The organism is Allobosea sp. GW821-FHT10B12, assembly GCF_059415545.1.
The window spans coordinates 136,247-575,602 of sequence record NZ_JBWKNL010000003.1; the positions used below are offsets into that span (position 1 = coordinate 136,247).

Genomic DNA, 439,356 nt, shown 5'->3' on the forward strand with positions numbered 1-439,356 from the left:
GAGGCGATGGATTGGGCAGCTGCAGATCTGGCGGAACGCGATCTCTACAAGCTCCTCGTCAACACGGTGCTGCCGCGACGGGCGCAGCCATGCGCCGGAGGAATCGATCGAGCCGGAGCAGGCAGGTGACGGCGCCCGCGTCCTGGCCGAGACGGTTCGCCTGCTCGATGCGAACCTGGGCTGAGGCGATGGATTGGGCAGCTGCAGATCTGGCGGAACGCGATCTCTACAAGCTCCTCGTCAACACGGTGCTGCCGCGCCCGATCGCGCTCGTGACCACCGTCGATCCGCAAGGGCGCGCCAATGCCGCTCCCTTCAGCTTCTTCAACGTCTTCAGCCATGCGCCGCCGCTGGTGGTGCTCGGCATCGAGGGACGCGATGGCGCTCATTCACCGCTGAAGGACACCATGCGCAACATCCGCGCGACCGGCGGCTTCGTCGTCAATCTCGTCAACCGCGCCATGGTCGAGGCGATGCAGATCTGCGCCATCGACTTCCCCGACGACATCGACGAGATCGCGGCGGCCGGACTTGCGACCGCGCCCGGCACGTCGGTCAGGGCGCCGCGCCTTGCCGCCTCCCCCGTCCAGTTGGAATGCCGCGAGACGGTCTCGCTCTCGCTCGGCACCCGGCATCGCAACCTCGTCGTCGGCGAGATCGTCCATCTCCATATCCGCGACGACATCGTCGACGAGCGCCTGCATGTCGACATCGACAAGCTCGATCTCGTCGGCCGCCTGCATGGCGTCGATTGGTATCTGGGCCTGCGCGACCGCTTCCAGGTTCCGCGTCAGACGCTCGACGGCTGGCGCCAGCGAACGCAAGCCAATCCCGAAGGAGAGGTGTCGTGAGCGGCACGATCTACGTCATCAATCCCAACTCGACCGAGCGCGTGACCAGGGAGATCGACGTCGCCGTCGCGCCGCTGCGCATGGCGGGCGGCCCGGCGATCGACTGCCTGACGCTGGCGGAGGGCCCTCCCGGCATCCAGTCGCAGCGCGATGTCGACGGGCTGATCCCGGCTTTGCTGAAACGCGCCGCCGACCTGGAGAACGAGGCGGCGGCCTTTGTCATCGCCTGCTTCTCCGACCCCGGCATGCATGCGCTGCGCGAGCAGAGCGAAAAGCCGGTGCTCGGCATCGCCGAAAGCGGTGTGCTGACCGCGCTGACGCTCGGCCAGCGCTTCGGCATCGTCGCGATGCTGCAGAACTCGATTCCGCGCCATCTGCGCTATCTCGGCGCGATGGGGGTGATGGATCGCTTCGCCGGCGATCTGCCGGTGAACCTCACCATCGCCGAGATGGCCGACGACGCGCTCACGCTCGGGCGCATGATCACCGTCGGCCGGACCTTGCGCGACACGCACCATGCCGACGTGCTGGTCATGGGCTGCGCCGGCATGGCGCGCTTCCGCGAACCGCTGGAACGGGAGCTCGGCATCCCCATCGTCGAGCCGACACAGGCGGCGGTGACGCTGGCGATCGGGCGCGTGTGTCTGGGCTGGGGCGGGCGCCCTCTCCGCGCGAGCTGAAGCATGGACGATCTCGCTGCCGAACTCGCCGGGCTCCCCGGCGAGGCGAAGCTCCTCGTCTCCGCACAGGACAAAGGCCCGTTCCGTCGGCCGCTCCCTGCCCGCTTCCACCAGTAACTGAGGACGATCATGGCTTTGCTCGATGAAACCGCGAAGGGTGTCTACGTCATCGCGGTGACGCCCTTCACCGAGACCGGTGCGCTCGATCTGGAGAGCACCGACCGCATGGTCGATTTCTATCTGGAGAAGGGCGCGACCGGCCTCACCGTGCTCGGCATGATGGGCGAGGCACCGAAGCTGACGGCGGAAGAATCCCGCATCTTCGTCCGCCGGGTGTTGGCCCGGGTCCAGGGCCGCGTGCCGGTCGTCGCCGGCGTCTCCGCGCCCGGTTTCGCCGCGATGCGCGAGCTCAGCGAGAGCGTGATGGACGATGGCGCCGCCGGCGTCATGGTCGCGCCGCCGTCGAATTTGCGCACCGATGACCAGATCGTCGCCTATTACGCCATGGTGGCCGAGACACTGGGGCCGAAGACGCCCTTCGTCCTGCAGGATTTCCCGCTGGTCACCCAGGTCCAGATCACCCCGGCAGTGATCCTGAAGATCGTCGCCGCTCATCCGGGTTGCGTCATGCTCAAGCACGAGGACTGGCCGGGCCTCGCCAAGATCTCGGCCCTGCGTGCCGCCAGCGATCGGGGTGCGCGCCGGATCTCGATCCTCGTCGGCAATGGCGGCATCTTCCTGCCGGAGGAACTCTCGCGCGGCGCCGACGGCGCCATGACCGGCTTCGCTTATCCCGAGATGATGGTCGATGTCTGGCGGGCCCATGCTGCCGGCGAGATCGAGCGGGCGCACGATCTCTTCGACGCCTATCTGCTGCTCGCCCGCTACGAGCAGCAGCCCGGGCTCGGCCTCTCCATCCGCAAGCACATCCTGGCGAAGCGCGGCGCGATCGCCTCCGCCACGCTGCGCAAGCCGGGCGGGGCATTGTCCAGGATCGACATCGCCGATATCGAACGGCTCATTGCGCGCCAGGAGCAGCGCCTGAAGGAGATCGGCTGATGGATCTGGGACTGACCGGAAAGCGCGCGCTGGTACTTGGGGCGAGCCGCGGACTTGGCGCGGCGATCGCGCAGACCCTCGCCGCCGAGGGCGCGACCGTCATCGCCGCGGCCCGCAGCACCGATGTGACGGAAAGCTGGATCGCCGCGCTGCCTGTGGACCAGCGCGGCCGCGTCAGCGCCGCCAGGCTCGACCTGGCCGATCTCGGCTCGGTCGACGCGCTCACCGACCGCCTCGTCGCAGCAGGCGGCGTCGACATCCTGATCGGCAACTCCGGCGGCCCGCCTCCCGGCGAGGCTCGCGACGCCAGGCGGGCCGACTGGCTCGTGCATTTCGAGGGCATGGCCGCCAACCTCTTCCACCTGGCGCAGCGCCTCCTGCCCGGCATGGCGGAGCGTGGCTGGGGACGCATCGTCACCATCGCCTCCTCCGGCGTCGAGCAGCCGATCCCGCGCCTGGCCCTGTCGAACGGCATCCGCGCCGCCGTGATCGGCTGGTCGAAGACCCTGGCCTCCGAGGTCGCGGGCAGCGGCGTGACGGTCAATGTCGTCCTGCCCGGCCGCATTCACACCGAGCGCGTCAACCAGCTCGACGATGCCGCGGCCGCCCGCAGCGGCGGCACGCGCGAGGCCGTCGCCCAAGCCTCGATGGCGGCGATCCCGGCAGGCCGCTACGGCAAGCCGCAGGAATTCGCCGATGTCGTCGCCTTCCTCGCCAGCGAGCGGGCGAGCTATGTCACCGGCGCCAAGATCCGCATCGACGGCGGCCTGATCAGAGGCATCTGAGCGTACGTCCACCGGCCCGGGCATCCTCCCGAGGCCGGTGCAGGCATTGCGTCGCCGCAGCTCGCAGCCTTGCTTCGAGCGGAGGTCGAGCCAGCGACGGCTGCTTGACAAGCAGCGCTCATTTCGGTGTGCATCTCCGGCGGCTCGCCAACGGGCTGCAAGGGTTCGTGTTCGAGATCATGATCGCACACAGCATGGCAGGAAGCTTCCGGTCCTGGTTCGCCGCCTCCGCGGCCGAATTCGGCTGCCAAGTCTCCAGCGGCCGAGGTTGACGGCAGCGCGCCGCGCGCCCTCCCTTCCGCCGACTTTACCAATATCCTCCGTTTTTCAGGGACCCGCGCGAGCGGGCCGATCCGTCCCATGTCCGATTCCCCGATGATCCTTGCTTTGTCCTGCCCCGACCGCCCGGGCATCGTCGCCGCCGTCTCGACGCTGCTGTTCGAAGCCGGCTGCAACATTCGCGACGCGCAGCAGTTCGACGACCTCGAAACCGGCCGCTTCTTCATGCGGGTGGTGTTCGACCGGCTGGAGGGCGCCCGCAGCGCCGCCGAGATCCAGGGCCTCGTCGACGAGCTGGCGGCGCGCTTCAAGATGAGCGTCTCGCTGCGCGATGCGGCCACTCGCAAGCGCGTCATGCTGCTGGTCTCGAAATTCGACCACTGCCTGGCCGATCTGATCTATCGCTGGCGCATCGGCGAATTGCCGATGGAGATCGCCGGGATCGTCTCGAACCATGCCCGCGAGCACATCGCCTCGACCGATCTCGGCGACCTGTCCTTCCACCACATGCCGGTCAACCGGCAGACCAAGATGGAGCAGGAGGCCGAGCTCTGGCGCCTGATCCAGGAGACCGGCAGTGATCTCGTCGTGCTCGCCCGCTACATGCAGGTCCTGTCCGACGGCCTGTCCGCCAAGCTCTCGGGACGCTGCATCAACATCCACCACTCCTTCCTGCCGGGCTTCAAGGGCGCCAAGCCCTATCACCAGGCGCATGAGCGCGGGGTGAAGCTGATCGGCGCAACCGCGCACTACGTCACCTCCGATCTCGACGAGGGGCCGATCATCGAACAGGACGTCGAGCGCATCAGCCATCGCGACACGCCCGACGATCTCGTCCGCAAGGGCCGCGACATCGAGCGGCGCGTGCTGGCGCGGGCCGTGCGCTATCATCTGGAGGATCGCGTATTGCTCAACGGCAAGAAGGCCGTCGTCTTCACCGACTGAAGCGCCCCGCCGGAGCAGGCGAGCAGCAAAGCTGGGCCGGGCCCTCGCGACCCCGGCCCGACCAATGGTGGTTCACCCCTGGAAGCGGGCGCGACACGCCGGCTGCGCTAGACTGCCACCTCAGCCTTGATCGCCGCCTGCGGCGAGTAGTCTTCGACCTCGAAATCGTCGATCCGATAGTCGTCGATGCTCGCAGCATGCCGGGTGAGCCGCATGGTCGGGAACGGCCGCGGCTCGCGCGCGAGCTGCTCGCGAGCCTGATTCAGGTGGTTGAGATAGAGATGGAAGTCTCCGCCGACCCAGATCAGCTCGCCCGGGCGAAGCCCTGCCTGCTGCGCCAGCATGAGCTGCAGCGCCGTGGCCCCGACAAAGTTGAACGGCGCCCCGAGCAGCAGATCGACCGATCTCTGGAACAGGAGGCAGTTCAGGCGCCCGTCCGAGGTCACGTGGTACTGGTACACCATGTGGCAGGGCGGCAGCGCCATTGAGCCGAGTTCCGGAACGTTCCAGCCGTGGAAAAGCATCCGGCGGCTCGCCGGATTGGTGCGAAGCGTCTCGATCAGCGTCGCGATCTGGTCGTGCTCGCGGCCATCCGCGCCGAGCCAGCGGCGCCATTGCTTGCCATAGACCGGGCCGAGCTCGCCCCAGCGCGCAGCGAATGCATCGTCCTCGACGATGCGCTGCTCGAACGCGTCCTGCGAGATGGCTTCGCCGGTCTCGCGGCGATAACGGTCGAGCGGCCAGTCGGTCCAGATCCGCACGTTCTCGCGCAGAAGCGGCCGGATATTGGTGCCGCCGGTCAGGAACCAGAGCATCTCCTTGACGGCGGTCTTCCAGTAGACGCGCTTGGTCGTGAGGATCGGCGCCTGCCCCTCCGAGAGGTCGAACCGCACCATCGCGCCGAACAGCGAACGCGTGCCGACGCCGGTGCGGTCGAGCCGCTCGTCGCCTCGCTCGAGCACATCCGACAGAAGGTCGAGATACTGATATTCCGGATGCCTACGCTTCACTCACGGCCTCCACCAAGGTTGGCTCCTCTGCCGCGCCTCTCCCCCGCACTGAAAGAGCGCGCCTGCAGGCGATCGTCCTTGCGGACGCCGGCGCCGAGGACGCGCTGCCACGGGGCGTGATGCTGGTGCATTGAACCCGAATTCGAATCTGCAGAGCCCGCGACCTTAGCGCCATCCGCGCCGGCGCGCTCCTCGCGCGTCGCAGCTCTCAACCGCTTTTCACGCAGCCCTCGCGGCCAAGTCTCACAGCATCGAAATAAATCGTGATCGCTCCGGATATTGCAATGCCGAAGGATCGCCCCAATCTGAATGCCTGGTGAACAGAAGGGGCGCTTCGGGCCTGCGCTTGAAGCATCGGACGAAGGTGGCTTCCGGTTTCCGGAACGATCCGATGCTCCATCAAAAGCCCGGCTGATGAGGATCGTATCATGAGCAGACTATCCATGCTGGCCGCACTGCTTCTGGCAGTGGGCCTGGCAGGGCAAGCTTCGGCCTCCGCCTGGGCCGACAGCAAACCGGACAATCCGGCCGCCGCCGTCAAGCAGAAGATCACGGAAGCGCAGGCGCGCTCCATCGCCTTCCGCCACGGCCTCGTCCATGTCGAGGAGATCGCCCTGTCCGATTGGCGCTGGGAGATCTCCGGGCGCGCTCAGGGCGGCGTCGAGGTGACCCTCGATCTCAATGCCTATGACGGCTCGGTGATCGGCGGTGCGGCAGCGCCCTGAGCGCATTTCTTCGGAAAACAGCACAAGCCGCGGGGCTTTTCCCGCGGCTTTTTCGTATTTGCGCAGAAATTAGCCGGGGCACCCTCCTGCTCTCTTTCCCCGCGCGTCCGCAGCGCCTATATTCCGCTTGCCACTCGCAAGAGCGGCTATGGCGATAAACGGACTTCGTAATAAGCCTTTCGGACCCGGGGGCGGTACCCGGCGCCTCCACCACAGCCCTGCAGCACCGGCAGCAGGGCTTCGGCGGGGGCGAAATAGGATCGACGAGGGTGTAAAGGTTGTTCTTTTGCCCGGCATGGTTCCGCCGTTATCGGGCCGTTGCATAGTTGCCAACGACAACAATGCTCGGGTTGCTGTCGCCGCGTAAGCGGTGCTGGTTCCCAAACCAAAGCCCTTGCGCTTAGCCGCGTAAGGCGGGGCTCGGAGGCGCCTGGCAACAGAAGCCTCCACTTTTTTGCGTGGGCTCCAGCAGCCGGCGCGGAGCGGCAAGGGAGTGCTCTCCTTTGCATCAGAAACGCTCTAAACTGATGGAATCGGTCACGTTTTTCGTTTCGGGGAGCTTCCCACCGGTCGCGGCGTGATCTAGAGGAGCGGAAACGGAACCCGGACCCGATGACCAAGGATATTCTCCGCTACGACCTGATGGTGCAGGACGCGCTCAAGGGCGTCGTCCGCAAGATCCTGTCCGAGGCGGGCCGCGACGGGCTCCCGGGCGAGCATCATTTCTATATCACCTTCCGGACCACCGCGCCGGGCGTGCGGCTCTCGCAGCGCCTGCGCGAGAAGCATCCGGACGAGATGACGATCGTGCTCCAGCACCAGTTCTGGGATCTCAACGTCAGCGACCACGCCTTCGAGGTCGGGCTCTCCTTCTCCGGCGTGCCGGAGCGGCTGCTGATCCCCTATGACGCGATCACCACCTTCTTCGATCCGTCGGTCCAGTTCGGCCTGAAGTTCGAGACGCAGGACGCTGCCGGCGAGGCGCAGGCGAGCGAGCCGGCGGCCCCGGCGAAGGCCCCGCGCGGCGCCGCCTCCGAGCCCAGCGTCGCACCGGCCGCCCCCCTCGCTTTGCCGCCCAAGCCGGCGCAGAAGGCGCTGCCGGCCAGCGGACAGAAGGAAGCCGCCGAAGCGGATGCCGAGGCCAAGCCCGAGGCGGAGGAGGAAGGCGGCGCCCAGGTCGTCAGCCTCGACGCTTTCCGCAAGAAGACCTGAGACTTAAGGACTCCCAGCATGACCGGATTCCGCAGCGAGACCGATTCCTTCGGTCCGATCGACGTCGCCAATGATCGCTACTGGGCGGCGCAGACACAGCGCTCGCTGCAGAACTTCAAGATCGGCGGGCCGGCCGAGCGCATGCCGCTGCCGCTGGTCCACGCCCTGGTCCTGGTCAAGAAGGCGGCCGCCACGGTCAATGCGAAGCTCGGCCTGCTCGACGGCAAGATCGAGACCGCGATCGTCCAGGCCGCCGACGAAGCGCTCGCCGGCAAGTTCGACGAGCATTTCCCGCTCGTCGTCTGGCAGACCGGCTCCGGCACCCAGTCGAACATGAACGTCAACGAGGTGCTGGCCAACCGCGCCAACGAGATTTTGGGCGCCGGCCTCGGCAAGAAGAGCCCGGTCCACGCCAATGACCACGTCAACAAGGGCCAGTCCTCCAACGACAGCTTCCCGACCGCGATCCATATCGCCGCCGCGCTCGCCGTCGCGAACGAACTTGTGCCGGCGCTCGGCCGGCTGAAGGACGCCTTCGACGCCAAGGCGAAGGCCTTCGCCGATCTCGTCAAGATCGGCCGCACCCATCTCCAGGACGCGACCCCGGTCACGCTCGGCCAGGAATTCTCCGGTTATGTCGCGCAGATCGAGCTCGGCATCGCCCGGATCGAGCAGACCCTGCCCGGCCTGCTCGCGCTCGCCCAGGGCGGCACAGCGGTCGGCACCGGCCTCAATGCCCATCCCGATTTCGCCAAGGCCTTCTCGGCCGAGGTCGCCAGGCTCACCGGCCTGCCCTTCCGCACTGCCGACAACCTGTTCGAGGCGCTCGCCAGCCACGGCGCCATCTCCTACAGCCATGGCGCGCTGACCGCGCTCGCCATGGACCTGTTCAAGATCGCCAATGATATCCGCCTGATGGGCTCGGGCCCACGCTCCGGCCTCGGCGAGATCAGCCTGCCCGAGAACGAGCCGGGCTCCTCGATCATGCCCGGCAAGGTCAACCCGACCCAGGCCGAGGCGCTGACCATGGTCGCGACCCGCGTGCATGGCAACCAGGCCACCGTCGCCTTCGCCGCCAGCCAGGGCCATTTCGAGCTCAACGTCTTCAAGCCGGTGATCGCGCAGGCTTTCTTGCAGTCGGCTCGCCTCCTGGCAGATGCGGCCGACAGCTTCCGCACCAATTGCGTCGAAGGCATCGAGCCCAATCGCGAGCGCCTCGCCGAATTGCTCGCGCGCTCGCTGATGCTGGTGACGGCGCTCGCCCCGGCGATCGGCTACGACAAGGCCGCCGGCATCGCCAAGGCGGCCCATCACAACGGCACGACACTGCGCGAGGAAGCGCTCAAGGCCGGCGTCGATGCCGCGCTCTTCGACAAGACCGTCGTCGCCGAAGACATGCTCAGCCCGGGCTGATCATGGCCGAGATCGTCAATCTCCGCCGCGCCCGCAAGGCCCGCGACCGGGCCAGTGCCGAGGCGCAGGCTGCGCAGAACCGGATCGCGTTCGGCCGCACCAAGGCCGAGCGCAAGCTGACCGAGGCCGAGAAGACGCTGGCCGAGCGCCACCTCGAAGGCCATCGTCTCACCGACGATCCCGACGGCAAGGACAAGGCGTGAGCGGCAGACTATGACCGGCCTGCGCAAGCGCTCCCTCGCCATCGCCGGCCACCGCACCAGCGTCTCGCTCGAGGAGCCGTTCTGGGAGGCGCTGAAGGAGATCGCGGCTGCCGAGAAACGGCCCATCGCCAGCCTGGTGGTGGAGGTCGATTCCGGCCGCGGCGAGCTCAACCTCTCCTCGGCTCTGCGCCTGCGCGTGCTCGCTCATTATCGCGGGCGGACCGAGCCCGCGAAGGTCACCCCCGCGGATTGACCAGCAGGCGTCGCGCCGTCTCCACGACCGCGCGCGTCAGATCGGCCAGCCGCTCGGCCGCGACCCGATTGACCTGCCAGAACAGCGGCGTGTCGAGCGCCGTACCCGGCATCAGCTCCCGCAGCCGGCCGGCATCGAGATGCTCCCGCACCAGCAGTTCCGGGTTGGCGCACCAGCCGATGCCGAGCAGGCTCGCCTCGACGAAGCCTTGCGTCGACGGCACCCAATGCACCGGATGGCCGGGGCTTTTGCCGAAGGCGAGCTCCATCCACTGGCTCTGCAGGCGATCCTTCTGGTTGAAGACCAGCGACGGCGCCTGCGCCAGCGCGCGCAGCGTCACGCCGTCGGTGAAATGGCGCGCCATGAAGTCCGGGCTCGCGGTTGCAAGGTAGCGCAGCGAGCCGAGCGGGATCACGCGGCAGCCCTGGATCGGCTTGTCCAGCGCGGTGACGGCAGCGAGCACCCGCCCTCGCCTCAGCCACTCGGCCGTGTGCTCCTGATCGTCGACGGCGATGTCGATGAGATGCGGACTCCGCTCCGCGAACGCAGCGACAGCACGCAGGAACCAGGTCCCGAGGCTGTCGGCATTGGCAGCGATCCGCAAGGTGACACGCTGCTGCGGCTGATCCGGCTCGGCCAGCGCCGGCAGCCGCGTCATCAGCTCGCCTTCGAGCAACCCGACCTGCTCCATATGCCGGCAGAGCCATTCGCCGCGCTCGGTCGCGGTGCAGGGCTGCCCCCTGACGATCAGCACCGTCCCGAGCCGCTCCTCGAGCTGCTTGACCCGCTGCGAGACGGCCGAGGGCGTGACGTTCAGCGCTTGGGCCGCCTTGTCGAAGCTGCCGGTCCGAACCACCAGCGAGACGGCCTGCAACGCGGGATAGTCGAGCATAACATTAGCTCAGCTTAATCAGCATAATGATGTTTAACTACACTAAGGCAGCCTTAGCGCCTAGGCAGAGCGGCGAAACGGGACCGCCACTCATGCCTTTCTCCGTCTATGTCACCGGCTTCACCATGGGCCTCAGCCTGATCGTCGCGATCGGAGCCCAGAACAGCTTCGTGCTGCGGCAGGGCCTCAGGAACGAGCATGTCTTCGCGATCTGCCTCACCTGCGCGCTGTCGGATGCGGTGCTGATCCTGGCCGGCATCGTCGGGCTGAAGCAGGCAACGGCGATGCTGCCCATGCTCGAACCGGCCCTGCGCTATGGCGGCGCCGCCTTCCTGATCTGGTATGGCGCGCGCAGCCTGCTCTCGGCCCTGCGCTCATCCGAAGCGCTCGCGGTCGGCGCCGGAGGCGCCGCGACCCTGTCGGCCAGCCTCGTTACCTGCGCCGCGCTGACCTGGCTCAACCCACATGTCTATCTCGACACGGTGCTGCTGATCGGCAGCATCGCCAGCCAATTCCCGGGGCAGGAACTGATCTTCGCCGCCGGCGCGATGACCGCCTCGTTCCTGTTCTTCTTCGGCCTCGGCTATGGCGCCCGCTGGCTGCGCCCGCTCTTCGCCGATCCAAGGTCCTGGCGCATCCTCGATGGCATCGTCGCCGCCACGATGTGGGCGATCGCCTTCAAGCTGCTGCAGGGCGGTTAATAGCCCGCCCCGAAAACCCTGTCGTGCCAGCACTTTACGCGCAGCTTCTGAATCAGCCTCGCACGCGCTTGAATCAGTTTCCCAGCGCGTTGAATCAGTTCTGCAGCGGCGAGCGCGACAGCGGTCGCGGCACCGACTGGATGTCGAGCGGCGGCGGCAGCGGCGGCGCCTCGCCGCGCGGCCTGATGACATACGGATCGCCCGGGATGTAGGAGGGTGGCGCGCCCTGCAGGATCATCGGCCCGGGCCGGCCCTCGATCGCAGCGCGTATCGCCGCTTGCCGCGCTCGTTCTTCCGCTTCGGCCTTGCGCCGCTCGTCCTCGGCCTTGCGCACTTCTTCCTGCCGCCTTGCGATATCGAGCTTGCGTGCCTCCTCGACGATGCGGGCTTCTTCCAGCCTGCGGGCGATCTCGGCCCGGCGCGCCTCCTCGGCTTGCCTTGCTTCCTCGGCGCGCCGTGCGATCTCGGCCTTGCGGGCTTCTTCGGCGAGTCGCGCCTCTTCGGCCTTGCGCGCTGCCTCGGCCCTGCGGGCCTCTTCGGCGAGCCTGGCTTCCTCGGCCTTGCGCGCTTCTTCCGCCCGCTTCTCCTCGGCGATGCGGCGCTCCTCCTCGACCCTCAGGAATTCGGCGAGCTTGCGTTCGTTCTCGCGCGTCTCGCGCTCGGCCCGCAGGCGGCGGATATGCATCGCCCGCTCGCGCTGATCGGCCTCGAAGGCCTCGACCCGCTCGATCTCGCGCGCCAGCGCCCGCGCCGCCACGATATTGGAGAGCGCCCCGACATCGGTCTCGCGCCGCGGCGCGTCGAACGGCCCGCGCCAGGCGACGCCGACCTGCGGCAGCTGCTCCGGCCAACCCTTCGGCGCTGCTCCAAGCGGGCGCAGGTTGAGGCGCAGATCGGTGGTCATCGCCCGCCAGTCGACCAGCCCGGTCGCCTCGGCCCTGAGGCCGGCACGCTCGACCGAGACGGGCGAGACGCGCAGGACGCCCGCCGCCTGGGTGAAGGGGATGGTGACATCGCCCAGCGGCCAGCTCGCCTTCTCCAGCGCCTCGCCGATCCGGTCCTGCAGGCGTCCGGCCTCGCTTTCGGAAGCATCATCCCCCGTCGCAGCGATCACCTTGGAAATAGCGGTCGGGTCGAAACGGGCCATGCCGGCGCCGGACACGTTGATCGAGCCGGCGCCGCCGAGCGCCGCGATCAGGCGCGCCGGGCTCTCACCGGAGCCGCCCGCCTCGAAGCTGCCCGACAGCTTGCCGGTCAGCGCACCCTTGGTCAGCGCGGCGAGATCGAGCCCGGCGAGGCCGAGCTTGCCGGTGATCTGCGCCAGCCCGCCCTCGCGCCGGGCGGTAAGCCGCCCGCTGACTTCGCCGCCGGCATGGCTGCCACGGAGGTTGTCGAGGACGAGCCCGTCCGGCCCCGCCGCAAGGTCGAGCCGGGCCTTGGTCAGGGCAATGCGGTCGGTCAGGTCGAGCCGCTCGGCAGCGAGGGCGAGCCTGATCTCGCCGAGCCCCGTCGCGCCCTGGAAACGGCTCGGCGACCACTGACTGCCGGCGACCGGCTGAGCCTGTCCGATAACGGCGGTGAGCGCGGGCTGCAGTGCCAGATAGGGCAGATCGAGCCGACCGCCGATCCCGTTTTCGGCCGAGAAAGTCAGCACGCCGCGCGCCGCCTTGCCGCCGGCATTGACGACGAGGTCGTCGAGCCGCGCCTCGTCGCCGAAGCTGACTCGCCCGGAGGCATCGAGCACGCCGTCCGGAACCAGCCGCGCCAGCCCGTCCGGCAGGACCTGATCCGGCCCGTCGGCCTGCAGACTGAGCCGCGCCGCGTTTCCTGTTCCCTCCAGAACGAGCATCAGACCGGGGCCGGCGAGCGAGCCGACCGGCCCGCTCGCGCGGAAGCCGAGCGAAAGCTCGCCCGACCCGCCGCGTGCCGGGCGCGGCAGGCCGAAGGCGGCGAAGGCGCGGCGCCGGTCGTCGAGCGAGAGCTTCACATCGCCGCCGCTCCACTGCCCGGCAGCATCGAGCTTGCCGGTGAGCGAGAGCCGGCCGGCCTGGGCGGAGCCTTCCGCCACGACGCTGGTCTCGCCATTCGCAGCGCGCGCCAACTTGAAGCCGGCATCGATCCCGGCGAGCCCGTCCTCGATCCGCGGCAGCACGCGCCGGAAGCCCTCCGGCAGCAAGGGGCCGGCCAGCGCGGTCAGCGCGGCAAAGCGCGGCGCACGCACCCGCCCGGCTATCTCGCCACCGCCCGGCAGCAGCGCGCCCTCGCCCTCGACCTTGACGCCGCCGAAGCCGTCGACGGCAAGGCGACTGAGGCGCCAATCGCTGCCTTGCCGGGTCAGGGCGAGCCGGGCCGAGCCCGGCGGCGCCGAAAGGTAGCGCAGGCCGTTCAGGGTGAGATCGAGCGAAAGGTCGCGCCGGCCGGTAAGCGCATTCAGGCTGTCGCCCGGCGGCAGGGTCGCAAGGTCGAGCCCGTTCAGCGTCAGCTTGGCATCGAGCCGGCTCGGCGTGATTGCACCGGAGCCTTCCAGACGCGGGCCTGAGCCCGCCCGCGCGGTCATGCGGGTGATGGCGAGGCGCTCCTGGCTCCAGTCCAGCGTCGCTGTCCCATCGAGGCTGCGCAGGGCAGCGAAGCTGTCGGCCAGCCCGGCCTCGACGCCAAGCCGCGCCAGGGCCAGAGCTGCCCGGCGTGCATCGGGCGCCTTCGCCTCGACCGTACCGCGGAAGCCCTGCCCGTTGAGCGCGCCACGGGCATCGAGGACGGCATTGGCGATCTTGACCGAGGCGCTGCCTGCTTCGATCCCGTCGCCGTCGAGCTTGCCGCGCAGGGCAAAGCCGCTGAAATCCTCGCCGCGCCAGACGATCTGGTCGAGATCCAGCGAGAGATCGACCGGCCCGGGCAATGCCTGCAGGGCGCGCTGATAGCCCGGCCGCTGGGCCAGCGCTTCCGCCAGCATATCGGCATCGAGCCGGCGCGCCTTGAGCTGGACGCTGCCCTTGCTGTCGCTCGGATTGAACGAACCCTCGCCCTCGAGCCGCGCCGCGCCGCCCGCGATCTCGACGGCAAGACCGGAGAAATCGAGGCGCCGGCTGTTGCCGCTCACCCGCCCCGCCAGGCTGACGGCGCCGCCGGGCGCGATCGTGAAGCTGCCTTCGAGCCCCGGGCGGACACGCCCGTCCGCGCCTGCGAGAACCAGCGAGCCGTCGAAGCCGAATTGCGTCTGCTCTCCGGTGACCGAGGCCTTGGTCCGCAATCGCCCGTCGGCCTCGATCGCGCCGGTGGCGAAGCGCACGGACGAACCGGCGATCTCGCCCTCGACGCGCCAGGGCCCGTGCAGGCTGACGGCGGAGACATCGAGCGCGATCGGCGCCAGCGTCTGCGCTGCTCCGCCGGGCTCGCGCCAGATCAGGGCCGAGCGGCGGATCGCCAGGCGATCGATCGCCGTCTCGCTCGGCAGGCCCCCGCCCTGGCGGGCCGGCAGGGCGATGGCGCCGCTCTCGTCGGCGACGAGGCTCAGCGTCATCCCGTCGGCCTCGGCCTCGACCAGCCTGAACTCGCCGCGCGCCAATGGCGCCAAAGCGAGCTCGGCCGTCAGCGTCTCGATGGTTGCCCCGCCCGCCCCGGCTTCGCCGGAGCCGAGGCGCACCTGGCCGAGTGTCAATCGCGGCGACGGCAGCAGCCGCAGCCCGATCTCGCCGCCGACGCGCGTCTCCATCCCGAGCGCCGCACTGATGCGCTGCTCGAAATGGGGCCTGTACTCGCGCCAGTCGACGAAGCCCGGCCCCAGCAGCGCCGCCAGCAACGCCGCGACGAGCAGCCCGGCCAGTAAGGTCAGGGCCTCACGCACGCTCTTGCATCAATCCTCGAATGTCGACGGCACGATCATGCACGCAAGTCGCGGCAGGATCACGACATTCTTGCGAATGATCCCCGTCTGGAATGTCACAAGGCGATGATCTTGCCCGGATTGAGGATATTCTGCGGATCGAGCGCGCGCTTGATCAGGCGCATCACGTCGAGCGCGGCGGGGCTGTGCTCGATCGTGAGGTACTTCATCTTCTTCTGGCCGACGCCGTGCTCACCGGTGCAGGTGCCCTCCATGGCGAGCGCCCGCTTGACCAGCCGGTCGATGAAGGCCTCGCAGCGCGCGACCTCGTCGGGATCGGCGAGATCGACCAGCGGCTGCGTATGAAAATTGCCGTCGCCGACATGGCCGACGATCGGTGCGATCAGCCCGGACGCTTCGATGTCGCGCTTGGTCTCGTCGACGCATTCGGCCAGCCGCGAGATCGGCACGCAGACATCGGTCGCGACCGATTCCGCGCCGGGCCTGAGCGCGCGCGCCGCCCAGTAGGCGTCGTGACGCGCCTGCCACAGCTTCGAGCGGTCCTCCGGCCTGGTCGCCCAGTCGAACGGCCCGCCGCCGAACTCGGCCGCGATCTCACCGAAGCGTTCGGCCTGCTCCTTCACGCCCTCCTCGGAGCCGTGGAACTCGACGAACAGCATCGTCGTCTCCGGCAGGCCGAGCTTGGAATGCAGGTTGACGCCGCGCATCATCACGTCGTCGACCAGCTCGATCCGCGCCACCGGCAGGCCGGATTGGATCGTCATGATCGTCGCATCGCAGGCCGCCTTCACCGACGGGAACGGGCAGACGCCGGCCGACATCGCCTCGGGGATGCCGTGCAGCTTCAGCGTCACCTCGGTGATGATGCCGAGCGTGCCTTCCGAGCCGACGAGAAGGCGGGTGAGATCGTATCCGGCCGAGGATTTACGCGCCCGGCTCGCCGTCTTGACGATGGCGCCGTCGGCCATCACCGCGGTCAGCGCGATGACATTGTCCTTCATCGTGCCGTAGCGCACGGCATTGGTGCCGGAGGCGCGCGTCGCCGCCATGCCGCCGATCGAGGCGTCGGCGCCGGGATCGATCGGGAAGAACAGGCCCTGGTCGCGCAGATGCTCGTTCAGCTCCTTGCGGGTGACGCCGGCCTCGACCGTACAGTCGAGATCCTCCGCATGGACCGCGACGACCCGCTTCATCTGCGACATGTCGATGCAGACGCCGCCGAAGGGCGCGTTGACATGGCCTTCCAGCGAGGTGCCGGTGCCGAAGGCGATGACGGGAACCCCGTGCTTGACGCAGAGTTTCACGATGGAAGCCACCTCTTCGGTGCTCTGCGGATAGACGACCGCATCCGGCGGCTGGTTCGGAATCCAGGTCAGGGTGTGGCCATGCTGCTGCCGGACCGCCAGGCTGGTGACGAGCCGGTTGCCGAACAGCGCCGCCAGTTCCTGCGTCAATGCAGCGACGGCCTGCGGCGACGGCGGCAGCTCTGCGGCACGAGCAGGGGTGGCCTGAGGCACTGGAGTGGTAGAAGGCATTGTCATGGCTGGAGAACTTCGCCTAGTCTGGAATGGTTCGGCCTTAGGGTAGCGGCGTTTAGTGTTTTCACGCGCCATGCCCGCGCCGGCAAGAGCCGGCGGCGCAGAGCCGCCTACACACCGACGAGAGACGGACCGAAAGGAGGAGCCGATGCCGGACGAAATTCGCACGCCCGCTTTGTTTTTCGCTCCCTTCGTCTCGTCCCCGATGCGGGTCGAGCCGCAATGGATCGACTATAATGGCCATCTCAACATGGCCTATTACCATGTTCTGTTCGACCGTGCGGTCGACGAGGTGTTCTCGCTGGTCGGCCTGAACCAGGACTATGTCGAGAACCGTCACGCCTCGTTCTTCACTGCCGAATGCCATGTCCTCTACAAGCGCGAGCTGACGGACGGCGATCTTGTGCGCATCACCGCGCAACTGATCGCTTTCGACGACAAGCGGCTACACTACTATCTCGAGATGCGCCATGCCAGCGAAGGCTGGCTCGCCGCGACCTCCGAGAATCTCTCTTTGCATGTCGACATGACCAGTCGCAGGGTGACCTCCTTCCCGGCCGATATCCTCGCCAACCTCGCGATCATGAAGGCGGCGCATGCGCAGATGCCGCGCCCGGCCACGGTCGGCCGGATGATCGGCATGCCGCAGAAGAGCGCGATCACCCTCGGCGAGCCGGCGCAGGAAGCCGAGCGCGAGACGGAGACACGGCACTAGCCGGGTTCGCAGCTCTTCTAGCGCTGCGGATAGATGGTTTCGCCGCGCTTGAGCATCTCGACGAAGGCCGCGATCTTCTTCCGCCTCCCGGCCTCCGTCTTGAGATTGTGGACGCGAAACGCCAGCGCGAAGCGGTTCTGTGCGCTGAGCCTCGAAAGCATCTCCCGAGCCAGGGGCTCCGCGTCGATCGCAGCCTGGAGATCGTCGGGGATCTTCAGGTTTCGGCCGGCACCATAAGCGCGCTCCCAGCGCCCGTCGGCCTTGGCCGCATCGACTTGCACCAGGCCGTGGCTGGTCATGCGCCCCTCCGTGATCAGGCGGGCGACGTTGTCGACATTGATCTGGCTCCAGATGCTCTTGGCGGTCCTCGGCGTGTAGCGCTGCAAAAAGCTGCGCTCGTCGTGCCCCTTCTTGACGCCATCGATCCAGCCCCAGCAGAGCACGACGTCGATCGCCTCCTTGGGCGTGATCGACGGCAAGCCGGACGAGAGCTTGTGGATCTTGATCCAGACCTCGTCGGCACGGTCATGATGCTCGCCAAGCCACGTGTAGAAGCGCGCGGCATCCTCGAATTCCCGGACCTTGTCAGGGTTGACCACTACCGGCGCCATCGCTGCTCCAAAATTCTCGATCGGGCCAGAAGGCCGAACATCCCTCTAGCGCGGAAGTGCTTCGCTCGTGTCAGCACCGCGGCCGGACGGCTACTCGTCGCCGTCCGGTATCTTCAGCCGATGACCGCAGGCCTTGCAGTGCACCGCGTCAGGGTCATGGCGCTGCAGGGCGCATTCCGGACAGGGGAAGGTCACCTTGTGCGGCCGGAACACCGCCTGCGCCAGCCGCACGAACAGGGAGATGCCGGTGATCATCACCACGATCGAGGTCAGCTTGCCGGCGATCCCCGGCAGGGTGATGTCGCCGAAGCCGGTGGTCGTCACCGTGGTGACGGTGAAGTAGAGCGCCTCGACATAGCCCTCCAGCCCCGGCCGGCTCATGAAGAAGAAGGTGTAGACGAAGCCGGTGACGACGAAGAGGAAGGTCGCGAGGTTGATCAGCGCCCGCGCGACGTCCTCCCAGTCGCGATAGCGCGTGTCGCGCAACTGCGCCCAGATCAGCCCGCGCTGCGACAGCGACCAGAGCCGCAGGATGCGCAGGAAGCCGAAATTCTCCAGCCATTGCGGCGCCAGCAGGGTCGCCAGGATGAAGAGATCGAGCAGCATGGTCGGCTGGCGCAGCAGCCGCGGCATGTTCGACGAGGCGAGGAAACGCGCCGCGATCTCGGCGGCGACGATGATCGCGACCGCATAGTCGAGCCAGAGGAATTCCGGCCGGTCGCGCAGCATCGGCGTCGCGACGAAGAAGCCGATGATCAGGATATCGACGATCAGCGTTGCGAACTGGAAGCGCAATGCCGCCGGGGTGCGGCCATGGTAGAGCTGCCGAAGCCGGTCGCGCAGCCCGGAATGTCCACTGCTGCTGTCGTCAGGGTCGGCGGCGGCGCTCATCCCGCTGGCGTAGCAGCGCGGCGGCGACGGCGTCCAGCCCCGGCGCTCAGGCCGGCCTGATCGCGACCGCCTGGACGCTGTAGCCGCCGAACAGCCGCGTGGTGCCGCCGATGGTCCCGGTCTCGGCGCAGAGATCGGTCACGACCGCATCAAGGTCTTTGCGCGGCGTGACGTGGAACAGGGCGAGCCAGCGGTTCAGCACTGCCCTGAACGGCCCCGGCAGATGCGCCTGGTCGCCGAAATCGACGATGTGCAGCGCCCCGCCCGGCGCAACGACACCGAGTGCCTGCGCCAGCGCCTCGCGCCAGGGCGGGATCATCGAGAGCGCGTAGGAGATCACCACCCGCTCGAAGCCGGCACGACCGAACAGCGCCTGCGGGTCGAAATTCGTCGCATCGGCCTGCGCCAGCACGATCCGCTCGGAGAGCCCAGCCTTCGCCACCTGCTCGCGGGCGGTGCGCAGCATCTCCTCGGAGACATCGAGCCCATAGCAGCGCGCCTGCGGATAGCGCTGCGCGATCTTGATCAGGTTCCGGCCCGTGCCGCAGCCGATCTCCAGCACCGCGCCGCCCGGAGGCGGCTTCAGTTCGGCGATCAGCCCGTCCCGGCCAAGCAGGTAGAATTTGCGGGTGGCATCATAGATGTGCCGCTGGAAGCGGTACATCCGGTCCATCAGACCGGCGGCATTCGGCTCGCTGCTGGCAGCGATCACGCAGCTGCTCCACGGACATAGAGATGGAAGGCGCCGTAGATCGAGGAGCGGTCGCGGGCGCTGAGCTCGCGGCTGCGGGCCTCCTGATACTGCCATTGCGACAGGATCGCCTCCGGCACCCGGCCTGGCAGCAGTCGCTCGTCGGCGGCTGTGCGGAAGATCACGCGGGCGCCGGGCGCGGCACTCCGGGTGATCTGCGTCCACAGTGCCGTCAGATCAGCGTCGTTCATCCAGTCCTGCGCATCGAGCAGCACGAAGCCGTTGCAGCTCTCGGCCGGCTGCTTCTCGAGGAAGGCGGTGATCGCGCTCTGATGATAGGACACACGCCCAGCGCACGCTTTCACCGTCTCGAAATTACCGCGCTCCAGATAGGGCGGCACCGCCGCATCCGGTTCCGGCCCGTAGCCGCGGCCGAAGGCCTGCCAGGCGAAGTAATTTGTCTTGAGGTCGAAGCCGCAGGCGAGCCGCTCCAGCCGGTGGCGCAGCACCGCGCGAATGCCGGCGTCGCCATCGGCGGCGAGCGCCTTGTACTGCGCCGGCGGGATGCCGAGCCCGTAGAGCGAGGCCGGCTGGCGGACCAGCCAGCGCACCAGCTTCTTGTCGAAGACCGGCGCGAGATGGCGGTCGAACAGCGCCCGCTGCTCCTCCATCGTCTTGGCCTGCAGCATCACCCTGGGATCGCAGCCGAGCCGGCGCGCAAGGAAATGCCCGGTGCCGATGAAGCGGCCGAGCAGGCCGTAGCGGTAGAAATTGCGGGCGAAGAGCTCGATCCGGCGGCGCCCGGCGAGGTTGCGCCCTTCCCAGTAGGCGCGGCTGACCGCGTCGAGCCGCGGCGCGATCAGCTCGTCATAGGTCTCGACATTGGCCTTCGACTGCGCCTGTCCGAAGAAGCGGCGGAAGACCGCGTGATCGTCGATCTCGGCAAGCGCCGCGAGCTTGAGATGGCCGAGCGCGATATGGGCGCCGTTGAGGTCGATCGCGCTGATCTTCGCCGGATCGGCGGTGAGATAGGACAGGATGTTGCAGGAGCCCGAGGCGATCGCGACGAGATGGTCGCTGGGCTGCAACGCCAGCGCTTCCATGTCGACGACCGGGTCCTCCCAGATCTGCGGATAGACCAGGCCGGAGAAGGCGAGCGTGAACATCCGCTCCAGCATGCCGGCACGCGAGAGCGGCTTGCTGCGATGGACGGCGGTGGTCAGGCCGAGGTTCGTGGTGCGCTTCACCGCGCGGATCGTCTGCGTCACGAGACCCCTCGTTTCCGCCCATTGCGATGGCGAGCCGACTAGAGGAGTCGCGTGACGGTTGGGTGACGCGCCGGGCGCCCGGAGAAGAGACCGGTCATCGCCGAACGCGAACGTGAAACAGGCGGCGTTGCGCGGGGCTGAAATCAGGAAGACAAATCCCCATATCTCGCGCGACAATCAAACAAGAGCGCACGGAAAGGAGCCTCGCATGGGCCTGATGGACATGTTCGCCAAAACGGGAAAGCCCGCAGAGCGTGAATTCCCCTTCCAGCTCAGCGACGCCGAATGGCGCCAGAAGCTGACCCCGGAGCAGTACCAGGTGCTGCGCGGCCACGGCACCGAGCGGGCCGGCTCCTGCGCGCTCAATTTCGAGAAACGCGCCGGCACCTTCTCCTGCGCCGGCTGTGGCCAGCCTCTGTTCAGGTCGCACAAGAAATTCGAGAGCGGCACCGGCTGGCCGAGCTTCGACCAGCCGCTGGAAGGCGCGGTCGAGGAGAGCGAGGACTACAGCTACGGCATGCACCGGGTCGAGGTGCACTGCGCCAATTGCGGCGGCCATCTCGGCCACGTCTTCCCCGACGGCCCGCCCCCGACCGGCCTGCGCTACTGCATCAACGGCGTGGCGATGGATTTCGCGCCGGAAGCGGGGTGAACGAACGTCTCCCTCGGGAATGAGGCGCGAAGAACCCCTCTCCTGCAAGGAGAGGGGCAGGGGTGAGGTGTTCGGAGCGAAAACGTTGGCCTGAACCTGACCGCGCGGTCAGCGCTCGCGGAACTGGTCGCAGGGCCTACACCTCACCCTACCCTCTCCTTCCAGGAGAGGGTTCCCCGCGCTATCCGATAGCTCGCTCCGCCATCATCCTGTAGCCTCACCGCAGCTGATGCCGGAGCGCGAGGATGCGGCCGCCGATCGATACCGAGCTGCTCAAGACCTTCGTCACGATCGTCGAGACGCAGAGCTTCACCCGCACCGGCGACCGGCTGCACCGGACCCAGCCGGCGATCAGCATGCAGATCAGGCGGCTGGAGGAGGCGCTCGGCAAGGAGGTCTTCGACCGGACGAAACGCCAGATCCAGCTGACGCGGGAAGGCGAGGTCCTGCTCCATTATGCCAGGCGCATCCTCTCGCTCAGCGACGAGGCCATGAACCGCATCGACCAGGCCGGCCTGTCGGGGATCGTCCGCATCGGCACCTCCGATGACTACGCCAACATCCTGCTGCCCGAGATCCTGGAGCGCTTCTCGCGGACGCATGCCGGTGTTCAGGTTGATGTGATCTGCGACAACGGCGCCGCCATCGAAGGCAAGCTGAAGGATGGACTCATCGATCTCGCGCTCGTCGCCTGCCGCGGCACCGTGCCGGAGCAGGAGCTGATCCGGACGGAAGAGCTGGTCTGGATCGCGGCGACACCATCCCAGGCAAAGAGCCGCCCCCTCCCATTGGCCGTCTTTCCCGAAGGCTGCGTCTGCCGGGCGACGATGGCGGAAGCTCTCGACGCGACCGGATGCGACTGGCGGGTCGCCTTCAGCAGCGACAATATCGGCGCGATCCATGCCGCAGTCCGCTCCGGCCTGGGGGTAAGCGCCGTTGAGCACAGCCTCGTCCCGGCGGGAGTACGGATTCTGGATCGGGCCGAGGGCCTACCCCTACTCGCCCCCGTGCATCTCTGCCTCAAGCTCAACCGGGACAGTGCTTCGACAGTCCTGGATGCGCTCGCCGACGAGATTCGGATCGGCCTCGCGCCGGCACCTCTCCGATACCAACCGCAAGTCCATTCTCACGTCTGAGGCGCAGCCTCCCGCCTGGGCTCGCGCGGCACCACCGCAATCGCGCTCAGGATGATGAGCGCGAGTCCGGCATAAACCCAACGATCCGGCGCGTCGCCGAAGACGAGGAAACCGAGGATCGTGGCGGTGATCACCTCCGCATAGGTGAACGGTGCGAGCAGGCTCGCCTCGGCCCGCTCGAAGGCCTTGATGATCAGGAAATGCGCGCTTGCCGCGACGCAGCCGGTCGCCATCAGCTGCAGCCATTGGATTGCGTTCGGCGATTGCCAGACCGGGATGACCGCGATGCTGGACAGGACGCAGCCGATGAGCCCGGTCTGATAGACCGAGACGATCGCCGGAATCTTAGTCTCGACCACCCGCGTCAGCAGCAGGAAGACGGCATAGCCCATGCCGGCGCCAAGACCGATCAGATAGCTCCACTGCCAGGTCTCGGCGCTCGGCCTGATCGCCAGGACGATGCCGAGGAAGCCGACGGAGATCGCCAGCCATTGCAGCGGCGCGACCTTCTCCTTGAAGATGAGGAGTGCCAGCAGGGTCAGGAGGAAGGGCTCGACGAACCACAGCGTCAGCGCCGTGGTCAGCGGCATATGATGGATCGCGACATAGAACAGCGCGACCGCGAGAAAGAGCGCCGCGCTCCGGGCGGTCAGCGTCCAGGACACGGTCGGCAGCAGCAGCCTAGGGCCGTGTCGCACCGCGCTATAGAGACCGGTCGCCAGGCAGTGGAAGAAGAAGCGCGCCCAGATCACCTGCAGCACAGGCAATGATGCGGAGAGATATTTCGCGAGCGTATCGGAGATCGGCAGGATCTGAAGCGCGATCACGAGCAGGAAGATGCCGGTCAGTTGCCGCTTGTCCATTTCCGAATGCCTCGCATGGCACGCGGAAAAGGCTCGCAGAATCCCAGATGCGAGAGAAATCCGTAGTTTGGATGCCAGGATCAGCGACGCTTATAGAGGCGCTCCATCGTGACCGAATATCCCGCTATCGCGCCGGATGCGGCTTAAGGGCGCTGCGCCAGAGCAGGCCCAACACCCTGCGAAGTGAATATGTGACAAGAACGAGAAGAGCACAGCCTGAGCCCAGCCCCGTAAGAAAGGCGGCCGTACTCATTGGAATGAGGGCTGCCTGGAAAAGTGCGACGAAGAGCGCCGCAACGACCCCAGCGGTAGCGGCAAGGCCGAGCGCGACCCTGGCCAGGATCATGAACGTTCCACGGCGGCGCGAAATCAGCGCGGCGCGGATGAGAATGATCCCAAGTGCGAGCCCAGCTCCGGGAACGCTCATGAAGAAAAGAATCCAATAGCGCTCGCGGATCAGGCTGAGCTCCGCGGCCAACCATTGCTGATAGGTGGCGTCATCAACCGTGAAGCCCCAATGGTCTTCCCCGTCTTCCGCCTGCCAGATGTTTTGATCGAGCTCCAGTGATGGCGAGTTCTTGTCGGGAACAATCAACCCGTTGGCCCTGAAGGTGGCCGGGTCGATTTTGAGAACCTGATCGCGCGCGTGATCGTAGCCCGTGCACACGCGATCTTTGCAGATCAGCGACATCGGTCCACCGCGCTGGCTTCGGCCAAGCAAGGCTCCGCTCTGATCCACGATGATGAGGCGTTCCGGATCTGCCAGAAAAATCCCATCGCCATGCAAGCGGCGAACTTCGCCCGCGCGGCCATCGGGCAATAAAATCGCTTCGGCCCTGGTGACATAAGGGGAGTGTGCCAGGACAGGCCCAACTCCGACGAACAGCGAGGTAAGGAAAACCGCGCGCAGAAGCCTTCTCACCTCCAATGTCTCCCTGACCTCATCTCGCTCGGCTCAACGAATCCTGCCGCCGTCCACCGAGTTTATATCAGCTCCGGCACCGCCCTTCGCGCCAGCGTCGCCGCATCCACCGCCAGCGGCAGGTCGCCGAAATGGCCGGACCAGTGCCCGCCGAGCCGCGTCGCGACGAAGGCGTCGGCGACCGCATGCGGTGCATGACGGATCAGCAGCGCGCCCTGCAGCATCAGCGCCAGTCGCTCGGTCAGCAGGCGCGCCTGGCCCTCATGGCGGATGAGCTCATGCAGATCTGTGTCGAGCGCCTGCAGCGCCGCGTCATAGCGCCGGTCCTGCCCGGAGACCGCATGGAACTCGGCGCGCAACGCCTGCAGCGAGCCCGGCTCGCGCTCGAGCGAACGCAGCACGTCGAGGCAGATGACGTTGCCCGAACCCTCCCAGACCGAGTTGAGCGGCGCCTCGCGATAATGCCGCGCCGTCGGATTCTCCTCGATGAAGCCGTTGCCGCCATGGCATTCCAGCGCCTCGACCACGACTGCCGGCGTGCGCTTCGCCACCCAGTATTTCGCCAATGGCGCGCCGATCCGCGCCAGCAGCTTCTCGCTCTCCGAGCCCTCTTGCCGGTCGACCGCAGCGAAGAGGCGAAAGGCGAGCCAGGCGGCCGCTTCCGCCTCGATCGCGAGGTCGGCGAGGACGTTCTGCATGATCGGCTGGTCGATCAGCAGGCGCTGGAAGGCGGTGCGATGCTGGGCGTGATGGCCGGCGAGCATCACCGCCTGCCGCATCAAACCGGCCGAGGCCGCGGCAATGTCGAGCCGCGTGTTGTGGTTCATCGACAAGCCGGTGCGCAGGCCCCGGCCGGGATCGCCGAGCATATGGCCGATGGCGCCGCGGAACTCGACCTCGGAGGAGGCGTTCGAGCGGTTGCCGCATTTGTCCTTGAGGCGCTGGATCGCGATGCCGTTGCGCTCGCCATCCGGCCGCCAGCCCGGCACGACGAAGCAGGAGATGCCCTCCTCATGGCGCGCCAGCGTCAGGAAGACGTCGGAATGCGGCACCGAGAAGAACCATTTGCTGCCGTGCAGCGAATAGGTGCCGTCGCGATTGTCATAGGCGATGGTCTGGGTCTGCCGCAGGTCCGAACCGCCCTGCGTCTCGGTCATCGCCATGCCGACGGTCGCGCCGGTCTTGCCCGCAGCCGGGCCTTGCGTCTTGTCGTAGGCCTTCGACGAGATCAGCGCCCCCCATTGCGCCCAGAGCGCCCGGTCCTGCTTCAGCACCGGAATGGCCGAATAGGTCATCGAGATCGGGCAGCAGATGCCGCTCTCGCAGCCATACCAGAGATATTGCAGGGCGGCCCGCGCCACCTGCGCGCCCGGTCCCGGCCGGTTCCAGGCGAGCGCATGCGTCTCCTGGCCGATGGCGCGGGCCATCAGCGCGTGCCAGGCCGGATGGAACTCGATCTGGTCGATCCGGTTGCCGAAGCGGTCATGGCTGCGCAGCTCCGGCCCATGCCGGTTGGCGAGCCGCGCCATCTCGATCGTCTCGGCCGCTCCGACCGTCCGCCCGGCATCGTGCAGTCGCTCATCGGCCCAGCTCGCATCGAAGGCCGCGATGGCCGCCTTCAGCACGGGATCGGCGGCATAGGCGTCGTAATCGGCCAGCGGTGGCACCTGATTGGTGACGTGGTGGGCGTGCGATGCCTGGGCCATGGGCTTCCCTTCCGATCCGCGAACCGCCCCGTCATTAACCAGCAGACTATGCCGGCGTCCGGAAATTGCGAACCTGCCCGATTGCCGCCCGAGTTCACACGGCACTTCGCCCGGCGCGCCGCGATCGGCGCGGGCCTATGGAGAGCCTTCACGTGCTGCGAAGTGTCCTGAGTACCCTGGTCATCACGCTTGCCGCCGGCTTCGGCCTTGTCGCCGTTCCGGCAAACGCTCAACCCCAATCGGCCGTAAAGATGCAACCCGGCGAAGGCCGCCCTTACGAGGTCGCCGACAGCGAGGTCTGGGATGTGCCCGATCCGGTCTCGCGCCGCTTCTATCAGGTCTTCGTCGCCCTGCCGCCTTCCTACGCCAAGGAGCCGCAGCGCAAATATCCGGTGCTCTACGTCACCGATGCCGACTACGCCTTCCCGATCATCCGCCAGATCAGCCGCCGCCTGAATATCGAGGGCCCCAAGCTCGAGGAGTTCATCCTGGTCGGCCTGTCCTATGCCAAGGGTGAAGACGGCGCGGTCAGCCGCCGCCGCGACTACACCCCGACACCGAACGGGCCGAGCACCGCACCATCAGGCGCTGTTCATGGCCAGGGACAGGCCTACCAGACCTATCTGCGCGATCAGGTGAAGCCGTTCATTGCCGCCCGCTACCGCACCGATCCGGCGAGAGCGCTCTTTCTAGGGCACTCCTACGGGTCGTTGCTCGGCGCGCAGATCCTCTTCACCGAGCCAGGCCTGTTCAGCGGCTACATCCTCGGCAGCCCATCGCTCTGGTACGACAAGCGCCACACCCTGGGCCTGGAGGCGAGCTATGCCGCCAGGAACCGCGACCTGCCGGCCAGGATCTTCCTCTATGTCGGCGAGTACGAGGCGCTGCGCAAAGGCGACCTGCGCTACAGCCAGAGCGTCGACATGGTCGCCGACAACCGGACCCTGGAAGAAGCCTTGCGCGGCCGGAAGTACCCGAACCTCAGCCTGAAATCCGTCGTCCTCAACGACGAGGACCACCTCACCGTCGCCCCACGCGGCTTCACCCAGGGCCTGCGATATCTCCTGCCAGCGCGTTGATGCAGCCGGGTTTACGATGAGCCGCTCGCCGTCGCGGAAAACCCTCCGCAACGGCGAGCAATCCACATCGCCTGCCCCTATATTGACCGTGAACGAATCACGATCATGCAAGCCGGGCCCAAGCCAAGCCAGTGTCAGACCACACCACCTCCGCCCCCCTGCCCCGCCCCGGCGGCCTCGCATCGCGCGCGGCGGCGCAGCCGGCGGCCGGCTATCTGCAGGGGCTCAATCCGGAGCAGCGCCTGGCGGTCGAGGCGACCGACGGCCCCGTGCTGGTGCTGGCCGGCGCCGGCACCGGCAAGACCCGCGTCCTCACCACCCGCATCGCCCATCTGATCGCGACGGGCCGCGCTTTTCCCTCGCAGATCCTCTCGGTGACCTTCACCAACAAGGCGGCGCGCGAGATGAAGGAGCGCGTCGCTCATCTCGTCGGCCCGGTCGCCGAGGGCATGCCCTGGCTCGGCACCTTCCACTCGATCTCGGCCAAGCTCTTGCGCCGCCATGCCGAGCTGGTCGATCTGCGCTCCGATTTCACCATCCTCGACACCGACGACCAGATCCGCCTGATGAAGCAGGTGATCCAGGCCGAAGGGATCGACGAGAAGCGCTGGCCCGGCCGCATGCTGGCCGGCTTCATCGACAGCTGGAAGAACCGCGGCCTCGCGCCCAAGGACGTGCCACCCGGCGAATCCGGCGTCTTCGCCAGCGGCAAGGGCGGGAAGCTCTACGCCGCCTATCAGGACCGGCTGAAGACGCTGAACGCCGTCGATTTCGGCGACCTGCTGCTGCATTGCCTGACGCTGTTCCGCGAGCATCCGGAACTGCTCGCGAGCTATCACGAGCGCCTCCGCTACATCCTCGTCGACGAGTACCAGGACACCAACGTCGCCCAGTATCTCTGGCTGCGCCTGCTCGCTCAGGGCCGGCGCAACATCGCCTGCGTCGGTGACGACGACCAGTCGATCTATGGCTGGCGCGGCGCCGAGGTCGACAACATCCTGCGCTTCGAGCACGATTTCCCGGGTGCGACCGTGGTCCGGCTCGAACGCAATTACCGCTCGACCGGCCATATCCTCGCGACCGCCTCCAAGCTGATCGCCCGCAATGAGGGCCGCCTCGGCAAGACCCTGCGCACCGAGGACGAGGCCGGCGAGAAGGTTACCATCACCGGCGCCTGGGACAGCCAGGAAGAGGCGCGCCTGATCTCGGACGAGGTCGAGGCGATGCAGTCCAAGGGCGAGAACCTGGCCGAGGTCGCGATCCTGGTCCGCATCTCCGCGCAGATGCGCGAGATCGAGGAACGCTTTGTCCATGTCGGCGTGCCCTATCGCGTCATCGGCGGCCCGCGCTTCTATGAGCGCGCCGAGATCCGCGACGCGATGGCCTATCTGCGCTGCGTGGTGAGCCCCACTGACGACCTCGCCTTTGAGCGCATCGTCAACGTGCCCAAGCGCGGCCTGGGCGATGCCACCATCCAGATCCTGCACAATTACGCCCGCGCCGCGCAGATTTCGCTGCTGCAGGCGGCGCGCGTCGTGGTCGAGAGCGACGAGCTCAAGCCCAAGGCCCGCACGACCTTGCGCGAGCTGGTCGAGGCCTTTGCCCGCTGGTCCGGGCGCGCCGAGAGCATGCCGCAGGGCGAGCTCGCCGAGCTTGTGCTGGAAGAGAGCGGCTACACCGAGATGTGGCAGAAGGACCGCTCGGCCGACGCCGCCGGGCGCCTTGAAAACCTCAAGGAGCTGGTCCGCTCGCTCGACGAGTTCCCCGATCTGCCGGCCTTCCTCGAGCACGTCTCGCTGGTGATGGACGCCGATAGCGGCGATGGCGGCGCCCGCGTCTCGATCATGACGCTGCATGCCGCCAAGGGGCTGGAATTCGACACCGTCTTCCTACCCGGCTGGGAGGAAGGCCTCTTCCCGAGCCAGCGCGCCCTCGACGAGAACGGCCGCGCCGGGCTGGAGGAGGAGCGCCGCCTAGCCCATGTCGGCCTGACCCGCGCCCGCAAGCGGCTGAAGCTCTTCTTCGCCTCGAACCGCCGCATCCACGGCCTCTGGCAGTCGAGCCTGCCCTCGCGCTTCATCGACGAATTGCCGGAGGACCATGTCGAAGTCGTCCAGGCGCCCACGGCCTACAGCCAGGGCGGCTACGGCGCCTCGCGCTTCGAGCGCATGGAGAGCTTCGGCTCCTCCTACCAGACGCCGGGCTGGCAGCGTGCCCAGGAGAACAAGGCCAAGTTCAATTCCGGCGGCGGCTCGGGTTTCTCCGACGCCGGCCAGCGCGGTTTTGGCTCGGGTGCGGGCCGCCAGCGTGGCCCGATGCTGATCGAGGGCGAGCTGACGGCAAAATCGACGGGAAGCTCCGCCTTCGACCCCGGCGCCCGTGTCTTCCACGTCAAGTTCGGCCCCGGTTCAGTCGCCAGCGTCGACGGCAACAAGCTGACCGTCGATTTCGACAAGGCCGGTAGGAAAATGGTGCTGGATAGCTTCGTGCAGAAGGCGGGGTAGGTTCAGGCTCCGCGATTCTCCGAGGCCGGCCCCATGCATCCCGACATCATCGTCACCGACAGCACCGACGAGGCCTTCCTGTCCGTGCTCCAGGCGGGCCTGATGAGTTATAATGAGGAACAGGGCGGCGCGACCGATCTGAAGCCGATCCAGGTCAAGGTCCGCGACTCCGAAACCGGCGTGCTCGCCGGCGGCATCTCCGGCCGGACCTCGCGTGGCGTGCTCTTCATCGACTATGTCTATCTGCCGCAGAGCCTGCGCGGCTCTGGTGTCGGCAGCCAGATGCTCGCCATGGCCGAGCACGAGGGCAAGCGGCGCGGCTGCAGCAAGGCGGTGCTCTTCACCATCAGCTTCCAGGCGCCGGACTTCTACAAGCGCCTCGGCTGGAAGGTCCTCGGCGAGGTCGTCCCCAAGCCGCCCGGCGCCACCCGCATCTACCTGACCAAGGATCTGTGAGCGCGATGCCGACTGGGACGCTGGCAGGCCGCGTGGCGGTGATCACCGGCGCCGGGCGCGGGCTCGGCGCCGCGCTTGCGATCTCGCTCGCCGAAGCCGGCTGCCGACCGGTCCTGTGCGGCCGCAGCATAGCCAGCCTCACCGCGACACAAGCCGTGATCCGCGAGCGGGCCGGGATCGAGCCAGCACTCGTCGCGCTCGACCTCGCCGATGCCGCCAGTATCGAAGCAGCCGGCCGGACCATCGCTGACAGTACCGATGGCATCGACATCCTGATCAACAACGGCGCGATGTGGCTGGAAGGGCGCGAGACACCCTATTCCGCCGAGGAGGTGCTCGGCGTCGTCAATGCCGCGGTCTCCGGCACCTTCCTGCTGACCCAGGCGCTGCTGCCGGCGCTGAGGCGCTCGGCCTGCCCGGACATCGTCACCATCGGCTCGATCAGCGGCCTGCCGAATGCCGCCTTGCAGAGCGTCTCGGTCCCCTTCTACGCCGCCAAGCATGGGCAGGCCGCGCTCGCCGACGGCTTCCGTCAGATGCTTGCCGGCACGCCGATCCGCTCGATCGCGGTCCACCCGCCCTATCTCGACGACATGCTGCCGGACGATGCCGAATGGCAGGCAAGTCCGCAACGCGCCAAGGGCAGCCGCGGCAGCAATCGCGACGTCGTCGAAGCCGTCATCTTCGCCCTGACAAGACCACGCCATGTGACCTTGTCGATCACGCTCGACGCGGATGATGGCGGGCAGTTCCCAGGTCCGACACGGCGCTGAGACCTGCATGGGCCACGAGTTCGCCACCGCTGGCGACTGCATGGTGACCGCCGCAGGTATCGCAGGAAGATCTCGGGGCGCAGTCTTGTGCCGGACACGCACGTCCTATCGATTGCCCCAACGTGAGGTTGTAGCTAACCTAAGGGAGGCCGCTTTCCGAGATCAGGATGAGGACCATGGTGCATGTTCTCGCGCCGAGGCCGTCGCAGGCCTTCATTCCCGTCTTCTACAATGTCGACACCTCAGTGGGACGCAAGGGCGCCAATGCCTCCTTCGACGACATCATGCTCGTCCAGTTCTTCCTGAGATTGGTCGGCCGCGGATCGAATCCGGGCACGAAGCTGGCGAGCCTCGCTGACGTTCCCGTCACCGGGAACATCAATCCGCAGACGATCACGGGGATCGAGACCTTTCAGACGGCCGGCAGGGTGCAACCGGATGGCCGCGTGAGCGTCGCGAACGGCTATCGCTACGGTTCGGGCTTCTTCACGATCGTCACGCTGAACTTCAATGTGAAGGAGCGCTTCAAGGCGCAATGGCCGAATATCGAGGAAATGCCGGACTGCCCGCGCCATCTCAACCTTGCCTGTCGGGCCGCCTTGGTCGGAGCGACAGGCTGACCGCAGCTACCCCTCCTCCCGCTCTCGGAACGCCCGCCGCGCCGCCGAGACCTCGGCATAGTAGGTCTCGGCCCAGGTCCAGACGCCGCAGAAGGCGGCACTGAGCTCGCGGCCGAGCTCGGTCAGCGTGTAGTCGACATGCGGCGGGATCACCGGGTGGACGGTACGCACCACCAGCCCATCGCGCTCCATCTCGCGCAACGTCTTGGTCAGCATCTTCTGGCTGATGCCGCCGACGATCCGCCCGCATTCGGTGAAGCGCAGCGTGCCGTGCTCTTCCAGCGCCTCCAGCACCAGCATCGTCCATTTGTCCGCCACCTGCGCGATCACCTGGCGCACCAGCGATTCCACCGCCTTCGAGACCGGCGGGATCTCCTCGCTGCGCTTGTGCATGGTCGCCATTGCCTCACGGATCGCATGCATTGCGACACTCTCCTTTTGGTGCGTATCGAACTTTTGGGCGCCTTCTTTCCGCTGAAGAGTATCGACGCCAGCTGATGTTCCGCAACCAGGAAAGGGATTTGCGATGAACATCAGCGGCAACACCATCCTCATCACCGGCGGCGGCTCCGGCATCGGCCGGGCGCTGGCCGAGGCCCTGCACAAGGCCGGCAATCAGGTCGTCATCGCCGGCCGGCGCGAGCAGCTCCTGCACGAGGTGACAACGGCCAATCCGGGCATGGAGGCGCTGCTGCTCGACATCCAGGACAAGGACGACATCGCCGCCTTCGCCAGCCAGGCGGTCGAAAGCTTCCCGGCGCTCAACATGGTCATCCACAATGCCGGCATCATGCGCAGCGAGGCGGTCGCGGCCGGCGATTTCCTCGCCACCGCCGAGGAGACGATCGCGACCAACCTGCTCGGCCCGGTCCGGCTTACATCCGCGCTCCTGCCGCATCTCCTGAAACAGAAGCGCGCGGCGATCCTGACCGTCTCCTCCGGCCTCGCTTTCGTGCCGCTGGCGACGACGCCGACCTATAGCGCGACCAAGGCCGCGATCCACGCCTGGTCGATGTCACTGCGCGAGCAGCTCAAGGCGACCTCGGTCGAGGTCATCGAGATCGCTCCGCCCTATGTCCAGACCGAACTGCTCGGCCCGCAGCAGGCGGTCGATCCCACGGCGATGCCGCTGGCCGAATTCACCAGCGAGGTGATGGCGCTGCTCAAAAGCGCCCCGGAATCCGGCGAGATCATCGTCCAGCGCTGCAAGCCGCTGCGCTTCGCCGCCGAGAACGGCCAGGTCGCCGCGATCTTCGCCCAGCTCAACGCGCAGCACGGCTGAGCGCTCAGCACTCCCTCGCGGATCGTCCCGGACAAGCCGCGTCAGCGGCGCTGATCCGGGACCCATGCCTGAACCGTTCCGGCATGGGTCCCGGGTCTTCCTCCGGTTGCCCGGGACGACCAAGAGAGGCCGCCGCAACCGCATGACATCCGCCTCGCCCCCTGCTAAGCCCCCGCCATGCGCGAAGGCCTCCTCCCCTCGACGGTCGCGACCGTCCTCGAACTCGAAACCAGCGGCGACAAGGCGCGCGCCTTGACCGAGCTGCTGGGCGAGGTCTTAGACCCCACAGAGACCGCCGTCTCCGCCTTCGAGGTCGAGAGCGGCGTCACCACCCTGTCGCTGAACGCCCCCTGGAAGGTCGAGATCTATTTCGCGACGCATCCGGACGAAGAGGCCGTGCGCGACATGCTGCGCCCGATCGTCGGCGACAGCATCGATTCAACGCCCTTCGCCACGGTCAATCAGAAGGATTGGGTCGCGGCCAGCCTGGAAGGCCTGCAGCCGGTGCGCGCCGGCAGAGTCCTCGTCCATGGCTCGCATGACCGCGACGCCGTGAAGATCAACGACGTCGCCATCGAGATCGCGGCGGCGCTCGCCTTCGGCACCGGCCATCATGGCACCACCGCCGGCTGCCTGCTGGCGCTCGACGCCGAATTGAAGAAGCGCCGGCCGCGCAATGCCATCGATGTCGGCACCGGCACCGGCATTCTCGCGCTGGCGCTCGCCAAGCAGGTCAAGCGCAAGGTCGTTGCCGGTGACATCGACGCGGTCGCGATCGAGGTCTCCGCCCGCAACGCCCGGATCAACCACGCCCCGCAGGCGCTCGACCTCTATGTCGCGCCCGGCCTGCGTCACGCCAAGGCGGACCGGCCGCGCCATTTCGACCTGATCTTCGCCAATATCCTCGCCGGTCCGCTGCGCAAGCTTAGCCCCGCGATCGCTCGCGCTCTGTCGGATGACGGCGTGGTGATCCTGTCGGGGCTGCTGGAGATGGATGTCGCCGGCGTGGTCTCGGCCTATCGCCATCAGGGGCTGGCGCTGGCCAAGCGCTCCTCGCGCGAGGGCTGGGCGACCCTGGTCATGAAAAGAGGCGGCGCAGCCGCCAGGCCGCGCCGCCTCTACTAGGCCTACTGCTTCACACTAACGGCGAGCGGAGATTCGTCGTCAGGCCGAACCGAATGGCGTGGCGTGCGAGAACCGGAGCGGAGCGGACATTAAGTCCGTGAGCCCCGGAAGCGCAGAACGCCGCGTCAGGCGGCCGGCATGGCGGCGAAGCTCGCCGCCGGATCAGAAGCCGAGGTGGCCGTACTTCTCTTCGGCCTGCGCCTGCATGACGCGGGCATCATGCCAGACCGCCGCAGCGAACTTGGCGCTGTCGACGATGAAGTCATAGGCATGCTTGACGATGGCGATCATGATTTTGGTTCCTTGTCAGTTCTGCGCGGCGCGTGTCGCGGCCTGCGCGATTGAAGGTCAGCGGTTGAAAGGCAGCTCGGCGTCGCGTTTCAGCGTCGTCTGCGGGAAGCCGCCGAGCACCAGCTCGCTCTCGCGAACCAGGTAGCTGTGGGCGCGCAGCTCGCGCAGGGCCGAACGGCGGCGGCTCTCGATCAGCGCGGCGTAGAAGCGCTGCCAGAAGCTCTTGCCGGCGGTCTTGGTCTCCGTCGCCGCGGCGCGGGTGGCGGCCGGCAGGACGTCGTTGGAATTCAGCACATAGGTCATAGGGTCTCTCCTCAGATCACGAAGGACAGTCCCGGTCGCTTCCTCGTTCTCTTATGCGACTAAAGTGGGCCGTCTTCGCGCTTGCGAGAAGATATGTTCGCATATGCACAACATGCACCAGACGCATAACGAAAAAAGAAATCCATTAACGAGTGCGCATACCGCATAGCTAAGAGGCAAACCGCTCAAATGCGAGTCAGTCCGCGCCTGCTGCGCAAGCAGGGGCGAAACGGCAGTTTTGCACTGGCCTTTCGCGCGCGCGGAGGCGAGCATGCGGCAAATCCCGCCTTGCCGAGCCCGACATGACCGATTCCCCAGCCAAGACCGCCTGCCGTTTCCAGTCCTTCTCCGAACCGAGCGACCCGTCGCAGGTCGCGCCACGCGTCGCGGCCTTGCGCGCCGCCTTGGCAAAACAGGGGCTCGACGGCTTCATCGTGCCGCGCGCCGACGAGCATCAGGGCGAATATGTTCCCGCCCATATGGCCCGCCTGGCCTGGCTGACCGGATTCACCGGCTCGGCCGGCAATGCCGTCGTGCTCGCCGGCAAGGCGGCGCTGATCGTCGATGGCCGCTACACCATCCAGTCGGCGGCCCAGACCGACACGAGCGTCGTGACGCCGACGAAAATGGAAGAGACGCCGCTCGATAAATGGGTCGAGGCCAACCTCCCGGCCGGCGGCAAGCTCGGCTACGATCCCTGGCTCCACACCGTCGATGGCGTCGCCAAACTGGAAAAGGCCGTCGGCGCGGCTGGCGGCATGCTCGTGCCGGTGACGCCGAACCCGATCGACGCGCTCTGGAACGACCGTCCGGCTCCGCCGACCGCTCCGGTCAAGGCGCATCCGGCCGCCTATGCCGGCGAGAGCAGCGCCGACAAGCTCGCGCGCATCCAACAGGAGCTGGCCAAGGCCAAGGTCGACGCGCTGGTCCTCTCGGACCCGCACGCGCTGGCCTGGACCTTCAACATCCGCGGCGGCGATGTCGAGCACACGCCGCTGCCGCTCGGCTATGCGATCGTGCCGCGCGAGGGCCGCCCGACCGTCTTCCTCGCGCCGGAAAAGATCACCAACGAGGCCGGCGACGCCATCGGCGCGCTCGGCGAGATCGCCCCGCCGCAGGCACTGGAGCAGCAGCTCAAATCGCTCGGCGCCGCCAAGGCCAAGGTCCGGCTCGATTCGTCGACCGCCGCCTCCGCGCTCGCCACGCTGATCCAGGATGCCGGCGGTACGCCCGAAGCCGGCGCCGACCCGATCGCGCTGATGAAGGCCAGGAAGAACGAGGCCGAGCTCAACGGCAGCCGCCGGGCGCACTTGCGCGACGGCGCCGCGATCGTCCGCTTCCTGTCCTGGCTGGCGCGCGAGGCTCCGAAGGGCGGGCTGACCGAGATCGACGCCGTCGCGGCGCTGGAGGCCGAGCGGCTGAAGACCGGTGAACTGCGCGACGTCTCCTTCACCACCATCGCCGGCGCCGGCCCGAACGCGGCGCTGCCGCATTACCGTGTCACCGAGTCGAGCAATCGCCGGATCGAGCCCGGCATCTTCCTGGTCGATTCCGGTGGGCAATACGAGGACGGCACCACCGACATCACCCGCACGCTTGTCGTCGGCGAGCCCACGACCGAGATGCGCGATCGCTACACCCGCGTGCTCAAGGGTCATCTCGCCATCTCGCGCGCCGTCTTCCCGAAGGGGACGTCAGGCGCCCAGCTCGACGCCTTCGCCCGCGTCCCGCTCTGGCAGGCCGGGCTCGATTTCGACCACGGCACCGGCCATGGCGTCGGCAGCTATCTCTCGGTACATGAGGGGCCGCAGCGCCTCTCCAAGCTCGGCACCACGCCGCTCGAGCCCGGCATGATCCTCTCGAACGAGCCCGGCTACTACAAGGAAGGCGCCTACGGCATCCGCATCGAGAACCTGATCGTGGTCGAGGAGCGCCAGATCCCCGGCGCCGAGCGCACCATGTACGGCTTCGAGACGGTGACCTGGTGCCCCTATGAGCGCGCGCTGATCGACCTCTCTTTGCTCGACGAGGGCGAACTCGCCTGGATCAACGCCTATCACGCCCAGGTCTGGAGCAACCTCGCGCCGCTGGTCGACGGCGAGGCGAAGGCCTGGCTGGAGCAGGCGTGCTTGCCGTTGTGAGGGCCCCTTCTCCCCTCGAGGGAGAAGGTCCGGCAGGGGATGAGGGAAGTACAGCGCTTCCCTTGCCTAGCTTGAATTGTCAAAGTATATCAAACAGCTATGCTAGATTTTGCCATACTACCCCGCCTCGCTCTGACACTTTTTCTGTCGGCATCTTTGCCCGCTCAAGCGGATGATCAGACAGAGAAAATATTCGAGAAGCGCAATGATCGCGCCAAGCGGGAAGCAAGCAGCTTATTCAAAACAATTTTGTAAGATTTTGACATTCAACCACAGCATTGTACCTTCTTGGATACGTGGTCTGTTAGACCTATCGATTCATCTCTTGCTCAAAAATACCTTGGCTCGAAACTGCATGCGGACGTCTTGGCGCCTCATAATGCGACCAACCCCGCTGAAATCATGGGTTCTGCGGACATAACGCAACGACACTTTTGCTCTGAAGCGGAAGCCAGCCGCCAATGGCAGCACCAGCAATCGGAGTTCAGGAAAGGCTCGCAATCTGGCGACTTGGTCGAGGGTCGACGCCATGCTCTGGTACGAATGAGACGCATAGAAGTCGGGATGCCTGTCTTCAATCAGGCATTCTCTACCGCCGTTCTCACAATCGCTTTCAACACCGAAACGCTTTTCAAAACCGACCTAGAGGGAGCAAAGGCTCGCCCTAAGGCCTTCGATGAAGCTGGATATGCGCTAAGGCCGTTCCCCGAGGCTTTCGGATACTCTCTGGTTTATCGAAAGAAGGCTGGAATCTGGAAAAAAATTCACTCAAGCCAAGATTTTACTATGAACTGAACCAACTCATATGAATACGATCATCACCGGCGCGCGGCATCTCCTCATCAAGGCACTGCCCCGCCATCACCCCCACAAATCCGTCGACAAATACTTCAGCCCGGAATCGCAGACGATGACGGCGACGCTCTTCCCGGCCTCGGCACCACCAAGCAGCTGCAGCGCCGCCGCGACATTCGCCCCGGCCGAAAACCCGCCGAAAATCCCCTCGAACCGCGCCAGCAGCCGCGTCGTCTCGCGCGCCTCCTCGCCCGTCACCTGCAGATAGCCGTCGACCGGCACATCCCTGAGGAAGGCGAGATCGGCCATCGCATAACCACCGCCCTGGATCGGATGATCCGGACGCGTGACCGCCTCGCCCGCTGCAGCCGCAGCCCCGGCCGGCTCCACGACATAGCAGTGCACAGCCGGGCTGCGCTCCTTCAGCGCCTTGGTCACCCCGGCATAGCTGCCACCTGAGCCGATGAAATCGACGAAGGCGTCGATCGCCCCGCCGCTCTGCTCCCAGAGCTCCGGTCCGGTCGTGTGGTAATGCGCCAGCCAGTTGCCGTCGCGATGGAACTGGTCGGCGCGGAAGGCGCCGCGCTCCCTTGTGATCCGCTTCGCCTCGTGGTCGACGAGTTCGAGGTCGCCACCCGAGACCTGCCCCGGCACCGAACCGGGAAGCTGCTCGACCAGCACGACCTCGGCCCCGAGCGCCCGCATCATCCGGGCGCGCTCCTCCGAATTGCCCTTCGACATCACCGCGATGAAGGGATAGCCCCTGATCCCGCAGACGATGGCGAGCCCCGTGCCCATATTGCCGGAGGTGAGTTCGACCACGGTCTGACCCGGCTTCAATGTGCCGGCGCGCTCCGCCTCCTCGATGATGCCGAGCGCGGCCCGATCCTTCTTCGAGAAGCCGGGGTTGAGATAGTCGAGCTTGGCGAGGATGGTTCCGCTGGCGCCGAGATGCCGGGTCAGGCGATCGAGCCGGACCAGCGGCGTAGCGCCGATCGCCTCGACAATGGAATCCATCACGGGGCGCATGCGTGTCCTCCCGGCCGGCCTCAGGCCACCATGCGTAAGGCAACCACGGTCGCGACCCCCACGGCAACTACGCCGAGCAATGGCAGCCGCGTCGCCGCCAAGCCGCAGACCAGCGCTGCAACGGTTTCCGGCCAGCCGGTCGCGAGCGCGCTCGGCGCGATCACGGCGATCAGCACGGCCGGCGGGATCGCGTCGAAGGCAGCCTGCGCCCGCGGCGACAGGTTGAGCCGGCCGACGAGCGCCAGCCCGGCGATACGGGTGAGATAGGTCACCAGCGCCATGCCGAGGAAGGCGGCGAGATTAATCGGATCGAGGCTCATTCGGCCGGGCTTTCGACGGGTTTCTCGGCGAGGTCGCCGGCGGCGATCCAGGCGGCGGCGAGGCCGCAGAGCGCGCCCGCCAGCACATGCCAGGGCGGCCCGGCGAGCTTGTAGGCCAGCGCCGAGGCAAGGCCGGCCGCGGCAACAGTCCAGGCGGTGACCCGGCCCTTCCAGAAGGCGGCGGTCAGCGCGATGAACAGGGCGGTGAAGGCGAAGTCGGCGCCATAGCGTTTGGGGTCGCCGAGCGCCGCCCCGATGACCGCGCCGGTGGTCGACGTCGTCAACCAGCCGAGCACGAAGGGCACGATCATGGCGAACCAATAGGCGGGCGTCACCGGATGGCTGCGCGCGCGCTTCTCGGCCAGCGCCCAGTTCTCGTCGGCCATGTAATAGAGCCCGCCGAAGAGCTGCGCGCTCGAGAAGCCCTTCAGCTTCGGCGCGATCGAGGCGCTCATCAGGATATGGCGGGCATTGATCAGCGCCGTCGAGAACACCAGCGCGAAGATCGGCGCCGGGCTCGCCCAGAGCTCGACCGCGGCGAACTGCGCCCCGCCGGCGAAGACGAGCACGCTCATCAGGAAGACCTCGAACGGCGAGAGGCCCTTGCCGGCGGCCAGCGCGCCGAAGAGCAAGCCGATCGGCACCGCCGCCAGCGCCGCCGGCCAGATGTCGTTGAGCCCGGCCCGGGCTTCGTCTTTCCAGCTCATCCTGTTGTCCATCAGCCGTGATGGGCGGCGCGGAAGACGCCCGGCGTCACGCCGAGCCTCGCCTTGAAGGCGCGGGTCAGATGCGCCTGATCGCAGAACCCGGTGGCGGCCGCGACCGCGCCGGGGGATTCGCCACGCCGCAGCCGCTCGCGGGCGCGACGGACACGGACATCGACGAGATAGGCATGCGGCGTCAGCCCGGTCTCGCGCCGGAAGGCCCGGATCAGATGGTGCCGTGGCAGGCCCGAGCGCTGGGTGAGATCCGCCAGCGACAGGTCCTCGTCATAGCGCTGCTCGAGCAGTTCCCTGGCCTGCGCGATCGGCCCGCGCTCACGCCCGACATCCCGGATCGAGAGATCGGCATGGCGCGACAGGCACCAGCCATAGGCACGCAGCAGGCCTTCCTCACCGGCGAGCCCATCCCCGCCCTCCTCCAGCGCGCGATGCGCTTCAGAGAAGAGGGCCGAGCCCTCCGGGTCCTGCACAGTCGGCTCCGGGAAGAACGGCGTGCCGATCGTCTCGTCGCCGGTCAGCGAGATCGCGACCTCGCGCATCAGCTCGATCGTCGGATAGGTCATCCGGTAGCGATAGCCGCCCTCGCTCGGCGCGCCGTCATGAACGTCGAGCGGGTGGTTGAAGACGAGGTCGCCGGTGCGGGCGAAGAGCGTGCGGCCGCGCGCATGCCAGAGCTCGCAGCCCGAGAGGATCGTGCCGACCGCATAGGTCTCGTGCGCATGCGGCGAATAGGTGTGGGTCGAGAACCGCGCCGACAGGCATTCCAGCCCGGAGAAGCGCGCCGCCGTGAACAGGCGGGCGTGCTCTCCTGCCTGGAGCGGCATCTCCAGCAATGCTTCGCCTTGGCTGATCAGATCCATGGCGCAAGATAAAGCGAAAGCGCGCGCGCATGTCTTGAAGAAAAGTGATGGCGACGATCACGCGACCGTCGCCATTTGTCGGCCTTAGGGATGCGGCGGCTCCTTGCCGACGACGAGCACCAGCAGTGCGCCGGCGAGCGTTGCCACAGCCATGTACCCGATCGGGCCGAGGCCGCCGACATGGTTGACCAGGAGGCCGCCGAGCACCGCACCGCTGGCGATCGCGACCAGGAAGGCCGCCGTGACCAGCCCGCTCGCCGATTCGGCATGGTCGGCCGCGACCCGCACCATCCAGGTCTGGAAGCCGACCGGCGCGAAACCGAAGGCGAAGCCCCAGAGCGCGACGGTGATCCCCGCCACGATCGGCGAAGCGCCGAACTGGAGCATGACCAGCGCCAGCACGCCGATCACCAGCGCGAAGGAGACGATCGCGAGCTTGACCCCGCGCCCCGCTACGGCGCCGCCGGCGAAATTGCCGACGACATTGCCGAGGCCATAGCCGAGCAGCACGATGGTGATCGCCGCAACGCCGAGCTGCGGCGCATGCTCGAGAAAGGGCCGGATATAGGTGAAGCCGGTGAACTGCCCGGAGATGATGACGAGCACCGAGATCAGCATCAGCCGGATGCTGGGACGCGACAACAGCACCCCCAGCGTGCCCAGTCGCGGCGCCGCCTGCGGCGGCAAGGACGGCATCGTCGCCAGCAACGCCAGCAGGGCGACGCCGGCAAGCGCAGCCGAGAGCCCGAACACCATGCGCCAGCCGATCAGGGAATCGAGATAGGCTCCGAGCGGCCCGCCGCCGATGAAGGCGGCCGAGACGCCGGCCGAGATCAGCGCCAGCGCCCGCGGTACCGACTGCGCCGGCACCAGCCGTAGCGTCAAAGCCGGCGCCATCGACCAGAAGCCGCCCAGCGCAAGGCCGAGCAGGAAACGCGCCGCCAGCAGCATGGCAAAGCCGTTGGCCAGCGCCGTGACCAGGCTCGACAAAGCGAGCAGCGACAAGAGCGACCAGAGCACGAGGCGCCGGTCGAAGCGGCTGGTGACGATCGGGGTGAAGATCGCGGCGGCGACGCCGACCAGCGAGGTCACCGTGACGGTCTGCCCGGCGGCGCCGACGCTGATCGAGAGATCGGCGGCGATCGAGGTCAGGACGCTGGCAGGCAGGAATTCGGCGCTGACCAGCGCGAACACGCCCATCGAGAGGGCGAAGACCGCCGGCCAGGCGGCCCTGCGCTCTTCGGGCAGGATACCGACGAGTTCGGCATCGGCCGTGGCTGACAAGGAATCCGACATGGGATGCTCCAAAGAGGCCGGAGAAGTTCGGACACCGGAGTTAGGCGTGACCCCCTGGAGCTTCCATGCTAGAAAACCCGGGATGCTTGCCCAATCGTCCAGAAATTCGGCACCTGACCCGCTCTCGGAGATGCTTCGCGGCCTCCGACTCGAGGGCGTAGACTACGCCCGCTACCAGATGACGACGCCCTGGTGCCTACTGTTTCCTGCCCAGCCGGCTGCACGTTTTCACTTCATGGCCGAGCAAGGCTGCTGGCTGCGCACGCCCGAGGGCGAATGGGTCCGGCTCGAACAGGGCGATGCCGTGCTGATGCCGCGCGGCGTCGAGCACGCGCTCGCCAGCGAGCCCGGCCTCTCGGCGAAACCGAATGGCAACTGCGCCTTCCAGCATTGCTGCGGCGAGATCGCCGAGGCGCGCGGTGGCGGTGCAGGAGAAGGCGACGGCGAGGCGACCTTGTTCTTCAGCGCCAGCCTCTGCTTCAACGTCGACGCCCAGCATCCGATGCTGCGGATGATGCCGGAGCTGATGTGGGTGCATGAGATGGCGGTGCACGAACCAGCCATCCCTACCCTGCTCACCACCATGGCTTGCGAACTCACGCTCGACCGAGTCGGCGCCGGTGGCATCCTCACCCGCCTGGCCGATGTCGTCGCCGCCGCCCTGATCCGCTCCTGGGTCGAGCGCGGCTGCGGCAGCGCCACCGGGTGGGTCGCCGCCGCGCGCGACCCCGATATCGGCCGCGTGCTTGCCGCGATCCATCTCAATCCGAGCGAGGACTGGACGGTCGACGCGCTCGCCAAGGTGATGCACGCCTCGCGCTCGGCCTTCGCCGAGCGCTTCGCCAGCGTCGTCGGCGAGACGCCGGCCCGCTATGTCCTGCAGGTCCAGATGCATCAGGCCAGGCAATGGCTGGTGCGCGACCGGATGCGGATTTCGGCCGTGGCGCGCCGCCTCGGCTACGATTCCGAGGCGTCCTTCAGCCGGGCCTTCAAGCGGGTGATCGGCAAGTCGCCGAGCCATTTCCGCAACGCCGAGCCGCCGATCCCCGCGACACGGCCGGTCGATGCTTCCCCTGCCGGCAGCCCCCCGGGTCGTATCTCCGACCACTGACCGCCACGCCTTCGACGGGACGACCATGAGCATCCGCCAGCAATTGATCGAGCGCTTCTTCCGCTATGCCGCGGTCACCAGCCAGAGCGATATCAGGGCGACGACGCTGCCCAGCACGCCGGGCCAGCAGCGCCTCGCCGAACTCCTTGCTGATGAGCTGCGCGCGCTCGGCCTCGACGATGTCGTCATCGACGACCGCGCCACCGTCACGGCGCTGAAGCGCGGCACTGTGCCGAACGCAGCCAGGATCGGCTTCATTGCCCATCTCGACACCTTCGATGCCGGCCTCTCGCCCGACATTCGCCCGCAGCTCCTGCGCTTCGAGGGCGAGGACCTCTGCCTCAACCGCGAGCGGGACATATGGCTGCGCGTCGCCGAGCATCCACAATTGCGCGACTGGCAGGGCGCGCAGATCATCGCCAGCGACGGCACAAGTGTGCTCGGCGCCGACAACAAGGCTGCGATCACGGTGATCATGACCCTGCTCGCCAATCTCGGCCCGCAGGATCGCCATGGCGACATCGCCGTCGCCTTCGTCCCCGACGAGGAGATCGGCCTGCGCGGTGCCAAGGTCCTCGACCTCGCCCGTTTCCCCTGCGACTTCGCCTATACGATCGACTGCTGCGAGCTCGGCGAAGTCGTGATCGAGAACTTCAACGCCGCAAGCGTCGAGATCACCTTGACCGGCGTCAGCACACATCCGATGTCGGCCAAGGGCGTGCTGGTGAACCCGGTGCTGATGGCGCAGGACTTCATCGGCCGGTTCGACCGGGCAGAGACGCCGGAGAACACCGCGGGGCGCGAAGGCTATGTCTGGTTCAACGCCATCACCGCCAATGCCAGCGAGGCCAGGCTCGGCGCGCTGATCCGCGATTTCGACAGGCAGAGTTTCGAAGCCCGCAAGCGTCGCTTCGCAGAGGTCGCGAAGGAGATCGCCACGCTTTATCCCACCGGCCGGGTCGAGTGCGTGGTCAGCGACACCTATGGCAACATCCATGACAGCTTGGGTGACGACCAGCGCCCGGTCGAACTGCTCTTCGGCGCGCTGGAGGCGCTGCAGATCAGGAAGAAGCAGATCCCGATGCGCGGCGGCACCGACGGCGCGGCGCTTTCTGCACGCGGTCTGCCGACTCCGAACTTCTTCACCGGCGCCTATAATTTCCACTCGCGCTACGAGTTCCTGCCGGTCCCGGCCTTCGAGAAGTCGTTCGAGGTGGCGCGGATGATCTGCACGCTGGCGGCGCAGGCGCCACCGGTCACAACCAACTTGCGGTAGCATCGAAACTCGGTGAAATGGTCGGCAGGATCTTGCGTCGGGGGCGCCAGCTTGCAGGTCAAATCACTGAAGGGCGGCCTGGAGTTCAATCACCCGGCCTGGCCGACGATCCGGCTCTATTTCGGCATGCCGCTGGTGGCGGCGCTGCTGACCTATCCGCTCTGGCGCGGCTTCCGCGCGGATGGATTGATCGCCGCAGCCCTGGTCGGCATCGGTGCGATGCTGTCGGTGCTGGCGCATGAGCTCGGTCATGCTGCCGTGGCAAAGCGGACCGGATTGAAGCCCTCGCTCATCCGATTGTACGCCCTCGGCGGCGACGTGACGTGGCAGGCCAAGCACTGGACCCGTGCCGAGGAGCAGCGGATTCTGTGGGCTGGCCCGTTGGTCAATCTCGCCCTCGGCCTGCTCTGCCTCGGGTCCTACTGGCTGCTGCTGCACGCGCCCGCGCTGCTCGGGGGTGTCGATCCCGAGCACGCACGCACGGTGTTCATGTCACCTCCTCCCAGGCTGGACCCCGTGCCTGTTCGGGTCCTGCACTGGCTCGGCTGGATCAATCTCGCCCTCGGTTTCATCAACCTCCTGCCCGCCTACCCTCTCGATGGTGGCAGGCTGGCGCATAACTGGATCAAGCGACGCTACGGCAAGGCTCCGGCACTGTTCTGGCTTGGCCTCAGCGGCACCGTGCTGGCGGTCCTCGCCAAGCTCGCCTTCGTCATGATTCTTCTGGCGGGAATGCTGATCTGGGTCCTGCCCGACCTCGCGCCGAACTGGGCCGCTTTCAAGAAAGGGCGCCGCCTGCTCGCAGCCAAGCCGCAGGAGCTCTAGGCCAGCGTCGATCCGCCTCTACCCTCCGACCAGCTCGAACCACCCCGCTTCGTCGATCACCTTGACGCCGTGCTTGGCGGCATCCTTGAGCTTCGAGCCGGCGCCCGGCCCTGCCACCAGCAGGTCCGTCTTCGACGAGACCGAGCCGGCAACCTTGGCGCCGAGCCGCTCCGCCATCGCCTTGGCTTCGTCGCGGGTCATGCGTTCGAGCGCGCCGGTGAAGACGACGATCTGGCCGGCGACCGGGCTGGACGAAGCCACTGCCTCCAGCGGCTGCGGCGTCACCTCGCCGAGCAGCCGGGCGAGCATCTGCTGGTTGTGCTCCTCGGCGAAGAACTGCAGCAGCGCCTCGACCACAGTCGGGCCGACGCCGTCGATCGCATCGAGCGCCGCACGCTCCTCGCTTTCGGGATTCTCGGCGGCGAGGCAGGCCGCCTGCAGCGCCTCGAACGAGCCGTAATGGCGTGCCAGCAGCCGCGCATTGGTCTCGCCGATATGGCGGATGCCGAGCCCGAAGATGAAGCGGTTGAGCGGCGGCTTGCGCCGATCGTCGATTGCCTCGAACAGCTTCTTGGTGCTGGTCGCGCCGAAGCCTTCCTTGTCCTTCAGCTTCTTGAGGTTCGCCGCATCGCGCTCAGCCAGCGTGAAGATGTCGGCCGGCTGCTTCACCGGCAAATCGGGATCGTCGTGGAAGAACTCGATCTGCTTGTCGCCGAGCCCGTCGATGTCGAGCGCATCGCGCGAGACGAAATGCTTGAGACGCTCGACTGCCTGCGCTTCGCAGATCAACCCACCGGTGCAGCGGCGCACCGCATCCTCCTTGCCCGAGCGCGGGTTATGCTCGCGCACTGCATCCGAGCCGCAGACCGGGCAGCTCGTCGGGAAAACGTAAGGCTGCGCATCGGCCGGGCGCTTGGCAAGATCGACCGCCTCGACGCGCGGGATCACGTCGCCGGCGCGCTTCACCGTGACGGTGTCGCCGATGCGGATGTCGCTGCCGTCGCGGATCGGCAGGCCCTTCGAATCGAAGCCGCGGATATAGTCCTCGTTGTGCAGCGTCGCATTGGTGACGACGACACCGCCGACCGTCACCGGCTTGAGACGCGCCACCGGCGAGAGCGCGCCGGTGCGGCCGACCTGGATGTCGATCGCCTCCAGCACGGTGGTCGCCAGCTCTGCCGGGAACTTGTGCGCGATCGCCCAGCGCGGCGCCCGCGCGACGAAGCCGAGCCTGGCCTGCAGCGCGAGTTCGTCGACCTTGTAGACGACTCCATCGATGTCGTAGCCGAGGCTCGCGCGCTGCGCCTCGATCGATCGGTAATGCGCCAGCAATGCCTCGACGCTGTCGCAGCGCGCCATCAGCGGGTTGGTTCTGAAGCCCCAGCGCGCGAAGGCCTCGACCACGCCGAACTGCGTCGGCGCCGGCAGCACCGGCATCTCGCCCCAGGCATAGGCGAAGAAGCGCAGCGGCCGTGAAGCCGTGATCGAAACGTCGAGCTGGCGCAGAGAACCGGCCGCGGCGTTGCGCGGATTGGCGAATTCGCGCTCTTCCTTCTCGCGCTGGCGCTGGTTGATCGCAGCGAAATCGGCATGGCCGAGATAGATCTCGCCGCGGACCTCGGCGATCTCCGGCACGTCCTTGCCCATCAGCCGGTGCGGGATCTCGGAGATGGTGCGCGCATTGGCAGTGACGTCCTCGCCCTCCTCGCCATCGCCGCGCGTCGCGGCGCTGGTGAGCTCGCCGTTCTCATAGCGCAGCGACAGCGAGAGCCCGTCGATCTTGGGCTCGGCGGTGAAGGCGATCGGCTGGTCGTCCTTGCGGCCGAGGAAGGTCCGCACCCGCGTGACGAAATCGGCGATGTCCTCGTCGGCGAAGGCGTTGTTGAGCGAGAGCATCGGCACGCGATGCCGGATCTTGGCGAACTTGCCCGAGGGCTTGGCGCCGACCCTGTCCGAGAGCGCCTCGGCGCCCTTCAGCTCCGGAAAGGCGCTTTCCAGTGCGGTGAGCCTGCGGAACTTCGCGTCGAAGGTCGCGTCGTCCATGATCGGCGCGCTGTCGCTGTGATAGGCCTCGTTCGCGGCGGCGATCTCGGGGGCCAGCGCCTGATGCTCGGCGCGCGCCGCCTCGGGGGTCAGATCTTCGACGGGAGTGGGAACAGTGTCGGCCATGGCGCAGTTCTAGTTGAGGGGAAGTCGGCTGCGAAGCTGTTGTTTCACGATTTGGGTACGCCGATTTGTGGCAGGAGCGCGTCGGGTGTAGGCTTTCCCCGCTGAAATGGATGCTCGACGCCTCGCAGGTCTTGACCTGAGGATCGTGTCAGGACCGCCAAGGCGAACCGGGCCCGAACCGGGAAGAACGCCATGGCCGATACCCATCTCCATCACGATCACGTGGCGGCGAACGATGCTGCGCCGCCCGACGCCCTGCCCGTCAACGAGATCGGCATCGCCGACATCAAGGATGCCCTCAGGCAAGGCTATTCCGATTTCATGGCCCAGCCGAGCCATCTGCTTTTCATCGCCCTGATCTATCCGATCGCAGGGATTCTGCTCGCCCGCCTGACGGTGAGCTACAACATCTTCCCGCTGCTGTTCCCGCTGGCCTCGGGCTTCGCCCTGCTCGGCCCCTTCGCCGCAATCGGCCTCTACGAGATCAGCCGTCGCCGTGAACTCGGCATGGACACCTCCTGGAAGCATGCGCTCGACGTCGTACACTCGCCCGGCATCGGCCAGATTGCCCTGCTCGGCGGGTTGCTCACGGGCGTCTTCCTCACCTGGCTGTTCAGCGCTTGGATCATCTATCGCTGGCTGATGGGTGACGCGCCGCTCGATTCCTTCGCGAGCTTCATGACGCCGCTGCTGACCACGATGAACGGCTGGACGATGATCATCCTGGGCAACTCGCTCGGCCTGCTCTTCGCCATCCTGGTGTTCTCGATGACAGTCATCTCCTTCCCGTTGATGCTCGACCGGCATGTCGACGTGGCGACGGCGGTGAAGACCTCGATGGCGGCAGTCGAGAAGAATCCGCGGGTGATGCTGTACTGGGCCCTGACGATCACGGCGCTGCTGATTCTCGGCTCGCTGCCGGTGCTGGTCGGCCTGATCATCGTCATGCCGGTGCTCGGCCACGCCAGCTGGCACTTCTACCGCAAGGTCGTGGCGCAGTAGGGCGCTCCGCGTCATGCTCGGGCTTGACCCGAGCATCTCAGGCCGGATGAGGCGCTTTTCCCTTCTCCCCTTGCGGGAGAAGGTGGCGCGAAGCGACGGATGAGGGGTCGCTCTGGGCGAAATTGGTGGCGACGCTTGTCCAAAGACGGAAGCGTCGCGAGACCCCTCACCCTAGCCCTCTCCCGCAAGGGGAGAGGGGACAGCGCGATCAATGCTGATCCACAGACACCTCGCGCGTCAGCCCGCGCCTGACCAGCCCGACTGCGAGCAGCACCGGCAGCGAGGCGATCAGCCCCATCGCCGAGAGTCTGCCCCAGAGCGTCTCGTCCTCGTTGATCAGCGTCGCGATGAAGGCCGGCAGGGTGAACTTCGATGGCGTCTGGATGAAGAGCAGCGCGAACAGGAACTCGTTCCAGCTCATGATCGCGACGAAGACCGCTGTCGCGACCAGGCCCGGCATCAAGAGCGGCACGACGATCTCGAGCAGCCGCTTCAGGAAGCCGGCGCCGTCGAGCATCGCTGCCTCCTCGAAGGAATAGGGTACGTCGCGGACGAAACCGAGCAGCATCCAGATGGCGAAGGGCAGCGCCAGGATCTGGTTGGCGAGGATCAGCCCGAGATGGCTGTCGAGCAGGCCGAGCGCCCGCAGCACCTGGTAGAGCGGGATGGCGAGCGCGATCGGTGGCGCCAGCTTGATCACCAGCACGAAGCCGAGGAAGACGATGTCGAAACGCTTCGGCAGCTCGAAGCGCGCCAGCGCATAGGCCGCCGGCAGGCCGGCCAGCAGCGATAGGCCCACCGTTCCCAGCGCAACCACGACGCTGTTGAGCCCGAGCCGCCACATCCCGCCATCGAGCAGCACGCGGTAATGCGTCAGCGTCGGATCCTGCGGCCAGAGCGCGATCGAGGTCGAGACATATTCGGCTGGCGGCTTGAACGAGGTCGCGACCATCCAGACCAGCGGGATCAGCGAGAGCGCGCAGAGACCAAAGGCGGCGATGATCCGGATCATCGGCCAGCCCCCTTGAGCAGCGACGCCGCATAGACCACTGCGAGCAGGCCTGCGACCAGGATCATGACCACCGCGGCGGCCGAGGCCAGACCGATGTCGAAGAAACGGAAGCCCTGCCGATAGACGAACATCGAGACCGTCTCGGTCGCCTGCCCCGGTCCGCCGCCGGTCATGGCGTAGACCTTGTCGAACAATTTGAAGCTGTCGACCGAGCGCAGCAGCGCCGCGACGAAGAGATAGGGCGCAAGCAGCGGCAGCGTCATGTCCCGGAAGCGCCGCCACGGCCCGGCACCGTCGACGCGGGCGGCCTCATAGACGTCCTGCGGGATCAGTCGCAGTCCCGCGAAGATGATCAGGAAGGCGAAGGGCGCGGTCTGCCAGAGATCGACCAGCACGATCGACCAGAGCGCGAGATTGGGATCGAACAGCCAGGGCACGCCGGGCAGGCCGATGGTGCGCAGGAGGTTGTTGAGGAAGCCGAGATCGAAATGGAACCAGGCCCGCCAGATCGCGGTCACGACCATGGTCGAGAGCACGAAGGGCGCCAGCAGCAGCGTCATGATCAGCGTACGACCGGGAAAGGCGCGATTGAGCAGCAGTGCTAGCCCTAAGCCGGCCGCGACCTCCAGCACGGTCGAAACCACCGTGAACAGCACGGTGTTGGTCACCGCCTGCCGGAAGAAGCGGCTGTCCCAGAGCTCGCGGAAATTCTCCAGCCCGACGAACTTGGCGTTCTCGAAACCGTAATCGGTGGCGAACAGCGAGAGCGCCAGCGTCCGCCCGAGTGGGTAGAGCGTCAGCCCGGCGAAGATCAGCAGCGCCGGCGTCAGCAGGAGCCAGGGCAGTAGGCGGCGGGAAGCAGTCATTACGTCCAGACGGAAAGCGGGCCGCCTCGCGAGGAGGTGGCCCGCGTTGGGGTCAGCGCGACAAAGCGCGGGCGATCTGGGCGTTGGCTTCGGTCAGCGCCTGCTTGGGCTGCATCTGGCCGATCAGCGCGAGTTGGAGATAGTCGCCGAGGATGGTTTCGACGCGGGCCCACTGGCTGATGCGCGGACGGGCCTGGGCGACGTTCAGCGCCTCGAGCTGCGCCGGGTACCAGCGATACTTGGCGACGAGGTCCTTGTCGTTGAACAGCGCGGCGAGCGTCGGCGGGTTGCCGGTCTCGAGCGCGATCAGCTTCTGGTTCTCAGGCGAGGTGACGAAGCGGATGAAGTCGGCGGCGCGCGCCTTGTTCGGCGAATCCGCGGGGATGGCGAGCAGCCAGGCGCCCAGCATCGGCGCCGGCCCCTTGACCTCGCCCGGCGAGGCCACGACCTCGACCTGGTTCGCGACCTTGGAGGCGCTGCCGTCGAGCGTGCCGGCCCAGGACGACCACATCTCGACCGCGATCGCGGCGCGGCCCTGCTGGATCGCATCGCGCAGTTCGGTCGCGTTGTAGGTCTCGACGCCCTTCGGCGCGAGCGCCTTGAACGACAGGAACTGGGTCAGCGCCTTCTCGGCCTCGGGGGTGTCGAGCACGGCCTTGCCGTCGGCGGTGACGACGTCGCCGCCATGCGCCCACAGCACCGGCAGGAAGGAGGTGACGATCGGATTGCCCTTGATGCCGCGGAAGACGAGGCCGGAGACGCCCTCCTCCTTCGACTGGATCACCTGCGCCGCCTTGACGACGTCGCTCCAGGTCTTGGGCCGCTCGAAGCCATGCTTGGCGAGCAGGTCCTTGCGATAGGCGAACATCGCGATGTTGCCGACGAAGGGCGCGGCATAGAGCTTGCCGTTGTGCTTGGAGACGTCGATCGCCGACTTGACGAACTCGCCCGGCAGGCCGCCGACCGTGTCGAGATCGGTGAGCCAGCCGCGCGCCATGAATTCCGGGGCCCAGATGTCGTCGAGCATGGCGACGTCGGTCGCCGCGGTCTTCTCGCGCGCGCCGACCGCGAGGCGCTCATAGAGCGGGCCGCCGCCGAGCTCGAGCCGCTCGATCTTCACGTTCGGATTCTTGGCCTGGTAGAGCTCGACCATCTTGGCCAGCGCCGGCGCGAAGCCGGCATCGCGCCCGGCGATCACCAGCCGGTCCTGCGCAGCGGCGGGCAGAACGAGCCCGGCCAACATCAACATGGCGCCGAGCGCCTTACCCATCGTCCTCATGGCATTCCCCCGTCCGGGTCTCTGCCCGGGCGGGCATTGTGGGAGCGGATGGCGCGCCAGTGCAACAGATATACGACGATTTCGGAACAATCCCGCGCGGCGCTGCGTTCGGATGGTGCTGCGGCGCTGCCGCACCGATCATCGGCCGTTGCGATGCGACGGCAATGCAACCGGAGGGGGCTCCGTCATGAACAACATCATCTACATCGTCGGCCTGATCGTCGTCGTCCTGGCGATCCTGTCCTTCCTTGGGCTGCGTTGATTGCAGCCGCCTGAGGCTCAGCGCACAACGCTGCTCCCGCATGCTCGCCCTTGTAGCGAGCATCCACGTCTTGAACACCGCATGCGATCAGTGACGGAAAGGCGTGGATGGTCGGGACAAGCCCGACCATGACGTTGAGGCGCAGATTCAGCCTGTCTCAGCGGTCGTCGCGACGCGGCTTCTTCGCACCGAACGGCTTCTTGCCGGCGAAAGGCTTCTTTGCACCAAAGGGCTTTTTCTCGCCGAAGCTCTTGCCCGCCGGCCGCCCGTCGCCGCCAGCCGGGCGCTCGCCGCCATGCGGCGCGCCAAACGGCTTCTTGCCGCCTTTGAACTTGCCGGCGAACGGCTTGCCGCCATGCTCGCCCTTCTTGTCGAAGGAGGGCCGCTCCGGCCGCAGGATCGCGGTTTCCTCATAGACCGGCTCGCGGTCGCGCCGCGTCGGGTCGTAAGGCTTGGCGCCGAACGGCTTGCGCTTGCCCTCATAGGGCTTGTGCTCGCTCGAACGCTCGTCGCGCGCCGGATGGGCGCCGCGCGGCGCATGGCTCGCCTTCTCGCCGAAGGGCTTGGCCGCCCGGCGTTCGCCCTCGCCGGCGACCTGCTCGATCGTGATCCGGTCGCGATCGGGTACGCGCGTCAGCTCGGCGAAGCGCTCGGCGACATCGGCGTCGATCTCGACCTTGGTCTCGCGGTCGAAGATGCGGATCGCGCCGACCTCGTCGCGGGTGATCTGGCCGCGCCGGCAAATCATCGGCAGCAGTTTGCGTGGATCGGCGCCATCCTTGCGGCCGGTGCTCAGGCGGAACCAGACCGTCTCGCCGCGCGGGCCGGAGCGCTCGCCGCGCTCCCGGTCGCCGGGCGTGCGCTTCTGCGCATAGTCCTCGGTGCTGCGGGCCGGCCGACGCTCTTCATGACCGAAATTGGGATCGCCAACCTCTTCCGTCGCCGGCAGGCGCGAGCGGTAGACGCGCACCAGCGCCGCTGCGAGCTCTTCGGCCGAACGCCCGGCCAGCAGCGCGCCGATCATGCCGGCATCATCCTCGCCGGCCTCGCCCGAGAGCAGCGGGTCCTGCAGCATGCGTTCCTGATCGAGCCCGCGAATCTCCTCTTGCGTCGGTGCGGCGACCCATTCGGCCTCGACACCGGCCCCGGCGAGCAGCATCTGCGCCTTGCGCCGACGCGACGGCGGCACCAGCAGCGCGCTGATGCCCTTCTTGCCGGCCCGGCCGGTGCGGCCACTGCGGTGCTGCATCACCTCGGAATCGTTCGGCAATTCGGCATGGACGACCAGCGTCAGCCCGGGCAGGTCGATGCCGCGTGCCGCGACATCGGTGGCGACGCAGATGCGCGCCCGGCCGTCGCGCAGCGCCTGCAGCGCCGAATTGCGCTCGCTCTGGCTGAGCTCGCCCGAGAGCGAGACCGCCGCGAAGCCACGCTCCAGCAGCGCCGCCTCGAGATGGCGCACGGCGTTGCGGGTGTTGCAGAACACCAGCGCGCACGGAGCGTCGTAGAAGCGCAGCAGGTTGACGACGGCGCGCTCGCTCTCGCGCGGATAGACGCGGATGGCGCGGTATTCGATGTCGGCATGGCCGCCTTCGGAGCCGGCGACCTCGATACGCAGCGCATCGCGCTGATAGCTCCTGGCCAGCGCGATGATCGCCTTCGGCAGCGTCGCCGAGAACAGCAGGCTGCGGCGCTCTTCCGGCGCGGCCTGCAGGATGAATTCGAGATCGTCGCGGAAGCCGAGATCGAGCATCTCGTCGGCCTCGTCGAGCACCACCGCCTTCAGCGCCGAGAGATCGAGCTGGCCGCGGTCGAGATGGTCGCGCAGGCGGCCGGGTGTGCCGACGACGATGTGTGCGCCCTCGGCCAGCAGCATCGCCTCGCGCCGCGGGTCCATGCCGCCGACGCAGGCGATGATCCGGGCCTTCGCCTCGCCATAGAGCCAGGCGAGTTCGCGCTGGACCTGCAGCGCCAGCTCGCGCGTCGGCGCGACGATCAGCGCCAGCGGCAGTCCCGCACGCGGCAGGACCTCGGCCTCGCCGATCAGGTCGGCACCGAGGGCGAGCCCGTAAGCGACAGTCTTGCCCGAGCCGGTCTGCGACGAGACCAGCAGGTCGCGGCCAGTGGCGGCCTCTTCCAGCACGGCGGCCTGGACGGGCGTCGGCTCATTGTAATTGCGGTCGGCGAGCGCACGCGCGAGCGGCGCGCTCGTGGAGATGAAGGACATTCGATGTCAGGCCTTAGGTTGCAGCTGGCGGGTCGGCAGCACGCAGAACGAGGGGCGGCGCCGGGACGCGGCACCGCGATATTGCGCTGCACATAGAGGAAATCGCGGGAAAAGGGAATGCAGCATCAGCCGATCCCGCATGCGGCAGTGGAGACCGGCCATGCCGCTTGCTCCGTTGCCGGTAACGAGAGCCGCATGATCTAAGCAAGCGTCACTGGAACGGAGATCGGCGGGCATGAGCGAGACTTGGCGGCGGTTCGGCTCCTACGATGTGCTCACCTTGCATGACGGCGTCTTCGAGGCGCCGCTCGACGTCCTGATCCATGCCGACGGCCAAGCCGCTCGCGACGAGGCCGTGGCGCGCTGGGGCAAGCCGAAGGTCAGCATCCCCGTCAACTGCTTCGCCCTGAAGGGCACCGACGGGATCACCCTCGTCGATGCCGGCACCGGCCCCTCCTGGGGCGAGGCGATGGGCCATGCTCCCGCCGCCATGGCGAGCGCAGGAATTGCCCCCGGGCAGGTCGAGCGTGTTCTGATCACGCATCTGCACGGCGACCATGCGCTCGGACTGTTCGACGGTGATCGCGCCCGTTTTCCCAAGGCCGAGATCATCGTGCCCGAGGCCGATTTCGGCTTCTTCGGAGACGAGGCCAACCGCGCGCAGACGCCGCAGAACCGGCAGGGAGGCTTTGCCGTCACGGCGGCGGTGAAGAAGCACTATGCCGACCGCATCCGCCCTGCTCCGGCCGGCACGGTGCGGCCCGGCATCACCCTGATCCCGCTCCCCGGCCACACCATCGGCCATAGCGGCTACCTGATCGAGGGCGAGGAGAGCCTGCTGCTCTGGGGCGACGCGTTGCATCTGTCCGATCTGCAGGCCTCGGAACCGAAGATCGGCTTCGTCTATGATTTCGACGCCGCCACCGCCCTCGCCTCTCGCCGCGCCATTCTGGAGCGCGCCGCGCGCGAAAGCTGGCTCGTCTCGGGCGGCCATATCGAGGGTTTCAGACGCGTCGTCGCGAACGGCGCGGGATACGAACTGCTCCCGGCCTGATCGGCTACCCGCGCATCCCGGCCGCATCGAGCAGCTTGCCGGCAGCCGCCCGGGCCTCCTCGGTGATCGAGGCGCCGGCGAGCATGCGGGCGATCTCCTCGCGCCGGCTGCCCTCCTGCAAAGGCGAAACGCGGGTGACGGTGCGCTCGTCCGCGCCTTCCTCGCCCTGCGCCGATTTCGCGATCAGGAAATGCTGCCCGGCCTTGGCCGCGACCTGCGGGGCATGCGTCACCGAGACGACCTGCACCCGCGCCGCCAGCCGCGCCAGCCGCTCGCCAATCGCATCCGCCACCGCGCCGCCGACGCCGGTGTCGATCTCGTCGAAGACCAGTGTCGGGGCCGAGCCGCGCTCGGCCAGCACCACCTTGAGCGCCAGCATGAAGCGCGAGAGCTCGCCGCCCGAAGCGACCTTCATCATCGGGCCGGGCCGCGTACCCGGATTGGTCTCGACCCAGAACTCGACGCGGTCGAGCCCTTCCGGCCCGCGCGCATCAGGGTCGCTGTCGATCTGCGTGATGAACCTTGCCCGCTCCAGCTTCAACGGCGGCAGTTCCGCCTTCACCGCAGCATCGAGCGCCGACGCTGCCCGGATGCGCCCAGCAGACAGCGCCGTCGCCAGCGCGACATAGGCGGCTTCGGCCTCGGCGAGTTCGGCTTCCAGCCGCTTCAGCGAGCCTTCGCTCTCGTCGAGCGCGGCAAGGTCGGCCGCCATGGTCTCGGCCAGCGCCGGCAGGGCATCGACCGGCACGTCGAACTTGCGCGCCGCCGCCCGCAAGGCGAACAGCCGCTCCTCGACACGCTCCAGCACGCGCGGGTCGAACTCGGCGGCACGCACCGCCGCCTGCAGGGTTTCTCCCGCCTCCTCGAGCGCGACCACCGCCGTGGTCAGCGCGGCGATGGACGGGTCGACCAGCTCCGGCGCCTGGGCCGCCCGCCGCTCCAGCCGGCGCAGCACGCCCGACAGCGCCCCGACCGGGGACGCCGTGCCGCCGACCGCCTCGAAGGCCTCGATGATGTCTCGTGCCACCTTCTCGGCGGCCATCATGCCCTGGCGCTTGGCGGCGAGCGCCTCTTCCTCGCCCGGCTCGGGTGCGAGCTTGCCGAGTTCGGCCACGGCATGGCGCAGGAAATCGGCCTCCTTGCGCGCCGTCTCGACCCGGATGCGCTGGCTCTGCAGGGCCTGTCGCGCCTTCCTCAAGCTCTCGCTGGCGCGGGCGACCTCCGCCGCCTGCTCGCCGAGCTCGCCGAAACCGTCGAGGATAGTGCGGTGCTGGGCCGGGTCAGTCAGCGCCCGGTCGTCATGCTGGCCATGGATCTCGACCAGCGCCGCGCCGATCATCCGCAGGATCTGGACGCTGACCGGCTGGTCGTTGACGAAGGCGCGGGTGCGCCCGTCGGCATATTGCACGCGCCGCAGGATCAGGTCGCCGTCGGTGTCGATCTCCTGCGCCTGCGCGAGCGCGCGCGCCGGATGCGACATCGGCAGGTCGAAGACGGCGCTGACCTGACCCTGGCTCTCGCCATGGCGCACGAGACCGCCATCGCCGCGGGCGCCCAGCGCCAGCGCGAAACCGTCGAGCAGGATCGATTTGCCGGCGCCGGTCTCGCCGGTCAGCACGCTGAGCCCGTCCTCGAAGCCCAGGTCGAGCCGGTCGATCAGAACGATGTCGCGGATCGAGAGCTGGGCGAGCATGGCGGCTCTGAAGCTAGCGGCTAGATCACGATGATTTTGGATCGACGCGATCCAAAATCATAAACGTGATCGATTCCAAAAGTTTGGAGCGGGATTGATGCGAAAAACCGGTTCCCACTTTTTCGCATCCCGCTCTAGGCCACCCTATGCGATCAGCGGACCAGACCGGTGACCGCGCGGGTGAAGCCGTTGAACAGCCGGCTGATATAGGAGCCGCGATCCTCGCGCGGCTGCAGGCCGCCGCTCTCGAGGAGGCTATAGGCGTCCTTGTACCAAGGGCTGTCCGGGAAGTTGTGGCCGAGCACCGCGGCGGCGGTCTGCGCCTCGTTGGTGATGCCGAGCGCCATATAGGCCTCAGTCAAGCGCATCAGCGCCTCCTCGGCATGGCGCGTGGTCTGGTACTTGGTGATGACCTCGCGGAAGCGGCTGACGGCGCCGGTATAGTTGCGCTTCTCCAGATAGAAGCGGCCGACATTCATCTCCTTGCCGGCGAGCTGGTCGCGCGCGACCAGCATCTTCTCGCGCACGTCGAGGACGTATTCCGACTTGGGGTAGCGGTCGAGCAGCTCCTGCATGGCGCGCAGTGCCTGGTCGGTGCGGTCCTGATCGCGCGTCGCATCCGGGATCTGGTTGTAATAGGACATCGCCAGGATGTACTGCGCATAGGCCGCATCCGGGCTCGCCGGATTCTGTGCCAGGAAGCGCTTCGAGGCGGTGATCGCGTCGTCGTATTTGGCCGCCTCGTAATTGGCGTAGGCGGTCATGATCAGGCCCCGCTTCGAATAGGGCGAGAACGGCGCCTGCTTGTCGATCTCCTCGAACTTCTTGTTCGCGCCTTCGGTGTCGCCGTTCTGGAGGCGGGCGAGCCCCTCATTGTAGAGCTTGTCGGCCGGGACCTCCGGCAGCACCTCGGGCTTGTATGTCTCGGGCCGGTCGAACGGGTTGAGCGCGCTCACCGTGTCGCAGCCGCCGAGCGCAGCCGCGAGGGCGAAGACCAGCGCAAGGCGCTTGCCGCCGCTCGCCGATTCGCCCGAGTTGAATGTCTTCAGCCGCATGACGCTCACTTCATCCGTCCTTGAAGCACCCCATGCCGGGGCGCGCGAAATGGCTTTAGCTCAGAAGCAGCCTTTTCGCCAAGCGTGACGGGCGCTTCATGCAGTGCGCTCGCCGTTTCCAACAGGAAACGGGCGAATGCAAGGCGTGGCGTCGCGTAATACCCTGCTCAGTGCAGGTCGGGCGCGAGCGCGGCAGGCATCGGGCCGGCCGCCATCTGCACCGCTTGATGCGCGTAGACCGGCTGCGCCTCGACGATCGCGTAGTTGGCGCGGTCGGCGAACAGGGCCTCGAGGATGCGGACGTTCATGCGATGGCCGCCGCAATAGGAGCGGAACTCGCCGAGGATCGGGTAGCCGGCCAGCGCGAGGTCGCCGACCGCATCGAGGACCTTGTGGCGCACGAACTCGTCGGCGTAGCGCAGGCCCTCGGGATTGATCACCTTGTCGTCGCCGATCGCGACGGTGTTGTCGAGCGAGGCGCCGAGCGCAAAACCGGCTTTCCAGAGCTGCTCGACATCGCGCATGAAGCCGAAGGTGCGGGCGCGGGAGATCTCGCGGGCATAAGCCTCGGGATCGAGATCGAAGATCTTGCGCTGGCGGCCGATCGCCTTGGTGTCGAAGTCGATCTCGACGTCGAGGCGGAAACCGTTCTCGGACGGCGCCAGCTCGGCGAAGGCGCGGCCATGCTCGATCCGGACCGGGCGCAGCACCTTGAGGTAGCGGCGGGTCGCGCCGAGCGCGACGAGACCGGTCGATTCGATGGCGGCGACGAACTCGGCCGCGCTGCCGTCCATGATCGGCATTTCCGGGCCGTCGATCTCGATCAGCACATTGTCAAGCCCGAGGCCGGCGCAGGCCGACATCAGATGCTCGATCGTGGCGACGGAGCCCGACGCCTGGTCGCCGATCACCGTGCACAGCTCGGTGGCGCTGACCTTGTTGTGGCGGGCGTGGATCAGCTGCTCATGGCCGCCTTCGAGGCCCTTGCGCAGGAAGACGACACCGGAGTTGGCAGTGGAAGGCCGCAGGGTCAGGCAGGCGGGAGCCCCGGAGTGAACGCCGATGCCTTGCAGGGTCACGGGCGAGCGTAGGGTCGTCTGCCGTTCAGCCATCATACTCAGTATCCGTCTCAAGCGCGACGATCTTCGGGTCAGCGCCTTGCGGCGCAACCTGTTCGACGATCGACGCGGTTCCCTGAATTGTCGCGAACTCGGGATTAATCCCGAATCCCCTTACCCGGTGATGCGCTGCAAGATACGCGCAGGCGCACAGGCTTCAAAATCACGCTTTCTTTCGCTCTGTAACAGAGGTTACAAAGCCAGAAAACCTTAACCATCTGCTTGATGTATATGGTTTTTCAGTCGTTAAAAAAGGCCCGGCGGAAGGTTCCGCCGGGCCCTCTCGTTTAAACCGGTTGAACCGGATCCTGCAACTCAGTTCGACTGGCGGCGCAGGAAGGCCGGGATCTCCAGCTGGTCCTCTTCCGTATTGCGGGCCGGAGCCGCGCGGCCGAGCTGGTCGAGCTGGCCCTGGGCCGGCCGGGTCGCCGGCACCGGCGGGCGGCGCATGAACTCGGCATGCGCGGCGCTGGGGCCGGCGGCCGGAGCCGGCGGAGCCTGACGCGGAGCCGGAGCCGGCGGCGCCATCGGAACCTCGTGCTCATCCTCCTTGCGGCCGAAGCCGACCGAGGCCAGGCGCTGCATCAGCGACATGCGCTTTTGCTCGACCGAGGCCGGCGCCGGAGCGGGCGCCGCACCGCGGCTCTGCGCGATCTGGTGCTGGGCCGGCAGCGGCAGGTCCTCGACGCGCGGCATGCGGGTCGGGCGGATCACGGCGCGCTCGGGCACTGGCGGGATGAAGCTGTCCTCATGGTGCGGCAGCGAGGTCTCGGGCATCGGCGCCTCGACGACCGGCGGGGCGACCATGGCCGGGCGCGGCTGGGCCGGCTCGATACGGACGTCGGCAGCGAAGCTCTGCGGGGCCGGCGCGGGAGCGCGGACCGGCTCGAGCATCATGGCCTCGGCGACGGGAGCCGGCATCGGCGCCGGAGCCGGAGCAACGGCAGCGGAGGTGCGGACATTCGGGACGGCCGAGCGCAGCCGCGCCTCGGCCTTCAGCCGCTCGGCGACTTCGGCGATGCGGGCTTCGGTCGGGTCGAGCTCGCCTTGCGCGCTCATCGGCTTGTCGATGCCGGTGGCGACGACCGAGACGCGCATCGTGCCTTCCAGCGCCTCGTCGAAGGTGGCGCCGACGATGATGTTGGCCTCGGAATCGACCTCCTCGCGGATGCGGGTGGCGGCTTCGTCGACCTCGTAGAGCTTCATGTCGCGACCGCCGGTGATCGAGATCAGCAGGCCGCGCGCGCCTTTCATCGAGACGTCGTCGAGCAGCGGGTTGTTGATCGCGGCTTGGGCGGCCGAGAGCGCACGCTTCTCGCCCTGGGCCTCGCCGGTGCCCATCATCGCCTTGCCCATGCCGCGCATCACGGCGCGGACGTCGGCAAAGTCGAGGTTGATCAGGCCGGGACGGACCATCAGGTCGGTGATGCAGGCGACGCCGGAGTAGAGCACCTGGTCGGCCATGCCGAAGGCATCGGCGAAGCCGGTGTTCTCGTTGGCGACACGGAACAGGTTCTGGTTCGGGATGACGATCAGCGTGTCGACGGCTTCGTTGAGCTCGCCGATGCCGGCCTCGGCCATGCGCATGCGGCGCTGGCCTTCGAACTGGAACGGCTTGGTGACGACGCCGACGGTGAGGATGCCCATGTCGCGGGCGACGCGGGCGATCGCGGGAGCCGCGCCCGTGCCGGTGCCGCCGCCCATGCCGGCGGTGATGAAGACCATGTGCGCCCCGGCGAGGTGATCGCGGATCTCGTCGATCACTTCCTCGGCGGCCGCGCGGCCGACTTCCGGCTGCGAGCCGGCGCCGAGGCCCTCGGTGACCTGGAGGCCCATCTGGATGATGCGCGGAGCGCGGGCGAGTGCGAGCGCCTGCGCGTCCGTGTTGGCGCAGACGAAATCGACGCCGTCGAGACCGGCCTCGATCATATTGTTCACGGCATTGCCGCCGGCGCCGCCGACACCGAACACGGTGATCCGGGGCTTGAGTTCCCGGATGTCCGGGGCTTGCAGGTTCATCGCCATGATTGCCTCTTTCACTGTCTTGTCCGGCTCCTGGCGGGCCGTCCCGTCTTCCACGCCAGGGGCCGGAGCCCCGTTCTGCTGATACTCACCCCGGGTCGCCTCGCCTTTCGGCGGCGCGGCCCGCTACACTCAGAAGCTCTCGCGCAGCCAGCGGCCGACGCGGGAGAAGTAGCCATCGGTCGCATGGGCGAAGAACGACGCCCCTGCCCGCGGCTCGAAATGTTCGACATGCGCCACCTGCGGGTAGACCAGGAGGCCCACCGCCGCCGCGAAGGACGGGCCCTTGCCCGCCTCCGGCAAACCCTTGATCCCGAGCGGGCGGCCGGTGCGGACCTGGCCGCCGAGCACGCGCCGCGCCACTTCCGGCATGCCGGTCAGCTGGCAGGCGCCGCCGGTCAGGACGACGCGCCGCCCGGCCTCGGCCTGGAAGCCGGCCGCCTTCAGCCGGTCGCGCACCAGTTCGAGGATCTCTTCGACGCGCGGCTTGATGATCCGCACCAGATGCGACTTCGACAGATGGTTCGGCGTGTCGCGCTCGTCGTCGTCGACCTGCGGCACCGCGATCATGTCGCGCTCGTCGGACGGGCTGGCGATCGCCGAGCCGTGCAGCGTCTTCAGCCGCTCGGCGGCGGAGACGCGGGTCGAGAGCCCGCGCGCCACGTCCATGGTGATGTGGTTGCCCCCGACCGCGATCGCGTCGGCATGGGTCAGGTGCCCGCCGGAGAAGACACCGAGCGAGGTCGTGCCGCCGCCCATGTCGACCACGACGACGCCCATCTCGGCCTCGTCGTCGACCAGCACGGAGAGACCCGCCGCATAGGGGCTCGCGACCACTGCCTCGACCTCGAGATGGCAGCGCTCGACCGCGAGCATGACATTGCGCGCCGCCGCCGCCTCCGCCGCCACGACATGCATGTCGACCGAGAGCGAGCCGCCGATCAGCCCGCGTGGATCGAGCACGCCGGGCGAGCCGTCGAGCGCGTAACCGGTCGGCAGCGCATGCAGCACCGCCTTGCCCGGCCGGATCGCATGGGTCGCTGCCGCGGCAAGCACCCGCTTGACATCGGAGTCCCCGACCGAGCCGCCGCGCAGGTCGACGCTGGCCTGGTAGTGCTGCGAGTTCAGCCGGCCGCCGGTCAGGTTGACGATGACGGACTGGACCTCGACCTTGGCCATGCGCTCGGCCGCGTCGACCGCGGCGCGGATGGCGCGCTCGGCGCTTTCGAGGTCGATGATCGCGCCGCCCTTGAGGCCGAGCGAGCGCTGATGGCCAATGCCGATGATGCGCGCGACATGGGTGCGCCCACGCAGCCGCTCGTTCGCCTCGGCCGGATTCAGCTCGGCGATCAGGCAGACGACCTTGCTCGTGCCGATGTCCAGAATCGACAAGGTCGCGCTCTTGCGCGACGACAACGGCCGCATTCGCGGGGTCAGGCCTTGCGAGGTCAAGCTCATGCCTCGCCGCCCTTCTTCTTGGTCTTGCTCTTGAGCTGTTCGGCCCGCGTGGTCGCGGCCTCTTCGGTCAGGCGCATGGTGACGCGGTCGGGCTGGCGCATGTCGATGGCGATCAGATCCTTTTCGCTGATTCGGAAGTCCTGCTCGAGGCTGGCCAGGCGCTTCAGCGCGGCGCCGGCGCCCTGCTCCGGCAGCCTGATGTCGGCGCCGGTGTCGAGCTTCAGGTTCCAGCGCCGGCCGGCGACGAGGCTGCCGGCGCGGATGCGCGAGGCGAAGGAGCCGGCCTCGCCGAGCAGCGCGAGGTATTCCTTCGCCTTGACGTTGGCGTCGGGGCCTACGACCAGCGGCAGATAGGCGAAACGCCCATCGTCCATCTTGTCGATCACCGTGCCGTCCTGGGCGATCAGGAAGAGCTCGCCCTTGACCTGCCAGAGCGCATAGGGCTCGCGCTCGGTCAGGTTGATCGAGATCTCGCCGGGATAGAGCTTGCGGACCGAGGCCTCGCGGATCATCGGCGTCGCCTCGAGACGCTTGCGCGCCTCGTCGGCATCGAAGAAGGCGAGCGAGATCTTCGGATCGATCCCGGCCGCGACCAGGACCTCGATCTCCGAAAGCCCGCTCAGGCCCGAGATGGTGATGCGATCGATGCCGAGCCCGACGAGCCGGGCGAGCGCATGCCTGGGCTCGCCGTAGTTCTCGCGGAAGGTCTCGTAATGCCCGCCCAGGATCGCGCCGCTCACGCCCGTGAGCACGAGGAAGCCGATCGCCAGGAAGGAGCCGAGCCCGCTTGGCAGCCGTTCGGCCAGCGGCACGGCGACGGCGCTGCGACGCGAGCCGCGGAACCAGCGGCGCGAGCGCTCGCCGACGAGGAGCTGCGGCCCCGTCACGCGCATCGGCAGGTTGGAGCCGGCGAACACCGGGTCCACCTTCACCGATTCAAGGAGGCGTCCTCGACGATCCATTTGACGAGCTCACCGAAGTTCATGCCCGCATGGGCGGCTAATTCAGGCACAAGGCTGGTTTCGGTCATGCCGGGCTGCGTGTTGACCTCCAGCCAGACGAGCGTGTCGCTCTCGTCGTCGTAGCGGAAATCTGAACGGCTGACGCCGCGGCACCCGATTGCTTGATGGGCCGTTAACGCACACTCTTCGATTTGGCGGTAAAGATTCGGTAAAATTTGCGCCGGGCAGATGTGGATTGAGCCGCCTTTGGCATATTTGGCGTCGTAGTCATAAAACTCGCCCGTCGCCGCCCGAATCTCCGTTACCCCCAAGGACTTGCCGTCCATCACCGCGCAGGTCAGCTCGCGTCCGGCGATGAAGGTTTCGGCCAGCATGGTTTCGCCGCAGGGCCAGTCCGGCCGGGCGATCTCCTGGGGCGGGTGCTCGCGGCCTTTCTTAACGATCACCACCCCGACCGAAGAGCCTTCGTCGATCGGCTTGATCACATAGGGCGGCGGCAGGACATGCCGTTTCGCCGCCTCGAAACGCGAAACTGTGACGCCCTTCGCCACCGGCACGCCGGCGGCGGCCACGACCATCTTCGCCTTGTCCTTGCGGATGGCGAGCGAGGAGGCGAGCACGCCGGAATGGGTATAGGGGATGCCGAGGATCTCGAGCACGCCCTGAATCGTGCCGTCCTCGCCGAAGCGGCCGTGCAGGGCATTGAAGGCGACGTCGGGCTTCAGCTTCGCCAGCACCTCGGCGACGTCACGGCCGACCTCGACATGCGTGACACGATAGCCGACGCCTTCCAGCGCCCGGGCACAGGCCGCGCCGCTGCGGAGGCTGACCTCGCGCTCGACCGACCATCCGCCCATCAGCACTGCGACATGCTTGCTCATCAAGGTTCCTGACACCGAACTCCTGGGTCCGAACCTGATCCGACATGGTTAACGACGCGTTAACGATGTACCCTGCCGGTTAATGCGCGAGCAGCTGTTGCGCGCCGGACTCACTCCCCTTCCCCGGCCGCGACCTTGGCCAGCAGCGCCTTGAGCTGCCCGCGCTCGGACGTGCTGAGCGTCGAAATCAGCCCCTCTTCCGTCGCCACATGCGAGACCACCAGCCGCTCGATCAGCGCAAAACCTTCGGGCGTCAGCACGATGCGCAGGCTGCGACGATCCTGTGGATCGGCCTGCCTTGCGATCAGCCCGCGCTTCTCCAGCCGGTCGAGCCGATTCGTCATCGCCGAGGTCGAGAGCATCATGTCCTTGGCGAGCTCCGACGGGGTCAATGAGCCGCCACGCTCGCCCTGACGGCGCAGGGTCATCAGCACGTCGAAGCCGGCGAAGTCGAGGTCCTCGCCGGCGAGATTGCGCCCGACACCGAGCCGAACCCGCTCGGCCGCCCGCCAGATCGCCCCGCAGACCGCCATCGGGCTCGGGTCGATATCCGGCCGCGCGCGCCGCCATTGCGCCAGGATCGAATCGAGTGGCCCGCCCTGCCCCACCTCGTCAGCTTGACTCATGGAAATCCCGCGCCTAATTATCCTTCATCAAATAATTCGATATCGAATTATCAGACTTCGGACAAACCTTAGCAGCCGCCCACCGCTGCCGCAAACCACGCGAGAGCGAGACGATGATGGACAGAACTGCCGCATTCCCGATCGACCCGATCTTCATTGAGCGCTGGTCGCCGCGCGCCTTCCACCCGGAAGCAATGCCCGCCGAGGCGCTGCTGACCATTCTGGAAGCCGCCCGCTGGGCGCCCTCGGCCTATAATGAGCAGCCTTGGCGCTTCCTCTATGCGCAGCGCGGCGATGCGCATTGGCAGCGCTTCGTCTCGCTGCTCGACAGCTTCAACCAGAGCTGGGCGGGTTCCGCCTCCGCGCTCGTCTTCGTGCTGTCGGATACGGGGGCGGATGATGCCGCGCAGCAGCCGCAGGCTTCACCGATCCGCAGCTTCGACACCGGCGCCGCCTGGTCGCACATCGCCTTGCAGGCCGTCCGGCTCGGCTATCACGCCCATGCAATGGCTGGCATCGACGTCGGGGCCGCCCGCGAGGCGCTCGCGGTGCCGTCCCGATTCCGCATCGAGATCGCCGTCGCGCTCGGCCGTCGGGCCGATCCCGAGACGCTGCCGCCGCAGCTGCGCGAACGCGAATGGCCGAGCCCACGGCGTCCCCTGGCGGAAACCGCTTTCCCCGGCTCCTTCCCGGCCTGAGTGCCGCAACTGTTCATCCCGAAAGGTCACGATCATGGCCGACAACAAGACCCGTATCCTGTTCGCGACGATCCTGGCGCCCATCCTCTGGGGCTCGACCTATGTCGTCTTCACCCAGACGCTCCCCGTCGAGCACCCGCTGCTGGTCGGGGCGCTGCGCGCCTTACCGGCCGGCATCCTGCTGATGCTGCTCGGCCCCGGGCTGCCGCCGCGCGACAAGCTCCTGCCGCTCGCCATCATCGGCTTTGCCAATATCGGCCTGTTCTTCGGCATGCTCTTCCTCAGCGCCTCGCGCCTGCCGGGCGGCCTCGCCGCCACGCTCGGCTCGATGCAGCCGCTGATCGTCGCCTTCCTCGCCTGGCCGTTGCTGCTACGCAGGCCCGGCGTCGGACAGGTGCTCGCCGCGCTCGCCGGCACGGTCGGCGTCGGCCTGCTCGTGATCGACGACACGGTGAAGCTCGATGCGATCGGCGTCGTCGCGGCGCTTATCGGCGCCGCCTCGATGGCGACCGGCACGGTGCTGATCGAGCGCTGGGGCAAGGTCGGCACGCCGCTGGCGCTCGCCGCCTGGCAGCTCACCCTTGGCGGGCTGCTGCTCCTGCCGGTCGCGCTTCTGGTCGAGGGCCTGCCGCCGGTGCCGACCCTGCGCAACCTCGCCGGCCTGACCTACCTCGTCGTGATCGGCACCGCCTTCGCCTATTGGCTCTGGGTGCGCGGCATCGCCACGATCGGCACGGGTGTCGCCTTCCTGAGCCTGCTCAGCCCGCTGGTCGCGACCTTCCTCGGCGCCGCCCTGCTGAATGAGTGGTTCAACGCCCAGCAATGGCTCGGCATCGCCATCATCTTCGGCTCGACCGTCGCCGGCATCATGCTGTCCCGGCGCAAGGCCGGCGAAGCAGTGGTGCCGGTCAGGCCGCAACACCAAAGCGCTTGATCTCCCAGTGCAGCTCGTAGCCTGAATTGTCCTTGACCCGGCGGCGGACCTCTTCGCCCAGCCCCTCGATATCGGCGGCGCTCGCGCCGCCGGTGTTGATCAGGAAGTTGCAGTGCATCTCGGAGACCTGCGCCCCGCCGATGCGCAGGCCGCGGCAGCCGGCCGCGTCGATCAACTGCCAGGCCTTGCCGCCTTCGGGGTTCTTGAACGTCGAGCCGCCGGTGCGCTCCTTGATCGGCTGCGCCGCCTCGCGCGCCGAGGTCACCCGGTCCATCTCGGCGAGGATCGCGGCCTGGTCGCCCGGCCGGCCCTGGAACAGCGCCGAGGTGAAGATGATGTCGAGCGGCGCAGCGCTGTTGCGGTAGCTGAAGCCCATATCGGCATGCGACAGCGTCACAATCTCGCCCTTGCGGGTGACGCCGCGCGCCTCGACCAGCACGTCGGTGGTTTCGCCGCCATGCGCGCCGGCGTTCATCCTGAGCGCCCCGCCGATGCAGCCGGGAATTCCACGATAGAAGGCGAGCCCGTCGAGCGAAGCGTCGGCGGCGGCCCGCGCCACCTTCACGTCGGGAACGGCGGTGCCGGCACGCAGCCGGTCGCCGTCCTCGCGCGTAATCTCACCGAAGGCCTTGCCGGCGAGGCGGATGACCACACCGGGAATGCCGCCATCGCGCACGATCAGGTTCGAGCCGAGCCCGACCACGGTGACCGGAATCTCGGCCGGCAGCTTGCCGAGCAGATAGGCGAGATCAGCCTCGTCGGCCGGGGTGAACAGAATCTGCGCCGGCCCGCCGACCCGAAACCAGGTCAGCCCCGCCATCTCCTGATTGGCGAGAAGCCGCCCGCGCAGCTCGGGCGCGGCAGCGCGGATGTCGGGGATGATGTCTTGGAAAGGCATGAGCTTACCCGCGCGTCTCCTTCTCCCCTCGGGGGAGAAGGTGGCCCGGCGAAGCCGGGTCGGATGAGGGCCGCCCGACGAGGCCGACATGTTCGGCAATCTCGCGCAGGACGAATTCGAGGTTTCCTAGAACCCGCTCGTTCGAAAAGCGCAAGACCCGATAGCCCTCGTGTCTGAGAAACGCATCCCGCCGTGCATCCCGCTTTTGCGCTTCGTCAGTCTCGTGAGGCTCGCCATCGAGTTCGACGATCAGCCGAAGTTCGTGGCAGCAGAAATCCGCGATGAACGGCCCGATCGCCATCTGGCGCTTGAACTTGAGATCGGCAAAGCGACGGCCGCGCACCGCCTGCCAAAAGATCGCTTCGGCGCGGGTCGGCTCACGGCGCTGGTCGCGGGCGAAGGAGAGAGTACCGGTCGTGTTCTTGCGCTCCACGACCGGCCCTCATCCGTCAGCGCTTCGCGCTGCCACCTTCTCCCCCGAGGGGAGAAGGAAGAGAAGCGAGTTCTCCCGGCAACGCATAAGCCCATTGCGTGATGTTGCCCGCGCCGAGGCAGACCACGTAATCCCCCGGCCCGGCCAGCTCGGCGACCATGCCGGCGAGCTTGTCGGGGGATTCGAGCGGCAGGGTGTGACGATGGCCGCGCGCCTTGATCGCCGCCACCAGCGAATCGCGGTCGATGCCCGGAGCCGGCTGCTCGCCGGCGGCATAGACATCGGCGATGATCACCGAATCCGCGTCGTTGAAACAGGCGGCGAAGTCGGCGAACAGGCTCGACAGGCGGCTATAGCGATGCGGCTGCATCACCGCGATCACCTTGCCCTTGGTCGAGGCGCGTGCCGCCTTGAGCACGGCCGCGATCTCGACCGGATGGTGGCCGTAATCGTCGAAGATCAGCGCGCCGTTCCACTCGCCGGTCTTAGTGAAGCGGCGCTTCACCCCGCCGAAGCCGGCGAGCCCGGCGCGGATCTGCTCGACAGGCACGCCGAGATCATAGGCGACGGCGATCGCGGCGGTGGCGTTGAGCGCGTTGTGGTGGCCCGGCATCGGCATGACGAGATCGCGCACCACCTCGTCGCGGCCGGTCTTGCGGTCGCGGATGAGGAGCGTGAACTTCGCCTGCCCACCGGAAAGGTCGATGTCGATCAGGCGGAAATCGGCCTGCGGGTTCTCGCCATAGGTGACGACGCGGCGGTCCTCGATCTGGCCGACGAGGCCCTGCACCGTCGGATGGTCGATGCACATCACCGCAAAGCCATAGAACGGCAGGTTCTCGACGAAGGAGCGGAAGGCCGCCTTGATCGCGTCGAAGGTGCCGAAATGGTCGAGATGCTCGGGATCGATATTGGTGATGATCGCGACGTCGGCCGGCAGCTTCAGGAAGGTGCCGTCGGATTCGTCGGCCTCGACCACCATCCAGTCGCTCTCGCCCATGCGGGCATTGGTGCCGTAGGCGTTGATGATGCCGCCATTGATCACGGTCGGGTCGAGCCCGCCCTTCTCGAGCAGGGTCGCGACCAGCGAGGTCGTCGTCGTCTTACCGTGGGTGCCGGCGATGGCGACGCAGCTCTTCAGCCGCATCAGCTCGGCCAGCATCTCGGCGCGGCGCACCACGGGCAGGCGCTTTTCGCGCGCCGCCATCAATTCGGGATTGTCGCGCTTGATCGCGGTCGAAACCACCACGACCTCGGCCTCGCCGATGTTCTCGGCCTTGTGGCCGACGAAGGTCGTGATGCCCTTCTGCGCCAGGCGCTTGACGTTGGCGCCGTCGGAGGCGTCCGAGCCCTGTACCTTGTAGCCGAGATTGTGCAGGACTTCGGCGATGCCGGACATGCCGATGCCGCCAATGCCGACGAAATGGATGGAGCCGAGCTTCGGCGGCAGCTTCATGATGTATCGCGTCCTGAGATAATCAGCTTTGGGCGGTCTGCAGCACGAGCCGCGCCAGGCGGTCGGCCGCATCCGGTATGCCCGCGCTCTTGGCGGCCTGAGCCATCGCCGTCAAGCGCAACGGCTCGGCGAGGAGCATGGAAAGCTCGGCGGCAAGGCGCCGCGGCGAGAAATCGTTCTGCAGGATCATCATCCCTCCGCCCGCTCTCGCGAGCACGGCGGCATTGGCGGCCTGGTCCTGGTCGAGCGAGCCTGGCAACGGCACCAGCAGCGAGGGCCGGCCGATCACCGTGAGCTCGGCGATGGTCGAGGCGCCCGAGCGCGCGACCACCAGATGCGACGCCGCCATCCGCGCCGGCATGTCCTTGAAGAAGGGTGCCAGCTCGAATTTGATGCCGAGCGAGGAATAGATCTTGCGCACCCGCTCGTCGTCCTCGGCCCGCGCCTGCTGGACGATCGCGAGGCGGCTGCGCTCTTCTGCCGAAAGCAGCTGGATCGCCGGCGGCACGATGTCGGCCATCACCCGCGCGCCCTGGCTGCCGCCGAAGACGAGCAGGTTGAGCCGTCCCTCCGGTTCGGCATAGGGCGAGGCCGCGTCGATCACCGCCGGCCGCACGGGATTACCGACCTGCGCGCATTTTGCCGCCTGGTCCGGCGTTAATCCGCCAACCTCGGCGAAGCCGGTCGCGATCGCCTTGACCCGGCTGGCGAGGAAGCGGTTGGCCCGGCCGATCACCGCGTTCTGCTCGTGCACCATGGTCGGCACGCCCATCAGCGCCGCTGCGAAGACCGGCGGCACCGTCGGATAGCCGCCGAACCCGACGACGATGGCTGGGCTGAGCTGCCTGATCGCCTGCCGCGCCGCCAGCCCGCCCCGCAGAAGCACCAGCGCCGCCTTCGCCATCGCGACCGGCGACTTGCCCGAGGGCGTCGCCGCCGGCACGGCATGGATCGACTCGGCCGGGAAGTTGCCGGCGTATTCGGCGGCGCGCGTGTCGGTGATCAGCGCCACCCTGGCGCCGTGGCTGTGCAAGGCGTGGCTCAGCGCCTCCGCCGGGAAGAGGTGCCCGCCCGTGCCGCCGGCGGCGAGCACGACGAGCGGCGCCTGCGCTCCTGCGCTCACGAGCGCCGCCCCGTCTCGCCGAAGTTCTCGGCGCGTGGTCGCTTGCGGGTCAGCGCCAGGAGGAAGCCGGTGCCGAGCGCCAGCGAGATCAGCGAGGAGCCGCCATAGGAGATGAACGGCAGGGTCATGCCCTTGGCCGGCATCATGTGCAGGTTCACCATCATGTTGATCGCCGCCTGGATGCCGAACAGGAGGGCGAGGCCGGTGACGCCGAGGCGCACGAACGGATCCTCGGCCCGCTGCGCCACGAACAGCGCCCTGAGCACGATGACCGCAAAGAGCAGCACCAGCACCATGCAGACGACGATGCCGAATTCCTCGGCGGTCACCGCGAAGATGAAGTCGGTATGGGCGTCGGGCAGGATACGCTTGACCGTGCCCTCGCCCGGACCTTTGCCGAACCAGCCACCCTGGGCGAAGCTCTCAAGCGCCGTGTCGACCTGAAAGGTGTCGCCCGAGCCCTTGTCCATGAAGCGCTCGATACGCGCACGCACGTGCGGGACGAGCTCATAGGCGATGAACAGGCCGACCGCGCCGACGCCCCCTAACCCCATCACCCAGAACCAGTGCAGGCCGGCCACGAAGAACAGCCCGGCCCAGACCAGGGTGACCAGGATGGTCTGGCCGAAATCGGGCTGCAGCACCAGCGGCACGATGGTGATCGGCAGCAGCAGGAAGGCGATGATCGTGCCCGGCAGTTCCGGCCGGCGATGGCCCTCGGAGAAGGCCCAGGCCGCGAGCACCACGAAGGCGGGCTTGAGGAATTCGGAAGGCTGCACCGAACCGAGCGGGCCGAGCGTCAGCCAGCGCTTGGCGCCCTTGACCTCGACGCCGAAGTAGAGCGTGCCGACCACGCCGGCGAGAGACAGTACGAAAACGAGGAGCGCGATGCGGCGCACCTGGCGCGGCGCCAGCAACGAGGTCGAGAGGAAGATCGCCAGCGCCACCAAGAGATAGACCACCTGGCGGTTGACGAAATGGAAGGTCGAGAGGCCCAACCGCTCGGCGACCGGCGGGCCGCCCGCCATCAGCAGCACGACGCCCGAGACCATCAGTGTCACCAGCGTCGTCAGGATGACGCGGTCGATCGACCACCACCAGCGGCCGCTCAGGCTCGGTTCTGCGCGCGAGACCATCGTTTACAAGGCTCCGTACCGGGCAGGCAGATCGAAGGCGCCCGCTCCGGCGAATCACTCTGTCAATGAATGGTTAACCGATTGATTCCGAGTCGAGCCTTGCCCCCGGGACCCGCTAGCTCAGCGGAATTCTATCCGATCGCCTCGCTGGACAAAAAAAGAGGCCTCTCCATGATCACGAATATGTCGCCATGCCTGCTTCTTGCAACGCTGATCGACGTTCAATCGTCTCGCAACCCAGCGCCGCCATTCGTCGTGAGACAGGGCCAGTTCCTGGGCTTCGGGAAGGCTTGATCCGTAGCGGTTCCGGATTTCCTTGATCAGCTCGACCCAGCCCACATCCGCCTGTAGGCATCGATCGAGCAACGCGCGAATCTCAGGATTGCCGGAGTTGCCGCCGCTGCCTTCACTCATCGGTTCTTTTCCCGCCAATTCTAGGCCTCGCCCCGATCCGCCAGATAGGCACAGATCATCCTGACGAGCTCATCCCGGACCTGCGGCTCGCGCAGCCTGCCACGACGCGCCGCATTGTGGATCACGCCGTCGATCGCGTCAGAGATGACAAGCCCGGCGGTCGCGCCCCGCTCGGACCATCCATAGGTCGCCGCCGCCTCCGCATAGAGGGCAAGGTATTGCGCCTCGATCTGATTGTTCGGATGGCGATAGGCCTCGAGGCCGGGGACCTCATCCAGCAACACCCTGTGCAGTCCCGGGTGGATACTGTGCGCTTCGATGAGGTTGGCCACGAGGGTTTTGACGAATTCCGCGAGGGAGTCTGTCTCCGCCAGAGCGCTCCTGACGGCATCGAGGCTGTCGTCGATATGCCGCCGCCGGATCGCGTCGACCAGCGAGAGCTTGTCGGGAAAGTACTGGTAGAGCGAGCCGATGCTGACGCCGGCGGCCTCGGCGACCTTGTTGGTGGTGAAGCCGGTCCAGCCCTGCTTGCTCAGAATGCGAGCCCCGGCCTCGATCACCGCCTCCACCGTCGCCCGCGATCGCGCCTGGCGCGGCTCCTTGCGCATCGAGAACCGCCCTTTGGCGATGCGAGTAGACAAATCAGGCGCCTCGGCTCCGAATATGAGGACATTACTCACATTTCTCCGACGGGGCCAACGACCATGAGCGAGCTGCTGCAGACCCTCTATGGCTACCAGGCGTGGGCGAACCACGACCTGCTCGACAAGCTGGCGCTGCTCGACGGAGCGACACAGGCAGCCGAGCGCGAGACCGCACTGCGGCTGGTCGGCCACTACCATGTCGTCGCCCGGATCTTCGCCGGGCATCTCACCGGCACCGACCACGGCCACACATCCGACAATACGGCCGAAACACCGTCTCTCGATGAGCTCCGCTTGTCTCTCGCGGCGACGGACCGCTGGTACCGAGACTATGTCCGGACGGTCACGCCGGAAGCGCTGTCCGAAGCGGTGGCGTTCAGCTTCACCGATGGCGACAAGGGCTGCATGACACGGCAGGAGATGCTGCTGCATGTCGCCCTGCATTCCGCGGTCCATCGCGGCGAGGTCTGCCGCATCCTGTGGCAGCTCTCGATCACGCCGCCCTGGGACACCTTCGCCGTCTATCTGCATCAGTCGGAGCCGGAGCGGCGCGAGCGAAGACCGGCCGCCTAAGTCTCCGGATAGGGCGTGCCATCCTTGTGCACGAAGCGCCCGTCGGCATTGGCGCTCATCATGTCGATGTCGGAGCAGGTGGTCAGATCGGCTGGGTGGCGGCTGCCGACCTCGAGATAGACCGCGACTTTGTCCGAGCGGTTGATCATGTGATGGCCGTTGCCGCTGTTCTTGGCGAAGGCGGCGCAATCGCCGGCGCGCAGCACGGTCTCGCCGTCGTCCTCGACCAGCACCAGCTCGCCTTCGAGCAGATAGACGAACTCGTCCTCATGCGAATGCCAGTGACGCTGGCTCGACCAGCCGCCCGGCGGCAGCCGCATCAGGTTGACGCCGAAATCGCTCAGGCCGCCTGCATTCCCGAGGCGCTTGCGGATGCGCTCGGCGCACGGGGCGTCGAAGGGCTTTGGATAGCCCGAGCCCTTGCGCTCGGGGACGGCGGCAAGGTCGATCTTGGGCATGAAAGTCTCCCAGATGTCGGCGCCCACCCTAGGTGGCCGCTAAACCAGCGCTGCGATACGCTCCACCTTGATCTCGTCTTCATGGGCGCGGGCTTCGACGAGATCATGCGCCGCCTGCATTCGCAGCATCGTCTCCGCCCGGACACCGAACGCCTTTTCGAACCGGATCGCCATCTCGGCCGACAAGGCGGCCCTGCCGTTCAGGAGATTGCTCATCGCCTGCCGCGTCACGCCCAGTTTCTCGGCCGCGACAGTCACGCTCAGGCCGTAAGGCTCGACGATTTCGGTCCTCAGCCACGCGCCGGGATGCACGGCGAAGCTCGAATGAAGCTTGATGGCCATCAGTGATAATCCTCCAGATCGATATCCTCGATCATGGCTTCGGATTCAGTTCAACTTTCCTCCGCCGTCATTCCGGCCGCAACCAAGCGGAGCGCCGGAATGACGCAAACTGAATAGCAAAAGCCTAAGGCGCCGCGACCGCCTCGAACCCCGGCAACGCCTTGACCAGTGCCCTGAACGCGTCGCCACGGACCTCGAAATTCGGGAACTGGTCATAGGAGGCGCAGGCCGGCGAGAGCAGCACCGCGATCTCGCCGCTGCCCTGCTGCGCCAGCGCGTCTTTTGTCGCGGCGGCGACGGCGACGTCGAGCGTGCCGCTGCGCTCGTAAGCGACACGGCCATCGGCGTCGAAGGTCGTGGCGAAGAGGTCGCTCGCCGCGCCGATCAGATAGGCCCGGGCGATGTTGGGAAAATAGCGCCTGAGCGACTCGATCCCGCCCTCCTTGGCCTTGCCGCCGAGGATCCAGAAGATCTCGCGGAAGGAGGTCAGCGCCTTCTCGGTCGAGTCGGCATTGGTCGCCTTGGAATCGTTGATGAAGACGACGCGGCCGATCCGGCCGAGCTCCTCCATCCGATGCTTCAGCCCCGGATAGCTTTTGAAGCCGGCGGCGATCTTCTCGGCCGTCAGCCCGAGCGCAGCGCAGGCGGCGAAGGCAGCCGCCGCGTTCTGGGCATTGTGGCTGCCGCGCAAGGAGCCGATGCCGGCGAGATTGGCGACCACCCTGGGCTTGCCGTCCTTGACCTCGACGATGCGCGTATCGAGCTGACCGGCATTGGCTGTGACGCCGGCAAAGACGCCCTCGTCGAGCGGCTGCTCGCCGCTGATCTTCACGAGCGGCTTGCCCGAAACCGCGCGCCGGCGCGCCATCTGCTTCGACGGCTCGTCGTCGACGCCGATCACCGCGATGTCGGAGGCTGCGACCAGCCGCTCCTTGATCGCGCCATAGGCTTCGAAGGTGCCGTGCCGGTCGAGATGATCAGGCGTCAGGTTCATCTGGATGCCGACCGTCGGTTTTATGGAGGGGGCCAGATCGATCTGAAAAGTAGAGCACTCGACGACATGGATGCGGTCCAAGGCCGGCGGCTCCAGCGCCAGCACGGCGGTGCCGATATTGCCGCCCATCTGCACGTCGCGGCCGGCCGCCTCGAGCACATGCGCGATCAACGCCGTGGTGGTCGACTTGCCATTGGTGCCAGTGATGCAGATCACCGGCGCGCCGGGTGCGATCGTCGCCCGCTCCAGGAAGAACAGCTCGATGTCGCCGATCACCGCGACATTCGCGGCCTTGGCCTTCTCGACCGTCCAGTGCGGCGCGGGATGGGTCAGCGGCACGCCGGGCGACAGCACGAAGGCGGCAAAGCCCGACCAGTCGGCGTTAGCGAGGTCGACGACGGAGAGCCCCTCGCTCACCGCCTTGTCGCGGCTCGCCTGATTATCGTCCCAGCAGGCGACCTCAACCCCGCCGGCAACGAGCGCGCGCGCCGTCGCCAGGCCCGAGCCACCGAGGCCGAACAGCGCGAGCGTCTTGCCGGCGAAGACTGTGACGGGTGTCATACGGGCATGATGCCGAAAAGTGGGAACCGGTTTTCGGGTGACATCATGCCCTCACTTGAAAGTTGGAGCATGTCCTGATCGCAAAAGTGGTTTCCACTTTTGCGGGACATGCTCAACGCAGCTTCAGCGTGGCGAGGCCGACCAGCGCTAGCACCACCGAGATGATCCAGAAGCGGATCACCACCTGCGGCTCGGTCCAGCCCAGCTTCTCGAAATGATGGTGGATCGGCGCCATCAGGAAGACGCGCTTGCCGGTGCGCTTGAACACCGCGACCTGGATGATCACCGAAAGCGCCTCGACCACGAACAGGCCACCGACGATGGCGAGGACGATCTCGTGCTTGATCGCAACCGCGATGGTGCCGAGCATGCCGCCCAAGCCGAGCGAGCCGGTGTCGCCCATGAATATCTGGGCCGGCGGCGCATTGAACCAGAGGAAGCCGAGCCCCGCCCCCATCATCGCGCCGCAGATCACGGCGAGCTCGCCGACACCCGGCACATGGTGGATCTGCAGATAGTTGGCGAAGATGGCGTTACCGGCGAGATAGGCGATGAAGCCGAAGGTGCCGGCAGCGATCATCACCGGCACGATGGCGAGCCCGTCGAGCCCGTCGGTCAGGTTCACCGAATTGCCGGCGCCGACCACGACGAAGGCGGTCACCAGTGGGAACAGGATGCCGAGCGGGATCATCAGCTCCTTCAGAAACGGCATGGCGAAGCCGCTGGCGATCGAGGTCGGGCTGACCTGCATGATCGCCGTGCAGGCGGCGAGCGCGATGACGATCTCGAGGCCGAGGCGCGCCTTGCTGGAGAAGCCCTTATGCGACTGCTTCGTCACCTTGAGGAAGTCGTCGTAGAAGCCGATCGCGCCATAGCTCGCGGTCACGCCGAGCACGATCCAGACGTAAGGGTTGCGTAAATTTCCCCAGAGCAGCGTCGCGACGAACAGCCCGGTCAGGATCATCAGCCCGCCCATGGTCGGCGTGCCGCGCTTGGCGAGATGCGATTCCGGCCCGTCGGTACGGATCGGCTGGCCCTTGCCCTGCTTGATCCGGAGCCAGGAGATCGCCGCCGGTCCGAAGAAGAAGACGAAGAGCAGCGCCGTCGCGGTCGCCCCGCCGGCGCGGAAGGTGATGTAGCGGAAGACGTTGAGGACCGGGAAATGCACCGCGAAGTCGGCGAGCCAGACCAGCATCGAATTCTGTTCCTTACTCAGTCGTCGGCCTGGACGACCGGAAAGCGAGCCGTCATCGCCTTGACGATCGGCCCCATGCGCGTACCGAGCGAGCCCTTCACCGTGACGACGTCGCCGGCGCGGACCGCATCGAGCACATAAGGCTCGAGGCTGCTCGCCTGTGCGGCATAAGCGCCGCGGCGGTGCGAAGGCAAGGCGTCGTAGAGGGATCTCATCAGCGGGCCGCAGGCGAAGACGAGGTCGATGCCGTTGCCGGTGACCGCGTCGGCGAGCCCCTTGTGCAGCTCCGGCGCGGTTTCGCCGAGCTCCAGCATGTCGCCGAGCACGGCGATGCGCCGCCCTCTGCCGGCCACCGGCATGCGGCCGAGATTCTCGATCGCGGCCCGCATCGAGGCGGGGTTGCCGTTATAGCTCTCGTCGATCAGCGTGAACGGGCCGGCCGGCGCATGCAGCACCTGCCGTGCGCCGCGGCCCGAGGGCGGCACCAGATCGCCAAGCGCCAATGCGGCGAGGGCAAGATCGGCGCCGAGCGCCTCTGCCGCCGCCAGCACGGCAAGCGAATTGAGGACGATGTGCTTGCCCGGGCTGCCGAGCTTGTAGGTCACCGCCCGGCCCATCACGCTGGCATTGGCGGTCGAAACGTCCGGCTTCAGCGCGCAGCCGAGCAGCCGCACATCCGCCTGTTCGCTCTCGCCGAAGGAGATGACGCGCCCTGCCCCGGCGGCGAGCGCCAGCTCGCGCAAGAGGCCGGTCTGCGCGATGTCGGCATTGATGATCGCGGTGCCGCCTGCCTTCAACCCGCCGAAGATCGCCGCCTTCTCGCGGGCGATCCCCTCCAGCGATTCGAAGGCGGCCAGATGCACCGGCTGGATCGTGGTGATCACGGCGACATCGGGCTGGACCATCTTCGCCAGCGGCAGAATCTCGCCGGGCGCGTTCATGCCGATCTCGTAGACGCCGTAGCGCACGTCGCGCGGCGTCCGCGTCAATGTCAGCGGCACGCCCCAATGGTTGTTGTAGGAGGCGACCGGCGCATGCGTCTTGCCCTGGCGCGAGAGCACGAGGCGCAACGCCTCCTTGGTGCCGGTCTTGCCGACCGAGCCGGTGACGGCAACGACCCTGGCGGTCAACTCCGCCCGGCGCGCCATGCCGGCCTGTTCCATGCCAGCAAGCACGCCGGGGACGATGGCGAGCGGCGCATCGGTCGGGAAGGCGCCGGCATGCGCTTCGTCGACCACGGCGAGCGCCGCACCCTTGTCGAGCGCGGCCGTGACGAAGTCATGCCCGTCGCGGGTACCCGTAATAGCGAAGAAGGCGTCGCCCGGCTCGAGCGTCCGGGTGTCGATCGAGGCGCCGGTCACTGCGGCCGGCACAGGCCCTTGCGAACGGGCGCCCATCGCCTCGATCAGGCGTGCGCCGGTCCACAGCGGTTCGGTGGTCATCCCCGTCTTCCCCCAGCCAAGGCCGCGATCGCCTCCCGGACCACCTCATGGTCCGAGAACGGCAGTGTCCGATCGCCGATGATCTGGCCGCTTTCATGGCCTTTTCCGGCAACGACGAGGACATCACCAGGCTGCAACATCGTGACACCGGCCATGATCGCCTCGGCGCGGTCGCCGATCTCCTCGAGACGCTCCGGCGCCGCCGCCAGAACCTCGGCGCGAATCGCGCCCGGATCCTCGCTGCGCGGATTGTCGTCGGTGACGATCGCGATATCGGCGCCGTCGGCGGCGATCTTCCCCATCAGCGGGCGCTTGCCGCGGTCGCGATCGCCGCCGCAGCCGAAGACGCAGATCAGCCGGCCGCTGGCATAGGGCCGCAGGGTCTTCAGCACCGCCGCGAGCGCATCGGGCTTATGGGCATAGTCGACCACCACCAGCCCGCCATTGTGCTCGCCGACCCGCTCCAGCCGACCCGGCACACCCTGCAGGCCGGCGATGGCACGCACCGAGGCCGCAGCATCCTCGCCCGTCGCGATCGCGAGCCCGGCGGCGACCAGTGCGTTGCCGGCCATGAAATCGCCGACCAGCGGCAGCACGACCTCGATCGCCGCACCGTCGACCGCGACGGTCAGGCGCTGCGAGAAGCCCTCACGGGCGACATCGAGCAGTTTCAGGCGATCACCTTGCCTGCCGATGCCGATCACGGGATGGCCGCCGGCCTTCGCCGATGCCTCGGCCTTGTCGGCATAGGGCTCGTCGCGATTGATCACCACGGGCGCGCCGGCGGGCAGCAGCTCCCACAGCCGGAGCTTGGCCGAAAGGTAGTCCTCGACACTCGGATGGTAGTCGAGATGGTCGCGGCCGAGATTGAGGAAGGCCCCAGCGGCAAGTTTGACGCCATCGAGGCGATGCTGGTCGAGCCCGTGCGAGGAAGCTTCCATCGAGAGATGCGTGACGCCGTCGGCGGCGAGTTTGTCCAGCGACGCATGCAGTGAAATTGGATCGGGCGTGGTCAGCGAGCCGTAATCGGCCCCGTCTTCGGTGACGATGCCGATTGTGCCGACACTCGCCGCCTTGCGGCCAAGCGCCTTGAAGATCTGGCGGGTGAACTCGGCGACCGAGGATTTGCCACTGGTGCCGGTGACGGCGACGACCGTGCCCGGTTGACGCGGATGCACCTTGGCCGCAGCGAGCGCGAGCGCAAGCCGGGGATCGGCGACCTGGGCGTAGGCCACGTCACCAGGCAGATCGGCCGGGCGCGGCCCGCCGGAGACGATCACGACCGCGCCACGCTGGACCGCGTCGGTGATGAAGCGGGCACCATCGGCCTTGGCGCCGGCGAGCGCGACGAAGGCATCGCCAGCAGAAACCTTGCGGCTGTCGAAGGCGACACCGGTGATGCGGCGCTCGCTCGCTTCAGCAAAGGCTCCCGGGAAGAGTTGGTCGAGGCTGAAGCTGATGTCCGTCAAAAGCGTATGTCCTTGCCGGGCGCGAAATCCCGCGCGTCATTCTCGGGCGAAGCGAAGCGTAGACCCGAGAAGCTCATGCAGGATCAAGCTCCCTTCCGTCCAGAGATGCTCGGGTCAAGCCCGAGCATGACGCCCCCTTCAGCGCGAGCCCCACGCCCCGAGCCTGGCCATCAGCGGGAACGGCGCCGGCGGCGGGTCGAAGCGCGGTGCCATGCCGAGGATGGGCGCCGCCCGCTCGATCACCTTGCCGGTGGTCTTGCCGGCGTTCCAGGCCGCGGTCGAGTAGCCGCCGCTCTCGGCATAGCCCTTCGGCTCGTCATAGATGGCGAGGAAGACATAGCGCGGCTTGTCCGAGGGCGCGATCGCCGTGAAGGTCGTGAAGTTCTTGTTCTTGGCGTAGCGGCCATTGATGACCTTCTCGGCCGTGCCGGTCTTGCCGCCGACGAAATAGCCCGGGATGTTCGCGAACCGGGCCGAGCCCTTCTCGCCGTTGATGCGCATGATGTAGCGCATCGCCTCCGAGGTCTCCGGCTTGATCACGCGGATCGCGTCCTTCTTGGCCTCTTCCTCGGTGCGCTTCAGGAAGGTCGGCTTGATCAGGTAGCCGCCATTGACCAGCGCGCCGACCGCGGCCAGCGCCTGGAGCGGCGCCACCGCGAGGCCGTGGCCGAAGGCGATCGTCGCGGTGTTGATCTCGCCCCAGCGCTGCGGGACGATCGGCGCCGCGCTCTCCGGCAGTTCGGTCGTCATGCGGTCGAGCTGCATCATCTTCTTCAGAAAGGCCTTGTGGCCCTCGACGCCGACCGAGAGCGCCATCTTGATCGAGCCCATGTTCGACGAATGCAGGAACACCTCCGGCACCGTCAGCGTGCGGCCGGTGCCGTGGTATTCCTTGATGACCTGTCGGCCGAACCGCATCATGCCGCCGGCGGTCGAGTAGCTCGAATTGATGTTGGCCTTGCCGGAATCGAGCGCCATCGCGATGGTCAGCGCCTTGAAGGTCGAGCCCATCTCGTAGACGCCGACATTCATCCGATTGATCCGGTCCTTCTCCAGCGCGTCGACCGGGTTGCCGGGATCGAAATCGGGCAGCGAGACCAGCGCGATCACCTCGCCGGTGTTGACGTCCATGATAGCGCCGGCCGCCGCGATCGCCCGGTATTTCTCCAGGCCCTTGACCAGCTCGTCGCGCAGGAGGTGCTGGACGCGCATGTCGATCGAGAGCTGCACCGGCTTGAGATCCGAGGCCTGGACCGCGAAGCCCGCGCCGTTCAGGTCCTGCAGGCCCTGCGAGTCGATGTATTTCTCGATGCCGGCGATGCCGACATTGTCGACATTGGCGAAGCCGAGCACATGGGCGGCGACATTGCCGTTCGGATAGACGCGCTTGTTCTCGGGCACGAAGCCGACGCCGGGAATGCCGAGCCGGTGGACCTCGGCCTGCTGGCGCGGCGTGATCTCGCGCTTGACCCAGACGAAGCCCTTCTTGGTGCTGAGCTTGTCGCGCAGTTCCTTGGCGTTGAGATCGGGCAGGACCGCGGTCAAAAGCTCGGTCGCCTCGTCCTTGTCGAGGATGTTGCGCGGTTCGGCGAAGACCGAGACGGTGCGGATATCGGTGGCGAGCTGGACGCCGTTGCGGTCGAGGATGTCGGGGCGCGCCGCCGAGATCGCGTTCGAGGTGGCCCGGCGCAGGCCGACCTGGTCGCCCGGGAACGCACCGAGCATGACGAGCCGGGCGACGATCGCCACGAACAGCCCGCTGAAGCCGAGGATGACCAGCCCGACGCGCGGCTCGCTCTTCTCGCCGCTCATCCGGAAGATGTCGCGCAGCCATTCGGTGCGGAAGCGCCATTTGCGCTTCACCACCTCGGGCCTGGCGACCGTCGGCGCGACGATCTCAGGTGCCCCGGCCTGGTTGTTGACCTCCTGGCTCATGGGCGGGCTCCCGGCGTCGTCGCGGTGTTGCTCTTGCGGTCCCTCGGCGTCTCGGTCGGCAGGCCGAGGCCGAGATCCTCGAGCTTGCGGCCGATCGAATCCACCTTCGGCCCGCGATTGGGAATGTCGGACAGGCGCACGATCTGCGCCGTCGTCAGGGGCTGCAGATCGAGATGCTTGTCGGCCAGCGCCTGCAGCCGCTCCGGGCGGTTGAGGAACTGCCATTCGGCCTTCAGCACCGCGATCGCCTCGCGCTCGCGCTGGGCCTTGGCCTTCAGCTTCTGCAGCTGCTCGGCCTGCAAGGTCGTCTCGTATTTGATCGAGTAGGCGTAGACCGCCGAGGAGACCAGCGCGCCGATGGCAATGATGTGCAAGAGCTTGATCACGCTCAGCTCCTCCGGCGGGTTTGCGGCGCGGGCACGACAGCGAGGCCGATCAGGTCGGGATCGGGCGCGCGCGGCGGCGCCTCGGTCCGTTCGGCGGCGCGCAGCTTGGCCGAGCGGGCGCGCGGATTGGCCCGGGTCTCGGCCTCGGATGGCGCGACCGGCCCCTTGGTGACCAGCCTGAACGTCGCCGGCGCCGCCGCCATCGCCGGGGCGTGGCGTGAGCCGGCTGGCGCCCTGCCCGAGCGCTCGGTGAAGAACTGCTTGACGATCCGGTCCTCGAGCGAATGGAAGGTGACGACGGACAGCCGCCCGCCCGGCCCGAGCGCGGCCTCGGCGCCGTGCAGCGCCCGGACCAGCTCGCAGAGCTCGTCATTCACCGCGATGCGTAGCGCCTGGAAGGTCCGCGTCGCCGGATGGGCGCCGCCCGGCTCACCCCGGACGATGCCGGCGACGAGGTCGGCGAGCTGTTTGGTCGTGGTGATCGGCGCCTTGCGCCGGGCTTCGACGATGGCCCGTGCCACGGCGCGCGAGCGCCGCTCCTCGCCATAGTGATAGACGATGTTAGCGAGCACGCCCTCATCGGCTTCGTTGACGAGTTCGGCCGCGCTCTGCCCGCCCGCCTCCATGCGCATGTCGAGCGGCCCGTCGAAACGGAAGGAAAATCCGCGCTGCGCCTGGTCGAGCTGCATCGACGAGACACCGATATCGAGCACGACGCCGTCGAGTGGGGTCATCTTGAAGCGCTCGGCCTCCTCGGCCAGGGCGCCGAAGCGGGCCTCGGCGAGGGTCAGCCGCCCGCCCATCGCCGCGACGAGGCTGGCGCCGCCAGTGATCGCGCTCGGATCGCGATCGAGCGACAGCAGCAGCGCCTTCGGCTCGCGCTCGAGCAACGCGCGCGAATAGCCGCCGGCACCGAAGGTGCCGTCGAGATAGCGGCCGCCGGCCTTCAGGGCGAGCGCATCGAGCGCTTCTTCCATCAGCACCGGGATATGGGGTTCGCTGGTCATGCCGCCGGCCTCGCGCCGAGTGTGCGCCGGACGTCGCGCAGCTTCGCCCTGGCTTCCTCGAGATGCGCCTTGAAGCGCTCCGGTTCCCAGATCTGGAACTTGTGGCCCTGCCCGACGAAGGCGACGGTGTCGCCGATGCCGGCATGCGCCTTCAGCGTCTCGCTCAGCATGATCCGCCCTTCGGGATCGACCTTCAACACCTCCGAGGTGCCGTTCAGCGCCGTCGAAAGCGACTCCCACTCCTCCGAGAAAGGCGAGAAGCGCGACAGGATCTCGTCGATCGTCGCCCGCAGCGCATGGCCGCCGCAATCGAGGCTGGCCTGATCGAGCGCCGGATAGACATAGAGCCCCTCGTAGCCGTCCTTCGCCAGCACGGCCCGGAAAGGCGCCGGGATCGAGACCCGCCCCTTGGCGTCGAGCCTGTTGGTGAAATGGGAGACGAAGCGGTCCGTCAACGCCGCCTCCGGATCGGGCTACCAACTGCACCGCAAGGGCGCGAAACGAGCCGGCAGGGGCCGGCGATCGATACTCCCGCCGATCCCGACATGGCAGGGCCGTCAGCCAAAATCCGCGCGGCACACGGGCTCTGACTTGTTGCTTGCCTGTCGGTTTCGACGGGATGATTTGGGATAGCATGGGACAATATGGGCGTCAACGGATCCAACGCAGCAGACGCGGTTCTGCCCGAGCCTGTGAGCATCACAGCCCGTTAAGGTTAACTATCCGTAAAGACGAAGGTTTTGACGCGCAGCGAGGCCCGGCACGGCCCATGAAGGCTGGCCGTCACAGCGGATCTGCGAAGAAATATTTTCGGGATCGCCGACCCTGCCCGGCCAGGCCCTAGTCCTCGGCGACCGCCCTGCGCAATAGCGCTTCGCGTAGAGCCTGGACATCGCCCAGCAGACGTCCCGGTGGGACAGCGCTGTCCTCGACCGCACAGGGCACCGGGTTGGGCACGCGCCCTGCCTTCTCGCGCAAGGCGTGGCCCGCTTCGGTCAACTCGACCAGCACCTGCCGTTCGTCCTCGCGGCCGCGCTTGCGCAGGATCAGGCCGTTCCCTTCAAGACGCTTCAGCAGCGGTGTCAGCGTGCCGGAATCGAGCATCAGCCGCTCGCCGATCGCCTTCACGCTCTGATCGTCCTGCTCCCACAGCACCAGCATGACCAGATATTGCGGATAGGTCAGCCCGAGCTCGGCCAGGTACGGCCGGTAGGCCCGGTTGAAGGCATGGGCCGCCGAATAAACCGCAAAGCAGATCTGCTCGTCGAGCCCGCGCACCGTTGTCGCCTTTGCATCCTTCGTCATGGCCTTGCCGTCAGTTGCCCGCATCATGGCTCCTTGGGCAGGGGGAGCGATCCGATCGGATTGGAACAACCCGCCCATGAAACAGTCTCCCCTGCGATGAACTCAAGATACTCTCTCATCGCGCCGAGCGCTGCCCGTTCACGGAAAAGTGAATTGCAGACAATTCAATTGTGCACAATCTAATTCACATCGACCACGGCGGACGAGCCGCCCAGCAAGGAGAGCAGTCATGAAGATCCTCTACACCGCCCATGGTTCCGCCACCGGTGGCCGCGAAGGCCAGGCTGCGACCGACACCGGCAACGTCAAGCTCGTCCTGAATACGCCGAAGGAGCTCGGCGGCGGCGGTGGCGAGGGCACCAATCCCGAGCAGCTCTTCGCCATGGGCTATTCCGCCTGCTTCCTCGGCGCGCTGAAGTTCGCCGCCGGCAAGGAAGGCGTGAAGATCCCGGACGACGCCCGCGTCAGCGCCGATGTCGGCATCGGCCCGCGCGATGACGGCAAGGGCTTCGGCATTGCAGCCAAGCTGACGATCTCGGCGCCCGGCATCGACAAGGCCAAGCTCGAGGACCTCGTCCAGAAGGCCCATATCGTCTGCCCATATTCGGATGCGACCCGGGGCAATATCGACGTCCAGCTGACGGTTGCGGCCTGACGCTGCGCCACCCATCTGAGCCTCACGGCCGGGCATCCCTCCGGCCGTGAGACGATTTGGCCTGCCGCGGCAGGCCTCGTTTCCGGAAGCGTCAACCTCAAAGCCTCTGGAACATCCCATGATCGATCGCCGCCATTTCCTCACCGCGGCCGCCGCAGCCGCCCTGGCGCCTGCCCTGCCCGCGCAGGCTCGCGCTCCCCTGACCGGCGCACAGGTGCCGGGCATCTACCGCCGAAAGCTCGGCGACCTCGAAATCACCGCGATCCTCGACGGCTATGTCCCGCTCGGCGCCAAATCCTTCAGCAGCGCGGACCCGGCGACCGTCGGCCAGCTCATCGCCGGGGCCGGCCTCGACGAGAGCCTGCCGACGTCGGTCAACGCCTTCGTCGTCAATAGCAAGGACCGGACCTATCTCGTCGACACCGGCTCAGGCGCCTGGAACGCCATGGGCGACACCATGGGCCGGGCCGAAGCCAATCTCCGCGCGGCCGGGATCGAGCCCGCGCAGATCGACGCGATCATCCTGACCCACGCCCATCCCGACCATCACGAAGGGCTGCTCAGCGCGCAGAAGACGGCTCGCTTCCCCAATGCCGAGTTGATCATCCACGAGGCCGAACACGCCTTCTGGCACGATGACGGCATCCTCAGCCAGGCGCCGGCCGCGGTGAAACCGTTCTTCGCTTCCGCCCGCGACGCGCTGGCGCCCTATGCCAGCCGGACGCGCAAGGTGAAGGCCGGCGAGGTCGCTCCCGGCCTGACGCTCGAGCACGCCCCGGGCCATACGCCCGGCCACAGCATCCTGCGTCTGTCTTCCGGCAACCAGCAGCTCCTGCTCGTCGGCGATTGCATCCACAATGTCGTGCTGCAGACCGCCCAGCCCGAGATCGTCTTCACCTTCGACGCCGATGCCAGGCAGGCTGTCGCCTCGCGCCGGCGGGTGCTCGACATGGCAGCGGCCGACAAACTGGTGATCAGCGGCGCCCACATCCCCTTCCCCGGCTTCGGCAAGGTGAGCAAGGAGGGCAACGGCTACCGCTTCACCACGGCCGAATGGAGCTACGCGCTCTGATCGCAGCCTGCCCGAGCATGAAAGGGCCGGGATCGCTCCCGGCCCTTTTCATTGCAGAAGGGATGCCAGCCGGCCTGTAAGCCGGGTTCTGGATGGCCGGAGGATCGCTCCCCCGACGCGACGGCCATTCCTCTGGGACGCACATTGCTGCGCGCCTCGAGCAACCAACCCGGACGACCAGGCCTGGAAACCGGCCCCTCGCCCTTGCGGGCGAGCATCGTCCCTATTCGGTTTTGCTCCCGGTGGGGCTTGCCATGCCGTCCCCGTTGCCGGGTCCGCGGTGCGCTCTTACCGCACCTTTTCACCCTTACCGCGTGCCGAAGCGCGCGGCGGTTCGATCTCTGTGGCGCTTTCCCTGGGGTCGCCCCCGCCGGACGTTATCCGGCACCGTGTTTCCGTGGAGCCCGGACTTTCCTCCCCTGCCGAAGCAGGAGCGGCCGTCCGGCCGACTGGCGGGCTCCCTTTGCGCTCGAAAGGCCGGAGCGGTCAAGCGCAGGGGCGCCGGAAGTTCAGTTGCTGGCCTGGGCTGCGCCGGTGATGGTGCGCACCTTGCCGCAATAGACGCGATTGGCGCCGTTCATACGGTTAGTCATATGGCCGCTCTGGTACTTCATCACGGTGCGGCAGGTATCGCCGCCTGCAAGGCGGTAGGCCTGGCCGAGATATTTCATCGCGTAGCGGGCATTGGTCTCGGCATCGAGCAGGCCGGCGGCCCCGCCGCTGTAGCCGACGCCGCGCGCCGTCTGGTGGCGGATCTGCATCAGCCCGTAATTGCCGGCATTCGAGGCACGTGGGTTGTAGCGGCTCTCGATGCGCACCACGGCGTCTGCCAGCGAGAACGGCACGCCATTGGCGGCAGCGTGGCGGGCGACCAGCGCACGCAGGCCTTCCGAACCGGCCGGCGCCGCCAGCGGCGTGCGCCCTTCCCGGCCCGTCCTGGCGCTCCTGGCCCGGCCCTTGCGCTCGTCCTTGGCATCGGCGGTCTCGCTCGCCTTCTGCCTGTCCTGACCCTGCCCGGCCGCTTCGGCCTGACGTCTGATTTCGGCTTCCCGCACGATGAAGGCGCGGGCATCCGTCTCGGCATTCACCTGGGCAGAAGCGGGTTGAAGAAAGGCCAGGCAAATCGCAAAGGCGGCGCAGCCGCTACCAGAGATATTGTTCATGCGGGAGGGATCTCATCTATCTGTTGCAGCGCAAAACGGATCGGCGAAATGCTAGATGAATGTGACGACAATCTGGCCGATACGAATGAATTTCATTCGGAATCAGAAGTAGAATGATTACTTTAGCCTCGTTTTGATAGAAGTAATCATCATGTATTGAACGGCGGAACGATTCATCCTGCCCGGCGTTGACGCAGTCATGGCGGCAGGCCAAATCATCGCCGCATTGCGACCGCAATTCCCGGTCGCAATGCAGAAAGTCGGCTTCGGCCGGAGCCGTGCCGCTAGGTACGACCCGAGAAGGGGGATCGAGATGAAGAAGTTGATCGCAATCGCGACTGTCGGGCTGGCGCTTGGCGCCTGCACGCCGCATGAGGAACGCGTCGGCGGCGGCGCCCTGGTCGGAGGCGCGACCGGCGCCCTGATCGGCGGGCTCGCCACTGGCCGCGCCGGTGGCGCACTCGCCGGTGCCGCGATCGGCGCAGCCGGTGGTGCCATCGTCGGCTCGGCGACCTCGCCCTATCGCCGCGGCGGCTACTACTACGACGACGGCTACTATGGCGGCGGCTGCCCCTACGGCTACTACCGCGACTATTACGGCCGGCTCTATTGCCGCTGAGCCAAGGCCGTTTTAGGCAGGGGCCATGGCCGGTTCGGCCATGGCGGAGCAATCGATGACGTCGTCTTTCTGGGGGGCTTTGGGCGGCGGTGGCCTCGGCTTCGCGCTGGGCGGGCCGCTCGGCGCGCTCGTTGGCGCCCTGGCCGGGCATGTCCTGATCGACCGCGAGGGCGCACTCTTCGGCCCTGCCCCCAAGCAATTGATCTTCACCACCGGCCTGGTCGCGCTCGCCGCCAAGATGGCGCGCGCCGACGGTGTGGTGACGCGTGACGAGATCGCCGCCTTCGAGCGCATCGTCGAGGTGCCGGAGGAGCAGAAGGCGCATGTCGAGCGCCTGTTCGACCTCGCCAAGCAGACCAGCGCCGGCTTCGAGGCCTATGCGCAGCAGATCGCCGAAGCCTTCAGCGACGAGCCGGCCCTGCTCGAGGACGTGCTCGACGGTCTTTTCCTGATCGCCGCCGCCGACGGCGCGATCCATGAGCGCGAGCACGACTATCTGCGCAATGTCGCGACGATCTTCGCCATCGACGAAGCCGGCTTCGCCCGCATCGAGGCGCGCCATTTGCGCCGCCGCGACGATCCCTATCTCGTGCTCGGCGCCAGCCGCGAGATGAGCGATGGCGAGTTGAAGCAGCTCCATCGCCGCCTCGTCATCGAGAACCATCCCGACCGTGAGATCGCCCGCGGCCTCCCCGAGGAAGCGGTCTGCATCGCGACCCGCCGCCTCGCCGCCATCAACGCCGCCTGGGACGCGATCGAGAAGGAACGCGGCCTCGGCCGCAAGCAGCCGGAGCCGGCGTGAGTCTCGTCCTTGAACCCGACAGCCGTTTCGCCGCCAAGGTCTTCCCCTCGCCCAATCATGGCGAGCGCAAGTTCCACGATGGCTCGACTGATCGCAGGCCCGACACGCTGATCCTGCACTATACCGGCATGCCCGATGCCGGCGAGGCACTGCAGTGGCTGTGCAACCCGGCCTCGCAGGTCTCCTCGCATTATTTTGTCTTCGAGAACGGCCATATCCTCCAGCTCGTGCCGGAGGCGCGCCGCGCCTGGCATGCCGGCGCCTCGCATTGGGCCGGCGAGACCGACCTCAACTCGGCCTCGATCGGCATCGAGATCGCCAATCCCGGCCATCCCGGCGGCTTGCCCGATTTCCCGGAAGCGCAGATCGCCGCGACCCTGAACCTTTGCCGCGACATCTGCGAGCGCTGGCGGATCCCGCCCGAACGCGTGCTCGCCCATTCCGACATCGCTCCCGGCCGCAAGATCGATCCGGGCGAGACATTCCCCTGGCGGCGCTTCGCCGAGGGCGGCGTCGGCCTCTGGACCGAGCCCGCGCCGATCAAGGGCGGCCGCTTCTTCGCCCGCGGCGACGCCGGCCCGCCGGTCGAGGCGCTGCAGGCGATGTTCGCCATGCTCGGCTATGGCGTCTCGGTCGACGGCACCTATGACGAGCGCTTCGAGGCGGTGGTCGCCGCCTTCCAGCGCCATTGGCGCCCGGAGAAGGTCGACGGCGTCGCCGACGGCTCGACGATCACGACGCTGCGCGACCTCTTGGCGCTGACGCAGGAAGCGCGGACCGCCTGAGCCGCCGCTTCCGGCAAGCTTTCCGCAACATTGCAGCGAGTTAACTCGTCTCGCCCGCCTGAATCTGGCATGATGCGCGGCAATGGAAGGCGGGCTCTTGTCCCGGCCTCGGAGGATGAACGGACGTGCGTCTCTGGGCAATCGGTGCGGTCATCGGCGCGGGCGCGCTGGCGGCAGGCTATTTCGCGCTGCGCCCGACCGGCGGCGCCGCCAATGACACACCCTATCGCACCGCCGCGATCGACCGCGGCCGGATCACGGCTTCCGTCCGGGCCACCGGCACGCTGACCCCGATGACCACCGTCGTGGTCGGCTCGCAGCTCTCCGGCCAGATCGTCGAGATCCTCGCCGACTATAACTCCCAGGTGAAGGCCGGCCAGATCGTCGCCCGCCTGAACAGCGACCAGATCAAGACCCGCCGCGACGCCGCCGCCGCCGACCTGCAGCAGGCCAGGGCCGATCTCGTCGTCAAGCGCGCCCAGCTCGATCGGGCCAAGGTGGCGCGGACCAAGGCGAACTCGACCGTCAACGACCTCGAGGCCCAGCGCGACCGCACCCGCGCCCAGCTCACCGACGCCAGGCGCACCTTCGACCGCCAGAACGAATTGTTCACGCGCGGCGCCGGCGCGCAGCAGGGCCTCGACAGCGCCCGCACCCAAGTCGAGATCCAGACCGCGACGCTCGCCTCGAACGAGGCGCAGATCGCCTCGCTCAAGGCCGAGATCGGCGGGCTCGACGCCGACATCGCCCTGGCGGAAGGCCAGGTCCAGTCCGGCGAGGCGCTGATCGCCCAGCGCGACGCCAAGCTGAAGGACATCCTGATCGATCTGGAGCGCACCGATATCCGCTCGCCGGTCGACGGCGTCGTCGTCCAGCGCCAGGTAGACCTCGGCCAGACGGTCGCCGCCTCGCTCTCGGCGCCGGTGCTGTTCCAGATCGCGCAGGACCTGCGCACCATCGACATCTACGCCAATATCGACGAGGCCGATGTCGGCCGGCTCAAGGTCGACCAGGACGTCTCCTTCAGCGTCAACGCCTATCCGAACCGCACCTTCCAGGGGAAGGTGCAGATGGTCCGCCTCGGCGCCCAGACCATTCAGAACGTCGTCACCTATACCGGCGTCGTCCGCGTCGCGAACCGCGACCTTGCTCTGCTCCCGGGCATGACCGCCAATCTCCAGATCGTCACCGACGACCGGCAGGACGTGCTGCGTGTGCCGAATGCGGCGCTGCGCTTCCGCCCGCTCGGCGGGCCGACTGCCCTGCCCGCCCCAGTGCCGGCCGAGACGGCGCAAGCGGGACGCGGTGGAGGTGGCGGCCGCGCTGCCGGCGCCTTGCGCGAGCGCATCGAGGAGGAGGTCCAGCCGACGCCCGAGCAGAAGCAGGCCATCGCCGCGATCATGGCCGAGCAGCGTACAGGCAACCGCCAGGCCATGGCCGGCCTCTCCGAGGAGGAGCGCCGCGCCGCCCGCACAGAATTGCGCGCCAAGGTCGCCGCCGTGCTCGATCCCGAGCGCCGGGCCAAGTTCGAGGCGCTGATGCAGGAGGGCCGGCCGGCGGCGCAGAGCGAGGTCACGCCCGGCCGCGTCTATGTGCTCGATGGCGAAGGCCAGCCCAAGCCGGTCGCGGTCCGGCTCGGGCCGAGCGATGGCGCCTTCACGCAGATCCTGCCGGCGGCCGGCATCGCCGAGGGTACCGATGTCCTGATCGGCGGCGGACCGCGCAATGCCGAGACCGCCCCTGCGAGCCGCGGCCCGGCCCCGCGCGGCCCACGCCTGTTCTGAGGGCCGCTTCCATGCCCCTGATCGAGGTGCGCGATCTCTCCCGGGTCTACAATCTCGATTCCGGCCGCGTCACTGCGCTCGCCGGGGTCTCGCTCGACGTCGAGGCCGGCGAGCTCGTCGCGGTGATGGGCCCGTCCGGCTCCGGCAAGTCGACCTTCATGAACCTGATCGGCTGCCTCGACCGGCCGACCGGCGGCCATTACCGGCTCGACGACGTCGCGGTCGAGACCCTGTCCAGCGACGGGCTCGCGACCTTGCGCAACCGCAAGCTCGGCTTCGTCTTCCAGCAGTTCAACCTGCTGCCGCGCGTCGATGCCTGCGCCAATGTCGAATTGCCGATGGTCTATGCCGGGCTCGACGGCAAGTCGCGGCGCGAGCGGGCGCTCAATGCTCTCGCCCGCGTCGGCCTCGCCGACCGCGCCCATCACCGGCCGATGCAGCTCTCCGGTGGCCAGCAGCAGCGCGTCGCCATCGCCCGCGCTTTGGTCAACCAGCCGCGCCTGCTCCTCGCCGACGAGCCGACCGGCGCGCTCGACAGCCGCACCGCGCTCGAGATCCTGGCGCTGTTCCAGGACCTCAATCGCGAGGGCGTCACCGTCGTGCTGGTGACGCATGATGCCGAGGTCGCTCGCCATGCCCGGCGCGTCGTGCGCTTCCGCGACGGCCATGTCATCGCCGACACCCGCCAGGAGCCGGCCGATGCGCGTGCCGCGCTCGCCGCGCATGACAGTGCCACCCCCATGCCGGAGGCCGCCGAATGAGCCTCATCGAAGCCATCCGCTCCGCCCTCTCCGCCATCGGCGCCAACGCGCTGCGCTCGGCGCTGACCATGCTCGGCATCATCATCGGCGTCGCCGCCGTGATCGCCATGGTCGCGATCGGCTCGGGCGCCCGCGAGCGCGTCGACAGTCAGATCAAGTCGCTCGGCGCCAATCTCGCCATCATCCAGGCCGGCAACGTCACGCAGGGCGGCGTCCGCCTGGGAGCCGGCGCCTCCTCGACCCTGACCGACGAGGATGCAAAAGCCGTCTTGGCCGAGGTCGAGGACGTCGTCGCTTCAGCCTCGGTGATCACCACCCGGGCTCAGGCCGTCTACGCCGGCACCAACTGGTCGACGACGATCACCGCGACCGATCTCGACTTCTTCACCGCCCGCGAATGGGGCCTCGCCGAAGGCCGCCTGTTCGAGCCGGAAGAGCTGCGCCGCAGCGAGATCGTCGCCATCATCGGCCAGACCGTGGCCAAGAACCTGTTCGGCGAGAGCGATCCGCTCGGCCAGATGTTCCGCATCCGCAACGTGCCGTTCAAGGTCATCGGCGTCATGGCGGGCAAGGGCCAGTCGGCGCTCGGCCAGGACCAGGACGACGTCATCTTCGTGCCGCTCGACACCGGCCGGCGCCGCATCGTCGGGCGCAACTATGCCCGCGACCGCTCGGTCCAGACCATCATGGTCAAGTTCGCCAGCGAGGAGGCGATCAACCCCGGCATCGAACAGACCCGGGCTCTGCTGCGCCAGCGCCATCGCCTCCTGGAGGAGCAGGAGGACGACTTCATCGTCCGTAACCTCACCGAGATCGCCAACACCGCGACCGCGGCGGCGAGCACCCTGTCCTGGCTGCTCGCCGCCGTCGCCGGTGTCTCCTTGCTGGTCGGCGGCATCGGCATCATGAACATCATGCTGGTCTCGGTCACCGAGCGCACCCGCGAGATCGGCCTGCGCCTCGCCGTCGGCGCCCGCCAGCGCGACGTGCTCTCGCAATTCCTGATCGAGGCGACGACCCTGGCGACCATCGGCGGCGCCGTCGGCATCGCGCTCGGCATCGGTGCTGCGACCGCGATCGCGCGCTTTGCCGGCTGGCCCTTCGTGATCTCGCCGCAGACCATCCTGGTCGCGGTCGGCGTCTCCGGTTTGATCGGCGTCTTCTTCGGTTTCTATCCGGCGCGGCAGGCGGCGCGGCTCGACCCGATCGAGGCGCTCCGGCGCGAGTGAGCTGACGCAACGGGAAGTCTTCATTAACGATTGCGAAACTAGCTTCGGAGGGCCGCACGAGTTGCGCGGTGTGAGGCCTTTCGCCGATGCCGCTTTCCGACGCCGAAGCCAGACGCCTCTACGACCAGGCTGCGCTGATGGCCTGCATCGGCGCCTGGGAATGCCGGCTCGCCGGCAACCAGCTGAGCTGGACCGACGGCATCTACGACCTGTTCGGCCTGCCACGCGGTTCACCGATTCCTCGCCGGTCGATCGTCGAGCTCTACCATGACGAGTCGCGCGCCGAGATGGAGCGCCTGCGCCGCCGGCTGATCGCCAGCGGCCAGGGCTTCGTCATGGACGCCCACATCTGTACCGCCGGCGGCGCCGAGCGCTGGATGCGCCTCTCCGCCGCCGTCACGCACGAGCATGGCCGGCCTGTGCGCATCCACGGCGCCAAGCAGGACATCACCGGCGAGAAGGACATGTGGATGGGGCTGCGCCGCCTCGCCTACAGCGACCCGCTGACCGGCCTCGCCAACCGCCGCGCCTTCGAGACGCAGCTCTCGGATCTGCGTCGCCACACCGGCGACGCCTGCGCGCTCGGCCTGCTCGCCATCGTTGACCTCGACAATCTGAAACCGATCAACGACCGCTTCGGCCATGCCGCAGGCGACGAATGCCTGCGCCAGCTCGCCATGCGGCTGGAGACTTCGCTCAGCGACGCCACGATCATCGCCCGCATCGGCGGCGACGAATTCGGCCTCCTGCTCTGCTCTGCCGCCGGCCGCCCCTATCTGCTTCACCGGCTCGACCAGGCGCAGAAGGCGCTCGCCCGCCCGGTCACCTGGCGCGACACCAGTATCGAGGTCAGCGCCTCCATCGGCGCCACCGTCTTGCGCCCCGGCCTGCTGCACGACCCGGAGCGGCGCTTCGCCGAGGCTGACTCGGCGCTCTACGTCGCCAAGGCCGCCGGCCGCAATTGCCTGCGCCTGTTCGGCGATCCGGTGCCGGCCGCGGAGGACGCAGCCGTGATGCGCATGTCGCGGGCAGTCTAGCCGGGCGGCGAACGCCAAGGCGTGTTTCGTCAGGCCGGCAGGCCGCGATCACCGGACGATATCTCATGGCTCTGCCGCAGCTTGCCCGCCGACTGGCGAACGATCTCGGAGATCTGCAGCAGCGGCTTGGCCAGCGGGCTCGTCTTGCGCCAGACCATGCCGATGGTCCGGGACGGTTCCGGTTTCCTGAAATGGGTCACTGAGACCGAGGCCGAGCGCGTCTCGACCGCCACCGCCATTTCGGGGATCAGCGTGACCCCGAGCCCGGCATCGACCATCTGCACCAGCGTCGACAGCGAGCTGGCATCGAGCAGGTCGCGCGACTGCACGGCGCGCGGCTTGGTGTTGCAGAAGGACAAAGCCTGCTCGCGGAAGCAGTGCCCCTCTTCCAGCAGCAAGAGCCGCATCTCGCGCAGGGCCTCGCGATCGGGCGCCGGCTTGCCCTCGTCCTCGCGCGGCCGCACGAGGACGAAGCGTTCGGTGAAGAGCGCGACCTCGGTCAGCGACGGCTCCGACACCGGCAGGGCGACGATCGCCATGTCGAGCCGCCCCTCGTTCAGCTCCTGGACCAGTTTCGGCGTCAGCGTCTCGCGGACATGCAGGTCGAGGCCGCCATGCAGGCGCGTGAGGTCGCCGATCAGGCCAGGCAGCAGATAGGGCGCGACGGTCGGGATCACGCCGATGCGCAGGCGCGCCAGCAACCCGTCCCGCGCGGCGTGCGCATAGCCTTCGAGCTCGTCGAGCGAGCGCAGGATGTCCTTTGTCCGCTGCGCGATCTCCTCGCCGAAGCTGGTTAGGCGGACCTGGCGCCTGTCCCTCTCGAACAGCTCGGCGCCGAGCTCCTCTTCCAACGCCTTGATCTGCTGCGACAAAGCCGGCTGCGAGATCGCGCAGGCATCCGCCGCCCGGCCGAAATGGCCATGCCGCGCCAAGGCCTCGAAATAGCGGAGCTGCTTGAAAGTCAGATTTGTCATAATCGCAACTTATCGTCGCGATCAGAAAATCGGAATTAAAATAATGAAATGGCCCTGCTAAGACCACCCGCAGCCAGCCCTGCAAGCTCGGAGAGAGACATGAACGCGAAGACTGAGGACAGCACGGGCAAATGCCCCGTCGCCCATGGTGGCGGCACCCGGCAGAATCGCGACTGGTGGCCGAGCCAGCTGCCTGTCGACCTGCTGAACCAGCACTCGGCCAAGTCCGATCCGCTCGGCCAGGCCTTCAGCTACCGCAAGGCGTTCGAGAAGCTCGACTTTGACGCGCTGAAGAACGACCTGCGCAAGCTGATGACCGACTCGCAGGACTGGTGGCCTGCGGACTTCGGCAATTACGGCCCGCAATTCGTCCGCATGTCCTGGCATGCCGCTGGCACCTATCGCCTTGCCGACGGCCGTGGCGGCGGTGGTCGCGGCCAGCAGCGCTTCGCTCCGCTCAACAGCTGGCCGGACAATGTCAACATCGACAAGTCGCGCCGCCTGCTCTGGCCGATCAAGCAGAAATACGGCCAGGCCATCTCCTGGGCCGACCTCCTGATCCTCACCGGCAATGTCGCGCTGGAGACCATGGGCTTCCGCACCTTCGGCTTCGCCGGCGGCCGCGAAGACAGCTGGGAGCCCGATCACGATGTGAGTTGGGGCACCGAGACGGCATGGCTGACCCATCGCCCGCTCGACAAGTTCGATGCGCCGCTGAGCGCCACCGAAATGGGCCTGATCTACGTCAATCCGGAAGGTCCGGGCGCCAATGGCGATCCGATCTCGGCGGCGCATTTCATCCGCGAGACCTTCGCCCGCATGGCGATGAACGACGAGGAGACCGTCGCGCTGATCGGCGGCGGCCACACCTTCGGCAAGACCCATGGCGCGGCGCCCGAGTCGCATAAGGGGCCGGATCCGGAAGGCGCCGAGCTGGAGGCGCAGGGCCTCGGCTGGGCCAGCAATTACGGTACCGGCCATGGCGCCGATGCGGTCGGCAGCGGTATCGAGGTCACCTGGACGCAGACGCCGGCGCAGTGGAGCAATTTCTTCTTCGAGAACCTGTTCAAGTACGAATGGGTCCAGACCCGCAGCCCCGGCGGCGCGATCCAGTGGGAGGCGAAGGACGCCGAGGCGGTCATCCCCGACGCCCATGACCCGTCGAAGAAGCACAAGCCGACCATGCTGACGACCGACCTGTCGCTGCGCCTGGACCCGGCCTATGAGAAGATCTCGCGCCGCTTCCTCGAGAACCCGCAGGCCTTCGCCGAGGCCTTCGCCCGCGCCTGGTTCAAGCTGACCCATCGCGACCTCGGCCCGCGCTCGCGCTATCTCGGCCCGGAAGTGCCGAAGGAAGAGCTGATCTGGCAGGACGTCGTGCCGGCCACCGATCATCCGCTGGTCGGCAAGGCGGACGTCGCAGCGCTCAAGGAGAAGATCAAGGCCTCCGGCCTCTCCGTCTCCGAGCTGGTCGGCACCGCCTGGGCCTCGGCCGCGACCTTCCGCGGCGGCGACAAGCGCGGCGGCGCCAATGGCGCGCGCGTTCGCCTCAGCCCCCAGAAGGACTGGGAGGTCAACCAGCCGGCCCAGCTCGCCAGGGTGATCGAGGTGCTCGACGGCATCCGTCGCCAGTTCAACAAGGAGGCCGACGGCGACCAGAAGATCTCGCTGGCCGATCTGATCGTGCTGGCCGGCAATGTCGGCGTCGAGCTTGCGGCCAAGGCCGCCGGCCAGGCGGTCGACGTGCCGTTCACCCCTGGCCGCACCGACGCGAAGCAGGAGCAGACCGAGGTCCATTCCTTCGCGGTGATGGAGCCAGTGCTCGACGGTTTCCGCAACTACCAGAAGCCGGGCGCCAAGGTGCCGGCCGAGGTCGCGCTGATCGACCGCGCTCAGCTGCTGACCCTGACCGCGCCCGAGCTGACGGTGCTGATCGGCGGCCTGCGCGCCATCGACATCAATGCCGACGGCTCCAAGCACGGCATCCTGACCAACCGGCCGGGCGCGCTGACGAACGACTTCTTCGTCAACCTGCTCGACATGGGTACACAGTGGAAGGCGATTTCCGAGAACAAGGACGTGTTCGAGGGCACCGACCGGAAGACCGGCGCCGCCAAATGGACCGGCACCCGCGTCGACCTCGTCTTCGGCTCGAACTCGATCCTGCGCGCTCTGGCCGAGGTCTATGCCAGCACCGACGCCAAGGAGAAGTTCGTCAAGGACTTCGTCGCGGCCTGGACCAAGGTGATGAACCTCGACCGCTTCGACGTCGCCTGATCCGACAAGGCCCGGCCGCCATCAAGCTGGCGGCCGGGCAGCCGGGCTTGCTGATCAGAACTGCAGCTATCGACCGTTGCGGACATCCGCCGGCGTGCTAAATCGACACGCATAACCTCACATTGAAATATAGCCGCGGTCGAAGTCGAGGTAGATGGCAATGATGAGGCTGTTCGCAGCTACCTTTGTCGTTTGCGTTTATGCTGATTGCGCGGCAGCCGAAACGAAGCTCATCAACCTCGATGATTTCATTGGCGGGATTGAGAAGGCCGATGGCGACTCTGCGTGCCGCACATCCGAGCCAGTATCGGCCCTCTGGAACGAGTTGCGGCTTCGATATGTGCCCGACCCGAACAAGAAGCCTTCGCCCAAGGTAACCCTTCCCCCGCGTTTCGCCGCGGCGTTCGGCAAGGCAAAAATAGAAAATCGCGACAACGCAGGCTATCGGCGCATCAGTGTTCCACTCACAGGAACTTATCGCGGGCTGCGTACCCAAGAGATTGCCTTCGACATGGGTATCGAGAACGGCATAAGCGTTATCTCGATTTTCTTTGATGCTTCGAAGCCTGCGGTGGAAAGCGTCCTCGGCGCCGACCTCGCACGCGCAACGCGAATGTCGTGGGGAAGCGCAGAGATTGTCAGACGTGGCAAAACCACTGGACTGATTTGCAACCTCTCAACTTGAGCGGGTCACGACCGAGAGGCCGCTGCCGGCAACTGCTGCGTCAATATCACCAACCCGCCGCGGAAATCCCGCTTCGCGAGATAGATCACGATGTCATGGAGCTTTCCGCCGTTGCTAACCATTGTCATGACACTGGCGCTAGCGGCGTTGCTTCTGGTCGGCCTCCTATTTCTCCTGCTGCGCTTTGCCTACCAACTTTGGCGAAAGGCCGGGCCCGGCAGAGCCGCAAGGCGGCTGGCGATTATCGCTATCGGCTTTCTCGTTGTCGGTGCCCCCCTATATCTGGTTCAAGCGGGAGGAATATCGCCTGTTGCTGGCCAACGTTCCTGCCCCACTCGAAGTCGCAGCCGTAGACTATCGCCTTGAGGAAAGATGGGGGCTCGGATTCCTGCCCGGCGACAACGAGACAGGTTTCATTGTTTATCGCCTGACCAACGAAAGCGCCGAGTGGGCGCGAGCACAGGGGAGCCAGCTCCGCGAGAAGCTGTCTGGGGGCGGCTGGTATCCAACACCGGTAAACGACGCCGGCGACCGGCGCTGGCATCCGTATGACCATGACCCGCAGATGATGTCAGCAAGGCGCGAGCCGAACCATCCGCCAACCATTCAGGAATTTCAGGAGAAGTATGGGTTTACTATTTCCATCGAAAGCGGACGAGATGCCGAGGCTAATCATGCGATCCAGTCGGAAGGCTCTTTCTACTCCTACGGTCGCGGCGGCAGCGTCACGATTGTCGATCCGCTGAGAGGAAAAGTCTATTTTGCCTACGCGGGATAGCGGCGTACTCCGCCATGCTCCCGAGCTTCCGCTCCCGACCCATAGCGGAACCCGAGCTATGCAGTAGACTGGTGCCGATGCAGAAAGTGGTCGCTGCGAATTTTGCCCGCCGGTTCTTACCGCTGATCGTTGCAATCTGCGCCTTGGGGGCAATGGCGTTGTTCTCATTCACGCCATGGGTATGGGAGTGGATGGGGCGCGGTGAAAGCTACCCGGAGTTGGTGTTCCTGGTAGTCGGTGTGCCGGCCGCAATGGTCGGCGTTGGAGCCGGATTGTGCATTGCTTGGGCTGCATCTGACAGGCTTTCGCTGATCATCGCGCATATCCTGAGCTTTGCGGCGTTGACGATCTGCACGTGGCTCGCGTGGGTGGCTTTCTCTGCCTTCCTAAATCGGCCTTAGGTCCGCTCCCGACCCATTGCGGACATCGTGTAGTCGCCGCAGGTAGCCAGCAGCGATCTATGAGGCGGGCTAACCGCGTGAAAATCGGTCGCTTCCGCTAACGTCGCGCTCGGTTTTACAATTTGCGGTAGAAGCGCTTCCCTATCGGCGGGGAACGCAGCGCCGTGTTCGCTCTGTCGATCGTCCGTGCTGCCCGCGTAGGCCCGGATTTGTGCCGCCGCTGACCTCCAGAATTTGCCCTCGTGGACATTTGCCGTCATCGACAAGAACGGTCTGGCCAGAGCGGATTTGCCCTTTGCCTGGCTCGCGGCTGTAGATCTGCTGTGCGACCGCAGCCTCCGTCAGGAAAAGGAACGAGAACGCAATTCCCAACGCTTCGACTCGTATCATCGCATTCCCCCCGGTTTCGGCGACGCTAACACGCCGAAGCCTCAATCGATAGCGGGATACGTGTCCTTGTCGAATCGGATATTTCACAAGTTGCGGGGCAAACGATGATTACAAGGATATGTCCGCAAACGACCCATTGCGGTCCCTCTCTTTGCAGCGCTAAGAGTTTGGCAAAGGAGCCATTATGCGCCACACGCTATCAGCGCTGTTCTTCATATTTGGCATTTCTAAGAGAGAGTCGCATGCAGGCCTCGACAATTGTTATAATAACTCTTATTTTTTTGCTTCTATTGAACTCATTATACTGCGTAAGAACTTTGGTGCCGGCGTTTAAGAGAGGCGACCGAGTTGGCGGCATAAGTGGACTCGTCGCCCTCGCGGGCGCTCTTTCGACGATAGTTGTCCTTGTGCTGGTGTACGTTCTCGCACGCTACCTCTGATCGGAAGTCCGCTTCCGACCCTTAGCCGCCGTTCGCGGCGTCACGCAGCCGCGCCACAACCGCTGTCACGGCAGCCTCCACTTGGAACTCGCCTGATCGCAGGCTCGCAGCAGCGCCGGCCGTGCCCTCCCCGACCAGCACCGCAACCTTTCGGCAACCTTCTTGATGCACCCCTTCGCAGGCGGGCAGCTTCGCCTGATCGCGCTTGTGCGTGCCGAAGCGGCCGTCTGGCCCCGCGCTTGCTGAACGCGAGCCAACAAACCCGTTCAGGTGGTGTTGCAGTTGCGACAGCGATTATCGCCTCGACACATCAGGAGACCCCATATGCGACATCTACTGATCGCAGCCGCCCTGCTCATCGGCTCCGCCACGGCGGCCAGCGCCGCGCCTGCGACCCCGCACGACGGCGCGCTTGCGCCCACGATCGCGCAGCAGCTCGACAAGCTCCCGGCCGAGTTCACCGCCAGCGACGCCAAGCTGCGCCGGATGCAGATGATTCAGGACAATATCGACCGCCAGCGCTACTACGATCGCCGCTACGGCCGCGGTGACGGTTACGGGCGCGGCTACGGACGTGGTTATGGCGGCGGCTACGGTTACCGGCGCGGATATGGCGACGGCTATGGCCGCCCCCGCTACGATCGCTGGTGACGAGGCAGCGGCCTCGCCGTAAGGGCGGGCCCGCTCCTGCATTCGGCATGTGAGCACAAGCTCGTTCCAGGTGCGGCCTCCGCTCCTGGAACGAGCCCCCTCAAGAAAAATCCCCGTCCCCTGTCGGAACCCTCGCCCCTCCTTCGTCCTTGAGACGACAGGCCGCAACCTGGTCTGATGACACAGCAAGGAGCATGGCGATGAAGGTCATCCAGAATCTCTGGTTCGATAAGGATATGGACGCGGCGATCAGCCTCTACACCTCGCTGATCCCGAACTCCGCGCTCGAATGGAGCGGCGCCCTGCCGGCGGAATCGCCGAGCGGACCGGCCGGCAGCGTCAAGATCGCCACCTTCACCATCGATGGCCAGCGCTACCAGGCCTTCGAAGCCCACCGCTCCGACGCCTTCAACCACACCTTCTCGATCATGATCGAATGCGAGACGCAGGCCGAGGTCGACCGGCTCTGGGAGGCGCTCGGCGAAGGCGGCAAGTTCGAGCAGTGCGGCTGGCTCAAGGATCGCTGGGGCCTGTCCTGGCAGATCACGCCCAAGCGCCTGGGCGAGCTCGTCCGCGATCCCGACCGCGCCAAGGCCAAGCGCGTCGCCGAGGCGATGCTGACAATGGTCAAGCTCGATATCGCTGGGCTGGAGGCTGCGGCGAAGGGCTGAGTCCCAGCTCTCAGGCCGCCTGCGCCCGCGCCGCAGCCTGCGCCTTCAGCTTGGCGCCGACCTCGGCGATCGCCAGGATCGCCGGCACGTATTCCTGCCCGAGCTCGGTCAGCGCATATTCGGTCGAGGGCGGCGTGGTCGGCGCGACCTTGCGCCGGACGACGCCCTTCTCCTCCAGCACCCGCAGGCGTGCGCTCAGCATCTTGGCCGAGATCGCCGGGATGTCGCGCCTGAGTTCGCCGAAACGGCGCGGCCCGCCTGACAGGAACCAGATCACGTTCGGCGTCCAGGCTCCGCCGAGCACCTGCATGCAGGCCCCGACATTGCAGGTCTCTGGCTGCGCCGCCGCGCGGTTCTTCCTGAGTTTCAAGGCCATCGCGCGCACTCCTCCGGTTACCGGGAAGATACCGGAAAACGCAGTTACAACAAGTTACCCCGTATACAGAGGTAACCGCTTGCGCCTAGCTCTCCGCCATCGTCAACGCGGATGAGGAAACCGCCGTGAAGCTCTACTACACCCCGGGTGCCTGCTCGCTCTCGCCCCATATCGCCCTGCGCGAGGCCGGCCTGCCCGTCACCCTCGAAAAGGTCGATCTCGTCGCCGGCAAGACCGAGACCGGCGCCGACTACGCCGCCGTCAATCCGAAGGGCTATGTCCCGGCGCTGCAGTTCGAAGACGGCGCCGTTCTGACCGAAGGCGCGGTCATCGCCCGCTACATCGCTGATCTCGCCCCCGACGCCGATCTGGCGCCGAAACCCGGCAGCTTCGAACGCGTCCGGCTCGAGGAGGTGATGAACTTCATCGGCAGCGAATTGCACAAGGCCTACACGCCGCTCTTCCTCCCCGACACGACCGAGGACGGCAAGACGACGGCGCGGGCCCGCGTCGCCAAGAGGCTCGCTCATATCGAGAGCCTCCTCGCCGATGGCCGCAGCCACCTGCTCGGCGAGCGCTTCAGCGTCGCCGACGGCTACCTCTTCACCATCGTCAACTGGTCGGACAGCCGCGGCGTCCCGCTCGACGCTTTCCCGAAGCTGCGCGCCTTCATGGCGCGGATCGGCGCCCGCGCCAGTGTGCAGGAGGCGATGCGCGCCGAGGGTCTGCTCCAATGAGCGCCGATCCGCGCTTCGCCGAGATCGTCGCCGCGCTCGGCGACTATTTCGACGGGCTCCATCACAGCGACACCGAAGAGCTCGGCCGGCTTTTCCACCCGCAGGCGATCTACGCCTGCGGCAGCGAAGGCAGCCTGACCCATCTCACCATGGATCAGTACCTGCCTATGGTGGCGAAGCGGCCGTCTCCCGCCAGCCGCGGCGAGCCCCGCCGCGACCGCATCGTCTCGATCGAATTCGCCGGGCCGGTCACGGCGCTGGCCCGCGTCGAATGCGCCATCGGGCCAAAGCGCTTCACCGATCTCCTGAGCTTCATCAGGCTCGACGGGCGCTGGCGCTTGATCGCCAAGGTCTTCCATTTCGACCTCGATGAGGCGGCGGCCTAGAGCGTGCTGACTTTACACGGAGCCACCATCGTCATTCTGGGCGAGCGAAGCTCGGCCCGGGGTCCATCGTAGAACTCCACAGCCCTATGATGGGATCCCGGAGCTGCGCGGCTTCGCCGCTTGTCCAGGATGACGGTGTGATGCCGCGTGAAATCCGCATGCTCTAGCCGCTGAAAACGTGGCCGTCGGCGCGTATCGACGCCGGCGGCCAACCATTGAAACGGTTCATCGCAATTGTGACGCATAGTCACCCAGCTGTCGTACGACCTGCCTAAGGACTCCGTTAGCCAGGTGGGGAAACCGGCACGGAGCAGCACGCGCGTCCATTGCAGGACCTGCGCGCCTGCGCTCGCCGTGACGGCTCGACCCGGCCGCAGAGGCGTCCGCGCACCCCTTGTCGGAGTCGAGAGCATGCAAGTCGACATTTTCACGCAGGTGATCGTGCCTGTGATCGGTGGCCTGGGCATCTTCATGCTCGGCCTCGAATTCATGAGCAACGGCATTCAGAATCTCGCCGTCAACAAGATGCGGGCCCTGCTCGCCAAGATCGCCGGCACGCCGGTCAAGGGTGTCATGGCCGGCACCTTCATCACCGGCATCATCCAGTCCTCGACCGCGATGACCGTCATGGTCGTCGGCCTCGTCAATGCCGGCGTCATCGGCCTGCGGCCCGCGATCTCGGTGATCATGGGCGCCAATATCGGCACGACGCTCGGCAACGGCCTGATCGCGCTGCCGCTCGGCCCGCTCGGCCTGCTGCTCGCCGGCATCTTCGCGCTGGTCCACATCTTCGCCAAGACCGACAAGGTGAAGAACATCGCGCTCGCCTGCATGGGCTTCGCGCTGATCTTCTACGGCCTCAACCTGATGACCGGCGGCCTGCGTCCGCTGCGCTCGATGCCGGAAGTGATGAGCGTCATCTCCTCGCTCAAGGCCGACACCTATCTCAACCTGATCTACTGCGTGCTGATCGCCGCCGGCATCACCGCGATGATCCACTCCTCCTCGGCGACGATCGGCATCGTCATGGGCCTCGGCGCCGCCGGCATCCTCGACTGGAAGACCGCCGTCGCCTTCTCGCTCGGCGCCGACCTCGGCACCACCATCACCTCGTGGATGGCCTCGCTCAACCTGTCGAAGAACGCCAAGCGCGCGGCCTACGCCCACATATCCTTCAACATTATCGGCGTCGCCATCACGATACCGCTCTTCTTCGTCTCCATGGACATCCTGACCTGGGCGATGCAGTGGTTCGGTGGCAATCCCGGCATCCCGGTCATCAAGGACGGCAAGGAGACCTTCCCGCTCGTCCCCGTCGCGATCGGCCTCTACTCGACCTTCTTCAACATCTTCAACACCGTCCTGCTCTTCCCCTTCGTCGGCGTGTTCGAGCGGGTCCTGTCGCGGGTCGGCGCCTCCTCGGTCGACGACATCGAGGATTACTCGACGCCGCGCTTCCTCGCCAAGGCGACCGACCACGCCCATGCCGTCGCCAACATCCAGCAGGAAACCGGCCGCTATCTCCAGGCCTCGCAGCTCTTCCTCGACATCGCCCGCGACAAGCCTGACGCGCCGCAGAAGAGCGAGGAGCACTACGCCGCGATCGACGTGCTCAACCGCGACATCCGCGCCTACACCTCCGGCATGTTCACGCCCGAGATGCCCTATGCTCGCGCCGACCTGGTCGCGAGCCTGATCGAGGAAGAGGACTTCACCGCCAGCCTCGGCGAGACGCTCTACCAGATCGCCCGCCGCATCGAGCGCCAGCCCTTCGGCCAGCCCGGCCGCGAGGTCGTCGACAGCATCATCGACCAGGTCGCCGAGGCGATGCGCGCCATCGTTCCGGCCGGCCAGGATGCGCCGATCGTCTCGGCCGAAGCCGAGCCGCGCATCGCCGCCTTGTCGGCGGTCCGCGAGCGCTGCCTGCGCCTCGGCGCCGAGTTGCCCTGGGTCGAGCGCGGCGCGATCCTGGCGCTGCTCGGTTCGGCCGAGCGCGCCTTCTTCCTGATCGAGCGCATCGACGACGAGCGCCGCTCGGTCTCGCGTGTCGTGCCGGTGTCGGAAACCAGCCCGCAGACCCGCGAAGCCGGCTTCGGCACCGCCGCCGTCCCGGCCTGAACAGGCTGACATCACCGAGTTGTGGACAGGCCGCCTTCGGGCGGCCTGTTTGCTTTTGTCCGCTCAACTTTTGCCGTCATCGCGCGCGAAGCCAGGCCATCCGCAATGACGGTGCAACCCGCGAATTGTCGCCTGTCCGGCGCAAAGGCGCGGCGATCGATGGCTATGAGGACGACGACGATGATCCCGAGGGCAATTTTTCTGCTGGCGCCCGCTCTGGCGCTCCAGACTGCCGCTGTGCTGGCCAAGGACGGCCTGAGCTGGGGCGTCCGGCAGGATGGCGAGGGCATCGTCGTCGCCTATGAGATGCCACAGACCGACGATCAGCGGCTGTTCTTCTCCTGCGATTTCGCCAGCAGGAGCCTGACCGTACGGATCCCCTTCTTCAAGGAAGGCATGAAGGACAATGCCGTCACGACCGCCAAGCTGTCGTCGAGCGGCGGGCAGGCTGATCTACCCATGAAGCTGATCAGCGACGAGATGGGCAATCATTTCGAGGCGACGACGACGCTGACGCCGGTGCTGCAGGCGGTGCTGCGCAAGGGCCAGAGCCTGACCCTGCGCGTCGAGGGCGAGACGCAGAGCTTCCCCCTAGCCGGCGGCCAGAAGGGCTTTGCCGTGATGGCGCAGCGCTGCGGCGGGTAAGTCATTTCCAAGTAAGGCGCGGGATCCCCTCTCCTGGAAGGAGAGGGGTAGGGGTGAGGTGTTCGGACTGGAAACGTTGGCCTGAACCCAACCGCGTGGTCGGGCCTCGCGGAACTGGTCAGGCGGCCTACACCTCACCCTGCCCTCTCCTTCCAGGAGAGGGTTCCCCGCGCCTCCCCTTCACGGCGCCAACGGGCTCAGCCCGCTCGGGCGGCGCGGAAGCCATGGCTCTTCGCGCCCCATGCGACCGCAAAGGTGACGATCAGAAGCGCCGCCAGCACCCATGGGAAGGGCGCGACGCCGAACCCGCTCAACAGCAATCCGCCGAGGATGCCGCCACCTGCGATGGCGAGATTCCACGTCGTCACCAGCATCGACTGCGCGACATCCGCAGCATGGCCCGCCGCCTTGGCGGAGGCGGTCTGGAACAGCGTCCCGGCCCCGCCGAAGGCCAGCCCCCAGGCTGCGACCGCACCATAGATCACCGCCGGCACGCTGCCCGCGACGCCGAGCGCCAATGCAGAGAAGCCAAACAGCGCGACGCTCGCAAGAACCAGCTCGCGCAGCCAGCGGTCGATCAGGGCGCCAGTGATCCAGATGCCGAGCAGCGAGGCGAGGCCGAAGACCAGCAACACGACATCGGTCCGGTCCTTGAGGCCAGCCGGCTCAAGGAAGGGCGCGATATAGGTGTAGAGCGTATTGTGGGCGAGCACATAGGCGAAAACCACGAACAGGACCGGCCGCACGCCCGGCAGCGTGAACACCGTCTTCAGCCCGAACTCCTGCCCTCGCTTGTGGCCGGGGAAATCGGGCACCTTGGCCAGGACCCAGACGACGAGGAGCACCGTCAGCCCGCTCATCACGCCGAAGGTCCAGCGCCAGCCCAGCAGCGTGCCGAGGAAGGTGCCCGTCGGAATGCCGAGCGAGAGGGCGAGCGGCGCGCCGACCATGGCGATCGCGATCGCGCGGCCCTGCAGATGGTCGGGCACCATGCGCGCGGCATAGCCGGCCGCCAGCGCCCAGAGCAGCCCGGCGCTCATGCCGGCGACGAAACGGGCGACCAGCGTGACGGCATAGCTGTCGGAGATCGCCGTCACCGTGTTGACGACGGCGAAACCGCCGATGGCGATCAGCAGCAACGTGCGCCGCCGCCAGTTCTGCGTGGCGATCGTCAGCGGAATGGCGGAGACCAGCGAGCCGACCGCATAGGCGGTGACGAGCTGGCCGATCAGGGCCTCGGATTGCCCCAGGCTCTCAGCCATCTGCGGGAGGAGCCCCGATGGCAGGATTTCGGTGAGGAGCGTGATGAAGGCCGCCATGGCGAGTGCCAGCAGGCCCCCTAGGGGCAGCCTCGCCTCGCTCGTGCCTGCCGATATCGTATCTGTCGCTGATGTCATGGCTATAGCGCCTTCGAAGATGGGTCGGCGCTTGAGGTAGCTGGTTCCCAATGCGCGAAAAACAGGACACAACTCATGACACTTTGGACATTTCCGTCATGACTGGGTGACCGCCGCATGGACAGTCTCGGAGCGCTCTTCGCCTTTGTGCATGCGGCCGATGCCGACGGCTTCACCGAAGCTGGCCGCAAGCTCGGCATCTCCGCCTCGGCCGTCAGCAAGGCCGTGGCCCGCCTGGAGGAGCGGCTCGGCGCCAGGCTGTTCCATCGCTCGACCCGCAGCGTCACGCTGACGCCGGAGGGGGCGATGTTCCTCGAGCGCTGCCGGCGCATCCTCTGCGAATACGAAGCTGCCGAACTCGAGCTCTCGCGCAGCCGGGCGACGCCGCAAGGCAAGCTGCGCGTCAGCCTGCCGTCGATGAGCATGATCCCGATGGCCAAGCTCGCCGCCTTCAAGCGGCGCCACCCGGAGATCGAGCTCGAACTGGACGCCACTGATCGGCTGGTCGACGTCATCGGCGAGGGCTTCGATGTCGTGCTCCGCACCGGCGAGCATGCCGATTCCCGATTGATGACCCGCACGCTCGGCCATTTCAGCCAGGCGCTGGTCGGCTCACCCGACTATTTCCGCCGGATGGGCACGCCGGAGACGCCGGAGGACCTCGCCCGGCACACCTGCCTCGTCTACCGCTTTGCCAATACCGGCAAGCTCCACCAATGGCCCTTGTCCAGACAGGGCGAGCCCGCGCAGGTCGAGATCCAGCCCAGCGTGGTGACGAACGCACTCGAAGCGCAGATCGGCCTCGCCGAAAGCGGGCTCGGCATCGCCTGTGTTCCCGACCTGTCGGTCGCCGAGCATTTGCGGCGCGGCTCGCTCATCCGCATTCTCGAGAGCTATGTCGAGGCACAGACCAAGCTCAGCGTCATGTGGCCGGCCAGCCGCTACGCCTCGCCGAAATTGCGGGCCTTCGTCGACTTCGCCGTCGAGGAATTCCTGGCCGCGTGACCTCGCCTCGCCGCGTTCGCAGCGAGGCCGCCGATCACTCCGCCGCCTCCGCATAGGCGCTCGGCTCGTAGTTCAGGATCGGCGCCAGCCAGCGCTCGACCTCGCGGATATCCATGCCCTTGCGCACCGAATAGTCCTCGACCTGGTCGCGCTCGACCTTGGCGACGCCGAAGTAATAGGCGTCGGGATGCGAGAGGTAGAGGCCGGAGACCGAGGAACCCGGCCACATCGCATAGCTCTCGGTCAGCTTGACGCCGACGCGCGGCTCGGCCTGGAGCAGATCGAACAGCGTTGCCTTCTCGGTATGGTCGGGCTGGGCCGGATAGCCCGGCGCCGGGCGGATGCCCTGGTATTCCTCGCGGATCAGATCCTCGTTCGAGAAGGTCTCGTCCGGCGCATAGGCCCAGAACTCGGTGCGCACGCGCTGATGCATGCGCTCGGCGAAGGCCTCGGCGATGCGGTCGGCCAGCGCCTTGACCATGATCGAGCGATAATCGTCATTGTCGCGGGCGAAGCGCTCGGAGATGCGCTCCTCCTCGGCGCCCGAGGTCACCACGAAAGCGCCGATATAGTCCGGCGATCCGCCTTCCGGCGCGACGAAGTCGGAGATGCACATGTTCGGCTTGCCATCGCGCTTGGAGAGCTGCTGGCGCAGGCCGTGGAAGGTCGCGAGCTTCTCCTGCCGGCTCTCGCCGGTATAGAGGCGGATATCGTCGCCGACGGCGTTCGCCGGCCAGAAGCCGATCACCGCCTTGGGATTGAACCAGCGCTCCTCGACGACGCGCTTCAGCATCGCCTGCGCATCGTCCCAGAGCTGGCGTGCCGCCTCGCCCTGCTTCTCGTCCTCGAGGATCGCAGGGTACCGGCCCTTCAGCTCCCAGGTCTGGAAGAAAGGCGTCCAGTCGATCAGCGGCACCAGCTCGGCGACATCGTAAGTCCGGAAGACGCGGGTGCCGAGGAAGGTCGGCTTCGGCGGCTGGTAGCCGGCCCAGTCCGGCTTGAAGGCGTTGGCGCGTGCCTTGGCCAGCGGCAGGCGCTGCTTGTCGGCCTCGGAGCGGCGATGTGCTGCGGCGACCTTCTCGTACTCGGCCTGGACGCCCTCGACGTAAGGAGCCTTCTGCTCCTGCGAGAGCAGGCTGGAGACGACGCCGACGGCGCGCGAGGCGTCGGTGACATAGACCGCCTGGCCCTGGTTGTAGGCCGGGTGGATCTTCACGGCGGTATGGACGCGGCTGGTCGTCGCGCCGCCGATCAGCAGCGGGATGTCGAAGCCCTCACGCTCCATCTCGGAGGCGACGGTGACCATCTCGTCGAGCGAGGGCGTGATCAGACCGGAGAGGCCGATGATGTCGACGTTCTCCTTGCGGGCCGTATCGAGGATCTTCTGCGTCGGCACCATCACGCCGAGGTCGATCACCTCGTAGTTGTTGCACTGGAGCACGACGCCGACGATGTTCTTGCCGATATCGTGGACGTCGCCCTTGACTGTCGCCATCAGCACCTTGCCGGCAGCCTGACGCTCGGCGCCGCCATTGAGGCGCTTCTCCTCTTCCATGTACGGCATCAGGTAGGCGACGGCCTGCTTCATCACGCGGGCCGACTTCACCACTTGCGGCAGGAACATCTTGCCGGCGCCGAACAGGTCGCCGACCACGTTCATCCCGGCCATCAGCGGCCCCTCGATGACATGAAGCGGCTTCTCGGCCTGCGTGCGCGCCTCTTCCGTATCGCGGTCGATGAACTCGGTGATGCCGTTGACCAGCGCGTGCTTGAGGCGCTCGTGCACGTCGGTTTCGCGCCAGGCGAGGTCCTTGCCCGAGACCGCCGCCGAGCCGTCGCCCTTGAAGCGCGGCGCGGCGTCGAGCAGCCGCTCGGTCGAATCCTTGCGGCGGTTGAGGACGACGTCCTCGCAGAGCTCGCGCAGCTCCGGATCGAGGTCGTCGTAGCTGCCGAGCTGGCCGGCATTCACGATGCCCATGTCCATCCCGACCTTGATGCAATGGTACAGGAAGACCGAATGCATCGCCTCGCGGACCTTCTCATTGCCGCGGAACGAGAAGGACAGGTTCGAGACGCCGCCCGAGATATGGGCGTGCGGCAGCGTCTCGCGGATCGTGCGGGTCGCGTTGATGAAGTCGTTGCCGTAGTTGTCGTGTTCCTCGATGCCGGTCGCCACCGCGAAGATGTTCGGATCGAAGATGATGTCTTCCGGCGGGAAGCCGGCGACCTCGGTCAGGAGCTTGTAGGCGCGCGTGCAGATCTCGATCTTGCGCTCGTAGGTGTCGGCCTGGCCGGTCTCGTCGAAGGCCATGACGACGACGGCGGCCCCGTATTGCCGGCAGATGCGGGCATGCTCGAGGAAGGCTTCCTCACCCTCCTTCATCGAGATCGAGTTGACGATCGGCTTGCCCTGGATCGTCTTCAGACCTGCCTCGATCACATGGAATTTCGAGGAATCGACCATGATCGGCACGCGGGAGATGTCCGGCTCCGAGGCGATCAGGTTGCAGAACTCGGTCATCGCCTTCTCGGAATCGAGCAGGCCCTCGTCCATGTTGATGTCGATGACCTGCGCGCCATTGGCGACCTGGTCGCGCGCCACGTCGAGCGCGGCGGCATAGTCACCATTGGTGACGAGCTTGCGGAATTTGGCCGAGCCGGTGACGTTGGTGCGCTCGCCGACATTCACGAACGGAATGGTCTCGTCGAGCGTGAACGGCTCGAGCCCGGCGAGCCTGAGGTAAGGCTTCGGCTCCGGGATGGCGCGCGGCGCCTTGCCGGCGACGGCCTCGGCGATCGCGCGGATATGGCCCGGCGTCGTGCCGCAGCAGCCACCGACCATGTTGACGAAGCCGGCATCGGCGAACTCGGCCAGCATCTTGGCGGTCGCCTCCGGCCGCTCGTCATAGAGGCCGAATTCGTTGGGCAGGCCGGCATTGGGGTAGGCGCAGACCAGCGTGCCGGCGACGCGCGACATGTCCTTGATATGGGCGCGCATCTCACGGGCGCCGAGGGCGCAGTTGAGGCCGATCGTGAGGGGATCGGCATGGCGCACCGCGTTCCAGAAGGCCTCGACCGTCTGGCCCGAGAGCGTGCGGCCGGAAAGATCGGTGATCGTGCCGGAGATCATCACCGGCAGTTTCAGGCCCTTCTCGCGAAAAACCTCCTGGATCGCGACGATCGCCGCCTTGGCGTTGAGCGTGTCGAAGATCGTCTCGATCAGCAGCAGCTCCGAGCCGCCATCGATCAGGCCACGCACCTGCTCGGCGTAAGAATCGCGTACCTGGTCGAAGGTGACGGCGCGGAAGCCGGGATTGTTGACGTCGGGCGAGATCGAGAGCGTGCGGTTGGTCGGGCCGATCGCGCCGGCGACGAAGCGGCGGCGGCCGTCCTCCTTGCGGGCGATCTCGGCCGCCTCGCGTGCGATCCGGGCGCATTCGACGTTGAGTTCGTAGACGATCGCTTCCATGCCGTAATCGGCCTGGGCGATCGAGGTGCCGGAGAAGGTGTTGGTCTCGACGATGTCGGCACCGGCCCGGTAATAGGCGAGGTGGATGTCGCGCAGCGCATCCGGCATCGTCAGCGCGATCAGGTCGTTATTGCCCTTGAGGTCGTGGTTCCAGCCCTTGAAGCGCTCGCCGCGGAAATCGGCCTCGGTCAGCTTCAGGTCCTGGATCTGCGTCCCCATCGCGCCGTCGAGGATGAGGATGCGCTCGGATGCGGCCTGGCGCAGGGCGCGCTCGACCTCGGCGCCGTCAGCGAGGGTGGGCTTGTAGTCGGACATCGGCTTACTCCGCCGCCACCTGCTGCGCCTGCGCCTTTTCCGGCTTCAGGCCGACGAGATGGCAGATCGCATAGACCAGGTCGGCCTTGTTCATCGTGTAGAAGTGCAGGTCGGAGACGCCGCGATCGATCAGGTCGAGCACCTGCTCGGCACAGACGGCGGCGGCGACCAGCCGGCGCGTCGCCGCATCATCCTCTAGCCCCTCGAAGCGATCGGCCAGCCATTGCGGCACGCTCGCCCCGGTCTTGCGGGCAAAGCCGGCGGTCTGCTTGAAGTTCTGCACCGGCACGATGCCCGGCAGGATCGGGATCTCGATGCCGCGCGAACGGACCTTGTCGAGATAGCGGAAATAGACGTCGTTATCGAAGAAGAACTGGGTGATCGCCCGGGTCGCGCCGGCATCGACCTTCTTCTTCAGCGCATCGATGTCGGCGTCGAGCGAGGCGGCTTCCGGGTGCTTCTCCGGATAGGCCGAGACGGTGACCTCGAACTCGCCGATCTTGCGGATGCCTTCGACCAGGTCGGAGGTCTGGTGATAGCCCTCAGGGTGCGGCTCATAGGCGGTGCCGAGCCCGCCGGCCGGATCGCCGCGCAGCGCCACGATATGGCGCACGCCCGCCGCCCAGTAGGAGCGGATGACGTCATCGACCTCGGCGCAGGAGGCGGAGACGCAGGTCAGATGCGCCGCCGGCTTTAAGGCCGTCTCGTCGATCATGCGCTTGACGGTGTTGTGGGTGCGCTCGCGGGTCGAGCCGCCGGCGCCATAGGTCACCGAGACGAAGGCCGGCCCGAGCGGCTCGAGCCGGCGCACGCTCTCCCAGAGATTGACCTCCATCTCCTCGTTCTTCGGCGGGAAGAACTCGAAGGAGACGCGCGGACGGCGCGAGCCGTGGCGGCTGGGACGGAACGCGTTCATCACGCAACCTCACGATCGAACTGGCGAATCGGAAAATCACCCTGGAGGCGCCGATCGCGCCCGCGCCAGAGCATGACGCCGAGCTGGCCGCAAGCCCCGTCGGGCGCCGTGACCTCCTCGGCGAGATCGCAATCGAGGCCGGCCTCGGCGAACCAGGCGACGATCTCGTCCTTCTCGAAGCCGAGCCGGCGATGGGCGTGCTCGGTCCGCAGGAACTCCATTTCGTGCGGCGCGAAATCGACCAGGATCAATCGCCCGCCGGGCGAGAGCAGCGCCGCCGCCTCGCGCAAGGCACGGGCCGGATCATCGAGGAAGTGCAGCACCTGGTGCACGATCACCAGGTCGAAGGAGCCGCGCGCGAAGGGCAGCGCATAGATGTCGCCCTGGCGAAGCTCGACCCGCGACAGGCCCGCCTTCTCCAGATTGGCGCGCGCCACCGCCAGCATGGCGTGGCTGGCATCGACCCCGACCGCGCGGGCAGCCTTGGGCGCGAGGCGCTCCAGCATCCGCCCCGTGCCGGTGCCGAGGTCGAGCAGCGCCTGCAAAGGCGTCTCGCCGACAGCCGCTTCGACGGCGGCCTCGACCGCAGCGTCGGGCACATGCAGCGAGCGCAACTGATCCCATTCGCGCGCGACATTGGCGAAATAGGACTGCGCCGCCGCAGCCCGCGATGCACGCACCGCGGTGAGTCGCTCGCGATCGGCCGCCAGAACCGGGTCGGCAGGATCGAGATCGCGGGCGAGCGTCAGCGCCAATGCGCCGCCGGGCGTCGCATCGTCGAGCCGGAAGAAGGCGAAGGCGCCCTCCCGCGAGCGGCGCAGCAGCCCGGCTTCCGCCATCAGCTTGAGATGGCGCGAGATGCGCGGCTGCGACTGGCCGAGGATGTCGGTGAGATCGGACACCGAGAGCTCGCCTTCCGCCAGCAGCGCCAGGATCCGCAGTCGTGTCTCCTCGCCCGCCGCGCGCAGGCCCGCCAGCAGGGAAACCAGAGAGAGCGTCGTGGGCTGGCGCAAGGGCTCGAACTCCGCGATCGTTCGAAAAAAGATATAAAGATATCTTTATATCGAACAGGCCCTTCTTGCAAGCCCTCAATCGGGTTCCGCCGGCAGCGGCCGGCATCGCGCCAGGCAGGAAGGCGGCGCCCCGTCACCACTCAATCCAGCTCGTCAGCTTGTCGCAAGCTTCACCGCCTAGAGCTTTGCGACACTGTTTTGCCGAACCAAAGCCGGCAAGCCTCGTCTCCGGCTGACGTGATCCCGATTGGTCGCCAGCCCATGGGAGGCGTGTCCGGTTGCCCAAGGAGTAGCCCATGCCAACAGTTTCTGACGTCGGCCGCACTTTGCCGGTTGCGCGGAGGGATGAGCTGGAGCCGGCCGAGCGCGCGCCAGTCCCTTCGCAAGCCTTCGATGCCGCAGCACCGCAGCCGGCACCGACTGCCCGCTCTGAGGCCAATCGCGGTCCGCTGTCCCTGAGTGAGCCGAAACCAGGCGAGATCTTTACCTTCGCGCCGCGCCTTGCTCCCGACAATGCCGCAAACACTGCGCTCCATGCAGCCGGGCCGGGCCCACTTGCGTTGCAGGCCATGGATGGTGAAGTCGATAGCGCCGGCGGCTGGCTCAAGGACACCGGCACGCTGTTCGCCGGTGCTTTGGTCGCCGACCAGGTCGCTGATCTCCGCTTCGGGTTCTTCGGCCTGTTCGGCGACGAGAAGGGCGCCTGCGACCTTGCCCAGGACGCAATCGAGGAAGGTGATGAGATCGCCGGCGAGGATCGCGTCAACACGGACTATGAGAGTTTTGCCCTCCGCCGCTGGCTCGACGGTGACGGCGGCGTCGAGAGACTGCCGGACGATCTCGGTCAGCGCGCCCTCTCGCATCCCAATGTCCAGGCCGGGTCAGACTACATCGCCAACTACAACTGCCAGCCACTGCCGCCGGGCGTTGAAAGCATGACGCCGATCACCCTCGAAAATGGTGAGCGGGGCTGGAAAGCCGTGGTCAGCTTCTATGAGCCTGACGGCAAGGGCGGCAACGATCCGTTCGATGGCCTGTTCGGCGACGCCACCGTCTATTACGACGCCGGGGGCAAACCGGTAGGCCTCTACGACCTCTATGATTTCTCGAACGACAATGCGGCCGTGGACGCCATGAACATGATCGGCGATGCCGCGGGAGCCGGGTCGTACGAACTCAAATACGGCATAGGCGGAGCCTAACGTTTCATCGGAGCGCCCGCACGATCCGGGCGCTCCGGCCGCACGTCACCTTCGAATGGCGCTCTCCAATGCTCGGAAGATGCGCGGATCGCTCGACTGCGCCACGTTGAAGCGCATGAAGTGCCGCGCCGCCTGCGACAGGCTGAAGGCATTGCCTGGCGCGAGCACGACCCCCTCGGCCAGCGCAAACCGGGCAACCTCCCCCGCGTCGAGCTCGCCCGGCAAACGGCACCACAGGAGCATTCCGCCGCGCGGCGTCAGCCAGGGCTCGATGCCGAGGGCGGCAAGCCGGCCGCGCGTCTCGGCCATGGCGCGGCCGAGGCGCTGGCGCAGCGCCTCGACGTGCCGGCGATAGCTGCCGTCCTTCAGGAGGTCGAGCACCAGTTCGGCCGCAAGCCGCCCGCCACCGAAGGAGAGCGCGACCTTGAGGTCGGTCAGCCCCTCGACCCAGTCCGGCCTTGCCGCGATGTAGCCGCAGCGCACCGAGGCCGACAGCGTCTTCGAGAAGCTGCCGATCTGGATCACCCGCTCCAGCCCGTCGAGCCCGGCGAGCCGCGGCGCGAACTCCGGTTCGAGATCGCCGAAGATGTCGTCCTCGACGATGGTCAGCCCGGCCTGCTCGGCGAGCTTGAGCAGGCGATGGGCGGTCGCGGCCGAGAGCGTTGCGCCGGTCGGGTTGTGCAGGGCTGAGTTGGTGACATAGAGCCGCGGCCGGTGCTCGGTCAGCGCCTGCGCGAACAGGGCGAGGTCCGGCCCCGACGGCGTATAGGGCACGCTGACGATCTTGGCACGATGAGCCCGCAGCAGCGCCTGGAAATTGAAATAGCAGGGATCGTCGACCAGCACGGTATCGCCGGGCTCGAGCAGGAAGCGGCAGACGAGGTCGATCGCCTGCGTGCCCGACTCGGTCAGGACGATCTGGTCCGGCGGGGCCTCGACACCGCGCTCGGCCAGGCGATGGGCGAGCAGATGGCGCAGCGCAGGCAGGCCGAGCGGCGTGCCGTATTCGGCTAGCGTCGCCGCATCGGCTCGGCTGAGCCGGCGCAACGCCTTGCGGATCGAGGCCTCCGGCAGCCATTCGGGCGGCAGCCAGCCGCAGCCCGGCCGCAAGGCGCCTTCGCCTGCATCGAGCGACTGCCGGGAGATCCAGAGCGGATCGACGGCCCGGTCGAGCTTCGGCGCGACATCGGCGAGCGACAACGGCGGCAGGCGCCGGACATAGAAGCCCGAGCCGCGCCGCGCTTGGATCGCCCCCTCCGCCGCCAGCCGCTCATAGGCCTCGACCACGGTCGATTTCGATACGCCCATGCTCTGCGCGAGACCGCGTATCGAGGGCAGCTTGGCGCCCGGCGCCAGCGTGCGCCCGGCGATGCGCTGCCGGATCGCCGCCATGACGCGCCCGACCAGCGTGTCGGCGGCCGCCGCATTATCGGCGGAATCCTTAATCTGTACGGCTTCCTGCATCAGGACAGTTTGCCTGAACTGTACCGTACTGTCTCTGGAAATCCGCTAGCCCGCGCCGCATGCAGGCCGGCCCTAGGAGGGACCATGGACAGAACTGCGAACGGCCTGCTCAACGGCTTCATTGGCGTCGTCATCTTCAGCGGCTCGCTGCCGGCGACCCGCGTCGCCGTCGCCGATTTCGATCCGGTGTTCCTGACCGTCGCACGCGCCGCCATCGCCGGACTGCTCGGGCTCGCTTTGCTGCTCGCGCTGCGCCAGAAGCGCCCCGCGCCGGCCGATCTCCTGCCGCTCACCGTGGTCGCGCTCTGCGTGGTCGTCGGCTTTCCGCTGCTCACCGCGCTGGCGCTGAAGCACGTCACCTCCGCCCATTCGATCGTCTTCATCGGCCTGCTGCCGCTCGCGACCGCGATCTTCGGCGTGCTGCGCGGCGGCGAGCGGCCGCGAGCGGCCTTCTGGCTCTTCGCCATCCTCGGCAGCCTCTGCGTCGTCGGCTTCGCCTGGATGCAAGGCATCGCCGCCTCCCCGGTCGGCGACCTCCTGATGCTCGCCGCCGTCATCGTCTGCGGCCTCGGCTATGCGGAAGGTGCCCGGCTGTCGCGCCATCTCGGCGGCTGGCAGGTGATCTCCTGGGCGCTCGTCCTGTCGCTGCCGATCATGGCCGGCCTGTCGCTCATGACGCTGCCGGCCTCGTTCGCGCAGGCAGGCGGCCCGGCCTGGCTCGGCCTGGCCTATGTCTCGCTGTTCAGCATGCTGATCGGCTTCGTTTTCTGGTATCGCGGCCTCGCCCAGGGCGGCATCGCCGCGGTCGGACAATTGCAATTGCTGCAGCCCTTCTTCGGCCTGGCCCTGGCGGGCCTGCTGCTCGGCGAGACTGTCGGCTGGCAGATGATCGCGACCTCGGCGGCGGTCGTCCTTTGCGTTGCGGGAGCAAGGCGCTACGCCCGCTAGATCGGAATATTGAAGGGACGAAGCCGAGGGTAGCAGCGCGCTCTGTCGCGAACGCGTAGCGCCCGTGCCGGTCAGGGCCGGTTGTCGGCGGAGCGGCGAGCCTGCCGGTTAGGGCGCAGTCTTTACAACCGCAGGCCCGCAGCCTTCGTCACGCCTACCAAGCCTGCAGCTGCGTCAGAGCAGCTTCAGGTCACCGGCCGCAGTCTTGCCGCGCTCGGTCTTCAGGTCGAAGGAGAGCTTCTGTCCCTCGGTCAGGGACATCAGGCCCGCTTCCTTGACGGCCGTGATGTGTACGAACACATCCTTGCCGCCGTCAGCAGGTTGAATGAAGCCGTAGCCCTTCTCGGTATTGAACCATTTGACGGTTCCGGTCGCCATCGCCGCATCCCTTGGAGCATCCGTGGTCGCAACGGAGCCCCTCGGCAACAACGTCGAAAAGGCCCCGCGCAGCAAGGATTGACCGAAAACGCAAGCTTGTCGAGATGAAACCGCTGGCAGTTGCCGTTACGTCCGCTCAAGGCTTGGTTAGCTCGAATTGTGCCTTTACCGATGCGAGCGAAGAACCGCCAAGATAAACCTCAATGATACCTGGATCGAGCTGGTAGCGGCCGACATCGTCATGGCCGCCGAGCGCCCGGCCTTCCAGCCGGAATTTGACTGTCTTCGTCTCGCCGGCCTTCAGCGTGATTTTCTCGAAGCCCTTGAGCAGGCGCAGCGGCCGTGACCGCTCCGCCACGGGCTGGCGGATATAAAGCTGTACCACCTCCTGGCCGTCGCGATCCCCCTGATTGGTCACGTCGACGGCGACCTCGGTCGCGCCGTTGAACGGCACCCGGGCGTTCGTCACGCGCGGATTGGCGTAGGCGAAGCGGCTATAGGACAGGCCGAAGCCGAACGGGTAGAGCGCCTCGTTGGCCTCGTCCATGTAGATCGATTCATAGCGCTGGCGGATCTTCTGCGGCCGCCCCGTCGGCAGCTGGTCGTAATAGACCGGGATCTGGCCGACAGAACGCGGGAAGCTCATCGGCGTCCTGCCCGCCGGGTTGACCTTGCCGGCCAGGACCTCGGCGATGGCGGCGCGCCCCTCGGTGCCGCCATGGAAGGTCTGCACGATCGCGGCGACATGCTTGTCGGCCCAGCTCAGGACGAGCGGCCGGCCCGTCGCCAGCACCAGCACCACCGGCTTGCCGGTGGCGACCAGCGCCTCGAGCAGTTCCTGCTGGACGCCGGGCAGGCGAAGGTCAGTACGCGAGGCGCCCTCGCCCATGAACTCGCAGTCCTCACCGAGCATGGTGACGACGAGATCGGCCGCGGCGGCCGCCTTCAGCGCAGCGTCCTTGTCCTTGAACTCGGTCCCGCAATTCTTGGCGAAGGCCGGCTCATAGGTGACCGTGACGTCGGCCGGCAGCTGCTCGCGCAGCGCCTCCGGCAATGGTTGGACGACGCGGCGGCCGAGCCCGGCCGGATCGGTCCAGACCCGCTCATCCTCCGGCACCGCCATCGCACCGATCACCGCGACCGACTTGACCGAAGCTGCGATCGGCAGCGTCTGCCTGTCGTTCCTGAGCAGGATCACGCCCTCGCGCGCCGCCTGGCGGGCGATCTTGCGAGCCTCCTCGGTCTGCATCAGCGACGGCGCGGCAGCGACATCGACATCCTGTCGCTCGAACAGGCCGAGATGGTACTTGACCCTGAGCACGCGCCGGACGGCCTCATCGAGCGCCTTCACCGGCACGCGGCCGGCCTTCACCTCGCCCGCGAGGTGCTTGTGGTAGACATCGCCCATCATGTCCATATCGATGCCGGCGAGCAGCGCCTTGCGCGCGGCTTCGGCGTCGTCCTTGGCGATGCCGTGCAGGCGCAGTTCGGTGATCGAGCCGAAATCCGAGGTGACGAAGCCGCGGAAGCCCCATTGCCCGCGCAGGAGATCGGTCAGCATGCCGCGATGGGCGGTGGCCGGCATGCCGTTCAGCGCATTGAACGCCGCCATCGCCGTCATCGCGCCGGTGTCGAAGGCGGCCTTGAACGGCGGCAGGAACAGGTCGTGCAGCTGGCTGGTCGGAATCCAGGTCGAGTTGTAGTCGCGCCCGCCCTCGGCAGCGCCGTAACCGACGAAGTGCTTCACGCTCGCCGCGACGCCGCCGCGCTGATAGCCGCGCGTGCGCGCCACCGCGATCGCGCTGGCGAGATAGGCGTCCTCGCCGGCACCTTCCAGCACCCGGCCCCAGCGCGGATCGCGCGAGATGTCGACCATCGGCGCGAAGGTCCAGTTGACGCCGGCGGCGCGCGCCTCGCGCCCGGTCCAATAGGCCGCCTGCTCGATCAATTGCGGGTTCCAGCTCGAAGCCTGGCCGAGCGGCAGCGGGAAATAGGTCGAGAAGCCATGGACGGCGTCGAGGCCGATGATCAGGGGGATCTTGAGACGCGACTGGCGCACCGCCTCCTGCACCTGCCGGACCTCCTGCGGCACGACGAAGTTCATCACCGCGCCCATGCGGCCGGCCTTGACCTGATTGACGTCGAAGCCCTCGCCGCGCCCGGAGAGGTGCAGCTGGCCGACCTTCTCCTCGAGCGTCATCCTGCCGATCAGCGCCGTGATCTTGCGCTCGATCTCGACAGCCTCGCGCCCCTTCTTCCAGCCGACCTCCTGCTGTTGAGCAGAGGCAAGGGTCGCAAGGCCGCAGAACAGGAATGCAGCAACGAGCCGCAGAAGCATGGAAAGGTCTCGCTGAAGCATAAGGTGGGAAGGCCGCCCTACAGGATCGGGCCGCCCGGCTCAACCGCTGCCATCGCCGCATCGCGATGAACAAGGCCTGAAGCGGGATCGACATGTCGGGGCGTATCGCCCTCCCCGGTTGCCTCCCGTCTCGTTCCATGCGACCGGGGACGCGGAGAAAATGCGGGATTTGGCGACCATGGCCCAGCCTTTGACCATCGAAGATCTGCGTCTGCTGGCGAAGCGCCGCGTCCCGCGCATGTTCTACGACTACGCCGATTCCGGCGCCTGGACCGAGGGCACCTACCGCGCCAACGAGAACGATTTCGCCGGCATCAAGCTGCGCCAGCGCGTCGCCGTCGACATGACCAACCGCACCCTGGCGACGACCATGATCGGCCAGGACGTCTCGATGCCGGTCGCGATCGCACCGACAGGCCTGACCGGCATGCAGCACGCCGACGGCGAAATCCTCGCTGCGAAGGCGGCCGCCAAGGCTGGCATCCCGTTCACGCTCTCGACCATGAGCATCTGCTCGATCGAGGACATCGCCGAGAACACCGACAAGCCGTTCTGGTTCCAGCTCTATGTGATGCGCGACCGCGACTTCATCGGGCGCCTGATCGACCGCGCCAAGGCGGCCGGCTGCTCCGCCCTGATGCTGACGCTCGACCTGCAGATCCTCGGCCAGCGCCACAAGGACATCCGCAACGGCCTCTCCGCGCCGCCGAAGCCGACGCTCGCCAATCTGATCGATCTCGCCTTCAAGCCGCGCTGGTGCATGGGCATGCTCGGCACCAGGCGCCGGAGCTTCGGCAACATCGTCGGCCACGCGAAGGGCGTCGGCGACCTCTCCTCGCTCTCCTCCTGGACCGCCGAGCAGTTCGACCCGACGCTGAGCTGGGACGACGTCAAGTGGATCAAGGACCGCTGGGGCGGCAAGCTGATCCTGAAGGGCGTCCTCGACGCCGAGGACGCGGAGCTCGCAGCGCAGAGCGGCGCCGACGCGCTGATCGTCTCCAACCATGGCGGACGCCAGCTCGACGGCGCCGTCTCCTCGATCGCCGCACTGCCCGGTATCGTCGAGCAGGTCGGCGGACGCATGGAGGTCTGGATGGATGGCGGCATCCGCTCCGGCCAGGACGTTCTGAAGGCGGTGGCGCTCGGCGCCCGCGGCGTGCTGATCGGCCGCGCCTTCCTCTATGGGCTCGGCGCCATGGGCGAAGAGGGCGTCAAGCTCGCCCTCGACATCATCCGCAAGGAGATGGACATCACCATGGCCCTCTGCGGCAAGCGCGACATCCACGATGTCGACGCCAACATCCTGGTCAAGGGCAAGGCCTGAAGCCTCCGGCGCTCAGGGCTCCTCTTCCAAGGCGAGAACGGCGAAGCTCGCGAGCCAATGCTCGCCCATATAGTCGCCGGCGATATGCGGAATTCCCGCGGCGAGATGCTCGGCCGCGGCCGTCTTCGCCACCGCCCGGCGGGCATCGCCTTCCGGCAGCGCGCCGGCCAGCGCCCGCCAGCACCAGGCCCGGCTGAGGTTCAGCCCGTCGAGATGCGCGATCTTGCCGTCGCTGCGGTCCGTGACGGTCGCGGGCCGGAACAGCGTCGCCGGCTCCCGGCGCTCCAGCCTCGGCAGGAAACGGTCGAACCAGGGCAGGAACGCTTCCGGCGCCAGCAGGCGGCGCATGCATTCGGCCTCGATCAGGGCCGAGGACTGAAAATCGTCGCCGCTCGGCTCGCCCCAGGCCGGACAATCGACATCATCGCCATACCAGCGCAGGGCCGTGTCGCGCAGCAGGGCGGCGAAGTCACCGTCCGCCGTGGCGGTGGCGTAGTCCGCCGCCATGCGCAGGCCGAAGGCGGTGTTGAAATGCGTCCCGACCCGCACCGGATAGGTCGCGAGCGGCAGGAAATCGCGGAAGCGCTGCGCGAAGACCTCGGCCAGCGGGGCGCAGTTCTCAGACCAGCGCTTGTCGTCGAGCAGGCTCAATTCCGCCGCCAGTTTCAGCAGCCAGCCCCAGCCATAGGGGCGCTTGAAGCCGCGCGCGGTCGGCGCGGCGAGATAGGCGCATTCGACCGCGACCTTCTCGGGCGTGAGCTGCGCGTCGAACAAAGCGCGGATATCGGCGGCCGCCTCGAACCCGGGATAGCGTCGCAGCAGCCGCGCCAGCATCCAGTAGCTGTGGACGCAGGAATGCCAGTCATAGCTGCCATAGAAGATCGGGTGCAGCTCGCGCGGGGTCAGCGCATCCTGCGGCCCCGCCAGCGTATGATCCGGCTTGTTGGGATATTCGCGCCCGACATGCCCGAGCGCGATGCGGGCGAAACGGAGCGCGAGCTCTTCCGTCAAACGGGCAGCGGTCATGATGGCTTCCTTGCTCTGGCGTAGGTGATGATCATGTCGATCAGGCGCGGGGTGAGATAGATCGGCAATTGCGTCGCCGCAAAGAACAGCGCCATGCGCGGCGAGGCGGCGGCGCCGAGCGCCGACCAGACCAGCCCGACATTGCGGTTGCCGAGGATGAGGCCGACGGTCAATCGCTCGGCGAGCGACCCCGGCAGCAGGACAGCGCCGGCCCCCTGCAAGCCGAGATTGCAGGCGAAGGCGAGCGCGAGGCAGAGCAGCGCGCCTTGCCAATCCGTTTCGATCTGCGCGCGTACGCCCGCCATGGTGGCGATCACGAAAACGAGCAGCGCCGCGACCACGATCCTGTCGACCGCTTCGCCATGACTGCGCAGTTGCGCCCCCGCAAAGCGCCGCAGCAGCAGAGCGACGCCCTCCGCGCCGCCGACCAGCAGGGCCAGACGCAAGGCGAGATCGAAGGCGCTGAGCCCAATCCCGCCGAACCAGCCGGCCAGGAGCGGCACGGTGAGCGGGGCGAGCGCCATGCACAGCAGCGTCACGGCGAGCGGAACGGTGCCATCGAGCCCGAGCATCCGCGCCACCGCCGCCGTGCCGCTCGATGGCGGCGCCGCGCTCGCCAGCACGAGGGCGAGGGCGAGTTCGGCGCCGAAGCCGAGATGGTGGGCGAGCAGACCGATCAGGACCGGGCAAGCGGCCATAACAATGACGGGGAGTAGCAGCGAGAGCGCCGGACGGCCGAGCACGGCGATGACGGCCTTTCCATCGGTCCGCAGCAGCGTGCCGAGCACGATGATAAAGATCATCGCCGGCATCGACGGCCGGACCAGCTCAGCCAGCGCCGGAAAGGCCAGGCCGACGAGGACGCCGAGCGCCAGGATCGTCGGCCCGCGCGGCACGAGGCGCGACAGGGATGCTCGCATGCGCCTCGTCCGGTCGTTTCAAGCAAGCCTCTTTCAGCAGTTCAAGTGCCATTGTGGAAATCGATTTTTACTATCGCTACTATTGCTCAGATGAATTTAGCTGCCGTCGACCTCAACCTCCTCGTCGCCTTCGAGGCGCTGCTGGAGGAGCGCAACGTCACCCGCGCCGGCCAGCGCATCGGCCTGGCGCAGCCCTCGATGAGCAGCGCGCTGACGCGTCTGCGCGCTTTGTTCGGCGACGAGCTCTTTATCCGCACCGCCGCGGGCATGCAGCCGACCGCCAGGGCGCTGGCACTGGCCCGGCCGATCGGCGAGGCGCTCGCCCAGATCAGGCAGACGCTCGCGCCGGACATCGCCTTCGATCCCGCGACCGCGCGCCGCCGTCTGACCATCGCTGTCACCGACTATGGCGACCTCGTCGTCGTGCCGGCGCTGGTCGCCCTGTTGCGGCGTGAGGCACCCGGCATCGATCTCGTCGTCAGGCCGATCGGCGATGCCGCCGCCAGCCTCGCCGCGCTCGAGCGCGGCGATGTCGAGGCGCTGATCGGCGGCCATCTCCCGGACTCAGCACGCATCGTCAGGCACAGGCTGTTCGAGGAGGATTTCGTCTGTATTCGCGACAAGGCGCACGCCACGCCGCTGACGGCCGACGAGTACCTCCGGCTGCCACATGCGCTGTTCTCCTCCGCCGGCGGCGACGGCTCGCCCGGCGTGGTCGACGCCATCCTTGCCATGGCGGGCCGCAGGCGCCGGGTCGCGGTCACGCTCGCCCATGTCGTCGCCGTGCCGTTCGCCGTCGCCGGCACGGACCTCGTCGCGACCATGGCGCGGCGCGTCGCCGGGCGCTTCGCCGCGATCGCCGGCGTCGCGCTCATGCCCCTGCCCTATGACGCCCCGCCCTTCGCGATCGACCTGCTGCATAGCCGCCGCGCTATGGCGGACCCCGCCCTGTCCTGGTTCCTGACCGCGATCGAGCGCGTCGGACGCTCGCTTTGAAAATCGAGCGCGGGCGGCCTTGACTCCCGGGCCCGCCGCATCCAGATAAATGAGCAATCACTCACTCATTCAGATTTGACCCGTTCATGGCCCGCCCCCTCAGCGAAGCGAAACGCGAAGCGATCCTGGCTGCCGCCTGCAAGCTGGTTGCCGACCATGGCACCGGCGCGCCGACCGCCAAGATCGCCAGAGAGGCCAAACTCGCCGAAGGCACGCTCTTCACCTATTTCGCCACCAAGGACGAGCTCCTCAACCAGCTCTATCTCGAGCTGAAGACCGACTTCGCCAAGCTCACCGTGCCCTCCTATCCGAGCCATGGCAGCGTGCGCGACCGCTTCGAGCACTTCTGGAACGGCTTCATCGACTGGGGCGCGAAATATCCCGCCAAGCGCAAGGCGCTGCGCCAACTCGCCGTCTCCGACCGGATCACCCAGGAAACCCGCAGCAAGTCCGCGGTCGCCTTCGCCGAGGTCAGCGCCCTGTTCGAGCAGGGCCACCGCGACGGCGTGCTGAAGGACCAGCCGCAGAGCTTCATCGGCACCGTCCTCGACGCTTTGGGCACGATGACGCTCGACCTGATCGCGCAGGAGCCGAACCAGCACGAGCACTACAGGAAGACCGGCTTCACCGTCTTCTGGGACGGCATTTCCGCCTGACACCCGCCGAGGAAGGAGCGCTTGGGCCCTTTTGACTGATTTAAATGAGCAAGTACTCACTCACAATATCGAGAGGACATCTCATGACCAAGACCTGGCTGATCACCGGCGCCTCCCGCGGCCTTGGCCGCTCGATCGCTGAAGCCGCCCTCGCCGCCGGCGACAATGTCGTCGCGACGGCGCGCGATCCTGCCCGCCTCGCCGATCTCGAGGCCCGCTACCCCGACACGCTGCTCTCCTTCGCTCTCGACGTCACCGACATGGCAGCCGCGCAGATGGCCGTGACCGTCGCGGTCGACACCTTCGGCCGGCTCGACGTGCTCGTGAACAATGCCGGATACGGCCACGCCGTCGCCTTCGAGCAGACCAGCGAGGCGAGCTTCCGCGCCCAGATCGAGACCAATTTCTATGGCGTCGTGAACCTCACACGCGCCGCGTTGCCGGTGCTGCGGGCCCAGCGCGCCGGTCACATCATCAACATCTCCTCGGTCGGCGGGCGCACCAGCACGCCCGGCCTCAGCGCCTACCAGTCGGCGAAATGGGCGGTCGGCGGTTTCACCGAGGTGATCGCCAGGGAGGTCGCACCGTTCGGCGTCAGCATCGTCTGCGTCGAGCCCGGCGGCATGCGCACCGGCTGGGGCGAGATCGCCCGCGGCAATGCTCCGGCCGTGATGCCGGACTACCAGCCCAGCGTCGGCGCCGTGCTCGACCTGCTGAGGACTTACGTCGGCAACGAGATCGGCGATCCCGAACGCATCGCCCAGATCGTCCTCGACCTCAGCCGGCGCGAGACCCTGCCGGCCCATCTCGTCCTCGGCAGCGACGCGCTCTTCGTCCTCGCCCAGGCCGAGGCCGAGCGACAGAGGCAGGCGGCGGAATGGGCGGAAGTCAGCCGGTCCTCGGATTTCGTCGGGACCGACCTCGCGGCCTTACAGAAATTGCTGGGTGGGGAGGCTAGGGCGTGACCTGGACTGCGAAAGACATCCCGTCCCAGCAAGGCCGGCGCGTCGTCATCACCGGCGCGACCGGCGGCCTCGGCTACGAGACCGCCCTGGCACTCGCGGCAGCCGGCGCCAATGTACTGCTGACCGGACGCAACCCCGCCAAGGGCACGGACGCGCTGAAGCGCATCCGTGCCGCCGTGCCGGACGCCGCGATCTCCTATGACGATCTCGACCTCGCCGATCTCGCTGCGGTCGAGGCCTTCACCAGCAGGCTCGCCGACAGCTGGGACGCGGTCGACCTGCTCGTCAACAATGCCGGCGTGATGACGCCGCCGACCCGGCACGAAACCCGCGACGGCTTCGAATTGCAGTTCGGCACCAACTATCTCGGCCATTTCGCGCTGACCGGCCGGCTGCTGCCATTGCTGCGCAAGGGGGAGCGAACCCGCGTCGTCAATCTCAGCAGCGGCGCGCACCGGCTGCTGGCAGCGATCCATTTCGACGACCTGCAATGGCAGGGCAGCTACAAGCCCTGGCGGGCCTATGCGCAGTCCAAGCTCGCCAACATCCTGTTCGCCTTCGAATTGCAACGGCGGAGCGACGCCCTCGGCTGGGGCCTGATGAGCAACGCCGCCCACCCCGGCTACGCCGTCACCGATCTGCAGACCAGCGGCCCGCGATTGGGGCGCGGCGGCAGGCCTGCCATCGCCGAGCGCTTCTCGGCCCTGCTCGCGCCGTTCATGTCGCAATCGGCCGCGGCCGGCGCGCTGCCGACCCTGTTCGCCGCGACCGCACCCGATGCGAAGCCCGCCGGCTATTACGGGCCGCAGCAGATGTTCGAGCTGAAGGGTCCGGTCGGCGAGGCGAGGATCGGGCGGGAGGCACAGGACGTCGCCGTCGCCGCCCGGCTCTGGCGGGTCTCGGAAGAACTCACCGGGGTGAGCTGGCCGGGCGGCGGCTCTGCGCTTCCGGAACGTGAGACGGCACTGACGATCTGAGGCCCGACCCGCCGCGTCGGAATGCAGCCGGCGCGGCAATCTCGTCATCTGCCGGCAGAACAAGGACTAGATCGAAGCCTGCTCCGAAACAGCTCGCTTCATGATGAATTCCGCGCGCTCGCGGACAGCTAGAGACCGATCCGCCAGCAGTTTCGATGCGTAGTCGGTGGCCTCAGGCCGTCCCTTGAAAAAGCGGATAACGCCGTCCAACCCGACACGGCGGACAACAGCGGATCGGTCATCAACGGCTTTGGCTATGAGCCGAGCGCGATCATGCGCGACCGTCAAAGCGCGCTCCGCATAGACGATCTCGCGTTTCCGCTCGCCCATGGATTTGTCCACCCAGCGCCAGCCGTATCCGGATGGCCAGGACGCGTTGCCGTCGATCAGGAAAGCGAAGGCCGTCGCGCGCAGCGAGGGCTGGACAGCCTCGAAGGCCACGCGCATCAAGTGCGGATCAAGCGCCGGGCTTCGTAGGGCAAAGCGAAGCGTCCTCGCACCCGAGCCGTTCGTCTGCGCAATGAGCAACTCTGCCAGGGCTTCGGCGACATCCGCCCGAGAGAGAGCCTGATCGAGCAGCTCGCGCTCGCCGTCCCACCTGCTCCAACTATTGCTACGGACCAGAAGGGCCTCCGCCGACCGGGCGACAATATCCGGGCTTGTCTGTGGAAAGCAGCGAAGCGCGCACGCCACGGCAGCTTCGCGCACAGGCTCCGCCCAATCGTTCAGTCGATACGCAACCGCTGCGAACAGGAAAGGAGACGAAAGTCCGCCAGCGAAATGCTTAAGCGCCAGTTCGCGCAACCGCCCATCACGATGGAACAGGAAAAGGCCGGCAAGCTCGGGCCTCTTGAGCAGTTGTTCCTGGTCGGTAGGAGCACGCTGCAGCGGTTGGACAAAAGGCTCCAGATGCAGGCGATGAAAGAGCCCGGCGCCATCCGCGATCGCGCCGGCGGCATGCACGACCTCTCCAGCTGGCAGCTCGTCCAACAGCCTGATGACTTCGTCGAGTTCGGCTCCTACCCATTGCCCAGCCTCGCGTTTGGCGCGCACCAGTGCGAGTGCGCTCTGAAGCGTGTTGCTGATTGGCGAAGACATATGACGGGCCGAGACTTAACGCGCTCGGTGCTGCCCGGCGCCTCCACTCGCATACTGGGCGGCAAGCACGCTGCAAGTCAAAGCAGCAATGAGACGGACCGCTTCAACCGGAGCTTGTCGTGGAGCGCTGCAGATGCTGTCTTGCTCGGCAGCGCAGTGACGACGATGGGTCAACATGGCAAAACCTCTATCATTCCCAGAGCTCGTAGACGCGACAGCGCAGCAGCAACGCGCTGCGGGCCAAGCCAGGCAGAACCCGGTTGCTGATGCCGAAAAACCGAAGGAAGCAATTTTGGATGCACTGAGTGTGGTTGACGACGCCATCGCGACCGACGGCTACGTTTTCCTGCGTTCAGGACCGCGCTTCACCCGAAAGTGTAATGACTTCACTTTTGTGATCAGCGTCCATTCTGACCATAACAATGTCGCAGGACAAAGAGCTGCGATCTCGGCCTATGCCCTCGTATATTCCAAGGCACTAGCCGCTTGGCGAAAGAAGCACTCCAGCAGCTGGATTCACTTGAATACCACTCCCCTGTTCACCTCTCAGCTTGGGTATTTGTGCAAGCCGCCCGGTTGGATGGAGTGGGATTTCGCTAATAAAGCAGAACGCAGCGCAATCGTAGATGACTTCACTGCTACAATTCGGGCTGGCGCCTTCCCGCTTTTTTCGATCTTCGAAGGACCGGTCGAAGGTTTCGCAGCCACTGAGGGTAACAACCAAGCGCCGCCCGAGGCCCTCCTAAGCTACCTTCTCGCGACCAGGCATGTGGAACTCGCAGAGAAGACACTCAGCCGCCATTTGGACAGGAAAGCTGAGTTCAGGGCACAGTTCGAAAAGCTCTTTCACCAATTTTCAGAGCGGGGGCTTCCACCCTATCGAGCGTCAGATGCTCATAACCTTGCAGCATTTGCCGTTGCGACTGGGTACCCTTGGCACACCGCCGGTTCTACCACTCGTTGATAACGCGCTGAGATGGGTAGAGCGGACCGAAATGGCGCGACCTATCGCATGGCAAGTCGCGAAGAGCGCCACAAGCAGGGCCTCAAACCTCCACTTTCGATCCGTTTCCGGCGTTCACATCGCGTCGCCCGCCCAATCCCATCACCCCATAGAAAAAGCCCGCGCCCCGTTTCCGGAGCGCGGGCTTTTTTGAATCCTGCGCCAGTCTCTTAGCGCGTGAACTTCTTGTACTGGATGCGCTTCGGAATGGTGCTGTCGATGCCCAGCCGGCGCTGCTTGTCTTCCTCGTAATCCTGGAAATTGCCCTCGAACCATTCGACATGGCTGTCGCCCTCGAAGGCGAGGATGTGGGTCGCGATGCGGTCGAGGAACCAGCGATCGTGGCTGATGATCACGGCGCAGCCGGCATAATCCTCCAGCGCCTCTTCGAGCGCCCGCAGCGTGTCGACGTCGAGATCGTTGGTCGGCTCGTCGAGCAGGAGGACGTTGGCGCCCGACTTCAGCATCTTGGCGAGGTGGACGCGGTTGCGTTCACCGCCTGAGAGCGAGCCGACCTTCTTCTGCTGGTCGCCGCCCTTGAAGTTGAAGGCCGAGCAATAAGCCCTTGAATTGATTTCTTTCTTGCCGAGATAGATGATGTCGTTTCCGCCGGAGATCTCCTCCCAGACATTCTTCTTGTCGTCGAGCGAGTCGCGGCTCTGGTCGACATAGCCGAGCTGGACGCTCTCGCCGATCTTGATCGTGCCGGCATCGGGCTTCTCGACTCCGGTGATCATCTTGAACAGCGTGGTCTTGCCGGCGCCGTTGGGGCCGATCACCCCGACGATGCCGCCCGGCGGCAGCTTGAAGGAGAGCCCGTCGATCAGGAGCTTGTCCTGGAAGCCCTTCGACAGGCCCTCGAAATCGACGACGTTGTTGCCGAGCCGCTCGGCGATCGGGATGATGATCTGGGCGGTGTCCGGCCCCTTGTTCGAGGCCTTCTGCACCAGCTCGTCATAGCGCTGGATGCGGGCCTTGCTCTTGGCCTGGCGCGCCTTCGGCGAGGCGGCCATCCACTCGGCCTCGCGCTCCAGGGTCTTCTGGCGCGAGACGTCCTCGCGACCTTCCTGGGCGAGGCGCTTCTGCTTCTGCACCGACCAGGCCGAGTAGTTGCCTTCGTACGGGATGCCCTGGCCGCGATCGAGCTCGAGGATCCAGCTGGTGACGTTGTCGAGGAAGTAGCGATCGTGGGTGACGATCAGGATCGCACCCGGATAGGTCCTGAGGTGCCCTTCGAGCCAGGCGGTGGTCTCGGCGTCGAGATGGTTGGTCGGCTCGTCGAGCAGCAGCAGCTCGGGCTGCTCGAGCAGCAGCTTGCAGAGCGCGACGCGGCGGCGCTCGCCGCCCGAGAGCTTGCCGACCGCCCAGTCGTCCGGCGGGCAGCGCAGCGCGTCCATCGCCTGGTCGACCTTGGAATCGAGATCCCACAGGCCCTTGGCCTCGATCTCGTCCTGGAGATTGGTCATCTCGTCGGCGGTCTCGTCCGAATAGTTCATGGCGAGCTCGTTGTAGCGATCGAGGATCGCCTTCTGCGGGCCGACGCCGAGCATGATGTTGTCGCGGACGTTGAGGTTCTCGTCGAGCTTGGGCTCCTGCGGCAGATAGCCGACGCGTGCGCCCTCGGCGACCCAGGCCTCGCCGGTCCACTCCTTGTCGAAGCCGGCCATGATCTTGAGCAGGGTCGACTTGCCGGCGCCGTTGACACCGAGCACGCCGATCTTGGCGTCCGGATAGAAGCTGAGGTGGATGTCCTTCAGGACCTGCTTGCCGCCCGGATAGGTCTTCGACAGGCCGCGCATATGGTAGATGAACTGACGAGACATGGGGCGTGCGGGCTCCGCTTGCGACTGGCGTTCGGGCTTTGGGGAAATCTGGCCGCTAGATAGGCGACGAGGCCGCGGAAGGCAACGGCTGGCCGCGACCCGCTACAGCTGCCCTGGCTCGAAAATGACGGCCGGGGGGCTCGGCACGCGATATCTCTGGCAGGCTGAAATCCTTCATCCGGCTGCTTGCTCGCCCGAGCAATCGACATCACCTCTGGCAAGCTCGCCAATGCGTGGCGGCCGGGTGCCTGGTCGGTAGCCCGTCCGCGCTGGTGACATCTTCCTCTTGCCACCAGTAGCTGCCGACACCGTTTTCCGTCAGCTGACTGGCGCCGACAATGACTCGCTGGAGCACGGGCGCAGTGCGGATCTCCCGCCAGGGGCTGTGCGCGGCAGCCATGAAGGCCTCCGCGCCGTCGATGAAATAGTGCTGATCATGATTTGCACGCGCGTCGTCTGCGCTCGACATGGCAAGCTCCCCTCGTGGTAGATCGTGTGGTGCGATCTGGCCGACGAGGGACCGGCGCGACCTAAAGGTCCTCGGCTCCGGAAATCTCGTCTTTTTGACCTTCTTCGGCCAGGACCTCTGCCAGATCGACAAGTCGGCGGCGGACGAGTTGGTCCTTGATCTTCGCGAACGCCTTGTTCAGCTGAACGCCTTGCGACGTCATCGTGAATTCAAGGACTGCCTCGGGGTTCGTATTCCTGGTCGGCTCCAGGGCTTTCGTCGACTGGGACATGCCATGGAAGAAGAAAGCGACATCGGTCTTCAGCAGATCGGCGATTTGCTGGAGACGGCTGGCGCTGATCCGATTGGACCCCTTTTCGTACTTCTGAATCTGCTGGAAGGTTACCCCCAGGGCAGAGCCAAGCCGTTCCTGGCTGATGCCAGCAAGCATCCGCTGCATTCGCACGCGACTGCCGACATGGCAGTCAATCGGGTTCGGATTCTTCTTGCTCATTGGCAGCTCCCCGCTCCACTGAACAGGAACTTTGCGGCTCCGTCTACCGCGCAGGAAGCATCGACAGTAGACAGGCAGGAGAGGCTCTGAACAGATCGGTCCAGAGCCTCCCCCTCCCCCCTCACGACTGCAGGCGAACGACCACCCCATCGTCGATCGCCCGCAGCAGCGACAGCTCGTGCAAGGCAAGGCCGAGATACATGGCCAGGGACGGGCTGAGCTTGCGCGCCTGCGGCAGGAGATAGGCGACCATCGTCGTGATGGCTGCGAGTTCCTCCTCCTGCGTCGGCTCCCGCTCGATCGCGATCAGGCTGTTGGACATATCGCGTTCGGCAACAGGATCGCTCATTGGTTTTCTCCCCAGGTCTCGTAGGCGCCGGGGCGGTCCCATTGCCCCTCGCGGCGGACGAGGACGAGCCCCCCGGAATCTGGGGTCAGCCGCTCAACCGGCGGATCGGTCACCAGGTCGATCTCGTGGTAGACCTCGTCGGTGACGTGCGTCAGCCCTTCATCGGAGCGCTGCGTGAAGCCGAGATGCTTCCACAGCTTGATGTAGGGGTAGGACGCCTGGCCATAGAACCGGCTGTAGCCCTTCATCTGCGCGAAGGCGATGGCAGCACGTGCCAGCTTGAAGGCCAGGCCGCCGCGGTGCTGCGGGATGACCGCGAGCCGCTCGAGCTTCACGAAGTCCGCGAAGTAGCGGATCCGGATGCAGCCGGCCGGCTCGTCGCCGACATAGCCGATCAGATGCGTGGCCGAGAGGTCGTTGCCGTCCATGTCGTCATAGACCGGCAGCATCCGCTCGCCGACATAGGCTGCGCCGCGGATCGAAGCCGCAACCATCAGCTCATGAACCGTGTGCGCCACCTTGATGCCGAGCTTCTTCGGATCGGGCGGGTTCGGCACATAGCTGTCATAGATCGGCCGGTCCGCCGCGGGATCCGGCGGCACCAGCGTCATCATGTTGGGGTTGACCCAATGCTTGTGGCTCGCGCCCTGCTTGAAGCCGGAGCTCAGAAACAGGCTGTGCGCGGTCGGCGTCGCCGCGATGCAGTACATCGGCAGGCCGCGCAGCCGCACCGAGGTGAAGCGGTCCATCACCAGCGACAGGCCGCCGAGAATGTTCGGCTGGGCGTAGACCAGCCAGTGATAGATCGCCGCTGGCCGCTCGTGCTGCCGGCAAATGTAGCGAAGATCCGGATTGCCGCGATCCAGCCTGCCATCGAACAAGGCGTCGTGACCATCCGCATTAAGAGGCAGGTGGCACCAGAAGCCCAGTGAATCATTGCCGGGTTTCTCTCGCCAAGCGCCGCGATTGAAGGCAACAATAGCTTCCGGATTGTAGCGAAACACCTTCATGACGACATCGATGGGTGCCAGCTTCATAATATATGAAGTAGCATTTTCGAGAAGATGAGTGATTATTTCCTCGGTTGGAGTATAGCAGATTACCCCCTTGCCATATTTCTCCGAGTTTAACCCGAGAAGATTTCTCACCTTGCGATGAGATACCTTCTTCCCAACTGGCACAGTGTGAATGCCCATGGCCCGCGCCCCCAAGTTGAGTGAGAGGAATTCTCACGAACACTCAGACAGTACCAGCGATTCAGAGGCTCGGCTGCATCGGAAAACGACGCAGGTGCACTCAGAAATGACACAGTCTAAGCTCGCGCCCATGGCAGCGCTGGACTGGGATGACGTCCGGATCTTCCTGGTGCTGGCCGAAGTGCGCAGCTACCGGGAGGCCGGGCGCATCCTCGAGCGAGGCGTCCACAATCTGCGGCTGCGGTTCGAGGCGTTCGAGCAAACGCTGGGACGCGCCCTCTTCGTCCGGACCCATAACGGCCTGGTGTTGACGCCCGAAGGTGCGGCGCTGCGCGAACAGGCGGAGGTCATGTACAACGGCGCCCGCCGCCTCGCGGCCTCGGTGGCCAATGCGAAGGATCAGCGCCGCGGGGTGCGGATCGGCTGCACGGAAGGTCTCGGCTCGTTCTGGATCGTGCCGCGGCTGCTGGAGCTGGTTGAGAAAGAGAAGGACATTACAGTCTACCTCAACTGCGAGGTCGCCCAGCAGGACGTTGCCAACCTTGCGGTGGACTTTTCCATTCAGTTCGAGCGGCCAAGCAATCCGGATCTGGTCGTGGTTCGGCTGTGTTGGCTGCATGTCGTGCTCTTCGCCAGCCAGGAATATGTGCGAAAGAACGGCAAGCCCATGAGCAAAGCCGAGATCGACAATTTCAACGTGCTGGAGATTTCCGGCGCGCAGATCTGGAGCCACGCCTTGCGCCTGGATGAGCACACCAGGCCGAAGGACGAGTTCGTGCGCTTCGGCACCAACACCGCCTCGGCCCAACTGATCGGCGTGAAGCGTGGTGGCGGCCTGACCGCCATTCCGACCTATAGCGAGACGATCACGACCGGTCTCGTGCACGTAGCCGAGGACTGGCTGTTGACCCGGGATGTCTGGCTCGTCTGCAACCGCCAGGTGATGGATCAGCCGCAGGTGCGCAAATGCATCACCTACATCCGCGACGTCTTCAATCCGGCGCGCTTCCCCTGGTTCCGAAAGGACTATATCCCGCCGGCGGAAATCCGCCGCTTCATCGAGGAGCACGAGCTCCAGGCGCTGTTCGAAGGCTACTCGGATTACAGCGACTTACCGGCCGACCCTGCTTACGAGCTTCCGAGCGATCCGGTCTTTGACGCCGAGGTGGCGTAGCGTCAGCAATTTTGCCATAACAACCTCCGGCTGAATTTGCCTGGCCGAGGCACGCATGACAGAGCGCGATCCACTGACCGTCGTTGCCGAAGAGCTCCCCAAGCTGGCGGATTCGGTGAAGAAACTGAAACACCCGGTGTTGGAACTGCTGCTTGACCGGGCAGAGGCGGAACTGACCACCCTGGCGGGATCTCGCCACGATCAGGCATGCCTAGGTGCACGCCAGGATGCCTCGCAGCAGCCGCAAGAGCCAGGAACGACAAGCTGACCTGGACCGCAGAGGTGCGATTCAAGTTGCCGATCTTGCAAATGGCCGCCTCGCTTGGGCAGGCACCGCCCTCTGTCGAATGCGGAGCCGTTTGGGTTCGGCCAGGCGCTTGCTTTTCGTAGCCCGTCGTCCGCCGCTACTCGTTCAACCGCTATCACTAGCCCGCCCACGAATTCGCGAGCGGGCGCCACGAGGGCTGGCCCCGCTCTTGCGAGCGGCTAAGCTTCGGCGTGGCAGCGGAGGAAACGCAATGGCGGACTTCGGTATCAAGGCGGGCTGGCGGGCGCTCCTCGGCATGTTCGCTCTCTCCGCACCTGCCTTGCTCTCGCCCTTCCCCGCCCTCGCCCAGGCCAACGAGCCTGGCTGCCGGCCGGAAATGGCGAGCTATCGCTTGCCGATCCAGCGCGTGAACCTCGGCAAGGACGAGGTCCGGCTGACCTTCGTCGGCCACGCCACCTTCCTGATCGAGACGCCGGGCGGGGTGAAGGCGGCGACCGACTACAACGACTATGTCCGCCCGCCGGTGACGCCCGACATCGCCACGATGAACAAGGCGCATTCGACCCATAATTCACGCTCGCCCGATCCGGCCATCAAGCAGGTCCTGCCGGGTTGGGACCCCTCCGGCAGAGGCGCCGCTCGTCACGACGTCACGATGGGCGACATGCGCGTGCGCAATGTCCCGACCAATATCCGCTCCTATGGCGGCGACACCGACTATGACGGCAACTCGATGTTCGTCTTCGAGATCGGCGAGCTCTGCATCGCCCATCTCGGCCATCTCCACCACCCGCTCGAACCCGGCCATTTGCGCGCGCTCGGGCGGGTCGACATCGTGCTCTTCCCGGTCGACGGCAGCTATACGCTCGACCAGGAAGGCATGCTGGAGGTGCTGAAAGCCGTGCAGGCCAGGGTGATGATCCCCATGCACTTCTTCGGTGGCGGCACACTCAACCGCTTCCTCGGCCGCTCGCAGGACCTCTGGCCGGTCGAGCGCCGTGACCGGCCGCAGATCGTGCTGTCGAAAGCGAGCCTGCCGGCCAAGCCGACGATCATCGTCCTGCCCGGGCACTAAACGCGTTGGCGCTCAGGTGTTCACCCCGCCATCGATCGCGATCCCCGCGCCGGTAATGAAGCGCCCTTCCTCGCTGGCGAGATAGGCAATCAGGCCGGCGATGTCCTCGGCCTTGCCATAACGCGGGATCGCCATGCGCTGGCGCTGCGCCTCGGCATGGTCACCATCGGCCGGGTTCATGTCGGTATCGGTCGAGCCGGGATGGACGACGTTGACGGTGATGCCGCGTGGCCCGAGATCGCGAGCGAGGCCCTTGGTGAAGCCGATCAGCGCCGCCTTGCTCATCGCATAGAGCGCGATCCCGGGCTCCATCACACGCTCGGCCAGGCACGAGCCGGTGGTGATGATCCGCCCGCCATCCGGCAGGTGCTTTGCGGCCGCCTGCGAGGCGACGATCACCGCCCGGACATTGACCGCGATGACTTGGTCGATCTCGCCGATGTCCCAGCTGCCGACCTCGCCATAATGCCAGATGCCGGCATTGTTCACGAGGATGTCGAGCCCGCCGAGCTCGGCCACCGCCTTGTCGACAGCCGCCGTGAGCGCCGCCGGATCGGCACTGTCGGCCTGCAGCACGACAGCCTTGCGGCCAAGCGCCCGGATTTGCGCCGCCACAGCCTCGGCCTTGTCGCCGGCGCGCTCATAGGTCAACGCTACATCCGCGCCGTCCTGCGCCAGCCGGAGGGCCGTCGCTGCGCCGATGCCGCGGCTGCCGCCGGTTACCAGGGCCGTCTTGCCTGCCAGTTTCGTCATGGGTCACCAAATCTGTAATGATTGATACATATATCGATGACTCGCTTGCCCCGAGGCGTCAAGCGATTTATTTACCGGTCGATACAGAAAGGTGATGACCATGGCCGAACGAGGCCGCCCTCGCGCTTTCGACCGGGGAAAAGCCCTCCACCGGGCTATGCTGCTGTTCTGGGAGAAGGGCTATCAGGGCACCTCGATGAGCGAGCTCACCGCGGCGATGGGCATCAACGCGCCCAGTCTCTACGCCTGCTTCGGCAGCAAGGAGGCGCTCTATCGCGAGACGATGGCGCTCTACGACGACTACGAAGGCGGTGGCTTCGGCACCGCGCTCGCTGCTGCTCCGGATGCGCGCACGGCGATCGAGACCTATCTGATGGGGTCGGCCAGGCTCTTCACCCGCCCCGGCAAGCCAGCGGGCTGCATGGTCGTGCTCTCCGTCATCCAGGCTGCCGGAGTGAGCGAGGAGGCCGCCTGCGAACTGCGCGACGCCCGCGCCGAGATGCAAGCTCTGCTGGAGGCCCGCTTGCGGGCCGAGGCCGCGAAAGGCGCGCTTCCTGCGTCGTGCGACATCTCAGCCATCGCGTCCTTCTACATCACGGTGCAACAGGGCATGTCGATCCGCGCGCGTGACGGGGCGACCCGCACCGAGCTCGAAGCCGTGGCGCAAGGGGCGATGATGGCCTGGGATGGGTTGGCCAGGGCCCGGGCCACCGCACAGCCTTCGCTATCCGCTTAACCCCTCGCTCAGCCTGATCCGAGGTCTTGCTGGGCAGTCCGGGCCCGCTGCGGCACACTCATGCCGCGCAATGGAGCCTGGTATGATCCGTCCCCTCGCCATCGCCGCCCTCGCTATCGCCCTGCTGCCGACGAGCGCCGAAGCCGCCAAATTCCGCTTCGGCGGCAGCCGTTCGCAAACGACGCATACGAGCCAGGGCCACCGCGACGGCTCCCATGTCGTGGTCACGCCGACGCTGCGCGCCCGCCAGACGGACGGCGCAGCCGCAAACCAGCCCCTGCGCATCGCAGCTCCCACCGCGCTCGCGGCCACCGAGACAGCCGAGTTGCGCGGTTCACAGCCAGCGGAGTCGCGCATCTGGTGCCGCTCACAAATCGTCGTCGGCGGCTTCTGCGTGGTGAATTGAGCCGCGCTCAGGCGGCTTCCGGCACACCACCAACCTGCATCGCCCGCCAGCGTCCGGGAGACTGGCCATAGGCGCGCCGGAAGTGCCGGGTCATATGGCTCTGATCGGCGAAACCGCTCGCTGCGGACGCTTCGGCCAAGGCTTCGCCCTGGCGGATCAGCAGCCTTGCCCGCTCCAGCCGGCGCATCACCAGGTAATGATGCGGGCTGGTTCCGTAGCGGCGGCGGAACTGCCGCGCCAGCGCATAGCGATCGAGCCCGGTGATTGCCTCCAGCATGCTGGAATCGATCGCCTCGTCGCGGCTTTCGCTCAGGAAATCGCGCGCCTGCTCGCAGGCCCGCATCGCCTGTGTCTCGGCGCCGGTGAGGGCACAGGATGGATCGAGCTTGAGCAGCGCCTCGGCCAGCGCCCCGACCGCCGCGTCGCGTTCCAGCGGCTCCAGCCCGTGCTCGACATCGCCGAGCAGGCCGACCAGCGCCCGCATCAGACTGCCGTCGCGGCAGACGGCATTGCCGATGAACGGGATCGCGCCGGCGCGCCCGGCCAGCGCCGCCATGATCAGCCCGGGCTCGACATAGGCCATGCGATAGCGAAAGCCGCTCTCGATCCCGGCCCGGCCGTTATGCAATTCGTCCGGATGCAGCACGATCAGGTCGCCCGGCGTCGAATCCCGCTGCGCGCCGCGATAGTCGAAGCTCTGCACCCCGCTGATCGTGTAGCCGATCGCATAGGTGTCGTGCCGATGCGTATCGTAGGCATGGCCGCTGAAAAAGGCCTCGATCCGCTCGATGCCCTCCCCGTCCGGCGCGGTCCGGATCCAGTCGCCGGGCGAGGCGAGCGCGCACGAACGTTCAAGACCGGCCGGCTCGGCGGGCTCTATCGCTGTCGTCATGCGCTTCGACACCAAGATTGCCATCATCGTCCATGAAGAGCTCGCCGCCTGGCAGAAGCTCAACGTCACCGCCTTCCTATCGGGCGGGCTGGTCGCCGCCGCGCCGGAACTCGGCGGCCAAGCTTACCGCGACGGCTCAGGCAAGGTCTACGGTCCGCTGGTGCGCCAGCCGATCCTGGTCTTCGCCGCGACCTCCGCCGACCTCACCCGCATCCTGCGCCGGGCCGGGGAAGCGGGCCTGACGCCCTCGCTCTATACCAGGGAGCTGTTCGCGACCGGTCATGACGAGGCCAATCGCGCCGCGGTCGCAGCCGTCGCGACCGAGGCGCTCGACCTGGTCGGCATAGCGCTGCATGGCGAGCGCAAGGCCGTCGACAAGGCGATCAAGGGGCTGAAGCTGCATCCGTAGAGCGGCGGCAGTCCCCTCTCCCCTTGCGGGAGAGGGTTAGGGTGAGGGGTCTCGCCGACCTCTCCGTCATGCTCGCCCTTGTGGCGAGCATCCACGTCTTGAGCACCGCATTGCCCGAAGGAAGACGTGGATGGTCGGGACAAGCCCGACCATGACGCGGAAAGGTCGCCCGACCCCTCATCCGGCCCTTCGGGCCACCTTCTCCCGCAAGGGGAGAAGGGAAGGACGACGGGCTCACCCCGTCCGCGCCACCCTTCCCTCCAGCGGATAGGCCGGATCGCTGTAGCCCGGCGTCGAGGGGTGTCCCGCCGGCACCAGTGAATCGACCAGCGCCTCGTCCTCGGCGGTGAAATCGGCCGACAGGGCCGAGAGATAGCCCTGCCATTGCTCCATGGTGCGCGGGCCCGCCACCGCCGCGGTCAAGAGCTTGTTGTTGAGCACCCAGCGGACCGCGAACTGAACGGGCGTGAGGCCCCGCGCCGCGGCATGGTCGCGGATCGTCCGGGCGATCACCAGCGATTCCTCGCGCCATTCGGTCTGCATCAGGCGCTTGTCGGCGCGCCCGGCCCGCGTGCCTTCCGGCGGCGCCTGGCCAGGCTCGTATTTCGCCGTCAGCACGCCGCGCGCCAGCGGCGAATAGCTGGCGACGCCGAGCCCGTAATAGCCGCAGGCCGGCAGATGCTCGACCTCGGGCATGCGGTTCATCGCGTTGTAATAGGGCTGGCTGACCACCGGCCGGTCGATGCCGAGCTCGTCGCAGAGCCGGCAGATCTCGGCGATGCGCCAGCCGCGATAGTTCGAGACGCCGAAATAGCGGACCTTGCCGGCCCGCACGAGGTCGCCGATCGCCCGGATCGTCTCGGCGAGCGGCGTCCCGTGGTCTTCCTTGTGCAGGTAGTAGATGTCGATGAAATCGGTGCCGAGTCGCTTCAGGCTGGCATCGCAGGCGTCGAACAGCCATTTGCGCGAGAGCCCGCGCTGGTTCGGCCCCTCGCCCATCGCATTCGCCGCCTTGGTCGCCAGCACCCAGCCCTGGCGGTTGCCGGCGATGGCCCGGCCGGTGATCTCCTCCGAGCGTCCCTCGGCATAGACATCCGCCGTATCGATGAAGTTGATGCCGGAGGCGGCGGCGCTGTCGATGATCGCCCGCGCATCGGCTTCTTCGGTCTGCGCCCCGAACATCATCGTGCCCAGGCAGAGCGGCGAGACCTTGAGGCCGGAGCGGCCAAGCGCGCGATAATCCATGACGATCTCTCCTGAGCAGGCGGGCAAACCTGCCGCAGAGCCGTGCCCCGCACCAGCGCCGCTGACGCAATGCCGCCGCGCGCAAGAGAATCCTTAACATTTCGTGCCAGGCTGCCCGGATGGCAGCCATTCCGTCCGATCCGGCGCAACTCGCGGCGCTCATCAAGAGCCAGAATCTCGCGACCCTGCTCGCGACGATGACCGGCAATGGCGGCCTCGCCGCCGGCAAGACGGTCGAGGCCAAGCTCGTCTCGCTCGATGCCGACGGCAACGCCACGGCCCTGGTCAACGGGGTCAAGGTCGCGCTCGTGCTCGCCGGCCCCGAGGCCCGGCAGGCAGCGCTGCAGCCGGGCGCCGGCCTGATGCTCAAGCTCGCTGCGCCCGCCGAGCCCGGCGCGCCCTTGCAGGCGACGCTGGTCGACATCCGCCCGGCGCCGGCCAATAGCGCCAACGCTCCGGCAGCGCCCGCACAACAGACGATCGGCACCACGCCGCCAACGCCGCAGCAAACACAGGCGGCGACCTCCGCAAGCGTTCCCCCCGCAACCGCGCAGCCATCGACAGCCGCCCTTGCCTTGCAGGCCGGCCGCACGGTCCCCGCCGGGGCTGCGCCGGTCGCTTCCCAGACCGCGCCCGCCTCTCCGCGCGCGGTCGCCGGCCCCCTGCTCGGCGCGGCGCTCGGGCGGCAGGACAGCCTCGCTCCGCTCTTCGCCAATCTCGCCGGCCTGGCGCAGGGCTCGGTCGCGCTGACCTTGCCGAAGCCCTTGATGGCCCTGGTCGACCAGATCCTCGCCCAGCGCCTGCCGGCCACCGAAACCAGGCCGGTCACTGCGGACGCGCTGAAGGCCGCCATCGCCCGCTCCGGCGTCTTCCTCGAAGCCCGCCAGGCCGCGGGAGAGGCGCCGTCACCGCAGACCGACCTCAAGGCGGCGCTGCAGAGCCTGCGCGACCTGCTCAAGCCCGCGGTCGAAGGCGCGCCGGCGGCGAGATTGCCGCTCCCCGGCGAGGCCGCGAATGAAGCTGCGCCGCAGCCGGGGCGCTTGGCCATGCGCAACACGCCGGAGCAGGAGGCCGCCGCCTCGACCCCAGCCAAGGCGCGCCCCGCTCCGCCACGCGACGGCCTGTTGGCCCCGCAGCAGGCCGCGGAGCCGAGCCTGACCAGCGCCGCCCGCCCGGCGGCGATCGCGCAGACCCTGTTCGGTCAGGCGGAAGCGGCGCTCGATCGCATCGCGCTCGCCCAATACGCCTCACTGCCGCAGGAGGCGGCGCGCCTCGACCAGCAGCCGCCGGCGCGCTGGCTCACCGAGATCCCGCTCGCTCTGCCGAACGGCACTGCAGTCCTGCCGCTCGAGATCGAGCGCGACCCGCCGCAATCCGGCTCCGCCACGCCCGACGCGCCGCTCTGGCGGGTGCGCTTCGCGCTCGATGTCGAGCCGCTCGGCGCGTTGCAGGGCGTGGTGACGCTGCAAGGCCGCGCCATCGGCGTGTCCTTCTGGGCCGAGCGCGAGGACACCAGCCGCCTGCTGCGCCAGGCGACACCCGATCTGGAGACCTCGCTATTGAGGTCGCGCTTCGACAGCGCCGAATTCGAGGTCTTCACCGGCCACCCGCAGCAGGCCAAGGCGGCGGCAGGCCAGTTTCTGGATCGGCGTTCATGAGCCAATCGCAGCCGCTGCCGCTCGCCGTCGCGCTCGAATATGACGGCCAGGGCGCGCCGCGCGTCACCGCCAAGGGCCATGGCGTCGTCGCCGAGAAGATCATCGAGACCGCGCGCGAGCACGACATCGCGGTCGAGCAGAACGCCGTGCTGGCGCAGGCACTCTCGGCGGTCGAGCTCGAAGACAGCATTCCCGAGGAGCTCTATCTCGCAACGGCGCAGGTGATCGCCTTCGTGCTCGGCCTGCGCCGCCGCGCGAGCAGCCCGCCGCGCCCATGACCAAGACTGTTTCGGTCCGCCGCCTGCCGGCCGGGACCTATGGCGCTGCGTACGCCGAAGCCTTCGCCGACCTCTGCCGAAGGGCAGAGGCGCCCAACCTGCACATGGCACCGGCAGCTGTCGCGGCGGCGATGAGCTTCGGCATCGGCAGCGACGACATCATCGTTCTGACGGCTCATGACGACGAAAGTGAACGCCTGCTCGGCCTCTGGGCGCTGCGCCGGACGCGGAGCCTCCATAGCGGCCTCATCCCGGTTCTCGCAGCGCCGCTGGTGCCGCTTTACGAGGTCTCCTCGGCCCCGGTGCTCGATCGCGAGGGGGCGGACGATGTCGCCCTGGCGCTGGTACGAGCCATCGTCGACGCACCCGATCTACCGAAGATCCTGAAGCTGCCCTTGCTCTCGATGCAGGGCAGCGTCTTCGCCGCGCTCGAAGCCGCGCTGGCGGCAACCGGCGGCAGCATCACGACCTTCGAGCGCTGGCAGCGGCCGATGCTCGCTCCGGAGCCCGGCGACGATGCCGAGCGCTATCTGCGCCGCGCCCTCGGCCAGGGCTACAAGAAGCGCATGCAGCAGCATCGCCAGCTGGAGAAGGCCGGCGTTCTCACCTATCAGCGCCATCGCGGTGCGCAGGCCATCGCCGCGCTGGAGGATTTTCTCAGCCTCGAAGCCGCCGGCTGGAAGGGCCGCAGCGGCACTGCGCTCGCCAGCCTGCCCCGAGACAGCGCCTATATCCGCGAGATCGTCGATAACTTCGCCGCCGTCGACGGAATCCGCGTCGACCTGCTGCGACTGGATGATCAGCCAATCGCCGGCGGCCTGCTGCTCGATCTCGCCGGCCAGTCGCATTTCCTCAAGATCGCCTATGACGAGGGCAAGGCCCGGCTCTCGCCCGGCCGGGCGCTGGCCATCGAGATGCTGCGTGCCGATTTCGCCGCCGGCCGCCCCTTCCGGCTCGACAGCGGCGCCGGTGACCGGGTCGATCCGTCGGCCTATCCCTGGGGCGAACGGCAGGAGATGGCGAGCGCCATCGTCGCGCTCGCCGGTCGCTCCGCTGCCCTGCCCCGGCTCGCGGCGGCGGCGCGCCTGCGCTTAAGGCGCTGGCGCGACCGAGCCTGATGCGAGGCCGAGCTGGGTCAGGACCCAGCGCCCGACCTCCGGCTTGAAATGGACATTGTCGACCCAGAAGCGCGACGAACCTTTCTCCGGATCGAAATCGTCGAAGGGATGGCCGGTCGCCAGATCATGCAAGGTGAGCCCATGCCGGCCGGTCACGACGGCGACATCCGCCCGCCAGCGCTCGAACTCCGGCCGCCGCCCACCTTGCGCCAGCAAGGCGAGCTGTGCTGCGCTCACAGGCGAGAGGTAGAGCGCGATATCAAGGCCGCGCAGGCGCTCCAGGGTCTTGTCGAGTGCCGCGAGCCGCTCAGGCTCATAGGCCATCGCGGCGATGTCCTGCCCTGCTGCGATCTTGCGGGTCAGCGCGGCATCGAAATCCGGCGTGGTCTTGAAGCCGTCGCCGCGCCAGAGCCCCGGCTCGGTGCGGCGCTGGCCGGCGCCTTGCAGGTTCTCCGGCGCCTCCGAGTTGACCATCAGCTTCAGGCGCATCTCGGCGCGGCCGAGCCTGCTGGCCAATTCTGGCCGCAGCGATGGCGGCGGCGGAAACCGCGTGAACATGAAGTAGTCGAGGCCGATGACGACGCATCTGATGCTGCCGACATCGCGCGCCAGCGCCGCCAGCGTCGGCAGTTCCTCACCCATCAGCGAGGCGATGCCGGCATTATAGGCCGGCTGCGGCAGCCCGGGCGCAAGGTCGCGCGGATCGAGGCCGCGATAGACCACCGAGGAGCCGACCAGCAGCGTGCCCGGCCGGAGATTGGCGATCTGCAGCGGCTTCACCCGGCGCATCTGCGTGTCGAGCAGACGGCTCGCCCCGGCCCCGTCACGCGTCCAGGGTGGCGCCGCACGGAAGACCCAGAACGGGTCGCGCCAGAGCGTCGCGGCCGCGGTCAGCAGCAGCACGCCAGCGACGATGCCGACGAAGGTCGCAGCAAAGCCGCGCCCGCGAGCAGGCTGATCGAAAGCAGGCATTGTCGACGCGGTGGTCATGACGCGGCGCTAGCAGATCATCGCTCCGTCCGCGAGCCCTGCGTTGACCGGAATCGCAAGCTGCTCGATAGACGTATCAGTTGGACGCCACGACTGGCGCGAGGGGGATCATGCGCGTTCTGGTGACGGGGGCTGCCGGCTTCATCGGCAATGAGACAGCCCGGGTTCTGCTCGAACGCGGCGATGAGGTCGTCGGCATCGACAACCTCAACGACTATTACGATCCCGCTTTGAAGCAGGCGCGGCTCGCGCGCCTTGCCGGCCATAACCGCTTCAGCTTCGAGCAGCTCGACCTCGCCGATCGCGACGGCATGGCCAGGCTCTTCGCGGAAGGACGCTTCGAGCGCGTCGTCCATCTCGGCGCCCAGGCGGGCGTGCGCTTCTCGATCGAGAACCCGCAGGCCTATCTCGATTCCAACCTCACCGGCTTCGGTCATGTGCTGGAGGGCTGCCGCCGCAATGGCGTCGAGCACCTCGTCTATGCCTCGTCGAGCTCGGTCTACGGCGCCAACACCCGCACGCCCTTCCGCGTCGAGGACAATGTCGACCACCCGGTCAGCCTCTACGCCGCGACCAAGAAGGCGAATGAGGGCATGGCTCATGCCTACGCCCATCTCTACGGGCTACCGACCACGGGCCTGCGCTTCTTCACCGTCTACGGCCCTTGGGGCCGGCCCGACATGGCGCCGATGATCTTCACGAAGAAGATCCTCGCCGGCGAGCCGATCGAGGTCTTCAACGAAGGCAGGCACGAGCGCGACTTCACCTATGTCGACGATATCGTCGAAGGGGTTGTCCGCGTGCTCGACCAGGTCGCCGCCCCGGACCCCGCCTGGTCGAGCGACGAGCCCGGCCCCGCGACCTCCTCGGCGCCCTGGCGGCTCTACAATATCGGCAACTCCGATCCCGTGCCGCTGATGGAATTCATCGCCACGATCGAGCAGGCGCTCGGCCGGAAGGCCGTGATGGAGATGAAGCCGCGCCAGCCCGGCGACGTCTTGCGCACCGCCGCGGATGTCTCGGCGCTGGAAGCAGCGGTCGGCTTCCGCCCACACACCCCGCTCGCCGAGGGCATCGGGCGCATGGTGCGCTGGTATCGCGATTTCTATCGCGTCTGAGGATTGGTCATGGCACCCGCGAAGATCGGCATCGTCACCGTCTCCGACCGCGCCTCGGCCGGTGTCTATGCCGATGAGGGCGGCCCGGCGATCCTCGATTACTTCAGCAAGGCGCTGACCAGCCCCTGGCAGGCGCTCACCCGCATCATCCCGGACGAGCGCGCCGGCATCGCCCAGACGCTGATCGAGCTCACCGACAAGGAAGGCTGCTGTCTGATCGTCACCACCGGCGGGACCGGCCCCGCCCCGCGCGACGTCACGCCGGAGGCGACTGAAGACGTGATCGACAAGCTGATGCCCGGCTTCGGCGAACTGATGCGCCAGGTCAGCCTCGCCAAGGTCCCGACCGCAATCCTCTCGCGCCAGCTCGCCGGCATCCGCGGCAAAGCGCTGATCGTCAACCTGCCCGGCCGGCCGCGCGCCATCGCCGAATGCCTCGACGCGGTGATGCCGGCGATCCCCTACTGCATCGACCTGATCGAGGGTCCCTACCTCGAAACCGATCCCAAGGTGATCGTCGCGTTCCGACCGGGGCAGAAGCCGAAAGGGTGAACAATACCTCGACCGACACCATCGCCCTCTCCTTATGAGCGTTTATCGGATGGTAGGTTCGGTGCTGTAGGAATGGGTGGATCGGATTTCGCCGGAACCCCCTACATGGCTGCAAAGATCGTTCCCCTCGTCATGGCCGGCGGCTCCGGCACCCGCCTCTGGCCGCTGTCGCGCGACACCATGCCGAAGCAGTTCATCCCGCTGCTGGAGGATGGTCTCTCAACCTTCCAGGCGACGCTGCAGCGCCTCGTCGACCCGGCCTTCGGCGCGCCGATCGTCATCACCAACAATGATTTCCGCTTCATCGTCGCCGAGCAGATGCTGGCGCTCGGCATCAAGGGCGAGATCGTCCTCGAGCCCGAACGGCGAGACTCGGCAGCGGCCATCGCGGTCGGCACGGTCATGGCGGAAAAGCGCGATTCCGACGCGGTCTGCGTCGCCCTCGCTTCCGATCATGTCGTCGGCAATGCCGAGGCCTTCCGCCAGGATTGCAAACGCGCCGCCGCCCTTGCCGCCGATGGGCTGATCATGACGCTCGGCATCAAGCCGACGCACCCTTCGACCGCATATGGCTACCTCGCCCCAGGCAAAGCGCTGCCCGAGCCCGGCGCCAGCCGCCTTGCCCGCTTCGTCGAGAAGCCGAAGCTCGACCTGGCGACGCAATATCTCGCCGACGGCTATCTCTGGAACAGCGGCAACTTCCTGTTCTCGGTCGGTATCATGCGCGAGGAACTGGGGCGCCACGCGCCGGCGGTGCTCTCGGCGGCCGAAGCCGCCGTCGGCCACGCCAAGCGCGATCTCGATTTCCTCCGGCTCGACCCCGAGAGCTTTGGCCGCGCCACCAGGATCTCGATCGACTATGCCGTGATGGAGCGCACCGCCCATGCCGGCATGCTCGCCGCCTCCTTCGACTGGTCCGATGTCGGCTCCTGGGATTCGATCCACGCGATCAAGCCGCAGGACGCCGACGGCAACGTGCTGGAAGGTCCGGCGGTCGCGCTCGACACCCGCCGCTCGCTGATCCGCAGCGAGGAGGTGCTGACCACCGTGGTCGGGCTCGACGACGTCGTCGTGGTCTCGACCCGCGACGCCGTGCTCGTCTCTTCCATGGCCGCTGCCGGCAAGGTCAAGACCCTGGTCGAGCAGATGAAGGCGGAGGGGCGTCCCGAGGCCAGCGAGCACCTGCGCATCTACCGGCCCTGGGGCTGGTACCAGCGCATCGACATCGGCAGCCGCTTCCAGGTCAAGCACATCCACGTCAACGAGGGCGGCCAGCTCAGCCTGCAGAAGCATTTCCACCGCGCCGAGCACTGGGTAGTGGTCACCGGCACGGCCGAGGTCACGCTCGACGGCAAGGTCAGCTTCGTCCACGAGAACGAGTCGGTCTATCTGCCGATCGGCTGCACCCACCGGCTGAAGAACCCGGGCAAGATCGGGCTCGAGCTGATCGAGGTCCAGGTCGGCAGCTATACCGGCGAGGATGATATCGTTCGCCTCGAGGACATCTACGCGCGCAGCTGAGGCACAGCTTTCCCGTCTTCCCTTGCGCGAGAAGGTGGCGCGAAAGCGCCGGATGAGGGGTCGCGCAACCCTTCCGCGTCATGGTCGGGCTTGTCCCGGCCATCCACGTCTTCGCTTCAGTGATGGCATGCAGCGTTCGAGGCGTGGATGCTCGCCACAAGGGCGAGCATGACGGATAGGGCTCAGCCCTTCTCCAGCTCCTGCCCGATGGCGCGGATCAGCTCCGGCGAGAGCGGATCGCTGCGCGAGCTGAAGCTGCCGATCAGGCTGCCGTCGCGGCCGATCAGGTATTTGTGGAAGTTCCAGCTCGGCAATTCGTTCGGGCGCTGATTCGCGGCCCAGCGATAGAACGGGTGGGCATCCGGTCCGCGCACCACGTTCTTCTGGGTGATCGGATAGTTCGCGCCATGGCTCTGCCGCACCGCCTCGGCGATTGCCGCGCCGTCGAGCGGCTCCTGCCCGCCGAAATCATTGCTCGGCACCGCGATCAGGATGAGACCGCGCTCGCGATAACGCTCCCAGAGCTGCTCGAGCCCGGCGAATTGCCCGGAAAGACCGCACTGCGTCGCCGTATTGACGATCAGGATCGGCTTGCCGCGATAGGCAGCGAGCGGGATGCGCCCGCCTTCGGCCCGGTCGAAGCTGAAGGCGTAGACATTGCTTTCGCCTTGCGCGGCAAACGCGGGAGCGGCCGGTGCGAGCGTCAGCAGAGCGAGGATCTGGCGGCGATGGAAGCGCATGGGGCGGACTCCGCAATGGGCGCAGGCTACTGCCGACTGAGGCTGATCGCCAAGTAAGATATCCGCGAGCGGAAACGAAAACGCCCCGGCGCGGACCGGGGCGTCGATCGTTCGCGAATGGCGCCGGCTGCTCAGCAGGCCAGCACCTTCTTCACCCGCACCTCGAGATCGCGCAGCTCATAGGGCTTCACGACATAGTGGTCGGCGCCGTTGCTGGTCGCCTCGTCCATCTTGTCGACCGAGCGCTCCGAGGTCGCCATGATGATCTTGATCTGGTTGAGCTCCGGCACCGAGCGGATGGCGCGCAGGAGGTCGATGCCGCTCATCCCGTCCATGTTCCAGTCGAGCAGCAGCAAGTCGTAGCGCTTGGTCTGCATCTTCATCAGGGCTTCGCGGGCGTTCTCCGCCTCGTCGATGTCCTGAAACTCGATCTGCTTGAGGAAATAGGTCGCAAGCCCGCGCATGCTCTTCTGGTCGTCGACCACGAGGATGCGGTAGTCGCTTCTCGCCTTTGACATGGCACTCTCCCTGGCATCGGACCGAAAAGTGGAATCCACTTTTCGGAATAATCCGATGCGATAACAATGCGATAGATCATCGTGATCGCGTCCGTTCGGACGCGCGATGATCTATGCGGTGCGCTGCTGCGGGCGTTCGCCCAGCAGTCCCGCGATGGCTCCTCCGATCTGGTCGAGCGGCACGACCCGATCGGCGGCGCCCAACTCGAACGCGGCTTTCGGCATCCCGTTTACCACACAGGTCTCGCCACTTTGGATTAACGTCGCAGCGCCTGCTTTGCGCATGGCTAACAAACCGTCAGCGCCATCGCGACCCATGCCGGTCAGCAGCACGCCGATCGCATGGCTGCCGAGCGAGCGGGCGACCGAATGGAACATCACGTCGACCGACGGACAATGCCCGCTGACCAGCGGCCCTTCCTTCACCACGCAGACGAGCTCGCCACGCCGCTCCTCGATCTCGAGATGCTTCGAGCCGCCCGGCGCCACCACCGCCATGCCCGGCCGCAGGCGATCGCCATCGGCGGCCTCGCGCACGTCGAGCCCGGTCGCGGCCGAGAGGCGCGCCGCGAACTTGGCGGTGTAGCCGGCCGGCATGTGCTGGACCACGGCGATCGGCAGGCGCAGATGCGCGGCGTCGCGCATCACGGTCTGCACCGCCGGCACGCCGCCGGTCGAGGCGCCGATCGCGATCAGCGAGACCTTGCCATGGGCGGCCGGAACAGGCGCCGCAGCCATTGGCCGCGCCGGGACGGCCGCCGCCGGCCGCTGCTGGGCCGCGAGCTCCTTGGCGGCCGCAAGCATCCGCCGGCTGGCCGAGGCGCGCTGCAGCGCCGCGGCGACATGCTTCATGAAGCCTTCGAGTGTATGCGTCGACCCGTCCGGCTTCTCGATGAAGTCGATCGCGCCGAGCTCCAGCGCCTGGATGGTGTTGTCGGCGCCCGGGCCGCCGAAGGCCGAGACGATGAGCACCGGCAGCGGATCCTGCTTGAGCACGCGGGCCAGGAGCTTGAGGCCGTGCCGGCCGGGCAGTTCGAGGTCGAGGGTCAGGATGTCGGGACGCAGGTCCTGGATCGCGTCCCAGCCTTCCTCGGCGCTACCGGCGACGCCGATCACCTGGAAGCCGGGCGTCGAGTTGATGATCTGCGTCATCAACTTCTGCATCAGCACGGAATCGTCGACGACGAGGACTTTCACCGGGCCGGCGGAGGTCATGCTCATCACCAGATCTCCACTTCACCCGCCACCGGCTGGGTCTTGAGACGGTTGAGATAGGCGATTTCCTGCTCGCGCTCAGGATCGCGCGCCGCCTGCTGGACGTGCTGCACCCAGGCGCGCCCGGTCGCGGGCTGGTAGTGGATGCGGCGCGAGCGCGTGCCGCCGACATCCCTGGATACCACCGGGATGCCCTCGCGGGCGAGGAACTCGTTGACGAAGATGATGTTGCCCTCGCCGATCGCCAGCATGGTGGCGCCGGAGAGCACGCGCGCACCGCCGAAGACCTTGGCCTCGAGCTGGCCACGCCTGGCGCCGCGCTTGAGCAGTCCGTTGATCAGCACCTCCATGGCGGTGTCGCCATAGCGCTCGCCGGCACTGGCGTCGGTGCCGCCATTGTTCTTCGGCAGCAGGAAGTGGTTGAGCCCGCCGACGCCGATCTGCGGGTCGCGCATGCAGACCGAGACGCAGGAGCCGAGCACGGTGGCGACGATCTCGTCCTTGGCCGAGGTGATCTCGTGCTCGCCCGGCGCGACCGTGATGATGGTCGCTTCGAAGCGGGGATCGAAATAGCGCCGTGAGGATCGGGCAAGGCTCATTGGGCGAGACTCATGGCGTACGCTCGTAGATGGTGCGGCCGATCAGCCTGAGCTGAGGATGCGGCTGCGGCAGGGATTCGGAGTGGCCGAGATAGAGGAAGCCGCCCGGCTGCAGCAGGGCGACATAGCGGTCGAGGATCGCCGCCTTGGTCGGCGTGTCGAAATAGATGAAGACGTTGCGGCAGAAGATCACGTCGAACGGCCCCTTCATCGGCCAGCGCTCGATCAGGTTCAGCCGCTTGAAGGCGATCAGCCGTTTCAGGTCCTCGGCGATGCGGGCTTCGCCGCGCGCGCCCTGTCCTTCCAGCTTGAGCAGCGGGCGCAGATCAGCCGGCAGCCGGTCGAACTGGTCGGCCGGATAGAGCCCGGCCGCCGCCCGGTCGAGGATGTCGGTATCGATGTCGGTCGCCAGGATCTTGAAATCGAGGTCGCTGCGATGCCCGATCACGTCGCGCGAGATCGCAGCAGCGCTGTAAGGCTCCTCGCCTGAGGAGCAGGCCGCCGACCAGATCCGGATGCGCCCGCGCCGCCCTGCCCGTTCCTGGATCAGGCGCGGCAGCACATCCTTGCGTAAGTGGTCGAAATGGTGGCGCTCGCGGAAGAAGGCAGTGTGATTGGTCGTCACCGCGTTGATCAGCTCGGGGATCTCGTCCGCCGCCGCCGACGTGCGCAGATAGGCGCAGTATTCGGCGATCGAGCCGAGCCCCAGCACCTTGACGCGCCGCGCCAGCCGCCCGCGCGCCATCGCCTCCTTGTGCTCGCGGATGACGATGCCGGCATGCTCGTAGACCAGCTTGGCCACGAGCGCCATGTCGTCCCGGCTGAGGGTGGTGTCCGACTGGACGGGTTGCGGGGCAAGCATGCTCAGACCCTGTGACGCGACTTAAGATCCGGCCCACTCGTCCATCCGGCCGCCACCGGCGACGCGGCGGCGTGGAGTGACGGGGCGGGCTTCGGTGGAACGATGAGTATCCTGGCGGCCTGGCACGCGCCGCGGCTCGCCTTGGACATTTGCGGGCTGGCGCAGTCCGAGCGGCTCCGACGGCAGCGGCCGCGCATGGGCCACCGGCCGCTCGAAGCGGAAGACGCCGGCAAGCTCGCGCAGCGCCTGCGTCTGCTCGGCGAGGCTGGCGGCCGCGCCGGCGCTCTGCTCGGCCAGCGCCGCATTCTGCTGCGTCGCCTCGTCCATCGCCGCGACGGAGCGGCTCATCGCCGCGATGTCGCCGGCCTGCGCGGTGCTGGCCTGCGAGATCTCCGCAACCGTCGCCGAGACCTGCTCGACCGCCGTGACGATCTTGCCGAGCGTCTCGCCGGTCCGGCGCACCAGGCGCACGCCCTCGGCGACCTGCGCATTGGAATTGGCGATCACGCCCTTGATGTCCTTGGCGGCCGTGGCCGAACGCTGCGCCAAGGTGCGCACCTCGCTCGCGACCACCGCGAAGCCCTTGCCGGCCTCGCCGGCGCGGGCCGCCTCGACCGCGGCGTTGAGCGCCAGGAGATTGGTCTGGAAGGCGATGCCGTCGATCACGGTGACGATCTCGGCGATGCGCGCCGAGGATTGCTCCATCCGCCCGATCGCGTCGATCGTCTCGGCGACAGCCTGCTGTCCGCTGCCGGCCACCGCCACCGCCTCGCCGGCGAGCTCTGTCGCGACGCGCGAGCGGGTAGCGCTCTGCCCGATCGAGGCTGCGAGCTGACCGGTCGTCGTCGCCGTCTCTTCCAGGCCGGCAGCCGACTGCTCGGTGCGCCCGGCGAGATCGACCGCTCCGGCCTTGATCTCGACGACTGTCGCGGCGACATGCGCCGCCGCCAGCTGGATGCCGGACACGGTCTGCGTCAGTCGCGCCAGCGTCTGGTTGAGCCCGACCTTCAACTCGCCGAGCCGCCCGTCATAGGCACCGTCGACCCGGCCCGTCAGGTCGCCCTCGCTGAGGCCGGCCAGAACCGCGGCGAACTCGCTGGTGGCGGCCTCGACGATCGCGTTGATCTCGTTGACCCCTTCGGCGATGCGCTGCAGCGCCTCGGGCTTGCCGGCGAGCGGCACGCGCCGCGAGAAATCGCCCTCGGCCGCAGCCGCGACAACCGCCGCGACCTCATCGGCCGCGCGCAATTCATCGGTCAGCTCGCGCCATTCGATGGTCGACCCGAACCTGCGGCCGTCGGGCTGCGTCATCGCGGTCAATGTGAGCGCGACCATGCGCCGGCCGAGCGGAACGCGCATCGTGCGCGCTTCCGGAACGCCCTGCGGGCCGGCGAACAGCTCCAGCACCTTGCCGAGCAGGTCCTTGGCCGAGACGCCCGGAAAAGCGGCGCGGAAATCCTCCTGCGCCTCGCTGAAGAACTTGAGCAGCGACTTGTTGACGTAGACGACCCGGTCCTGCGCGTCGCAGACCATGATTGCGGTGCGGCAACCGTCGAGCGCAGCCCGGATCCGCCCGGCCTCGACCGAGCTCTCCTGGACCTGGCGCAGCGCCCGCGAGAGCTCGCCGATCTCGTCGCGACGGGAGAATTCGGGCAGTGCCTCGATGCCCCCCGCCGAGAGCTTCTCCATGCCCTCGCGCAGCGCCGTGACCGGCCGCGCCAGCGAGCGGGCGGCCAGCCAGCCGAGGCCGGCGGCAAGCGCCAGGCCGGCAACGCCGAATGGCAAGGCCGCACTCGCGAGCGCCGAGAATGCGGCGTCGGCCTGCTGGCTGGACAGGCCGACGGCGCCGAGCCGGGCCGTCGCGCTCTGCTGCATCGCAAATGCCACGAGCCCGCCCGAAACGGCTGCGCCGCCGGCGAAGAGCGCCGGCAGCTTGACCGAGAGTTTCGAGAAGGCGCCCAGCTGAGTCATCGGTTCTTTTTGTCTCTCAGGCGTTCCTGGCGATCATTCGGCATTCCGGCTGGGCACTACCGGGCAAAGCCGCCGGAGCTCAGGCGACGCGCAGTTGCTTGTCCTGGTTGTCGCCGCCGTCGCGGATCACCGCGGCGAGATCGAGCAGCGCGACGATCTCGGTGTCGAGCAGCACGAGGCCCTCGATCAGCCCGTGCTCGTCGCGCTCGAGGTCCGGGGCGGGCCTGACCGCGCTGACCGGCACGTCGACGATGTCCGAGACCGAGTCGACCAGCAGGCCGGCGGTCTTGTCCTCGACGTCGACGACGACGATCACATGGGTCGCGGTCGCATCGGTGGTGCCGAGGCCGATCGCGGTGCGCAGGTCATAGACCGCGAGGATGACGCCGCGCAGGTTGAGCACGCCGCGCACATGCGGAGCCGCATGCGGCAGCGGCGTCGTCGCCTGCCAGCCCTTGATCTCGCGGACCATGCCGACATCGATGCCGAAGGTGCGATCGCCGACCCGGAAGGTGACGATCCGGCGCGCCGCGGACTCAGGCTGCGCCGAGGTGAAGTGCTTCTCGCCGAGTTGCAGGGACATGGTTCATCCAGCCAGTTTGAGTTCGGGAACAGGTTGGCGGACGCCCGACGCCGCCACGCGCAGCATCGAGTCGACATCGAGGATCAGCGCGACCAGGCCGTCGCCGAGGATGGTCGCGGCGGACGCGCCAGCCACCGCGCCATAGTTCGATTCAAGGCTCTTCACGACGACCTGCTGCTGGCCGACGATCTCGTCGACAGCGATGCCGACATTGCCGCCGCGCTCGGTCTCCGCGATGATGATGATGTTCTCGTCGCGCGTGCCGGCCGAGCCCATCACTGCCCCGAGGCGGTGCAGCGGCGTGATCTCGCCGCGCCAGCGCAGCACCTCCTGGCCGAAGGTCAGGTGCTCGATCGGCGTGTTGGCCAGATGCTGGGTCTCGATCACGCTGGCGATCGGGATCACGTAGCGGTCGTCGCCGCAGCGGATCACCATGCCTTCGAGCACGGCCAGCGTCAGCGGCAGGGCAAGCGTGAACTTGCAGCCGCGGCCTGGCTCGGAATCGACGCTGATGCGGCCGCCGAGCGATTCGACGTTGCGGCGCACCACGTCCATGCCGACGCCGCGGCCGGAAATGTCGCTGACCGCGTCCGCGGTGGACAGTCCCGCGGCGAAGATCAGCTGATCGATCTCCTCCGGGGCGAGCTTCTCGTCGGCGCCGACCAGGCCGCGCGAGCGGGCCTTGGCGAGCAGCCTGTCGCGACCGATGCCACGCCCGTCATCGGTCACCGAGATGACGATGCGGCCAGCCCGATGCTCAGCGATCAGCTTGATCGTGCCCTCCGGGTTCTTGCCGGCAGCGATGCGATCCTCCGGCGTCTCGACGCCATGATCCATCGAGTTGCGGATCATGTGGGTCAGAGGATCAGCCAGTTCCTCGATGATCGTCTTGTCGACCTCGGTGTTCTCACCCTCGAGGACGAGCTTCACTTCCTTGCCGAGCGTCTGGGCGAGCTCGCGCACCAGGCGCGGCATGCGCTGGAACACCGCCTTCACCGGCTGGGCGCGGACAGCCATGACGTGGTCCTGCAGTTCGCGCGTCTGGCGCGACAGCGTCAGGATGCCTTCGGCGGTCTTGGCGTAGACGTCATAGGGCAGCGAGCGCACGCATTCGACCAGCATGGACTGGGTGATGACGATCTCGCCGACCAGGTTCATCAGCCGGTCGATGCGGTCGAGATCGACGCGGACGCTGACGGCCTGGCGCTGGCGCGCGGCGGCGTCGTTGGCGGCCGGGCGCAGCGACGGGCGCGGCTGGGCGGGAGCAGGAGCAGGAGCAGCGGCCGGAGCGGCGGCAACGGGCGCCGCGGCAGGTTGAATGTCGGGCTGCGGCGGCGCATCCGTCGCCGGCCCGAGCCGGGCGAGGATGGCCGACAGGTCGGCGGCGACGTTTTGAGGCACCTCCGAAGCGGCGACTGGCGCGGCCTCGGAAACAGGTTCGGCTTCGGCGTCGCTGTCCGGCAGGACCTCGACTTCGAATTCCTCGTTGGCGAGGGTGAAATCGAACTTGGAGACGATCTCTTCGGCCGAGAGCTCGGTGCGCAGCATCACCTCGAAGCGCATATGGCAATCGGTGACGTCGAGCGCTTCCAGCGGCGGAACCTGGCTGAGATCGCAGCTGACCGAGACGATCTCGTCCGCCGGCAGGATGCCGATCGCGACGCGCGGCTCGATCACCCGGCGGAACAGGTCGGCTTCCGGCGTGATCTTGATGCGGATGTCGTGGCCGGGCCGGCGGACCGGCGCGGCGACTGCGACGGGCTCGTCATCGTCCCAGCCGTCATTGGACGCGGCCGGCGCCTCCGCCGCGGGAGCGCCCATCTTGGCGTCGACCATGGCAAGGAGATTGCCTAGGGCGGCAATCCCGACCGGCGCGTCAGCTGCGGGAGCAGCCGGCGGCGCAGCGGGCGCCGGGGCAGCAGCCGGGGCTGCGGCCTTGGCCTGGCCGACCTGTTCGAGCGCGGCCAGCAGGTCAGGCCGCACGGGAGCGGTCTCGTCGTTGCGGGCAGCGGCGACGAGATCGGCGACCGCGTCCGAGCAGCGCAGGAACAGCGTGAACGGTGCATCGTCGAGCGCGACCCGGCCGGAGCGCAGATGGTCGAGCGCCGCCTCGAAGACATGGGCGAAGCCGACGAGGTCGGTGCAGCCGAAGGCGCCGGCGCCACCCTTGATCGAGTGGATGGCGCGGAAGGCGGCGTTGACGTCTTCTGAATCGCGCGACCCCTCGTCGAGCGCCTGGAGTTTCTGCTCCAGTGCGCCGAGGAGTTCCTCGCACTCCTGGAAGAAGGTCTGCTTGAGTTCCGCCAGGGGATCCATAGACAGCCTCAGTTCTGGTAGCGCGCGACGAGGCCGAGCAGGGTGTTGGGCTCGAACGGCTTGACCATCCAGGCACTGGCACCGGCACGGCGGCCTTCCGCCTTGATCTCGGCGCCGTTCTCGGTGGTCAGCACGATGATCGGCGTGTTCTGCCCGGCCGGCCGCGCGCGGCAGGCGCGCGTGAACTCGATGCCGTCCATCACCGGCATGTTGAGGTCGGTGATGACGAGGTCGGGCTTGAACTGGTCGAAACGCACCAGCCCCTCCTCGCCGTTCTCCGCCTCGGCGACTTCGTGGCCGGCGCTGCGCAGGGTCATGCTGAGCAGGCTGAGCAGCGTCTTGGTATCGTCGATCGCGAGGATCTTCATCGCGGCATCACTCCAGAACGAGAGCGCTTTGCGCCGGGTCGAACCCGATCGCCTGAAAGGATTGGCGGCACTCCTCGGACGCCGCCTTGAGCGTCACCGAGAGGCCGCGCGCTTTGGCGCTGGTCGCGGCCGCATGCATGAGCTGGATCCACAGGCTCGGAAACGGACCGGCCTCGGCGCATTCGACCGCGATGCTTTCCTTCTGCTCCAGCGCGACCAGGAGCTGGTTGCGAAAGGCGGCGGCCTCTGACCGGCCGAGGAAGGGCGGAAGTGAGACGGTGATGACCACGGTGGCAGGACCTGTGTTTTGTGACTGGGAAGCATCCAGCCGATTGGTAAAAATTTCACTAAGCCGCCGGCGTCGCGGCAAGGATTGTGACCATTCCGGGGCAGCCCGGCCGGCCTCAGAACAGGTTGTTGCTGATCGCGCGCGGCACCAGCGAGATGCTGCCGTTCAGTTCCTTGTACTTGCGCGGAACGTTGATGATGCCCGACAGGTGCAGCCAGAGATTATTCGGCGAGATCGGCTTCACGATGATCTCATGGGCACCGAGCTTTGCGGCCTGCACCACCGAGCGCCGGTCAGGCTTCTCCATCATCACCAGCACCGGCGCCTTGGCGAAGGGCGAGGTCTTGAACGAGCGGATCGAGGCCAGGCATTTCAGGCTGTCGCCATCGGGCAGGTCCCAGTCCAGCATCACGATGTTGGGCTGCTTCTGGATGAAGGTCGTCGCGGCGGTGGCGAGATCGGCCGCCTCGAACACTCGCTGCAGCTGCGCCTGATAGAGCATGGTGCGGATGATGCGCCGGTAGTGCGGGCTGGGGTCGATCAGCAGCACCGAGAGGTTCGGAAAGGATGGCGCGATATGCATGGCCGCAACTCAAAACCCGTACTCGACACAAACCTGGAAACGACCGCCCGGCTCCTCAGACGCTGAGCCCGAAGCGGACCCCGCCCCAATGCCGCCCTCGGATGAAGATCGGCGCCGACAGGTCTTCCATCACCAGGAAATTGCCGCCGCCCATGTCGCGCCGATAGGTCTGCAACAGGAACGGCTTCTGGTTGCGTGCCGCTGCGAGCCCGGTGCGATCGTTGAAGATGCGGCGGTTGCGGCAGTTGGCGTTGTTCCAGACCGGGTCCGGCCCCTGCGCCTGCGAATATTTGCGGTTATGGGTCGGCAGGTAGCCGTTGCGGTCGACTGCTGCGCAAAAGACGATGCGCTTGCTCGCCGAGAGCATCTTCTCCTGCACCGGCGGCAGCAGCCGGTCGGTCAGCTCGGTGAAACGGCTCAGGAACTGCTGGGGATCGCTGCCCGCGACCGGTCGGTAGGCTTCGTCGAACAGCTCGGCCAGGCCGATCTCGCCTTTCGCCACCGCCTGCTCGAACAGGCCGGTGATCGCCGCCGCGGCCTCGATCGCGACCTCGATCATGTCGGATTGCGGCGTTCGCACGCCCGAGCCCGCGATCGCACCGAGGACCGCTTCGCTGGTCGAGACCAGCGAGGCTCCTCGCCGCGCCGCGACCTCGAGATTGCGGCCCGACTGGTCGACCCCGTTCACCAGCCCTCTCAGCTCGCCGCCGACCTGTGCGAAGGCGACCGCGTTCTCGCGCGCCGGCGCCGAGATCGAGTCGATCTCGCCGATCAGTCCGACCACCGAGCGGCCGAAATGGTCGAGCTCGCCGATCTGTTGCGAGATGCCCTGGCTCTCGTCGCTGGCGCGCCGCGCCGCCTGCGCATTCGCTAAGCTCTGCTTGGCCAGCTGGTCGACGGTCGCGACCAGCGCGTCGAGCTGTCTGGCGCTGGCGGCCGTCGCGTCGCGTGTCTGCTCGGCGAGCTGCTTCACCGCGGCGGCGATGACGGCAAAGCCGCGACCTGCGGCGCCGCTCCGCGCCGCCTCGACGCCGGCATTGATCGAGAGCAGCTGGATCTCGCGCGTGATCGTCTGGATCGCCTCGCTGGCCTCGCGCGCCTTGTGCGCCCGTCCCACCGCCTCGTTCAGGGCCTGTGAGATCGACTGCGCGCCATCGGACAATTCGGCGATGTCGTTCTGGGCCGCATTCAGCCCCTGCCGGACCGCGCCGGTGACGCGCTCCAGCCCGCTCTTGACCACGGAGGCGGCCTGCTGCGCCGTATCCGCCGCCAGCTGGATCGCCTGGTTCGAGCGCGACACCTGCTCGACCGAGGTGACGACGCGATGCAGCCCGTCCGTCTGGCGGTCGAGCTCGGCATTGACGTCGCCGATGCGGCCGGACATGTCGGTGATCTCGGCGCTGAGCTTGCCGAAGCGTTCGGCGATCTCGCGCACGGCTCGCGCGGCAGCCTCCGTACCCGGCGCGTCCTCATTGGCGGGGTCGGGCAGCTTGAGGGCCTGGGCGTGCATCGACGCTGCGCTTCCTTCTTGGAGTTCTGCCCCGCGACCCTAAGGGAACAGGGTAAATCCGCAGTTAAGGGGCGGCCCGTCGCCAAGCGGCAGCTGAGCGGTTCCCTCGCTCCACCACCATGGCTAGGCTGCGGCACAGGACGACAGACTGGAGCGCACGCCGCTTGAACAGCCGACAGCTCGAAACCTTCGCCGCGGTGATGAAGGCCGGCACGATCTCGCGCGCCGCCGAACTGCTCGGCGTCACCCAGCCCGGCGTCAGCCGCACCATCGCCGAGCTCGAGCGCTCGCTCGGCTTTTCGCTGTTCGACCGCATCCGCAACCGCATCGTCGCGACGCCCGAGGCCACGCTGTTCTACGCCCAGGTCCAGGCCTCCTTCCTCGGCATGGATACCTTGCGCGCCACCGCCGCCCGCATCCGCGATCACGGCACCGGCCAGTTGCGCGTCGGCTCGCGCTCCGCGCTCGGCTCCTCGCTACTGCCCAAGGCGGTGCGCCGCTTCCGCGACAGGCGCCCGGAGATCGCGGTCACGCTGATGGTCCTGCCCTCGCGTGACGTGCGCGACGGCGTCGTCTCCGGCGCCTTCGATATCGGTCTCGCTGCCGAGGAGATCGACGTCTCCGGCGTCCTCCACCAGGTCTTCGTCCAGCCGCGGGCGCTCTGCGTCCTGCCGCTCGGCCATCCGCTGGCCGAGAAGGAGGTGATCGGGCCGGGCGACCTGCATGATCTCCCCTTCATCACCTATGTGCCGGAGGATCGCACCCGCCAGCGGCTCGATCACATCTTCGCCGACGCCGGGTCGAGGCCGCGCATCGTCGTCGAGACGATCTATGCCGCGACCGTCTGCGCGCTCGTCGCCGAAGGGGTCGGCATCGGTCTCGCCAGCCCCTATGCGATCGCTGGCGCCGACACCTCCCAGCTGGTGCTCAGGCCCTTCGAGCCGGAGGTGCACAGCCGCAGCCTGCTGATCCTGCCGCTCGACCGGCCGAAATCGCAGCTGGTGCGCGACTTCATCGACTGCCTGATGGAATCCCGCTGATCATAACATCAGGGCATCGAGCCATAAGTTTTGGCTGATTGTCGGCACGACCTCGCGCTGGGAACCTTTCTGCCACGAAAGGAACCCTCCCATGCACGACGCCACCCGCAGCGTTCACCACCCCGCTGTCAACGAGGAGGGTTATGCCAGCCTCACCGTGCCGACCCATCGCGCCTCGACCATCGTCTACCCCGACGCCGCGAGCTTCTTCGCCCGTCACCAGCGCGGCTTCGACGGCTATACCTACGGCCTGCACGGCACCCCGACGACCCGCACGCTGGAAGCGCAATTGACCGCCCTGCATGGCGGGCTGCGCACCGTGCTCGTCCCCTCCGGTCAGGCGGCGGTCACCATCGTGATGCTCTCGGTGCTGCTGCCGGGCGACAAGGTACTGATCCCCGATCAGGTCTACCAGCCGGTGCGCAGCTTCTGCGAGGACTACCTGAAGCCGCGGGGCATCGACTACGGCGTCTACGATCCGCTGATCGGCGCCGGCATCGCCGCGCTGATCGACGACAGGGTCAAGCTGGTCTGGGTCGAGTCGCCCGGTTCCAACACGATGGAGGTCCAGGATATCCCCGCCATCGTCAGGGCGGCGAAGGCCAGGGGCGTGCTCGTCGGCTGCGACAACACCTGGGCGACGCCCTTGATCTTCAAGCCGCTGGCGCATGGCGTCGATTTCGCCTGCGAGGCGCTGACGAAGTATGTCGGCGGCCATTCCGACCTGCTGCTCGGCTCGATCACCGTCGCGGACCTCGATCTGCGCGAGAAGCTGAAGCTGACGCTGCGCGGCCTGGGCGTCGGCGTCTCGCCCGACGAATGCCAGCTCGCTCTGCGCGGCCTCGAGACCCTGGCGCTGCGCCTTGCCCATATGGGCAAGGTCTCCGAGGATTTCGCCCGGCGCCTCACCCGCTCGCCCGCGATCGAGACGGTGCTGCACCCGGCTTTGCCCTCCTGCCCCGGCCATGAATTCTGGAAGCGCGACATGGGCCGCTCCTCCGGCGTGTTCAGCATCGTGCTGAAGCCGGCGCCGCGCGCGCTGCTCGAAGCCGCGCTTTCGGCGCTGAAGGTCTTCGCCATCGGCGCCTCCTGGGGCGGCACGCGCAGCCTGATCGCGCCGCTGGCGCCAGCTGGCGAGCGCTCCGTCAACCCCTGGACTTACGCGGGACCGGCACTGCGCATCAGCATCGGCCTCGAGGATCCGGACGACCTCTGGAACGACCTCGACGCGCTGCTCGTCGCGCTGGAACAGCCGGCGGCCGCCAAGGTCGCCTGAGGTTGAGAGACGAAGACGAGCGCGGCGAAGCAATGCCTCCGCCGCGGGGAGAGAGTTCTGCCTGAAAACAACAACAGGGGATCGACGATGAAACGGACCTTGCTTCGCCTGACCGCCGCGTTCGCGCTTGTCGCCGGCATCGCGGCGCCCGCCTCCGCCAACACGCTCAAGCAGATCCGCGACCGCGGCAAGATCATCTGCGGCACCAGCCCCGGCGTCGCCGGCTTCTCGACCCAGGACGCCAATGGTCGCTGGGAGGGCTTCGACATCGATGTCTGCCGGGCGCTCGCTGCAGTGATCTTCAACGACACCGAGAAGGCCGGCTTCGTCCCGCTGACCTCGAAGGACCGGCTGATCGCGCTGCAGGCCGGCGAGATCGACGTGCTGCCGCGCACCACGACCTGGACCCTGTCGCGCAATGCCGGCCAGGGCGTCACCTTCACCACCGTCAACTATTATGACGGCCAGGGCTTCATGGTCTCCAGGAAGCTCGGCGTCTCCTCGGCCGCCCAGCTCGGCGGCGCCTCGGTCTGCGTCGCCCAGGGCACCACCAGCGAGCTCAACCTCGCCGACTATTTCCGCAAGCTCGGGGTGAAATACGAGGCCGCCGCCTTCGGCACTTCGGAGGAAGCGCTCAAGGCCTATGAGTCCGGCCGCTGCGATGCCTATACCACCGACGTCTCAGCGCTCTCCGCCGTCAGGATGAAGCTGCAGGACCTCGACGATCACGTCATCCTGCCGGAGGTCGTCTCGAAGGAGCCGCTCGGCCCCTGGGTGCGCACCGGCGACGAGAGCTGGTTCAACCTGGTGCGCTGGACCGTGCTTGCGCTGATCAACGCCGAGGAGCTCGGCATCACCAAGGCCAATGTCCAGGAGATGCTGAAATCCAGCAATCCCGAGGTGAAGCGCTTCCTCGGCCTCGACGGCAAGATGGGTGAGGCGATGGGCGTCACCAATGACTGGGTCGTGCGCATCATCTCGGCGGTCGGCAATTACGGCGAGAGCTTCGAGCGCCATCTCGGCAAGAGCTCGCGCCTGCAGCTGGCGCGCGGCCCGAACGAGCTCTGGAGCAAGGGCGGCATCCAGTACTCACCGCCCTTCCGGTAGGCGGCGAGGCAGGCACACGGAACCGCCGGGCTCTCCGGCGGTTCTTTACTCCGTTGCATCACCAAGGAGTACTGCCCGTGCCCGCCATCAAATCCCTCCTCGCCGGCGCCGCTGCGCTCGCCCTCGTCACCGGCACGGCCGTTGCCCAGCCGCGAACGCTCGGGCCGCAGACCGGCACGGTCAAGATCGAGCAGATCTCCGTCGCCTTCCTCGCCTCCGGTGAGCTCGGCGGCGGCACCTTCACCTATCGCGGCCGCTCCTATCCGATCTCGGTCGGCGGCCTCGGCATCGGCGGCATCGGCGCCGCGCGCGTCGTCGCCAGCGGGCGCGTCTACGGCCTGACCGAGCGCAACGACCTCGCCGGCCCCTATGTCCAGCTCAAGGAAGGCTGGGCCGTCGGCCGCGCCGGCCAGGGCCGTGTCTGGCTCAAGAACGACAAGGGCGTGACCCTCAGCCTCGACACGCGCCGCCAGGGCCTGCAGGCCACCATCGGCGCCGACGGCGTGGTGATCGCGTTCAAATAAGCGAGGCTATCGACAAGAACGTACAGGACAACGGCCGGGCGGATGCTCGGCCGTTTTTGTTATCGGCTCTCCGCATCCAGCCGCGCATACTCGCTCGCAAGAAAGTCGAGCAGCGCCCTGACGGAAGGCAGCAAGCCGCGCCGCGATGGGAACACGGCATGGATGATACCGGCCCGCGGCGCCCAGTCCGGCAGGACATGCACCAGCTTCCCCGCCTTGATGTCCCCTGTCACCACCATGGTCGGCATCTGCACGACGCCGACGCCCTCAAGCGCGGCATGGCGCAACGCCACCATGTCCTCGGTGACGAAGCGGGGCTGGTGGCGGATGCTGGCCTCGGCGCCCCCCGGCCCCTGGAGCCGCCATTCATGGCCCTGCTGCACGCCGCCCCATGACAGGCTCGGCAAGGCGCCGATATCGGCGGGCACCGGCCGTCGCCCGATCCCCTCGAGCAATTGCGGCGCCGCCACCAGGCACTGCCGGCTTTCGGCAAGCACCTTCATCACCAGCTCGCTTTCCTCCAATGGCGGGAAGCGCACCCTGATCGCAATGTCGAAGCCCTCGCGGATGACGTCGACGCGCCGGTTGGTGCTTTCCAGCTGCACCTCGACCTTGGGGCAGGCGGCGAGGAAGCGGGCGATCATCGCCCCGACCTGGAAATAGAGCACGGCCGAGGGACAGGCGACGCGCACCACGCCCTGCGGCGCGGCCCGGACCCGGTCGATCGCCTCCTGCGCCGCCTCTGCCTCGACCAGCATCGCTACGCAATGCTGATAATATTCGCGGCCGATCTCGGTGACCGCGAAGCGCCGCGTCGAGCGCTGCACCAACCTGACGCCTAACCGCTCCTCCAGCAGCGCGAGGCGCCGGCTCAGGCGCGAGCGCGGCATGCCCATGGCGCGGGCTGCCGCGGCAAAGCCCTGATGCTCGACCACCTGCGCGAAGAAATAGAGGTCGTTCAGATCTCGCATCGCGCCACCATTGTCCCATCAATAGGACAGAGTGGCTGAATTATGCCGGCTACTGTGCCCTCTGTCCTGCTCATAATCTCCATGGCAACACGGCGCCGCATCGGCGCCTCCAAGGAGATCGGCCATGCGACAGGTTCGCGGCATCTACAGCAGCCCCGCCGCCCATTGGGTCGGCGACGGCTTTCCCGTCCGCTCGATGTTCTCGCACGCCGCCCAGGGCGAGCATGTCAGCCCCTTCCTGCTGCTCGACCATGCGGGTCCGGCAGAGTTCGCTCCGGCGGAGAAGCCGCGCGGCGTCGGCGTCCACCCGCATCGCGGCTTCGAGACCGTCACCATCGTCTATCAGGGCGAGGTCGAGCACCGCGATTCCACCGGCCAGGGCGGCCTGATCGGCCCCGGCGACGTGCAATGGATGACCGCTGCCTCCGGCATCCTGCACGAGGAGTTCCACTCGCAGGCCTTCACCCGCTCGGGCGGCACGCTCGACATGGTGCAGCTCTGGATCAACCTGCCGGCGAAGGACAAGGGCGCCGCCCCCGGCTACCAGACCCTGCTCGACAAGGACATTCCCGCGGTCGCTCTGGAAGGTGGCGCCGGCACGCTGCGGGTCATCGCCGGCGATTACCGGGGCCATGCCGGCCCGGCCCAGACCTTCACCCCGATCGACATCTGGGACCTCAAGCTGAAGCGCGACGGGCAGGTTTCGCTTGCCCTGCCGGAAGGGCGCACGCTCGGCCTCGTCGTCCTGCGCGGCAACGTCCTGATCAACGGCGCCGACAAGGCCCGCGAAGCCCAGTTCGTGCTGTTCGACCGCACGGGCGGCGAGGTCGCGATCGAAGCCGAGACCGACGCCAGCGTCCTCGTCCTCAGCGGCGAGCCTATCGACGAGCCGGTCGCGATGCACGGCCCCTTCGTCATGACCACAGGCGAGGAGATCCGCCAGGCCATGGCCGATTTCCAGAGCGGCCGCTTCGGCAGAATTCCAACCAAAGAGATCCCGGCCTGAAAACCGGCATCGGCGCCGTCCGCCGCCGCGATGCCGGACACGCTTCCCCAAAGGAGAAAGACCATGACCAAGCCCTATACCCGCCTCGACAAGGACAAGGCCGCCGTCCTGCTGGTCGACCATCAGGCCGGCCTGCTCTCGCTGGTCCGCGACATCGACCCGGACAAGTTCAAGAACAACGTGCTGGCGCTGGCCGACCTCGCCAAATACTTCAAGCTGCCGACCATCCTGACCACCAGCTTCGAGGACGGCCCGAACGGCCCCCTCGTCCCCGAGCTGAAGCAGACCTTCCCGGATGCGCCGTTCATCCCGCGCCCGGGCCAGATCAACGCCTGGGACAATGACGATTTCGTCGCGGCAGTGAAGGCGACCGGGCGCAAGCAGCTCATCATCGCCGGCGTCGTCACCGAGGTCTGCGTCGCCTTCCCGGCGCTGGCTGCGATCGAGGCCGGCTTCGACGTCTTTGTCGTGACCGATGCCTCGGGGACCTTCAACGAGATCACCCGCCATTCCGCCTGGCAGCGCATGTCGGATGCCGGCGCCCAGCTGATGACCTGGTTCGGCGTCGCCTGCGAGTTGCATCGCGACTGGCGCAACGATGTCGAGGGCTTGGGCGCGCTCTTCTCGAACCACATCCCCGACTATCGCAACCTGATCACCAGCTACACCGCCGCCTCGGCGAAGAAGGCCTGAGCTTCCGGCGGAGCGCGGCGCGAACACCGCTGCGCTCCATCCTTCCCTTCACGCGAACACCAGGAAGACCTGTCATGACGACCCCCGCCAATTTCGACGGCCAGCGCCCGGTCATCGACCCCAGCGACGCGGTCATGCTGCTGATCGACCATCAGAGCGGCCTGTTCCAGACCGTCGCCGACATGCCGATGCCCGTTCTGCGCAATCATGCCGCGGCGCTCGCCAGGATGGCGAGCCTGAGCAAGATGCCGGTGATCACCACCGCCTCGGTGCCGCAAGGCCCGAACGGCCCGCTGATCCCCGAGATCCATGAGAACGCGCCGCACGCGCAGTACGTCGCGCGCCGCGGCGAGATCAACGCCTGGGACAATCCCGATTTCGTCGCGGCGGTGAAGGCGACCGGGCGCAGGACCCTGATCATCGCCGGCACCATCACCTCGGTCTGCATGGCCTTCCCGTCGATCGCCGCCGCCCATGACGGCTACAAGGTCTTCGCCGTGGTCGATGCGTCGGGCACCTACTCGAAGATGGCGCAGGAGATCACGCTCGCCCGCATCGTCCAGGCCGGCATCGTGCCGATGGACACCGCCGCGGTCGCTTCCGAGCTGCAGAAGACCTGGCATCGCGACGACGCCCAGGAGTGGGCGCAGGTCTACACGAAGATCTTCCCGCCCTATGCCTTGTTGATCGAGAGCTACCTGAAGGCGCAGCAGGTCCAGAAGGACCAGGAGCAGCTCGACTCGCAGCGCGGCTGAGCTGTCACGCTCGTGAGTGGACAACCGCTCTACCAGGCTCACCCTGGGCCGCCGGAGTTCCGTGCTGCGGTGGCTCGCCCCCCAAAGAGGATGATTCCGATGACGAAGGTTCTGGTTCTCTACTATTCCAGCTACGGCCATATCGAGACGATGGCGCAGGCGGTTGCCGAAGGGGTGCGCGAGACCGGCGCCGAAGTGGTGATCAAGCGCGTGCCCGAACTCGTCCCCGAAGAGGTCGCGCGCAAATCCGGCTTCAAGCTCGACCAGGCGGCTCCGATCGCCACGGTCGACGAGCTCCCGAACTACGACGCGATCATCCTCGGCGTGCCGACCCGCTTCGGCAACATGCCGGCGCAGATGAAGAACTTCCTCGACCAGACCGGCGGCCTCTGGGCCCAGGGCAAGCTGGTCGGCAAGGTCGGCAGCGTCTTCACCTCGACCGCGACCCAGCATGGCGGCCAGGAAAGCACGATCCTCTCGACCCACACCGTCCTGCTGCATCAGGGCATGGTCATCGTCGGCCTGCCCTACAGCTTCCAGGGCCAGATGACGCTGGCGGAGATCACCGGCGGCTCGCCCTATGGCGCCAGCACCATCGCCGCCGGCGACGGCTCGCGCCAGCCTTCGCAGAACGAGCTCGCCGGCGCCCGCTATCAGGGCCGCCACGTCGCCGGAATCGCCGCCAAGCTCGCAGCGGGCTGACGGCTGGCCGCCACGAACTCCGCTGCCTGGCATCGGCGCGCTCGTCGCGTCGATGCCAGCCAGCCTTGTCCCGAACCGGCTGCCGCCTCAGACTGCCGCTGGTTCGCTTTCCGCAGCAGCGGGGGCAGCGCCCCGCAAGAGGATTGTCCAATGGATACCGGCATCGTCGACCACCCCGAGCAGAACCGCTTCGAGCTCGACATCGGCGGCGAACTCGCCCTCGCCTATTACCGGCTCGACGGCGATCGCGTCGTGCTGACCCACACCGAGGTTCCCCAGGCACTGTCGGGCCAGGGCGTCGGCTCACGGCTGGCCAAGGGCGTCTTCGAGCTGATTCGGGAGTCGGGCCGCAAGGTCGTGCCGCGCTGCTCTTTCATGGCCGGCTGGGTCAGCCGGCACCCGGAGTATGACGACATCGTCGTGGGGTAGGTCGCCTCCGCAAGGCGGCGCCATTTCACTGAACCGGACCCAGCCGCGGGTGCCTTGACGATCGTCCCGCAGTTGCGGACGAGACGAATTTCATCGCGCGGCGGGCCGGGCGAATCGGTGAAGCCGCGCATAATCGGCAAGCTGCCCGGCGGTGCCGGCTTCGCGGTAGAGCGGAATCGGTGCCGACGGCTTAAACTTTTCGAAATGGCGGCCGATCCATAACCTCCCGCCTTCGCCAACCGCCGCAGAGTCTTCCGTGACCCTGGACTACCATTCGCTGCTGACGGCTTTTGCTCTTTCCGGCTGCGGATTGGCAATCACCTTCTTCGTGAGTTGGCTCGTTTCCAGGACCGAGCGCTTCCTGATCGCCTGGACCCTCGGCGTTTCGTTCATGGCGCTGGGCGTGCTGATCTATGCCTGGTACGCACGGACCATGGACCCGCTGCTCGGCGCGGCTGGATACACCATCCTGCTGACCGGCCTCGCCTTCGTCTACGGCGCCGGCCGGGAGTTCCGCACCGGCATTCTGCCCTGGCGCAACATGGCCGTCATGGCCGTCGCGTCGTCGGCCGTCATGGCAGGGCCCATGCTGGCCGGCTACAATGGCGTCGCCATCGTCATGCTCAATATCGCGGCGACGGTCATCCTGCTCGTCACGGCCTGGGACTACTGGATCGGGCGCGCGGAAGCCCGGCTGACGATCTCGCTGCTGACGGCCCTTTACGTCGTGACGGGGCTCTCCTTCGTTCCCTGCGCGGTCGTGCTGCTGCAGGCCGGCGAATGGCGCCTGTCGCAGGCCCCGTCGAACTGGGCCGAAGACCTCAATATCGGCATCTGCCTGACCACGCTCGCCGGCATCGGCGCCCTTTCTCTCGCGCTCAACCAGGTGCGGTTGGCGCGCGGCCATAAGCGCGACGCCGAAACCGACCCGCTCACTGGCCTCCTCAATCGGCGCGCGCTGCTCGGCCGTATCGCGGGCGAGATCGAAGGCCCTGCCGCGCTCGTCATTTTCGACATGGATCACTTCAAGACGATCAACGATGTCCATGGCCATCCGGCCGGCGACGATGTGCTGCGAGCCTTCGGAGAGATTCTGGCGCTGTCCTGCCGATCGCAGGGCCTCGCGGCGCGGCTCGGCGGCGAGGAATTCGCGCTGCTGGTGCCGGGGGCCTCGCTCGTCACGGCGGCGATACTGGCCGATGGCGCGCGCACGCGCCTAGCCAAGCGCCATTTCACCGGAAACGGCGGCTCGTTCACTTGCACCGTCAGCGCAGGCGTTTCCTGCTCCGAGGAAACCGTCATCGATTTCGACGCATTGCTGCAAGACGCCGACAATGCGCTTTATGCGGCGAAGCGGAACGGCCGCGACCGGGTCGCCGTCAGTTCGGACAATATGGAATTGCTGGCGGACACCCGGTCGCTGTCGGACGGTCAGCGCGGTCCGATCGACCTCGTCAGGCTCAAGACCGGTTAGAGCTATCGGATCGAAAAGGGATGGTGGGCCGGGCCGGACTCGAACCGGCACCGGCGCTGTTATGAGCAGCGAGCTCTAACCATTGAGCTACCGGCCCGCAGCACGCCTAGCATCCGGGCGGCGCGGCGTGCAACGGCTTTGCAGGGCACTGGGCAGGTCGGCCCGCCGATTTGAAGTGCCTGCCCGACAAGCGCCGGAGTCCGTCGCGTTTCACGCGCCTTGCAAGGCCCGCCGGCGGCGCAACGGACCGAGCACGTTGATCTCGACCGCCCCAAAGGTCGTGGTCGCCAGTGCCGCGAGGCAGATGGCGAGTTTCGAGATCTCCTCCATCGCGCCCTCGATCAGCACGGCATGGACCGCGGCGGAACTGACGATCGCCACCGCCAGCACGCTGTGCGCGATCCGCCAGCGCCGATGGCCGAGGCGGAGCCTGCGCCGGGCCGCCGCCAGCACACCGGTCAGGATCACGCACCAGAGGCTGATCACGCCGTAGAGCGAGAACGGCGTCGGCGCGACCAGCAGCAGCGCATCCATCACGTCCTCGGGGCTGTAGGCGTAGAGCGCCCCGACATGCACGGCGACCATGGCGATGATGGTCACGCCGCCCCAACGGTGCCAGCGTATGCCCTCGCGGGCCGCCGTCAGCACCGGCGCTGTCGCGGTGAAGAGCGGCTGGACGAAGAGCAGGCTGAGAGTCACCACCCCGGCCATGCCGCCAGTGATCCAGAGGAATTCGCGGCCGCGCTGCAGTGGGCTCAGAGCCGCGGCGATGACGGGCACTGCGGCGATGGCGGCGATGATGATCCAGGCGCCGAGCCGGCCGCGCCCTTCAGCCCTGCTGCGCGCCATTCGCGGCGGCGGGGGCAAGGACGAAATCGGTGACCATGCTCTTGTCATGGCGGCTGTTCAGCACGGGACGCAGGAACAGGGTCGCAAAGCCGGGATCGTCATAGGCGATATGGATATGCGGCTGGCCGAACTGCGGCACGATCGGCGAGATCTCCAGCCGATAGCGGCCATTGGCATCGGTCACAACGCTGCCGCGATTGCTCGGCTCGCGCTCGCCGCCGCGCTCGGTGGCAGCCCAGATCTGGATGCGCAGATTGCGCAAGGGTTCGCCGCTGCCGGCCTTGCGCACGATGCCCGAGGCGACGAAGCCGGTCCCGAGATTTTCCACCATCGGCGCGTTCGGAATGTAGTTGTTGGCGCCGCCGCGCATCGTCTCGGTCGGAGCATGAGCGCCGGTCTGCGCGCTTGCGGGCACGAGAGAGTGCGGCAACAGCCCGGCGGCGCCGGCGGACGCCGCGCCGAGGAGAAGGAGCCTGCGATTGGTCTGGATGATCGTACCGGTCATGATCTGATCCTCGCCATTTCCATCTGAGATGAGAAAGACATTCGGCGGCTCGGGCCGGGGCCTGTCGCAAGCCTTTGCCCGACACATCGTCTCGTCCGGTTCATCTAATGATCGGCCAGCGGCGAAGTCCATCGATCGGACCATCACCTTCACGTCATGCGCGCGTGAGTGGGCGGTCGATACGCGCGACAGCCAGCGCATGAAAAAGCCGCCGCTCAATCAGAGCGGCGGCGTGCTGGTGGAACCGTTCTGGTGACTTGGATCAGGCGGCCCGCGCCTGGTCCTCTCCATGTTCGCGCGCCCCGCCTTCGCGGAAGCTGAAGCGCGAGATGTGCTCCTTCAGCGAGCGGGTCTGCTCGTCGGTCAGGGCGAGCGCGGCATTGGTCTCCTCGACCAGCGCGGCGTTCTGGTGCGCCATGGTGCCGATGCCGTCGATCTCCTTGTTGATCGTCGAAACGTCGGTCGCCTGGCCGCGGGCGGTCTGCGAGATGCCGTTCATCAGCGCCGAGAGATCGTTGACCGAGGTCAGGATCGAGCCGAACACGGCCGAGCTCTGCTCGACCAGGCCGACGCCGACCTTGACGTCGCCATGGGCGGCCTCGACCAGCTTCTTGACGTCGTTCGAGGCGTCGGCCGAGCGCTTGGCGAGGCTGCGCACCTCGCTCGCCACCACGGCGAAGCCCTTGCCGGCGTCGCCGGCGCGGGCCGCCTCGACCGCGGCGTTGAGAGCCAGCAGGTTGGTCTGGAAGGCGATCTCGTCGATCATCGAGATCACCTCCGAGATCTTGCTGGAGGAGGTACGGATGCGCTGCATCGCTTCCAGCGCCGAGGCGACGACCTGCTCGCCCTGCTGGGCGCGCTCCTCGGCGCTCTGCGCCATGCCGACCGCATCGGCCGCGTCCTTGGCGGTCTTCTGGACATTGGTCGCGAAGGCGCCGAGCTGGTTGGTCGCGACCGAGACGGCGTTGCTTTCCTCGCTGGTGCGCTCGGCGAGGTCGGTGACGCCGTCGAGGATCTCGCTGGTCGCGCTGCGCACGGCCGAGACGGTTTCGGAGAGGCGCGCCAGCGTGCTCTCGAACTCGCCGGCGAGGCTGTTCGTGCCGTTCTTCAGTTCGGCGAAGGCGCCCTGGTAGCGGCCCTCGACGCGGGCGACCAGGCGCCCGTCTGAGAGATGGCCGAGGACTTCGCAGGTCTCGGACAGGCCGGTCTGGACCGTCTCCAGCAGCTCGTTGACCGAGTCGGCGAGCGCGTTGAGCTCGGCATCGGCGAAGTTGGCATCGACCCGCCGGCTGAAATCGCCCTGCGCGGCCGCGGCGACGACGACGCCGAAGGCCTCGCCGAGTTCCGCCATCATCTGCCGGCGCTGCTCCTGGGCGCGCTCCTCGTCCTCGATCTTGGCGAGCTCGGCGGCACGCAGCGCCACCGCATTGTCGCGGAAGAGCAGCACGCTCTTCGAGATGTCGGCGATCTCGTCATTGCCCTTGATGTCGACGGCCGTCTCGAGCTGACCGTCGGCGATCGCCCTGGTCGCGGCCCAGAGCTTGTTGAGGCGACCGACGATCTGGCGGCGGACGTAGAAGAGCGACAGCGCCAGCGCCACGACGAGCGAGCCGAGGCCGATCATGCCGAGCCAGAGCTTGCTGGTCTCGATCAGCGTCTGGGTCGAACCGGCGGCGGCCTGCGCCTCGCCGCGCGCACCCTGCACCAGCCCGTCGACCTCGCGGCGCAGCTGCGCCGCGGCCTGGTCGACTTCCTTGAGGCCGCGATTGATTCCCTCGCGTGTGGTGATGTCGCGATTGCGGATGTCGACCAGGCCCTCGGTGCCCTCGCCGATCGCGATCAGGTCCTCGACCGTGCTGGTACGCGCCTTGTTGGGCGTGATCTTCTCGGCATCGGCCAGAAGCGTGCGCAGCCGGTAGGCGATGCCGTTGAAGCGTTCGCGGGCGAGGGCGAGCTTTTCCTTGTCGTTGATCTGCGCGATCTCGCGCAGCACGCCGACCATCTCGTTGACATTGGCCTGCAGCGTGCGGGCCAGATCGAAGATGGCGAAGTCGCGGTCCATCAGCGTCTTGACCGCGCCGGTCAGCGCCTCGCCCGAAAGCACGCCGAGATCGTCGAGACCGAAGGTCACCGCGAACCTGGCCTGCTCGGCCTCGCCGCTGGCAGCCTTGACGAAGGCGTCATAGGCCTTGCCGAGCTTCTCCAGCGTGGCTGCCCCCTCCGAGGCGACGCGCAGGCGCTCGCCGGTCAGGTCGTTGATGTCGTTGATCTGGCGCGAGAGGCTGTCGAGCGCAGTCTGCGCTTTCTTGTTGTCGACATTGCCCTGCTCGCCGATCTTGCGCACCAGGTCGAACTGCCGGGCCTCGACCTTGTCGAACTCGCCGGTCAGCGCCGCCCGCTCGCGCACGGTCTGCACTTCCATGAAGCGCGGCGCCAGTGCCGTCGAGGCCGTGGCCGCCTGCGAGAGCTCGAGCGCCAGCTCGACCACCGGCATCTTGCGCTCGACCATGTCGGCAACCGTGCTGCCGACCCTGCCATAGGAGAACCAGGCGACCAGCGAGGCCGCGATCGTCAACACCGTCAGGACGCCGAGCGCGGCATAGATCCGCGCTGCGATCCCGATACGCGAGCCCTTCTGGCGCGCTGGCTTCACAGTCTTCGGCATTGACACGGTACTCCTGTAGGCATTTCCGGCAGCGCGGCGCTGGCCGGAGCGGATCGCGGACGATGGGGCGGGCGGCCGACGACGGTCAGCCGCGGAACGGTTATGATCTTGATGATGCGCGACGGCGGCTCGTCGGCACGGCGCCATGTTCCGGCGACGGCGCGAGCCGAGCTTCATTCGCCGACAGATGACGGCGATCGATCATGCAGGACCTCCCAGCCCCTGGCAGAGCGGCCCCGGTGGACCGATCACCGGCAGAATTGCGGAGGTCCGCTTAAAGAACGCTTAAGTTGCCGGATTCTTCTGAATCACTCGGCCACGGCACCCGTTCACGTCTCGTTAGGGTTTGCGCCCCGCCTCAGCCCGCCGGCAGCGGCGGCACCGGCCGCGGCTTGCCGTCATCGTCGATCGCGACGAAGGTGAAGCTCGCGTCGGTGACCTTCTCGTGCAGCGTGGTGCGGAAGCGCCTGGCCCAGGCCTCGACCTGGATCTTCATCGAGGTCCGCCCGACCGACTTCACCGAGGTGTAGACGCTGAGCACGTCGCCGACCTTGACCGGCCGGATGAAGGTCATCGCCTCGACCGCGACCGTCACCACGCGCCCCTGCGCCCGGTCGACCCCGGCGATGCCGCCGGCTTGGTCCATGCGCGACATCACCCAGCCGCCGAAGATGTCGCCATTGGCGTTGGTATCGGCCGGCATGGCGATGGTACGCACGGTCAGGGTGCCGCAGGGTTCTTCGGCAGGGGCCACGCCAGACTCAGTCATCGTTGTCCTTCCCTTCCTCGATATGGAAGGAGTGGAGCACACGATGCAGGATCGGCGCCAGCACGAAGCCAGTGGCGATCACCACAAACAGTCCTGAGAAGATCGCATAGAAGCCGGCGAAGAGCTTGCCCCCGGCGGTCTTGAGCTCGGTCACCGGCCCCATGCCGGAGAGGATCATCGCCGCATTGACGAAGGCGTCGACCGCGCTCATGCCCTCGCTGGCGGCATAGCCGATCATGCCGATCGCCAGCCCGACGACGGTGAGGGCCAGCCAGAGCAGCATCGCCCGCCCCATGCGCAGGGCGAAGCGCTGAAACGGGATCAGCCTTTCGTGGCGGCGCTCGAAGCGCGTCAGGCGCAGCATTGCCATCTCCCTGGCCGCCGGACCTGCCCGAGGGATCGGCACTGTTCCAGCCCATTCCCAGCCGGTCCGGTCGCAAGCATGGCTCCGCCTTTGTCGTTGAGCAGGGTTCCGATAAGCGCCACTATCCGTCAAGCCAAGCGGGACCGGCAATGCAGGCGGATTGGGAACTGGTACGAGCCGCGCCGCGGCCCGATCTCGCGGACGCCGTCATCGGCTATACCGGCTATCGCGAGCGCCGCGCCGAACCGGTCCTGCGCCGCGAGGTGCCGGTGCTGGTCATCCCGCTGATCATCAACTTCGCAGCGCCCTTCACGCTTTCCGTCGCGGATGGCGAAAGCACCGCGCCGCAAGCCTTCGCAGCCGGCCTCATCGACCGCCCTGTCCTGGTCTCTTCGCCCGGCCTGGCCGCCTGCGTGCAGATCGACTTCACCCTGGCCGGAGCCTATCGCTTCTTCCAGCTCGACCAGCGCGACATGGCCGGCCGGATCGTCGACCTCGACGATCTCGGCCCGTTGCGCCGTCTCGGCCCCGGTTTGCGCGAATGCCGATCCTGGACCGAGTGCTTCGCCCTGCTCGACCGCGGCATCGGCCAAAGGCTGGCGCGCGGGCGCGGCCTGTCACCGGAGGTCGCCGCCGGCCTCGCCTGGCTGGCCGCACGGCGCGGCAACGGCCGCATGCGCGACCTTACCGCCATGACCGGCTGGAGCGAGCGCCACCTGACCCGGCGTTTCGCCAGCGAGACCGGGTTCGGGCCGAAGACCATCGCCCGCATCCTGCGCTTCGAGCATGCCCGCGAACTGGCGGCGCGCGACCGGCCCGGCGGCTGGGCCGCGATCGCCCAGTCTGCCGGCTATGCCGACCAGGCCCATATGACTCGCGAGTTCACCGCGTTGAGCGGCCTGCCACCCGCCGCCCTCGCCCGCAACGACGCCGGCGAGCACGGCATACTGGAACCGGGCTGAAGTCCGTTTCGTTCAAGACGGCGCGCGCCCTCTCGGCTTTGCTGGCGCGACCATGCAATCGGAGACCCCGCCAATGCCGCAACCTGCCGCCATCTATTTCGGCCTGCGCTACCGCGATGCGGTGAAGATGGTCGACTGGCTCGTCGAGGCCTTCGGCTTCGAGAAGCACGCCGTCTTCCTCTCGGAGGACGGCAGCAAGGTCGTGCACGCCGAGCTGCGGCTCGGCGAGGGCATCGTCATGTTCGGCTCGAGCGAAGGCACCGACTTCGCCAAGCTGGTCAAGACGCCCTTCGAGCTCGGCGGCACCACCGCCTCGCCTTATGTCGCGACGAGCGACATCGATGCGCTCTGCGAGCGGGCCCGCAAGGCCGGCGCGGTGATCACGATGGAGCCGACCGACCAGCCCTATGGCAGCCGCGACTTCATCTGCAAGGATCCGGAAGGCCATGTCTGGTGCTTCGGCACCTATCGGCCGGGCACCAGCCCGGCCTGATCATGCCGCCGCCAGCTTCGGCCGGGCCTTCAGCATCAGCCAGCAGACGATCGAGAGATTGATCAGGTTCCAGGCGAGGCCGTTGAGGAAGGCGAGCCGGTAGGATGCGGTCGCGTCGAAGATCAGGCCCGAGACCCAGCCGCCGAAGGCCATGCCGAAGATCGTCGCCGACATCACGACGCCGATGCGCGCACCCGCCTCGCGCGGCGGCATGTAGTCGCGGATCGCCACCGCATACATCGGCACGATGCCGCCCTGGAACAGGCCGAAGATGCCGGTGACGATGAAGAGCGAGCTCAGCCCGTCGAACCAGAGATAGAGGAACAGCGCCATGCCCTGCATCAGCGAGGACAGGGCGAGCGTCGCGGTGCCGCCGATCCTGTCGGCGACGAAGCCCGAGCCGACACGGCTGACGATGCCGAGCGCCATCATCACCGTCAGCATCTCGGCGCCGCGGGCGACGCCATAGCCGAGGTCGCTGCAATAGGCGACGATGTGGACCTGCGGCATCGACATCGCGACGCAGCAGCAGAAGCCGGCAACGACCAGCAGCAGCTGCAGCTGGTTCGGCGACAGCCCCAGGCTGCCGCGCGCCCCGGCGCTGCTGGCCTCGGCCGCAGCGAGGGTCGCCGCGCTCGGCCGGCGCCGGAACAGTGGCGCCAGCGGCATCATCACCGCGAACGCCGCGATACCGAGCCACAGATGCGTCGTGCGCAGGCCATGTGTCTCGACGCCCCAGTTGATCAGTTGCGGCCAGAACATCCCGGCTAGATAGCTGCCGGACGCACCGAAGACGACGGCGAGGCCGCGATAGCGCTTGAACCAGTGCGACAGGTCGGCGATCAGCGGCGAGAACCCTGTCGCGGCGCCGAGCCCGATCAGGAAGCCATGCGCCAGCGTGAACTGCCAGAGCGTGCCGGATATGGAAGCCAGTGCATAGCCCGTGGCCAGCAAACAGGCGCCGAGCACGATCGGCCACATGATGCCGAAGCGATCGACCAGGCGGCCCATGACGATGTTGCCGATGCCGAAGCCGATCATCGCGAAGGTGTAGGGCAGCGAGGCATCGGCGCGCATGACGCCGAACTCCCGCTGCACCGCCGTCACCACCACCACCGCCGACCAGGAGCCGACACACGCCACCGTTCCGATCAGCAGGGCAAGTGCCAGCCTAAACCAGGCGTAGGGCGAATCCGGCGCGTAGCGCGCGTCCTGGGCGTCCATGTTTCCTCGCGAGCCCGACGGAGAACGATCTTCTCTCTGCCCGAGCATTAGGCAGCGCGCCGGTTCGCCACAAGCACACAGGCGCTGGGCCGATGCGGCGCGGATGTGGGGTCGTCCCGCATGCTCCCGGCCTATTTGCATCGCCTTGCAGGGCGGGCATGCTCGGCATCCTGCTCGGAGGCACGATGGCAAGGATCTGCATCTACGGCGCCGGCGCGATCGGCTGCCATCTCGGCGGGCGGCTCGCGGCCGGAGGCGCCGAGGTCGGCTTCATCGGCCGCCCCCGCATCGGCGAGGAGTTGCGGGCGCACGGCCTGGCGCTGACGCATTATGACGGCCGCGACTGGCGCGTCGCACCGGAAGCGATCGCCTTCTCGACCGAGCCGGAGGCCGCCGCAGCAGCCGATCTCGTTCTCGTCACGGTCAAGTCAGGCGCCACCGCGCAGGCCGCTGCCGAGCTCGCCGGCGTCGTTCCGCCAAGGGCCGTCGTGATCAGCTTCCAGAACGGGATCGGCAATGCCGACGTGCTGCGCGCCGCCCTGCCCGGCCGCAGCGTGCTCGCCGGCATGGTGCCGTTCAATGTCGTGAGGCGCGGCCCCGGTGCCTTCCATCAGGCGTCCGAAGGCGAGCCCGAGGCCGAGGACTCATCGGCGCTGGCGCCCTTCCTCGCCGATTTCACGCGCGCCGGCTTCGCCTTGCGCCGGCATCGCGACATGCCGCCGGTGCAATGGGCCAAGCTGCTCTTCAACCTCAACAACGCCGTCAACGCGCTTTCCGGCCTGCCCTTGCAGCAAGAGCTTGGGCAACGCGATTATCGCCGCTGCCTCGCCCTCGCCCAGGCCGAGGCGCTCGGCCTCCTGGCGCAGGCCGGAATCGCGCCGGCCCGGCTGACGCCGCTGCCCGCAAGCTGGATCCCGGCATTGCTGCGCCTGCCCGATGCGCTCTTCGCCCGGCTCGCCCGCAAGATGCTGGCGATCGACCCGTCGGCGCGCTCCTCCATGGCCGACGACCTCGCCGCCGGCCGCAAGACCGAGGTCGACTGGATCAATGGCGAGGTGGTCAGGCTGGCGCAGCGGCTCGGCAAGGGCGCACCGGTGAACGAGCGGCTGATTGCGCTCGTCCACGCCGCGGAGGCGGACGAGGCACGGCAGGGCTGGAGCGGCGAGGCCTTGCTGGCCGCGCTCTCGATGGGCGCCGGGCGAGGCTAGCTCAGCCCTTGCGCCCGGTCAGGTCGGCATATTGCTCGGCCGGGAGCGGTCGCCCGAGCATGTAGCCCTGCATGTAGTTGCAGCCCTCGTCGATCAGGAAATCGAGCTGCTCGCGCGTCTCGACGCCTTCGGCCACCACCTCGATATCGAGCGCATGGCCGAGCGCGATCACTGCGCGCGTGATCGCCGCCGCCTCCGAGGCGACGCCGAGATTGGCGACGAAGCTGCGGTCGATTTTCAGCGTCGAGAGCGGGAACATGTGCAGATAGGAGAGCGAGGAATAGCCCGTACCGAAATCGTCGAGCGCGATGCGCACGCCGAGCGCCTTGATCCGGTGCAGCACCAGCATGGTCCGGTCGAAGTCGGTGATCATCACGCCTTCGGTGATCTCGAGCTCGAGCCGGTCCGGCTCGAGGCCGGTCTCGACCAGCACCTCGTCGATCAGCCCCGGCAGGTCGCCATGGCGGAACTGCAGCGGCGAGACGTTGACGGCGATGCGCAGCGGCTTCGCCCAGCTCGCCGCCTCGGTGCAGGCCTGGAGCAGCAGCTCCCGCGCCAGCGGCAGGATCAGCCCGCTTTCTTCCGCCGCGGGAATGAAATCCGACGGGGAGACGACGCCTCGTTCGGGGTGGACCCAGCGCGCCAGGGCCTCGAACCCGGTCAGAACTCCCGCCGCCGAGAAGACCGGCTGGTAGTGCAGATGCAGCTGCCTCTGCTCGATCGCGGCCTCGAGATCCTTGGCGAGATAGTGACTGCTGCTCGCGACGCTCGGGCCGGGTTGCGCCCCCGACTTGACGTCGACCATCAGGTTGATCGCGCCGGTCAGTTTTCCGGCCATGTCGTAGAGCGGCGTCGGCAACGGCATGAAACGCACCCTGCTGCCGTCGGGACGCTCCGCCAGCGCCTCGACGCCACGGACCTCGCGTTCCTCCCGCAGCGCTATCGCCATCGGGCAATCCTCGAGCGGCAAAGGCGAGCCATCGATCCGGAACAGCTTGTGGCTGATGCACCAGCGATCGCGGCCGAGCTGCGGCTCACGTCCAACGAGCTGGACGGCGGCCTGGTTGAAATAGGTCACGTATCCGTCCGGGTCGGTCGTGTAGAGCGCGACCGGCAGGCGTGCCACGATCTCACGGAAGCGGCTGTCGCCGCCGCGGCCGCGCCCCGCAACCTGGGATTTGTCCGGCCTGGCATTGCCGGAAGGTTTCGGAGGCATGCTGACGATCTCGGTATCGGCGGGCGAAGTGACGATATCAAAGCCTGAAAAACCGAATAAAGTTTTAAATGGCCTCTCTGCGAGAGCGGATCAGCCAAATGGCAGACGAAACAGCTCGATGAAGGCAAAAAGTTTCCTGTATAAATTAGCTCAAATTCTTTGGTTACCCTAGGGATATTGCAGTCGTTACCAAAAATCTGAAACTTTTATCGATCCGTGCATGTGCACGAAAGAAACATTTCTCACACATGGTCAGAGATTTCCTCAAATCCTTATTTGAACAGGCGTTCGCCTTGCTCATCGATCAACTGCCTGGCCTTGACGAGGGCGAAGTCTGCCGCCTCCTCGGCGCCCGGAAAGCGGTCAGCCCGAATGAAGCGATGGCTCTTCACCTCGCCATCGATCTCCTTCTCGATCACGCCGGCAAGCTGCTGCTGTCCGCCTTCTGCGAACGGCGTCGCATGAATGGTGAAGCCCTTGTACTCGGCGCTCTTCAGCGGCGCGGCCGGGCCGGCCGGCTTGGTCTCCTTGCGGCCGAACAGGGATTTGAGAAAGGACATGGCGGGCTCCGTCTGGTTCGCGCTGTATAGCGCAGATGCGAGCCGCTTGGCCAAGGCCCGCGGCACCTCCCGTGGAAATCGAGGGCCAGCGGCCCCTGCCAGGCGGGATCACCAGCCATTGCGAGATACCCCTCTGGCGTGGCGACGCCGGCATCACCATGTCTTCATGAGACAGGGCAGAACAGAAGCCCGTCCCTCTCGGCGCTCTTCTTGGCCCGCTCTGTCGCAGGAGCAGCCATCATGCGCTTCCTCAAGCCTGTTCTATCGACTTTGCTGGCCTTGCCGCTGTTGTCCGCTACGGCACATGCGCAATCCCCTGCCGGTGTCCCTTGCGCCGATCGCAACACGGCGACGGCGCAACTGCACGAACTCTATGGCGAACGCCGGATCGGTTATGGTCTTGCTGCAAACGGCAGTGTGATCGAGCTCTTCGCCGCTCCGAACGGCTCCTTCACCCTGTTCGCGACCTTGCCACATGGCGTGAGCTGCCTGATCGCAACCGGGCAGTCCTGGGAGCCGCCGCCGGATCCGGAGTACTATGCCGGGCGGTGAGTCTCCGGGTCGCCCGCGAGAAGCAAGGTTGCGCCACCCCTGCCAGGCGCGGGAAAACCATCCCCTTTTCCGATGCCCCTTCCTCACAGCCGGGGGTTGTGTTTTCAGGCAAAATAATACCATACTAGATGGTATTATTTTGGAGATCATCATGAACGCCTGGCTCGCCCTTGCTGCCGCGCTGGCGGCCGCCACAACTCTGATCCACGCCGTTCTCGGCGGCCGGCATGTCGCCGCCCCGCTGCTGGCGGCCGAACGGCTGCATGCCGTGCCGAAGTTCACCATGTATTACTGCTGGCATCTGGTGACGATCGTGCTCGCCGCGCTGGCGCTCGCCTTCGGCCTCGTCGCAACCGGCCTGGGCAGCCGCGACCTTGCGCTGTTCGCCACCGCCGGCGCGGCGCTGTTTTGCCTCTGGGGGCTCGGCATGATCGGCCTCTTCCACTTGCGGATCGCGCATTTCCCGCAATGGGTGCTGTTCGCGGCGATCACGGTCAGCGGCGCCATCGGACTGTGGCTCTGACCTCCCCTGCCCCGCTGCGCTTCCGCCGGGGCGACTGGCTCGCGCTCGGCCTCACCGCGCTCGCCGAGCAGGGATCGGCAGGGCTCACCATCGAGGCGCTCTGCCGCCGCGCCGGCAAGACCAAGGGCTCGTTCTACGCCCATTTTCCCGCGATCGAGGCCTATCTCGCCGCGCTCGCCGGCCATTGGCGCGAGACCTTCACGCTGCGATTGATGCAGGAGGCTGACCGGAGCGCAGCGGCGCAGGACCGGCTGATCGCGCTCGACCGCATGGCGCTCGCCCTCGATATCCGCGTCGAACAGGGCATGCGCCGCCTCGCCCAGCTCGATCCGGGTGTGGCTGCGACCTGTGCGGAGGTCGACCGCGAGCGCATCGGCTATCTGGAAGGGCTCCATGGCGAGAGCGGGCGCTTCACGCCGCAGGAAGCCCTCGCGCTGGCCCGCGTCGAATACGCCGCCTTCATCGGCTTCCAGCAGCTCGACCTCGGCCTCTCGCCGGACGACCTGCACGATTGCTACGGCACCTTCATGCGGCTGCTTGTCAGACCCAAAGGCGACTGACGGCTCAAGCGAGGTGCAGCACGACCTCGCGCCGATGCGGGCTGGTGCGGTGCTCGAACAGGTAGATGCCCTGCCAGCTGCCGAGCGCCAGCCTGCCGGCGCTCACGGGAATCGAGAGCGAGACCGGCAGCACCGCCGCCTTGATATGGGCCGGCATGTCGTCCGGCCCTTCGGCGCGATGGAGGAGATAGGCCATCGCCGGATCGTCCGCTGGCGGCACCAGCCGGGCGAAGAAGGCGGCAAGGTCGCGCCTGACGTCGGGATCGGCATTCTCCTGGATCAGCAGCGAGCAGGAGGTATGACACACGAACAGCGTCAGCAGGCCGCTATCGACCGCCGCCTCGCGCACGAAGCGGACGGCCGCGTCGGTGAATTCGTAGAGCCCCGGCCCGCGCGTCTCGATCGCAAGGCGGGTCTGTTTTCCTGTCATCAACGCTCGGTCAGCGCCAGCTTGGCGCCGAGCGCGACGAAGGCGGCCGCGAAGGTGCGCCTGAGCCAGGCCATCACCGCCGGCCGGGTCACCACCTTGTCGCGCATCGCCGCAGCGAACAGGCCGTAGAGCGCGAAGACGACGAAGGTCATCGCCATGAACACGCCCGAGAGCTCGAGCATGCGCGTCATCGGGCTTGCCTCGCCCGTGGCGATGACTGCGGCAGGAAGGCGACGAAGAAGATCGAAAGCTTGGGGTTGAGCACGTTGAGTGCGAGGCCGTCGACCAGCACGCGCCAGGCCGAGCGCTTGTCGGCCGCGGTCTCGACGCTGAGCGCGCCCTGCTCCTTCAGGGTCTGCCAGGCCATCCAGAGCAGATAGGCGACGCCGGCATATTTGACGATCGAGAAGGCGAGCGCGCTGGCGTGCAGCAGCGCCGCGAGGCCCATCATCGCGGCGATGAGATGCGGCACGATACCGAGCGTGCAGGCGAAGGAAGCGAGCAGGCTGGCTTTGGCCCCGCGCGTCAGCCCGGCGGCGATGGTGTAGATCGCGCCCGTCCCGGGCGAGGCGACGATGATCAGCGAGGTCAGCAGGAATTCGAGGGACACAGCTTCACTCCAGCTCCAGCGACGCTGCCGGAGCCGCATCGATATCCCTGTCTCGGGTGCCTTGCTAGCCCAGTCCTTCGAAGATCCCACCGATCACCGAGACGACCGCCTCGCCGGTCGCGACCACGACGGTCCCGGCGCCTTCGACGACAGTCCCAACCACCTCCACGGCAACGCCGACCGCATCGATCGTGACATTGCTGGCGACGTCGAGCACGCCGCTGACGACGTCTCCGGCAGCCGAGCCTTCCTCTTCCTGCTTCTTCGCTTGTGGAGGCAGGTTCGCCTGCAGCGCCGCCTTGGCGGCCTCGATCTCCTCGGCACTCGGGATACCGGTCATTGATGCTCCTCCAAGGGAACCCCGCAAGAGAACCCAGATTGTCGGGGTGACCTTAGCAGAACTGTGGCGGCCAGGATCGATTTTGCTTGCCCGCGGCGGAAACGGATCGTAAAGGCGGCGCGCGTCCCCATGGACCGCCGTAAGCGTCTCACGTCAGGCAACGCATCCCCCGGCTTAAGCGCCGCCAGGATGCAATGAAGCCATGACGGCGCGGCCTGTCCTTACGGATGTTCCCATGAACCCTTTCCGCAGATTGCCGGCGCGCTATGGCGCGCTCGTCACTCCCTTGATCCTGTCCGGCCTGATGACCCTGATCGTCTCGGGCATCTCGACCCTGCGCGTGCTCGGCCCGACACCGGCCTTCCTGCAGGGTTGGCCCGTTGCCTGGGGCCTGTCCTGGCTGATCGCCTTCCCGGTGCTGCTGCTGGCCCTGCCGGCGGCGCGCCGGCTCACCGCGATGCTGGTCGCGCCGGCGGGTTGATCCACGGCAGAAGGGGCGGCTCGCGCCGTCCCTTCACGGTGCAGCGGACGCCGCTTCGAGAGCCCGCTCGCGCCAGCGGGACAGAAGCGCGGCAAGTTCCTGCGGCGTCAGATCGAATTGATCCGGCAGGCCTGAATTGCGCCCGATCAAGCGGCGATTGGCGCTCGCGAGCTTTGTCCCGTGGGCCGGAGCATAGTCGAACGCCACCATCGGCGTGCCGGCTGGCGGCAAATGGACTGCCACGAAGCCACTGAGGTCCGACCAGCGCATCGCGCGATGTCGATAGAGCGTCGCCAGCGTCAGATCGTCGGCGGTGAGCCTGAGCAACGTCGCCTTGAAAGCCATGAGGAGCAGCAGGGGTGCGCCGCCGCCAAACAGGACCACGCCGGCCCAGAGAATGACCTTCGACAGCCCCGGATCGGCGCGTGGCAAGAGTGCGCCGATGCCGAAGGCGAAGCCGGCCGAGCCGAGCGCCATGATCAGGTTGCGCTTCCGGCCGCTCCGCAACGTCACGGGCGCAGGGAACCGGGCGAGAAGCTCTTCGGCATCGAGCGTTTCGGAGCGCAGCAGTCGTGGCCATAACTGTATGGCGAAAACAGCCGTGCAGACGCCGAAGAACACCAGCGCCTGCCAGCCATCGCGCGCACCGGTCGCGACCATCGCGATGCCCGCGACCGTGAACAACAGGCTGATCGCGAAGAGCAGATAGTTGACGGGACGGGGCATGTCAGTCGCTCTCCCTGAACGCCTTGCCGGAGTAGGTCGCAAACCAGTCGGCAACGGCAGCAATGCCGATTCCGGCAAGATAAGCCACGATATCGGCCCACGCGAAGAAGCGCCCCAGCAGCAGAACACCCATGCGTGTTGCCCGGAATGCATCCAGCCAGAACGGATGCCAAAGCTGGCTGAACTCGACCATTACAGCGATCGATGACGCCACGAGCACGAGCCGGGCCATTCGCCAGCCCGGTCGAAGCCAGGCGACGATGCAGTAGACCATGGCGCCCCAGAGCGCCGAACCGAGATATTTCGCGACGATTGGCGGCCACGCGATACCCGGCAGGCGTGTCGTCAGGCCGATCGCGATGATGCCGACCGCGACCAGCGTGAGCACGACCCGCCGTGCTGGCCAGATACCCGTCACGACCGATCGAGCGGTTGCGGGCGATTGACCAGCGTCACCAGCGTGTAGCTGATGACCAGCAGCAGGAACCATGACCCCAGCTTGGCGAGCGACACCATCGACCAGCCCTGGAGCTGGGATGGGTAAAGCCAGGTCCGCGTGAACGTGCCGATATTCTCGGAAAACCAGATGAACAGCGCGACCAGCATCAGCCCGAGCAGGAGCGGCATCAAGCGGTAGACGCGCCAGACCTTGAAGTAGATTCGCGTCCGGCAGAACAGGGCTGCGACCAGCAGGAAAAGCCCGATCCGGATATCCATGACATAGTGGTGCGCGAAGAAGTTGACGTAGATCAGCACACTCGTGCCGACCAATGCCCAAGGTGGCGGGTGATGGGAAAAACGAAAATCGAACAGGCGCCAGGCCCGGCAGATATAGCTGCCGACGCAGGCGTACATGAAGCCGGTGAACAGTGGCACGCCGCCGATGCGGAAGAAGCTCGGCTCGGGATAGATCCATGAGCCGACAGCGGTCTTGAAGATCTCCATCGCCGTGCCGACGACATGGTAGATCAGGATGACCTTGGCTTCCTCGATCGTCTCGAGCCGCATCAGGATCAGGCCCGCCTGAACCGCGACCATGCTGAGGAAGAGGAAGTCGTAGCGCGCCAGCGCCGCGTCGCGCGGATAGAAGAGATAGGTCGCGATCAGCAGGAGGACGACGATGCCGCCGAACAGGCAGGCCCAGGCCTGCTTCATGCCGAAGCGGATGAACTCGTAGACGCCCGCCATGATCGGACGGCCGGCCATGCGCTCGCCGAAGCGGTGCTCGAAATCGACGAAGCCGGCGAGCGGTGGCCAGACGGCCGCGGCGCTGGCCCCGGAGGCACGCATGTCGGGTGTCTCCATGCGAATCTCCGAAGCGGAAGCAAGCCGACGACCAGGGAAAGATCGCCAGATAAGCCGCCCGGCCGGATGAGACCAGTCTGCGTCGAGTGTGGCGAGGCCAGGAATAGAAGCGTTCGGCGCCGCGCTCTAGCGCTTGAGATGCTCGTCGAGGAATGCCGGCACGCGTTGGAAAGCTTCGGCACGTGCGGATTTGTCTGTGCCGATCACGGGAATGGGGCCGTCTCCCGTCCGGTAGGCGGGGAGTTCCCGACGCGGCAGGTTCGGCGCGTCGAAACTGTGGACGGCGGCAGGGTATGATTTCAGCGAAACCGGATTGCCTCGCGCCTTCGCGGCCTCGATGAAGCTGGCGCAGGGCGGATAGGGCGTCCAGACATCGGCCTCGCCGAACAGCACCAGCAGGGGTGTGCGCGTAGTCCAACCCTGCGGTTCGACCTGCGTGAATGGCTTCGACTGCATGACCTCGCTGCAAGCGCCGGGATAGAGCGCGACCGCTGCCTTGAAAGCGTCGGCCAACCCCTGCGGGCGCCCGATGCTCTTGTCGTTGATGCTGAGCAGCACCGTCGCACCGCCCTGCGACCAGCCGATCAGGCCGACGCGATCGCGCTGCACGAAGGCTTGCGCCTGCAGGTGCTGCAGGGCGGCATAGGCGTCCTTCGGCCGGTCGCGCAGCATGGTCAGCCGCTGCGGGCCGGCCGTGCAGGTCTGGCCAAAACCGCGCGGAGTCGCGCTGTCGACGACGAGGACGACATAGTCGGCCGCGACGAGCGCGTCGGCCCAGGCCTTATAGAGTCCGAGGATGCGCCCCTGTGGTCCCAGCAGGCCGGAGCAGCCATGCATCAGGACTACGGCCGGGCGCGGTGTCTCGCCGGGTGGCCGGCTGAGATAACCCGTCAGCGTGGTTTCGCCGTCGAGCGAGCGAAACCGGAGCGTGTCCTGCGCGGCGGCCGAGGCCGCGCAGGTCGCGAGGAGGAACGCGGCGACGACAATCCTGCCGAGCGCCGCGAACATCCTAGTTGTCCAGGAAACTCCTGAGCTTCCGGCTCCGGCTCGGATGCTTCAGCTTCCTCAGCGCCTTCGCCTCGATCTGGCGGATGCGCTCGCGGGTGACGCTGAACTGCTGGCCGACCTCTTCGAGCGTGTGGTCGGTGTTCATGCCGATGCCGAAGCGCATGCGCAGCACGCGCTCCTCACGCGGGGTGAGCGAGGCGAGCACGCGCGTGGTGGTCTCGCGCAGATTGCTCTGGATCGCCGCGTCGATCGGCAGGATCGCGTTCTTGTCCTCGATGAAGTCGCCGAGGTGCGAATCCTCCTCGTCGCCGATCGGGGTCTCCAGCGAGATCGGCTCCTTGGCGATCTTCAGGACCTTGCGGACCTTCTCCAGCGGCATGGCGAGCTTCTCGGCCAGCTCCTCCGGGGTCGGCTCGCGGCCGATCTCATGCAGCATCTGGCGCGAGGTCCGGACGATCTTGTTGATCGTCTCGATCATGTGCACCGGGATGCGGATGGTGCGGGCCTGGTCGGCGATCGAGCGGGTGATCGCCTGCCGAATCCACCAGGTCGCGTAGGTCGAGAACTTGTAGCCGCGGCGGTACTCGAACTTGTCGACCGCCTTCATCAGGCCGATATTGCCTTCCTGGATCAGGTCGAGGAACTGCAGACCGCGATTCGTGTACTTCTTGGCGATCGAGATCACGAGACGCAGGTTCGCCTCGATCATCTCCTTCTTCGCCTGCCGTGCCTCGCGCTCGCCCTTCTGGACCATCAGCACGATCTTGCGGAATTCCTGGATCTCCAGGCCGGTCTCCGACGCCAGGGTGTGGACGTCCTCGCGCAGCTCGCGGATGCGCTCCTTCTCCTGCGCGACGAATTCCCTCCAGCCGCGCGAGCCGAGCTTGGAGACGCGCAGCAGCCACTTCGGATCGAGTTCGGCGCCGATATGCTGCTTCAGGAAGTCGTCGCGGGCGACGCCATAGCTCTCGGCCAGGCGCAGCAGGCGGGTCTCGTGCGAGATCAGGCGCTTGTTGATGTCGTAGAGCTGCTCGACCAGCGCCTCGATGCGGTTGTTGTTGAGCGAGAGCGACTTCACCGCAACGATGATGTCGTCCTTCAGCTTCTTGTATTTGCGGTCCTGCGACGGCGAGAGCTTGGTGTTCTCCAGCCGGTTGGCGATGTCCTGGTCCTGCAGGCGGCGCAGCTTGGTGTAGTTGCTGGCGATCGAGTCGAAGGTCTCGAGCACGCGCGGCTTGAGCTCGGCTTCCATGGCCGAGAGCGAGACGTTGTTCTCGAGGTCGTCGTCGTCCATGCCCTCGGGCGGAGCCTCGCCCTCGGGCGCAGCTTCCTCGGTGGCTTCTGCACCTTCCTCGCCCTCGCCCGGCATCTGCTCCGGGTTCTTGCCGTCGGGGCCGGCATAGGTCGCTTCGAGGTCGATGATGTCGCGCAGGAGGACCTTGCCCTCGTTGAGCTCGTCGCGCCAGATGATGATCGCCTGGAAGGTCAGCGGGCTCTCGCAGAGCCCGGCGATCATCGCCTCGCGGCCGGCCTCGATGCGCTTGGCGATCGCGATCTCGCCCTCGCGCGAGAGCAATTCGACCGAGCCCATCTCGCGCAGATACATGCGGACCGGATCGTCGGTACGTTCGGTCGGCTCGAGATTGCGCTTGGTCTCGACCGGCAGCGCCGAGCGCTGCGCCTCGACCATATCGCCGCCTTCGGCCTCGTCCTCGCCATCGTCCTTGCCGCGGGCCGCGCGTTCTTCGCCCGCCGCTTCGGGATCCTCGTTGTCGACGACGTTGATGCCCTGCTCGCTGAGCTGGCCGAGCACGTCCTCGATCTGCTCGGAGGAGAACTCCTCCGAGGGCAGGACCTCGTTCAATTCGTCATAGGTGACATAGCCGCGCTTCTTGGCGAGCTTGATCATCCGCTTGACGGCCTGATCGGTGAGATCCAGCAGGGGGCTGTCCGTGCTCGGGGGCGCTTCCGGGGAACCCGGTTCGGACTTGTCCCGCTCGCTCACTTTGGTCGCCATCAATCAGCGCTCCGCCTTCTTGCGCGCCGGTGCTGTCGCTCCGACGCATAAAAGGGCGCCGCGGCAGCCGTCGCTGCCGCGCACCCACCCAATTCATCCACCGCAGATAGCGCCGACCATCGTTGATGAATCGTGCACCATCTCAAAAGCGATCCCCGAACCTGCCGACGAAAAGCAACGCGCCAGCCTGGCTACTTGTCGGAATTCGCCTCGGTCCCCTCGATCGTCTCGAGGCGAGCCTTGACGTCCTTCATCCAGGCGAAATTGGCTTCCGTTGGTTCGTCAGCCAATGCGCGTTCGGCTGCCTTCAGCTCGCTATGTAGCGTGCGTGCGCGATGATGCAAGACGAGAGCCTGACGAATCGAATCAAAAACCGATTCCGGATCAGCCGTTTGCACCAGCTTCAGCCGCTCGGCCGGCTGGGTGACGGCCAGCAGCGCCGCCTGCGCTTCGCCGACCCGGGTCTGCTCCAGCCGCTGCCCGAACGCCTCCTGGTCGAAGGCACCGTCGATCGCGGCATCGAGCAGCGCCTGGCGAAAGCGCTCGGCGGCCGGCCCGTCGAGCGCGAGCTCGGCGATCTCGTCGACGCAGCGCATGACGAGGTCGGGATGGCTCGCCAGCGCCAGCAGGACGAAGGCCTCGCGCGGATTCTCGCCATGCCGGCGTTGCATCAGCGGCGAACTGGTGAGCTGCGGGCTCGGCCGCACCAGCGACAGCGGCGGCCTGTCCTGGCCGCGCTGAAATCCACGCCCACCGCGCGCCCCGCCGGAAAACCCGCCGGAGAAACCGTTCTGGCGCCGCCCCTCGAACCGCTCCTGCTGCGGCGGGGCAAAGAGCTGCCCGATGCGCTCGTCGATCTCACGACGATAATGCCGGCGCGTCGCCTCGTCGCGGATCAGGCCGAGCGGCTCCTTCAGCCGGCGCTCGAAGGCGGCGCGCCGCTCGGGCGTGTCGAGCTGGCTCGCCTCGAACTCGCGGGACCAGAGCATGTCGACGAGCGGCTTGGCCGAACCGATCACCTCGGCGACCGCGGGCTTGCCGCCGGAGCGGGCGAGATCGTCGGGGTCCTGCCCCTCGGGCAGCAAGGCGAAGGAGAGCGACTTGCCCGGCTCCAGCATCGGCAGCGCGAGATCGATCGCCCTCCCCGCCGCCTTGCGGCCGGCTTTGTCGCCGTCGAGGCAGATCACCGGCTCGCCCGCCATCCTCCAGAGCAGGGAGAGCTGGTCCTCGGTCAGCGCCGTGCCGAGCGGTGCCACCACCTGCGGGAAGCCGGCGAGCGTCATCGCGATGACGTCGACATAGCCCTCGACCACGATCACCTGGCCGGTGTCGTGCGCCGCCTTGCGGGCATTGTGGTGGTTGAACAGCAGCGCGCCCTTGTGGAAGAGCGGCGTCTCTGGCGAGTTCAGGTACTTGGCCGGCACGTCGGCGCTCATCGCCCGGCCGCCGAAAGCGATCACCCGCCCGCGCGCATCATGGATCGGGAACATGATCCGGTCGCGGAAGCGGTCATAGGGCACGGCGATCTCCTCGCCATGCACCAATAGGCCGGTTTCCATCATCGCATCGGCGCCGACGCCCTTAGCCGCGAGATGGTCGCGCAGGGCGAAGCGGTCAGGCGGCGCATAGCCCATGCGGAAGAGCTGCCGTGCCTCTGCTTCCAGCCCGCGACCCGACAGGTAGCGCCGCGCCAGCCCGCCGCGCTCCGATTGCAATTCGGCCTCGAAGAAGCGCGCCGCCAGCTCGACGACCTCGTGCAGCCCCTTGCGCTTCTCTTCCTGAGCCTGCGCCTCGAAGGAGACCTTCGGCAGGGTGACGCCGGCCTCGGAGGCGAGCTTCTCGACCGCCTCCGGGAAAGAGAGCCCCTCGGTCTCCATCACGAATTTGAAGATGTCGCCGTTCTTGCCGGAGGAGAAATCGAAGAAGGAGCCCTTCTGGTCGTTGACGAAGAAGGACGGCGTCTTCTCGGCGTTGAAGGGCGAGAGTCCCTTCCATTCCCGGCCGGCCTTGGCGAGGCGCACGCGCTTGCCCACGACCGCCGAGACTGGCAGCCGCGCCTTGATCTCCTCAAGGACGGAGGGCGGGAACTTCATGGCTTCCTATCTGGCTGCTGCGCGCCTGCTTGCCAACCGCGGAAACCGCCATTGCCGAGCTTATGGCCCATATCCACAGCAAGCCCCACATGATAAAGAAAATCGCAGAAAAGGAAGAAAGCCGTGGCGCTCAACATCAAGGACCCGGAGACGGAGAAAGCGGTGCGCCAGCTGGCCCGCCGGCGCGGGCTCAGCCTGACAGAGGCCGTGCGCATGGCCGTCAGGAGCGAGCTCGACAAGGACGAATTGTCCGAGGAAGAGAAGGCGCGGCGCGTGGCAGCGGCCATGGCTCGGATGGAAGCGCTTGATCGCAAATACGGGATCAAGCCGGCCGAGCATTCCATGACCAAGCAGGAAATGGACGATATCATCGGTTACGATGAGAACGGGATGTGGTGAATCTCGTCGTCGATACCTCGGCGGTCATCGCGTGCCTGACCGGAGAAAATGAGCGGCCGGCCTTCATGCGCGCCCTGTCATTGGCAGAGCGCCGCATATTGTCCAGCGTCAATCTCCTGGAGGCCAGGATCGTCATCACCGGAACCAAGCGCCTGCCGGTCGATTGGCTAAATGACTTCCTCGACAACGAACGGATCGAGATCATTCCCTTCGACGAGGATCTCTCCAACCTCGCCTTCGACGCCTATCGCCGCTACGGCAAGGGCCGCCATCCCGCCAAGCTGAACATGGGCGACTGTGCCGCCTACGCTTTGGCCAGGTCGCGCGGCTGGCCACTGCTCTACAAGGGCGAGGATTTCACCCAGACCGACATCGAGCGGGCCTGATGCCGCCTGCGGTCGAGACGCGGCTGCTGCGCCAATTCATCGCCGTCGCCGAGGAATTGAACTTCCACCGCGCCGCCGAGCGCCTGCATATGGCGCAGCCGCCGCTCAGCCAGGCGATCCGCAAGCTCGAGGACACGCTCGGCCTCTCCCTGTTCGCGCGCAGCAACCGCAGCGTCGCGCTGACGCCCGCCGGCGACGCCTTCCTCGTCAGCGCCCGGCGCATCCTCGCCCAGCTCGATGAGGGCATCAGGGAGGCGCAGGCCGTCGCCGCCGGCCAGGCCGGCCGCCTTGCGATCACCTTCGTCGGCACCGCCCACGACCTGCTGCCATTGGCGCTGCGTCGCTTTCGCGCCGAGTTCCCCGGCATCGAACTTATCCTGCGCGAGGCGACCACGGGCGAGCAGCTTGCGGCGATCACCGCCGGCGAGGTCGATATCGGCCTGATGCGCCAGCCCGGCATCATGATCGCGCAGCTCGCCAGCGAATCCCTGCTGCGCGAGCCGATCCTGGCCGCACTGCCGGACGATCACCCGCTCGCCAGGGAGGAAACGATCCAGCTCGCCGCCCTTGCCGGCGCCGATTTCATCGGCACGCCGCGCCAGCTCGGCATCGGCTTCCACGACCAGATCATCGGGCTCTGCCGCCTCGCCGGCTTCTCGCCGCGCATCGTCCAGGAAGCCCGCCAGATGCAGACCGTCGCCAGCCTGGTCGCAAGCGGGCTCGGTGTCGCGCTGATCCCGGCCTCGCTGGCGCTGATGCCGCGCACCGGCGTCGCCTTCCGGCCGATCACGATCGAAGCGCCGCCGGAAATGACGCATGTCGAGCTGATCGCTGCCTGGGATGCGACGCGCAGCTCGCCGGCGCGAGAAAACTTCCTCGCCGTGCTCCGGCAGGCTGCGATCGATATGCAAGGCATATCAAATTAGGACGAACAATATATTTTACTGAGAGCAGTCGCGTAGGCAGGCTCCTCGCACAGCAATAGCCGAGGAGCTTCAGCTCATGCACCGCCCTATCCGGCGATCAGCCTTGCTTGCGGCCGCGCTCGCTGCGGCGGCCGCCTTCGTCATCCCTGCCTCAGCGACCGAGCGAGCGACCATGATCGAGCAACTGCGCATCTACGAGATCTTCGAGGGCAACAAGGCGGCCTTCCACGCCCGCTTCCGCGACCACGCCGCCCGCATCATGAAGACCCATGGCTTCGACATCGCGGCGATGTGGGAGGCCAGGACCAAGGAGCGCACCGAGTTCGTCTATGTCCTGCGCTGGCCTGATGAAGCGACGATGCGCGAAAGCTGGGCCCGCTTCATGCAGGATGCGGAGTGGTCGAGGATCAAGGACAGCAGCGCCGCCGAGCACGGCCGCATGGTCGGCGCGATCGAGGAGCGGGTGATGCAGCGCACGAGCTATTCGCCCTGAGCGCTCAGCTCCCTACCGGCACTGCAGCGGGTCGTCAGCCAGGGCCTTCGCCACGCCCTCGGTCGGCAGCAGGACGGAGGCCTCGGCGGCGCGCAATTCGATCCGCTTCGCCTCGCGTAAGGCCGCCACCACCGGCTTCATCTGCGCGACACCGAAACTCCCATCGGGCGTCCAGGTCAACTCGACCTCGTCGATGCCCGACTGAGCCTTGACCGGCACGCGCGTCGCCTTGCCGTCGGCCACGATCTCGATCGCCGACGGCAGGGCTTCCCTGAGCTGCGTCTTGGGCAGGACGGCCATCAGATAAGGGCCGCGCATGATCGCCGGGTTGGCGCGGGCCGCGGCAGCATCTCCGCAATAGAAGGTGAGCCGCGTTCCGTCGGAGCCGCTCACACCGGCATAGGATGTGCCCATCTGATAGCCGGTGCCCCAGCCCTCCGACTGGGCGAGGGCGGCATAGCCTTGCAAGGTAAGACCGAACGTCAGGACAGCGATCGACCGTTTCGACATCGGAAGCCTCCTTTGCCGAAACGCCGCCCGTCGATCTGGCGAGAATGCCGCCCGCGGATCAGCCGCCCAGCAACTGCTTTACCATAGGTGAGACCTTGGCGAAGTCCATCTGGCCGGCATAGGCGCCGCGCAGCGCGCCGATGACCTTGCCCATGTCCTTGACCGCGGAGGCGCCGGTCTCGGCGATGACCTCCTCGATCGCCGCCTTGATCTCCTCGTCGCTCATCTGCTTGGGCAGATAGGCGGAGATCACTGCGACCTCGGCGCGCTCGCCGTCAGCGAGCTCGGGGCGGCCATTGGCGTCGTAGATCGCGATCGATTCCTGGCGCTGCTTGATCATCTTCTGCAGCAAGGCGAGGATTTCGTCGGCCGTGGCCTCGCCCTTGCCGGCGCCGCGCGCCTCGATGTCCTTGTCCTTCAGCGCCGCCTGGATCAGACGGATGGCGGCGACCTTGCCTTTTTCGCCGGCCTTCATCGCGGTCTTGAGGTCGGCAGTGAACTGCTCACGCAGGTTGGACATGATGGTGCAAACCTTCTTCATTCATTGACGGGGCGCGGGCGCCTGATTAAGGCTCGCGCTCCAGACCGGCAGCGCCACCCGCGCGCAGCCTTCACGCTTGCCGCAGCTTCCAGCGGCCTGGACGAGACATAGACATGACCGCTCACGAAGGAAACCCCGCCGCGCAAGGCTGGCAAGAGGGCTGGGTCGAGCCGCGCGCGACCGCCGTGCTGGTGCTCGCCGACGGCACCGTGCTCGAAGGCTTCGGCCTCGGCGCGATCGCGCAGGCGCCCGGCGAGGTCTGCTTCAACACGGCGATGACCGGCTATCAGGAGATCCTGACCGACCCGTCCTATGCCGGGCAGATCATCACTTTCACCTTCCCGCATATCGGCAATGTCGGCGTCAACGAGGAGGACACCGAGACGGTCAATGCCGCCGCCTCCTCCGGCGTGCGCGGCGTCGTGCTGCATGCCGAGGTCACCCAGCCCTCGAATTGGCGCGCCGCCAAGCATCTCGACGCCTGGCTCAAGGCCCGCAACATCGTCGGCATCTGCGGCGTCGACACCCGCGCGCTGACCACGCTGATCCGCGAGAACGGCATGCCCAACGCGGTCATCGCCCATGACCCGGCCGGCAATTTCGACATCGAGGCTCTGAAGAAGGACGCCGCCGCCCTGCCCGACATGGCCGGGCTCGACCTCGTGCCGCTCGTCGCCGCGACCCAGCGCTATGACTGGGATGAGACGCCCTGGCAGTGGCCGCGCGGCTATGGCAAGCGCGAGAGCGCGGGCCATCGCGTCGTCGCCATCGACTACGGCGTCAAGCGCAACATCCTGCGCCTGCTCGCCAAGGCCGGCTGCGATGTCGAGGTCGTGCCCTCGACCGCATCGGCCAAGGACATCCTCGCCCTCAATCCCGACGGCGTCTTCCTGTCGAACGGCCCGGGCGACCCGGCCGCGACCGGCGAGTACGCCGTGCCGGTGATCAAGGAACTGCTCGACCGCAAGATCCCGACCTTCGGCATCTGCCTCGGCCACCAGATGCTGGCGCTCGCCATCGGCGGCCAGACCATGAAGATGAAGCAGGGCCATCACGGCGCCAATCATCCGGTCCAGGACAAGACCACCGGCAAGGTCGAGATCGTCTCGATGAACCACGGCTTCGCCGTCGACCCGGCGACGCTGCCGGCCAACGCGACCGAGACCCATGTCTCGCTCTTCGACGGTTCGAACTGCGGCATCGCCCTGAACGACCGCCCGGCCTTCAGCGTCCAGCACCATCCGGAAGCCTCGCCGGGCCCGCAGGACAGCCACTATCTCTTCACCCGCTTCGTCGAGTTGATGGAAGCGGAGAAGGCGAAGAAGGCCGCCTGAACTCTCTAGAGCCCGTTCCGATCAACTTGCACCGCAAGTTGATCGGTAAAACGGTCTCTAACTCAAAGTGAGAGACGGATTCACCAATCAGATTGATCCAATCTGATCGGATCCGGCTCCAGGGAGAGCGTCATGATCCACCAGTTGCGCATCAACGAGATCTTCGAGCGCAACAAGGCGGCGTTCCACGCCCGCTTCCGCGATCATGCCAGCCGGATCATGGCCCGCCACGGCTTCCACATCCTGTCGATGTGGGAGACGCGGAGCGCCGGCCGCACCGAGTTCGCCTATCTCCTTGCCTGGCCCGATCTCGAGACCAAGGCGGCGCGCTGGGCGAGCTTCATGGCCGATCCCGAGTGGATCGAGATCAAGCGCGTCAGCGTCATCGAGCACGGCGACCTCGTCGGCGCGATCGAGGACCGCGTGCTGCTGCCGACCGACTACTCTCCACCGCTGTGATTGACAGGCGGACGCGCCCGCGCTTTATGCGCGCCATGACCTTCGCCTGCCTGCTCGCTCGCAACTATTACGCCCCGTCCTCATAGAGGCGGTGGCATTTTCATGTCTCAACCGCCGCGCTGGCGGTTGAAATCAGGCAGTCACCCGGCATCGCGGCCCTCTCCAAGGAAAACGCGATGCTTATCCCGAACATCACCAATCCCTCCGTCGGCCTGATGGGCTTCGGCGCCTTCGGCCGCCTGATCGCCCGTCATCTCAAGCCGCATTGCCGCCTGATCGCCTTCGATCCGGCGTTGCCGGCCGATGCGGCCGCTGGCGGCATCATCGCCGCCGATCCGGCCGAGATCGCCGCCTGCGACATCGTCATCCTTGCCGTGCCGGTCGCGGCCCTCTCGCAGGCGATCACGACCTTGCGACCGCATCTGCGTCGCGGCGCGATCGTCGTCGATGTCGGCTCGGTCAAGATCGGCCCGGCCATGACCATGCTGGCCGAGCTGCCCGAGGACGTCGAGATCGTCGGCACCCACCCGCTCTTCGGCCCGCAGAGCGGACGAGACGGCATTGCCGGCCTCAAGATCGCGATCTGCCCGATCCGCGGCACCAGCGCCTGGCGCATCGCCGCCTTCCTGCGCCAGATGCTGCGCCTCAAGGTCATCATGACGACACCGGAGGCGCATGACCGCGAAGCGGCCATGGTCCAGGGCCTGACCCATCTCATCGCCAAGATCCTGGTCCGGATGGAGCCTTTGCCGCGCCGCATGACCACGGCGAGCTTCGACCTCCTGATGCGCGCGACCGAGATGGTCCGCCATGACAGTCCCGCCGTCTTCCTCGCCATCGAGCAGGCCAACCCGCATGCACGGCCGGTGCGCGACCGCTTCTTCGCCCTCGCCGAAGAGATGCGGGCGCATCTCGACGAGAGTGGTCAGCCCGGGCTGGAAAGGCCTGCTCGGATGAGCGCCGATCCTACTCGCCGCGGCACACCGGAATTTGCAGAATGAGGCGCGACGTTATCCGGATGGCCTCACAACTGCTCGTTCCGTCCGTCGACGCGCAGGACATAGGCGCTTGGAAACTCGTGATAACCACTGTTCGCGTCGAAAATCATCCCGACGGCGTTGAGATTCGGGTAGGGCCTGCTCGGATGCGGCGCACCGACATTGTCGAACAGGCACCAGCCGAACCACGGCGGCCGGTTGGTGTTGGTGAGCGTCCCCAAATGCCGCAGGAGATCGATCTGGATGTCGACCCCGCCAAGTTTCAAACTGGTGGCGCTGCCGAAATTGATCAGCATCTGCCCCCGGTGCGCGCGCGCCTTGATGGCCTCCAGGAACAGCCGGAATTTCTCGACATTCGGCCGCCACAGCGGCAAATTTTCATAGCGATCCTGGACGAAGACATCGAATTTGCGATTGCCGCTCTGCGGCAGCCAAGCCCCGTTCGTATTGTCGGCCCATGGCAGCGGCAGGCCGAAGTCCAGGTCGTCGTTCATGCGATTGAGGAGGTAGATCTTGCCCTGCGCCTCATAAAGCTTCGGCACATCCGAGCGGCCGACCAGGAAGGGAGCGCTGCGGAGCAGCACCCGCAGCGCATCATAGATCGCCGCCTCTTCCACCGGACTGTTGAGCCCGTTCCAATCATCCATCTTCAGCGACATGACCAGAAATTGGGTTGGCCGACTGCTCAAGAAAGCTTTGCATTCCGCAAGCAAAGATTCGAATGACTGAAATTCATTGCTCGTAGCATATCGAAGAATAAGATGATCACCGTGACACGTCATGAATCGATAGCCTGAAGACGAAGATATCACCTTCAGACGAACATCGAGAATGCGGGCTCCGGCCTCGAGCTGCTGCGTGATCGACAAGGATTGGCAAGCATAGGGGTCGAGCATGGCGCGGTAGATCGCCGCGCTGTCATGCGACCCGGCCAGGCTGATGTCGCAGATCGGTGTCTCTGGATTGTCCAGCGCCGACGAATCGGACGTGCTGCTGAACACGAGCCCGGGTGCGCTCAAGGCTGTCCTCGCCATGCCCACAGTCGCTATGCCGGTCTTGCCCACCGTCGCCGTGCCGGTCTTGACCGCCGGCCCCTCCGTTCTCGGCATCGGCTTGCTGTGCTCGTGCATCACCGCGGGCAGCGGAAACCCCTCCGCCACCGGCACTGTGAACGGCATGAACGACAGGGCCGGACCGGATTCCGATTCAGGATCGACGCCGCCCGCCTGGCTCGAGACCGCCACATCGCCGCTCCAGGTGCCGTCGGCGAACCAGGAGACGAAGAATGAGCGGTTGCGGTAGCCGCAATAGATCAGCCAGAGCCTGTCGTCGAAGACCAGCAGGCTCGGGCTCGCTTCGCTCTGGGCGTCGAGACCGCCGGGCTCGGCCGACAATTTGACGTCGCCCGACCAGCTGGTGCCATCGAAACGCGCAATGTAGAGTTCCGGCTTGTTCGCCCCCTTGTAGACCAGGACGAGTTTGCCGCCGAACACGGCCGCGGTCGGCGCCGAATCGGACCAGGGGTCGACCTGGCCCGGCTGGTCGGCGATCGGCGTATCGCCGTCCCAATTCTCGCCGTCGAACCAGGCGACGTAGAGCTTGTCGGAGCGAACGCTCGCTCCCCTGTAGATCAAATAGAGCTTGCCGTTGAAGACGACCGCCGCTGCGGCTTTGTCTGATTTCAGCTTGCCTCCGGCCCGTGTGACGATCGCCTCGTCGCCTTGCCAGCGATAGCCGTCGAACCACGACAAACGCAGCTCATCAGAGTCTTTCTTGCTGTAAATCAGGTACAAGACGCCGCCATAATCGATCAATGTCGGCGCCCGGGCCGAACTCGGGCTGATTTCTCCTGCGGTCGTGCCGATCCTCTGGTCGCCATGCCAGGCCGAGCCGTCATAGAGCGACATGTAGAGCTGGTCGTCGCCGCGGCTGGCATAGACCAGATGCAAGCGGTTGTTGTGCAGGCAGGCTGCCGGCGGATCCCAGGTTCTTGGATCGATCCCGCCGGGCTGGCTGGAGATGCTGGTGTCCCCCGCCCAGCTTGTTCCGTCATAGACGGTGGTGAAGATATGCTCGTTGTCGACCCGGCCCCGGTAGAACAGCCCCAGCTTCGCCATCGCGCATCCCCGCCGCTCAACCCCTGCGCGAGAGATGAGCGCCAGCCACAACCGGCGTCAATCCGGCGCAAATGCGGAGGCGTGAACCAATGTTCACAATCGCAGGCCGCGCCTTGTGCAGCCCCTAGGCCGCCTTGGCCTCCTGCCGCAGGAAGCCCCCGAGCTTGCTCGCCGACAGCCCGGCCTCATGCGCGATCCTGGTCGCCAGCGCCACCGCCGCCGGCCGCGGCTGGCCCATCGGCCGGTCGAGCCAGTAGGAGACCGGGTTGAGCGCCGTACGCTGGTCGACCCTGACGATCCGCCCGGCATCGACCTGCGCCTGCGCCAAAGGCGGGCGCGACAGCGCCACGCCAAGCCCTGAGGCGGCGGCGTCGAGCACGAGATTGTAGTCCTCGAACCTCCGGTCCTGCTGGCGCGGCCGGAAGTCGAGCCCCTGCGCATTGAACCAGGCGCGCCAGCCGGCAGCATCCGAATCATGGATCAATGGCTGGTCGAGGAAGCGCTCCGGCCTGCCTTCGCCGATCGCCCTGGCCAGCTCCGGCGAGGCGACGGGATAGCACCACTCCTCGAACAGCTGCACCGAGACCCGGCCCGGCGTGCCACCGCGGCCGCAGCGAATGGCGAGGTCGATGCCCTCCTCTTCGAGATCGACCTTGCGATGGTCGACCTGCAGCATGATGCGCACCGCGGGATCACCGCTCTCCAGACGCTGCCAGCGCGGCATCAGCCAGAGCGAGCAGACGGAAGGGGTCGCGCTGAAGCGCACCACCGCCGCCCCGCGCGGCTCGCTCCAGCGGTCGGAGGAATCGGCAAAGACCGAGAAGGCCTCCTGCGTGCGCTGGAACAGGCGCTGTCCCTCCGGCGTCAGCGCGACGCCGCGGGCCTGGCGCTCGAACACCCGCAGGCCGAGCCAGTGCTCGAGCTTGGCGACCTGCCGCGAGACCGCGCCATGGGTGAGGTTCAGGGCCTCCGCTGCGGCCGAAAAACTGCCGGAGCGGGCGGCGGCCTCGAAAGCACGCAGCGTGTCCAATGGCGGAAGTGGCGAGCTGTGATCCATGCTCACAGCTCGTCATTGAATTACTCGTTTGTCAATCAGCTCGCCGAGGCGCTTATCCGAAGGCGAACCGTCACCAGCCTTTGAGGCCTGCCATGACAACCGTCCCCTCTGCCGCCCCCACAAGGCCCGGCTCCACCCTCGATGCCATGCTGCTCTTCACCATCCCCTTCACCGTGATCGCCTGGGCCTCCTCCTTCCCGGCGATCCGGGCCGGCCTTTCCGGCTTCGGCGCGCTCGAACTGGCGGCGCTGCGCTTTGCCATCGCCGGCGTGTTCGCGGCGCTCTTCCTGGTCGTGACGCGCCCGAAGCTGCCCGAGCGCGCCGATATCTGGCGCTTCCTCACCGGCGGCATCGTCTTCATCGCGCTCTATGCGATCTTCCTCAATCTCGGCCAGCGCGTCGTCCCGGCGGGCGCGGCGAGCTTCATCATCAACACCAACCCGATCATGACGGCGGCGCTCGCCATGCTGGTCCTGAACGAGCGCTTCAGCGCGCTTGCCTGGGCCGGCACTGCGCTCGCCTTCGCCGGCATCGGCGTGATCGCTGTTGGCAACGGGCTCGATCTCAATATCGGCGTCAGTGTGCTGCTGATCCTCGGCGCCGCCCTGTGCAACTCGGTCTCGACCGTGGTGCAGAAGCCGCTCTTTGCCCGCCACAAGCCGCTCACCGTCGCGGCCTGGAACATGACGCTCGGCGGCCTTGCGCTGACACCCTTCCTGCCCGGCGCGCTGGAGCAGCTGCCGGCCGCTCCGTCGCAGGCGATCTGGTCGGTGGTCTGGCTTGCCCTCGTCTCGAGCGTCGTCGCCTACGGCACCTGGGCGATCACCCTGTCGCGCCTGCCGGCCGCGCGCGCCGCCAACTTCCAGTACTGCGTGCCGCCGGCGGCGATGCTGATCAGCTTCCTCTGGCTCGGCGAGATCCCGACCATGCTCGGCCTGATCGGCGGCGCCATGGCCCTGGCCGGCGTGGTGCTCGTCAATTTGAAGCGCTGAGCAATCACCCTTGTCGTCATGGTCGGGCTTGTCCCGACCATCCACGTCTTCGCCTCATCGATCGTAAGTGGTGTTCAAGACGTGGATGCTCGCCACAAGGGCGAGCATGACGGTGAGGGTCACTCCGCTGCCGGCCCCTCTTCACTGGCCTGCTTCTCGATCCCGAGGATCAGCTTCCGCAATAACCCGGCCAGCATCTCCCGCTCCTGCACATCAAGCGGCTGCAGGAAGGCCAGCTCGCTCGCCATGTCCGTGCGAAAAGCCTGCTCGGCCAGCGCCGCCCCGGCCTCGGTCAGCGCCACCTGCACGCTGCGCCCGTCCTTGACCGACTTCTCGCGCCGGATCAGCCCGGCCTTCTCCAGCCGGTCGAGCCGATGGGTCAGCCCGCCCGAGGAGATCATCAGGAGCGCGTACATCTCCGTCGGCGTCAGCCGATAGGGCGGCCCGGAGCGCTTCAGCGTCCCGATCACGTCGAACTCGCCGCGATCGAGCCCAAAGCTCGCAAAGGTCGCCTCGATGCTCGGCCGGACCATGTTGCCGAGCCGGAAGGCACGGCCGAGGATCGCCATCGGCTCGGTGTTCAGATCGGGCAGCTCATGCGCCCATTGCCGACGCAACCGGTCCACATGGTCCTCCATCGCGCCATCTCGATGCTGCGATTCGTCTGTCATTTCAGCGCCTTGGCTGTTGGGAGACTAGCAGGCAGACATACACGCCATGTCGCCGCCCGCCAAGGTATCTTGGCATCAAGATATTTATCTTGACGAGAAGATATCTCTCGGCTAGATATCTTCCTGCAAAGATAATTCATGCCGCACAGCCAGGGAGGCAGCTATGTTCAACGTCCTTCGGTCCGAAGATCAGCAGCGCGGCGCCAACCGCACGGTGCGTTTCGAGGGCGAGGCGCTCGGCGGCCCGGTCTCGTTCTTCATCGTCGATGCCGAGCCGGGCCAGGGCTCTATGCTGCACGTCCACCCCTATTCCGAGACCTGGATCGTCCGGAAGGGCGAGGCCGAGTTCACCGTCGGGGGCGAAAGGACGCGCGGCTATCCCGGCGACGTCGTCGTCGCGGCGCCCGACATCCCGCATCGCTTCGAGAATGTCGGCGAAGGCCGGCTCGAGCTGATCTGCGTCCACCCGAACGGGCGGATCCTGCAGCAGAACCTCTGACGCTCCCCCACGTTCCAAGGAGAACCACCATGCCCAAGATGCTCTTCGTCAACCTGCCCGTCACCGATCTTACCGCCGCGACCCGCGTCTACGAGGCGATCGGCTGCACGCAGAACGCCGCCTTCAGCGATCACCAGGCCTCGAGCATGGTCTGGTCGGAGGCGATCGTGTTCCATCTGCTGAGCCGCGACTATTTCGCGACCTTCACGCAAAAGCCGGTCGCCGACGCCCATGCCGGTGCACAGGTCCTGCTCGCGCTCACGCTCGACAGCCGCGCGGAGGTCGATGCGACCGTCGCAGCAGCAGCCGCCGCCGGTGGCAAGGCCGATCCGCGCCCGGCGACCGATCTCGGCTGGCTCTACAACCGCGCCTTCGAGGACGCTGACGGCCACACCTTCGAGGCCGTCTTCGCCGACATGGCGGCGATGCCGGCGGGCTGAGTCCTGCGCGAGAGAGGCCCGTTCCAGGCGAAGGAGGCAGCGCGAAGCGCTGCCTTCAGGTTTGATAGGCTGCTGCCGCCGTCAGGACTGGAGGCGCCCGGCCTTGATGTACTCGACCATCTGGCTGACGACCGTCCCCCAGCCCTCGTGGAAGCCCATCTCTTCATGCTGCTTGCGGCTGGCATCGCTGCCATGGATGGCGACGGCCCGGTAATGCGTGCCGTTGCCGTCCCTGGCGAGGTCCAGGATGGCGGTGAAGAACGGGTTCGGCGATGGCCGATAGCCGCCGAGCAGCGTATCGGTCATGATCAGGCGCTCCAGCGGCTTCACCTCGAGATAGCACTGGGTGTTGGGATACTCCTCACCCTCGGGCGAGCGCATGGTGAAGTTGATCGCGCCGCCGGGCCGCAGATCGAGGTCGCAGGCGGTGATCACCCACGGCTTGGGCGCGAACCAGTTGCGCAGGTGCTCCGGCGTCGTCCAGGCACGCCAGACCAGCTCGACCGGGACATCGAGCTTGCGGTCGAGCACAAGGTCGAGCTCGGGATTGATCGTGATCGCGGGCAAGGTCATTTGTTCTCCTCTTCCTTCAGGCTCATGACGTAGGCGTCGAAGCGGTCGAGCCGGCGCGTCCACAGATTGCGCTGGCGCCCGAGCCAGTCCTCGGCGAGCTTCAATTGGTCGGCGGCCAGCTCATAGGTCCTGACGCGCCCGGCCTTGTGCGAGCGCACCAGGCCGCTGGTTTCGAGCACCTTCAGATGCTCGACGAAGGACGGCAGGGCCATCTTGTAGGGCGCAGCGAGCTCGCTGACCGAGGCCGGCCGCGTGGTGAGGCGCTCCAGCACATTGCGTCGCGTCGGGTCCGACAGGGCCCGGAAGATCTGGTCGACAACGACCGGACTGGTCGCCTGCGCTGCGTTGGATCCGATTTGCAGTGTCACGATGCCCTTCTCTCCGCCGCCTCCGCCGCCTCCGCCGCCTCCGCCGCCTCCGCCGGCGGCATCGATAGCCGGACTCAATACTTAGGTCAATTCCTTAGTTTTGAGGATGCGTGCGGCGCTCGGCCTGGCAAGCATCTACGGAACCGCGACGCAGAACCCCTCTCCTGGAAGGAGAGGGGCAGGGGTGCCGCGCCGGCAAAACCATCCCTGGCAGCAAAGCTTTCCCCTCCCCGTCATGGTCGGGCTTGTCCCGACCATCCACGTCTTCCTTCGCCAATGCTGTGTTCAAGACCTAGATGCTCGCCACAAGGGCGAGCATGACGGTCGAGCCGACGGGGACAAATCCCCAATCAATCCCCGCCCCTGAAACCTGCTTTATGCTTCTCCCTGTCCCGCCCGAACCGAGGGGGCTTCGCGAGGCATCATGAGGCCGGGCGGGAGAGCGGTGTCCGTATGCGAAAGGACTGTTGCGGGTCCAAAGTAGCTGCGGAGGGTTGTCGTCGTTCGGGACATGCGGTCCCGGTCCCGCCGGACATAAACAGATGACGAGAACTCAAAAGAGAACCGCGCGCGGGGTTCGGGCGGTGGCCAGTGGCGCTGCTTCGACATCATCGACATCGACATTCGGCACGCAGCCGTCGACTGCGACGCCGCCTTGGCCCCGCGCCTCCCTCGGATGGCGTTCTGCCTCAAACCCTCGCGGTGCAAGCCGGCGAGAGGCTTTCTCTCGTCGGTCGGTCTCAGGCCTCCGCGAACAGCCGCCGCTGCAATTCGCCCCACAGCTCCGGCGTTTGCGCCGCCAGGATGCCGAAGCCCTCTTCAGCCGGCCGATAGGGGCGTCCGTCGAAGCGGGCCGCCCGGCCGCCGGCCTCTTCGAGGAAGAGCGTGCCCGGCGCATGGTCCCAGGGCAGGCCGCGCCAGAACATCACGAAATGCTGCTCGCCGCGCACGATCGCGGGATACTCCTCACCGGCGCAATGCATGCCCGGCGTGATGGCAAGGTCCCGGCCATTGGCCTGTACTCGTGCCGTGATCTCGGCCGGCAGGAAGCGGGTGAGCACGCCGCCGCGCAGCCCGGTCCATTGTGGCGGCTGCCCGACCCTGATCCGCCTGCCATCGACCCAGGCGCCCGAGCCGCGCTCGGCGACATGCAGCGCCCCGGTCGCCGGACTCAGCATCCAGGAGGCGACGGGCTCGCCCTCGCGCAGCAGCGCCACCATCATCGAGAAGCAGGGGCTGCCCTTGACGAAGTTGGCGGTGCCGTCAACGGGATCGACGACGAAGACCGTGCCCTCTCCGAGCCCCTGCAGCAGCTCCGGCTGCGCCGAGACAGCCTCCTCGCCGATCACCCGCGATCCCGGCAGCAGCGCAGGCAGCCGGAGATTGAGCAGCCGTTCCGCCTCCTCATCGGCGATGGTGACCTCCTCGCCCGGCGATTTCACACGGACTTCCGTCTCGCCCAGTTTCTGGAAGCGCGGCATCACCACTTCAGCCGCAACCTCGCGCAGCAGGTCCGAGACCTGCTCGATCAGCACCTGTCCGGCCATCGTCAGAAGCCCCGCCTTTCCAGCTCGGCTTCGGCATCGGTGATGTAGTCCCGGATCACCGGCACGGCGCTCTTGTGCGGACCGAGCAGCAATTGGAAGACCATGTCACCGCCGATGTCGAAGGAGATCGAGCAGGCGCTGAGGTAGAACTCCCACATCCTGGCGAAGCGCTCGCCCAGCATGGCGACCACCTCCGGCCGGTGCGCCATGAAGCGCTCGCGCCAGGCTTCCAGCGTCCAGTGGTAGTGGCGGCGCCAGAACTCGCAGTCGGAATGCCAGAGCCCGGTCTGCTCGACCGCGGCGAAGACCTCCGACAGCGCCGGCGCATAGCCGCCGGGGAAGATGTATTTGTCGAAGAACGGACCGGTGAAGCCGGGCGGGCCGACGCGGCCGATGCAGTGGACGAGCGCGATCCCGTCGGGAGTCATGAGGTCGCGGATTGTCTCGAAATATTCGAGGTAATGCGCGACGCCGACATGTTCCATCATGCCGACCGAGACGACGCGGTCGAAGCTCCCGGTCAGCTCGCGATAATCCCTGTTGATGAAGCTGACGGCATCGCCGACGCCGGCGGCCTCGGCGCGCTTCTGCGCCGCCGCCATCTGGTCGGGCGAGACGTTGAGCCCGGTCACCTTCGCCCCGCAAGCCCTAGCGAGATAGATCGAGAGTTCGCCCCAGCCTGAGCCGATGTCGAGCACACGCATGCCGGGCTCGATCTTCAGCTTGGCGGCGAGGTGCCGGAGCTTGGCCTTCTGCGCGTTCTCCAAGCCGACGTCCGGAGAATGCCAATAAGCGCAGGAATAGGTCATCGTCTCGTCGAGCCAGAGCCGGTAGAACTTGGTCGGGATGTCGTAGTGGTGCTTGACCTTCTTGCCGGCGACGCCGAGCGGATTGTGCATCCGCCAGCGCCTGATCTTGAAGCGCACCTTGCGGATCGCCGCCTGCAGCGGGTGCTTGCGCAATTCGCTGCGCTGGATCCAGAACAGCGTCAGAAGGTCATGGATGGTCGAGCCGTCCTCGAACTCGATCCGCTGGTCCATATAACCTTCGGCCAGCGCCAGCTCGGGATTGAGGAAGAGCTCGCGCTCGATCCTGGTATCCTTGAAGCGTACCGTCACCTCGCCGGCGACCACGGGCTTGCCGGCGAAGCTGAACTCGGTCCGCCCCGGCCCGAAGACATGCCTCTTTCCGTCCGGAGCGATGACGGTCAAGCGTCCCTTGCGGATCGAACGCTTCAGCAATTTCGGCAACAGCAGCATGGTCGGGCAGGCTCCGGTCGGTCGGCGCAGGCTATTGGCTCGTCTGAGGCAGCACAAACCCTGCGTGCAATCAACCTGACTCCACAGTCGCCGCGGTCATGCTAGGGCTTAGGGCTAAGGCGCCTGCCCGCGCTATTCTCGATACGGAGACCCGATGTCCTGGCGTGATTTCTGGAATGGCGAGCATGCGATCTATGTTTCCGATCGCCATAAGGCCCTGCATTATCGCCGCATCGCGCAGGATATCGCCGCAGCCGTACCCACCAGGGCCGCCGCCGTGCTCGATGTCGGCTGCGGCGAGGCGCTCTCGGCCGATCTCGTCGCCGCCGCTTGCGGCAAGCTGATCCTGTGCGAGGCGGCGCCAACCGTTCGGGACAGGCTGAGCGCCCGTTTCGGCGCGCTCGCCAATCTCTCTGTGGTCTCACCGGAAGAAGTCGAGGCGCTGCCGGATGATTCGCTCGACCTCGTCGTCGCCAATTCGCTGATCCAGTATCTGAGCGAAGACGAATTGAAACGGGCACTCGCCACCTGGCTCGCGAAGCTAAAGCCCGGCGGCGAGCTCATCCTCGCCGACGTGATCCCGCCCGATCTCTCGCCCCTGACCGACGCGACCGAGCTGCTCGGCTTCGCCTGGCGCGGCGGCTTCCTCGTCGCGGCGCTCGGCGGGCTGGTCCGCACCGTCTTCTCGGACTACCGCAAGCTGCGCGCCCAGTACGGGCTCTCGACCTACAGCGCCGTCGGCATCACTGCGCTCATTGAGGCGGCCGGCTTCAAGGGCGTCACACGCACTACGAATTTCGGCCATAACCCGCATCGCATGGCCTTCTCGGCCAGGAAGCCGCTCGCATCGGAGGTTTCGACGCCATGACCTCGCTCGCGCTTGCAGTCACTCTCATCGCTTTGGTTCTGGCCGGCGCCATGGCCGGCTTCTTCTATGCCTATTCGATGTCGGTGATGTGGGCGCTCGACGCGGTCGATCCGAAGGCCGCGATCGCCTCGATGCAGAGCATCAACATCGTCGTGCGCAACGCCATCTTCTTCCCGGCCTTCTTCGGCACGCCAGTCGTGGCGCTGATCGCCGCCGGGTTGTGGTGGAAACTGGGTGCCGGGCAGGTCGCGCTGCTACTGGCGCTCGCCGCCATCGTCTATCTGGTGGGCGCCTTCCTGCTCACCATCGTCGCCAACGTGCCGATGAACGAGGCGCTCGCCATCGCCACGATCCCCACCGATCCCGAGGCGGCGCGGACGCTCTGGCAGAACTATTCCCGCCCGTGGACACTGTGGAACCATGTCCGCACGGTCGCGAGCTTTGCGACCTTGCTGCTGGTCGGCTGGGCGCTCTACGCCGCCGGCCAGGCCTGATCACACCCCTTCGCGATCGGCGAAGGAGAAGAACTTGTGCCCGGCGAAGGTGAAGACCATCACGATCAGCGTGGTGACCACCTGCATCGGCAGATAGGGCAAACCGGCGACCTTGACGAAGAGGTGCATCAGCACCCCGGTGAGCAGGAAGCCGCCGAAGGCGATCAGGCCGAAGCGCCAGCTCGCCTCGCCATGGCTGCGTGTCGCCTCGAAGGTCAGCCAGCGGTTCAGCGCGTAGGAGACGATGCCGCCGAGCACGAAGCCGGCGAGCGAGGCCGCAACAGGATCAGCCCCGCCGAGCTCGACCAGGCCGATCAGCAATCCGTAATGCGCGACCGCCGCCATCACGCCCGAAAAGGCATAGGCGATGACCTGGCGCGTGTGGCGGGGAAGACGGTTCAGCATCCGGGATGCCTATAGCCCGGATGCTGAACGGAAGCCTACAGGCTAGTCAGCCCGCATCGCTGCCGGCGAGATTGGCCGGCATGCCCTCGACCGGCAGGTCGAGCGCCTGCTTCAGCGTCTCGAGATTGTATTCGCGGATGCGGCCACTCGTGGGATCGCTGACATAAGCGCTGCCGCCGATCACCGCGAGCGAGGGCGTCGGCGTCCTGGCGCCGTACTGGCAGTCGAAGGCCGGCACGGCGTCGAAGCTGGCGAGTTCCTTCCAGGCGGCGACGTCATAGACCCGAAGCTTGCCGTCCGGCGTCAGATTGGCGAGCCGCCGGCCATTGGCGGAAAGCTCAAACTGGCAAGCCGACTGGCCGCCCGGCACCGGCAGGACATCGGCCGAGGTCAGCGACTTGGCGGTCGGATCGACCCGGATGAGGCCGTCATAGGGCGAGGTCTTGCCGTAATTGGCGACCATGAACTTGGCCCCCGCCTTTGCCTTGATCGCGCTGATCCGGCGCCCGTCGGGATAGGCGAGCTTGTGCGCGCTGAACTTGGCGCCGGCCTGCGACAGCACCAGCATGCCGCCGCCCTCCCCCTCGGCGCAGCCGAAGACATGGCGGCCATCGGCGGCGGCATGGCCGTGATAGAGCTTGCAGGAGGCGTCGGGCTTGGCCAGGTCGTTGAAGGTCGCGAGCCTGGCCCAGCCGCCCTTGGTCCGGTCGAGGATCTCGAACCCATCTGGCCGCGACGAGGCGCTCTTGTCCTCGCCCTTCACATAGACCGGGTTCGGCACCGACATCAGCCAGCGCCCCTCGCCCAGCGGCACGACGATGCCATGTTGCGGCCCCGGGCTCGGCCATTCCGTCAGCGCCGGCTTGTCCTTGGAAAGGTCGTTGATCGCGACCAGCACCGCCTTCGCCGTGCTCTGCCCGTCCCATGGGCGGATGCCGTCATAGAACAGCGCGAGCTGGCCATGGCCCGAGATGACATGGGCCGGCTTCTGGCCGGTCAGCACGAGGTCGGTGAGTTTCACCGGCCCCTTCTCGATGTCGTTGTGGTCGCCATGCGACTCGATCGTCAGGCCGGTGTCGAGGAAGCGGATCGTGCCGGCATCGTCGCCGGTCTTGATCACCACGAAACGGCCGCCCTGCGCGGTGGCGAAGCCGGGATTGGCCTTGGGCACGTCGAAGCTGTGGGTGACCTCGCCGGTGTCGAGATCGAGCACGCGCACGACCGGCTTCTCATGGTCGGCGAAGACCAGGCGGCCGCGCAGCACGGCATGGTCATGGGCAAGGGCCGGCAGGCTCGAAAGCACGGCCGAAATGGCGAGCGAGGACAACAGGGAAAGCGGACGCATGGCAGTCTCCAGGGAAGACAACAAGGGGAGGTCTCAGGCGGCAGTCGCCCGGCGCCAGGCCGGGAACGGGTCGGGCAAGTGGCGGTAGCGCTCGGGCTTGAAGGCGATGGTCGGCGTCTCGCCGAGCAGGCAGGCATCGAGTCCGGCGCGGATGGCCTGTTCGTCCATCCCTGCGCCGATGAAGACCAGCTCCTGCCGGCGATCGCCCCATACCGAATGCCAGTGCCGGTTCAGGATGGCGCGCCAGTCCGGATGGTCGGGCCAGCGCGGGCGCGGCACCGCCGCCCACCAGAAGCCCATCGCCTCGGTCCGGCAGATCGCGCCGGCGAGCGACATCTCGCCGACCCATTCCGGCCGCGTCGCCAGCCAGAAATGGCCCTTGGCCCGGATCAGCCCCGGCCAGCTCTGCGCCAGGAAGGCGTTGAATTTTTCCGGGTGGAACGGCCGGCGTGCTCGATAGACGAAGGAGGAAATGCCGTATTCCTCGGTCTCCGGCACATGGTCTTTGAAGCCGTAGAGCTCCTTGTGCCAGAGCGGGTGCTCCTGCGCCTTCTCATGGTCGAACAGACCGGTATCGAGGATCTGCTCGAGCGCCACGCGGCCGAAATCGGCCTCGATCAGGCGCGCGTCCGGGTTGAGCGCCCGAATGACGAGCCGGGCCTGCGCCACCGCGTCCGGCCCGGCATCGCCGACCTTGTTGAGCACGACGACATCGGCGAACTCGATCTGCTCGACCAGGAGATCAACCAAAGTGCGCTCGTCGCCCTCGCCTGCCGTTTCGCCGCGCTCGCGCAGGAAATCGCGCGAGCCGTAATCCCTGAGCAGGTTCACCGCATCGACCACCGTCACCATGGTGTCGAGCCGGGCGAGATCGGAGAGCGAGAAGCCGTCCTCGTCGCGGAATTCGAAGGTCGCGGCGATCGGCAGCGGCTCGGCGATGCCGGTGCCCTCGATCAGGAGGTAGTCGAAGCGCCCGTCGCGCGCGAGCCGGCCGACCTCGGCCAGCAGGTCGTCGCGCAAGGTGCAGCAGATGCAACCATTGCTCATCTCGACGAGCTTCTCGTCGGTGCGCGAGAGATCGCCGCCGCCCGAGCGCACGAGGTCGGCGTCGATGTTCACCTCGCTCATGTCGTTGACGATGACCGCGACCTTGCGGCCCTCGCGGTTGTTGAGGACGTGGTTGAGCAGCGTCGTCTTGCCGGCGCCGAGAAAGCCGGAAAGCACTGTGACGGGAAGGCGGGAGTCCATCTCGGATCTCATATTTTGTTACGTTGTAACATTTCATAGCGAGAGCGGATTGCGGACGCAAGGCTGCCGTGCAGGCACGTCGCTGGCCTTCCACAGCGCGCGCCCTAAGCTCGCTCGTTCATGCCGATGGAGGAGCCCGCACCATGACCGCGATCGACCTCCTGGTGCGCGCCGAATTCCTCTATCCGGTCAGTCCCGGAATGCCGGTGATCCCCGACGGCGAGGTCGCGATCGCCGGCGGTCGCATCCTCCATGCCGGCCCGCGCCAGCCAGAGGGACACTGGGCGCCGGCCCGCACGCTGGACGGCGCCGGCCGCGCGGTGCTGCCCGGCTTCGCCAACTGCCATTCGCATGCGGCCTCGCTGGTCTTCCGCAGCCAGACCGACGACCACGCCGCCAAGGCGGCGCTGCTCGAAGTCGCCTTCCGGATGGAGAAGGACATCACTGAGGAGGAATGGGCGCTGCTGGCCGAGGCCGGCTGCGCCGACATGCTCCAGGCCGGCATCACCACGATCAACGACATCTGGTATGCGCCGCACCGGCTCGCCGCGATGGTCGAGGCCTGCGGCCTGCGCGCCCAGATCGCCCACAAGGTCTTCGATGTCCGCCTGCACGAGCTCTGGCGCGGCGACTACACCCACCATCCGGGCATTGGCGAAGAGCGTCTGCGCGACGGCGTCACCTTCGCCGAGCGCTGGCATGGTGCCGCCGATGGCCGCATCACCGCGCGCATCGGCACGCACGCCACCGACACCTGCTCGGCGCAGCTGCTACGCATGGCCCGCGCCGAGGCCAATCGGCTCGGCATCGGCATGCACATCCACGCTGCCCAGAGCATCGCCGAGGTCGAGCAGATCAAGGCCGCCCATGGCTGCGGGCCGGTCGAGTTCCTCAGGGATGTCGGCATGCTCGGCCCGGATGTCGTGCTCGCCCATCTCGTCTTCGCTGGACCGGGTGATCTCGATGCTGTCGAGGAGAGCGGTGCGGCCTACGCGCATTGCCCGACGATCTATCCGCGCCGCGGTCGTTATCCGCCGCTGGAAGACATCATGGCGCGCGGCATCCCGACCGGCTTTGCCACCGACTGGATGCTGAACGACCCGTTCGAGGGCATGCGCAACGCCCTCAACGCCATGCGCCTGCGCCTGGGGAACCCGACCGCCCTCTCCTGCGCGCAGGCGCTGGAATTGCACACGATCGGAGCCGCCCGTGTCATGGGCCTGCAGGGCGAGATCGGTTCGCTGGAAGTAGGCAAGAAGGCCGACCTGATCATGGTCGACATCGACCGCCCGCACCTGCAGCCCTATTACGGCGACTATGCCGCGCTGGTCTATTACGCCCGGGCGAGCGACGTGGTGACCAGCATCGTCGACGGCACGATCGTCGTGGAAGATGGCCGCCCGACCCGCCTCAACCGCGAGCGGACGATGGCGCGGATCAGGGAGAAGGTACCGGGCTGGCGCGGAAAGCTGGCAGCGCTCGGCAGCCGGGCGGTATTCGGGCCCGGATGCCCCTGCTGCGGCTGACTCCCAGCATACCGTCGTTCCGGGGCAGGCCGAAGGCCTGAGCCCGGAACCCATGAACACGACGCCCGATCAAGCAGGCACCGTCATTCCGGACAAGCCGCATAGCGGCGTAGTTCCGGAATCCATCGAAGGGCGTCGAACTCTACGATGGATTCCGGCGCTCCGCTTCGCTGCGGCCGGAATGACGGCGTTTTCTTTGGAGAGGACGTGTTCATGGGTTCCGGGCTCGGCCCTGCGGTCCGCCCCGGAAAGACGGCGAAAGACCTCAAACCTCGATCTTGATCCGCGGCACCGACGGGTCGCGCCTTGCCGTCTCGATCACGCTGTCGAGCAGGCCGGGAAAGCGCCGGTTGAACTCCTCGCGGCGGATGCTGAGGAAGCGCACCGTCCCCTCCGCCCGCGAACGCGTGATCCCCGCCTCGCGCAATTTGGCAAAATGGTAGGACAGCAGCGAGGGCGAGGCGAGCTCGGTGAAGGCGCCGCAGCGCGCCTTGTCGATCTCGTCGCAATCGGCGAGCGAGACCAGGATGCCTAGCCGGATCGGATCGCCCAGCGCCGCAAACACGTCGGCGGGCAGGACGTCCTCGATCTCGGGATGGAAGAGCTGCTTCATCACCTCCGACTTAATTGCATCGGCCGCTCCTGACAAGTTTCAATGATCCTTGAATTTAGGATTGACTCATGGCCGGCCGATGCCCATGATTCAACGATCATTGAAATAGTCGGCACCTCCCCACGGAGCCCTTTGCCATGGACATTCGTCTCCTTCTGCTGGCCGGCGGCGCCTTCGCCATCGGCACGGGCAGCCTCGTCATCACCGGTATCCTGCCGAACCTCGCCGCCGCCTTCGGCGTCAGCGTCGACACGGCCGGCCTGCTGATCTCGATCTTCGCCATCGCCTACGCCATCGGCTCGCCGGTGCTCTCGACCCTGTTCGGCAATCTCGACCGCAAGCTCGTGCTGGTCGGCTCGCTCACCGTTTTCACCCTCGCCAATCTTCTCGCCGCCTTCACCAGCGACTTCGCCTGGCTGATGCTGGCGCGCATCGTCATGGCGCTCGGCTCGGGCGTGTTCATGCCGGCGGCGAACGCCGTCGCCGTGGCGCTGGTGCCGCCCGAGCGCCGCGCCCGCGCCATCGCGCTGGTCACCGGCGGCATGACCGTCTCGTTGATCCTCGGCGTGCCGCTCGGCACCGCCGTCGCCACGCTCGGCTGGCATTTCCCCTTCCTGGTCGTGGCGCTGTTCGGCGCGCTCGCGCTTGCCGGCCTGCTGTTCAAGATGCCCGCCGGCCTGCCGCGCGGCGCCAACACCCTCGCCGAGCGGCTGCAGGTGGCGCGTCGCGGCGACGTGCTGCTGGCGCTCGGCACCACCGCGCTTTGGACCACCGGCGCCTTCACGCTCTACACCTATGTCGCGCCCTTTCTCTCGGCCCATGCCGGCATCTCTGGCCATTGGCTGAGCGCGACGCTGGTCGTCACCGGCATCGGCTCCGCGCTGGGCAACCAGCTCGGCGGCCAGGCCAGCGATCGCTTCGGCCCGGTGCCGACCCTGACCTTCGTGCTCAGCCTGCTCGCCGCCTCGCTCGCCGCCGCCTCTCTCGTCGCGGTGACGCTGCCCCCTGCCGTGGCGATCTTCGTCCTGCCGGTGATCCTGATGATCTGGAGCGGTGCCGGCTGGGCGGGGCATCCCTCGCAGATGTCGCGGCTCGCCGCGATGGCCCCGGATGCCGTCGTGGTCGCGCTCTCGCTCAATGCCTCGGCGCTCTATGTCGGCATCGCCGCCGGCGCGGCACTCGGCCAGCAGGTGCTGCGCCATGGCGCCTCCTGGGAGCTCGGCTTCGTCGGCGCCGCCTGCGAACTCGGCGCGCTCGGCCTGCTGCTGATCGCGACGCAGCGGCGCAAGCGCGCTGCCGCGCAGGCGCTCAGGACGGCCGCCCTGTAGCGCTGTCGAGCAGCCTGAGTTCGCGGACTGGCAAGGTCGCCAGCCGCTCGACCACACCCATGACGCAGGCGACGACACCGCGTCCGCGGACGACCAGGCGCTCCATCTCCGGGTGGAACGCCACATCCTCGCGCCGCCCCTCGACCAGGTTGAGGAAGGCGAATTTCAGGTCGCGCATGCAGTCGAGCCGGAGGCTGAGCGCCGCGGCGGGCGATTCTGCCGCAGCGGCCAGCCGCTCGAAGGCCTGCAGCAGCCACCTCTCAACCGCCTCGGGCTCGCCGGTCCGCCGTGCCACCTCCGCCAGGTTCTGGCAGGAGATCACGTAGATCGTCGCCGCCGGAATCGAAGAGCCGGCGATCTCGGCATTGCGGAACAGGCGCTCCGCCTCGGCCAGGGCGTCCCGATAAAGACTGAGTGCTTCGCAGAGCTGCTGGCCGGCGAAGGCATCGTTGGCCGCGCCGGTCAGCCGGGTCCACTCCGAATCGTCGATCACCACAGGCACCGGCCCCGGCGGCAGCAACGTCGCGTTCACGGAGCGATCTCCCGATCCGGAGCTGGCACGCGTCTCAACCGGACGAGGACATCCACCGCCACGATGCGATGACCTATAGGCGGCGCCGGCAGCCGGTCGAGCCGGATCGTCTCGCCGGGGATGTCGATCAGCCGGTCCTCCTCCTCGACATAGAAGTGATGATGGTCGCCGGCACTGGTGTCGTATTGCGAACGACCGCCCTGCGTCGCGACCTCGCGGATCAATCCGGCGGCGCAGAATTGCCTGAGCGTGTTGTAGACCGTCGCCAGCGACAAGGGCTCGCCGCTGACCACGACATCACGGAACAGGTCCTCGGCGGCGACATGCCGGTGCCGGTCGGCGAAGAGCACGCGCCCGAGCGCGAGGCGCTGGCGCGTCGGCCGCAGGCAGGCGCCTTTCAGGATGGAGCGCACCTCGCAGAGCGGAGCCAAAGCCGGCGTGGTGACCGGGATCGTCGTCTGCATGATGTGCACTCCTTCTCTTTCGGCCCTGATCGCTCCCTTCAAAGTAAATGCAACTGGTTTGCATTAGCAATAGAATTCGCCAAATGGCGCGCCCCGCAAGAAGTAAGCGCGCATGGCCCGCTCACTCGCAGAGCGAGCGGGGCTCTTGTAGAAGCGAGCGAAACAGGGTTCGCAGGCGTCAGACTCAGGCCCGGACCTCGAACACCATGTTGAACGGCGTCTCGGTGGCGCGGCGGAAGCGGGTGAAGCCGGCGTCGAGCGCGACCTTGCGCAAACGCATCTCGCCGGCCTGCGCGCCGAGCCCCAGCCCGACCTCCTGCGCCATCGAGGCTGGCGTGCAGATCATCGTCGAGGCCCCGTAGAAGATCCGGCCGACAGGATTGAGGTTCTGCTTCAGATTGTCGTGGGCGAAGGGCTCGACGATCATCCAGGTGCCGTCCGGCGCCAGCGTCTCCCTGACATGGCGGCCGGCCCCGACCGGATCGCCCATGTCGTGCAGGCAATCGAACATGGCGACGAGATCATAGCTTGCTGCCGGGAAGTCCTTGGCACTCGCCCGCTCGAAGACGATGCGGTCGCCGACCCCGGCCTTGTCCGCCGCCTCCCTGCCCTTCTCGATCGAGGGGCCATGATAGTCGAAGGCGTAGAAGCGCGACTTCGGATAGGCCTGCGCCATCAGGATGGTCGAGGCACCATGGCCGCAGCCGACATCGGCGACGACCGCGCCCGCTTCGAGCTTGGCCTGAACGCCGTCCAGCGCCGGAATCCAGCTGCTCACCAGATTGGTGTTGTAGCCCGGCCGGAAGAAGCGCTCGGTGCCGCGGAACAGGCAGTTGCTGTGCTCGTGCCAACCCAGGCCGGCGCCGGTCCTGAAGGCGTCCTCGACCTTGGGCTCATCGACCCACATCGACTGGACGATCTCGAAGGCGCCGGCGAAGAAGGCCGGGCTGCCCTCCTCGGCGAAGGCCATGGCCTGCTCCGGCGACAGGCTGAAGCTGTCGCTGCCCTCATCATAGTCGACATATTCGGCCGCGGCCTGCGCCGAGAGCCATTCGCGGACATAGCGTTCCTTGAGACCCGTCTTGCCGGCGAGTTCCGCCGCCGTGACCGGCTTCCCATCGGCCATCGCCTTGTAGAGACCGAGCTGATCGCCGAGCACGATGAGCGAGCCGGTGACGCAGGCTCCAACGTCTCCGACGAGGCGTCCCACCAAGGCATCGAGTTTCTGCGGATCGGACTCACGCATGGCCAAGCTCCTCTGGTTGGGGAGGGCGTGGCCGGAGCTGACGCGAACCGGCTCGACGCCATCGCGGAAGCGGATGCTATACCCCGCTTGCCGCGGCTCAACTGCGCAAAGGGAGAAATGCGCCAGCTGTGCGCGCATGACAGGAAGAAGCGCTTTCCGCTTCCCCCCGCCGCTCCCGGCGTCTATAGCGAGCGCCTAGCATTCATCTTTGGGCGCTCGCCGGCCTCCGCTCCTTTCGATCGGACGGGCTGCGCGCGCCCGCACGGAACCGGTCGAGCCATGCCCAAGCGCACAGACATCAAGACGATCCTGATCATCGGCGCGGGCCCCATCATCATCGGCCAGGCCTGCGAGTTCGACTATTCCGGCACCCAGGCCTGCAAGACGCTGAAGGCCGAGGGTTACCGCATCGTCCTGGTCAACTCGAACCCGGCGACGATCATGACCGATCCGGAACTGGCCGATTCGACCTATGTCGAGCCGATCACGCCCGAGATCGTCGCCAAGATCATCGAGAAGGAGCGCAATGTCTTAGCCGGCGGCTTCGCTTTGCTGCCGACCATGGGCGGCCAGACCGCGCTCAACTGCGCTCTCTCGCTGCAGAAGATGGGCGTTCTGGAGAAGTTCGATGTCGAGATGATCGGCGCCACCGCCGACGCGATCGACAAGGCCGAGGATCGCGAGCGCTTCCGCGAGGCGATGACCAAGATCGGCCTCTCGACCCCGCGCTCGCATCACGTCAAGACGCTCGGCGCCGCGCTCGAGGCGCTGGAGGATATCGGCCTGCCGACGATCATCCGCCCGTCCTTCACCATGGGCGGCACCGGCGGCGGCATCGCCTACAACAAGAGCGAGTTCATCGAGATCTGCGAGCGCGGCATCGACGCCTCGCCGACCAGCGAGATTCTGATCGAGGAAAGCGTCCTCGGCTGGAAGGAATACGAGATGGAGGTCGTCCGCGATAAGGCGGACAACTGCATCATCGTCTGCTCGATCGAGAACCTCGACCCGATGGGCGTCCACACCGGTGATTCGATCACCGTCGCCCCGGCACTGACGCTGACCGACAAGGAATACCAGATCATGCGCGACGCCTCGCTGGCGGTGCTGCGCGAGATCGGCGTCGAGACCGGCGGCTCGAACGTGCAGTTCGCCGTCGATCCCGAGACCGGCCGGATGATCGTCATCGAGATGAACCCGCGCGTCTCGCGCTCGTCTGCTCTTGCTTCGAAGGCGACCGGTTTCCCGATCGCCAAGGTCGCGGCCCGGCTCGCCGTCGGCTACACGCTCGACGAGATCGAGAACGACATCACCGGCGGCGCCACCCCGGCCTCCTTCGAGCCGACGATCGACTATGTCGTCACCAAGATCCCGCGCTTCGCCTTCGAGAAGTTCCCGGGCTCCGAGCCGACGCTGACCACCGCGATGAAGTCGGTCGGCGAGGCCATGGCGATCGGCCGCACCTTCCAGGAATCGCTGCAGAAGGCGCTGCGCTCGCTCGAGACCGGGCTCGACGGGCTCGACGAGATCGAGGTCGAGGGCATGGGCCACGGCGACGATAGGAACGCGATCAAAGCCGCACTCTCGGTCCCGACGCCGGACCGCATCCTCCATGTCGCGCAGGCGATGCGCTTCGGCTTCACCGACGAGCAGATTCACGAGAGCTGCAAGATCGATCCCTGGTTCCTGGAGCAGATGCGCGGCATCGTCGACGCAGAGGAAAAGGTCCGCAAATACGGCCTGCCGCAGACGCCGATCGCCTTCCGCCAGCTCAAGGCAATGGGCTTCTCCGACAAGCGCCTCGCCGCCGTCTCCGGCAAGAGTGAGGCCGAGGTCCGGACACTGCGCCGCTCGCTGAAGGTGCGCCCCGTCTACAAGCGCATCGACACCTGCGCCGCCGAGTTCGCCTCGCCGACCGCCTATATGTACTCGACCTACGCCATGCCGTTCGCCGGCGCGCCAGCCGACGAGGCCAAGCCCTCGGACGCCAAGAAGGTCGTCATCCTCGGCGGCGGGCCGAACCGCATCGGGCAGGGCATCGAGTTCGACTATTGCTGCTGCCATGCCTGCTACGCCCTGCGCGACGCCGGCTACGAGACCATCATGGTCAACTGCAACCCCGAGACGGTCTCGACCGACTACGACACCTCGGACCGGCTCTATTTCGAGCCGCTGACCGCCGAGGACGTGCTCGAGATCCTCGAGACCGAGAAGCAGAACGGCACGCTGCACGGCGTCATCGTCCAGTTCGGCGGCCAGACTCCGCTGAAGCTGGCGCATGCGCTGGAAGAGGCCGGCATCCCGATCCTAGGCACCACGCCCGACGCGATCGACCTCGCCGAGGACCGCGACCGCTTCAAGCGCCTGCTCGACAAGCTGCATCTCAAGCAGCCGAAGAACGGCATCGCCTATTCGGTCGAGCAATCGCGCATGATCGCGGCCGAGCTCGGCCTGCCCTTCGTGGTGCGCCCGTCCTACGTCCTCGGCGGCCGCGCCATGGCGATCATCCGCGACGAGGTGATGTTCGAGGACTACCTGCTCGGCACCCTGCCCTCGCTGATCCCCTCCGAGGTCAAGGCCAAGTACCCGAACGACAAGACCGGCCAGATCAACACCGTGCTCGGCAAGAACCCGCTGCTGTTCGACCGCTATCTGTCGGATGCGATCGAGGTCGACGTCGACTGCCTCTGCGACGGCAAGGAGGCGTTCATCGCCGGCATCATGGAGCATATCGAGGAGGCCGGCATCCATTCCGGCGATTCGGCCTGCTCGCTGCCGCCGCGCTCGCTCTCGCCGGAGCTGATCGCCGAGCTCGAGCGCCAGAGCAAGGCGATGGCGCTTGCCCTCGACGTCGGCGGCCTGATGAACGTGCAATACGCCATCAAGGACGGCGATATCTACGTGCTTGAGGTCAACCCGCGGGCCTCGCGCACGGTGCCCTTCGTCGCCAAGGTGATCGGCCAGCCGATCGCCAAGATCGCGGCCCGGCTGATGGCCGGCGAGAAGCTCGCGAGCTTCAATCTGAAGCAGGAGAAGCTCCAGCATGTCGGCGTGAAGGAGGCGGTGTTCCCCTTCGCCCGCTTCCCCGGCGTCGACGTCCTGCTCGGGCCGGAGATGCGCTCGACCGGCGAGGTCATCGGCCTCGACCGCTCCTTCGACGTCGCCTTCGCCAAGAGCCAGCTCGGCGCCGGCTCGAAGGTGCCGGTCAAGGGCACGGTCTTCGTCTCGGTGCGTGACGAGGACAAGCCGCGCATCCTGCCCTCCATGGCGATCCTGGCCGAGCTCGGCTTCCGGATCGTCGCGACCGGCGGCACGCTGCGCCTGCTCCAGGAGCACGGCATCCGCGCCAGCAAGATCAACAAGGTGCTGGAAGGCCGCCCGCACGTCGTCGATGCGATCAAGAACGGCGAGATCCAGCTGGTCTTCAATACCACTGACGGTCCACAGGCGCTGGCGGACTCGCGCTCGCTGCGCCGGGCGGCCCTCTTGCACAAGGTGCCCTATTATACCACCTTGGCCGGAGCGATCGCCGCGGCGGAGGGCATCAAGGCCTATTGCAGCGGCGATCTCGAAGTGAGGTCGCTGCAATCCTATTTCGCCCGCGCCGCCTGACCGGCCGCGCGGCGAAGTAGTTTTCTGACGATCGGAAGCGAAGCGGACGCGTCGGCTAAAGCCGGCGCGTGTATTCGTTTTTTTGTAACTGGGACGGAACGATGGACAAGGTTCCCATGACGGCTGGCGGTTTCGCCGCCCTGGAAGTCGAGTTGAAGCAGCGCCAGCAGGTCGAGCGCCCGCGTATCATCACGGCGATCGCCGAGGCGCGCGCATTGGGCGATCTCTCGGAGAACGCCGAATATCATGCCGCCAAGGAAGCCCAGTCGCTGAACGAAGGCCGCATCATGGAGCTGGAATCGCTGATCGGCCGCGCCGACATCATCGATGTCAGCAAGCTCGGCGGCGACACGATCAAGTTCGGCGCGACCGTCACCCTGATCGACGACGACACCGAGGAGAAGAAGCTCTACCAGATCGTCGGCGAGCCGGAATCGGATGTGAAATCCGGCAAGGTCTCGATCGGCTCGCCGATTGCGCGCGCCTTGATCGGCAAGAAGGTCGGCGATTCCGTCCAGGTCAACACGCCCGGCGGCGGCAAGTCCTATGAGGTCATTAACGTCGCCTTCCGCTAAGCGAGCGGAGCGACTTGGCCAGCCCGGCGGCAACTCCTAGATTAGGAGTCTGCCTGCCGCCGGAGACTGCTCCATGACCACGCGCCGCGCTTTTCTCACCGGGTCCGCCGCGCTCGCTGCCGGCGGGCTCGTTTCGTTCTCAGCTTCGGCTCAGGGCGTCGCCATCGGCGCGATCCGTGTCGATGCGCGCCGTCTAGGCCCGCAGGGCTGGGGCGAGAACGCGCCGCGAATCGGCCGCGCGCTCGAACTGGAACTCGCTCAAAAGCTCGTCTCGCTGCGCCGGCGCGGTGGACCGACCCTGCTCGTCACCGTCGAAGGCCTCTGGCTCGCCAGCGCCGCGGGTGGCGGCATGGCCGGCGATGGCAGCGGTGGCGGCAACGACGATATGGACACCGTCGCCGACGTGATCGACCGCGGCCGCCTGGTCGTCAGCCACAATATCCGTTCGATGCTGCCGTCCAATTCCGGAGGCGCCTGGTATCGGCCGGACATCGACGAGCGCCGCGTCGCCGCTCTGCTCGAGAGCAATGCCTTGTGGATCAAGCGCTATCTTGGTGCCTGAGGCCATGCTCGCGCGCCGCACCATTCTGATCGGCTTTGGCGCCACGGCCCTGGCGGGTTGCCAGACGACCGGGCAGACTGCTCCTCCGGTCGCGATCGGCGCGATTCATGTCGACACCAGGCCGCTCGCGGCCAAGGGACAGAGCGCCACCGCCGCCCGGATCAAGCCGATGCTGGAGCGCGAGCTCGCCGGCGTCCGTCGCGCGGGCAGCAGGCACGATGCGACCCTGCAGGTCACCGTCACCGGGCTTTATCTGACGAGCTATGCCGGCGGCGCGGCGGCGACGCTCGGCAACGACACGCTGGAAAGCGAGGCGGTGCTGATCGGCGCTGACGGCCGCGAGCTTGCCCGCTATCCCATCATGTCCATCATGGCGCCAAGCTTCAGCGGCGCCTGGTATCTGCCGGATGTCGACCAACGGCGGATCGAGGCTCTGGTCGCGAACAACGCGCAATGGATCAGGCGCTATCTCGACAGCTGAACGATGCCGGTCAGGCCATGTCTCGCCGGATCTGGAACGCCGTTTTGCCGCGCTGGAAGCCGCATGCTTCGTAGAAGGCGAGCACACCGGGATCTGTGCGCCCCGTCATCAGCATCACCTTGTAGCAGCCGGCAGCCCAAGCCTCGTCGATGGCGGCACGGATGATCCGCTTCCCGAGTCCGCGCCCCCGCATCGCCGTCGACGTGACGACGTTCTCGATCAGGGCGAAAGGCTTTTGATTGCGTGTCAGATTTGGCACCGTCACCAGCACGCAGCTCGCGACCGCACGGCCGTCCTGTTCCGCGACGAGAATGCTGATCATCTCGTTGCCGAGCAGCTGGGCCCAGGTCGCAGCCGCGGCCTCCGGCGTCGGCAGCTGGTCGCCGACGCTGAGTTCGGCATAGAGCGCGAGGAGCTCCGACAGATCCTCGGAGACGGCCCGACGAATGATCGCTGCCATGTCCGCCGCTTTCGGCGCTAAAGCGGCGCGATCGGCGCGTCCTTGACCCGGTCGAGCGCCAGCGCGGTGCGGACATTGCGGACATTCGGCAGCGCCGTCAGGTCGGCGACGAAGTCCTGGAAAGCCTTCAGATCGGTCGCGACGCATTTGAGGATGAAGTCGATGTCGCCCGACAGCGTCCAGCATTCGCGCACCAGCGACCAGCCGCGGATCCGCTCCTGGAAGGTGGCGAGGTCGGCCTCAGCCTGGCTGGCGAGATGGACGAAGGCGAAGCAGACCACCTCGATGCCGAGCTTGCGCTCGTCGAGCAGCGCCCGGTAGCCGGTGATGACGCCGGCCTCCTCGAGTGCGCGCACGCGCCGCAGGCAAGGCGGCGGCGAGATGCCGACCCGGCTCGCGAGCTCGACATTGGTCATGCGCCCGTCGCTCTGCAGCTCCGTCAGGATACGGAGATCGATCTCGTCGAGTTTGGCGCGCACAAATCCTCCTGAAAAAGAGCCGCGCTGGTGTAGACGGGCCATCGACGCGTTACAAGGCGTCGACCACGTCAATCCCGGGCCAACCCGCCGTGCCGACAGAAAAGACGCCTTCCCTCTGGGTTTTGACCGACGGCAAGGCCGGCGACGAGGTCCAGTGCCTCGGTGTTGCCGAGCGGATCGGCGTCGCCCCCGAGATCCGCCGGATCAATCCCGGCAAGCCCTGGAGCTGGCTGATGCCGCGGGGACCGATCGACCCTCGCGAGGCGCCGGATCGGCCCGGCAGCCCGATCCGGCCGCCCTTCCCCGACATCGCCATCGCCTCCGGCCGGCGCGCCGTCGCCTATCTGCGCGCGGTCAAGAAGGCCTCGAACGGGGCGACCTTCACCGTCTTCCTCAAGGACCCGCGCACCGGCGCCGGCACCGCCGACCTGATCTGGGTCTCCGAGCACGACCCCCTGCGCGGCGAGAACGTATTGGTCACGATCACCTCGCCGCACCGGCTCGCGCCGGGCGCCCTGGCGGCAGCCCGCGCCGCGCCGCCGCCTGAGATCGTCGCCCTGCCCTCGCCCCGCGCCGCCGTGCTGGTCGGCGGCGACAGCCGGCACCACAGCTTCCGGCCGGAGGACATCGAGCGCTTTGCCCGCGAACTCGACGCGCTCGCCGCTTCCGGCGTTGCGCTGATGGGCTCGCGCTCGCGCCGCACCCCGCCGGCGCTCGACGCAGCCATCGGCGAGGTCTTCCGCCGCCATGGCGGCTGGTGGTGGGACGGCTCCGGCGCCAATCCTTACGTGCCGCTGCTCGCCAATGCCGACGCCATCGTCGCCACCGCCGACTCCACCAACATGATCGGCGAGGCAGCGGCGACCGGCGCACCGATCCTGGTGTTCGAACCGCATGGCGGCCACGGCAAGCTGGCGAAGTTCCTGGAGGCGCTGAAGCGCTACGGCGCTGTGCACCATTTCCAGGGCAAGCTTGAAGGCGCCCGCTACGACCCGCTAGACTCGACCGGAACGATCGCGGCCGCCGTCTATGAGGGCTGGCGGCGTCACGAGGCAGCGATGGGGCTGGCATAGAGCCGTCCCGATACCGATATTCACCGGCTCGTGCCGGCTCAGGAACCAGACAGATGGCCCATATCCACGCCAAGGTGATGATCATCGGCTCCGGCCCCGCCGGCTACACCGCCGCGATCTATGCCGCCCGCGCCATGCTCGAGCCGGTGCTGATCTCCGGACTGCAGGCCGGCGGCCAGCTCATGATCACCACCGACGTCGAGAACTATCCCGGCTTCGCCGACGTGATCCAGGGGCCTTGGCTGATGGAGCAGATGCAGGCCCAGGCGCAGCACATGGGCACCAAGATGGTTTCCGACCATATCGCCCGCGTCGACCTCTCGCAGCGCCCGTTCCGGCTCTGGGGCGATGGCGGCGACACCTATTCCTGCGATGCTCTGATCGTCTCGACCGGCGCCCAGGCGAAATGGCTCGGCCTGCCCTCGGAGCAGGCCTTCCAGGGCTTCGGTGTCTCCGCCTGCGCCACCTGCGACGGTTTCTTCTTCCGCAACAAGCAGGTCGTCGTGGTCGGCGGCGGCAACACCGCGGTCGAGGAAGCGCTCTATCTCGCCAATCTCGCCAGCAAGGTCACGCTGGTGCACCGGCGCGATTCGCTGCGCGCCGAGAAGGTGATGCAGGAGCGCCTGTTCAAGCATCCCAAGATCGAGGTGATCTGGGATTCGGAGGTCGCTGAGATTCTCGGCGGGACGCAGCCGCCCTCCGTGACCCATGTGCGCCTGCGCAACCTGAAGAGCGGCGCCGTGCAGGATCTGCCGACCGACGGCGTCTTCGTCGCCATCGGCCACAAGCCGGCGACCGAACTGTTCGTCGGTCAGCTCGCCATGAACGAATCGGGCTATCTCGACGTCGCGCCCGGCACCACCCAGACCAATGTGCCCGGCGTCTTCGCCGCCGGCGACGTCACCGACGAGCATTACCGCCAGGCCGTGACCGCGGCAGGCCTCGGCTGCATGGCAGCGCTCGACGCCGAGCGCTGGCTACAGGCGCAGGAACTGGGGGTTCGCGAGGCGGCGGAATAGCCGGAAGCCACATACATCACTGGAATTGATCAATTCCAGCACGATATTAAGGGCTAAAATCAACGGTCCCGGCAAAGGAGTCGTTGACCGGACAACCCGATCCCCCCATCATGCGTTGAACGCATAACACGGGGGGAAAGCGGTGGATTGGGACCGCATCCGAATCTTCTACACGGTTGCTGAATCGGGAAGTTTCACCAAAGCTGGCGACGGGTTGGGCCTCAGCCAATCGGCTGTGAGCCGCCAGATCGGAGCGCTTGAGCGCGAATTGCGCGCGCCGCTGTTCCACCGGCACACCCGCGGCCTCATTCTCACCGAGCAGGGCGAACTGCTCTGGCGCGCCGCGCGCGAGATGACGCAGCGCCTGGAGCGGACCCGTGCCCAGCTTTCGGAAACGCGCGAGCATCCGTCCGGCGAGCTCAAGGTCACGGCGACCCGCGGCCTCGGCGGTCACTGGCTGACCCCGCGCCTCGCCGAGTTCCTCGACCTCTACCCCGACATCAAGGTCGAGCTGATCCTCACCGACGAGGAACTCGACCTGTCGATGCGCGAGGCCGATATCGCGATTCGCCTGCGCCAGCCGCAGCAGCCTGACCTGATCCAGCGCCGGCTCTTCACCGTGCACTTCCACGTCTACGGCGCGCCGGCCTATATCAAGCGCTTCGGCGAGCCGAAGAGCTATGAGGAGCTCGACAACCACCGGCTGCTCTCCTTCGGCGCGTCCTCGCCCTCCTATCTGACGGCGGTGCACTGGCTCGGCACGCTCGGCCGCGACCAGCGCAATCCGCGTCCGATCCACCTCACCGTCAACAACATCACGGCGATGAAGCGCGCGGTCGATTCGGGCGCCGGCATCGCCATCCTCCCGGACTATCTGATCGAGGCCGGCTCGCCGCTCGTGCAGTTGATGCGCGAGACCGAGATGCCGCAGCTCGAGAGCTATCTGGTCTACCCGGAGGAGATGAAATCGGTCGCGCGCGTGCAGGTCTTCCGCGATTTCCTGATCCAGAAGGCGCAGCGTTGGACCTATTGAATTAACAGGCAGGCGCTGCCCGAAAACCCGGCAGCGCCGTGCCCACAGCGGCTGCGCATGCGTGCCACGCGCGGTCTCCTGGCAATTGTGACGAATTCTAGTAATGAGTCATGTTGCCAGCGCATAACCGACCCGCCCAATGCTGCATTGCGAAAAGGCAGGGTCTGCCCGATATTCAGCTCACGGTTGTTCGGAACGGGCTCCGCATCTCCTCCCGGCGTTGAGTTCGTTCCAGCCGTTCCCCTCTGAGATGTTTGGCGCTTTTGCGCTGGATGTTTCAAACTTTCAGGCCGGCTCCTTCGGGACGCCGGCCTTTTTTCTTGGCTGGCAGCCAGCGTCATTCTCCGGCGACGCAGAGCGGCGCTCCCGAGAATCCCAGGACGATAAAGACGCCGGTTTTCGAGATGCTCGGCTCGGAGCCGAGCGTGATACCTCGCGCTAACGCCGCCGCGCTTCCAGCGGCAGCGAATCGAACAGCGACGGCTCGGCGCTGGTGCGTGCCTTCTCGATCGTCAGGATCTTCAGCTTGGTCTCGACGCCGCCATCGGCCGAGAAGCCGCCGGTCTTGCCGCCCGCGGCGAGCACGCGATGGCAGGGCACGATGATCGGGATCGGATTCTGGCCGAGCGCGACGCCGACGGCCCGCGCCGCGCCGGGCTCGCCGATCCGCGCCGCGACCTCGCCATAGGTCAGGGTCTCGCCGGGCGGAATCGCCAAAGCGACGGCGTAGACACGCCGGTTGAATTCCGGCGTGGCGGAGAGATCGATCGGCAGATGCGACAGGTCGCGCTGTTCGCCGGCCAGCAGGGCGACGACATCCGCGATCGCCTGCCGCACGAAGGCCGGCGGCTCGGCCTCGACGCTTTCCGGAAAGCGCCGGGCCAGCCGGCGCCGGGCCGTATCCTCGTCGCGCTCGGGCAACTGCGCCGCGATGATGCGCTCGCCCTGCCAGACCAGGGCGCAGGAGCCGATCGCAGTCGTGAAAAGACAGAAGTTCTGCATGGCTCGACGATAGCGTGGCTGCGAGCTCTAGGGCACCCGTTTCCTGCCAGCTATCGGCACCAGTCACCCCGGGCGAAGCTGCTCAGGGGCGACCGGCTCGATAAAGTCAGCTCAGGCCCAGAGCCGTTCCTTCTCCAGCCCCTTGTAGAGATCGGCCACCTGCTCGGCATAGCCGTTGAACAGCAGCGTCGGCTTGCGATCGCGCGAGCCCAGCACCTGCTCGCTCGCCTGGCTCCAGCGCGGATGCGAGACCTCCGGGTTCACATTGGCCCAGAAGCCGTATTCGGAGGCCTGCAAACCCTCCCAGAAGGTCTTTGGCCGCTCGGCGACGAAGCTGATCTTGCTGATCGATTTGACCGACTTGAAGCCGTATTTCCATGGTGTGATCAGCCGCAGCGGCGCGCCGTGCTGCGTCGGGATCGGCTTGCCGTAGATGCCGGTCACCATCAGCGTCATCTCGTTCGTCGCTTCGGCGATGGTCAGCCCTTCCGTATACGGCCAGGGATACCAGCGCTGCGATTGGCCCGGCGCCACCTTCGGGTTCATGAAGGTCTGCATCTGGACGTATTTCGCGCCCGAGAGCGGCTTGGCCAGCGCGACGAGCTGCTTCAGCGGAAAGCCCGTCCACGGCACCGCCATCGACCAGGCCTCGACGCAGCGGAAGCGATAGAGCCGCTCCTCAAGGCTGACCTTCCTAATCAGGTCGTCGATGCCGACCTCGAACGGCTTCTCGACCAGCCCGTCGATCGCGATCGTCCAGGGCCGCGTCTGCAGGCGCTTCGACGCCGCCGCCACTTCCTTCGAAGTCCCGAACTCGTAGAAATTATTGTAGTTCGCCGCCAGTTCCTCGTCGGTCACCGGCCGGTCGAGCGTGTAGGCCGCGTTGCGCTTGGCCGGGTAGAGATCGAGCGTCGGATCGGGCCCCTGCGCGCCGGCAGCCTGAGGCAGCGCGGCGCTGGCGATCAGTCCAGCGCTGCCGGCGAGCCATTGCCGGCGATTCAGGAAGGCGGCTTCCGGTGTCGCCTGGCTTTCGGGAATCTCCCAGCCGGCGCGACGCTTGATCAACATGACGGACATACTCCGTTGCAACGGAGCAAGTTTAGTCGATCCGGCGCCGACCCACCAAGTCACGAGCGGGAGAGCAGCTCTCCCGCCCGCTCGGAAGCCATGATGGATCGGATTTGCTCACCCCGGCAGGTTGGCGAAACGCTTGGCGTAGTCCGTCTCGAGCTCCTCGATGCGCGACCAGAAGGCGCGCGCCGGATCGCCGGCGAGCTTGTCCTCGAGGAGGCCGAGATGAGCGTGCCAGCCGCCGGAGACGCTGACCATCTCCGTCTTGTCGGCGAGCTTGCGATGCGTCAGCACCAGCCTGACCTTGTCGCCTTCGGGGGTCAGCTCGAACGTCACCTCGGAGCTGGCATCGCCCTCACCCGGCCAGGTCATCGCCAGGGTATGCGTCGGCTCATAGCGCGTCACTGTCCCCTTGGAGGGCCAGCCATTGTCGTTCATCTCGCGATAGCGCTCCGGCGGCCGTTCGCTGGTAATCTGCGAATGCTTGAACAGGAGCTCGGCCGCGCCGCCTACGCGCGGCTCGATCTGGCCCGAGGCGAGCCAGGTGCCGCGCTTGTCGGACTCGGTGAGATAGGACCAGACCCGCTCGATCGGACCGGGCAGAAGGCGCTCGAAGCGGACCGCCCCGCTCTCCAGAACCACGCCATACTCGTTCATGATGACTCTCCTTACTCGTCTTCGGGCTGTGTGAGTTCTCGTTCCAGGCGGTCGAGCCCGGCATTCCAGAAGCTGCGCACCTGTTGGACCCAGGCTTCGAAAGCCTCGAGTCCGGTGGGATCGAGCCGGTAGATCCGGCGCTGGCCACTGACCTCGACGCTCACCAGCCCCGCCTCCTTCAGCACCTTGAGGTGCTGCGAGATCGCCGGCGCGCTCACCCCGAACTGTGCGGTGATCTCGCCTGCCGCCATGGCGCGCTGGCCCAGCATCTCGACGATGCGGCGGCGGGTCGGGTCGGCAAGGGCGGTGAAGCGATCCATGCTTCCTATTTAGCCACTCACTTAATTAAGTCAACACGAAATTATTGACCACCGGACGCGCACCCTCCCCCTGCGTGCGGCGGGCTTGCCCTTGCGAGCATGACGGGTCATGAGGATCGCCCGTCCCGCCTCATTCGCCAGACCATGCCCTCCCGAAACGCCACGCTCGCCGGCATCCTGATGATGCTGCTCGGCATCCTGCTGTTCTCAATCAACGACGTGATGGGGAAATGGCTGGTCGCGACCTATACGGTCGGCCAGATTCTGCTGCTGCGCTCCGGCGCAGCCCTGCTGGCGATCATCCCCTTCGTGGTGAAGCAGGGTCTGCGCCGTACGCTGCGGCCGGAGCGGCCGGGCCTGCAGCTGCTGCGCGTCACGCTCGGCTCCTGCGAGGTCGCGCTGTTCTACTGGGCAGTGTCCTATCTGCCGCTCGCCGACACGATGACGCTCTGGCTGGCGGCGCCGGTCTGGGCGGTGGTGCTGGCGGCGCTGCTGCTCGGCGAGCGTGTCGATGCCGGGCGCTGGCTCGCCGTGGTCGCCGGCTTCGTCGGCGTCGCGATCGCGCTGAACCCGTCGGGGCAGAGCCTGTCTCTGCCGGCGATCATCGCGCTCATCGGCAGCTTCTCCTTCGCCGCGATGATGATCATCGGCCGGCAACTGCGCGGCACGCCCGACGTGACACTGGTCTTCTGGCAGACATTCGGTGCGCTGGTGATGGGCCTCGTGCTGCTGCCCTTCGGCTGGGTGACGCCGAGCCTGGCCGATATCGGCCTGCTCGGCCTGCTCGGCATCGTTGCCATGGTCGCGCATCTCTGTGTGACGCGCTCTCTCAAGCTGGCGGAAGCCTCGGTGGTCGTGCCCTACCAGTACACGCTCATCGTCTGGGCGCTGGTCTTCGGCTGGTTCGTCTTCGGCGACTGGCCAAAGCCCGCCATGCTGTTCGGCTCGGCCCTGATCATCGCTGCTGGGCTCGCTTTGCTCGTACTCGAAAGGCGCGCGGGCAACTCAGCCTCTGAGACCGCCAAGGAGCGTGTTATCGTCGAGCAGAACTGACCCGGAGGGGCGATGGCCGAGGCTGCGAAACCGCCGGACTTCTGGGCCTGGCTCGGCGCCGCGATTTCCCTCGTCCTCGGCCTCTGGCTACTGATCGCCGGCTGGCGCACTTTGCCGCTGGCACGCGGCGACCTCCTGGTCGCCGACCATGTCGGCCCGATCAGCTACAGCACGCCGCTGATGCGGGTAAGCTCGGGACGCGGGTCGAGCACCTACCGAACCCAGGAGCTGTGGCTGGTCGCGACCGGCAACAACCAGCAAATCTACCATCAGCGTCAGTACAGGCCGGCCCGCGGCCTCTGGGTCGACGGGATCGACCGGCTCGACCATGGCCAGCAGGTCCGCTTCCTGGTCGATCCCGGCCGTCAGCTCGTCTACGAGGCGACCTCTCGCGGCAAGACCTTCCTCGCCTATGACGACACGGCCGAAGCGCTGCGTAACGGCGCCCATCGCTCGATGCTGTTCGGTTTCGCCCTGCTCGGCAGCGTCGCCTGGCACCTCTGGCCGCTGGCGCTGCGCTACTGGCGCGAGCGACAGCGTACCGGCACGGCAGTTCCCTGATCGCGCTATCGATAGTTTGGCGCCGGGGTGTTCTGCGTCGGTGTCGGGGCTCTGGGGCTGGCGCCGATGCGCCGGCCGCGCGACAAAATGCAGGCCCGCCCGAACAACTGAGCGGGCGGGAGGACCTTCATGGCGACGATCACCTATCTGACCACCGTCCAGTTCGGCTTCGGCGAGCTCAAGACCATCGCGCCCGGCCTGGCCGATCTGAAGATCGCGCGCCCGTTGATCGTCGCCGATCGCGGTCTGGCGGCGACCGACCTGATCGAGCGGCTGCGCGCCGCCTCGCCGTTGCTCGGCAATGCCCCGCTCTTCGTCGACACCCCGACCAATCCGACCGAGGAGGCCGTCGAGGCCGCGGTGGCGCTCTATCGCGAGCATGGCTGCGACGGTCTCGTCGCCATCGGCGGCGGCTCGCCGATCGATCTCGCCAAGGGCGTCGCCTTGCTCGCCAGCCATGACGGGCCCCTCGAGACCTATGCCGCGATCCTCGGCGGCATCCCGAAGGTGACGAGCAAGGTCGCGCCGGTGATCGCCGTCCCGACCACCGCTGGCACCGGCAGCGAAGTCGGCCGTGCCGCGCTGATCACGCTGAAGGACGGCCGCAAGCTCGGCTTCATCTCGCCGCATCTGATCCCGAAGCTCGCGATCTGCGATGCCGAGCTGACGCTCGGCCTGCCGGGCTGGCTGACCGCCGCCACCGGCATGGACGCACTGACCCATTGCATCGAGACCTATCTGAGCCCGCGCGAGAACCCGCCGGCCGAGGCGATAGCGCTCGACGGGCTGAAGCGCGCCGCCAACCATATCGAACGCGCCACCCGCGACGGTTCCGACCGCGAGGCCCGCGAGGAGATGCTGATGGCGGCGCTGCAGGGCGGCCTCACCTTCCAGAAGGGCCTCGGCGCCGTCCACGCCCTCTCACATCCGCTCGGCGGCCTGAAGCAGGTCTCGTTGCATCACGGCACGCTCAACGCCGTGCTGCTGCCGGCCGTGCTGCGCTTCAACGAATCGGCCGCTCCAGCGAAATACGCCGAGATCCGGCGCGTGCTCGGCCTGCCCGCCGATGCTGATCTCGCGGACTGGATCGCCGGGCTTACCAAGCGCCTGGGCCTGCCGGGCTCACTGTCGCAGATGGGCGTCCCGCGCGACGTCCTGCCCGCCATCTCGGAAGCGGCGACGCAGGACCATTCGAGCGCGACCAATCCGCGACCGGCGACAGCGGCCGACTATCTGGCCATGCTGGAGGCTTCATTCGGCTGAGCCCGGCAGGATCGAAAAGCCACAGGCGCCGCCAGAGACGCGGGAACGGCGCCGCTGCGCTTGACCCTCCCCGGCCCACCAGCCATCGTGCCGATGACGGACTCCACTCCCCTGTACGAGGCCCCCATGCGCCGCGTTTCACTCCTCTCGACCCTTGCCGCCGCCCTGTGCCTGACCGGGCTCTCCGCCCAGGCGGCGGGCGGGCGCTATGTCAACCCGGCCGACCGGGCGGAAGAGCGCATCATCCCGATGTATGGCAACCTGCCGGCCTGCGAGGATCCGGCGGTGCTCGGCAAGATCATCAGCCGCTTCAATTCGCGCGAGGCCAAGTTCTGGGGGCCACTGCAGGCGGTCAGCTTCGATCGCGTCCAGCCGATCGGCTGGCGCCCCTGGGGCGAGGACTTCATTCCGCGCCGTTTCTGCACCGCTCGCGTGCTGACCAATGACGGCGTGCTGCGCCGGGTCGACTATTCCGTCCGCGAGAATCTCGGCCTGTTCGGCTATACTTGGAACGTCAACTGGTGCGTCTCCGGCCTCGACCGTCACCGCTCCTACGCGCCCGACTGCAAGATGGCCCGCCCCTGAACCAGGCGCAGGCCATGCTGAAACGAATTGCCGCCGGTCTTCTGGCGCTTTGTGCGCTCAGCGGCACCGCCGCCGCGCAAGGTCGCTATGATCGCGGCGGCACGCCCGGCGATTTCGATTTCTACGTGCTCGCCCTCTCCTGGTCGCCCGGCTTCTGCGAGCTCGACGGTGGCCGCGGCCGCAATCGTGAGCAATGCGCGCCCGGCGCCAATCTCGGCTTCGTCGTGCACGGGCTCTGGCCGCAATATGAGCGCGGCTATCCGAGCGATTGCGGCCCCTCCGGCCGCACACCGTCGCGAATCGCGATGGAGCAGGCGGAAGGTCTGTTCCCGACCGAGAGCCTCGCCCGCTATCAATGGCGCAAGCACGGCAGCTGCTCGGGTTCGAGCCCGGCCGATTACTTCGCCGATGTCCGCCGCGCCCGTGAGAAGATCAAGATCCCGGCCACCTTGCAGAAGGGCGACGGCGAGCGGAGCTGGACTGCGCTCGACCTCGAGCGCGCCTTCGTCGACGCCAATCCGGGCCTGCGCACCGACATGATGTCGGTCTCCTGCCGCCGCGGCGTGCTGGAAGAGGTGCGGATCTGCTTCAGCAAGGATTTGCGTGGCTTCCGCATGTGCCAGGAGGTCGACCGCTCGGGCTGCCGGGCGCCGGACTTTCGTGTCAACGCGATTCGCTGATCAGGAATGAACTACCGCCACGGCTTCCATGCCGGCAACTTCGCCGATGTGCTCAAGCATGTCGTGCTGATGCGTATCCTCACGCATCTCAACGCCAAGGACAAACCCTGGCGCGTCATCGACAGCCATGCCGGCGCCGGCCGCTACGACCTCGGCTCGGAGGAGGCGCTGAAGACGCATGAATGGCGCGACGGCGTCGCCCGGCTCGATCAGTCGCCGCTGGCTCTTAAGGTGGAAGAGCTGCTGAAACCCTGGCGCGAGGCACTCGCCGCTGCCCGCGCCCGGCATGGCGCGGACACCTATCCGGGCTCCCCCTGGCTCTGCCGCCACGCCATGCGCGAGCAAGACCGGCTGATCGCAGCGGAATTGCACGAGAATACCTATCGCAAGCTCAGCCAGGCGCTCGGGCGCGACGAGCGCTGCAAGGCGCTAGAGATCGACGGCTGGACGGCGCTGCGCGCCAATGTTCCGCCGAAGGAGCGCCGCGGCCTCGTCCTGATCGACCCGCCCTTCGAGGAGAAGGACGAGTTTGCGACGCTGGCGGCCGAGTTCATCGCGGCTCACCGCAAATGGCCGACCGGGATCTACGCGCTCTGGTATCCCATCAAGGACGAGCGGGCGGTCGAGCGCCTGCTCGATGCCATTCTCGATGCCGATATCGGCCGTCTGCTTCGGCTCGAGATCGATGTCGATCGTCCGGATGCGGCCGGCGGCCTCAGCGCGACGGGACTGCTCGTTATTAATCCGCCCTGGCTGCTGGCGCAGGAGGCCGAGATTCTGCTTCCGGCCCTGAGCGAACGGCTCGCGCAGGGCTCTCGCCCGCGCTATCGCTGCGAGGCGATTCGCCCCGACGGCTGATCGTTCCCGCTCGCCCAACCGAAGGCTGCCGACGATGCTGATCCTGCGCTCCTCCCCGACCTCCCCGTTTGGCCGCAAGATCAAGATCGCCATCGCCGAACTGGGGCTCGGCGACCGCATCGAGGTGGTTCCGGCCGACACCAACGACCCGGCCGACTCGCTGCGGCGCCAGAATCCGCTCGGCAAGGTACCGACCCTAGTGTTCGAGGATGGTTCGACGCTGTTCGATTCCCGCGTGATCGCCGAGTATCTCGACCATCTGGCCGGCGGCGGCAGGCTGTTCCCGGCAGGCGAGACCCGCTTCGCGCAATTGCGCCTGCAGGCCATCGCCGACGGCATCTGCGACGCGGGCCTGCTGCAGGTCTACGAGACCCGCCTGCGTACGGCCGAAATGCGCAGCCCCGCCTGGATCGAGAACCAGTCCGGTAAGGTCGCGCGCGCCCTCGCCTCGCTCGAAGCCTCGCCTCCGGCCTATGACCGGCCGCGCATCGGCGAGATCGCACTCGCCTGCGCCCTCGGCTATCTCGACCTGCGCTTCGAAGGGGCCTGGCGCTCCGGACATCCGGCGCTGGTCGCCTGGCTCGACGGCTTCGCCGCCAAGGTCCCGGCTTTTGAAGAGACGCGCTTCAAGGGCTGAGGTCCGCTTTTCGGCGGCTTCCATCCCCCTCAGCATCGGCCATTTGGAGGCAGGAGTGTCGGCCTGCCTCCTTCCGCCCGGACAACGGACAACAAAAAACCCGGTGGCCGAAGCCACCGGGTCCGTTCTGTCTCCGGGAGGAGAAAATCAGAACTTGTAGCTGAGACGAGCGCGAACCAGCGAGAAGTCCGTGCCGACCTTGTCCGCGCCACCGAAGACCTTCTTGTCGCCGAGGTCGACGTAGAGGTACTCGACACCGCCAACCAGGTTGTTGGTGAAGGCGTACTCGACGCCGGCGCCGACGGTCCAGCCGGTGTGGGTGTTGTCGTCCGAGTTCAGGCCGTTGATGGTGACGCCCGGGGCCAGCGTGGTCTTCACGTTGCCGTAAGCGAAACCACCGGTGACGTAGGGCAGGAACCGGTCGAAAGCGTAGCCGACGCGGCCGCGGACGGTGCCGAACCACTCGGTCTTGCCCTCGCCGACGATGCCGAAGCCAGCGAAGCTCGAGCCAGCCTTCAGGTCAGCGCCCTGGAAGTCGGCTTCGAGGCCGAGGACGATCTGGCCGATCTGGTAGTTGTAGCCGATCTGGCCACCGCCGACGAAACCATCGAGGTCGCCGAAAGCGTTGACGCCGACCGAGTCCATGTTGCCGAAGCCGTAGCCGGCGTTGGCACCGACGTAAAAGCCGGTCCAGGTGAAGGCAGGAACGTAGACCGGGGCAACGACCGGGCCCTTGCGGCTCGGCAGGTCGGCAGCGGAGGCAGCGCCGGCGGCGATGAGGCCGAGGGCCGCAACGCCCGAAAGCAGATACTTCTTCATGACAAACTCCTTAGTCGTCGTCTTGTCCGGCGCTGGCCGGCTGGTGATTTCAGTGACCCCTTTATAGGGATTGTAGCGGGCCGTGTCTGTTGCGGCGAGAACACATGTGCTGGTCAGACCGAGGCAAAATTGCGGCACGATCCGGAACAAGCAAGGCATATTGATCAATTCCGGTTAGTCTTTGTTAAGACAGTGTGAATGGCTAACCGAATACTAACGCAACGTCAGCGACAACGCACGGCCACCTCATAACCGCCGGAAACGGTTTTGGGTTCCGTTGCCGGCGCAAATCTGCCATGCGCCCCGTGCTTGCAGCCCGCCGCGACGCGTGCTTTAGCCGACTGGCCCCGCCTTTCCCGTCGAGACCAGCGTGCCACCGCTTTCGATCTTCATCATCGCGCGCGACGAAGCCGACCGCATCGGGCGCACCATAGCCGCGGTCCGCAGCCTCAGCGATGACATCGTCGTGATCGATTCCGGCTCGACCGACGGCACCCAGGATGTCGCCATGAATCTCGGCGCGCGCGTGATCGAGCGCACCTGGCCGGGCTACGGCCCGCAGAAGCGCTTCGCCGAAGAGCAGTGCCGCCATCCCTGGCTGCTCAACCTCGATGCCGACGAGGTGACGCCCGAGGGGCTCGGTGCCGAGATCACCGCCCTGTTCGCCAAGGGTGAGCCGGCCTGCGACGCCTATCGCATCCGCATCGCCGAGATTTTCCCCGGCGAGGGCGCTCCCCACCGCTTCGCCTATGCGCTGGCGCCGGTCCGGCTCTATCGCTCCGACAAGGGGCGCTACTCGCCCTCACCGGTGCATGACCGCGTCGACCTCGCAGCCGATGCCCGGGTCGGCAAGCTCAAGGGCACGATCCATCATTATTCCGTCCGCTCGCTGGGCGAGCAGATGGCCAAGCTCAATGCCTATAGCGACGCGCAGGCCGACGACCTCGATGCGCGCGGCGAGACGCTCTCGGTCTTCCGGCTCGTGGCGGAGTTTCCTGGCAACTTCATCAAGGCCTATATCGGGCGACGTCACGCTTTGCGTGGGGTCTACGGCTTCATGACCGCGATGAACTATGCCTTCTATCGCTATCTGCGCGTCGCCAAACATTGGGAGCGCCGGCTCCAGCGTCGCAGCACTCGCACCGACGGCGACGGACATGGCGGCTGAGGTCGCCCTCGTCACCGGCGGCGCCAAGCGTATCGGCCGCGCCATCGCCTTGCGGCTGGTCGATGCCGGCTACGCGGTGGCGATCCACTGCCATGCCTCTCGCGCCGAGGCGCGGGAACTGGCGGATCAGATCATCGCAGCAGGCGGGCGCGCCCATGTCGTTGTCGCCGATCTCGCCGATCCGGCGGCGGTCGAGCGGATCGTGCCGGAGGCTGAAGCCACGCTCGGGCCTGTCAGCCTGCTCGTCAACAGCGCTTCGAGCTTTCTGGTCGATGACTTGCTGGCACTGGATGTCCCAACCTGGAATCGGCAGTTCTCGGTCAATCTGCGTGCGCCTTCCGTCCTCGCCGGCGCGATGGCCAACCGCCTGCCGGCAGAGCGTCAGGGCGCGATCGTCAACATCGTCGACCAGCGTGTCTGGAAGCTGACGCCGCAATACTACTCGTACACGCTGACCAAGGCGGCGCTGCTCACCGCGACGACGACGATGGCCCAGGCGCTGGCGCCGCGCATCCGCGTCAACGCGGTCGGTCCCGGCCCGACCTTCGCCAACCCGCATGACGGCGAGACGCTGCTGGCGGCGGAAGCGGGCGGCACGCCGCTCGGCCGCAAGGTCGAGGCCGACGACATCGCCGAGGCGGTCCTCTATCTGGCACGCGCCAAGGCGATCACCGGCCAGATGATTGCGGTCGATGCCGGCCAGCACATCGCCTGGCGCACACCCGACATCGTCGATTGAGAAAAACCGCTCAGACCGTCGTGTCGTTGCGATAGGCCGCCCGGCCGCTGGCGAGCGCATCGGCCAGCAGATCGAGCCGATCCTGCCCCCAGAAGATCTCGCCATCCAGCACATAGCTCGGCGCGCCGAAGACACCGGCCTCGACCGCTTCCGCGATCGCTGTCTGATAGGCCTGAGTGGCCGCCTCGCTTCCAGCCGCCTCGATCAGGCCGGCAGTATCGATCCCGGCCCGCCCGGCCGCCGCCAGAATCAGCTCCGGCCGCGACATGTCCTGCTCGCGCGCCCAGACATCGGTCAGCACCTCGCCGATGAACCCTGCCGGATCCTCGCCGCGCGCGACGATCGCCAGGACGATCCTGTCCGCCAACGAGGCGTCGTAAGGGAAGAATTTCGGGAACAGCGTCAGCGGCAGGTCGCGTTTGGCGCGCCAGCGCTGCAGTTCGAGCACGCGGTAGCGCTGCCGCACCGGATGGCGCTTCGGCAGCGGTAGGCCGCCGGTCTCGTCGAAGACCGAGCGCAGCGGCGTCGGCCGGTAGCGGACCGTCAGCCCGTGCTGTTTCGCCAGTGCGGTAAAGGCGCCATGGCCGAGATAGGTCCAGGGCGAGACCAGCGTGAAATAATAGTCGATCTGGCGGGACATCGGAGACCTTGGGCAAGTTGCGGCCGCAAGGTGCCTGCTGACGGCGTGCTCCCGCAAGCTCGCCCGTCGTCAATTGTCGTGATCGCTCCGATCAGCATGACGATGGCGCCACCGCCAGGACGGCGGCGCCAGGACGCAGATGTCAGGCCGCCGCCTTGTTCTTGATGGCGCCGATGATCGCGGTGAGGATCGCGCCGCCGGCGCCGCCGCTGATCAGATTGGTGAGGATGCCGCCGACGCTGAGATTGCCGCCCATCGCGGCTGCCGAGATCGCCGGCAGCAGGACCGGGATCAGCTGGCCCAGTACGCCGCCGCCGACCAGACCCGCGATAGTATTGCCGATGGTACCTATGTCAAAAGTCGGCGAGGCCTTGCCTGCCGCATTGCCACCGATCGCACCTGCGATCAGGTTCATCAGGATTTGTTCCATGTTCAATCCCTCAGCCAAGGTGGATGGCGAGGGGAGGATGCGCCTGCGTCAAAGTGTACGCAACTCGACATCGGCGAAAGCCGGTCTTGCAACGGGACGTTGCGCCGACTTAACCACCGGAATCATCACCCGGCTGACAGCGCAGACCGGCTCGAACGGGATTTACGCCAGCGCGATCGCCGAGATCAGCCGACCGTAATCGGCCTCCTGCCGGTGAGTCGTGCGGCGATAGCTGTAGAAGCGCGCCTCGTCGCCATAGGTGCACAAGGCAAGATCGTAGAAACGGCCGATGCCGGCCTCCTGCGCGCGATGGGCGATGAAGGCCGGCAGGTCGAACATCGCATGCGCCGGCCGCTCCGAAGCGTGGAAGAAACGGGAAAAAGTCGCGTTCTCGCCCTTGAAGCGCTCGATGAATTCCGGGCCGACCTCATAGGCGGCAGCGCTGATCGTCGGTCCGAGCACGGCGATGATCCGCCTGCGCCGAGCTCCGAGCTTCTCCATCTCGGTCACGGTCGCGCCGATGATGCCCGAGAAAGCACCCTTCCAGCCGGCATGGGCTGCGCCGATCACACCCGCCTCGGCGTCGGCGAACAGGATCGGCCCGCAATCGGCGGTGGAGACGCCGAGCGCGACGCCATGCGCGACCGAGACCATCGCATCGGCCTTGGGCCGCTCCGCCGGCCAGGGACCGGTGACGACAGCCACATCCGGCGAATGCACCTGGTGGACGCTGACCAACCGATCGCGCTCGACGCCCATCTGCTTCGCCATGCGGGCGCGGTTCTCGGCGATATGGGTCTGGTCGTCATTCGACCCCAACCCGCCGTTCAGCGAGGCATAGATCCCACCCGAGACGCCGCCTTCACGGGTGAAGAAGGCATGACGGATGCCGGACTCATGGGCGAGATCGGGAGAGGTAATGAACATGGCGGCACGTCCGTTTGTGGGTCAGCCCTGCTCTGGCAGGCGATGAAGGTCAAATCCGGGCAGGAGCGGCAAGTTCCGGTCGGCGACCGCCAGCACCTTGAAGAGTTCGCCCATCGCCGTCGGCCCGGTTTCGATCAGGCGCCCGACGCCACTAGCAAGCGCCCCAGCCTGTGCCGGGGTGGCGCGGCGCGACAGCGCCTCGAAGCGTTGTTGCAGGCCGAGCGCCAGCAGGAAATCGCGCTGCGTCACCGGGCCATGCGCCGCGGCACCAGCGACGAGCCCGGCCTGCGCCATCCGGGCGAAATCGACATGGACGGTGAGGTCGGCATCGCCGGGCTCGGCCAGCACGTCGACGAAAGCGTGTCGCCTCAGCGCCTGCAGGGTGTCGCCGAAGCCGGAACGAGCCGGGCCGTAGTCGATGAACAGCCCAGCGCCGCCCTGGGTTGCGACATGCCGGGCGACGGCCGCGACAGCCTCCAGCCCCGCTGCGGGCTGTTCCAGCACGGAGCCCACCGGGGCAGCGACCGAGAGGGAGTTGTCGGGCTCGCCCGACAGGCCGAAGGCAAGTTTGCCTTCGCCATCCAATCCGACGAGCCGTTCGCGCCAGCGCTCGGGCGTGCGGACGAACTGGTCGAGCGGAAGCGCGTCGAGGAATTCGTTGGCGACGACGATCGCCGGGCCTTCAAGCGCCTGCTCGATCCGATCATGCCAGTACGGCGTCACGCCACTCGCAGCGAGCGTCACTTTCTGCCGCTCGCGCAGCACCGGGCTCATCTCGACCAGATGCACCGAAAGTGCCGCCCCAAAGCCCGGCAGCGCTCGCGCCGCCCGCAGCATGTCCTGCATCAGCGTGCCGCGCCCCGGGCCCAGCTCGACCAGGCGGATGGAAGCCGGCGCGCCCATCGCCTGCCAAACGCTCGCGGCCCAGATGCCGACCAGCTCGCCGAAGATCTGGCTGATTTCGGGGGCGGTGGTGAAGTCGCCAGCCGCGCCGAACGGATCCTGCTTCATGTAATAGCCATGGCGCGGGTGGCCGAGGCAGAGCGCCATGTAGCGGGAGATGCTGATCGGGCCCTCCTGGCGGATCAGCTCTGCTAGCTCCTGCGCCAGGGCATTCACGCTGCGGCCGGTCCCTTCCGCCGCAGGACGAGGAAGAGGCCGGCGAGGAATAGCGGCACCGACAGCACCATGCCCATGGTCACCCAACTGGTCCCGAACAGGAAGCCGAGCTGCGGATCGGGCTCGCGGAAGAACTCGCAGGTCGTGCGGGCGATGCCGTAGCCCATGCCGAATAGCCCGGCGACGAGGCCCGGCCGCTTCAACCCACCCATGCGGACCACGATCATCAGGATCACCAGCAGGAGCAGCCCCTCGCTGAAGGCTTCGTAGAGCTGGCTCGGATGGCGCGGCACCGGGCCGCCATGCGGAAACACGATTCCCCAGGGCAGGTCCGGCGCCGGCCGACCCCAGAGCTCGCCATTGACGAAATTGGCGATGCGGCCAAGGAACAGGCCGATGGGCGCCACCGCCGCGCCGAGATCGAGCGCCGAGAGCGGCGGATAGCCGCGCCGCAAGGCGAAGACCCACAGGCCCATCGCCGCGCCGACGAGCCCGCCATGGAAGGACATGCCGCCCTTCCACACCGCGAAGATCTCCAGCGGATTGGCGAGATATTCGGGCAGGTTATAGAACAGCACGAAGCCGAGCCGGCCGCCGATCACCACCCCGAGCGCGGCGAACAGCAGGAAATCGTCGAGCGATTCCGGGTCCGGCCGCGCCCGGCCTCCCCAGAGCGGCGCGCTCGCCGCGAGCCGGCGCGCATACCACCAGCCACCGAGCAGGCCAGCGACATAGGCGAGCCCGTACCATTTGATCGAGAGCGGCCCGAGCTGCAGCGCGACCGGATCGATCACCGGGAAGGGAATGGCGAAGACGGGCATGGGCGGGATCCGGGTTGCGCGCTGCGGTGATGCAGGCGGCGCGGTGTCCGGGTCAAGAGGTCAGAGAGCCGCGCTCAGCCTCGCCCACGCACCCGCACCTCCGCCAGCATCGGCTCGCCGCCCAGTTCGGGCGAGGCCGGCGGCAGGTCGGTCGGCAGATGGCGCTGGATCGTCAGCGCCAATTCGTCGAAGCCGTTGTCATAGGTCGAGAAGCGCAGGCGCGGTCCTTCGAAGGAAGAGATCCAGAGATAGCCGGTCCACTCCACGCCGATCCGGGCAAGCTCGTACCAGCTCAGCGATATCGTCCGACCGAGAAGCGTCCGGCGCTCGATGCGCTGGCCGTTCCAGCGCACCTGCTCGACCAGTGCCTGCATCGCCAAGAATAGAGTGATTCCGGCGAAGGCGCTGGTGAAGAGCAGGCCCGAGCTCCGCTCGACGCGTCCGCCCGCAACCACCAGCGTCGCAATGGCGGTGATCAGCAGGCCGGCGCACAGGCCGAGCCAGAAATACGGGCCCGGCGTCAGATATTTCCACTCGCCATGCCGCTGGGCCCGCCGCCGCTGCAGGCAGACGCAGAACGCGGTCACCGCCATGAAGGCCGGAACGAACAATGCGGCCTTCATCAGCAAGTCGACAAGCATGGGCGGCCTCGGGCGAAAAGCCTGTTTCTACCGATCCTTGCGGGCAAGGCGAAGCACAACTTATCGGAATGGCAAAGGATTCCTTTGTCCGTTTCCCAGCGCAATGCAGCGCGGAATCCTTCGGTCGGAACCGTAGCGTTCGTGCTCAGGCCTGCTCAAACCGCCTGATAGTCTGCAGCCTGCCACGCAGGAGAATCCAATGAAGCGAGAGATCATTCGTGTCGAGCCGTTCTCGACCTGGGGCGAGCGCCTGAAAGTGCCGTTCTCGCCATTGGTCCGCCATGGCGACACCCTGTACGTCTCAGGCATGCCCCCCTTCGATCCCGCAACCGGCGAGATCGCCAAGGCGCCGATCGAACGACAGACGGAGCTCGTGCTGGAGCAGATGAAGCTCTGTCTCGAAACCGCAGGCTCGTCGCTGGCGAATGTGCTGAAATGCAATGTCTATTGCACGTCCCCCGACAAGTTCGCCGCCGTCAACGCGGTCTATGCCCGCTATTTCCCCAAGGACCCGCCAGCCCGCATCTTTCTTTGCGTGCCGGTCTGGTTCGGGCCCTTCGACATCGAGATCGACTGCATCGCTGCCGCCTAGTGAATGGCGCCAGCGTCGCGACCGCACTCCTGACATGACGAAGCCGCTGCGGCATCCTACATGCAGGTCATGAATCGCGAACGCCCAGACGACGTGCCGGAAGAAGAGTTCGAGGACGAGGAGGACGCCCTTCCCGCGCCCGAGGCCGCGCTCGATCTCGGCGAGGCGGCGCCCGGCGCGCTCAAGGCCGGCATCGAGGTGATCGCCGACTTCGCCAAGCATTTGCCGAACCGGCCGGGCGTTTACCGGATGTTCGATCGCGCCGGCGAGGTGCTCTATGTCGGCAAGGCCAAGAGCCTGAAGAACCGGGTCACGGCCTATGCCCGCGGCATGGCGCACACCAACGCCGTGGCGCGGATGATCGCCGAGACGGCGAACATGGAGTTCGTCACCACCGGCACCGAGACCGAGGCACTGCTGCTCGAATCGAACCTGATCAAGCAGCTCAGGCCGCGCTACAATGTGCTGCTGCGCGACGACAAATCCTTCCCCTACATCTTCCTCTCGGGCGACCATCCGGCGCCGCAGATCGCCAAGCACCGCGGCTCGCGCCAGCGCAAGGGCGACTATTTCGGCCCCTTCGCCTCGGTCTGGGCGGTCGAGCGCACCATCGACGCGCTGCAGAAGGCGTTCCTGCTGCGCTCCTGCTCGGACAGCTATTACGAGAACCGCACGCGGCCCTGCCTGCTCTTCCAGATCAAGCGCTGCTCCGGCCCCTGCACCGGCGAGATCTCGCATACCGATTATCAGGGCCTCGCCGACCAGGCGCGCGCCTTCCTCTCCGGCCGCTCCTCGGCGGTGAAGCAGCTCCTGTCCGAGCGCATGCAGGCGGCGGCCGAGGAACTCGAGTTCGAGAAGGCAGCGCGCTATCGCGACCGGCTGGCGGCACTCTCGGCCGTGCAGGCCGGACAGGACATCAACACGCAAGGGGTCGAGGAAGCCGACGTCTTCGCCATCGACGAGCAGGCCGGACAGTTCTGCGTCGAGATCTTCTTCTTCCGCAACAAGCAGAACTGGGGCAACCGCGCCCTCTTCCCGCGCGCCGACAAGAGCCTGACCCCGGCCGAGGTGCTGGCCTCGGTCGTCACCCAATTCTACGACGACAAGCCGCCGCCGAAACTCGTCCTGCTCTCGCACCAACTGGCCGAAGCCGACCTGATCGCACAAGCCCTGTGCGAGCGCGCTGGTCGCAAGGTCGAGCTGGCGACGCCCAAGCGCGGCGAGCGCCGCGATCTCGTCGCCCATGCCCAGAAGAACGCGCATGAGGCGCTCGCCCGCAAGCTCGCCGACAGCGCCGGCCAGCAGAGCCTGCTCAATGCGCTCGGCACTGCCTTCGGCCTGGAGAAGGCTCCGCGCCGCGTCGAGGTCTACGACAACTCGCACATCATGGGCACCAACGCGGTCGGCGGCATGATCGTCGCCGGACGGGACGGCTTCATGAAGAGCCACTACCGCACCTTCAATATCTCGGCCGACACCATCGCCGGCGACGATTTCGGCATGATGCGCGAGGTGCTGAAGCGCAGGTTCACGCGGCTGGCGAAGGAGAGTGGAGTTGCTTCCGGCCCAACCGAGCAGACGCAGGAGCCCTCTCCCCTTGTGGGGGAGGGTTGGGAGGGGGGTATCGCACCTGCAAACGCCCCTGAGTCCAGTTCGCCCGATGTCGAGGGTGGCATACCCCCCTCTCTATCTCTCCCCCACAAGGGGGGAGAGGACGCGCCTCTTTCGGCAGCATCAGAGCCTGCTGAGAGCGACGACGCCGACGACTCCGCCTTCCCCTCCCGTCCCGACCTCGTCATCGTCGACGGCGGCAAGGGCCAGTTCGAGGCGGCGCGCAAGATCATGGCCGAATGCGGCGTGACCGACATCGCGCTCGTCGCCATCGCCAAGGGCGAGGATCGCAACGCGATGCGCGAGACCTTCTTCATGGTCGGCAAGGAGCCGTTCAAGCTGCCGCCGCGCGATCCGGCCCTGTTCTTCATCCAGCGCCTGCGCGACGAGGCCCACCGTTTCGCCATCGGCACGCACCGCGCCAAGCGCAAGCGCGACATCAAGACCAACCCGCTCGACGAGATTCCGGGCATCGGTCCCTCGCGCAAACGGGCGCTGCTGCTGCATTTCGGCACTGTGAAGGCGATCCAGCGCGCCAAGCTCGACGACCTGATGCGCACCCCCGGCGTCAACGCCGCGACGGCCAAGGCGGTGCATGCCCATTTCCACGAGCATTGAAATTGAATGGCCGAGGTCACACCCTTGCGTGTTGACGCTGTCATGAAGGCGCTGTTTTGGTGAGCGTCGTGACGAGTCTCAACGAAGCCATCCGCCGCCGGGGACCATGGTCCCTGCCGAACCTTCTCACCTACGGCCGGATCGTCGCGATTCCGGCGCTGGTGGCGCTGCTGTTCTGGCCCTGGGACGATTGGGCCCGCTGGACAGCACTGGCGATCTACGTCGTCGCCGCCGTCACCGACTATCTCGACGGCTGGCTCGCTCGCAGCTGGGGCCAGCAATCGGCGATCGGCCGCATGCTCGATCCGATCGCCGACAAGCTGCTGGTTTGCGCCCTCCTGCTGATGCTCGTCCATACCGAGACGATCAAGGGCTGGGCGATCTGGGCGGCGATCGTCATCCTCTGCCGCGAGATTCTGGTCTCGGGCCTGCGCGAATTCCTGGCCGAGCTCAAGGTCAGCGTCCCCGTCAGCAAGGTCGCGAAATACAAGACCACGGCGCAATTGTTCGCGCTCGGCTTCCTCGTCGCCGGCCCCGCCGGTGACAAGGTCCTGCCCTACAACACCCAGATCGGGATCGCGATGCTGTGGATCGCGGCGCTGCTGACGATCTATACCGGCTGGGACTATCTTAACTCCGGCATCCGCCATCTCGTCGAGGAGGATGAGCGCGCCGTATGACCATGGCCATTACCGAGCCCGCCAGCCTGCGGCTGGTCTATTTCGCCTGGGTACGCGAGCGCATCGGCCTCCCTGAGGAGACCGTCACGCCGCCGGCCGGCACCGCGACCATCGCCGATCTCGTGCGCTGGCTGAAGACGCGTGGCGAAGGCTACGAATTCGCCTTCGAGAACGAGGCGATCGTGCGCGCCGCCATCGACCAGACCCATGCCAAGCCTGCGACGACGATCGCCGGCGCGCGCGAGATCGCCTTCTTCCCGCCGATGACCGGCGGCTGAGTACGAGGCCAGGGCCATGACGCCGCTCGTCCGCATCCAGCGCGAGGATTTCGACATCGGCGCCGAGATCGCGGCGCTGACCGCCGGTAATCCGAATATCGGCGCCGTCGTCTCCTTCGCCGGGCTCTGCCGCGATGAGAGCGGCCGCCTCGCCGCGCTCGAGCTGGAACACTATCCCGGCATGGCCGAGGCCGAGATCGCCCGCGTCGCGGGCGAGGCTGCCGAGCGTTGGCCGCTTGCGGGCCTCCTCGCCATCCACCGCTTCGGGCTGATCAAGCCGGGCGAGCAGATCGTGCTGGTGATCGCCGCCTCGAGCCATCGTCGCGAGGCCTTCGAAGCCGCCGATTTCCTGATGGACTACCTCAAGACCCGCGCCCCATTCTGGAAGCGCGAGCACCTCGCCGACGGCACGCTCGGCGGCTGGGTCGAGGCCAAGGCGGATGACGACGATGCGGCACAACGCTGGGAACAGGTCTCCTGAGGAACTGAAGTCGCTTCTGCTCGCGGCGGGCCTCCTCGCCGCGCCGAGCTTCGCTCTCGCGGCCGGGCCGGAGCCGAAGGGCTTCCGCGACTGGATGGCGGGCTGCAGCAACACCTGGAATTGCACGGCGCTATCCATCCCATCAGAGGGCGCCAATACCACCGCCTATCTGCGCCTTGAGCGCCCGGCCGGCCCGGACGGCGCGGTCAGCCTGGTCCTGCGGCTGCGCGGCGACTGGAAGAGGCCGCCGCTGACGGTCCAGCTCAAGCTGGATGGCACCGCCTTCCCGGCCGGCGGCAGGGCCATGCCGGTCACGGCCGACAACGACCTCGCTTCCGTGACCTTCCAGCCAGCCGACATCACCGCCTTCATCGAGGCGGCGCGCAAGGCGACGAAACTGCAGGTCGCGGCGCCCGGCCTGTCGGCTGAGGTCTCGCTCTCCGGCGCCGTCGCAACGCTGCTCTGGATCGACGAGCAGCAGGGCCGGCTGGGCACCACCTCCGCTTTGATCCGGAAGGGCAGCGCAACGAACGTCCCGCCTGCTCCAGCTGCGCCGGTGATCATGGCGAAGCCGGCGAGCGGCTCGCTCTCCGAGAAGGACGGGAAGGCCCTCGCCGCCGCGCTGCGCAAGCATATCGCGCAACGCGACCCCGACCAGTGCGAGGACGGCGAGATGACGACGAAGCATGACGCCGCCTGGTCGCTCGACAGCAAGCGCAGCCTCGTCTCGCTGACCTGCTCGCTCGGCGCCTACAACGCCTCGAACGCCTTCTGGATCGTCGAGAACGGCGCGGTGGCGAACGCGAAGCCCGTCAACTTCCCGCGGAACGACGAGAGCGAGAAGAACGTGCTGGTCAATGGCGAGTTCGACCCCAAGACCGGCCGCATCGACTATTTCGCCAAGGGGCGTGGCATCGGCGATTGCGGCGCAGCGGGCGGCTATGCCTGGGTCGGCACCGGCTTCGCTCTGACCGGGTTCAGCATGATGGGTGAATGCCGCGGCATCAGCTCCGACGACTGGATCACGATGTTCCGCAGCGAAGTGAAGGCGGCGAAGTAGCCAGGCCTGCAATGCCCCAGGGCGCTTCGCCACTATATGCCGACCATGATTTCCTTCACCTTGCGGGTGATGTCCGGGCCGGATTGAAGGTGCTTGTCGATCCGCGGATAGATATCCGTGCAGATGTCCACCATGTGGTTGTTGAGCCCGGCTATGATCCAGGAGTTCTTGCCGTCGTAGAATTCGCTGTCGGTGACGTTGCCGCGCTCGACGCTGACACGCCCGTCCTGCGTGCCGCCACGAAGCTTCTGATGGACATCGATGACGGTCTGCAGGTCGGGCCCATACGCGCCAGCAGGCTTCAGCGCGTCGAGCTCCGCCTTCATCTTGGGGCGCAGCGCCGACTTCGCATTGAGGCTCATGCAATAGTAGCCGAACCGGACGAGCTCGACATCATCGAGGATGTTGGGCTGGGCCTTGCCGACGTTTCGCGACAGGTTCCAGCGAAAATGATTGCCGACGACGAGGACCTGAACCATCCGCACCTCCGCAAGATGACCCTGCCCGGAAGGCTAGCGTCGCGGCTCGTGTACGGCAATATCCGACTGGCCGCATGAACACGGCCAGTCGGGTTGGCGTTCCGATGCGGTCAGGCCGCGGCCTTGGACTTCTGCCGGACCTCGTCCGAATAGTCCTCCATGATCACCTTGCCCATATTGCCGGTGACGAAGTTGTAGGGACCGATCTCGGAGACCAGCGTCACCTCGGCGGCCGAACCGGTGATGAAGCACTCCGCGAAGCCTTCGAGCTCCTCCGGCCGGATGCGGCGCTCGACCACCTCGAAGCCGCGCTTCTTGCAGAGGTCGATCACCGAGCGGCGGGTGATGCCGTCGAGGAAGCGGTCGGCCAGCGGGGTGTGGATCACGCCGTCCTTGATGAAGAAGATGTTGGCGCCGGTGCACTCGGCGACATTGCCTTCCCAGTCGAGCATCATCGCATCGGCATAGCCGGCGCGCTCCGCCTTGTGCTTGGAGAGCGAGCAGATCATGTAGAGCCCCGCCGCCTTGGCATGGACCGGCGCGCAGGCCGGGTCCGGCCGGCGATAGGTCGCAAGGTCGAGGCGCACGCCCTTCAGCTTCTGCGCCATGTCGAACATGCTCGGCCATTCCCACACCGCGATCGCGGTATGGATGGTGTTGTTCATGCCCGAGACCGCCATCATCTCCGAGCCACGCCAGGCGACCGGGCGGACATAGGCGTCCTTAAGGCCGTTCTCCTTCAGGCAGAGATACTTGGCGGCATCGATCTCGGCGACCGAGTACGGGATCGTGAAATCCATGATCTCGGCCGACTTGTGGAAGCGCTGCGAGTGCTCGGTGCACTTGTAGATCACGCCGTCATAGGAGCGTTCGCCCTCGAAGACGCAGGAGCCATAGTGCAGGCCATGGGTGAGTACGTGCACCTTGGCCTCCTTCCACGGCACGAGCTTGCCGTCGAACCAGATGACGCCGTCGCGCTGGTCGAAAGGAATGACAGACATGATACAGTCCTCCAGGTGCTTTTCTTGCAGGCACTCCGCCACAGGCCGAAAGGGCGTGCAAGCGCGGTATCTATGCTGCGCCGGAACCGGCACTTGCGACATAATCGGTCGCCCCGCGTGCTTGACCGGTAATCTTACGTCTGAGATATGTCAACAAGGCTGACATAAAAAATGAGCGTGACGGTGAGCACACCTGTATTGCATCCAGCGCCTGCCACCGTGGAGGAGCCTCGCGCCACGGTGCCCTACGAGCTGATCGAGCTCTTCTTCTTCGCCTATCGCGACTTCGTCGGCGATCCCGACCGCATCCTCGCCGATTACGGCTTCGGCCGCGCCCATCACCGCGTGCTGCATTTCGTCCAGCGCCAGCCGGGGCTGACCATCGCCGAATTGCTCGACATCCTGCAGATCACCAAGCAGAGCCTCAATCGCGTGCTGAAGGAGCTGGTCGAGACCGGCTTCGTCGAGTCGCGCACGGGCACGCAGGACAAGCGCCAGCGCAATCTCTACGCCACGACCGCCGGCCGCGAGCTTGCCGTCAGGCTGGCGCAATTGCAGGCCAAGCGCATCAACGGCGCGCTCGCCTTGGTCGGGCCCGAGGCGGGCGAAATCGTCGCGCGCTACCTCGCAGGCCTGATCGACCCGTCCGAGCGCAAGAAGGTGCAGGACCTGCTCGCCGGATCGCGCTGAGGCATAGCGCCGCCGAAGGCGTTGCAGAACGTTAGACAATGTTATCTCAGACTTGGCCGAGCCCGGGCCAGCTCCTGAATTGGCTGTGCTATCCTGCGCGAGGAAGCGGTGCGTTCAGCCGCGCCCGCGGCGAAAAAGGAGCCGAGATGGCGGCCAGCGTGCTCAAGCCAGTGCCCGACGAGGCCCCGCATATCCTGGTGGTCGATGACGATCGCCGCCTGCGCGACCTCCTGGCGCGCTTCCTCGGCGACCATGGCTACCGCGTCACCACCGCTGCCAATGCCGCCGATGCCGATGCCCGCCTCGGCCGCCTCGTCTTCGACGCCATGGTGCTCGACGTGATGATGCCGGGCGAGAACGGCTTCGACTTCGCCCGCCGCCTGCGCCAGAATTCGCAGGTGCCGATCCTGATGCTGACTGCCCGCGCCGAGTCGAACGACCGCATCAACGGCCTGGAGATCGGCGTCGACGACTATCTCGCCAAGCCGTTCGAGCCGCGCGAACTGCTCCTGCGCCTCGGCAATGTCCTGAAGCGCAATGCCCAGCCGGAGGCGCCCGCGGCACCGATGCGGCCGGACTATGTCCGCTTCGGCCCCTTCGTCTACGGCCTCGCCCGCGGCGAATTGCGCCAGGGCGAGGAATCGATCCGCCTGACCGAGCGCGAGCGCGAGATCCTGACCGCTTTGGCCGAGCGCGCCGGCGAGCATGTCCCGCGCGAGCAGCTCGCCGCCCAGGGCTCGGCCGCCAACGATCGCACCATCGACGTGCAGATCAACCGTTTGCGCCGCAAGATCGAGCGCGATCCGGCCGACCCGCTCTATCTCCAGACCGTCCGCGGCATCGGCTACCGCCTTGTCGTCGACAGGGCCTGACTGACATGGCTGACGCTTCGCTCAGGCGTCGTCTGGTCCCGCTCGCCGCGAGGACGCTGGCGAGGCTGCGTATCGCCTGGAACCGAAGCGCCGCAGCCCTCTCGGCCGTATGCAGCCCGCTGCGACGCCTGCCGGACCGGTCGCTGCGCCCGATCGCGCGGATCATGCCCAAGGGTCTCTATCCGCGCGCCCTCGTCATCGTCATCGCGCCGGTCGTGCTGCTGCAGTCGGTCATCGCCTATGTCTTCATGGAGCGGCACTGGCAGACGGTGACGCAGCGCCTCTCCTCGGCGGTCTCCTCCGAGATCGCGACGCTGATCGACGTCTATGAGAGCTATCCGCAGGACGACCCGGCGACCATCCTCGGCCGCATCGCCGAGGAACGGCTCGGGATGGATGTCGAGATCCTGCCCGATACCGACCTGCCCGCGCCCGGGCCCCGCCCCTTCTTCTCGCTGCTCGACAGCGCGCTCTCGGCCGAGCTCGCCCAGCAGGTCAAGCGCCCCTTCTGGCTCGACACGGTCGGCCGCTCCAGCCTGATCGAGATCCGCATCAAGCTCGGCAAGGACGTGATGCGGGTGCTGACCCGGCGCAGCCAGGCCTATGCCTCCAACAGCCACATCTTCCTGCTCTGGATGATCGGCACCTCGCTGATCCTGCTGACCATCGCGGTGCTGTTCCTGCGCAACCAGATCCGGCCGATCCTCAAGCTCGCCGACGCCGCCGAGGCCTTCGGCAAGGGCCGCGACGCCGATTTCCGGCCGCGCGGCGCAAGCGAGGTCCGGCGTGCCGGCAACGCCTTCATCGAGATGAAGCGCCGTGTCGAACGCTCGATCGGCGAGCGCACCATGATGCTGAACGGCGTCAGCCACGACCTGCGCACCATCCTGACCCGGTTCAAGCTCTCCCTTGCCCTTCTTGAAAGATCCCCCGATCTCGAGGCGCTCGAGAAGGACGTCGACGAGATGAGCCGGATGCTCGAGGACTATCTCGCCTTCGCCCGCGGCGATGCCGGCGAGGCCCCGGTCGAGACCGATATCCGCGCTCTGCTGGAGACGCTCAAAGCCGATGCAGAGCGGCAGGGCCACCAGACCGAACTCGCGGTCATCGGCGACCCGCTGGTCGTGGTCAGGCCGGACGCGATCCGGCGCCTGCTCACCAATCTGGTCTCGAATGCCGCGCGCTTCGGCGACCGCATCGCCATCCGCGCCACGCATGACGCGCGCTATCTGATCGTGATGGTCGACGATGACGGCCCGGGCATTCCGCCGGAATTGCGTGAGGACGTGTTCAAGCCGTTCTTCCGGATCGACGAAGCCCGCAATGTCGATGGCGGCGGCACGGGCCTCGGCCTCGCCATCGCCCGCAACATCGCCCGCTCGCATGGCGGCGACATCATCCTCGGCGAGTCGCCGCTGGGCGGCCTGCGGGCGACGGTCAGGCTACCGGTCTGACCGGGCCTGCGCCCTTCAGCACACGCCAATATCCCGGCCGCAGCATCGCGACCGGGACGGCATGACGGAAATCGAAAGCCGAGAGATTTAGTGCCGCCACAGGGCCTTGCGGGCGGTGTCGTTCACGCGCTCGACGTCGCTGCGCGACAGGGCGATGTCGGAGAGCGCCTGGTCGTCCATCTGATAGAGCGCCCGGGCGCTGGCCCGCTGCACGAGCCAGTCCTCGAAGCGAAGAAACAGGCCAGCAAATCCATGCGGCTCATGCTGCGTCACGGAGAGCGAAAGATTTTCTGTGGCGGTTCTGGCCGACATGGCGGCCTCCTTTTGTCAGCTTTTCTGCATGTGAATTTGGGGATTGCGGGCTCCTGAAGCAAATGAGAACTTCTTTGCCTCAGCCCAAGCAAAACTTGGCCACCCATGACCCGCCGCCATCTGCCGCCCCTGACCTCGCTGCGCGCCTTCGAGGCCGCCTCACGGCATCTCAACTACGAGCGGGCGGGCGACGAACTCGCCGTCACCGCCAGCGCCGTCGGTCAGCAGATCAAGACGCTGGAAGCCTGGCTCCAGCGCCCGCTCTTCGTTCGCCTGCCAAGCAAGGGCGTTGCCTTGACGCCCCTCGGCCAGCGCTATGCCGCGTCGATCTCGCAAGTGCTTGACCAGCTCGACGAGGCCACCGCGCGCGCGCTTCGGCCGGACGCGGCCAATATCCTGACGGTCAGCACCATGCCGAGCTTCGCGCTGAGCTGGCTGATCCCCCGGCTCGGCGCGCTCAAGCAGCGTCACCCCGAGCTCGAGGTACGCATCTCGGTGTCGCTGCACCTCACCGATTTCGCACGCGAGGATGTCGATATCGCAGTCCGCTATGGCGAGGGCGCCTATACAGGGCTGCATTCCGAGCTGCTGATGACGGAGACCTTCTTTCCGGTCTGCAATGCCGCGCTCCTGAATGACCCAGAGCGGCCGCTGCGCGAACCTGCCGACCTGCGCCACCACACGCTGCTGCACGAGCTTGCCGAGGGCATCCCGAAATACGTGACCTGGCGGCAATGGCTCGCTTATGCCGGCGTCGACGACATCGACGCGTCGCATGGCCCACGCTTCTCGCATACCTTCCTCGCCCTGCAGGCCGCGGCCTCGGGCCAGGGCATCGCGCTCGCGACCAGCGCCCTGATCGGCGACTATCTCGACGCCGGCCGCCTGGTGCGACCCTTCCCGCAGCAATTGCCCGGCGCCTACCAATACTATGTCGTCTGCCCCGAAGCCGTGGCGCAGCGGCCAGCGATCGCGGCCTTCCGCAGCTGGATCCATGAAGAGGCGGCCAGGCATGCGGAGCTGCGCTGACCTCAGAGTTCAGCGCTCCGGCCTGATCACCGGCAGCTGCTGCAACTGGGCAGCGGCATAATCGAGGAAGGTGCGCACCTTCGGCTGCAGGTGCTGCCCGCTCGGCACCACGAGCTGCACCGGCGATGCCGGCGGCTCCCATTCGCGCATCACCCGCACCAACGTGCCCGCCTCGAGATCAGGCGCGGCCTGATAGGACAGCGCGCGGGCGAGACCGCGGCCGGAGCGCGTCGCGATCAGCACCGATTCGATCTCGTTGACGATCAGGCGCGGCGTCACCTGCACGGTCGCGCTGCGCGCGCCTCCGGCGAAGCGCCAGAGCATGGTCTGGCCGGCGGCGATGCTGACGATCGTGTCGTGGCCGGCGATGTCGGCCGGCCGGATCGGCGTCCCGCGCCGCTCCAGATAAGCCGGCGCCGCGACCAGCACCCGCCTGACCTCGCCGACCTTGCGGGCGACCAGCCGCGAGCTCGGCAGTGGGCCGATGCGGACAGCGAGATGCAGGCCGTCCTCGATCAGGTCGAGATTGCGGTCGGCCAGCACCAGCTCGATCTGGATCTCCGGATGCAGGTCGAGGAATTCGGCGACGACCGGCGTGACATGGCGCCGGCCGAAGGCGGTCGGCGCCGTGATCCTGATCAGGCCGCGCATCGGCGCCGCGGTCACGCCGGAGAGCGAGGCATCGTATTCGGCGAGGATGTTGCGGGCCGAAGAAGCGAGCTCTCGCCCCGCCTCGGTCGCCATGAGCTGGCGCGTCGTGCGCGCGATCAGCCTGACGCCGGCGCGCTCCTCCAGCGCCGCCAGCGCCCGCGTCACTGCCGGACGCGAACGCCTGAGTTGGCGCGCCGCGCCGGCGAGGCTGCCGGTGTCGATGATTGCGACGAAGATCGAGAGCTCGTCGAGCCGGTCCATAATCATTCCATCAGTCGGAATTCTGATTTGCCAGCCTACCAGCTTTCGCCGCTTCGCTGAAACAATCAGATTCGGCCCGATATCACCGCGAGGCCTCGATGACCCAAGCCAAGATCACGCTCCACGGCACGCCCCTGTCGGGCCATACCCACCGCGTCGAACTGCTGCTGCGCGCGCTCGGGCTCGCTTTCGACTTCGTGCCCGCCCCGGCGGAGGTGCGCCGCAGCGAGGCGTTCCGGACCAGGCTCAACCCCCTCGGCCAGATTCCGGTACTCCAGGACGGCGATCTCATCCTGGCCGACAGCAACGCCATCCTGGTCTATCTGGTGAAGCGCTATGCGCCGCAGAGCGACTGGCTTCCGCAGGAGCCGGTCGCGGCGGCGCAGGTTCAGCGCTGGCTCTCCATCGCCGCCGGCGAGGTCATGCACGGCCCGGCGATCGCCCGGATGATCGCGCAGTTCAACTACGAAGACGATCCGGTGAGGGCCGAGCGGGTCGCGGCTCGGCTGCTTCCCTTCATGGAAGAGCATCTCACCGGCCGCAGCTTCCTCGCCGCCGAGCACCCGACGCTCGCCGACCTCGCCTGCTATTCCTATGTGGCGCATGCGCCGGAAGGCGGCATTCCGCTCGATCCCTACCCGGCCGTGCGGGCGTGGCTGGCGCGCATCGAGGCCCTGCCCTTCTTCAAGCCGATCCCGCCCTCACCCATCCCTGTGAAAGGCTAGCGGCCATGGACGCCTCGCCCTTCCACGCCGGGGAGCTGGAGGCACAGGCGCGCGCGGGCGAGAGTGCGCGCGGCGCCGGCATCCGCGACTTCATGCCGGACCAGCATCGCGATTTCTTCGCGCTGCTGCCTTATCTGTTCGCGGCTGGCCGTGATGCCGAGGGTAGGCCGATCGCGACGGTCTTCACCGGCCCGGAAGGCTTCGTCACCAGCCCGACACCGAATGCGCTCACCATCGCCGCCCTGCCCGCTCCCGGCGATCCGGCCGATGCCACCTTCAGCGCTGGTGCTCCTGTCGGCCTGCTTGGGCTCGATCTGCGCACCCGCCGACGCAACCGCGCCAATGGTGTGGTCAGCAAGCGCGACGGCAGCGGACTTGAGGTCGCGGTGAACCAGAGCTTCGGCAATTGCGCCAAGTACATCCAGGTCCGGCAGCATGAGGTCGTACCTGTCGCCGCAGCTGTCACCGAAGAACTCGGCGGCCTCGATGCGGCAGCGAGCGCCCTGATCGCCCAGTCGGACACGCTCTTCATCGCCAGCAGCTCGGAAACCGGGCTCGACATCTCGCATCGCGGCGGCAGGCCGGGCTTCGTCCGGATCGCGGGCGGGCGGCTGAGCGTGCCGGACTTCGTCGGCAACAGCTATTTCAACACCTTCGGCAACCTGCTGCGCGAGCCGGAAACATCCCTGCTTTTCATCGACTTCGCCAAGGGCGACGTGCTGCAGCTGCAGGGCATGGCGGAGATCGCCTGGAACGGGCCGGGACTGGCCGAGTTCGAGGGCGCCCGGCGCCTCTTGCACGTCGAGGTGACGCGCGCCTGGCGGCGCAAAGCGGCACTGCCCTTGCGCTGGAGTGAGCCGGAGCCGGCGCCGACCACGCTGTCGACCGGAACCTGGCAGCACCACGAGGCCGCCTGAGCGGCGGCTCTAGTACAGCCGCCCGCCCTTAGGCACTTCGAGCGAGGGGCCGATCAGCACGACCTCGCCGTCAGCGTCCGGCACGCCCAAGGTCAGCACCTCCGACATGAACTTGCCGATCTGGCGCGGCGGAAAATTCACCACCGCCAGCACCTGCCGGCCCGGGAGATCCTCGGGGCGATAGTGCTTCGTGATCTGCGCCGAGGATTTCTTGCGGCCGATCGTGCCACCGAAATCGATCACCAGCTTGATTGCCGGCTTGCGCGCTTCGGGAAAGGGAGCCGCTTCGACGATGGTGCCGACGCGAATATCGACCTTGAGGAAATCATCGAAGCCGATCTCTGCGGCGATCTCGGTAGCCTTGTTCAAAATTCCTCCCAGCCGCGATCGCCGCCATTGGCGTGCTTGCGCGCGGCATTGCCATGGGCCTGGACGGGCGCGGCCACCATGGCACGCGCCGGGCGCGGCGGGGCAGCCGCAACCTGCGCCATCTTGCCTGCCATCGTCTTCAAGGCAACCACGTCGCCGCCGAGCCGGAAGCGCCCGACCAGCGCCGCCAGCCTGTCGGCTTCCTGCGCCAATGCCTGCGAGGCTGCGGTCGATTGCTCGGCCATGGCGGCGTTCTGCTGCGTCGCCTGGTCCATCTCGTTGACCGCGGTGTTGACCTCCTGCAGCCCGGTCGCCTGCTCCTGGGCGGCCGAGGCGATCTCGGCCACCAGCGTGGTGACGCGGGTGATCTCGCCCGACATGCGGGTCAGCGCACTGCCGGTCTGGCCGACCAGGGCGACACCCTTCTCGACCTCGACGGACGAGGCCGTGATCAGGCCCTTGATCTCCTTGGCCGCTTCGGCCGAGCGCTGCGCCAGCGCGCGCACCTCGGAGGCAACCACCGCGAAGCCCTTGCCGGCATCGCCGGCGCGGGCCGCCTCGACCGAGGCGTTGAGCGCGAGCAGGTTGGTCTGGAAGGCGATCTCGTCGATGACGCCGACGATCTGCGAGATCTCCTCGGCCGACTTCTCGATGCCGCCCATCGCCGCGACCGCATCGCGCACGATCTCCCCGGACTGCTCGGCCTCGCCCTTGACCTGGGTCGTCGCATGGCTGGCCTGGCGCGCGCCCTCGGCGGTCTGGCGCACGGTCGCGGTCAATTGGTCGAGCGCCGTCGCGGTCTCCTCGACCGAGGAGGCCTGCTGCTCGGTGCGGCTGGCAAGGTCGTCGGCCGCCTGGCTGATCTCGCCGGCACCCGCCTTCATGCTCTCGGTGTTGGTCGCGATCTGACGCATCGTCTCTTCGAGATGCGCCATCGCCGCGTTGAAGTCGTTCTTGAGCTTGACGTATTCGGCGCTGAACGCCGCCTCGATCCGATAGGTCAGGTCGCCCTCGGTCAGGCGCTCCAGGCCGGCGCCGAGCGCGTCGACGACGATCGCCTGCTTCTTCGCCTCCTCGCCGCGCTGCGCCTCGTTGAGGCTGCGCTGCGTGTCGGCGGCGCGACGCTGCTCGCCGGCGTCGGCCTCGGCCTGGACCTTCTCGGCCTCGACCTGCTGCTTCATCAGCGCGGCATCGCGGAAGACGACCAGCGCCCGCGCCATGCTGCCGACCTCGTCCTGACGCTCCTGATAGGCGATCGGCGCCTTGAGGTCGCCGGCCGCCAGCGCGCTCATATTGCCGGCGACATTGTGCAGCATCGCCGAGGCACGGCGGCTCAGGAAAACGACGAGGCCGAGCAGCAACAGCGCCAGCGGCACCAGCACGGCCGCGACGTCCCTGATCATACCGTAGAAGGACTGGTCCACGGCATGGACGTGCATGCCGGTGCCGATCGACCATTGCCACTTCGGCACGCCGACCACGTAGGACACCTTCAGCGACGGATCCTTGTCGCCAGGCTTCACCCAGAGATAGTCGACGAAGCCGGAGCCCTTGGTCCGGGCCGTGTCGGTCAGTTCCTTGACGAAGGACTTGCCAGTCGAGTCCTTCAGCCCCGACATGTCGGTACCGATCAGCTTCGCGTTCGCATGGGCGACATTGAAGCCGTCATAGCGGATGATGAAGAAGTAGTTGCCCTCGTCGAAACGGGCGTTGGTCACAGCGTCGATCGCGAGCTTCTGGGCGTCGGCGTCCTTGAGCTCGCCTTTCTCCACTTTCGCCACATAGGCGTTCACCGTGGAGGCGGCGGCCTCGACCGCGTTCTTCACTTCGGCTCGCTTCAGGTCGAGCATGTCGATCCGGGCCTGACGCAAAGTGATGGCAACGCTCGCGACAGCGACAACGGCGGCCAGAATCGCGATCAGCCCGAATGAGCGGCCGATCGACAGCGCAGTAAGCTTCTTCAACACCGACATGGATCGCCCCTCGCGAACGTGATTCTTCACATTCGCGCGGAACGGCTAATGCCCACTTAACGCTGTCACTTTTTTGCCACAATCGGCAGTTGCTGACCGCAACCAGGGATTGCGATCAGATCGCCGGCGCGTAGTCGTCGCCTTCCTCGCCGCGCATGCGCTCACGCCGCGGCGTGCGCTTGACGCCGGAGCAGAGCGAGCGGGCGAGACCACGCAGCGGCGCCGTCAGCCGGTGGACATCCTCGACTCGGGCCATGATCTGCCCGGCGGTCTTCAGCTCGCGGTCGAGCTTCGCCATGGTGCGCGACAGCTCCGGTTGGTCATCCTCGAGCCAGGTGTCGAGCACGCGCGCCATCAGCAGCGTCGCACCGCGGACACGCACGGAGCCGAGATCGTCTTCGGTCGGGATCCCCGCAGAGGCGAGCAGGAAGCGCCAGGAGTTCATGGAATTGCGCCCGAGCGCGGCGAGTGCCAGCGGCTGGCGCCGCAGATGCGGCATCAGCGCCTTCAGCCCGGCCTTGTAGGGTGCCAGCGCATCGAGCCTGCGCATCACCAGATCGAAGACGCGCTCCTTGTAGGACTCTTCCAGCAGATCATCCGAGCTGCCGGCAAGCACGGCATCGTCGAGGATGCGGCCGAGGCCGCCGAGGATCGCGAGCTTGGAGGGAAAGAGCCCACGGAGTTCGGCCAGACTGACCCCGGCTTCGCGGGCGATCGCCGGCAGTTCGATCTCGTCCCAGCTCTGCGTCGCCGCCAGCCGGAACAGGGCGTCGACCACGGCACGCCGCGGATCGGGCTTGACTGCCGGTTTCTCAGCCTCGGGGGAAACGGGTTTGCGCGCCATCGGCTTCTCTCCTGTCGCGAGCTGATGGGAGAGAAGCTAAGGCGTGACCGGGGCGCTTGAAAGGCCGTCTCAGCCGGAAAGCTCCTCAGCGCGGCGTTTGGCAGCAGCGACCGCGCGTCGCATCAGCGGCGCCAGGCCATTGTCGGCCATCAGCACTTCGAGGGCAGCGGCGGTCGTGCCGCCCGGCGAGGTCACGTTCTGGCGCAATGTCGCCGGTGGCAGCGGTGACTGGAACAGCATCTCGCCGGCGCCCTCCACGGTTGCCCGTGCCAGCCGCTCGGCCAGATCAGATGGGAGCCCCGCTGCGGTCCCGGCGGCAGCCAGACATTCGACCATATGGAAGACATAGGCCGGACCGGAGCCGGAGACGGCGGTGACTGCGTCGATCAGCCCTTCGTCGGAGAGCCATTCGACCTTGCCGACACCGGCGAGCAGTGCATCCGCCAATTGCCGCTGCGCCTCGCTGACCCCTTGCCCCGCCGCAGCAGCGGTTACGCCGCGCCGGACCGAAGCCGGCAGGTTCGGCATGGCGCGCACGATCGCGCCGGCATTGGGCAGGCGGGCCGAGAGATCGCCGAGCGTCTTGCCGGCGAGGACCGAGATCAGCAGCGTCTTCGGCCCGATCAGCGCTTGGACCGACGGCGCGGCCGTGTCGAGCATCTGCGGCTTGGTCGCCAGCACCACCACCTCGGCAGGCGTGGGTGCGGCCGGGTTGACGCTCATCCCCTCGGCAGCCGCGAGCGACTGCATCGCGTCGGAAATATGCGGGTCGAGCAGCGTGATCCCCGCGCCCTTCACGCCGATGCGCAGCCAGCCCTCGAGCATGGCGCCGCCCATCTTGCCGGCGCCGACAAGCGTCAGGGTTTGCGGAAGCAGGCTCGACATGGCGTCTCTCCGGTCTATGCGCGGTTGCGCACGGACCTGAACCGCCAAGCGCGGCCCGGGTCAAGCCCGGACCAGGCTTGTCGTCACGCTTCGCCGACCGTCTCCAGCAGCGCGCCTTCGAGCGCCTCGCGGGCGTTCTTTCCGGCCCAGACCACAAACTGGAAGGCCTGATAATAGCGCTCGCAGGAGTCGATCGCCGCCTTGATCAGCCCGGCGGCCTGCTCCTCGGTCGGCTCGGCTCCGCCGGAGAGCAAGAGCGCATGGCGATACATCACCACGTTTTCGCGGCTCCACAGGTCGAAATGCCCGAGCCAGAGCTGCTCGTTGACCAGGCTGACGAGGTTCATCACCTCATTGCGGCGCCGGTCCGGCACCTTGAGGTCGAAGGCGCAGGCGATGTGGAGCGATTCCACCTCGGAGAGCCAGGTGATCGCGACGTGATAATCGGCCCAGCCGCCAGTGACGGAGACCGAAAGCTCGTCATCGCTGTCGCGATCGAAGCTCCAGTCGTTCAGTGCGGCGAGGCGTTCTACGAGATCGAGGGGATTGGAGGGGCGTTCGGTATCGGCGTCCAGATCAAGGTCCATCATGCCCAAGGTCCAACAGCCGGCTTCCTTGCTCAAAGAGCAGGTCCGACCTGTTCGAGAACGGGAACACGGCGACTGGAAAAGCGTAAGGCACGCAACCCGACCAGGAGATCATTTGGACGATCTCCGCTTCACCGGCCGGCTCCGAGCGGAGCCCACCGACGAATCACCTCTCTTCATCGACGATAGCTCAGGCGAGTCCGGAGCCCTAACAGAACCTGCGCGGTTCTGATCGAGCCCTTCGGCACCCGGTACGCGATGCAAGCTCTGCGGATTCGACGTTCGCCTCAATCCCTCAGCGGGACTGTCCACAGCGGGAACGCGTCGGTTCCTGCTCGGCCTCGGACTTACTTCGACTCGGACTTGGCCTCGAGCGCCGCCAGCCGGGCCGCGAGCTTGTCGTTCTCCTCGCGCGCCAGCAGGGCCATCTCGCGCACGGCCTCGAATTCCTCGCGGGTCACCACGTCGAGATCGCGCAGCAGCCGCTCGATCTGGGTCTTGACCACGGTCTCGACCTCGCGGCGCACGCCCTGGGCCGCGCCCGCGGCATCGGTCGCCAGCCGGGCGATATCGTCGAGGATACGGTTGGACGTGCTGACCATCGGAGATCTCCGGGCGGGCGCCCCATGCGCCTTGCCGGGAGATATGGCGAAGGAGCGTCCTCAGCGCAATCGCCGCGGCGCAGCCGCCTCGTTTCGCCTCTCCCGTGCCCTATCTGGACCTTCATGATGGTTGCGCCTAAAACGGTCGCCGCAGGGAAGACCAGCAATCCGAGCCCAAACAATGGGCGGGAGGCGTCATGTCGGTACGTTTTAACGGCCTCGTTCTGGGGCCGCTCGCTGCGCTTGCGCTCGCAGGCTGCCAGGAAACCACCACCACCGCCGCGCGGCCGCGCGTCGATGCGCCGGGCGTTCCGGTCTCGGTCCAGAGCATTTCCGGCGCGCCGGACCAGGTGACGGCGCATTTCGCCGGCCTGCTCGGCGAGGCCGCCGCCGAACGCAAGATGGAAATCGTCCCCGGCGACAAGCCGGCCCGATTCCGGGTGCGCGGCTATCTCACCGCGCAGCCGACCGAAGACGGCCAGACCGCCCTCGCCTTCGTCTGGGACGTCTATGACGAGAGCAAGAAGCGCGCCCAGCGCGTCCAGGGTGAGAGCCTTGGCAAGCGCGGCGGCGGCTCCGACCCCTGGGCCGGCATCGACCAGACCATCGTCGCCAAGGCCGCATCCGAATCGGCCGATGCGATCGCGAGCTTCCTGACCACGGCGCCGGTGCCGGAACCCAAGGCCGACGCCAAGGACAAGACCCGCACCGCCCAGGCGGTGTCCGACAAGAAGCGCTGAGATCGCCTCGCCCGCGCGGTTCTAGCTAGAGCGTCCTTCGGTTTCCCGGCAAACGTGCAGCACTCCCCGGTGCAGTGCAGCATTTGCATGGGGACGCCGCGCCTCTTTTGTCGACTCGGCGTCATCACGCTGTTATGAGCCCTTCGAAACTGGGCCGCCCCCGCTCGGACGGTTCGCCTTTTTCTGCGTTTCTGGTGCGCCCCGGCATGCCCTCTTCCTTCAAAGTCGTCGCCGGCAATTCGAACCGTCCCCTCGCCGAAGCCATCTGTAGCCATCTCGACGTACCGCTGGCCCGGGCCCAGGTCCGGCGCTTCGCCGACATGGAGATCTTCGTCGAGATCCAGGAGAATGTCCGCGGCCAGGACGTCTTCGTCATCCAGTCGACCTCGTTCCCGACGAACGACCACTTGATGGAGCTCCTGATCATCACCGACGCGCTGCGCCGCTCCTCGGCAAGGCGCATCACGGCAGTGATCCCCTATTTCGGCTATGCCAGGCAGGATCGGCGCGCCTCCGGCCGCACGCCGATCTCGGCCAAGCTCGTCGCCAACCTGATCGCCCATGCCGGCGTCGACCGCGTGCTGACGCTCGACCTGCACGCCGGCCAGATCCAGGGCTTCTTCGACATTCCGACCGACAACCTGTTCGGCGCCCCGCTGATGGCGCGTGACATCAAGGACAGGCTCGACTGGAAGAACGCCATGGTCGTCTCGCCCGACGTCGGCGGCGTGGTGCGCGCCCGCGCTTTGGCCAAGCGGATCGACGCCCAGCTTGCCATCGTCGACAAGCGCCGTGATCGGCCCGGCGAGTCCGAGGTGATGAACATCATCGGCACGGTCGAGGGCCGCTCCTGCATCCTCCTCGACGACATCGTCGATTCCGGCGGCACGCTGGTGAACGCCGCCGAGGCCCTGCTCGAGCAGGGCGCCAAGGAGGTCTACGCCTATATCACCCATGGCGTGCTCTCCGGCGGGGCGGTCGCCCGCATCGCCTCCTCCAAGCTCAAGGAGCTGGTGATCACCGATTCGATCATGCCGACAGAGGCGGTGAAGGTGGCGCGCAACATCCGCGTCATCTCGATCGCCGGGCTGATGGGCGAGGCGATCGAACGCACTGCCAGCGAGTCGAGCGTCTCCAGCCTGTTCGATTGACGGAGAGCAGCGCGATGGCGGCCATGACGGCCGGCGCGGACCGGGCCCTCGTCCTCTTCTCCGGCGGCCAGGATTCCACCGTCGCTTTGGCTTGGGCGCTGGAGCGCTTCGCCGCCGTCGAGACGGTCGGCTTCGACTACGGCCAGCGCCATCGCGTTGAGCTGGAGTGCCGCGAGACAATCCGAGCCAAGCTGCCCGATCTGTCGCCGATCTACGCAAAAGGGCTCGGGCCGGATCACTTTCTCGATCTCAAGACGCTTGGCGCGATCTCGGATACCGCGCTCACCAGCGAGAGCGAGATCGCCTTCGCCGAGACCGGCCTGCCGACGACCTTCGTTCCCGGCCGCAACCTGATCTTCCTGACCTTCGCCGCAGCATTGGCCTATCGCCGCGACTGCAAGCACATCGTGCTCGGCGTCTGCGAGACCGACTATTCCGGCTATCCCGACTGCCGCGACGACACGATCAAGGCGATGCAGGTCGCGCTCGGCCTCGGCCTCGATCGTCGGCTCGTGCTGCACACGCCACTGATGTGGCGCGACAAGGCGCAAACCTTCGCCCTAGCGAAGCAACTGGGCGGCGACGCCCTGCTCGACCTGGTGGTCGAGGAGAGCCATAGCTGCTATCTCGGCGATCGCACGAAGCGGCATCCTTGGGGCTATGGCTGCGGCCATTGCCCGGCCTGCGACTTGCGGGCCAGGGGCTTTGCGGCCTATGAGGCCGGGCCGGACGACAACGGACCAAACCATGACGATTGATCGGCAGCGCCAGATCGAGGGGCTCATCGCCCTCGCCCTCTTCACCTTGACGATCCCGCTCGCCAATTGGCTGATCGGCAATGCCGGCACGGCCTGCGTGCCGAACGGCCCCTGCCTCGTCCCGGTCGCGCCAGGCATCAAGGCGCCGAGCGGCGTGCTGATGGTCGGGCTGGCGCTCGTCCTGCGCGACATCGTCCAGCGCCGGCTTGGCCCGCTCGCGGGCCTCGGCGCGATTGCGATCGGCACGCTGATCTCCGCGATGCTGGCGCCACCGGCCATCGTGCTGGCCTCGACCACGGCCTTCCTGCTCTCCGAGCTGGCAGATTTCGCGGTCTATACCCCGCTGCAGAAGCGCAATTTCGTCGCCGCCGTCGCCGCCTCGAGCGTGCTCGGCCTCGTCGTCGACAGCTTCGTCTTCCTCTGGCTCGCCTTCGGCAGCCTCGACTTCCTGACCGGACAGATCATCGGCAAGGCCTGGATGGTGCTGCTGGCGCTGCCATTGATGCATCTGCTGCGCCGGCGCGACGAACGGCTCGGACTTGCTCCCGCCTGAAGAGGGTTAAAACCAACAATTCGACCTAAGCGGGAAACGGCGGTTTCACGCCCCTGCGGCATATTGGCTGCCTTCGTCCCGCCGAGTGCCCCAATGCGCCGTCACGATTCCGTCGAGCGTCTGCAATCCCTGCAAAACGCAACCCTGGAATCGATCGCGCGGGGCGAGGAACTCGCAGCGATCATGACTGCGCTTTGCGAACGGGTCGAAGCTCTCGCCCCCGGCGTGATCTGTTCGGTCGTCGCCATCGACGACGATTTCCGGTTGCGTCCGATCGCGGCGCCGAGCTTGCCGCCCAGCTATGGCGAGGCCGTCAACGGGACGCCGATCGGCCCGCGCGTCGGCTCCTGCGGCACGGCGATCTATCGCAAAAGCCCGATCGAGGTGACCGACATCGCGACCGATCCGCATTGGGAAGGTTACCGCGAGCTCGTGCTGCCGCTCGGCCTGCGCGCCTGCTGGTCGAGCCCGATCGCGGCGCGCGACGGGCGCGTCGTCGGCAGTTTCGCCTTCTATTACCGCGAACCACGCGGCGCCACGCCGTTTGAGCGCCGGATCGTCGAGACCTGCGTCCATCTGTGCGCCATCGCGATCGAGCATGAGGAGGTGAGCGCCCGCAACCACCGCCTCGCTTATTTCGATACGCTGACCGGTCTGCCGAACCGGGCCCGCTTCAATGAGGCGATCGCCCAGACGACCAGCCGATCCCGGTCCGGTTTCGGACTGATGCTGATCGACATCGATCACCTCAAGGCGGTCAACGACACCATGGGCCACGCCGTCGGCGACTTGCTGATCGAGGCCATCGGCTCGCGGCTGGCCGGGGTGGCGCCGCACGGAACCGCCTTCAGGATCGGCGGCGACGAATTCGCCATCCTGCTGCCCGGTTGCGACAAGGCCGGGCAATTGCGCGGCGCCGCCAGCGCCATCCTCGCCGCGATGCAGGTGCCGATCGACTGCGAGGGCACGACCATCGTCCCCAGCGTCACGATCGGCGGGGCCATCGCCGGCGAAGACGGCGCCGACAGCGTCACCCTGCGCCAGAATGCCGATTTCGCCCTCTATCACGCCAAGGAAACGCGGCGCGGCGGTTACGTCCGCTTCAAAGGCGGCCTGCGGACGTCGATGACCCGCCGCATCCAGACGATCCGCGCCGTCGACGACGCTTTGAGCGCCGGCCATCTGGTGCCCTATTATCAACCGGTCATCCGGCTCGACACCGGCGAGATCCGGGGCATGGAGGCGTTGGCGCGGTTGCGTCTCGACGATGGTCGCGTCGTGGCGGCCGGCGAGTTCCAGGATGCTCTGCACGATCCCAAGCTCGCCTATCGCATCTCGAACCAGATGCTGGCGGCGATCGCTACCGACATGGCGCGGTGGCTGCGCGAAGGCCTGCCGATCCACCATATCGGTCTCAACGTCACCTCCGCCGATTTCCAGAAGGGCGATCTCGTCCAGCGCATCGTCAGGGCCTTCGAGCGTGCGCAGGTGCCGCTCGAGCACCTCGTCGTCGAGATCACCGAGCAGGTGATCATGGGCGGACGTCGCGATGGTGTCGCCCGGACCATGCAAGCCCTGCGCGAGCGCGGCATCCAGGTCGCGCTCGACGATTTCGGCACCGGCTTCGCCTCGCTCACCCATTTGCTCGATTTCCCCGTCGACGCGATCAAGATTGACCGTTCCTTCGTCGGTGGCATCGAGGGCGGAACGCGGAGCGGCGCCATCGTCGAAGCGCTCATCGGCGTCGCCAGTCGGCTCGGCATGCGGATCGTGGCCGAGGGTATCGAGAGCGAAGGCCAGGCGCGGCGCCTGGCCGGGATGGGCTGCCGGCTTGGCCAAGGCTATCTCTATTCCCGGCCGATGCCGGCCGAAGCGGTCCCCGTCTTCGTCGGCAGCTTCAGCCGGCCGGCATCCGGCTCGCGGCCACGCCCTGCCGCCACGGCTGCCTGATATCCAGCCGCGGACTTGAGATTGCCGGCAATTTCGCCTATGAGCCTGCTCGCGTCCCACTGACACCCTTGGAGGCAGGGACGCGAACCGCAATGGCCGCCCGCTGGCGGCCATGTCTTTTAAAGAACTAAGGATCAGACACATGACCGCCGTGAAGCAGATTCAGGCTTCGGCGCGCGCCCAGGTCGGCAAGGGGGCCGCCCGGGAAGTTCGTCGCCAGGGCCTCACTCCCGCCGTGATCTATGGTGCGGGCGAAGCGCCTGTCGCCATCGCGCTCGATGCCAACAAGACCCGCCAGATGATCTATGCTGGTCACTTCCTGACCACGCTGTTCGAGATCGACGTCGACGGCAAGAAGACGCGCGCCATTCCGCGCGACTACCAGCTCGACCCGGTCAAGGATTTCCCGATCCACGTCGACTTCCTGCGCATTGCTGCCGGCCAGACCATCAAGGTCGAGGTTCCGCTGCATGTCGTCGGCCAGGAGCAGTCGCCGGGCCTGAAGAGCGGCGGCGCCCTGCAGATCGTCGAGCACTCGCTCGAGATCGAAGTCGCTCCCGAGAGCATCCCTGAGTTCATCGAAGTCTCGGTCGCCGGCCTCGAGGTTGGCGATACCCTGCACATTGACGCGCTCAAGCTGCCGGCCGGCGTCAGCCTGACCTCGACCAAGGACAAGACCCTGGTCACGATCATCCCGCCGACGGTCGAGGCTGAAGAGCCTGCCGCCGCCGAGGGCGAAGCGGAAGCTGCCAAGGCCTGAGGCTGGCGCTCCTTCGGGACTACGCTTACAGACGGCCGGGCATGCCCGGCCGTTTTGCTATGACAACCGGTGCGGAACCGAACGATGCTGATCTTCGCCGGCCTCGGCAATCCGGGCCAACGCTATGCCCGCAACCGTCATAATATCGGCTTCATGGCGGTCGAGGCGATCGCTCGCGCAGCCCGCGCCGCGCCCTGGCGCGCCCGTTTCCAGGCTTATGCCTGCGAAGCGACGATCGGCGGCGAGAAAGTGCTGCTGCTGATGCCGCAGACCTATATGAACGAGTCCGGCCGCGCGATCGGCGAAGCCGCGCGCTTCTTCAAGGTCGCCCCGGCCGACGTCGTCGTCTTCCATGACGAGCTCGATCTGCCCCCCGCCAAGCTGCGCGTGAAGCTCGGCGGCGGCAATGCCGGCCATAACGGCCTGCGCTCGACCACCGCTGCGATCGGCAACGACTATCGCCGGGTGCGGATGGGCATCGGCCATCCCGGCGACAAGGCGCTGGTCCATCCCTATGTGCTCAGCGATTTCGGCAAGGCCGAGGAACCCTGGGTCGAGGATCTCTGCACCGCCTGCGCCGACAACGCTGCGCTGCTCGCCGGCCATGACGACGCCGGGTTCCAGAACAAGATCCACCTGTTCATGGAGGCGCGCGGCCATGGCGCCGTGAAGCGCCTCGGCGAGAAGGCGACGGATTAGCGCTGGCTCTCAGAGCGGGAGCTGGGCACCCGCCTTGGCGATCGTCACCCGGGCGCTCGACAGGCTGCCATCCGCCTGCCGGCTGGCGGTCAGCGCCACCTGTGCTCCGGCAGCGAGATCGGCCGCCTGCGCCGGCGCAGCCATGATGATGTTGGCCTCGGGCGTGATCGCGATCGTCTGCTCGCCGCCCGGATAGGTCAGCGTGACGCTGCTGCCGTCGACGCGCGAGACCGTCTCGGCCACCGTCGCATTCGTCATCGTCGAATCCGGCAGGACGGCCCAGGGCCTGTGGCCCTCGCCCGTGCCGCGCATCGCCTCGGGGAAGATGAAGACCTGTACGGCCGTCAATCCGCCTCCGGCCTGCAGGCGGGCGCCGACGCCGATGAAACTGCCCTTCCTGATATCGGCCATCGAAGCCTTGACCACGGCGCCGATCGAATAATTGGGCGCAAGCGCGACCGTCGTCGTGCCCTCCGGCGTCTTGACCGTCAGCGACTGGCCTTCGAGACGCTCGACCGTGCCGCGCACGCGAGTCTGGAGTGCCTGCCCCTGTGCACCGGCCGCGAAAACCATGACGCAGCCGATCAGGGCGAATGAGGCAAGGCGCATGGAGCAGCTCCGATAACCGGTCGTTTCTGTCGCGCATCACCCGTGCGCGCTCGGCATCCGCGCCGCCATGCACGTTCGCGTGATGTGCGCTCTCGCCCGCCATCTTGTCTTTTGCTGCTCCGCACCCAATAAGGCCCGGGAGAACCGAGATACCCTTCCGCGGCAGCCGCAATCGGCCCGCGATGCACTGGACGAGCAAGCATGGGCTTCAAATGCGGTATCGTCGGCCTGCCGAATGTCGGCAAGTCGACCCTGTTCAACGCGCTGACGCAGACCGCGGCGGCGCAGGCGGCCAACTACCCGTTCTGCACGATCGAGCCGAATGTCGGCGACGTCGCAGTCCCCGACGAGCGGCTTGAGGCGCTCGCAGCGATCGCTGGCTCGAAGGAGATCATCCCGACCCGGCTGACCTTCGTCGACATCGCCGGCCTGGTGCGCGGCGCCTCCAAGGGTGAGGGCCTGGGCAACCAGTTCCTCGCCAATATCCGCGAATGCGACGCCATCGCCCATGTCGTGCGCTGCTTCGAGGACAGCGACATCACCCATGTCGAGGGCAAGATCGCCCCGATCGCCGATATCGAGACGATCGAGACCGAATTGATGCTCGCCGACCTCGAAAGCCTCGAGAAGCGCGTCCTGCCGCTGGAGAAGAAGGCCAAGTCCGGCGACAAGGAGGCCAAGGAAGCCGCCGACCTGATGAACCGCTGCCTCGTGCTGCTGCGCGAGGGCAAGCCGGCCCGCCTGGTCCAGGTCGCCGCCGAAGAGCGCAAGGCCTTCGAGATGCTCGGCCTGCTCTCCTCCAAGCCCGTGCTCTATGTCTGCAATGTCGAGGAAGCCAGCGCCGACAAGGGCAACGGCTTCTCCGAGCAGGTCAAGGCGCGCGCTGCCGAAGAAGGCGCGGTCGCAGTCGTCGTCTCCGCCAAGATCGAGAGCGAGATCGCGGTGCTGCCGGCCGCCGACCAGAAGGACTATCTCGAAGCCGTGGGCCTCGACGAGCCCGGCCTGAACCGGGTGATCCGCGCCGGCTACGCCCTGCTCAACCTCGTCACCTATTTCACGGTCGGCCCGAAGGAAGCCCGCGCCTGGACGATCGAGAAGGGCACCAAGGGGCCTGCCGCCGCCGGCGTGATCCATACCGATTTCGAGAAGGGCTACATCCGCGCCGAGACCATCGCCTATGACGACTACGTCGCCAACAAGGGCGAGAGCGGCGCGCGCGAGGCCGGCAAGTTCCGGCTCGAGGGCAAGGAATATGTCGTCGCCGATGGCGACGTGCTGCACTTCCGCTTCGCCAACTGAGCCTGCGCCGCCGGAGCGAATGCCGCTCTGGCGCCATGCCGGGTAAGCATTCGGAGTTTGCGCGTTTTCCACTCGATTGCCGGCGGTCCCCCGCGCAGGATACGCGCCTGATCAACGAGATGGACTAGCGATGCTCTACTTCGAGGATTTCGTCGCCGGTTCGGTCAATGAATACGGCGCGCTTCCCGTCTCGCAGGGTGAGATCATCGCCTATGCAAGCCGTTTCGACGCGCAGGATTTCCACATCGACCCCGAAAAGGCCAAGGCGAGCTTCGTCGGCTCGCTGATCGGCTCCGGCTGGCACAGCTGCTCGCTGCTGATGCGGCTGGTCGCAGAGGCCTTTCTCCTCGACGCCACGTCGATGGGCTCGCCCGGCGTCGAGGAGGTGAAATGGCTGCGGCCGGTGAAGCCCGGCGATGTGCTGAAGCTGCGCTGGACGGTCGCCGAGACCAAGGAGTCGCGCTCCCGGCCCGAGATGGGCCTGGTGAAGTTCCGCTTCGAGCTCATCAACCAGCGCGACGAGCCGGTGGTCGAGCAGAACAACTGGGTGATGTTCGGCCGCCGCGGCTCCGGCTTCGAGGCAGCGCGCGGCGACTGGCTGAAGCATTCTGCGAGCTACGTGCCGCCGCAGGCGACCGTCAGCATCGAGCCGCCGGCCAAGCCGACAGCTGCCCCCGGCTATTTCGACGAGCTCGTGGTCGGTGAGAGCTATGAGCTCGGCAGCCTGGTCTTCACACCGCAGGAGATCGTCGCCTTTGCCCGCTCCTTCGACCCGCAGCCCTTCCACATGGACGAGGACGCGGCCCGCAAGAGCTCCTTCGGCAGCCTCTGCGCCTCGGGCTGGCATACGGCGGCGGGCTGGATGGCGGCGATGGTCAGCCACCGCCGACGCCAGGAGGCCGTGCTCGCCCCGAGTGCAGCCCCGCGGCTCGGCCCCTCGCCAGGCTTCAAGAACCTGCGCTGGCTGAAACCGGTCTATGCCGGCGACCGCATCACTTATCACTCGGCTGTCGCCGACAAGCGCCCGAGCCTGTCGCGGCCGGACTGGGGCCTGTTCTTCCACCACAACACCGGCGTCAATCAGAAGGGCGAGACGGTCTTCAGCTTCGACGGCTGCGTCTTCATCGAGCGCAAGCCGGGCTGAGCGCGGCGCGCGGCTGCCGCAGCGGCCCCGGCAAATCAGGCCTTCGCGGCAGATGCCGCGCGATGGAGGAAATCACGGAAGCTCTCCGGGGCGCGGCCCGTAAGGACGGAAAAGTCGTCGGAGACCCTGCTGTAGCGGCCCTCGGCGATCGACGCGCACAAGCTGGAGAAGGCAGAAGGCCAGGGATCGTCGAGCTGCGCCGATGCCAAGGTCCGGTATTCGTCAACGGCGCAGGGACGATAGCTGACCTGGCTGGCGACCGTTTCGTCATAGGCGGCGGTCATCTCGCCGAAGTCCAGCGCCAGATGTCCCGTGAGCGCATGGACGTTGGCGGTCTTGTCGGGGGTGGCCGCAACTGCCGCCACAGCCGCCGCCACGTCATCTCGTGAGATTGGCGCGACCCGGCCGTCGCCTGCGGGCAGCGCCAGCTCTCCCGAGGACAAGCTGGAGGAAAGCCAGTGGTCGAGAATGAATTCGCAATACAGGCCGCATCGGAGGATGGTCGTGGGCACGCCGCAAGCCGCAAGGCGGCGCTCCGCGTCGCGATAGACAGGCGCGAAGTAGAACGGCGACTGATCCTCGACATCGACGATGCTGGTGAAAACGATATGCCTCGCGCCCGCCGCGGCAGCCGCCTCGATGGCGTTGGCGTGATGGCGCATCACCGCCTTCGCGTCACCGTCGCTCGATATGAGGACGACCTCATCGATATCCGCGAAGGCGCGTCTCAGGGCTGAGGCATCTTCGTAATCGGCAACGCGCAGTGCGACTTCAGGCGGCAGGCGCTCCACTGCGGTTCGGCGGTCCCGGACCATCGCGACCACATCGTGGCCGAGCGACACGAGCCTGCCGACGACCGCGCCGCCCACATGGCCGGTGGCTCCCGTGACCAGGATCATATGCGGCTCCAGGATCCCATGGATCGCGCAGCTTGGATTGCGCCGCCCTATCCGGCAATGCGCCGGAAAACCGCCGCCGCCGGCGGGTTCGCCAGCTCGATGCGGTCGCGGCCATTGCGCTTGGCGGCATAGAGCGCATTGTCGGCGCTGGCATGAAGGCCGGTGCCGTCCAGCGGCCCCTTCCCCGCGCACAGGCCGATCGAGACGGTCACGCCCGTCAGCTCGTCATGAAGCAGGCGCCATGGCACGCGCCGCAAGGCCCGGCGGATGGTCGTCGCAGCTTCCTCGGCTGCCTCGATCGACGTATCGCCGAGCAGGACACCGAACTCCTCGCCGCCGATCCGGGCCACCAGCGCCGACGCGGACGTGATTTGGGCGGCGATGACCTCGGCGATCGCTTTCAGGCAGGCGTCTCCGACGAGATGGCCAAAGCGATCGTTGATCGTCTTGAAGTGGTCGACGTCGATCATCATCAGCGCCAGCGGCTCCGGCCGGGCGGCGGCATCGGCGAGACGGGTGACGAAGCGGCGGCGATTGGCGAGGCCGGTCAGTCCATCGGTTTCCGCCAGCTCCGCCAGTGCGGCATTGGCCCGGCGCAGCGCCTCTTGCGCTTCGAGCAGTTCCATCTGCTGGCGCTTGGCGATGGTGATGTCGGCATGCGTGAAGAAACTGAGCCCGCCGGTGCTGTGCCGCGCGATCAGCCGGAGCCAACGCTGGCCCGGCAATTCGATCTCGAAAGGCACGCCGTCATAGCGCAGCCCGTTGCTGATCGCCGCCCGCCAGGCGCCGACCGGCACAGCGTCGCGCCAGCACCAGGCGATGATCTCGTCCAGAGTCCGGCCGACGACCGGCGTTCCGCTGGGCAGATCGTAAAGCCGCCGAAAGGCATTGTTGGCGGCGATCACCCGTTCCTTCGCATCGAGGATCGTGGCGCCGTCCGGAATGAAGGGAAGCGCATCCATGACCGGCAAGACCAGCTCGGGCGCCGCCTCGGTGCGGCTCTCTACATCGAGCGGCTGCCAGAGGCGTACGCGGCCGCCATCCGGCGCCCGCAGCGACGAAGCGCGCAGCTTGCGCCCGTTATGGATGAACTCGAAGGGCTGGGTCTGGTTCTCATGGCGTGCCACGCCTTCGGCGACGTGTCGCGCAATGTCCGGCATTTCCTCGGGCGTGAGGCGGAGCCGATAGAAGCGCACCAGATTGTCGGCGTAAGGCTCGCCGACATAGATCTCGCCGTCGTCCTCGGGGAAGAGCTGCAGGAAAGTCCTGTTCCAGCACAGTGCCCGCATCTGCTCATCGTATTCGCAAACGCCGATACCAAGGGCGTCAAGCGAGTCGAGCAGATAGCGCGAGAGCTTCATCCCGCCGTCAATAACCGAGAGCCGTTAACAACCGGTGAGATGAGCCTTTAAGATCAGCCTACCTTTCCGTAACCCGCGAACTTGGCCGATACACGCTCCATCTCGGCCGCATCGAGGATGACCGGCTCGAGACCTGAGGCTAGCAGGTCGAGATATTGCCCGGCCAGATTCTCGACCTCGGCGACGATGGTATGCGCCCCGGCCAGGCTCCCACCGAGCGCGATCACGCCGTGATTGGCGAGCAGCACCGCCTTGCGGCCCTCCAGCGCCCTGACCGCATTCGCCGCCAGCTCCGGCGAGCCGAAGGTGGCATACTCAGCGCAGCGCACATCGGCGCCGCCGCAGAGCGCGATCATGTAGTGGAAGGCCGGGATGCCCTGCCGGGCGCAGGACAGCGCCGTGGCGCGCGGCGAATGCGTGTGGACGATCGCCTGGGCATCGGGCCGTGCCTTGTAGATCTCGACATGGAACGGCCATTCGGACGAGGGTTTGCGGCTACCGCTCAGAACCGTTCCGTCGAGGGCGACATAGATCAGGTCCTCTGCCTTGGTCTGTGCATAGGGCAACCCGGAAGGCGTGATCAGCAGCCCGTCGCGGAAGCGGGCCGAGACATTGCCCGATTTTGACGGACAGAAGCCGGCCTTGTCGATCGCCTGCGCGACCGCGACGATCTCGCCGCGCAGTGTCAATTCGCTCATGCCGCCATACCGCTCGACATTTCAGGAAACAGCCTCGCCAACCCCTCGAGGCTTGCCGGCGCGATGCCGCGCTCGGTGATCAACCCGGTGACCAGCCGCGCCGGCGTGACATCGAAAGCCGGGTTGCAGGCCGGACTGCCGGGCGCCGCGACCTGGAAGAAGCCGGTGCGTCCATCCTCACTTTGGCCGAACAGATGCGTGACCTCGCGCTGGCTGCGCTCTTCGATCGGAATGTCCTTCAGCCCGTCAGCAAGCGCCCAGTCGATCGTCGGCGAGGGCAGCGCCACATAGAACGGCACGCCATTGTCCCTGGCGGCCAGCGCCTTGAGATAGGTGCCGATCTTGTTGGCGACATCGCCGGTCGCGGTCGTCCGGTCGGTGCCGACGATCACCATGTCGACCTCACCATGCTGCATCAGATGGCCGCCGGCATTGTCGACGATCACGGCATGCGGCACGCCATGGCTGCCAAGTTCGTAGGCTGTCAGCGCTGCGCCCTGGTTGCGCGGCCGCGTCTCGTCGACCCAGACATGGACGGGGATGCCGGCGTCATGCGCCAGGTAGATCGGCGCCAGCGCCGTGCCCCAGTCGACGGTGGCGAGCCAGCCGGCATTGCAATGGGTGAGGATGTTGACCGGCGCGCCCGCCGGCTTCTTCGCTGCGATCTCGCGGATCACGCCGAGGCCATGCTCGCCGATGGCGCGGCAGAGCGCGACATCCTCGTCGCAGATCGCCGCCGCCTCGGCATAGGCCGCAGCGACGCGTTCGGCCTCGGGCAGATCGATCAGCCGCCTGCGCATCCTCGCCAGCGCCCAGTGCAGGTTCACTGCCGTCGGCCGTGTCGCGCCCAGCAAGGCCAGAGCCTGTTCCAGAGCGATATCGCAGGCGTCGACCCGCAGCGCCAAAGCGATGCCATAGGCCGCGGTCGCACCGATCAGTGGGGCGCCGCGCACCGTCATGTGGCGGATCGCATGCGCCGCCTCCTCGGCAGTCGCAAGCCTCACCGTCTCGAAATGGAAGGGCAGCCTTGTCTGGTCGATGACAACAACACCCCAGCCGTCATCGTCGAGCCAGATCGTGCGGTAATGGCGCCCGTGGATCTTCATGGTGTCAATGCCCCGCGAAGGAGACCAGCGTGCGCACCGGCACGCCCAGCCGCCTGATCTTGTCGGCTCCGCCGAGATCCGGCAGGTCGATGATGAAGCAGGCGGCGACTACCTCGGCCCCGAGGGAGGAGAGCAGCTTCACCGCCGCCTCCGCCGTGCCGCCGGTGGCGACGAGGTCGTCGACAAGAAGGACCCGCTCGCCGCGCGAGACCGCATCCTTGTGCACCTCGATCTCGTCGGCCCCGTATTCGAGCGAATAGGGCATGCCGACCGTCGCATGCGGCAGCTTGCCCTTCTTGCGCACCGGCACGAAGCCCGCCGAGAGCTGATGAGCCACGGCGCCGCCGAGAATGAAGCCGCGCGCCTCGATGCCAGCGATCTTGGCGATCTTCAGGCCGGCGAAGGGCTGTACCAGTTCGTCGACCGCGCGGCGGAAGGCGCGGGCATCGCCGAGCAGCGTGGTGATGTCGCGGAACTGAATTCCCGGCGCCGGATAATCGGGAATCGTCCGGATCGCATTCTTCAGATCGGCGAGCGCACTGCGGTCCATCATATCGTCCATCGGCTGGGGCGCCTCCTCTTAGCGTATGGCGCAGCCGGCGGGAACGGCGCTGCGGACCGGGCAGCGTCGCCTGCTCGGCAGGTCAGTCGCGCCAGTAGCGGCGCTGCGCGCGCCACTCGCGCTCGTCGCGATAGCTCCGGCGCTCATAGACACGTCGGCGGCCGCGATCATCGTCGCGGATGATGGTGTCGACGCGGGTGTGAACGCCGTTGGACGAGTTCGAGCTCGAATTCGACGAGGTGTTGCCGGCAAAGGCCGGGCCGGCGGCGCAAAGGGCGATGAAAGCCAGGACGAGCGGTCGCATCGGGCAGCTCCGTGGTTGGCATTGAGAGGCGCCATATGCCGCCCCTGAGCCTGAACGTCGGCTGACTGCGTCCGTTCCTTCGCAACCATCAGGCCTTCAGCACCCGCCCCGCCACTGCATCGAGCTTGGCCATGAGCTTGGGATCACGGTGCTCCGGCGCCGTGACGATCGCGAAGTCGAGGGCGTTGTGCGAACCGGCCGGGCAAGGTTCCCGCTCGCGCGGGAAATCGGCCGCGAGCCGCGCCACCAGCTGGCGCGCCTTGTCGGCATTGGCGTGCAGCACGGCGATGACGGCGGCGACGTCGACCGCCCCGTGCTCCTCGTGCCAGCAGTCGTAGTCGGTCACCATGGCGACGGTCGCGTAGGTGATCTCGGCCTCGCGGGCGAGCTTGGCTTCCGGCATCGCCGTCATGCCGATCAGGTCGTAGCCGAGGCCCTTATAGGTCAGCGATTCCGCCAGCGTCGAGAATTGCGGGCCTTCCATGGTGACGAGCGTGCCACCCCGAACGAAAGGAAGGTCCTCTGCCGTCGCAGCCGCGGCGATTCGCTCCTGCAATTGCGGCCCGACCGGATGCGCCACCGAGACGTGGGCGACGCAACCCTTGCCGAAGAAGGAGCTGGCGCGCCCTGCGGTGCGGTCGACGAACTGATCGACCAGCACGAACAGGCCGGGATAGAGCTCGGCCTTGTAGGAGCCGCAGGCCGAGAGCGAGACGAGATCGGTCACCCCTGCCCGCTTCAGCACGTCGATATTGGCGCGGTAGTTGATCTCGGACGGCGGGATCGCATGGCCGCGACCATGGCGCGGCAGGAAGACGATCTTCGTTTCTCCCATGCGCCCGGTCCGGAGCACGTCGGAGGGCTCGCCCCAGGGGCTCTCGATCCGCTCCTCACGCAGATCGGTGAGACCCGGCAGGTCGTAGATGCCCGAGCCGCCGATAATGCCCAGAACCGCTTCAGCCATATCAGTTCCCCGATGATTGCCCGGATAAGGATCGAGATTCGTGACAGCCGTAACACGGTGGCCTTCGCAATCGAATGCGGTCGTCCCGGGCGGAAGCACACTGTTGGTCCGATAGCCGACCTTCGTAAGCGGTCGGCCAATAGCCCTGTCCCACCGTTTCGGGGCTTCCTAAGCACTGCCGCAAGATTTCATATTTTTCCGGGATCGAGCCGCCCATTAGACCAGTGCCGTAACGCGTCCCCGGATGGAGCGCGTGAAAATCGGCAAGGGCGGACAATGTCAGTTGAGAAGATAGACACGCTCGTCATCGGCGCCGGCCAGGCGGGGCTTGCCATGAGCGAGCATCTTGGCCGCAGCGGCGTGCCGCATCTCGTGCTGGAGCGGCATCGCATCGCCGAGCGCTGGCGCTCGGAACGCTGGGACTCGCTCGTCGCCAACGGTCCGGCCTGGCATGACCGCTTTCCCGGCATGACCTTCACCGATGTCGAAAGCAGCGTCGGGCCGGACGATTTTCCGGGCAAGGAAACCGTCGCCGATTATTTCGTCGCCTATGCCAGGAAGATCGAGGCTCCGATCCGCTGCGGCGTCGAGGTGCTGAAGCTCGAACGTAATGCGGGCCGCCCTGGCTTCCGGGTCGAGACCTCTGACGGCGTGATCGAGGCCGAGCGCATCGTCGCCGCGACCGGCCCCTTCCAGACGCCCGTCATCCCCGCCGTGGTTCCCGAGCAGGCCGGCTTGCTGCAGATGCACTCCACCGGCTACCGCAATCCCGCGCAATTGCCCGATGGCGCGGTGCTGGTCGTCGGCTCCGGCTCGTCCGGCACCCAGATCGCCGAGGAGCTGATGCAGGCGGGACGGTGCGTCTATCTCTCGGTCGGCCCGCACGATCGGCCGCCGCGGGGCTATCGCGGCCGCGATTTCTGCTGGTGGCTGGGCGTGCTCGGCAAATGGGATGCTGCAACCCGTGAAGCGGGCAAGGAGCATGTCACCATCGCCGTCAGCGGCGCGCATGGCGGCCACACCATCGATTTCCGCCGCCTCGCCGCCCAGGGCATGATCCTGGCCGGGCGCACGGAATCCTGCACGGACGGGGTCGTCCGCTTCGCGCCGGATCTCGTCGAGAATCTGCGGGCCGGCGACGATAACCATGACGCCCTGCTCGACGAGGCCGATGCCTATGTCGCCCGCAACGGCCTCGACCTGCCCGAGGAGCCGCACGCCCGCGACCGCGTCCCGGATGCCGACTGCATCGCCCGGCCGATCCTGTCACTCGATCTTGCGGATGCCGGCATCGGCACGATCATCTGGGCGACGGGTTTCGTCGCCGACTACAGCTGGATGCAGGTCGACGCCTTCGACGAGAGCGGCAAGCCCAAACACCAGCGCGGCGTCTCCTCGGAGCCCGGCATCTATTTCCTCGGCCTGCCCTGGCAGTCGCGGCGCGGCTCCAGCTTCATCTGGGGCGTCTGGCATGATGCGAAATACGTCGCCGACCAGATCGTGATCCAGCGCCAGTACATGGCCTATGACGCCGCCGCCCGGGGCGAGCTCGAGCCGGCCTGACGCGTAGCGACGCGGCATAATTCAACAGACCCGACGGAGGCCGAGATGGCGCATACCCGCATCCGCAAGTTCAACACCAAGGACACCTATCCCGAGCAGAAGCTCGACAACGACCTCGCCCAGGCGGTGGTGACTAAAGGCGGCAAGATCGTCTGGCTGCGCGGCCAGTGCCCGCAGAACCTCGACGATGCCAAGAACATCGACAGCCACGACCCGGCCGAGCAGACCCACAAGGTCATGCAGAACATCAAGCAGCTGATCGAGGAGGCCGGTGGCCAGATGGAGCATCTGGTCAAGGTCGTCGTCTACATCACCGACGTCCGCCATCGCGAGGCGGTCTACCGCACCATGGGCGAATACCTCAAAGGCGTGCATCCGGTCTCGACCGGCCTCGTGGTGCAGGCGCTCGCCCGGCCGGAATGGCTGGTCGAGATCGACGGCACCGCCGTGATCCCGGAGTGATCGCGTGACCTTCTCGCTGGTCGCCCGCTGCGCCCGGACCGGCATGTTCGGGGTCGCGATCTCCTCGTCCTCGCCTGCGGTGGCGGCGCGCTGCTCCTATGCGCGCGCCGGTGTCGGAGCCGTCGCCTCGCAGAACGTCACCGACCCGACGCTCGGCCCGCTGGCGCTCGATCTGATGCAAGGCGGCTTGACCGCGGCCGAAGCGATCGCCGAGGTCCGCCGGCGCGGCAGGTTCATCGAATACCGCCAGGTCCTGGCGGTCGACCGCGACGGCGAGACGGCGATCCATTCCGGCCCGAACTCGCTGGGGATCTGGACGCAAGCGCAGGCGCGGGACGTCGCCTCCGGCGGCAATCTCCTGGCCAATGACGGCGTGCCGCAGGCGATCGTCGACGGTTTTCTGTCCTCCTCCGGCCATCTCGGCGACCGGCTGATCGCGGCGATGCGCGCCGGCCTCGCTGCCGGCGGCGAAGCCGGGCCGGTGCATTCGGCCGGGCTCAAGATCGTCGACAAGGTCAGCTGGCCGGTCGCCGACCTGCGCTGCGACTGGACGGAGGACTGCCCGATCGAGGCGGTGGCGAGCGCCTGGGAGGTCTACAAGCCCCAGCTCGACGCCTACATACAGCGCGCGCTCGATCCGCGGCAGGCGCCGTCCTACGGCGTTCCCGGAGACGAGTGAGCAACGCTGCCGCTTGGTGGCTGCAGCCAGGTCAAGCCTCGACGCGCGTCCGGTCCGTCATGACCGGCGCGATCATGCCGGGGATGTAGGCGCGCGAAATGCGTGCTTCGCAATGCGCCTGGAAGGCCTCGATCAGCTTCGACTTGGCGAGCGACGCCAGCGTCGCGACGCCGATCGTCATCGGGCGGTGCTCGCCGGCGAGCCGGATCGAGACCAGCTTGCGCCCGTCAAGCGAGTGATCGGAGCGCGGCCGCACGTTGAACAGCGCATAGCCCGCGCCATTGGCGACCATCGCCCGCACCACGTCCGGATAGGCCGAGCGCGCCGCAATCGTCGGCACGATGCCGGCGGCCATGAACAAGGCCAGGAAATACTCGCGGCTCAGCGGGAGGTCGAGCAGCACGAGCGGCTGCTCCGCGAGCTCCTCCAGCGTGACGGCGCTCTGCTGCGCCAAAGGGTGCGTTTCCGCCACGACGATATGGGGCGGCAGGCTGACCAGCGGTGCGAACGCGATGTCGTCGGGCACCTGCAGATCGTAGGTCAGCGCCACATCGACCTCGGAGCGGCGCAGCCCCCTCAGAAGATCCTCCTGATTGCCCTCGACATGGCGGATCGTGGTCTCGGGGAAGGCCGCGACGAAGCCGTTGCTGAGCTCCGGCACCAGCATCGGCGCCAGCGTCACCATACAGCCGAGCGAGAGCGTGCCGCGCACGGTGCCGATCGTGTCCGCGGCGACGGTGTAGAGGCTTTCGGCCTGGCCGACGACCCGCTTGGCCTCGCTCAGCAGCGCCCGGCCGACCGGCGTCAGCGACAGACCCTGGGCATGATGGCGGATGAAGAGCTGCACGTTCAGCTCCCGCTCCAGATGCGAGATCGCGGTCGAGATCGAAGGCTGCGAGATATGGATCATCTCGGAGGCGAGGGTGATGCTGCCCGTCTCGCCGGCCGCGATGAAATATTCGAGTTGGCGCAAGGAGAACCGCATCTGGCCAGCATAAAGCACGATAGGCGCAGGCCGGCAAAGCGGAGGATCAGGCCGCGACCCTGTCGAGCAGGCGGTCCATCATCCGGTCGCAGGCCGCGAGTTGGTCGAGCGCGATGAACTCGTCCGCCTTGTGGCCCTGCTCCATCGAGCCCGGCCCGCAGACCAGCACCGGGATCCCCAGCCGCTGGGAGAACAGCCCGCCCTCGGTGCCGAAGGCCACCTTGCACAGGGCGCTGTCGTCGAGGATCCCGCGCAGGAAGGCGACGGCCTCGGAGGCCACCGGCATCGCCAGCCCCGGATAGTCGTTCAGGCGCTCGAAGCCGATCCCGGCCTCCGGGAAGCGCTCGCGCCGCGTCGCGACGAGGGCGGCCGCCTCGTCCATCAACCGGGCCAGGATCGCCTCGGGGTCGTCCTCGGCGACGTTGCGGATCTCGAAATCGACCGTGCAGCGCTCCGGCACGATGTTGAGCGCGGTCCCGCCGGCGATGCGCCCGGCATGCAGCGTGGTGTAGGGGATGTCGTAATCGGCGTCGCGCGGGCCGTCCCGCTCGATCTCACTCTGCAGCCCGCGCAGCGCGCCGATGAAATCGCAGGCGAGATGGATGGCGTTCAGCGCGTTCGGCGCCAGGGCGGAATGCCCGGTGACACCGCAGCAGGTCGCCCGCGCCGCGAGCTTGCCCTTGTGCCCGGTCGCGATCGCCATCGCGGTGGGTTCGCCGATGATGGCGAGCTTCGGCCGCAGCGGCCGGCCCGCCAGCCTGTCGATCAGCGAGCGCACGCCGACGCAGCCGATCTCCTCGTCATGGCTGAAGGCGAGATGGAGCGGTGTTTCGAGCTTGCGCGTCGAGGCGCGCGCGGCCAGCGCGAGCGCCGAGGCGACGAAGCCCTTCATGTCGGCGGTGCCGCGTCCATAGGCGCGACCGTCCGCGACCCTCAGCCGGAACGGGTCATGGCTCCAGTCCTGGCCGTCCACAGGCACGACGTCGGTGTGGCCGGAGAGCATGACGCCCGGCCGGTCCTTCGGGCCGATGGTGGCGAACAGATTGGCCTTGCGCCCGTCCTGCGCCTCGACGATCTCGCTCTCGATGCCGTGCCTGGCGAGGAAATCGCGCACGAAGTCGATCAGCGGCCGGTTCGGATCGCGGCTGACCGTGGGAAAACCCACCAGCCTGTCCAGGATCGTCAGCGTGTCCATCGCCGCGCCGCCTTCATCTGCCCACGCTCAGAGATACAGATGCCGCACGGCGTCGCTGCCGAGCAGCTCGGCGGCGTTGCCCGCCGCCACGACCCGCCCCTTGGTGAGCAGGATGCCGCGATGAGCGATGGAGAGCGCCATCTCGGCGTTCTGCTCGATCAGCAGCACGGTCGTGCCATTGCGATTTACCGCCGCGACGGTGTCGAAATACTCGTCGATCAGCTTCGGCGAGAGGCCGAGCGAGGGCTCGTCCATGATCACGAATTTCGGCTTGCCGACGAGCGCGCGGGCCAGCGCCACCATCGCCTGCTCGCCGCCCGACAGGGTTCCGGCGCGCTGGCGGATGCGTTCGCGAACGCGCGGAAAGAGCTCCAGCATCTCCTCCAGCCGGTCCTCGAAACCGGCCTGGTGCCCCTGCGCCTCGTAGCCCAGGCGGATGTTGTCGCGCACCGAGATGTCGCCGAAGAGGCGCCGGCCCTCTGGCACGAAGCCGACGCCAAGTGCGCTCAGCGCCTCAGTCTGCGAGCCCTTGAGATCCTGCCCCATGATCGCGATGCGGCCGCGCGCCAGCGGGAGCAGCGCCGAGATCGCCCGGAAGATCGTGGTCTTTCCGGCGCCGTTCGGCCCGAGGATGCAGACCAGCTCGCCCGGCTCGACGCTGAGCGAGACGTCGCGCAGCATCGCCACCACGCCGTAATTGGTGTCGACGTTCTCAAGCCTGAGCATGCTGGGCTCCCTTGCGGCCGAGATAGGCCTCCTGCACACGCGGGATTAGGCGGACCTCCTCGAAGGTGCCTTCGGCGAGCTTCTGGCCGTAGTCGAGGACCAGCACACGCTGCGGCAGCGACGCGATCAGCCGCATGTCGTGCTCGATGATCATCAAGGCGAGGTCCGGCCGCTCGGCGCAGACCGAGCGGATATCGTCCATCAGCGCGTCGGTGTCGGCATCGTCCATGCCGGAGGACGGTTCGTCGAGAAGCAGAACCTTGGGCTCGCTCGCCAGCGCGCGGGCGATTTCGAGGCGCCTGCGGTCGGCTTGCGGCAGCTCGCCCGCCGGCCGGTGGCGCTGGGCGTGGAGCTCGCGCGAGACCGCCTTCAGCAGGCGCTCGGCGATCTCGGCGGCGGCGTCGAGCTCGGCATCGGCCTTGCGGCGGTTGAAGATCGCGTCAAACACCCCGGTCTTCATATGGGTGTGGCAGCCGATGATGACGTTGTCGAGCACCGAAAGGTCCGCGAAGAGCCGGCTCGACTGGAATGTGCGCGCAATCCCCTTGGCGACGATGCGATGCGCCGGCTGGCCATTGAGCAGCTCGCCCTCCAGCCGCACCTCGCCGGAGGACGGCACGTAGAGCCCGGTGATGATGTTGAGCAGGGTCGACTTGCCGGCCCCGTTCGGCCCGATGATGCCGAGAACCTCGCCCTTGCGCAGGCAGAAGTCGACCTCGGCCATGGCGACCAGGCCGCCGAAGCGCATGGTCAGGCCCTGGCCTTGCAGGATGATCGCGGAATCCATGGTCAGCCTCCGTAGCGGCGCAGCCGCTGCGGGAAGATTCCCTGCGGGCGGATCATCAGGAAGGCGATCACGGTGATGCCGAAGAATAGGATGCGGTAGTCGGAGAAGGCGCGCAGCTTCTCGGGCAGCAGCGTCAGCAGGAAGGCGCCGACGATCACGCCGAGCGTGTTGTCCATGCCGCCTGCGATGACCATGGTCATGATCGTCACCGACACCAGGAAGGTGAAGTTGTCGGGCGAGATGAAGCCGACATAGAAGGCGTAGATCGTGCCCGCGAAGCCGGCCAGGAATGCGTCCACCGCGAAGGCCAGCACCTTGTACCAGGTCGTGTTGATGCCCTGGCAGCGGGCCGCGAGCTCGTCCGCCCGCAGCGCGTTCCAGGCCAGGCCGATCCGCGAATGGTGCAGCCGTCCGGCGAACAGGATCGCGACGCCGACGAGCAGCGCCGAGAGGTAATAGAAGTTGGCCTGGGACGGCAGCGAATGCCCGAAGATCACCAGCGGCGAGGCGAAGGAGTGGCCGAACAGCTCCGGGGCCGGGATGCCGACCAGGCCGTTGGGGCCGCCGGTGAATTCCAGGTTGTTGAGGAGCTGGTGCACGACGACGCCGAAGGCGATCGTCACCAGCGCCAGATAGCTGTCCCGCGTGCGCATCGAGGGGATGCCGAGCAGAAAGCCGAAGATGGTCGCGACCACAGCCGATGCCGGCAGCGCCAGCCAGAAGCTGACGTCCCAGTGCAGGGCGAGCAGGGCCGAGGCATAGGCGCCGATGCCGTATGAGGCGCCGGTCGCGAAGTTCGGGATGTTGGCGCTGCCGAGCTGGAAGTTCAGCGCCAGCGCCAGCACGGCATAGAGCTGCGCGATGATTAGCAGATGCAGCGCATAGGAGCTGCCCTGCAGCACGAAGGGAAAGCCGAGCACGATCGCCATGCCGAGCAGCGCCGCGAAGCGTCGGTTGGTGGCGAAAGCCTGCTCGATCCCGGCCTCGATCGCCGGCAGGCGCTGCATCGCGACGAGCGCGCCGCCGAACAGGGCCAGCAGGCCGACGACCGCACGCCAGTCGTCGACCAGCAGGAACTGGCGCAGGAAGGCGGCGCCCGCGATCTCCGTCAGCGCGACGAGCGCGAAGCCGCTGGTGGTACCGAGCGTCGCACGGGCGGGGACTGTCACATCCGTCATCGGTTCAGACCTTTTCGACGACGGTGCGGCCGAAGAGGCCGGCCGGCCGGAACACCAGCACGCCGATCACCAGCAGGAAGACGAAGACCAGGCGATAGGCCGCACCGTTCGGCACCGTCGCCTGCACCAGCGTGTCGAGGCCGGCGATCACGAGGCTGCCGATGATGGCGCCGGGCATCGAGCCCAGCCCGCCGACCACCGCCGCGGAAAAGCCGATCAGCCCGACATCGATACTAAAGTCGAAGCGCACGATGCCGGCATAGCCCGCGAAGAACAGGCCGCCGACGGCGCCAACCGCCGAAGCGATGAAGAAGGTGAGCCGGAAGATCTTTCCGGGCGCGATCGAGAGCAGGCGCGCGGCGTCGCGGTCCTGCGAGACGGCCTTGATGTGGAGGCCGAGGCGGGTGTTGCCGAGCAGGACAAAAAGCCCGGCCACGCACAGCACCGAGACCGCGATCGCGACGAGGTTGAAGGCCGGTACCGTCACGCCGAGCACATTGAAACTGCCCTGGACGAGACGCGGCACCGCATGCGGATTCGAGCCATTGGGGAAGAGGTGGCGGATCAGCTCGCGCAGCACGATGCCGAGCGCGACGGTGGCGACCAGCGCCATCATCGCGGGCGCGTTGCGGAAGCGCTGGATGACGAGGAAGTCGAGCAGGATGCCGAGCAACCCGGTCAGCGCGATGGCAAGCGCGACGGCGAGCAGCATGGCGCCCGGCGTCGCCGCGGCCCCGAGCGTCGCCGCGAAGGTCTGCACCAGCGCGAGCGCCAGGAACGGCGCCATCAGCGCTACGTCGCCATGGGAGAAATGGATGATGTTCAGCACGCCGAAGAGCAGGCTGAAGCCGACCGCGATCAGGGCATAGATCGAGCCGAGCGTGATCCAGTTCAGGATCTGTTGCAGGAGCTGCTCGGCCATTCCGTTCCCCTCTTTGTCTTGGCAGCTTTGTCTTGGCAGCCGCCTTGTGGCCGCTTGCCCGGCTGTGCACCAGCCCGGATGCGGACAGGAGTCGTAATTTCGGAATCTCTGCTTTGATTGTCTTGAGGCAACCCGCCGGGCGGGCCTGTTCCGCTCCCGGCCGGCTGCTTAGGCAAACCGAGGCCCGGGGTTCGAAATATCCGATTTGCTTCGCGTTTCCGGAACGGCGGATTGTCCCGCCGAAGCATCCTCGGGATCGGCACGGCCGACCGTTGGAGCTCGACATACATCCTGGAGGGGGTCATGACTTTCAAGTTCGGCGCCGGCACCGGCTCATTTTCGGCATTGCTGCGCGCCTCGACGGTCGCCGCGGCGGTGGCATGGAGCGCTACGACGGCCTACGCTCAGGAAACCGTCAAGATCGGCTTTATCGGCCCGCTGAGCGGCGGCAACGCCCAGCAGGGCCTTTCGGCCCGCAACGGCTTCCAGCTCGCCATCGATCAGGCGAACAAGGCAGGCCTGCCCTTCAAGCTGGAGGGCGTCATCCTCGACGACGCCGCCAACCCGCAGACCGGCGTCGCCGCGGCGCTGAAGCTCACCAATGATCCGCAGGTGGCGGCCGCGACCGGCCATTGGAACAGCGGCGTCGCTCTGGCCACCATCCAGGTCTTCCAGCGCGCCGGCGTGCCCTTCATCGTCTGGGGCGCGATCTCGCCCAAGATCACCGAGCGGAACAACCCGATGATCTCGCGGGTCGTGACGACGCTGGTCAACACCAACGAGCCCCTGGCCAAATGGGCGGCTGAATCGGTTGGCAAGAAGATCGCGATCGTGTCCGATACGAGCGACTACGGCTTCGCCAACTCCCAGAACTTCTCAAGGTTCTACAAGGCTGCGGGTGGCGCCATCGTCGCTGCCGAGGCCGTGCCGGTCGGCACGACCGACTTCCGCGCCCTGCTGACCAAGGTCAAGGGCAGCGCACCCGATGCGATCTATTTCGGCGGCGTCGTCACCGAAGCGGGGCTCGTGCGGCAGCAGATGGTCGAACTCGGCATGGCCATACCTATGATCGGCGTCGACGGTTTCCATGACGCGGAGTTCATCAAGATCGCCGGCTCCGCTGCCGAAGGCACCGTCTCCGGCATCGTCAAGGAGAAGGGCAATCCGCAGCTGGAGAAGCTGACCAAGGATTACCAGGCTGCGAATTTCGCCGAGCCGGCGACGACCTACACCAAGAATGCCTTCGACTCCGCCAACATCCTCGTCGAGGCGATCAAGAAGGTCGGCACGAAGGACAAGGCTGCGCTCGCCAAGGCGATCCGCGAGACGCAGTACGACGGCGCGATGGGTCACACCAGCTTCGACGAGAACGGCCAGACCAAGCTGCCGGTCGAACTCGAACTGCGCACGGTCAAGAACGGAGCCTGGACGACACGCTGACAAGCCTATCCTGAGCAGCCGCTTTCGGAAGCGGGTTCGCGGATGACGCGGACCCGCTTCATTCGTTTCGGAGAGCCTGGATAGCTTTCAGATCGCCGCGCGCCCCTTCGGACCCGGTCGGGTGCTCCAGAGCAAGGGCGCTGTTGCTTCGTCTCCAGATTGCGTCCGGTCGAGGCTTTGTGAACCCATCGCTTGCTGCGGCGCAGCGCGAGGTCGCCCACATTGCGTGGCATGAGTTCCTCTCAAGCTTCAACCTTGGCTGCGTCGCTGCCGCTTCTCGGCCACGGGCAATTCACACAGGTCGGAGCAGCAGGACCGGCAGCGGGCGCGCTATCGGCCTCCTGGCTTGGTGGGCGGGTCGTCTTTGATCGACGCAGCTGGCAGTGCCGCGAGGCCGAGCTTCGGTGGACTGCACCGGCGCACCTGATCGTCGCGACCTGTCGTGGTGGCACGCGCAGGACCAGGGTCACGGCTGGCAACGCCCAGCCGCATGAGGGCATGGATCGACCCGGCATAGTGTCCTTCGTTCCTGCCGGCACGCCGCGCCATGCGATCTATGAACAGGCCGATCTGGTCTATGCCGCGCTCTGGATCGATCCTGCGCTCACCTGTCTGGATGACGGAGCAGCCGCCCAGGCGGCTGCGCGCATCAATGCGCGGGATGGGCTACTGCCAGGCCTGCTCGCCAGTCTGCAGGCGGATCTCGTCGCTGGCCTCGCTCACGATGATCTCTACATCGAGCACCTGGCCACGCTCTGCCTGAGCCGTACCGGTGTGCTCAAAGCCACGCCACAGCCAGCGCATGCGAGGTTGAGTCCGATGGCGCTTCGCCGGGTCGAGGAGTACATCGGCGCGCATCTTGGCAGCGAGATCACGCTCGGTGCGCTCGCCGCAGTTGCCGGAATTGGCGTCGACAGCTTCGCACGACGCTTCAAGGCGACGACCGGCCTCGCGCCCTATGCCTTCGTGCTCGAGCGCCGCATGCAGCGTGCCGACGAGGAACTGGCCCGCTCCAACCTGCCGATCGCGAACCTCGCCACCCGGCTGGGCTTTGCCAGCCAGAGCCATTTCACCGCGACCTTCCGGCGCCGGCGCGGGACGACGCCGCAAGCCTACCGCGCAGCTTTTTCCTGAATCGCGACAACCGCTCCCGTTCTGTGAAAGACGGGCCCTGCCTCCATCGCCAAATCGGTGGCGACCCCCTGCCCCCCACTCTGGACCGGCAGGGCGTGACGCAGGGAGGCTTGCCGCATGATGTCCCGATCCGACGCCAGACTCGACGCAACACGCCGCCAGGTTCTTGGAGGCAGCTCGGCTTTGACGCTCGCCCTGCTGGCCGGCGCACCTGCCGAGGCACGCGCTGTCGCTGCCTCGCTACCGGCTCCGGCTGGCCCAGGCGAGAGCATGCGCGTGCCGATGAGGCTGCGGATCAACGCGCGCGCCGTTGCCGTATCGCTCGATCCGCGCACGACATTGCTCGACGCGTTGCGCAACGAGATCGGCCTCACCGGCTCGAAGAAGGGATGCGATCACGGCCAGTGCGGGGCCTGCACGGTGCTCGTCAACGGCCGGCGCATCAATGCCTGCCTGACCCTGGCGATCATGCACCAGGATGACGAGATCATCACGATCGAGGGGCTCGCGCAGGGCGACGAGCTGCATCCGATGCAAGCGGCCTTCGTCAGCCATGATGGCTTCCAATGCGGTTATTGCACGCCGGGCCAGATCTGCTCGGCGGTCGCCATGCTGGAAGAGGCCAGAGCGGGCTGGCCGAGCCATGCCAGCGCCGATGTCGCCGAGGCCCGCTTCACCTTGAGCGACGCCGAGATCCGCGAGCGGATGAGCGGCAATCTCTGCCGCTGCGCCGCCTACCCCAACATCGTCGCCGCCATTCGCGACGTCGCCGACCGGGGCTGAGCCGATGCGACCATTCACCTATGAACGCGCCACGAGCCTGCGCGAAGCCGCCGCCGCCGTCGCCGCCCGCCCCGATGCGAAGTTCATCGCCGGCGGCACCAATCTGATCGACCTGATGAAGCTCGGCATCGAGCGCCCGGCCCATCTCGTCGACATCAGCAGGCTGCCTCTGCGGGATGTCGCAGAAACCGCTGAAGGCGGGCTGCGCATCGGCGCTCAGCTTCCCAACAGCGATCTTGCAGCGAACCGACTGGTGCGGCAGCGCTATCCGTTGCTCTCGCAGGCGCTGCTCGCCGGTGCCTCGGGCCAATTGCGCAACAAGGCGACGACGGCCGGCAACCTGCTCCAGCGCACGCGCTGCCCCTATTTCTACAATCCTGGCTTGGCCTGCAATAAACGCGAGCCCGGCTCGGGCTGCTCGGCGCTCGGCGGCTTCGAGCGCAGCCTCGGGATTCTCGGTGCCAGCGAGGCCTGCGCCGCCGTCCACCCTTCCGACATGGCGGTCGCGATGGCCGCGCTCGATGCGCGTGTCGAGACGATCGATGGCGCGGGCGCGACGCGCGTCATCCCTCTGGGCGAACTGCACCGGTTGCCCGGTGCCACGCCGGAACGCGAGACGAGCCTTGCGGCAGGCGAGATGATCACGGCGGTGGTCCTGCCGCCACCACCACCTGGGCGCCAGCTCTACCGCAAGGTGCGGGACCGGGCTTCCTATGCCTTCGCGCTGGTCTCCGTGGCGGCCGTGGTCGATGCCGAGCGCGGCCGCATCCGCACGGCGCGCCTCGCCTTCGGTGGCGTCGCGCCCAAACCCTGGCGCTCGCAGCCCGCAGAGGCGGCGCTCGCGAACAGGCCCGCCGACGAGGAGAGCTTCCGGGCCGCGGCGGAGGCCGCGCTCTCTGGTGCACGGCGCTCCGAGCAGGTCGCGTTCAAGCATGAGCTCCTGCGCCGCAGCCTGCGTCGAGTCCTCATCGAAACCACGCGCACCGCCTGAAAGGAACGGCGATGACCAGGCATATCGTTCAAGGCACCGCCTCCGTCGGCGGCGATCTCGTCGGCCAGCCGCTCGAGCGCATCGACGGCGTACTCAAGGTCAGGGGCCTCGCGACCTATGGCTATGAGCATCGCGCCGCTTCCCGGCCGGCCTACGGCGTCATCCTCGGCGCCACGATCGGCCGCGGCCGGCTGGCGGATATCGACACCGCGGCCGCCGAGCGCGCGCCCGGCGTGCTCATGGTGCTGACCCACCGAAACGCCCCGGCGCAGGCCGAGTTCGGCGCACCGACCATGCCAGAGCCACCTCAGGTCTTCACCCGGCCGCGGCCGGTTCTGGCGAGCGACGCCATCCGCTTCCATGACGAGCCGGTGGCGCTGGTCGTCGCCGAGACCTTCGAGGAGGCGCGCCATGCGGCGAGCCTCATCTCCTGCCGTTACGAACAGATGGAGGGCGCCTTCGACTTCCATGCCGGCATCGCCGAGGCCTATCGGCCGGCGCGCGCAAATGCCGGCCTGGCAACGGATTCGATCATCGGCGACGTCGAGGCCGCGATGCAAACGGCGCTCGTCACGCTGGACCAGACCTATGAGACCGCCTTCGCCAGCCACACTCCGCTGGAGCCGCACGCAGCCATGGCGGCGTGGGATGGCGACGAGCTGATGGTCCATACGGGGACGCAGACGCTGGCGAACATCCGGGCGGGCCTGGCCGCGACGCTGCGGCTGCCCGTCGAGAAGGTCCGGATCGTCAGCCCCTTCATCGGCGGAGGCTTCGGCTCGAAGCTGGTCGCCCATGCGGAGACGGTGCTGGCCGCCCTCGCGGCGCGGCAGCTGAGGCGCCCCGTCAAGGTCGCGCTGACGCGGCAGCAAATGTTCGCCAATGCCGGCCACCGCCCGGCCATGCAACAGCGCATGCGGCTCGCCGCGGGGCGCGATGGACGGCTCAGCGCCTTCTCGCATGATGTCGTCGCTACCACGGCACGCTTCGAGGAGTTCGCCGAGCAGACCGCCGCGACCGGCCGGTCGCTCTATGCCGCGCCCAGCCGCCGGACGACGCATCGCCTCGTGAGACTCGATACCAATCGCGGCGAATGGATGCGGGCCCCGGGCGAGGCGCCCGGCCTCTTTGCGATCGAAAGCGCGATGGACGAGCTCGCCGAGGCGCTGAAACTCGACCCGATCGAGCTGCGCATCCGCAACGAGCCCGAGCGCGACCCGGAGCGGGGCGTGCCCTATTCCACTCGCAACCTGATCGCCTGCATGCGGGAAGGTGCCAGGCGCTTCGGCTGGAGCGAGCGCCCGCGCCAGCCCGGCAGCCGGCGCGAGGGCCGCAAGCTGATCGGCTACGGCATGGCGGCTGCGACCCGGGCCAACTATCTCGGCCCTACGGCCGTGCGCGTCACTATCGACACGCAGGGCGAAGTCACTGTCCAGACCGACATGACCGATATCGGTACCGGGACCTATACGATCCTCGCCCAGGTCGCCGCGGAGTGGCTGGGCGTGCCGCTCTCTGCGGTCCGCGTCGAGCTCGGCGACAGCGCCCTGCCGCGCAGCGCAGGCTCCGGCGGCTCCTGGGGAGCGACCAGCACCAGCACGGCGACACACCATGCCTGCCTTGCGCTACGCGAGAAGATCCTGGCCGCGACGAGGGAGCATGAGCGCTCGCCGCTGCGCGGCGCCAACATCGCCGAGGCGCGCTTCCAGGGCTCCGCGCTGCGCATCGGCTCTCGGAGCTGTCCGCTGCGCGAGCTCATCGCCGCGGTGGCGCCAGAAGGCATCAGCGCCGAAGGCAGCGCAGTGCGCGGCGAAACCTACCAGACCTTCTCGCAGCATGCCTACGGCGCCCATTTCGCCGAGGTGAGCGTCGATCTCGACACGGGCGAGCCACGTCTGCGGCGCATGCTCGGCGTCTTCGCCGCCGGCCGGATCCTCAACCCCAAGACGGCACGCTCGCAGATGATCGGCGGCATGATCTGGGGGCTCGGCGCCGCTCTGACCGAGGAGACCATCCTCGACCCGCGTCATGGCCATTTCGTCAATCACGACCTCGGCGACTATCACGTGCCGGCCCATGCCGATGCGCCCGACGTCGACGCGGTCTTTCTTGAGGAGCGAGACGACAAGGCCAATCCCCTCGGCGCAAAAGGCCTCGGCGAGCTCGGCAATTGCGGGGCCAGTGCCGCCATCGCCAACGCGATCTACAATGCGACGGGGGTGCGCGTGCGCAGCCTGCCGATCACGCTCGACAAGTTGCTGCCGGGTCTATCGTTATCCTGACGGGAGCTGCAAACGGCCAACGGCGACCGACATCAGCGCTGCTCATGCCGGGCGTGTTATTCGGCTGATGTCGAGGCGCTGGCACGCTTTTGTGCCGACCTCAGCTCCTGGCGCAGTGTCGCCTGCAAGGTGGCGCCCTTACGAGGCGGGCACTCAAGAGCGTGCCTGAAGCCAGTCGCTCGCCATTTGCTGCGCCTCCGCCTCCGAGCCGACGACCTTGAACGGGTAGGGAATGACGGCCGCCAGCGCCGCGTTGAGCAGCTTGCCGAGCAGCGCGCCGCGCTTGGCCTCGTCAGGCTCGACCCGAACCGCCCCGGCGACGAAGCGGCCGAGATCCTTGCGCCTGCGCTTCGACCAGTCCTTGTAGAGCCGGTTGAAGCGCGAGGACTGCTCCGGCCGCTCGACGCCGTCGAAGATCAGAACGAAGCGTTCGCCGCGCGTGAGCAGCGCGTCGAACGCGGCGAGGAGATCGTCGGCCTCCTCGTCGGGAATCACGGCCGGCATGGTCCAGCGCACGACCGGCCAGCCTGATGCGTCGATGATCGTCATCGTGACGCGCCGTCAGAACTTCAGCGAGGTGCCGGCGCCGATCGTCGCGCCGCGGGCGTAGACCGCGCCGTATACCGGGGCACCGGTCAGCACGCTGGTGCCATAGGGCTGGGCGAAGCTGACATACCGCTTGTCGAGCAGGTTCTCGCCGAAGATGTAGGCCTCGCCCTTTTCCCATTCGAGACCGAGCCGGGCGGAGAGCAGATGCACGGCCTTCAGCTTGGAGAGGTTGCCCGCCTCCGAATAGCGCGGGCCGATATAGTTGTAGCCGACGCGGGCGAGGAGATTGGCCGAGCCCAACGCGGAGATACCAAGTGTGCCGAGTGGCGTGCGATAGGTCACCGAGGCCTTGCCGGCCCATTCCGGCACCTGCGGCAACTGGTTGCCCTTCTTCAGGCCGGGCTGCGTCGCAGCCGCGGCGGCCGGCACGTCGGTGATCTCGGTCGAGGTGTAGGTGATGCCGCCGGCAAGTTCCCAGTTGTCGCTGACGCGCCAGCTCGCATCGAGCTCGACGCCATAGCTCCGCGTATCGAGGTTGAGCGAGCGTTGGGAGAAGCTCTGCAGATCGTAGGTGAGGATCTGCTCCTTGCTGACATCGTTGTAGAACAGCGCCGCGGAGACCTTCAGCCGGTCATCGAGGAAGGAGCCGCGGCTGCCGAGCTCGTAGGCGATCGTGCTCGAGGAATCGTAGGGCGTGCGCGGCACGCCAGCCCACATCAGCGAGTTGAAGGTGCCGAAGCCGCCGCTCTTGTAGCCGCGCGAGACGCTGGCATAGCTGATGAACTTGTCGCTCCATTCATAGGAGAGCGAGGCGCGGCCGGTCCAGAAATTGTAATCCTTTTTGCCGGCTTCGGCGAAGACCGGGACCGTGCCGGGCGTGCCGTCGCTGTAGAACTGGCCGTCATATTCCTTCTGCTCGCGGGTATAGCGGCCGCCGAGCGAGAGCTTCAGCCGGTCGAGCACCGGATAGGTCGCCTCGCCGAAGACCGCCTGGCCGGTCGTGGTCTGGTGCAGATTGTCGAAGCCTGTGACCGGCGGTCCGTAGACGAAGACGTTGCGGGCCGAGAACAGCTTCGCTTCGTCGCGGTAATAGGAGGCGCCGGCGACCCATTGCAGCTTGTCGCCCGCGTTCGAGCTCAGGCGCAGCTCCTGGGTGAAGCGGCTCTGATCGGTGTTCCGGTCGAAGTAATTGCCGGCGATATTGCTGAAGGCGCTGGTCGGCAGGCCGGTGATGCGACTGCCGAGGAAGAAGTCGGCGCCGTTATAGGTCAGGTCGGAGCGGATCGTGTTGTAGGAGGTCTGCGAGGTGAAGGTGAAGTGCTCGAAGCTGTGCTCGAACTTCGACTGCAGCGCATAGCTCTTCACCGATTCACGCGCGAGGTTCTGCGCCGCCACGATCGGGAAGCCGTCGCCCTTCAGCGTGTAGTAGACCGGCACGCCATCGCTGCCGTCGGCACTCCCGGTGAGGGTCCAGGTCGTGCGGTCCGTCGGCGTGAAGCGCAGCGTCAGGCGGCCCGTGGCGCTCTGCTCGCGGCCGAGATCGGGGCCGACGACATTGTTGACGTAGCCGTCGATGCCGCGCAGGCGGAAGGCGAGGCGGGCGCCGAGCTTGTCCTTGATCAGCGGGCCGCCGATCGCGCCCTCGAGCATGCGGTGGTTCTGCGTGCCGTACTCGGCCCGCAGATAGCCCTTCCAGGTCTCATCCGGCAGCATCGGCACGAGGTTGACCGCGCCGCCCGTGGTGTTGCGGCCGAACAGCGTGCTCTGCGGCCCCTTCAGCACCTCGACGCGCTCAAGGTCGAGATAATTGGCATTGGAGGAGCCGATCGGTAGCGGCGTGCCGTCGACGAAGGTCAGGGCCGAGGAATCGTCCGGGCCGAGCGGGAACAGGATCGGTCCGACGCCGCGCATGATCAGGAACGAGGTCGAGCGGTCGCCGAAGCCCGGCATATAGACGCCGGCGACATCCTTCAGCGCAGACGGCGCGTCATAGGCGCGCTTCTCGTCGAGCTGCTGGCGGGTCTGGGCGTCGACGGTGAAGGGCACGTCCCAGAGCCGCTCATTGCGTTTGCGCGCGGTCACGGTGATCTCGTCGAGCTCGATCGTACTCTGGGCGAAGGCGAGATCGGCGGCCGGGAGCGAGGCTGCAGCGGCGAGCGCCGTGGTCGCGAGCAGGCGGAAAGCGCAGTTAGGGCGGCCCATTTGGGTCTGGCTCCGGTTGGTCATGATGGCGTGTCGGTTTCGTCGGCGCTGCGCCCCGCGCCGAAGGCGAGGACGGCGCCGGTGGCGCAGAGCAGGGTGGAGAGCGAGAGCAGAACCGGCAGGCCGAAGCGGCCGATCACCAGCCCGGCCAGGATCGCGAAGACGGTGGAGATGAAGGCGTCGAGGCTCGACAGGCTGGCGGCCTGCGTCGCGCCGCGTGGGCCGCCACAGCTCTCCAGCACGAGGGCGCGGAAGAGGACGAAGAAGGCGTAGCCGAGCGCCATCACGAACAGTGAGAGCGCAATCGCGGCTGCCGGCCCCACCTTCGGCGCGGTGAACGCGATCGCCCCGAAGCCGAGCGCCGAGGCGAGGCCGACAACCGCCGCCATCCGCCAGGCCCCGATACGGTGCAGGGCAAGGCCGGTTGCCCAGGCCGAGATCAGGCCGACGCCATTGGCGCCGGCCGCCGAGACCAGCGCGATCTGGCCCAGCGTCAGACCGGCGTCGACCTGGAGCACCGGCAGCATGCCTCCGGCGAGCGCGAGCCCACCATGCAGCGTCAGCGCCAGCCCGATCCGCCGTCGCGATGCTGCGCCGACGAGGAAGCGCCAGAGACCGCGCCACGTCGTTTCATGAGCTTCGGGCACGAAAGCTACGGGCGCCGCAGCCGGCAATGCGAGCGCCGGCAAGGCAAGCGCCGCCATCGTTCCCATCAGCAGCCAGACCACGATATGCCAGTCGGCCCCGTCGCAGGCGAGGATGCCGAGGCCCATGGCGAGCCCACCCAGCGCGAAGCCGCCGCCCTGCAGTGCGGCGCTGCGGGCCCGCTCAGCCGCTGGCAGCATCGCCATCAGATAGCCGTCGAGAGCGATCATCGCAGTCGCGATCAGGACGATGAGGACCGTCGCGGCGGCGGTGATCGAGACAGCGCCGGTGACCGGGGAGAAGGCGAGCAGCGAGGCGATGCCGAGGACGGCAAGCCCGAGGCAGGCGAGCACGATGCGACGGAAGGCCGGCGCACGATGCCGGCCCAGGCGGTCGACCAACGGCGCCCAGATCGCCCGCAGCGCGAAGGGCAGATAGGCGAGGAAGACGAGATTGGCGATCTCGGGCGGCTGGCCGGCCTGGCGCAGGCTCGCCGGCAGGATGTTGTAGATGAAGAACAGGGGCACGGCCGCGGCGGCGTAGACGGCGCCGATGCCGAGCCGTAGGGCAGTGCCCGTGCCGAACGAAGAACCCCGGAAGCTTTCGGTTACCGTCGTCATCAGCGCAGCCTCCAGCCGGCGGCGCGGTCCTGCGCCTGCCAGAGCCGGGCATAGAGACCGCCCAGCGCCAGCAACTCTTCATGCCCGCCGCGCTCGACGATCCGGCCGGCTTCCATCACCAGGATCTGGTCGGCGCCGGCGATGCTGCGCAGGCGATGCGCGACGACGACGACGGTGCGACCGTCCTCCAGCGCCGCGATCGCCTGCTGGATGGCGCGCTCGTTGAGCGGGTCCATCGCCGAGGAAGCCTCGTCGAGCAGCAGGATCGGCGCGTCCTTGAGCAGTGCGCGAGCGACGGCGACGCGCTGCCGCTCACCGCCGGAGAGCGTGCGCCCGCCCTCACCGATGCGGGTGTCGAGCCCGTTGGGCAGGGCTGCGATCAGCTCCTCCAGCCGGGCGGCGCGGATCGCGGCCGAAAGCTTCGCCTCACTCGCCTGCGGATCACCCAGCAGGAGATTGGCGCGCAGGGTGTCGCGGAAGAGATGAACGTCCTGGTTGACGAAGCCGGTCAGCGCCTGCAGCCGGGCGGGATCGAGCGTCGAGAGATCGGTGCCGCCGAGCAGGACGCGGCCGGCGGTCGGATCGACGAAGCGCAGCATCAAGGCGAGCAGGCTCGACTTGCCGGCGCCGCTCGGCCCGACGATGGCGACGGTCGCGCCCGGCCTGACCTCGAAGCTGACATTGCTCACGGCAGCGGGCTTGTCCGCGCCATAGTGCAGATGCGCGCCGTCGAGTTTGAGCGCCAGCGGCCGACCGGGCTCGGTGACATGCCCGCCCAGTACCGGCTCGGCCAGGAAGCGCGAGATATTGGCCTCGGCCTGGATGCCGAGCATGACGACCAGCGCCTGCGGCAGCACCGCCATGGCGAGCGCCTGGCTTGCCGCGAGCGCGAGGAAGAAGGCCGGCACCAGCCAGAGCGACAGCCCCGCCTCGCCGCGCCAGGCGAAGGCGAGAAGCGCAAAAGGCAAGGCGAGCGTCATCGCGAAGGCGGCGAGCCCCTGCAGCGAGACGATTTGCGGTGTCGAATCCAGCATCAGCTTGCGCATGCGCCGGGCTGCATCGGCGAGACGGGCGAAGGCACCGTCACCGGCGCAGAAGGAGCGGAACACGGCGATGCCCTCGCCATATTCGCCGATCAGCTGGTTCAATCCAGCGATCTCGGTATTGCGCGCGGAGAGCAGCCGCTTCAGCACGCGAGTGGCGACCGGCATCGCCGCCAGGCCGAGCCCGACGGCGAGGATGACGCAGAGCCCCGTGAGAGCGTCAAAGGCCAAAACACAGGCGAGCAGGCAGGCACCGGCTGCGAGCCCGCCGAACAGGCGGTTCAGGCTGAAGGTCGAGACCTCGTTGATCCAGCGGCCATCCTCGCTGAACAGCGTCGCCAGACGAGCGGCGCTCCAGCGCTGCAGGGCGCCGATCGGCACGGCGCGCATCCGGTCGAGCAGCCGGTTGCGGACCGTCTCGGTGACGACGTTGCCGGCATGGAAGCCATTGGCCCAGGCGCGGCGGATCAGCAGCATGCGCAGCAGCACCGCGGCGGGGATGGCGAGTGCATAGGGCAATATCGCCATGACGTCGGCGCCGCCTTGCTGCAGGCGCAGCAGCCCGAGCGCGACCGCGAGCGCTGGCAGGGCGGCCACGAGCCCCTCGAGGAAGGTCAGCAACATGGCGCGGGCGAAAGCCGCGCGTGCGGGCCCGAGATGGGCATGGAGCAAGGCGAGGAGCTTCATGCCAGGCTCTCCTCGCGAGCACTGACCGGCGCGCCAGTCTCGGCGCCGGCATGGCGGTGCCGGCGGACCTCCTCCTGGGCGCGCCACATCGCGGCGTAGAGCCCGTCGCGTGCCAGGAGTTCGGCGTGGGAGCCCTGTTCGGCGACCCGGCCTGTATCGAGCACCGCGATCCTATCGGCATGGGCGATGGTGTGCAGGCGATGCGCGATGACGATCAAGGTGCGCTGCCGGGCGAGCGCCGCGATCGCGTCCTGGATCAGCGCCTCGTTCTCCGGATCGGCGAAGGCGGTGGCTTCGTCGAGGACGAGGATCGGCGCATCCTTCAGGATGGCGCGGGCGATCGAGATGCGTTGGCGCTCGCCACCGGAGAGGCCGAAACCGCGCTCGCCGATCAGCGTGTCATAGCCCTGCGGCAAGGCGGCGATGAAGTCGTGCGCTTGCGCGGCCCGCGCCACCGCGGCGACCTCTTCCTCCGAGGCGCCCGGCTTCGCCAGGCGGATGTTCTCCGCCACCGTTCCGGCGAACAGGAAAACGTCCTGGAAGACATAGGCGACATGGGCGTTGAGGACATCCGGCGCGATCTCGCGGACATCGACGCCGCCGATCCGGATGGCGCCAGCCTCGACATCGTGGAAGCGGGCGATCAATCGCGCCAGGGTCGATTTGCCCGAGCCACTCGGCCCGACCAGAGCGAGGCACCGCCCGGGCGCGACCTCGAGCTCGACTCCGTCGAGCACGCGGCGGCGGCCATAGCTGAACGTCGCGCCGGCGAAGCGGACCGAGGCGTCGGCCGGCACCTTGGGCTGCGTTGGAGCGGGCAGTTCCGGCGCGGCGAGGACGGCGTCGATCCGGTCGAGCAGTTCGACCTGCTTCATCAATCGATGGCTGATGCCTTGCAATGAGGAGAAGACGTCTCCGAGCCCGTAGGTCACGGCGAGGAAGGCAGCGAGCGCACCGGCGCCGATCCAGCCGGCCGCCGCCATCACGAGCCCCACCGGCGCGGCGAAGAGCAGATGGCTGGTCAACAGTACCTGAGCGACCGAGCCTGGCACCACCGCATGGCGTGCCCAGTTCTCGGAGAGCTCGGTCATCTCCGCAAAGGCGCGCCGTGCCCGGGCTGTCGCCTGGCCGTCCTGGTTGAAGGCGCGCACGGTCGGCAGGCCGTCGGCCATCTCTGCCACGGTCTCGGCCATGCGCGCCTGGATCTGGAGGTAGTCGCGCGTGACGCCTTCGCCTTGCCGCATCACCCGGCCGATCAGCACCATGCCGAGGCAGAGCGGCAGCAGCGCCAGAATGGTCAGGCGCCAATCGATCCATGCCAGCAGCAGGATCGCGACGACCGGCGCGACGATCGCGGCGCTGAGCTCCGGCACGATATGGGCCATGCCGTCCTCGACACCCTCGACATCGTCGAGCAGCACGGTGCGCAATTCGCCCTTGGAGCGGTCGTCGAAGAAACCGAGCGGCACCCGCGCCAGCTTGGCGGCGAGCTCGATGCGGAGCTCCTCCTGCGTCGCGAAGGCGATGTGGTGCGACAGCCCGGTCGAGAGCGCGAACAGGGCCTGGCGTCCGGCGACGCCGGCGAGTGCGGCCAGGCCGAGCGAGGCCAGCCAGCCTGCTGTCGCAGTGCCGTCGAGCAGGGCCGCGAGCGCCAGAGCCGCCGCGACATAGGGTGTGAGCGAGAGCAGTGCCGAGGTCGTGCCGCAGAGGACCGAGAGCAGGAGCAGCCCACGGCGGCGGCGCATCAGCGCCAGCAGCCGCCCGGCAACCGCGCCGAGCGAGACCGGTACCTCGGCCATCTTTTCGTCTGGATGTGCTGCCGTCACCGCGAAAACTTCTGAACCGCCGAACCTGCGGCCGTTCTATGGCGCGACCAGGGTGGGCTCCACGCGCCCGGCCTTTGCGGCCCGGTGTTTTTCCTTTGCGGGTGCGAATGCCCTGGAAGGCTTACAAATCCTGCGATGGCGGCAGGCCGAAGCGACGGCGATAGGCGGTGGCGAAATTGGCCGGGCTGGCAAAGCCGACGCGATAGGCGATCGTCGCGACCGAAAGCTGCCGCTGCCGGACCAGCATGCGTGCGACTTCGAGACGCCGGTCACGCAGATAGTCGATGATGGTGGTGCCGAAGGCGGCCTTGAAGCTGCGGCGCAGATCGGTCTCGTTGAGCCCGATCGTCCGTGCGAGCTCGGGCACGCTCGGCGGATCCGCGAGCTGCGCATCGAGCAACAGACGGGCCTGCTCGGCATAGTCGCGATGGCTGCGCGACAAGGCTGGGATGGCGCCGGCGCGTACCTCGTACAGCAGACCTTCCAGCTCGATCAGGGCCGAGAGAATGCGGCTCTCGGCGTAGATCTGCGCCAGCGCGCCGGAATAGGGGTTGTCGGCGAGCTGGCTCAACAGAATCCGCAGCGCGACGCTGTGCTCGATTTCGTGGAAAGCAAAGCCGTCATCGAGCAAGCGGGCAAGGCCGGCGCTTCCCGCCGGCCCCTCTTCAGCTAGCCCGCGCAGGAAGTCGGCGCCAATATGGAAGCCGCTCATCCGGCAGATCTGGCCACGCCGCTGGCCCGAGGTGATCTCGACCTCGCGGCCGACACCGAGCAGGGTCGGCACGCCGACGCGCTGGCTCGCGATCGAGCGTCCGCCGACGAAACCGGTATGCTCGCCGGCGGTGAGCATGCCGACGAACAGGCTCGGCCGATAGCAGCCGACAACACGCTCCTCGCTCAGATATTCAAGATCGCAGCCGGTCAGGTGCACGTCGGGCCTGACCGGATCCATCCAGTAGCTGCCGCGCGCGAAAGGCAGCATGGGCTGCGTCTGCCGGCGTGTTCCACTCAGGTCGAGATAGCGCGTGCTGTCCATATAGGCCGCGACGTCGTCATAGGTGATCTGGCCGCTGACATGGAGCGAGCCGTCGCCAACTGCCGATTGCCCGATGATGTTGAGTGCCATTGCGGACCCTGACGAAAACCTAGCTCGGAAGGGTACGATACTGCGGCGGGTGCGGACAATGCGCCGGCGCTAAACAAGAAATAGAATAATTTTGAACGAGTACGAAGTATTGAAGTTTCGGGCGATCGAGCAGACCAACTATCACGACTACGAGGTCATGCGCCCCGCCGATTTGCCGCGGGCTGAGACCGTGATTGTACCCTCAGGCGGCTTCCGAGGGCGGCGCTGACGAGCCGGTGATCAGCATCGCGGCGCCCGCCGTACTCAACACCATCTTCGCCGCCACCGGCCAGCGCGTCCGTGAACTGCCGGTCAAGATCTTTCGCAGTATCTGAAGCCCGGTCCAGTTCGAATGCCTGGCCGCGCTCAACTTGCGACGGCCGGCACAAGCTCCGTCGAGACATTCAGGCGTGGACGTGCGGCAATAACGGATCGCCGCACGTAAAGGGGATCAGCTTGAGTTGACCTGCGGGCTACTTCGGCTGCCTGCACCCGAACCGCCCGCTTCCTATTGCTCACAGAGCCTCGCTCGGGGGCCCAGAGAGGTCGAAGCGGGCGTTCCACTAAACTATGTAGCAAGCTGGGTGGAACAGGTTTCCCGGGGCCTTTCCAGGTCGAACTCTGCTCAGTGCGCCGAAGCGTGATCGGGCAGACGCGACCAGATCTTCTTCTTGGTGAAGTAGAGCAGGCCGGCGAAGAGCGCGAGGAAGATCATCACCTGCAGGCCCATGCGCTTGCGCGCCTCGAGGTGCGGCTCCGCCATCCACATCATGAAGGCGGCGACATCCTTGGAGTACTGCTCGACGGTCTCAGGCACCGGCGACTTGCCGTCCGGCCCCTTCGGATACTCGACCTGGCCGTCGTTCAGCGGCTTCGGCATCGCGATCAGGTGGCCGGGCATATAGGTGTTGTAATTCTGCCCGGGCAGGAGCGGCGGGAACTCCTTCGGCGGGTCCTTATAGCCGGTCAGGAGCGCGACGATGTAGTCCGGCCCCTGCTCCTGGTACTGGGTGAAGATGTCGAAGACGAACTTCGGGAAGCCGCGCTCATAGGTGCGCGCCTTGGCCAGCACCGACATGTCCGGCGGGTAGGCGCCGCCATTGGCGGCGCGCGCCGCCTGCTCGTTCGGGAACGGCGACGGGAAAGCGTCGGCCGGCCGGCCGGGGCGCTCGAACATCTCACCGGCATCGTTCGGGCCGTCCTTGATGTTCGTATAGCTCGCGGCCAGCGCCGCCACCTGCGAGGGGGTGAAGCCGGGGCCGCCCGGCTGCGACAGGTTGCGGAAGCGGATCAGGCTCATCGCATGGCAGCTGGCGCAGACTTCCTTGACGACCTTGAAGCCGCGCTGGAGCTGGGCCTGGTCGAACTTGCCGACCGGGCCGGAGAACGACCAGCTCTGCGCCGGCGGCTTCGGACCGGCTTCGGCGGCCAGGGCCGGCGAGGCAGCAGCGATGGCGAGGCTTGCGGCAAGGCCAGCGAGCGACAGGCGGAGGGACATCTTGCTCATGGTCTCGTTCAGCCCTTGGCCTGCGGTTCCGAAGCGGTCGCGTGGGCCAGGCGTGCGCCCGAGCCGCCGAGCACCGAATCGGCAATGGAGGTCGGCAGCTGGGCCGGCCGTTCGAAGATGCCGATCAGCGCCAGCGCGGCGAAGAAGCCGAAATACAGCACCGTCAGGATCCGCGAGAGGGTCACGTAGGGCTCGTCCGCCGGCATGGCGCCGAGATAGCCGAGGCCGATGCAGACCAGCACGAACATCCAGAAGAACTGGCGCGCGATCGGCCGGTAGGTCATCGACTTGACCTTGGACGTGTCGAGCCAGGGCAGGAAGGCGAGGATCACGATCGCCCCGCCCATGGCGAGCACGCCGCCGAGCTTGTCGGGGATGGCGCGCAGGATCGCGTAGAACGGCAGGAAGTACCATTCCGGCACGATGTGCGCGGGCGTCGCCGCCGGGTTAGCCGGGATATAGTTGTCGGCGTGCCCCATGAAATTCGGCTGGTAGAACACGAACCAGGCGAAGACCAGCATGAAGCAGACCATGCCGAACAGGTCCTTGATGGTCGCATAGGGGGTGAACGGCACGGTGTCCTTGCGGACGTCCTTCACCTCGACGCCGGTCGGGTTGTTCTGGCCGACATGGTGCAGCGCCCAGATGTGCAGCGCGACGACGCCAGCGATCATGAAGGGCAGCAGGAAGTGCAGCGAGAAGAAGCGGTTCAGCGTCGGGTTGTCGACCGAGTAGCCGCCCCACAGGAAGGTCACGATCGTCTCGCCGATTACCGGCAGCGCCGAGAACAGGTTGGTGATGACGGTCGCGCCCCAGAACGACATCTGGCCCCAGGGCAGGACGTAGCCCATGAACGCCGTGGCCATCATCAAGAGGAAGATGATGACGCCGAGGATCCACAGCACCTCGCGCGGCGCCTTGTACGAGCCGTAATAGATACCGCGGAAGATATGGATGTAGACCGCCACGAAGAACATCGAGGCGCCGTTGGAGTGCAGATAGCGCAGCAGCCAGCCGAAGTTCACGTCGCGCATGATGTGCTCGACGGAGTTGAACGCCATGGTCGCGTTCGGCGTGTAGTGCATCGCCAGGATCACGCCGGTGACGATCTGCGCCACCAGCATGAAGGCGAGGATGCCGCCGAAGGTCCAGAGATAGTTGAGATTGCGCGGCACCGGATAGGAGACCGCCGAATCGTGCGCTAGCCGGATGATCGGCAGGCGCGCATCGAGCCAGCGCTCGATCCCCGTCTTCGGTTGGTAGGTGCTGTGACCGCTCATGCTCGCCTCAAGCTCTCTCAATTCCGCTCGATGCCGTCCTCGCCTTCAGGAGGCTCAGCCGATCTTGATCTTGGTGTCCGCGGTGAACGCGTAGGGCGGCACCGGCAGGTTCAGCGGCGCAGGACCCTTGCGGATGCGGCCGGAGGAATCGTAGTGCGAGCCGTGGCAGGGGCAGAACCAGCCGTCGAACTCGCCCTTCGGCTCGCCCGGGGAGCTGCCGAGCGGCACGCAGCCGAGATGGGTGCAGCTGCCGTAGACGACGAGGTATTTCTCGTGGCCGGCCTTGGTGCGCTGCTGGTCGGTCTGCGGATCGCGCAGCGTCGCGATGTTGACGGCGAGCGCCTCGTCGATTTCCTTCTTCGTACGGTTGCGCACGAAGATCAGCTTGCCCCGCCAGAACAGCTTGATCGCCTGGCCTTCCGCGATCGGGGCGAGATCGAGATCGATCGGCGCGCCGGCGGCGACGACCTGCGCGTCCGGGGCCAACTGGCCGACCAGCGGCACGACCAGCGCGCCGACACCGACAACGCCGGCGGCTGCCGTGGTCAGCATCAGAAAATCGCGGCGGGTGGGTTCGGTGCCAGTCGTATCGGTCGCGTGCGCCACGATCCAGTTCCCTGCTCGGCTGCCGGCCTGGCCGGCTCAAACACATCACGCGCCTCATGAGGGCGCGAGCGCAGCGCCACCTTTCGGCGGCGCGACGCCTGCCGCGCTCTTTGGCATGCAGTTTTGACGAAGTCTACTGTTCCCCGTGCCGCAGCCCACGGCGTTGCAGCAAGGCCGCAGTGCGCCCGGCTCAGGCCGGAATCCGCTCGCTGTCAGCGAGCGCCAGGAAGCCACCCGACTGCCGGGCCCATAGGCGCGCATAGAGCCCGCCGCGCCGCACCAATTCGTCATGGCTGCCCATGTCGACGATCCGGCCCTTGTCGAGCACGATCAACCGATCGAGCGCAGCAATGGTGGAAAGACGGTGTGCAATCGCGATCACAGTCTTGCCTTCCATCAATGTGGAAAGCTGCGCCTGGATCTCTGCCTCGACCTCCGAATCGAGCGCCGAGGTCGCTTCGTCGAGGATCAGGATCGGCGCGTCCTTGAGCAGCACGCGGGCGATCGCGATCCGCTGGCGCTGGCCGCCGGAGAGCTTGACGCCGCGCTCGCCGACGCGAGAGTCGAAGCCTTGGCGCCCGTCTTGATCACTGAGACCGAGGACGAAGTCATGCGCTGCCGCGCGCTTGGCCGCCGCAGCGATCTCGTCCTGCGTCGCACCGATCCGGCCATAGGCGATGTTGTCGCCGATCGAGCGATGCAACAGCGAATTGTCCTGCGTCACCATGCCGATCTGGCTGCGCAGCGATTCCTGCGTCACAAGGGCGATGTCCTGCCCGTCGATCAGGATGCGGCCTGCATCGAGCGGATAGAGCCGCAGCAAGAGGTTGACCAGCGTCGACTTGCCCGCCCCGGAGGGGCCGACCAGCCCGACCTTCTCGCCCGGCTTGATCTCGAGGTCGAGATTCTCGAACAGCCCCAGCGGCTTGCCGTAGTTGAAGCGGACATGCTCGAAGCGCACGCCACCCTGAGCGACCTTGAGCGGCACGGCGTCGGCGGCGTCCGGCAGGTCGTGCGGCTTGGCGATCGTCTCCATGCTCTCCTGCACCGAGCCGATGTTCTCGAAGATGCCGCGCACCAGATGGATCAGCCAGCTCGACATCTGGACGAGGCGCAGCACCAGGCCGATCGCGGCGGCGACCGCGCCCGGCGTCATCTCGCCCTGCGCCCACAGATGCAGGCTGAGCCAGGCCGTCGCCACCACCAGCAGGCTGTTCATCGTCTGCAGGATGACGCTGACGCCGGTGATCAGCCTGGACAAGCTGAGGAATGAGGCGTTCCAGCGCGTCAACGAGTCGCGCACGGCCGAGCGCTCGGCATCGGCCCGGGCGAAGAGCTTGACCGTCAGGATGTTGGTATAGGAATCGACGATGCGTCCCGTCGTCGTCGAGCGGCCGAGCGAGTTCGCCTCCGAGCGCTTCTTGGCCCGCGGCACGAAATAGATCAGCAGCGCGACATAGGCCGCGAGCCAGACGATTACCGGCATGGCGAGCCAGATGCTGGTCGAGCCGAAGAAGCCGATCGCGACCGAGGCGAAGATCAGTGCGTACCAGAGGTCGTCGATCACCTCGATCGTCGCACCGCGAATCGCCTGACCGGCCTGGATCACCCGTGCCGAGAGCCGGCCGGCAAAATCATTCTGGAAGTAAGAGAGCGCGTGGCCGAGCGTGTAGACATGGTTGCGCCAGCGGATCTGGTTGGTGATCTGCGGCACCACCACCTGGTCGACGATGGCGTGGTTGGCGAAATAGACCAGCGGCCTCGCCACGGTGACGACAAGCGCTGCGCCGATCAGCAACCAGCCATGCTCGCTGAAGACCTGTTCAGGTGAATTCTTCGTCAGCAGGTCCACGAACCAGCCGACCATCAGGTACATCGCCGCTTCGATGCCCGAAAAGCCGAGCCCCGTCAGCATGATCAGGGCCATCCAGCCCTTCACGCCCTTGATGTGGTGCCACATGAAGCGGAACACGCCTGTCGGCGGCGTCTGCCGCTCGTCGAAGGGCGCGAAGACGTCGATGCGGCTTTCAAGGAAACGGAAGAGCGGGGCGAACATGTGGGACACCGCCCTCCTCGGATCGGCCGTTACCGATATGGGGCGTATCACGCGCCGTGGCCAGAGTGTGCGGCGCACGCCGGTCAAGCCATGACAGCAACGCATGGCGAATGGGAGACTGGGGCCGCGAAGGCTGCCAGCTGCGGACTGTTCTGACAATCACACAGGCGGCGCGGGAGTGGAGAATAAAATTCTACCTACACGGGTAATTTTGAAAGGATATTACCCTCAGTCGTACGACGAAGGAACCACTACTTCGGCATGGCGGAACCCGCATCTGCGTCCTTGCCTGCGTCCTCCCGACGCGCCGAGCATGCCTCCAGCCGCGCGTGACGGCGGCGATTTGGAGGCGACAATGACCAAGATGCTTTGCGCGCTCGCTCTGGCGAGTGCGCTTGTCCTGCCGGTTTCCGCGCAGGCCCAGACCGCCGGCAAGACGGTGATCGCGACGCCGAATGCGCCAGAGGCGATCGGCCCCTATTCGCAGGCGATCAAGGCCGGAAACATGGTCTTCCTGGCCGGGCAGATCCCGATCGATCCCAAGACCAAGCAGCTGATGAAGGACGCCAGCATCGAGGATCAGACCAAGCTCGTCCTCGACAATCTCAAGGCAGTGCTCGAAGCCGACGGCCTGACGATGGACAACATCGTCTCGACGAGCGTTTTCATGAAGGACCTCAACGAGTTCGGCAAGATGAACGAGGTCTACGCGACCTATTTCAAGACCGCCCCGCCGGCACGCGCCACCGTCGAGGTCGCCCGCCTTCCCCGCGACGTGAAGGTCGAGATCGGCGCCATCGCCGTCCGCCCCTGATCTGAGCCGCCGGCCTTACGCCGGCGAGCTCCCTGGCCTGGCGAAAAGGACTGCCCGCAATCATGGAGTAGAGTCATGCAGATCTCGGAAGAGAAGACGCTCGCTTTCGACCCGAACCGCCGCGCCTTCATCGGCGCCCTTGCTTCCTCTGCCGCCTTCGCCGGCTCGCTGGCGAGTTTCGTACCGACCGGCGCAAGCGCTCAGGCGCCTGCGGTCGCTGCCCTCGCCAACGACGCCGCCTTCTGGGCGGATGTCCGCAAGCTCTTCGACCAGAAGCCCGGCGTCCGCTACATGAACATCGGAACCGCCGGTTCCATGCCGGTCGAGACGCAAACCTTCCTCCACGCCGAGTCGCGCCGGCACGCTCACGAGTCGATGAGCGGCTACGGCAATTACCTGCCTCAACGCCAAGCGCTGGCGAAGAGCTTCGGCTGCGATGCCGACGAGATCGTCATGTCCGGCAACACCTCGGACGGCATGTGCCATGCCCTGCTCGGCATGGTCTGGCGCCCGGGCGACGAGATCGTCACCACCAACCACGAACATTCGGGCGGCAATGCGCCGATGGCGCTCTTGCAGGACCGCTATGGCGTGGTGATCAAGCGCGTCATCCTGCCGGTCGGAAACAAGCAGAAGGCCGAGGACTACGTTGACCTGTTCTCGGCTGCCATCGGCCCGCGCACCAGGGCGCTCGTCTTCTCGGCACCGACCTACAAGACCGGCACGCTGCTGCCGGTCAAGATGCTGGCCAAGCTCGCCCAGGACAAAGGCATCGTCAGCGTCTGCGACGCCGCGCACCTGCCAGGCATGATCAACATCAACATGCGTGATCTCGGTGTCGATTTCCTCGCCGGCGCCGGCCACAAATGGCAGTGCGGGCCACTTGGAACCGGCATCCTCTATGTCCGCAACAAGGTGTTGCCGCAGTTCAACCCGTTACCGCTGCCGGACTACTACCCGGTGGTGACCAGCGCCTATCCGGCCACGGGTGGCCTGCCACCGCGGACCAGGACCGACAAGGAGAGCGACGATCTCGCGGCGCGCATCCAGAGCACCGGAAGCCGCAACGCGCCGGTCTATCTGGCACTCGGCAAGTCGGTCGAGATCTGGGACCGGATCGGCCGCGACAAGATCGCGACCTACACGGTCGGCATGGCGCAGCATCTCAAGGAGAAGATCGCGGCGAAATGGGGCGTCGATTCGCTCTACTCGCCGAAGGACGATCCGCGTCTGGTCTGTGCGCTGACCGCCTTCAATCCGTTCCGCAATCCCGAGCACATCAAGGACAAGGCCAAGTCCGACGCCTTCGTGAAGCGCATGCTGGACGAATACGGCTTCGTCATCCGCAACTCGAACTTCCCGGTCGCCGGCCAGAAGGACGAGCACTACGGCGTGCGCGTCTCGACGCATCTGTGGAGCAATATGGGTGATGTCGACCAGCTGGTCGACGCCATGTGGGAGCTCGCGGGCAAGATGCACGTCGCCTGATCCATTGTTTTGATCCATTGTTTCGCCGCCGGCCGGGCTGCCTGGCCGGCTGCGACGCTTGACGATGGCGGGCGCAGCGCGGATGACGCTCGCCATGCTGCGTCTCGCCCTCTATCAGCCCGACATTCCGCAGAATGCCGGCACCATGATCCGCCTGGCGGCCTGCCTCGGCGTCGCCGTCGACATCGTCGAGCCGGCCGCCTTCGACGTCTCCGACCGCAATTTCCGCCGCTCCGGCATGGACTATCTCGAACGCGCTGCGGTGACGCGCCATGACAGCTTCCGCGCCTTCGAGGCCTGGCGGCGGGAGGCCGGCCATCGCCTCGTCCTGGCCGAAACCGACGGCGCCTGCGCCCATACCGACTTCGCCTTCCAGCCCGGCGACATCATCATGGTCGGGCGCGAAAGCGCAGGCGTTCCTCCTGAGGTCTATGCTGCGGCCGAGGCCAGCGTGCATATCCCGATGCGCCGGGATTTGCGCTCGCTCAATGTCGCCATGGCCGCGGCGATGGTAGTGGGCGAGGCGCTGCGCCAGCTCGATGCCTATCCCGCGCCGGCTGACGCCTGACAAAGAGATTGCCAATGACCGGACAAGCCACGCAAACCGTTGCCCTCGACCCTGCCGCCATCGAGGCCATGAAGCCGCGCGCCAGCGTCTGGTTCGAGAGCCTGCGCGACCGCATCTGCGCCGCCTTCGAACAGGCCGAGGATGAGGCAACCGGCCCGTTCCCCCCAGAGGCCGACAAGCCCGGCCGCTTCGTGCGCACGCCCTGGCAGCGCAGCAACCATGATGGCGTGCCCGGCGGCGGCGGCGTGATGGCGCTGATGTCCGGCCGTGTCTTCGAGAAGGTCGGCGTCCACGTCTCGACCGTGCATGGCAGCTTTGCCCCGGAATTCGCCGCTCAGATTCCCGGCGCGGCGGAAGACCCGCGCTTTCATGCCACCGGTATCTCGCTGATCGCCCATCCCTGGAACCCGCACGCGCCGACCGTGCACATGAACACCCGCTTCGTCGTGACGACGAAGCCCTGGTTCGGCGGCGGCGCCGACCTCACTCCCGTACTCGACCGCAGGCGCACGCAGGGCGACCCCGATGCGCTCGCCTTCCACGCCGCGATGCGCGCGCCCTGCGAAGCCCATGCCGGCGTCGCCGACTACGATCGCTTCAAGAGCTGGTGCGACGAGTACTTCCACCTGAAGCACCGCAACGAGCCGCGCGGCATCGGCGGCATCTTCTACGACTATCTCTGGTCGGGCGATCCGGAAGCCGATCTCGCCTTTACCAAAGCCGTGGGCGAGGCCTTCCTCGAGATCTATCCGCGCATCCTGCGCGGCAATCTGGCGACGCCCTGGAGCGAGGCCGAGCGCCATGAGCAGCAGGTCCGCCGCGGCCGTTATGTCGAGTTCAACCTGCTCTATGATCGCGGCACCATCTTCGGCCTGAAGACCGGCGGCAATGTCGCCTCGATCCTGTCCTCGATGCCGCCGACGGTGCGTTGGCCCTAGCGGCGCGTCACCCGCTGACCGCGCGGGCGAGCATTGCCATCTGCTCATCCCGCCCCGCCGGACACCCAGCTTCGATCCAGGCTTCCCGCGCCGCCTCCAGCACCTGCCCGACTTTCGGGCCGGCGCTGACACTGAGCGCCAGCACATCCTTGCCGGTCGGCAGGAAGGGTGGCGTCCGCGCCAGCTCGGCGATCAGGGCCTGGAAGTCCGCCGCCGTCCCGGCCGTGCCCAGCAGCACAAGCGCTCCCGCCACCGCATCTGCTCCGATGCGATGAGCCAGCCGCCGCAGCCTTGCGATCTCCGGCAGCATTCCCCTCCCCGACAGCGCTTCCAGCGCGGCGGCGATGCCTGAAATCCGTTCGAACTCGGCATTCGACAGCCGCAGTCCCTCGCGCAGCCTGAGCGCATCCTCGCCGACCGCGACCGCCAGCGCCGCCAGCCTGAAAGCCGGATAGACATTATCGCCCGGCACGTCCGCAATCGCGGCGAAGCGGGAGAGACGCGGCACGCCGCCGATCGCCGGCATCAGCAGCCCAGCCCCGGCCATGGCCTGTAGCGTCTCGGCCGCCCGCGGTGCGACGAGCAGCTTGCGCAGTTCCGCCCAGACCCGCTCGCGCGACAATCCGCCGAGGCCAGCGCGCCCGGCAATACAGGCATCGAGCGCAGCCCGGTCCGGCTCGCCGACGCCATAGCGCGCATGGAAGCGAAAGAAGCGCAGGATGCGCAGGTAATCCTCGGCGATCCGCTCGCTCGCCGCGCCGATGAAGCGCACCCGCCGCGCCGCCAGATCGGCGAGCCCGTCGGCGTAGTCGTGCAGCATGCCCGCAGCATCGAGCCCAAGCGCATTGATGGTGAAGTCGCGCCGGAGCGCGTCTTCGCGGAAGTCCCGGCCGAAGGCGACGACGGCATGGCGGCCATCGGTCTCGACATCGCGGCGCAGCGTCGTGACCTCGAAGGGCGTGCCGTCGATCACGACGGTCACCGTGCCATGCTCGACTCCGGTGGGGACCGCCTTGAACCCGGCGGCACGCGCACGCCGCATCGTCTCCTTCGGCAGGCAGGTCGTCGCGACGTCGATATCGGCCACGGGCTGATCGAGCAGCGCATTGCGGACGGCACCGCCGACGATCCGCGCCTCCTCGCCATCCCGGTTCAGCGCAGTCAGCAGCGCGGCGGCATCGGGGCGCGCCAACAGCGCGGCGACGCGGTCACGCTCGGCGCCGGTCATCGCTTCGGCCGGTCGTCGAATTCGCCGGGAACCAGCCGGCCGTTCTCGACATGGGGCGGCACGAACGGCCCGGTATGCCGCGGCGCGACGAGCCCGGCATAGACGAGGGAGGCGATACCGAACACGAGCCCGGTCACCGACAGCCAGAACAGATGGCCGCTCCAATGCTCGACATCGAACGGATTGCGCCGCCGGATCACGAGATAGCCCGCGAACAGGCAGAATGGCAGGACGAAGAGCAGGAACTCCTCGATCAGCGTGCGCAGCATCCAGCGTAACCTCTCCAGAGCCGGATCCGATCAGATTGTTTCAATCTGATCGGTGAATCCGTCTCTCACTTTAGATAGAGACCGTTTTACCGGTCTCTAAACGGCGAGCCGCTCGTAGAGATTGCGGATCATCCCGGCCGTCGCTCCCCAGATATAGCGATCGCCATGCGGCATCGCATAGTAGGTGCGGTGGCGCCCCCTGAATTCGCGGCCATGGCGCTGATGATTGGCCGGATCGAGCAGGAAGGAGAGTGGCGTCTCGAAGGCCTCGTCGACCTCGTGCGGGTTGATCGTCAGCGCCAGCGGCGGCTCGACCAGCCCGACGACCGGCGTGACGCGATAGCCGGTGCCGGTGAGATAGGCGTCGAGATAGCCGACCGCCCTGACCTTGTCCGGCGCAAGCCCGATCTCTTCTTCCGCCTCACGCAGGGCCGCAATCAATGGCGAGCCGTCGGTGGCGTCGATGCGCCCGCCCGGGAAAGCGATCTGCGCCGAATGCTTGCGGAGCGCCGCGGCACGCTGGGTCAGCAGCACGGTCGGCTCGCCGGGATGCAGCACGATCGGGATCAGCACCGCCGCCTCGATCGCGCTCGCTTCGTCGGGGATGTCGATCGGCTCGGACTGGAGGTCGTGGTCGCCGCGCGGTCGCGCGATCAGGTCGCCATGGGCCGGCGGCTCGGCCCGCAGGGTATCCAGCAGCAGCGCCTCGAGGTCGCCGCCATTCCAGAACGCCGTCTCGGCCAGACGCTTCGCAAGATGCTGCATCAAAGTCCCTCGATTTCGCTGGCCGGCGCCACGACATGGAAGGCTCCGCCGGCCGCGATACCGAACTGCGCCTGCCCGTCGATCTCGCTGATCTCACCGAGCGCCAGGAGATCATAGGTCAGCGCCCGCGTGAGCCGGGCCCAGAGCCCGCGCCGGACATGCACATAAGGCTTCACGCCCTCGTTCGCAGCCCTCTCGAAGCGCAAAAGATTGTCGGGCCCGACCGTCACCAGGTCGTCGGTGCGGGTCCGGAAGGCGATGCCGCGCTTGTCGCCCTCGCCCTCCACCGCCATCTCGACCGCCTGCAGCGGCGCGCCCTCGACCCTGATCCCGACCTTCTCGACCGGGGTCACGAGAAAGTAATCCTCGCCCTCGCGCTTCAGCACCGAGGAGAACAGCTTGACCAGCGCCGGCCGGCCGATCGGCGTGCCCAAATAAAACCAGGTACCGTCCGCAGCGATACGCATGTCGAGATCGCCGCAGAAGGGCGGATTCCAGCGCTCCACCGGCGGCAGCCCGCGCAAAGGGCCGGTCCCGAGCGCGCTCAGCAGTCGGTTCATCGCGCCCGCGGGCTCTCCGGTCACGTCACCTCGCGCTTTCGTCATCGGCATGCCGGTTGCATCGCTCTCTCGCCTTGAACTCTACATAATCGTGAAGCGGACTGTTGTGCACCGCCGCTCTCTGCCCCTTGAGCATGCTCCCCGCGAGGGTCAGAGTCTGGAATCGGACAGGAAGGCCGCGCGACGGCGCGGCCGAAGGAGATCGACATGGTGGCGCAAGCCCGTGATGCCAACGCCCCGATCAACCTCGACACCGGCGTGGTCGAGGCGGCGGAGGCGGCGCTCGCCGCCATCGGCGCCGCCCGCACCGAGATCGGCCAGGTCATCTTCGGCCAGCAGAAGGTCGTCGATCTCTCGCTGATCACCCTGCTCGCCGGTGGCCATGGCCTGCTCGTCGGCGTGCCCGGCCTCGCCAAGACCAAGCTGGTCGAGGCGATGGGCACCGTGCTCGGCCTCTCGGCCCGGCGCGTCCAGTTCACGCCGGACCTGATGCCCTCCGACATCCTCGGCTCCGAGGTGCTCGACGAGAGCGCCGACGGCAAGCGCCATTTCCGCTTCATCAAGGGCCCCGTCTTCGCCCAGCTGCTGATGGCGGACGAGATCAACCGCGCCTCGCCCCGCACCCAGTCGGCCCTGCTGCAGGCGATGCAGGAGCACCACGTCACCGTCGCCGGCGAGCGCCACGACCTGCCGGCACCCTTCCATGTGCTCGCCACCCAGAACCCGATCGAGCAGGAAGGCACCTATCCGCTGCCGGAAGCCCAGCTCGACCGTTTCCTGCTCGAGATCGATGTCGGCTATCCCGACCGCGAGGCCGAGCGCCGCATCCTGCTCGAGACCACCGGCGCCGCCGAGCACAAGCCGGTGCAGGCGATGACCGCCGAAACCCTGATGTCGACGCAGCGCCTCGTGCGCCGCCTGCCGGTCGGCGAGGCGGTGGTCGATTCGATCCTCGATCTCGTCCGCTCGGCCCGTCCCGGCGACGGCGAGAAGGCGATCACCGACAAGCTCGCCTGGGGCCCCGGTCCGCGCGCCAGCCAGGCGCTGACGCTCGCCGCCCGCGCCCGCGCCTTGGTCGAAGGCCGGCTCGCGCCGTCTGTCGACGACGTCGCCGCGCTCGCCGCCCCAGTGCTGAAGCATCGTATCGCATTGACCTTCGCCGCCCGCGCCGATGGCGAGACGGTCGAGGGCATCGTCGCCAAGCTGGTGGAGCGTCTGGGTTGAGGGCATTCTGATGCTGCGCACGCGCGTCCTCGGCCAAGCCGAACGCCAGCCGGGCCAGCCGGTCCTCAAGGCGTCGCTCGATCTCGCCGCGCGCCTGCCCCGGCTGGTGCTGGAGGCGCGGCGGGTTTCGGCCAGCGTGCACGGCATTCATGGCCGCCGGCGCTCCGGCCCGGGCGAGACCTTCTGGCAGTATCGGCCGCTGGTCACCGGCGAGGCCGCGTCGCGTATCGACTGGCGCCGCTCGGCCCGCGACGGCCACCTCTTTGTCCGCGAGCGCGAATGGGAGGCCTCGCACGCGATCTGGCTCTGGATCGACCGCTCGCCTTCGATGGGCTTTGCCTCCTCGCTCGCCCAGGCCAGCAAGGTCGACCGCGCGCTGGTCGCCGGCTTCTCCCTTGCCGAGGCCCTGGTCGAAGCGGGTGAGCGCGTCGGTCATCTCGGCCTGACCCGGCCGATGGCCTCGCGCCGCATCGTCGAACTGCTGGCGCAGGCGATCCTGGCCGATCGCCGCAATGGCGAGGCCGACCTGCCGCCCGACGAGCCGCTGCCCCGCCTCGCCGACGCGATCCTGATCACCGACGGTTTGACGCCGGCGGCGGCGCTCGCCAAGCGCATCGCCACGCTGGCGAGCAGCGGCGCCAAGGGCCATATTCTCCTGATCGCCGACCCGATCGAGGAGACCTTCCCCTTCTCCGGACAGGCCGAACTGTTCGACCTGGAGGATGGCCTGACGTTGCGGGTCGGCGATGCCGGCAAATGGGGCGAGGATTATCGCGAGCGGCTGCAGGCTCATCGCGACGCCATCCGCGAAGCCTGCCGCCATGCCGGCTGGACGCTGACCCTGCACCGGACCGACCGCCCGGCCAGCGAAGGCGTCCTGCGGATCGCCAGCCTGATCGCCGCCTCGCGCGGCGGGCCGGCCGGCTAGCGGGAGGAGGAGACGATGCTGTCATCCCTGCCGATCGCCTTCTCCGCGCCGCTGGCCCTGATCGCGCTGGCCCTGCTGCCCGTGCTCTGGCTGATCCTGCGGGTGACGCCGCCGCGGCCGAAGCGCATCGACTTTCCGCCGCTGAAAATCGTGCGCGACCTGATCCCGCAGCGCGAGACGCCGGCGCATACGCCCTGGTGGCTGCTGGCGCTGCGCATGGCGGTGGCGGCGCTGGCGATCCTCGCCGTCGCCGGCCCGGTCTGGAATCCGGTGCGCGACGCCGCCGCCCTGCGCGGCCCGCTGCTGCTCCTGGTCGACAACGGTTTTGGTGCCGCGACCGACTGGCTGGAACGCCAGGCCATCGCCGAAAGCCGCATCATGGCCGCCGGGCGCGAAGGCCGGCCCGTCGCGGTCGTCGGTCTCGCAGAAGCGCCGGCCGAGATTGCGCTTGCAGAACCGCAGGGCGCGCTCGAACGCCTGCGAGCGCTCAGCCTGCAACCGCATGCGCCCGATCGCGGTGCCCATCTCCAGCGGCTCGAAGCCTTCTGGCGTGCCCAGCCCCAGGCCGAGACGGTCTGGGTCGCCGACGGGCTCGGCATCGGCGGCGGCGATGTCGATTTCCTCGCCCGGCTGAAGCAGGAGGCAGGAGGCAGCCGGCTCTCGATCCATGCAGGCCCGGCCGATCAGCGCGCCCTCGCCGCGCCCGAGAACCTCGCCGGCGCGCTGACCGTCAAGGTGCTGCGGCCGACGACGAACGCTGCAGCGAGCGGGCAGGTCCGCGCGCTCGACCTCAAGGGCCTGCCGCTCGGCGATGCGCCCTTCGTCTTCGGCGGCAACGAGCTCGAAACCACCGCGCGCCTGACCTTGCCGATCGAGGTCCGCAACGCCGTCTCGCGGTTGGAGATCACCGGCGAACGCAGCGCCGGCGCCGTCGCCCTGCTCGACGACCGCGCCAAGCGTCGCCGCGTTGGCATCGTCTCCGGCGCCACCGCCGACACCGCCCAGCCGCTGCTCTCGCCGACCTATTACGTCTCGCGCGCGCTCTCGCCCTTCGCCGAGATCCGCGAGCCGCGCGCCGGCTCGACCGACCCGGTCGGCGAATTGCTGGCGCAGAACCTCTCCGTGCTGATCCTCGCCGATATCGGCGCGCTCGACGGGGACACCGCCGCCAAGGTCTCGGCCTTCGTCGAGCGCGGCGGCGTGCTGCTGCGCTTCGCCGGAGCGAGGCTCGCCGCCTCCTCGGACGAACTGACGCCGGTGCGCCTGCGCCGCGGCGGCCGCACGCTCGGCGGCGGCCTCTCCTGGGAGACGCCGCGCAAGCTCGCGCCCTTCACCCGCGAGAGCCCGTTCTTCGGCTCGTCCCTGGCCGAGGATGTCCGCGTCACCCGCCAGATCCTGGCCGAGCCCGAGCCTGATCTCGCCCGCAAGACCTGGGCGGCGCTGGAAGACGGCACCCCGGTCGTCACCGGCGAGCGCCGTGGCGACGGCGTCCTCGCCATGGTCCATGTCACCGCCGACACCACCTGGTCGAACCTACCGCTCTCTGGTCTCTTCGTCGAAATGCTGCGCAAGGTCGTCGCCATGTCCGGCACCAGCGCGACTGAGGGACAAAACGGCGAGGTTCGGGTCGAGACCTTGTCGCCGACGCGTGTGCTCGACGGCCAGGGCGCCTTCCGCTCGCCGCCGGCGACGGCCCAGCCGGTGGCGCGCAACTTCGCGGGGCGTGCCACGCTCGCCCATCCGCCGGGCATCTACGGCCCCACTGACGGCGCCATGGCGGTCAACACGCTGGCGCCGGCCGACACGCTGGCTGCGCTCGACCTCGCCGCGCTCGGCGCGCCAATGCTGCCGATCGACCAGCCGGTCGCCCGTGATATCCGCCCGCAGCTCCTCGTCCTGGCGCTGCTCCTGCTCGTCGCCGATACGCTGGCGACGCTCTGGCTCGGAGGCCGGATGAACCTCGCCCGCTTCCGCCGGGCCGCGCCCGCAGCGCTGCTCCTCGCTGTCGCTCTCGCCGCCGTGCCCGCTCCGGACGCAGCACAGGCGCAGCAGCAGCCGGCGCCCCCTGCCCCGCCGGGCGATCAACGCCCGCCGGTGGCGCGCGACCTCGTCACCGCCGCGAGCGCGACCCGGCTCGCCTATGTCGTCACTGGCGACCGGTCCGTCGACGATATGTCCAAGGCTGGCATGGCCGGCCTCAACATCGTGCTTGGCGCCCGCACCGCATTGGAGCCGGGCGAGGCGGCCGGCGTCGACGTCACCCGCGACGAGCTCGCTCTCTACCCGATCCTCTACTGGCCGGTGGTGGCCGGCCGGCCGATCCCCTCGGCCGAGACGCTGCGCAAGGTCGAGGCCTATATGAAGGGCGGCGGGCTGGTGATTTTCGACACCCGCGACGCGATGAGCACCCGTCCCGGCGGTGGCACCACGCCGGAGGGCGACCAGCTGCGCCGCATGCTGCAGACTCTCGACATCCCGGAGCTGGAGCCGATCCCGCGCGACCACGTCCTGACCAAGACCTTCTACATCCTCGACGGCTTCGTCGGCCGCTATGACGGCGGCACGACCTGGGTCGAGGTGCTGCCGCCCGCCAGCGAGGATGGCCGCCGCCCGGCCCGCGCCGGCGACAATGTCTCGCCGATCGTGATCACCTCGAACGACCTTGCCGCCGCCTGGGCCGTCGGGCGGCGCGGCGAAGCGCTCGTGCCGATGTCCGGCTCCGATCCGCGCCAGCGCGAGATGGCACTGCGCGCCGGCGTCAATCTCGTGATGTACGCGCTGACCGGCAACTACAAGGCCGATCAGGTCCATGTCCCGGCCCTGCTCGAACGCCTCGGTCAGTAGCGAAGGAAATACCGCCCGATGTGGAGCCTGACTTTCGCCCCGCTCGTCCCGCTGCCGCTGCTGATCGGCCTCGCCGCTCTGGCCGCGGTCGCTGCCGGCATGGCACTGGTGCTGGCCGGACGCGGCGCGATCCTGCGGGCGCTGGCGCTCACTGTGCTGGCCGTGGCCCTCGCCGATCCCTCGCTCGTCTTCGAGGATCGCGAGCCGGTGAAGGACGTCGTCGCCGTCGTCGTCGACAAGTCGGCCTCGAACCGCCTCGCCGATCGCACGCAGCAGACGCAAGCCGCCCAGGCCGAGATCGAGCGGCAACTGCGCGGCATAACCGGCGTCGAGGCGCGGACGATCGAGGTCACCGACCAGCAGGGCGCCGGCGACGGCACCCGCCTGTTCGAGGCGCTCGCCTCCGGCCTCGCCGACGTGCCGTCCGAGCGCGTCGCCGGCGCGATCGTGCTCAGCGACGGCCTCGCCCATGACGCTCCGGCCACGGCCGAGGCACTCGGCCTGCGTGCGCCACTGCATGTGCTGACCACCGGCCGCGAGCGCGAGATCGACCGGCGCATCGTGCTGGTCGATTCGCCGCGCTTCGGCATCGTCGGCAAGGAGCAGAATGTCCGCCTGCGCGTCGTCGAGAAGGGCGGGCCGGGCCGCGCCGCGATCACGGTGCGCCGCGATGGCGAGATCATCGCGCGGCGCGAGGCGATCGCCGGACAGACGGTCCAGGTGCCCGTCCGCATCGATCGCGGCGGCCCGAATGTCATCGAGATCGAGGCCGCCCCGCTCGACAACGAGCTGACGCTCGCCAACAACCGCGCCGTCATCACCATCGAGGGCGTCAGAGACAAGCTGCGCGTGCTCTTGGTCTCCGGTGAGCCGCATCCGGGCGAGCGGACCTGGCGCAACCTGCTCAAGGCCGACGCCAATGTCGACCTCGTCCACTTCACCATCCTGCGCCCGCCGGAGAAGCAGGACGGCACGCCGATCAACGAGCTCTCGCTGATCGCCTTCCCGACGCGCGAGCTGTTCCAGGTCAAGATCAAGGATTTCGACCTGATCATCTTCGACCGCTACGCCAACCAGTCGATCCTGCCGCTGGTCTATTTCGACAACATCGTCCGCTATGTCCGCGACGGCGGCGCCCTGCTGATCGCGGCCGGGCCGGAATATTCCGGCGCCCAGTCGCTGGCGCGCACCCCGCTCGGCCAGATCCTGCCGGCGCAGCCCGATGGCAGCGTCTTCGACGAGGCCTATCGCGCAAGGGTCAGCGAGCCCGGCAAGCGCCACCCCGTCACCCGCGACCTGCCGGGCTCCGAAGTCGAGCCGCCGCGCTGGGGCGAATGGCTGCGCCTGGTCGGCGCCCGCGCCCGCTCGGGTTCGACCGTGATGACCGGGCCCGGCGATAGACCCCTGCTGCTGCTGGCGCGCGAACAGAAGGGCCGCGTCGCGCTCTTCCTGTCAGACCATGCCTGGCTCTGGGCCCGCGGCTTCCGCGATGGCGGCCCGCATCTCGACCTGCTGCGCCGGCTCGGCCACTGGCTGATGAAGGAGCCGGACCTCGAGGAAGAGGCGCTGCGCGCCAGCGCCCGTGGCCGCAATATCGAGATCGAGCGCCAGACTCTCGGCGACAACCCGGCCCCGGCGACGATCACCGCCCCCGACGGCTCAACCCGCACCGTGCCCTTTGAGGTCGGCCGCCCCGGCCTCTTCGTCGCCCGCACCGCCGCGAGCGAGTTCGGACTGCACAAGGTCACCACCGAGAACCTCACCGCCTTCGCCAGCGTCGGCCCGGAGAATCCGCGCGAGCTGATGGAGGTGGTCAGCGATCCCGGCAAGCTGCAAGCGCTGGCGGAAGCGACCGGCGGCTCCTCGCGCCGGATCGGGCAGGAGAACGGCTCAGGCGTCACCATTCCGCGCATCGTGCCGGTCCGCTCCGGGCGCCAGTTCGCCGGCGCCGACTGGATCGGACTGCGCATCAGCGATTCCGGCATCGTCCGCGGCGTCTCGATCTCGCCGCTCTTCGTCGGGCTGATCGGCCTTGCCATCCTGTTCGGGGCGCTGGTCGCCGGCTGGATCGGCGAGAGCGGGCGGAGATTCAAGCGCGAGGCGTGACCACTGCCGTGATGCTCAGGCTTGACCCGAGCATCTCAGGCCGGAAGAGGCTCCGGCCTCGCGCCTTCTGGTCAGGAGATTCTCGGGTCTGCGCTTCGCTCCGCCCGAGAATGACGGCCTTCCCTTACCGTAGCGCCGCCACCGCGCCCTTGCGCTGCAAGAGCACGCCATCCTTCAGCTCCAGCGCGAGGAAGCGCGCCGGATCGGCCGGGCCGGGCAGGACGAGCTGGCCCGGCTTCACCGGCTTGAAGCCGAAGCGGGCGTAATAGGGCGCATCGCCGACGAGCAGGATCAAATCGTGGCCATGCGCGCGCGCCGCCTCGATCGCAGCGTTCATCAGCGCCGCACCAATGCCCCGGCCTTCGAAGGCGGGATCGACGGTGAGCGGCCCGAGCATCAAGGCCGGTCCGCCACCGGCCAAAATCGGCGTCACCCGGACCGCGCCGACCAGGAAGGTGCCGACATGGCTGGCAAAGGAGAGCGCCGGATCGGGTGGCGCGCCCTCGCGCAGACGGAAAGCCGTACGGGCGAATCGCCCCGGCCCGAAGGCGCGCTCGTGCAGGCGTTCGATCGCCGCGGCGTCGCCCGGCAATTCCTGGCGGATGGTGAGGGGGAGCGAGGTCATGGTCGGGTTCGCGGCATGGCCGAATTCGGCAGGAATGGCAATGGCGCCGCTTTCACACCGGCCTTGCCCAGAGGTCCTGATGGCCGACACGGACGGAGGTCGCCCCGCGCTTGGCCTCCAGCCAGCTCGCGATCGACTCCGGCGAGACATGTCCAGTCTCAGTCACGGCAGCGGCGATCCCGGCCGCCAGCTCATGGATCAGATCGGACTGGGCCGCACCAAGCTGCCACGGGCTCTCTCCGACCGTGACCGCTGTGCCCGCCTTGCGGAAGGCCTGAGCCAGGGCCTCGGTCGCATCGGGGCCGGCCGCAGGGCCAAAACCCTTGTCGCCGTGCTGGTGATGGTGGAAAGCGGCAAGCATGCGCTGGTCCTCAGAGTGCGCGGGCTCCCAGCTCTCGCGCCCGTCATAGGTCAGCACCGTGTAGAGCGGCAGCCGCATGCTGACGAGCGAGGCGACGAAACGCTCGAGCCAGCGTGTCGAGGCCAGGTCGAACAACGCTGCGGCGGTGACGAGGTCCGGCTGCCAGCCGAGCACCCATTCGAGCTCCTTGGTCAGGTCGGCCTGGCGGAAATCGACGGTCAGCGTCTTATCGTCCTTGCGCAGGACAAGTTCCTCGCCCTGCTCCTGCGCCTCGTCGGCCCATTCGGCAAGCTTGCGCCGCGCCACCGAGAGCAGACGGCTGTCGGCATCGACCAGCGTCCAGTGCTGGCGCGCCGGCAATGCGCTGTAGCTGCCGCGCAGGTTGGAGCCTGTGCCGCTGCCAAGGTCGATGATCGCGAGCGATTGCCGCTCCGCGAAGGCCGAGCCCACCGCTGCCAGCACCTGCGGATTGCGCGCTGCGTGGTCGGCCGGCTCGCGCAAGGCGAGCCAATCGGGAGAAAAACCGCTCATGGGGAAACCTTCGCGCACACGTCAGCGACGATCGTCGCAGTCTCTCGCCAGCGCGGCAATGCGCCGGCCGCCTGCCAGGCGGCGTCAGATCGGCGCCGGCGCTCGGCAGGATCGTCGATCAGTCGCGCCAACCCGGCCCGCAGCGCCGCGACATCGCCCGGTGGTACTTTCAATGCAGCCTCGTCGGGAGCAGTCTGCGCCGCCGCACCGCCCGTGGTGCACAGAATCGGCAAGCCGCGGGCCAACGCCTCGGTCAGCACCATGCCGTAGCCTTCGAAGAGCGATGGCATGACGAAGAGGTCGGCCTTGGCATAAGCAGCGTCGAGCTCGGCCTGTTCGAGCGCGCCGGCGAGCCTGATCCGCCCGGACAGGCTCGCGGCGGCGAGCTGCGCCTTCAGGGCAGTCGTGGTGGCGGGGACACGATCGTCGGCGCCGACGATCGTCAGGCGCCATGGCTTTTCGGTCAGCCCCTCCAGCGCCGCGATGAGAACATCATAGCCCTTGCGCGGCACAAGCGAACCGACAGCCAGCAATTCGACGCTCTCGCCGCCAGAGCCGACGGCCCTCTGCGCCGGGTCGACACCTGGCTCCGCCACCGTGATCCGCTCCGCCGGCACGCCGAAATCAGCGGCGAGCAGCCGCTTGGTCGTCTCGCTGGAGGCGATGACAGCGGCTGCAAAGTGCAAGGCCGCCGTCTCGCGCCTAACGAAAGCCGCCGCCTGCGCCGGCGACAGCCCCGTCTCCAACCCGAGCGGATGGTGCACCAGCGCAACGACGCGCCCGGCAAGCCCCGCCGCGATGCTCTCCGGAAAGGCGCCATAGGCGAGCCCGTCGATCAGGAGCACGCAGTCGAAGGACTGCGACAGCACAGCCCGGCCGGTTTCGGCGAGCTCGGCCTCGCTCGGATTGGGGAAGCCGCCCGGCAACGGCAGATGCCGCGCCGCGATGCCCATCTCGCGCCATTCCCTCAGCAGCCGCCGATCATAGGCATAGCCGCCGGTCGGCAGCGAGAGATCGCCGGGAATGGCGAAGACGATCTCGCTCACGCGAGCGCGCCCTCATAGCTCGCCCGCGCCAGATCAGTCTCATGCAAGGTGACGCGGATCTTGGCGAGATCGGCCGCATCCGCCCCTAGCTTGCCGGTGCGGGCTGCCAGAGCCATCGCGTCGAAGATATACTTGCAGAGGAATTCGGTGGTGGTCAGCACGCCCTCGAACTGCGGCAAGGTGTCGAGGTTCTTGTAGTTCAGCGGCTTCAGCGTCTGGTTCAGCACGGTCAGCGCCGCACCGATGTCGACCACGACGTTCTGGCGGGTAAGGCTCTCGCGGAAGAAGGCGACGTCGACGACGAAGGTCGCGCCGTGCATCGCCTGCGCCGGGCCGAAGAACGGGTCGGGCAGCGAGTGGCCGATCATGATGCGATCGCGGACTTCGACGGAAAACATGGGCAGTCTCCTTCAGCGGCCGCAGTCTTGGCGAAGCCCGGGGCGTGGCGTCAATAGCGCAGGACGGCGGTCAGCCCCGCGCCGGCGAACAGGGTCGGCAGCCGCGCCGGCGCATCCTTGAACGCGATCTCGTCGCTGATCAGCGCATCGAGCCGCTCATCCGCCAGCAGCGCCAGCGCCGCCTGCATGCGGCGGGCATAGTCGAAGCGCGCTCGCCGCGACGGCGAGATCTGCCCGACCTGAGAGGAGACGAGTTGCAGGCGGCGGGCATGGAAGGCGCCGCCGAGCGAGGCCGCGACAGTTCCTTCGCCATACCAGCTCAGTTCGACGATCCGCGCCTCGAAGCCGGCCGCGCCGATCGCCGTGGCGAGACCGGCGGCGCTGGCGCTGGCATGGAAGACGAGGTCGGCATCCCGTGGGCAATCGGCCGGCAGCGCGAAGCGGCAGCCCAGCGCCTGCGCGAGCCCGGCGCGGCTCTCGTCGACATCGACCAGCGTCACCTCCGCGCCCGGCAGCTTAACTGCGATGAAGGCGGTGAGCAGGCCGAGCACGCCACCGCCGACCACAGCGATGCGATCGGCTGGGCCGGAGCCGGCGTCCCAATGTCCGTTGAGCGCGGTTTCCATGTTGGCGGCGAGCACGGCGCGCCTCGGCGGAAGCCCCTCCGGCAGCGGGGTCACGCGGCCCGCCGGCACGACGAAGCGATCCTGGTGCGGGTGCAGGCAGAACACCGTTCGGCCAAGCAGTTCGGCCGGCCCCGCATCCACCATGCCGACGGCGCAGTAGCCGTATTTCACCGGAAACGGGAAAGCGCCCTGCTGGAGAGGGGTCCGCATGCGCTCATATTCGCTTTCGGGGACGCGGCCCTCGAAGACCAGCCGCTCGGTGCCGCGGCTGATGCCGCTCCAGAGCGTGCGCACCAGGCAGTCATCCGGGCTCAGCTCCGGCAGCGCTTCGGTGTTCAGGACGCATTCACGCGCAGCGGCATACCAGAGCGCTGTCGCCTGCACGCTTGCTTCGTTCGCAATTGCCGGCTTTACCACGCATCGCCCTCCGCGCCGTTCCCCGCCAGCCTTATCGAGCCTATGACGGAAACCGCCATGAACCAGCGTCCCGCTCCGACCACGTTCCAGGCGGCGGCGCAAGAGGACACCAGGCTGACGCCGGCCGGCTTGCAATCTGTCCGGGTCCTGCGGGCGCGGCGCTGGCTCGTCGCCGCCTTGAACCTCCTGACGCTTGCGGCCTTCCTCTACGGCCTCGCCCATGTGCTCTCGGCCGGCGGCTGGAGCCTCGCCGATATCGCAATCTTCATCGCCTTCGTCTTCGGCGCGCCCTGGACGGTGCTCGGCTTCTGGAACGCCGTGATCGGGCTCTGGCTGCTGCATGGCACCAAGGGTGGGCTCGATCAGGTCGCGCCCTTCGCCGCCGCCGGCGAGACCGACACGCCGCTCGCGCTCCGCACCGCCGTGCTGATGACGCTACGCAACGAGAACCCGGCCCGCGCCTTCGCACGGCTGCGCGTGGTCAAGGACAGCCTCAACGCCACCGGCGAGGGCGGCTGGTTCGACTATTTCGTGCTGTCCGACACGAATGCCCCCGCGGTCGCGGCGCAGGAAGAGGCCCTTGCCGCCGAGCTTTCCCGTGATGCGGGCGAGGACTGCACCATCGTCTATCGCCGCCGCAGCGACAATGCCGGCTACAAGGCCGGCAATGTCCGCGAATTCTGCGATCGCTGGGGCGATCGCTACGAACTGATGCTGCCGCTCGACGCGGACAGTGTCATGTCCGGCGACGCCATCGTGAAGCTCGCCCGGATGATGCAGGCCTATCCGAAGCTCGGCATCCTGCAGAGCCTGGTCGTCGGCATGCCCAGCAAGTCCGCGTTTGCCCGCGTCTTCCAGTTCGGCATGCGCCACGGCATGCGGCCCTACACCATGGGTTCGGCCTGGTGGATCGGCGATTGCGGCCCGTTCTGGGGCCACAACGCCATGGTGCGGATCGCGCCCTTCCGCGACCATTGCCACCTGCCGAGCGTACCGGGCGGGCCGCCGCTCGGCGGCCCCATCATGAGCCATGACCAGGTCGAGGCGACATTGATGCGCCGCGCCGGCTACGAGGTCCGCGTGCTCCCGGTCGAGGCCGGCAGCTGGGAGGAGAACCCGCCGACCATGCTCGAATTCGCCCGGCGCGACCTGCGCTGGTGCCTCGGCAATCTGCAATATCTCAAGATCATGGACATTCCCGGCCTCAAGGCGATGAGCCGCTTCCAGCTCGCCTGGGCAATCCTGATGTTCATCGGCCTGCCGGCCTGGACGCTGATGATCGCGCTGTTGCCGCTGAAGGTGCTGGAGGATCGCGCCATCGCCGATTATCCGGCGGGCTTCGCCGCCTTCCTCTATGTGCTGTTCTTCGCGATGTATCTGTCGCCGAAGCTCGCCGGTTTCGCCGACATCCTGCTGACCAAGGGCGGCACGCAGCGCTATGGCGGCACCGCCCGCTTCATCGCCTCCTCGCTGATCGAGATCGTCTTCGCCTTCCTGCAGGGCGCGGTCTCGACCTTCCGCACGACGCTGTTCATGATCGGCCTCGCCTTCGGCAAGGCGAAAATCGGCTGGAACGGCCAGGCCCGCGATGCCCATGCCCTCTCCTTCGCCACCGCCTTCGCCGGCCTCTGGCCGCATCTCATCTTCGGGCTCTACATCTTCGGCACACTCGCCGTGCTATCGCCGACCGTGCTAATCTGGTCGCTGCCGCTGACCGCCGGCTACATCCTCGCCATCCCCTTCGCCATACTGACCGCGGCCCCGGCGCTGGGCGCTCTCTTCGTCCGCGCCGGCCTCTGCGGCATCCCCGAGGATTTCGCCCCGCCGGCCGAGATCGTTGCGATCCAGGGCGGCAAGGCGCGATGAAGCCGGTCGCCTATCCCAAGGGCACCGCCAGGAGCCTCTCGCGCTCGCTGCGCGTCTACCATGGCGACCACACCCGCAAGGCGGCGATGGATTCGCTCTATGCCCGCTTCCTGCGGCCGGGCGACCTCGCCTTCGATATCGGCGCCCATGTCGGCGACCGCATCTCCTCCTTCCGCCGGCTGGGCGCCCGCGTCGTCGCGCTCGAGCCTCAGCCCGGCCCCGCCCGCGCCCTGCGCCTGATCCATGGCCGCGATCCCAAGGTGACGCTGGTCGAAGCCGCCTGCGGCGACAGCGAGGGCAGCGCGACGCTGAGGATCAACAGCGCCAACCCGACCGTCTCCACCCTCTCGGGCGAGTTCGTCGATGCGGCCCATGGCCAGGACGGCTGGCGCGAGCAGGTCTGGGATCGCGAGCTCACCGTGCCCTGCACCACGCTCGATGCGCTGATCGGCGAATATGGGCAGCCGGCCTTCATCAAGATCGATGTCGAGGGCTTCGAGGCGCATGTCCTCGCCGGGCTCACGCAGACACCGCCCGCCCTCTCCTTCGAGTTCACGACGATCCAGCGCGATGTCGCCGAAGCCTGCCTTGCCCGGCTCGCGGCGCTCGGCCCCTATCGCTTCAACGTCGCGCTCGGCGAGAGCCAGCAACTGGTCTTTCCGGAGGCAGTCGGACCGGAGGCCATGAGCCACTACCTCCGCGACCTCCCGCACGAGGCGAACTCCGGCGACGTCTACGCGCTGCTGTCGCGCTGAGGGCCGCTCAGGCGCCGCTCTGCCCGAGCCAGGCGAGCCCGGCGGCGATCAGTAGGCCGAGCCAGCCGGGATGCCGGCCTCTGGTTGCGCAGAGCACGAGGGCCGAGCCGGCGAAGGTCGCGATTGCGATGATCCGTATCTGAAGGGCGTGTGCCGGCAGATCGGGCGATGTGGCGAACAGGATCAGCAGCGCCGCCAACGCCCAGCCAAGCACCGAGCACAGGTGCCAGTTGGCCCAGAGGATCCGCAGATGCCGCTCGCGCAGGGGCGCCGGCACGAGCAATGGCACGATCGTTCCCGCTCGCAACTGCCGGAAGATCAGGATCTCGCCGATCACCGAATGGGCGAGGCCGATCACGATCATCAGCAGGCCGGCGGCCAACAACTGCATCTGCATCAATCATCGCCCCGGCCCGCATCAGCACGCTCAGTCGGGCGCGATCCCGAACGCGACCGCAAGTGCTCCCGATGTCGCAAGGTCAGCGGGGAGCCGCCTCAGTTTTCACACTCGGTTACCAAAGGTGATCGCGCCCCGGAAAATCCTGGCTTGCGCTAGGTCACCTCTGCCCTTAGAGCAGCCCTCCCTTCGGACGCCTCGTGTCCTGGCTCGCCGAGCCCAGGCTGGCGCACACCGCTCTGCGGGAAGTGTGTTCCGCGCCGGAGGGGAGGCCTTGTAGCTCAGTCTGGTAGAGCGCCCGAGATGATCGGGAGGTCGGCGGTTCAAATCCGTCCGGGGTCATGGAACTAGCTCAGTCGGGTAGAGCGCAAGACTGTTAATCTTGTTGTCGAGGGTTCGAATCCTTCGTTCCAAAGCATTCGCTCCGCAAAAGCGAATTCACAATCGGGAAGCCGCCTTGCTTTCCGCGCCGTGACGACCCGACCTGCCGCTTCGGTGGCCGCGAGGGCTGGAGCGGCAAGCGCGCCCGGTGCTCCGCGTCATGGCGGATACCGGCCGCCGAAACCGCCGTCGACACGACGCGGCAAGCCTTCGCCTTCGGGTGACGGTGCGCCGCCCGAGGTCCCGCGCGCGCTCGGCGGCCTTTAAGCCATGACCCGCAACGGCCACGCTGGAAGGCGGGGCGGCGACCTTTTCGAGTTTGCCGGAGCGGCGTGGTGCCGCCCCGGCCGCAAGCGGCATCTCGCGGCAAGGGCTGCGAGGGGCCAAGACCATGGAGGTGACGATGACGCGACATATTCTTCGCCTGACGGCGCGGATCGCCGAGAACGAGCGCGGCCTGCTCCGGCGCGACGGCAAGTTCGAGCGCCTGCTCGAGCCCGGCCGGCATGTACTGCTCGACCCGCTGAAGCGGCTCAGCCTCGACATCGTCCCGGTCGTCGGCACCGAACTGCCGGCCGAGCAGCTCAGCGTCTACGAGAAGGGCCATCCGGACTTCGTCGCGCAGCATCTGCACGTCGTGCGCACCGGTCCGGGCGAGGTCGCGATCGTCACCTTGGACGGTCAGCCCCGGCACTTCCTCGCGCCGCTGCAGACGCGCGCCTTCTGGACCTGCGTCACGCGGGTCGAGAGCGAGCTGATCGACACCAGGACCGTTCTCGCGGTCGAGCCCCGTCATCTCGACAAGCTCGACCTGACGCGCTCGCCCTTGGTCGGACTCGCACTCGTCGAGGCGCATGAGGTCGGCCTGCTCTTCTTCGACGGCGTGCTGGTCGACGAGCTCCGGCCCGGTCGTCATGCCTTCTGGCAGGTCGGCCGCACGGTCAGGATCGCCAAGGTCGATCTGCGGCCCCAGCCGGTCGAGATCACCGCCCAGGAGATCCTGACCAGGGACCGCATCGCGCTGCGCGTGACGCTCACGGCCTTCCACCGCGTCACCGACGCGCGGAAGCTCGCGGCGGCGACGAACGATCTCGCCACGACGCTGTACCGGCTGGTGCAGTTCGCCGTGCGCGAGGCGATCGCGACCCGGGCGCTCGACGACATCCTGGCGGCACGCGCCGCCATCGATGCCGAGATCAAGGCCTATGTGCGCCAGCGGATCGCGGCGTTCGGCGTCGAGATCACCGAGCTTGGCATCAAGGACGTGATCCTGCCCGGCGAGGTGCGCGAGCTCCTCAACAAGGTCGTCGAGGCGGAGCGGGTGGCCAAGGCCAACCTGATCCGTCGCCAGGAGGAGACGGCGGCGACCCGCTCGCTCCTCAACACGGCACGCCTGATGGAGGACAACCCGCTGCTCGTTCGCCTCAAGGAGCTCGAGGCGCTCGAGAAGCTGGTCGAGAAGGTCGGCCGCATCGACCTGCACACCGCAGGTCAGGGTGCCGGCCTGGAGGCTCTCCTCCAGAACCTCTACCGGCTCGGCCGCACGCCTGCCGAAGAGCTGGAGCGGAAGGCCTGACCGGCCGCTCCAGCGGCAAACCTGACATCCGCCTGATGGTGGATCCCGGGCCACGCGCTTTCATCGGCGCGTGGCCTTCTTTATGAGGGGCACATCGCGAGGCGGATCGGCTGGCCAGCCTGCGTTCATCTCGCCCTCTCCAGGATCGCGGCCCCGACAGCCGCTCTATCGAAGGATGGTCATGCGCAGCTTCGTCCGTTCGCTCACGGTTTCGCTCTCCCTCATTCTCGCTGCCGCTGGCACAGCCCACGCCGCCGGCGACGTTGCGGTCGAGGTCAAGAACGAGTCGGAGCAGGTCGCCTGCGCCGAGAAGGACAACGTCACCATCAAGGCGATCTCGCCGGAGGTCCGGCGCTTCCGCATCGAGGCGGCGCACCCGGCCTATATCGCCGGCCTGCTGCGCGACAATTGGGACGCCGACTGGACCGATTGCGACATGAGCGGCGATCCCGTCCACAAGGCGCCGGTGCCGCCGCAGCGCATCACCTTCTACGAGAGCATCGAGTACTGGCTCGTCGGCTACACCTTCGAGAGCTTCTGGCGCCCGGCCGAGACGACCTTCCGGGTCGGCGACCGCGTCGAGAAGGGCCTGCACCTCGTCCAGCTCTGGAAGCTCGGCAAGACCGGTTCCTATGAGGTCCTCGTCGTCTATCCGCAGGACGGCTACTGGCGCGTCCGGCCGCTGCCGCCGCAGCAGCTCTCGGCCGCCGCCTATGGCTCCTCCTTCCTGTTCGGCCCGATCGAGCAGGATGGCGCCCGCCCTGTGGTGAACATCAGGGAGATCGCCTTCGATCCCAAGACGCTCTCGTTCAAGCTCGCCTTCAAGGACGGCTCCTCCGGCACGCTCAAGCTCGACAGCGTCGACGAGAACCGCATGGTGCTCGATGCCGTGCTCGACAAGCCAGTGACCGGCGGCAAGGCCTTCGCCGCGCTGCGCTCGATGTACGTCACCGAGTTCAACAACGACGTCGCCCGCATCGCCATCCGCGAGCCCGGCGCCAAGGGCTGGCGCGAGGAAGCGCTGATGCCCTTCACCGGCGGCAAGGCGACCGATGTCTGGATGGGCCGCACCACCCATTCGCGCCACAACACCTCCTCGCCCGACATGGTCTTCCGCAGCTTCTCGAAGGACCCGAACCCGCCGGCCAAGCCGGAGGCGAAGAAGTAGGCTTTCCTCGGGCTCTCGACTGGCCGTTCTTCCCTTCTCCCCTTGCGGGAGAAGGTGGCTCGGCGAAGCCGAGACGGATGAGGGGTCGCTCAGGTCTGGAACGCTCCGCGAGAGGTGGACCGGCTTTCCGGCAATCTCGCGAGACCCCTCATCCCAACCTTCTCCCGCAAGGGGAGAAGGGGTTCCCTCCCACCTGTCCCGTCTGTCAGCCCCAGCTGGAAAGCCGTCCTTGGACACCTCCACCATCGCGACGCTAGCCCTCGGCGCCGCTCTCGCCGGCTTCGTGCAGGGCCTCTCCGGCTTCGCCTTCAGCCTCGTCGCGATGTCGGTCTGGGCCTGGACGCTCGATCCCAAGCTCGCCGCGGTCATGGCCGTGTTCGGCGGCCTGACCGGCCAGACCATCGCGGCCGTGACGGTGCGGCGCGGCTTCGATTTCGCCCGGCTCTGGCCCTTTCTGCTCGGCGGTCTCGCCGGCATCCCGGTCGGCGTGCTGCTGCTGCCCTTGGTCGAGGCCAATCTGTTCAAGGCCGGGCTCGGCATCCTCCTGGCGGTCTGGTGCCCGATCATGCTGTTCGCGCCGCACCTGCCGCCGGTCCGCTTCGGCGGGCGGTTGGCCGATGGCGCGATCGGCCTGATGGGCGGCATCATGGGCGGCTTCGGCGGCTTTACCGGCGTCTTGCCGACGCTGTGGTGTTCGTTGCGCCGCATGGACAAGGATGTGCAGCGTTCCATCGTCCAGAACTTCAACCTGACCATGCTCGCCGCCACCATGCTCGGCTATGTCCTGGCCGGGAACGTCACGCGCGCGATGTGGCCGGCCTTCGCCATCGTCGCGCCGGCGATGCTGATCCCCTCGCTGCTCGGCGGGCGGCTCTATATCGGCATCAGCGAACAGGCCTTCCGCCGCATCGTGCTGACTTTGCTGACCCTGTCTGGCGTCGCTCTGCTGGCCTCGTCATTGCCGCGCCTGCTGGGTGGCTGACGACACGGAACCCTGACGCACCCGCACAGGTTATCGATGACGTGCCCGCCCGAACGGGCTAGCCTGCCGCCTCGATCCGACTGACGAGACCGACCATGCCGCGTTTTGCCGCCAATCTCTCGATGATGTTCAACGAGTGGGAGTTCCTCGACCGCTTCAAGGCGGCCTCCGAGGCCGGTTTCGAGGCGGTGGAGTTCCTGTTCCCCTATGAACACGCGCCGGAGAAGGTCGGCCTCGCGCTCGCTGGCGGCGAGCTCGAGCAGGCGCTGTTCAACCTGCCGCCCGGCGACTGGAACAAGGGCGAGCGCGGCATGGCCGCCCTGCCCGGCCGCGAGGAGGAATTCCGCAAGGGGATCGACACCGCGCTGGCTTACGTCCACGAGACCGGCGTCAAGCGCCTGCACATGATGGCGGGGCTGACCGACCCGAACGATCCAGCCGCCCAGAAGGCCTATCGCGCCTCGCTCGCCTATGCCGCCGACAAGCTCGGCGAACATGGCGTCGACCTCCTGCTCGAACCGATCAACGGCAAGGACATGCCGGGCTATTTCCTCAACGATTTCGACCAGGCGGCGGCCTATGTCCGCGAATCCGGCCGGCCGAACGTCAAGCTGCAGTTCGACATGTATCATTGCGAGCTGATCCACGGCGATGTCGGGGCGCGGCTGGAGGCGCTCTATCCGCTGGTCGGCCATGTCCAGATCGCCAATGCCGAGGGCCGGCACGAGCCCGACAGCACGCGGCCCGATTATCCCGCGCTGTTCGCCCAGCTCGATTCGCTGGGCTATGCCGGCTTCGTCGGCTGCGAATACCGGCCGCGCGCCGGCACGCTCGAAGGCCTCGGCTGGTTCTCGCCCTGGAAGAAGCACGCGTGAGCGGCCCCCGCTTTCCTCATCCGGTCCTCGTCGCCGATATCGGCGGCACCAATTGCCGGCTCTCGCTGGTGCAGACACCCGGCGCGCTGCATGAGCCGCTGGCCCGGATCAGCACCGGCGCGCATCCGACGCCGGAAGCCGCGCTCGGCTCGGTGCTGTCGACCCTGACGGTGAAGCCGCGCTCGGCGATCCTCGCCGTCGCCGGTCCGCTCGATGGGCGAAAAGCGCAACTCACCAATGCCAGCTGGCATTTCGACGGCCCGTTGCTCGGCAAGGCGCTCGGTTTCGAGCAGGGCCTGCTGGTCAATGATTTCGAGGCGCTCGCCGCCTCGCTGGCGGTGCTCAGGGACCGCGACCTCGTCAATCTCGTCCGCGGCCAGCCGGAACCCGAAGGCCCGCGCCTCGTGCTCGGCCCCGGCACCGGCTTCGGCGCCGCTGCCCTCCTGCGGCGCGGCGACACCGGCATGCTGGTGCCGACAGAATCCGGCCATATCGGCATCGGCCCCGAGGACCCGACCGAGGTGAAGCTCTGGCCGGCTTTGGCCGAGGGCGTCGCGCGCGTCACCGTCGAGGAACTGCTCAGTGGCAGCGGCCTCATCCGCTTCCATCGCGCGGTGATGCGGCAATCCGACGTAGCCGAACCGGACGTCAGTGCTGCCGACGTCACCACGCTCGCGCTCGATGGCAATCCCGGTGCGCTGATGGCGGTGGTCTGCTTCTGGCGGCTGCTGGCGCGTGTCGCCGGCGATCTCGCGCTCGGCTTCAAGGCGACGGGCGGGGTCTATCTCGCCGGCGGCATCGTCCCGCGCATCCTGCCGCTCGCCGACAAGGCGACGATCCACGCCGTCTTCGCCGGCAAGCCGCCGGTCGAGGATCTCGCCGCCCGCTTCGCGCTCAACGTCATCACGGCCGATGACCCGGCCGAACAGGGCCTGGCGGCAATCGCCGCCACTCCCGGCCGCTTCGGCCTCGACGATCCCGCGCGCTTGTGGTTTGCCTGAGCGCGCTCGCGCTCACCCGCCCCTGTTCGAAGACGATTCTCAGCCTTGCCCCAGCTCTACGGCATCCAGGTCCTGCGCGCGCTCGCTGCTCTGATGGTTGCGATCCATCACGTCCAGGCCGATGCGGGCTTCCTCGCGGCGAGGGCGGGCACCGCCTTCACGCCTTCGCATGCTCTGCCCTGGACCGCCGGCGTCGACCTGTTCTTCGTCATTTCCGGCTTCATCATGGTGCATTCCTCGGCCGGATTGTTCGACCGGCCGGACGGGACGCGCCTGTTCATCGCCCGGCGTATCGCCCGGATCGTGCCGCTCTATTGGGCCGCGACCACGCTCTTCCTCGTCATGCTCCTCGCTTCGCCCGCATTGATCAATTCCGGCGCGCCGAGTCTGCCGCAGATCGCTGCGTCCTACCTGTTCTGGCCGATGGCGAACGCCGAAAACCAGCTGCAGCCGATCTATTCGCTTGGCTGGACGCTGAACTACGAGATGCTGTTCTATGCCCTGTTCGGCGCAGCGCTGCTCGCGCCGGGCCGGCTGGTCGTGCCGCTCGTCTGCACTGCGCTTGCCGGCCTGGTCGGAGCGCAGGCTTTGGCCGGGCCCCTGCCCTTGCCCTTCGGCTTCTGGGGCCAGCCGATCGTGCTCGAATTCGCCGCCGGCATGGTGGTCGGCCTGCTCCGCCAGAATGGTCTCAGGCTCGACGGCCGCCTGCGCTGGCTGATCGCGGCGGTCGGGATTGCGCTGTTCGTGATCGCTTCCGGCGACGGCTGGGCCCAGACGTCATGGGGCGCCGTCGCCCTGCGAGGCCCCGGCGCACTGCTCCTGGTCACCGCCGCGGCCTGCGGGCGCAACGTCACCGCCCCATCGGCGCTGGTACGCTCGCTCGCGCTGCTCGGTGACGCGTCCTATGCACTCTACCTCGTCCACCCCTTCGCGATGCGGGCGCTGCGTGAGGTCTTCGCCCGGATCGCGCCGAGTGCGACCGGTCTCTTCATCGTGCTGGCGCTGGTCGCAGCGGTGATCGCAGCTCTGGCCGTCTACCATTGGTTCGAGCGGCCGATGACCAAGGTCCTGCGGCGGGTGCTCCGAGCCTGAATGGCCTAAGGCTTCTTCAGCCGCATCCCTTTCAGCGACTGCCCGACGACGCCGCCATCGCGTCGCCGTTCCGGCCGCTTGGCGACGATCGTCTCGACATGCTGCTCCTGCGGGAAATAGCCGCGCTCCAGCACTTCGAGCGTATATTCCTCATAGGTGAGACCGAGCGCCTCGGCCCGTTCCTGCCGCCTCAGCGCAATCTCGCGCGGCTTTTTCCAGGCCTTGCGATGGGCGAAGCGCCAGTCGAAAGTGCGGCCGATCTCGCCTTGGCCGGTTTCCAGCTTGCGCTTCTTCTCTTCCAGCGGCGGGCCGCCATTGTCGCCGATACGGGCAGTTCTGGGCTTGCGCGGGGCCGGCTGTCGCATGAGTTTTATCTCATATGAGATACAAAACGTATCTCATAGTGGATCAAGCTGCACCACCCTGCAAGCCCTGGCAGGGTGACAGGCGCGCCGCCGCAGTCTATCCCGCCCGCCATGGCTCCTTTGCTCCACCTTCGCGACGTCGCGCTCACCTTCGGCGGCCAGCCCTTGCTGGAGGGCGCGGAAATCGCCGTCTCGGCCGGCGAACGGGTCTGCCTGGTCGGCCGCAACGGCTCCGGCAAGTCGACCCTGCTCAAGATCGTGGCCGGGCTGGTCGAGCCCGACAGCGCCGAGCGGTTCGTCCAGCCGGGCGCGACCATCCGCTATCTGCCCCAGGAGCCCGACTTCTCCGGCTACAAGACCTCGCTGTCCTATGTCGAGGCGGGCTTGGGTCCCGGCGACGACGCCTATCGCGCGCAATACCTGATCGAGGAACTGGGCCTGACCGGCGAGGAAGACCCCGCCAGCATGTCGGGCGGCGAATCGCGCCGCGCCGCACTCGCCCGCGTGCTCGCGCCCGAGCCCGACATCCTGCTGCTCGACGAGCCGACCAACCATCTCGACCTGCCGGTGATCGAATGGCTCGAGCAGGAGCTGAAATCGCTGCGCTCGGCCATGGTGCTGATCAGCCATGACCGCCGCTTCCTGAGCTCGCTCTCGCGCGCCACGATCTGGCTCGACCGTGGCGTCACCCGCCGTGTCGAGCGCGGCTTCGGCGAGTTCGAGGCCTGGCGCGACGAGGTGCTGGCGCAGGAGGAGCTCGACCGCCACAAGCTCGACCGCAAGATCGCCCGCGAGGAGGACTGGCTGCGTTATGGCGTCAGCGCCCGGCGCACCCGCAACCAGCGCCGGCTCGGCGAATTGCATGGTCTGCGCGAACAGCGTCGCACCGCCCGCCAGGCCGTCGGCTCGGTCAGACTGGAAGCAAGCGAGGCGCAGGCCTCCGGCAAGCTGGTGATCGAGGCCGTCGACATCGCCAAGGCCTATGACGGCCGGCCGGTGGTCAAGGATTTCTCGCTGCGCGTCGCTCGCGGCGACTGCATCGGCATCGTCGGCCCCAACGGCGCCGGCAAGACGACGCTGATCAACCTGCTCACCGGCGCGCTCAAACCGGACTCGGGCAGGGTCAAGCTCGGCGCGACGCTCGAAATGGTGACGCTCGACCAGCGCCGCGAGAGCCTCGATCCGGCGACGCCGCTCGGCGATGCGCTGACCGGCGGCGGCTCCGACCAGGTCATGGTCGGCGGCACCCCGCGCCACGTCATCAGCTACATGAAGGACTTCCTGTTCCAGCCGATCCAGCGCGGCACCGCAGTCGGCGCGCTCTCCGGTGGCGAACGTGGTCGGCTGATGCTGGCCCGCGCTCTCGCCAAGCCGTCGAACCTGCTGGTGCTGGACGAGCCGACCAACGATCTCGACATCGAAACGCTCGACCTGCTGCAGGAATTGCTGGCCGACTATTCCGGCACTGTCCTGCTCGTCAGCCACGACCGCGACTTCCTCGACCGCGTTGTCTCGTCGACCCTGATCTCGGATGGCGACGGCGTCTGGACCGAGTTCGCCGGCGGCTATTCAGACATGTTGGCCCAGCGCGGCCGCGGCGTCGGCGCCAAGGTACGGGCGGTTCCGGTGAAGGGATCGGCAGTGGCGTCACCGACGCCCGCTCCGACCGCCAGCGTGGCTGCTGGGAAGCGCAAGCTCTCCTTCAACGAGCAGCACGCGCTGAAGACCCTGCCGCAGCAAATCGAGAAGCTGCAGGCCGAAGCCGGCAAGCTCAATGCGGCGCTGGCCGGTGATCTCTACACCCGCGACCCAAAACTCTTCGCCAAGGCGACGGCAAGGCTCGACGAGGTGACGCGTGAGATCGCGCAGACCGAGGAGCGCTGGCTCGAGCTGGAGATGCTGCGCGAGGAAATTGGGGCGTAAGGCGGCTAACTCTCTCCGTCATGCTCGGCCTTGTGCCGAGCATCCACGTCTTGAACACTGCCCTTGATCGACGAAGACGTGGATGGTCGGGACAAGCCCGACCATGACGACAATGCCAAGCTGCGCGGTTGGCCATCCAGCCCATACAATTCCGCTATCCGGCCAATCGCGAAAGCGTATTTATCCCGCCGGCCAAATCGTCCCACAGTCGGCGTGCAAACTGATCCTCGAGGAAACACCATGAGACTGAAGGGCAAGACGGCGCTGATCACCGGCGCGGCGCAGGGCTTTGGCCTCGGCATCGCCGAGACCTTCGTGCGCGAGGGCGCGCGGGTCGCGGTGCTCGACATCAACGGCGACAAGGCCCGCGAAGCGGCCAAGGCGATCGGCCGCAAGGCCTTTGCCGTCGCCTGCGATGTCGGCAAGGCAAAGAGCGTCGATGCCGCCGTGGCCAAGGTGATCAAGCGCTTCGAGCGGCTCGACATCGTCGTCAACAATGCCGGCATCAGCCACCGCAACCAGCCGATGCTGGATGTCAGCGAGGCCGAGTTCGACCGCGTCTTCGACGTCAACGTCAAGTCGATCTTCCTGATGGCCAGGGCGACCGTGCCGCATTTCCGCGAGCATGGCGGCGGCGTCATCCTCAATATCGGCTCGACCGCTGGCGTCCGGCCCCGTCCCGGTCTGACCTGGTACAATGGCTCGAAGGGCGCGGCGAACCTGCTCTCGAAGTCGATGGCGGTCGAGCTCGCGCCGGACCGTATCCGCGTCAACGCCATCGCCCCCGTCGCCGGCGAGACGCCGCTGCTCGCGACCTTCATGGGCGAGGACACGCCGGAGAAGCGCAAGGCCTTCACCGCGACGATCCCCTGGGGCCGGTTCTCGACGCCGCAGGACATCGCCAATGCCGCGCTGTTCCTGTGCTCGGACGAGTCCGAGATGGTGACCGGCTCAGTGCTGGCGGTCGACGGCGGCCGCTGCGTCTAAGAAGGGCGTCATGCTCGGGCTTGACCCGAGCATCTCTTACCGGAGGAGGCTCTGTTGGCACCTTCTCGTCCTGAGATTCTCGGGTCTGCGCTTCGCTCCGCCCGAGAATGACGGCTAGACCATCCCGCCGCCGGTGAGCGGCATCAGCTGCAGCAGCTTCACCGTGCCGTCGAGATCGAAGGCACGGCGCTCCAGGCTGATGACAGGGGCCGTTCGCGGCCCGTCGATGCGCAGGAGGTGCCAGCAGGCGAGCTCGCCATGGCCGCCGCGCAGGCCGATCGAGGCCGATGGCACGCCGACGATCGGCACGTCATGGTCGAGGCCTGGCCGCCAGGCCAGCGAGAAACGGTGATTATGGCCGTGCAGGACGAGCTCCGCCCCCACCCGGCGCAGCATCGCCTCGAAGGCGTCGGCATCGACCAGCTCGCGCGTGCGCCGCGCACCGCCGACATAGGGCGGATGGTGGATCAGTACGACGCGGATCAGCCCATCGGCCTTGGCTTGTGCCAGCAGCTTCTCGGTGACGGCGATCTGGGCCGAACCGACGCGCCCGGTCGCCATCAGCGGCATGGTCGGGATGCCGGTGTTCATCCCGATCAGCGCGACCGGACCGCGCTTGCGATACCAGGGATAGCCCGCCTCCCCGCCATCGCTGGCGCACCAGGGCGCCAGCTCGCGCGCCAGCGCCGAGAGTGACGAGCGCGCATAGCAATCGTGATTGCCCGGCACGAAGCTGACAGTGTCGCGCGGGCCGAGCGTATCGAGGAAGGAGAGCGCCGTCTTGAACTCGGTCGGCAGGCCGATATGCGAGACATCGCCGGTGCAGGCGATATGGTCGGGCTTCTGCGCCAGGATGTCGGCGACGATCAGCCCGAGGATTTCCATGTCATGGGCATGGCGGCGCTTGCGTCGCCAGTTGACATATCCGGTCGCGCGCTTGCCGATCAGCTCGCGCAGCGAGAACTTGGTCAGCGGCCCGAGATGCGGGTCGGAGAGATGCGCGAGCGTGAACACGCTCCAGCGCTTGCCTTCAACGCCTGCGCCCCGTCAAGCACGACGGTGGCGGCAGGCGAAGATGACGCAGCCTCGAAAGGCTCAGTTGGCCGAGCCCATCAGCTCCGAGACGATGCGCGGATCGGTCAGTGTGACGGCCGGCTTCCAGACGAAACGCGGCTTGGCGTTCAGACGGGCGGTGATGAAAGCGAGAAGCATGATAATTCCCCAGCGGTGATGCGATGCTTGTGATCCTCATATATGGCGCGTTTGTGTTATATCGAGAGGCAAATCAGAGTTCTGATATGCGTCTGCTGCATAGAAAATTAATCCAGCATCAGGATTTGCCCAAATCGTGAGCAACGAGGACGGATCGGGCCCGCGCTCCGGCGCATCAGGGGTCGAACGCGTGCCGCGCGGGCTCCGGCGGCTGGCCGGGCGGGCCCTGCACCTCTATTTCCGCCTGCGCCGCGGCATGACGCTCGGCGTGCGCGCCGCCGTGCTGAGCGAGGCCGGCGAGGTCTTCCTGGTGCGCCATACCTATACGCCCGGCTGGCACCTGCCCGGCGGCGGGGTCGAACCGAACGAGACGCTCGCCGATGCGCTCGCCAAGGAATTGCGCGAGGAAGCCAACATCGCGCTGACCGCTCCGGCCGCGCTGCACGGGGTCTTCCTCAACCGCCATGTCTCCGACCGCGACCATGTCGCCGTCTTCGTTGTGCGCTCCTTCACGCAGAGCGGACCGAAGCAGCCCGATCGCGAGATCGCCGAGGCGCGCTTCTTCCCGCTCTTGGCCCTGCCGGAAAAGACGACGCGAGGCACACGCCGACGGCTGGCGGAGATCTCCGAGGCGAAGGCGCCTCCCGCGGAGTGGTGAGCCCTACTTCAACCCGGGCAGCATCCGGCGCAGGACACCGTCCTTGCGAATGAAGTAGTGGAAGAGCGCCGCGCCGATATGCCCGCAGGCCAGGAATGCCAGCAAGAGGGCGAGCCAGCCATGGACGAAGAGCACGCGCTTGGCGGCTTCTTCGTTCGGCGCCGCCAGTGCCGGCAGGTCGAACAGGTTGAAGATCGTCAGCGCCGGGAACAGCGAGATGCCGATCCAGCCGAGCAGCGGCACGATCAGCAGCAGCCCATAGAGCATCCAATGCAGCAGATGCGAAGCAGCCTTCTGCCACCATTCCAGCGTCGGCTCGTCGGGCGGCGCGCCATGCACCAGCCGGTAGATCAGCCGGCCCGCGCTGAGCCAGAGCACCAGGAAACCGAGCGACTTATGGGTGGAGTAGAGCGCATCGGTCACCCCGTCCCAGATGTCGAGCGTGTTGCCGCGATAGGTCATGGCGAGTCCCAGCGGGATCATCACGAACACCGCCGCGACCGTGATCCAGTGCAGCGCCCGCGCCAGCGCACTGTAGACGGCACCGCGTCCCGCGCCTGGCACTACCGGGTCATGCCCCTGCGTCATTTCCCTTACGCGCTCCCGCTCGCCATATCTGGTCAGGGTCCGCTGCGAAGACTATTCATCTGGTGTTCAATCTCACGCTTTTATAGGCCAGTCTGCAATCGGTCGCCGATCAGTCCGATTGCAGGACCTGCCTTGGGAACCACGCAGAAGCGGAAACGTTGTAGGAACGCCGTCGCGCCGGATGCATCCGTCCGAGCGAGGTGCGCGTAACAAGCTCAAATTCCTCCGCGTCCATGGGCGCAATCTGACGGACCTTCCGATGCCTCAGTCGCGTAAGCTTTTCGGCCGGCCGGGTGAAACCGATCTGGTCAGCGTCGACCGCGCTCTCGCCGAATTCCGCGCCGCCCGCCCGGTGCTGCTGCGTCAGGGCGAGGATCTGGCGCTGGCCCTGTCGGCTGAGCTTGCTGAAACTGATCTCACGACCCGCCTCGACTCCCTGTCCGCCGGCAATGCTCGCCTCGTGCTGAGCGCCGCGCGCCTGCGCCGTCTCGGCGCCAAGGGGCGCGCAGAGACGGGCATCCTCGCCATGCCGACGATCGATCTGTCCCGGGTCGAGACACTCGCTCTCAAGCTAGACGCCCGTGTCGATGCCCCCGTTGGTCCGGCCAACGCCCTCGACAACGCCGCGCTCGAGCTCGCCCGCCTCGCACTCGTGCTGCCGGCGGTGATCCTCGTCCCTGTCTCGGCCGCGCAGGTCGCCGGCGAGCCGCTGATCGAGGTGACCATCGAGGCGCTCAACGGCTATCGCGCCGCGCAGGTCGCCCGGCTCGCCATCGTCGGCCGCGCCCCGGTGCCGCTGGAGGGCGCGCCCGACACCGAATTCGTCGTTTTCCGCGGCGGCGAGGGCCTGCGCGACCAGGTTGCGATCATCGTCGGCAAGCCCGATCTCTCGGCCGCGGTACCGGTGCGGCTGCATTCGGCCTGCCTGACCGGCGACCTGTTCGGCTCGCTGAAATGCGATTGCGGCGACCAGCTGCGCGAGACCGTGCAGTGGATGGCCGAGAACGAGGGCGGCATCCTGCTCTATCTCGACCAGGAAGGCCGCGGCAACGGCATCTCCAACAAGATGCGCGCCTACAAGCTGCAGAGCCAGGGCTGGGACACCTACGATGCCGACGAGGTGCTCGGCTTCGACCTCGACCAGCGCCATTTCGACTTCGCCGCGGCCATGCTGAAGCAGCTCGGCGTCTCCAGCGTCACGGCGCTGACCAACAACCCGCTGAAGATCGGGGCGATCAAGGCCGCCGGCCTCGAAGTCGCCGCGACCCAGCGCGTGCTCGGCCGCCCGAACGTCCACAATGTCCGCTATCTCGCCTCGAAGCGCGACCGTGCCGGCCATTTCATCGACATGGACGCGCTGATGGCGCGGGCCGCGCCGAAGGATTGATCCCAAGCCGGGCATGGGGCAGGAAGCCGCCATGCCCGACCGGGACCGCCAGAACATCGAGCCGCCTGCCGCACCTTGGCCAACCGCCAGGGTGATGCTGCTGGTCTGCGCCGGCTGGCTCGCTTTGTCCTGGCCCTGGCTCTCAGGTGCAGTTACCGTGCCCTGGGACGCCAAGGCGCATTTCCACCCGCAGCTGCAGTTCCTCGCCAGCGCCCTGCACAAGGGGCTCTCGCCGTTCTGGACGCCCTTCGTCTTCGCGGGATCGCCGCAGGTCGCCGATCCGCAATCGCTGATCTTCTCGCCGCCCTTCTTCCTGATTGCCCTCATCAACCCGACTCCGGATTTCCGATGGAGCGACGGCGCCCTGCTCGGCTCGCTGCTTGTCGGCGCGCTCTGCCTCGTCCTGCTCTTCCGCGATCGCGGCTGGCACCCGGCCGGCGCGGTCGTCTGCGCGCTTTCCTTCGCCTTCGGCGCCGCCGCCGCCTGGCGCATCCAGCATGTCGGGCAGATACTGAGCCTGTCCTATTTCGCGGTGACGCTGCTGCTGCTCTCACGCGCACTCGAGCGCAGCTCCTGGCGCTATGGCTTCGCGGCCGGCCTCGCCGCCGGCTTCATGGTGCTGGGGCGCGACCAGGTCGCGCTGCTCGGCGTCTATGTCCTCGCCGGGCTGGTGCTGGCCGCCATCGCCATGGCCGACAGGCCGCTGGCGGCACTGCGCGCCAGCCTGATGCCGCTGCTGCTTGGCGTTGTCGGCGCGACACTGGTCGCGACGGTGCCAATCCTGCTCACCGCCGTGCTCGCCGAGGAATCGAACCGGCCAGTCATCGATCTCGCCGGGGCCGGCAAGGGCTCGCTGCATCCCGGCTCGCTGCTGACCGGGCTGATCGCCAATCTCTACGGCGCCTCCGGCCCGCTGGAGAATTTCTGGGGCCCGCCCAGCCCGGCCTGGGAGAAGCGCTTCGGCCCGCTCGACCTCTATCTCGCCCGCAATATGGGCGAGCTTTATCTCGGCCTCCTGCCGATCCTGATCGTTACCGGCGTCGGCATCGTCCGCGGCGCCCTGCTGCGGCGCGAGATCGTCGCCCTCAGCGTGGCGGCACTGATCGTGCTGGTCTACGCGCTCGGCCGCTACACGCCGGGCTTTGCCCTGCTCTTCCATTTGCCTGGCGTCGATTTCTACCGCCGCCCGGCCGATGCGCTCTTCATCCTCGGCGCGTTGCTGTCGATCCTCGGCGGCTATCTCACCCATCTCGTCCTGACCGATACGGCGCCACGCCCGCGCCGCTGGCAGATCGCGCTCGAGATCCTGTTGCTGCTGGCGGCTTTTGGCACGGCGATCTGGCTGGCCTGGACAGTCGGGCGCCTGCATGTCGCCTTCGTGCCGCTGGTCACCGCCGTGCTCTGTCTGATCCTGATCGCGGGTGCGCTCGTCGCGGCACGCGGGCTCGCTTTGCAGGGTGCCAGCATGGCCGCGACCATCATCCTGGCCATCGCCATGGTCGTCGATCTCGGCGTCAACAACGGCCCGAGCGAGTCGACCGCGCTGCCGGCCGGAATGTACGAGGTGCTGCGCGCCGACAGCAGCAACGAGACCATCGCTTTGCTGAAGCGCGAGACCGCCCGCACCGCCGGCCCCGACCGGCGCGACCGCATCGAGCTCGCCGGCATCGATTTCCACTGGCCCAATGCAAGCCTCGTCCATAGCCTCGACAACACGCTCGGCTATAACCCGCTCCGGCTGGGTCTCTACAGCCAGGCGACGGGTGCAGGCGATCATGTCGCCCTGCCCGACCAGCGGACCTTCTCGCCGCTGATGCCGTCCTACCGCTCGCTGCTCGCCGACATGCTCGGCCTGCGTTTCATCGCGACCGGCGTCCCGGTCGAGGAGATCGACAAGCGGCTGAAGCCGGGCGACCTCGTCCAGATCGCACGGACGAAAGACGCCTATGTCTACGAGAACCCGCGCGCCTTGCCGCGCGTGCTCCTCGTCACCGAGGCGCAAGCTGCCGATTTCGGCACCATCCTGAAGACCGGCGAGTGGCCGGCGGGCTTCGACCCGCGCCGCACCGTCCTCTTAGACAAGGCCCCGCCGCCACTGCCGACCGGCCCGGCGCAGGCCGGAAGCGTACGCATCCGCAATTACGGCACGACCGAGGTGCTGCTCGATGTCGAGGCGCCGCGCGGCGGCTTCGTCGTGCTGAACGATGTCTGGCAGCCCTGGTGGCAGGTCGAGGTCGACGGCAAGCCGGCCGAGCTCCTGCGCGCCAACGTCATCTTCCGCGCCGTCAAGGTGCCGCCCGGGCGCTCGACAGTCCGCTTCGTCTTTCGCCCGCTCGACGGCCTTTATCACGCCATCGGCGAGCGGATCCGCAAGGCGAACCCGCCGCCGGTGTGATCAGCCGAGCGCCGCCATCGCCGCGACCGGCAAGGGCCGGTGCGCCGCCAGCACGCGGGCGAGCCCGTCGGGAATGACCGCGCCGTCGCGGATCGTCTCGTCGCGATGGATGCCGCCGGCGATGAACAGGCTGTCGAAGCCCATCATCTTCGCGCCGGCGAGGTCGGTGCGGACCGCATCGCCGATGACGAGCACGCGGGCGGGATCGATATCGCGTCCGCCGCGGGCTTCGCGAGCCGCCGCAAGCGCGAGATCATAGGCCGGGCGGTGCGGCTTGCCGGCCCAGGCGACGTGGCCGCCGAGCTCTTCATAGATCGTCGCCAGCGCTCCGGCGCAGGGCAGAAGATCATGGCCGACATGGACCACGAGGTCGGGATTGCCGCAGATGAAAGGCAGTTCGCGCTTGGCGAAACGCGACAGCAGCGGCCGGTACTGCTCCGGCTGCTCGCGGCGGTAGTCGTTGAGCTCGGTCGCGACGACGAACTCCGCCTCGTCCTCGCCGACGATCTCGACGTCGAAGCCGTCGAACACCGCCCGGTCCCCGTGCTCGCCGATGTGATAGACCTTGCGCAGATGGGTCTCGGCGATGAGCGCGCGGGTGACGTCGCCCGAGGTCACCAGCCGGTCCCAGGCGGCGCGCGGCACGCGCTTTTCGTCGAGCACGCCGGCGATCTGCGCCGAGGGCCCCGGCGCGTTCGAGAGCAGCACCACCGTGCCGCCGCCCTCGCGATAGCGCATCAGCGCCTCGCAGGCCGGATCGAGCGCCAGCACGCCATCGTGGACGACGCCCCAGACATCGCTGATCAGCACATCGTAGCGGGCGAGGAGCGCGCCCGCCTCCATCAGGACAGGAACGCTCATGCCCGGCCAGCCGCCTCTTGCCCGATCCGCGCCTCGACATCGGCCCGACGAGGCAACGGCGCCACCGCGCCGTACCCTTGCGTCGACAGAGCTGCCGCGACATTGGCATAGGCGCCGGCAGTGAAGGCATCGCCGGTGCGGATGTATTCGGCGAGGAAGGCGCCGTCATAGCAGTCGCCGGCGCCGGTCGCGTCGATCGCATCGACCTTGATCGGCACGAAGCGCTGGCGCTTCGAAGGCGTCGCCACCAGCGAACCCTCATGGCCGAGCGTCAGCGCCACGACCTTGGCGCCGAGCCTGAGATAGAAATCGACGATCGCGTCGGGCTGCTCCAGCCCGGTCAGCAATTTGGCGTCGCCGTCACCCGGCAGGACGATATCGGCCATCTCGCAGGCGGCGTGGACGATCGCCCGTGCCCGTGTCAGCGGCCAGAGCTTGAGCCGCAGGTTGGTGTCGTAGGCGGTCAGCACGCCGTTTTCGCGCGCCGTCGCGAAGGCCTCGAACACCGCATCGCAGGCGCTCGCCGAGATCGCCTGGCTGATGCCAGAGGCCTGGATCACCTTGGCCGAGGTGATCAGATCCTTCGGCAATTGCGCCGGGCCGTAGAGGCTCGCCGCCGAACCGGCGCGCAGATAGGAAAAGACATGGCCCTGCGCGCCGTGGGAGACGAAATAGAGCCCGGTCGGCGCCGACGGGTGGGTCGAGACATGGGCATCATCGACGCCTTCCTCAGCCCACACGGTTCGGAAGGTCCGACCCGGCTCGTCATCGCCGAGCGCGCCGACATAGGCGACCTTTGCGCCCTGGCGCGCCGCCGCGATCGCGCAATTGGAGGTGTCGCCGCCAAGGCCGAAGCGATAGGCACCGGCCTCGCCCCGCGTCGCATTGAACTCGCCGAGGGGCTCGCCGATACAAACGATATCCGTCATGAATCCCAAACCGAGAAGAGCGGCCGCAAGCGCGACCGGTTTCCTCACTAGAACATTGCAGGTCGCGGTGAAAAGGCTTTGGCGGACAGGCGCCTATTCCGCCGCCTCGCGGCTCTCCGACGCCACCAGCAGCGCATCGGCCAGCCGGACGATCTCCTGACGCAGGGCCGCCTCGCCGGCGGCCTTGCCGCCGTTCTGCTTGCGCTGCGCAGCAAGCTCGCGCTTGAGCCCGGCCCGATCGGCACGCGCCTGGTCGCGGGCGCCCTGGACGGCGCCGATCTCGGCATGCAGCGCCTCGACCACCTCGTCGCGCTCGCGCAGAGCAGCGTGGTGAGCCGACGCCTCGCTGGCCAAATGCTCCTTCAGGCGGGCTTCGGCCACGGCCGCCGCCTCGATCTTGTCTTCCAGCACCTTGATCCGCGCGAGCGTCTCGGCGTGATCGGCGGATGCCTGGGTCATCGCCGCCTCCAGTCTTGCGATTTCCGCGCCCAGTTTGACGGCGTTCGCATCGGCCGAGCGCAGCGCAGCCTCGGCCTCGTTGGCGCGTGTCGTGAGAGCATCGGCCCGCAGCCTCTCGCTGTCGCGGTCGAGTTTCATGGCGGAAAGGCTCGTGCGCGCCTCGGCGAGCGCCGCCTCCGCTGTGGCGAGCTGGGCCGAGAAATCATCGCGCTCGCCCTCCAGCTTGAGCCGCAGCGTGCCCGCTTCGACCAGGACGACGCGCTGGCGATCATGCTCGCTATTCAAGGTCGAGAGCGCCTGGTCACGTTCGGCGAGCGTTGCTTCGATCCTGTCGTGCAAGGCCCTGAGCTCGGCGAGTTCATGATTGCGGGCTGCAAGGTCGGCCGAGCTGCCGCTGAGCGCCTGGCGTATGTCGGCGAGTTGCGCCTCCACCGCCGCGAGATCGCTGACGCGGCTCGACAATGTCGCCTGTGTGGTCTGGTGACCGGCGTCTTCCCTGGCCAGGGCCTCGCGCGTCTGCGTCAGCTCCTGCGTCCTCTCCGTCAACTCCGCCTCGAGCGCCTCGACCCGTCGCTTGCGCTCCGCCAGATCGGCTTCCAGACGGGAGATCGTCATGTCACGCCGGCCGATCTCGTTCATCGCGCCAGCCCTGGCGGCAAAGCCGCTCTCGGCCTTCTGCTCGAGCGTCCGCTCGCGGATCGCCAATTCGGCACGCAAATGGTCGCGGTCGGCGGCGATCTCGGCAAGCGACAGCGGGAACGCGGCTTCGGCCCGTCGCCGCGCCAACCGGTCGGCCCGGCGGCTCAGCGCCGGCAATGCCGCAAGGGCAAGCAGGCTAGCCGACAGGAAGCCGAGCGCGACGAGCATGACGGCTTCGATCAAGGCAGGGCTACTCCCGTTTCTGCGATCAGCCCGGCGTCAGGCTGCCATGGTCTGAGAGATAAGGCCAGCAATGCCGAATTATCAGATCAGAACGGGTTCCAGGTCGCCTCGGGTGTGAACTTCAGATAGCCGAGGTTGACGCCAAGCCGCCAGCCAACGCCCGTGCGGATCGGCACGACCATGACGCCGCCTGCGGTCAGCGCGGTAAAGCCGAAACCGCCGACGAAATAGACCGAGCCGTCGACGCCGCCGAAACGCTGATAGAGCGCGCTCACGCTCGGCAGGTTGTAGACCAGCATCATCGTACGGGCGCCGTCGCCGCCGAAATCGAAGCCGACCGACGGTCCCTGCCAGAACACCTTGCGGTCGCCGGCATTTCGGGTGAACAGCGTGCCCTCGCCAAAGCGCAGCCCGCCGACGAAGGCGCCCGACGCCTCCTGGCCGAGCACATAGCCGTTTGGCTCGCCCCAGCGGCGCACGGCTTCCTCGACCGTCAGAGCAAAGCCGCGCGAAACATTGCCGAAGAACTGGTGGCCGGAGCTGACCAGTTCGTTCTGGGTGAAGGAGCGCTCGGCCGGCTGGGCGGCAGCGGGACCGGCGGCAAGGCCCGCGCCGAGCAGCAGGGCGCTGGCGAGCAGGGTGCGGCGGGTATGGTTCATCTCATCGTCTCCAGGCAAGCGCCGGGCATGGGCATTCGGCCTCCTGCCGGGATGGCGTCGACGGCGGGTCGTGCGAATCCTCGCGACCACGGTAACCTCCTGGATACGCCGTATGTGTATCCAAGCGGTGAACTGCGGCGCAGGACGTGCCGTAACGCGACTAGAGCCAAGGATTGGTGGGCGATGAAGGCCGCAGCAAGGCATGCCGGGATTGTGATCGCCGGCATCGTGACAGGCTGCGTTCTCCTTCTTGCCGCGCAGGCCAGCCGGGCGTCGGCCCTCCCCACGGGCCTACCCGAACTCCCCGCTCTCGGCGAAGTCATGCAGCGCGACAACCGCACCGGCTTGGCGCTCTCAGGCTTCGATCCCGTCGCCTATTTCCTCGACAATGCCGCCGTTCCGGGTCTGCCTGACTACGAACTGCTTCACGGCGGTGCGGTCTGGCGCTTCGCCAGCGCCGCCAATCGCGATGCCTTTCGCGAGGCGCCGCAGGTCTACACACCGCGCTTCGGCGGCTTCGACGCCAGCGGTGTCGCAGATGGGCGCGCGGTCGATGCCGACCCGCATCGCTTCGCCATCATCGGCTCGCAGCTCTATTTCTTCCGCAGCGACGAGAATCGCCGGCGTTTCCTTGACGAAGCCGCTCTGCGGGTGAAGGCCCAGGAGCGCTGGCCGACCGTCGCGACCTCGATCGCGCGCTGAGCGGGTCAAGCGCAGCGACAGGCCGCCGCCTTCTCGATCGCGAGCCGGGCCAACCTCTCGCAACCGGCCGCGACGAAAGGCGGGTTGCGGAAATCGCGATCGACATTGCCGTAGAGCGGCTTTTCGCCGTCGAGGGTCAGCACGATGCCGCCGGCAGCCGCGAGGATCGCGTCACCGGCAGCGATGTCCCATTCCATGGTCGCCCCCCCGCGCACATGCAGGTCGGCCTCGCCCGAGGCGATCAGCCCGAACTTCACCGCTGAAGACACCGGCGCGCCATCGCCTTTCGCGACCGCGGCCGCGACGCCGGCGCTGACCGTGTCGCCATGGAAGCGGCTCACCAGCATCAGGGGTCCCTCCGCCGGCTCGGTCCGGACATGGACCTGCCGCACCGCGCCAAGCGGCTTGGCCTCGGCATCGAGGTCTTGGGTGAAACTGCGCTCGCCGCCGAACCAGAGCCGGCCGATGGCGGGCGCGGCGATCGCCCCGGCAAGCGGACGCCCGTCCCGGATCGCGGCGATGGCGACGCAATAGCTGTCGCCCGAGGCGAGGAACTCGCGCGTGCCGTCGAGCGGATCGAGCAGGATGAAGACGGAAGCCGGCGCGACGTCGCCGACGCTCTCCTCGCTGATCACCGGAAAGCCCGGCAGCAGTTCGGCCAGCGCCTGCTTGGCGGCGAAATCGGCAGCAAGATCGGCGGAGCAGACCGGCGAGCCGTCCGCCTTGAGCTTGACGTCGCGTGCCGCCCGCTTCGCCAGCAGCACCGCAGCCGCGCGCCGCGCCGCCTCGCCGAGCGCGCGGGCAAGCCCGTCCCGGTCGGTCAGGCGCGGATCGTCTTGAGCGATGGTCATCGTCGAACCAGTCTCGCCGGCGCCAAGTGCCAGAGATCAAGCCATGCCGGGCGGCGCCTCCGGCGACATCATCCTGTTAGCTAGTGCATGTGACGTTAAAGGAAAAGCCGGCTCGCCTTCTGGCAGCCATCTTGCCCGGGCATGCCGGGACGTGCGCTGTGCTCCCGGGGCCGAGGCTATGGTTAACCAGCTGCAAACCAGCCTGGCGCATGCTGCACCATCGATATGGGGCGCCCGCCGCCCTGATTCTCTTGACCGCAGGACCGGATCATGACCGCCATCTCGCTCGAGCCGCTCGATCTGGCCGCACTTCTCTGCAGCCGCGTCTGCCATGACGTGATCAGCCCGGTCGGGGCGATCGTCAACGCGCTCGAAGTCCTCGAGGAAGACGACCCTTCGATGAAGGAGTTCGCGCTCGACCTGATCAAGAAGAGCGCGCGCAACGCCTCGGCCCGGCTGCAGTTCGCCAGGCTCGCCTTCGGCGCCGCCGGCTCGGCCGGCGCGATGATCGATCTCGGCGATGCCGGCGCCGTCGCCAACGGCTTCCTCAATGACGAGAAGCTCTCGCTCGACTGGGAGGCGCCGCGTGCGCTGCTGCCGAAGAACCAGGTCAAGCTGGTGCTCAACCTGCTCGTGCTGGCGACCCAGGCGATCCCGCGCGGCGGCAAGATCACCTGCCGCTGCACGCTCGCTGGCGAGCAGGGCAGCTTCGCCATCACCGCCACCGGCTCGCATGCACGCATTCCGGCCCATGTCGAGGATCTGATCGCCGGCCGCTCCGAGACCGGCGCCATCGATGCCCATGCCGTCCAGCCGCTCTACACGGGCATGGTTGCGCGTGCGGCCGGAATGAAGATCGCCTTCGCGATCGACGGCGACACGGTCAGCATCGGTGCAGAACCGGCCTGAAGACTGGCGGAACAGGCTCGCAGGGCGCGATACGGCGCGGTTTCCGCTCGCTCTCAACCGATCATAAACCCTTGCACCGCAATATCCGCGGCAGCATCGGTGACGTGAGTGAGCGGTCCTTGCATGGACGAGTTGCTGCAAGAGTTTCTCGGCGAGACCGGCGAGCACCTCGACATGGTCGACCGGGAGCTCGTCCGTTTCGAGCAGGAGCCGAACAACGGCGATATCCTGCGCAACATCTTTCGGCTCGTCCACACGGTCAAAGGCACCTGCGGCTTCATCGGCCTGCCCCGGCTGGAGGCGCTGACCCATGCGGCCGAATCCGTCATCGGCCAGTTCCGCGACGGCGCCAGCGTCTCCTCCAGCGCCGTCACCGCGATCCTCGAGACGATCGACCGGATCAAGGAGATCATGGCCGAGCTCGCCGAGAAGGGGCAGGAGCCGCCGGGCCATGACGACCAGCTGATCCACGAACTGCGCGGCCTCGCCGAGCGGGCGAAGCTGGAGCTGGCCACAAAGCCGCAGCAACCGCTCGACCCGGTCGCGGCCTATCTCGCCCGCACGGCCGAAACCAGGGCAGCGGAAGCAGCAGGGGCCGGATCGATCCAGGACGAGATGGATCTCGTCTTCCGTGCCGCACCGAGCCCGCTCGACCAGCCACGACCGCTCAATGGCGAGGATGGGGCCCGCGACGCCAAGGCCGCCGGCCCCGCGACGCTACGCGTCAATGTCGACACGCTCGAGCACCTGATGACCATGGTCTCGGAGCTCGTGCTGACCCGCAACCAGCTGCTCGAGATTGCCCGCCGGCAGGAAGATGCCGGTCTGAAGGGACCGCTGCAGCGGCTCTCCCTCATCACCGCCGAATTGCAGGACGGCGTGATGAAGACCCGCATGCAACCGATCGGCAATGCCTGGTCGAAGCTACCGCGTATCGTCCGCGATCTCTCGACCGATCTCGGCAAGAAGATCGAACTCGAAATGGAGGGTGCCGATACCGAGCTCGACCGGCAGATCCTCGACCTGATCAAGGACCCCCTCATCCATATGGTGCGCAACTGCGCCGACCATGCGATCGAGGAACCGCAGGAACGCGCCGCGCTAGGCAAGCCGCAGGCCGGCACGATCCGGGTCTCCGCCTATCATGAGGGCGGTTCGGTCACCATCGCGATCACCGATGACGGGCGCGGCATGGACGTAGCCCGTATCCGCCGCAAGGCGGTTCAGCGGGGGCTGGTGACAGAAGCCGAGGCGGAGCGAATGAGCGAGGCGCAGATCCTGCGCTTCATCTTCCATCCCGGCTTCTCGACCGCCGACATGGTCACCGCCATCTCCGGGCGCGGCGTCGGCATGGACGTGGTGAAGGTCAACGTCGACGCGATCGGCGGCATGATCGACGTCGCCAGCATCGCCGGTACGGGCACCACGATCACGATCAAGATCCCGCTGACGCTGGCGATCGTCTCGGCCCTGATCGTGGCGACCGAGGGCCAGCGTTATGCCATCCCGCAGGTGGTCGTCCGCGAGCTCGTGCGGGTCAAGGCCAATGGCGAGCACCGCATCGAGCGCATCAACAACGCACCTGTGCTGCGCCTGCGCGAAAGGCTTCTTCCGATCGTCCCGCTCGCCGGGGTGATGGGCAAGGCCGACAAGAGCGGCACCGACGATGGCTTCATCGTGGTGACGCAAGTCGGCGAGCGCCAGTTCGGCATCCTGGTCGAGTCGGTGTTCCACACGGAGGAAATCGTCGTCAAACCGATGTCGACCCGGCTGCGGCATATCCCGCTGTTCTCCGGAAACACGATCCTCGGCGATGGCGCGGTGGTGCTGATCGTCGACCCCAACGGCGTCGCTCGCCTCGTCGGCGTGGCGACGCCGCAGGACGAAGCGGCGCCCGCCCTTCCCGGCGATGCCGTCCGCCCTGTCGAGCGCACCACCATGCTGGTCTTCCGCGCTGGCCAGGACCGGGTGAAGGCCGTGCCCTTGTCCCTGGTCACGCGGCTCGAAGAGGTCGAGGCTGGGCAGTTCGAGAGCGGAGGCGGACGCACGCTGCTCAACTATCGCGGGCGGCTGATGCCGGTCCTCCCGGTCGAAGGCGTCGAGCTCCGGCAAAGCGGACTGCAGCCGCTGGTCATCTTTTCCGAGCAGGATTTCAGCATGGCGCTGGCGGTGGACGCCATCGTCGACATCGTCGACGAGGTTCTCGATGTCGAGATGCTCGCTTTGCCTGAGCAAGGGGTGCTCGGATCGGCCATCATCCGCGGCCGCGCCACCGAGATCCTCGACCTCGCCCATTACCTGCCCAAGGCCAATCCCAACTGGCTCCGCCTGCGCCGGGACGGCGCGGACGGCCCGCGCGTCCTGCTGATCGAGCCATCCGAGTTTCTGCGCGAGATGCTCGCCCCGGTGCTGAAGGCCGCGGGCCTGCAGGTCATTCACGCGGCCGACATCGCGATGGCGCCGGGCCTGGCCTCCGGCAGCGCCGAACTGAATGCCGTGGTGATCGATCTCGACCGCGACGCCGAGGCCGCCTTCGCCCTCGCCGCACGGCTGCGTGCCGAGGATCGGCATGCCAAGCTGCGCATCATCGGCCTGGCCAGCCTGCCGACACCCGAGCTGCATGTCGCAGCGGCACATGCGGATTTCGACGAGGTGGTGGCCAAATTTGATCGGCGCGCTCTGATCGCGGAGCTGGCGGAAAACCGCCATGGAATGAGGCGAGCCGCATGACCGAAGCGACCGGCGACATCGAAACCGGCGTGACCTCCTTCGAGGACTCGCTCGACTACGTCACGGTCACGATCGGCGGACAGCTGCTCGGTCTGCCGATCGAGCGCGTCCAGGACGTGTTCATCGCAACCCGCATCACTCCGGTACCGCTGGCGCCGCCCGAGATCATCGGGCTCATCAATCTGCGCGGACGCGTCGTCACAGCGATCTGCATGCGCCGGCGGATGGGTCAAACCAACCCGCCCGGGAACCAGACCGGGAGCGCCGATGAAGTCACCGCAGTCGGCATCGATCAAGGCGGCGAGGCCTTCGCCCTGATCGTCGATGCGGTCGGCGAGGTGATGCGCTTGAAACGGGCGACCTTCGAGCCCGTACCGATCCATCTTGATCGTGCCTGGGCGACATTGGCCAAGGGCGTCCACCGCCTCGACGATCGTCTTCTGGTCGTCATCGACGTCGACACTGTCCTCAACATCGAACTGCCGGTCGCCGCCTGACGCCGACCCGCCGCCTGGAGCCTAGTGATGAAATATTGTCTCGTCGTCGACGACTCCGCGGTTATCCGCAAGGTCGCCCGCCGCATCCTCGAAGGGCTGCAGTTCCGTATCGCCGAGGCCGAGGATGGCGCGCGCGCCATCGACGCCTGCAAGGGCGAAATGCCGGATGCGATCCTGCTCGACTGGAACATGCCGATCATGGACGGCTATGATTTCCTGCGGAACCTCCGGCAGATGCCGGGCGGCAAACGGCCCAAGGTCGTGTTCTGCACCACCGAGAACGACATCGCCCATATCGCGCGCGCGATGCATGCCGGCGCCGACGAATACATCATGAAGCCGTTCGACAAGGAGATCGTGGCCTCGAAGTTCCATCAAGTCGGCCTGCTCTGAAGTCGCGCGGCATGCAACGCTCCCGCTTCCCGACAGCGCAGTCGCGATGATCTCCGTGCCAAGCATCACCGATCCGATCGGCGCACGTCCGAGCACGGTCGTGATCGCCGACGATTCCGTCGTGGTGCGGGGATTGTTCGCACGCTGGCTCGGCGAGAGCGGTCGCTTCCATGTCGTCGGTGTCGCCGGGGATGGCGAAGCCGCCATAGAGCATGCCGGTCGCCACCATCCCGATATCATGGTGCTCGATCTCGACATGCCTGTGCTCGACGGTGTCGAGGCGCTGCCGCGGATCGTCCGGGAGAGCCCGAAGACGGCGGTATTGCTGACAACCACGCTCACCGAGCGCAATGCGAAGCTCGCCATGCAATGCATGAGCATGGGTGCCGTCGATGTGCTGCCCAAGCCGGACAGTCGCAGCGGTCTGACCTTGTCGCTCGATTTCCGCAGCGAGTTGCTCGGCAAGCTCGGGAGCATCGCGCAATCCCGCCGCAGTGGCGGCCCCCTCGCCGAGAGCACCCAGAGCATCGCGCCGCAAAACGGCATCGTCGACCTGCGCCCGCTGGTGTCCGTGATGCCGCGCTATCTCGTCATCGGCGCCTCGACCGGTGGTCCGCGCGCTGTCGCGAGGGTACTGGGCGATCTCGGCGAAGCCGTCGCGAACCTGACCACGCTGGTCGTCCAGCATATGCCGCCGCTCTTCACCGCCTCCTTCGCCGACCAGATCGCCGCTCAGCTCGGAGTGCCCGCACGCGAGCCCCATGATGGCGAGCGGCTGACGCGCGGCGTGATCTATGTCGCTCCCGGTGGGCGTCATCTCGGCATCGAGCGCAAACTCGGACACATCGTTGCCAGTGTCACCGACGGCCCACCGGTGCATTTCTGCCGTCCGGCGGTCGATGTGTTGTTTGGCGAAGCCGCGCGCCATCTCGGTCCCGCCTCGCTCGGCCTGATCATGACCGGCATGGGCAGCGACGGAACCGACGGAGCCATCGCCTTGCGCCGCGCCGGCGCCGCCGTGATCGCGCAGGACGAGGCCTCCAGCACCGTCTGGGGCATGCCGGGCTCGGTCATGCGCGCCGGGCAAGCCAGCGCGGTCCTGCCGCTTACCGGCATCGGTCCTGCCATCCGCGCTCTCGTCGGCGGGAGGCAGCCCGCATGACGGAGTTCGACTTCGACTTCCTGCGCGTGCTCCTGCAACGCCGCTCCGGCCTCTCCCTCAGCACGGAGAAGCGCTATCTCGTCGAAAGCCGGCTCGGCATGCTCTGCCGACGGCGCGGCATCGCGGGCATCCCGGCGCTGGTGACGCTGCTGCGCACCAGCCCCGCCTCGGAGCTGGAGGCCGCCGTCATCGAGGCGATGACGACCAACGAGACCCTGTTCTTCCGCGACCGCACGCCATTCGATCTGTTTCGCAACGTCATCCTTCCGGAAAAGCTCGTCGCGAATGCCGAGAGCCGGACGCTGCGCATCTGGTGCGCGGCGGTTTCGACCGGCCAGGAAGCCTATTCGCTCGCCATGCTGCTCGACGAGGCCGTCGACCGCTTCGCCGGCTGGACGATCGAGATTCTCGGAACCGACATCTCCGCCGACGTCCTCGATCGGGCGCGCCAGGGGCTCTACAGCCAATTCGAGGTGCAGCGCGGCCTGCCGATCCAGCTCCTGCTCAAGCATTTTCGGCAGGAAGGCGACAAATGGCGCCTTTCGGAGCGGATCCGCGACATGGTCACGCTCCAGCAGCACAACCTGCTCGAATCGAACCATCAATTCGGCCAGTTCGACATCATCTTCTGCCGCAACGTGCTGATCTATTTCGATGTTCCGACCAAGGCGCGGGTGATGGCGGCGCTCGCCGAGCGGCTGGCCAGGAATGGCGCTTTCATCCTTGGCGCGGCCGAGACGGTCATCGGCATCACGACCACGCTGGTACCGGATCCAAAGCACCGCGGCATCTATCGGGACGCATCATCGACCACCCAGGTGCGGCGAGCGGGCCCCTTCGGAGCGCTGGAGCGCAACAACAGCCCCCTCCCCCCGCTCAAGACAGCCAGAACCTGACAGAAGCACAAGGCGGCCTTCCCGCTGCCCTTGCCAAGCCGCGCAAACAAAAACCCCGCCTCTCGGCGGGGTCCCCGTTCACCTGTCGTGTACATCCGACGATCAGGCGATCTAACTGGTAGGCGTCGATGATGACGCCGCTATGACGTGGGTCAGGCTGGAATGCGCTCTTCGGCCTCGCTGGGTTCGCGCAGCACGTAGCCGCGGCCCCAGACCGTCTCGATGTAGTTCTTGCCGTCGGAGGCGTTGGCGAGCTTCTTGCGCAGCTTGCAGATGAAGACGTCGATGATCTTCAGCTCGGGCTCGTCCATGCCGCCATAAAGGTGGTTCAGGAACATTTCCTTGGTCAGCGTCGTGCCCTTGCGCAGCGAGAGCAGCTCCAGCATCTGGTATTCCTTGCCGGTCAGATGCACGCGCTGGGCATCGACCTCGACGGTCTTGGTGTCGAGGTTGACGACGAGGTCGCCGGTCGTGATCACCGACTGGGCATGGCCCTTCGAGCGGCGCACGATGGCGTGGATGCGGGCGACGAGCTCGTCCTTGTGGAACGGCTTGGTCAGGTAGTCGTCGGCGCCGAAGCCGAGGCCCTTCACCTTGTCCTCGATGCCGGCGAGGCCGGAGAGAATCAGGATCGGCGTCTTGACCTTGGCGACGCGCAGGGAGCGCAGCACCTCGTAGCCCGACATGTCCGGCAGGTTCAGGTCGAGCAGGATGATGTCGTAGTCGTAGAGCTTGCCGAGATCGACGCCCTCTTCGCCCAGATCGGTCGTGTAGACGTTGAAGCTCTCGGACTTGAGCATCAGCTCGATGCTTTGAGCGGTCGCGCTATCGTCTTCGATCAGCAGAACCCGCATGTCACGTCCCCAATTTCGCCCCGAGGCCAGCGATCCCGTTGAACCACCCAAGACCCTCGTAGTCCTGGGGACGAACGCTTGCCCGATGAAACGCCACGCGACACGCTACGGGGAAATGGTTAACAAACCCTGATTCCCGGGCGCAAGCGCTTCTTGGCAAAAGGTTGACGATCCTTGTCGAGGTGAGTCGAATTTGACACGGATCGTGTGAGCTTCGGCCGCGAAAGCACCTTTCGCGTAAGCTCGCGTCGAGGAAACAGGCGTAATATCGCCCAGCTCTCCGGCGCAGCTTCGAAACGCAGTGTTAATCACTCCGCTTAATGGAAGGTAAACGGCAGGGATCATGAGCAGCGCTTCGCCTGGCCAGGACCGGTTATCCACACTCGCCACGATGATCGGCGAGCTCGAGGCGACCTCCGTCTATGGTCGCGTCACGGCCGTACGCGGCCTGCTGGTCGAAGTCTCCGGGCCGATCGCGGCGATGAGCCTCGGCGGACGCGTCGGCATCGAAATCGCTCCCGGTGTCCGCGTCCCCTGCGAGGTCATCGGCTTCTCCGGCGAAAAGGCGCTGGTCATGCCCTATGGCGGGCTCGATGGCGTGCGCCGCGGCTGCCCGGCCTATGTCGACCGCGCCGTGGCGGGCCTGCGCCCGACCATGGCCTGGCTCGGCCGCGTCGTCGATGCGCTCGGCCGGCCGGTCGATGGCGGCCCGCCGCTGCCGCAGGGCGAACGCACCATCCCCTTCCGCAACGACCCACCGCCGGCCCATGCGAGACGGCGCGTCGGCCCGCCGCTCGATCTCGGCGTGCGCGCGCTCAACACTTTCCTGACCTGCTGCCTCGGCCAGCGCATGGGCATCTTCGCCGGCTCCGGCGTCGGCAAATCCGTGCTTTTGTCGATGCTGGCGCGCTATGCGCGGGCCGACGTCAATATCATCGGCCTGGTCGGCGAGCGCGGCCGCGAGGTCCAGGAGTTCCTGCAGGACGATCTCGGACCGGACGGCCTCGCCCGCTCGATCGTCGTCGTCGCGACCTCGGACGAGCCGGCGCTGATGCGCAAGCAGGCGGCGCTGACGACGCTGACCCTCGCCGAGTTCTTCCGCGACCAGGGCCTGCAGGTGATGTGCCTGATGGATTCGGTCACCCGCTTCGCCATGGCGATGCGCGAGATCGGCCTCGCCGCCGGTGAGCCGCCTACGACCAAAGGATATACCCCGACCGTATTCGCCGAGCTGCCGCGCCTGCTCGAACGAGCCGGCCCCGGTACCGGCGACGGTGCGATCACCGGCCTGTTCACCGTGCTGGTCGACGGCGGCGACCATGACGAGCCCGTCGCCGACGCAGTGCGCGGCATCCTCGACGGCCATATCGTCATGGAGCGTTCCATCGCCGAGCGCGGCCGCTATCCGGCGGTCAACATCCTTAAATCGGTATCGCGGACCATGCCACGCTCCTGCGACCCGCTCTATTATCCCGTCGTGCAGAAAGCCCGCGCCACGCTCGCGACCTATGCCGACATGGAAGAACTGATTCGGCTCGGCGCCTATCGCCAGGGCGCCTCCGCCGAAGTCGACGAGGCGATCCGGCTCAATCCCGAGCTCGAAGCCTTCCTGAAGCAGGCCAAGGACGAGGCGACCGGCCTCGCCGACGGTTATTCCCGGCTCGCCCGGATCATGGGGATGTGATTCGCGTCACAGCCGGCCGACATGGTCCAGCAGTGCCGTCGCCTGCGGCGAAGCCCAATCCGCCTCGCCGAGCATGTAGCCACGCACACCACCGCGCCGGTCGGTGACATAGATCACCGGAAGTCCCTCCGCGGTCGAGATCGGCTGCCGCGCTCCCGATTCGGCAATGGCCTTGCCGGCACGGTCGTAGAAGACCGGCAGCCGCCTGATGCCGAGGCGCCCGAGATATTCTCTGACGTGCGTCAGATCGCGCTCATCCGTGCTGATGGTCACGAGCTCGACCTCGTTCGCCCTGAAGCCCGCGAGCTGCCGCTCGAAGCGTGGCAGAGTGATTCGGCAGACTGGACACCAGGTCGCCCAGAGATAGATGAGGCTGACCTTGCCAGGCACTGGCCGGGCGATGGCGGGCCGGCCGTCGAGCCCTTGCAGGGAAAGCGGTGCCATCGGCTCGACCGGGTCGAGCTCGACGAACTGATAGCGCGCCGTCCGGAACTGCGGCAGGCGCGCTTCGGCAGAGCCTGGCCCCGCGAGCAGTCCCAATGAGGCCTGCAGGGCAAGGCGGCGGGTCAATGAACTAGGTGGCATCTCGTCTTGCGATCACTCTCATCGGAAGGGCGCGTGATAGGTCGGCACGCGCCATGCGCCCACGCACGATCACGTCAGTGACGCTGCCGACCTTGTCGTTTCCGAGACGAGTCAGGTTCGCAGCCGCCGCACCAGCGCGATCATGGCAAGAAGTGCGAAGCTCTGGATCGCTGCCGATACCATGAGCGTGCCGGACGCCCCCAGACGCTCCACCATCAATGCGAACAAGAGGGGCGCCGCAGCGAAGGTCAGATTCTGCGGCACGGTCAGGCGGCCGAGCATCGCGCCGAAGCCGTTGCGGCCGAACAGCGCCAATGGCAGCGTCGCCCGCGCGACGGCGATCACGCCCATCGCGGCGCTGAACAGCATGACGAAGGCGATCGCGAAGGCGCTGGAGCCCGGTGCGACCGCCATCAACAGGCAGGCGGCCGGTCCGAGTGTGAGTCCAGCCAGCGCCACCCGCTCGACCGGGAGACGCTCGCCCGCCACCGCATCGACTGCGCGCGCCACCAGGGTCGCGGGTCCGCTCAGCGAGGCGATCGTCACCGCAGTCGCCCCGCCGATCCCGGCGCCCTGCATCAGGCCGATGATGTGCAGCGGCAATCCCCAGGAAACAAGCCCGCTCGCCGAGAAGCTCAGCGCCAGCAGCCAGAACATTGCCCGCCGCTCGCCGGGCGGCACCCTGCCCTGCTCCTCGGCCGGCATAGCGGCCGGACCGGGGTCGGCCAATGGCTTGGCGCGATAGGCCGGGATCGCGAGATGGATCGGCAGCACGATCACGAGCTGGATCGCGGCGAAGACGAAAAGGCAGGCGCGCCAGCCATAATCGGCGCTGAGCCAGGCGGTCAGAGGCCAGAACACGCTGGAGGCAAGACCGGTCACCAGCATCATCAGCCCGATGACGCGGCGGGTGCGCTCGCCCATCAATTGCGCCACCGTGACATTGCCGGTGTTGGCGAGCTGCATCGCATGACCGATGCCGATCACGAACCAGGTCGCAAGATAGCTGATCGGCCCCTGTGCCAATGCCAGCAGCGCGAGCCCCAGCGCCGAGATCACCGCGCCCAGCGCCATTGCATGGCGCGTGCCGCGCCGGTCGAGATGGCGCCCGAGCATGGGCGAGATCACCGCCCCGATCACCAGCAGGATGGTGATGCCGCCGAAGACGACTGTCGGACTGAGCTCGATATCGCGTTCGAAATAGCCGGCCAGAACCGAGGGCGAATAATAGATCGAGCCCCAGCCGATGATCCGCGTCAGGGCGAGTCCGGCCAGCAGCAAACTATATTCGGGGAGGCGGTGCGAGGCGGGCAAGGACGTGTCCGGCACGCCGGCACGCGCGCCCCTTGTTTTGATTCGCCTTACATTAGCGGGAGCCGCTCTCTGCCGGCAGAGCCCGCCACGCACCCTCTACATGCATCGAAAGCGAGCGATCCTGGTAAGGAACGATCAACCTCCTTGCGCCATTGTGCTTTTCGTCTCGCGGAGGTGTTCCGGCGACGAGCCGAGGGGTCGGCTCATCGCCAGAGCCGGGTCCGATCGGGTTGGTCCAACCCGATCGGTGAATCCGTCTCTGAACTAAAGTTGGAGACCGTTCTACCGGTCGGCTTGCAATGCAAGCAGAGCGGAACGGGCTCCGGGCGTAATCAGGAGTTGGGCACGACATGAAGTCGCGAGAGACCCTTTTGCGTCTCAAACGCTTCCAGGTGGACGAGAAGCGCCGCCGGGTAAGCCAGATTGAGATGATGATCGCGGAATTCAACCGGATGGCTGGAGACCTCGATCGCGAGATCCAGAACGAAGAGACGCGCGCCGGCATTTCCGATCCGGCCCACTTCGCCTACCCGACCTATGCCAAGGCGGCGCTCGGCCGTCGCGACAATCTGCGCCAGTCCGCCGACAACCTGCAGGGCCAGCTCGACGAGGCCAAGGGTGAGCTGCAGGAGGCCTTCGAGGACATGAAGAAGGTCGAGATCCTCGACGATCGCGAGCGCGCCTCCGAGCGTGCCGCCGAGGCGGCCCGCGACCAGGCGATGATGGACTCGATCGGCCTGCGCACGCGCGCCTGACGACAGTCGCCTATTCGATCACCGGACAATGCGGGACGGCGCTGCGCGGCATCGCCCCGCCGAGGCGCGGATCGTCGACCACTTCGATCCCGCGCTTGAATGCCGAAAAGCCCGAACGCTGGTAGAACTCGACCGCACCCTGGTGGTCGAGGGTGCAGGTATGCACCCAGAAGCGCCCGATCGGCCGCGCCCAGGCGCGCTCGAGCGCGCGGTTCATCAGCCAGCGCCCCGCCCCCTTGCCGACCACGCTCTCGTCCAGGCCGAAAAAGGTGAGCTCGCCCTCACCCGGCTCCCTGAAATCGAGTTCGAGCAGGCCGACATCGCGCCCTTCGAAACGAACCGCGAAGAACTCGACCGCGGGGTCAGCGAGGATCGCCTGCAGCTCCTCGACCGGCTTGACCAGCCGGCTGAACCACATCCAGCGCTCGCCGAGCAGGCGATAGACGGCAAGATAGCGCGCAACGTCCTCGCGCCCGATCTCTTCCAGCGAGAAGCCCTCGACGCCTGGCGGATCGTGCCGCCGTGTCGGGGCCGAGACCATTTCGAGCGAGGTCACGACCGCGGCGATCTTGCCGGCTGGCAGGTCGGTGGTGCCGTTCAGGCTGATGGCGAAGGTCTCGGACATGGGCTCAAGCGAGGCTGGTGGCGTGGAGCGGCCGCATCGATGCGACCGCACCCTCATCTGCTACCGCCTGGCACCGATTCCGTCGAGGAGGGTCGCGACCGCGAGCCCGGCGATCTGCTCGCTGCTGGCCCCGCTGGCGCGGCTCCATTCCGGTACGCGGTTCAGCCCGCCGAGGAAATACGGCACCAGCAGCCGTAGATCGTGGCCGCCCGCGGCCTCCCCGCTGGCGACGCCACCGGCGAACAGGTCGTGCCAGAGCTGGGCGTATTTCTCGCGCATCTTGCGGCTGCGCCGTTTGATGGCTGGCGGCAAGTGCTCGTAGACATGCATGTACTTCTGGTCCTTGCCGACCAGGCTGGCGACATGCATCTCCACCGCCGCCGAAAGCCGCTGCGCGAAGGGCGCTTCCTTCGGGAGATCGCGGATCGTCCCTGCGACACGCGCATAAAGTGTCTCGATACCCTGATTCAGGATCTCTTCGACGATCTCATCCTTCGACTTGAAGTGATAATACAGGCTCCCTGCCTTCATATCGACCAGCGCCGCCACAGCGCGCATCGTGCAGGCATCGTAGCCCTCGCGCACGATGATTTCTGCCGCGGCATCGAGAATCTCGGTCCGCATCGGCTTTGGCCTTGCTGTCTCCACCGCACCGGCCCCGCCTGGCCGTCTTCCGTTCCGCACTCTCATCCTGGATCCGCCCGTCCCCGGCATCCGTGACGATCCGCCCCCTCCGAATCGACCATGCGCCCATCCGGAAGCGCATGATCGACGTCACTACTTTCCCTTGTGCAATGGATCAAGGCGACAACCTTGCCGCTCAAGCTGAAACTCCATAGTCATCGCGCGAATATTAAACCAAACGATAGTTTGGATTGACTTGATCCGAGCATTTCAGCCAGTTTCGAGCCTGCTGAAATCACCTAGATCTGCTTGCTGTTACCGGATGTACCTGCGCATAGCGGGCCGTCTTCGCAGCAGCGGACGCGGCGCTGGCCGACTGGCCAAGACGTCCCGATCTCTCAGCGCTCACCGGGTGTGCCTTTTCGCTCGTGCTTGCTGGCGGCGAGGCCTTCTGGGTCATCGGACTCATAGGGAGCGTGCGGTCCGGTCGGGTGAGCGGAGCGCGGATTTGGCCCTGCGCGCCGCTGTTCATGCGCGCCGGACTGGCCAGGGCGTGGCGCGGTAGCAAAAGCGGCAGGCGTATCGGTCAGACGGTTGTTGTGCTTGTTCGGCATGAGGCAGTCCTCCCTTTCAGGTGAACCGCCTCGCGCCAGCAGAGTTCCGATATGCCGGTTATGCCACCGCGCTGGCATCAGCGTGGAGCGAGAAGCCGCTGCCCCCCGGCTCTCCCAATTCCGGGCGAAGTGTCATCGCCGGGATCAGATAGTCGCCGAAATTCTGGCGGCGGTAGGGAATCGGCGTGGTGGTCGCCAGCGTCCGCATCCGCTCGCGCAGCTGCTCGGCGGCCCGCTCGAAATCCGCCTCCTTGAATCGGTCGACCCGGTAGACGACGTGAGGCGGCAGCACCTCGTAGCCGGGGTAATAGAGGATGCCGTGATTGATCGGAAAGAGCAGATCGTCGATCGGTCCGTTGATACCGCGGGAGGAATAGTGCTCCTCCCAGCCGCCGGCCGTGACGATCAGCATGGCGCGCTTTCCAGCCAGCGTGCCCTCGCCGAAGCGGTTGCCCCAGCGCTTGTCGCTGTGTTCGCCGACCCCGTAGGCGAAACCATAGGCAAAGACCCGGTCGACCCAGCCCTTGAGGATCGCCGGCATCGTGTACCACCACAGCGGAAACTGCAGGATCAGCGTGTCGGCCCAGAGCAGCTTCTCGATCTCGGCCTTGACGTCGTCGGTCAGTGTCCCCTCGTTGAACGCCTGCTTCGAGGCGCCGCCGGCAGCGAAGCGCTCGCCTTCCGGCCAGCTCGGGAAATCGGCGCGGTCGACTTCGGACTTCCAGCCCTCGGCATAGAGGTCGCTGACGCGGACCTCATGCCCCTGGGCCTCCAGTTCAGCGACGGCGACATCGCGCAGAGCACCGTTAAGCGAACGACGTTCGGGATGGGCGAAAACGAGCAGGACCTTCATGGCGGAGCCTTTCCGAGAGGATGAGGCTCTCCAGCTAGGCGCCGCGCGAGCTCTACACTACAACGGCGCAATGAATATGATTGTGCCGATTTATGGATAGATCAGACATCACCCTGGAGCGGATGCGCAGCTTCGTCCGCGTCGCCGAGCGCGGCAGCCTGTCGGCGGTGGCGCGCGAGCTCGGCCTCGGCCAATCGAGCGTGACGCGGCATCTCAACGAATTGGAAGAGGCGCTCGGCATCGCCCTGCTCAGCCGCACCACCCGTCGCGTGACCCTGACCGAGGAAGGCAGCCGCTATTACCAGAACTGCCTCGCCATCCTGCGCCTGGTCGAACAGGCCAGCGACGAGGCCCGCAACACGCGCGACGCCCCTGCCGGCACGGTCCGCCTCTCCTGCACCGCCTCGTTCGGCGTCCTGCACGTCACCCGCTTGATCTTCGCCTTCCAGGACCGGCACCCCGGGATCGACGTCGACATCAGCCTCAGCGACGAGCGCATCGACCTCGTCCGCGACGGCGTCGACATCGCCATTCGCCTCGCTCCGCTCACTGACAGCAACATGAAGCTGAGGTCGCTCGGCCGCTCGCACCGCCTGTTCGTCGCCGCACCGGACTATCTGGCCCGACACGGAACACCGACCTCGCCGGATGATCTCGCCAGGCATCAGGGTATCCGCATGACGAACGTCGCAGGCAGCGCGATGCTCGCCCTCAAGGGCGCTGGCGGCGAGCACTATGCCGTTCCCTTCGACGGGCGACTGCGGGTCGATCACGGGCTCGCCGTGCGCGAGGCACTGCTCGCCGGCCGCGGCATCGCGCCCACCCATCGCTGGCTCGTCGACGATCTGCTGGCGTCCGGCCAGCTGGAGCCGATCCTGATCGACTACACTTTGCCGAGCGTGCCGCTCAGCATGCTGATCGTGCCGGAGCGGGCATCCGTCGCCCGCGTGCGCCTGCTGATCGATTTCCTGGCGGCCGAGATCGCGACACTCCCCGGCATGGCGCAGACCTGATCGTTCCGCTCAGCGCAGCAGCGACTGGCCGGTCATCTCGGTCGGCTGCGCCAGCCCGAGCAGCGCGAGCAGGGTCGGTGAGACATCGGCGAGGCGCCCCTCGGCCAAGTCCTTGGCTTGCCCGCCGATCAGCATCACCGGCACCGGGAAGGTGGTGTGCGCGGTATGCGGATTGCCGGTGACGGGATCGACCATCAATTCGGCATTGCCATGATCGGCGGTGACCAGCAGTGCCCCGCCCTTGGCGATGATCGCGTCGGCGATCTTGCCGAGGCTCGCATCGATCGTCTCGACCGCCTTGATCGCCGCTGACAGCACGCCGGTATGGCCGACCATGTCGGGATTGGCGAAGTTGAGCACGAAGAGGTCGTATTGCCCGCTCTCGATCGCAGCGACGACCTTGCCGGTGAGCTCAGGCGCCGACATCTCCGGCTGGAGATCATAGGTCGCGACCTTCGGCGAGGGCGTCATGCTGCGCTCCTCGCCTTCGAACGGCTCCTCACGCCCGCCATTGAAGAAATAGGTGACGTGCGGGTACTTCTCGGTCTCGGCGAAGCGGATCTGCCTGAGGCCCGCCTTCGAGACGGTCTCGCCGAGGCCGTTGGCGAGGCTCTGCGGGGCGAACAGCGCCGGCATGATCGGGTCGAGCTCGGAGCTGTAGGAGGTCATCCCGACCGCGCCGACGAGTTTTGGCATGCGCGGACGCGAAAAACCGCTGAACGCGGCGAAGAGCAGCGGCGCCAGGATCTCGCGGATACGATCGGCGCGAAAGTTGAAGCTAAGCAGGCCGTCGCCATCGGCCATGCCATGATAGTTGCCGATCACCGCCGGCTTGATGAACTCGTCGCTGACATTGGCGGCGTACGCCGCCTCGATCGCGGAAGCGGCGGTCGGCATCCGCTCACCCTCGCCGAGCGCCAGCGCCTTCCAGGCGAGCTCGACGCGCTCCCAGCGATTGTCGCGATCCATCGCATAGTAGCGGCCACTCACCGTCGCGACCTTCACCTCATGCGGCAGCGCCACTTCGAGCGCCGCGACATACTCGGCCGCCGAGCGCGGCGGGGTATCGCGGCCATCGGTGAAGACATGGATGACGGCCGGCACGCCGGCGGCCACGACGAGCTTCGCCAGCGCCACCGCATGATCCTGATGGGCATGGACGCCGCCAGGCGAGACCAGGCCGAGGATGTGGCAAGTGCCGCCGCTGGCCTTGAGCCGGTCGATCAGCCCGCTTTCATCGAGGGCCTGCTTCAGCGTGCCGTCGGCAGCCGCCTGGTTGATGCGCGGCAGGTCCTGCATCACGACGCGGCCGGCGCCCAAATTGAGATGGCCGACCTCGGAATTGCCCATCTGGCCCTCGGGCAGGCCGACATCGAGCCCGGAGGTGCGCAGGAAGGCATGCGGGCAGGAAGCCCAGAAGCGGTCGAAATTCGGCGTCTTCGCCAGCAGGACGGCGTTGTTGTCCTTGTCGTCGCGCCAGCCCCAGCCATCGAGGATCATCAGCATGACGGGGCGGCTGGACATGCGCGTATCCTGTGCGTCTGCGAACAAGTGCTTGTGCGGATATCACGCTCCGCGCGGCCAAGGCGAGCGCTAAGAATAGCGCCGCAGCCCGCTCGGGCGCTCCCGGGAGAACGCAGCCATGCCGATCAAGGCCGTCGTCTTCGATGCCTATGGAACCCTGTTCGACGTGCAGTCGGTCGCCGGCGTCACCGATGCCGCCTTCCCCGGCCATGGCGAGACGATCACCCAGATCTGGCGATTGAAACAGCTCGAATATACCTGGCTGCGCGCCCTGATGGGCCGCTACGAGGATTTCTGGAGCGTAACGCAGGCCTCGCTCGATTTCACGCTGAAGACCCTTGGTCTGGAAGCCACGCCCGATCTCCTCGCCCGCATCGCCGCCGCCTATGATGCGCTCGCGCTCTATCCGGAAGCATTGGCGGCGCTGCAGGGCCTTGCCCCGACGCGCCTCGCGATCTTCTCCAATGGCAGCCCGGCCATGCTGACCAATCTCACCAGGCAAGCCGGCATCGACGCGTTGCTGGAGACCGTGATCAGCGTCGACGAGATCAGGACCTACAAGCCCGATCCGCGCGGCTATCGCCTCGTCGAGGATCGGCTCGGCCTGACGCGCGACGAGATCCTGTTCGTCTCCTCCAACGGCTTCGACATCGCCGGCGCCAAGGCCTACGGCATGACGGTGGCGCACATCGAGCGTGTAACCTCGCAGGCCCTGCGCGACGAACTCTCGGGCGCGGCGGTAATCGGCCCCAAGAGCCTGTTCAAGGCGCTGCGCATGCAGGAGGAGCAGCTCGGCGCAGGCGCCGATCTAACCATCTCGGCCCTGACTGAGCTCGTCCCTTACGTCGCCGCGCGCCGCTGAGCCTTTGCCTCCAGGAGACCAACGATGATCCGCTTCTACTACCACCCCTCGCCCAACCCGGCGAAGATCGCGCTCTTCCTGGAGGAGGCGGGCCTGCCCTATGAGATGGTGCCGGTCGACACCCGCAAGGGCGACCAGTTCAAGCCGGACTTCCTCGCCATCAACCCAAACGGCAAGACCCCGGCCCTGACCGATGGCGATGTCAGGATCTTCGACAGCAACGCCATCCTGCTCTACCTCGCCGAGAAGACCGGCCAGTTCCTGCCACCGGACACGCCCGAGATGCGCGGCCAGATGCTGTCCTGGCTGATGTTCGTCGCCACCGGCATCGGCCCCTATACCGGCCAGTCCGTGCATTTCTCGCGCTTCGCACCGGAGAAGGTGCCCTATGCGATCAACCGCTACGCCCGCGAGGCCGAGCGACAATGGGGCCTGCTCGACGATCAGCTCGGCAAGCACCGCTACATGCTCGGCGACGACTACACGCTGATCGACATGGCGGTCTGGGGCTGGGCGACACGGGCGCAGTTCGCGCTCGGCGACGAAGCCTTCGCCAGGCTCACGAACGTCCGGCGCCATCTCGATGAGATCTCGGCCCGGCCGGCGGCGCAGCGCGCCGTCGCACTCAAGGACACATTCACCTGGAAGACCGAGGTCGACGAGGAGGCGCGGAAGATCCTGTTTCCGCAGAACGCGTTTTTGAAGGGCTGACCGCACCCGTCATTCTCGGGCGAAGCGAAGCGCAGACCCGAGAATCTCCTGACCGGAAGGCGCGAGGCCGGAGCCTCTTCCGGCCTGAGATGCTCGGCTCAAGCCCGAGCATGACGCCTGTGCAATCACACCACCGCGGTCAAGCCGCCATCAACCATCAAGAGATGGCCGCTGACATAGTCGGAGGCTTCCGAGGACAGGAAGATCGCCGCGCCCGCCAATTCCTTGGTCTCACCCCAGCGGCCGACCGGGGCGCGGCTCTTGACCCAGTTCGAGAAGGTCTCGTCGGCGAGCAGGGCCTGGTTCAATTCGGTGACGAAATAGCCGGGACCGATCGCATTGACCTGAATGTTGTGCTTGCCGAGCTCGGCCGCGAGCCCTTGCGTCATCAAGCTGACCGCGCCCTTCGAGGCCGTGTAGGGCACGATGCTCGGCCGGCCGAGCTTGCTCATCACCGAGCCGATATTGACGATCTTGCCACGACCGCGCGGGGCCATGCGCTTGGCGACCGCCTGGGTGACGTAGAACACCGAGTGCAGGTTCGTCGCCATGAGGAAGTGCCAGTCCTCGGCCGGGAAATCGACAAAGGCGCCGCGCTTCTGCGTACCGGCATTGTTGATCAGGATGTCGATCGGCCCGATCTCGGCCTCGACCTTGGCGACGCCCGCCTCGACCGCTTTCTGGTCGGTGACATCGAAGGCGGCGACCGAGGCCTTGTGGCCGGCGCCAGCAATGGCGCTGCGCGCCTTCTCCAGCTTGCCGGCATCGCGCCCGTTCAGCACGACATGGGCACCCGCAGCGGCAAGACCTTCGGCGATGGCAAGGCCGATGCCCTGGCCGGAGCCAGTGACCAGGGCGATGCGCCCGTCGAGCTTGAACAGATTGAGCGACATCCTATCCTCCCGGTCAGCGGCTGATCTTGCGGCTTGGCAGCGCGTCCCGGCTTCGGTAAGCGGTTTAAAACGATTAGACAATGCCGCGGTAGCATGGCTGCCGCTCACGGGAGACTACCATGCGCGCCGTCGTCATCCACGCTGAGAAGGACCTGCGCGTCGAGGACGCCGCGGTGCCGGAGCTCGGCCCGCTCGACGTCAAGGTCGCGATCAAGGCTGGCGGCATCTGCGGCTCCGACCTGCATTATTACCTCCATGGCGGCTTCGGCACGATCCGCGTGCGCGAGCCGCTGATCCTCGGCCACGAGATCGCCGGCGTCGTCGAGGCGGTCGGCAGCGAGGTCTCGCGCGTGAAGCCGGGCGATCTCGTCGCGGTCAATCCGAGCCGGGCCTGCGGGCACTGCCGCTATTGCCAGTCCGGCCAGCAACAGCACTGCCTGGACATGCTGTTCTACGGCAGCGCCATGCGCTTCCCCCATGTCCAGGGTGGCTTCCGCGAAATCCTGGTGATCGAGGAGCGCCAGGCGGTGAAGCTGCCGGCCCATGTCGGCGCCGCGCAGGCGGCCTTCGCCGAGCCGCTCGCCGTCTGCCTGCATGCGGTCAAGCGCGCCGGCGCGCTGCTGGGCAAGCGCGTCCTCGTCACCGGTTCCGGGCCGATCGGCGTGCTGACCGTGGTCGCGGCCCGCGCCGCCGGTGCCAGCGAGATCGTCGTCACCGACGTCGTCGATGGCCCGCTGCCGACCGCCCTCAAGATGGGTGCGACGACCGCGATCAACGTCATGGCCGGACCGGAGCGGCTGAAGGCCGATTATGGCGCTGAGAAGGGCGCCTTCGATGTGATGTTCGAATGCTCCGGCAACCAGCATGCGCTGACCGGCGCCTTCGACGCGCTGCGCCCGGGCGCGGTCATCGTCCAGATCGGCGTCGGCGGCAATTTCACCATTCCGATGAACGTCGTCGTCGCCAAGGAATTCGACCTGCGCGGCTCGTTCCGCTTCCATGAGGAGTTCGACTGGGCGGTCGAATTGATCGCGTCCGGCCGGATCGACCTCTCGCCGCTGCTCACCGCCTCGATCCCGATCGAGCGCGCGGTCGAGGCCTTCGACCTCGCGGCCGACAAGTCGAAGGCGATGAAGGTGCAGCTGACGTTCGGCTGAGGAACCGCGTCATGCTCGGGCTTGACCCGCGGCTGTCCGGTTCGTTCCGGGCGTCGCGCCGGAAAGCTCGATGATCGAGACCTTTCAGATGCGTGATGCCGGGCAGGACATGCGCGGGAGCCCTCTCCCGGAACGGGGGAGGGTTGGGAGGGGGCATTCGCGCTGACACTGGTTCGATGTTGCGCTAAGCCCCCTCTCCATCTCTCCCCCGTTCCGGGAGAGAGGGCCTGTCTCGGTTCTCCAGCCCCGAGAGTAGAGAGTTTCCGGAGGCGCCTTCAGACCACCCGCCGCAGCGCCGTGCCGGATTGCGGCTCGTCGATCGCGACGCCGTCGCGGCCATTGCGCTTGACCTGATAGAGCGCGGCGTCAGCGCGCGCAGCAGCATCGGTCAGGCTGTCCTCGGGCCGCGCCATGGCTGCGCCCAGGCTCGCGGTCATCGGCACGGCGCGCCCGTCGCTGAGCGCGACCGGGGCCTCGCGCAGCAGCGCCCCGACCTTGCCCGCGATCGTCGCGAGCGTCTCCGCCGTACAATCGCTGATCAGCAGGATGAACTCGTCGCCGCCCCAGCGGGCGCAGGCATCGTAGCTGCGTAAGGCCGAGCGCATCTGGCGTACGCAGGCGATCAGCACCTCATCTCCGGCATGATGGCCATAGTCGTCATTGATGAGCTTGAAGCGGTCGAGGTCGACGATGACGAGCCCGCAGGCCTTGCCGTTGCGCTGCGCCCGATTCTGTTCGCGCACGAACGCCTCCTCGAAGCCGCGGCGGTTCAGCACAGAGGTCAGCGGGTCGTGCAGTGCCAGCTCTTCGAGCTTCTGCGTACGCTCGCGCACCATCGCCTCGAGCCGCTCGGTATTGTCGCCGACGGTCTGGGCCATCTCGTTGAAGGCGCGCGACAGCCGGGCGATCTCGTCATTGCCGTCTTCGCTGGCGACGGCGGTGAAGTCACCGGCTCGGACCCTGGTGACGCCCTGCTCGACCCGCGCCAGCCGGTCGAGCACCTTGCGCTTGAACAGGAAGGTCATCAGCCCGGCGACGGCCATCAGGATCGCCACCATCAAGCCGGCGATCGGCGCGAACAGCTTGCGGTCGATGATGGCGTCGACATCCATCACCGTGACGTTGAACCAGCCGAGCCGGTCGAGGAAACCGACGCCGACCAGCACCTCATGCCCGTCCATCTGCATGAAACGCGAGAGCACCAGCGCCTCGCCCTTGGCGACACGCTGCATCATGTCGGCGAGCGACTTGCGGTCGCCCTCCTCGTCGAGCAGGCGGAAGATCGTCTTCTTCGTCGCCGCGTCCTTGGTCAGGCTGTGGAAGTCGACGACACGCGGGTCGCGATGCGCCTGCACCGCGCCCTGCAGGTCGACGAACATGCTCTGCACGCCGGTCTGCGGGAACTCGACGACCTCCTTGATGAACTGGGTCAGGTCGACGCCGGTGCCGATCAGGCCGAGGACCTTGCCGTCCTTCTGGATGATGCAGTTGATCCAGACCTTGGTGACCGCGAGCACCTCGTCACGATTGACGTTGAGATGGCAGCCTTTGCCGAGCGCGCGGGTCTTGAAATACCAAATGTCCTGGGGAGCACTCGGCGAGACCGCATAGCGCAGCCGGTTGTTCTCGTAGGTATTGTCCTTGTCGTTGAAATAGTAGTGGCCGCTCTTGTCGACGACGGCGAAATAGCTGCGGTCGGTGAAGGAAAGCCGGTAGTGCTCGAGCTCTGCGAGGCCGCGTTTAGCCTTCTCGGGATCGGTCTCGTCCTGCGCCCACTCGACGATCACCGGCGCACGCGCCACCGTCTCGGCCAGCGAGACCTCGCGCATCAGCGCTTCCAGCCCGCGATAGCGATCGAACAGGATCTGCTTCTCGGCGAAGAGCGTGCCGAGTTTCACCACCGTGCCGTTGACCATCCAGAGGAAGATGCCGGAGGCCGGCACCGCGATCGCGACCAACGTCGCCAGGACGAGCACGAGCACGCGCGCCTTCAGGCCCGAATTGGTCCAGGCGGTCAGCAAACCCATCTCGTCGGCGTCTCCCGCGCCCTCCGACATGTTCGGAAGCGCACGGGAGCATGGTGACCGCGATATGGTTTACACTTCGTTGACGAATGTGGCGCCCGCCCTCCCCGACAGGAGACGCTAGAACAGCCCCTCGATCTGGCCGTGCGCGTCGATGTAGATGCGCTCGGCCGCCGGCTGCCGCGGCAGGCCGGGCATGGTCATGATATCCCCGCAGATCGCGACGACGAAGCCCGCACCTGCCGAGAGCCGGAGCTCGCGCACCGGCACCGTGTGGCCCGAGGGCGCACCGCGCAAGGTCGGATCGGCCGAGAAGGAATACTGCGTCTTCGCCACGCAGACCGGCAGGTTGCCATAGCCGGCCGCTTCGAGCTCGGCGAAGCGGGCCGTGACCTTGGCGTCCATCGAGATCCCGGCGGCGCCATAAATCTCGTGCGCGATCCTCTCGAGCTTCTGGCGCAGCGGCATCGCGTCGGGGTAGAGCGGCGCGAAATCCGCTTCGCCGCTGTCGGTCAGCGCCGCGACCTTGCCCGCGAGCTCGGCGGTGCCGGCTCCTCCTTCAGCCCAATGCCGGCAGATCACCGCCTCGACGCCGAGATGATTGCGGCAATAGTGCTGGATCAGCGCATGCTCGGCCGGCGTGTCGCTGGTGAAATGGTTGATCGCGACGATCGCCGGCACGCCGAACTTTCTGATGTTCTCGACATGGCGGGCGAGGTTCGACAGGCCCGCCTCCAGCGCCTTGAGGTTCTCGGTGCCGAGCCTGTCGCGAGCGACGCCGCCATGCATCTTCAGCGCCCGAACGGTCGCCACCACCACGGCGACGTCAGGCTTCAGGCCGGCCTTGCGGCACTTGATGTCGAAGAACTTCTCGGCCCCGAGATCGGCGCCGAAACCGGCCTCGGTCACGACATAATCGGCGAGCTTCAGCGCGGCGCGCGTCGCGATCACCGAATTGCAGCCATGGGCGATGTTGGCGAAGGGCCCTCCATGGACGAAGGCGGGCGTGCCCTCCAGCGTCTGCACCAGGTTCGGCATCAGAGCATCGCGCAGCAGCACCGTCATCGCGCCCTGGGCGTTGAGCTCGGCCGCCGTGACCGGGCGCTTGCTGCGGGTGCGGCCGATGACGATGCGCCCGAGCCGCTCTTCCAGGTCGGCGAGATCGGTCGCGAGGCAGAAGATCGCCATCACCTCGGAGGCGACGGTGATGTCGAAGCCGTCCTCGCGCGGGAAGCCGTTCATCGCCCCGCCGAGCGAGGAAACGATCGAGCGCAGCGCCCGGTCGTTCATGTCGACCACCCGCCGCCAGGCGACATGGCGCTCGTCGAGATCGAGCCCGTTGCCCCAATAGACATGGTTGTCGAGCATCGCCGCCAGCAGATTATGGGCGCTGGTGATGGCGTGGAAATCGCCGGTGAAGTGCAGGTTGATCTGCTCCATCGGCACGACCTGGGCGTAGCCGCCACCGGCCGCCCCACCCTTCTGGCCGAAGCAGGGGCCGAGCGAGGGCTCGCGCAGCGCGATCATGGTGCGCTTGCCGAGGCGCTGGAGCCCGTCACCGAGGCCGACCGTCGTCGTGGTCTTGCCCTCGCCGGCCGGCGTCGGGCTGATCGCAGTGACGAGGATGAGCTTGCCGTCCGGCTTCTCGGCGAAATCGGGAATCGCGCAGGTGTCGACCTTGGCGATGTATTTGCCATAGGGGTGCAGCGCTGCGTCGGGGATGCCGGCTTCCTCGGCAACGACGCCGATGGCTTTCAGCTCCGCCGCGCGGGCGATCTCGATATCGGTCGACATTCCGTCCCCTCACCGTCTCGTCGAACGGAACGCCTGTGCCGGCCGATTCCTCGCGGCGGACTCATGCCAAAAAGCGCCCGCAATCGCCAGCGCGCGGGAACATGGGCGCAATGTGCCCACAGGAGACTTAGGCCGGTCCTTAGGGGCCATCACAGTTCGGCGAGGCAGCGCCTTTGCCCGAAATCGGACATCACTCGCATGGCAAGAATGGCGATGTCGCAAGGGGGAAGCCATGTCAGGTGCTCCAAGCCGGCGTGACCTGCTCGCAAGCCTCTCGGCCGCGGGCTTCGCAAGCCTCACCCTCCCGGCCGAGGCGTTCGCACAGGGCACCGAATTGCCAGCGACGCCGGCCTGCGAGGGACACGCGGCCGCGACCCCGCGCCAGACCGAAGGCCCGTTCTTCACGCCCTCCTCGCCGCAGCGCGCCGATCTGCGAGGTGACGGCAGCGGCACACTGCTGGTGCTGAGTGGCTTCGTGCTGACCCGGCAATGCCGGCCGGTCCCCGGCGCATTGCTCGACTTCTGGCACGCTGATACGTCCGGTCAGTACGACAATCGCGGCTTCCGCTTTCGCGGCCACCTCTTCGCCGATCAGCAGGGGCGCTACCAGTTCATCACTCGCGCACCGGGGCTCTATACCGGCCGCACCCGTCACCTCCATGTGAAGGTGCGGGCGGGCGGCCAGAGCCCGGTGCTCACCACCCAGCTCTATTTCCCCGACGAGCCCGGCAATCGCCGCGACGGCCTGTTCGACCAGAAGCTGCTGATGGCTCTCCGCTCGGCCGAAGGCGGGCAGCTCGGCCGCTTCGATTTCGTGCTGGCGGGATAGGCGCTACGGCCGCGCCTGCGGATCGGGATGGCCGTCGATCCGCATCTGGAACAGGAAATAGGTCGGCGAGCAGAAGCCGTAATCCTTCACCGTCGTGGTCGCACCCGGCACGTCGTCCGGGATAGCCTGGCACATATAGTCCTCGCGGCAGAAGCTGGTGGCGCTGCAGGTGCCGCGATTGCCGCGCGTCACCGCCTTCGACAGGCACTCGTCGAAACGGTTGGTCGCGACGCAATCGTCGAAGGCCTTGCCGCCGGCGAGCCCGCAGATCTCGTCCGGCACCTTGCCATTGGCGAAGCCCGCGAAGGTCCGGTCGCCCGGCGTGCACTGGCGATAGGCCATTCCGGCGGGAACGCCGATCTTGGCCGGCCGGCAATTGAAGGCGGTCTGCGAGAAGCCCGGAGAAAAGGCGCCGAACTGCCCGGTCTTGCGATAGCGGTCGAGATAGGGCTTGCCTGCGGCAGTGGTGATCGCTCCGGTCAGGCAGGGCTGGCCGGAGAAGTTGCGGGCCTCGTCGAGCCTGACGCATTGGCCGAACTCGATCCCGACAGCCTTGCTCTCGACCAGTGGCTTGCAGACCGAGCCTCCTGCGCAGCCCCAACCTTCTCCGAACGCTTTCGCGCTCTCGCCGGTCAGGCAGGGCATGGTCAGCGCGGCCGGCCGATAGGCGAAGCTCCGACCCGCCTGCCAGGTCGCCGGCGGCGCGAAGGACGGCGGGCGATAGCGCTCCGGCTCGGCGCCATCGGCGACGGCTGCGACATAGGCCGCGCGGCGGAAGCCTTCGGCGTAGACATGCGGGGAGATGCCGGTCTTGATCCGGTTCAGCGCCGAGGTCGAGCCGTCGTCGAGCCCGAACATGTGGAAGCCGGCGGTGGCGCCGGCCTGATGGCAACCCATGCAGGAGCCGTTGTCGAGCCGCTCCAGCAGCGCCTTCTCGTTGCGGACAAGGCGGGTCGCGCCGAAATCGAGCCCCGTCAGCGCGCTCGCCGGCACGGCTTCGGTGAAGGGGTGGTTGGCCAGCCGGGCGCTGCCGAAGGTCGAATAGGAAATCGCCTTCGTCGTCAGGAAACGCTCGGGCAGCTGATAGACGCCCCGGTCGATCGCCGGGAAATTGGTCCTGACATAGTCGATCAGCTCCTGCCGGAGCGCTGTATCGGACTTCAGCCGCGCCACGTCCGGCGTGTTCTCCAGTGGCTTCGGCTTGAGCGTAAGGCCTGCTTCGCCTTTCGACGCCGCGAAGACGCGCTGCAGATAGGCCGCCTGTCCGCCGAACGCGGTCTCCATGCCGGACGGGAAGCGCACGAGCTGGGCGTTGAGCTCGACCTGCTTGAGGCTGATCCGCTCCTTCGAAAGCGGCCCGCTGGCGAGCTGCCGCGCCAGCGCGGCCGGGTCACCGCCGGGCGCAATCGACCAGGCCTGCGCGGCCTCGCGGCAGGAGCCGCCCTCGCCTGCCTTGACGCTGAAGACCGCGTTGAGCGTGAACGGCAGGCGCGAGGCGAGCCGGCGCTTGAGCTTGGCATCGTCGAAGGCATAGGCGAGCCGATAGATCAGGCGCACCTCGCCACAACCCGTTTCACCTAGGAACGCCGCGAAATCCTGCCGGTCGAGCCGGTTGACGATCGCCGTCAGCTGGAAGCGCGCGATCGGAGAGCGCAGCCAGCGCAGGTCGATGACCCGGCCGACATTGCCGTCGGTGACCTCGTAGAGCCTGCGGCCATTGGCCTGCATTTCGGCGCGCAACCCGGTGACGTCCTCGCCGATTTGGTCAGCGATGGCGCGAAAGGCGGCACTGCCTTTCGCAAGCTCAATCGTGCTGTCGGCACGCCCGCCGCCGAGGACGTCGGGGAGCGCATAGCCCGTCGCTTCGAGGCGCCGCAGCGTGGCGACATCCTGGACATCGAGCAGCGGTTCGGCCGCGCCGGCGGGCAGGCTCGCGACAGCACAGAGCAGCATGGCCAGACCAAGCCTGCGCCGACCAGCCCCCCGCATGGTGTCCATCTCCAGTCCATTCGCGCCGCATCGCGCAAGGGAAGGATAGCGTCACGCCTGCCAGCGTCCAATTGGGCCGATCGCAGCTAGCCGTCCGCGCGATCCTGTGCCTGCTGGAGAAAGCTGCGCACTGCTGGATCCTCGGCAAGGCCAATGGCTCGGGTATAGGCCTCTCTCGCCGCAGCAGTCTCGCCCGCCCGCACCAGCAGATGCGCCTTCAGCGCCCAATAGGGCTGGTACTCGGCGACCTGCACTTCCGGGAGTTCGGCCAGTAGCGCCAGCCCGCGCCGCGGCCCGAACGCTTCGGCAAAGGCGGCGGCGCGCCCGGTCAGTGCCCCGAGCGTCGGCGCGAGCTGTACCAGCCCCTCATAGAGCTGTGCCAGGACGGGCCAGTCGGTCCGGCCGGCGTGGGCGCGGCCAGCATGGGCCGATTGGATCGCCGCCTCCAGCTGAAACGAGCCGAGGCGGCCCAGGCGCGAGGCGGCCGTCAATTCGTGCTCAGCCTCGACGATCAGCTCGCTCGACCATAGGCGCGTGTCCTGCTCGGAGAGCGCCACGAAAGCGCCTTTGGCATCGCGCCTTGCCGCACGGCGGGCCTCGCAATGCAGGAGGAGCGCGAGCAGGCCCCGCGCTTCCGGCTCGGCCGGCAGGAGGCTCGCGACCAGCCGCGCCAGGAAGATTGCCTCCTCGGTCAAGCCCTGGCGCTTCGGGTCGGTACCGGCAATGTCCTCCCAGCCGCTGCCATAGGCGGCATAGATCGCCTGCAGCACACAATGCAGCCGCTCCGGCAGCTCCGCCTGCTCCGGAACGACGAAGGCAAGGCCGGCGTCACGGATCTTCGCCTTGACTCGGACGAGGCGCTGGGCGAGCGCCGCCGGCGAGGTCAGGAATGCGGCGGCGATCCGCGCTGAATCGAGGCCGAGCACGGTCTGCAACATCAGCGCCGGGCGCACGCCGGGATCGATCGCCGGATGGGCGCAGACGAAGAGCAGCTTCAGGCGCTCGTCGGGGAAGAGGCTCGCGCCTGCAGCGTCCTCAGCCGCGGCCAGGAGCGCCAGCGTCGGCGCCGCATCGCTGCGCACCCGGCCGCGGCGGACACCGTCGATCAGGGCATTGCGGGCGCTGGCGAGCAGCCAGGCTTCCGGCCGGGCTGGTACGCCCGACGCCGGCCAGTGCTCCAACGCGGAGCGGAAGGCGTCAGCGAGCGCGTCCTCTACCGCAGCGAGATCGCGCCATCGCCGCGCGAGCGTGGCGACCAGCCGACCATAGGAGTTCCGGGCGGCGTGCTCGGCCGCCGCCCGTGCTTCCTGCGCAGCCCGCTCCTCAGGCAACCTCGGCTCTCGCCGGCACGACCAGGATCGGCCTGACCTCGACCGTGCCCTGGCTCGCCGCCGGGCTGCGCGCCGCCCAATCGAGCGCGGCATCGAGATCTTGCACCTCCAGGACGAAATATCCGCCGAGCTGCTCCTTGGTGTCGGGATAGGGCCCGTCCTGGACCTGCCGCTGACCATTGCGGACACGCACCGTCGTCGCGGTCTCCGGCGGCTGCAGCCCGTGGCCGGCGACGACGATCCCGGCCTGGTTGAGCGCACCGATATAGGCCATCCAGGCGCCCCAATAGGCCTGCGCCTTCTCGGGATCGTTGCGGGGATGAACGCCTTCGGAATTCTCGCGAAAGATCAGCATGTACTGCATGACACAACTCCTCACGGCCCGCGGCCGTCGCGGGAGGAAGGACCGATTTCCTTCATCCGCCGCCTCGACGCGCGACGATGGCCGATTTCGACAGGAGCCGTGAAAAATTCTCAAGCCGCCCCGGAAGACCGTTCGCGCAGCGCACGCGCCTTGCGCGCCAGCGCCTCGAACTCCGCCCGCATCTCCTCGAGCTTGTCCTCGTCGAGCTCTTCGAGATCGAGCAGCTCTTCGCGTGCCCCTTCGACCTTGTCGATCAACTCGTCGAGCTTGATCTGCATCGCCGCCGTGTCGCGGTTCTGGCTGTTCTGGATGATGAACACCATCAGGAAGGTGACGATCGTCGTCGAAGTGTTGATCACCAGTTGCCAGGTGTCGTTGAAGCCGAAGACCGGCCCAGAGGCGGCCCAGACGACGATGATGCCGAGCGCGATGAAGAAGGTCTGCGGCTTGCCGGCCCAATGCGCCGTCGCCTGCGACAGGCGGGTGAAGAAGGAGCGGCTGTCTCCCGACGCGATGCTGGTTGCCATGATTGCCTCCGGGTGAGCCTGCACCGATCAACCCCGATCGCGTGCAGGCGTTCCCGGAGGGCGAGGGTCAGTGTCAGTAGACGACGACGGAACGGATCGACTTGCCCTCGTGCATCAGGTCGAAGCCGTGGTTGATCTCGTCGAGCGAGAGCTTGTGGGTGATCAGATCGTCGATGTTGATCTTCCCCTCCATGTACCAGTCGACGATCTTCGGCACATCGGTGCGCCCGCGCGCCCCGCCAAAGGCGGTGCCCTTCCAGACGCGGCCGGTAACGAGCTGGAACGGCCTTGTCGCGATCTCCTTGCCGGCCTCGGCGACGCCGATGATGATCGACTCGCCCCAGCCACGATGGCAGCACTCCAGCGCCTGGCGCATCACATTGGTGTTGCCGGTGGCGTCGAAGGAGAAGTCGGCGCCGCCGCCGGTCAGGTCGACGATCGCCTGCACCACCTTGTCGTTGCCGATCTCGGCCGGGTTGATGAAGTCGGTCATGCCGAATTTTTCGGCCATGGCGCGCTTGGCCGGGTTGATGTCGACGCCGATGATCTTGTCGGCCCCGACCATGCGGGCGCCCTGGATGACGTTGAGGCCGATGCCGCCGAGGCCGAAGACGACGACGTTCGCGCCGGGCCAGACCTTGGCCGTGTAGATCACCGCGCCGATGCCGGTCGTCACGCCGCAGCCGATATAGCAGATCTTGTCGAAGGGCGCGTCCTCGCGGACCTTGGCCAGCGCGATCTCGGGCAGCACCGTGAAGTTCGCGAAGGTCGAGCAGCCCATATAGTGGAAGACCTCGCCGCCATCGCAGGAGAAGCGGCTCGTGCCGTCGGGCATCAGCCCCTGCCCCTGCGTGGCGCGGATCGAGGTGCAGAGGTTCGTGCGGCGCGACAGGCAGGACTTACAGCTGCGGCACTCCGGCGTGTAGAGCGGGATGACATGGTCACCGGGCTTCAGCGTCGTCACCCCGGCGCCGACCTCGCGCACGATGCCGGCGCCCTCATGGCCCAGGATCGCCGGGAACTTGCCCTCGGAATCCAGGCCCGACAGCGTATAGGCGTCGGTATGGCAGATGCCGGTCGCCATCACCTCGACCAGCACCTCGCCGGCCTTCGGCCCGCCGATCTCGATGGTCTCGATCGTCAGCGGCTTGCCGGCCTCCCAGGCCACGGCGGCACGTGTCTTCATCGGGCGCTTCCTTCTGATGGTATCGCGGGGATCATTTGAGATAGGTGCGGACGACGCGCATGGTGCGCGCGATCTCGTCCGTTTCATCAGGCTGCGACGCCCCTGCCGACGAACCCGCCAGCATCGTCTCGCGCAGATGGCTTTCCAGCACCTCCGCCATCAGCCCGGTCGCCGCGCCGCGCAGGGCGGAGAGCTGCTGCAGCAGCGCGCCGCAATCCTCGCCGCGCTCGACCGCGAGGATCAGGGCATCGGCCTGCCCGCGAATGCGGCGCAGCCGCGTGACCGCGCGCTTCTTCTCTTCGGGAGTATGCGGCATCCGCTTGATACTGGGGTGGAGTATTATCTTCCCAGTTCTAGGACTGCGCGGAGGACGATGTCAACGCGCCACGCCGGACGCGGCCTAGAACGTCCAGCCGATATCGAGCTGAACGAGATGGCGGCTGAAATTGGTCAGGTCGAGCGGGCCGTGGCGGCCGCGCTCATGGCCGGTGACCTGGACATTATAGGCGATCGACAACGCCAGCCGCTCGGTCGCCTGCCAGTAGACGCCTGGCCCGACGAAGGTGGCGTGGCCGGCATGGTTGCCGAAGCCGAGCGAATTCTGCTGGCGCAGGTGCCGGACCTCGCCGCTCAGGAAGATGCCCTCGCTGAACTGCCAGGCCAGGGCTGCGCCGACCGCGAAGGTCGAGGACCGCGAGAAGGGTTCGGTCCCGTTCCAGACCATGTTGTGGGAGACGTTGAGGGCAGCATAGAGCGTCTCGGGGATCAGGACGCGGTCTGCGAGCGCCCGGAACCCGGTATTGTAACTGTCGAAGCGGCCCGTCAGCTTGTCGTCGTTGCGCTCGGCGCCGATATCCATGCCTAGGGTCAGGCCGAAACCGTGCTGGCCATGATTGAGCAGGCGATAGCGCATCTCAAGACCCGCGCCATGGCTCCTGTCCTTGAGCTTTTCCCGGGCAATGACCGAACGTGTCGTGCCGCCGAACAGCGAGGCGCCGATCTCCAGGCAAGGCAGGACACCGTAGGAGCCGGTCAACGTCGCATTGCGGCTGCGCGAGCGTCCCTCGCGAACGCCGGCATTGCCGCCCAGCGTCAGGCCGAGGCTGCCGCCGCCGAGATCGGCGATGCCCGAACTGTCGGTGAAGCCGAAGGCGTCGGTCGGTGCGTCGTCGGCACTGTCGCAGACCGAAGCGGCGCCCGGTTGCGGCAGGGCTTCGTTCGCCGAGGCCGGAGCGCTCCAGCAGGATACGATCGCGGCAAGCACGAGGACTGGCCGAGCCAGAAGGCCGAGCGTCATTTGCGGTGTTCCCCAGCTTACTGCCGATAGGGAAGCGAGAGCGGCTTAAGCGCTCGTGAATCGGCCGGTCCCAGGCCGAGCAGTCTTTCGCTGGGCTTAACCCAAGGTAACGTTGTTCGCTGGCATTGCAGCGTTCCATCCATTGCCAGCGCCTACGCTTGGCAGGAACTCGCCGGTCCCCATGCGCTGCATGCTCGGAAGCCGACGCCCAGCGCCAGGCGGTCAAAAAAAAAAGGCGCGATCGAAGGACCGCGCCGTAAAGACAGCTGCCAGGGCAGCGGTGCGGCTCAGTATTTGCGGACGACCGGAGCCGGTGCGTAGGTGACCGGGCGCTCGACCGGGCCGCAGCAATCGGGATCGCCGAAGTTCCAGCGCATGCCGATGCGGAAATCGTGGCTGTCGATATCCTTGACCTTCAGCGGCGAGTAGGTCTCGTTCAGGAAGGCGTTGCGGATGCGGCCTGAATGGGCGTCGCCGAGATTGAGATAGCGATAGCCGACTTCCAGCGTCAGGTTCTTGTTCACCTCGTAGCCGACGCCGGCCATCAGCGCCCAGGCCATCCCGGACTTGTCGCCATTGCCGGCGGTGCCGAGCGTGCCGGCGCCGGTGAACTGCAGGCCCTGGTCGGTCAGGCCGCTGATGCGGTTGGTCGCATAGCCGATACCGGCGCCGATATAGGGCGTCAGGCAGTTCCAGGTGCCAAGGTCGACATAGGCGTTGAACAGGGCGACGATCGAGGAGAGGTTGCCCTTGTAGGTGTTGGTCTGGTTGCCGCCGATGAAGGGATTGAACACCACGTCGGTGGCGCCGATCGTGGCGCCGCCGCGATATTCCAGCGTGCCGTCGACGCGGAACCAGTTGTTGAAGCGGTAGCCGATACCCGCGCCGGCGAAGTAGGAGTTGGAGCGATCTTCCTTGGTCACGAAGCTTCCGCCGAACTGGCTGACTTCAGCCTGGCTGTAATCGCCGTAATTCGTGACGCCGACGCCGATGTCGCCGCGCAGATAGATGCCCGACGAGATCGTGCCGCGCAGTTCCGGCGGCGGCGGAGGCGCGGGCTGGGCCATCGGGAAATCTGCTGCCTGGGCGATGGCGGACGCGCTCACGGCCATGGCGCCTGCGAGCGCAAGGGTTTTCAGGCTGCCCATGGCAGGTCCCTTCGAGTTTGCGCGCAGCTGGACTCGAGCGCACGCGAGTTACCGATGGGGAAACCTTGCCATGGATTTCTTAAACGAGGCTTAACCCTAAAAACTAACCCTAGCGACGCGTAAACGAAGACTGATGACTTGCTGGTTCGTTAACATCGCCAGGACTTTCAAACCGCTCCCGGCCGGAACCTCTGCGGAGGCCGGCGCCAGCGCCAGGAATGACGGCAGCGTAGGGTCCCGCGCCCGCTCAGCGCATGATCGAGAATGAAGCGGCGCCGTGTTCCAGAATCATGCGCGGTGGATCGGTCCGCAGATCGGCGCCGAACTCCAGATATGCACGGCTCCATTGCACGCTGTTCTCATAGGGGTCATCGGAGAAGCGCTCTGGAGAAGAATGTGTTTGAAGGTAGGGATAGCGGCTCTGAGTACAGCGCGGATGCTCGCGAACTACCCCATCCTGGCCCAGCGGGCACCATTGCCGCTTGCTGTCGACGGGCACCCAGGCCACGCCATTCTTGAAGCAGTGAATCGCGCGATACTGGCGTTTGATCAGCTCGCGTCCGTCCGCATCGACGATTCCCCAGACGCGGCTGCCATCTGGCGCAATATCGGCCTTGATCGCCGCACCGTCTTCGCCGCATCTCAGGAAGGCTGCACGATCGACCCCGCGCACCGGCGCAGGCTGCTCCTCGCCGCGCGCATTGATCCAGAATTCGCGGCCAGCCTCCTTGGCCCTGAAGAGCCCCGTACTGTCCCCAGGCACGAGTTGATCGTAGCGCGGCTCGACTACGTAGCGCCCCGTCGTATCGATGACGCCCCATTTTCCGCCCTGCGCGACGGCTGCAAAACCCTTCGCAAAATGAGAAACGTCATCGAATACGGGCGTGCCATTCAGCATCAGCCCATCCGTGCCGGCAAATCCCCATTTTGCTCCGAGTTTCACGGGCGAGGGCTTGTCGCAATTGAGCCTGTTGTAGCTGAAGTCGAGTAAGTAAGGCACGGTCGGCTGGCCGTCAGCCCCCACGACCTGAACCTTGCCCGAGCGCAGCAGCAGGCTGATACCCGACGGGCATGTGGCAATCGCTTTGCCGTCATCGGGATGGGCGACGATGCGTCCCTGGCGATCCAACCCGACCCACACGCCGTCGAGGATCACCTTGGATATGTCGCCTGTCTCCGCGCGCTCCGCCTTGTCGAACAGGCGGCCTCCGATGATCTCTCCCGTTTTGTTCATCAGGCCGGTTTTCTCGCCTTCGCGGACCAACGCCAGCCCATTGTTCCAATAGCTGAGCGACCAGGAGCGTAACGGCACCACGAGCTTGCCATCGGGATCGACCGCGCCGCATTGCTGGGTCTCGCGCTTGCCGCCTTCCTGCACGCAGACGATGGCGCGTTCATCGCCCAAGGTCTGGGCCTGCGTGTAGCGCGGCTCGACCTGCCAGCTGCCATCGGCGCGCAAGAGCCCGAAAGCGTCGCCTCCCGTGGTCTTGGCCCAGATCAGGCCGCTCTCCCCGCGGTCGAACGGACGCATCTCATATTGAGGCTTGGCGACCCAGCCCGAACTGCGAGAAAAAAGACCGAGATGGCCCTGGCCCAGTATCAAGCCGAAGGAGAGAGTTTCGAGTTTCTCGAACCCCTCCAAATAGCCTGAGGTCCAGCTCCCCTCGCGCACGAGGAACACATCGCTCGTAAACGGAACAGCCCGAGCGAACTGCGGCTGGATGACCAGTATGCCTTGGCGATCGATGGCCCCCATCTTGCCGTCGATCAGAACCTCCGCATGCCCTCGATGGAATTCTCCGGCCAGATCGAACTGCGGCGGAATGACGACCGCTCCGGTTTCATCGATGAAGCCGAAGCGGCCTTCGACACGGACGGCGGCCAATCCCTCGGAGAACGGAAACACGCGCTCGAAACGACGCGGAATGACCTCCGCCTTCGTCTCGCGGTCGACAACTCCGCATAGGTCGAACGTCCCGCCGCAGAACGATATCCACTTGGCCGACCGGGCTTGCGCGAGAGCCTCGGGTTCCGCATAGAACCAGACAACGAGGGCGAAAAGCACAATGCAGATCGATCGCGGCAATCTCGCCTCCCTGTCGGTGCGGTTTGATACCCTCTCACTTGCGTCGGATTTAAGGTCTGCCGAAGGCAGCTCCTGGTCGCTCAGGCCGCCGCCTTCGTGACCGCCTCGACCACCTCGTCGACGGCGCGCATGACGAGATCGCGATCGTCGCCCTCGGCCATGACGCGGATCACCGGCTCGGTGCCCGAGGGCCGGATCACCAGGCGCCCGCTCTCGCCAAGCAACTGCTCGGCCGCCTTGATCGCGCTGACCACCGGCTTCTCCTCCAGCGGACGCCCCTGCTTGTAGCGGACGTTCTTGAGGATCTGCGGCAGCGGCTCGAAGCAATGGCAAACTTCGGAGACCGGCTTCTCCTGGCGCTTGACCACGGCGAGCAATTGCAGCGCCGCGACGAGCCCATCGCCGGTCGTGCCGTAGTCGGAGAGGATGATGTGGCCGGACTGTTCGCCGCCGAGATTGAAGCCATTGGCGCGCATGTGCTCCAGCACATAGCGGTCGCCGACCGCGGTGCGGGCCAGCGACAGACCAAGCCCCGCCAGATAGCGCTCGAGGCCGAGATTGGACATGACGGTCGCAACGATGCCGGGCGCGGCCAGACGCCCGTCTTCCTGCCAGCTGCGCGCGATCACGCCCATCAGCTGGTCGCCGTCGACGACCTGGCCCTGCTCGTCGACGATCAGGACGCGATCGGCGTCGCCGTCGAGCGCGATGCCGAGATCGGCGCGCAGCTCGCGCACCTTCTGGCTGAGCGCAGCAGGCTTGGTCGAGCCGACATCCTTGTTGATGTTGAAGCCGTCCGGCTCGTCGCCGATGGTGATGACCTCGGCGCCCAATTCCCATAGCGCCTCCGGCGCGACCTTGTAGGCGGCGCCATTGGCGCAATCGAGCACGATGCGCAGGCCGTCCAGGCCGAGATTGCGCGGCAGGGTCCGCTTGGCGAACTCGATGTAGCGGGCATGGGCGCTGTCGATGCGCTTGGCCCGGCCGAGCATGGCCGAGGAGGAGAGCTGCTTGCCGAGATCGGAATCGATCAGCCGGGTAATCTCTGCCTCGACCTCGTCATTGAGCTTGTAGCCGTCCGGGCCGAACAGCTTGATGCCATTGTCCTCGTACGGATTGTGCGAGGCCGAGATCATCACGCCGAGATCGGCCCGCATCGAGCGGGTCAGCATCGCCACCGCCGGCGTCGGCATCGGGCCGAGCTGCAATACGTCCATGCCGACCGAAGTGAAGCCGGCGATCAGTGCGGTCTCGATCATGTAGCCGGAGAGCCGCGTATCCTTGCCGATCACCACGCGGTGACGGTGGTCGCCGCGGCGGAAGGCGATGCCGGTGGCCTGGCCGACACGCATGGCGAGGTCAGGCGTGATGACGCCGTTAGCGCGTCCGCGGATGCCATCGGTGCCGAAGTATTTGCGTGTCATGAGATGGTCCTCGGAGCCTTGTCCGATTGATTGCTTTTTGCAGCTCATACAGGCGTTTCGCCCGCTCAGCTTCTCACAAATTGTGTCGGATCGTATCCGTCAAGGGCGGCCCATCTCTCCTTGGCGTGAATTACGGGGATGAGCATGACAAAGGGCGGCCCGGAGGCCGCCCTTCGATCGTCTTCTGCAGTCTTGTGCCCGCTCAGGCCTGCGGCTGCGGCTCAAAACCCGTATCGGGCTCGTCGCGCTTGCGGCCCTTGCCGGCGCTCGGCACGGCCGAGCCGCGCGGGGCATGCGGTGTGTCGTCGGCATCGCGCGAGGGGCGCTTGCCGGCGATCAGGTCGCGGATCTCGTCGCCGGTCAGCGTCTCGAACTCGAGCAGCGCCTCGGCCACCGCGACGAACTCGTCATGGTGCTTGCTAAGGATCTCCTTGGCGTCGACATAGCCCTGGTGGACCAGCCGGCGAACCTCGCTGTCGATCTTCTGCGCCGTCGCCTCCGACAGGCTCTGGGTCCGGCCCATCGACATGCCCAGGAAGACCTCCTCCTGGTTGTCGCCATAGGCGACCAGGCCGAGCTCGTCGGAATAGCCCATCTGGGTCACCATGGCCTTGGCCATCTTGGTGGCCTGCTGGATGTCGCCGGTGGCGCCGGAGGTGATGTTCTCCTTGCCGAAGGTGATCTCCTCGGCGACGCGCCCACCCATGGCGACGGCGAGCTGCGAGGTGAACTCCTTGAACTTCATCGAGTAGCGGTCACCCTCTGGCAGGAACTTGACCATACCGAGCGCACGGCCGCGCGGGATGATCGTCGCCTTGTGGACGGGGATGCCGGCCGGGACATAGAGACCGACGATGGCGTGACCCGCCTCGTGATAGGCGGTCAGCTTCTTCTCCTCCTCGGACATCGCCATCGACTTGCGCTCGGCGCCCATCATGACCTTGTCCTTGGCGTCCTCGAACTCGAGATGCGTCACCATGCGCTTGCCACGGCGGGCGGCGAGCAGGGCGGCCTCGTTGACGAGGTTCATCAGGTCGGCGCCGGAGAAGCCGGGCGTGCCGCGGGCCAGCACCTTGAGGTCGACGTCCGGCGCGAGCGGGACCTTGCGCACATGCACGCGCAGGATCTTCTCACGGCCGGCGACATCCGGATTCGGCACGACGATCTGGCGGTCGAAGCGGCCGGGGCGCAGCAGCGCCGGATCGAGCACGTCGGGCCGGTTGGTCGCGGCGATGATGATCACGCCCTCGTTCGGCTCGAAGCCGTCCATCTCGACCAGCAGCTGGTTCAGGGTCTGCTCGCGCTCGTCATTGCCGCCGCCGAGGCCGGCGCCGCGATGACGGCCGACCGCGTCGATCTCGTCGATGAAGATGATGCAGGGCGCGTTCTTCTTGGCCTGCTCGAACATGTCGCGGACGCGGGATGCGCCGACGCCGACGAACATCTCGACGAAGTCCGAGCCCGAGATCGTGAAGAACGGCACGTTCGCCTCGCCGGCGACGGCGCGCGCGGTCAAGGTCTTGCCGGTTCCGGGAGGGCCGACCAGCAGCACGCCGCGCGGAATGCGGCCGCCCAGGCGCTGGAACTTCTGGGGATCGCGCAGGAACTCGACGATCTCCTGCAGGTCCTCCTTGGCCTCGTCGATGCCGGCGACGTCCTCGAAGGTGACGCGGCCATGCGCCTCGGTGAGGAGCTTCGCCTTCGACTTGCCAAAGCCCATCGCCCGGCCGGCGCCGTTCTGCATCTGGCGGGACATGAAGATCCACAGGCCGATGAAGATCACAAAGGGCAGCGAGTTGACGAGCAGCGCCATGAACCAGGGCGTACCCTCGGACGGCGCGCGCGCCGAGACTTGCACACCCTTCTGCGCCAGCGTCTTCAGCAGCGCCGGGTCGCCATAGGGGGCGTAAGTGACGAAGCTGCGTCCATCGGAGAAGGTGCCGGTGATCTCCTGTCCGGCAACCACCACATTCGCGATGCGGCCGGCCTCGGACTCGTTGATCAGCTGGCTATAGGGAATTTCGTTGGTGCTGGCGCGCTGGCTCGGACTCTGGAACAAGGTGACCAGCGCCAGGACCAGCAGGAAGATCACCACCCAGAGGGCGAAATTGCGGAAGTTCGGATTCATTAGGGTTCCGATCCGCTCGCCGGCGGAGTTGCCGCGAGCCTGTGGTTTTCGCTGCCTAATCTAGGGCCGCCATGCCCCCTTGCCAAGGGAAGCATGGCCCTTCTTAGGGTTATACCGTCGCAGGGTGAACGCCTCGGCGCCTCCCGCCCTCACGCGCGAGGGTCAAAACGCCGTCTCCGGCGAGCGACAGGCGGAAGCCGCCGAGTGTACGCCGCAGCGTCCCGCCCTCGCGCGCCGCACCGATCAGAGCCTGCGCGCAATCCTCGAGCCGCGCCAGGCGCAGCGGGACATCAGCGTCCTGATCACTGTCCTGCGCCGCCGCAAGCGCCAACGCCAGGCTCCGGATGACGATCTCTTCAGGCTCCTGGCACAGTCGGGCGAAGTCGAACCAGCGCTGTCCGGCTTCGCCCCCCGCCGGCACGGCTGCCAAAGCACGGAGCGCCATCCTGTCCAGAGCCTCGTCGGCTCGTGCCAATCTGCGGGCGAACTGGCCGAGGCGGCCGGCCGTCAGTCCTTCCTGCGCCAACTCCGGCAGCAGCCTGCGCCAGCGAATGCGGGTGAAACGTGGATCGTCATTGGACGGATCGCGCACAAAGGAGAGGCTGCGCGCCTCGCAGGTCGCGACGAGCCTGGATTTTCCGATACCGAGCAGTGGCCGTGCCAGCACGATCCCGTTCGCCACGGTGCGCGGCGCCATGCCCGAAAGACCGGCAAGGCCGGAGCCGGCGGCCATGCGCATCAGCAAGGTCTCGGCCTGATCGTCGAGGGTATGGGCCGTGACGATCGCCGTGGCGCCAAACGCCCTCGCCTCCTCCGCCAGCAGGGCATAGCGTGCGGCCCGCGCCTTCTCCTGGACCCCGGTCTGCGGCTTGTGGCCCAGCCAGCGCTTCGTCCGGTGCTCGATACCGAGCCTGGCGCAGAGCTCGCCGACCATCAGCGCCTCCTGCGCCGCCTCGGAGCGCAGGCCATGATCGACGGTGACTGCCAGAGGCCGCGAGCCCCCCTGCGCGGCCCACTCGGCCAGCATGGCGAGGAGAGCGACGGAATCGGGTCCACCGGATACGGCGACGATCAGCGCGTCCTCGCCGGCGAGCGAGCGAAACAGGACAGCGGCTTCCGCCGCCGTCAGGGGCTCGGCTTCAGCGCTGTCTGCGGGCGTCGCGGTCAAGCGCAGCGGGCGCGCCGCTGCTCGCGCTCGACACCCTGGCGCACCGTGTTGGAGGCGCCGGGGTAGTCGACGCCGACCTTGGCGAAGGTGGCGCAGGCCTGATCGCGGGCGCCCAGCCCGTTCAGGGACATGCCGAGCTTGAGCAGGCTGTCCGGACCCTTGCCTGCCTTCGGATAGTCGCGTGAGATCTTGAGGAACTGCTCGGCCGCCTCGCGATAGCGCTGGCGCTGGAAGTAGCTCTCGCCAAGCCAGAACGTCGCATCCGGTGCCAGCCGGTCTCGTGGGTAGCTCTGCAGGAACTCGCGGAAGCTCATCTCGGCGCGCTCGTATTCCTTGCGCAGCACATGTGCATAGGCGAGGTCGTAGAGCTCGCGCGGACTGCCTGCCTGCCCGGTCGCGGCGACGCTCGGGCCGCGCGGCGTGGTCGGCGGCAGTGCACCATTCGGCACGGGGCGCCCCACGCTGGACAGATCCATGGGGCCTTGCCCCGGATCGCCGGCGAACTCTTCGTCGATGATCTGGCCGAGCTGGCGAGGTCCACCCGCAGCCCCCGGCTGGGCGGCCGGATCGAAAGCGTCGCCGCGGCGCTCGCGTCCGGGAGTGGCGGGAGCAGCCGGGGGATTGGCCGGGCGGGTCGCCTGTGGCGCCGGAGCGGCGCCGCCACGCTGGCCACCGCGCTCGGAGAGACGGAAATCGACGTCCTCCTGGAATTTCCGCAGCTGCTCCGTCAGGCGCCGGTTCTCGAACTGCAATTGCTCGATCTGGCCGGAGAGCTGGCGCAGCTGGTTCTCGAGGCGGCTCGTGCGCACCACGAGATCGGCCGCATCCTGCGCCGCGGCGGGCTGGGTCAGCCCGATCGTCAGTAGCGAAAAGCCGGCAAGCAGGGCATGCCGCAGCAGGGGCCGCGTCCGGCCCGAAATCGAAATCGTCACAAAGCTCATATCAAGCAAACCGCATCGCCCCGAAAGATCAAAGCTATCACACGCGAATACCGCGGCCAAAATATGGAAAAGCCGGCGCTTTCCTTGCGGTAAGCGCCGGCCACGTCAAGCTATTGTCGGGCGTCTGGCGTCAGACGCCGCCGGCACCGTCGAGCACCGTGACGGCGCGGCGGTTCTGCGACCAGCAGGAGATGTCGTTGCAGACCGCGACCGGCCGCTCCTTGCCATAGGAGATGGTGCGGATGCGGTTGCCGCCGATGCCGCGCGAGGCGAGGTAATCGCGCACGGTCTGGGCGCGGCGGGCGCCGAGGGAGTAGTTGTACTCGCGCGTGCCGCGCTCGTCGGCATGGCCTTCGATGGTGAAGGTGTAGCGCGGATAGCGCTGCAGCCAGGCCGACTGCTTGTCGAGGGTCGCGACCGCGGTCGGGGTCAAATCGGTCGAGTCGGTCTCGAAGAAGACGCGGTCGCCGACGTTCACGACGAAGTCCTGGGCGCTGCCGGGGGTGGCGGCGCCGCCGGCGCCGAAGCCATCGGCGTTCTGGTCCTTGGCGCAGGCGCCGAGGGCGAGCGCGCCCATCAGGGCGGCAGCGAGGCGCACGGTGCGGGCGCTGGCAGCGAAGGAGGCGAGCATGTCAAATCTCTCCGAATGTCGGACGCGGAGCGCGCCAAGCGGCGTCACGCGTTATGCCATCAATGATGTGTCAACCTAAACGAGACCTTGCCAAAACAAGGCGAAGTGGCGGCATTGCGGCGTATGGTTAACCAAATATGGCCGGAAACTGACGGTTCGACGATGTTGCATTCCTGCATCAGCGCGCAGCGGTAAGCAGCGGCGACCAGGTTGGATCGGACGCGAAGGCCGGCGTCGGCACCGGCACTTCGACGCGACCAGTGATGTCGACCATATAGAGCTTGCCGCCGGACTGCCCGCCGGGATCGCGGAAGAACATGATGTACTGGCCGTTCGGAGCCCAGTTCGGCGCCTCGTTGTGGAAGCCCTCGGTCAGGATGCGTTCGCCCGAGCCGTCCGGCTTCATCACGCCGATCGAGAACGAGCCGCCGCCCTGGCGAGTGAAGGCGATGAGGTCGCCGCGCGGCGACCAGGAGGGCTGCGAATAGGAGCCCTGCCCAAAGGAGATACGCTTCCCCTCGCCGCCACCGGCGCCCATGACGTAGAGCTGCTGCGAGCCGCCGCGATCGCTCTCGAAGACGATCTGCGAGCCGTCCGGCGCGTAGGAAGGTGACGTATCGATCGCCGAGGTCGAGGTCAGCCGCTGCGTGGTGCGCGAGCCGATGTCGATGGCATAGAGATTGGCGTTGCCACCCTGCTGCAGGCTGAGCGCGATGCGGGCACCGTTCGGCGAGAAGCGCGGGCTCGTGGTCATGTCGGGGAAGTTGCCAACGACCTGACGCTGGCCGGTCTCGATGTTGAGCACATGCACGCGCGGCTGCTCGCCGGTGCGCTGCGCCATATAGGTGACCTCCTGCGCCACCGGCGAATAGCGCGGCGTCACCACCGAGGTCTCGCCGCCGGTCAGGTAGCGCACATTGGCGCCGTCCTGGTCCATGATGGCGAGGCGCTTGCGCCTTGCCTCCTTCGAGCCGGATTCGTCGACGAAGACGACTCGCGTGTCGAAGAAGCCGCCGACGCCGGTGATCTTGGTGAAGACCGCATCCGAGATGATGTGGCCGACCCGGCGGGAATTGTTCGGGTCGGTGAAGTATTGCTGACCGTCGATCTGCTGGCCGGCGACGACGTCCCAGAGCCGGAACTCGGCCTTGAGACGGCCGCCGTCGCGCGAGACCCGGCCGATCACCAGCGCCTGCACACCGGCGGCCTTCCAGGCCTCGAACTGCGGCGCGGCGTCGAAGGGCGGGTTCTTCTCGGGATGGCGCGCCTTCTCGATCGGCAGGAAGTAGCCGCAGCGCTTGAGGTTGTTGGCGATGATGCCGGAGACCAGCGCGCCGCCCTCGCCAGCGAAATCGGCGACCGCGATCGGCATCGGCTGGAAGGTGCCCTTGCGCAGGTCGATCACAAGCTCTGCCCGGGCCGGGGCGACCAATTGGGGTAGGATCAATCCGGAGCCGGCCAGTGCGAGCGCATGCCGGCGGGTCAGCCCGGCGGGCTTGCCGGCCGAACGGGAAATGGAATGATCAATGCGATCCATGGCGGTCACAGCACGTCCCTGGCGTCGAAATTGACGATGACGTCGCGCCAATCGTCGTAATAGGCGGCAAATTGCGCGGGAATGCGCAGCGGCGAGCAGCGACGCGTCGCCGTCAGCGCCGAATCCGCCGCGACCCTGAAGAGCGGGTCGGACGAAGAATTGGTCACGCTCGCCTGGCCGATCAGCGAGCCGTCGGTGTTGAGCTTCATCCTGACCTGCGGCACCACCGGCTTCGGCGCGCTCTGCAGCGCGATCGGCACGTTCCAGCACTTCTGCAGCTGGTCCTGGATGATGCCCATCAATTGCGCCCTGAGCGAGGGCGAGAGCTTCTGCGAGGAGCCGGTCTGGGTGCCGAGCGAGGCGGTACGGTTGATCTGCGGCGCGCTCGCGCCCGAGGACTGCGCCTGCTCCTTCGACTGCAGCAGCTTGGCGATGTCGTTCGGGTTGAAGTTCTTGGCGATCTCGGCCTCGCGCTTGGCCTTGGCCTCGGCCTCCCGCTTCGCCTTGGCTTCGGCGGCAATCTTGGCCTTCTGCTCGGCTTCCGCCTTGGCCTTGGCCTCCGCTATCGCCTTCTCCTTGGCTGCCTTGGCTGCCTCGGCCTTAGCCTGCGCTTCCGCCTCGGCCTTGGCCTTGGCGGCGGCCTTGGCCTCCTGCTCGGCCTGCTTGGCCTTGCGTTCGAGCTCGGCCTCCTCGGCGAGCTTCGCCAGCTCCTCGCGGCGCTGCTCTTCCTCGCGTGCGGCAGCCTGCTCGGATTTCTGCGGCGGCTGCTTTACCGGCTCGGCCGGCGGAGTCGGCCTCGGAGTCGGGCGCGCCGGCGGCAGCGGCGCCGCGACATTGTCATCGGCAACCTTGAGCTCGGGCGGGCGCGAGGGCGGCGCCGGCGTGTCCTGCTTGGCCTCGCCCGCTTCCTTGCGCTCGACGATCTCGGACTGGCGCTCGGCCCGCTGCTGCGGCTGCTCCTGCACCTTCTCGGCCTGGCGCTCGCCGCGCGTCACCTGGTTCAGCGCCGAGGGATCGATCACCTCGACGGCGATCGCCTCCTGGTGCTCCGGCAACGGCGCCACGCCGGAAAACGCCAGCAACCCCGCGACCAGAACGGTCGCGTGGGCAAGGGCGGAAACCGCCAAGCCGGGTTCGGAACGCGAGACCATCAACGCGACGGCACCTTCTCGTTCAACGCGAATGCGGCTCGGTGACCAGCGCCACGCGCCTGAAGCCGGCGCTGGTGATGGTCGCCATCACCGAGGCGACACGGCCGTAATCGACCTGCTTGTGGCCGCGCACATAGATGCGCTCGTCGGTGCCCTGCTTGGCGATGCCTTGCAGCTTCTGCACCAGGTCGGGCTCGAGCGTCGGCTGGTCTTGCAGGAAGATCTGACCCTTGTCGTCGATGGCGATGGTGATCGGCTTCTGATCGACATTGATCGGCTTGGCGCCGGTCTGCGGCAGGTCGATCGGCACGCCGGTCGCGATCAGCGGCGCGGCGACCATGAAGATGATCAGCAACACCAGCATGACGTCGATGAACGGCGTCATGTTGATTTCGGCGATGGCCCCATGGCGACGGGGCCGGCGGCGGCGCCCCCCGGCCTTGGGACTGGCTGCGGCTGACATACCCATTGTTCAGGCCCTCACGCCGCCAGGCGTTCGTCGATCTGCCGCGACAGGATCGCGGAGAACTCGTCGGCGAAGGCTTCGAGCCGGTTCTGCGCCTTGGCGACCTCGGCCTGCAGCTTGTTGTAGGCCATCAGCGCCGGGATCGCGGCGAACAGGCCGATCGCGGTGGCGAACAGCGCCTCGGCGATGCCGGGCGCGACGACTGCCAGCGAGGAATTCTTCGAGACCGCGATGGCGGTGAACGAGTTCATGATGCCCCAGACCGTGCCGAACAGGCCGATGAACGGCGCGGCCGAGGCGATGGTCGAGAGCACGAGCAGCTTCGATTCCAGCCGCTCCGCCTCGCGCTGAATGGTGACGTCGAGCACCTTGTCGATGCGCGCCGACAGGCTCGCGACCGAGCGCCCGCCATTCTCGAAGGAGCGCTTCCACTCGCGCATCGCCGCGACGAAGACGGCCGCCATGTCGTTGACCGGCCGGTTTGCGAGGTCGCGATAGAGCTCCTCCAGCGAACGGCCCGACCAGAACACCTCCTCGAACGCATCCATGTCCTGGCGCGTGCGGCGGTAGAGCAAGGTCTTGTCGATGATGATCGACCAGCACCAGATCGACGCGGCCAGCAGCCCCATCATCACGAGCTTGACGACGATATGGGCGTGCCAGAACAGCGACCAGAAAGACATGTCGATCTGCGGCGCGGCCTGCGCGATCTCCACGGCGGGGTTCATCCTGTCATCCTTCTGCCTGGCAGGCGCGAAACCGTGCTCGGCCCGCGCAGCCCACTCTTCGCGCCGCGAAACTCGCGCCGCCGCCCGTTTCTGCGCTCCGGGGATATGCCGTTGACACCATTTACCGCTGAATTCGGCGAAAGATGGGCCAAACGGCGGTGCTCGCGTTGCGCCTGGGGCCTTCTGTCCCGTTAAATCCGGGTCAAGGTTAAGGGGCGGCATGGTTAATATCGCGTTATGACGGCCATGCGGCCATCGCGAGGGGGCGGTCTGCGACTGCTCGGACCAGACGCAAGGGCATCGCCGAAACATCGAAAGCAACGCGCTAAAACGCCAACGGCCCGCTTCCGTGAGGAAGCGGGCCGCCGACGGTCGTCAGCTCTGAAAAGGGGCGATCAGGCGCTTTCGACAGTATCCGTGCCGTTGTTGTTGCGACGGCGCTCGTTCATGAAGTCGTCGAACTCGGCCTTGTCCTTGGCCATGCGCAGCCGACCGAGGAAATCGTGGAATTCGCGCTGCTCGTCCTCGAGACGGCGCAAGGTCTCGTCGCGATACTCGTCGAAGGCACGGTTGCCGCTCGACGACGGGCCGCGGCCCCAGCCGCCGCCAAAACCGCCACGGCCACCCCACTGCTGGGCACCGCCCATGCGTTCGCGCAGGCGCTCCATCTTGTCCTGCAGGCGATTCATCCGGTGCTCGTAGCGAGCCGGTCCGCAACCATGTCCCATGCGTCCACTCCAGAAAAGAAAGGCCAGGGTCGCCAGACCCAGCGGCCAGAAGATGATGAAGCCGAGCACCGCGAAGGCGATCCAGGCTCCCTTTCCATATTCGTCAAGCTTCGCGACGATCGGCATCGATCCCTCTCGAACTCGAAAGGCAGCGGCGGATGCCGCTGCCGGCCAACCTCCCGATCGGCCTTCGCCGACCGTGTGAATGTAAATCACATTCACATATCTGGACGCAACTGCCAAGGCTTTCAAGACAGCCGGATCAAAATTTTCCGCGGAACGTCAGACGGCTTGATCGGGGGGCAGGCCCAAGCCTTTGAGATAAACCAGCATTCCAGCCTCGAGTAGATCTGCGGCCGACATCGGCAGCGGCCGCCGGCCGGCATCGGCGCGACCAAACAGCGCCGCTACGCCGTGCGACATCGCCCAGATATGCAGCGCCATCATCAGCGCCGGTGGCCGCTTTCCTTGCGGTAGTACCGCGATCAACGTCTCCGCGGCCTGGCGCAATTGCTGGAAGGCGCGATCGGCCGCGGCGCGCAATTCCGGGCTCGCGTCGAGCGGGACACCGGCCTCGAACATCGCAGAGTAGAACGCAGGCTGATCATGGGCGAAGGCGAGATAGGCCGGACCAAGCCGGTGGAAGGCCGTCTCGGCATCCGGCTTGCCACCGTTCCAAGCCTTGGCCAGGGCTGCCTCGAAGGCAGTGAACCCTCGCACCGCGACATCGGCCAGCAGCTCATCACGATCGCGATAGTGCCGGTAGGGCGCCGCCGGGCTGACGCCTGCCATGCGCGCGGCCTCGGCGAAGGTGAAGCCGTTCGGGCCCTTCTCGCCGATCAGCCCCAAGGCGGCGCGCACCAGCGCCTCCTTGAGATTGCCGTGGTGATAGCCCCGCGGCTGCTCGGGCTCGTTGCGTTTCCAGCTCATGTTACGGGCCCTAACATGGCGATCTGCCAGCGTCGATGCCAGCGGCAGCAGGAGCGATCAGAGGATTTCAAGGCCGAGGCGATGCCTGAGGACATCGGGGATGCGCCGAGCCTTGCCGCCCCCGACGCAGGCGACCTTGACCTGTGCCGTGATCAGCACCTCCTCGCCACGCAGGATGCGCTGGTCGAGTTCCATGGTGGCGCCGCGCGCCAGCGTCGGCCTGGTCTCGACCGTGAGCAGATCGTCCATCACCGCCGGCCTGACGAAATCGATCAGCATGCGCCGGACCGCGAAGCCGAGCGCCGCGTCACCGTCGAACAACTCGCGCTGCTCGATGCCGAGCGCCCGGATCAGCTCGGTCCGGCCACGCTCCATGAAGCGCAGATAGGAGGCGTGATAGACGACGCCCGAGAAGTCGGTGTCCTCGTAGTAGACGCGGATGGAGATGCTGTGGGCGCCGGCCATGATCGTCCTTCTGCAAGATGGCGCGCGATCTTTAGACCGGCCTTGCCCGCATGAACAACCGTAGCCCGGGCTCGGAACCCGATCGCTCCCGTCTCGTTCCAGCCCAGGAACGAGACGGAGATGGCGATGCGTAAGCTGAAACAGGCAGCTCAGCGCGCGAAAGCGCGCCGGGATCTGAAGGAGAAGAAGCAGCCGGCGGAAGCTATCCGCCACGACGGGCCGGCGAAGAAGTCGATGAAAGCGGGTCGACGGAACGGTCATTCGCCTCCCGGACCCGCCTCGAACGCCGGCGAAGGACTCGACCGGAAGGTCACCCTCCATTGAACGCGCGTCAGCGCTTGCAGGGCTTGCCCATGAACGAGCCGCAATCATAGGGCTGCGACAGCGCGGCGCGGATCGAATGCGCCTTCCCGTCGATGCGGTTGACGATATCGTCGATGCGCCAGCCGCCGCCTTCCTCCACCATCAGGAAACGGACAGCCATCTTCTGTCCGAAGCTGCGGAAGGAGGCGACGACCCGAGCCCGCCCGCGCGAGGCTTTGCCGGCGAGACCGACCTGCAGATCCTTGAGTTCGCCATCCTGGCCGTTGATGAAGGGATCGGCCCCGACATGGCCGATATCGCCGCTCTCGTCCTGGAAGAGGTCATCGCGGGCGAACAGCGCTGCCAGGCTCTTGCTCATCAGCCGGTCGCGATGCGGCGGCCGCCAGGGCGGCTCGCCGCTACCGTCCAGTGTCTTCTGCGTGACCTCATAGGCCTTGCGCACCGTGGCGTCGGGTGTCGGCTCGGCGGCATGGGCCACCGCCGGCAGCAAGCCGCATGACACGACGACCAAGGCGAGAATCGTCATCCGCAGAAAGGACAATCGCGCCTGATTCATCATGGTTTCGGTTCCGATCGCCCGAACGACTCCGGCATCATTGCACATGCGGAGGAGCATGACTTGCGTCCTTCAGAGCAGGGAAATGACGCACTCCAGCCATGACAGATGCGTGACTGGTCGACCGCTATGCTGCTCGCCTTCTTCTCGTCCCCCTATCAAGCAGAAGCAAAACGGTCCCCCAGATGAGATACGGCACTGCGTAGATCGGCAACAGGATCGACCCGCCAAGCCAGGCAACCTCAGGCTCGCTCGACTTGGCTCCGAGCGCTGGGAGTATCCAGATTTCGACCTGCTCCCCCAGCAGGGGCGGATCGACAGCCGTCACGACCAGGGACAAATGATTGCGCCCTCGCTCGAAAACGGCGCTCGACGCGGAGTGTTCGCCGCTCCCTGCAAGCGGGGCAAAACCGCGAGCCGTACCCGTCGCCGCATAAGCGATCGTCCGCCCTGCAGCGTAACGCACGGCCTCCTGCCAGGATGGCCGGACTTCGATCTCGAGGCGCGCGACGCCTTCCGGCGGCTCGCTCTTGTCAGAAGCATTGCGCGCAGGAAACCGGTTCCGCGGAATCCACGCCTCCATCCGCAGTGGGCCGCGATTGAGGCGCAGGACCGAAACCGCAACCGTTTCACCGAGCTTGAGCCTCAAAGGAGCGATTGGTGTTTGGCTCGCAATGGAAGCGAGGACGGCATAGCCAAGAAGCAGAAGGCCGACGGTGAAGAAGAGCCCCCACCTCAGCCGCATCAGCCCTCTCCGTCCTCATCCCCGAACAGGCCGAACTGCGCGCCCTCCCGATTAGGCTCGGGCATGCCGAGATGCCGGAAAGCGTGGGGCGTCAGCAGCCGCCCACGCGGGGTACGCTGGATGAAGCCCTGCTGCAGCAGGAACGGCTCGATGATCTCCTCGATCGCGTCGCGCGGCTCCGAGAGCGAGGCGGCGATGGTCTCGATCCCGACCGGCCCGCCGCCGAAGTTGATCGCGACGGTGGTGAGGTAGCGCCGGTCCATCTGGTCGAGGCCGATCGCGTCGACATCGAGCAGGCCGAGCGCCTTGTCGGCGACCTTGCGGGTGACGATCGCATCGCCGTCGACGATGGCGAAGTCGCGCACCCGGCGCAGCAGGCGCCCGGCGATGCGCGGCGTCCCGCGCGAGCGCTTGGCGATCTCGTTAGCGCCGTCATCCGACATCGGCACGCCGAGCACCCGCGCCCCGCGCGCGACGATGCCCTGCAATTCCTCGACCGTGTAGAACTGCAGCCGGATCGGAATGCCGAAGCGGTCGCGCAAAGGCGTGGTCAAAAGGCCAGCGCGGGTAGTGGCGCCGACCAGAGTGAACTTCGGCAGGTCGATCTTGACCGAGCGTGCCGCCGGCCCCTCGCCGATGATCAGGTCGAGCTGATAGTCCTCCATCGCCGGATAGAGGATTTCCTCCACCGCCGGGTTGAGGCGGTGGATCTCGTCGATGAAGAGCACGTCGCGCTCTTCGAGATTGGTCAGTTGCGCCGCGAGGTCGCCGGCCTTGGCGATGACCGGCCCGGAGGTCGAGCGGAAGCTGACACCGAGCTCGCGCGCCACGATCTGCGCCAGCGTCGTCTTGCCGAGGCCGGGCGGGCCGACGAACAGGACATGGTCGAGCGCATCGCCGCGCGTGCGGGCGGCATTGATGAAGACCTGCAGATTGGCGCGCGCCGCCGCCTGCCCGGTGAAATCGGCGAGCGAAAGTGGCCGCAGCGAGGCCTCGCTGTCGTCGTCGCGCTTGTCCGCCGTCATCAGGCCCGGACGCTTCGGCTCACTCACAATTCGATCTCCAGCTCCAGCGCGTCATGCACCGGAATGTCCTGGTAGCCGGTCTTGATGATCGTCGGAACCATGGCGCGATAGGCGTCGATCGCCTCGACATAGAGCCCGGAGAAGCGGAAACCGTGCTTCTGGTAGAACACCAGCGCCGGCATGTTGTCGTTGGTCAGCATCGCCCTGAGCTTGCGCGCGCCGGCCGCCTTCGCTGCCGCCTTCACCGCCTCGAGCATACGCGAGGCCGCGCCCTCCCCCTCCTTGAGGGAGTGCAGCGCGCACAGCACCGCGATATCGCCGTCGCGCGCCCAGCTCGCGACCGCCAGCAATTCGCCCTCGGCGGTGAACATGCCGATCAGGGGCAGTTCGGCGCAATCGTAGAGCTTCGAGCCGATCATCATGCGGTGCGAGCCCCAGTGCCGCATCATCAATGCGAGGAACGCCGACTTGTCGGCGATCTCCCGGAAGATCACCGTCGGTCCCTTGCTCATTTCGCCAGCTCCTTGAGGCCGAGCCGGATCAGCTGCGCCGTGCCGGCCCCCTCGCCCGCCTCGCGCGAGGCCGCAGCGACCGCCGCCACGGCCTGCGCCTGCGGGTAGCCGAGATTGGTCAGCGCCGAGACGGCGTCCGCCACCGGCTGCGGCAGCCTCTTGTCCTCGAGCGCGCCGGAGAGCTGCGCCAGCGCCGGATCGACATGGCCGAAGGCCGGCGCCTTGTCCTTGAGCTCGGCACAGATGCGCTGGGCGAGCTTGGGGCCGACGCCGGGCGCGCGCGCCACCGCCGCCTTGTCGTTGCTGGCGATCGCGGTGGCGAGCGCGCCGGGCTCGAGCGTCGAGAGGATCGCGAGCGCGACCTTGGCGCCGACGCCCTGCACCATCTGCATCAGCCGGAACCAGTCGCGCTCGGTATCCGACATGAAGCCGTAGAGCCGGATCGCGTCCTCGCGGACATGGGTCTCGATCGACAACGCCGCCGCCTCGCCGATCTTGGGCAGGCGCTGCAGCGTGCGCGAGGAGCACTGCACGACATAGCCGACGCCCTGCACGTCGACGATGACATGGTCCTCGCCATACGAATCGATGAGGCCCTTGAGCTTTCCGATCATGCCTCCTGTTAGCATGGCGGCAGCCCGCCGCCAGACCGGATCATTCGCGGCGATCATGCGTTCTCCACCGGCGATCTCGGGGAGCTCGATGTGCTGACGAAGACGAGGGATCTGCGGACCGGCCGTTCGGTCTGGCAGGGCAAGCGGCCACCGCGCTTTCCGAGGCACGAGATCACCGGCGATACGCAAGCCGGTGTCGTGATCATCGGCGCCGGCATCTCCGGCGCGATGCAGGCCGAGGCGCTGAGCGCCGCCGGCTTCGACGTGCTGGTCGTCGACCGGCGCGGCCCGATCCGCGGCTCGACGCCGGCGAGCACCGCTTTGCTGCAATACGAGATCGACCAGCCCCTGACCAAGCTCACGCGCCAGATCGGCGAGGATGCCGCCATCCGCGCCTGGCGCCGCTCGCGTCTCGCCGTGGACGGACTGGCGGCTCGAATCCGGGAGCTCGCGATCGCGCCCATCACCCGCCGCGACTCGCTCTACCTCGCGGGCGATGTGCTGGATGTCGCAGCATTGCGGCATGAGCATCGGGCCCGCCGTCACGCCGGCATCGAGAACGCCTTTCTCGATGCTGCGACGCTGGGCGAGCGCTTCGGCATCGATCGCGAAGCGGCGTTGCTGGGCTACGACAATCTCGAGGCCGATCCGGTCGTGCTCGCCACCGGCTTCCTCCGCGCCGCAATCTCTCGAGGCGCCCGCCTCGCATGGCCGGTCGAGATCGTCGACCTCGATGCGAAGCCACGCTCCGTCAGCCTGCGCACGAAAGGGGGACGCCACATCCGCTGTCGACACCTCGTCTTCGCCACCGGCTACGAACTTCCGTTCGGAAAGCTGCCCAAGGGCCACGAGGTCCTTTCGACCTGGGCGCTGGCGACCATCCCGCAAAAGAAACGGCTCTGGCCCGAGTGTTGTTTCATCTGGGAAGCGTCCGACCCCTACCTCTACATGCGCAGCACCCGCGACGGCCGCGTCATCTGCGGCGGCGAGGACGAGGATTTCGTCGACGAAGACAAACGCGACGCTCTGATCGAGCGGAAGACAGAGGCCATCCGGCGCAAGCTCGGCCAGCTCCTGCCGCAGCTCTCGACGGAGGTCGACTACACCTGGACCGGCACCTTCGGCGCCTCCGCGACCGGCCTGCCGACCATCGGCGAGATGCCGGATATCCGGAATTGCTGGGCGGTGATGGGCTTTGGCGGCAACGGCATCACCTATAGCCGCATCGGCGCCGAGATCGTCCGCTCCGGCCTCACCGGCAAAGGCGATCCGGATGCCGAGCTCTACGCCTTCCGCAGCTGATATTGCGCCAGCAGCGCCCGGGCACCGCGGTGCTGGGCATGGCAGATCGCGACGGCGAGGGCATCAGCCGCGTCGGCGCTTCGCGTCTCGGCCCTGGGCAACAGCACGCGGATCATCGCCTGCACCTGCTTCTTGTCCGCATGACCGACGCCGACCACGGTCTTCTTCACCAGATTGGCGGCATATTCGGCGACGTCGAGCCCGGCCAAGGCCGGCACGACCAGCGCGATGCCGCGCGCCTGGCCGAGCTTCAGCGCCGATTGCGGATCGCGATTGACGAAGGTTTCCTCGACCGCGACCTCCTGCGGCTGATGCCGCGCGATCACGCCGGCGATGCCCTCGTGCAATTGCCGCAGGCGGTCGGCGAGCGGCTGCTTCTCGTCGCTCTCGACCACGCCGCAGGCGACGAAGGAAAGCTTCGTCCCCTCGCTGATGACGACGCCCCAGCCGGTCTTCCTGAGACCGGGATCGAGGCCGAGAATGCGAATCGGATCGGACATCGGCGCAGACTAGATGATTTCACCTGCCGTGGATGGATGAACGGCAGTCATCGCTGTCATCACCGCAACGGGGGTTGATCGTATCGCCCCTTCCGTGAAGGAAAGAAAATCCTTCTCCGGCGATCCGATGACAGCTCTCCTGATCTCGCTCTTTCCCGGTGTCACGCTCGACGGCATCGCCGTCCTGATCGGCGCGACCCTGCTCGGCGGGCTGGTCCGCGGCTTCACCGGCTTCGGCTTCGCCATGGTGTTCATGCCGCTGGCTTCGATCGTGCTCGGCCCGGTCGCGGCGCTCGGCCTGATCTGGGTGATCGACCTGCCCTTCGCCCTGCCGCTGGCGGCGCGCTCGGCCAAGCGGGCGGAATGGAGCGAGGTGATCCCGCTCCTGATCGCCGCGACGCTGACCCTGCCGCTCGGCATCGCCCTGCTCACCTGGCTCGATCGCGAGACCATGCGCTGGCTGCTGGCGCTGCTCGTGCTCGCTGCCGTCGCGCTGATGGCTTCGGGCTGGCGCTATCACGGCAAGCCCGGCATCCCGCTCTCGCTCGGCGTCGGCGCAGCCTCGGGCCTCTGCAACGGGCTCGCCAGCATCGGCGGCATGCCGCTCGCCGTGTTCTGGCTCGGCGCCCAGCGCAACGACCGGCACAAGACCCGCGCCAACCTGCAGACCTATTTCGGGCTGAGCACCGTGGTCAGCGGCGCGGTTCTCTGGCTCAAGAGCATCATCACCTTCACCTCGCTGGTGATGGCGCTCCCGCTTTTCGCCGTCTATGGCGTCGGCCTCTGGCTCGGCACGCACGCCTTCGGCCTGGCCTCGGAGCAGACCTTCCGGCGCATCGCCTATCTGACGATTTTCCTGAGCGCGCTCGTCAGCCTGCCGTTCTGGGACGGGCTGATCGGGCGATGACGAAAGCCGTTATGCCCGGGTCAGCCCGAGCATGACCATGGACAGAGCTCAGCCGAGCTTGGCCATGATGTCGTCGGCGATCTCGAAATTGGCGAAGACGTTCTGGACGTCGTCGTCATTGTCGAGCGCCTCCATCAATTTCATCATCGACGCCGCCTTCTCCTCGTCGAGCGGCGCCGTGGTGGTCGGCCGCCAGACCGGCTTGGCCGAAGCCGGCGCGCCGAGCGACGCTTCGAGAGCCTTGGAGACCTCGTTCAGGGCATCGAAGGCGCACAGGATGGTGTGGCCGTTCTCGTCCGAGATCACATCATCGGCGCCGGCCTCGATCGCGGCCTCCATCACCTTGTCGGCATCGCCCGCTTCCGGCGGATAGCTGATCTCGCCGACGCGGTTGAACATGAACGAAACCGAGTTGCTCTCGCCCATCGCTCCACCGGATTTGGTGAAGTAGGAGCGGACGGCGGAGGCGGTGCGGTTGCGATTGTCGGTCAGCGCCTCGACGATCACGGCGGTGCCGCCGGGGCCGTAGCCCTCATAGCGGACCTCGTCATAGTTCTCGCCCTCGCCGCCGAGCGCCTTCTTGATGGCGCGCTCGATATTGTCCTTCGGCATGTTCTCGGCCCGCGCCGCGAGCACGGCCATGCGCAGGCGCGGATTCATGTTCGGGTCGGGCATGCCCATCTTGGCGGCGACAGTGATTTCACGGGCCAGCTTCGAGAACAGCTTGGAGCGCACCGCATCCTGCTTGCCCTTGCGGTGCATGATGTTCTTGAACTGTGAATGGCCGGCCATACGCCCTGTTCTCCGCTGTTTATGCGCCGGCCGGCTTATACTCAGCCGGCTCGTGGCGAGGCAAGCACCGTCATTTCATCGCCGAAGACCGAAATCCGCCCCGCGCTTAAGCGTTTGTTGGCAAGTCCCGACCACTCTTGGCAGGCAATACTTCCGGAAAACCGCGTCCAGACAGCGCATGAGCCATATCATAGCCGAGCATACCGCGCGTCTGCGAACCTTTCGGATCGATGCCGTCGATATCGATCTGCTGCACCAGCAGGCCGGTTTCGCGAGCACGCGTCTGCCGACCTTGCTTCCCGAGCTGCATGAGCGCTTCGAGACCTGGCCGGAGATACTGGACGTGATGAAACGCCCCGAAGTGCATGAGCTCCGGCTCGCGCACTGGATCAGGCTGGTTTCGGGCGAACTCGAGGAGGGCTATCTGCAATCGGCGCACGCCCTCGCCAGCGCCTTCAACGACAATGGCGTTCCCGTTCATGCGGTCGCGATCTGTCACGCGATCGTCGGCAATGCGATCGGCGCCGAGCTCGGCCTGCTACGCGATGGCCTCGCCAAGCTCAGCCACTTCTGGCAGGCCAAGGAATACAATCGGCGCATCGCGCTCCGGGCCGCCTTGCAGAAGGCGGTGCAACTCGATCTCGAACTGCTGCTCGAGACCTATACCCATGTCCAGCGCCAGAGCCGCGACCGCAGCCTGCGCGAGATCTCGACCTTCGAGGTCACGGTCCGCGACGTCGTCGGCACCGTTACCGGCGGCGCCCGCGTCGTCGAGGAGATGGCGCACAAGATGAACGGCGTCGTGAAGGACACCGGCGTACAAGCCGTCGCCGCCGCCCGCGCTTCGGATGAGGCGTCCGAAAATGTCGGCAGCGTCGCCAGCGCCACCGAGGAGCTCTCGATTTCGCTCAGCCAGATTTCCGAGGAAGTCGCCCGCGCGACGACCAAGGCGCATGCCGCCAGCACGGCAGCACTGCGGACCGAAACGATCGTCAAGAGTCTTGCCCAATCTGCGCAGACGATCGGCGCCGTCGTCGACCTGATCCGCGACATCGCCGAACAGACCAATCTGCTGGCGCTCAACGCCACGATCGAGGCGGCCCGCGCCGGCGAGGCTGGCCGCGGCTTCGCCGTCGTCGCCCAGGAGGTGAAGCAGTTGTCCGCGCGGACCGCCAAAGCGACCGACGAGATCGCAGCTCAGGTTCCGGCCATGCAGGCGGCGACACAGGAGGCGGTCGAAGCGATCGAGAGCATCGTCACCTTCGTCGGCGAGATGGATCAGACGACGCTGACGATCGCGAGCTCCGTCGACGAGCAGCGCGCAGCGACCCAGGAGATCGCCCGCAGCATCAATTTCGCCTCGCAGGGGACGCAGGACGTCGCGCAGGCAATCGCCAACGTCAACGACTCCGCCCAGACGGCCGGCATGGGCGTCGACGAAATGCTCGGTCTCGCCCAGGCACTGACGCGCCAAGCCGAAACCCTGACCGGAGCCTTCGAGAACCTGACCAGGCAGAACCGCGCCGCCTGAGCAGAGACCGTCACCGACCTGTCAAGCATGGCTCTTAGCTTTGAGTCATTCTAACTTGAATGATGGGAGGGGCCGGTCATGACCGAAGAGACCCAGTACGAATCCACCTTCGGCGCCAGCATGCTCGAGCATGACGACGCACCGCCACAGAACCACTCCGCCAACCCGACCATGGGCGAGCTGATCGGCCAGCGCTTCTCGCGCCGCGGCCTGCTCAAGGGCGCCCTCGCCGTCTCCGCCATCTCGGCGACGGTCGGTGCGGCCGCGCTGGCGACCGCCGAGGAAGCCAAGGCCCAGGCAAAAGGCTCCGCCTTCAGCTTCAAGGAAGTCGAGGCCGGGGTCGACGCCGACCATCATGTCGCCGAAGGCTACCAGGCCGACGTGCTGCTGCGCTGGGGCGACCCGCTCTTCCCCGACGCGCCGGCCTTCGATCCGACCAGGCAGACCGCCGAGTCACAGGCGAAGCAGTTCGGCTACAACAACGACTTCGTCGGCTATCTGCCAGTGCCGGGCACGGCCAATCCGTCAGCCCATGGCGTGCTCTTCGTCAATCACGAATACACCAACCCGCATCTGATGTTCCCGGGCGTCGTCGAGATCAAGGACGGCAAGCCGGTGATGAAGAACGCCACCCCGGAGCGTTTCGCGGTCGAGGCCATGGCGCATGGCGCGACCGTCGCCGAGGTCCGGCGAACCGACGGCAAATGGGCGCTGGTGACGGACTCCAAGTACAATCGCCGCCTCACCGCCGCCACCGAGATGCAGCTTTCCGGCCCGGTCGCCGGAAGCGACCGCGTCAAGACCAATGCCGACGCCAGCGGCCGCAAGGTCTTCGGCACATTGAACAACTGCTCGGGAGCGATGACGCCCTGGGGCACCTTCGTCTCCGGCGAGGAGAACTTCCACGGCTACTTCTCCGGCAAGCTGCCGGACGGCCATCGCGAGGAAGCCAACTACAAGCGCCTCGCCGTTCCCTCGGCGCCCTATGCCTGGGGCCGCTTCGAGGAGCGCTTCGATCTCGCCAAGGAGCCGAACGAGGCCAATCGCTTCGGCTGGGTCATCGAGGTCGACCCGTTCGATCCGAACTCGGTGCCGAAGAAGCGCACCGCGCTCGGCCGCTTCAAGCATGAGGGCGCCGACAGCATCGTCGCCAGGGATGGCCGCGTCGTCGTCTATCTCGGTGACGACGAGCGCTTCGACTATGTCTACAAATTCGTCACCGCCGGCCGCTTCGATCCGAACAATCGCGCCGCCAATATGGACCTGCTCGACAGCGGCACCCTCTATGTCGCGAAGTTCGCCGCCGACGGCACGGTCGAATGGCTGCCGCTGGTCTTCGGCCAGGGCCCGCTGACGACGGCCAATGGCTTCGCCAGCCAGGCTGACGTGCTGATCGAGAGCCGCCGCGCTGGCGACCTGCTCGGCGCTACCAAGATGGACCGGCCGGAGGACATCACCCCGAACGGCGTCAACGGCCGCGTCTATGTGATGCTGACCAACAACACCAACCGCAAGGAAGACCAGGTCGACGCCGCCAATCCGCGCGCCAAGAACGCCTTCGGCCACATCATCGAGATCATCGAGGACGGCGGCGACTTCACCGCGACCAAGGGCAAGTGGGAAGTGCTGCTGAAATGCGGCGACCCGTCCGTCGCCGCAGTCGGCGCGAGCTTCTCGACCGAGACCAGCAAGAATGGCTGGTTCGGCATGCCGGACAATGCCGTGGTCGATTCCGCCGGCAGGCTCTGGGTTTCCACCGACGGCAACGGCCCGCAGGAGACCGGCCGCACCGACGGCCTCTGGGCGGTCGACACCGAAGGTGCAGCGCGCCGCACCTCGAAGCTGTTCTACCGCGTGCCGCATGGCGCCGAGCTCTGCGGCCCCTGCTTCACGCCGGATGACACGACCGCCTTCGTCGCGGTCCAGCATCCGGGCGATGACGGTCCGGACTGGCCGGCCTTCGGCCGCCGTTCCTATTACGAGGACCTCTCGACCCGCTGGCCCGACTTCAAGCCGGACATGCCGACGCGTCCCTCGGTGGTGGCGATCACCAAGCGCGGCGGCGGCAAGATCGGCGTGTGATCGCCAACCGTCATGGTCGGGCTTGAGCCGATCATCCCGTGAAAATGAAACGCCCGGCGGAATGCCGGGCGTTTTTACTGGTCGTCGTGAGATTCTCGGGTCCGCGCGATGCGCGGCCCGAGAATGACGTAGCGGTCACGCCGCCTTCTTGGCACCGAAGGTCGGGTCGAGCTCGCCCTTGGCATAGCGCTTGGCCATGTCGGCCAGGGTGATGACGCGCTTGATCTTCGAGGCCTGGCCGGCCGTGTTGAACTCCTCCAGCCGCTTCTTGCAGAGCGCGGTCATCGCCTCCATCGCCGGCTTGAGATACTTGCGCGGGTCGAACTCGCCGGGGTGCTCGGACAGGATCTTGCGGATCTGGCCGGTCATCGCCATCCGGTTGTCGGTGTCGATGTTGATCTTGCGCACGCCGTGCTTGATGCCGCGCTGGATCTCCTCGACCGGCACGCCCCAGGTCTGGGGCATCTTGCCGCCGTACTGGTTGATCACGTCCTGCAGGTCCTGCGGCACCGAGGAGGAGCCGTGCATGACGAGGTGCATATTCGGCAGCTTCTTGTGGATCTCCTCGATGACATGCATCGCCAGGATCGCGCCGTCGGGCTTGCGGGTGAATTTGTAGGCGCCGTGCGAGGTGCCCATGGCGATGGCGAGCGCATCGACCTTGGTCTCGGCGACGAACTTCACCGCCTCGTCGGGGTTGGTCAGGAGCTGGTCATGGCTGAGCTTGCCCTCGAAGCCGTGGCCGTCCTCCTTCTCGCCCTCACCTGATTCAAGCGAGCCGAGCACGCCGAGCTCGCCCTCGACCGAGATGCCGCCGAGATGGGCCATCTCGGTGACGGTCTTGGTCACGCCGACATTGTAGTCCCAGTCGCCGGGGGTCTTGCCGTCGGCCTTGAGCGAGCCGTCCATCATCACCGAGGTGAAGCCGGCCTGGATCGCGGTCATGCAGGTCGCCGGCTCGTTGCCGTGGTCGAGATGCACGCAGACCGGGATGTGCGGATAGATCTCGGTGACCGCGTCCATCATGTGCTTGAGCATGATGTCGTTGGCGTAGGAACGCGCACCGCGCGAGGCCTGGATGATCACCGGTGCGTCCGTCGCGTCCGCCGCCGCCATGATCGCGAGCGCCTGCTCCATGTTGTTGATGTTGAAGGCCGGAACGCCGTAGTCGTTCTCGGCGGCATGGTCGAGCAATTGGCGAAGCGTGATGCGGGCCACGATGATCCTCCGGTTGGGCTCTGCTTTATCCGGAGGGTTTAGAATCGAACTGTGGCGGACGCAAAGCGAAAGCGCTGAAAACGTGAATGCGTTCAGCGCCCGCGGGCTTCCAGAACCCTGACACGCTCCTCGATCGCTGCGACCTGCTCGGCGAAGTCGCCCGTCACGGCCTTGGCCATGACGAGCAGGCCAGCCGTGTCGCGGCGTTGCTTGCGAACGAGATCGCCGAGCTCGTCGAAGCGCTTGTCAACGGCATCGAAGCGCTTGTCGTGCTCGGAGAGCTGCGCCTGAATCCTCTTCAGGATCTCGTACATGGCCGTCTGCACGTTCTCGCTCATGCACGAGAACATAGCAGAAACATTGCCCTGCGCAACCGTAAGCTGCGGCGCCAATCAGACCTTCCGCAGCGCCTCGACACCCGGCAACGCCTTGCCTTCCATCCATTCGAGGAACGCGCCACCCGCGGTCGAGACATAGGTCAGGTCCTCCGCGACCCCGGCATGGTTCATCGCCGCGACCGTATCGCCGCCACCAGCGACCGCGACGAGCCTGCCGTCGCGGACGCGCTCCGCCACCGCCTTTGCCACCGCGACCGTCGCGGTGTCGAAAGGCGGTAATTCGAAGGCGCCGAACGGCCCGTTCCAGACCACCGTCTTCACGGTGTTGAGCTTGAGCACCACCTCCGCGACGCTGAGCGGGCCGGCATCGAGGATCATCTCGTCGGGCCCGACCTCGCCGATCGAGACGACGCGATGACCGGGATGGGCCTTGAACTCGCGCGCGACCAGCGCATCGACCGGCAGAATGATCTCGCAGCCGGCCGCCTTGGCCTTCGCCTCGATCTCACGGGCAGTGGCGGCTAGATCGTGCTCGCACAACGACTTGCCGACATTAATGCCGCGCGCGGCGAGGAAGGTATTGGCCATGCCACCGCCGATGGCGAGCACGTCGACCTTCTGCACGAGGTTGCCGAGCAATTCGAGTTTGGTCGAGACCTTGGCGCCGCCGACGATCGCCATCACCGGCCGGGCCGGGTTGTCGAGCCCGGCCGAGAGCGCTTCCAGCTCGGCCTGCATGGTCCGGCCGGCATAGGCCGGCAACAGATGCGCCAGCCCTTCCGTTGAGGCATGGGCGCGGTGAGCGGCCGAGAAGGCGTCGTTGACATAGAGGTCGCCATTGGCGGCGAGTGCCTTGACGAACTCGGGATCGTTCGCCTCGTCGCCGGCGTGGAAGCGGGTATTCTCGAGCAGCAGGATCTCGCCATTCTTGGCGGCGGCGATCGCCTTCGGCGCCTCCGTGCCGATGCAGTCGCCGACGAAGATCACCGGCTGGCCGAGCGCATGCGCCAGCGCCGGCACGACCTGCCGCAGGCTGTTCTTCTCGTCGCGGCCTTTCGGGCGGCCGAAATGCGCGAGCAGGACGACCTTGCCGCCCTTCTGCGCGATCTCGCGGATCGTCGGCAGGATGCGGTCGATGCGGGTGGTGTCGCTGACCCTGCCCTCCTCCATCGGCACGTTGAGATCGACACGAACGAGGACGCGCTTGCCGGCGAGATCGGCGTCGTCGAGGGTGCGGAAAGCGGGCATGGAGAGCTCTCTCAAAGGCGTTGAAACAGGCTGGGATAATCCACGACGAGGCCGTCCTCGTCGACCGGAAGCTCGGCGGTGAAACTGCCATCGGCCGTCTCGAACCGGAAGAGCCTCGGGGTGAGGCAGGTATAGATCTGCTCGGTGACGAAGGGCTCGAAGCTGTCGAACGGCACGAAGAGCATAGCGATGCGCCGCTGCTGGTCGGGCTGCCAGGCGCACCGGCGGATCGGCAGCGTGTTGGTGAAGGGCGTGGCCGAGAGGTCGATGTCGATGCAGGCGTCGAAGGCCGGCAGATGACCGCGCTCGCCGTCGTGCCATGCATCGTCACGCCGGGTCATGGCGAGACCGCGGCCGTCGGTCGTCGCGATCTCGAAGGAGCGCACCGTGAAATCGTAGTCGCAATCGATGCGATAGCGCGCACCGAAGCGGCTACCATCGCGCTCACCGACCAGTGCTGCGTCCGCGCGAAGGCCGTTCGCCTGCGCACGCACGGTCAGATGTTCGAGCCCGTCGCCTTCCAGCGCCCGCCAGCGGACGCTGCGCCCGCCCGCGAGACTGGCGGCCGGGCGAAAGCTCATCGCGGCAGGATCGGCGGCAGAACGCCGGGAACGCCGCTCTTCAGCACGATCACCGTCAGGATGACGGTCAGAACCGCCGTGACGATACCGGTGAGCAGCAGGGCGCCGAAGCGCGGGGTGGCGTTGACGCGCTGGCGCAGCGACGAGAGCTCTTCGCGCAGGCCGGCGAAGTCCATGGTCCCAGCGGCGAGGTCGACCTTCTGGGCGCTACGCTCCAGCGAAGCCTCGGCACGGGTCAGCACCGCCTCGTAGCGCGCGAACTTCTCCTCGATCCGGGCGGTCTTGTCCTCGATCCGCGAGAGCTGATCGAGCTTGCGCGGGTCGCTCGGCGCGAGCGGCTCGGCAGGCTTCGCCTCGGTGGCGCGCGCCGCGGCGATCTCGGCCATGCTCGGGGCCGGCGGCACGGCGATGGTCTCAACGGGCGTGGTCGGCGTGGCGACGGTCGGCTCGATCTTGTTCATTGCGCGGTCCGTTCCTCGGCGGGGTAGGCGCGGCCGCACCGGGAAGGCGCGGCCGCAGCAGAAGTGTGGGTCAGATCAGCTTCGCCATGGCGACGGCGGTGTCGCTCATGCGGTTCGAGAAGCCCCACTCGTTGTCGTACCAGGTGAGGATGCGGACGAACTTCTCGTCCATGACCTTGGTCTGGTCGAGCGCGAAGGTCGACGACGCCGGATCGTGGTTGAAGTCGATCGAGACGTTGGGCTGGTCGGTGACGGCGAGGATGCCCTTCAGGGCGCCGCGCTTGCTCGCCTTGATGATCGCCTCGTTGATCTTCTCGACCGTGGTCTTGCGCTTCGAGATGAACTTGAAGTCGACAACCGAAACGTTCGGCGTCGGCACGCGGATCGAGGTGCCGTCGAGCCGACCCTTGAGCTCGGGAATGACGAGGCCGATCGCCTTGGCGGCGCCGGTCGAGGTCGGGATCATCGACATCGCGGCGGCGCGGCCACGATAGAGATCCTTGTGCATCGTATCCAGCGTCGGCTGGTCGCCGGTATAGGCATGGATCGTGGTCATGAAGCCCTTGTCGATACCGACGGCGTCATGCAGCACCCTGACCACCGGCGCGAGGCAGTTGGTCGTGCAGGAGGCGTTCGAGACGACGATGTGGTCCTTGGTCAGGGCCTCGTTGTTCACGCCGAAGACCACCGTCAGGTCGGCGCCGTCGCAGGGAGCCGAGACCAGCACACGCTTGGCGCCGGCGGCGAGATGGGCCGCCGCCTTGTCGCGGGTCGTGAAGATGCCGGTGCATTCCAGCGCGATGTCGACGCCGAGCGCCTTGTGCGGCAGGTCCTTGGGATCGCGGATCGCGGTCACCTTGATCGGGCCGCGGCCGACGTCGATCGTGTCGCCGGAGACGGTGACAGTGCCCGGGAAGCGGCCGTGCACGGAGTCGAAGCGGAAGAGATGCGCATTGGTCTCGACCGGGCCGAGATCGTTGATCGCCACGACCTCGATGTCCTTGCGCTTCGACTCGATGATCGCGCGCAGAACGTTGCGTCCGATACGGCCGAAGCCGTTGATCGCCACCTTGACCGTCATCTCAATCCTCTCCTTCGCCGTTCGCCGGCAGAGCCGGCGTCATTCACGCGGGCAAATCGGCCAAACCATGGCGGAACGCAAGGGCAGGCCTTAAAAATTTCAACGCCGTTCAGCCGTTGTGACGCTTGATCGCAGCCTCTGCCACCGCCTCCGGCGTGATGCCGAAATGCTTGTAGACCTCCTTGTAAGGTGCGCTCGCCCCGAAGGAGGACATGCCGACGAAGCCGCCATGGGCGCCGATCACGCCATCCCAGCCGAAGCGCACGGCAGCCTCGACCGCGATCTTGATCGGCGCCTCGCCGATGATCGCAGCCTTGGTCGCCTCGTCCTGCTCCAGCAGCGCCTCGAGCGAAGGCACCGAGACGACGCGGGCGCGAATGCCCTTGTCGGCCAGCAGCTTGCGGGCAGCGACCGCGATCTCGACCTCGGAACCCGAGGCGAAGAGCGAGACCTGCGCCTTGCCGCCTTCGGCCGCCAGCAGCTCATAGGCGCCCTTGGCCGAGCGGTTCGTCGCCGAGGCGTCGGTGCGGACCGGCGCCAGATTCTGGCGCGAGAGCGCTAGCACGGTCGGCCCGTCGGTGCGCTCCAGCGCGATCTGCCAGGCTTCCGCCGTCTCGATCGCATCGGCGGGACGCAGCACACGCATGTTCGGCATCGCACGCAGCGAGGCGATCTGCTCGATCGGCTGGTGGGTCGGCCCATCCTCGCCAAGGCCGATCGAATCATGGGTCATGACGTAGACGACCGGCAGGCCCATCAACGCAGCGAGCCGCATCGACGGGCGGGCATAGTCGGCAAAGACCAGGAAGGTGCCGCCGGCGGTGCGGAAGCCGCCATGCAGGGTGATCCCGTTCATCGCCGCGGCCATGCCGTGCTCGCGGATGCCGTAGCGGACATAGCGGCCCTTCGGGGTCTTCGGCGTGAAGTCCTCGAAGCCCTTGGCCCGGGTGTTGTTCGACGGCGTCAGATCGGCCGAGCCCGAGACCAGTTCCGGCATCACCGGCACGATCACATCCAGCGCCAGTTCGGACGCCTTGCGGGTCGCGACCGTCACCGGGCTCGCAGCCAGCGCCTTCTTGTGAGCGACGAGGGTCTTGGCGAGCTTCACCGGCACGGTATGAGCCAGGCGGCGCTCGAACTCGCTACGCTTGCGCCCCGACGTCGCCGCAAGGCGCTCGTTCCAGGCCTTGCGCTCGGCGTAGCCGGTGGCGCCGAAACCGCGCCAGGCCTTGAGCACATCGGCGGCGACCTCGAACGGCCCGCCGGTGATGCCGAGCGCCTTCTTGGCGGCGGCGAGTTCCTCGGCGCCGAGCGGCTCGCCATGTGCCTTGGAGGTGCCGGCCTTCTTCGGCGCGCCGAAGCCGATCACGGTCTTGCAGGCGATCAGCGTCGGCTTGTTCGACTTCTGGGCGCGGCGGATCGCCGCCTCGATCGCGTCGGGATCATGCCCGTCGACGCGCTCGGCCTTCCAGCCGCAGGCCTTGAAGCGGGCGAGCTGGTCGACCGAGTCGGAGATCGACAGCGGCCCGTCGATCGAGATGCCGTTGTCGTCCCAGAGCACGATCAGCTTGTTGAGTTTCTGATGGCCGGCGAGCGCGATCGCCTCCTGGCTGATGCCCTCCATCAGGTCGCCGTCGGAGGCGAGCACATAGGTCTTGTGGTCGACCAGCTTCTTGCCGAACTCGGCGGCGAGCATGCGCTCGGCCATCGCCATGCCGACCGCGGTGGCGAGACCCTGGCCGAGCGGGCCCGTGGTGGTCTCGACGCCGGCGGTCATGAAGTTCTCGGGATGGCCCGGTGTCTTCGATTCGAGCTGGCGGAACTTCTTGAGGTCGTCGAGCTCCATGCCGGGCGTGCCGGTGAGATAGAGCAGCGCATAGATCAGCATCGAGCCATGGCCGGCCGAGAGCACGAAGCGGTCGCGGTCGGGCCAGCGCGGCTCGGCTGCATCGTATTTCAGGATGCGGGTGAAGAGCACGGTCGCGACATCGGCCGCGCCCATCGGCAGGCCGGGATGGCCGGACTTGGCCTGCTCGACGCCGTCCATGGCGAGAGAGCGGATGGCGTTGGCGAGCCGCTCGTGCTGGGCGCGGTCGATCGCAGGCGTCGTCATGGAATCTCTCCGGCGAGGGCGGAACGAGGCTCGCGCCGAAGCTGGCCGGCGGCGAGCAGCGAACTCTTGAGAAAAAGGTCGCGCGTTCGATAGGCTGCCCGCTCAAGCGGAGTCAATTCGCCTGCGAGGCCGCAGATATCGACTTTTCCCCACGCTTCGATCGGATCGAAGCGGTCTAAGCGCTTTCCACCGTCATATTTGTTAAACTAGGCTCCCGAATCGGATGAGCCGGCTCCAGCCGGCCCGCAGAGGAAGAAGCGTGGCGTCTCCAGGACTGGATCACGCCCTGTCGCGTCTCGAAGGCGCGCTCGGCCAGCTCGAAGCAGCCGCTCGCAGGCGGCTCGAAATCGAACGTGGCCGCGCCAATCTCGAAACCGAGCTCACCTTGATGCAGGACGACCGGGCTCGCCTCGCTGTCGAGCTCGACGGCGCCATGGCCCGGATCGGCCAGGTCCAGGGCGTCGCCGAAGAGGTCGACCGCAAGCTCGATCGCGCCATGACGGCGCTCGCCGAGGTCATCGCGCGGGTCGAAGCCCGTCCCGAGGAAGAAGCCGAGCAGGACGCCTGATGCCCCAGGTCAACGTCACCATCGCTGGCAAGGCCTACCGCATGGCATGTGGCGAGGGCGAGGAGCCGCATCTGGAGGCGCTCGCCCAGCTCTATGACGGCAAGATCGAGGAGATGCGCCAGGCCTTCGGCGAGATCGGCGACATGCGCCTGCATGTCATGGCGGCGCTGATGGTCGCCGATGAGGCCACCGAGCTGAAGAGGAAGGTCGAGACGCTCGAAGGCCGTCTGCAGTCGCTGCAGGGCGATGCCGGCTTCGCCGACCAGCGCGCCGGCGAGGTCGAGGAGAAGGCGGCCGCCGCCCTCGTCGCTGCGGCCGAGCGGATCGAGAGCGTGGCGAAGAGCCTGTTGCCGGGACAGGTGGGCTGAGAGCTCGCTTCACCGACGCCACTTTTCCCGCCGCCTTTGCAATTCCTCAATCATGCCCGACTGACCCTTCTCGATAGCAACGAATCGATGAAGGCACGGCGATGAGCGACAGAGTCCGGGTGGCGATTCTCCTAGGTGGCAGGTCCTCCGAGCACGAGGTCTCGTTGATGTCGGCCACCAATGTGGTCAAGGCGATCGACAAGGCGAAATACGACGTTGTGCCGATCCTGATCACCAAAGCCGGCGCGTGGCGCGAGCTCGAACTGCAGAACGGTGTCCTGCCCGATCCGATCCCGCAGGACGGCGCCGAGCTTTGCCTGCTGCCCGGCGGCAACGGGCGCCTGCTGCGGCTGCAGGACGGCGCCGCGCCGCAAGCGCTGCCGAAGATCGACGTGCTCTTCCCTGTGCTGCACGGGCTCGACGGCGAGGATGGCTCGGTTCAGGGGCTGGCTCAGGTCGCTGGCATCCCGCTCGCCGGCTGCGGCATCGTCGGCTCGGCCAATGCGCTCGACAAGGACATCGCCAAGCGGCTGCTGCGCGAGGCCGGCCTCGGCGTCGCCCGCTCGCTCACCGTTCGACGGGGCGAGGCACTCAGCTTCGAAGAGGCCAGCGCCGCGCTCGGCCTGCCGCTGTTCGTCAAGCCGGCCCGGCAGGGCTCCTCGGTCGGCGTCAGCAAGGCGATGGATGCCGAGAGCTTCACAGCGGCCCTCGCCGAGGCCTTCCGGCACGACCGCGTGGTTCTGGTCGAGGAGTTCATCGCCGGCCGCGAGATCGAGCTCAGCGTGCTGGAGCAGGCTGATGGTAAGACCATCGTCTCGCTACCGGGCGAGATCGTCGCCGCCGCGAGCCATGGCTTCTACACCTATGAGGCCAAGTACCTCGACGAAGACGGCGCCCGCGTCGAGGTTCCCGCCGATCTTCCCGAGGAGACGATCGCCAGCCTGCAGGAGCTGGCGAAGCGTGCCTTCTACGCACTCGGCTGCGACGGCATGGCCCGCGTCGACTTCTTCTTGCGCCCCGACGGCAGCGCATTGGTCAACGAGATCAACACCATCCCCGGCTTCACCGACATCAGCATGTTCCCGAAGGCGCTCGCCGCCAGCGGCATCGCCTATCCCGATCTGATCGACCGGGTGATCCGGCATGGGATGGCGCGCGGCGCCTGAGCGGAAAAATCCCGGCGGCTTTTCGCGATCCGCCTCTGGCGCTTTGCCGGCATGCGTCCTACCTTGTCGCGGCGGGGCTGCCTGGTGCGTGCGAGTCATGTATTCCCGGGCCCATACGACTCCCTAGGGAGCTGTCCCTGACTGGGTCCCTGGACCCGGACACACGGCGCCCACCTACTTTGTAGGTGTCCCGGGATCGAAATCTCCACGGCCGAGGTGGCTCCGCACCCCATGACCGATACCGCCTCCCTCGTCCCCTCTTCCCGCAAGGCCGCGCTCCGAGCCGAGGCGCTCGCCCGGCGCGACGCGCTCGACCTCGACGATCGCCTGCTCTGGGACGAAGCCCTCGTCGCCCGCGTCCTGGCACTGCCGGTGTTCGCGCAGGGGCCGGTCTCGGCCTATTGGCCGATGCGCTCGGAGGCCGATCCGCGCCCGATCCTGGAAGCCCTGCACGAGCGCGGACTGCCGCTCTGCCTGCCGGCGATCGTCGAGAAGCGCATGCATTTCCGGCGCTGGGCGCCCTGGGAACCGATCGTGCCCGGCGGCTTCGGCACGCTGGTGCCTTCCCCCGAGCAGCCCGAGGTCAGGCCTGCGATCCTGATCGTCCCGCTCGCTGCCTTCGACCGGCGTGGCTACCGCATCGGCTACGGCAAGGGCTATTACGACCGCGCCATCACCGAGCTGGAGCCGGTCGCGACGGTCGGCATCGCCTACGCCGCGCAGGAGATCGAGGCTGTGCCCGCCGAAGCGCATGACCGCCGCCTCGACTGGGTGGTCACGCAGGACGAGACGATCCGCTGCGGTTGATTTCGCCGCGGCGATCACGTCATTAGCAGGCGCGCCTTTCCTTCAAGACGCCGCCGTCTCGCCATGCTTTCTCAAAACCGCACGATCGTACTGCGCGGCCTGGGAAGCCCCGGGATGGCCGACTTGCGTGGACATGCGACAGGACGGGCTGTGATGCGCAGCTCAAGCGTTGGATCGTGACATGCGTCTGCTCTTTCTCGGTGACATAGTCGGACGTGCCGGCCGCCTCGCCGTCCAGGATCGCCTCCCCGGCCTCCGCAAGCGCTGGAAGCTCGACTGCGTCGTGATCAACGGCGAGAACTCGGCAGGCGGCTTCGGGATCACCGAGGCGATCTGCGACGAGACGCTCGCCGCCGGCGCCGATGTCATCACGCTCGGCAACCATTCCTGGGACCAGCGCGAGGCGATGGTCTTCATCGAGCGCCAGCCGCGCCTGATCCGCCCGGCGAACTACCCGCCCGGCACGCCGGGCCGCGGCGCGACCGTGATCGAGGCGAGGAACGGCGCCCGCGTCCTCGTCGTCAACGTCATGGGCCGCCTGTTCATGGACGCGCTCGACGATCCCTTCGCCGCGCTGGAGCGTGAGCTCGCCGCCTGTCCGCTGCGCGAGGCCGCCGACGCCGTCATCGTCGACGTCCATGCCGAGGCGACCAGCGAGAAGCTCGCCATGGCCTATTATCTCGACGGTCGCGCCAGCCTCGTCGTCGGCACCCATACCCATGTCCCGACCTCGGACACGCGCGTGCTGCCGGCCGGCACCGCCTATCAGACCGATGCCGGCATGTGCGGCGACTACGAGTCGATCCTCGGTATGCAGAAGGAGGAGGCGATCCGCCGCTTCCTGCAGAAGACGCCGGGCTCGCGGCTTGAACCGGCGCTCGGCGAGGGCACGCTGTCGGGCATCGCTGTCGAGACCGACGATCGGACCGGCCTTGCCAAGGCCGCCTGGCCGGTGCGTCTGGGTGCGACGCTTGCCGAGACCTGGCCGGCCGCCTGGGATCAGTAAAGCGGCCGATGTCGCAGCTCTTCTCCGCTTTCGTCGCCGTCTTCGTCGGCTACGCGGCCTCGGTCGCGGTCGTGCTCGCGGCAGCGCAGGCACTCGGCGCGACGCCGGGGCAGACCGTCTCCTGGCTCGCCGGGCTCGCTCTCGCCAAGGGGCTTGCCAGCCTGATCCTGTCCTGGCGGCACCGCATGCCGATCATCTGCGCCTGGTCGACGCCGGGCGCGGCGCTGATCGCGGCCGCGAGCGGCGTCGACATGGCCTCGGCCGTCGGCGCCTTTCTCGCGGCAGCGGCGCTGATGATGGCGACCGCCGCCTTCCGTCCGCTCGGAGCGCTGGTCGAGCGCATCCCGATGAGCATCGCTGCGGCCATGCTCGCCGGCGTGATTTTCCGCTTCGTCGTCGCCGTCTTCGACGAGATGAAGCTGCAGCCGGCACTGGTGCTGACGCTGCTCGTCGTCTTTCTGCTGGCGCGGCTGTGGAATCCCTTCCTCGGCGTCATCGCCGCGCTGGGCGCAGGCCTCGCGCTCGCCTTTGCGACAGGCACCGCGACGCTGCCTGCCGGACCGGTCGCGCTGACCCATATCGAGCTGATCGTCCCGCATCTCGATCTCACTGCGCTCGTCGGCATCGGCATCCCGCTCTATCTCGTCACCATGGCGGCACAGAACCTGCCGGGCTTCGCCGTACTGCGCGCCTCGGGCTATCAGCCGCCGACAGCGTCCTGCCTATTCGTTACCGGGCTGATGTCCTTCCTGACGGCGCCGACCGGCGCGCATATGGTCAACATGGCGGCGATCAGCGCCTCGATCTGCACCGGCGCCGACACCCATCCCGATCCTAAGCAGCGCTGGAAGGCCGGAATCTGGTACGCCCTGCTCTGGCTCGTCATCGCCGCCACGGCCGGCCTCCTGCTCGCCCTGATCCTCGCCATGCCCAAGGCGCTGATCGTCGCCGTCGCGGGCCTCGGCCTCGTTGGCTCGCTGACCGGCGCGCTCGGCCAAGCGATGGGAGGCGACAGGGACCGCTTCGCTGCGGTCGTCACCTTCGCCGTCGCGGCCTCCAGCCTGTCGCTGTTCGGGGTCGGCTCCGCCTTCTGGAGCCTGGTCGCCGGGCTTATGGTCTTGACATTGGATCACGCCGCAGGCCGTTTGCGCGCAAGATCATGACTACGAACCTGCCCCGCACCCGCCTGATGCTCGTCACGCCGCCGATCCTGGATCCCGGCGCGATCACCTTTCGCCTGATGCAGGCCTTCGCCGGCGGCGATGTCGCCGCCGTGCTGCTGCGGCTCGCGCCCGGCGACGAGCGCAGCCTGACCGAACGGGTCAAGGCGCTGGCGCCGCCGGTGCAGGCGCAGAACGTCGCTCTGGTTGTCGAGGCCTCGGCCCAGGTCGCCAGCCGCGGCGGCGCCGACGGCGTGCATCTCACCCAAGGCGCCGAAGCGATCGCCGATGCGCGTTCCAGCTTGAAGCAGGAACGCATCATCGGGGTCGGGGGCCTGCGCTCGCGCCATGACGCCATGGATATGGGCGAGGCCGGCGTCGACTACGTCATGTTCGGCGAGCCGCGACCGGACGGTTCGCTGCCGCCCTTGCCGGCTGTGATCGAGCGCGCCTCCTGGTGGGCCGAGATCTTCGAGACGCCCTGCATCGCCTATTGCCCGGATGCGGAGTCGGTGCCGGCCCTGATCGAGACCGGCGCCGAATTCATCGCGCTCGGCGAATGGCTGTTCGCCGAAGGGGTCGACATCCGCACGGCGGTCGCCGAGGCCGATGCGGCGATCACGGCGCAACATGCCCGCAGGACGGCGCGATGAAGCTTGCGCTCGCCGCGCTCGCTCTGACGCTTGCCATGCCGGCCGCCGCAGCGGAACCGGACCTCGCCTATGGCGCCTATCAGACCGGGCACTATCGACGCGCCCAGGCAGAAGCCCTGAAGCGGCTCGAGGCCGATCCGAACGACGCCGCGGCGATGACGCTGCTCGGCGAGATCTATCGCCAGGGGCTCGGCATCCGCGAGGAAGCGAAGGCAGCGGCTGACTGGTATCGGTTCGCGGCCGACAAGGGCGACGTCAACGCGACCTTCGCGCTCGGCATGGCGATGCTGGAAGGCCGCGGCCTGCCGCGCGATCCGAAGAAAGCCGGCGCCCTGCTGGAGAAGGCTGCCGCCGCCGGTCACCCCGCCGCCAACTACAATCTCGCCATCGCCCTGCTCGCGACGGGACGGCCGCAGGATGACCAGCGCGCCATAGGCTGCCTCAGGGTCGCCGCCGCCGCCGATCTCGGCGATGCCCAGCATGCGCTCGCCGTGCTCTACAAGATGGGCCGCGGCGTGCCGCAGGATGACGGCATGGCGGCTGAATGGATGGGCAAGGCGGCCGCCAACGGGCTGATCGCCGGCGAGGTCGAATACGCGATCATGCTGTTCAACGGCGACGGCGTCGCCAAGAACGAGCAGGCTGCGGCCCGGCTCTTCATCCGCGCCGCCAACAAGGGCAACGCCATCGCCCAGAACCGCCTGGCCAAGCTCTACCAGTTCGGCCGCGCCGTCCCGCCCGACCTGTCGGAAGCCGCCGCCTGGCATCTCGCAGCGCGCACGCAAGGGCTGGCCGACGCTACGCTCGACCAGGTGCTGGAACGGCTTTCGCCCGAGCAGCGTGCCCGCGCCGCCCGCCTCGCGGCCGACCGGATCGAAGCCACGGCCTTGACGACGCCGAGCCAACCGAGCAAGTGACGGGCGAATTGGTGGCCGCTAGGCCACCACCGCTCTTTGATAGCCTGTTCTCTTCTGTCGCGCGTTTCGCGCCCGAGGTTTCGACAATGATCCGCTCCCCCCTGATGACCGTGATGACCGATGCCGTGATGAAGGCGTCGCGTTCGCTGAAGCGCGATTTCGGCGAGGTCGAGAACCTGCAGGTCCTAGCCAAGGGTCCGGGCGATTTCGTTTCGAAGGCCGACCACAAGGCCGAGGAGATCCTGCGCGCGGCACTGGAGAAGGCGCGGCCGGGCTACGGCTTCGTCATGGAGGAGAGCGGCGTCGTCCAGGGCGCGGACGAGAGCAATCGCTGGCATATCGATCCGCTCGACGGCACCCACAACTTCCTGCGCGGCATCCCGCACTGGAACATCTCGGTGGCGCTGGAGCGCGACAACCAGTTCATCGCCGGCGTGATCTACGACGCCGCCAAGGACGAGCTCTTCATCGCCGAGAAGGGCAAGGGCGCCTATGTTAACAATCGCCGCCTGCGCGTCTCCGGCCGGCGCGAATCGGCGGATATGCTGATCGGCATGGGCGTGCCCCATATCGGCAAGGGCGGCCACCCGCTCTTCCTGAAGGAACTCGGGGCGGTGATGAGCCGCTTCGCCAATGTCCGGCGCATGGGCTCGGCTGCGCTCGACATCGCCTATGTCGCCGCCGGGCGCATGGACGCCTATTGGGAGCGCGGCCTCAACACCTGGGATTTCGGCGCCGGCGCGGTGATGGTGCGCGAGGCCGGCGGCACCTTCGGCACGCTCGACGGCAAGCAGCCGACCTCGGCCAAGGACGTGATCTGCGGCAACGAGGCCGGCGAGCCGGCGTTGCGCGCAGTCCTCAAGACCGTGGTTTGATCGGGAGAGCGCCGTTTCCTGCTTGATCCCGGCGTGGCGGGAGGCGACAGTCGCCGCCGCGACGAAACCGGATCGGATGAGCAGGCATGGCCAATGACGAGGCGGCCCCTGAGGTCCCGCCGCTGGAGCCCCCAGCGCCGGCGCCCAATCGGCCGCAGACGTTCCGCTTCTCCCGCCCGCTGCGCTATGTCCTCCGCGCGCTGGTCTTCCTCGCGCTGATCGGCTTCCTGATCTTCATCCTGCAGGACGGTCTGCGCGCTGCCGTTCTGGCCAATCCCGGCCTCAACGGCCTGATCCTCGGTGCCCTCGCTGTCGGCGTGCTGATCACGCTGCGCGAGCTCTGGCGCATCGACAGCGAGGCGCGTGCTGCGACCCGTCTCACAGCCGACCCGCTGGGAACGACGATCCGGCGCAACCAGGTGATCAGCCCGCTCGGCGCGGTGCTGCCGGCGCTGGAGCGTCGAACGCTGGCCCCAGCCCAGGCCGCGACCCTGCTCGAATCGATCGCGGTTCGGCTCGACGATGGCCGCGAGGTGCTGCGCTACATCGCCGGCCTCCTCGTCTTCCTCGGCCTGCTCGGCACCTTCTGGGGCCTGCTCGACACCATTTCGTCGATCGGCAACGTCATCAAGAACCTGCGCACCGGCGCAGAGGCTGGTGTGCTCTTCGACGACCTCAAGGCTGGCCTCGCCGCACCGCTCGCCGGCATGGCCTTGTCCTTCTCCGCTTCGCTGTTCGGCATCGCCGGCGCGGTCCTGCTCGGTTTTCTCGATCTTCAGCTTGGCCAGGCGCAGCGCCGTTTTCGCAACGAGGTCGAGGACTATCTCGGTTCCGCGACCGCAAACTCCGCAACCATTCCGCTGGCAATGCCTGTCGCCGGCCCGGCGATGGCCGGCGATGTCGTGGTCGAGCGCCTCGACAAGCTCCAGGCGGCGATGCAGGACGGCTCCAACAACCGCGCGGCGACGCAGGCGCTGGCCAATCTCGCCGAGGGCATCCAGGGCCTCGTCCAGCACATGCGCTCCGAGCAGCAACTGATCCGCGACTGGGTCGAGGCACAGGCGGCGCGCGAGAAGGATCTGAAGCGCCTGATCGAGCGCCTCGCCGCCGAACGCGTGGGCGAGTCATGACGCTGCCACGCTGCTGCGGCATCGCGTGCGTTGATCGCAAGGAAGACTGAGCATGGCCCTGTCGCGCGCGCACCGCCGGGAAGAGACCAACTTCTGGCCGGGCTTCGTCGACGCGCTCTCGACGATGCTGATCGGCATCGTCTTCCTGCTCTCGGTCTTCGTCCTCGGCCAGTTCTTCCTGTCGCAGGAGATTTCCGGCCGGGACACGGTGCTCGACCGGCTGAACCGCCAGATCGCCGAGCTCAGCGACCTGCTCGCCCTCGAGCGCTCGAGCGGCAAGGAGGCGAAGGATTCGCTCGCTTTGCTGCAATCCTCGCTCGCCAGCGTTGAGGCCGAACGCACCCGCGTCCAGGGCCTGCTCGATGGCGCCGCCCGCAACAACGCACCGACCCAGCTCGCCGACACGCAGAAGGCGCTCGACGCCGAGAAGCAGCTTTCCGCCAAGGCGCAGGCCACCGTCGAGCTGGTCAACCAGCAGATCGTCGCGATGCGCCGCCAGCTCGCGGCACTGGAGGAGGCGATCGGCGCCGCCGAGGCCAAGGACAAGGAATCGCAGGCGCGCATCTCCGAGCTCGGCTCGCGCCTCAACGTCGCGCTGGCCCAGCGCGTGCAGGAACTGGCGCGCTATCGCTCCGACTTCTTCGGCCGGCTGCGCCAGGTGCTCGGCACGCGGCCCGACATCCGCGTCGTCGGCGACCGCTTCGTCTTCCAGTCGGAAGTCTTCTTCGACGCCGGCCAGGCCGTGCTGAAGCCGGAAGGCCGCGGCGAGCTCGACAAGCTAGGGGCGATCATCGCCGATCTCGGCCGCGAAATGCCGCCGGATCTGCCCTGGATCCTGCGCGTCGACGGCCATACCGACAACCGGCCGATCCGCTCACCGCAATTCCCGTCGAACTGGAGCCTGTCGACGGCGCGCGCCGTCGCCGTGGTCGAGTACCTGGTCAGCAAGGGCATCCCGGCCGACCGTATCGCCGCGACCGGCTTCGGCGAGTTCCAGCCGCTCGACGTCGCCAACAACGACGAGGCGTATCGCCGCAACCGCAGGATCGAGTTCAAGATCACCGAGCGGTGAGATGGCCTAACTGGCCCCTCAATGCCGCTGGGCGATCTGGATCAGGTTGCCGCAGGTGTCGTCGAACACCGCTGTCGTGACCGGGCCGAGGTTCACCGGCGGCTGAGTGAAGACGACGCCGTGCGCGGACAGTCTCGCATGCTCGGCATGGACATCCTCGACCCCGAACGAGGTCGCCGGGATGCCGTCGGCGACGAGCGCGGTCTTCCAGGGCTGGGCCGCCGGATGCTCGTCCGGTTCCAGCAGCAGCTCGACACCCTCGGAATCGCCGGGCGAGGTCAGGGTGAGCCAGCGATGCTGGCCCATCGGGATGTCGTGCTTCAGCTCGAAGCCGAGCATGTCGCGGTAGAAGCGCAGCGCCTTCTCCTGGTCATCGACCAGCACGCTCGTCACGACGATCTTGATCGGCATCGGCCCTCTCCTTCTCCGGCGGCTCGGCCAGCGGCCGCATCCACACATCCCACATCTGCCGCAGCGGCGAGCGTTCGAGGAAATGATGCTTGCTACGCCAGCGCCATTCTGTACGGAGCAGACCCGCCTCCTCCAGCACCTGCAGATGCTTCGACAGCGCCTGCCGCGACAGGCTCGCCCCGTGCCAGCTGATCAGGCGCACATGTAGCTCGAACAGTGTCTGACCATCCCGTTCTGCGAGCTCGTCCAGCATGCGGCGCCGCGTCGGATCGGCCAGCGCCCGAAAGAGGCGATCGAAGTCCATTGGGCTGTCGTTAGCATGCGGATAGATGTCATGCAATTAAATGGTTGCATGAACGGATCGCCACAGGCTGCGTCTGCCCGTCTGGAAAACCTATGCGCGCAAGTCTGGCGAAAAGCTGCGGCGTGCCATGCCCTAGCGATAGGTGCATCGTCTCACGCCCATGCTAGGCTCACAGCTGGTATGGTAGTATCCCAGACCCAGACCACTGCAGCCGAGCCGGGCAGGAGCAGCATGATCGATATCCGCATCACCCCCGACAAGAACGAGCTCGGCCGGCAGGCAGCGGCGCTCGGCGCCGAAGCGATCCGCACGGCGATCGCTCGTCATGGCGAAGCGACGATCATCGTCGCCACTGGCGCGAGCCAGTTCGAGATGCTGCAGAACCTCGTCGTGGCCGAGGGTATCGACTGGTCGAAGGTCACCGCCTTCCATCTCGATGAATATGTCGGCCTGCCCGAGAACCATCCGGCGAGCTTCCGCGGCTATCTCAGGGAGCGCTTCCTTGCGCCGCTCGCGGTCAAGCCGGCCTTCAACTTCGTCAATGGCGAGGGCGATCCCACTGCCGAGACGCAGCGCCTCAACGCGCTGATCGCCGGGCGCCGTATCGATCTCTGCTTCGCCGGCTTCGGTGAGAACTGCCATCTCGCCTTCAATGATCCGCCGGCCGATTTCGAGACGGACGAGCCCTATATCGTCGTCACGCTCGACGAGGCCTGCCGCAACCAGCAATTCGGCGAGGGCTGGTTCGAGAGCTTTGCCGCGGTGCCGGAACAGGCGATCTCGATGAGCATCCGCCAGATCCTGAAGAGCGAACTGATCGTCCTCTCGGTGCCGGACGCCCGCAAGGCGCAGGCAGTCAAGGATGCGCTCGAAGGCGAGGTGACGCCGCTGCATCCGGCCTCGATCCTGCAGCGCCACCCCAACACGGTGCTGTTCCTCGACCCACCGGCCGCCTCGCTGCTGAAGCAGGGCTGAGGCGACGATGTCCGTCTCGCCCGGTCTCGTCGACCTCCAGATCAACGGCTTCGCCGGGATCGACTTCAACGACCCGGCGATCACGGCAGTCGATCTCGACCGGGCGCTGGAGGCAATGCTCGCGACCGGCGTCACGCATTGCCTGCCGACGATCATCACCGCCCATCCGCATGAACTGGTCGAGCGCTTCCGGGCGCTCGACGCCGCCGTCGCCGGCAGCAGGCTCGGGCCATTGATGTGCCCGGGCTACCATCTCGAGGGGCCGTTCCTGAACCCGGCCCCGGGCTATCATGGCTGCCATCCGCCGCAGGCGATGACGGCGGCGCGGCCCCAGCTGATCGCCGAGGTCGAGTATGGCCTGTCGCGGCCGATCCTGATGGTGACGCTCGCCGCCGAGAGCGAAGGTGCCGTCGCGCTGACGAAGACCCTGGCGGATGCCGGCAAGATCGTCGCCATCGGCCATTCCGCCGCCGACTTCGATCAGGTCGCGGCCGCTGCCGATGTCGGCCTGTCGCTCTCGACCCATCTCGGCAACGGCCTGCCCCAGACTCTTCACAAGCTCACCAATCCGCTGTTTGCCCAGCTCGCGGAGGACCGGTTGATGGCCGGCTTCATCGCCGACGGCATCCATGTCCATCCCAGGGCGCTCGCCGCACTGATCCGCGCCAAGGGCTTCGAACGCTCGATCCTGGTCACCGATGCGGTGGTCGCTGCCGCCGCGCCGGTCGGCCGCTATCATTTCGCCGGCATGGCGGTCGATCGCATGCCCGATGGCTCGGTCCGGCAAGAGGAAGGGCTGCTCGCCGGTTCGGCGCTCTGCCTCGACGAGGCCGTCCGCAATGTCGTCGCCTGGGGCATCGCGACGCCCCAGCAGGCCTTCGCCATGGCCTCCGACCACGCGCTCGCCGCGATCCGACCGGCGCTCGCAGCGCATGGCATCGTGCTTGCCGAGGGTGAAGTCGAGTGGTCGGATGAGCTTTTCGTCAGGCGGGTCCGCCTCGCCGACCAGGAACGTCGCTACGACGCATGAGCGCCGCCAAACGGTGCGACAACAAGAGGGGAAGGCAATGACCAGGAAGCTTCAGGGCATCGACCGCCGCACCGTGCTCGGCGGCTTAGGGGCGCTCGCAGCCGGCGGCCCGGCGCTCGCCGCCTCACCGCCGCTGCCGACAAGCCCCGTCGTGATCAGCGTCATGGATGTCGGCGGCGCGCTGGCGCTGATGCAGAAGGCCTTCGAGGACTACCGCACCGCCAATCCCAAGCTGGTCTCGCGCATCGCTTTCGTGAAGGCCCCTGCCCCCGAGCTCGCCAGCAAGCTCAAGGCGCAGCAGGATGCCGGCAAGGTCGATCTCGACCTGATCCTGACCGGCAGCGACGGCCTCGCCGCCGGCCTCGACCAGAAGCTGTGGCAGAAGATCCTGCCCGACTTTGCTGACAAGTTCCCGAACATCGAGGCCAATTACGAGCCGGCCGCGCTCAACCTGCACAAGGCGCAAGGCGACGGCTTCGGCGTCGTCGTCAACTATTACCCGTCCGGCCCACTGCTCGAATACATGCCCGACCGGGTCAAGAATGTGCCGACCACCGCCGAGGAACTGCTCGCCTGGGCCAAGGCCAATCCGAACAAGTTCATGTATGCGCGCCCGACCAATTCCGGCCCGGGCCGCACCTTCATGATGGGCCTGCCCTATCTCCTCGGCGACAAGGACCCGCAGGATCCGGTCGGCGGCTGGGACAAGACCTGGGCCTATCTGCAGGAGCTCGGCCAGTACATCGAGTACTACCCGGCCGGCACCGGCGCGACGATGAAGGAGTTCGGCGACGGCTCGCGCGACATCATCATCTCGACCACCGGCTGGGACATCAATCCGCGCGCGCTGGGCATCGTGCCGAAGGAAGCGAAGATCCAGACGCTGAAGGGCTTCCACTGGGTCTCGGACGCGTTCTTCATGTGCGTGCCCAAGGGCCTGCCCAATGACCGGCTCGCCGTCGTCCTCGACATCATGGCGCATGTGCTGACGCCGAAGATGCAGGCCTATTCCTATGACGAGGGCTATCTCTATCCTGGCCCGGCGGTGAAGAACGTGCCGCTCTCGCTGGCGCCCGAGTCGAGCCAGAAGGTCATCGCCGAGTTCGGCCGGCCGGAATATGCCGACCTCATCGCCAACAACCCGATCGAGCTGCCGCTGAAGCCCGACAAGATGGTCGTCGCCTTCAGGAAGTGGGACGAGCTGGTGGGGGCGAAGCGGGCGAAGTGAGCCAAAGCGTCATTCTCGGGCGGCGTACTGCGCCGACCCGAGAATCTCAGGACGAGAGGGCGCCAATGGGAAGCTCCTCCGGCCTGAGATGCTCGGGTCAAGCCCGAGCATGACGGCAGGTGGCTGGCGCGCATTGACTTCCCCACTGCCATGCGCTTTTCATCGCGGCAGAGCGCATGGGGCGCCACCAGTCCGCGGCAAGGGAGCCTGCTCCCACCCACATATCGAGCGACGACATCGCATCATCGCTTTCTTCCGGCCTGTCGAGCGGACATCAGGCTTTCCTCGGAAGGAAGACCCATGTCTGATCCCAGCCGCGAACTCACGTCCCGCTCGACCCTCGAAACGATCCGCCGCCAGGCCAAGCGCTGGCTGAAGGAGATCGAGGCCGGCGATGCCGAGGCGCTCGACCGTTTCCGCAAGCTGATCCCGAACCATGCCGGCGCGGCCAAGCTGCGCGAGGTCCAGCATGCCCTCGCCCGCGACTACGGGCAGGCGAACTGGGCGGCGCTGAAGCAGGAGCTCGCCGCGCGCGAAGCAGCGGCACGCGGCCATGCCGCGCTCGTCGTGCTGTTCCTGGAGAAGTCGGCGCTGCGCTATGGCGTCAGGCCGGGCACACAGAGCTGGGGCGAGTACGAGGCCGACCGGCCGGCGCGCGGCGCGCTGGCGCAGCGCCTGCTCGAACGCCACCCCGAGATTGCTCGCGACAGCATTCACACCGCCGTCGCCGCCCATGATCTCGATGTCGTTCGGAGCTTTCTCAGCAAGGATGCTCCGCTCGCGGACCGGCCCAGCGACTTCGACGGCTGGACGCCGCTGGTCCGCCTCGCCTTCACCCGCCTGCCGAACGAGGCGCTGTCACGCAACGCCGTCGCGATCGCGCAGCTCCTGCTCGACCAAGGCGCTGACCCGAATGCGCTGTGGAGTGACGGCACCAATCATTTCACCCCGCTGACCGGCGTCATCGGCGGCGGCGAGAGCGCTCAGCCACCGCATCCGCAGGCCGAGGCGCTGGCACGGCTCCTGATCGACCGAGGCGCCGATCCACTCAACGGTCAGGCGCTCTACAACTCGTCGCTCGGCGCCGACGAGGTGTTCTGGCTCGACCTGCTCTGGAGCGAGACCGACAAGCGCGGCGAAACCGGGCGCTGGCGCGAGCCCGTCCGGGAACTGCCGGCGCCGCCGCTCGACTATCTCCTCGGCAACGCCGTGCCGCGCCAGCCCAAGCGCGCCGCCTGGCTCCTCGCCCATGGCGCCAATGCCCAGGCGCTCAACGCCTACTCGAAGCAGAGCCTGGTCAAGCAGGCCATGCTCGACGGTCGCAGTGATCTCGTCCGCCTGCTCGTCGACAATGGCGCGAGCCCGGTCGAACTCAGCGGTCAGGAGGCCTTCACCGCTGCGGTCGCCCGTGGCGACGAGGGTGAGGCGCGCCGGCTGCTCGACGGCAATCCGGAGTTCCTGCTCAGCCCGGCGCCACTCTTCGTCACGATCCGGCAGGGTAAGCCGGAGATCGCGGCGCTCGCACTCCGGCTCGGCGTCTCGCCGGATGCCGAAACGCGCGACGGCGTCCGCGCTTTGCACGAGGCGGCAGGGAGCGATGCGATCGAGATCGTCGCGCTCTTGGTCGAGGCGGGCGCTGAGATCGATCCGATCGAGCGTCGCTATGGCTCCACCCCGCTCGGCTGGGCACGGCATCAGGGCGCCAGCGCCGCGCAGATCTATCTGGCCTCGCGCAGCCGCGACATTCAGGCTCTGTGCGAGGCCGCCGAGATCGAGCGACTGGAGACGCTCTTCGCCGGGGAGCCGGCGCTCGCCACGGCACCGGCTCGCTCCGGCGAGCAGCCCTTGTTCTGCCTGCCCGACGACGACACCAGCGCCTGCGATCTCGTCGAGTTCCTGCTGGCAGCAGGGGCCGACCCGGCCGCGCGCAACGCGGAAGGACTGATGCCGGCACAGGCGGCGCGCAAGCGGGGGCTGCTCGATGCCGCGACGCTGATCGAGGCTTCCCTTCTCCCCTCAGGGGAGAAGGTGGCAGCGCGAAGCGCTGACGGATGAGGGAAGGGCCGCGCAAGCGGCCCTTTTTCGTTCACCCAGTCGTACTGCCCTCATCCGTCTGCTTCGCAGACACCTTCTCCCCCGAGGGGAGAAAGGAAAACTAAGCCGCCTCCAGCCCGAACTGGAGCGCCGCCAGCCGCGCATAGAGCCCGCCCTTGGCGACGAGGGCGGCGTGCGTGCCTTCCTCGACCACCCGCCCATCCTCCATCACCAGGATGCGGTCGGCTGAGAGGATGGTGGCGAGGCGGTGCGCGACCACCAGCGTGGTCCGCCCCTGCATTAATCGGTCGAGCGCGTCCTGCACGGCGCGCTCGCTTTCCGAATCGAGCGCCGAGGTCGCCTCGTCCAGCAGCAGGATCGGCGCGTCCTTCAGTACGGCCCGGGCGATGGCGAGCCGCTGGCGCTGGCCGCCCGACAAGGTGACGCCGCGTTCGCCGATGATCGTGTCGTAGCCATCGGGCAAAGCGCGGATAAAGCCGTCCGCCGCAGCGAGCTGGGCCGCCTCTTCGATCTGCGCTCGGCTCGCCCCGGGGCGGCCATAGGCGATGTTGTCGGCGACGGAGACGCCGAACACGGTCGGCTCCTGCGGCACCAGAGCGAAGCGGCTGCGCCAGTCGGTCGGATCGGCTTCCGGACCGGCGACGCCGTCGACGACGACGCGTCCGGCGAACGGGTCATAGAAGCGCAGCGCCAATTGCAGCACCGTGCTCTTGCCCGCGCCGGAGGGGCCGACCAGCGCGACCCGCTCGCCCGGCTTTATCGAAAGGTCGAGATCGGCGAGCGCGAGGTTGCTGCGGCCGGGATAGCGGAAGGAGACGCCCTCGAAGGCGAGCGCGCCGACCGGCGGCTGCGGCAGCGCCTTGGGATGCGGCGGTGCGGCGATGGCGGGCTTGGTCGCGAGGATTTCGCCGAGCCGCCCGGCGGCGCCGGCAGCGGCCGAGATGTCGCCATAGACCTCGGAGAGCTGGCCGAGCGAGCTTGCCGCCAGAACGGCGTAGAGCACGAACTGCGACAGGCGCCCGCCACTCATCCGCCCGGCGAAGACCTCGGTCGCGCCGACCCAGAGCACCAGCACGACGCTGGCCGAGACCAGGAAGATCGCGATGCCGGAGAGCCAGGCGCGCGAGCGCGTCGCATCGCGCGAGGCGGCATAGGCGCCGTCCGAGGCGCCCTGGAAGCGCGCCGTCGTGTCGCGCTCGGCACCGAAGGACTGCATCGTCCGGATCGCGCCGATCGCCTCCGAGGCGAAGGCGGAGGCGTCGGCCAGCCGGTCTTGCGCGGCGCGAGCGCGCTTGCGCACGCTGCGCCCGGAGAAGACCAGCGGCAGCACGACCAGCGGGATCGCCCCGATCACGATCGCCGAAAGCTGCGGGCTGGTGATGATCATCAGCACCAGGGCGCCGAGGAACATGATGCCGTTGCGCAGCGCGATCGAGGCGGTCGAGGCGAAGGTCGACTTGATCTGGGTGGTGTCGGCGGTCAGGCGCGAGACCAGATCGCCGGCGCGGCTGGCGTCGAAGAAGGCGGGCTCGAGCCGGGTCAGATGCGCGAAGACGTCGGCCCGCAATTGCGAGACGACGCGCTCGCCGACCGTCATCACCAGATAGAAACGGAACGAGCTCGCCAGCGCCAGCACGGCTACGACGCCGATCAGGATCGCGAAATAGGAATTCGCCAGCTGCTGCTCGCCGCCGGAGAAGCCGACATCGATGACGCGCCTGACTGCCATCGGCAAGGCCAGTGTCGCGACCGAGGCGACGATCAGCGCGACGAGCGCGAAGGCGATCCGCTGCTTCTGCGCCAGCGCATAGGGCCAGAACGAGCGCAGCGCGCTGAAATCCGGCCGCGCCTTCTGGTCTTCGTTGTTCTCGTTCGCCACGCTTACCTATCCCGAAAAGCTTGCACCGTCGCTGCGGCTGCGCTATGGGCAGCCGACTTCACGACAGGCTCATACGAATTGTTCGAAGAGCCGGCGATGTGCGCCGTGTTCCGGCCACCCGCTTTTCGACAATTGAGGATTTCGCCATGAAGACCGGCATTCATCCCGACTACCACACCATCAAGGTCGTCATGACCGATGGCACCGAATACTTCACGCGTTCGACGCTGGGCAAGGAGGGCGACACCCTCAACCTCGACATCGACCCGAAGACCCACCCGGCCTGGACCGGCGGCACCCAGCACATGCTGGACCGCGGCGGCCGTGTCTCGCGCTTCAACTCGCGTTTCGGCGCTCTCGGCGCTCTCGGCAAGAAGTAATTCGCGTTTTCGCGGCCCTTCGGGCCTGCGACCCCTACAGAAAAGCCCGGCCTCGCGGCCGGGCTTTTTGCGTTGATGGCGACGATAGGCCGCGGCGCGTCCTCCTCAGCGCAGCAGGCCGAGCCGCGCCTGCAGACTCTCGAGCTGACCGCGTACCGGATTCGCCGCGGCGGGACGAACAGCGCCGGACATCTGCTCGTCGAGGTTCCGGATGCGCTCCTGAAGGCGGATCGAATGGCCGATCAAGTCGCGCAGTCGCTGCGGCAAGCGCTCCGCCTCGGCGCTGGTCGGCTGCAGCATCGGCTCGGCGATGCGCACCTTGTTGTGTTCGTTACGAGCCTGCTCGGCGCTCATCTCGCCCTCGGCAACGGCACGTTGCACCAGGAGCCAGGAGGCGATCTGCATCAGCCGCGTCGTCAAGCGCATGCTCTCGGTCGCGTAGGTCAGCGAAACTTCGCGCGGCAGCGCCGCCGACTCGGCTCGCCCCTCCCCGTCGAGGTACGAGGCGGTCGCCTCGACCAGCCCCATACCCTCGCGGAACAGCTGCATGAACGCGTCCGATTTGACGAAGCCGCGCGCGAATGAGATCGCGCCGTCCTCGACCTCGGGCCTCAGCATCGTCAAATCGGTCATCCCATGTCTCCAATCGGCACAGCGGCGTGCGATCGAAGGACGCAACGCCGGTTCTGGCCGGGACGTCGCAAGGATAACGCCATGATCTTGTCCGCGCCGTGGTAACGCATCATTAAGGTTAACGGTGCGATGGTCCGGTCCGGCGACGCCCCCGCCTTGCCCGGCTGGATCGGGCAACAGACGAAAAAAGAGCCGCCCCGAAGGCGGCTCGAAGGTCAACAGGGAGGCGTCAAACAGAGTGGGCAGGAGCCACTCGACATCCAGACAAACTGGACAATACGATTCATAATTCGGAATCGTTAAGCGACCGTTAACGCCGCCCGAAAATGCGACAAATTCGAACGATCCCGGCGCAGTTCCCGACTTAGCGCGTTACCGTCAGCTTCAGACCGAAGCGCTCGCTGACGAAGCGCTCACCGAGCGAGTAGCGATAGGTGCCCCCGAGGCTGACGCTGGGCGCGATCTCGCGCTTGATCTCGATACTGTGTCCGCCAAGTACGGTCACCGGCGCCTGCACGACCACGACGGTGTCAGGCAGCTTGAGCCGGAGCGCGGCGAGCGGTTTTCCACCATCCTCGCGCAATCCGAGATTGGCGATGTCTTCCAGGGCAGCCGCGGGTGTGGCAGCGAGCAAGGCCATGGCGAGCGCGACCAAGCGCATCGTCTGTCTCCTGTCTTGAGCAGGCGCACCATCGCGGACAGCATTCGGCTGTCCCGGGCTTCGTCCACCTGCTGTCATTGTCGGAATGGCTCCGGCCGAGCATCGCATCGGCGCGGCAGGCGGCATCCGGCCGCCTTCTGTCCACGTCCTCAGGATAGGCGCTTGCGCTCGCTATGCGAAGATGAATATCCGTTCATCGACTGGCGCATCTTGTCGCGTGGCAGGAAGGACTCAACCGTTCCGAAATTGTCGCGGCACCAGCGACAGCTGTTGACCGCCGCGGTTTCGCCTCAGGCCTTCTTGAAGAAGGCGTCGGCGGCGGAGCGCGACGCCGATTTCTTCTCGCGGGCCTCCTTCAGCCGCTCGACCTCCGCTTCCAGCAGTGCAATGCGTTCGCCGAGCTCGGCGACGGAGAGTTGCGACAAGTCCTGCCCGATCTCGTGAGCCCGCTTCGGCACCGGACGGTCGTCGTCGAGAAATCCAGCCATCATAGCCTCGCCTTGCATCCTCGGAGCGCGCGAGCTTAATCGGAGCACAACGCCAGCACCACAGGCGAGGAGATGCCCATGACCACCCAATCGCCCCCCGCCCTGCCCGCGATGATGACCGCCATCGGCTTCGATGCACCCGGTGGCCCGGATGTGTTGAAAGCGCAGCAGCGCCCCGTACCGCAACCGGGCCCCGGCCAGCTCCTGGTCCATGTCGCGGTCGCCGGCGTCAACCGGCCCGACGTACTGCAGCGCATGGGCGGCTATGCCCCGCCGCCCGGCGCCTCCGACATCCCCGGCCTCGAGATCGCCGGCCGGATCGTCGCCCTCGGCGAGGGCGTCTCGCGCTACGAGGTCGGCGACCAGGTCTGCGCTCTCGTCGCCGGCGGCGGCTATGCCGAATATGCCGTGGTCCATGAGGACAATGCCTTACCGATCCCGGCCGGGCTGTCGCTGGAGGAAGCCGGCGCCATCCCCGAGACCTATTTCACCGTTTGGACCAATGTCTTCCAGCGCGGCGGCCTGAAGAAGGGCGAGAGCTTCATGGTGCATGGCGGCACCTCGGGCATCGGCACCACTGCGATCCAACTCGCCAAAGCCTTCGGCGCGACCGTGCTGGCGACCGCCGGGTCGGAGGAGAAATGCGAGGCCTGCCGCGAGCTCGGCGCCGACCATGCCATCAACTATCGCACCGAGGATTTCGTCGCCGCGGCCAAGGCGGCGACCGGCGGGCACGGCGTCAACCTGATCCTCGACATGGTCGGCGGCGACTATATCAACCGCAATTACGAGGCGGCTGCCGAGAGCGGCCGCATCGTCCAGATCGCCTTCCTCAACGGGCCGAAGGCGGAGGTCAATTTCAGCCGCCTGATGCTGAAGCGGCTGACCCATACCGGCTCGACCCTGCGCCCGCGCACGATCGCCGAAAAGGCGGGAATCGCACGCGAGCTCGAGGAGAAAGTCTGGCCGCTGCTGACCGAGGGGCGCTGCAAGCCGGTGATCCACGCCCGCTTCCCGCTGGCGCAAGCTGCCGAAGCCCACCGGCTGATGGAGAGCAACGCCCATATCGGCAAGATCGTGCTGACGGTGTGACGGCGAGCTTGTCCACCTAATGCATCATCACTCTCGATAGAAAAGTGCCGCCGCCAAGAAAGGTCGTTCGATGGCGCTGTCAAAGCTGGAACAGAAAGCAAGGCGCCTAAAAAGCAAGGAACTCTCGGCGGCTCTCAGGCGTCTCCGTGTCGGGACAAGCTGGCGCTTAAATTCAAATTTCCTTTTTCAAGAGCGAGCCAGCTGGTTTATCAGCGTAGTATTCGCGACGTGGTTTTCTGAAAAGCGGACAACGGCAATTCTCTATATCAAACCAATGGCTCTGGATCCGTTATTCTGGGAAATAACAGGAATCGAAGAGAACAAAAGCATGCCATTATCTTTTCGTTGGAACGGCGCCTGGACGTGCTCGACTCCCGCATTCAGCAAGATCGAGCTAGACGACGAGCTTGAACCACACCCTCTTGCAGGCAGCTTATTAGATTGGTCTGAGCAGCAGAGTTCAAATTTCGAGAAATACAGCATCGATGAATTTGTGACGTTCATCCAAACTGCCCCGCGAGGCTATCCCGGCGCATTTCTCGCCGCTGAGATAACAGGTCTTATTTTGCAGGGAAAGTTGAAAACGGCACAGGAAAAATGCCACAATGCTAGATCGCAAAACGAGAGCGGCGGATTTGTCTGGGGACCACCAGAAGATCGAACATCGTTCGTTGATGCTGCTGAAAGCTGGTCGGCACGTTTCAAAAATTGAATTTCTCCGACATCTCACAAGCGTCACGACAAACCGCGGTATCGTTCCTCCATGGACAGCGACCCCGGCTTTGCCTATAAGGCGCGCCATCCTCCTCATCGTCGATGATTTGGATGACCGGCCGGGGCGGCCGGTCGGCGCCTGAGAGCTATTGCCCGCGACATTCCAGGAGACGGCCCGTGTCACAAACGCCGCTGATGCCGAAAGCCACTGCGGTCTGGCTGGTCGAGAACACCTCGCTGACCTTCGAGCAGATCGCCGAGTTCTGCAAACTGCATCCGCTCGAAGTGCGCGGCATCGCCGATGGCGAGGTCGCGGCCGGCATCAAGGGCCTCGACCCGATCACCTCCGGCCAGCTCACCCGCGAGGAGCTCGAGCGCGCCGCCAAGAACCCGTCGCACCAGCTCAAGCTCGCCGAGCGCAAGGTCAAGGTGCCAGAGATCAAGCGGACCAAGGGCCCGCGCTACACCCCGGTCTCGAAGCGCCAGGACCGCCCGAACGCGATCCTCTGGCTGCTGCGCAACCATCCCGAGCTCAAGGACGCGCAGATCATCCGCCTGATCGGCACGACCAAGACGACGATCGCCCAGATCCGCGATCGCACCCACTGGAACACCCAGCAGCTGCAGCCGATCGACCCGGTCAGCCTTGGCCTCGCCTCGCAGATCGACCTCGACTTCGAAGTGGCCCGCGCCGCCAAGGAGCGCCCGGCCATGGTCCTGCAGGACACCGGCTCGACCCTGCTCCCGGCTGAGGAGACCACCGCGCCCGCGCCGGCACCGGCCTCCCAGCCCTTCGCCGACATGAGCCGGCCGAAGCGCGAGGAAGAAGAGAAGATCGACGTCGATTCGGTCTTCGCCAAGTTGAAGCAGCTCAAGCGCCCGGCCGACGAGGACGACGACGGCGGCTACTGAGCTTGATTGGCTGATCGAGGCTGGAGGCGAGCGACTGTGACCACGGATCTCGCCTTCACCTTCCTCGGCAGCGGCGCGCCGCCCGTCAGCCTGCGCCGCGCCGGCCCGGCCCATCTCGTCGAGGCGGGCGGCAGCAAGCTCCTCATCGATTGCGGTTCCGGCGTCAGCCAGCGCCTCGTCGCCGCCGGCCATGCCGGGGCACAGATCGACGCGCTCATCGTCACCCATGAGCATTCCGACCATCTGGTCGATTTCTACCAGCTGATCGTCTCGTCCTGGCATCAGGGCCGCAACCGGCCCTGGCGCGTGATCGCGCCGGAGCCGGCACTCGCCAATATGCGCGGGCAGTACGAGGCCTTCGCCCGCGAACGCGCCTTGCGCATCGCCTTCGAGAAGCGCCCCGATGCAACCGGCCTCGACGTCGTGTTCGAAGAGCTGCGCGAAGGCCCGATCGCGGGCCTGGGCGACCTCACCGCCGAGGCTTTCCTCGTCGATCACAAGCCAGTCGAGCCGGCTTTCGGGCTTGCGCTGTCCGCGAACGGCAGCCGCATCGTGTTCTCCGGCGACACCCGCCTGACGCCCTCGCTCGAACAGGCTGCCGAGGGTTGCGACCTGCTGGTCTGCGAAGTCTTCATCGACAGCCAGATGCCGGTCGCCCCCGGCGTGCGCTCCGCCGAGACGGTGGCGTCGGTACAGAGCTATCACATGACCCCGGCAGTCGTGGCCGGCCTCGCCCAGCGCGCCGGCGTCAAGGCGCTGGCGCTGACCCATCTCGTTCCGCCGGGGGCCGACACCGCCGCACTCTTCGCCGAACTGCGCGCCGGCGGCTATGGCGGACCGCTGATCGTCGGCGAGGATCTGATGCGGCTGGAATGGCCGGCGCGGCTGCTGCGCTGGAACGGCGCCGCGGTGGGATTCTGATCGCGGCGCGGCTCAGGCCGCGCGGCGCATTCCCGCGCTGGCCTGCCCGCCATTGAGCCGGAAGCCGCCCGCCAATCTAGCGACCGCTTCGGCCGCCTCGGCCATGCCACGCCCGGCCGCAGCCGTGCGTTCCGCCGCCTGGGCGTTGTCCTGCGTGGCAGCATCGATCTCGACCAGAGCCCGCTCGATCGCGCCGACGCCTTGCGATTGCTCGGCCGTCGCCTGGCTGATCTCGCCGAACGCCTGCGCGACCTCCTCGACCTCGCTGGAGATGGTGTTGAGGCTGGCACCGGCCTCGCGCACCAGCTTCACCCCCTCGTCGACATGGACCTTGGTCTCGCTGATCAAAGCTCGCACGTCACGCGCCGCATCCGCGGATTGCTGGGCAAGCCGGCGAACTTCGGTCGCGACCACGGCGAAGCCGCGCCCGCCCTCACCCGCCCGCGCCGCCTCGACCGAGGCGTTCAGCGCCAGGAGATTGGTCTGGAAGGCGAGCCCGTCCATGACCTCGACGATGTCGACGATCCGGCGCGCCTGCTGGTCGATCCTGTCGATCGCCTCGACCGCGCGGCCTGCGACCGCGACGCCCGCGCCGGCATCGTCGGCGGTCGAGCGAGCCTTGCGCGCCGCCGTCTGGACGATGTCGGAGGTCTGGCGGACGGTCGCCGCGATCTCCTCGACAACGCTGGAGGTGTCCTGCAGCGCATTGGCCTGGCTTTGCCCGCGCTGCGACAAATCGAGCGTCGCCGAGAGGATGTCCTCGGCCGCAGCGCGCGTCTGAGATGCGTTATCAGCCACGGCCGAGAGCGCCCCGGCGAGCGCCTCTGCCGAGCGGTTGAAATTGCCGGCGACGGCAGCGAGCCGCCCTTCGAAGCCGGTCGACATCCGCGTGCTGAGATCGCCATCGGCCAAGGCCGAGAGCGCGCGGTCGGCCTCGTCCAGGAAGGATTCGCAGGCCTCAGTCAGTTCGTCGATGCCGCTCACCAATGTACTGAACCGGCCGAGATCATCGGTGCGGACGGTCCGGGCCGAGAAATCGCCGCGCTTGGCCGCGTCGACGACGCCGGCGACGGCTTCGAGCAAATGCGCTTCGATCGCGGCGCGCTCGGTCTCGCTCGCTTCGCTGTCATGACGCAATGTCTCGGCGCGCTCCTGGTTGAGTTGAGCCGTAGAGGCTGCCTCATCGGCCTGGGCGAGCGCAGCAGCGAGCCGGTGCGCGATCCAGATCAACGCGCCCGCCTCCGCCAGCAGGATGACGGCATGGACGACGACGCGGGCGAACTCGCTGCCATCAGGGAACACCGCCGCCGGATAGGCGAAGTTGAGCACGAGGTGATGCACCGCTACGACCGCCGTCGCCGCCAGGATCGAGCGCCAGCAGCACCAGGCCGTCATCACCGCGAGCGCGGCGAAGAAGGCCATGTGCATGTCGATCTGGTAGCGCGTGCCCTCGGCGGCGAAGACCAGCAGCGCCACCTGCCCGTTGATCGCGATGGTCGAGATCACGCGGGTCGAAAGACCGATCCCGTCAGAGCGCCAGGCCAGCATGGTAGCGGCAGCGAGCAAGGTCGAAACCAGCCCGATCGCGATCAGCGCCGGATGGCCGGCGAACCAGGCGACGGCGCAGGTCACCGGCACCAGCAGCCATTGTCCGGTCATCAGCGGCTTGGCGAAGGCGCGGCGGAACGTCTCGAGGCTCTGGCTCATGGGGACCGTCTCGCTGGGATGAGGGGATCGCGCGCCTGGCCGGAACAGCCGCCACCGAGCCCTGCCAGGACGAGGGCGGCGCCGGAGCTATAAAGACGCGTCGAGAAACCGGGGATGTCCGAACGGGCCAGCAGGCCGAAGCGGCCGATCGGGGCCAGAATGACGCCGTCCGCCCGGCTCACCGCTTCGGCGGCCGTGGCGGAACTCGCAGCGAGCACGACGACAATCGCCCCGTCGCGCGGCGCTAGAACGACGACGATCGGTGCGAGCAACACACCGATCGCCAAGGCCAGAGGTCCGACGCGGAGGCGATGCGCCATCGTTTAAATCCGGCGGGATAAGCGCCTGCGATCCTGAACGATTCTGTTTAAAGCAACGTAAAGTTGTACTTTCGCCGAACTACCCGGCCTTGCCTTCAGCCCAGCCCCCTGCCCTTCAGCGCGGTCCCGATCTCAGCCAGCACCGCCGGGTCCTCGATCGTCGCCGGCATGGCATAGTCCTCGCCATCGGCGATCTTCTTCATCGTGGCGCGCAGAATCTTGCCGGAACGGGTCTTCGGCAGCCGCGCCACCGTGATCGCCAGCTTGAAGGCTGCGACAGGGCCAATCTTGTCGCGCACCAGCCCAACCAGCTCCTTCTCGACCTCAGCCGGAGACTGCGTCACGCCGGCCTTCATCACGACGAAGCCACAAGGCTGCTCGCCCTTGAGCGCGTCCTTGATGCCGACCACCGCGCACTCAGCCACAGCCGGGTGCGAGGCCAGCACCTCCTCCATACCGCCGGTCGAGAGCCGGTGACCGGCGACATTGATGATGTCGTCGGTGCGGCCCATGATAAAGACATAGCCATCCGCATCGATGAAGCCGGCATCCGAGGTGTTGTAGAAGCCGGGATAGGTTTCGAGATAGGCGCTGCGGAAGCGAGCATCGTCCTGCCAGAGCGTCGGCAAGGCGCCGGGCGGCAGCGGCAGTTTTGCCACGATCGCGCCCATCGTCCCGGCCGGCACTGGCTTGCCGCCCTCGTCGAGGCACTGGATGTCGTAGCCGGGCAGCGGCACGCTCGGCGAGCCGTGCTTGATCGGCAGCAGGCCGAGCCCGACCGGATTGCCGACCATGCAGGCGCCGGTCTCGGTCTGCCACCAATGGTCGACCACCGGCACCCCGAGCACATCCTCGGCCCATTTCAGCGTGTCGGGATCGGCCCGCTCGCCGGCGAGGAAGAGCGTGCGGAACTGCGAGAGATCGTAATTCTT

447 protein-coding genes, 3 tRNA genes, 3 other RNA genes and 2 pseudogenes (1 of these 455 running past the window's edge) are annotated in these 439,356 nt (G+C 67.1%); 215 read left to right on the forward strand and 240 right to left on the reverse strand.

Annotation, left to right across the window (positions count from 1 at the left end; translation table 11 throughout):
• From AC07O0_RS10445 to purU, 6 genes and pseudogenes are all read left to right on the forward strand, one after another.
• Positions 1-184, forward strand: a pseudogene (locus AC07O0_RS10445) (Zn-dependent hydrolase); the annotation flags it as partial.
• Positions 185-188: 4 nt separating this feature from the next.
• Positions 189-851 carry a flavin reductase family protein gene (locus AC07O0_RS10450; RefSeq protein WP_494622659.1) on the forward strand — a complete coding sequence of 221 codons (663 nt, stop codon included), beginning with the start codon at positions 189-191 and terminating at the stop codon, positions 849-851.
• Positions 848-1,531 carry an aspartate/glutamate racemase family protein gene (locus AC07O0_RS10455; RefSeq protein ID WP_494622661.1) on the forward strand — a complete coding sequence of 228 codons (684 nt, stop codon included), beginning with the start codon at positions 848-850 and terminating at the stop codon, positions 1,529-1,531. The genes AC07O0_RS10450 and AC07O0_RS10455 overlap by 4 nt, the downstream gene beginning before the upstream one ends.
• Positions 1,532-1,660: 129 nt before the next feature.
• Positions 1,661-2,590: a dihydrodipicolinate synthase family protein gene (locus AC07O0_RS10460; RefSeq protein WP_494622663.1), complete on the forward strand. Its 930-nt coding sequence runs from the start codon at positions 1,661-1,663 to the stop codon at positions 2,588-2,590.
• Complete coding sequence (locus AC07O0_RS10465; RefSeq protein ID WP_494622665.1) at positions 2,590-3,375, forward strand: SDR family oxidoreductase; 786 nt, start codon at positions 2,590-2,592, stop codon at positions 3,373-3,375. Before AC07O0_RS10460 ends, AC07O0_RS10465 begins: the two co-directional genes overlap by 1 nt.
• A 360-nt stretch (positions 3,376-3,735) precedes the next feature.
• A complete protein-coding gene (gene purU, locus AC07O0_RS10470; protein WP_494622667.1) occupies positions 3,736-4,599 on the forward strand; it encodes a formyltetrahydrofolate deformylase in 864 nt (287 codons plus the stop codon).
• Between the two features lie 107 nt (positions 4,600-4,706).
• Here purU and thyA read toward each other — a convergent pair whose 3' ends face one another.
• Positions 4,707-5,609, reverse strand: a complete 903-nt coding sequence (gene thyA, locus AC07O0_RS10475) for a thymidylate synthase (protein ID WP_494622669.1) — start codon at positions 5,607-5,609, stop codon at positions 4,707-4,709.
• A 428-nt stretch (positions 5,610-6,037) separates the two neighbouring features.
• Between thyA and AC07O0_RS10480 the strand changes: the two genes are divergently transcribed.
• The 6 genes from AC07O0_RS10480 (at position 6,038) to AC07O0_RS10505 (ending at position 9,415) form a co-directional block, all read left to right on the forward strand.
• Positions 6,038-6,334 (forward strand): PepSY domain-containing protein, encoded by a 297-nt coding sequence (locus AC07O0_RS10480; RefSeq protein ID WP_494622671.1) that lies wholly within the window; start codon positions 6,038-6,040, stop codon positions 6,332-6,334.
• A gap of 90 nt (positions 6,335-6,424) precedes the next feature.
• Positions 6,425-6,785: a transfer-messenger RNA gene (gene ssrA / locus AC07O0_RS10485) on the forward strand.
• Positions 6,786-6,946: 161 nt separating this feature from the next.
• The gene (locus AC07O0_RS10490) at positions 6,947-7,546 is read left to right on the forward strand and encodes an SspB family protein (RefSeq protein WP_494622673.1); all 600 of its coding nucleotides are present in this window, start codon (positions 6,947-6,949) and stop codon (positions 7,544-7,546) included.
• 18 nt (positions 7,547-7,564) lie between these two features.
• Positions 7,565-8,959 (forward strand): class II fumarate hydratase, encoded by a 1,395-nt coding sequence (gene fumC, locus AC07O0_RS10495; protein ID WP_494622675.1) that lies wholly within the window; start codon positions 7,565-7,567, stop codon positions 8,957-8,959.
• 2 nt (positions 8,960-8,961) lie between these two features.
• On the forward strand, positions 8,962-9,162 hold the full coding sequence (locus AC07O0_RS10500) for a DUF4169 family protein (RefSeq protein WP_494622677.1): 201 nt from the start codon (positions 8,962-8,964) through the stop codon (positions 9,160-9,162).
• Between the two features lie 10 nt (positions 9,163-9,172).
• Positions 9,173-9,415: a ribbon-helix-helix domain-containing protein gene (locus tag AC07O0_RS10505; protein ID WP_494622679.1), complete on the forward strand. Its 243-nt coding sequence runs from the start codon at positions 9,173-9,175 to the stop codon at positions 9,413-9,415.
• Here AC07O0_RS10505 and AC07O0_RS10510 read toward each other — a convergent pair.
• Positions 9,399-10,307: a LysR family transcriptional regulator ArgP gene (locus AC07O0_RS10510; protein WP_494622681.1), complete on the reverse strand. Its 909-nt coding sequence runs from the start codon at positions 10,305-10,307 to the stop codon at positions 9,399-9,401. The two genes, AC07O0_RS10505 and AC07O0_RS10510, sit on opposite strands and share 17 nt — an antisense overlap.
• Before the next feature lie 92 nt (positions 10,308-10,399).
• Between AC07O0_RS10510 and AC07O0_RS10515 the strand changes: the two genes are divergently transcribed.
• Positions 10,400-11,008, forward strand: a complete 609-nt coding sequence (locus AC07O0_RS10515) for a LysE/ArgO family amino acid transporter (protein WP_494622683.1) — start codon at positions 10,400-10,402, stop codon at positions 11,006-11,008.
• Positions 11,009-11,102: 94 nt separating this feature from the next.
• On the opposite strand, the gene AC07O0_RS10520 is transcribed toward AC07O0_RS10515, so the two are convergent.
• Complete coding sequence (locus tag AC07O0_RS10520; protein ID WP_494622685.1) at positions 11,103-14,852, reverse strand: AsmA family protein; 3,750 nt, start codon at positions 14,850-14,852, stop codon at positions 11,103-11,105.
• A 95-nt stretch (positions 14,853-14,947) separates the two neighbouring features.
• Positions 14,948-16,393: an FAD-binding oxidoreductase gene (locus tag AC07O0_RS10525; protein WP_494622687.1), complete on the reverse strand. Its 1,446-nt coding sequence runs from the start codon at positions 16,391-16,393 to the stop codon at positions 14,948-14,950.
• Positions 16,394-16,538: 145 nt separating this feature from the next.
• Here AC07O0_RS10525 and AC07O0_RS10530 point away from each other — a divergent pair, with 145 nt between their 5' ends.
• A complete protein-coding gene (locus AC07O0_RS10530; RefSeq protein WP_494622689.1) occupies positions 16,539-17,105 on the forward strand; it encodes a thioesterase family protein in 567 nt (188 codons plus the stop codon).
• A gap of 17 nt (positions 17,106-17,122) precedes the next feature.
• Here the strand turns inward: AC07O0_RS10530 and AC07O0_RS10535 are convergent, their stop codons facing one another.
• The 4 genes from AC07O0_RS10535 to AC07O0_RS10550 form a co-directional block, all read right to left on the reverse strand.
• Positions 17,123-17,716: a YdeI/OmpD-associated family protein gene (locus AC07O0_RS10535; protein WP_494622691.1), complete on the reverse strand. Its 594-nt coding sequence runs from the start codon at positions 17,714-17,716 to the stop codon at positions 17,123-17,125.
• A gap of 90 nt (positions 17,717-17,806) precedes the next feature.
• A complete protein-coding gene (locus tag AC07O0_RS10540; protein WP_494622693.1) occupies positions 17,807-18,607 on the reverse strand; it encodes an ion channel in 801 nt (266 codons plus the stop codon).
• Positions 18,608-18,653: 46 nt separating this feature from the next.
• Positions 18,654-19,271, reverse strand: a complete 618-nt coding sequence (locus AC07O0_RS10545; protein WP_494624173.1) for a class I SAM-dependent methyltransferase — start codon at positions 19,269-19,271, stop codon at positions 18,654-18,656.
• Positions 19,272-19,315: 44 nt separating this feature from the next.
• The gene (locus tag AC07O0_RS10550) at positions 19,316-20,566 is read right to left on the reverse strand and encodes a BtaA family protein (protein ID WP_494622695.1); all 1,251 of its coding nucleotides are present in this window, start codon (positions 20,564-20,566) and stop codon (positions 19,316-19,318) included.
• A 217-nt stretch (positions 20,567-20,783) separates the two neighbouring features.
• Between AC07O0_RS10550 and msrB the strand changes: the two genes are divergently transcribed.
• Together msrB and AC07O0_RS10560 are read left to right on the forward strand one after the other, a co-directional pair.
• Positions 20,784-21,218, forward strand: coding sequence for a peptide-methionine (R)-S-oxide reductase MsrB (msrB, locus tag AC07O0_RS10555; protein WP_326876151.1), 435 nt, complete (start codon positions 20,784-20,786; stop codon positions 21,216-21,218).
• Between the two features lie 245 nt (positions 21,219-21,463).
• A complete protein-coding gene (locus AC07O0_RS10560) occupies positions 21,464-22,354 on the forward strand; it encodes a LysR substrate-binding domain-containing protein (protein WP_494622697.1) in 891 nt (296 codons plus the stop codon).
• Here AC07O0_RS10560 and AC07O0_RS10565 read toward each other — a convergent pair.
• The 3 genes from AC07O0_RS10565 to AC07O0_RS10575 form a co-directional block, all read right to left on the reverse strand.
• The gene (locus tag AC07O0_RS10565) at positions 22,345-23,217 is read right to left on the reverse strand and encodes a DMT family transporter (RefSeq protein WP_494622699.1); all 873 of its coding nucleotides are present in this window, start codon (positions 23,215-23,217) and stop codon (positions 22,345-22,347) included. The genes AC07O0_RS10560 and AC07O0_RS10565 overlap by 10 nt on opposite strands.
• Positions 23,218-23,341: 124 nt before the next feature.
• Entirely contained in the window at positions 23,342-24,139 is a 798-nt protein-coding gene (locus AC07O0_RS10570) for a hypothetical protein (RefSeq protein WP_494622701.1), read from the reverse strand.
• Positions 24,140-24,201: 62 nt separating this feature from the next.
• Positions 24,202-25,845 carry an acyl-CoA dehydrogenase family protein gene (locus AC07O0_RS10575; RefSeq protein ID WP_494622703.1) on the reverse strand — a complete coding sequence of 548 codons (1,644 nt, stop codon included), beginning with the start codon at positions 25,843-25,845 and terminating at the stop codon, positions 24,202-24,204.
• 152 nt (positions 25,846-25,997) lie between these two features.
• On the opposite strand from AC07O0_RS10575, the gene AC07O0_RS10580 reads away from it, so the two are divergent.
• The 5 genes from AC07O0_RS10580 (at position 25,998) to AC07O0_RS10600 (ending at position 31,277) form a co-directional block, all read left to right on the forward strand.
• Positions 25,998-26,924, forward strand: a complete 927-nt coding sequence (locus AC07O0_RS10580) for an alpha/beta hydrolase (protein WP_494622705.1) — start codon at positions 25,998-26,000, stop codon at positions 26,922-26,924.
• Between the two features lie 131 nt (positions 26,925-27,055).
• Entirely contained in the window at positions 27,056-29,428 is a 2,373-nt protein-coding gene (locus AC07O0_RS10585) for a UvrD-helicase domain-containing protein (RefSeq protein ID WP_494622707.1), read from the forward strand.
• Between the two features lie 33 nt (positions 29,429-29,461).
• Positions 29,462-29,884 (forward strand): GNAT family N-acetyltransferase, encoded by a 423-nt coding sequence (locus AC07O0_RS10590; RefSeq protein WP_494622709.1) that lies wholly within the window; start codon positions 29,462-29,464, stop codon positions 29,882-29,884.
• A gap of 5 nt (positions 29,885-29,889) precedes the next feature.
• On the forward strand, positions 29,890-30,657 hold the full coding sequence (locus AC07O0_RS10595; RefSeq protein ID WP_494622711.1) for an SDR family oxidoreductase: 768 nt from the start codon (positions 29,890-29,892) through the stop codon (positions 30,655-30,657).
• Between the two features lie 176 nt (positions 30,658-30,833).
• Positions 30,834-31,277, forward strand: coding sequence for a hypothetical protein (locus tag AC07O0_RS10600; protein ID WP_494622713.1), 444 nt, complete (start codon positions 30,834-30,836; stop codon positions 31,275-31,277).
• Between the two features lie 6 nt (positions 31,278-31,283).
• Here AC07O0_RS10600 and AC07O0_RS10605 read toward each other — a convergent pair whose 3' ends face one another.
• Entirely contained in the window at positions 31,284-31,679 is a 396-nt protein-coding gene (locus AC07O0_RS10605; protein WP_494624175.1) for a winged helix-turn-helix transcriptional regulator, read from the reverse strand.
• A gap of 124 nt (positions 31,680-31,803) precedes the next feature.
• Between AC07O0_RS10605 and AC07O0_RS10610 the strand changes: the two genes are divergently transcribed.
• Both AC07O0_RS10610 and AC07O0_RS10615 read left to right on the forward strand, forming a co-directional pair.
• Positions 31,804-32,559 carry an SDR family oxidoreductase gene (locus AC07O0_RS10610; RefSeq protein ID WP_494622715.1) on the forward strand — a complete coding sequence of 252 codons (756 nt, stop codon included), beginning with the start codon at positions 31,804-31,806 and terminating at the stop codon, positions 32,557-32,559.
• A 177-nt stretch (positions 32,560-32,736) separates the two neighbouring features.
• Positions 32,737-33,684, forward strand: a complete 948-nt coding sequence (locus AC07O0_RS10615) for a 50S ribosomal protein L11 methyltransferase (protein ID WP_494622717.1) — start codon at positions 32,737-32,739, stop codon at positions 33,682-33,684.
• A gap of 162 nt (positions 33,685-33,846) precedes the next feature.
• Here AC07O0_RS10615 and AC07O0_RS10620 read toward each other — a convergent pair whose 3' ends face one another.
• Both AC07O0_RS10620 and AC07O0_RS10625 read right to left on the reverse strand, forming a co-directional pair.
• Positions 33,847-33,975 (reverse strand): hypothetical protein, encoded by a 129-nt coding sequence (locus AC07O0_RS10620; protein ID WP_494622719.1) that lies wholly within the window; start codon positions 33,973-33,975, stop codon positions 33,847-33,849.
• Positions 33,976-34,032: 57 nt separating this feature from the next.
• The gene (locus tag AC07O0_RS10625) at positions 34,033-34,278 is read right to left on the reverse strand and encodes a hypothetical protein (protein ID WP_494622721.1); all 246 of its coding nucleotides are present in this window, start codon (positions 34,276-34,278) and stop codon (positions 34,033-34,035) included.
• A gap of 302 nt (positions 34,279-34,580) precedes the next feature.
• Here AC07O0_RS10625 and AC07O0_RS10630 point away from each other — a divergent pair, with 302 nt between their 5' ends.
• Complete coding sequence (locus tag AC07O0_RS10630; RefSeq protein WP_494622723.1) at positions 34,581-36,419, forward strand: aminopeptidase P family protein; 1,839 nt, start codon at positions 34,581-34,583, stop codon at positions 36,417-36,419.
• Positions 36,420-36,707: 288 nt separating this feature from the next.
• A complete protein-coding gene (locus AC07O0_RS10635) occupies positions 36,708-37,214 on the forward strand; it encodes a hypothetical protein (RefSeq protein ID WP_494622725.1) in 507 nt (168 codons plus the stop codon).
• A gap of 66 nt (positions 37,215-37,280) precedes the next feature.
• On the opposite strand, the gene AC07O0_RS10640 is transcribed toward AC07O0_RS10635, so the two are convergent.
• The 5 genes from AC07O0_RS10640 to AC07O0_RS10660 all read right to left on the reverse strand — a co-directional run bounded on the left by AC07O0_RS10640 (position 37,281) and on the right by AC07O0_RS10660 (position 41,441).
• Positions 37,281-38,243: a PLP-dependent cysteine synthase family protein gene (locus AC07O0_RS10640; RefSeq protein ID WP_494622728.1), complete on the reverse strand. Its 963-nt coding sequence runs from the start codon at positions 38,241-38,243 to the stop codon at positions 37,281-37,283.
• Positions 38,244-38,263: 20 nt separating this feature from the next.
• Complete coding sequence (locus AC07O0_RS10645) at positions 38,264-38,563, reverse strand: AzlD family protein (protein WP_284170957.1); 300 nt, start codon at positions 38,561-38,563, stop codon at positions 38,264-38,266.
• The gene (locus AC07O0_RS10650) at positions 38,560-39,270 is read right to left on the reverse strand and encodes an AzlC family ABC transporter permease (RefSeq protein WP_494622730.1); all 711 of its coding nucleotides are present in this window, start codon (positions 39,268-39,270) and stop codon (positions 38,560-38,562) included. Before AC07O0_RS10650 ends, AC07O0_RS10645 begins: the two co-directional genes overlap by 4 nt.
• An 11-nt stretch (positions 39,271-39,281) precedes the next feature.
• Positions 39,282-40,145 (reverse strand): AraC family ligand binding domain-containing protein, encoded by an 864-nt coding sequence (locus AC07O0_RS10655; protein WP_494622732.1) that lies wholly within the window; start codon positions 40,143-40,145, stop codon positions 39,282-39,284.
• A gap of 84 nt (positions 40,146-40,229) precedes the next feature.
• Positions 40,230-41,441, reverse strand: a complete 1,212-nt coding sequence (locus AC07O0_RS10660) for an MFS transporter (RefSeq protein WP_494622734.1) — start codon at positions 41,439-41,441, stop codon at positions 40,230-40,232.
• A gap of 82 nt (positions 41,442-41,523) precedes the next feature.
• Between AC07O0_RS10660 and AC07O0_RS10665 the strand changes: the two genes are divergently transcribed.
• Genes AC07O0_RS10665 through AC07O0_RS10675 form a run of 3 tightly spaced genes read left to right on the forward strand, consistent with a single transcriptional unit; the run spans position 41,524 to position 44,653 of the window.
• Positions 41,524-42,552 (forward strand): AraC family transcriptional regulator, encoded by a 1,029-nt coding sequence (locus AC07O0_RS10665; RefSeq protein ID WP_494622736.1) that lies wholly within the window; start codon positions 41,524-41,526, stop codon positions 42,550-42,552.
• 25 nt (positions 42,553-42,577) lie between these two features.
• Complete coding sequence (gene pepT, locus AC07O0_RS10670; RefSeq protein WP_494622738.1) at positions 42,578-43,828, forward strand: peptidase T; 1,251 nt, start codon at positions 42,578-42,580, stop codon at positions 43,826-43,828.
• A gap of 51 nt (positions 43,829-43,879) precedes the next feature.
• On the forward strand, positions 43,880-44,653 hold the full coding sequence (locus tag AC07O0_RS10675; protein WP_494622740.1) for a M50 family metallopeptidase: 774 nt from the start codon (positions 43,880-43,882) through the stop codon (positions 44,651-44,653).
• A gap of 18 nt (positions 44,654-44,671) precedes the next feature.
• Here the strand turns inward: AC07O0_RS10675 and ligA are convergent, their stop codons facing one another.
• A complete protein-coding gene (ligA, locus tag AC07O0_RS10680) occupies positions 44,672-46,822 on the reverse strand; it encodes an NAD-dependent DNA ligase LigA (protein WP_494622742.1) in 2,151 nt (716 codons plus the stop codon).
• Between the two features lie 192 nt (positions 46,823-47,014).
• Between ligA and AC07O0_RS10685 the strand changes: the two genes are divergently transcribed.
• Positions 47,015-47,824, forward strand: a complete 810-nt coding sequence (locus tag AC07O0_RS10685; RefSeq protein WP_494622744.1) for a DUF2189 domain-containing protein — start codon at positions 47,015-47,017, stop codon at positions 47,822-47,824.
• Positions 47,825-48,032: 208 nt separating this feature from the next.
• On the opposite strand, the gene AC07O0_RS10690 is transcribed toward AC07O0_RS10685, so the two are convergent.
• The 3 genes from AC07O0_RS10690 to AC07O0_RS10700 are packed head-to-tail and all read right to left on the reverse strand — an operon-like array spanning position 48,033 to position 50,981.
• Entirely contained in the window at positions 48,033-48,836 is an 804-nt protein-coding gene (locus AC07O0_RS10690) for a carbohydrate ABC transporter permease (RefSeq protein ID WP_494622746.1), read from the reverse strand.
• Positions 48,833-49,702 (reverse strand): carbohydrate ABC transporter permease, encoded by an 870-nt coding sequence (locus AC07O0_RS10695; RefSeq protein ID WP_494622748.1) that lies wholly within the window; start codon positions 49,700-49,702, stop codon positions 48,833-48,835. Before AC07O0_RS10695 ends, AC07O0_RS10690 begins: the two co-directional genes overlap by 4 nt.
• Positions 49,703-49,754: 52 nt before the next feature.
• Positions 49,755-50,981: an ABC transporter substrate-binding protein gene (locus AC07O0_RS10700; protein WP_494622750.1), complete on the reverse strand. Its 1,227-nt coding sequence runs from the start codon at positions 50,979-50,981 to the stop codon at positions 49,755-49,757.
• 112 nt (positions 50,982-51,093) lie between these two features.
• On the opposite strand from AC07O0_RS10700, the gene AC07O0_RS10705 reads away from it, so the two are divergent.
• Positions 51,094-51,243 carry a hypothetical protein gene (locus AC07O0_RS10705; RefSeq protein ID WP_494622752.1) on the forward strand — a complete coding sequence of 50 codons (150 nt, stop codon included), beginning with the start codon at positions 51,094-51,096 and terminating at the stop codon, positions 51,241-51,243.
• A 157-nt stretch (positions 51,244-51,400) separates the two neighbouring features.
• Here AC07O0_RS10705 and AC07O0_RS10710 read toward each other — a convergent pair whose 3' ends face one another.
• Entirely contained in the window at positions 51,401-53,470 is a 2,070-nt protein-coding gene (locus AC07O0_RS10710; RefSeq protein WP_494622754.1) for a DEAD/DEAH box helicase, read from the reverse strand.
• Positions 53,471-53,705: 235 nt separating this feature from the next.
• Between AC07O0_RS10710 and aidB the strand changes: the two genes are divergently transcribed.
• On the forward strand, positions 53,706-54,524 hold the full coding sequence (aidB, locus tag AC07O0_RS10715; RefSeq protein ID WP_494622756.1) for an AidB family quorum-quenching N-acyl homoserine lactonase: 819 nt from the start codon (positions 53,706-53,708) through the stop codon (positions 54,522-54,524).
• A gap of 4 nt (positions 54,525-54,528) precedes the next feature.
• On the opposite strand, the gene recN is transcribed toward aidB, so the two are convergent.
• The 8 genes from recN to AC07O0_RS10755 form a co-directional block, all read right to left on the reverse strand.
• Entirely contained in the window at positions 54,529-56,217 is a 1,689-nt protein-coding gene (gene recN, locus AC07O0_RS10720; protein ID WP_494622758.1) for a DNA repair protein RecN, read from the reverse strand.
• Between the two features lie 152 nt (positions 56,218-56,369).
• Positions 56,370-57,272 carry an outer membrane protein assembly factor BamD gene (locus AC07O0_RS10725; protein WP_494622760.1) on the reverse strand — a complete coding sequence of 301 codons (903 nt, stop codon included), beginning with the start codon at positions 57,270-57,272 and terminating at the stop codon, positions 56,370-56,372.
• 167 nt (positions 57,273-57,439) lie between these two features.
• Entirely contained in the window at positions 57,440-58,387 is a 948-nt protein-coding gene (gene lpxC / locus AC07O0_RS10730; RefSeq protein WP_494622762.1) for a UDP-3-O-acyl-N-acetylglucosamine deacetylase, read from the reverse strand.
• A gap of 318 nt (positions 58,388-58,705) precedes the next feature.
• The gene (ftsZ, locus tag AC07O0_RS10735; RefSeq protein WP_494622764.1) at positions 58,706-60,415 is read right to left on the reverse strand and encodes a cell division protein FtsZ; all 1,710 of its coding nucleotides are present in this window, start codon (positions 60,413-60,415) and stop codon (positions 58,706-58,708) included.
• A gap of 129 nt (positions 60,416-60,544) precedes the next feature.
• Positions 60,545-61,870 carry a cell division protein FtsA gene (gene ftsA / locus AC07O0_RS10740; protein ID WP_454024442.1) on the reverse strand — a complete coding sequence of 442 codons (1,326 nt, stop codon included), beginning with the start codon at positions 61,868-61,870 and terminating at the stop codon, positions 60,545-60,547.
• The gene (locus tag AC07O0_RS10745; RefSeq protein ID WP_494622767.1) at positions 61,867-62,802 is read right to left on the reverse strand and encodes a cell division protein FtsQ/DivIB; all 936 of its coding nucleotides are present in this window, start codon (positions 62,800-62,802) and stop codon (positions 61,867-61,869) included. Before AC07O0_RS10745 ends, ftsA begins: the two co-directional genes overlap by 4 nt.
• Positions 62,799-63,713 (reverse strand): D-alanine--D-alanine ligase, encoded by a 915-nt coding sequence (locus tag AC07O0_RS10750; protein ID WP_494622769.1) that lies wholly within the window; start codon positions 63,711-63,713, stop codon positions 62,799-62,801. Before AC07O0_RS10750 ends, AC07O0_RS10745 begins: the two co-directional genes overlap by 4 nt.
• Positions 63,714-63,823: 110 nt before the next feature.
• A complete protein-coding gene (locus AC07O0_RS10755) occupies positions 63,824-64,339 on the reverse strand; it encodes a MarR family winged helix-turn-helix transcriptional regulator (RefSeq protein WP_494622771.1) in 516 nt (171 codons plus the stop codon).
• A gap of 116 nt (positions 64,340-64,455) precedes the next feature.
• On the opposite strand from AC07O0_RS10755, the gene AC07O0_RS10760 reads away from it, so the two are divergent.
• Both AC07O0_RS10760 and AC07O0_RS10765 read left to right on the forward strand, forming a co-directional pair.
• A complete protein-coding gene (locus AC07O0_RS10760) occupies positions 64,456-65,037 on the forward strand; it encodes a nitroreductase family protein (RefSeq protein ID WP_494622773.1) in 582 nt (193 codons plus the stop codon).
• 34 nt (positions 65,038-65,071) lie between these two features.
• Entirely contained in the window at positions 65,072-65,971 is a 900-nt protein-coding gene (locus tag AC07O0_RS10765; protein ID WP_494622775.1) for a DMT family transporter, read from the forward strand.
• On the opposite strand, the gene murB is transcribed toward AC07O0_RS10765, so the two are convergent.
• From murB to AC07O0_RS10800, 7 genes are all read right to left on the reverse strand, one after another.
• Entirely contained in the window at positions 65,946-66,869 is a 924-nt protein-coding gene (gene murB, locus AC07O0_RS10770; protein WP_494622777.1) for a UDP-N-acetylmuramate dehydrogenase, read from the reverse strand. The genes AC07O0_RS10765 and murB overlap by 26 nt on opposite strands.
• Before the next feature lie 4 nt (positions 66,870-66,873).
• Entirely contained in the window at positions 66,874-67,302 is a 429-nt protein-coding gene (locus AC07O0_RS10775; RefSeq protein WP_494622779.1) for an endonuclease domain-containing protein, read from the reverse strand.
• Between the two features lie 16 nt (positions 67,303-67,318).
• A complete protein-coding gene (murC, locus tag AC07O0_RS10780; RefSeq protein ID WP_494622781.1) occupies positions 67,319-68,758 on the reverse strand; it encodes a UDP-N-acetylmuramate--L-alanine ligase in 1,440 nt (479 codons plus the stop codon).
• Positions 68,759-68,780: 22 nt separating this feature from the next.
• On the reverse strand, positions 68,781-69,881 hold the full coding sequence (gene murG, locus AC07O0_RS10785; RefSeq protein WP_494622783.1) for an undecaprenyldiphospho-muramoylpentapeptide beta-N-acetylglucosaminyltransferase: 1,101 nt from the start codon (positions 69,879-69,881) through the stop codon (positions 68,781-68,783).
• The gene (locus tag AC07O0_RS10790) at positions 69,878-71,017 is read right to left on the reverse strand and encodes an FtsW/RodA/SpoVE family cell cycle protein (RefSeq protein ID WP_494622785.1); all 1,140 of its coding nucleotides are present in this window, start codon (positions 71,015-71,017) and stop codon (positions 69,878-69,880) included. The genes murG and AC07O0_RS10790 overlap by 4 nt, the downstream gene beginning before the upstream one ends.
• A gap of 120 nt (positions 71,018-71,137) precedes the next feature.
• Positions 71,138-71,431, reverse strand: coding sequence for a hypothetical protein (locus tag AC07O0_RS10795; protein ID WP_494622787.1), 294 nt, complete (start codon positions 71,429-71,431; stop codon positions 71,138-71,140).
• Positions 71,432-71,451: 20 nt separating this feature from the next.
• Entirely contained in the window at positions 71,452-72,039 is a 588-nt protein-coding gene (locus AC07O0_RS10800) for a TetR/AcrR family transcriptional regulator (RefSeq protein WP_494622789.1), read from the reverse strand.
• A 96-nt stretch (positions 72,040-72,135) separates the two neighbouring features.
• Between AC07O0_RS10800 and AC07O0_RS10805 the strand changes: the two genes are divergently transcribed.
• Complete coding sequence (locus AC07O0_RS10805) at positions 72,136-72,648, forward strand: DinB family protein (RefSeq protein ID WP_494622791.1); 513 nt, start codon at positions 72,136-72,138, stop codon at positions 72,646-72,648.
• Here the strand turns inward: AC07O0_RS10805 and AC07O0_RS10810 are convergent.
• From AC07O0_RS10810 to AC07O0_RS10860, 11 genes are all read right to left on the reverse strand, one after another.
• Positions 72,645-73,106, reverse strand: a complete 462-nt coding sequence (locus AC07O0_RS10810; RefSeq protein WP_494622793.1) for a cupin domain-containing protein — start codon at positions 73,104-73,106, stop codon at positions 72,645-72,647. The two genes, AC07O0_RS10805 and AC07O0_RS10810, sit on opposite strands and share 4 nt — an antisense overlap.
• A gap of 39 nt (positions 73,107-73,145) precedes the next feature.
• Positions 73,146-73,448: a HigA family addiction module antitoxin gene (locus AC07O0_RS10815; protein ID WP_494622795.1), complete on the reverse strand. Its 303-nt coding sequence runs from the start codon at positions 73,446-73,448 to the stop codon at positions 73,146-73,148.
• A gap of 124 nt (positions 73,449-73,572) precedes the next feature.
• Positions 73,573-75,003, reverse strand: coding sequence for a UDP-N-acetylmuramoyl-L-alanine--D-glutamate ligase (gene murD / locus AC07O0_RS10820; protein WP_494622797.1), 1,431 nt, complete (start codon positions 75,001-75,003; stop codon positions 73,573-73,575).
• A 112-nt stretch (positions 75,004-75,115) separates the two neighbouring features.
• Entirely contained in the window at positions 75,116-76,198 is a 1,083-nt protein-coding gene (gene mraY, locus AC07O0_RS10825) for a phospho-N-acetylmuramoyl-pentapeptide-transferase (protein ID WP_494622799.1), read from the reverse strand.
• Positions 76,199-76,215: 17 nt separating this feature from the next.
• Positions 76,216-77,640, reverse strand: coding sequence for a UDP-N-acetylmuramoylalanyl-D-glutamyl-2,6-diaminopimelate--D-alanyl-D-alanine ligase (locus tag AC07O0_RS10830; protein ID WP_494622801.1), 1,425 nt, complete (start codon positions 77,638-77,640; stop codon positions 76,216-76,218).
• Positions 77,637-79,100 carry a UDP-N-acetylmuramoyl-L-alanyl-D-glutamate--2,6-diaminopimelate ligase gene (locus tag AC07O0_RS10835; protein ID WP_494624177.1) on the reverse strand — a complete coding sequence of 488 codons (1,464 nt, stop codon included), beginning with the start codon at positions 79,098-79,100 and terminating at the stop codon, positions 77,637-77,639. The genes AC07O0_RS10830 and AC07O0_RS10835 overlap by 4 nt, the downstream gene beginning before the upstream one ends.
• A gap of 147 nt (positions 79,101-79,247) precedes the next feature.
• Positions 79,248-81,044, reverse strand: coding sequence for a peptidoglycan D,D-transpeptidase FtsI family protein (locus AC07O0_RS10840; RefSeq protein ID WP_494622803.1), 1,797 nt, complete (start codon positions 81,042-81,044; stop codon positions 79,248-79,250).
• Positions 81,041-81,430 (reverse strand): cell division protein FtsL, encoded by a 390-nt coding sequence (ftsL, locus tag AC07O0_RS10845; RefSeq protein ID WP_494622805.1) that lies wholly within the window; start codon positions 81,428-81,430, stop codon positions 81,041-81,043. Before ftsL ends, AC07O0_RS10840 begins: the two co-directional genes overlap by 4 nt.
• 2 nt (positions 81,431-81,432) lie before the next feature.
• A complete protein-coding gene (gene rsmH / locus AC07O0_RS10850) occupies positions 81,433-82,437 on the reverse strand; it encodes a 16S rRNA (cytosine(1402)-N(4))-methyltransferase RsmH (RefSeq protein ID WP_494622807.1) in 1,005 nt (334 codons plus the stop codon).
• Positions 82,434-82,892 (reverse strand): division/cell wall cluster transcriptional repressor MraZ, encoded by a 459-nt coding sequence (locus AC07O0_RS10855; RefSeq protein ID WP_494622809.1) that lies wholly within the window; start codon positions 82,890-82,892, stop codon positions 82,434-82,436. Before AC07O0_RS10855 ends, rsmH begins: the two co-directional genes overlap by 4 nt.
• Positions 82,893-83,277: 385 nt before the next feature.
• Positions 83,278-83,766, reverse strand: coding sequence for a MarR family winged helix-turn-helix transcriptional regulator (locus tag AC07O0_RS10860; RefSeq protein WP_494622811.1), 489 nt, complete (start codon positions 83,764-83,766; stop codon positions 83,278-83,280).
• A 205-nt stretch (positions 83,767-83,971) separates the two neighbouring features.
• On the opposite strand from AC07O0_RS10860, the gene AC07O0_RS10865 reads away from it, so the two are divergent.
• Entirely contained in the window at positions 83,972-84,397 is a 426-nt protein-coding gene (locus AC07O0_RS10865; protein WP_494622813.1) for an organic hydroperoxide resistance protein, read from the forward strand.
• Between the two features lie 118 nt (positions 84,398-84,515).
• Positions 84,516-85,469 carry an MBL fold metallo-hydrolase gene (locus tag AC07O0_RS10870; RefSeq protein ID WP_494622815.1) on the forward strand — a complete coding sequence of 318 codons (954 nt, stop codon included), beginning with the start codon at positions 84,516-84,518 and terminating at the stop codon, positions 85,467-85,469.
• 61 nt (positions 85,470-85,530) lie between these two features.
• Here AC07O0_RS10870 and rnpB read toward each other — a convergent pair.
• Together rnpB and AC07O0_RS10880 are read right to left on the reverse strand one after the other, a co-directional pair.
• An RNA gene (gene rnpB / locus AC07O0_RS10875) (RNase P RNA component class A) lies at positions 85,531-85,922 on the reverse strand.
• 56 nt (positions 85,923-85,978) lie between these two features.
• The gene (locus AC07O0_RS10880; RefSeq protein WP_494622817.1) at positions 85,979-86,632 is read right to left on the reverse strand and encodes a lytic transglycosylase domain-containing protein; all 654 of its coding nucleotides are present in this window, start codon (positions 86,630-86,632) and stop codon (positions 85,979-85,981) included.
• A gap of 313 nt (positions 86,633-86,945) precedes the next feature.
• Between AC07O0_RS10880 and AC07O0_RS10885 the strand changes: the two genes are divergently transcribed.
• The 7 genes from AC07O0_RS10885 to AC07O0_RS10915 all read left to right on the forward strand — a co-directional run bounded on the left by AC07O0_RS10885 (position 86,946) and on the right by AC07O0_RS10915 (position 93,649).
• Positions 86,946-87,251, forward strand: coding sequence for a YMGG-like glycine zipper-containing protein (locus tag AC07O0_RS10885; protein WP_494622819.1), 306 nt, complete (start codon positions 86,946-86,948; stop codon positions 87,249-87,251).
• 55 nt (positions 87,252-87,306) lie between these two features.
• Positions 87,307-88,053: a TerB family tellurite resistance protein gene (locus AC07O0_RS10890; RefSeq protein WP_494622821.1), complete on the forward strand. Its 747-nt coding sequence runs from the start codon at positions 87,307-87,309 to the stop codon at positions 88,051-88,053.
• Complete coding sequence (locus tag AC07O0_RS10895; protein WP_494622823.1) at positions 88,050-88,838, forward strand: N-acetylmuramoyl-L-alanine amidase; 789 nt, start codon at positions 88,050-88,052, stop codon at positions 88,836-88,838. The genes AC07O0_RS10890 and AC07O0_RS10895 overlap by 4 nt, the downstream gene beginning before the upstream one ends.
• A 125-nt stretch (positions 88,839-88,963) precedes the next feature.
• Positions 88,964-90,622: a hypothetical protein gene (locus AC07O0_RS10900; protein ID WP_494622825.1), complete on the forward strand. Its 1,659-nt coding sequence runs from the start codon at positions 88,964-88,966 to the stop codon at positions 90,620-90,622.
• A gap of 11 nt (positions 90,623-90,633) precedes the next feature.
• Positions 90,634-91,383, forward strand: coding sequence for an ABC transporter ATP-binding protein (locus AC07O0_RS10905; protein ID WP_494622827.1), 750 nt, complete (start codon positions 90,634-90,636; stop codon positions 91,381-91,383).
• The gene (locus tag AC07O0_RS10910; protein ID WP_494622829.1) at positions 91,380-92,612 is read left to right on the forward strand and encodes an ABC transporter permease; all 1,233 of its coding nucleotides are present in this window, start codon (positions 91,380-91,382) and stop codon (positions 92,610-92,612) included. The genes AC07O0_RS10905 and AC07O0_RS10910 overlap by 4 nt, the downstream gene beginning before the upstream one ends.
• Before the next feature lie 86 nt (positions 92,613-92,698).
• Entirely contained in the window at positions 92,699-93,649 is a 951-nt protein-coding gene (locus AC07O0_RS10915; protein WP_494622831.1) for a diguanylate cyclase domain-containing protein, read from the forward strand.
• Positions 93,650-93,678: 29 nt separating this feature from the next.
• Here the strand turns inward: AC07O0_RS10915 and AC07O0_RS10920 are convergent, their stop codons facing one another.
• Positions 93,679-94,623: a hydrogen peroxide-inducible genes activator gene (locus tag AC07O0_RS10920; protein ID WP_494622833.1), complete on the reverse strand. Its 945-nt coding sequence runs from the start codon at positions 94,621-94,623 to the stop codon at positions 93,679-93,681.
• Positions 94,624-94,722: 99 nt separating this feature from the next.
• On the opposite strand from AC07O0_RS10920, the gene katG reads away from it, so the two are divergent.
• From katG to AC07O0_RS10940, 4 genes are all read left to right on the forward strand, one after another.
• Positions 94,723-96,900: a catalase/peroxidase HPI gene (katG, locus tag AC07O0_RS10925; protein WP_494622835.1), complete on the forward strand. Its 2,178-nt coding sequence runs from the start codon at positions 94,723-94,725 to the stop codon at positions 96,898-96,900.
• A gap of 163 nt (positions 96,901-97,063) precedes the next feature.
• A complete protein-coding gene (locus AC07O0_RS10930) occupies positions 97,064-97,585 on the forward strand; it encodes a hypothetical protein (protein WP_494622837.1) in 522 nt (173 codons plus the stop codon).
• Between the two features lie 262 nt (positions 97,586-97,847).
• Positions 97,848-98,363, forward strand: a complete 516-nt coding sequence (locus tag AC07O0_RS10935) for a hypothetical protein (protein ID WP_494622839.1) — start codon at positions 97,848-97,850, stop codon at positions 98,361-98,363.
• Positions 98,364-98,440: 77 nt separating this feature from the next.
• A complete protein-coding gene (locus AC07O0_RS10940; RefSeq protein ID WP_494622841.1) occupies positions 98,441-98,764 on the forward strand; it encodes a hypothetical protein in 324 nt (107 codons plus the stop codon).
• A 141-nt stretch (positions 98,765-98,905) separates the two neighbouring features.
• Here the strand turns inward: AC07O0_RS10940 and AC07O0_RS10945 are convergent, their stop codons facing one another.
• A complete protein-coding gene (locus tag AC07O0_RS10945) occupies positions 98,906-99,154 on the reverse strand; it encodes a DUF6719 family protein (RefSeq protein WP_494622843.1) in 249 nt (82 codons plus the stop codon).
• 764 nt (positions 99,155-99,918) lie between these two features.
• Here AC07O0_RS10945 and AC07O0_RS10950 point away from each other — a divergent pair.
• Positions 99,919-100,245: a hypothetical protein gene (locus AC07O0_RS10950; RefSeq protein WP_494622845.1), complete on the forward strand. Its 327-nt coding sequence runs from the start codon at positions 99,919-99,921 to the stop codon at positions 100,243-100,245.
• Positions 100,246-100,445: 200 nt separating this feature from the next.
• Entirely contained in the window at positions 100,446-100,916 is a 471-nt protein-coding gene (locus tag AC07O0_RS10955; RefSeq protein WP_494622847.1) for a VOC family protein, read from the forward strand.
• Positions 100,917-100,926: 10 nt separating this feature from the next.
• Here AC07O0_RS10955 and AC07O0_RS10960 read toward each other — a convergent pair whose 3' ends face one another.
• On the reverse strand, positions 100,927-101,292 hold the full coding sequence (locus tag AC07O0_RS10960) for a winged helix-turn-helix transcriptional regulator (RefSeq protein WP_494622849.1): 366 nt from the start codon (positions 101,290-101,292) through the stop codon (positions 100,927-100,929).
• 125 nt (positions 101,293-101,417) lie between these two features.
• Between AC07O0_RS10960 and gstA the strand changes: the two genes are divergently transcribed.
• The 4 genes from gstA (at position 101,418) to AC07O0_RS10980 (ending at position 105,178) form a co-directional block, all read left to right on the forward strand.
• Positions 101,418-102,029, forward strand: a complete 612-nt coding sequence (gene gstA, locus AC07O0_RS10965) for a glutathione transferase GstA (protein WP_494622851.1) — start codon at positions 101,418-101,420, stop codon at positions 102,027-102,029.
• On the forward strand, positions 102,026-102,415 hold the full coding sequence (locus AC07O0_RS10970; RefSeq protein ID WP_494622853.1) for a nuclear transport factor 2 family protein: 390 nt from the start codon (positions 102,026-102,028) through the stop codon (positions 102,413-102,415). The genes gstA and AC07O0_RS10970 overlap by 4 nt, the downstream gene beginning before the upstream one ends.
• A gap of 411 nt (positions 102,416-102,826) precedes the next feature.
• The gene (locus AC07O0_RS10975; RefSeq protein ID WP_494622855.1) at positions 102,827-104,533 is read left to right on the forward strand and encodes a Na/Pi cotransporter family protein; all 1,707 of its coding nucleotides are present in this window, start codon (positions 102,827-102,829) and stop codon (positions 104,531-104,533) included.
• A 159-nt stretch (positions 104,534-104,692) separates the two neighbouring features.
• Complete coding sequence (locus tag AC07O0_RS10980; RefSeq protein WP_494622857.1) at positions 104,693-105,178, forward strand: hypothetical protein; 486 nt, start codon at positions 104,693-104,695, stop codon at positions 105,176-105,178.
• Positions 105,179-105,375: 197 nt separating this feature from the next.
• Here the strand turns inward: AC07O0_RS10980 and AC07O0_RS10985 are convergent, their stop codons facing one another.
• A complete protein-coding gene (locus AC07O0_RS10985) occupies positions 105,376-106,575 on the reverse strand; it encodes an MFS transporter (protein WP_494622859.1) in 1,200 nt (399 codons plus the stop codon).
• 117 nt (positions 106,576-106,692) lie between these two features.
• Here AC07O0_RS10985 and AC07O0_RS10990 point away from each other — a divergent pair, with 117 nt between their 5' ends.
• A complete protein-coding gene (locus AC07O0_RS10990) occupies positions 106,693-107,580 on the forward strand; it encodes a LysR family transcriptional regulator (RefSeq protein ID WP_494622861.1) in 888 nt (295 codons plus the stop codon).
• Between the two features lie 34 nt (positions 107,581-107,614).
• Here AC07O0_RS10990 and metH read toward each other — a convergent pair whose 3' ends face one another.
• From metH to AC07O0_RS11005, 3 genes are read right to left on the reverse strand one after another with little or no spacing between them, the layout of a single operon-like run.
• Positions 107,615-111,364: a methionine synthase gene (gene metH / locus AC07O0_RS10995; RefSeq protein WP_494622863.1), complete on the reverse strand. Its 3,750-nt coding sequence runs from the start codon at positions 111,362-111,364 to the stop codon at positions 107,615-107,617.
• A gap of 4 nt (positions 111,365-111,368) precedes the next feature.
• Positions 111,369-112,280 (reverse strand): methylenetetrahydrofolate reductase [NAD(P)H], encoded by a 912-nt coding sequence (gene metF, locus AC07O0_RS11000; RefSeq protein WP_494622865.1) that lies wholly within the window; start codon positions 112,278-112,280, stop codon positions 111,369-111,371.
• Positions 112,280-113,293 (reverse strand): ArsR/SmtB family transcription factor, encoded by a 1,014-nt coding sequence (locus AC07O0_RS11005; RefSeq protein WP_494622867.1) that lies wholly within the window; start codon positions 113,291-113,293, stop codon positions 112,280-112,282. Before AC07O0_RS11005 ends, metF begins: the two co-directional genes overlap by 1 nt.
• A gap of 560 nt (positions 113,294-113,853) precedes the next feature.
• Between AC07O0_RS11005 and AC07O0_RS11010 the strand changes: the two genes are divergently transcribed.
• Entirely contained in the window at positions 113,854-114,495 is a 642-nt protein-coding gene (locus AC07O0_RS11010; RefSeq protein WP_494622870.1) for a hypothetical protein, read from the forward strand.
• 45 nt (positions 114,496-114,540) lie between these two features.
• Here the strand turns inward: AC07O0_RS11010 and AC07O0_RS11015 are convergent, their stop codons facing one another.
• On the reverse strand, positions 114,541-115,959 hold the full coding sequence (locus AC07O0_RS11015; RefSeq protein ID WP_494622872.1) for an aminotransferase-like domain-containing protein: 1,419 nt from the start codon (positions 115,957-115,959) through the stop codon (positions 114,541-114,543).
• Between the two features lie 84 nt (positions 115,960-116,043).
• On the opposite strand from AC07O0_RS11015, the gene AC07O0_RS11020 reads away from it, so the two are divergent.
• Positions 116,044-116,907, forward strand: coding sequence for a DMT family transporter (locus AC07O0_RS11020; RefSeq protein ID WP_494622874.1), 864 nt, complete (start codon positions 116,044-116,046; stop codon positions 116,905-116,907).
• A 174-nt stretch (positions 116,908-117,081) separates the two neighbouring features.
• Here the strand turns inward: AC07O0_RS11020 and AC07O0_RS11025 are convergent, their stop codons facing one another.
• Both AC07O0_RS11025 and AC07O0_RS11030 read right to left on the reverse strand, forming a co-directional pair.
• Positions 117,082-117,285, reverse strand: a complete 204-nt coding sequence (locus AC07O0_RS11025; RefSeq protein ID WP_057190882.1) for a cold-shock protein — start codon at positions 117,283-117,285, stop codon at positions 117,082-117,084.
• 136 nt (positions 117,286-117,421) lie between these two features.
• The gene (locus AC07O0_RS11030; protein WP_494622877.1) at positions 117,422-119,623 is read right to left on the reverse strand and encodes a glycoside hydrolase family 3 N-terminal domain-containing protein; all 2,202 of its coding nucleotides are present in this window, start codon (positions 119,621-119,623) and stop codon (positions 117,422-117,424) included.
• A gap of 199 nt (positions 119,624-119,822) precedes the next feature.
• Between AC07O0_RS11030 and AC07O0_RS11035 the strand changes: the two genes are divergently transcribed.
• Positions 119,823-120,968, forward strand: coding sequence for an alpha-hydroxy acid oxidase (locus AC07O0_RS11035; RefSeq protein WP_494622879.1), 1,146 nt, complete (start codon positions 119,823-119,825; stop codon positions 120,966-120,968).
• A 12-nt stretch (positions 120,969-120,980) separates the two neighbouring features.
• Here the strand turns inward: AC07O0_RS11035 and AC07O0_RS11040 are convergent, their stop codons facing one another.
• Both AC07O0_RS11040 and AC07O0_RS11045 read right to left on the reverse strand, forming a co-directional pair.
• Positions 120,981-121,994, reverse strand: a complete 1,014-nt coding sequence (locus tag AC07O0_RS11040) for a DUF2891 domain-containing protein (protein ID WP_494622881.1) — start codon at positions 121,992-121,994, stop codon at positions 120,981-120,983.
• Positions 121,991-122,914, reverse strand: a complete 924-nt coding sequence (locus AC07O0_RS11045) for a hypothetical protein (protein ID WP_494622883.1) — start codon at positions 122,912-122,914, stop codon at positions 121,991-121,993. Before AC07O0_RS11045 ends, AC07O0_RS11040 begins: the two co-directional genes overlap by 4 nt.
• Before the next feature lie 90 nt (positions 122,915-123,004).
• Here AC07O0_RS11045 and AC07O0_RS11050 point away from each other — a divergent pair, with 90 nt between their 5' ends.
• The 4 genes from AC07O0_RS11050 to AC07O0_RS11065 all read left to right on the forward strand — a co-directional run bounded on the left by AC07O0_RS11050 (position 123,005) and on the right by AC07O0_RS11065 (position 126,508).
• A complete protein-coding gene (locus AC07O0_RS11050; protein ID WP_494622885.1) occupies positions 123,005-123,910 on the forward strand; it encodes a LysR family transcriptional regulator in 906 nt (301 codons plus the stop codon).
• An 86-nt stretch (positions 123,911-123,996) separates the two neighbouring features.
• Positions 123,997-124,566, forward strand: coding sequence for a TetR/AcrR family transcriptional regulator (locus tag AC07O0_RS11055; protein WP_494622887.1), 570 nt, complete (start codon positions 123,997-123,999; stop codon positions 124,564-124,566).
• A gap of 83 nt (positions 124,567-124,649) precedes the next feature.
• Positions 124,650-125,531 (forward strand): SDR family NAD(P)-dependent oxidoreductase, encoded by an 882-nt coding sequence (locus tag AC07O0_RS11060; RefSeq protein ID WP_494622889.1) that lies wholly within the window; start codon positions 124,650-124,652, stop codon positions 125,529-125,531.
• A complete protein-coding gene (locus AC07O0_RS11065) occupies positions 125,528-126,508 on the forward strand; it encodes an SDR family oxidoreductase (protein ID WP_494622891.1) in 981 nt (326 codons plus the stop codon). The genes AC07O0_RS11060 and AC07O0_RS11065 overlap by 4 nt, the downstream gene beginning before the upstream one ends.
• 66 nt (positions 126,509-126,574) lie before the next feature.
• On the opposite strand, the gene AC07O0_RS11070 is transcribed toward AC07O0_RS11065, so the two are convergent.
• Positions 126,575-127,606 (reverse strand): hypothetical protein, encoded by a 1,032-nt coding sequence (locus tag AC07O0_RS11070; protein ID WP_494622893.1) that lies wholly within the window; start codon positions 127,604-127,606, stop codon positions 126,575-126,577.
• A gap of 175 nt (positions 127,607-127,781) precedes the next feature.
• Here AC07O0_RS11070 and AC07O0_RS11075 point away from each other — a divergent pair, with 175 nt between their 5' ends.
• Positions 127,782-128,570: a hypothetical protein gene (locus AC07O0_RS11075; RefSeq protein ID WP_494622895.1), complete on the forward strand. Its 789-nt coding sequence runs from the start codon at positions 127,782-127,784 to the stop codon at positions 128,568-128,570.
• A 209-nt stretch (positions 128,571-128,779) separates the two neighbouring features.
• On the opposite strand, the gene ettA is transcribed toward AC07O0_RS11075, so the two are convergent.
• From ettA to AC07O0_RS11100, 5 genes are all read right to left on the reverse strand, one after another.
• Complete coding sequence (gene ettA / locus AC07O0_RS11080) at positions 128,780-130,432, reverse strand: energy-dependent translational throttle protein EttA (RefSeq protein ID WP_494622897.1); 1,653 nt, start codon at positions 130,430-130,432, stop codon at positions 128,780-128,782.
• 208 nt (positions 130,433-130,640) lie between these two features.
• Complete coding sequence (locus AC07O0_RS11085; protein WP_494622899.1) at positions 130,641-130,901, reverse strand: hypothetical protein; 261 nt, start codon at positions 130,899-130,901, stop codon at positions 130,641-130,643.
• A 61-nt stretch (positions 130,902-130,962) separates the two neighbouring features.
• On the reverse strand, positions 130,963-131,394 hold the full coding sequence (locus AC07O0_RS11090; RefSeq protein WP_494622901.1) for a helix-turn-helix domain-containing protein: 432 nt from the start codon (positions 131,392-131,394) through the stop codon (positions 130,963-130,965).
• A gap of 121 nt (positions 131,395-131,515) precedes the next feature.
• Positions 131,516-131,743 (reverse strand): hypothetical protein, encoded by a 228-nt coding sequence (locus AC07O0_RS11095; RefSeq protein WP_494622903.1) that lies wholly within the window; start codon positions 131,741-131,743, stop codon positions 131,516-131,518.
• Positions 131,740-132,939 (reverse strand): GNAT family N-acetyltransferase, encoded by a 1,200-nt coding sequence (locus tag AC07O0_RS11100; RefSeq protein WP_494622905.1) that lies wholly within the window; start codon positions 132,937-132,939, stop codon positions 131,740-131,742. Before AC07O0_RS11100 ends, AC07O0_RS11095 begins: the two co-directional genes overlap by 4 nt.
• A 130-nt stretch (positions 132,940-133,069) precedes the next feature.
• Between AC07O0_RS11100 and AC07O0_RS11105 the strand changes: the two genes are divergently transcribed.
• The 3 genes from AC07O0_RS11105 (at position 133,070) to AC07O0_RS11115 (ending at position 135,456) form a co-directional block, all read left to right on the forward strand.
• Positions 133,070-134,113, forward strand: a complete 1,044-nt coding sequence (locus AC07O0_RS11105) for a LysR family transcriptional regulator (protein WP_454024511.1) — start codon at positions 133,070-133,072, stop codon at positions 134,111-134,113.
• 55 nt (positions 134,114-134,168) lie between these two features.
• Positions 134,169-134,381 (forward strand): hypothetical protein, encoded by a 213-nt coding sequence (locus tag AC07O0_RS11110; RefSeq protein WP_494622907.1) that lies wholly within the window; start codon positions 134,169-134,171, stop codon positions 134,379-134,381.
• 250 nt (positions 134,382-134,631) lie between these two features.
• Positions 134,632-135,456 (forward strand): MBL fold metallo-hydrolase, encoded by an 825-nt coding sequence (locus tag AC07O0_RS11115; RefSeq protein WP_494622909.1) that lies wholly within the window; start codon positions 134,632-134,634, stop codon positions 135,454-135,456.
• A gap of 12 nt (positions 135,457-135,468) precedes the next feature.
• Here the strand turns inward: AC07O0_RS11115 and AC07O0_RS11120 are convergent, their stop codons facing one another.
• A complete protein-coding gene (locus tag AC07O0_RS11120) occupies positions 135,469-136,209 on the reverse strand; it encodes an SDR family NAD(P)-dependent oxidoreductase (protein ID WP_494622911.1) in 741 nt (246 codons plus the stop codon).
• A 157-nt stretch (positions 136,210-136,366) separates the two neighbouring features.
• Here AC07O0_RS11120 and AC07O0_RS11125 point away from each other — a divergent pair, with 157 nt between their 5' ends.
• A complete protein-coding gene (locus tag AC07O0_RS11125) occupies positions 136,367-136,945 on the forward strand; it encodes a TetR/AcrR family transcriptional regulator (protein ID WP_494622913.1) in 579 nt (192 codons plus the stop codon).
• A gap of 82 nt (positions 136,946-137,027) precedes the next feature.
• On the forward strand, positions 137,028-137,351 hold the full coding sequence (locus tag AC07O0_RS11130) for a hypothetical protein (RefSeq protein WP_494622915.1): 324 nt from the start codon (positions 137,028-137,030) through the stop codon (positions 137,349-137,351).
• A gap of 7 nt (positions 137,352-137,358) precedes the next feature.
• Here AC07O0_RS11130 and AC07O0_RS11135 read toward each other — a convergent pair whose 3' ends face one another.
• A complete protein-coding gene (locus tag AC07O0_RS11135; RefSeq protein ID WP_494622917.1) occupies positions 137,359-138,243 on the reverse strand; it encodes an AraC family transcriptional regulator in 885 nt (294 codons plus the stop codon).
• Here AC07O0_RS11135 and AC07O0_RS11140 point away from each other — a divergent pair.
• Entirely contained in the window at positions 138,242-138,652 is a 411-nt protein-coding gene (locus AC07O0_RS11140; RefSeq protein WP_494622919.1) for a DUF2000 family protein, read from the forward strand. The two genes, AC07O0_RS11135 and AC07O0_RS11140, sit on opposite strands and share 2 nt — an antisense overlap.
• A gap of 234 nt (positions 138,653-138,886) precedes the next feature.
• Here the strand turns inward: AC07O0_RS11140 and AC07O0_RS11145 are convergent, their stop codons facing one another.
• Positions 138,887-139,897, reverse strand: coding sequence for an aldo/keto reductase (locus AC07O0_RS11145; RefSeq protein WP_494622921.1), 1,011 nt, complete (start codon positions 139,895-139,897; stop codon positions 138,887-138,889).
• A gap of 119 nt (positions 139,898-140,016) precedes the next feature.
• Between AC07O0_RS11145 and fliK the strand changes: the two genes are divergently transcribed.
• From fliK to AC07O0_RS11160, 3 genes are read left to right on the forward strand one after another with little or no spacing between them, the layout of a single operon-like run.
• The gene (gene fliK, locus AC07O0_RS11150) at positions 140,017-141,555 is read left to right on the forward strand and encodes a flagellar hook-length control protein FliK (protein WP_494622923.1); all 1,539 of its coding nucleotides are present in this window, start codon (positions 140,017-140,019) and stop codon (positions 141,553-141,555) included.
• The gene (locus tag AC07O0_RS11155) at positions 141,552-141,833 is read left to right on the forward strand and encodes an EscU/YscU/HrcU family type III secretion system export apparatus switch protein (RefSeq protein WP_494622925.1); all 282 of its coding nucleotides are present in this window, start codon (positions 141,552-141,554) and stop codon (positions 141,831-141,833) included. Before fliK ends, AC07O0_RS11155 begins: the two co-directional genes overlap by 4 nt.
• Positions 141,830-142,951, forward strand: coding sequence for a GNAT family N-acetyltransferase (locus AC07O0_RS11160; protein WP_494622927.1), 1,122 nt, complete (start codon positions 141,830-141,832; stop codon positions 142,949-142,951). Before AC07O0_RS11155 ends, AC07O0_RS11160 begins: the two co-directional genes overlap by 4 nt.
• On the opposite strand, the gene AC07O0_RS11165 is transcribed toward AC07O0_RS11160, so the two are convergent.
• Positions 142,925-143,923 carry a hypothetical protein gene (locus AC07O0_RS11165; RefSeq protein ID WP_494622929.1) on the reverse strand — a complete coding sequence of 333 codons (999 nt, stop codon included), beginning with the start codon at positions 143,921-143,923 and terminating at the stop codon, positions 142,925-142,927. The two genes, AC07O0_RS11160 and AC07O0_RS11165, sit on opposite strands and share 27 nt — an antisense overlap.
• A gap of 128 nt (positions 143,924-144,051) precedes the next feature.
• Here AC07O0_RS11165 and AC07O0_RS11170 point away from each other — a divergent pair, with 128 nt between their 5' ends.
• From AC07O0_RS11170 to AC07O0_RS11180, 3 genes are all read left to right on the forward strand, one after another.
• On the forward strand, positions 144,052-145,059 hold the full coding sequence (locus AC07O0_RS11170) for an NAD-dependent epimerase (RefSeq protein ID WP_494622931.1): 1,008 nt from the start codon (positions 144,052-144,054) through the stop codon (positions 145,057-145,059).
• Between the two features lie 9 nt (positions 145,060-145,068).
• Positions 145,069-145,611, forward strand: coding sequence for a molybdopterin adenylyltransferase (mog, locus tag AC07O0_RS11175; protein WP_494622933.1), 543 nt, complete (start codon positions 145,069-145,071; stop codon positions 145,609-145,611).
• 105 nt (positions 145,612-145,716) lie between these two features.
• Positions 145,717-147,132, forward strand: coding sequence for a mannose-1-phosphate guanylyltransferase/mannose-6-phosphate isomerase (locus tag AC07O0_RS11180; protein ID WP_494622935.1), 1,416 nt, complete (start codon positions 145,717-145,719; stop codon positions 147,130-147,132).
• A gap of 182 nt (positions 147,133-147,314) precedes the next feature.
• On the opposite strand, the gene AC07O0_RS11185 is transcribed toward AC07O0_RS11180, so the two are convergent.
• From AC07O0_RS11185 to AC07O0_RS11240, 12 genes are all read right to left on the reverse strand, one after another.
• A complete protein-coding gene (locus AC07O0_RS11185) occupies positions 147,315-147,872 on the reverse strand; it encodes a glutathione peroxidase (RefSeq protein ID WP_494622937.1) in 558 nt (185 codons plus the stop codon).
• A 131-nt stretch (positions 147,873-148,003) separates the two neighbouring features.
• Positions 148,004-148,390: a response regulator gene (locus tag AC07O0_RS11190; protein ID WP_057190857.1), complete on the reverse strand. Its 387-nt coding sequence runs from the start codon at positions 148,388-148,390 to the stop codon at positions 148,004-148,006.
• 111 nt (positions 148,391-148,501) lie between these two features.
• Positions 148,502-149,611 (reverse strand): chemotaxis-specific protein-glutamate methyltransferase CheB, encoded by a 1,110-nt coding sequence (gene cheB / locus AC07O0_RS11195; RefSeq protein ID WP_494622940.1) that lies wholly within the window; start codon positions 149,609-149,611, stop codon positions 148,502-148,504.
• Complete coding sequence (locus tag AC07O0_RS11200; protein WP_454024535.1) at positions 149,611-150,204, reverse strand: chemoreceptor glutamine deamidase CheD; 594 nt, start codon at positions 150,202-150,204, stop codon at positions 149,611-149,613. The genes cheB (AC07O0_RS11195) and AC07O0_RS11200 overlap by 1 nt, the downstream gene beginning before the upstream one ends.
• Before the next feature lie 10 nt (positions 150,205-150,214).
• Positions 150,215-151,066 carry a CheR family methyltransferase gene (locus AC07O0_RS11205; RefSeq protein WP_494622942.1) on the reverse strand — a complete coding sequence of 284 codons (852 nt, stop codon included), beginning with the start codon at positions 151,064-151,066 and terminating at the stop codon, positions 150,215-150,217.
• A 21-nt stretch (positions 151,067-151,087) separates the two neighbouring features.
• Positions 151,088-153,037, reverse strand: a complete 1,950-nt coding sequence (locus tag AC07O0_RS11210; protein WP_494622944.1) for a methyl-accepting chemotaxis protein — start codon at positions 153,035-153,037, stop codon at positions 151,088-151,090.
• A gap of 79 nt (positions 153,038-153,116) precedes the next feature.
• Positions 153,117-153,620, reverse strand: coding sequence for a chemotaxis protein CheW (locus AC07O0_RS11215; protein ID WP_494622946.1), 504 nt, complete (start codon positions 153,618-153,620; stop codon positions 153,117-153,119).
• Between the two features lie 3 nt (positions 153,621-153,623).
• A complete protein-coding gene (locus AC07O0_RS11220) occupies positions 153,624-155,936 on the reverse strand; it encodes a chemotaxis protein CheA (protein WP_494622948.1) in 2,313 nt (770 codons plus the stop codon).
• Positions 155,937-155,944: 8 nt separating this feature from the next.
• Positions 155,945-156,304: a response regulator gene (locus tag AC07O0_RS11225; protein ID WP_494622950.1), complete on the reverse strand. Its 360-nt coding sequence runs from the start codon at positions 156,302-156,304 to the stop codon at positions 155,945-155,947.
• 7 nt (positions 156,305-156,311) lie between these two features.
• Positions 156,312-156,674, reverse strand: coding sequence for an STAS domain-containing protein (locus tag AC07O0_RS11230; protein WP_494622952.1), 363 nt, complete (start codon positions 156,672-156,674; stop codon positions 156,312-156,314).
• A 34-nt stretch (positions 156,675-156,708) separates the two neighbouring features.
• Entirely contained in the window at positions 156,709-157,176 is a 468-nt protein-coding gene (locus AC07O0_RS11235; protein ID WP_494622954.1) for a response regulator, read from the reverse strand.
• 55 nt (positions 157,177-157,231) lie between these two features.
• Entirely contained in the window at positions 157,232-158,686 is a 1,455-nt protein-coding gene (locus tag AC07O0_RS11240; protein ID WP_494622956.1) for a methyl-accepting chemotaxis protein, read from the reverse strand.
• Positions 158,687-158,850: 164 nt separating this feature from the next.
• Here AC07O0_RS11240 and AC07O0_RS11245 point away from each other — a divergent pair, with 164 nt between their 5' ends.
• The 4 genes from AC07O0_RS11245 to AC07O0_RS11260 all read left to right on the forward strand — a co-directional run bounded on the left by AC07O0_RS11245 (position 158,851) and on the right by AC07O0_RS11260 (position 162,633).
• Complete coding sequence (locus tag AC07O0_RS11245; protein WP_494622958.1) at positions 158,851-159,726, forward strand: LysR substrate-binding domain-containing protein; 876 nt, start codon at positions 158,851-158,853, stop codon at positions 159,724-159,726.
• Between the two features lie 91 nt (positions 159,727-159,817).
• Positions 159,818-161,002 (forward strand): cystathionine beta-lyase, encoded by a 1,185-nt coding sequence (gene metC, locus AC07O0_RS11250; protein WP_494622960.1) that lies wholly within the window; start codon positions 159,818-159,820, stop codon positions 161,000-161,002.
• An 87-nt stretch (positions 161,003-161,089) separates the two neighbouring features.
• Positions 161,090-162,109 carry an amino acid ABC transporter substrate-binding protein gene (locus AC07O0_RS11255; RefSeq protein WP_494622962.1) on the forward strand — a complete coding sequence of 340 codons (1,020 nt, stop codon included), beginning with the start codon at positions 161,090-161,092 and terminating at the stop codon, positions 162,107-162,109.
• A 77-nt stretch (positions 162,110-162,186) separates the two neighbouring features.
• Positions 162,187-162,633 (forward strand): hypothetical protein, encoded by a 447-nt coding sequence (locus AC07O0_RS11260; protein ID WP_494622964.1) that lies wholly within the window; start codon positions 162,187-162,189, stop codon positions 162,631-162,633.
• 59 nt (positions 162,634-162,692) lie between these two features.
• Here AC07O0_RS11260 and AC07O0_RS11265 read toward each other — a convergent pair whose 3' ends face one another.
• Entirely contained in the window at positions 162,693-163,604 is a 912-nt protein-coding gene (locus AC07O0_RS11265; RefSeq protein WP_494622966.1) for a LysR family transcriptional regulator, read from the reverse strand.
• A gap of 124 nt (positions 163,605-163,728) precedes the next feature.
• On the opposite strand from AC07O0_RS11265, the gene AC07O0_RS11270 reads away from it, so the two are divergent.
• The 6 genes from AC07O0_RS11270 to AC07O0_RS11295 all read left to right on the forward strand — a co-directional run bounded on the left by AC07O0_RS11270 (position 163,729) and on the right by AC07O0_RS11295 (position 168,663).
• Entirely contained in the window at positions 163,729-164,610 is an 882-nt protein-coding gene (locus tag AC07O0_RS11270; RefSeq protein ID WP_494622968.1) for a pirin family protein, read from the forward strand.
• A gap of 63 nt (positions 164,611-164,673) precedes the next feature.
• Positions 164,674-165,303 (forward strand): isochorismate family cysteine hydrolase YcaC, encoded by a 630-nt coding sequence (gene ycaC / locus AC07O0_RS11275; RefSeq protein ID WP_494622970.1) that lies wholly within the window; start codon positions 164,674-164,676, stop codon positions 165,301-165,303.
• Positions 165,304-165,377: 74 nt separating this feature from the next.
• Positions 165,378-166,058, forward strand: a complete 681-nt coding sequence (locus AC07O0_RS11280; RefSeq protein WP_494622972.1) for an isochorismatase family protein — start codon at positions 165,378-165,380, stop codon at positions 166,056-166,058.
• Between the two features lie 99 nt (positions 166,059-166,157).
• Entirely contained in the window at positions 166,158-166,760 is a 603-nt protein-coding gene (gene wrbA / locus AC07O0_RS11285) for an NAD(P)H:quinone oxidoreductase (protein WP_494622974.1), read from the forward strand.
• Between the two features lie 150 nt (positions 166,761-166,910).
• Positions 166,911-167,189 (forward strand): GNAT family N-acetyltransferase, encoded by a 279-nt coding sequence (locus AC07O0_RS11290; RefSeq protein WP_494622976.1) that lies wholly within the window; start codon positions 166,911-166,913, stop codon positions 167,187-167,189.
• Positions 167,190-167,445: 256 nt separating this feature from the next.
• Entirely contained in the window at positions 167,446-168,663 is a 1,218-nt protein-coding gene (locus AC07O0_RS11295; protein ID WP_494622978.1) for a GGDEF domain-containing protein, read from the forward strand.
• Positions 168,664-168,684: 21 nt separating this feature from the next.
• Here AC07O0_RS11295 and AC07O0_RS11300 read toward each other — a convergent pair.
• From AC07O0_RS11300 to AC07O0_RS11310, 3 genes are all read right to left on the reverse strand, one after another.
• A tRNA-Ile gene (locus AC07O0_RS11300) sits at positions 168,685-168,760 on the reverse strand.
• A 113-nt stretch (positions 168,761-168,873) separates the two neighbouring features.
• Positions 168,874-169,512, reverse strand: coding sequence for a ferric reductase-like transmembrane domain-containing protein (locus AC07O0_RS11305; RefSeq protein WP_494622980.1), 639 nt, complete (start codon positions 169,510-169,512; stop codon positions 168,874-168,876).
• Complete coding sequence (locus tag AC07O0_RS11310) at positions 169,493-170,017, reverse strand: peptidase associated/transthyretin-like domain-containing protein (protein ID WP_494622982.1); 525 nt, start codon at positions 170,015-170,017, stop codon at positions 169,493-169,495. The genes AC07O0_RS11305 and AC07O0_RS11310 overlap by 20 nt, the downstream gene beginning before the upstream one ends.
• A 28-nt stretch (positions 170,018-170,045) precedes the next feature.
• Between AC07O0_RS11310 and AC07O0_RS11315 the strand changes: the two genes are divergently transcribed.
• Positions 170,046-170,273, forward strand: a complete 228-nt coding sequence (locus AC07O0_RS11315; protein ID WP_494622984.1) for a hypothetical protein — start codon at positions 170,046-170,048, stop codon at positions 170,271-170,273.
• A 6-nt stretch (positions 170,274-170,279) separates the two neighbouring features.
• On the opposite strand, the gene AC07O0_RS11320 is transcribed toward AC07O0_RS11315, so the two are convergent.
• From AC07O0_RS11320 to AC07O0_RS11330, 3 genes are all read right to left on the reverse strand, one after another.
• The gene (locus AC07O0_RS11320) at positions 170,280-172,682 is read right to left on the reverse strand and encodes a methyl-accepting chemotaxis protein (RefSeq protein WP_494622986.1); all 2,403 of its coding nucleotides are present in this window, start codon (positions 172,680-172,682) and stop codon (positions 170,280-170,282) included.
• Between the two features lie 358 nt (positions 172,683-173,040).
• Positions 173,041-173,451: an acyl-CoA thioesterase gene (locus tag AC07O0_RS11325; RefSeq protein WP_494622988.1), complete on the reverse strand. Its 411-nt coding sequence runs from the start codon at positions 173,449-173,451 to the stop codon at positions 173,041-173,043.
• Complete coding sequence (locus AC07O0_RS11330; protein WP_494622990.1) at positions 173,444-173,815, reverse strand: hypothetical protein; 372 nt, start codon at positions 173,813-173,815, stop codon at positions 173,444-173,446. Before AC07O0_RS11330 ends, AC07O0_RS11325 begins: the two co-directional genes overlap by 8 nt.
• A gap of 149 nt (positions 173,816-173,964) precedes the next feature.
• Between AC07O0_RS11330 and AC07O0_RS11335 the strand changes: the two genes are divergently transcribed.
• The gene (locus tag AC07O0_RS11335) at positions 173,965-174,777 is read left to right on the forward strand and encodes an AraC family transcriptional regulator (protein WP_494622992.1); all 813 of its coding nucleotides are present in this window, start codon (positions 173,965-173,967) and stop codon (positions 174,775-174,777) included.
• A gap of 73 nt (positions 174,778-174,850) precedes the next feature.
• A complete protein-coding gene (locus AC07O0_RS11340) occupies positions 174,851-175,270 on the forward strand; it encodes a VOC family protein (protein WP_494622994.1) in 420 nt (139 codons plus the stop codon).
• On the opposite strand, the gene AC07O0_RS11345 is transcribed toward AC07O0_RS11340, so the two are convergent.
• Positions 175,271-176,494, reverse strand: coding sequence for an MFS transporter (locus AC07O0_RS11345; protein ID WP_494622996.1), 1,224 nt, complete (start codon positions 176,492-176,494; stop codon positions 175,271-175,273).
• A 185-nt stretch (positions 176,495-176,679) separates the two neighbouring features.
• Between AC07O0_RS11345 and AC07O0_RS11350 the strand changes: the two genes are divergently transcribed.
• Positions 176,680-177,702 carry a 2-dehydropantoate 2-reductase gene (locus AC07O0_RS11350; RefSeq protein WP_494622998.1) on the forward strand — a complete coding sequence of 341 codons (1,023 nt, stop codon included), beginning with the start codon at positions 176,680-176,682 and terminating at the stop codon, positions 177,700-177,702.
• A gap of 1 nt (position 177,703) precedes the next feature.
• Here the strand turns inward: AC07O0_RS11350 and AC07O0_RS11355 are convergent, their stop codons facing one another.
• The gene (locus AC07O0_RS11355; RefSeq protein WP_494622999.1) at positions 177,704-178,918 is read right to left on the reverse strand and encodes a putative bifunctional diguanylate cyclase/phosphodiesterase; all 1,215 of its coding nucleotides are present in this window, start codon (positions 178,916-178,918) and stop codon (positions 177,704-177,706) included.
• 272 nt (positions 178,919-179,190) lie between these two features.
• Complete coding sequence (locus AC07O0_RS11360) at positions 179,191-179,478, reverse strand: HlyU family transcriptional regulator (protein WP_454024562.1); 288 nt, start codon at positions 179,476-179,478, stop codon at positions 179,191-179,193.
• A gap of 240 nt (positions 179,479-179,718) precedes the next feature.
• Here AC07O0_RS11360 and AC07O0_RS11365 point away from each other — a divergent pair, with 240 nt between their 5' ends.
• From AC07O0_RS11365 to AC07O0_RS11375, 3 genes are all read left to right on the forward strand, one after another.
• Positions 179,719-180,030, forward strand: coding sequence for a hypothetical protein (locus AC07O0_RS11365; RefSeq protein WP_494623001.1), 312 nt, complete (start codon positions 179,719-179,721; stop codon positions 180,028-180,030).
• Positions 180,031-180,181: 151 nt separating this feature from the next.
• The gene (locus tag AC07O0_RS11370) at positions 180,182-180,553 is read left to right on the forward strand and encodes a hypothetical protein (protein ID WP_494623002.1); all 372 of its coding nucleotides are present in this window, start codon (positions 180,182-180,184) and stop codon (positions 180,551-180,553) included.
• The gene (locus tag AC07O0_RS11375; RefSeq protein WP_494623003.1) at positions 180,544-181,113 is read left to right on the forward strand and encodes a TetR/AcrR family transcriptional regulator; all 570 of its coding nucleotides are present in this window, start codon (positions 180,544-180,546) and stop codon (positions 181,111-181,113) included. The genes AC07O0_RS11370 and AC07O0_RS11375 overlap by 10 nt, the downstream gene beginning before the upstream one ends.
• 4 nt (positions 181,114-181,117) lie before the next feature.
• Here AC07O0_RS11375 and AC07O0_RS11380 read toward each other — a convergent pair whose 3' ends face one another.
• The 3 genes and pseudogenes from AC07O0_RS11380 to AC07O0_RS11390 form a co-directional block, all read right to left on the reverse strand.
• A complete protein-coding gene (locus tag AC07O0_RS11380; protein ID WP_494623005.1) occupies positions 181,118-181,543 on the reverse strand; it encodes a secondary thiamine-phosphate synthase enzyme YjbQ in 426 nt (141 codons plus the stop codon).
• Positions 181,543-182,153: pseudogene (locus tag AC07O0_RS11385) on the reverse strand (LysE family translocator). The gene AC07O0_RS11380 and the pseudogene AC07O0_RS11385 overlap by 1 nt, the downstream one beginning before the upstream one ends.
• 64 nt (positions 182,154-182,217) lie before the next feature.
• Positions 182,218-182,493 carry a hypothetical protein gene (locus tag AC07O0_RS11390; protein WP_494623007.1) on the reverse strand — a complete coding sequence of 92 codons (276 nt, stop codon included), beginning with the start codon at positions 182,491-182,493 and terminating at the stop codon, positions 182,218-182,220.
• Between the two features lie 235 nt (positions 182,494-182,728).
• Between AC07O0_RS11390 and AC07O0_RS11395 the strand changes: the two genes are divergently transcribed.
• Positions 182,729-182,974, forward strand: coding sequence for a DUF2798 domain-containing protein (locus AC07O0_RS11395; protein ID WP_494623009.1), 246 nt, complete (start codon positions 182,729-182,731; stop codon positions 182,972-182,974).
• Positions 182,975-183,007: 33 nt separating this feature from the next.
• On the opposite strand, the gene AC07O0_RS11400 is transcribed toward AC07O0_RS11395, so the two are convergent.
• The 6 genes from AC07O0_RS11400 to dnaG all read right to left on the reverse strand — a co-directional run bounded on the left by AC07O0_RS11400 (position 183,008) and on the right by dnaG (position 190,123).
• Positions 183,008-183,634 (reverse strand): hypothetical protein, encoded by a 627-nt coding sequence (locus AC07O0_RS11400; protein WP_494623011.1) that lies wholly within the window; start codon positions 183,632-183,634, stop codon positions 183,008-183,010.
• A gap of 67 nt (positions 183,635-183,701) precedes the next feature.
• Entirely contained in the window at positions 183,702-184,088 is a 387-nt protein-coding gene (locus AC07O0_RS11405) for a ribosomal maturation YjgA family protein (protein WP_494623013.1), read from the reverse strand.
• A 26-nt stretch (positions 184,089-184,114) separates the two neighbouring features.
• Entirely contained in the window at positions 184,115-185,005 is an 891-nt protein-coding gene (locus AC07O0_RS11410) for a DUF817 domain-containing protein (RefSeq protein WP_494623015.1), read from the reverse strand.
• A gap of 126 nt (positions 185,006-185,131) precedes the next feature.
• Entirely contained in the window at positions 185,132-186,013 is an 882-nt protein-coding gene (locus AC07O0_RS11415) for a dienelactone hydrolase family protein (protein WP_494623017.1), read from the reverse strand.
• A gap of 1 nt (position 186,014) precedes the next feature.
• On the reverse strand, positions 186,015-188,030 hold the full coding sequence (rpoD, locus tag AC07O0_RS11420) for an RNA polymerase sigma factor RpoD (RefSeq protein ID WP_494623019.1): 2,016 nt from the start codon (positions 188,028-188,030) through the stop codon (positions 186,015-186,017).
• A gap of 191 nt (positions 188,031-188,221) precedes the next feature.
• Positions 188,222-190,123 carry a DNA primase gene (gene dnaG, locus AC07O0_RS11425; RefSeq protein ID WP_494623021.1) on the reverse strand — a complete coding sequence of 634 codons (1,902 nt, stop codon included), beginning with the start codon at positions 190,121-190,123 and terminating at the stop codon, positions 188,222-188,224.
• Positions 190,124-190,246: 123 nt separating this feature from the next.
• Between dnaG and AC07O0_RS11430 the strand changes: the two genes are divergently transcribed.
• From AC07O0_RS11430 to AC07O0_RS11445, 4 genes are all read left to right on the forward strand, one after another.
• Positions 190,247-190,522 (forward strand): type II toxin-antitoxin system VapB family antitoxin, encoded by a 276-nt coding sequence (locus tag AC07O0_RS11430; protein ID WP_494623023.1) that lies wholly within the window; start codon positions 190,247-190,249, stop codon positions 190,520-190,522.
• On the forward strand, positions 190,516-190,908 hold the full coding sequence (locus AC07O0_RS11435) for a type II toxin-antitoxin system VapC family toxin (protein WP_494623025.1): 393 nt from the start codon (positions 190,516-190,518) through the stop codon (positions 190,906-190,908). Before AC07O0_RS11430 ends, AC07O0_RS11435 begins: the two co-directional genes overlap by 7 nt.
• The gene (locus tag AC07O0_RS11440; protein ID WP_494623027.1) at positions 190,908-191,834 is read left to right on the forward strand and encodes a LysR substrate-binding domain-containing protein; all 927 of its coding nucleotides are present in this window, start codon (positions 190,908-190,910) and stop codon (positions 191,832-191,834) included. The genes AC07O0_RS11435 and AC07O0_RS11440 overlap by 1 nt, the downstream gene beginning before the upstream one ends.
• A 76-nt stretch (positions 191,835-191,910) precedes the next feature.
• Positions 191,911-192,327 (forward strand): NIPSNAP family protein, encoded by a 417-nt coding sequence (locus tag AC07O0_RS11445; protein WP_494623029.1) that lies wholly within the window; start codon positions 191,911-191,913, stop codon positions 192,325-192,327.
• A 12-nt stretch (positions 192,328-192,339) separates the two neighbouring features.
• Here the strand turns inward: AC07O0_RS11445 and AC07O0_RS11450 are convergent, their stop codons facing one another.
• Both AC07O0_RS11450 and AC07O0_RS11455 read right to left on the reverse strand, forming a co-directional pair.
• On the reverse strand, positions 192,340-192,837 hold the full coding sequence (locus AC07O0_RS11450; protein ID WP_494623031.1) for a YfjT/YkfB family phage-associated protein: 498 nt from the start codon (positions 192,835-192,837) through the stop codon (positions 192,340-192,342).
• A gap of 58 nt (positions 192,838-192,895) precedes the next feature.
• Complete coding sequence (locus AC07O0_RS11455) at positions 192,896-193,357, reverse strand: GatB/YqeY domain-containing protein (protein WP_454024578.1); 462 nt, start codon at positions 193,355-193,357, stop codon at positions 192,896-192,898.
• Between the two features lie 134 nt (positions 193,358-193,491).
• On the opposite strand from AC07O0_RS11455, the gene carA reads away from it, so the two are divergent.
• The 3 genes from carA to AC07O0_RS11470 all read left to right on the forward strand — a co-directional run bounded on the left by carA (position 193,492) and on the right by AC07O0_RS11470 (position 196,172).
• Positions 193,492-194,712, forward strand: a complete 1,221-nt coding sequence (gene carA, locus AC07O0_RS11460; RefSeq protein WP_494623034.1) for a glutamine-hydrolyzing carbamoyl-phosphate synthase small subunit — start codon at positions 193,492-193,494, stop codon at positions 194,710-194,712.
• Between the two features lie 132 nt (positions 194,713-194,844).
• Entirely contained in the window at positions 194,845-195,171 is a 327-nt protein-coding gene (locus AC07O0_RS11465; protein ID WP_494623036.1) for an NIPSNAP family protein, read from the forward strand.
• 176 nt (positions 195,172-195,347) lie between these two features.
• Entirely contained in the window at positions 195,348-196,172 is an 825-nt protein-coding gene (locus AC07O0_RS11470) for a prephenate dehydrogenase/arogenate dehydrogenase family protein (protein WP_494623038.1), read from the forward strand.
• 23 nt (positions 196,173-196,195) lie between these two features.
• Here the strand turns inward: AC07O0_RS11470 and AC07O0_RS11475 are convergent, their stop codons facing one another.
• The gene (locus tag AC07O0_RS11475; RefSeq protein ID WP_494623040.1) at positions 196,196-198,286 is read right to left on the reverse strand and encodes a hypothetical protein; all 2,091 of its coding nucleotides are present in this window, start codon (positions 198,284-198,286) and stop codon (positions 196,196-196,198) included.
• 124 nt (positions 198,287-198,410) lie between these two features.
• Positions 198,411-199,343, reverse strand: a complete 933-nt coding sequence (locus AC07O0_RS11480) for a LysR substrate-binding domain-containing protein (RefSeq protein WP_494623042.1) — start codon at positions 199,341-199,343, stop codon at positions 198,411-198,413.
• A 92-nt stretch (positions 199,344-199,435) separates the two neighbouring features.
• Here AC07O0_RS11480 and AC07O0_RS11485 point away from each other — a divergent pair, with 92 nt between their 5' ends.
• Positions 199,436-200,335: a DMT family transporter gene (locus AC07O0_RS11485; protein WP_494623044.1), complete on the forward strand. Its 900-nt coding sequence runs from the start codon at positions 199,436-199,438 to the stop codon at positions 200,333-200,335.
• Positions 200,336-200,454: 119 nt separating this feature from the next.
• Here AC07O0_RS11485 and AC07O0_RS11490 read toward each other — a convergent pair whose 3' ends face one another.
• Positions 200,455-201,006 (reverse strand): MarR family winged helix-turn-helix transcriptional regulator, encoded by a 552-nt coding sequence (locus AC07O0_RS11490; protein ID WP_494623046.1) that lies wholly within the window; start codon positions 201,004-201,006, stop codon positions 200,455-200,457.
• Between the two features lie 163 nt (positions 201,007-201,169).
• Here AC07O0_RS11490 and AC07O0_RS11495 point away from each other — a divergent pair, with 163 nt between their 5' ends.
• Both AC07O0_RS11495 and AC07O0_RS11500 read left to right on the forward strand, forming a co-directional pair.
• On the forward strand, positions 201,170-201,505 hold the full coding sequence (locus AC07O0_RS11495; protein WP_494623048.1) for a cupin domain-containing protein: 336 nt from the start codon (positions 201,170-201,172) through the stop codon (positions 201,503-201,505).
• 29 nt (positions 201,506-201,534) lie between these two features.
• Entirely contained in the window at positions 201,535-201,945 is a 411-nt protein-coding gene (locus AC07O0_RS11500; RefSeq protein WP_494623050.1) for a VOC family protein, read from the forward strand.
• Positions 201,946-202,026: 81 nt separating this feature from the next.
• On the opposite strand, the gene AC07O0_RS11505 is transcribed toward AC07O0_RS11500, so the two are convergent.
• The 4 genes from AC07O0_RS11505 to AC07O0_RS11520 all read right to left on the reverse strand — a co-directional run bounded on the left by AC07O0_RS11505 (position 202,027) and on the right by AC07O0_RS11520 (position 205,692).
• A complete protein-coding gene (locus tag AC07O0_RS11505) occupies positions 202,027-202,518 on the reverse strand; it encodes an SRPBCC family protein (RefSeq protein WP_494623052.1) in 492 nt (163 codons plus the stop codon).
• Entirely contained in the window at positions 202,515-202,886 is a 372-nt protein-coding gene (locus AC07O0_RS11510) for an ArsR/SmtB family transcription factor (RefSeq protein ID WP_494623054.1), read from the reverse strand. Before AC07O0_RS11510 ends, AC07O0_RS11505 begins: the two co-directional genes overlap by 4 nt.
• A gap of 740 nt (positions 202,887-203,626) precedes the next feature.
• Positions 203,627-204,433, reverse strand: coding sequence for an inositol monophosphatase family protein (locus AC07O0_RS11515; protein ID WP_494623056.1), 807 nt, complete (start codon positions 204,431-204,433; stop codon positions 203,627-203,629).
• 2 nt (positions 204,434-204,435) lie between these two features.
• A complete protein-coding gene (locus tag AC07O0_RS11520; RefSeq protein WP_494623058.1) occupies positions 204,436-205,692 on the reverse strand; it encodes a class I SAM-dependent methyltransferase in 1,257 nt (418 codons plus the stop codon).
• A gap of 154 nt (positions 205,693-205,846) precedes the next feature.
• On the opposite strand from AC07O0_RS11520, the gene AC07O0_RS11525 reads away from it, so the two are divergent.
• Positions 205,847-206,560 carry a class I SAM-dependent methyltransferase gene (locus tag AC07O0_RS11525; protein WP_494623060.1) on the forward strand — a complete coding sequence of 238 codons (714 nt, stop codon included), beginning with the start codon at positions 205,847-205,849 and terminating at the stop codon, positions 206,558-206,560.
• Positions 206,557-207,054, forward strand: coding sequence for an anthrone oxygenase family protein (locus AC07O0_RS11530; protein ID WP_494623062.1), 498 nt, complete (start codon positions 206,557-206,559; stop codon positions 207,052-207,054). The genes AC07O0_RS11525 and AC07O0_RS11530 overlap by 4 nt, the downstream gene beginning before the upstream one ends.
• Here AC07O0_RS11530 and AC07O0_RS11535 read toward each other — a convergent pair whose 3' ends face one another.
• Genes AC07O0_RS11535 through zigA form a run of 3 tightly spaced genes read right to left on the reverse strand, consistent with a single transcriptional unit; the run spans position 207,055 to position 210,052 of the window.
• The gene (locus tag AC07O0_RS11535) at positions 207,055-207,459 is read right to left on the reverse strand and encodes a GtrA family protein (RefSeq protein ID WP_494623064.1); all 405 of its coding nucleotides are present in this window, start codon (positions 207,457-207,459) and stop codon (positions 207,055-207,057) included. It lies immediately after the preceding gene.
• 46 nt (positions 207,460-207,505) lie between these two features.
• The gene (locus tag AC07O0_RS11540; RefSeq protein ID WP_494623066.1) at positions 207,506-208,804 is read right to left on the reverse strand and encodes a YncE family protein; all 1,299 of its coding nucleotides are present in this window, start codon (positions 208,802-208,804) and stop codon (positions 207,506-207,508) included.
• 33 nt (positions 208,805-208,837) lie between these two features.
• Entirely contained in the window at positions 208,838-210,052 is a 1,215-nt protein-coding gene (gene zigA / locus AC07O0_RS11545) for a zinc metallochaperone GTPase ZigA (RefSeq protein ID WP_494623068.1), read from the reverse strand.
• Positions 210,053-210,195: 143 nt separating this feature from the next.
• On the opposite strand from zigA, the gene AC07O0_RS11550 reads away from it, so the two are divergent.
• A complete protein-coding gene (locus AC07O0_RS11550; protein WP_494623071.1) occupies positions 210,196-211,578 on the forward strand; it encodes an amidohydrolase family protein in 1,383 nt (460 codons plus the stop codon).
• Between the two features lie 265 nt (positions 211,579-211,843).
• Here AC07O0_RS11550 and AC07O0_RS11555 read toward each other — a convergent pair whose 3' ends face one another.
• On the reverse strand, positions 211,844-212,191 hold the full coding sequence (locus AC07O0_RS11555; RefSeq protein WP_110488839.1) for a helix-turn-helix domain-containing protein: 348 nt from the start codon (positions 212,189-212,191) through the stop codon (positions 211,844-211,846).
• A 137-nt stretch (positions 212,192-212,328) separates the two neighbouring features.
• Between AC07O0_RS11555 and AC07O0_RS11560 the strand changes: the two genes are divergently transcribed.
• A complete protein-coding gene (locus AC07O0_RS11560; RefSeq protein WP_494623074.1) occupies positions 212,329-213,519 on the forward strand; it encodes an MFS transporter in 1,191 nt (396 codons plus the stop codon).
• Here the strand turns inward: AC07O0_RS11560 and AC07O0_RS11565 are convergent.
• From AC07O0_RS11565 to AC07O0_RS11575, 3 genes are all read right to left on the reverse strand, one after another.
• Complete coding sequence (locus AC07O0_RS11565) at positions 213,500-214,051, reverse strand: DUF2753 family protein (protein WP_494623076.1); 552 nt, start codon at positions 214,049-214,051, stop codon at positions 213,500-213,502. The genes AC07O0_RS11560 and AC07O0_RS11565 overlap by 20 nt on opposite strands.
• Positions 214,048-214,515: an iron response transcriptional regulator IrrA gene (gene irrA / locus AC07O0_RS11570; RefSeq protein WP_494623078.1), complete on the reverse strand. Its 468-nt coding sequence runs from the start codon at positions 214,513-214,515 to the stop codon at positions 214,048-214,050. The genes AC07O0_RS11565 and irrA overlap by 4 nt, the downstream gene beginning before the upstream one ends.
• 184 nt (positions 214,516-214,699) lie before the next feature.
• On the reverse strand, positions 214,700-215,761 hold the full coding sequence (locus AC07O0_RS11575; protein ID WP_494623080.1) for a methyltransferase domain-containing protein: 1,062 nt from the start codon (positions 215,759-215,761) through the stop codon (positions 214,700-214,702).
• 279 nt (positions 215,762-216,040) lie between these two features.
• Between AC07O0_RS11575 and carB the strand changes: the two genes are divergently transcribed.
• The 4 genes from carB (at position 216,041) to AC07O0_RS11595 (ending at position 220,991) form a co-directional block, all read left to right on the forward strand.
• Positions 216,041-219,373 (forward strand): carbamoyl-phosphate synthase large subunit, encoded by a 3,333-nt coding sequence (carB, locus tag AC07O0_RS11580; protein ID WP_494623082.1) that lies wholly within the window; start codon positions 216,041-216,043, stop codon positions 219,371-219,373.
• A gap of 101 nt (positions 219,374-219,474) precedes the next feature.
• Positions 219,475-219,948, forward strand: coding sequence for a transcription elongation factor GreA (greA, locus tag AC07O0_RS11585; protein WP_454024604.1), 474 nt, complete (start codon positions 219,475-219,477; stop codon positions 219,946-219,948).
• Between the two features lie 73 nt (positions 219,949-220,021).
• The gene (locus AC07O0_RS11590) at positions 220,022-220,510 is read left to right on the forward strand and encodes a hypothetical protein (RefSeq protein WP_494623084.1); all 489 of its coding nucleotides are present in this window, start codon (positions 220,022-220,024) and stop codon (positions 220,508-220,510) included.
• A 4-nt stretch (positions 220,511-220,514) separates the two neighbouring features.
• Positions 220,515-220,991, forward strand: a complete 477-nt coding sequence (locus AC07O0_RS11595) for a hypothetical protein (RefSeq protein WP_494623086.1) — start codon at positions 220,515-220,517, stop codon at positions 220,989-220,991.
• A gap of 10 nt (positions 220,992-221,001) precedes the next feature.
• Here the strand turns inward: AC07O0_RS11595 and AC07O0_RS11600 are convergent, their stop codons facing one another.
• Both AC07O0_RS11600 and AC07O0_RS11605 read right to left on the reverse strand, forming a co-directional pair.
• Positions 221,002-221,451: a GNAT family N-acetyltransferase gene (locus tag AC07O0_RS11600; RefSeq protein ID WP_494623088.1), complete on the reverse strand. Its 450-nt coding sequence runs from the start codon at positions 221,449-221,451 to the stop codon at positions 221,002-221,004.
• A 17-nt stretch (positions 221,452-221,468) separates the two neighbouring features.
• Complete coding sequence (locus tag AC07O0_RS11605) at positions 221,469-221,930, reverse strand: Lrp/AsnC family transcriptional regulator (protein ID WP_454024607.1); 462 nt, start codon at positions 221,928-221,930, stop codon at positions 221,469-221,471.
• An 89-nt stretch (positions 221,931-222,019) separates the two neighbouring features.
• Here AC07O0_RS11605 and AC07O0_RS11610 point away from each other — a divergent pair, with 89 nt between their 5' ends.
• The 3 genes from AC07O0_RS11610 (at position 222,020) to AC07O0_RS11620 (ending at position 225,055) form a co-directional block, all read left to right on the forward strand.
• Positions 222,020-223,003 (forward strand): mitochondrial fission ELM1 family protein, encoded by a 984-nt coding sequence (locus tag AC07O0_RS11610; RefSeq protein WP_494623091.1) that lies wholly within the window; start codon positions 222,020-222,022, stop codon positions 223,001-223,003.
• A gap of 53 nt (positions 223,004-223,056) precedes the next feature.
• Positions 223,057-224,022 carry a thioredoxin-disulfide reductase gene (trxB, locus tag AC07O0_RS11615; RefSeq protein ID WP_494623093.1) on the forward strand — a complete coding sequence of 322 codons (966 nt, stop codon included), beginning with the start codon at positions 223,057-223,059 and terminating at the stop codon, positions 224,020-224,022.
• 142 nt (positions 224,023-224,164) lie between these two features.
• A complete protein-coding gene (locus AC07O0_RS11620) occupies positions 224,165-225,055 on the forward strand; it encodes a LysR family transcriptional regulator (RefSeq protein WP_092155998.1) in 891 nt (296 codons plus the stop codon).
• Between the two features lie 438 nt (positions 225,056-225,493).
• Here the strand turns inward: AC07O0_RS11620 and AC07O0_RS11625 are convergent, their stop codons facing one another.
• From AC07O0_RS11625 to AC07O0_RS11640, 4 genes are all read right to left on the reverse strand, one after another.
• Positions 225,494-226,057, reverse strand: a complete 564-nt coding sequence (locus AC07O0_RS11625; protein ID WP_494623096.1) for a methylated-DNA--[protein]-cysteine S-methyltransferase — start codon at positions 226,055-226,057, stop codon at positions 225,494-225,496.
• A gap of 111 nt (positions 226,058-226,168) precedes the next feature.
• On the reverse strand, positions 226,169-227,125 hold the full coding sequence (msrP, locus tag AC07O0_RS11630) for a protein-methionine-sulfoxide reductase catalytic subunit MsrP (protein ID WP_494623098.1): 957 nt from the start codon (positions 227,123-227,125) through the stop codon (positions 226,169-226,171).
• Between the two features lie 117 nt (positions 227,126-227,242).
• Positions 227,243-227,785 (reverse strand): SRPBCC family protein, encoded by a 543-nt coding sequence (locus AC07O0_RS11635; protein ID WP_494623100.1) that lies wholly within the window; start codon positions 227,783-227,785, stop codon positions 227,243-227,245.
• Positions 227,786-227,796: 11 nt separating this feature from the next.
• Complete coding sequence (locus AC07O0_RS11640; protein ID WP_494623102.1) at positions 227,797-228,105, reverse strand: metalloregulator ArsR/SmtB family transcription factor; 309 nt, start codon at positions 228,103-228,105, stop codon at positions 227,797-227,799.
• Positions 228,106-228,249: 144 nt separating this feature from the next.
• Here AC07O0_RS11640 and AC07O0_RS11645 point away from each other — a divergent pair, with 144 nt between their 5' ends.
• From AC07O0_RS11645 to AC07O0_RS11675, 7 genes are all read left to right on the forward strand, one after another.
• Positions 228,250-229,158, forward strand: a complete 909-nt coding sequence (locus AC07O0_RS11645) for a DMT family transporter (RefSeq protein ID WP_494623104.1) — start codon at positions 228,250-228,252, stop codon at positions 229,156-229,158.
• Positions 229,159-229,170: 12 nt separating this feature from the next.
• A complete protein-coding gene (locus AC07O0_RS11650) occupies positions 229,171-229,719 on the forward strand; it encodes a hypothetical protein (protein WP_494623106.1) in 549 nt (182 codons plus the stop codon).
• 129 nt (positions 229,720-229,848) lie between these two features.
• Entirely contained in the window at positions 229,849-230,982 is a 1,134-nt protein-coding gene (gene gbd, locus AC07O0_RS11655) for a 4-hydroxybutyrate dehydrogenase (RefSeq protein ID WP_494623108.1), read from the forward strand.
• A 126-nt stretch (positions 230,983-231,108) separates the two neighbouring features.
• Positions 231,109-231,567: a hypothetical protein gene (locus tag AC07O0_RS11660; RefSeq protein ID WP_494623110.1), complete on the forward strand. Its 459-nt coding sequence runs from the start codon at positions 231,109-231,111 to the stop codon at positions 231,565-231,567.
• 14 nt (positions 231,568-231,581) lie between these two features.
• A complete protein-coding gene (locus AC07O0_RS11665) occupies positions 231,582-232,247 on the forward strand; it encodes a ribonuclease T2 family protein (RefSeq protein ID WP_494623112.1) in 666 nt (221 codons plus the stop codon).
• 6 nt (positions 232,248-232,253) lie between these two features.
• Entirely contained in the window at positions 232,254-233,105 is an 852-nt protein-coding gene (locus AC07O0_RS11670; protein WP_494623114.1) for a 23S rRNA (adenine(2030)-N(6))-methyltransferase RlmJ, read from the forward strand.
• 34 nt (positions 233,106-233,139) lie between these two features.
• Positions 233,140-233,742, forward strand: a complete 603-nt coding sequence (locus AC07O0_RS11675; protein WP_494623116.1) for a glutathione S-transferase — start codon at positions 233,140-233,142, stop codon at positions 233,740-233,742.
• 147 nt (positions 233,743-233,889) lie between these two features.
• Here the strand turns inward: AC07O0_RS11675 and AC07O0_RS11680 are convergent, their stop codons facing one another.
• Positions 233,890-234,561, reverse strand: coding sequence for an outer membrane protein (locus tag AC07O0_RS11680; protein ID WP_454024620.1), 672 nt, complete (start codon positions 234,559-234,561; stop codon positions 233,890-233,892).
• Positions 234,562-234,931: 370 nt separating this feature from the next.
• Here AC07O0_RS11680 and AC07O0_RS11685 point away from each other — a divergent pair, with 370 nt between their 5' ends.
• Positions 234,932-235,729 (forward strand): glycosyltransferase family 2 protein, encoded by a 798-nt coding sequence (locus AC07O0_RS11685; protein ID WP_494623119.1) that lies wholly within the window; start codon positions 234,932-234,934, stop codon positions 235,727-235,729.
• Entirely contained in the window at positions 235,719-236,468 is a 750-nt protein-coding gene (locus AC07O0_RS11690; protein WP_494623121.1) for an SDR family oxidoreductase, read from the forward strand. Before AC07O0_RS11685 ends, AC07O0_RS11690 begins: the two co-directional genes overlap by 11 nt.
• A 10-nt stretch (positions 236,469-236,478) precedes the next feature.
• Here AC07O0_RS11690 and AC07O0_RS11695 read toward each other — a convergent pair whose 3' ends face one another.
• The 6 genes from AC07O0_RS11695 to AC07O0_RS11720 all read right to left on the reverse strand — a co-directional run bounded on the left by AC07O0_RS11695 (position 236,479) and on the right by AC07O0_RS11720 (position 241,046).
• A complete protein-coding gene (locus tag AC07O0_RS11695; RefSeq protein ID WP_494623123.1) occupies positions 236,479-237,108 on the reverse strand; it encodes a 2-hydroxychromene-2-carboxylate isomerase in 630 nt (209 codons plus the stop codon).
• Between the two features lie 142 nt (positions 237,109-237,250).
• Positions 237,251-237,538: a hypothetical protein gene (locus AC07O0_RS11700; protein ID WP_494623124.1), complete on the reverse strand. Its 288-nt coding sequence runs from the start codon at positions 237,536-237,538 to the stop codon at positions 237,251-237,253.
• A gap of 162 nt (positions 237,539-237,700) precedes the next feature.
• The gene (pgeF, locus tag AC07O0_RS11705; RefSeq protein WP_494623126.1) at positions 237,701-238,465 is read right to left on the reverse strand and encodes a peptidoglycan editing factor PgeF; all 765 of its coding nucleotides are present in this window, start codon (positions 238,463-238,465) and stop codon (positions 237,701-237,703) included.
• Between the two features lie 21 nt (positions 238,466-238,486).
• Positions 238,487-239,584: a class I SAM-dependent methyltransferase gene (locus AC07O0_RS11710; protein WP_494623128.1), complete on the reverse strand. Its 1,098-nt coding sequence runs from the start codon at positions 239,582-239,584 to the stop codon at positions 238,487-238,489.
• Positions 239,581-240,405: a prolipoprotein diacylglyceryl transferase gene (gene lgt, locus AC07O0_RS11715; protein WP_494623130.1), complete on the reverse strand. Its 825-nt coding sequence runs from the start codon at positions 240,403-240,405 to the stop codon at positions 239,581-239,583. Before lgt ends, AC07O0_RS11710 begins: the two co-directional genes overlap by 4 nt.
• Before the next feature lie 74 nt (positions 240,406-240,479).
• Positions 240,480-241,046, reverse strand: coding sequence for a hypothetical protein (locus tag AC07O0_RS11720; protein ID WP_494623132.1), 567 nt, complete (start codon positions 241,044-241,046; stop codon positions 240,480-240,482).
• Between the two features lie 199 nt (positions 241,047-241,245).
• Between AC07O0_RS11720 and AC07O0_RS11725 the strand changes: the two genes are divergently transcribed.
• From AC07O0_RS11725 to AC07O0_RS11750, 6 genes are all read left to right on the forward strand, one after another.
• Positions 241,246-241,638 carry a RidA family protein gene (locus AC07O0_RS11725; RefSeq protein ID WP_494623134.1) on the forward strand — a complete coding sequence of 131 codons (393 nt, stop codon included), beginning with the start codon at positions 241,246-241,248 and terminating at the stop codon, positions 241,636-241,638.
• A gap of 69 nt (positions 241,639-241,707) precedes the next feature.
• Positions 241,708-243,867 carry an excinuclease ABC subunit UvrC gene (gene uvrC / locus AC07O0_RS11730; protein ID WP_494623136.1) on the forward strand — a complete coding sequence of 720 codons (2,160 nt, stop codon included), beginning with the start codon at positions 241,708-241,710 and terminating at the stop codon, positions 243,865-243,867.
• Positions 243,868-243,935: 68 nt separating this feature from the next.
• A complete protein-coding gene (gene pgsA / locus AC07O0_RS11735; protein WP_494623138.1) occupies positions 243,936-244,547 on the forward strand; it encodes a CDP-diacylglycerol--glycerol-3-phosphate 3-phosphatidyltransferase in 612 nt (203 codons plus the stop codon).
• 26 nt (positions 244,548-244,573) lie between these two features.
• Entirely contained in the window at positions 244,574-244,825 is a 252-nt protein-coding gene (gene moaD, locus AC07O0_RS11740; RefSeq protein WP_494624179.1) for a molybdopterin converting factor subunit 1, read from the forward strand.
• Positions 244,826-244,841: 16 nt separating this feature from the next.
• Positions 244,842-245,306, forward strand: coding sequence for a molybdenum cofactor biosynthesis protein MoaE (locus tag AC07O0_RS11745; protein ID WP_494623140.1), 465 nt, complete (start codon positions 244,842-244,844; stop codon positions 245,304-245,306).
• A complete protein-coding gene (locus AC07O0_RS11750) occupies positions 245,275-246,366 on the forward strand; it encodes a DUF1176 domain-containing protein (RefSeq protein ID WP_494623142.1) in 1,092 nt (363 codons plus the stop codon). Before AC07O0_RS11745 ends, AC07O0_RS11750 begins: the two co-directional genes overlap by 32 nt.
• A 32-nt stretch (positions 246,367-246,398) precedes the next feature.
• On the opposite strand, the gene AC07O0_RS11755 is transcribed toward AC07O0_RS11750, so the two are convergent.
• Together AC07O0_RS11755 and AC07O0_RS11760 are read right to left on the reverse strand one after the other, a co-directional pair.
• The gene (locus AC07O0_RS11755; protein ID WP_494623144.1) at positions 246,399-246,845 is read right to left on the reverse strand and encodes a hypothetical protein; all 447 of its coding nucleotides are present in this window, start codon (positions 246,843-246,845) and stop codon (positions 246,399-246,401) included.
• Positions 246,846-246,955: 110 nt separating this feature from the next.
• Positions 246,956-247,846, reverse strand: coding sequence for a branched-chain amino acid aminotransferase (locus AC07O0_RS11760; RefSeq protein ID WP_494623146.1), 891 nt, complete (start codon positions 247,844-247,846; stop codon positions 246,956-246,958).
• A 171-nt stretch (positions 247,847-248,017) separates the two neighbouring features.
• Here AC07O0_RS11760 and AC07O0_RS11765 point away from each other — a divergent pair, with 171 nt between their 5' ends.
• The 3 genes from AC07O0_RS11765 (at position 248,018) to AC07O0_RS11775 (ending at position 250,862) form a co-directional block, all read left to right on the forward strand.
• Complete coding sequence (locus AC07O0_RS11765) at positions 248,018-248,536, forward strand: MarR family winged helix-turn-helix transcriptional regulator (RefSeq protein ID WP_454024634.1); 519 nt, start codon at positions 248,018-248,020, stop codon at positions 248,534-248,536.
• A 146-nt stretch (positions 248,537-248,682) separates the two neighbouring features.
• The gene (locus AC07O0_RS11770; RefSeq protein WP_454024635.1) at positions 248,683-249,408 is read left to right on the forward strand and encodes a response regulator; all 726 of its coding nucleotides are present in this window, start codon (positions 248,683-248,685) and stop codon (positions 249,406-249,408) included.
• A gap of 5 nt (positions 249,409-249,413) precedes the next feature.
• Positions 249,414-250,862: an ATP-binding protein gene (locus AC07O0_RS11775; RefSeq protein WP_494623149.1), complete on the forward strand. Its 1,449-nt coding sequence runs from the start codon at positions 249,414-249,416 to the stop codon at positions 250,860-250,862.
• Between the two features lie 87 nt (positions 250,863-250,949).
• Here AC07O0_RS11775 and AC07O0_RS11780 read toward each other — a convergent pair whose 3' ends face one another.
• Positions 250,950-251,174 carry a DUF1127 domain-containing protein gene (locus AC07O0_RS11780; RefSeq protein WP_494623151.1) on the reverse strand — a complete coding sequence of 75 codons (225 nt, stop codon included), beginning with the start codon at positions 251,172-251,174 and terminating at the stop codon, positions 250,950-250,952.
• A gap of 105 nt (positions 251,175-251,279) precedes the next feature.
• Here AC07O0_RS11780 and AC07O0_RS11785 point away from each other — a divergent pair, with 105 nt between their 5' ends.
• Entirely contained in the window at positions 251,280-252,203 is a 924-nt protein-coding gene (locus AC07O0_RS11785) for a transcriptional regulator GcvA (protein ID WP_494623153.1), read from the forward strand.
• A 9-nt stretch (positions 252,204-252,212) separates the two neighbouring features.
• Here the strand turns inward: AC07O0_RS11785 and AC07O0_RS11790 are convergent, their stop codons facing one another.
• Positions 252,213-253,115 carry a LysR family transcriptional regulator gene (locus AC07O0_RS11790; protein WP_494623155.1) on the reverse strand — a complete coding sequence of 301 codons (903 nt, stop codon included), beginning with the start codon at positions 253,113-253,115 and terminating at the stop codon, positions 252,213-252,215.
• 98 nt (positions 253,116-253,213) lie between these two features.
• Here AC07O0_RS11790 and AC07O0_RS11795 point away from each other — a divergent pair, with 98 nt between their 5' ends.
• The gene (locus AC07O0_RS11795) at positions 253,214-253,840 is read left to right on the forward strand and encodes a glutathione S-transferase (protein ID WP_494623157.1); all 627 of its coding nucleotides are present in this window, start codon (positions 253,214-253,216) and stop codon (positions 253,838-253,840) included.
• A 5-nt stretch (positions 253,841-253,845) separates the two neighbouring features.
• Positions 253,846-254,757, forward strand: coding sequence for a pyridoxamine 5'-phosphate oxidase family protein (locus AC07O0_RS11800; protein ID WP_494623159.1), 912 nt, complete (start codon positions 253,846-253,848; stop codon positions 254,755-254,757).
• A 9-nt stretch (positions 254,758-254,766) separates the two neighbouring features.
• Here AC07O0_RS11800 and AC07O0_RS11805 read toward each other — a convergent pair whose 3' ends face one another.
• The 6 genes from AC07O0_RS11805 to AC07O0_RS11830 form a co-directional block, all read right to left on the reverse strand.
• Positions 254,767-255,126 carry a tRNA-binding protein gene (locus AC07O0_RS11805; RefSeq protein ID WP_494623161.1) on the reverse strand — a complete coding sequence of 120 codons (360 nt, stop codon included), beginning with the start codon at positions 255,124-255,126 and terminating at the stop codon, positions 254,767-254,769.
• On the reverse strand, positions 255,123-257,099 hold the full coding sequence (locus tag AC07O0_RS11810; protein ID WP_494623163.1) for a methyl-accepting chemotaxis protein: 1,977 nt from the start codon (positions 257,097-257,099) through the stop codon (positions 255,123-255,125). Before AC07O0_RS11810 ends, AC07O0_RS11805 begins: the two co-directional genes overlap by 4 nt.
• Positions 257,100-257,214: 115 nt before the next feature.
• Complete coding sequence (locus AC07O0_RS11815; RefSeq protein ID WP_494623165.1) at positions 257,215-257,943, reverse strand: TetR/AcrR family transcriptional regulator; 729 nt, start codon at positions 257,941-257,943, stop codon at positions 257,215-257,217.
• A gap of 69 nt (positions 257,944-258,012) precedes the next feature.
• On the reverse strand, positions 258,013-258,828 hold the full coding sequence (gene proC, locus AC07O0_RS11820) for a pyrroline-5-carboxylate reductase (protein ID WP_494623167.1): 816 nt from the start codon (positions 258,826-258,828) through the stop codon (positions 258,013-258,015).
• Positions 258,829-258,911: 83 nt separating this feature from the next.
• Positions 258,912-259,418: a type III secretion system chaperone family protein gene (locus AC07O0_RS11825; protein WP_494623169.1), complete on the reverse strand. Its 507-nt coding sequence runs from the start codon at positions 259,416-259,418 to the stop codon at positions 258,912-258,914.
• Between the two features lie 344 nt (positions 259,419-259,762).
• A complete protein-coding gene (locus AC07O0_RS11830) occupies positions 259,763-260,017 on the reverse strand; it encodes an accessory factor UbiK family protein (RefSeq protein ID WP_057190753.1) in 255 nt (84 codons plus the stop codon).
• Positions 260,018-260,214: 197 nt separating this feature from the next.
• On the opposite strand from AC07O0_RS11830, the gene AC07O0_RS11835 reads away from it, so the two are divergent.
• The 7 genes from AC07O0_RS11835 to pth all read left to right on the forward strand — a co-directional run bounded on the left by AC07O0_RS11835 (position 260,215) and on the right by pth (position 266,628).
• Positions 260,215-260,757 (forward strand): hypothetical protein, encoded by a 543-nt coding sequence (locus AC07O0_RS11835; protein ID WP_494623172.1) that lies wholly within the window; start codon positions 260,215-260,217, stop codon positions 260,755-260,757.
• A gap of 206 nt (positions 260,758-260,963) precedes the next feature.
• Positions 260,964-261,908, forward strand: a complete 945-nt coding sequence (locus AC07O0_RS11840; protein ID WP_454024650.1) for a ribose-phosphate pyrophosphokinase — start codon at positions 260,964-260,966, stop codon at positions 261,906-261,908.
• 14 nt (positions 261,909-261,922) lie between these two features.
• Positions 261,923-262,666 carry a 7-cyano-7-deazaguanine synthase QueC gene (gene queC / locus AC07O0_RS11845; protein ID WP_494623174.1) on the forward strand — a complete coding sequence of 248 codons (744 nt, stop codon included), beginning with the start codon at positions 261,923-261,925 and terminating at the stop codon, positions 262,664-262,666.
• Positions 262,656-263,219, forward strand: a complete 564-nt coding sequence (locus AC07O0_RS11850; protein WP_494623176.1) for a VUT family protein — start codon at positions 262,656-262,658, stop codon at positions 263,217-263,219. The genes queC and AC07O0_RS11850 overlap by 11 nt, the downstream gene beginning before the upstream one ends.
• Before the next feature lie 93 nt (positions 263,220-263,312).
• On the forward strand, positions 263,313-265,169 hold the full coding sequence (locus AC07O0_RS11855) for a putative bifunctional diguanylate cyclase/phosphodiesterase (RefSeq protein WP_494623178.1): 1,857 nt from the start codon (positions 263,313-263,315) through the stop codon (positions 265,167-265,169).
• Positions 265,170-265,311: 142 nt separating this feature from the next.
• Positions 265,312-265,929, forward strand: coding sequence for a 50S ribosomal protein L25/general stress protein Ctc (locus AC07O0_RS11860; protein ID WP_494623180.1), 618 nt, complete (start codon positions 265,312-265,314; stop codon positions 265,927-265,929).
• A gap of 84 nt (positions 265,930-266,013) precedes the next feature.
• On the forward strand, positions 266,014-266,628 hold the full coding sequence (gene pth, locus AC07O0_RS11865) for an aminoacyl-tRNA hydrolase (protein ID WP_494623182.1): 615 nt from the start codon (positions 266,014-266,016) through the stop codon (positions 266,626-266,628).
• A gap of 9 nt (positions 266,629-266,637) precedes the next feature.
• Here pth and AC07O0_RS11870 read toward each other — a convergent pair whose 3' ends face one another.
• Positions 266,638-267,237, reverse strand: coding sequence for a hypothetical protein (locus AC07O0_RS11870; protein WP_494623184.1), 600 nt, complete (start codon positions 267,235-267,237; stop codon positions 266,638-266,640).
• 201 nt (positions 267,238-267,438) lie between these two features.
• Here AC07O0_RS11870 and ychF point away from each other — a divergent pair, with 201 nt between their 5' ends.
• Together ychF and AC07O0_RS11880 are read left to right on the forward strand one after the other, a co-directional pair.
• Complete coding sequence (gene ychF / locus AC07O0_RS11875) at positions 267,439-268,536, forward strand: redox-regulated ATPase YchF (RefSeq protein ID WP_494623186.1); 1,098 nt, start codon at positions 267,439-267,441, stop codon at positions 268,534-268,536.
• A 130-nt stretch (positions 268,537-268,666) separates the two neighbouring features.
• The gene (locus AC07O0_RS11880; protein ID WP_494623188.1) at positions 268,667-269,680 is read left to right on the forward strand and encodes a MaoC family dehydratase; all 1,014 of its coding nucleotides are present in this window, start codon (positions 268,667-268,669) and stop codon (positions 269,678-269,680) included.
• A gap of 35 nt (positions 269,681-269,715) precedes the next feature.
• On the opposite strand, the gene AC07O0_RS11885 is transcribed toward AC07O0_RS11880, so the two are convergent.
• From AC07O0_RS11885 to AC07O0_RS11915, 7 genes are all read right to left on the reverse strand, one after another.
• Positions 269,716-270,579: an NAD(P)H-binding protein gene (locus AC07O0_RS11885; protein WP_494623190.1), complete on the reverse strand. Its 864-nt coding sequence runs from the start codon at positions 270,577-270,579 to the stop codon at positions 269,716-269,718.
• 47 nt (positions 270,580-270,626) lie between these two features.
• Positions 270,627-271,940 (reverse strand): GGDEF domain-containing protein, encoded by a 1,314-nt coding sequence (locus tag AC07O0_RS11890; RefSeq protein WP_494623192.1) that lies wholly within the window; start codon positions 271,938-271,940, stop codon positions 270,627-270,629.
• Between the two features lie 53 nt (positions 271,941-271,993).
• Complete coding sequence (locus tag AC07O0_RS11895) at positions 271,994-272,638, reverse strand: class II aldolase/adducin family protein (RefSeq protein WP_494623194.1); 645 nt, start codon at positions 272,636-272,638, stop codon at positions 271,994-271,996.
• Positions 272,635-273,744 (reverse strand): S-methyl-5-thioribose-1-phosphate isomerase, encoded by a 1,110-nt coding sequence (gene mtnA, locus AC07O0_RS11900; protein WP_494623196.1) that lies wholly within the window; start codon positions 273,742-273,744, stop codon positions 272,635-272,637. Before mtnA ends, AC07O0_RS11895 begins: the two co-directional genes overlap by 4 nt.
• A gap of 4 nt (positions 273,745-273,748) precedes the next feature.
• A complete protein-coding gene (locus AC07O0_RS11905) occupies positions 273,749-274,294 on the reverse strand; it encodes an adenine phosphoribosyltransferase (RefSeq protein ID WP_494624181.1) in 546 nt (181 codons plus the stop codon).
• A 94-nt stretch (positions 274,295-274,388) separates the two neighbouring features.
• Complete coding sequence (locus AC07O0_RS11910) at positions 274,389-274,610, reverse strand: hypothetical protein (protein ID WP_494623198.1); 222 nt, start codon at positions 274,608-274,610, stop codon at positions 274,389-274,391.
• An 88-nt stretch (positions 274,611-274,698) separates the two neighbouring features.
• Positions 274,699-275,574, reverse strand: a complete 876-nt coding sequence (locus AC07O0_RS11915; RefSeq protein WP_494623200.1) for an S-methyl-5'-thioadenosine phosphorylase — start codon at positions 275,572-275,574, stop codon at positions 274,699-274,701.
• Positions 275,575-275,850: 276 nt separating this feature from the next.
• Between AC07O0_RS11915 and AC07O0_RS11920 the strand changes: the two genes are divergently transcribed.
• The 3 genes from AC07O0_RS11920 to AC07O0_RS11930 are packed head-to-tail and all read left to right on the forward strand — an operon-like array spanning position 275,851 to position 278,278.
• Positions 275,851-277,137 carry a flavin-containing monooxygenase gene (locus AC07O0_RS11920; protein ID WP_494623202.1) on the forward strand — a complete coding sequence of 429 codons (1,287 nt, stop codon included), beginning with the start codon at positions 275,851-275,853 and terminating at the stop codon, positions 277,135-277,137.
• A 45-nt stretch (positions 277,138-277,182) separates the two neighbouring features.
• Positions 277,183-277,599 carry a RidA family protein gene (locus AC07O0_RS11925; protein WP_494623204.1) on the forward strand — a complete coding sequence of 139 codons (417 nt, stop codon included), beginning with the start codon at positions 277,183-277,185 and terminating at the stop codon, positions 277,597-277,599.
• Between the two features lie 4 nt (positions 277,600-277,603).
• Positions 277,604-278,278, forward strand: coding sequence for a DUF1028 domain-containing protein (locus tag AC07O0_RS11930; RefSeq protein ID WP_494623206.1), 675 nt, complete (start codon positions 277,604-277,606; stop codon positions 278,276-278,278).
• Between the two features lie 31 nt (positions 278,279-278,309).
• Here AC07O0_RS11930 and AC07O0_RS11935 read toward each other — a convergent pair whose 3' ends face one another.
• The 6 genes from AC07O0_RS11935 to AC07O0_RS11960 are packed head-to-tail and all read right to left on the reverse strand — an operon-like array spanning position 278,310 to position 284,071.
• Positions 278,310-279,263 carry a LysR family transcriptional regulator gene (locus tag AC07O0_RS11935; RefSeq protein ID WP_494623208.1) on the reverse strand — a complete coding sequence of 318 codons (954 nt, stop codon included), beginning with the start codon at positions 279,261-279,263 and terminating at the stop codon, positions 278,310-278,312.
• Between the two features lie 46 nt (positions 279,264-279,309).
• Complete coding sequence (gene argE / locus AC07O0_RS11940; protein ID WP_494623210.1) at positions 279,310-280,458, reverse strand: acetylornithine deacetylase; 1,149 nt, start codon at positions 280,456-280,458, stop codon at positions 279,310-279,312.
• 27 nt (positions 280,459-280,485) lie between these two features.
• Entirely contained in the window at positions 280,486-281,184 is a 699-nt protein-coding gene (locus AC07O0_RS11945; protein ID WP_494623212.1) for an ABC transporter ATP-binding protein, read from the reverse strand.
• On the reverse strand, positions 281,171-281,971 hold the full coding sequence (locus AC07O0_RS11950; protein WP_494623214.1) for an ABC transporter ATP-binding protein: 801 nt from the start codon (positions 281,969-281,971) through the stop codon (positions 281,171-281,173). Before AC07O0_RS11950 ends, AC07O0_RS11945 begins: the two co-directional genes overlap by 14 nt.
• 2 nt (positions 281,972-281,973) lie before the next feature.
• Complete coding sequence (locus AC07O0_RS11955) at positions 281,974-283,149, reverse strand: branched-chain amino acid ABC transporter permease (protein ID WP_494623216.1); 1,176 nt, start codon at positions 283,147-283,149, stop codon at positions 281,974-281,976.
• Between the two features lie 4 nt (positions 283,150-283,153).
• Entirely contained in the window at positions 283,154-284,071 is a 918-nt protein-coding gene (locus AC07O0_RS11960; protein WP_494623218.1) for a branched-chain amino acid ABC transporter permease, read from the reverse strand.
• A gap of 303 nt (positions 284,072-284,374) precedes the next feature.
• Here AC07O0_RS11960 and AC07O0_RS11965 point away from each other — a divergent pair, with 303 nt between their 5' ends.
• From AC07O0_RS11965 to AC07O0_RS11985, 5 genes are all read left to right on the forward strand, one after another.
• Positions 284,375-285,511: a branched-chain amino acid ABC transporter substrate-binding protein gene (locus AC07O0_RS11965; RefSeq protein WP_494623220.1), complete on the forward strand. Its 1,137-nt coding sequence runs from the start codon at positions 284,375-284,377 to the stop codon at positions 285,509-285,511.
• Between the two features lie 192 nt (positions 285,512-285,703).
• Complete coding sequence (locus AC07O0_RS11970) at positions 285,704-286,645, forward strand: helix-turn-helix transcriptional regulator (RefSeq protein WP_494623222.1); 942 nt, start codon at positions 285,704-285,706, stop codon at positions 286,643-286,645.
• A gap of 120 nt (positions 286,646-286,765) precedes the next feature.
• Positions 286,766-287,428 carry a 2Fe-2S iron-sulfur cluster-binding protein gene (locus tag AC07O0_RS11975; RefSeq protein ID WP_494623224.1) on the forward strand — a complete coding sequence of 221 codons (663 nt, stop codon included), beginning with the start codon at positions 286,766-286,768 and terminating at the stop codon, positions 287,426-287,428.
• A gap of 4 nt (positions 287,429-287,432) precedes the next feature.
• Positions 287,433-288,419, forward strand: a complete 987-nt coding sequence (locus AC07O0_RS11980) for an FAD binding domain-containing protein (protein ID WP_494623226.1) — start codon at positions 287,433-287,435, stop codon at positions 288,417-288,419.
• Positions 288,420-288,430: 11 nt separating this feature from the next.
• Entirely contained in the window at positions 288,431-290,701 is a 2,271-nt protein-coding gene (locus tag AC07O0_RS11985) for a xanthine dehydrogenase family protein molybdopterin-binding subunit (protein ID WP_494623228.1), read from the forward strand.
• 153 nt (positions 290,702-290,854) lie between these two features.
• On the opposite strand, the gene AC07O0_RS11990 is transcribed toward AC07O0_RS11985, so the two are convergent.
• From AC07O0_RS11990 to AC07O0_RS12015, 6 genes are all read right to left on the reverse strand, one after another.
• Positions 290,855-291,250, reverse strand: coding sequence for a hypothetical protein (locus tag AC07O0_RS11990; protein WP_494623230.1), 396 nt, complete (start codon positions 291,248-291,250; stop codon positions 290,855-290,857).
• Between the two features lie 12 nt (positions 291,251-291,262).
• Positions 291,263-293,452: a TonB-dependent receptor gene (locus AC07O0_RS11995; RefSeq protein WP_494623232.1), complete on the reverse strand. Its 2,190-nt coding sequence runs from the start codon at positions 293,450-293,452 to the stop codon at positions 291,263-291,265.
• A gap of 20 nt (positions 293,453-293,472) precedes the next feature.
• Positions 293,473-294,717, reverse strand: coding sequence for an MFS transporter (locus AC07O0_RS12000; protein ID WP_494623234.1), 1,245 nt, complete (start codon positions 294,715-294,717; stop codon positions 293,473-293,475).
• Positions 294,717-296,447, reverse strand: a complete 1,731-nt coding sequence (locus AC07O0_RS12005; RefSeq protein WP_494623236.1) for an ABC transporter ATP-binding protein — start codon at positions 296,445-296,447, stop codon at positions 294,717-294,719. The genes AC07O0_RS12000 and AC07O0_RS12005 overlap by 1 nt, the downstream gene beginning before the upstream one ends.
• On the reverse strand, positions 296,444-298,246 hold the full coding sequence (locus AC07O0_RS12010) for an ABC transporter ATP-binding protein (protein ID WP_494623238.1): 1,803 nt from the start codon (positions 298,244-298,246) through the stop codon (positions 296,444-296,446). The genes AC07O0_RS12005 and AC07O0_RS12010 overlap by 4 nt, the downstream gene beginning before the upstream one ends.
• A 148-nt stretch (positions 298,247-298,394) precedes the next feature.
• On the reverse strand, positions 298,395-299,399 hold the full coding sequence (locus tag AC07O0_RS12015) for a helix-turn-helix transcriptional regulator (RefSeq protein ID WP_494623240.1): 1,005 nt from the start codon (positions 299,397-299,399) through the stop codon (positions 298,395-298,397).
• Between the two features lie 194 nt (positions 299,400-299,593).
• Here AC07O0_RS12015 and AC07O0_RS12020 point away from each other — a divergent pair, with 194 nt between their 5' ends.
• Entirely contained in the window at positions 299,594-299,734 is a 141-nt protein-coding gene (locus tag AC07O0_RS12020; RefSeq protein WP_494623242.1) for a hypothetical protein, read from the forward strand.
• A gap of 290 nt (positions 299,735-300,024) precedes the next feature.
• Here the strand turns inward: AC07O0_RS12020 and AC07O0_RS12025 are convergent, their stop codons facing one another.
• The 4 genes from AC07O0_RS12025 to AC07O0_RS12040 all read right to left on the reverse strand — a co-directional run bounded on the left by AC07O0_RS12025 (position 300,025) and on the right by AC07O0_RS12040 (position 304,848).
• Positions 300,025-300,906 carry a cytochrome c1 gene (locus AC07O0_RS12025; RefSeq protein WP_494623244.1) on the reverse strand — a complete coding sequence of 294 codons (882 nt, stop codon included), beginning with the start codon at positions 300,904-300,906 and terminating at the stop codon, positions 300,025-300,027.
• An 8-nt stretch (positions 300,907-300,914) separates the two neighbouring features.
• Positions 300,915-302,186: a cytochrome b gene (locus tag AC07O0_RS12030; RefSeq protein ID WP_494623246.1), complete on the reverse strand. Its 1,272-nt coding sequence runs from the start codon at positions 302,184-302,186 to the stop codon at positions 300,915-300,917.
• A gap of 54 nt (positions 302,187-302,240) precedes the next feature.
• The gene (gene petA / locus AC07O0_RS12035) at positions 302,241-302,792 is read right to left on the reverse strand and encodes a ubiquinol-cytochrome c reductase iron-sulfur subunit (RefSeq protein ID WP_494623248.1); all 552 of its coding nucleotides are present in this window, start codon (positions 302,790-302,792) and stop codon (positions 302,241-302,243) included.
• 190 nt (positions 302,793-302,982) lie between these two features.
• A complete protein-coding gene (locus AC07O0_RS12040) occupies positions 302,983-304,848 on the reverse strand; it encodes an ABC transporter ATP-binding protein (protein ID WP_494623250.1) in 1,866 nt (621 codons plus the stop codon).
• Between the two features lie 355 nt (positions 304,849-305,203).
• Between AC07O0_RS12040 and AC07O0_RS12045 the strand changes: the two genes are divergently transcribed.
• The 4 genes from AC07O0_RS12045 to hemF all read left to right on the forward strand — a co-directional run bounded on the left by AC07O0_RS12045 (position 305,204) and on the right by hemF (position 308,656).
• Positions 305,204-305,662, forward strand: coding sequence for a RidA family protein (locus AC07O0_RS12045; RefSeq protein WP_494623252.1), 459 nt, complete (start codon positions 305,204-305,206; stop codon positions 305,660-305,662).
• 75 nt (positions 305,663-305,737) lie between these two features.
• The gene (locus tag AC07O0_RS12050) at positions 305,738-307,150 is read left to right on the forward strand and encodes an aminotransferase class V-fold PLP-dependent enzyme (protein ID WP_494623254.1); all 1,413 of its coding nucleotides are present in this window, start codon (positions 305,738-305,740) and stop codon (positions 307,148-307,150) included.
• A 94-nt stretch (positions 307,151-307,244) separates the two neighbouring features.
• On the forward strand, positions 307,245-307,718 hold the full coding sequence (locus AC07O0_RS12055) for a tRNA (cytidine(34)-2'-O)-methyltransferase (protein ID WP_494624183.1): 474 nt from the start codon (positions 307,245-307,247) through the stop codon (positions 307,716-307,718).
• A 68-nt stretch (positions 307,719-307,786) separates the two neighbouring features.
• The gene (gene hemF / locus AC07O0_RS12060) at positions 307,787-308,656 is read left to right on the forward strand and encodes an oxygen-dependent coproporphyrinogen oxidase (protein WP_494624185.1); all 870 of its coding nucleotides are present in this window, start codon (positions 307,787-307,789) and stop codon (positions 308,654-308,656) included.
• A 7-nt stretch (positions 308,657-308,663) separates the two neighbouring features.
• On the opposite strand, the gene AC07O0_RS12065 is transcribed toward hemF, so the two are convergent.
• From AC07O0_RS12065 to AC07O0_RS12080, 4 genes are all read right to left on the reverse strand, one after another.
• Complete coding sequence (locus AC07O0_RS12065) at positions 308,664-309,884, reverse strand: CCA tRNA nucleotidyltransferase (protein WP_494623256.1); 1,221 nt, start codon at positions 309,882-309,884, stop codon at positions 308,664-308,666.
• Positions 309,881-310,153, reverse strand: a complete 273-nt coding sequence (locus AC07O0_RS12070) for a DUF6111 family protein (protein WP_494623258.1) — start codon at positions 310,151-310,153, stop codon at positions 309,881-309,883. The genes AC07O0_RS12065 and AC07O0_RS12070 overlap by 4 nt, the downstream gene beginning before the upstream one ends.
• Before the next feature lie 96 nt (positions 310,154-310,249).
• Positions 310,250-310,918 carry a CoA pyrophosphatase gene (locus AC07O0_RS12075; protein ID WP_494623260.1) on the reverse strand — a complete coding sequence of 223 codons (669 nt, stop codon included), beginning with the start codon at positions 310,916-310,918 and terminating at the stop codon, positions 310,250-310,252.
• Positions 310,918-311,523: a DUF1285 domain-containing protein gene (locus AC07O0_RS12080; protein WP_494624187.1), complete on the reverse strand. Its 606-nt coding sequence runs from the start codon at positions 311,521-311,523 to the stop codon at positions 310,918-310,920. The genes AC07O0_RS12075 and AC07O0_RS12080 overlap by 1 nt, the downstream gene beginning before the upstream one ends.
• Positions 311,524-311,685: 162 nt before the next feature.
• Here AC07O0_RS12080 and AC07O0_RS12085 point away from each other — a divergent pair, with 162 nt between their 5' ends.
• The 4 genes from AC07O0_RS12085 to AC07O0_RS12100 are packed head-to-tail and all read left to right on the forward strand — an operon-like array spanning position 311,686 to position 318,580.
• Entirely contained in the window at positions 311,686-312,702 is a 1,017-nt protein-coding gene (locus AC07O0_RS12085) for an AAA family ATPase (RefSeq protein WP_494623262.1), read from the forward strand.
• A 10-nt stretch (positions 312,703-312,712) separates the two neighbouring features.
• Complete coding sequence (locus tag AC07O0_RS12090; protein WP_494623264.1) at positions 312,713-313,630, forward strand: DUF58 domain-containing protein; 918 nt, start codon at positions 312,713-312,715, stop codon at positions 313,628-313,630.
• A gap of 18 nt (positions 313,631-313,648) precedes the next feature.
• Positions 313,649-316,474, forward strand: coding sequence for a DUF4159 domain-containing protein (locus tag AC07O0_RS12095; protein ID WP_494624189.1), 2,826 nt, complete (start codon positions 313,649-313,651; stop codon positions 316,472-316,474).
• 18 nt (positions 316,475-316,492) lie between these two features.
• Complete coding sequence (locus AC07O0_RS12100; protein WP_494623266.1) at positions 316,493-318,580, forward strand: hypothetical protein; 2,088 nt, start codon at positions 316,493-316,495, stop codon at positions 318,578-318,580.
• A 124-nt stretch (positions 318,581-318,704) separates the two neighbouring features.
• Here AC07O0_RS12100 and AC07O0_RS12105 read toward each other — a convergent pair whose 3' ends face one another.
• Genes AC07O0_RS12105 through AC07O0_RS12125 form a run of 5 tightly spaced genes read right to left on the reverse strand, consistent with a single transcriptional unit; the run spans position 318,705 to position 322,551 of the window.
• Positions 318,705-319,205, reverse strand: a complete 501-nt coding sequence (locus AC07O0_RS12105) for a GNAT family N-acetyltransferase (RefSeq protein WP_494623268.1) — start codon at positions 319,203-319,205, stop codon at positions 318,705-318,707.
• Between the two features lie 52 nt (positions 319,206-319,257).
• Positions 319,258-320,097, reverse strand: a complete 840-nt coding sequence (locus tag AC07O0_RS12110; RefSeq protein WP_494623270.1) for a class I SAM-dependent methyltransferase — start codon at positions 320,095-320,097, stop codon at positions 319,258-319,260.
• A complete protein-coding gene (locus AC07O0_RS12115; protein WP_494623272.1) occupies positions 320,094-321,143 on the reverse strand; it encodes a glycosyltransferase family 4 protein in 1,050 nt (349 codons plus the stop codon). The genes AC07O0_RS12110 and AC07O0_RS12115 overlap by 4 nt, the downstream gene beginning before the upstream one ends.
• Positions 321,140-321,541: a 6-pyruvoyl trahydropterin synthase family protein gene (locus tag AC07O0_RS12120; protein ID WP_494623274.1), complete on the reverse strand. Its 402-nt coding sequence runs from the start codon at positions 321,539-321,541 to the stop codon at positions 321,140-321,142. The genes AC07O0_RS12115 and AC07O0_RS12120 overlap by 4 nt, the downstream gene beginning before the upstream one ends.
• Positions 321,542-321,591: 50 nt before the next feature.
• Positions 321,592-322,551 (reverse strand): zinc-dependent alcohol dehydrogenase, encoded by a 960-nt coding sequence (locus AC07O0_RS12125; RefSeq protein WP_494623276.1) that lies wholly within the window; start codon positions 322,549-322,551, stop codon positions 321,592-321,594.
• Between the two features lie 90 nt (positions 322,552-322,641).
• On the opposite strand from AC07O0_RS12125, the gene mdoH reads away from it, so the two are divergent.
• The gene (gene mdoH / locus AC07O0_RS12130; protein WP_494623278.1) at positions 322,642-324,450 is read left to right on the forward strand and encodes a glucans biosynthesis glucosyltransferase MdoH; all 1,809 of its coding nucleotides are present in this window, start codon (positions 322,642-322,644) and stop codon (positions 324,448-324,450) included.
• Complete coding sequence (locus AC07O0_RS12135; protein WP_494623280.1) at positions 324,447-325,205, forward strand: FkbM family methyltransferase; 759 nt, start codon at positions 324,447-324,449, stop codon at positions 325,203-325,205. Before mdoH ends, AC07O0_RS12135 begins: the two co-directional genes overlap by 4 nt.
• 7 nt (positions 325,206-325,212) lie before the next feature.
• Here the strand turns inward: AC07O0_RS12135 and AC07O0_RS12140 are convergent, their stop codons facing one another.
• Entirely contained in the window at positions 325,213-325,596 is a 384-nt protein-coding gene (locus AC07O0_RS12140; RefSeq protein ID WP_494623282.1) for a hypothetical protein, read from the reverse strand.
• 276 nt (positions 325,597-325,872) lie between these two features.
• Here AC07O0_RS12140 and AC07O0_RS12145 point away from each other — a divergent pair.
• The 8 genes from AC07O0_RS12145 (at position 325,873) to AC07O0_RS12180 (ending at position 332,677) form a co-directional block, all read left to right on the forward strand.
• Positions 325,873-325,944: transfer RNA gene (locus AC07O0_RS12145), tRNA-His, on the forward strand.
• A gap of 1 nt (position 325,945) precedes the next feature.
• Positions 325,946-326,015 (forward strand) — tRNA-Asn (locus AC07O0_RS12150).
• A gap of 371 nt (positions 326,016-326,386) precedes the next feature.
• A complete protein-coding gene (locus AC07O0_RS12155; RefSeq protein WP_494623284.1) occupies positions 326,387-327,559 on the forward strand; it encodes a slipin family protein in 1,173 nt (390 codons plus the stop codon).
• A gap of 181 nt (positions 327,560-327,740) precedes the next feature.
• Entirely contained in the window at positions 327,741-328,727 is a 987-nt protein-coding gene (locus AC07O0_RS12160; RefSeq protein WP_494623286.1) for a hypothetical protein, read from the forward strand.
• A 229-nt stretch (positions 328,728-328,956) separates the two neighbouring features.
• The gene (locus AC07O0_RS12165; RefSeq protein ID WP_494623288.1) at positions 328,957-329,709 is read left to right on the forward strand and encodes a sulfite exporter TauE/SafE family protein; all 753 of its coding nucleotides are present in this window, start codon (positions 328,957-328,959) and stop codon (positions 329,707-329,709) included.
• 95 nt (positions 329,710-329,804) lie between these two features.
• Positions 329,805-330,584 (forward strand): 2-oxo-tetronate isomerase, encoded by a 780-nt coding sequence (otnI, locus tag AC07O0_RS12170; protein ID WP_494623290.1) that lies wholly within the window; start codon positions 329,805-329,807, stop codon positions 330,582-330,584.
• Positions 330,581-331,585 carry a glucokinase gene (locus AC07O0_RS12175; RefSeq protein ID WP_494623292.1) on the forward strand — a complete coding sequence of 335 codons (1,005 nt, stop codon included), beginning with the start codon at positions 330,581-330,583 and terminating at the stop codon, positions 331,583-331,585. The genes otnI and AC07O0_RS12175 overlap by 4 nt, the downstream gene beginning before the upstream one ends.
• 45 nt (positions 331,586-331,630) lie before the next feature.
• Positions 331,631-332,677: an acyltransferase family protein gene (locus AC07O0_RS12180; RefSeq protein ID WP_494623294.1), complete on the forward strand. Its 1,047-nt coding sequence runs from the start codon at positions 331,631-331,633 to the stop codon at positions 332,675-332,677.
• A 5-nt stretch (positions 332,678-332,682) separates the two neighbouring features.
• Here AC07O0_RS12180 and AC07O0_RS12185 read toward each other — a convergent pair whose 3' ends face one another.
• Positions 332,683-333,042, reverse strand: a complete 360-nt coding sequence (locus AC07O0_RS12185) for a hypothetical protein (protein ID WP_494623296.1) — start codon at positions 333,040-333,042, stop codon at positions 332,683-332,685.
• Between the two features lie 111 nt (positions 333,043-333,153).
• Between AC07O0_RS12185 and AC07O0_RS12190 the strand changes: the two genes are divergently transcribed.
• Complete coding sequence (locus AC07O0_RS12190; protein WP_494623298.1) at positions 333,154-334,965, forward strand: ABC-F family ATP-binding cassette domain-containing protein; 1,812 nt, start codon at positions 333,154-333,156, stop codon at positions 334,963-334,965.
• A gap of 240 nt (positions 334,966-335,205) precedes the next feature.
• The gene (locus tag AC07O0_RS12195) at positions 335,206-335,952 is read left to right on the forward strand and encodes a glucose 1-dehydrogenase (RefSeq protein ID WP_494623300.1); all 747 of its coding nucleotides are present in this window, start codon (positions 335,206-335,208) and stop codon (positions 335,950-335,952) included.
• 114 nt (positions 335,953-336,066) lie between these two features.
• Here the strand turns inward: AC07O0_RS12195 and AC07O0_RS12200 are convergent, their stop codons facing one another.
• Positions 336,067-336,966: a metallophosphoesterase family protein gene (locus AC07O0_RS12200; RefSeq protein WP_494623302.1), complete on the reverse strand. Its 900-nt coding sequence runs from the start codon at positions 336,964-336,966 to the stop codon at positions 336,067-336,069.
• A 334-nt stretch (positions 336,967-337,300) separates the two neighbouring features.
• On the opposite strand from AC07O0_RS12200, the gene AC07O0_RS12205 reads away from it, so the two are divergent.
• The gene (locus AC07O0_RS12205; RefSeq protein ID WP_494623304.1) at positions 337,301-337,822 is read left to right on the forward strand and encodes an NUDIX domain-containing protein; all 522 of its coding nucleotides are present in this window, start codon (positions 337,301-337,303) and stop codon (positions 337,820-337,822) included.
• Positions 337,823-337,825: 3 nt separating this feature from the next.
• Here AC07O0_RS12205 and AC07O0_RS12210 read toward each other — a convergent pair whose 3' ends face one another.
• Positions 337,826-338,410: a cytochrome b gene (locus tag AC07O0_RS12210; RefSeq protein WP_494623306.1), complete on the reverse strand. Its 585-nt coding sequence runs from the start codon at positions 338,408-338,410 to the stop codon at positions 337,826-337,828.
• A 259-nt stretch (positions 338,411-338,669) separates the two neighbouring features.
• Between AC07O0_RS12210 and ribA the strand changes: the two genes are divergently transcribed.
• Together ribA and AC07O0_RS12220 are read left to right on the forward strand one after the other, a co-directional pair.
• A complete protein-coding gene (ribA, locus tag AC07O0_RS12215; protein WP_494623308.1) occupies positions 338,670-339,797 on the forward strand; it encodes a GTP cyclohydrolase II RibA in 1,128 nt (375 codons plus the stop codon).
• Between the two features lie 31 nt (positions 339,798-339,828).
• Positions 339,829-342,192, forward strand: a complete 2,364-nt coding sequence (locus tag AC07O0_RS12220; protein ID WP_494623310.1) for a glycosyltransferase family protein — start codon at positions 339,829-339,831, stop codon at positions 342,190-342,192.
• On the opposite strand, the gene AC07O0_RS12225 is transcribed toward AC07O0_RS12220, so the two are convergent.
• The 4 genes from AC07O0_RS12225 to AC07O0_RS12240 form a co-directional block, all read right to left on the reverse strand.
• Positions 342,193-343,053, reverse strand: coding sequence for a TIGR01459 family HAD-type hydrolase (locus tag AC07O0_RS12225; protein WP_494623312.1), 861 nt, complete (start codon positions 343,051-343,053; stop codon positions 342,193-342,195).
• Positions 343,050-343,982, reverse strand: coding sequence for a sugar kinase (locus AC07O0_RS12230; protein WP_494623314.1), 933 nt, complete (start codon positions 343,980-343,982; stop codon positions 343,050-343,052). Before AC07O0_RS12230 ends, AC07O0_RS12225 begins: the two co-directional genes overlap by 4 nt.
• A 93-nt stretch (positions 343,983-344,075) precedes the next feature.
• On the reverse strand, positions 344,076-345,323 hold the full coding sequence (locus AC07O0_RS12235; protein WP_494623316.1) for a coiled-coil domain-containing protein: 1,248 nt from the start codon (positions 345,321-345,323) through the stop codon (positions 344,076-344,078).
• Positions 345,324-345,409: 86 nt separating this feature from the next.
• A complete protein-coding gene (locus AC07O0_RS12240; RefSeq protein WP_494623318.1) occupies positions 345,410-345,982 on the reverse strand; it encodes a DUF1134 domain-containing protein in 573 nt (190 codons plus the stop codon).
• Positions 345,983-346,165: 183 nt separating this feature from the next.
• Between AC07O0_RS12240 and AC07O0_RS12245 the strand changes: the two genes are divergently transcribed.
• On the forward strand, positions 346,166-346,684 hold the full coding sequence (locus AC07O0_RS12245; RefSeq protein WP_494623320.1) for a YHS domain-containing (seleno)protein: 519 nt from the start codon (positions 346,166-346,168) through the stop codon (positions 346,682-346,684).
• A gap of 5 nt (positions 346,685-346,689) precedes the next feature.
• On the opposite strand, the gene AC07O0_RS12250 is transcribed toward AC07O0_RS12245, so the two are convergent.
• Positions 346,690-347,535 carry a 3'(2'),5'-bisphosphate nucleotidase CysQ family protein gene (locus AC07O0_RS12250; RefSeq protein WP_494623322.1) on the reverse strand — a complete coding sequence of 282 codons (846 nt, stop codon included), beginning with the start codon at positions 347,533-347,535 and terminating at the stop codon, positions 346,690-346,692.
• A gap of 270 nt (positions 347,536-347,805) precedes the next feature.
• Between AC07O0_RS12250 and chpT the strand changes: the two genes are divergently transcribed.
• The 6 genes from chpT to AC07O0_RS12280 all read left to right on the forward strand — a co-directional run bounded on the left by chpT (position 347,806) and on the right by AC07O0_RS12280 (position 354,122).
• Positions 347,806-348,444, forward strand: coding sequence for a histidine phosphotransferase ChpT (gene chpT / locus AC07O0_RS12255; RefSeq protein ID WP_494623324.1), 639 nt, complete (start codon positions 347,806-347,808; stop codon positions 348,442-348,444).
• A 123-nt stretch (positions 348,445-348,567) separates the two neighbouring features.
• Positions 348,568-351,174 carry a chemotaxis protein CheA gene (locus tag AC07O0_RS12260; RefSeq protein WP_494623326.1) on the forward strand — a complete coding sequence of 869 codons (2,607 nt, stop codon included), beginning with the start codon at positions 348,568-348,570 and terminating at the stop codon, positions 351,172-351,174.
• Positions 351,171-351,671 carry a chemotaxis protein CheW gene (locus AC07O0_RS12265; RefSeq protein WP_494623328.1) on the forward strand — a complete coding sequence of 167 codons (501 nt, stop codon included), beginning with the start codon at positions 351,171-351,173 and terminating at the stop codon, positions 351,669-351,671. Before AC07O0_RS12260 ends, AC07O0_RS12265 begins: the two co-directional genes overlap by 4 nt.
• Positions 351,672-351,698: 27 nt before the next feature.
• The gene (locus AC07O0_RS12270; protein WP_057190702.1) at positions 351,699-352,064 is read left to right on the forward strand and encodes a response regulator; all 366 of its coding nucleotides are present in this window, start codon (positions 351,699-351,701) and stop codon (positions 352,062-352,064) included.
• A gap of 46 nt (positions 352,065-352,110) precedes the next feature.
• On the forward strand, positions 352,111-353,226 hold the full coding sequence (gene cheB, locus AC07O0_RS12275; protein WP_494623331.1) for a chemotaxis-specific protein-glutamate methyltransferase CheB: 1,116 nt from the start codon (positions 352,111-352,113) through the stop codon (positions 353,224-353,226).
• Positions 353,223-354,122, forward strand: a complete 900-nt coding sequence (locus AC07O0_RS12280; RefSeq protein ID WP_494623333.1) for a CheR family methyltransferase — start codon at positions 353,223-353,225, stop codon at positions 354,120-354,122. Before cheB (AC07O0_RS12275) ends, AC07O0_RS12280 begins: the two co-directional genes overlap by 4 nt.
• 152 nt (positions 354,123-354,274) lie before the next feature.
• On the opposite strand, the gene ctrA is transcribed toward AC07O0_RS12280, so the two are convergent.
• Positions 354,275-354,976, reverse strand: coding sequence for a response regulator transcription factor CtrA (gene ctrA / locus AC07O0_RS12285; protein ID WP_066470963.1), 702 nt, complete (start codon positions 354,974-354,976; stop codon positions 354,275-354,277).
• 343 nt (positions 354,977-355,319) lie between these two features.
• Here ctrA and fliI point away from each other — a divergent pair, with 343 nt between their 5' ends.
• Positions 355,320-356,660 (forward strand): flagellar protein export ATPase FliI, encoded by a 1,341-nt coding sequence (gene fliI, locus AC07O0_RS12290; protein WP_454024707.1) that lies wholly within the window; start codon positions 355,320-355,322, stop codon positions 356,658-356,660.
• 6 nt (positions 356,661-356,666) lie between these two features.
• On the opposite strand, the gene AC07O0_RS12295 is transcribed toward fliI, so the two are convergent.
• Positions 356,667-357,230: a TlpA disulfide reductase family protein gene (locus tag AC07O0_RS12295; protein ID WP_494623336.1), complete on the reverse strand. Its 564-nt coding sequence runs from the start codon at positions 357,228-357,230 to the stop codon at positions 356,667-356,669.
• A 126-nt stretch (positions 357,231-357,356) separates the two neighbouring features.
• Positions 357,357-358,559 (reverse strand): MFS transporter, encoded by a 1,203-nt coding sequence (locus AC07O0_RS12300; RefSeq protein ID WP_494623338.1) that lies wholly within the window; start codon positions 358,557-358,559, stop codon positions 357,357-357,359.
• Positions 358,560-358,909: 350 nt separating this feature from the next.
• Between AC07O0_RS12300 and fliJ the strand changes: the two genes are divergently transcribed.
• Complete coding sequence (fliJ, locus tag AC07O0_RS12305) at positions 358,910-359,314, forward strand: flagellar export protein FliJ (protein WP_091839090.1); 405 nt, start codon at positions 358,910-358,912, stop codon at positions 359,312-359,314.
• Positions 359,315-359,324: 10 nt separating this feature from the next.
• Here the strand turns inward: fliJ and AC07O0_RS12310 are convergent, their stop codons facing one another.
• The 3 genes from AC07O0_RS12310 to AC07O0_RS12320 form a co-directional block, all read right to left on the reverse strand.
• Complete coding sequence (locus AC07O0_RS12310; protein WP_494623340.1) at positions 359,325-359,939, reverse strand: GNAT family N-acetyltransferase; 615 nt, start codon at positions 359,937-359,939, stop codon at positions 359,325-359,327.
• Positions 359,940-359,999: 60 nt separating this feature from the next.
• Positions 360,000-360,563, reverse strand: a complete 564-nt coding sequence (locus AC07O0_RS12315; RefSeq protein WP_494623342.1) for a TetR/AcrR family transcriptional regulator — start codon at positions 360,561-360,563, stop codon at positions 360,000-360,002.
• A gap of 672 nt (positions 360,564-361,235) precedes the next feature.
• The gene (locus AC07O0_RS12320; protein WP_494623344.1) at positions 361,236-362,030 is read right to left on the reverse strand and encodes an NAD(P)H-dependent oxidoreductase; all 795 of its coding nucleotides are present in this window, start codon (positions 362,028-362,030) and stop codon (positions 361,236-361,238) included.
• A gap of 92 nt (positions 362,031-362,122) precedes the next feature.
• Here AC07O0_RS12320 and AC07O0_RS12325 point away from each other — a divergent pair, with 92 nt between their 5' ends.
• Entirely contained in the window at positions 362,123-363,043 is a 921-nt protein-coding gene (locus AC07O0_RS12325) for a LysR family transcriptional regulator (RefSeq protein ID WP_494623346.1), read from the forward strand.
• A 9-nt stretch (positions 363,044-363,052) separates the two neighbouring features.
• On the opposite strand, the gene gpmI is transcribed toward AC07O0_RS12325, so the two are convergent.
• Positions 363,053-364,567: a 2,3-bisphosphoglycerate-independent phosphoglycerate mutase gene (gene gpmI, locus AC07O0_RS12330; protein WP_494623348.1), complete on the reverse strand. Its 1,515-nt coding sequence runs from the start codon at positions 364,565-364,567 to the stop codon at positions 363,053-363,055.
• A gap of 118 nt (positions 364,568-364,685) precedes the next feature.
• On the opposite strand from gpmI, the gene AC07O0_RS12335 reads away from it, so the two are divergent.
• Complete coding sequence (locus AC07O0_RS12335; RefSeq protein ID WP_494623350.1) at positions 364,686-365,429, forward strand: haloacid dehalogenase type II; 744 nt, start codon at positions 364,686-364,688, stop codon at positions 365,427-365,429.
• A gap of 24 nt (positions 365,430-365,453) precedes the next feature.
• A complete protein-coding gene (locus AC07O0_RS12340; RefSeq protein ID WP_494623351.1) occupies positions 365,454-366,140 on the forward strand; it encodes a glutathione S-transferase family protein in 687 nt (228 codons plus the stop codon).
• A gap of 125 nt (positions 366,141-366,265) precedes the next feature.
• Here the strand turns inward: AC07O0_RS12340 and AC07O0_RS12345 are convergent, their stop codons facing one another.
• Complete coding sequence (locus AC07O0_RS12345) at positions 366,266-367,033, reverse strand: glucose 1-dehydrogenase (RefSeq protein WP_494623352.1); 768 nt, start codon at positions 367,031-367,033, stop codon at positions 366,266-366,268.
• Between the two features lie 119 nt (positions 367,034-367,152).
• Here AC07O0_RS12345 and AC07O0_RS12350 point away from each other — a divergent pair, with 119 nt between their 5' ends.
• Positions 367,153-368,190, forward strand: a complete 1,038-nt coding sequence (locus AC07O0_RS12350) for an L-idonate 5-dehydrogenase (RefSeq protein ID WP_494623353.1) — start codon at positions 367,153-367,155, stop codon at positions 368,188-368,190.
• A 275-nt stretch (positions 368,191-368,465) separates the two neighbouring features.
• Here AC07O0_RS12350 and AC07O0_RS12355 read toward each other — a convergent pair whose 3' ends face one another.
• On the reverse strand, positions 368,466-370,217 hold the full coding sequence (locus AC07O0_RS12355) for a sensor domain-containing diguanylate cyclase (protein WP_494623354.1): 1,752 nt from the start codon (positions 370,215-370,217) through the stop codon (positions 368,466-368,468).
• 117 nt (positions 370,218-370,334) lie between these two features.
• Positions 370,335-372,008: a formate--tetrahydrofolate ligase gene (locus AC07O0_RS12360; RefSeq protein WP_494623355.1), complete on the reverse strand. Its 1,674-nt coding sequence runs from the start codon at positions 372,006-372,008 to the stop codon at positions 370,335-370,337.
• 232 nt (positions 372,009-372,240) lie between these two features.
• Between AC07O0_RS12360 and AC07O0_RS12365 the strand changes: the two genes are divergently transcribed.
• A complete protein-coding gene (locus tag AC07O0_RS12365) occupies positions 372,241-372,837 on the forward strand; it encodes a dioxygenase family protein (protein ID WP_494623356.1) in 597 nt (198 codons plus the stop codon).
• A gap of 3 nt (positions 372,838-372,840) precedes the next feature.
• Here AC07O0_RS12365 and AC07O0_RS12370 read toward each other — a convergent pair whose 3' ends face one another.
• The 21 genes from AC07O0_RS12370 to ybgC form a co-directional block, all read right to left on the reverse strand.
• On the reverse strand, positions 372,841-374,826 hold the full coding sequence (locus AC07O0_RS12370; protein ID WP_494623358.1) for a hypothetical protein: 1,986 nt from the start codon (positions 374,824-374,826) through the stop codon (positions 372,841-372,843).
• A gap of 86 nt (positions 374,827-374,912) precedes the next feature.
• The gene (locus AC07O0_RS12375) at positions 374,913-376,157 is read right to left on the reverse strand and encodes an RNA polymerase sigma factor (RefSeq protein WP_494623360.1); all 1,245 of its coding nucleotides are present in this window, start codon (positions 376,155-376,157) and stop codon (positions 374,913-374,915) included.
• The gene (locus AC07O0_RS12380; RefSeq protein ID WP_494623362.1) at positions 376,150-376,521 is read right to left on the reverse strand and encodes a YciI family protein; all 372 of its coding nucleotides are present in this window, start codon (positions 376,519-376,521) and stop codon (positions 376,150-376,152) included. The genes AC07O0_RS12375 and AC07O0_RS12380 overlap by 8 nt, the downstream gene beginning before the upstream one ends.
• Positions 376,522-376,631: 110 nt before the next feature.
• The gene (locus tag AC07O0_RS12385) at positions 376,632-377,048 is read right to left on the reverse strand and encodes a low affinity iron permease family protein (RefSeq protein ID WP_494623364.1); all 417 of its coding nucleotides are present in this window, start codon (positions 377,046-377,048) and stop codon (positions 376,632-376,634) included.
• A 73-nt stretch (positions 377,049-377,121) separates the two neighbouring features.
• A complete protein-coding gene (locus AC07O0_RS12390; protein ID WP_091839044.1) occupies positions 377,122-378,234 on the reverse strand; it encodes an S-(hydroxymethyl)glutathione dehydrogenase/class III alcohol dehydrogenase in 1,113 nt (370 codons plus the stop codon).
• Between the two features lie 31 nt (positions 378,235-378,265).
• Positions 378,266-378,550, reverse strand: a complete 285-nt coding sequence (locus tag AC07O0_RS12395) for a metal-sensing transcriptional repressor (RefSeq protein WP_494623366.1) — start codon at positions 378,548-378,550, stop codon at positions 378,266-378,268.
• A gap of 84 nt (positions 378,551-378,634) precedes the next feature.
• Positions 378,635-379,531: a DUF6662 family protein gene (locus tag AC07O0_RS12400; protein ID WP_494623368.1), complete on the reverse strand. Its 897-nt coding sequence runs from the start codon at positions 379,529-379,531 to the stop codon at positions 378,635-378,637.
• Positions 379,532-379,818: 287 nt separating this feature from the next.
• On the reverse strand, positions 379,819-380,637 hold the full coding sequence (locus AC07O0_RS12405; RefSeq protein WP_494623370.1) for an outer membrane protein: 819 nt from the start codon (positions 380,635-380,637) through the stop codon (positions 379,819-379,821).
• 289 nt (positions 380,638-380,926) lie between these two features.
• A complete protein-coding gene (locus AC07O0_RS12410; protein ID WP_494623372.1) occupies positions 380,927-382,765 on the reverse strand; it encodes a WG repeat-containing protein in 1,839 nt (612 codons plus the stop codon).
• Between the two features lie 80 nt (positions 382,766-382,845).
• The gene (gene glmM, locus AC07O0_RS12415; RefSeq protein ID WP_494623374.1) at positions 382,846-384,189 is read right to left on the reverse strand and encodes a phosphoglucosamine mutase; all 1,344 of its coding nucleotides are present in this window, start codon (positions 384,187-384,189) and stop codon (positions 382,846-382,848) included.
• 202 nt (positions 384,190-384,391) lie between these two features.
• The gene (gene ftsH, locus AC07O0_RS12420; protein WP_494623376.1) at positions 384,392-386,317 is read right to left on the reverse strand and encodes an ATP-dependent zinc metalloprotease FtsH; all 1,926 of its coding nucleotides are present in this window, start codon (positions 386,315-386,317) and stop codon (positions 384,392-384,394) included.
• Between the two features lie 109 nt (positions 386,318-386,426).
• Complete coding sequence (gene tilS, locus AC07O0_RS12425; protein ID WP_494623378.1) at positions 386,427-387,485, reverse strand: tRNA lysidine(34) synthetase TilS; 1,059 nt, start codon at positions 387,483-387,485, stop codon at positions 386,427-386,429.
• Positions 387,482-388,384 (reverse strand): tol-pal system protein YbgF, encoded by a 903-nt coding sequence (gene ybgF, locus AC07O0_RS12430; protein WP_494624191.1) that lies wholly within the window; start codon positions 388,382-388,384, stop codon positions 387,482-387,484. The genes tilS and ybgF overlap by 4 nt, the downstream gene beginning before the upstream one ends.
• A gap of 172 nt (positions 388,385-388,556) precedes the next feature.
• Positions 388,557-389,057 carry a peptidoglycan-associated lipoprotein Pal gene (gene pal, locus AC07O0_RS12435; RefSeq protein WP_137879954.1) on the reverse strand — a complete coding sequence of 167 codons (501 nt, stop codon included), beginning with the start codon at positions 389,055-389,057 and terminating at the stop codon, positions 388,557-388,559.
• 178 nt (positions 389,058-389,235) lie between these two features.
• Positions 389,236-390,594, reverse strand: coding sequence for a Tol-Pal system beta propeller repeat protein TolB (gene tolB, locus AC07O0_RS12440; RefSeq protein WP_494623381.1), 1,359 nt, complete (start codon positions 390,592-390,594; stop codon positions 389,236-389,238).
• 5 nt (positions 390,595-390,599) lie between these two features.
• Positions 390,600-391,721, reverse strand: coding sequence for a cell envelope integrity protein TolA (tolA, locus tag AC07O0_RS12445; RefSeq protein WP_494623383.1), 1,122 nt, complete (start codon positions 391,719-391,721; stop codon positions 390,600-390,602).
• Between the two features lie 46 nt (positions 391,722-391,767).
• Complete coding sequence (tolR, locus tag AC07O0_RS12450; RefSeq protein ID WP_377800494.1) at positions 391,768-392,214, reverse strand: protein TolR; 447 nt, start codon at positions 392,212-392,214, stop codon at positions 391,768-391,770.
• An 11-nt stretch (positions 392,215-392,225) separates the two neighbouring features.
• A complete protein-coding gene (gene tolQ, locus AC07O0_RS12455) occupies positions 392,226-392,939 on the reverse strand; it encodes a protein TolQ (RefSeq protein WP_092156110.1) in 714 nt (237 codons plus the stop codon).
• Between the two features lie 395 nt (positions 392,940-393,334).
• The gene (locus tag AC07O0_RS12460) at positions 393,335-393,919 is read right to left on the reverse strand and encodes a DUF2852 domain-containing protein (protein WP_494623386.1); all 585 of its coding nucleotides are present in this window, start codon (positions 393,917-393,919) and stop codon (positions 393,335-393,337) included.
• Positions 393,920-393,949: 30 nt separating this feature from the next.
• Positions 393,950-394,597 carry a TetR/AcrR family transcriptional regulator gene (locus AC07O0_RS12465; protein ID WP_494623388.1) on the reverse strand — a complete coding sequence of 216 codons (648 nt, stop codon included), beginning with the start codon at positions 394,595-394,597 and terminating at the stop codon, positions 393,950-393,952.
• 57 nt (positions 394,598-394,654) lie between these two features.
• Complete coding sequence (gene ybgC / locus AC07O0_RS12470) at positions 394,655-395,062, reverse strand: tol-pal system-associated acyl-CoA thioesterase (RefSeq protein WP_494623390.1); 408 nt, start codon at positions 395,060-395,062, stop codon at positions 394,655-394,657.
• Positions 395,063-395,182: 120 nt separating this feature from the next.
• Here ybgC and AC07O0_RS12475 point away from each other — a divergent pair, with 120 nt between their 5' ends.
• Positions 395,183-395,386: a hypothetical protein gene (locus AC07O0_RS12475; RefSeq protein WP_494623392.1), complete on the forward strand. Its 204-nt coding sequence runs from the start codon at positions 395,183-395,185 to the stop codon at positions 395,384-395,386.
• A 7-nt stretch (positions 395,387-395,393) separates the two neighbouring features.
• Here the strand turns inward: AC07O0_RS12475 and AC07O0_RS12480 are convergent, their stop codons facing one another.
• From AC07O0_RS12480 to ruvA, 5 genes are all read right to left on the reverse strand, one after another.
• Entirely contained in the window at positions 395,394-395,945 is a 552-nt protein-coding gene (locus tag AC07O0_RS12480) for a DUF3828 domain-containing protein (protein ID WP_494623394.1), read from the reverse strand.
• A 124-nt stretch (positions 395,946-396,069) separates the two neighbouring features.
• Positions 396,070-396,687 (reverse strand): hypothetical protein, encoded by a 618-nt coding sequence (locus AC07O0_RS12485; protein ID WP_494623396.1) that lies wholly within the window; start codon positions 396,685-396,687, stop codon positions 396,070-396,072.
• Complete coding sequence (ruvB, locus tag AC07O0_RS12490) at positions 396,687-397,712, reverse strand: Holliday junction branch migration DNA helicase RuvB (RefSeq protein WP_494624193.1); 1,026 nt, start codon at positions 397,710-397,712, stop codon at positions 396,687-396,689. The genes AC07O0_RS12485 and ruvB overlap by 1 nt, the downstream gene beginning before the upstream one ends.
• A gap of 23 nt (positions 397,713-397,735) precedes the next feature.
• Entirely contained in the window at positions 397,736-398,224 is a 489-nt protein-coding gene (locus tag AC07O0_RS12495) for a GNAT family N-acetyltransferase (protein WP_494623398.1), read from the reverse strand.
• The gene (ruvA, locus tag AC07O0_RS12500) at positions 398,221-398,838 is read right to left on the reverse strand and encodes a Holliday junction branch migration protein RuvA (RefSeq protein ID WP_494624195.1); all 618 of its coding nucleotides are present in this window, start codon (positions 398,836-398,838) and stop codon (positions 398,221-398,223) included. The genes AC07O0_RS12495 and ruvA overlap by 4 nt, the downstream gene beginning before the upstream one ends.
• Before the next feature lie 90 nt (positions 398,839-398,928).
• Between ruvA and AC07O0_RS12505 the strand changes: the two genes are divergently transcribed.
• Complete coding sequence (locus AC07O0_RS12505; RefSeq protein WP_494623400.1) at positions 398,929-400,140, forward strand: NAD(P)/FAD-dependent oxidoreductase; 1,212 nt, start codon at positions 398,929-398,931, stop codon at positions 400,138-400,140.
• Here the strand turns inward: AC07O0_RS12505 and ruvC are convergent.
• Entirely contained in the window at positions 400,122-400,640 is a 519-nt protein-coding gene (gene ruvC / locus AC07O0_RS12510) for a crossover junction endodeoxyribonuclease RuvC (protein WP_494623402.1), read from the reverse strand. The genes AC07O0_RS12505 and ruvC overlap by 19 nt on opposite strands.
• A gap of 127 nt (positions 400,641-400,767) precedes the next feature.
• On the opposite strand from ruvC, the gene AC07O0_RS12515 reads away from it, so the two are divergent.
• The gene (locus AC07O0_RS12515) at positions 400,768-401,547 is read left to right on the forward strand and encodes a sulfite exporter TauE/SafE family protein (protein ID WP_494623404.1); all 780 of its coding nucleotides are present in this window, start codon (positions 400,768-400,770) and stop codon (positions 401,545-401,547) included.
• Between the two features lie 48 nt (positions 401,548-401,595).
• On the opposite strand, the gene AC07O0_RS12520 is transcribed toward AC07O0_RS12515, so the two are convergent.
• Positions 401,596-402,339: a YebC/PmpR family DNA-binding transcriptional regulator gene (locus tag AC07O0_RS12520; protein ID WP_494623406.1), complete on the reverse strand. Its 744-nt coding sequence runs from the start codon at positions 402,337-402,339 to the stop codon at positions 401,596-401,598.
• A gap of 178 nt (positions 402,340-402,517) precedes the next feature.
• Between AC07O0_RS12520 and AC07O0_RS12525 the strand changes: the two genes are divergently transcribed.
• Both AC07O0_RS12525 and AC07O0_RS12530 read left to right on the forward strand, forming a co-directional pair.
• Positions 402,518-403,870, forward strand: a complete 1,353-nt coding sequence (locus AC07O0_RS12525) for a methyl-accepting chemotaxis protein (RefSeq protein ID WP_494623408.1) — start codon at positions 402,518-402,520, stop codon at positions 403,868-403,870.
• A gap of 78 nt (positions 403,871-403,948) precedes the next feature.
• A complete protein-coding gene (locus AC07O0_RS12530) occupies positions 403,949-405,952 on the forward strand; it encodes a PhoX family protein (RefSeq protein ID WP_494623410.1) in 2,004 nt (667 codons plus the stop codon).
• A gap of 135 nt (positions 405,953-406,087) precedes the next feature.
• On the opposite strand, the gene fba is transcribed toward AC07O0_RS12530, so the two are convergent.
• The 7 genes from fba to tkt all read right to left on the reverse strand — a co-directional run bounded on the left by fba (position 406,088) and on the right by tkt (position 412,992).
• Positions 406,088-407,170, reverse strand: a complete 1,083-nt coding sequence (fba, locus tag AC07O0_RS12535; protein ID WP_494623412.1) for a class II fructose-bisphosphate aldolase — start codon at positions 407,168-407,170, stop codon at positions 406,088-406,090.
• A 92-nt stretch (positions 407,171-407,262) separates the two neighbouring features.
• Positions 407,263-407,508: a hypothetical protein gene (locus tag AC07O0_RS12540; RefSeq protein WP_494623414.1), complete on the reverse strand. Its 246-nt coding sequence runs from the start codon at positions 407,506-407,508 to the stop codon at positions 407,263-407,265.
• Positions 407,509-407,562: 54 nt separating this feature from the next.
• Complete coding sequence (locus AC07O0_RS12545) at positions 407,563-408,756, reverse strand: phosphoglycerate kinase (RefSeq protein ID WP_494623416.1); 1,194 nt, start codon at positions 408,754-408,756, stop codon at positions 407,563-407,565.
• A gap of 11 nt (positions 408,757-408,767) precedes the next feature.
• Complete coding sequence (locus AC07O0_RS12550) at positions 408,768-409,337, reverse strand: putative glycolipid-binding domain-containing protein (RefSeq protein WP_494623418.1); 570 nt, start codon at positions 409,335-409,337, stop codon at positions 408,768-408,770.
• Positions 409,334-409,798 (reverse strand): hypothetical protein, encoded by a 465-nt coding sequence (locus tag AC07O0_RS12555; protein ID WP_494623420.1) that lies wholly within the window; start codon positions 409,796-409,798, stop codon positions 409,334-409,336. The genes AC07O0_RS12550 and AC07O0_RS12555 overlap by 4 nt, the downstream gene beginning before the upstream one ends.
• A gap of 70 nt (positions 409,799-409,868) precedes the next feature.
• Positions 409,869-410,879: a type I glyceraldehyde-3-phosphate dehydrogenase gene (gene gap / locus AC07O0_RS12560; RefSeq protein WP_454024753.1), complete on the reverse strand. Its 1,011-nt coding sequence runs from the start codon at positions 410,877-410,879 to the stop codon at positions 409,869-409,871.
• Between the two features lie 109 nt (positions 410,880-410,988).
• Positions 410,989-412,992, reverse strand: a complete 2,004-nt coding sequence (tkt, locus tag AC07O0_RS12565) for a transketolase (RefSeq protein WP_494623422.1) — start codon at positions 412,990-412,992, stop codon at positions 410,989-410,991.
• A 259-nt stretch (positions 412,993-413,251) separates the two neighbouring features.
• Between tkt and AC07O0_RS12570 the strand changes: the two genes are divergently transcribed.
• From AC07O0_RS12570 to AC07O0_RS12625, 12 genes are all read left to right on the forward strand, one after another.
• Positions 413,252-413,560: a DUF4164 family protein gene (locus AC07O0_RS12570; protein ID WP_494623424.1), complete on the forward strand. Its 309-nt coding sequence runs from the start codon at positions 413,252-413,254 to the stop codon at positions 413,558-413,560.
• Positions 413,560-413,928, forward strand: a complete 369-nt coding sequence (locus AC07O0_RS12575; protein ID WP_494623426.1) for a cell division protein ZapA — start codon at positions 413,560-413,562, stop codon at positions 413,926-413,928. Before AC07O0_RS12570 ends, AC07O0_RS12575 begins: the two co-directional genes overlap by 1 nt.
• Before the next feature lie 101 nt (positions 413,929-414,029).
• Entirely contained in the window at positions 414,030-415,094 is a 1,065-nt protein-coding gene (locus AC07O0_RS12580; RefSeq protein ID WP_494623428.1) for a D-alanine--D-alanine ligase family protein, read from the forward strand.
• 71 nt (positions 415,095-415,165) lie between these two features.
• Positions 415,166-415,321, forward strand: a non-coding RNA gene (gene ssrS / locus AC07O0_RS12585) — 6S RNA.
• 4 nt (positions 415,322-415,325) lie between these two features.
• Complete coding sequence (locus AC07O0_RS12590; protein WP_494623430.1) at positions 415,326-415,901, forward strand: 5-formyltetrahydrofolate cyclo-ligase; 576 nt, start codon at positions 415,326-415,328, stop codon at positions 415,899-415,901.
• A 181-nt stretch (positions 415,902-416,082) separates the two neighbouring features.
• Positions 416,083-416,907, forward strand: a complete 825-nt coding sequence (locus tag AC07O0_RS12595) for a TIGR00282 family metallophosphoesterase (protein ID WP_494623432.1) — start codon at positions 416,083-416,085, stop codon at positions 416,905-416,907.
• An 8-nt stretch (positions 416,908-416,915) separates the two neighbouring features.
• Positions 416,916-418,070: a benzoate/H(+) symporter BenE family transporter gene (locus AC07O0_RS12600; RefSeq protein WP_494623434.1), complete on the forward strand. Its 1,155-nt coding sequence runs from the start codon at positions 416,916-416,918 to the stop codon at positions 418,068-418,070.
• Positions 418,067-418,720 (forward strand): thiamine phosphate synthase, encoded by a 654-nt coding sequence (locus AC07O0_RS12605; RefSeq protein WP_494623436.1) that lies wholly within the window; start codon positions 418,067-418,069, stop codon positions 418,718-418,720. Before AC07O0_RS12600 ends, AC07O0_RS12605 begins: the two co-directional genes overlap by 4 nt.
• Positions 418,717-419,637 carry a tetratricopeptide repeat protein gene (locus AC07O0_RS12610; protein WP_494623438.1) on the forward strand — a complete coding sequence of 307 codons (921 nt, stop codon included), beginning with the start codon at positions 418,717-418,719 and terminating at the stop codon, positions 419,635-419,637. The genes AC07O0_RS12605 and AC07O0_RS12610 overlap by 4 nt, the downstream gene beginning before the upstream one ends.
• Before the next feature lie 86 nt (positions 419,638-419,723).
• On the forward strand, positions 419,724-420,512 hold the full coding sequence (locus tag AC07O0_RS12615) for an inositol monophosphatase family protein (RefSeq protein ID WP_494623440.1): 789 nt from the start codon (positions 419,724-419,726) through the stop codon (positions 420,510-420,512).
• Between the two features lie 86 nt (positions 420,513-420,598).
• Complete coding sequence (locus AC07O0_RS12620) at positions 420,599-421,642, forward strand: flagellar motor protein MotA (protein WP_494623442.1); 1,044 nt, start codon at positions 420,599-420,601, stop codon at positions 421,640-421,642.
• A 52-nt stretch (positions 421,643-421,694) separates the two neighbouring features.
• Positions 421,695-422,714, forward strand: coding sequence for a peptidoglycan -binding protein (locus AC07O0_RS12625; protein ID WP_494623444.1), 1,020 nt, complete (start codon positions 421,695-421,697; stop codon positions 422,712-422,714).
• A gap of 18 nt (positions 422,715-422,732) precedes the next feature.
• On the opposite strand, the gene AC07O0_RS12630 is transcribed toward AC07O0_RS12625, so the two are convergent.
• Both AC07O0_RS12630 and AC07O0_RS12635 read right to left on the reverse strand, forming a co-directional pair.
• Positions 422,733-423,125, reverse strand: a complete 393-nt coding sequence (locus AC07O0_RS12630) for a VOC family protein (protein ID WP_494623446.1) — start codon at positions 423,123-423,125, stop codon at positions 422,733-422,735.
• Positions 423,085-423,429: an ArsR/SmtB family transcription factor gene (locus AC07O0_RS12635; protein ID WP_137880250.1), complete on the reverse strand. Its 345-nt coding sequence runs from the start codon at positions 423,427-423,429 to the stop codon at positions 423,085-423,087. Before AC07O0_RS12635 ends, AC07O0_RS12630 begins: the two co-directional genes overlap by 41 nt.
• A gap of 231 nt (positions 423,430-423,660) precedes the next feature.
• On the opposite strand from AC07O0_RS12635, the gene AC07O0_RS12640 reads away from it, so the two are divergent.
• From AC07O0_RS12640 to AC07O0_RS12655, 4 genes are all read left to right on the forward strand, one after another.
• On the forward strand, positions 423,661-424,404 hold the full coding sequence (locus tag AC07O0_RS12640; RefSeq protein WP_494623448.1) for a glucosamine-6-phosphate deaminase: 744 nt from the start codon (positions 423,661-423,663) through the stop codon (positions 424,402-424,404).
• Between the two features lie 7 nt (positions 424,405-424,411).
• The gene (locus AC07O0_RS12645; RefSeq protein ID WP_494623450.1) at positions 424,412-425,434 is read left to right on the forward strand and encodes an N-acetylglucosamine-6-phosphate deacetylase; all 1,023 of its coding nucleotides are present in this window, start codon (positions 424,412-424,414) and stop codon (positions 425,432-425,434) included.
• 37 nt (positions 425,435-425,471) lie between these two features.
• Positions 425,472-426,662, forward strand: a complete 1,191-nt coding sequence (locus AC07O0_RS12650) for an ABC transporter substrate-binding protein (RefSeq protein WP_494623452.1) — start codon at positions 425,472-425,474, stop codon at positions 426,660-426,662.
• A 300-nt stretch (positions 426,663-426,962) separates the two neighbouring features.
• Positions 426,963-428,717 carry an ankyrin repeat domain-containing protein gene (locus AC07O0_RS12655; protein WP_494623454.1) on the forward strand — a complete coding sequence of 585 codons (1,755 nt, stop codon included), beginning with the start codon at positions 426,963-426,965 and terminating at the stop codon, positions 428,715-428,717.
• Positions 428,718-428,817: 100 nt separating this feature from the next.
• Here AC07O0_RS12655 and AC07O0_RS12660 read toward each other — a convergent pair whose 3' ends face one another.
• On the reverse strand, positions 428,818-430,596 hold the full coding sequence (locus AC07O0_RS12660) for an ABC transporter transmembrane domain-containing protein (protein WP_494623456.1): 1,779 nt from the start codon (positions 430,594-430,596) through the stop codon (positions 428,818-428,820).
• 146 nt (positions 430,597-430,742) lie between these two features.
• Here AC07O0_RS12660 and rpmE point away from each other — a divergent pair, with 146 nt between their 5' ends.
• Positions 430,743-430,976, forward strand: a complete 234-nt coding sequence (gene rpmE / locus AC07O0_RS12665; protein WP_066471911.1) for a 50S ribosomal protein L31 — start codon at positions 430,743-430,745, stop codon at positions 430,974-430,976.
• 105 nt (positions 430,977-431,081) lie between these two features.
• Here rpmE and rcdA read toward each other — a convergent pair whose 3' ends face one another.
• The 3 genes from rcdA to AC07O0_RS12680 form a co-directional block, all read right to left on the reverse strand.
• The gene (gene rcdA, locus AC07O0_RS12670) at positions 431,082-431,594 is read right to left on the reverse strand and encodes a protease adaptor protein RcdA (RefSeq protein ID WP_494623459.1); all 513 of its coding nucleotides are present in this window, start codon (positions 431,592-431,594) and stop codon (positions 431,082-431,084) included.
• A gap of 379 nt (positions 431,595-431,973) precedes the next feature.
• Entirely contained in the window at positions 431,974-432,270 is a 297-nt protein-coding gene (locus AC07O0_RS12675) for a hypothetical protein (protein ID WP_494623460.1), read from the reverse strand.
• Between the two features lie 290 nt (positions 432,271-432,560).
• A complete protein-coding gene (locus AC07O0_RS12680) occupies positions 432,561-432,758 on the reverse strand; it encodes a DUF1192 domain-containing protein (protein WP_494623462.1) in 198 nt (65 codons plus the stop codon).
• Positions 432,759-432,836: 78 nt separating this feature from the next.
• Here AC07O0_RS12680 and AC07O0_RS12685 point away from each other — a divergent pair, with 78 nt between their 5' ends.
• The 4 genes from AC07O0_RS12685 (at position 432,837) to AC07O0_RS12700 (ending at position 436,397) form a co-directional block, all read left to right on the forward strand.
• On the forward strand, positions 432,837-433,850 hold the full coding sequence (locus tag AC07O0_RS12685) for an NAD(P)H-quinone oxidoreductase (protein WP_494623464.1): 1,014 nt from the start codon (positions 432,837-432,839) through the stop codon (positions 433,848-433,850).
• Between the two features lie 70 nt (positions 433,851-433,920).
• The gene (locus AC07O0_RS12690; protein WP_494623466.1) at positions 433,921-434,562 is read left to right on the forward strand and encodes a hypothetical protein; all 642 of its coding nucleotides are present in this window, start codon (positions 433,921-433,923) and stop codon (positions 434,560-434,562) included.
• Positions 434,563-434,741: 179 nt separating this feature from the next.
• A complete protein-coding gene (locus AC07O0_RS12695) occupies positions 434,742-435,476 on the forward strand; it encodes a DUF1013 domain-containing protein (RefSeq protein ID WP_494623468.1) in 735 nt (244 codons plus the stop codon).
• 36 nt (positions 435,477-435,512) lie between these two features.
• Positions 435,513-436,397 (forward strand): MBL fold metallo-hydrolase, encoded by an 885-nt coding sequence (locus tag AC07O0_RS12700; protein WP_494623470.1) that lies wholly within the window; start codon positions 435,513-435,515, stop codon positions 436,395-436,397.
• A gap of 12 nt (positions 436,398-436,409) precedes the next feature.
• On the opposite strand, the gene AC07O0_RS12705 is transcribed toward AC07O0_RS12700, so the two are convergent.
• The 3 genes from AC07O0_RS12705 to AC07O0_RS12715 form a co-directional block, all read right to left on the reverse strand.
• Positions 436,410-438,104 carry a methyl-accepting chemotaxis protein gene (locus AC07O0_RS12705; protein WP_494623472.1) on the reverse strand — a complete coding sequence of 565 codons (1,695 nt, stop codon included), beginning with the start codon at positions 438,102-438,104 and terminating at the stop codon, positions 436,410-436,412.
• The gene (locus AC07O0_RS12710; RefSeq protein ID WP_494623474.1) at positions 438,101-438,424 is read right to left on the reverse strand and encodes a hypothetical protein; all 324 of its coding nucleotides are present in this window, start codon (positions 438,422-438,424) and stop codon (positions 438,101-438,103) included. Before AC07O0_RS12710 ends, AC07O0_RS12705 begins: the two co-directional genes overlap by 4 nt.
• Before the next feature lie 95 nt (positions 438,425-438,519).
• Positions 438,520-439,356, reverse strand: the final stretch of a protein-coding gene (locus AC07O0_RS12715) for a propionyl-CoA synthetase (protein ID WP_494623476.1). Its footprint extends 1,080 nt past the window's final position; 837 of the gene's 1,917 nt are visible here — the last part of the coding sequence; its start codon lies off the right edge, out of view; its stop codon occupies positions 438,520-438,522.

Bases quoted from the DNA above. Each gene is read 5' to 3' on its own strand.
- AC07O0_RS12315 (WP_494623342.1), bottom strand. From the start codon at position 360,563: ATGCGGACCGAGATTCTCGATGCCGCGGCAGAAATCATCGTGCGCGAG.
- AC07O0_RS11745 (WP_494623140.1), top strand. From the start codon at position 244,842: ATGACGCCGCTCGTCCGCATCCAGCGCGAGGATTTCGACATCGGCGCC.
- AC07O0_RS12385 (WP_494623364.1), bottom strand. From the start codon at position 377,048: ATGGCAACCAGCATCGCGTCGGGAGACAGCCGCTCCTTCTTCACCCGC.
- AC07O0_RS10950 (WP_494622845.1), top strand. From the start codon at position 99,919: ATGCGACATCTACTGATCGCAGCCGCCCTGCTCATCGGCTCCGCCACG.
- AC07O0_RS11215 (WP_494622946.1), bottom strand. From the start codon at position 153,620: ATGTCCCTGCAACTCGGCGAGAAGCACTTCACCTCGGCGCAGCCTGAG.
- AC07O0_RS12495 (WP_494623398.1), bottom strand. From the start codon at position 398,224: ATGAGCAAGGGACCGACGGTGATCTTCCGGGAGATCGCCGACAAGTCG.
- AC07O0_RS11310 (WP_494622982.1), bottom strand. From the start codon at position 170,017: ATGACCGGTACGATCATCCAGACCAATCGCAGGCTCCTTCTCCTCGGC.
- AC07O0_RS11120 (WP_494622911.1), bottom strand. From the start codon at position 136,209: ATGACGAAACTGGCAGGCAAGACGGCCCTGGTAACCGGCGGCAGCCGC.
- AC07O0_RS11880 (WP_494623188.1), top strand. From the start codon at position 268,667: ATGCTCTACTTCGAGGATTTCGTCGCCGGTTCGGTCAATGAATACGGC.
- metF (WP_494622865.1), bottom strand. From the start codon at position 112,280: ATGAACGCGTTCCGTCCCAGCCGCCACGGCTCGCGCCGTCCGCGCGTC.
- AC07O0_RS10650 (WP_494622730.1), bottom strand. From the start codon at position 39,270: ATGAGCTGGAAAGACGAAGCCCGGGCCGGGCTCAACGACATCTGGCCG.
- AC07O0_RS10535 (WP_494622691.1), bottom strand. From the start codon at position 17,716: ATGGCGCCGGTAGTGGTCAACCCTGACAAGGTCCGGGAATTCGAGGAT.
- AC07O0_RS12230 (WP_494623314.1), bottom strand. From the start codon at position 343,982: ATGACGGATATCGTTTGTATCGGCGAGCCCCTCGGCGAGTTCAATGCG.
- AC07O0_RS12005 (WP_494623236.1), bottom strand. From the start codon at position 296,447: ATGAAGCTCCTCGCCTTGCTCCATGCCCATCTCGGGCCCGCACGCGCG.
- AC07O0_RS10880 (WP_494622817.1), bottom strand. From the start codon at position 86,632: ATGAACAATATCTCTGGTAGCGGCTGCGCCGCCTTTGCGATTTGCCTG.
- AC07O0_RS12360 (WP_494623355.1), bottom strand. From the start codon at position 372,008: ATGTCGACCGATATCGAGATCGCCCGCGCGGCGGAGCTGAAAGCCATC.
- AC07O0_RS12320 (WP_494623344.1), bottom strand. From the start codon at position 362,030: ATGAAGGTCCTGCTCGTTTTCGCCCATCCCGAACGTCGTTCGCTTAAC.
- AC07O0_RS11305 (WP_494622980.1), bottom strand. From the start codon at position 169,512: ATGGCGCGCAGCAGGGCTGAAGGGCGCGGCCGGCTCGGCGCCTGGATC.
- AC07O0_RS11020 (WP_494622874.1), top strand. From the start codon at position 116,044: ATGGACAGAACTGCGAACGGCCTGCTCAACGGCTTCATTGGCGTCGTC.
- AC07O0_RS11455 (WP_454024578.1), bottom strand. From the start codon at position 193,357: ATGTCCAACCTGCGTGAGCAGTTCACTGCCGACCTCAAGACCGCGATG.
- AC07O0_RS10615 (WP_494622717.1), top strand. From the start codon at position 32,737: ATGCGCGAAGGCCTCCTCCCCTCGACGGTCGCGACCGTCCTCGAACTC.
- AC07O0_RS10600 (WP_494622713.1), top strand. From the start codon at position 30,834: ATGGTGCATGTTCTCGCGCCGAGGCCGTCGCAGGCCTTCATTCCCGTC.
- ybgC (WP_494623390.1), bottom strand. From the start codon at position 395,062: ATGGCCGGCGCCCACAGCATCTCCATCCGCGTCTACTACGAGGACACC.
- dnaG (WP_494623021.1), bottom strand. From the start codon at position 190,123: ATGAAGTTCCCGCCCTCCGTCCTTGAGGAGATCAAGGCGCGGCTGCCA.
- AC07O0_RS11690 (WP_494623121.1), top strand. From the start codon at position 235,719: ATGGCGGCTGAGGTCGCCCTCGTCACCGGCGGCGCCAAGCGTATCGGC.
- AC07O0_RS11485 (WP_494623044.1), top strand. From the start codon at position 199,436: ATGACAACCGTCCCCTCTGCCGCCCCCACAAGGCCCGGCTCCACCCTC.
- AC07O0_RS11165 (WP_494622929.1), bottom strand. From the start codon at position 143,923: ATGCCTGCTTTCGATCAGCCTGCTCGCGGGCGCGGCTTTGCTGCGACC.
- AC07O0_RS11800 (WP_494623159.1), top strand. From the start codon at position 253,846: ATGGACGCCTCGCCCTTCCACGCCGGGGAGCTGGAGGCACAGGCGCGC.
- AC07O0_RS11040 (WP_494622881.1), bottom strand. From the start codon at position 121,994: ATGACCGCTGCCCGTTTGACGGAAGAGCTCGCGCTCCGTTTCGCCCGC.
- AC07O0_RS12210 (WP_494623306.1), bottom strand. From the start codon at position 338,410: ATGACGCAGGGGCATGACCCGGTAGTGCCAGGCGCGGGACGCGGTGCC.
- AC07O0_RS11935 (WP_494623208.1), bottom strand. From the start codon at position 279,263: ATGCGGTTCTCCTTGCGCCAACTCGAATATTTCATCGCGGCCGGCGAG.
- AC07O0_RS11590 (WP_494623084.1), top strand. From the start codon at position 220,022: ATGACCACGCGCCGCGCTTTTCTCACCGGGTCCGCCGCGCTCGCTGCC.
- AC07O0_RS11975 (WP_494623224.1), top strand. From the start codon at position 286,766: ATGTCCCGATCCGACGCCAGACTCGACGCAACACGCCGCCAGGTTCTT.
- AC07O0_RS11370 (WP_494623002.1), top strand. From the start codon at position 180,182: ATGAACGCCTGGCTCGCCCTTGCTGCCGCGCTGGCGGCCGCCACAACT.
- AC07O0_RS11890 (WP_494623192.1), bottom strand. From the start codon at position 271,940: ATGAAGCTCTCGCGCTATCTGCTCGACTCGCTTGACGCCCTTGGTATC.
- AC07O0_RS11480 (WP_494623042.1), bottom strand. From the start codon at position 199,343: ATGGATCACAGCTCGCCACTTCCGCCATTGGACACGCTGCGTGCTTTC.
- ftsA (WP_454024442.1), bottom strand. From the start codon at position 61,870: ATGAGCTTGACCTCGCAAGGCCTGACCCCGCGAATGCGGCCGTTGTCG.
- AC07O0_RS12000 (WP_494623234.1), bottom strand. From the start codon at position 294,717: ATGACGACGGTAACCGAAAGCTTCCGGGGTTCTTCGTTCGGCACGGGC.
- AC07O0_RS11790 (WP_494623155.1), bottom strand. From the start codon at position 253,115: ATGGACCGGCTCGACGAGCTCTCGATCTTCGTCGCAATCATCGACACC.
- AC07O0_RS11225 (WP_494622950.1), bottom strand. From the start codon at position 156,304: ATGAAGATCCTCGCGATCGACGATACCAAGACGCTGCTCAGCCTGCTC.
- AC07O0_RS12380 (WP_494623362.1), bottom strand. From the start codon at position 376,521: ATGCAGTACATGCTGATCTTTCGCGAGAATTCCGAAGGCGTTCATCCC.
- AC07O0_RS12710 (WP_494623474.1), bottom strand. From the start codon at position 438,424: ATGGCGCATCGCCTCCGCGTCGGACCTCTGGCCTTGGCGATCGGTGTG.
- rcdA (WP_494623459.1), bottom strand. From the start codon at position 431,594: ATGCTGAGGCCCGAGGTCGAGGACGGCGCGATCTCATTCGCGCGCGGC.
- AC07O0_RS10515 (WP_494622683.1), top strand. From the start codon at position 10,400: ATGCCTTTCTCCGTCTATGTCACCGGCTTCACCATGGGCCTCAGCCTG.
- AC07O0_RS11885 (WP_494623190.1), bottom strand. From the start codon at position 270,579: ATGATCCTGGTCACGGGAGCCACCGGCCATGTGGGCGGCGCGGTCGTC.
- AC07O0_RS11395 (WP_494623009.1), top strand. From the start codon at position 182,729: ATGAACCCTTTCCGCAGATTGCCGGCGCGCTATGGCGCGCTCGTCACT.
- AC07O0_RS12550 (WP_494623418.1), bottom strand. From the start codon at position 409,337: ATGAGCTTTCGCCCGGCCGCCAGTCTCGCGGGCGGGCGCAGCGTCCGC.
- AC07O0_RS12185 (WP_494623296.1), bottom strand. From the start codon at position 333,042: ATGCGACAGCCGGCCCCGCGCAAGCCCAGAACTGCCCGTATCGGCGAC.
- AC07O0_RS11645 (WP_494623104.1), top strand. From the start codon at position 228,250: ATGCCCTCCCGAAACGCCACGCTCGCCGGCATCCTGATGATGCTGCTC.
- AC07O0_RS11835 (WP_494623172.1), top strand. From the start codon at position 260,215: ATGTCGGTACGTTTTAACGGCCTCGTTCTGGGGCCGCTCGCTGCGCTT.
- AC07O0_RS12400 (WP_494623368.1), bottom strand. From the start codon at position 379,531: ATGACGCTCGGCCTTCTGGCTCGGCCAGTCCTCGTGCTTGCCGCGATC.
- AC07O0_RS11325 (WP_494622988.1), bottom strand. From the start codon at position 173,451: ATGACTGAGTCTGGCGTGGCCCCTGCCGAAGAACCCTGCGGCACCCTG.
- AC07O0_RS11320 (WP_494622986.1), bottom strand. From the start codon at position 172,682: ATGCCGAAGACTGTGAAGCCAGCGCGCCAGAAGGGCTCGCGTATCGGG.
- wrbA (WP_494622974.1), top strand. From the start codon at position 166,158: ATGACGAAGGTTCTGGTTCTCTACTATTCCAGCTACGGCCATATCGAG.
- AC07O0_RS10885 (WP_494622819.1), top strand. From the start codon at position 86,946: ATGAAGAAGTTGATCGCAATCGCGACTGTCGGGCTGGCGCTTGGCGCC.
- AC07O0_RS10525 (WP_494622687.1), bottom strand. From the start codon at position 16,393: ATGACAATGCCTTCTACCACTCCAGTGCCTCAGGCCACCCCTGCTCGT.
- AC07O0_RS12090 (WP_494623264.1), top strand. From the start codon at position 312,713: ATGCTGCGCACGCGCGTCCTCGGCCAAGCCGAACGCCAGCCGGGCCAG.
- msrB (WP_326876151.1), top strand. From the start codon at position 20,784: ATGGACATGTTCGCCAAAACGGGAAAGCCCGCAGAGCGTGAATTCCCC.
- AC07O0_RS10805 (WP_494622791.1), top strand. From the start codon at position 72,136: ATGAGCGAGCTGCTGCAGACCCTCTATGGCTACCAGGCGTGGGCGAAC.
- AC07O0_RS11315 (WP_494622984.1), top strand. From the start codon at position 170,046: ATGAGAAAGACATTCGGCGGCTCGGGCCGGGGCCTGTCGCAAGCCTTT.
- AC07O0_RS11085 (WP_494622899.1), bottom strand. From the start codon at position 130,901: ATGTCGAGCGCAGACGACGCGCGTGCAAATCATGATCAGCACTATTTC.
- AC07O0_RS11155 (WP_494622925.1), top strand. From the start codon at position 141,552: ATGAGCCAATCGCAGCCGCTGCCGCTCGCCGTCGCGCTCGAATATGAC.
- AC07O0_RS10795 (WP_494622787.1), bottom strand. From the start codon at position 71,431: ATGAGTGAAGGCAGCGGCGGCAACTCCGGCAATCCTGAGATTCGCGCG.
- AC07O0_RS10990 (WP_494622861.1), top strand. From the start codon at position 106,693: ATGGACAGTCTCGGAGCGCTCTTCGCCTTTGTGCATGCGGCCGATGCC.
- AC07O0_RS10870 (WP_494622815.1), top strand. From the start codon at position 84,516: ATGATCGATCGCCGCCATTTCCTCACCGCGGCCGCCGCAGCCGCCCTG.
- AC07O0_RS11535 (WP_494623064.1), bottom strand. From the start codon at position 207,459: ATGCTGAACCGTCTTCCCCGCCACACGCGCCAGGTCATCGCCTATGCC.
- AC07O0_RS10500 (WP_494622677.1), top strand. From the start codon at position 8,962: ATGGCCGAGATCGTCAATCTCCGCCGCGCCCGCAAGGCCCGCGACCGG.
- purU (WP_494622667.1), top strand. From the start codon at position 3,736: ATGTCCGATTCCCCGATGATCCTTGCTTTGTCCTGCCCCGACCGCCCG.
- lpxC (WP_494622762.1), bottom strand. From the start codon at position 58,387: ATGATGGCTGAACGGCAGACGACCCTACGCTCGCCCGTGACCCTGCAA.
- AC07O0_RS10815 (WP_494622795.1), bottom strand. From the start codon at position 73,448: ATGGCCATCAAGCTTCATTCGAGCTTCGCCGTGCATCCCGGCGCGTGG.
- AC07O0_RS11290 (WP_494622976.1), top strand. From the start codon at position 166,911: ATGGATACCGGCATCGTCGACCACCCCGAGCAGAACCGCTTCGAGCTC.
- AC07O0_RS12040 (WP_494623250.1), bottom strand. From the start codon at position 304,848: ATGTTCGCCCCGCTCTTCCGTTTCCTTGAAAGCCGCATCGACGTCTTC.
- AC07O0_RS11755 (WP_494623144.1), bottom strand. From the start codon at position 246,845: ATGGTTCAGGTCCTCGTCGTCGGCAATCATTTTCGCTGGAACCTGTCG.
- AC07O0_RS10860 (WP_494622811.1), bottom strand. From the start codon at position 83,766: ATGCGGGCAACTGACGGCAAGGCCATGACGAAGGATGCAAAGGCGACA.
- lgt (WP_494623130.1), bottom strand. From the start codon at position 240,405: ATGCCCGTCTTCGCCATTCCCTTCCCGGTGATCGATCCGGTCGCGCTG.
- AC07O0_RS10575 (WP_494622703.1), bottom strand. From the start codon at position 25,845: ATGGCCCAGGCATCGCACGCCCACCACGTCACCAATCAGGTGCCACCG.
- AC07O0_RS11515 (WP_494623056.1), bottom strand. From the start codon at position 204,433: ATGGCCGGACAGGTGCTGATCGAGCAGGTCTCGGACCTGCTGCGCGAG.
- AC07O0_RS12120 (WP_494623274.1), bottom strand. From the start codon at position 321,541: ATGTTTTCCGTCGAAGTCCGCGATCGCATCATGATCGGCCACTCGCTG.
- AC07O0_RS12575 (WP_494623426.1), top strand. From the start codon at position 413,560: ATGCCCCAGGTCAACGTCACCATCGCTGGCAAGGCCTACCGCATGGCA.
- AC07O0_RS11675 (WP_494623116.1), top strand. From the start codon at position 233,140: ATGCTGATCCTGCGCTCCTCCCCGACCTCCCCGTTTGGCCGCAAGATC.
- AC07O0_RS12160 (WP_494623286.1), top strand. From the start codon at position 327,741: ATGCGCAGCTTCGTCCGTTCGCTCACGGTTTCGCTCTCCCTCATTCTC.
- katG (WP_494622835.1), top strand. From the start codon at position 94,723: ATGAACGCGAAGACTGAGGACAGCACGGGCAAATGCCCCGTCGCCCAT.
- AC07O0_RS12525 (WP_494623408.1), top strand. From the start codon at position 402,518: ATGAGCCATATCATAGCCGAGCATACCGCGCGTCTGCGAACCTTTCGG.
- AC07O0_RS11170 (WP_494622931.1), top strand. From the start codon at position 144,052: ATGCGCGTTCTGGTGACGGGGGCTGCCGGCTTCATCGGCAATGAGACA.
- AC07O0_RS11650 (WP_494623106.1), top strand. From the start codon at position 229,171: ATGGCCGAGGCTGCGAAACCGCCGGACTTCTGGGCCTGGCTCGGCGCC.
- rpmE (WP_066471911.1), top strand. From the start codon at position 430,743: ATGAAGACCGGCATTCATCCCGACTACCACACCATCAAGGTCGTCATG.
- uvrC (WP_494623136.1), top strand. From the start codon at position 241,708: ATGAATCGCGAACGCCCAGACGACGTGCCGGAAGAAGAGTTCGAGGAC.
- AC07O0_RS12635 (WP_137880250.1), bottom strand. From the start codon at position 423,429: ATGGACTTCGATCGCCTCTTTCGGGCGCTGGCCGATCCGACGCGGCGC.
- tolQ (WP_092156110.1), bottom strand. From the start codon at position 392,939: ATGAACCCCGCCGTGGAGATCGCGCAGGCCGCGCCGCAGATCGACATG.
- AC07O0_RS10790 (WP_494622785.1), bottom strand. From the start codon at position 71,017: ATGGTCTCGCGCGCAGAACCGAGCCTGAGCGGCCGCTGGTGGTGGTCG.
- glmM (WP_494623374.1), bottom strand. From the start codon at position 384,189: ATGACACGCAAATACTTCGGCACCGATGGCATCCGCGGACGCGCTAAC.
- AC07O0_RS10480 (WP_494622671.1), top strand. From the start codon at position 6,038: ATGAGCAGACTATCCATGCTGGCCGCACTGCTTCTGGCAGTGGGCCTG.
- AC07O0_RS12650 (WP_494623452.1), top strand. From the start codon at position 425,472: ATGACCAGGAAGCTTCAGGGCATCGACCGCCGCACCGTGCTCGGCGGC.
- AC07O0_RS11785 (WP_494623153.1), top strand. From the start codon at position 251,280: ATGACCCGCCGCCATCTGCCGCCCCTGACCTCGCTGCGCGCCTTCGAG.
- ribA (WP_494623308.1), top strand. From the start codon at position 338,670: ATGCCTCAGTCGCGTAAGCTTTTCGGCCGGCCGGGTGAAACCGATCTG.
- AC07O0_RS11765 (WP_454024634.1), top strand. From the start codon at position 248,018: ATGAGCGTGACGGTGAGCACACCTGTATTGCATCCAGCGCCTGCCACC.
- AC07O0_RS11600 (WP_494623088.1), bottom strand. From the start codon at position 221,451: ATGGCAGCGATCATTCGTCGGGCCGTCTCCGAGGATCTGTCGGAGCTC.
- AC07O0_RS11985 (WP_494623228.1), top strand. From the start codon at position 288,431: ATGACCAGGCATATCGTTCAAGGCACCGCCTCCGTCGGCGGCGATCTC.
- mdoH (WP_494623278.1), top strand. From the start codon at position 322,642: ATGAACCAGCGTCCCGCTCCGACCACGTTCCAGGCGGCGGCGCAAGAG.
- AC07O0_RS12365 (WP_494623356.1), top strand. From the start codon at position 372,241: ATGTCAGGTGCTCCAAGCCGGCGTGACCTGCTCGCAAGCCTCTCGGCC.
- ruvB (WP_494624193.1), bottom strand. From the start codon at position 397,712: ATGACGGCGGACAAGCGCGACGACGACAGCGAGGCCTCGCTGCGGCCA.
- mraY (WP_494622799.1), bottom strand. From the start codon at position 76,198: ATGCTGGTCTGGCTCGCCGACTTCGCGGTGCATTTCCCGGTCCTCAAC.
- AC07O0_RS12310 (WP_494623340.1), bottom strand. From the start codon at position 359,939: ATGTCCGAGACCTTCGCCATCAGCCTGAACGGCACCACCGACCTGCCA.
- AC07O0_RS12350 (WP_494623353.1), top strand. From the start codon at position 367,153: ATGCGCGCCGTCGTCATCCACGCTGAGAAGGACCTGCGCGTCGAGGAC.
- AC07O0_RS11335 (WP_494622992.1), top strand. From the start codon at position 173,965: ATGCAGGCGGATTGGGAACTGGTACGAGCCGCGCCGCGGCCCGATCTC.
- AC07O0_RS10890 (WP_494622821.1), top strand. From the start codon at position 87,307: ATGACGTCGTCTTTCTGGGGGGCTTTGGGCGGCGGTGGCCTCGGCTTC.
- AC07O0_RS10930 (WP_494622837.1), top strand. From the start codon at position 97,064: ATGAGGCTGTTCGCAGCTACCTTTGTCGTTTGCGTTTATGCTGATTGC.
- AC07O0_RS10530 (WP_494622689.1), top strand. From the start codon at position 16,539: ATGCCGGACGAAATTCGCACGCCCGCTTTGTTTTTCGCTCCCTTCGTC.
- AC07O0_RS12015 (WP_494623240.1), bottom strand. From the start codon at position 299,399: ATGGCACTCAACATCATCGGGCAATCGGCAGTTGGCGACGGCTCGCTC.
- AC07O0_RS11825 (WP_494623169.1), bottom strand. From the start codon at position 259,418: ATGATGGACCTTGATCTGGACGCCGATACCGAACGCCCCTCCAATCCC.
- AC07O0_RS10590 (WP_494622709.1), top strand. From the start codon at position 29,462: ATGCATCCCGACATCATCGTCACCGACAGCACCGACGAGGCCTTCCTG.
- AC07O0_RS10810 (WP_494622793.1), bottom strand. From the start codon at position 73,106: ATGCCCAAGATCGACCTTGCCGCCGTCCCCGAGCGCAAGGGCTCGGGC.
- AC07O0_RS12530 (WP_494623410.1), top strand. From the start codon at position 403,949: ATGACCGAAGAGACCCAGTACGAATCCACCTTCGGCGCCAGCATGCTC.
- AC07O0_RS11050 (WP_494622885.1), top strand. From the start codon at position 123,005: ATGAATTTAGCTGCCGTCGACCTCAACCTCCTCGTCGCCTTCGAGGCG.
- AC07O0_RS10765 (WP_494622775.1), top strand. From the start codon at position 65,072: ATGGCCGACAACAAGACCCGTATCCTGTTCGCGACGATCCTGGCGCCC.
- ctrA (WP_066470963.1), bottom strand. From the start codon at position 354,976: ATGCGGGTTCTGCTGATCGAAGACGATAGCGCGACCGCTCAAAGCATC.
- AC07O0_RS12630 (WP_494623446.1), bottom strand. From the start codon at position 423,125: ATGCCGATCAAGATCGTCGTGACGAGCGTGCTGGTCGATGACCAGGAG.
- AC07O0_RS11995 (WP_494623232.1), bottom strand. From the start codon at position 293,452: ATGGGCCGCCCTAACTGCGCTTTCCGCCTGCTCGCGACCACGGCGCTC.
- gap (WP_454024753.1), bottom strand. From the start codon at position 410,879: ATGACGGTCAAGGTGGCGATCAACGGCTTCGGCCGTATCGGACGCAAC.
- AC07O0_RS11220 (WP_494622948.1), bottom strand. From the start codon at position 155,936: ATGGATCCCCTGGCGGAACTCAAGCAGACCTTCTTCCAGGAGTGCGAG.
- AC07O0_RS10705 (WP_494622752.1), top strand. From the start codon at position 51,094: ATGGTGCTGCGGCGCTGCCGCACCGATCATCGGCCGTTGCGATGCGAC.
- rsmH (WP_494622807.1), bottom strand. From the start codon at position 82,437: ATGACCAGCGAACCCCATATCCCGGTGCTGATGGAAGAAGCGCTCGAT.
- AC07O0_RS11925 (WP_494623204.1), top strand. From the start codon at position 277,183: ATGGCGCATACCCGCATCCGCAAGTTCAACACCAAGGACACCTATCCC.
- argE (WP_494623210.1), bottom strand. From the start codon at position 280,458: ATGGACACGCTGACGATCCTGGACAGGCTGGTGGGTTTTCCCACGGTC.
- AC07O0_RS12480 (WP_494623394.1), bottom strand. From the start codon at position 395,945: ATGATGAATCAGGCGCGATTGTCCTTTCTGCGGATGACGATTCTCGCC.
- irrA (WP_494623078.1), bottom strand. From the start codon at position 214,515: ATGCAGACGACGATCCCGGTCACCACGCCGGCTTTGGCTCCGCTCTGC.
- AC07O0_RS11185 (WP_494622937.1), bottom strand. From the start codon at position 147,872: ATGCGCTTCCATCGCCGCCAGATCCTCGCTCTGCTGACGCTCGCACCG.
- AC07O0_RS12135 (WP_494623280.1), top strand. From the start codon at position 324,447: ATGAAGCCGGTCGCCTATCCCAAGGGCACCGCCAGGAGCCTCTCGCGC.
- ychF (WP_494623186.1), top strand. From the start codon at position 267,439: ATGGGCTTCAAATGCGGTATCGTCGGCCTGCCGAATGTCGGCAAGTCG.
- AC07O0_RS12045 (WP_494623252.1), top strand. From the start codon at position 305,204: ATGACCAAGATGCTTTGCGCGCTCGCTCTGGCGAGTGCGCTTGTCCTG.
- AC07O0_RS12030 (WP_494623246.1), bottom strand. From the start codon at position 302,186: ATGAGCGGTCACAGCACCTACCAACCGAAGACGGGGATCGAGCGCTGG.
- AC07O0_RS12245 (WP_494623320.1), top strand. From the start codon at position 346,166: ATGAAGGCCGCAGCAAGGCATGCCGGGATTGTGATCGCCGGCATCGTG.
- fliK (WP_494622923.1), top strand. From the start codon at position 140,017: ATGGCAGCCATTCCGTCCGATCCGGCGCAACTCGCGGCGCTCATCAAG.
- AC07O0_RS12610 (WP_494623438.1), top strand. From the start codon at position 418,717: ATGAAGCTTGCGCTCGCCGCGCTCGCTCTGACGCTTGCCATGCCGGCC.
- AC07O0_RS12110 (WP_494623270.1), bottom strand. From the start codon at position 320,097: ATGAGCGGTTTTTCTCCCGATTGGCTCGCCTTGCGCGAGCCGGCCGAC.
- AC07O0_RS11125 (WP_494622913.1), top strand. From the start codon at position 136,367: ATGCTGCTGTTCTGGGAGAAGGGCTATCAGGGCACCTCGATGAGCGAG.
- AC07O0_RS11265 (WP_494622966.1), bottom strand. From the start codon at position 163,604: ATGCGAGATCTGAACGACCTCTATTTCTTCGCGCAGGTGGTCGAGCAT.
- AC07O0_RS12220 (WP_494623310.1), top strand. From the start codon at position 339,829: ATGCCCGACCGGGACCGCCAGAACATCGAGCCGCCTGCCGCACCTTGG.
- AC07O0_RS12605 (WP_494623436.1), top strand. From the start codon at position 418,067: ATGACTACGAACCTGCCCCGCACCCGCCTGATGCTCGTCACGCCGCCG.
- AC07O0_RS12690 (WP_494623466.1), top strand. From the start codon at position 433,921: ATGGCGCTGTCAAAGCTGGAACAGAAAGCAAGGCGCCTAAAAAGCAAG.
- AC07O0_RS12260 (WP_494623326.1), top strand. From the start codon at position 348,568: ATGGACGAGTTGCTGCAAGAGTTTCTCGGCGAGACCGGCGAGCACCTC.
- AC07O0_RS11810 (WP_494623163.1), bottom strand. From the start codon at position 257,099: ATGTCGGTGTTGAAGAAGCTTACTGCGCTGTCGATCGGCCGCTCATTC.
- AC07O0_RS12395 (WP_494623366.1), bottom strand. From the start codon at position 378,550: ATGCCGCATACTCCCGAAGAGAAGAAGCGCGCGGTCACGCGGCTGCGC.
- AC07O0_RS12390 (WP_091839044.1), bottom strand. From the start codon at position 378,234: ATGAAGACACGTGCCGCCGTGGCCTGGGAGGCCGGCAAGCCGCTGACG.
- AC07O0_RS12050 (WP_494623254.1), top strand. From the start codon at position 305,738: ATGCAGATCTCGGAAGAGAAGACGCTCGCTTTCGACCCGAACCGCCGC.
- pgeF (WP_494623126.1), bottom strand. From the start codon at position 238,465: ATGTTCATTACCTCTCCCGATCTCGCCCATGAGTCCGGCATCCGTCAT.
- AC07O0_RS10750 (WP_494622769.1), bottom strand. From the start codon at position 63,713: ATGAGCAAGCATGTCGCAGTGCTGATGGGCGGATGGTCGGTCGAGCGC.
- AC07O0_RS11210 (WP_494622944.1), bottom strand. From the start codon at position 153,037: ATGACTCAGCTGGGCGCCTTCTCGAAACTCTCGGTCAAGCTGCCGGCG.
- AC07O0_RS11190 (WP_057190857.1), bottom strand. From the start codon at position 148,390: ATGTCAAAGGCGAGAAGCGACTACCGCATCCTCGTGGTCGACGACCAG.
- AC07O0_RS12620 (WP_494623442.1), top strand. From the start codon at position 420,599: ATGGCCAATGACGAGGCGGCCCCTGAGGTCCCGCCGCTGGAGCCCCCA.
- AC07O0_RS11965 (WP_494623220.1), top strand. From the start codon at position 284,375: ATGACTTTCAAGTTCGGCGCCGGCACCGGCTCATTTTCGGCATTGCTG.
- AC07O0_RS11270 (WP_494622968.1), top strand. From the start codon at position 163,729: ATGCGACAGGTTCGCGGCATCTACAGCAGCCCCGCCGCCCATTGGGTC.
- AC07O0_RS12250 (WP_494623322.1), bottom strand. From the start codon at position 347,535: ATGACCATCGCTCAAGACGATCCGCGCCTGACCGACCGGGACGGGCTT.
- AC07O0_RS12335 (WP_494623350.1), top strand. From the start codon at position 364,686: ATGCCGATCAAGGCCGTCGTCTTCGATGCCTATGGAACCCTGTTCGAC.
- AC07O0_RS12085 (WP_494623262.1), top strand. From the start codon at position 311,686: ATGGTGGCGCAAGCCCGTGATGCCAACGCCCCGATCAACCTCGACACC.
- AC07O0_RS10665 (WP_494622736.1), top strand. From the start codon at position 41,524: ATGCTTGCCCAATCGTCCAGAAATTCGGCACCTGACCCGCTCTCGGAG.
- AC07O0_RS11100 (WP_494622905.1), bottom strand. From the start codon at position 132,939: ATGGGCATTCACACTGTGCCAGTTGGGAAGAAGGTATCTCATCGCAAG.
- AC07O0_RS11235 (WP_494622954.1), bottom strand. From the start codon at position 157,176: ATGCATATCGCGCCATCCTTTCCGAACCTCTCGGTGCTGCTGATCGAC.
- AC07O0_RS11140 (WP_494622919.1), top strand. From the start codon at position 138,242: ATGCGCTTCGACACCAAGATTGCCATCATCGTCCATGAAGAGCTCGCC.
- pal (WP_137879954.1), bottom strand. From the start codon at position 389,057: ATGCTCGCCTCCTTCGCTGCCAGCGCCCGCACCGTGCGCCTCGCTGCC.
- otnI (WP_494623290.1), top strand. From the start codon at position 329,805: ATGCCGCGTTTTGCCGCCAATCTCTCGATGATGTTCAACGAGTGGGAG.
- AC07O0_RS10560 (WP_494622697.1), top strand. From the start codon at position 21,464: ATGCGGCCGCCGATCGATACCGAGCTGCTCAAGACCTTCGTCACGATC.
- AC07O0_RS10690 (WP_494622746.1), bottom strand. From the start codon at position 48,836: ATGATCCGGATCATCGCCGCCTTTGGTCTCTGCGCGCTCTCGCTGATC.
- cheB (WP_494622940.1), bottom strand. From the start codon at position 149,611: ATGAGCATGACCTCCGCCGGCCCGGTGAAAGTCCTCGTCGTCGACGAT.
- AC07O0_RS11255 (WP_494622962.1), top strand. From the start codon at position 161,090: ATGAAACGGACCTTGCTTCGCCTGACCGCCGCGTTCGCGCTTGTCGCC.
- mtnA (WP_494623196.1), bottom strand. From the start codon at position 273,744: ATGAAGATCCACGGGCGCCATTACCGCACGATCTGGCTCGACGATGAC.
- AC07O0_RS11720 (WP_494623132.1), bottom strand. From the start codon at position 241,046: ATGCTTGTCGACTTGCTGATGAAGGCCGCATTGTTCGTTCCGGCCTTC.
- AC07O0_RS11200 (WP_454024535.1), bottom strand. From the start codon at position 150,204: ATGAGCCTTGCCCGATCCTCACGGCGCTATTTCGATCCCCGCTTCGAA.
- AC07O0_RS11910 (WP_494623198.1), bottom strand. From the start codon at position 274,610: ATGCGACCGCTCGTCCTGGCTTTCATCGCCCTTTGCGCCGCCGGCCCG.
- AC07O0_RS12555 (WP_494623420.1), bottom strand. From the start codon at position 409,798: ATGAACAAGATCGAGCCGACCGTCGCCACGCCGACCACGCCCGTTGAG.
- murB (WP_494622777.1), bottom strand. From the start codon at position 66,869: ATGCCTTTCCAAGACATCATCCCCGACATCCGCGCTGCCGCGCCCGAG.
- AC07O0_RS11555 (WP_110488839.1), bottom strand. From the start codon at position 212,191: ATGAAGCAGCTCTTCCATCCCGAGATCGAGGACGTCCTGCCCGCCGAC.
- AC07O0_RS10725 (WP_494622760.1), bottom strand. From the start codon at position 57,272: ATGCGGCTGAAGACATTCAACTCGGGCGAATCGGCGAGCGGCGGCAAG.
- AC07O0_RS11495 (WP_494623048.1), top strand. From the start codon at position 201,170: ATGTTCAACGTCCTTCGGTCCGAAGATCAGCAGCGCGGCGCCAACCGC.
- AC07O0_RS10970 (WP_494622853.1), top strand. From the start codon at position 102,026: ATGAGCGCCGATCCGCGCTTCGCCGAGATCGTCGCCGCGCTCGGCGAC.
- AC07O0_RS11775 (WP_494623149.1), top strand. From the start codon at position 249,414: ATGGCTGACGCTTCGCTCAGGCGTCGTCTGGTCCCGCTCGCCGCGAGG.
- AC07O0_RS12640 (WP_494623448.1), top strand. From the start codon at position 423,661: ATGATCGATATCCGCATCACCCCCGACAAGAACGAGCTCGGCCGGCAG.
- AC07O0_RS12515 (WP_494623404.1), top strand. From the start codon at position 400,768: ATGACAGCTCTCCTGATCTCGCTCTTTCCCGGTGTCACGCTCGACGGC.
- AC07O0_RS10920 (WP_494622833.1), bottom strand. From the start codon at position 94,623: ATGACAAATCTGACTTTCAAGCAGCTCCGCTATTTCGAGGCCTTGGCG.
- AC07O0_RS10620 (WP_494622719.1), bottom strand. From the start codon at position 33,975: ATGATCGCCATCGTCAAGCATGCCTATGACTTCATCGTCGACAGCGCC.
- AC07O0_RS11160 (WP_494622927.1), top strand. From the start codon at position 141,830: ATGACCAAGACTGTTTCGGTCCGCCGCCTGCCGGCCGGGACCTATGGC.
- AC07O0_RS10465 (WP_494622665.1), top strand. From the start codon at position 2,590: ATGGATCTGGGACTGACCGGAAAGCGCGCGCTGGTACTTGGGGCGAGC.
- AC07O0_RS10700 (WP_494622750.1), bottom strand. From the start codon at position 50,981: ATGAGGACGATGGGTAAGGCGCTCGGCGCCATGTTGATGTTGGCCGGG.
- AC07O0_RS12075 (WP_494623260.1), bottom strand. From the start codon at position 310,918: ATGCAGCATCTTGCGAAGCGTCTGGCCGAGACGGCGTTCTGGAATGGC.
- tkt (WP_494623422.1), bottom strand. From the start codon at position 412,992: ATGACGACGCCTGCGATCGACCGCGCCCAGCACGAGCGGCTCGCCAAC.
- AC07O0_RS11340 (WP_494622994.1), top strand. From the start codon at position 174,851: ATGCCGCAACCTGCCGCCATCTATTTCGGCCTGCGCTACCGCGATGCG.
- AC07O0_RS11410 (WP_494623015.1), bottom strand. From the start codon at position 185,005: ATGGAGACACCCGACATGCGTGCCTCCGGGGCCAGCGCCGCGGCCGTC.
- AC07O0_RS12685 (WP_494623464.1), top strand. From the start codon at position 432,837: ATGACCACCCAATCGCCCCCCGCCCTGCCCGCGATGATGACCGCCATC.
- AC07O0_RS11695 (WP_494623123.1), bottom strand. From the start codon at position 237,108: ATGTCCCGCCAGATCGACTATTATTTCACGCTGGTCTCGCCCTGGACC.
- AC07O0_RS11980 (WP_494623226.1), top strand. From the start codon at position 287,433: ATGCGACCATTCACCTATGAACGCGCCACGAGCCTGCGCGAAGCCGCC.
- AC07O0_RS12370 (WP_494623358.1), bottom strand. From the start codon at position 374,826: ATGCGGGGGGCTGGTCGGCGCAGGCTTGGTCTGGCCATGCTGCTCTGT.
- AC07O0_RS10840 (WP_494622803.1), bottom strand. From the start codon at position 81,044: ATGAGCCAGGAGGTCAACAACCAGGCCGGGGCACCTGAGATCGTCGCG.
- AC07O0_RS10755 (WP_494622771.1), bottom strand. From the start codon at position 64,339: ATGAGTCAAGCTGACGAGGTGGGGCAGGGCGGGCCACTCGATTCGATC.
- msrP (WP_494623098.1), bottom strand. From the start codon at position 227,125: ATGTTGATCAAGCGTCGCGCCGGCTGGGAGATTCCCGAAAGCCAGGCG.
- AC07O0_RS11025 (WP_057190882.1), bottom strand. From the start codon at position 117,285: ATGGCGACCGGAACCGTCAAATGGTTCAATACCGAGAAGGGCTACGGC.
- AC07O0_RS11205 (WP_494622942.1), bottom strand. From the start codon at position 151,066: ATGCTTGCCCCGCAACCCGTCCAGTCGGACACCACCCTCAGCCGGGAC.
- hemF (WP_494624185.1), top strand. From the start codon at position 307,787: ATGAAGCCGCGCGCCAGCGTCTGGTTCGAGAGCCTGCGCGACCGCATC.
- AC07O0_RS12240 (WP_494623318.1), bottom strand. From the start codon at position 345,982: ATGAACCATACCCGCCGCACCCTGCTCGCCAGCGCCCTGCTGCTCGGC.
- aidB (WP_494622756.1), top strand. From the start codon at position 53,706: ATGAGCGAGACTTGGCGGCGGTTCGGCTCCTACGATGTGCTCACCTTG.
- AC07O0_RS12225 (WP_494623312.1), bottom strand. From the start codon at position 343,053: ATGAGCGTTCCTGTCCTGATGGAGGCGGGCGCGCTCCTCGCCCGCTAC.
- AC07O0_RS10945 (WP_494622843.1), bottom strand. From the start codon at position 99,154: ATGATACGAGTCGAAGCGTTGGGAATTGCGTTCTCGTTCCTTTTCCTG.
- AC07O0_RS11240 (WP_494622956.1), bottom strand. From the start codon at position 158,686: ATGCACGCCCAGGCCCTCAAGCTGCCCGACCCCGCCAATGAGGACGCG.
- AC07O0_RS12065 (WP_494623256.1), bottom strand. From the start codon at position 309,884: ATGACCGGCGCCGAGCGTGACCGCGTCGCCGCGCTGTTGGCGCGCCCC.
- AC07O0_RS11560 (WP_494623074.1), top strand. From the start codon at position 212,329: ATGGACATTCGTCTCCTTCTGCTGGCCGGCGGCGCCTTCGCCATCGGC.
- AC07O0_RS11445 (WP_494623029.1), top strand. From the start codon at position 191,911: ATGCACCGCCCTATCCGGCGATCAGCCTTGCTTGCGGCCGCGCTCGCT.
- AC07O0_RS11830 (WP_057190753.1), bottom strand. From the start codon at position 260,017: ATGGTCAGCACGTCCAACCGTATCCTCGACGATATCGCCCGGCTGGCG.
- AC07O0_RS11115 (WP_494622909.1), top strand. From the start codon at position 134,632: ATGGCGGACTTCGGTATCAAGGCGGGCTGGCGGGCGCTCCTCGGCATG.
- AC07O0_RS12140 (WP_494623282.1), bottom strand. From the start codon at position 325,596: ATGCAGTTGTTGGCCGCCGGCCTGCTGATGATCGTGATCGGCCTCGCC.
- AC07O0_RS12625 (WP_494623444.1), top strand. From the start codon at position 421,695: ATGGCCCTGTCGCGCGCGCACCGCCGGGAAGAGACCAACTTCTGGCCG.
- AC07O0_RS11680 (WP_454024620.1), bottom strand. From the start codon at position 234,561: ATGAAGAAGTATCTGCTTTCGGGCGTTGCGGCCCTCGGCCTCATCGCC.
- AC07O0_RS12655 (WP_494623454.1), top strand. From the start codon at position 426,963: ATGTCTGATCCCAGCCGCGAACTCACGTCCCGCTCGACCCTCGAAACG.
- mog (WP_494622933.1), top strand. From the start codon at position 145,069: ATGGCACCCGCGAAGATCGGCATCGTCACCGTCTCCGACCGCGCCTCG.
- AC07O0_RS12355 (WP_494623354.1), bottom strand. From the start codon at position 370,217: ATGGGTTTGCTGACCGCCTGGACCAATTCGGGCCTGAAGGCGCGCGTG.
- murD (WP_494622797.1), bottom strand. From the start codon at position 75,003: ATGACACCCGTCACAGTCTTCGCCGGCAAGACGCTCGCGCTGTTCGGC.
- AC07O0_RS12100 (WP_494623266.1), top strand. From the start codon at position 316,493: ATGTGGAGCCTGACTTTCGCCCCGCTCGTCCCGCTGCCGCTGCTGATC.
- AC07O0_RS12545 (WP_494623416.1), bottom strand. From the start codon at position 408,756: ATGCCCGCTTTCCGCACCCTCGACGACGCCGATCTCGCCGGCAAGCGC.
- AC07O0_RS11045 (WP_494622883.1), bottom strand. From the start codon at position 122,914: ATGCGAGCATCCCTGTCGCGCCTCGTGCCGCGCGGGCCGACGATCCTG.
- AC07O0_RS12055 (WP_494624183.1), top strand. From the start codon at position 307,245: ATGCTGCGTCTCGCCCTCTATCAGCCCGACATTCCGCAGAATGCCGGC.
- AC07O0_RS11180 (WP_494622935.1), top strand. From the start codon at position 145,717: ATGGCTGCAAAGATCGTTCCCCTCGTCATGGCCGGCGGCTCCGGCACC.
- carA (WP_494623034.1), top strand. From the start codon at position 193,492: ATGACCGCTCACGAAGGAAACCCCGCCGCGCAAGGCTGGCAAGAGGGC.
- AC07O0_RS11475 (WP_494623040.1), bottom strand. From the start codon at position 198,286: ATGGCGAAGCTGGGGCTGTTCTACCGGGGCCGGGTCGACAACGAGCAT.
- AC07O0_RS11055 (WP_494622887.1), top strand. From the start codon at position 123,997: ATGGCCCGCCCCCTCAGCGAAGCGAAACGCGAAGCGATCCTGGCTGCC.
- fliJ (WP_091839090.1), top strand. From the start codon at position 358,910: ATGAAGTCGCGAGAGACCCTTTTGCGTCTCAAACGCTTCCAGGTGGAC.
- AC07O0_RS10915 (WP_494622831.1), top strand. From the start codon at position 92,699: ATGCCGCTTTCCGACGCCGAAGCCAGACGCCTCTACGACCAGGCTGCG.
- AC07O0_RS11465 (WP_494623036.1), top strand. From the start codon at position 194,845: ATGATCCACCAGTTGCGCATCAACGAGATCTTCGAGCGCAACAAGGCG.
- AC07O0_RS11030 (WP_494622877.1), bottom strand. From the start codon at position 119,623: ATGCTTCTGCGGCTCGTTGCTGCATTCCTGTTCTGCGGCCTTGCGACC.
- trxB (WP_494623093.1), top strand. From the start codon at position 223,057: ATGGCCCATATCCACGCCAAGGTGATGATCATCGGCTCCGGCCCCGCC.
- AC07O0_RS12705 (WP_494623472.1), bottom strand. From the start codon at position 438,104: ATGAGCCAGAGCCTCGAGACGTTCCGCCGCGCCTTCGCCAAGCCGCTG.
- AC07O0_RS12105 (WP_494623268.1), bottom strand. From the start codon at position 319,205: ATGACCTCGCTCCCCCTCACCATCCGCCAGGAATTGCCGGGCGACGCC.
- AC07O0_RS10645 (WP_284170957.1), bottom strand. From the start codon at position 38,563: ATGAGCCTCGATCCGATTAATCTCGCCGCCTTCCTCGGCATGGCGCTG.
- fumC (WP_494622675.1), top strand. From the start codon at position 7,565: ATGACCGGATTCCGCAGCGAGACCGATTCCTTCGGTCCGATCGACGTC.
- AC07O0_RS10695 (WP_494622748.1), bottom strand. From the start codon at position 49,702: ATGACTGCTTCCCGCCGCCTACTGCCCTGGCTCCTGCTGACGCCGGCG.
- AC07O0_RS12595 (WP_494623432.1), top strand. From the start codon at position 416,083: ATGCGTCTGCTCTTTCTCGGTGACATAGTCGGACGTGCCGGCCGCCTC.
- AC07O0_RS12340 (WP_494623351.1), top strand. From the start codon at position 365,454: ATGATCCGCTTCTACTACCACCCCTCGCCCAACCCGGCGAAGATCGCG.
- AC07O0_RS12580 (WP_494623428.1), top strand. From the start codon at position 414,030: ATGAGCGACAGAGTCCGGGTGGCGATTCTCCTAGGTGGCAGGTCCTCC.
- AC07O0_RS10490 (WP_494622673.1), top strand. From the start codon at position 6,947: ATGACCAAGGATATTCTCCGCTACGACCTGATGGTGCAGGACGCGCTC.
- AC07O0_RS11625 (WP_494623096.1), bottom strand. From the start codon at position 226,057: ATGCAGAACTTCTGTCTTTTCACGACTGCGATCGGCTCCTGCGCCCTG.
- AC07O0_RS12485 (WP_494623396.1), bottom strand. From the start codon at position 396,687: ATGCGGCTGAGGTGGGGGCTCTTCTTCACCGTCGGCCTTCTGCTTCTT.
- AC07O0_RS10940 (WP_494622841.1), top strand. From the start codon at position 98,441: ATGCAGAAAGTGGTCGCTGCGAATTTTGCCCGCCGGTTCTTACCGCTG.
- AC07O0_RS11345 (WP_494622996.1), bottom strand. From the start codon at position 176,494: ATGGACGCCCAGGACGCGCGCTACGCGCCGGATTCGCCCTACGCCTGG.
- AC07O0_RS10545 (WP_494624173.1), bottom strand. From the start codon at position 19,271: ATGTACCGCTTCCAGCGGCACATCTATGATGCCACCCGCAAATTCTAC.
- AC07O0_RS12070 (WP_494623258.1), bottom strand. From the start codon at position 310,153: ATGCTGCGCACGCTGATCGAGGAGTTCCTGCTCTTCGTCCTGCCATTC.
- AC07O0_RS11725 (WP_494623134.1), top strand. From the start codon at position 241,246: ATGAAGCGAGAGATCATTCGTGTCGAGCCGTTCTCGACCTGGGGCGAG.
- AC07O0_RS11525 (WP_494623060.1), top strand. From the start codon at position 205,847: ATGTCCTGGCGTGATTTCTGGAATGGCGAGCATGCGATCTATGTTTCC.
- AC07O0_RS11355 (WP_494622999.1), bottom strand. From the start codon at position 178,918: ATGCCTCCGAAACCTTCCGGCAATGCCAGGCCGGACAAATCCCAGGTT.
- AC07O0_RS10610 (WP_494622715.1), top strand. From the start codon at position 31,804: ATGAACATCAGCGGCAACACCATCCTCATCACCGGCGGCGGCTCCGGC.
- AC07O0_RS12675 (WP_494623460.1), bottom strand. From the start codon at position 432,270: ATGCGCTTGGTCGCGCTCGCCATGGCCTTGCTCGCTGCCACACCCGCG.
- metH (WP_494622863.1), bottom strand. From the start codon at position 111,364: ATGTCCGACTACAAGCCCACCCTCGCTGACGGCGCCGAGGTCGAGCGC.
- AC07O0_RS11665 (WP_494623112.1), top strand. From the start codon at position 231,582: ATGCTGAAACGAATTGCCGCCGGTCTTCTGGCGCTTTGTGCGCTCAGC.
- AC07O0_RS11670 (WP_494623114.1), top strand. From the start codon at position 232,254: ATGAACTACCGCCACGGCTTCCATGCCGGCAACTTCGCCGATGTGCTC.
- AC07O0_RS10640 (WP_494622728.1), bottom strand. From the start codon at position 38,243: ATGCGCCCCGTGATGGATTCCATTGTCGAGGCGATCGGCGCTACGCCG.
- AC07O0_RS11540 (WP_494623066.1), bottom strand. From the start codon at position 208,804: ATGCGTCCGCTTTCCCTGTTGTCCTCGCTCGCCATTTCGGCCGTGCTT.
- AC07O0_RS11550 (WP_494623071.1), top strand. From the start codon at position 210,196: ATGACCGCGATCGACCTCCTGGTGCGCGCCGAATTCCTCTATCCGGTC.
- AC07O0_RS11360 (WP_454024562.1), bottom strand. From the start codon at position 179,478: ATGTCCTTTCTCAAATCCCTGTTCGGCCGCAAGGAGACCAAGCCGGCC.
- AC07O0_RS10980 (WP_494622857.1), top strand. From the start codon at position 104,693: ATGGCTATGAGGACGACGACGATGATCCCGAGGGCAATTTTTCTGCTG.
- AC07O0_RS11280 (WP_494622972.1), top strand. From the start codon at position 165,378: ATGACGACCCCCGCCAATTTCGACGGCCAGCGCCCGGTCATCGACCCC.
- AC07O0_RS11110 (WP_494622907.1), top strand. From the start codon at position 134,169: ATGACAGAGCGCGATCCACTGACCGTCGTTGCCGAAGAGCTCCCCAAG.
- AC07O0_RS11840 (WP_454024650.1), top strand. From the start codon at position 260,964: ATGCCCTCTTCCTTCAAAGTCGTCGCCGGCAATTCGAACCGTCCCCTC.
- AC07O0_RS11035 (WP_494622879.1), top strand. From the start codon at position 119,823: ATGGCCCAGCCTTTGACCATCGAAGATCTGCGTCTGCTGGCGAAGCGC.
- AC07O0_RS11520 (WP_494623058.1), bottom strand. From the start codon at position 205,692: ATGCTGCTGTTGCCGAAATTGCTGAAGCGTTCGATCCGCAAGGGACGC.
- pth (WP_494623182.1), top strand. From the start codon at position 266,014: ATGCTGATCTTCGCCGGCCTCGGCAATCCGGGCCAACGCTATGCCCGC.
- AC07O0_RS11075 (WP_494622895.1), top strand. From the start codon at position 127,782: ATGGCAAAACCTCTATCATTCCCAGAGCTCGTAGACGCGACAGCGCAG.
- AC07O0_RS10625 (WP_494622721.1), bottom strand. From the start codon at position 34,278: ATGACCTATGTGCTGAATTCCAACGACGTCCTGCCGGCCGCCACCCGC.
- AC07O0_RS10975 (WP_494622855.1), top strand. From the start codon at position 102,827: ATGCAAGTCGACATTTTCACGCAGGTGATCGTGCCTGTGATCGGTGGC.
- ycaC (WP_494622970.1), top strand. From the start codon at position 164,674: ATGACCAAGCCCTATACCCGCCTCGACAAGGACAAGGCCGCCGTCCTG.
- AC07O0_RS11415 (WP_494623017.1), bottom strand. From the start codon at position 186,013: ATGTTCGCGGCGCTCGGCAGGATTGTCGTCGCCGCGTTCCTCCTCGCG.
- AC07O0_RS10910 (WP_494622829.1), top strand. From the start codon at position 91,380: ATGAGCCTCATCGAAGCCATCCGCTCCGCCCTCTCCGCCATCGGCGCC.
- AC07O0_RS11440 (WP_494623027.1), top strand. From the start codon at position 190,908: ATGCCGCCTGCGGTCGAGACGCGGCTGCTGCGCCAATTCATCGCCGTC.
- AC07O0_RS11640 (WP_494623102.1), bottom strand. From the start codon at position 228,105: ATGGATCGCTTCACCGCCCTTGCCGACCCGACCCGCCGCCGCATCGTC.
- AC07O0_RS12680 (WP_494623462.1), bottom strand. From the start codon at position 432,758: ATGGCTGGATTTCTCGACGACGACCGTCCGGTGCCGAAGCGGGCTCAC.
- proC (WP_494623167.1), bottom strand. From the start codon at position 258,828: ATGTCGAGCCTGCTTCCGCAAACCCTGACGCTTGTCGGCGCCGGCAAG.
- AC07O0_RS10960 (WP_494622849.1), bottom strand. From the start codon at position 101,292: ATGGCCTTGAAACTCAGGAAGAACCGCGCGGCGGCGCAGCCAGAGACC.
- AC07O0_RS11530 (WP_494623062.1), top strand. From the start codon at position 206,557: ATGACCTCGCTCGCGCTTGCAGTCACTCTCATCGCTTTGGTTCTGGCC.
- carB (WP_494623082.1), top strand. From the start codon at position 216,041: ATGCCCAAGCGCACAGACATCAAGACGATCCTGATCATCGGCGCGGGC.
- AC07O0_RS10865 (WP_494622813.1), top strand. From the start codon at position 83,972: ATGAAGATCCTCTACACCGCCCATGGTTCCGCCACCGGTGGCCGCGAA.
- queC (WP_494623174.1), top strand. From the start codon at position 261,923: ATGGCGGCCATGACGGCCGGCGCGGACCGGGCCCTCGTCCTCTTCTCC.
- fliI (WP_454024707.1), top strand. From the start codon at position 355,320: ATGAGCAGCGCTTCGCCTGGCCAGGACCGGTTATCCACACTCGCCACG.
- AC07O0_RS11135 (WP_494622917.1), bottom strand. From the start codon at position 138,243: ATGACGACAGCGATAGAGCCCGCCGAGCCGGCCGGTCTTGAACGTTCG.
- pepT (WP_494622738.1), top strand. From the start codon at position 42,578: ATGAGCATCCGCCAGCAATTGATCGAGCGCTTCTTCCGCTATGCCGCG.
- AC07O0_RS10660 (WP_494622734.1), bottom strand. From the start codon at position 41,441: ATGTCGGATTCCTTGTCAGCCACGGCCGATGCCGAACTCGTCGGTATC.
- AC07O0_RS11760 (WP_494623146.1), bottom strand. From the start codon at position 247,846: ATGTCTGTCATTCCTTTCGACCAGCGCGACGGCGTCATCTGGTTCGAC.
- AC07O0_RS11490 (WP_494623046.1), bottom strand. From the start codon at position 201,006: ATGACAGACGAATCGCAGCATCGAGATGGCGCGATGGAGGACCATGTG.
- AC07O0_RS12465 (WP_494623388.1), bottom strand. From the start codon at position 394,597: ATGAGCTGGAAACGCAACGAGCCCGAGCAGCCGCGGGGCTATCACCAC.
- AC07O0_RS12615 (WP_494623440.1), top strand. From the start codon at position 419,724: ATGATCCGCTCCCCCCTGATGACCGTGATGACCGATGCCGTGATGAAG.
- AC07O0_RS11400 (WP_494623011.1), bottom strand. From the start codon at position 183,634: ATGGTCGCGACCGGTGCGCGCGATGGCTGGCAGGCGCTGGTGTTCTTC.
- AC07O0_RS11500 (WP_494623050.1), top strand. From the start codon at position 201,535: ATGCCCAAGATGCTCTTCGTCAACCTGCCCGTCACCGATCTTACCGCC.
- AC07O0_RS12475 (WP_494623392.1), top strand. From the start codon at position 395,183: ATGGCGATGCGTAAGCTGAAACAGGCAGCTCAGCGCGCGAAAGCGCGC.
- AC07O0_RS12520 (WP_494623406.1), bottom strand. From the start codon at position 402,339: ATGGCCGGCCATTCACAGTTCAAGAACATCATGCACCGCAAGGGCAAG.
- AC07O0_RS12010 (WP_494623238.1), bottom strand. From the start codon at position 298,246: ATGGCCGAGGTACCGGTCTCGCTCGGCGCGGTTGCCGGGCGGCTGCTG.
- AC07O0_RS12080 (WP_494624187.1), bottom strand. From the start codon at position 311,523: ATGACGAAAGCGCGAGGTGACGTGACCGGAGAGCCCGCGGGCGCGATG.
- AC07O0_RS11770 (WP_454024635.1), top strand. From the start codon at position 248,683: ATGGCGGCCAGCGTGCTCAAGCCAGTGCCCGACGAGGCCCCGCATATC.
- AC07O0_RS10955 (WP_494622847.1), top strand. From the start codon at position 100,446: ATGAAGGTCATCCAGAATCTCTGGTTCGATAAGGATATGGACGCGGCG.
- ruvC (WP_494623402.1), bottom strand. From the start codon at position 400,640: ATGTCCGATCCGATTCGCATTCTCGGCCTCGATCCCGGTCTCAGGAAG.
- AC07O0_RS11815 (WP_494623165.1), bottom strand. From the start codon at position 257,943: ATGGCGCGCAAACCCGTTTCCCCCGAGGCTGAGAAACCGGCAGTCAAG.
- AC07O0_RS11905 (WP_494624181.1), bottom strand. From the start codon at position 274,294: ATGGACCGCAGTGCGCTCGCCGATCTGAAGAATGCGATCCGGACGATT.
- AC07O0_RS12155 (WP_494623284.1), top strand. From the start codon at position 326,387: ATGACGCGACATATTCTTCGCCTGACGGCGCGGATCGCCGAGAACGAG.
- AC07O0_RS11950 (WP_494623214.1), bottom strand. From the start codon at position 281,971: ATGGATTCCGCGATCATCCTGCAAGGCCAGGGCCTGACCATGCGCTTC.
- AC07O0_RS11955 (WP_494623216.1), bottom strand. From the start codon at position 283,149: ATGACGGATGTGACAGTCCCCGCCCGTGCGACGCTCGGTACCACCAGC.
- ruvA (WP_494624195.1), bottom strand. From the start codon at position 398,838: ATGATCGGAAAGCTCAAGGGCCTCATCGATTCGTATGGCGAGGACCAT.
- AC07O0_RS12195 (WP_494623300.1), top strand. From the start codon at position 335,206: ATGAGACTGAAGGGCAAGACGGCGCTGATCACCGGCGCGGCGCAGGGC.
- AC07O0_RS11915 (WP_494623200.1), bottom strand. From the start codon at position 275,574: ATGGCTGAAGCGGTTCTGGGCATTATCGGCGGCTCGGGCATCTACGAC.
- AC07O0_RS11090 (WP_494622901.1), bottom strand. From the start codon at position 131,394: ATGAGCAAGAAGAATCCGAACCCGATTGACTGCCATGTCGGCAGTCGC.
- ligA (WP_494622742.1), bottom strand. From the start codon at position 46,822: ATGGCCGACACTGTTCCCACTCCCGTCGAAGATCTGACCCCCGAGGCG.
- AC07O0_RS10760 (WP_494622773.1), top strand. From the start codon at position 64,456: ATGGACAGAACTGCCGCATTCCCGATCGACCCGATCTTCATTGAGCGC.
- AC07O0_RS10630 (WP_494622723.1), top strand. From the start codon at position 34,581: ATGACCGATTCCCCAGCCAAGACCGCCTGCCGTTTCCAGTCCTTCTCC.
- AC07O0_RS11780 (WP_494623151.1), bottom strand. From the start codon at position 251,174: ATGTCGGCCAGAACCGCCACAGAAAATCTTTCGCTCTCCGTGACGCAG.
- AC07O0_RS10655 (WP_494622732.1), bottom strand. From the start codon at position 40,145: ATGGATCTGATCAGCCAAGGCGAAGCATTGCTGGAGATGCCGCTCCAG.
- AC07O0_RS11390 (WP_494623007.1), bottom strand. From the start codon at position 182,493: ATGACCGGTATCCCGAGTGCCGAGGAGATCGAGGCCGCCAAGGCGGCG.
- zigA (WP_494623068.1), bottom strand. From the start codon at position 210,052: ATGGACTCCCGCCTTCCCGTCACAGTGCTTTCCGGCTTTCTCGGCGCC.
- tolB (WP_494623381.1), bottom strand. From the start codon at position 390,594: ATGGATCGCATTGATCATTCCATTTCCCGTTCGGCCGGCAAGCCCGCC.
- AC07O0_RS11960 (WP_494623218.1), bottom strand. From the start codon at position 284,071: ATGGCCGAGCAGCTCCTGCAACAGATCCTGAACTGGATCACGCTCGGC.
- AC07O0_RS12190 (WP_494623298.1), top strand. From the start codon at position 333,154: ATGGCTCCTTTGCTCCACCTTCGCGACGTCGCGCTCACCTTCGGCGGC.
- gbd (WP_494623108.1), top strand. From the start codon at position 229,849: ATGGCGACGATCACCTATCTGACCACCGTCCAGTTCGGCTTCGGCGAG.
- AC07O0_RS11795 (WP_494623157.1), top strand. From the start codon at position 253,214: ATGACCCAAGCCAAGATCACGCTCCACGGCACGCCCCTGTCGGGCCAT.
- AC07O0_RS11060 (WP_494622889.1), top strand. From the start codon at position 124,650: ATGACCAAGACCTGGCTGATCACCGGCGCCTCCCGCGGCCTTGGCCGC.
- AC07O0_RS11575 (WP_494623080.1), bottom strand. From the start codon at position 215,761: ATGCGTGAGTCCGATCCGCAGAAACTCGATGCCTTGGTGGGACGCCTC.
- AC07O0_RS12270 (WP_057190702.1), top strand. From the start codon at position 351,699: ATGAAATATTGTCTCGTCGTCGACGACTCCGCGGTTATCCGCAAGGTC.
- greA (WP_454024604.1), top strand. From the start codon at position 219,475: ATGGACAAGGTTCCCATGACGGCTGGCGGTTTCGCCGCCCTGGAAGTC.
- AC07O0_RS11895 (WP_494623194.1), bottom strand. From the start codon at position 272,638: ATGAGCGAATTGACACTGCGCGGCGAGATCGTCGCGGTCGCGCAGGCG.
- AC07O0_RS10460 (WP_494622663.1), top strand. From the start codon at position 1,661: ATGGCTTTGCTCGATGAAACCGCGAAGGGTGTCTACGTCATCGCGGTG.
- AC07O0_RS11505 (WP_494623052.1), bottom strand. From the start codon at position 202,518: ATGACCTTGCCCGCGATCACGATCAATCCCGAGCTCGACCTTGTGCTC.
- AC07O0_RS10595 (WP_494622711.1), top strand. From the start codon at position 29,890: ATGCCGACTGGGACGCTGGCAGGCCGCGTGGCGGTGATCACCGGCGCC.
- AC07O0_RS11130 (WP_494622915.1), top strand. From the start codon at position 137,028: ATGATCCGTCCCCTCGCCATCGCCGCCCTCGCTATCGCCCTGCTGCCG.
- AC07O0_RS11920 (WP_494623202.1), top strand. From the start codon at position 275,851: ATGTCAGTTGAGAAGATAGACACGCTCGTCATCGGCGCCGGCCAGGCG.
- ftsZ (WP_494622764.1), bottom strand. From the start codon at position 60,415: ATGGCGATGAACCTGCAAGCCCCGGACATCCGGGAACTCAAGCCCCGG.
- ettA (WP_494622897.1), bottom strand. From the start codon at position 130,432: ATGTCTCGTCAGTTCATCTACCATATGCGCGGCCTGTCGAAGACCTAT.
- AC07O0_RS12645 (WP_494623450.1), top strand. From the start codon at position 424,412: ATGTCCGTCTCGCCCGGTCTCGTCGACCTCCAGATCAACGGCTTCGCC.
- AC07O0_RS10565 (WP_494622699.1), bottom strand. From the start codon at position 23,217: ATGGACAAGCGGCAACTGACCGGCATCTTCCTGCTCGTGATCGCGCTT.
- AC07O0_RS10710 (WP_494622754.1), bottom strand. From the start codon at position 53,470: ATGTCCTTCATCTCCACGAGCGCGCCGCTCGCGCGTGCGCTCGCCGAC.
- AC07O0_RS10510 (WP_494622681.1), bottom strand. From the start codon at position 10,307: ATGCTCGACTATCCCGCGTTGCAGGCCGTCTCGCTGGTGGTTCGGACC.
- AC07O0_RS11945 (WP_494623212.1), bottom strand. From the start codon at position 281,184: ATGCTCAGGCTTGAGAACGTCGACACCAATTACGGCGTGGTGGCGATG.
- tolR (WP_377800494.1), bottom strand. From the start codon at position 392,214: ATGGGTATGTCAGCCGCAGCCAGTCCCAAGGCCGGGGGGCGCCGCCGC.
- AC07O0_RS12025 (WP_494623244.1), bottom strand. From the start codon at position 300,906: ATGAGCAAGATGTCCCTCCGCCTGTCGCTCGCTGGCCTTGCCGCAAGC.
- AC07O0_RS10985 (WP_494622859.1), bottom strand. From the start codon at position 106,575: ATGACATCAGCGACAGATACGATATCGGCAGGCACGAGCGAGGCGAGG.
- AC07O0_RS11330 (WP_494622990.1), bottom strand. From the start codon at position 173,815: ATGCTGCGCCTGACGCGCTTCGAGCGCCGCCACGAAAGGCTGATCCCG.
- metC (WP_494622960.1), top strand. From the start codon at position 159,818: ATGCACGACGCCACCCGCAGCGTTCACCACCCCGCTGTCAACGAGGAG.
- AC07O0_RS11595 (WP_494623086.1), top strand. From the start codon at position 220,515: ATGCTCGCGCGCCGCACCATTCTGATCGGCTTTGGCGCCACGGCCCTG.
- AC07O0_RS10830 (WP_494622801.1), bottom strand. From the start codon at position 77,640: ATGACCACCGAACCGCTGTGGACCGGCGCACGCCTGATCGAGGCGATG.
- gpmI (WP_494623348.1), bottom strand. From the start codon at position 364,567: ATGTCCAGCCGCCCCGTCATGCTGATGATCCTCGATGGCTGGGGCTGG.
- rpoD (WP_494623019.1), bottom strand. From the start codon at position 188,030: ATGGCGACCAAAGTGAGCGAGCGGGACAAGTCCGAACCGGGTTCCCCG.
- AC07O0_RS12540 (WP_494623414.1), bottom strand. From the start codon at position 407,508: ATGAGCGAGAACGTGCAGACGGCCATGTACGAGATCCTGAAGAGGATT.
- AC07O0_RS11145 (WP_494622921.1), bottom strand. From the start codon at position 139,897: ATGGATTATCGCGCGCTTGGCCGCTCCGGCCTCAAGGTCTCGCCGCTC.
- AC07O0_RS11635 (WP_494623100.1), bottom strand. From the start codon at position 227,785: ATGAACGAGTATGGCGTGGTTCTGGAGAGCGGGGCGGTCCGCTTCGAG.
- recN (WP_494622758.1), bottom strand. From the start codon at position 56,217: ATGCTCGCCCAGCTCTCGATCCGCGACATCGTTCTGATCGACCGGCTC.
- AC07O0_RS12345 (WP_494623352.1), bottom strand. From the start codon at position 367,033: ATGTCGCTCAATCTGTTCAAGCTCGACGGGCGCATCGCCCTGGTCACT.
- AC07O0_RS11850 (WP_494623176.1), top strand. From the start codon at position 262,656: ATGACGATTGATCGGCAGCGCCAGATCGAGGGGCTCATCGCCCTCGCC.
- AC07O0_RS12325 (WP_494623346.1), top strand. From the start codon at position 362,123: ATGGATAGATCAGACATCACCCTGGAGCGGATGCGCAGCTTCGTCCGC.
- AC07O0_RS11380 (WP_494623005.1), bottom strand. From the start codon at position 181,543: ATGACAGGAAAACAGACCCGCCTTGCGATCGAGACGCGCGGGCCGGGG.
- ftsH (WP_494623376.1), bottom strand. From the start codon at position 386,317: ATGAATCCGAACTTCCGCAATTTCGCCCTCTGGGTGGTGATCTTCCTG.
- AC07O0_RS11070 (WP_494622893.1), bottom strand. From the start codon at position 127,606: ATGTCTTCGCCAATCAGCAACACGCTTCAGAGCGCACTCGCACTGGTG.
- AC07O0_RS11870 (WP_494623184.1), bottom strand. From the start codon at position 267,237: ATGCGCCTTGCCTCATTCGCCCTGATCGGCTGCGTCATGGTTTTCGCG.
- AC07O0_RS12600 (WP_494623434.1), top strand. From the start codon at position 416,916: ATGTCGCAGCTCTTCTCCGCTTTCGTCGCCGTCTTCGTCGGCTACGCG.
- AC07O0_RS11365 (WP_494623001.1), top strand. From the start codon at position 179,719: ATGCGCTTCCTCAAGCCTGTTCTATCGACTTTGCTGGCCTTGCCGCTG.
- AC07O0_RS10540 (WP_494622693.1), bottom strand. From the start codon at position 18,607: ATGAGCGCCGCCGCCGACCCTGACGACAGCAGCAGTGGACATTCCGGG.
- AC07O0_RS10905 (WP_494622827.1), top strand. From the start codon at position 90,634: ATGCCCCTGATCGAGGTGCGCGATCTCTCCCGGGTCTACAATCTCGAT.
- AC07O0_RS11660 (WP_494623110.1), top strand. From the start codon at position 231,109: ATGCGCCGCGTTTCACTCCTCTCGACCCTTGCCGCCGCCCTGTGCCTG.
- AC07O0_RS12265 (WP_494623328.1), top strand. From the start codon at position 351,171: ATGACCGAAGCGACCGGCGACATCGAAACCGGCGTGACCTCCTTCGAG.
- cheB (WP_494623331.1), top strand. From the start codon at position 352,111: ATGATCTCCGTGCCAAGCATCACCGATCCGATCGGCGCACGTCCGAGC.
- AC07O0_RS11350 (WP_494622998.1), top strand. From the start codon at position 176,680: ATGGCAAGGATCTGCATCTACGGCGCCGGCGCGATCGGCTGCCATCTC.
- AC07O0_RS11470 (WP_494623038.1), top strand. From the start codon at position 195,348: ATGCTTATCCCGAACATCACCAATCCCTCCGTCGGCCTGATGGGCTTC.
- AC07O0_RS11990 (WP_494623230.1), bottom strand. From the start codon at position 291,250: ATGACGATCATCGACGCATCAGGCTGGCCGGTCGTGCGCTGGACCATG.
- AC07O0_RS11105 (WP_454024511.1), top strand. From the start codon at position 133,070: ATGGCAGCGCTGGACTGGGATGACGTCCGGATCTTCCTGGTGCTGGCC.
- AC07O0_RS10800 (WP_494622789.1), bottom strand. From the start codon at position 72,039: ATGCGCAAGGAGCCGCGCCAGGCGCGATCGCGGGCGACGGTGGAGGCG.
- AC07O0_RS10505 (WP_494622679.1), top strand. From the start codon at position 9,173: ATGACCGGCCTGCGCAAGCGCTCCCTCGCCATCGCCGGCCACCGCACC.
- AC07O0_RS12280 (WP_494623333.1), top strand. From the start codon at position 353,223: ATGACGGAGTTCGACTTCGACTTCCTGCGCGTGCTCCTGCAACGCCGC.
- AC07O0_RS12590 (WP_494623430.1), top strand. From the start codon at position 415,326: ATGACCGATACCGCCTCCCTCGTCCCCTCTTCCCGCAAGGCCGCGCTC.
- AC07O0_RS11860 (WP_494623180.1), top strand. From the start codon at position 265,312: ATGACCGCCGTGAAGCAGATTCAGGCTTCGGCGCGCGCCCAGGTCGGC.
- AC07O0_RS10685 (WP_494622744.1), top strand. From the start codon at position 47,015: ATGGCCGATACCCATCTCCATCACGATCACGTGGCGGCGAACGATGCT.
- AC07O0_RS11015 (WP_494622872.1), bottom strand. From the start codon at position 115,959: ATGCAGGAAGCCGTACAGATTAAGGATTCCGCCGATAATGCGGCGGCC.
- AC07O0_RS11700 (WP_494623124.1), bottom strand. From the start codon at position 237,538: ATGGAACAAATCCTGATGAACCTGATCGCAGGTGCGATCGGTGGCAAT.
- AC07O0_RS11750 (WP_494623142.1), top strand. From the start codon at position 245,275: ATGCGGCACAACGCTGGGAACAGGTCTCCTGAGGAACTGAAGTCGCTT.
- murC (WP_494622781.1), bottom strand. From the start codon at position 68,758: ATGAAGCTGCCGCCGAAGCTCGGCTCCATCCATTTCGTCGGCATTGGC.
- AC07O0_RS11855 (WP_494623178.1), top strand. From the start codon at position 263,313: ATGCGCCGTCACGATTCCGTCGAGCGTCTGCAATCCCTGCAAAACGCA.
- AC07O0_RS11095 (WP_494622903.1), bottom strand. From the start codon at position 131,743: ATGAGCGATCCTGTTGCCGAACGCGATATGTCCAACAGCCTGATCGCG.
- chpT (WP_494623324.1), top strand. From the start codon at position 347,806: ATGACCGCCATCTCGCTCGAGCCGCTCGATCTGGCCGCACTTCTCTGC.
- AC07O0_RS11450 (WP_494623031.1), bottom strand. From the start codon at position 192,837: ATGTCGAAACGGTCGATCGCTGTCCTGACGTTCGGTCTTACCTTGCAA.
- AC07O0_RS10605 (WP_494624175.1), bottom strand. From the start codon at position 31,679: ATGGCGACCATGCACAAGCGCAGCGAGGAGATCCCGCCGGTCTCGAAG.
- AC07O0_RS10450 (WP_494622659.1), top strand. From the start codon at position 189: ATGGATTGGGCAGCTGCAGATCTGGCGGAACGCGATCTCTACAAGCTC.